The sequence below is a fragment of the Bradyrhizobium japonicum USDA 6 genome, from assembly GCF_000284375.1.
In the GTDB taxonomy this organism is placed as follows: domain Bacteria; phylum Pseudomonadota; class Alphaproteobacteria; order Rhizobiales; family Xanthobacteraceae; genus Bradyrhizobium; species Bradyrhizobium japonicum.
Window position 1 is genome coordinate 7,513,742 of record NC_017249.1, and the last position, 454,520, is coordinate 7,968,261.

The window sequence follows — 454,520 nt, forward strand, 5'->3', positions numbered from 1 at the left end:
CGGCGGCCTCGAGGCGATCTTCACCGTCCTTGCCTTGCGCGACCAGGTCGCGCCGCCGACGCGCAATTTCGAGAACGCAGATCCCGGCGCGGACGGCATCGACATCGTCGCAGGCAGCGCGCGGCCGATGCCGATGCTCAACGCCATCTCCAACGGATTTGGCTTTGGCGGGGTGAATGCCAGCGTGATCTTCCGCCGGATGGGCTGAACGAGAGGCCTTGCAATCGCAGCCCGCTTCGTTACCAAAACGGGATGATCGAAACGAATTTCTGGCTGTTCCTGGCCGCAGCGTGTCTCATTGCCGCCATTCCCGGTCCCGGCATCTTCTACGTCGCGGCACGGACCTTGTCTGAAGGGCGCTACAGCGGCTTTGCGTCAACCGCGGGCACGGCGCTGGGCGGGCTGGTTCATGTCGTCGCGGGCAGCCTCGGCATCTCCGCGATCATCCTTGCCAGTGCGGAGCTGTTTGCCGTCGTAAAATTCATCGGCGCGCTCTATCTGGTCTGGCTCGGCATCAAGACCTTCCGCGGCGCCGGCCGCGCGCGCTCGCTGGAGAGCGAGCCCGTCGGCGACAGGCGCGCGTTCCGCGACGGCGTGCTTGTCGAGGCGCTGAACCCGAAGACCGCCGCATTCTTCCTCGCCTTCATTCCGCAGTTCCTCGATCCCGCGGGATCGAGCCCCACGCTGCAATTCATCGTGCTCGGCGCGATCTCGGTGATCCTGAACACGCTCGCCGATGTCGTCGTGGTGCTGATGGCAACTGCAACGCGCACGCAGCTGATTGGCAGGCCGCATCTGATGCGGCGTCTGACCCAGGGCTCTGGCGTCTTCATCGCAGGCCTTGGCCTCTCGCTCGCGCTGGCGCGGCGGCCGGTGCAGGGCTAGCGAAGGTTGGCGGATGCGCTTGCTCCATCTTCCATTGTACAATTGGAAGACGATCCATGGAGCGAGGTCGACGATGACATCACGGGTAGAAACGTTAACTCCACCGAACACGCCAAAACCGATCGGCCCCTATAATCACATCGCCAAGGTCGGCGAACACATCTGGACCGGCGGGACCGCGGGCTTCGATCCGGAGACGGGACAGCTGGCCGGCGCCGATGTCGCCTCCCAGACGCGGCAAATCTTCAGATCGTTCGAGGCGATGCTGGCTGCGGTGGACTCCGACCTCAACCACGTCACCCACATCAATGTATTTCTCAAGCACATGTCGGACTTCGACGCGATGAACGAAGCCTATGTCGAGATGATGGGGGAGCACTGGCCCGCTCGTACCGTGTTTGCGGTGCAGGAGCTTCCGAAACCCGGCGTCATGCTGACCATGAATCTGACGGCTGTGACGAGACAAGCAACTTCGCCGGTGACGCGATAGCCGAAGAAAGAAAGGGGCCGAAGCCCCTTTCTCAGATTTCACCAGTGGTGCCAATGATGCCAGCGGTGCCAGCGAGCCCAATGATGCCAGCGCCAGCCGTCACCCCAATGATGGTGCCAGCCGTAACCACCCCAATAGTGCGGATGGTAGTAGCCTCCGTGGTCATGGCGTTGCCAGCAATGGCCCCATTCATTGCAGACATAGCCGATCGGCACCTCGATCGGTGCTGCTGACGCAGCCCCGCTCGACAGCGTGACCCCGCCAAGTGCGGCAAGGCCGACAAACGCAGATACAAGTTTCATGATGTTTACCTCCTAACATCCGTTGGAGGCGACGAGTGCGTCCTGCGTTCGGCGTCTTACGCAGGTTTAATACCGATGAACGATTTCGATGAGGCCGATCCGCTCGCGATGACGGCGTGCGCGCAACATTGTCGCCATCGGCCCGAAAGACTTTCCGACCGGTAATGACCAAGATGTAACGCGTGGAATTCGAACGACCCATCGCTCGCGGCTCACCCATGGTTGTTGCGATGGAGAGTTCGATGAGGATGATGTCCTGGTCGCGTTATCGCCTCCTGGCAAGGTCGTTGTCGCGCACCGCACGTCGCTGTCACGACGCGAAGATGCGCGAAACCCGGCGGCGCCGACGCGCCATGCGCCGCCTTGCCGGCACGAGCTCGCCGCCGAAGCGCCCATGACCTGCGGCTTGCTTGTGGAATGGCCGGCAGCAGGCTACTCCAGTCGTGCTGTTATCTCGTCCGGCATTTCGAAGGATCGGCGCCCGATGCTTGCCCCGCAAAGTCGCACTTACGAGTCACACGGCCTGCGGCTGCATTATGCCGATTGGGGCAACGAGGGCGCGCCCGTCGCCATCCTGGTCCATGGCGGCCGCGATCATTGCCGGAGCTGGGACGCCATCGCCCGCTCGCTTCAACCGCATTTTCACGTGCTGGCGCCAGATCTGCGCGGTCATGGCGATTCCGACTGGACCAAGGGCGGCAGCTACGCGCTGACCGAGTATGTCTACGACCTCGCGCAGCTCATTCGCAGCATCGCAGCGCCCCAGGTGACTCTGATCGGCCATTCCATGGGCGGCATGGTGAGCCTGATCTTTTCAGGATCGTTCCCCGAACTGGTCACGAAGCTCGTCGTCCTCGACGGCGTCACCATGTTGCCGGACACCCCCAAAGCGCCGACGCATGAGCGCATCAGCAAATGGGTCAGCCAGCTCGACAGGCTGCACGACCGCACGCCGCGCCGCTATTCGACCCTCGAAGACGCGGCCGCGCAGATGGTGCTCCACAACAAGCGCCTCGCCCGCGACCTCGCGCTGCATCTTGCAACGCACGGCTCGCGGCGGAATGAGGACGGCACCTATAGCTGGAAGTTCGATCCCTACCAGCGCGCCTCTGCGCCGCACCGGCTCTGGCCGGACGATCACTTGGCGCTGTGGTCGCGCATCACCAGTCCGACGCTGCTGCTGAATGCCGGAGAAAGCTTTCTGGCGGGCGCCAGGGCCGCCGGCCTGGAGCGCTATTTCCCGCAGGCGCGTGTCGAGACCATCGCCGGCGCGGGGCACTGGCTGCAGCATGACAAGCCGCAAGAGGTGTTGGGTGAGATCCGGCGGTTTCTCGGGCTTGCCGAGGGCTAATCCAGACCGGCCGCGACATCGCTGTGCGCTTCCGCCAGAAACGGCGCCAGCGCCGGATTGAGATTGCCCGGCCGCCATGCGACGACGTGCTCGATGATCGGCGCATCTTCGAGATCGCGGAAGGCCAGGTTTGCAATTCCGAGCTTCGCCATCGACCGCGGTACCAGCGCAATGCCGAGATTCTCCGCCACGAGGCTGACGATGGTCTGCTGCAGTTCGACTTCGAGCCTGAACGTCGGTTCGAACCCGCCCGAACGACAATAGCCGGCGATCGACTGGCGCAGCCTCGGCGCGACTTCGGCCGGCGCGGCGATGAAGGCTTCACCATTGAGCTGCCCCGCAGACACCGTCTTCTGCGCGGCGAGCGGATGACTGACGTACACCGCAAGGCTGAGCGGCTCACGAAAGATGACTTGCGTCGCAAGACCGCGCACGGGACCGGGATCGAACAGGATCGCGGCATCGAAGCGCCCGGTCAGCACCGCGTCGCCGAGGATTCCCGGGATCACCTCGCGCAGCTCGACGCGCACGCCGGGATGGCTCGCCATGTAGCGCCGCGTCAGACCCGGCAGAACCGTGTAGGCCGCGTGCATCATGAAGCCGACCGAGAGTTCGCCGATTTCGCCCCGCTCGGCCATGCGCGCGTTCTGGCAGGCCTGATCGAAACCGATCAGCACCGCCCGCGCGTCCTCCAGGAAGCGCCGGCCCGCTGGCGTCAGCGTCGCACGCCGCGACTGGCGGTCGAACAGGCGAACCCCGAGTTCCTTCTCCAGGGTCGCGATCTGCCGGCTGAGCGGCGGCTGGCTGATGTGGAGGCGCTCGGCAGCGCGGCCGAAATGCAACGTCTCGGCGACGGCCACGAAATAGCGCATCTGTCTGATGTCGATCATTTTATACCGAAAAGGTATGAAGCAGTGCAGCAATCAGTATTGGATGATATCGATTGGATTGGATAGGGCTAATTCGTCCCTCCAATGCCTGGTTTCCCGATGCTCTCCACCCTCGCGGCCGTCCTCCCCATTTTCGCGCTCATCTTCGCCGGCTGGCTGGCCCGGCGGATCGGCGTCCTCGGCCCGCATGCCACCGGCGAGCTGAACCGCTTCGTCGTCTATCTCGCCCTTCCCGCTCTGCTGTTCGACATCGTCGCTCACGCGCAATGGGCCGAGGTCTGGCAACCGCGCTTCATCGCCGCCTTCGGCATCGGCGCGGCGCTGGTGTTCTGCCTGACCATCGCCGTTCGGCTGCGCCGCCCGCGCCATCTCGCCGACGCTGCCATCGACGCGCTCAATGCCGGCTACGCCAACACCGGTTTCGTCGGTTTCCCGCTTGCGCTCGCGGCGCTCGGCCGCGAGGCGCTGGCGCCGACGCTGATTGCCACGATCATCACGGTCTGCGTGCTCTTTGCGATCGCGATCGTGCTGATCGAAACCGGGCTGCAGACCGAGAAGCGGCGCAGGCACCTCGTCACCAAGGTCGGCGGCTCCCTGCTACGCAATCCGCTGCTCGTCGCTCCCGCCGTGGCTGCGATCGTTCCGGTCACCGGTCTCAGCGTGCCCGATGCCGCCGAAAGCTTCCTGAGACTCCTGGGGGGCGCGGCCTCACCCTGCGCCCTTGTTGCACTCGGGTTGTTCCTTGCGACCAGGCGTGAGAGTTCGGAAACGAACGTCGGATCGGCGGCGCTGCTCGTGAGCTTCAAGCTCGTGCTTCAGCCGGCTATCACCTGGGTGATGGCGACCGCCGTGTTCGGCCTCTCCCCGCTACTCACGCATGCAGCGGTGCTGCTGGCCGCGCTCCCGACCGGTACGGGCCCGTTCATGCTGGCGGAGTTTTACAAGCGCGAGGCGGCGATGACGTCCAATGTCATTCTGGCATCGACGGTCACGTCGATCGTGACCATCAGTGGCTATCTGGCGCTGGCAAGGTAGCGATCGCAGCCCGGATGGAGCGAAGTGCAATCCGGGACGCCGCGGCGGAAGAATCCCGGATTGCGCTTCGCTCCATCCGGGCTACGACAGCCTTGTCCCAGGGGAGACCTAGCTCAACGTCCCCGCATGCACCCACCAGGCGGGGTGGTCGCGCCGGATCTTTTCCGCGGCGGCATGCGCCTCGTTCGCTGCGCCGTAGATCGCAAAGCACGTCGCGCCGGAACCGGACATGCGCGCGAGCTTGACGCCGGCGGAGTCACGCAAGGCTTCGAGCACCGCGCCGATCACCGGCTCGATCCGCAGCGCAGGGGCTTCAAGATCGTTGGCCACGGTTTCGAGAACGTCGACCCAATCGGCAATGGAGGCGCCCTCGTCCGGCCAGGCCGGCGCGTCGAGGACGGAAGTGGCGCCCACCAGCAATTCGCCGTTGCGCAGGCCCAACGCCTGGAACACGTCCTTGGTCGCGACCGGCACGCGCGGATTGACCATCACGCAGGGCATGCTCGGCAGCGCGAGCGGCAGCAGCTGCTCGCCGACGCCGGTCATGTCGCAGGCGCGCGAGACCAGGCACACCGGCACATCGGCTCCGGTCGCGAGTGCGACTTTCTGCAAGCGCGGATCATCGAGCGACAAATTGTTGAGACGCGCGAGCAGCCGCAGCGCCGCCGCTGCATCGGCCGAGCCGCCGCCGATGCCGGCCGCGACGGGAAGCACCTTGTCGAGCGCGAAGGCCCCGAGCTTCAGATTCGGCACGGCCTCGGCCAGAAGCCTGGCCGCCTTGACCACGAGATTGTCCGCGGTGTCGCCGCAGGCCGCGGCCAGCGGCCCGGTGGCGACGAGCGTCAGCTCGCCGCCTGGCTCCAGCGTCAGCTGGTCCGCGCAGTCGGCAAACGCGACCACGCTTTCGAGATCATGATAGCCGTCGGCACGACGGCCCACCACGCGAAGGCTCAGATTGACCTTCGCGCGCCCTTCTTCAATCAACGCCGACATTGGCGATCAGCCCCCCAAACGCACTCTTAGCCGCCCTTGCCGTCGTCCTTCTTCTTGTCCGCCTGCGCGGCCGAAGAGTTCGAATCGTCGGTCATGCCGTTGGCGATCTTGGCCTCGATCTTCGGAAGCTCCTCCGGCTCGGGCTTGAGATCACGGGCGTGGGCCCACTGGAATTTCGCTTCCAGCGTGCGGCCGACGCGCCAATAGGCATCGCCGAGGTGATCGTTGATGGTGGGATCCTCGGGCTTCAGGTCGATGGCGCGCTCGAGGTTCTTCACCGCCTCTTCGTAATTGCCGATGCGGTAATAGGCCCAGCCGAGGGAGTCGACGATGTAGCCGTCGTCGGGACGCTGCTCGACGGCGCGCTTGATCATCTTCATGCCTTCGTCGAGATTCACGCCCTGGTCGATCCAGGAATAGCCGAGATAGTTGAGGACATGCGGCTGGTCGGGCTGGAGCTCGAGCGCCTTCTTCATGTCGGCTTCGGCCTTGCTCCACTCCTTGGAGCGCTCCTCGCAAATGCCGCGATAATAATACCAGACGCTGTTGGCCTTGTCGTTGCCGGCCGGCAGCACGTCGATGCCCCGCGAATAGGTCGCGCCGCAATCGCCGAACTTCTTGCGGCCGCGCTCGATATTGCCGAGCGCCATGATGGCTTCGAGATCCTTGGAATCGTCTGATGTGACGCCCTTGAGGATCTTGATCGCCTCGTCGGTGCGGTCGGCGGAATCCAGATCGATCGCGAGCTGGATCTGCGCGTTGCGCTTCAACGGCGAGGTCGCGGGCACCCGCTCATAAACCTTGATCGCCATCTGCGGCCGCTTCACCGATTCATAGAGATCGGCGAGCGAGAGCAGCGCCAGCGGATGGGTCGGCTGGAGATAGAGCGAGAGCTGGAGATAGACCAGCGCCAGATCCTCGCCGCCGCGGCGGGTCAGCGTGGCGCCGATGCCGTAGAGCGCTTCGGCGGCACCGGCTTGTGCGGAGTCGGCCAGCGGCGGCATCTTCTTGCCGGCCTTGGTGTCGCGCAGGCCTTCCACGATCAGCGGATGGCGGGCGAGCTTCTTGTCGAAAGCCTGGTAGACGGCGGTCGCGGCCGCGGAATCCTTGTTGCGCGACAGCCAGCGGGCATAGGCCTCGGTGACCCGCAGCATGGAATCGTCAAGCTTGTAGGCGCGCTCGAAGCGGATGCCGGCGTCCTTCTCCTTGCCGGAGAGCTCGAGGATCATGCCGGCATGGAAGTCCTTGAACAGCGGATACCATTCCGGACCGGCGAGCTTGTCGATGGTGGCGACGCCGCCCTTGGCATCGCCCGCGCCATAGGCGGCCCAGCCCGACAGCAGCGTGGCGACGAGATCGGTGATCGGACCGCGGATCGACTGGTTGATGTTGGTTTGCGCGGACGCGTATTTCTTCATCTTGAGATCGTGCACCCCGACAACGAGACGCGCGACGCGGTTGGTCTTGTCGATGGTCAGGACGCGCTCGGCGAGCTTGACCGCCTCGTCGATGTCACCGTCGGCGACTGACGAGATGAAGGCGCGATCGAGCAGCTCGTTGTTCTTGGGATCGGTGCGGAGCGCCGAGCGGTAGAAGGCGGCGGCCGAGGCCGCATCGCGCTCGACGCTGGCGTGGCGGGCAGCGAGATAGCTGCCGGAGGTCGTCAGCGACTTCAGATCGTTCCGGGTCGGAAATTGCGCCGCCGTGTCGGACGGATGGTCCGGCGTCTGCGCCAGGACCGCACCGGGGACCGTCGCGATCGCGGTGCCCATGAGGGCGATGGCGGCAACAGTCCAGCGGTTGAAACGATTTGAGAACATCAGGGGCTCGCCTTGAGTTGTAGTGCCTGGGTTTGCAGCAGTAGGCCGTATCGCATGCGAACGCGGCCGGTGGCATGGGGACCCGGAACCGTCGGGCCGACAATGCCGCTTTTGGCGCTTCACCGCAAGGATTCGGGCATGCGATCCCCTCCGCACGCCCCAAATCGGCCGACAACGCCCCAAGACGCTGCCAGTATGGCCTTATCGTGGCCGCGGACCGTTCCCCCGGGCCGGTTCTCACGCGAACGTGCGTCACAATGCCGGGGGCACGTCACATTGGCCCCGGCTTGATCGCTTTGGTCCAGTGATCCCGGCTTACATGGCCTAGCTTACATGGCCTCGTAGTTCGGACCGCCGCCGCCCTCCGGGGGAACCCAGGTGATGTTGCCGTTGGGGTCCTTCACGTCGCAGGTTTTGCAGTGGACGCAGTTCTGGGCGTTGATCTGGTAGCGCGGGCTCGCGCCTTCCTCGACCCACTCATAGACCCCGGCCGGGCAATAGCGATTCGAGGGACCGGCGAAGACGTCGTGCTCCGAGGTCTTCTGCAGGTTCATGTCGGCGACCTTGAGATGGACCGGCTGGTCCTCCTCATGATTGGTGTTGGACAGGAACACTGACGAGAGCTTGTCGAACGAGATCTTGCCGTCCGGCTTCGGATAGTTCTTCGGCGCGTGGCTCTTCGCCGGATCGAGCGTGGCGCGATCGGGCTTCGCATGCGACTGCGTGCCGAACAGCGAGGCGCCGAACAGCGTGTTGCACCACATGTCGAAGCCGCCGAGCGCAACGCCGAGCACGGTGCCGAACTTCGACCATAGCGGCTTGACGTTGCGGACCAGGAACAGATCCTTGCCGACCGACGAGGACCGCCAGGTGTTCTCGTAGTCGACGATCTCGTCATTGGCGCGATCGGCAGCGAGCGCCGCCGCGACATGCTCTGCGGCGAGCATGCCGGTGCCCATCGCATTGTGCACGCCCTTGATGCGGGGCACGTTGACGAAGCCGGCCGCACAGCCGACCAGCGCGCCGCCGGGGAAGCTCAGCTTCGGCACCGACTGATAGCCGCCTTCGGTGATGGCGCGCGCGCCATAGGCGAGCCGCTTGGCGCCCTCGAAGGTACCGCGGATCGAGGGATGGGTCTTGAAGCGCTGGAACTCGTCGAACGGCGACAGATAGGGATCGTCGTAGTTCAGATGCACGACGAAGCCGACGGCGACGAGATTGTCGTCGTAATGATAGAGGAACGAGCCGCCGCCGGTCTTCAGGTCGAGCGGCCAGCCGAACGAATGCTGGATCATACCCTTCTGGTGCTTGGCGGGATCGATCTGCCAGACTTCCTTGAGGCCGATGCCGAACTTCGGCGGCTCGCTCTTCGAATCGAGTGCGAACTTCGCGATCAGCTGCTTGGTCAAGCTGCCGCGCGCGCCTTCAGCGAACAGGGTGTACTTGCCGAGCAATTCCATGCCACGGGTAAAGGAGTCCTTCGGCTTGCCATCGCGGCCGATGCCCATGTCGCCGGTGGCGATGCCCTTCACCGCGCCCTGCTCGTCATAGAGCACCTCGGCTGCGGCAAAGCCCGGATAGATCTCGACGCCGAGCGCTTCGGCCTTGCGCGCCAGCCAGCGGCAGACATTGCCGAGCGAGCCGATATAGCAGTGATGGTTGTCCATCAGCGGCGGCATGATGAAGTTCGGCAGCTTGATCGCGCCGCCTCCCGTCATCCAGTAGAAGCGGTCGTCCTTCACCTGCGTCTTCAGCGGGCAGTCGGAATCCTCGCGCCAGTCCGGGATCAGCTTGTCGAGCCCGGCCGGATCGATCACCGCGCCGGAGAGAATGTGCGCACCGACCTCGGAGCCCTTCTCCACCACGACGACGTTGAGATCGGCGTTGAGCTGCTTCAGCCGGATCGCAGCCGCCAGGCCGGACGGGCCGGCGCCGACGATGACGACGTCGAATTCCATGGATTCGCGCGGGGGAAGTTCTTCGGTGCTCATCTGATCTCAGCCCTTGAGACGGTTCCTCGTCATTTGCGCCCCCTTGTTTCCGATTTTTCCGGGTAGGACAACCACGGAAATGCGTTCCACTGGGATGCAAGGCACCCCAAACTGATATAGTAAAAGTCTGACTTTCCAAATGATCCCCGAACCCGCACCCACCGTCCGAGAGCTTCTCGCCTTCTATCTGGAGGCCGGGGTCGACTGCGCGCTCGCGGAGGAACCTGTCGACCGCCTGGCGGAATTGGATGCTCCGCCGCCGGCCCCGCGCGCCGCACCTCGCGTCGAGGCACCACGGCCCGTTGCCGCGCCCACGGTGATGCGCGGCGAGGCCGCACCTGCGCCGGACATTGCGATCGCCTCCGCGCGCGAGGCGGCGCGTACCGCGCCGACGCTCGAGGCACTGCGCGAGCTGATGCAGAATTTTGAAGGCTGCGCGCTGAAACACACCGCGACGCGGCTGGTGTTCGCCGACGGCAATCCGCAGGCGCGCATCATGTTCGTCGGCGAGGCGCCGGGCCGCGACGAGGACATCGAGGGGCTGCCCTTCGTCGGGCGCAGCGGCAAGCTGCTCGACCTCATGATCGGCGCGATCGGGCTCAACCGCACCACCGCCTACATCGCCAACGTGATTCCGTGGCGGCCACCCGGCAACCGCACGCCGACGCCGCAGGAGACGCAGATCTGCCTGCCGTTCATCCAGCGCCAGATCGAGCTGGTGAATCCCGACGTGCTGGTGACGCTCGGCAATCCCTCGACGCAGACGCTGCTGTCGACGCGCGAGGGCATCATGCGCACCCGCGGCCGCTGGTTCGACTACGAGACGGGCGGGCGCACCATCCGCGCGCTGCCGACGTTCCACCCGGCCTATCTCTTGCGCTCGCCATCGTACAAGCGGCTGGCCTGGCAGGATCTGCGCGCGATCGCGAAGGTGCTGGCGGGCGCGTGAGGGACTGAGCGCTCCCTCCCCGTCATTGCGAGGAACGAAGCGACGAAGCAATCCAGACTATTTCCGCGGAAAGATTCTGGATTGCTTCGCTGCGCTCGCAATGACGAACGGAGAGAGTACGCCCGATCTACGTCCCCTTCGGCCGCACGATGGCCCAGCCGATGCGCAGCAGCTGCTGGCGGCCGGTCACCAGCCATTCGAAGGCGCGCGGTACTTCCGGAACGATGCCGGGAAAACGTGCGAGGATTTCCGGCGGCGGGGTGCCGGCGGTATCGGAGGCGCGCCAGACCACGACGCCGCCGGTCTCGCTGAACTTGGCCTGATTGATCCACGGCGTGCGCGCGGGCTGCGCATCGATGAAGAGATGCGGCCGGCCGGAATGCAGCGTGATCAGGCTCGCGAGCTGGGTCTCGCCGGCGACCGCGCGCAGGCGATGATTGGTGCGGCGGGCAAAGCTCTCATCGAAGAAGTCCGAGATCGCGCGCGCTGGCATCGAGGTTCCAATCTCGTTGGCGCCGGTCCAGGGCAGGAACAGCACGGCGAGCACGACGCCGGCTGCGGGCGCCACGACGGCGGCAGCCCACACCGTCCGCAGTACGCGCGCGCGGCGCATTGCGATGAGGTCGCCGGCTGTCACGACCACGGCAAGTCCCGACATGACCAGCACGACGCCGGCGCCGCCGACGACGGCATCGAGCCCGAGCAGGCCGGAGATCAGGACCGCGCCGAGCGCAGGCGCCAGCGCGAAGAAATAGACGAAGTTGTGCGCGAGCGGCTCGACCGGCGGCCGGTAGATGATCGGCGCTTCCTCGCCCTTGGCGACGAAGAGGCTGCTATTGAGAAAGGTCAGCGCCGGGATCGCCGCCGCGCCGAGCACGAGCCCGCCGAGCAGCCAGGCCGCGTGCAGCGCGCGGGCGTTGAGCTCGGCGACCACAGGCAGGGTCGGCATGACAAGCGTCTCGGCGCGCATCAGCCAGACCGCATAGGGCAGCGCCAGCACGGCGACGACGATCAAGGCGAACAGCGGATCGAGCGCGCGCAGGGTGCGGCGACCGCCGGCGGTCGAGACCGCGAAGACGACGAGCAGGAGAAGAAGGAAGATCGCCGCGGGCGTCGTCAGCAGCAGGAGGCCCGCTTCGATCGACCAGGCAAACCAGGCATTGCCGCGGCGCTGGCCGATGATCTGCCAGGAATGCAAGAGAAGAAGCGCCCAGAGCGGCCGCGCCAGCACCAGCGGGCCAAAGTCGAGCGCCGGCGAGGAGAAGGCCAGCACCGTCATGGTCAGCAGCACGGCGAGCACCGCCTGCTGTGAGCCGACCACGGCGCGGGAGAGATGATAGAGCGCGATGAAGGTCGCGACCTCGCAGAGCTGGGCGAGGACATAGACGCCGAACATGTGGCCGCCGGCGGCGCGATAGGCGATGTCGGCGAGCCAGATCGGTAGCGGCGGGCCCAGATCAGTCCCGATCTGGTACTCGCGCCCGAACGCCAGCAGGGTCGCGAGCGTGCCGGGCGGGCTGCGATAGAACACCAGCGCCACGAACAGCCACATCGCGGCCTGGAGCAGCACGGCGATCCACACGATCAGCCGCGGCCGGGCGCGAATGAGCTCGATGACCAGGGAGGTAAACCGCATGCAACGTCCGAAAGATGCAGCCAACCCGTCCAGCCGGCCCTATTCGCTCACATCTGTTTTGATAAAGGGCGCTGCGCGTTGTGGCAACGACCGTCTGCCCTACAGGCCTGCTGACGCATCAATTTCAACGCTTGCTTCCACCTGCACCTCGACCTCGGTCACCGCAAACAAGTCCCGCACCGGCTCGACGGTCCAGAGCATATGCTTGGCACGCGCCGCGGCAACGGGGGCGAAGAAGCTGCGGTGGTGGACGGTGGGGCCGAGGCGGTCGAGCGCGTCGAGGTGCTCCGGGACGGCGTAGCCCTTGTGCTGCTCGAAACCGTAGCCGGGACAGTCCTGCGCCAGCGCGCACATCAGCCGGTCGCGCGTCACCTTGGCGATGATCGAGGCTGCGGCGATCGACAGGACGATACCGTCGCCGCCGATCACGGCCTCGCAGTCGCAGGCGGTGTCGAGCCGATCGCGGCCGTCGACAAACACATGACGCGGCGCGTCGGGCAGCGCCACCACCGCGCGCTTCAGCGCCCACAGCGAGGCACGCAGGATGTTGTCGCGGTCGATCCGGGAGCGCGAGGCGACGGCGACCGAGACCTGCGCGGTGGCGCAGATCTTGTCGAAAAGCTTCTCGCGTTCCTCGGCCGTCAGGCGCTTGGAATCGTCGATGCCGCGGGGAATGCGGTCGGGATCGAGAATCACGGCGGCCGCGACCACGGGCCCGGCGAGCGGTCCGCGGCCGGCCTCGTCGCAGCCGGCAACCGGCCAGACGCCGCGCTTGATCAGCGCGCGCTCACGGCGGAAGCTCGGCGATGCGACGGCGATGATGGCGCCCTGCCTGCCGGCCGGCGCCTTAACGGCCGCTCTCTTGGCCGCCTTCGCGGGCGTTGCCTTCTTGGCGGCATCCTTTTTCGACGCGCCCTTCTCTGGCCCGTCTTTGGCCGGCTTCCTGGTGGACTTGTCCCGAATCATGGCCGGGATCGTGCGCAAGCGGCCCGGCCGGCGCAACCGGGAACCCCGGACAATTCCCGTTATTCAGACCAGCCGCCTACTCCGCCAGATGCACCCGCCGGTCCTCACCGACCTCGATGCCCGGCGCGACCACGACCTCCCAGGGATGGCTGTCGGGGTCGGCGAAATAGCCGGAATAACCGCCGTAGTCGGTCTCATGCCCCGCTTTCAGCAGCGCCGCGCCCTTGCCGACAGCGAAGGCCAGAACCGCATCGACCTCGTCGCGCGTGGCGCAGTTCCAGGCGAGCGTCATGCCGCGGAAGGTCGCCGGCCTCGGATTGTCCGGCAACTTGGCGTCGGCCGCGAGTTTATCCCAGTGAAACAGGGCCAGCACCGGACCACCGGTATCGTAGAAGGCGACGGCCTCGCCGGTCGCCTTCAGCCGACGCGCGAAGCCGAGCGCGTCATAGAAGGCGATGCTGGCACGAATGTCGCTCACACCCAGTGTGATGACGGTGAGCCGCGGCACCGGCGCGGCAAGTTCCTGGCTCATGCTACGCCTCGTCCGTTTCCCGATCAGAACAGGCTGAGTTGATCGCCGTTCCGCTTCGGCCTCGCAAAGTGATCCGTCGTCAGCTTGGAGCGCCGCTTGTTCAACCCAAGCCTGTCGCAGGCGATCTCGAAGCGGCGACCGATGGTCCAGGCCATCGGTCCGGTGCCCTTCATCCGCTCGCCCCATTTCGCGTCGTAGTCGCGGCCGCCGCGCATGTCGCGGATCAGGGTGAAGACGTGGCGGTAGCGGTCCGGATAATTGGCCATCAGCCATTCGCGGAAGAGATCGCGAACCTCCAGCGGCAGCCGCAACAGCACGTAGGAGGCTTCCTTGACGCCGGCATGGGCGGCGGCATCGAGAATGCGCTCGATCTCGGAATCGTTCAGCGCGGGGATCACCGGCGCGACCATCACGGTGGTCGGAATGCCGGCCTCCGAGAGCTGCTTCAGCGCCTCCAGCCGCTTCGGCGGCGTCGCCGCGCGCGGCTCCATGGTGCGCGCCAGTTTCGGATCGAGCGACGTCACCGAGATCGCGACCTTGGCGAGATTGCGCTTGGCCATCCGCGCGAGAATGTCGATGTCGCGCACCACCAGCGCCGACTTGGTGACGATGCCGACGGGATGGCCGGCGCGCTCCAGCACTTCGAGAATGCCGCGCATGATTTTGCGCTCGCGCTCGATCGGTTGATACGGATCGGTGTTGGTGCCGATCGCGATCATCCGCGGCTCGTAGCCGGTCGCGGCCAGCTCCTTCTCGAGCAGCGCCGGCGCATCGGGCTTGGCAAACAGCTTTGACTCGAAGTCGAGCCCCGGCGACAGGCCGAGATAGGCGTGCGTCGGCCGCGCGAAACAATAGACACAGCCGTGCTCGCAGCCGCGATAGGGATTGATCGAGCGGTCGAAGCCGATATCGGGGGATTCGTTGCGGGTGATCACCTTGCGCGAGGTGTCGACGCCGACGCTGGTCTTGAACGGCGGCAGTTCCTCCAGGCTCTGCCAGCCGTCGTCGAAGGCGACGCGGGCCTCGGCCTCGAAGCGGCCGCTGGCATTGGACTGGGCGCCCCGCCCTCGCCTGCGCTGTTTGTCGATGGCGACCGCCAGTTCCGGAAAATCAGAGTCCGCACCCGCCGGCTCGGAGGGCGCCGTGACCGGCGGGTGCTTGAGAGCATGAGAGGATGCTGGACTCATGAAGCCAAGATAGCACGCCGAAGGAACAAATCAAGAACACAAACAAAAAACTGAAAAACAACCCCATGCACAGTAGCCGCCCAAATTTCGGGCGCAGTCCCTTGACCTCGCGCAACACACAAGTCGCGGCGATCCGGTTCGATGCCGGACAGGGATCAATCGCACCGGAACAAAGTTGGTGACGATCGCTGGGTGAAGGTCAGCAGGAACATGACAAATCAACGACAATCGGCCTCAGGGAGCAGCGATCTCGATCTGCTCGATCGCTATTGGCGCGCCGCGAATTACCTCTCCGTCGGGCAAATCTATCTGCTCGACAACCCGCTGCTGCGCGAGCCGTTGCGGCCGGAGCACATCAAGCCGCGCTTGCTCGGCCATTGGGGCACGACGCCCGGTTTGAACTTCATTTATGCCCATCTCAACCGCGTCATCCGCGCGCTCGATGTCAGCGTGCTCTATGTCTGCGGTCCCGGCCATGGCGGTCCGGGCATGGTGGCCAACACCTATCTCGAAGGCAGCTACAGCGAGATCTATCCTGACGTCGCGCGCGATACGGACGGATTGCGAAAACTTTTCAGGCAGTTCTCCTTCCCCGGCGGCATTCCGAGCCACGCGGCGCCGGAAACGCCGGGCTCGATCCACGAAGGCGGCGAGCTCGGCTACGCGCTGGTGCACGCCTATGGCGCCGCATTCGACAATCCGGATCTGATTGTCGCCTGCGTCGTCGGCGATGGCGAGGCCGAATCCGGCCCGCTCGCGGCGTCCTGGCACTCGAACAAGTTCCTCAGTCCCGCGCATGACGGCGCCGTGCTGCCGATCCTGCACCTCAACGGTTACAAGATCGCGAACCCGACCGTGCTCGGACGGATGCGCGACGCGGAGATCCGCGACCTGTTCCGCGGGTTCGGCCACGAGCCGCTGTTCGTCGAGGGCGACGATCCCAGATTGATGCACCAGGCCATGGCGGATGCGCTCGACGTCGCGCTCGCCAGCATCCGCTCGATCCAGCAGCATGCCCGCGACGGCCGCAAGAGCGTCGAACGGCCACGCTGGCCGATGATCGTGCTGCGCAGCCCGAAGGGCTGGACCGGCCCGAAGGAGGTCGACGGCAAGAAGGTCGAGGGCTTTTGGCGCGCGCATCAGGTTCCCGTTGCGAGCTGTCGCGAGAACCCGGCGCATCTGAAAATCCTCGAAGACTGGATGCGCAGCTACGGGCCCGAAAAGCTGTTCGACGGCGGCGGCGCGCTCATTCCCGAGCTCCAGGCTCTCGCGCCCGAAGGCATCCGCCGCATGGGCGCCAATCCGCACGCCAATGGCGGCCTGCTGAAGAAGGAACTGAAGCTGCCGGACTTCCGCAGTTTTGCGTTGGACGTGCCGCAGCCCGGCGGCGTCACCGGCGAAGCAACGCGCGAGCTCGGCAAATTCCTGCGCGACGTCATCCGCCTCAACACCGAGGCGCGCAACTTCCGCATCATGGGCCCGGACGAGACCGCGTCAAACCGGCTCGATGCCGTGTTCGAGGCGACCGAACGGGTCTGGATGGAGCCGACGGAGCCTTACGACGTGCATCTCGCCCAGGATGGCCGCGTGATGGAGGTTCTGAGCGAGCATCTCTGCCAGGGCTGGCTCGAGGGCTATCTGCTCACCGGACGGCACGGCTTGTTCTCCTGCTACGAGGCCTTCATCCACATCGTCGATTCCATGTTCAACCAGCACGCCAAATGGCTGAAGGTGACGCGACATCTGCCCTGGCGGCGACCGATCGCCTCGCTGAACTATCTCCTGACCTCGCATGTCTGGCGGCAGGACCATAACGGCTTCAGCCATCAGGATCCCGGCTTCGTCGATCTCGTCGCCAACAAGAAGGCCGACATCGTCCGCATCTACTTCCCGCCCGACGCCAACACGCTGTTGTGGGTCGCCGATCACTGCCTGCGCACCTACGACCGCATCAACGTGATCGTCGCCGGCAAGCAGCCGGCGCCGCAATGGCTGTCGATGCAGGACGCTGCCACGCATTGCGATGCCGGCATCGGCATCTGGACCTGGGCCGGCACGGAGGATGCGGATGGCGAGCCCGACGTGGTGATGGCCTGCGCCGGCGACGTGCCGACACTGGAGACGCTCGCCGCCGTCGACCTGCTGCGCAAGGCGCTGCCCAACCTGAAGATCCGCGTCGTCAACGTCGTCGACCTCATGACGCTGCAGCCGAAGGACCAGCACCCGCACGGCCTGCCCGACCGTGACTTCGACAGCCTGTTCACGTCGGACAAGCCCGTGATCTTCGCCTATCACGGCTATCCCTATCTCATCCACCGTCTCACCTATAACCGCACCAACCATGCCGGAATGCATGTGCGCGGCTTCGCCGAGGAAGGCACCACGACGACGCCGTTCGACATGGTCGTGCTCAACGGGCTCGACCGCTATCACCTCGCGATCGAGGCGATCGCGCGTGTGCCGGGTCTGGCGACCAGGGCCGCGCAGGTGCAACAGCAGTTCCGCGACAAGCTGATCGAACATTCGCACTATGTGCGCGAACACGGCGAGGACATGCCTGATATCCGCGACTGGATCTGGCCGGGCAAAGCGGGTTGACGTCATGACGGCGTCGGTCCTCGTCCTCAACTCGGGCTCGTCGAGCATCAAGTTCGGCCTGTTCGACATCGCGGCGGCCGAGCCTGCCCTGGTCTGCAAGGGCCTGCTCGACGAGCACGAGGCGAAGCCGCGGCTCGTGGTGAGAAGCCCTGAGGGCGGAGACCTGTTCGAGACGCGGAGGGAAGCATCCGATGCGGACAGCGGCCATCTGTTCGCGGACGTACTCGACTTCATCGAGGAGCGTTTTGCCGACCACCGCCTGCGCGCCGTCGGTCACCGCATCGTTCATGGCGGGCCGGATTATTCGGGCCCGGTTGAGCTGACTGACGACGTCTACGCAAAGCTGGACGCACTGACGCCACTGGCGCCGCTGCACCAGCCGCGGTGCCTTGAACCAGTCCGCACCATCAGGGCAATAAAGCCCGACCTGGCGCAGATCGCCTGTTTCGACACCGCCTTTCATCACAGCATGGCGGCGCCCGCGAGCCGCTTCGCGCTCCCGCGGCGCTATGAAGAGCGCGGTATCCGGCGCTACGGCTTTCACGGCCTCTCGTTCGAATATGTCGCGGGGCGCCTCGCGAAAATCGCGCCACAGTTAGTTGCCAAGCGCACCGTCATCGCGCATCTCGGCAATGGCGCCAGCCTGTGCGCCCTGCGCGATGGCCGCAGCGTCGACACCACGATGGGACTGACGCCGCTCGATGGCCTCGTGATGGGCACCCGGAGCGGCACGATCGATCCCGGCGTGCTGCTCTATCTGCAGCAGCACGAGAACATGTCGGTCGGGGATGTCCAGCACCTCCTCTATCATGAGTCCGGCCTGCTCGGCGTCTCCGGGATCTCGGCAGACATGCGGGTGCTGCTTGCGAGCCGCGAGGCTGCGGCGCGCGAGGCGGTCGATCTGTTCGTCTTCCGCACAGTGCAGGAGATTGCGGTGATGGCGGCCTCGCTTGGGGGACTGGACTGTCTGGTCTTCACCGGCGGCATCGGCGAGCATGCGAAGGAAATCCGCGCTGCGATTGGTGAGCAGCTTGGGTGGCTCGGCGTGCATATTGACGCGGGTGCGAATGACGCGGCACGCGATCGGATCAGCGGCGGTGGCAGCACCGTCAATGTGTTCGTCATTCCGACGAATGAGGAGCTGACGATCGCTCGGCATTGCGCGGCTGTGCTGCGAGCGAAATGAAAGCCCGGTCGACCGCTGCATCTTTCCCTTCTCCCCCATGGGAGAATTTCAGCGGGCTATGACTTGTCGCGGCGCTGCTGCGCCACTGTCGAAATGACCATGGTGCGCAAAGCCAACGATTTCGCCATCGCTTCGAGCACCATGGGCTAACTACGTTGCTCCGCTCAGTACGGAGAGTACCCGCCCGGGCAAACATAGTTTCCGTAAGCGTCATAGCCGCAGCCGCTGCGGTAGTAGGCCCCCGTCGCAGCTGCGCCGACCGCGGCGGCCCCCACTGCCGCCGCACCGACTCCGTAGCGGTATCCGCGATACCCTGCATACGCGCCCCGATAGCCGTAACGCCCGCCGCGGACGGCGACGGCACCGCCCCGGTACCCACGAGCCGCGACCGCGCCCCCGTGGTAGCCTCCTGCGCGCACGCCGCCGCCGCGACCGCCGCGACCGAATGCGTCATCGGGAGTGAAGGCGACAAGCAGCATAGCTGCGGCTGCCGAAGCGATGAGAGCTTGACGCAACATCAGCGTACTCCTTCTTCGAGGGAGGAAGCCGCGGACTCCTGCACATCGCGTTGACCGCGGGTCCGATCGAAGTCTCGTGCGCTGGAGCTTCGCGCCTTTGATTTGGATCAAACCTGAACGTTCATTTTACATGAACAATGGTTCCTTTTTCGCGCCGTCCGCACAGTGGCGTGCAGGCCGATCTAATGCGTGCCCGACAATATCTGGATGCACCCGATCACGACCTCGATCACGATCAGAACCACCACTGCGATTTCGAGGCGCAGCGAGCGCTGGGTGTCGATGATGTCGGTGAGCGCGTTGGCGGTTTCCGACACCGCGGTGAGCTTGCGCTCGAGCGTGTCGAGGCGCTCCTTCAATTCGTACTCGTCTTCGAGACGGGCATAGAGGCGGTCGAGCTCGGGCTTCTCCCAGAGCACGTCCGGTTTCTCGGCCACCGCGACACGGCCGGCGACGCGCTGCTGGACGAGAAGCGCATTGCCGATCAGTTGCAGGATGCCCTTGCGCCGGGGCGGCGTGCGGCCCTGCTCGGCGAGCTTGCGCGCGAAGGGCTCGATCACGTCGAAGACCGCGGCGACGCGCCGCTCGTCGCGGGCGAGCGAGGTGCTCTTGGCGAGCGCATCCGCAATCAGCAGCAGCCGGTCGTCGGAGAATTTTGCGAGGCAGATCGGCCCGCCCGGCTGGATCGCTTCGGTGCTTTCATCCTTGCAGAGCTGCGCCTGCGCGATCTCTTCCTCGAAGGGGCTGAGCTCGCCGGTCACGCGGGATTTCAGGCTGTCGATCAGCACCTTTTCCTCCGAGGGAAGGAGGCCGATCAGCACCACGACGCCGTAGCGGAAGATCACGACGAGGCCGGCATGGACGCGAAAGGCGGCCGGCGTCGAAGAAACCGCCGCACCAAGCTCAAGCCCGGACGGATTGATGCGTTCACCCAGCATCACGGCGCGAATCCGCAGGATCGGCGCGGCTTCCGGCTTCGGCGATGTTGGCGTTATGCCAACGGCAAGTTGATCTGCGTTCACTGGACTATCTCACTTTGCGCGGCGAGCGTTGCACGTTTTTCCCGTCGTAAGGTTTGTGTCAGACTGCCGGTGCAGCCTTGCGGACGTGCCGTCCTCATCCCGATCATATCGGCAGAGAATGCCCCGTTTGAGGCTCACGAAAACGAGATTCGCCGAAACATTCGGCAACAGCGCCACCCCACGCGCGACATATTCGGGTGCGATGGACTGCCCGTGGCTTACCTTTGCGGACCGAGGCGCCGTCCAAAAGTTGCACTCGGCGATGCCGCGTGTTTATGACAATATCATAACGAGCTACGCTTCTCCCGAAGTGCGGACACCGAAGCCTCAATCATGCTGAGCGTCATCATTCCGACCGACGGCGTCGAGCAGACGGCGGTCGCAACCCTCGCCGCGCTGGTGCCCGGCGCCGCCGCGGGCGTCATCCGCGAAGTGCTGCTGGTCGACGGGACCCGCAACGGCGTCATCGAGCGCGTTGCGGACGTTGCAGGCTGCCGTTTCATCGGCTTCGAGGGATCCTCGCAGGGCGCCGCGCTTGCCGCCGGCGCGCTCCAGGCCCGTTCGCCCTGGCTAATGTTCCTCCCCGCCGGCGCGGTGCTGGAAACCGGCTGGATCGAGGAGACCACCCAGTTCATCCAGGCCGTCGCAACCAGCGGCCGGGATCGTGCGGCGGTGTTCCGCTACGCGCGCTCGCCCTACGTCGATACCGGATTCCGCGACATGCTCCGCGCCGTGGTGCGCAAGCTCGTCGGCCCCCTCGGCGATCAGGGACTTTTGATCGCCCGCGATCATTACGACCGGATCGGCGGCTACCCGCCCCAGGCTCGCCGTTCCGAGGCGCGGCTGCTCCGGCGGCTCGGCCGCTCGTCCCGGACCATGCTGCGCAGCCGGATCGTCATGGTCGGCTGAGGTCGCAGATCTGATACTTGCCAAAGTCAAATAATTGTTTGACAATGGCAAGTATCGAGGTGACCCATGCCATCAGCCCTTTCGTCATCCAGCCCTTCGCCATCCGGCCCCGCTTCGACCGAACAGGTCGCTGACGACCAGGTCCAGGCGGTTCGCGCCTTCAACCGCTTCTACACCCAGAAGCTCGGCGTGCTCGACCAGCAGCTCCTGAAGAGCCCGTTCTCGCTAAGCGAAGCGCGCGTGCTCTACGAGCTGGCCCATTGTGGCGAGCAGTCGGCCAAGGAGATCGGCATCGCGCTCGGGCTCGACGCCGGCTATCTCAGCCGTATCGTGCAGAACTTCGATGAAAGCGGCCTGATCGCGCGCAAGCCGCTTCCGAGCGACCGCCGGCAGGTTCAATTGAGCCTGACCGCGAAGGGCCGCCAGGCCTTCGCCAAGCTCGAACGCTCGTCCCAGGACGACGTCGCCGCGATGCTGCGGCCGCTGCCGGGTGAGGAGCGCAGCAAGCTCACCGGCGCGATGGAGACGATCGAGCGGCTGCTCGCCATGCCGCGCACGCCATCCGCGCGCGCGACCCTGCGCGAGCCCCGCCCGGGCGACATGGGCTGGGTGGTGCAGAGCCATGGCGCGCTTTACGCCAGCGAATACGGTTTCGACTCCGGCTTCGAGGCGCTGGTCGCCGAGATCGTCGCCAAATACATGACCTCCTACGATGCCTCGCGCGAGCGCTGCTGGATCGCCGACATCGAGGGCCGGCCGGTCGGCTCGGTGTTTCTGGTCAAGGCCAGCGACGACGTCGCCAAGCTGCGCCTTTTGCTGCTCGATCCGGCCGCACGAGGCCAGGGGCTGGGCCAACGGCTGGTCGCCGAATGCGTCTCCTTCGCGCGCGCCTGCGGCTATCGGCGGATGACACTGTGGACGCAGAGCAATTTGGTCGCCGCGCGAAAAATCTATCAGGACGCAGGCTTCAAGCTGACCGCCACCGAGCCGCACCGCAGCTTTGGCCAGAACCTCACCGGTGAGACCTGGGAGCGCGATCTCTGATGCGGCGTCACGCGCTCATCACGGGAGAGCTCGTCGATCTCTACAAGCGCCGCGCACGACGGCTGCACGCGGAAGCGTGCCGGACTATGTGGCGCGTGGTGTGGAGCTCGCTCGGACTGAAGAGATAGTCACCGGCGCAGCGGGCGCGATGCGCATTGCTGTGCCCTCGCCCCTTGCGGGAGAGGGCCGCGACGCCGGCAAATGCAAGCTCACTTGCGTGAGGGGTATGTCTCCGCGAGTCTGGAATCGTAGGGTGGGCCAAGGCGCTCTTGCGCCGTGCCCACCTATCCAGCATTGCAAACGAAGTCGTGGGCACGCTACGCTTTGCCCACCCTACGATACCTTGTGCTTGGCTTACGAATGATGCGCGCGCACCAGCAACGCCCTCACACCGTCGCGCCCTGCGCCTTCGCCCTTCGCAGATGCTCGTCCAGGCGCGGCATGATCTCGACGAAATTGCAGGGACGCGTGCGGTAGTCGAGCTGGGCGGCGAGGATGCCGTCCCAGCCGTCGCGACAGGCGCCGGGCGAGCCCGGCAGGCAGAAGATGTAGGTGGCGCCGGCGACGCCGGCGGTGGCGCGGCTCTGGATCGTCGACGTCCCGATCTTGGCGTGGCTCAGCATGTGGAAGGCGATCGAGAAGCCGTCCATGCGCTTCTCGAACAGCGGCTCGATCGCCTCCGGCGTGACGTCGCGTCCGGTGAAACCGGTGCCGCCGGTGGTGATGACGACGTCGATGCCGGTATCCGCAATCCAGCGGCGGATCACAGCGCGGATCGCCTCGACGTCGTCGGTGACGATCTCGCGCGCGGCGAGATGATGGCCCGCCGCAGTGAGGCGGTCGGCCAGCGTCTGGCCGGATTTGTCGTCGGCGAGCGCGCGCGTGTCGGAGACGGTGAGCACCGCGATGTTGAGCGGGATGAATTGTTTTGACTCGTCGATCGAGGCCATTGCGCTGCACCTTCTATCCCGCCCACCGCCGTCATCCTGAGGTGCGCGCCCTTGCGCGCCTCGAAGGATGGGCCGGGGACTCCGCCAATCCTTCGAGGCTCGCCAAAAGGCGAGCACCTCAGGATGACGCCACCAATAGCTTACTACGACCCGCTGCCGAACGTGTTGCAGGCCTGGACGGTGCCTTGCTGGTAGCCGGTCATGAACCACTGCTTGCGTTGCGCCGCCGAGCCGTGGGTGAAGGAATCGGGCACGACGCGTCCCGTGGCCTGCCGTTGCAACGTATCGTCGCCGATCGCACTCGCCGTGGTCAGCGCGGCGTCGATGTCACCGGGCTCGAGGAAATTCGGACGCTTCTTCGACTCGCGATTGACCCAGACGCCGGACAGGCAGTCGGCTTGCAATTCGACCCTCACCTGGAGCGCATTGGCCTCGGCCTTGCTGCCGGCCTGCTGCTGCAGCCGCGTCACGCGCGGAATGATGCCGAGCAGGTTCTGGATGTGATGGCCGGCCTCATGCGCGATGATGTAGGCGGTGGTGAAGTTGCAGGCGGACTTGCCGGAGCAGCCGCGGAAGCGCGTCTCGACCTCGCGGAAGAAACTGGTGTCGAGGAAGATGGTACGATCCGGCGGACAGTAGAACGGCCCCATCGCCGACTCGGCCCGGCCGCAGCGGCCGCCATTGGTGACGTTGCGGAACAGCACCACCTTCGGACCGGTGTAGGACTGGCCGCTGGCCTGGAAGATCTCGCTCCAGCGGTCGTCGATCTCGCCGAGGATGCCGGAGATCATGCTGCCCATCTCGTCGGTCGGCGCGCCGCGCTTGGCCGAGCTCGACTGACGATCGGTCTGGTAGGAAGGCGCCTGGCCGCCGCCGGTGAGGATCTCGGCGCCGCCGATCAGGATGCGCGGATCGATGCCGAAGGCATAGCCGACCAGGCCGAGCACGATGATGGTGCCGATGCCTAGACCGCCGCCGCCCATCGGCAGGCCGAACCCGCCTCCACCGCCGCCCATCCCGCCGCCGTCGCCTCGGCGATCCTCAATGTCGTCGCTGCGGCGGAAGTCATCGTAACGCATGGCGGGCTTCCTTCAGTTGGCGCAAGAACCTGGACGCAAAAGCGCGAGAGCTCAACGTGCCACACACGTAAAATTTCCGTTGCATTAATCAATATCGTGGTCGGCAAAAATTGCCTAGTGCGACAGCATGCCGATGCCAGCAATTTTTCCGGGGTCGTGCAACTTTTTCCGAGAGAAATTTGAGGACCCGACTGCTCCCGCAACGCGAAGAAATACGAAATACACTGGAAAACACGACGAATACGCAGAGCGGAACGCGCACCATGCGCGATGCGAGAGCTGCTCACGAAAGCGGCGGGTTAAGTCGATTTTTACTTTGCCGCTCCATTGTAGCGGTCAGTCGGTTGTTTGGTCCCGCGTCGCCGACAGCGTCGCCTGAGTCAGAGTTCTTGAGTCATGGTAGTGTCGCGTCGCGGGGCGTCTGCAAGGGCGCCCCGCACAAATTTTGAGTCCGCTTCGCACAGCATCATCCTCGGTGATTGCGTCGCCGAGATGTCGAAGCTTCAGGCAGGTTCGGTCGACCTCGTGTTCGCCGATCCGCCCTACAATCTCCAGCTCAAGGGCGATCTGAAGCGCCCCGACGAATCCCATGTCGATGCCGTCAACGACGACTGGGACAAGTTCGATTCGTTCTCCGCCTATGACGATTTCACCCGCGCCTGGCTGCTTGCTGCCCGCCGCGCGATGAAGCCGTCGGCGACGATCTGGGTGATCGGCTCCTATCACAACATCTTCCGCGTCGGCGCGATCATGCAGGATCTCGGCTTCTGGCTCCTGAACGACATCGTCTGGCGCAAGTCGAACCCGATGCCGAATTTCCGCGGCCGCCGCTTCACCAACGCGCACGAGACCATGATCTGGGCCGCGCGCGACGAGAAAGCCAAGGGCTACACGTTCAACTACGAGGCGCTGAAGGCGGCGAACGAGGACGTGCAGGCACGGTCCGACTGGCTGATCCCGCTCTGCACCGGCGAGGAGCGTCTCAAGGGCGCCGACGGCAAGAAAGTGCATCCGACGCAGAAGCCGGAAGGCCTGCTCGCGCGCGTGCTGCTGTCGTCATCGAAACCCGGCGATCTCGTGATCGATCCCTTCAACGGCACCGGCACCACCGGCGCGGTCGCCAAGCGTCTCGGCCGCTCCTATATCGGCTTCGAGCGCGACAAGACCTACGCGAAGGCCGCCGAAGCCCGCATTGCCGCGGTCGAGCCGCTGCCGGAAGAAAGCCTCGCTCCGTTCATGACCGCGCGCGAAGCGCCGCGGGTCGCGTTCTCCGAGCTGATCGAGCGCGGGATGATCATGCCCGGCACAAAGCTGTTCGACGCCAAGAAGAAGCTCGGCGCACTCGTCCGCGCCGACGGCGCCATCATGCTGGGCGACAAGGTCGGCTCGATCCACCGCATCGGCGCGGTGGCGCAGGGGGCGCAAGCCTGCAACGGCTGGACCTTCTGGCATGTCGAGACCAAGAAGGGTCTCAAGCTGATCGACGAGCTCCGCGCCGAGATCCGTGCGGGGATGGGGGCGGAGTAGTTTTCTCCGCGATCCCGTAGGGTGGGCAAAGCGAAGCGTGCCCACCACCTAGAATGCCGCAAGCGACTGCGCTTCGCGCCTTTTCCCACCCTACCGCTCCTTGAATGCCGCCACGGCCAGGACTAGATTCGTGGGATCAGCCCCGTCCTGACCGGTCCGGCTCCGATGCGACGACAGTCCGAGACTTTGCTGCTGGTGCCGCTGCTGCCGATCTTCCTGCTCGGCATGTTTCCGATGTTCCTGATCGCCCTGCTCGGCTTTTTCGGCCTCGCCATCTTCGGCGTGCTGGTGGTCTGCGTCGGGCTCGCCAGCAGCAACGAGGCCCACGACAATTTCAATCACGACGTCATCGTGCACGGCTATGCGCGCGGATCGGAGCGCAAGGCGCGGGCCTCGGACATGCATCTCGCCACGCGGCTCGGGCTGCGCCTGGAGGCCGTGGGTGCGGCCATGGTCATTACGGCGGCGATCGGCCTTTGTTACGCCGGCTGATCTGCGCAGCGCGCAGACACCGCCCGGCAAACTCGCCGGTTGCTCTCCCAGGCCATGTTCAGGCAGAGAAAGCCACGACGCTGCAATCATTCTCTAAAAAGGGAATCCGGGAGACAAACATGCTCAAATTCTATTTCAACGGATCGCCGAACCCGACCAAGGTCGCGCTGTTCCTCGAAGAAGCCGGCCTGGCCTTCGAGCCGGTCAAGATCGACACCCGCACGGGCGATCAGTTCGCGCCGGACTATCTGAAGATCAATCCGAACGGCAAGGTGCCGGCGATCGACGACAACGGCACCATCGTGTTCGACTCGAACGCCATCCTGCTCTACCTCGCCGAGAAGACCGGCAAGTTCCTCCCCGCCGCCAACGTCCGCGGCGAGACGCTGTCATGGCTGATGTTCATTGCCACCGGCGTCGGGCCGTATTCGGGCCAGGCCGTGCACTTCAAGCATTTTGCGCCGAAGGACCAGAACCACGATTACGCGCATAACCGCTACCAGTACGAGACCGATCGCCACTACAAGGTCCTGGACGCTCACCTCAAAGGCCGCAGCTACATGGTCGGCGACAGCTATTCGATCGTCGACATGGCGCTGTGGGGCTGGGCGCGGATGGTGCCGTTCAAGCTCGGCGACGATGCCTTTGCGCGCTACCCGAACGTGAAGCGGCTGGTGGACGAGATCTCGGCGCGGCCGGCGGCGGCGCGCGCGATTGCGCTGAAAGACAAGTTCACCTTCAAGGCCGAGATGGACGACGAGGCGCGCGCCAACATGTTCAAGCACATGACGACCAAGGTCGCCTGATCGCGTCACGCCGCGATTTAAAGGCCACGCGCATGCGCGTGGCCTTTTGCGTTTAGGCGGCGTGGACCGAGTTCAGGAACTTCGCGACTTCCTGCTTCAGCCGGTTGCTGTCTGAAGACAGCGAGCGCGCCGCCGAGAGCACCTGCGAGGAGGCCGAGCCGGTCTCGGACGCGCCGCGCTGGACGTCGCCGATATTGGTCGAGACGCGCTGTGTGCCGTGAGCGGCCTGCTGGACGTTGCGGGAGATGTCCTGCGTCGCCGCGCCCTGCTCCTCCACGGCGGCGGCAACCGCCGACGAGATTTCCGACAGCCGCTCGATCGTGCCGCTGATCTCCCGGATGGAGCCGACCGACTGCTCGGTCGCGGCCTGGATGCTCGAAATCTGCTGGCCGATCTCGCCGGTCGCCTTCGCGGTCTGCTCGGCCAGCGCCTTGACCTCGGAGGCGACCACCGCAAAGCCGCGGCCGGCCTCGCCCGCGCGCGCCGCCTCGATAGTGGCGTTCAGCGCCAGGAGGTTGGTCTGGCCGGCAATCGTGCTGATCAGCTCGACCACGTCGCCGATGCGGGCGGCCGCCTTGGACAGCTCGCCGACGCGCTCATTGGTCCTGCTCGCCTGCCCGACGGCCTCGTTGGCGATCCGGGCGGATTCCTGCACCTGGCGGGCGATCTCGGTCACCGAGGAGGACAGCTGCTCGGTCGCGGACGCCACCGCCTGCACATTGGCCGTGGCCTCCTGTGACGCCGACGCCACCTCCGTCGACAGGTTCTGCGCGCGCGTCGCGGTCGCCGTCAGCGTGCCGGCCGAAGCCTCCAGCTCGTTCGATGCCGACGACACGGTGTCGACGATCTCGCCGACCGCCTGCTCGAACTGGTCGGCGAGCCGGACCATGTCGGCCTTGCGGCTCTCCGCCTGCCGCGCCTCGGTCTCGGTCTGCTCCGTGCGCAAGCGTTCGGTGTCGATCATGTTGGTCTTGAACACCTCGATCGCCTTGGCCATGTCGCCGATCTCGTCGGCCTTGCCGCGCCCGGGAATCTCGACCTCGAGATTGCCGCCGGCCAACAACCCCATCGCGCGCGTCATCGACGTCAGGGGACCGACGATGCTGCGCGCGATCAGGAAAGCGACGATCAATCCGAACAGGGTGGCAAGGCAGCCCGCGATCGCCTGCACGGTGGTCGTGCCGTCAATCACGGCTTCGGCCTGGCTGCGCGACTCCTTGTAGTCCTTCTTCAGAGCGGTTTCCGCGACCTTGAGCTTGGCGATGCTGTCGACGATGAGGGGCGCGAGGCTCTTGTGGTAGATCTCGTCGGCCTGGAGCATCGCGGCCGACGTCGTCTCGAACGCGGATTTGTAGATTCCGAGCGAGGTCTTCACCGGCGCGAGCGTGGTTCGCAATTCGGCCGCCTGCGGACTCTTTTCGAGCGCCGAGAGGCGCTGCGACGCCCTGTCCACATTGGTTCTGAAGTTGGCGGGCCCCTTGCTGTCGCGCAGGGCCAGGAAACGCCAGTTCGCGATCTGGACCAGAAGGAGTCTGGATTCGAGGTCCGCGACGAGGGCCCCGGTGTCTTCGTCGACGGCTGCGCGCGCCACATCGACCAGCTTGCCCATCTTGACAGTCAGCTCGTCACCGCTCGGCAGCAGCGTCGCCTTGCCGGTCCGCGCCTCGTTGACGGCGTCGCCGAGATTGTCACGCAGGCTTCGCATTTTCGCGATGTCGGCGATCAGATCGTTGTAGAGCTTCCGCCGCTCCTCGGAGAGCGTTCCCTGCGCCCCGACCTTCAACAGCTCGGTCGCCGCGGTCTCCCGTTCTGCGGCCTCCTTCATTGCGGGCTCGCTGGCGTCGTAGATGTAGCGCAGATTGGCGCGCTGGATCGCCTGAAGATGGGTCGAGACCTCCAGAACCCGCGCCGTGCTGTCCGAAAACGCCGAGGCCTTTGCGACCTGGTCCTGCACGGACCGCAAATTCCAGATGGCGACCACCGCCATCACGAGACCAACCGCCACCAAGGCCATGAAACCTGCGTACAGGCGCCCCCTGATCCGCAAACGAAAGTTCGGCATTCCCACTGTCCACCCAGGTGCATGTGAATTCGGGCGGACGAACGACCCCGGCAATCGTCACGGCCACCCCCGGCAGCCGCGAGTCGCTTTTCGGCACCCACGCTGCACCGCGGTACAATGAGGGACACTCGTTAATTGAACCTTCCGATTTTTCGCGCATCTGTGCGCCGGCCCGCCCAGGACCTGCTGATTTTATCGGCAGTTGCGCCGATTTCGGTGCGAAGCCCGCAGCCGCTTGCAGAGCGCTGCACGCGTCGCCGGGATGGATGTCTATTGGGCGACCGTCCCCTGCAACTTGCCGAGCGCGTTCTCGACGACTTCCAGCGTGTACGGCTTTTGGACCACCGGCGCGGACGCCAGCTCCTCCGGGATCGGCGCGCGCTCGCCATAGCCGGTCGCGAACATGAAGGGCACGCCGATCTCCTTCAGCTTCTGCGCAACCTTGATGCTGCTCTCGTTGCCGAGGTTGAGATCGAGCAGCGCAAAACCCGGACGCGTGCGCTCGATCGCGCGCAACGCCTGGTCGACGCTCGCCGCAGTATCGACATGGCGGGCCCCGAGATCGAGCAGGATGACTTCCGCCGCCATGGCGATGATCAGATTGTCCTCGACGATCAGTGCCGTCTCGGAAATTCGCGGACGGGCGGGCTGCTGCTCCTCGACGCGCATGGCGGCTCCTGCGATTGATGGTACCAGTTCGACGAAATTGGGCGGGATGACGAATTTGGCCTGGACGCCCAGCAGGTCGAAGCGGATTTCGGCTTCGCCCTTGAGGTCGAACGGCACCGAGCGCTCGATGATGGTGGTGCCGAAGCCGCGGCGCGACGGCGGCTGCACCGGCGGCCCGCCGCTCTCCTTCCACTCGATCTCGAGGCTCGAATTCGGATCGAGCCGCCAGACCACCTCGACCTGGCCGGTGGAATCCGCGAGCGCACCGTATTTGGCGGAATTGGTCATCATCTCGTGCACGACCAGCGCCAGCGTCGCGAACGCCTTGGGATCGAGCGCGACGTCGGGCCCGCCCATCTTCACGCGGCCGGCACGCGCGCCGAGATAGGCGCCGGCCTCGGACTCGACCAGCGAGCGCAGCGCAACCGGCGCCCAGTTCAGATTGGTGATCTGGTCGTGGGCACGGGCCAAGGCCTGGACGCGGCCGCCGAGCACGCCGGCGAACTCCTCGACCGAAGTCGCGGTGTCCTTGCTTTGCGCGACCAGCGCGCGGACGAGGCTCAAAATGTTGCGGACGCGGTGATTGAGCTCGGCGATCATCAGCTCCTGCCGCTCCTGTGCGCCGCGACGCTCGCGGGCGGCAAGGTCGGACAGTTGCAGGATCACTTCGAGCAGCGTGACGCGCAGGCTCTCGGCGATGCGGATGTCGGCCGTGGACCACGGTTTCGACTGGCCCGCCACCGTTTCCTGCCAGAGCTCAAAGCTCTTGCGCGGCGTCAGCCGCGGTCCGTTCGGACCCTCGTCATAGACCTTGTCGGGCGCGCCGGCCCAGTTCACCGAGCGCACGACCTCGCGCCGGAAGAAGATCAGGCAATCGCGCGGAGTCCGCGAGATCGGAATGGCGAGAAATCCCGCCGCGCGGTCGCGAAAGGACTGGCCGGCGGCATAGACCTTGGCAATCTCGGCACTGGCGAAAATCCGTCCCGGCGAGGTCCGGTTGATGAAGGCGACCAGCTCCTTCACCTCGTCCTCGGTCGGCGTCTGGCCCTGAAGCGCGATCTTGTTGTCGGACCACACCGCCACGCCGTCGCAATCGATCATCCCGCGATAGTCGCCGAGGAAGTCGACGATCGCGCGCCGGCTGTGCTCGTGCGAGGCCGCGGTCTCGATCAACCGCTCCTGCACCTGGTGAGCGCGCATCTCATAGGCGACATTGCCCTCGCGTTCGCGCCCCTCCACGATCCAGGAGAACATCTGCCCGAACAGCTCGGACGCGGTGCGCTTCTCGAACGAGATGTAGCGCGGCGAATAATGGTGGCAGGCGAACAGGCCCCACAGCTTGCCGTCGCGCAGGATCGACACCGACATCGAGGCCCCGACGCCCATGTTGCGCAAATATTCGATGTGGATCGGGGAGACCGAGCGCAGCACGCTCATGGAGAGATCGAGCAGCCCCGCATTGTGCGTGGCCGTCGAAAACAACGCGGCCGGTGTCGAATTGATATCGGCGATGATGCGCAGCCAGTTGCGCTGATAAAGGATGCGGGCCTGCTTGGGGATGTCGGAGGCCGGATAGTGCAGGCCGAGGAACCGTTCGAGGCCGGCTTCCGCAGCTTCAGCAATCACTTCCCCCGATCCGTCCGGGTGAAACTGATAGACCATGACGCGGTCGAACCCGGTCAGGACCTTGAGCTGGCGCGCTGCCTCGCGGGCGAGCTCGGTCATGCCGCGGGTCTTGCGGATTCGCTCCAGCATCAGGCGGACGAGCTCGCCGGAATTGACGCCGGGCTCGCTGACGCTGGGCTCCGCCTCGATGACCAGATAGGCGCCGGAGAAGTGGATGGAGAGATCGCAAGGCGGCTTGCCGGGCTGGAGCTCGACACCGAACATGCGCTCGGTCGTATCGGGGCCGCTGAGATGATCGACGCGGCTGCGAATGGTCTGGACGGCGGCTTCCGAGATGACGCGCGACAGCGGCTGCTGCAGCAGGTCGGCGACGTCAGTCCCGAGAAAGCTGCCGACATTGTCGGAGGCCATGCAGATCGTGAAATCCGACAGCACCGTCAGCAGGAAGCCGAACGGCTGGACGCTGCCGGGGATGTGGATCGGCTCGCGATCGCAATTGGTGAGATTGACCGCCTCGTTCATGCGCGGTCCGCCGCCTGCTCGAAGGCCGCGAAAGCGACACGTGCCGACTCGATCGCCTCGTCCTCGTCGCATGCCTCGTCGTTTTGAAGCTTCGCCAGAAAGCTCTGCCAGAGCCGTTTGCCCGCGCCATGGCTGAGATAGGCGGTGGCCTCGCCGATGCGCGGATCGCCCGCATCCGCGACCGCCTTCAGCAGAAACTTTGCGCCGAGACGGGAGCCCTCCAGAACATACAACGTGCCGAGCACGCCACTGCGCGTCAGCGGTGGCACGGACACGGTGGATTGCGCGGCGCTGCCGAGCTGCGCGAGATCGGTCGCGATCGCGGCGCTACGCGCCCGCTCCCGCCAATCCGGAAACATCCTGGCGACGCCAGCCTGCACGAGCGCAGCTTCGAGCGGAAGAAGTGCACCGGCGCTGGCTTGCAGGAAGCGGCGGTAACCGGACAGGACTGTGAGGTCGAACGACGAAAGCTGCGCATCGAGCTCCCGGTGCGCATTCGCAGTCGCATCTCTCAATCGCTCGCGGAGTCCGGAAAAGCTGCGGCCCACCTGTGTTGAAACGTCCGAAACCCCAGCCAGCATGAAATTTCCCAAACGCGTGCGATGCCGGGGGCGCGATTGCCCCGGAAACGGGCAAACGCCCGGCGGAACCCGAAGGTTCCGCCGGCTACGATAAAATGGGGCAGGCAGCGCCTGGATCTCGTCCGTTTGTCTAACTCCGTCGCACCGGTCTCCTCAGTTCGTACGCGATCTCCGCCCGGGTCATGCCGCAGTCCTGAAGCTCCCGGTCGCTCATGGCGGCGAGCTGGTACCGGGCTCGCGACCGTTCGCGCCTGACATGGACAATCGCTGCCAGCCTGCGCCAGATCGACACGACCATCGCCGACCGGGGCCGACGACACCGGTCGGCGGACGAGATGGTCCTCAATCCGGTCAGCTCGCGGCCCTCACGGGCGTCTGCGGAAACGGACCGAGCGCCTTCTCGGTCAGGGTCGAGTCGCAATATTCGCGGATCTCCTTGATCTTCCCGTCCTCGAGGCGAAACACCAGGCAGTAGTCGTTGTCATAGCGAACGCCCTCGGACGTGACGTTGTCGCCCTTGGCTTCCACCACGACGACGTCGCCGTCGGCGATGAAACGGTGAGCTACGGTGCGGGTCCGGTCGCGCAAGCGGGTACGCACATAACCGTGCAGATCGCCAAGGATCGCCTCCTTGCCGGTGAAGGTGCGCGACCAGGAATACTGGCCGGTCACGACCCATCTGGCATCGTCGGCAAGGCTCGCGGTGAACAGGGCCCGGTCGCGCGCGGCCGGATCGGGATTGGCGGCGGCGGCAAAGATATCCTGCATCAGTTTCTTGTTGGCGCTCGCGCTCATGGCGGCATCTCCGTTTGGTGGCAACTCGGAGATCATCCCAGCCGGAGTAGAATTCTTCAAATCGATAGTGGATATGATATCTATTCGCCTCATGAATTTGAATTCGCTTGACCTCAATCTCCTGACCGCGCTCGACGCGCTGCTGCGCGAGGCCAATGTCAGCCGGGCCGCGCTTCGGATCGGGCTGTCGCAGCCGGCCGCGAGCCACGCGTTGCAGCGCCTGCGCGACATCTTCGGCGATCCGCTGCTGGTGCGCACCGGCGCCCGCATGGAGCTGACGCCGCGGGCGCAAGCGCTCCGCGCACCGCTGGCCCAGGCACTCGACCAGGTGCGCGGGCTGTTCATGCCCGACGACTTCGACGCCGCGCGCAGCGAGCGACAATTCCGCCTGATGATGCCGGATCTCGCCGTCGAGCTGCTGATGCCGCCCTTGATGGAGAAGGTGACGCGGGCCGCGCCCAACGTCCGCATCGACGTCGTACCGTGGCGGGGCCCCGCGATCTTTCACGCCGAGTTCGCCCGCACCATCGACCTCGTGATCTCGATAGGCAACGCCTTCAAGGGCTTTCACCGCCAGTTGCTCTACACCGACAGCGACGCGCTGGCGGTGCGGCGCGGCCATCCCATGGCTGCGAAGCTGAAGCGGCGCGAGACGTTCCTGGCGGCACGCCATATCGGCGTGATCATCCGCGGCCAACCGGAGGATCTCATCGACACCTGGCTGCGGACCAAGGGCATCGAGCGGCACATTTCGCTGGTGGTGTCAGGCTATCTCGAAGCGCTGCACGTCGCCGCCCGCACCGACCTCGTCGCCTTCGTGCCGCGCCGGCTGATCGCGGCGCTGTCGAAGCAGCTCGGCCTCGTCGCGCTGACGCCGCCGCTCGATCCCGGGATCGACGAGCAGTTCATGTTCCATCCGACCCGCGCACAGATGGATCCGGGCTCGATCTGGCTGCGGCAGCTGATGCTGGAGACGGGGCGGGAATTGGAGCAAGCCAAGCGCAAGCTATCGTAGGGTGGGCAAAGCAAAGCGTGCCCCCACCTCTTCGCACAACTTGGAAAGATGGTGGGCACGGCGCTTTGCGCCTTTGCCCGCCCTACAAGAGCTACGTTCCTACGCCTTCTGCGCGTCCATCACCTTGCACACGGCGGGGCGGTCTGACATGCGCTTGAAGTGATCGGCGATCTTCGGCGTGGCGTTGATGTCGACGCTGTCACCCTCGAGCCAGAGCGAGAGCGTGTGGAGGTAGGGATCGCAGATCGTGAACTGGTCGCCCATCACCCAGGGACCTTTGAACATCTTCTGCTCGATCAAGGCGAAGCAGGCGCCCATGGTCTTCGGCACCATCGCCTTCATGTCGGCGAACGAGCTCTCCTGCGTCGCCCAGCGCGCGCCGCGCATCTTGTGGGCATGGTTGATGTGCGCGGTCGAGCAGAGATAGGAATTGAACGACTGCACCTGGGCGAAGTCGAAGGGATCGTCGAGCGGGGCGAGTTTCGCCTTGGGGAAGGTCTGCGCGATGTAGGCCAGCATCGCAGGCGTCTCGGTCAGCACGCCGCGATCGGTCACCAGCGCCGGCACGCGGCCCTTCGGATTGATCGCGAGGTATTCCGGGCTGTTCTGCTGGTTATCCTTGAAGCTCAGCCGTTCAGCCGTGTAGTCGGCGCCGGCCTCCTCCAGGGTCATGTAGGTGGCGAGCGCGCAGGTGCCGGTGGCGTAGTAGAGCTTGAGCATGTCGGACCTCATGGGAAAATTGGAAACTAACGGCTGCGGGCCGCCAGGTCCATAGCACGGCGTTCTCCGTGCTTTTACTCTTCGCAGTTGCCCACCGCCGCCCGCCTGTGCCAAGACGCCCGCAATCGGAGGGGTTTGTCATGACCGTACTCATCGCCGGTGGCGGCATCGGCGGGCTGACGCTTGCGCTCAGCCTGCACGGAATCGGCGTTCCCGTAAAAGTGTTCGAGAGCGTCGCGGAACTGAAGCCGCTCGGCGTCGGCATCAACGTGCTGCCGCATGCGGTGCGCGAGCTGATCGAGCTCGGGCTGATGGACCGGCTGGACGAAAGCGGCGTGCGCACCCGCGAGCTCGCCTATTTCTCCAAGCACGGCAAGCCGATCTGGAGCGAGCCGCGCGGGCTGGAAGCCGGCTATAAATGGCCGCAATTCTCGATCCATCGCGGCACCCTCCAGCAGCTCCTGCTCGACACCGCGATCGAGCGGCTCGGCCGCGAGAATATCCTGACCAGCCACCATCTGACCGGCTGGACCGAGACGGACAGCGGCGTGCGCGCCGACTTCATCGACAGGGCGACCGGCAAGGCTGCCGGCAGCTACGACGGCACGATCCTGATCGCCGCCGACGGCATCCATTCCGCCGTGCGAGAGAAGCTCTACCCGCAGGAGGGACCGCCGATCTGGAACGGCCGCATCCTCTGGCGCGGCGTCACGCCGTCAAAGGCCTTCCTCACCGGCCGCACCATGATCATGGCCGGACACGAGATCCTGAAATTCGTCTGCTATCCGATTTCGAAGGCGCCGGATGCAGCGGGCAACCATCTGATCAACTGGGTTGCCGAGCGCCACATGCCGCCGACCTATCAGTGGCGGCGCGAGGATTATAACCGCACCGCGCGGCTGGAGGAGTTCTTGCCCTGGTTCGAGAGCTGGCAGTTCGACTGGCTCGACGTGCCCGGCCTGATCAGGAACTGCCCGCACGCCTACGAATATCCGCTGGTCGACCGCGATCCGGTGTCGCAATGGACCTTCGGCCGCGTCACGCTGATGGGCGACGCCGCGCACCCGATGTACCCGATCGGCTCGAACGGCGCCTCTCAGGCGATCCTCGATGCCCGCACCATCACGCGCGAGATCCTGGCGCATGGCCTAACGACCGCGGCGCTGCTCGCCTACGAGGCCGAGCGCAGGCCCGCGACCACCGACCTCGTCCTGCTCAACCGCAAGAACGGCCCCGAGCAGGTGATGCAGCTGGTCGAGGAGCGCGCGCCCGACGGCTACGACGTCGTCACCGACGTGCTGTCGCAGAAAGAGCTCGAGGACATCGCCGCGAACTACAAGCGCGTCGCCGGCTTCCAGGTCGAGGCGCTGAATGCGAAACCGCCGATCGTGAGTGCTGGTGCGCGCGCGGGTGGTTGAGTTCAGCTCAATATCTCTAATGCTCTCGCACGAAGCGAGATGCACGTTGATGCGCCCTCTCCCCTTGCGGGGCTGTTGCGTAATTCGTCAATTGTGATTCCCTAGGGCAAAGCCTTGGAGGGTAGCGATGGCGGTCAAGCGGACGGGACAGCCGAGCTTTGTGGAAGCGCTGATGCCGAAGGGGGCCGGCGCCAATGCGGCGCTGGATCGGCTGGCTGGCCTGGTCAAGTGGTACCGGTTCGAGAAGCTGATCGGCCATTTGCGGGATGAAGGGAGCCCCGGTCGACCAGGCTATCCGGTGTTGGTGCTGTTTCGTGCTGTGCTGTTGCAGTCGCTGTATGGTCTTTCGGAGCGCGAACTCGAGGAAGCGCTGGGCGACCGGTTGTCGTTCAAGCGCTTCGTCGGTTTGAGCCTTGAGGATGCGACGCCCGACCACACGGTCCTGAACCGCTTCCGGAACCAGCTCGTTGAACAGGGCCTGCTGGAGAAGCTGTTTGGCGAATTGGATCGTCAGCTTGAGAATGCTGGCGTGATCCTCAAGCGCGGCACGATGCTGGATGCGACCTTGATCCAGGCAGTCTCGGCTCCGCCCAAGGAGGATCGCCCCTCAAACGACCCTGATGCCCGGTTTGCCAAACGGCAGGGCAAAAGCGGCTCGACCTTCGGTTACAAGGCCCATGTGGGTGTGGACGAAGGATCCGGCTTGATCCGCGCGGTGCTGACCACACCCGCTAACGTCAACGATACGACACCTGCGGACGCTTTGATCCGGGGCGATGAAGCTGCGGTGTGGGCCGATGCGGCTTACGACACCCATGCCCGACGGGCCCGGCTGAAGGCGGAGGGCAAGAAACCCCGCATCGCTCGTCGGCCCAACAGACATCATCCGGAACTGCCGCCCAGGCTCAAACGCTACAACCTCCTCATCGCGCGCCGCCGAGCCCAGGTCGAGACCACCTTCGCTACTCTCAAACGCCGCATGCGGCTGACCTGCATCCGCTACGTCGGTCTGATCAAGGCGACCGGGCAAGTCGTGCTCGCCGCGATCGCCTTCAACATGAGGCGGTGGGCCACAATCGCCGCGTGAGCCACCCTCCGAGGGCGACAACTACAGATCTTGGCAGGCAATTGCCGGGACCAAGGCCTTCGTTCCTGACGTCTTCAGCCTCAAGAGCTGATAACGCAACAGGCCCCTTGTGGGAGAGGGCAGCGACGCTGCCAGACACAAACTCGCTTGGGTGATGGGTCTGTCTCCGCGATCACATCTCTTGCAATTGAATTCGCGGCTAGAGACCCCTCATCCGGCGCCATAGCCGAAGCTTCGCTTCGGCGTTCTCTTAAGAACGGCGCCCCGAAGGCCGCCTATGCCACCTTCTCCTACAAGGGGAGAAGGGATACCACATACGTGGCTCGACTATTTCCCCACCACCCTCGCCGCCTCCAGCAGCCGCTCGCTGGCGCTCGCCGTCGCCAGCACCGTGCCGTCTTCGGCCATCAGCTTCGCCTCGACGAACGCAATCGTCTTGCCGAGCTGCGTCACCCTGGCCTCACCGATGATCGGGCCGGGCCTTGCGGGGCTGAGGAAATTCACGGTCATGCTGATCGTGGTGGTGTAGAGCCGGCCCTCGCTCATCACCAGCACGGCTGGCCCCATGGTGTCGTCGAGCATGGCAGAGAGCATGCCGCCCTGGATGAAGCCCGCCGGATTGCAGAACTCGGGCTTGCCCTCGAAGGCGAGCCTGATCCAGCCCTCCTCCGGACGGGCATCGAGCAGGCGCCATCCGAGCAGCTCGGCGCAGGGCGGCCTTGGAAAATTGTCGAGTGCGGTCTTGACCATCGGCAGCCTCCGTATCGGGCGCTGATAGCGTAGCGCTGCTGCCAGCGTGCTGTCAGGACGGTGAGGCCGTTGAAGGATCGAGCGCGTGCGCGATCACCTTGCGCATGACGTTGGGCAGCGCCTCACCGGCGAGGGTCGCGATCGGCACCCAGCGCATGCCCTCGGGCGCGCGCGAGCGCGCGTCGGCCTTCGCCGTGTAGACCACCAGCTCCAGCGGAAAATGCGTGAAGACGTGGGTGACGACGCCCACCTTGCGCTGCCAGCGCGACAGCCTCTTCAGCTCGGGCGCCTGCTGCTTCGCCGTTGCGTCTTCCTGGCCGGCCAGCCAGTCCGAGCCCGGCACCTCGGTCATGCCGCCAAGGAGGCCTTTTTCGGGCCTCGAGCGGACCAGCAGCTCGCCGCCGCGCGTCACGACGAAGGCAGCACCGCGCCGCAACGTTCCGCTCTTCTTCGGCGCCTTGCGCGGAAACGATTCCTGCGTCGCCAGCGCACGCGCGGTGCAATCCTCGTTGAGCGGACAGAGCGAGCAGGCCGGTTTCTTCGGCGTGCAGATCGAGGCGCCCAGATCCATCAGCGCCTGCGCGCTGTCGCCGGCGCGAGACTTCTCGTCGCCGGCGCGTGAGTCTGCGAGCAGCGTCGCCGCCAGTTGCTGGATCAGCGGCTTGGCCTGCGGCAGCTCCTCCTCGACCGCGAACAGGCGCGACACCACGCGCTCGATATTGCCGTCGACCGGCATGGTGCGGCGGTCGAACGCGATCGCGGCGATCGCGGCCGCCGTATAGGGTCCGATGCCCGGCAGCGCGCGCAGCCCCTCTTCCGTGTCCGGAAACACACCGCCGTGCTCGCGCGTCACGGCCACGGCGCAGGCGTGGAGATTGCGCGCGCGCGAGTAATAGCCGAGCCCGGCCCACATCCGCAGCACGTCATCCAGCGAGGCTCGCCCGAGCGCCGTGACATCCGGCCAGCGCGCGACGAACTTCTCGAAATAGGGGCCGACGGCTTTCACGGTGGTCTGCTGGAGCATGATCTCCGACAGCCAGACGCGGTAAGGGTCCGAGGTCTGGCCGGGCATCGCGCGCCATGGCAGACGGCGGCGATGGCGGTCGTACCAGGCGAGCAGCAATGTGGGACGAGCCGATGCCTCCGGCTGAATTGGTTCCGACTTGGCCTTCAGGGCAGATCTGGGGCTCATGCTCTCACTGTAGCGGCAACGCGGCGGCCTCTCCACGTCATGCCCGCGCTCGTCGCCGGCATCCACGTCTTTCTTCGCGGACCGCTCCCCCAATGGTGAGGCCTGCCCTCCGAAGTGCTATAAGGGTCCATGTCCAAATTCCCTCCCAAACCCGGCCCCATCAGCGCCAAGCCGCTTTCGCTGCTTCTCAACGACGTCTTTGCCGAGGCCTATGCCAAGCAGGGATTTGCCGCGCGCGAGCTGGTGACGCGGTGGGCGCAGATCGCCGGGCCGGAGATCGCAGCCCATGCCGAACCTCTGAAGATGCAATGGCCGCGGCCGGTCGAGGGCCAGCCGCAGGAGCCGGCGACCCTGGTGCTGCGGGTCGAGGGGCCGATGGCGCTGGAGATCCAGCACTCTGCCGACGTGATCCTGGAGCGGGTCAATCGCTTCTTCGGCTGGAGCGCGGTCGGCAAGCTCGCCTTCCGCCAGGCCCCCCTGTCGCGCGCCCGGCGGCCGGTCCGACCCGGCCCGCCGGATCCCAAATCGGTGGCCAAGGTGGCGGAGAGCCTGGGGGACATCGAAGATGAAGAATTGAAGACAGCGCTGGCGCGGCTCGGGGCGGCCATCAAGCGAAATTGAGCCTCATTCCGCCGGTAATCTGGACCCGTCCCTGTCGCTCGCCATTGCCTCAAACTACGTTTCAAGCTAGCGACAGGCCGCCTGAACGGGAACTTCGGGCGAGACCACGCCAATTCGGGAGCCGACCTTGATCATCACCCGCCGCGCCTTCAACACGATGCTGTCGCTGACCGGTCTTGCCGCGCTCGCCGGGCTGTCGCCGCTGCGGTTCATCAACGAAGCCATGGCGCAGTCGGCCGCCGATGTGGCCAAGCCCGTGTCGCTGCCCGACATGGCACTCGGCCCCAAGGACGCCCCCGTCACCATCACCGAATATGCCTCGATGACCTGCCCGCATTGTGCGGCGTTCAACGAGCAGGTGTTCCCCAAGATCAAGTCGGAATACATCGACACCGGCAAGGTGCGTTACATCTTCCGCGAGTTCCCGCTCGACATCAAAGCCGCCGCCGGCTCGATGCTGTCGCGCTGCATCGCCAAGGACGACGCGCCGAAATATTTCGCGGTCACCGACATGCTGTTCCGCCAGCAGAACGACTGGGTGCTGAAGAACACCACCGAGACGCTGACGCGGATCGGCAAGCAGGCCGGCCTCACCCAGCAGCAGGTCGAAGCCTGCCTGAAGGACCAGGCGCTGCTCGACAAGATCGCCGCCGACCAGAAATACGCCAGCGACGTTCTGAAGGTGGATTCGACGCCGACCTTCTTCATCAACGGCGAGAAGATCAAGGGCGAAGCCTCGTTCGATGAATTCGCCAAGAAGATCAATCCGCTGCTGAAGAGCTGATTTTCCCCGCTCGGCACCTGATTCGCATCTCGAAAGCCGTATCTTTCCCGGCATAAATCCCTTGGGAAAAGCGGCTTTCGCCGGTTGCCCTCGCGGCGCACCGCGGCCATTGTCCGACCGCATGAGGCGCCTCGCGCGACTCACCCAGAGAGTGACATTGCCTTCCATGGTATTGTCCCGGCAGGGGGATTCGCGCCTGCCAACAGAGATGCGTGCTTATGAAAATCACCCGCCTGCGCCTTCACGGCTTCAAGTCCTTCGTTGAGCCCACGGACTTCGTCATCGAGCCCGGCCTGACCGGCGTGGTCGGCCCCAACGGCTGCGGCAAGTCGAATCTGGTCGAGGCGCTGCGCTGGGCGATGGGCGAGACGTCCTACAAGTCGCTGCGCGCCGCTGACATGGACGCGGTGATCTTCGCCGGCTCCGGCAACCGTCCTGCGCGCAACCACGCCGAAGTGACGATGACGATCGACAATGCCGATCGCACCGCGCCGGCGGCGATGAACGACAGCCAGCTTCTGGAAATCTCCCGCCGCATCGAGCGCGAGGCCGGCTCGGTCTATCGCATCAACGGCCGCGACGTTCGCGCGCGCGACGTGCAGATCCTGTTCGCGGACGCGGCCACCGGCGCGCGCTCGCCCGCCCTCGTCCACCAGGGCAAGATCGGCGAGATCATCCAGGCCAAGCCCGAGCAGCGCCGCCGTGTGCTGGAAGATGCTGCCGGCGTCGCCGGCCTGCACGCCCGCCGCCACGAGGCCGAACTGCGGCTGAAGGCCGCCGAAACCAACCTCACCCGCGTCGAGGACGTGATCGGCCAGCTCGGCGGCCAGATGGAAGGCCTGAAGAAGCAGGCCCGCCAGGCCGTGCGCTATCGCGAAGTCGCGGCCAAAGTCCGCAAGGCGGAAGCGACGCTGTTCCACCTGCGCTGGATCGGCGCGCATGCCGACGTCAACGAATCCGGCCAGACCCATGATCTCGCGGTTCGCGAGATGGCCGAACGCACCCAGCACCAGGCCGAAGCCGCCCGCATCCAGGCGATCCGCGCTGCCGAAATGCCGGCGCTGCGCGATGCCGAAGCGCGCGCCGCGGCCGGGCTGCAGCGCCTGACCAATGCGCGCGAACTGCTCGACCGCGAGGAAGAGCGCGCCAAGGAGCGCGTCGCCGAGCTCGAGCGGCGCCTCGCCCAGTTCGAGGGCGACATCTCGCGCGCCCAGCAGCAGACCATGGACGCCGACGTCGCGCTCCAGCGGCTCGACACCGAAGACGCCGAGCTGAAGGAAGAGATCAAGTCGCGGGTCGAGAAGCGCTCCGGCGTCGACGAGCGCGTCGGCGAAGCCGAGGCGGTGCTGACCGAAACCGAGCAGCAGTTCGCCGAGCTCACCACGGCGCTTGCCGACCTCACCGCCAAGCGCAACCAGCTCGAGGCCAATGTCCGCACCCACCGCGACAAGCTCGCCCGGCTCGACCAGGAGATTTCGAACGTCGCGGCCGAAGAGCAGAAGCTTGCCGACGAGACCGGCGGCTTCGGCGATCTCGACGAGCTGACCGCAACGGTCGAGACCGCGGAGCAGACCCTTGCTGCTTCGGAAGCCGCGGCCCAGGCGAGCGAGGCTGCGCATGTTGCCGCGCGCCAGACGCTGGAATCCTCGCGCTCGCCGCTCGTCGAAGCCGACAAGCGCGTGCAGCGCCTCGATACCGAAGCGCGTACGATCTCCAAGATCGTCAACGGCGAGACCAAGAATCTGTGGCCGCCGATCATCGACGGCATCACCGTCGACAAGGGTTTTGAGAAGGCGATCGGCGCAGCCCTCGGCGACGATCTCGATGCGCCGGTCGATCCATCCGCGCCGATGCGCTGGACCAATGCCGGCGTCACCGAGGGCGATCCGGAGCTGCCCGAGGGCGTCGTGCCGCTTGCGAGCCACGTTCAGGCGCCCGCCGAGCTGGCGCGCCGCCTGGCGCAGATCGGCGTGGTGCCGCGCGAGCGCGGCGCCGAGCTGGTCTCGCAGCTCAAGACTGGCCAGCGGCTGGTCTCGCCCGAAGGCGACGTCTGGCGCTGGGACGGCTTTGTCGCCGCGGCCCACGCCCCCACCGGCGCCGCACGGCGCCTCGCCGAGCGCGCCCGCCTCGTCGACATCGAGAACGAGCTGGAGCAGGCCCGCATCGACGCGCAGATCAAGCGTCAGGCGCTGGAGAACGCCGAGTCCGAGCTGCAGATGGCCGCCAGCACCGAAGGTGCGAGCCGCGAGGCCTGGCGCGCCGCCCAGCGCGAGCTGAACGTCGCGCGCGAGCGCCATGCCACCGCCGAGCGCGAGATCAGCCGCCGCGCCGCGCGCAAGGCGACGCTGTCGGAAGCCCATAGCCGTCTCGCCGCCGACCGCGCCGAGGCCGAGGCCGCGTACGAATATGCCGCCGCCGGCATCACCGAACTGCCGTCGAGCGAGGACACCGAAACCCGTCTCGCCGCCGTCCGCAGCGATATCGAAGGCCATCGCCGCATGGCCGCCCAGGTCCGCGCCGAGGCGCAGGCGCTGGCGCGCGAGGCGGAACTCGCCGACCGGCGCGTGCAGGCGATCCTCGCCGAGCGCACCGAGTGGCAGAACCGCAAGGAGAGCGCGGCCTCTCACATCGACACCATCCAGACCCGCATCACCGAGGTCTCGATCGAGCGCAGCGATCTCGAAAACGCGCCCGCCGTGTTCGCCGAGAAGCGCAGCGCGCTGATCACCGAGATCGAATACGCGGAAAACGACCGCCGCATGGCCGCCGACGCGCTCGCCTCGGCCGAGACCGCGATGGCCGAAACCGATCGCGTCGCCAAGCTGACACTCGAAGCGCTGTCGAGCTCCCGCGAGGCCACCGCCCGCGCCGAGGAACGCATGGAAGGCGCACGGCGCCGGCTCGAGGACATCGAGCGCGAGATCCGCGACATGCTGGAGGTCGAGCCGCAGGCCGTTGCCGGCCTCGCCGAGATCGAGCCCGGCGCCGAGCTGCCGCCACTGCACGACATCGAGGAAGACCTCGAAAAGATGCGCCGCGACCGCGAGCGTCTGGGCGCCGTCAACCTGCGCGCCGAGGAAGAGCTGCGCGAGGTCGAGACCCAGCATACGGGCCTGGTCACCGAGCGCGACGACCTCGTCGAAGCCATCAAGCGGCTGCGCCAGGGCATCCAGAGCCTCAACAAGGAAGCGCGCGAGCGCCTCCTGACCTCGTTCGAGGTCGTCAACAACCACTTCAAGCGCCTGTTCGTCGAGCTGTTCGGCGGCGGCGAAGCGGCGCTGCACCTGATCGAGAGCGACGATCCGCTGGAAGCCGGTCTCGAGATCATCGCAAAGCCGCCGGGCAAGAAGCCGCAGACGCTGTCGCTGCTTTCGGGCGGCGAGCAGGCGCTGACCGCGATGGCGCTGATCTTCGCGGTGTTCCTCACCAACCCCTCGCCGATCTGCGTGCTGGACGAAGTCGACGCACCGCTCGACGACCACAACGTCGAGCGCTACTGCAACCTGCTGCACGAGATGACCGGCTCGACCGACACCCGCTTCATCATCATCACGCACAACCCGATCACGATGGCGCGGATGAACCGGCTGTTCGGCGTCACCATGGCCGAACGCGGCGTCTCGCAGCTGGTGTCGGTGAGCCTGGCCGAGGCCGTGGACATTCTCGACCAGAACGTGGCTTGAGCCTCCGGTCGTTCCACACCCATTGACGTCATCATCCGCCTTGTGCGCAAATTGCGCGCCGGGGCGGATGATCCAGTGAGCCGCGGCTTCTCGGTTGACGGCACTATCTCGGAGTACTGGATGCCCCGACTTCGCGGGGCATGGCCGCGGATGATGATCTCACCCACCCTCCCCACCGAACTGAAAGCCGCCCTCGACGGCAAGCTCCAGGGCTTCTCCCGCACCGACGCCGCACAGCGCTCGCAAAAAATCTCGACCGCCTATCGCGCAGGTGGCACCTCCGGCACGATCAAGTCCGACGCCGACGCGCTTGCCTATGCGCTGGCGCGGATGCCGGCGACCTATGCGGCCGTGGCGGCCAGCCTGAATGCGCTGACCGAGATGGCGCCGGACCTCGCCCCGGAAACCCTGCTCGACGTCGGCGCGGGCCCGGGCACCGCGAGCTGGGCCGCTGCCGAGGCCTTTCCGTCGCTGCAGGATTTTACCCTGCTCGACGCCAACGCCACACTCAGCCGTCTCGCGCTCGAACTGGCGCGCGACAGCACGCGGCTCGCCGATTGCCGCTATCTGCCTGGCGACGCCGGCGCCAACCTCGCCGAGGTCTCGCAAGCCGATCTCGTCGTCGCGAGCTACGTGATCGGCGAGCTCAGCGAGACCGATCAGCGCAAGCTGGCGGAAACGATGTGGGCGAAAGCACGCCACGCGCTGGTCGTGATCGAGCCCGGCACACCGGCAGGCTACGCGCGCATCCTCGCGCTGCGCCAGCAGCTGATCGCGCTCGGTGCCTATGTCGCCGCGCCCTGCCCGCACGAAAAGCCGTGCCCGCTCACCGCACCCGACTGGTGCCATTTCAGCCAGCGCCTGCCGCGCTCGCAGGCACATCGGCAGATCAAGGGCGCCGACGTGCCGTTCGAGGACGAGCGCTTCATCTACATCGCCCTGACCCGGACAGCGCCCGCAACACGTGCCGCGCGCGTGCTGGCGCCAGCGGATGTCGGCAAGGCCGAGATCACAGCGAAGCTCTGTACGGAGGGCGGCCTCGCCATCACCAAGGTCCCGCGGCGCGACAAGGCCGCCTATGCAAACGCCCGGCGCTGGCGCTGGGGCGACGCGGTCATTGCCGAAAGTTAACTTCGTCGGACGCTTTTGCCTTGAACTCGGATGGTTCCCCATTCGACCAAGTCTTACCTTCCTCTGCGCCGGGCTCTCGTCCTGCGCCAATTTTGGTCTAGGCTGCGCCCGCCTTCTTCCCCCTTCAGGAGTTCTCCATGTCGACCGGCTGGATCGTTCTCGGCGTCATCGTCGTCCTCGTGTTCCTGGCGTTCAGCGCCTACAACCGGCTGGTGGCGCTGGGCCAGCGCGTCGGCCAGGCCTTTGCCGACATCGACGTGCAGCTCAAGCAGCGCCACGATCTGATCCCGAACCTGGTCGAGACGGTGAAGGGCTATGCCTCGCATGAGCGTGGCACGCTCGACGACGTCATCAAGGCGCGCAACTCGGCGATGTCGGCGCAGGGACCGGCACAGGTATCCGCCGCCGAGAACCAGCTCTCCGGCGCGCTCGGCCGGCTGATCGCGCTGTCCGAGGCCTATCCGGACCTCAAGGCCAACGCCAACTTCCAGCAGCTCGCCAGCGAGCTCTCCGACCTCGAGAACAAGATCGCGGCGAGCCGCCGCTTCTTCAACAACGCGGTCCAGGAATACAACACCGGCATCCAGCAGATGCCCGCCGCCCTGTTCGCCGGCATGTTCGGCTTCACCAAGAAGGACTTCTTCGATCTCGGCGCCAGCCGCACCGAGGTCGAGGCAACGCCGCAGGTGAAGTTCTGAGTTGAGCCGATAGGCCGGCAGGGCATCGCGTCATGGCCGCGTATGGTCTCTACACGCACATCGCCTCGAACAAGTTTCGTTCGATGCTGCTGCTCGCCGGCCTGTTCACGCTGGTCTACGTGCTGGTCTATGCCGGCGCGCTGGTCGCGGAAGTCGTCATCAACAGCAATGGCACTGTCGCCTACTATCTGAGCCGCGCTTTCCACGACCTCATCGTCGCCGCGCCGTTCGCGACGATCGCGGCGGCGGCCTGGATCGTCATCGCCTATTTCTTCCACCAGTCGATGATCGATGCCGTGACCGGCGGCCACGACGTCACCCGGCAGGAAGAGCCGCGACTCTACAATCTGCTCGAAAACCTCTGCATCTCGCGCGGCATCACCATGCCGAAGCTGAAGATCATGGAGAGCCCGGCGCTGAACGCGTTCGCGACCGGCCTCAATCCGCGGCAATATTCGATCACCGTGACCACGGGTCTCCTCGATGCGCTTGATGACAAGGAGATCGAGGCGGTGCTGGGCCACGAGCTGACCCACATCAAGAACGGCGACGTCCAGCTCATGGTGGTCGCCGTCATCATCGCCGGCGTGGTCGGCTTCTTCGGCGAGTTGTTCTTCCGTCTGTTCACGAGCTTCAACTGGAGCTCCGGCTCCGGCGGCTCGTGGTCGTCTGGCTCGTCCTCATCGTCGCGATCATCCTCGTCATCGAGCGACAGCAAGAGCTCCGGCGGCGGCGCGGTGATCGTGATCATCATCGCGGTCGTGTTGATCGTGGTGGCGTGGCTGTTGTCGCAGGTGGTGAAGCTCGCGCTGTCTCGTTCGCGCGAATATCTCGCCGACGCAGGCTCCGTCGAGCTGACGAAAGATCCGGACGCCATGATCTCGGCACTGCGCAAGATCGAGAACCGCGGCGAGCTGCCGGGCGCGACCTCGGCGGTGATGGAGCTCTGCGTCGACAATCCGCGCGAGGGCTTTGCCGATTTGTTCGCGACCCATCCCTCGGTGCAATCCCGGGTCGACGCGCTGGTCAAGTTCGCCGGCGGCCATGACCCCGGCCCGCTGCCACCGCCCGACGAGACGGACGGGCCTGAGGCACAGGTGGAGCGGCAGGACGGCCCGCCGCCGTTGCGCCAGGGGCCTTGGGACGATGCAGGCGGCTCGGCCAGTCCGCCGCCCGTGCCCGCCCCCTCCGGAACTGCAGCCGGCAATCCGATGGGTCCTTGGGGCCGTCGTTAAAGGGCGGGATTTTAAGCGACTTGCGAAGGGTTGCGTTGCGATTGGGAAAAACCTCGGAAATTGCCACAACCAGAGGCCGAGGATTTGAATTCTCCCTTGTTTCTGCCATGTTCGCGCCCAACAGCAGACTTGGGACATCCTTGGGGCATCCTTGGGACATCGATTTGGGGCCCGGCCGATTGCGACCTCGCAATCGGAGGGCGCGTTAGGGGACAGCAATGGCAAAGCCGGCAGTGGTTGTGGTGGGCGCGGACAAGGGCGGGGTGGGCAAGACCACGGTGTCGCGCACCTTGCTCGATTATTTTTCCGCCAACAACGTACCGACGCGCGCCTTCGACACGGAGTCGCCGCGTGGAACCCTGAAGCGCTTCCACCCCGAGATCACCGAGATCGTCGACATGATGACGACCGCGGACCAGATGAAGATCTTCGACACGCTCAACGCGGCGAGCCCGTCGGTGACCGTGATCGACGTCCGCGCCGGCCTGCTCTCGCCCGCGCTGGCCTCGCTGCGCGACATCGGCTTCCTCGACGCCGCCAAGGCCGGCCAGATCACCTTTGCGGTGTTCCACATCCTGGGCCCCTCGATCGCGTCGCTCGACGAAATCGCCGAGACCGCGGGCTTCATGGGCGGCGCAAAATATTTCCTGGTCAAGAACTTCATCAACGACACCCAGTTCTTCCAGTGGGACCAGGCGACCTACAATTCCTACTTCCACCGCATCAAGGACGCGACCGAGCTGACCATCCCCAAGCTCAACGAAATGGCCTATGAGCAGGTCGAGGTGTCCTCCGTCCCGTTCCTGAAATTCGTTGCCAACAAGGGTCTCAACGACGAGGCCGCGAACTATTCCTTCGTGCTGCGCGGCTATGTCCGGCACTGGCTGGCGAATGTCTGGAGCGAGTTCGACCGGATCCGGCTGACCGACATCGTCGGATCGAAACCCGCCACGCGCAGCAGCGAAAAATAGTTGCAGAGCCCGGGCTGATACGGCTGGATTGGGCGCTGAGTTCGCCTGATATAGCTGCCGATGCCCGCGACGCCCCTTTACATCATCTGCTCGCCCCGCCCGCAGGTCGGCAAGACGCTGCTGGCGCGGCTGTTGAGCGAATTTTTGCTGCTCAAGAACGGCGACGTCGCGGCCTTCGACGTCAACCTGAAGGAGCCGTCGCTGCTCGACTATCTGCCGAAGGTCACCGAAACGGCTGATGTGATCGACACCTACGGCAAGATGCAGCTGATGGACCGCGTCATCGTCGATGACGGCCTTGCCAAGGTGATCGACCTCGGCTTCCACGCCTTCGACGAGTTCTTCAAGATGACCGACGAGATCGGCCTGTTGAAGGAGGCCGCGCGCAGCCACGTCGCGCCGATGATCCTGTTCGTCGCCGATACCGATCGCGTCTCGGCCCGCGCCCACGAGATGCTGCGCGCGCAGATCCCCCGGGTGAACCTGATCACCGTGGACAATGAGCACGTCGTGCGCGGCGAGCTGCCGGCCGCGATGGCGACCGGGCGGCTGTTCCGCCTGCCCGCGCTGCCCGGCTTCCTCAAGACCTATATCGACCGGCTGAACTTCTCCTTCACCGGCTACCTGCGCCAGGAGAAGGACGCCTCCACCGAGCTGCATCAGTGGACCCGGCGGAATTACCTCGCCTTCCGCGAGCTCGAGCTCAGCCTGATCCTGCAGCGCTCCTGAGGCGATAATTTTACCCGGATAATATTGACTGTGGGCCCGACCAGGCCTATTGAGAGGCGGACATCGGTATCCCTCTCAGCAAGGTCCCACCCCCGTGAGCATCGACCGGAAGGCAGCCATCGCCGCCTACAAGGAGCGCAAGACCATTGCGGGCATCTACGTCGTCCGCTGTGCGGCATCGGGCGAGGCCTGGGTCGGCCAGGCGCCGAACCTGCAGACCATCCAGAACCGCATCTGGTTCTCGCTCCGCCAGGGCAGCCACACCTGCCCTACCCTCCAGGCTGCCTGGAACGCGCATGGCGAGGCAGGCCTGACGTTCGGCGAATGCGAGCGGCTGGACGATGAGGAGACGGACTACGTCAGGAACGCGCTCCTGAAGGAGCGCATGCTGCACTGGCGGTCGGCATTGAACGCCGAGGCGATCTGACGATCGCCGGGCCCGGCGACGCGGCTCAATGCCCTTCGAACGTCATCAGCGTTCGCACCGGCACGTCCATCGCACGCAGCTTGGCGGCGCCGCCGAGATCGGGCAGATCGACGATGAAGCAGGCGGCGACCACATTGGCGCCGATCTGGCGCAGCAGTTTCACCGCGCCCTCCGCAGTGCCGCCGGTGGCGATGAGATCGTCGACCAGGATCACGCGCTCGCCGGGCCGGATCGCGTCGACATGCATCTCCATCTCGTCGATGCCATATTCGAGAGAGTAAGCGATGCGCACGGTGGTGTGCGGCAGCTTGCCTTTCTTGCGGATCGGCACGAAGCCGGCTGAAAGCTGGTGCGCCACCGCGCCGCCGATGATGAAGCCGCGCGCCTCCATGCCGGCGACCTTGTCGATCTTGTTGCCGGCCCAGGGATTGACCAGCTCGTCGACCGCGCGGCGGAACGCGCGCGCATCCGCGAGCAGGGTCGTGATGTCGCGGAACAGGATTCCCGGCTTGGGATAGTCGGGAATGGTGCGGACGCTCGCCTTCAGATCGTGGTCAAAAGTCATTGGTGCCTCTCAATCAACGCGCGCATCCAGCCGGAACGCATTCTCGACAATCCTCAGGCCCACCTCGCCGCTGAGCGACATCAGCGATTCCGGGTGGAACTGCACGCCGGCAACCGGCAGGGTCTTGTGCTCGAGCGCCATGGCGACACCATCCTCGGTGCTGGCGGTGACATCAAGCACCTCCGGCATGCTGTCGCGCTCGACATAGAGCGAGTGATAGCGGCCGATGACGATCTCGTTCGGCAGATTGCGCATCAGGCGTCCGCCCCGGACCTGCACCCGCGAGGGCCGACCGTGGGCGGGATGGGTGAGCTGGCCGAGCTCGCCGCCGAAATATTCGCCGATCGCCTGCACGCCGAGACAGACGCCGAACACCGGCAGCTTGTTCTCCAGCGCCGCGTCGATGGTCTTCTTGATCCCGAAGTCCTCAGGTCTGCCTGGTCCGGGTGACAGCACCAGCAAATCCCACCTCTTCCGCTTGAGCATGTCGAGCGCATGCACATGGCGGACCACGGTGACGTCGGCGCCGACCTGGCGGAAATAATCGGCCAGCATGTGCACGAAGCTGTCGTCGTGATCGATCAGCAGCACCTGCTTGCCCGAGCCGGTCGCATCGGGCGCGAAGGCCGACAGCGGCTTTGGCGGATCGCCGCGCAGCGCCTGGAACAGGGCTGCAGCCTTGACCTGGCACTCGCGGTCTTCGGCCGCGGGATCGGAATCGAACAGGCAGGTGGCACCGACGCGCACCTCGGCCAGACCATCCTTCATGCGGATGGTGCGGATGGTGAGACCGGTGTTGATGCTGCCGTCGAAATTCACCGCGCCGATCGCACCCGCATACCATCGCCGCGGCGAGCGCTCGTGATCCTCGACGAACTGCATCGCCCAGAGTTTGGGCGCGCCGGTTACCGTCACCGCCCAGGCATGGGTGAGGAAGGCATCGAGCGCGTCGAAGCCGGGACGCAGCATGCCCTCGACGTGATCGACGGTGTGGAACAGTTTTGAGTAGGTCTCGATCTGCCGCCGCGCCAAGACCTTGATCGTGCCGGGCACGCAGACGCGCGCCTTGTCGTTGCGGTCGACGTCGGTGCACATGTTGAGCTCGAACTCGTCCTTCTCCGAGTTCAGCAGCTGGCGGATCTGCTCGGCATCGCCGATCGCATCGGTGCCGCGCGCGATCGTGCCCGAGATCGGGCAGGTCTCGACGCGGCGGCCGTCCGAGCGCACGAACATTTCCGGCGAGGCGGAGACGAGGAACTCGCCCTCGCCGAGATTCATCAGGGCGCCGTACGGCGACGGGTTGATGACGCAGAGGCGCTGGAACACTTCCGCCGGCGAGCGATCGCAGGGCTCGGCGAAGAGTTGTCCGGGCACGGCCTCGAACAGATCTCCGCGCGCGAAAGCCGCGCGCGCGGTCTCGACGGTGGCCTGATATTCGCCGGGCGCGTGATCGGCAAAGCCCTGCCGCGGCGTCTTCAGATACGGGCTCTCGACGGTCTCGCGCGGCAGGCCTTCGGTGGACTTGCCCTTCCACGCAAAATCGTAACTCAGCACCACGCCGCGGCCGGTCGCACGGTCATAGGCGAGCAGGCGATCGGGGACATAGAGCACGATGTCGCGCTGGTCCTGCTCGCGTGCGCGCTTCTGCACGAGGTCCTCGATCTGGAACACGAGGTCGTAGGCGAAGGCGCCGAACAGGCCGAGCAGCCCGTCGTCGTTGGCGGAGAAGGCGGCGACGAGATCGCGCACCAGCGACATCACGCTGGCGCGCCGCGTGCGCTGGTCTTCCTCGACCGGCGCATCGCCGCGGATGATGTGGCCGGCAAGCCACGTGGCGCTCTTCTCGGAGATCACGACGCAGGGCTCGCGCAGCACGTCGGCGAGGAAGGCGATCAGCACCTGCCCGCGTTCATTGAGCGCTTCCAGCTTGAAATTGACGCCAGTGGTCTCGAGCTTGACCGGCGGGTCGGAGAAGCCGAGGTCAAAGCTCTCGTAGCGGCCGGGCACGGTCGTGCCCGAGGACAGCACCACGCCGCGGCGGCGATCGAGCAGGTTGATGAGATCGTCGAGCCTGTTGGCGCCGCCGGTGAACTGCTCCGCCACACGCGTGATCGCGAGACCGCCGCGGGTCAAATAGTCGCTTCGAGCCGGGAGGGCAAAGACTGTCCTGTTCATGTCGTCCTCTTACGAAACTTGCCGAGGAAACGCCACACAGGACAAACGATCAGGCCGCCGCACTGCGTGGCGACCTTCGACGATTTTGAGAAATGAAATCGCACCGGCCACCTCTTTAGGAGGTGCGCCACCAAAGACGGGCTGGGCGGACGGCGGTGCTCATGGGGCGGATACTCACCATGGCGCGGGGACGGCGTCAAGGGTGCCCCCGCGACCCGGGAATAGCGATTAGCCCAGGTGCTTTCTGAAAAACTCCGTCGCCCTGCCCCAGGCGAGCTCGGCGGCTTCGCGGTCATGCACGGCCTGGCGCTGCTCGTTGACGAAGGCGTGTTCGGCATCATAGCGGAACAGCTCGAGCGACTTGCCGGCGGCCTTCATGCCGTTTTCAAAACCATCGACCAGTTGCGGCGTGCACCAGTCGTCCTTGTTGGCGAAATGGGCCTGGAGCGGGATCTTGACGTCGGCGGGCTTGGCGGCCTGCTCCGGCGGGATGCCGTAGAACACGACGCCGGCCGCAAGCTCCGGAATCTTGGTCGCGCCGATGATGGTGACGGCGCCGCCGAGGCAGAAGCCTGTCAGCCCTACCTTGGCGCCGTTGCGCGACAGATATTGCGTGGCGCCGCGCACGGTCTGCGTGGTGGCGTCCATGAAGTCCAGCGAGTTCATCTCTTTGCCGGCGGCGTCCATGTCGTGATACGGCACCACCTTGCCCTTGTAGAGATCGGGCGCCAGCGCATCGAAGCCGGCGAGCGCAAAGCGGTCGCACAGGCCCTTGATCTGATCCGACAGGCCCCACCATTCCTGGATCACGACCACGCCCGGCGCGTTGCCGCGCGCGGCGTTGGCGAGATAGCCCGAGGCGTCCTTGCCGTCAGGGCGCTTGAAGGTGATGGCGGTTCCCATGGTGTCCTCCGATGAGTTTCTGGGGGAGCGGTTGGCGGTATTTTGGCCGCTGGGAGCGCGATAGGCAATCGCGCCAAACAACACACTCTCGTGCCCCGGATGCAATGCAGCGCGCCGCCCTTTGCGGCGTGGTGCGTTGCTGATCCGGGGCCCAGCCACAAGCATGCTGGATCCCGGCTCTGCGCAGCAGCGTTGCAAGCTGCAGCGCGTCCGGGACACGGGCAACAAAAAGCCCCCTCGCGGGGGCTTCTTCATGTCTCGTCTTGCACCGCTCAGTGAGAGTCGGCCCAGACCTTTTTCTTCGTGAAGTACATCAGGCCCGCGAAGATGATCAGGAACACGAACACCTGGAAGCCGAGGCGCTTGCGCGCTTCCATGTGGGGTTCGGCGGTCCACATCAGGAACGTGGTGACGTCCTTGGAATATTGCGCGACCGTGGTCGGCGAGCCGTCGTCATAGGTCACCTGGCCGTCGCTGAGCGGCTTCGGCATCTTGATGGCGTGACCCGGGAAGTACTTGTTGTAGTAGGAGCCTTCCGGGATGGTGACGCCCTCAGGCACCTTGTCCTCAAAACCCTGGAGCACCGCCGCGACATAGTCCGGGCCCTGCTCCTGGTACTGGGTGAAGAAGTCGAAGATGAACCAGGGGAAGCCGCGGCCGTAGGAGCGCGCCTTGGTGATCAGCGACAGATCGGGCGGCGCCGCACCGCCGTTCGCCGCACGGGCCGCCTGCTCGTTCGGGAATGGCGAGGGGAAATAGTCCGCCGGCCGGCCCGGGCGCTCGAACATGTCACCCGCATCGTTCGGGCCGTCCTTGACCTTGTACTCGGAGGCAAACGCCGCTGCCTGCGCCACCGAATAGCCGGGGCCGCCGGCTTCCGCGAGGTTGCGGAAGGCGATGAAGGACAGGCCATGGCAGCTCGAGCAGACCTCCTTGTAGACTTTCAGGCCGCGCTGGAGCGCACCGCGGTCGTACTTACCGAAAGGGCCGGAGAACGACCATTTGTTGCCCGGCGGCCTGTCGCTGCCTTCGGAGGCGCGAGCGTCCTGAAGGCTGCCGAAGAACAGCGCGCCGGCGGCAACGAGCGCGATGGCGACCGAGGCCACCGCCTTGCCGCCCTTGGCCAGGATCGCCTCCGAGATCGAGTTCGGCACCGGCCGCGGCGTCTCGATGCGCGAGAGCAGCGGCAGCACGATCAGGAAGTAGGCGAAGTAGCAGACGGTCAGGACCCGGCCGGCGATCACGTAGATGCCTTCCGGCGGCTGCGCGCCGAGATAGCCGAGCAGGATGCAGACCGCGACGAAGATCCAGAAGAACTGCTTGGCCAGCGGCCGGTACTTCGACGACCTGGTCTTGGCGGCATCGAGCCAGGGCAGGAAGCACAGGATGATGATCGCCGAGAACATCCCGATCACGCCCGCGAGCTTGTTCGGGATCGAGCGCAGGATCGCGTAGAACGGCAGGTAATACCATTCCGGCACGATGTGCGGCGGCGTCACGCCCGGGTTCGCCGGGATGTAGTTGTCGGCGTCGCCGAGATAGTTCGGCATGTAGAAGATGAACCAGGCGTAGAGCAGCAGGAAGCAGGCGACGCCGAACCCGTCCTTGATGGTCGCGTGCGGCGTGAACGGCACCGTGTCCTTTTCCGTCTTCGGCTCGACGCCGTCAGGATTGTTCTGGCCGGCGACATGCAGCGCCCAGACGTGGAGCACGACGACGCCCGCGATCAGGAACGGCAGCAGATAGTGCAGCGAGAAGAAGCGGTTCAGCGTCGGGTTGCCGACCGAATAGCCGCCCCACAACAGCGTCACGATGCTCTCGCCGACATAGGGAATGGCGGAGAACAGATTGGTGATGACGGTGGCGCCCCAGAAGCTCATCTGGCCCCACGGCAGCACGTAGCCCATGAAGCCCGTCGCCATCATCAGGAGGTAGATGATGACGCCGAGGATCCACAGCACCTCGCGCGGCTCCTTGTAGGAGCCGTAATAGAGGCCGCGCAGCATGTGGACGTAGACCGCGAAGAAGAACATCGACGCGCCGCAGGCATGCATGTTGCGCAGCAGCCAGCCGTAGTTCACGTCACGGACGATCAGCTCGACCGACTTGAAGGCGAGATCGGCGTGCGGCGTGTAGTGCATCGCCAGGACCACGCCGGTCAGGATCTGCATCCCCAGCATGAAGGAGAGGATGGCGCCGAAGGTCCACCAGTAGTTCAGGTTGCGCGGGGTGGGATAGACGACGAAGGAGGAATGGACGAGACCGATGATCGGCAGACGTCGCTCGATCCATTGCAGGGCCGGATTGCTCGGCTGGTAGTCGGATGGTCCGCTCATGATGCGATCCTGAGGAAATAGTACGACGAGACGGCGCGAAGCTTCGGGCGAAGGCCCGAAGCTCAGCCGATCTGGATTTTGGTGTCGGAAACGAACTGGTACGGCGGCACCGGCAGGTTCGCGGGCGCGGGCCCCTGGCGGATGCGGCCGGACGAATCGTACTGCGAACCATGGCAGGGGCAGAAGAACCCGTCGTAATTGCCCTCATGAGCGATCGGGATGCAGCCGAGATGGGTGCAGATGCCGATCACGACCAGCCACTGCTCGTGGCCGGGCTTGACGCGGGCCTCGTCGGACTGCGGATCGGGCAGGCTCGCCACGTTGACGGCGCGCGCCTCGTCGATCTGCTTCTTGGTGCGGTGGCTGACGTAGATCGGCTTGCCGCGCCAGAACACCTTGATGTCCTGCCCCTCGGCGATCGGGCTGAGATCGACCTCGATCGGCGCACCGGCGGCGATGGTCGACGCATCAGGATTCATTTGAGAGATGAAGGGCCAGAGCGCAGCTGCGCCCCCTACTGCTGCAGCTGCCCCCGTTGCAACGAATAAGAAATCACGGCGTGTCGGATGGTCCGCCGAAGACGCTGTCGTCACGATTCCAACCCTTTCTTCTTATGCTGCCGACGGAACCGTTCCGGGAGCCCCCAAGGTCCCCAAAACAGTGTGCCGGCGCCCGCGGCCCCCGCGGCGGCAGAACTTCACTTGTCCCCACCGAACAGGGCGAAAACAGCAGTCCAGAATCGTTCTATTGGCACCCTTGCCGGGCGAGCGCAAGCCCGCTAACGGCGTGGGGGCGTGCAATGCACGAATTCCGCAGCCAGCGATGTTTTATTGAGACATTTCCGGCCCGCACCGCCCCCGATACAGCCCTTGCACAATCCCATGCAGATAGCGCTTTTCCAACCCGACATCGCCCAGAACACCGGCACGATTCTCAGGCTCTGTGCCTGCCTCGGCATGGCCGCCCATATCATCGAGCCAGCGGGCTTCCCGTTCTCCGACCGCTTGTTCCGCCGGGCGGGAATGGACTACCTCGATCATGTCAGCGTGACCCGCCACGACTCCTGGTCGAAATTCGAGGACTGGCGTGCGACACAGGGCTACCGCCTGCTGCTATTCACCACCAAGGCCGCCACCGATTACCGCGATTTTCATTACCAGACGTCGGACATCCTGCTATTCGGGCGCGAGAGCGCCGGCGTCACCGACGCGGTGGTCGAGGCTGCGGATGCGCGGCTGGTGATCCCGATCACGGCGGGGCTGCGGTCGCTCAATGTCGCCATGACCGCGGCGATGGCCGCAGGCGAGGCGCTGCGGCAGCTCCGGAACCCGCAAGTTTGATATGTTGAGGAGAGACCATTGAGTTACGCGGTCAAGGAAGTCTTCCTGACCCTGCAAGGCGAAGGCGCACATGCCGGGCGCGCGTCCGTGTTCTGCCGTTTTGCCGGCTGCAACCTCTGGAGCGGCCGCGAGGCTGACCGCGAGGCCGCGACCTGCAAATTCTGCGACACCGATTTCGTCGGCACCGACGGCACGCTCGGCGGCCGCTATGCCTCGGCCGCGGAACTCGCCGACACCATCGCCGCGCAATGGACCGCTACCGCCGACAACCGTTATGTGGTGCTCACTGGCGGCGAGCCGCTGCTCCAGGTCGATGCCGCCCTGATTGACGCCCTCCACGCCCGCGGCTTCGAGATCGGCGTCGAGACCAATGGCACGATTGCAGCACCTGAGGGGCTCGACTGGATCTGCGTCAGCCCCAAAGGCGGCAGCGAGCTCGTCCAGCGCCGCGGCCACGAGCTGAAGCTGGTCTATCCGCAGGCCCTCGCCACGCCGGAGACCTTCGAGGGCCTCGCCTTCGAGCGCTTCTCGCTGCAGCCGATGGACGGACCCGAGGTTGCCCAAAACACCGTGCGTGCGATCGACTATTGCCTGCATCATCCGCAATGGCGGCTGAGCGTGCAGACGCATAAATCGCTCGGCATCAGATAGGATTGGTTTTCGAACAGATGTGGGAATTGACGAAATCGTTCCGCTTCGAGGCGGCGCACTCATTGTCGGGAACGACCTTTGGCGCCGCGAGCGAAGAGATCCACGGCCACTCCTTCCGCGCCGAGGTGACGTTGCGCGGCACGCCCGACCCCAAGACCGGCATGGTGGTCGATCTCGGCCTCGTCCAGCGCGCGATCGAGGACGTGCGGCTCACGCTGGACCACAAATACCTCAACAAGATCGAGGCGCTGGGCACACCGACGCTGGAAAACCTCTCACGCTTCGTCTGGGAGCGGCTCCAGCATATCGGCAAGCTCACCCGCGTCAGCATCCACCGCGACAGTTGCAACGAGAGCTGCTCCTATTACGGTCCGCAGGGGTGAAATTCGTAGGGTGGGCAAAGCGCAGCGTGCCCACCATTCAGGACGACAATGAAGTTGGTGGGCACGGCGCAAGAGCGCCTTTGCCCACCCTACGAGACCGGTTTTGGAATTGGATATGGACATCTCGACAATCGAAGACCGCAAGACGCGCGCTCGCGCCTGGTTCGAGGCTTTGCGTGACCACATCTGCGCGAGCTTCGAGCGGCTGGAGGATGAGGCGCCGGAAAGCCTTTATCCGGGCGAGGCCGGCCGCTTCAAACGTACGCCCTGGCAGCGCACCGATCATACCGGCGCACCCGGCGGCGGCGGCGTGATGTCGATGATGTCCGGCCGTCTGTTCGAGAAGGTCGGCGTGCATTGCTCGACGGTGCACGGCGAATTCGCGCCCGAGTTTCGCGCCCAGATTCCGGGCGCGGCGGACGACCCCAGGTTCTGGGCCTCCGGCATCTCGCTGATCGCGCATCTGCGCAATCCGCACGTGCCCGCCGTGCACATGAACACCCGCTTCGTCGTCACCACAAAAGCCTGGTTCGGCGGCGGCGCCGATCTCACGCCGGTGCTCGACCGCCGGCGCACGCAGGACGATGCCGACACGCTCGCCTTCCACGCCGCGATGAAGGAGGCTTGCACGGGCCCGAACGGCGTTGCCGACTACGACAAGTACAAGAAATGGTGCGACGAGTATTTCTACCTGCCGCACCGCAAAGAGGCGCGCGGCATCGGCGGCATCTTCTACGACTGGCACGACAGCGGCGACTGGGACGCCGACCTCGCCTTCACCCAGGATGTCGGCCGCGCCTTCCTGAAAATCTACCCCGACATCGTCAGGCGCAATTTCGCGAGCGCCTGGACCGCTGAGGACCGCGAGGAGCAATTGATCCGGCGCGGACGCTATGTCGAGTTCAACCTGCTCTACGACCGCGGCACAATCTTCGGGCTCAAGACCGGCGGCAACGTGGACTCGATCCTGTCGTCGCTGCCGCCGGAGGTGAAATGGCCATGAGCACCGCGATGCCTCCGCTGCCGCGCGCCATGCTGATCGACATGGACGACACCATCCTGTCGGCCTACGGCCGGCCCGAGATCGCCTGGAATACGATCGCAGAAGAATTTGCCGACGAGCTCGCACCGCTGCCGCCGCAGCAGGTCGCGACCGCAGTTTTGGCCTTCGCACGAAACTTCTGGGCCAATGCGGAAGCCGCGTGGCGGATGAAGCTTGGCGAGGCACGGCGGCTTACGGTGCGGGGCGGCTTCGCCGCGCTCGCCGCCGACGGCCACCGCGCCCTCTCCGACGATCTCGCCGATCGCCTCGCCAACCGCTTCACGACCTATCGCGAAGAAGCGATCTTCGTGTTCCCCGGCGCGCATGATGCGATCGACGCGTTCAAGGCACGCGGCGTCAAGCTCGCGCTGGTCACCAACGGCGCCGCCGACATGCAGCGCGCCAAGGTCGAACGCTTCGAGCTCACGCATCGCTTCGACCACATCCAGATCGAGGGCGAGCACGGTTTCGGCAAGCCCGAGGAGCGCGCCTATCTGCACGCGATGGAGGCGCTGGGCGTCACCGCGAAAGACACCTGGATGATCGGCGACAATCTGGAATGGGAAGTCGTGACGCCGCAGCGCCTCGGCATCTACTCGATCTGGATCGACGTGCATGGCGACGGCCTGCCCGAAGGCTCGGCCGTCAAGCCCGACCGCATCATCCGCTCGCTGACCGAGCTCGTGCCGGACCCGACCTAGCCAAGGCGCAAAAACAAAACATCGAAAACAACCCCATGCACAGTAGCCGGCCGCTGCAATTTCAACAGCTTGCCGCAAACCCATTGCATTGCTGATTTTACGAAATCATTTGACGCGTCGGGCAAAACAGGCGCATGATGCCATCATCGCCGCGCCCGGGACGGAATAGCCCCTGGTGACCTCGAGCGATCCCCCACGCGAACCTCTGCCATCGACGTTTCGGCAGCCTGCGCAAGCCGCAGCAAATTCACGGGTCCCCGAGCCCGTGATCGGCCTGTCATGACGGCTTGCTAGCCTCCCCTCTCGTCGATCAACCCCGAAAGGACCATCCATGGAACTGAAAACCGGCGACGTCGTGATGCTGAAATCCGGCGGCCAGCCGCTGACCGTCGCAGAGGTGAAAGGCGACGACATCCTCTGCCTCTGGATGGGCCCGGAAGGCGATCTGTTCCGCGAGACGCTGCCGCTGGCCGCGCTCGATCGACTGGAAGTGGAAGACGACGAGGATGAGGACGACGAAGACGAGGATGACGAGTAGGCCCGCGTAAGGTCGCATCCGAATTAGATCGGAGCATTCTCCTCCGGCGCGTCCGATGTCCGCTTCGCCGCCAAGAACGGCGCGATAGCGGACATCGCCAGGTGCTTCGAACGTCAATCCAGCGGAACGTTCAGACTGGTCCCTTTGGTGATAATGCCGCCACGGTTGCCGATCTCGATCGAGCCATAACGCTGTTTGAAGCAATTGGGCAGCGGCCGGTCGCCTTCCATGCTGAGCCAAAGGCGCAACAAGTGACGCTTCTGGCCCGCGTTAGGCCAATCGCGGAATCCGGTCCGATCATGCAGCAAAGCATGATTGTAAACGAACTGCATGTCACCCGGCTGAAGCCGCATGCCAAAATGCAGCGTGGGGTCATTTGCGAGCGCGTCGAAGAGATCGAGCGCTTCGACGTGAGCCGGCGTCAGTCTTGGCGCATCGGGAAAGCGCTGCGCACTATCGATATACTGGCGCTGATAGAACCCGGTCAGGAACCCCGCATGCCAATTCAGCACCGGGATTTCGAGATATGGCTTTTCGTTCTCCGGCACCTCGCCGCGCCGGTCTGTCGCGATTGGATCGAACAGGAGGGCGGCAAGATCGGGACGTCTGTCGAACATCTCGTTGTAGATGGCCGTCGTACTGACGAGGAGAGAATCGCCTCCCTCCATTGCCTCGCGAATGCATAACAGTCCAACCACGTCGGACGAATCCGTGTGGAATGTTTGCCGTTCCGACGTTTGATAAATGCGGGTGTTCGGATCCCTCGCATCGGCGCCTGTGTCCCGGACGTGACCGAGAATATGACCCGCCGCATTTTGGGACCGCGCCGATCCGAGATGCGCGCCCACCCCGCAAAATATCGTAGCGGCAAACTCCTGGCTATAATTTGCCACCGGCAAACCGCGCATGACTTCGAAGCCAAGGCCGGCCAGAAGCTTTGCCTTGAGTTCTTCCAAGTGCGCGCCGAAGCGGGGAAGCGGAAAGCTTTCCTTCGTGATGTCGGCGATTTTCTTGCTTCTGCCGAGATATGATTGAGCCGCGCTCTCAAGCTCCGCGACCTCGCTGGCGGCAAGCGATATCAACCATCGATCAGGATTGACCTTCATCTCGGCGCCCAGCCAGGCCGATGGGATATCGATCTTCCCCGGAGGGCGATCTATCCCGCCGGGCGCCGAGAGCGCGTTCATATTGTCGGTTCCTGAGAAAATTGGTCGTCAGAATGAGCGTCGGATCATCGACGATATTGCGCCGACCGCTTGTTTGCAACTTGGCCAGGCCAATGCCGCCCGATGTCCGCTTCTCTGCCGGCAACGGCGCAACTCGCGGATATCGCCGGATGCCCGGCACTTTCGAATTTCAGGGCAAGAACCGGAGTTTGATGTGGGGGGACAACGCCTAGACATTGCAGCGATCGAAGGTCGATCCACGATTCCTGCAAATGAAAGGTGTTTTTCGATGAGCAAGCAAGATGAGAACAAGGCCGTCGTCGGTCGTTGGTTCACCGAATTCTGGGGCAAATCCGTCAATCTTGGCGTCATCGACGAGATCGCCGCTCCCGACATGCTGCTCAAATATTCGCTGCATGAACCGCGTCGCGGCCGCGCCGATATCAAGGCGTTCATGACCGACTTCCGCGCCGCGTTTCCCGATCTCAACTTCTGGGGCACCGCGGACCTGATCGCCGAGGGCGACTATGTCGTTGGTCAATGGGACGGCGGCGGCACTCACACTGGCCCGGCGTTCAACGACTTCCTGATCGGCGGCCTCCCGGCTGCGACCGGGCGCAAGATGCGCTTCACGGGCACCACGGCGCTCAAGGTCATCGACGGCAAGATTGTCGAGGAGATCGGTCTTGATGACGGCGTCACCGCACTGACCCAGCTCGGCTTACTCAAGGCGGCGGCCTGATCGGAACGCTACCGCACCATCGGCACATCCGATGCCGTTGAACGAGGCTCGCACGTGGTGGGAGCCTCGTCTGCTCTTACGCACCGGACGTATCATCTTTTTCACATCGTCAATCTGGTTCGCGCGGTCCGATCCTTCGCCAGCCTTCGATTCGAACGGAAGGACCAGAGTTGCCGTCGGAAATCGGGTGGCAACGCCTCCGGCATCGTGGAGACTAGGGCGTGGACTCATAACGGGCAGCCAGCCATAGCCGGATAGATGCGAGTTGGACGAAGGCGAGGTAGTTTCCCGCAAGCCTGTCGTAGCGCGTCGCCACTCGACGACATTGTTTGATCCTGTTGAAGAATCGTTCGACCTGGTTACGAGCGCGATAGAAATACGGACTGAAGCAGATCGGATCGCTGCGGTTGCTTTTCGGCGGGATGTTGGCCCATGCGCCCTTTTTCATGGCAAGCGCTCTTATCCAATCGGCAAGCAGCATTGACCCGAACCTCAGGCGCGAAAGCAATTTTCCGGCAAGTCGAATATCGTGCGCCTCGCCGGGGCTCAGCGCAAGCCGTACCGGTAAGCCATTGCTATCGACCACCGCGTGTATTTTGCTGGTCAGGCCACCGCGTGACCTTCCCATCGATTGGCGCTGGTTTCTTGTGATGCAGGCCCCGTGCTGATGCACGCGGACAATCGAGGTGTCGATCATCTGGACCGCGGCATTATGGGCAGCGGCAAGCGCGACTGGACGGAACAAGAGCGCGCAAAATGACCAGATGAAACTCCAGATTTGGTCAGTGTCACTGACCACTGCGTGGCTCAATTTCCACAACAAGCGGGAAATTGCCCCACCGTTTGTTGTCGGCCACACTTATGGCAAATCCGGTGACGAAACATTTACAGCGTGTAGTGTTGGTCCATTTGCAACCAGCGTCAGTACCTGGGTTTGGCGGCGCTCCGCCGTTCGCGTCCGCGGCAGGGGCGGCCGAACCATCTGACGTGTCCCGACCTTTCATTGTTGCCTTTGCCGATGTGACAACTGTTCTCGGGGGCGGGGATGAAGTTTGGGTTGTGTCGCTTTGCGCGATTTCCTGTCGCACCGCTTGCGATCTGCTGGTTTTCGAAGCCGGCTCGCGCAGGCGCTGTTACCCCAGTGCAAGGATTGCACCGCCGCGCCACGGTGTGGACGGCAGTTATGGGCGTGCTGATCGCGTTCTTGTTCGCCAGCCCGGCGTCTGCGCAGCTGCGCGGGCAGAATGATCCGACGCTTGCCAAGTCGTTCGGGGCGGGGACGATCTCGGTCGGCAGCAGCACGACGCTGACATTCGTCGTCACCGCCGCCAACTTGGGAAACAGCGGCGTAAACTTCACAGACACTCTGCCCGACGGACTTGTTGTCGCTACCCCCAGCGGCCTGACCAACACCTGCGGCGGCAACGCAACCGCTGGCGGCAACAGCATCAGCTTGGCGAACGTCTCCCTGACATCGAACCAGACGTGCACAGTCGTGGTCAACGTGACGGCTACGTCCGCTGGCACGAAGCACAACGGTCCGGTCAAGCTCTTCTCCGATCAGGGGCCCGGCAACGCCGCAAATGCAAATCTGAATGTAATCGCCGCGCCCCCTTCACCCCCATAATCGCCAAGAGCTTCGCGCCTTCGTCGATTCCACTCGGCGGCACATCGGTGCTCACTTTCTCGATCAACAATCCCAATGCTTCGGCAGCGCTCACGGGCGTCGCGTTCACCGATACGTTTCCCGCTGGGCTCACGGTCGTGGCCCTTCTGAGTAACACCTGCGGCGGCACCGCGACCGCAGGCGGCGCCAGCGTCAGCCTTTCTGGCGCAACCCTCGCGGGCTCCGCGTCCTGTACGATCTCGGTCAACGTGACCGGCACCACCATCGGCACGAAGGTCAATGCCAGCTCGAACGTCACCTCGACCAATGGAGGGACCGGCAACAACGCCAGCGCGTCGCTCGAGGTGACCGCACCGGCTCCTCCTGCAATTGCCAAGAGCTACACGCCTACATCGATTATCCCGGGCGGCCTCTCGACACTCAGGTTCACGATCACCAACCCAAATGCTTCGACGGCACTCACGGGGGTCGCGTTCACTGACCCGATTAACCCCCTGCTCACAGTCACGAGCGGCCTGACCAACACCTGCGGCGGCAACGCGACTGTAGGCGGCGGCAGCGTCAGCCTCTCGGGCGCGACCATCGCGGCCGCCTCATCCTGCACGATCTCGCTCACCGTGACCGGCGCCACCCCCGGCAACTATACCAACCTGACCTCAAGCGTCACCTCGACCAACGGAGGGACCGGAAACACTGCAGGTGCGACGCTTACTGTGAGCGGCCCAGGCGTAGTGCGCCCTCCAGGAATTGCCAAAAGCTTCACGCCTGCATCGATTGCCGCCGGCGCCACCTCGACGCTCGCCATCACGCTCGTCAATCCAAATGCTTCGACGGCACTCACGGGGGTCGCGTTCACCGACACTTTTCCCGCGGGGCTCCAGGTCGCGACGCCCAACGGCCTGACCAGCAACTGCCCCGGGATTGTCTCCGCGCCTGCTGGCGGCAGCAGCGTCAGCCTCTCGGGCGCGACCCTCCCGGCCGGACCAACGGCCTGCTTGATCTCGGTCACCGTGACCAGCGCTACCCCCGGCAACTATAACAACACCTCGAGCGTCGCCTCGACCAACGCAGGGACCGGCAACACCGCAAGCGCGACGCTCCAGGTGACCACACTGGCTCCCCCTGGACTGTCCAAGAGCTTCGCGCCTTCGTCGATTGCAGTCGGCGGCACGTCGACGCTCACATTCATGATCAACAATCCCAATCCTTCGACGGCGCTCACGGGCGTCGCGTTCACCGATGCGTTTCCCGGCGGGCTCCTAGTTGCGACACCAAACGGCCTCACGAACTCCTGCGGCGGCACCCTCACCGCGCCTGCCGGCGGCGGCAACCTCAACCTCTCGGGCGCGACCCTCGCGGCCGCCTCGTCCTGCACGATCTCGGTCACCGTGACCGGTACCACCATCGGCCCCAAGATCAATGCCAGCTCACCGGTCAGTTCGACCAATGCAGGGACCGGAGACAACGCCAGCGCGACGCTCACGGTCAACCCCAATACAGCGGTCTCTCCGAGTGTCCAAAAAGCCTTCGGCAGCACCTCGATTTCGGCGGGCGGCACAACCTCGCTAACGTTCACCGTCATCAATCCCAACGCGAGTTTGGCGCTCACGGGCGTCGCGTTCACTGACACGTTCCCGGTGGGGCTCCAGGTTGCTAACCCTACCGGCCTGACCGGGACATGCGGTGGAGGCGCCATCACGGCGGCCGCAGGCGGCGGCAGCGTCAGCCTTTCCGGCGCAACCCTCGCGGGCTCCGCGTCCTGCACATTCTCGGTCAACGTCACGGGAACGACCGTCGGGTCGCTGACCAACGTCACCGACCCCGTCACGTCCACCAACGGCGGAACAGGCAACAGCGCAACCGCCGCCATCACGATCAAGGTGCCGGAGGACAGCCAGCGCTTGCGCGACCTGCAACTCATCGTCACCAAGCTTGAAGCCCAGACCTCGGGCGCCGCGGTCTCCGGCGCGGTCGATGAGGCGATCGGGGATGGCTTTACCGAGTGCGCCGGCCCGCCGATGCCAGTCAAGGCGAACGGTGGCGGCCTGCGCTTCAACTTCGGCTGCGAAGAGCAGACCCGGCCACGACCCCCGGGAATGTCAACCAAGGCGCCCCCGGAGGTCGTGTACGTGCCGAGACCATTGCAGTTCTGGGCCGACGTGCGCGGCAGCGACTGGAACACCAGCCAGCAGACCGGCGACATCCGCGGCGGACAGATCAACGCGCTGTTCGGGGTCACACGTCGCCTCGCGCCCGATCTCCTGATCGGCGCATTCGGCGGCTACGAGAACTTCGACTACACCTCGCAACTCCTCGACGGCCGACTCAAGGGGGACGGCTGGACCGCGGGCGGATATTTTGGCTGGCGTTTCCTGCCGGGGCTGCGCTTTGACGCCAGCCTGGCGCGCTCGGTCATCAATTATAACGGCGTCGCCGGCACGGCGGCTGCGACCTTCCCGGGGCAGCGCTGGCTCGCGACCGCGGCGCTGATCGGAACCTATAAGAACTACGGCTTCGAGCTCGAGCCCTCGCTCAAGGTCTATGCCTTGATGGAGCACGAGAACGGCTACACGGACAATCTGGGCACCACGCAGAGCGAACGCAACTTCTCGAACGGCCGCGCGAGCGCTGGCGCAAAGATCGCGTATCCGTGGCAATGGACGACCACGGTTACCCTCAAACCCTATGTCGGCGTGTACGCCGACTATTATTTCGACCGCGACGACGCGGCGCTGCCGACCGCGACGCCGTTGCCGCCGATCCAGACCCTGCAAGGTTGGTCGGCGCGGGTCACGAGCGGCCTCGGCGCGACGCTGGCAGACGGCCAAAGACTGTCGGTCGATGGCGAACTCGGCGGGCTCGGGAGCAATCAGTTCACCGTATGGTCGCTGCGCGGACGCGCGGCGATACCGTTCGATGCGGCCGGTCTTCCAGCAGGCGCTTATCCCAAGGCCGCCGTTGTGACGTCCCCATTCCATGATTGGAGGAGTGGCTTCTACTTCGGCATCAACGGTGGTGGTGGCTTCGCCCGCAAATGCTGGGATCTTGTTGCGGATGTTTTTGCCAACCTGCCTGGGCCGGAAGGTTGCCATAGCCCGTCCGGCGATACCCTCGGTGGTCAGATTGGTTACCGCTGGCAGTCAGCCAATTGGGTATTCGGAGTCGAGGGCCAGGGCAACTGGGCCAATTTCAGCGGCAGCAATGTGAGCATGCTGTTTGCGCCGGATTTCAATCGTACACGCGTGGATGCGTTTGGTTTGATAACTGGTCAGATCGGCTATGCCTGGAACAACGTCTTGCTCTACATGAAGGGCGGGGCTGCGGTGACCAGCGATAGCTATCACGCCTTCAGTGGCACGACTGGCCTTGCGCTGGCCTCTGCGCGCGAAACCCGTTGGGGCGGCACCGTCGGCGCGGGCGTGGAATTCGGGTTCGCGCCGAACTGGTCGCTCGGCGTCGAATACAACCACCTGTTCATGGGCACTCGCAACGTCAATTTCACGGACCCGACCGGCGCCTTCTTCCAGACAGAAAGTATCAGTCAAGGCGTCGATATCGGTCTGGCGCGCCTGAATTATCGTTTCAGCGAATGGGGCGCGCCCGTCGCGGCCCGCTATTGACCAAGTCTCCTCCTCGTCGAAGAGCGAGCGCCCGACGGTTACAAGGTCGTCACCGACGTGCTGTCGCAGAAGGAGTTGGAAGACATCGCCGCCAACTACAAGCGCTGTCGCCGGTTTCCAGGTCGAGGCGTTGAATGCGAAACCGCCTATCGTTGGCGCCGATGTGAAACGCCCGAGCGCTTGAGACACTGGCACATCCCCCTCTCCCCTTGCGGGAGGCTCGAGCGGACTGCCGTGCCATCGCATTCCGGGCTGGTGATGCGGTCCGATGGTATGCTCCAGGCGGGCCCCAAGTCCGGGATCCGGGCAAATACAGACAGTGTCGGCGGTTGTGGTCGAGCTTCAGCAGCTGTTGCCACCTCGGGCGAGGTGAGGAAGACGTCGGAGCACACGTAGGGTCATCCGGCACACTGCGATTGGCTCATCCCCTGCTCTTCGGCCTGATGGCGTCGACGGTTCCCTGTATCGCTACCAAAATCGCAGCCAAACTGACTGAAAACGGATGCTGGTCGATCACGACGTTAGATCGCACGCGACTCTGCGCCCAAAATGCGTTCGATGCCGCGGGCAAGGTTTAGAAGCCCCCGGTCGCTCCCTAACGGGGCATCCAACTCGAGCCCAATCGGCAGCCCCGCGCGAGACAAGCCAACAGGAAGGCTGACACCGGGCAACCCCACGCTGCTTGCCGACAGGGTGTGGTTCGCCAAAGCGAGGTCGCTGACTTCCTGCCCCGCGATATGGACGGTCGCCTGCTCCTCGATCAAAGGCGCCGTGCGGGGCGTGGTCGGTTGCAGAATGACCAGCGCCCCATGAGAGACGAACGCCGTGTTGAGCCGGCGCTGGATTTCCGGCCGGCTCACGTCGAGCGCCGTCTGATAGGCCTCTGCCGAGGTAGCACCTGCACCACCCGGCAGTACGATGTGCCCCCACGCCTGCCGAAGTTGGGGCTTAAGGCCCTCGTAAATGGCCTCGAACGTGGTCGGGATGTCATGGCGGCGAAGAAACTCCGAAATTTCGCCCATCGTCTCATGAGCGAAGATGCCCCATGTTGCGGTTTGGACGAGGGAATTGAAATCGTCGCCAAGGTCTACTTCAACGATCTCGGCGCCGGCGTCCTGCAAGCGCCGAACCACCTCGCGGAAGCGGGTCTCGACTTCTGAATCCACCAGTTCCAGGAACTGTCGCGGCGCGAAGGCCAGCCGGGCTCCCTTCAGGCCGTAGCCGCCGTCGGAGGACTCCGCAGCCTGTTCGCCGGTCACGACCTGATCCACCAGGATGCAGTCCTCAACGCTTCGGGCGAACACACCCGTCGTGTCGAGCGTATGGGAGATCGGCGCAACGCCGCGGCGCGGCCAACGCCCGGTGGTTGGCTTGAATCCCACGACGCCACAGAACGATGCGGGGACCCGGATGGACCCAACGGTGTCACCGCCCAAGGACGCGGGAACGAGGCCAGCGGCCACGGATGCGGCGGAGCCACTCGAGGAGCCGCCCGACACGCGATCTCGTGCGTGCGGATTCTTCACCTGGCCGTAACGCGCGTTGTGACCGGTCAAGCCGTACGACATCTCGACGAGGTTGTTCTTGCCGAAGACCAAAGCGCCCGCCCCCTTAATGGCCCGGACAGCGTCGGCATCTTCGCGCGGCACGAAGTGAGCGAGACCTTCGACGCCCAGGCTGGTAGGTAGCCCTTTCGTCAAATAACTGTCCTTCACCCCGAGCGGCACGCCAAGGAGCGGGGCCGCCGATCCGGCCGCACGCGATTTGTCTGCGGCCCTTGCGGCCGCCAGCACCCCGGCCTCGTCGATGGTGATGAAGGCGTTCAGTTCGGCAAGCGCTCGGGCGCGCTGTAAAAGCGCCGCGGTGTAGGCCTCCGAGGTGATGTCGCCGTTGCGAACCGCCGCTGCAGCGGCTGCCAGCCCAAGCGAGGCGACATCTGTGGTTGCTCGCGATGCGATGTGGCGTGAAGCCGTGCTCGTCTCGTCCATGAAATCCTCGCTATGAGCTGTTTGGCGGCACGCGGCCGCCGCCCAACCGCGGCATCGGCCTGATGCCATTACGATCATAATATTAAATTACGATCGTAATTCAATAGAAGCTGCGGCCTCGCCGGGGACACATGAGCGTGAGCCTGTCGGCGGCTCCGCAGGGCTATCGCATATGACATCGGACGGCTGCCGGAAAGCTCGGCCTGCATGGTTCGAGACGCCCGCTTTGGCGGGCTCCTCACCATGGGGTTTGATATCTCGCCGTAAAACGCGACCGATCTGAGGGCTCGTGAGGGCTCGCCGCAGGCGGGCGCCTCGAAGGATGGCCGCAGGCGCGCTTTCCAGCCGCGTTGTCTTCATTGCGATAGCCCCGTGCTGCCCCGGACCTCGCGTTCCGTCCACCTTCATTTGAAGGATGACGAGACAATTCGCCGCTGAATGATGGCGAGACAATTCGCCGCAACCACTTTCCACCGAAAGACCCGAATGAGGTCGGGAGAGATGAGCACTTGTCCAGCATGCGGCAGTGGATCAACTGCCAAATTGTTTGAAGTGACCGCAGATCAGGCCTCTCGATCCTTCGTCAGTCCGCGCCAATATCCGGATCGCTCTCGAAAGTTAATAAGCCACCTGTCGCTGCTCTGGGGCCGCGACACCTGCGATATCCGCAAATGCGCGGATTGCGGATTCGGATTTGCAGATCCGTTCGTCGCGGGCGGCGCCGAGTTTTATAACCTGGCGGCGCCGCACCCTTCCTATCCAACCATGAAATGGGAGTATGCGAGGACGATCGAGGAGCTGAACGGCCTCGGCACTTCAGGAAAAACGGCAATCGATGTCGGGGCCGGGTTTGGCTATTTTCTCGATCACATCAAGGACAAACTCTTTCGCGCGTCCGATCTTTACGCGGTCGACTACAACGAAGCAGCGCAACAGGCATTGCGATCGAAAGGCTACAAGACCTTTTCGGTCGACCTTCGGGAGGATGGCTTCACCCCGATGAAGGAGGCCTTCGACGTCATCTTCATGTTCCAGGTGTTCGAGCACATGGACCGGGTGGATGACGTCTTCGCGCGGTTGAAATACCTTCTCAAGGCGCACGGCTCCGTCTTCATCGCCGTGCCGAATGATATCCGAACGCACTACATGGAGGGCCACGGATCGCTCATCGACATGCCGCCGAACCACATCGGCCGCTGGACGAAGGAAGCGTTTGATGCGGTCTGTCGACGACACGGCCTGCAATTGAGCATTTGCGAGCGGGAGCCATTCAACCTCCTGAAGTTTCTCAGGGAAGACATCGTGGACAGCTTTTTGCGCAGGGCGGAGAAACCGGGCAGCGTCAGTGAGTTCGTGCGCGGCCTGCCGCGAAGCAAAGCGCAGCGGATCGGGCAAGCCGTGATCGCACTTGCGCTTTCACCGTCACGCTTGCCGGCATGGGCCTACGCGGCCAGGAACTCCTCGACGCTGGGAAATGCGCTCTGGGTGAAGATCGACAAAGGCGCGTGACGGGCAGCCACGGTCGAACGGGGCCGCTCGCTGCCGCAGCGCCTGCCGGCTGATCACCTGCTCTTCGGTCTGATGGCGTCAACAGTTCCCTGTATGAAGGCCTGGAGTTTCACGACGTCTCCTTCCGTCAACTTGCCGCTGAAATCCGGCATGCCCTGATCGCGGAATGGACCGTGGAAGAGGATATGCCTCAGACTGGTGATCTCTTCGGCGCTGACGTAGCCGAGATTGATGATGTTGCCGCCGCGGCCGACGCCAGGCACACCGTGGCAGGCGACGCAGGCTGCTGCGACATAGATCTCGCCGCCTTCCCTGATGTCCTTCGGATCGTACTTCACGCCCTGCAGCAGACCATCGGTTTGATATTTGACGAACGCTGGCAGCTTCGCCGTGCCGCCGAGTGCGTATGTGTAAATCGTTCCCGGGTTCTGGTACTCGGTCGCGCGGTGCGTCAGGCCGTAGGAGCCGCCCCAGCCGACCGCAATCGAGATGTATTGCCTGTCGTCGACCATGTAGGTTGCGGCGGCCGCCACCGCGCCGGTGCCGGTCGGCATTTCCCACAGCTTGGTTCCGTTTGCCGCATCATAAGCGACGAAGCGGCCATCCGCCGTCCCCTGGAAAACCAGATTGCCGGCGGTGGTCAGCGTCCCGCCGTTCCAACGGCGACACGTGCTCGACGCGCCAGACTTCCTTTTGATGCACCGGATCCCAGGCGAGCAGACGTCCGAATGGGGCCGACTTCGGAGGGTTGAAAACGAAGCCGATATTCCCGCCCAGCAAGCCGCCGAGCTTGCCCGGCGCAGCAGCATTCTGCACGAACGACTTTTCCGGCGACAGATTGACCGGGATGTGCTGCGCCGGAAGGTAGACGAGGCCGGTCAGCGGATTGAACGACATCGGCTGCCAATTGTGAGCCCCGTCCGGTCCCGGAATCGACTCGTATTGATCTGCGTCGCGCGCCGCCGGCAGTTCGATCGGCCGTCCGTTGGCATCGTATCCCGTCGCCCAATTCACATCGACGAAGTTCTTCGCCGAGATGAACTTGCCGTTGGTGCGATCGATGACGAAGAAGAAGCCGTTTTTCGGCGCGTGCAGGATCACCTTGCGCGGCGCACCGTCGATCTTGATGTCGGCGAGGATCATCGGCTGGGTCGATGTATAGTCCCAATTGTCGCCGGGCGTCTCCTGATAGTGCCAGATATATCGGCCCGTGTCGGCGTTGAGCGCGACGATCGAGCCCAGATAGAGATTGTCGCCACCCGACGGACTGCGAAGCTTGCGATTCCAGGGACCGCCGTTTCCCGTGCCGACATAGACCATGTTCAGATCGGGATCGAACGTGATCGAGTCCCATGGCGCGCCACCGCCGCCGTTGATCCAATACTTCCCTGAGGGATCCCAGGTCTTCGCCGCGGCTTCCATCGAGGCGTCTTCAAACGGCTTCGATGGATCGCCGGGCACGGTGAACCAGCGCCAGAGCTGATGACCGGTCTCGCTGTCGTAGGCCGTGACGTAGCCGCGCACACCATATTCGGCACCGCTCTGGCCGATCACGACCTTGCCGTTGAAGACACGCGGCGCGCCGGTGATCGTGTAGGAATGCTCATGGTCGATCAGCGTGTCCGTTTCCCAGAGCTTGGCCCCGGTCGTGGCATCGAGCGCGATCAGGCGTCCGTCATAGGCGGCGACGAAGACCTTGCCCTTGTAGAGTGCGAGGCCACGGCTGACAGCGTCACAGCACCCGCGATAGGTCTTTGACCGGTCAACACCCGGATCGAACGACCAGATTTTTGTACCGGTCCGCGCGTCAATGGCATGGACCACATTCCAGGGGGCCGACTGATACATGATGCCGTCGACGACGAGGGGCGTTGCCTCGATGCCGCGCGATGATTCCAGATTGTAACTCCAGACGAGCCCGAGATCCCTGACGTTGTCGGTGTTGATCTGGTTGAGCTTGCTGAACCGCGTTTCGGCGTAGTCGAGGCCGACGGTCGGCCAATTCCTTGATGTCTTCGTATTGGCTTCAATGAAGTCGCTGTCGACTCTCGAGATAGTCGCCTTGATGCGGTCCGGCTTCGCATCGGTCCCGCTCTGCGCCCATGCACTGGACGGGAGGGAAAGGCCCATAAGGGCAAGAGCGACACTGATCTCGCGGAGGGCAATCTGAATCCTGGACCGGTCGCCCGGCTTTTTTTCAAGCGAATGGCATTCTGCGTTGGATCGTCCCATGCCTCACCTTCCTCCATGCACGCCGAGACCACGATGCGTGCGCATGCTTTCGTTGGATATGAAGCGTCAAACCTGCCTCGACGGTGCTACTGAAGCATTTCAGTCCTGACATGCCCGATTGCAGTTGTAAGAAAGCGTCCTGCGCCGGCGCAGCGGCACGCTCAGGATCAGCATGGAGCCGATCACGATCGCATTTGTGCAGATCGCATCGTGTACTGCTGACAGAATGCTGTCAGCAGGAGGGCGATAGTTTTCCCAGCGCTGAATGCATTAAGAAGGGATTGAGTTGTGAAGTTTGCTTCCACACGTCTGGTCGCCCGCGATATCAAAGCCGTCGTAGGTTTCTACGAAAAGGTAACAGGCAAGAGGGCAGATTGGCTCGCGCCGGTCTTTGCCGAGATCGTCACCCCGGCCGCCACGATCGCCGTTGGAAGCACCGAGACGGTCGCTCTCTTCAAGGAAGGAAGCGCCGAGCCGGCCGCCAACCGGACTGCAATCATCGAATTTGAAGTGACGGACGTGGAGGCCGAGTTTGCGCGATTGAAGGACCACGTCGAAGTGGTGCTCGAACCCAAGATGTTGCCATGGGGCCATTGCGCGGCCCAGTTCCGCGACCCTGAAGGCACGCTGGTTAGTCTGTACACCCCAGTTACCGACGCCGCAAAGCAGCGGCTCGGATCTCGCTGATTGGGGAGTTACGGTGACAGTGCTGGACTGCACCCCTGAAGTGAGACACGCTAATTGCGGTGACAGTTGAGTGCACTGTCACCGTAACTCCAGAGAGATGCCGAGCTCGGGCGCGTTCTGCCAGCCAACGTAACGCTGCCGGCGCAACGCCTCGACGGCTGTGCATCTGTCAGGCAGGGTTTGGCTCGGCAATGAATGGGGCCGTGAAGAGCGATCACGCAACCCATCAACACCTTCGTCCCGGAAGCGCTTGACCCACTCGGCCACCGTCTCCGCTGTCACGTTGAATTGGAGCGCGGCTGCGGCCTTCGTCAGCCCGCCCTCGACAACGCTACGCACCCTGGCCTCTCGCCTTTCGGCGTCTGAGGCGCATTCTTATGGGTGCCCATTTGGTCCTCCGGGGTTGGCTAAAGCTTCGACAACTTCAGCTTCCTCGTTCAGGACCGGATGGACAACTTCCTGAAAGCTCGCATCTAGCCAAGCTACTTAGCTGTCCCCGTCGTAACTCCCGGCGCCGTCGTAACTCCGCGCCGCACTTCGCGCGCGTCACGGCGACCCTCGCGGCGCACCTGGCGCGCGTCGCGGCGATCCTCGCGGCGCTCGCGGCGCCCCTCACGTCGGTCTTGACGCCTTTCCATACCAACGGTCTGCGCCTCCGCGTCAGGGACCATCAGCACGGTCGGGAACGCGGCTATTGCAGTCGCCAAGCCCAAAGAAGAAAGAAGCTTCCGTCGAGAGATCATGACTGTCTCCCTAGCTGGACTGCCCCAAGGCTTAATAGTTTACTCGCTCTGCCCGTCCTCGTCTTGATCTATGTCATCGACCGGATGCACTCACATCCGCCATCCACTTCCGGCCTGGACCTGGAAGGCCATGTTTACGAGTACGAGGCTCGATCCGCGGCCCAGGCGCGAAGGCCCAATCGGGTCGGGATCGTCTACGCGATGAGCTGCCTCGCAGCGGCCGAGATCATCACCAGCCCGCCGGTGATCACCGCGACGTCGAGGATCGCCGTGTGGATATGCAGGGGCATCCGCTCGACGAAGGCCTTGGCCAGGAACGCGCCGGGGATCGCAATTGCGCCGATCAGCAGCGCAAAGGCCAGCACCTGCGCGGTGACGGCGCCGGCTAGGCCAAACACCGAGATCTTGATGAGGCCGGTGCCGAGCGAGATCATCGCATCGGTCGCGATCACGGGGGCGCCTTCGAGGCCCGCGGCCATCAAGAGCGACAGCAGGATCACGCCGGAGCCGGAGGTGCCGCCGACCAGCACGCCGTAACCGACGGAGCCGGCGGCAAGGCCGGTGTCGCCGATCCTGACCTGGCGGCGGCGGAGCACGCGGCGCAGCGGCACGCTCAGGATCAGCATGGAGCCGATCACGAGCGCGGCGCCCGCATTGGTCAGCCGCGTGTAGCCGTAGGCGCCGAGCGCGGTCGTCAGCGCCGCACAGGCCAGCACGATCAGCGCGCGCCGGCGGTCGGCATAGCGCAGATAGGCGAGCGCGCGGCTCGAATTGGTGAAGATCGCGGAGATCGCGATGATCGGCACCACGGGCTCGGCGCCGACCAGTGGCACCAGCACCAGCGGCATCAGGGCGCCGGTGCCGTAGCCGGCGAGACCACCGATGATCGAAGCAAACAACGCCATCAACGCGACCAGCAGGAGCTGAAGGATCGAGATGTCGGCGAAGCCTGAGACGATGGTCACGTTCTCTCATCGCGGCTGACGCGTGCCGCTGCTTGATCGGCGATGGAAGCGAGCGCGGCTTCCTCTAGGGGAAAATCCGCCGCAAGCCAAGCGTCCTCGGCAAGCGTCAGCACGTGCCCGAGCGCGGGTCCTTCCGCCATGCCGCGGGCGATGAAGTCGGCGGCGCGAAGCGGAAATTTCGGCGCAGTCCAGCGCTGCGGCAGCTCGGCGAGCGCACGCCAGCGCGACGATCCGACGTCGCCGCCGGCCCGCGCCCAGCCGAGCAACACGCGATCGTGATAGCGCTCCGCGCCCAGCCGGTAGAGCAACCGCCGCGCATGGGCCTCGTCCTTGGTGGCAAAGCGCCACCAGCGATGCCCCATCGAATCCAGCGCCTTGGCCTCCGCGTTGGAGAGCCGCAGGCGCGTGGCGACGCGCTTGGCATCTTCGGTCACGGCGACCGTCAGGGCGGCGAGCCGCCGCGTGCTGCTTGCCGGCAAGCCAAGCTCTGCCTCGATCGCGATCATGGCCGACAGCGGCCCGGTATAGACGACGCCTCCGCTCAACGCTTGCAGCAACCCGCCATCGGCCATCGCGAGCGCGGCGTCGGAGGCACCGTGAGCGACCAGCAGCTTCAGCATCTCCATGCGCACCCGCTCGGCCGACAGGCTCGCAAGACCCGCGCGTCCCCGGATGCAGGCGAGATAGCCGTCGCGGTCGGGCTCGCCGGCCCCGAAGGCGGCGTGGATGCGGAAGAAGCGCAGGATGCGCAAATAGTCCTCGGCGATGCGCTGGTCGGGATCGCCGATGAAGCGCACGCGCCGCGCGGCCGCATCCGCGATCCCGCCGACATAGTCGTAGACGACACCTCGCGCATCGGCCGACAATCCGTTCATGGTGAAGTCGCGGCGCTCGGCGTCCTTCACCCAGTCGCGGCCGAACGCGACCCTGGCCTTGCGGCCGAAGGTCTCGGTGTCCTCACGCAGCGTCGTGACCTCAAAGGGATGGCCGTCGATGACCAGCGTGATGGTGCCGTGGTCGATGCCGGTCGGCACGCTCTTGATGCCGGCTGCCTTGGCGCGGCGGATCACCTCGTCGGGCAACGCGGTGGTCGCGATGTCGATGTCGCCGGGCACGAGACCGAGCAGCGCATTGCGCACGGCGCCGCCGACCACGCGCGCTTCCTCGCCGTTACCGGTGAGCAGCGCCAGGACGCGCGCCGTCCCGCCGGAGGTCAGCCAGGGCACATTGGCGAGTAGCGGCTCTGCGCTCATGGCCCAGCCCCTATTTTTCCACGCCAGGCACGAGCCTGCCGTTCTCGATATGGGCGGGAACGTAGGTCGAATCCGGTGCGGCGCCGGAGAAATGCGCGAAGCCGATCAACCCCGCGATGACAAGCACGAGCGCGGCCAGGACCAGGCGCGCCACGACGGTGACCGGCCAGGACGATCGCGCGAACAGGCCGGAGCGGGTGGCGGCCAGGAACAGCGCATAGACGGCAAAGGGGATGAGGAAGATTCCGATCTCGGTCAGAACCGGCCGGATCATGATGAGTAGATCCGCTCATACAGCACACGCAGCATCCCGGCCGTCGCACCCCAGATGTAGCGTTCCGCGAACGGCATCGCGTAGTAGAACCGCTCCATGCCGCGGAATTCCTTGCTGTGCACCTGGTGGTTCACCGGGTTCATCAGGAAGGATAGCGGCACCTCGAAGGCATCATCAACCTCCGAATGGTTGATGGTGAGCTCGAAGCCGGGCCGCACCTTGGCGACAGTCGGCAGGATGCGGAAGCCGAAAGCGGTGCCGTAGAGATCGAGATAGCCGATCGGCTCGACGAAGTCTCTGGACAGGCCGACCTCCTCCTCGGCCTCGCGCAAAGCGGCATCGAGCGGCGAGGCGTCGGTCGCGTCGATCTTGCCGCCGGGGAAGGCGATCTGGCCGGCATGGTCGTTGAGATGCGCCGAGCGCTGCGTCAGCAGGATCGTCGGCTCGGGACGGTCGACCACGGCAATCAGGACCGCAGCCGGCCGCACCGGCTGCTCGCGCGCGACGATCTCGAGCATCTTGTCGGTGCCGGGATCGCCCGAGGCGGGGATGATGTTCGGATCGTAGAGGCCGGGCGGCACGTCGAAGCCGAGCCTCGCCTGGGATCGGGCGAAGAAATCGGCCGCGCCGATCACGACCGGACCGCTCTTCAGGATAGGCTTGTTCAAAGTGCGGCCCTCACCTGCTCCGCGTCGGCCATGGCGAAGAATTCGCCGGCCGACTCGACGCCGAACATCGGCTGGCCATCGACCATCCGCTCCTCACCCATGTCAACCAGATCGTAGTAGAGCGCCCGGGTGACCTTGGCCCAGAGATCGGCGCGGACATGCAGGTACGGCGTCAGCCCGCCCTCCCTGGCCTGCTCGAAGCGCAGCCCGTGCGCGGCATCGCAGGTGACCCAGTCGTCGACATTGGTGCGGAAGCGGAGCACGCGATGGTTGTCCTCGCCGTCCTTCTGCATCTCGACCGCCATGAACGGCGCGTCGTCGACGCGAATGCCGACCTTCTCCACAGGGGTGACGAGGAAATGCTTGTCGCCTTCGCGCTTCAGGACCGTCGAGAACAGGCGAACCAGCGCAGGGCGGCCGATTGGCGTGCCCATGTAGAACCAAGTACCGTCGGCAGCGATTCGGATGTCGAGATCGCCGCAAAACGGCGGATTCCACAGATGCACCGGCGGCAGGCCCTTCGTGGCACCTTCGGCATTGGCGGCACTTTTGGCGGCGGCAGTCAGCCCCTCAAGACCTCGATCGGCGCTCTGCCCTTGGTTCGCCATGGTTTACCCTGACTTTGTCCGTTGGCACGATTGGTGCACGTTTTACGTTGTACCCGGGTGCGCGGTTCCACTCCGGATTAGCCCGGTGTGGAGGTCGCCACTTCGTGATGCCCTACATATCCCTAAGCCGATAAGGTGGGGATAGGTTAATTCAACGAATACATGGCCTTCCTGCAAGTCTAGCATAGGGCCCATGTGCGACTTTTGATGACTTGACGACGCAAGCGGGCCGCGTGGCGGACTTAAGGAGCTGACGGATGGCGGAAAGTGTCGAGAAACTGGAAGACGGAATCGTCCGTTCGGCCGAGCAGGTGTCGAGCCAGATCCGCGCGGCGAAAGACGCAATCGCGTCCGTCATCTTCGGCCAGGATCGGGTGATCGAGAACACGCTCGTCACCATCCTCTCCGGCGGTCATGCGCTGCTGATCGGCGTGCCCGGCCTCGCCAAGACCAAGCTGGTCGAGACGCTCGGCGTCACGCTGGGTCTCGACGCCAAGCGCATCCAGTTCACGCCGGATTTGATGCCGTCGGACATTCTCGGTGCTGAAGTGCTCGACGAGAGCACCGCCGGCAAGCGCTCCTTCCGCTTCATCTCCGGTCCCGTGTTCGCGCAGCTCCTGATGGCTGACGAGATCAACCGCGCCAGCCCGCGCACGCAGTCGGCGCTGCTCCAGGCGATGCAGGAGCAGCACATCACCGTCGCCGGCGCGCGTCACGACCTGCCGAAGCCGTTCCACGTGCTCGCCACGCAAAACCCGCTGGAGCAGGAAGGCACCTATCCGCTACCGGAAGCCCAGCTCGACCGCTTCCTGATGGAGATCGACGTCGACTATCCCGATCGCGACGCCGAGCGCCGCATCCTGTTCGAGACCACGGGTGCCGAGGAGACGCTGGCGAGAGGATCGATGAACGCAGAAGCGCTGATCACCGCGCAGCGGCTGATCCGCCGTCTGCCGGTCGGCGATTCCGTGGTGGAGGCGATCCTGTCGCTGGTCCGCTCGGCCCGTCCGGGCGAGGAGAGCGGCGAGACCGGCAAGTTCATCGCCTGGGGTCCCGGCCCGCGCGCCAGCCAATCCTTGATGCTCGCCGTGCGCGCACGCGCGCTGATCGACGGACGCCTGGCGCCCTCGATCGACGACGTGCTCGACCTCGCCGAGCCCATATTGAAGCACCGCATGGCGCTGACGTTCCAGGCGCGCGCCGAAGGCCGCACGATTCCGGACGTGATCAAGCAATTGAAGGCTCGGATCGGTTGATGGCCGCAGACAACGGGCACACAGCGAAGGAGATTATCGCGATCCGACGTGCCGATGGCGAAAGCCGTACGCTCGCCGCTTCGCTGCCACGCCTGGTGCTCGAGGCCCGCCGTATCGCTGCCAACGTCATCCACGGCCTTCACGGGAGGCGCCGTGCCGGTTCCGGTGAGAATTTCTGGCAATACCGCCGCTTCGTCTCCGGCGAGCCGGCGCAGAACGTCGACTGGCGCCGCTCGGCGCGCGACGACCATCTCTATGTCCGCGAGCTTGAATGGGAAGCCTCGCACACGGTGTGGATCTGGCCCGACCGCTCGCCCTCGATGGCGTTCGCCTCCAAGACCGCGCGCGAATCCAAGCTCGAGCGGACGCTGATCGTTGCCTTCGCGCTGGCCGAGCTGCTGGTCTCGGGCGGCGAACGCGTCGGCATTCCCGGACTGATGGCGCCGACCGCGAGCCGCAGCGTCATCGACAAGATGGCGCAGGCGATGCTGCATGACGATACCGACCGGCTGAGCCTGCCGCCGTCCTTCGTGCCTTCCGCGCTCTCCGAGATCATCGTGCTGTCGGATTTCTGGTCGCCGGTCGCGGAGATCAAATCCATGCTCGCGGGCCTGTCCGGCTCCGGCGCGCATGGCACGATGGTGCAAGTGGTCGATCCCGCCGAAGAGTCCTTCCCTTATTCCGGCCGCATCGAGTTCGTCGAGCCCGAGGGCTTCGGCGTGATCACGGCGGGCCGCGCCGAGAGCTGGGCGCAGGACTACACCGCGCGGCTCGCGCTGCACCGCGACCAGATCCGCGCCGAGACCAGCAGGCTAGACTGGCTGTTCACGACCCATGCGACCGACCGCTCCGCCGCCGAGCTCTTGCTGTTCCTGCATGCCGGCATGCAGGTGAGCAAGTCGGGCACCCGCACCACGACGATCAAGGTGGGGCCGGCCGCATGATGGGATTGCCGCTCGCCTTCACCGAACCGCTGCTCCTGATCGGCCTCGTCAGCCTGCCCGTGCTGTGGTGGCTGCTGCGCGTGATGCCGCCGCGGCCGCGCCGGATCGAGTTTCCGCCGACACGCCTGCTGTTCGACATCGCACCTCGCGAAGAGACGCCCTCGCGGACGCCGTGGTGGCTGACCGCGCTGCGGCTCCTGGCTGCAGCCCTCGTCATTTTCGCCGCCGCCGGCCCGATCTGGAATCCGCAAACGGGCGCCGCCGGCAGCAAGGCGCCCCTGATGATCATGTTCGACGACGGCTGGAGCGCCGCATCGCACTGGGATGTCAGGGTCAGGGCCGCCGACGAGCTGATCGCCAACGCCGACAACGACCGCCGCGCCATCGCGCTGGTGCCGCTGTCCGAGCCGAACCGCGACATCACCCTGATGCCGGCGGGTGCGGCGCGCGTCGCACTGCGCCAGCTCGCGCCAAAGCCCTACTCGATCGATCGCGTTGAAACCCTGACCGCGATCGACCGTTTCCTGAAGGCCACCGGCGACTGCGAGATCGCCTGGCTGTCGGATGGCGTCGATACCGGCCGCGGCGAGGACTTCGTGCAAGGCCTTGGCAAGACCATCGGAGATCGCAGCCTGACGGTGTTCGAAGGCGGCACGTCCTCCCCGCTGGCGCTCGTCGCCGCCGAGAACGCCGCCGCCAAGATGACGGTGAAGGTGCTGCGCACCGACAGCGGCATCGCCGTCGGCACCGTGCGCGCGCTGGACCAGAAGTCCTCGCCGATCGGCGAAGCGCGTTATTCGTTCGGCCCGCAAGACAAGGAAACCGAAGCCTCGTTCGACCTTCCGGTCGAGCTGCGCAACGACATCACGCGGCTCGACATATCGGGCGAGCGTTCGGCCGGCGCGGTGCAACTGCTCGACAAGCGGTGGCGCCGCCGCGCCATCGGCATCGTCACCGGCACGACCAGCGAGACCGCGCAGCCGCTGCTGGCCCCGACCTTCTACCTGACCCGTGCGCTGGCGCCGTTCGCCGACGTGCGGCTCGCCGACCGAGGCTCGCCGCAGCAGGGCATCACGCAATTCCTCGACCAGAAGCTGCCGATGATCATCCTCGCCGATGTCGGCACCGTCGCTCCTGAAATCCGCGAGCGCCTCAACGCCTGGATCGACCAGGGCGGCGTGCTGGTGCGCTTCGCCGGACCAAGGCTGGCACAGGCCGAGGACGATCTCGTGCCGGTCAAGCTGCGCAAGGGCGGCCGCACGCTCGGCGGCAGCCTGACCTGGGAGAAGCCGCAGCATCTCGCCGCCTTCGCGGCGAACGGCCCGTTTGCCGGCGTCGCAGTCCCCAAGGACGTTACCGTGAACCGCCAGGTGCTGGCCGAGCCCGACGCGGTGCTCGCCACCAAGAGCTGGGCCTCGCTGGAAGACGGCACGCCGCTCGTCACCGGCGAGCATCGCGGCAAGGGCCTGGTCAGCCTGTTCCACGTCAGCGCCGACATGCGCTGGTCTGACTTGCCGATGTCGGGCACCTTCGTCGAAATGCTGCGCCGGGTCGTCGACATGTCCGGCTACACCGCCAAGCCCGGGCCGGGGGTCGCGGCCGAGGCGAGCACCGAGACCGTGGCGCCGCTGCACATCCTCGACGGCTTCGGCGCATTCGGTCCGCCGCCGGCCACCGCAAAGCCGCTGCCCGCGGATTATCGCGACCGCGCTACGCCCGATCATCCGCCCGGCTTCTATGGTCCGGCAGAAGGACCGCTCGCCGTGAACACGCTCGCAGCTTCCGACCGCATCGCAGCGCTAAACACCACAGGCCTGCGCGCCCGGCACGCGACCTACACCAATGCCGAACCGCGCGACCTGCGCGGCTGGCTGCTGTCGACGGCACTCGCGCTGTTCCTGATCGACGCCATCATCGTCGCAGTGCTCGGCGGCGGGATCGCCGCGCTGCTGCGCCGGCGCGCCGCGACAGCCATGATCGTCGTCGGGCTGGCGCTTGCAGGCCTGGTGTCGCTTGCGCCGGCGCCGTCGCGCGCCGATGGCGCCTCCGACGAGTTCGCCATGAAGGCGGTGTCGCAAACCCGCCTCGCCTATGTCGTCACCGGCAATGCCGACGTCGATTCCATCGTCAAGGCCGGCATGTCCGGTCTGACCCAGTTCCTGGCGCAGCGCACCGCGCTGGAGGCCGGCGATCCCGTCGGCATCGATCCCGGCCGCGACGAGCTTGCCTTCTTCCCGCTGATCTACTGGCCGATCGTGCCGGGCGCGCCCAAGCCGCCGCAGGATGCCATCAACAAGATCGACGCCTACATGAAGCAGGGCGGCACCGTGCTGTTCGACACCCGCGACGCGATCGAAGCGCCGCCCGGCGAGAACGGCGCCGCGCAGACCCCGGGCATGCAGACGCTGCGCGAGATCCTGTCGTCGCTCGACGTGCCCGAGCTCGAGCCGGTGCCGCGCGAGCACGTCCTGACCAAGACTTTTTATCTGCTGCGCGACTTCCCGGGCCGTTTCAGCACCGGCCAGACCTGGGTCGAGGCCCTGCCGCGCGATGAAGATGACGACAGCGCGCAGCGGCCGGCCCGCGGCGGCGACGGCGTCTCGCCGATCATTATCACCTCGAATGACCTGGCCGGCGCCTGGGCGCAGCGGCTCGACGGTCAGTTCATGCTGCCGATGTCCGGCGGCGACGCCCGCCAGCGCGAATTCGCCTACCGCGCCGGCGCCAACATCGTGATGTACACCCTGACCGGCAACTACAAGGCCGACCAGGTGCACGCACCGGCCCTGATCGAACGGTTGGGGCAATGAGCATGATCCGGAAAAGTGGGAACCGGTTTTCCGAGGAGATCATGCTCTCACTGAATAGAAGATCGACATGAATTACGGCATTGCGTTCACGCCGCTTGTTCCCGCGATCGTCCTGTGGCTCGCGCTGGCCGCGATCGTCGTCGTTGCGCTCGTGCTGCTGGTGACGCGTGCGCGCGGCGCAGCCGTGCGCGTCGCCGCGCTGGCGCTGTTCCTGCTGGCGCTCGCCAACCCCTCCTTCACCCGCGAGGACCGCGATCCCCTCACCTCGGTCGCCGCCGTCGTGGTCGACAAGAGCCCGAGCCAGAATTTCGGCAACCGGAATCGCGAAGCCGCGCAAGCGCAGGAAGCGCTGGTCGACAGCCTGAAGAAGATCAAGGGCCTCGAGGTCCGCGTTGTCGACGCCGGACAGGCCGATGGCGAGACTGACGGCACAAAACTGTTCGGGGCGCTGGCCACCGCGCTGTCGGACGTGCCGGTCGATCGCGTCGCCGGCGCGTTCCTGATCACCGACGGCCGGGTCCACGACATCCCGGCCAACACCGCCGGGCTCGGCTTCCAGGCGCCGGTGCACGCGCTGATCACCGGGCAGAAGGACGAGCGCGACCGCCGCATCGCGATCACGGCGGCGCCGCGCTTCGGCATCGTCGGACAGACCCAGACCATCACCTACCGCCTCGACGACCAGGGCGTCGCCGGCGAGCGCGCCAAGGTCACGATCCGCAGGGACGGCGAGGTCCTGGGCGAGCGCACGCTATCGAGCGGCCAGAGCGCGAGCGTCGACGTCGACATCAAGCATGCCGGGCCGAACATCGTCGAGATCGAGGCCTCGCCGCTCGAGAAAGAGCTGACGCCGGTGAACAACCGCGCCGTCGTCGCCATCGACGGCGTGCGCGACAAGCTGCGCGTGCTGCTGGTCTCGGGCGAGCCGCATTCCGGCGAGCGCACCTGGCGCAACCTGCTGAAGTCCGACGCCAGCGTCGACCTCGTGCACTTCACCATTCTGCGTCCGCCGGAGAAGCAGGACGGCACGCCAATCAACGAGCTGTCGCTGATCGCGTTTCCGACCCGCGAGCTGTTCCAGCAGAAGATCAACGAATTCCAGCTGATCATCTTCGATCGCTACGCCCGCCAGGGCGTGCTGCCGATCGCCTATTTCGACAACATCGCGCGCTACGTCCGCGCGGGCGGCGCGGTGCTGGTCTCGGCCGGCCCCGACTATGCCTCCAACACCAGCATCTGGCGCACGCCGCTGGATTCGGTGCTGCCGGCAGAACCCGTCGGCGTGACGGAAAAGCCGTTCTATGCGCATCTGTCGGAGATCGGAAAACGCCATCCGGTGACGCGCGGCCTCGAAGGCTCGGCCTCCGAACCGCCGCGCTGGAGCCGCTTCTTCCGCACCGTCGACACCCGCAATGCGGTCAACCCGCCGGTGATGACGGGCGTCGACGGCAAGCCGCTATTGTTCCTGTCGCGCTTCGGCGAGGGCCGCGTCGCGCTCTTGCTTTCCGACCACATCTGGCTGTGGGCGCGCGGCTATGAAGGTGGCGGTCCGCATCTCGATCTCTTGCGGCGGATGTCGCACTGGCTGATGAAGCAGCCTGACCTCGATGAAGAGGCGCTGCGCCTTCAGGTGCAGGGCAAGGACCTCGTCGTGGTGCGCCAGACGATGTCGGACAGCGTCCAGCCGGTCAGCGTGACCTCGCCGTCCGGCGTGTCGCAGGACCTGACGCTCGCGCCTGCCGATCCCGGCGAGTGGCGCGCCAGCCTGCCGGCCAGCGAGCTCGGCCTGTGGCAGGCGACCGACGGCACGCTGAAGGCGCTGATCAATGTCGGCCCGACCAACCCGAAGGAGTTTTCGGAAGTCACCTCGACGACTGAAACCCTGAAGCCGCTGACGCAGGCGACCGGCGGCAACGCCGTACGCGTGGTCGACGGCACCAGCGTCGAGCTGCCGCGCATCGTGCCGGTGCGTTCGGCGAGCGTCTTCGCCGGCGATGGCTGGATGGGCGTGCGGATGCGCGACGCCAGCGTCGTGAAGGGCGTCGGTGTGCTGCCGATCTTCGCCGGCCTGATCGGCCTGCTGCTGCTGCTCGGTGCGTTCGCCGCCACCTGGGTCCGCGAAGGGCGCTAGTTGCCTGAACGACACATCGCGCGGCCACCCGCGTGAGATCGTCTGACTTCCGTTGACATAAGCTGACCGTTCCTGCGATGTTACATTATAACATCGCAGGAAGCCGAGGGGATCGGCGCCTCGCGATGTGGGGTGGCTTTTCCAGATGAAGTGGTTCCGGTCGAATATCAGGCACGGCGCCCGGCTCGCGTTGTTCGCGATGCTGGTGCAGTTCGCGCTGACGTTCGGCCACAGCCATTGGTTCGCCCAGGCCGCTCCCCTCGCCCAGTCCTTGCTCCAGCAGACCGACAGCGGCGAGAGCATCGCTTCGATCGACCGCGCCGCGGTCCAGAAGCAATCGCCCGCCGGCCCCGACCGGGACCAGCCGGGCGAGGACTATTGCGCGATCTGCGCCGTGGTCGCGATGGCGGGTACCGTCGTATCCGCGACGCCGCCTGTGCTCCTGCTGCCGCAGGCGATCGAGCTGCTTCACCTCACCACCGATGCCGAATTCGTCCATCTGAAATCGGCCGGCACAGCGTTCCAGCCCCGCGCCCCTCCCGCGTCCTGACTTCCAACAGCGCTTGATCACACCCGGCTCGCCGCTTTCAGGCGAACGCACGGGAGCAGTTGAAGTCGAATTCCGTCGCGCTGCGACGGCAGGCCGCCTCCGATCAGCACCAAATCTCGCGGACGGCGCCTGACTGGAATCAGGACCATGTCATTTGAATTGCGACGCGTGCAGCGCCTGGGTGGAGCCAGCCTGCTCCTGCTCGGCGCCGCCGCCACATCGGCGCTCGCCCAAGAGCCGGTACAACAGCCGGTACAACAGCCTGCGCAGGATAAATCATCGACCGAGATTCCCTCCGTCACCGTGACGGCGCCGAGCCCGATCGTGCGCAGGGTGGTGCCGACCCGCAGCCCGGTCCATGTCGCGCGCACCGGACGGTCGCGCAGCCAGCAACGCACGGCGGAGGCAACGCCGGCAGCGCCGGCGACGGCCGTCACGCCCCAGCAGGGCGTGCTGCCGATCGTGACCAACCAGTTCGCCACCGTCACCGTGGTGCCGAACGAGGAGATCCGCCGCGAGGGCGGCGGCCAGCTCGGCGATCTGCTGTTCTCCAAGCCGGGCATCACCGGCTCGAGCTTTGCGCCCGGCGCCTCCAGCCGGCCGGTCATCCGGGGTCTCGACGTCAACCGTGTCGGCATCGTCGAGAACGGCACCAATTCGAACGGCGCATCCGATCTCGGCGAGGATCACTTCGTTCCGGTCGATACGCTCGCAACCAACCAGGTCGAAGTGGTGCGCGGGCCGGCTGCCTTGCGCTATGGATCGACCTCGATCGGCGGCGTCGTCAGCGCCACCAACAACCGGATTCCGGATGCGCTGCCGAGCTGCGGCAGTCAGCCGTTCCAGACCTACGGCATGCCGGTCAAGGCACCGCTCGCAAGCGCCGCGACGACGCCTTGCGTTACCGCCGAGACCCGCAGCGCGTTCAGCTCAGTCGATCGCGGTGTCGAGAGCGGCGTGCTGCTCGACACCGGTGCCGGCAACTTCGCGTTCCATGCCGACGTCTATGGCCGCAACACGACGGATTACGGCATCCCGAGCTACCCCTATTTGACCGACCAGACCCGGCCCGTCGTAAACGGGCGCCAGCCCAATTCGGCGACGCGCACGGACGGTGCCTCGATCGGCGGCTCCTACTTCTTCCAGGGCGGCTATATCGGCGCATCGATCACGCAGAACGACTCGCTCTACCACATCCCCGGCATCGACGGTGCCGACCACAACACACGGATTGACGGCCACCAGACCAAGATCAACATCAAGGGCGAGTACCATCCCGACGCCGCCGCGATCGACGCCATCCGCTTCTGGGCTGGCGCCACGGATTATCGACACAACGAGATCGGCCTTGCCGACCCCGCCGATCCCAACACCGACGGTGTGCGGCAGACCTTCACCAACAAGGAGCAGGAGATCCGCACCGAGGTGCAGCTGATGCCGTTCAACGCGCGCTTCGCCGAAGTGACGACGGCGCTGGGCTTCCAGGTCGGGCATCAAGAACTGACCGCGCCGAGCCCCGACAATCCCGGCACACTGTTCAACGGCCTGTGGGACCCCAACAACAACACCCGCGTTGCCGCTTACGCCTTCAACGAATTCAAGTTCACGGATGCGACGCGAGCCCAGATCGCCGGCCGCATCGAGCATGTCGAGCTGCACGGCACGACGCCGAATTTCCCGGCCGACTACCTACCCGACGGCACGCCGCAGGTGGCGATCGCGCGCAATCCCTCCTTCACGCCGAAGAGCGGCAGCATCGGCCTGTTGCAGGACCTGCCGGGCGGCATGGTCGGCAGCATCACCGCGCAATATGTCGAGCGCGCGCCGAAGGCGGCCGAGCTGTTTTCCCGCGGCGCCCATGACGCGACGGCGACGTTCGACATCGGCAATCCGAACCTCACGATCGAGACGGCTGAGTCAGTCGAGGTTGGACTGCGCAAGGCGACGGGGCCGTTCCGATTCGAGGCGACCGTCTACTACACGCATTTCGACAATTTCATCTTTCGCCGCCTCACCGGCGTGATGTGCGACGACAGCTTCGCGTCCTGCGGCACGCCGGGCGCCGAGTTGAACCAGGCTGTCTATTCGCAAGCCAACGCGAATTTCCGCGGCGGCGAATTCCAGTCCCAGCTCGACGTCGGCGCATTCCAGGGCGGCATCTGGGGCATCGAGAACCAGTTCGACGTGGTCCGCGCCACCTTCACCGACGGCACCAACGTGCCGCGCATTCCGCCCTTGCGGTTGGGCGGCGGCGTGTTCTGGCGCGACGACAACTGGCTGATGCGCGTCAACCTGTTGCACGCCTTCGCGCAGAACAACGTCGCCGTCATCGCGGAGACGCCGACGGCGGGCTACAATCTGCTGAAGGCCGAGGTCAGCTACAAGACCAAGCTCGATCCGCGTCTGTTCGGCGCGCGCGAGATGACGGCCGGCATCGTCGGCAACAATCTCCTCAACGAAAACATCCGCAACTCGGTGTCCTACACCAAGGACGAGGTTCTGATGCCCGGCATCGGCGTTCGGGCGTTCGCCAACTTCAAGTTCTAGCCGCGCTTCAGTCGGGGCCCGCGGGCCCCGGCACCCGCGCGTTGAGTGAACCGTAGCCCGGGTGGCGCGGAGCGAAATCCAGGCTACCGGCTGCGCGTCAGCCGCTTCTCGAAGCGCCATTGATCGACGGGGAACGGCCCGTTCGAGGTGTCCGTCATCATCACGAAGGTGCCGGCGTTGCGCCACCCGCTCTTCTCGTAGAACCGCGCAGCGCGCGCGTTGCCGACGGCGCAGGCCAGCCACGCCAGCTCCACGCCGCGCGCGGCTAGGCGGGCCTCTGCGTCGGAGATCAGCGCCGCGGCCACGCCCGCGCCGTGCGCCTTCGGCGATACGAAGAGCTGATACAATTCGTCAGCCCTGACGGCGCAGAAGCCGAGCGGCGCGCCGGCCGGGCCGACGACGCGGATGTCGGGAAGCATGACCGCCAGCCGATCGCGAAAATTCGGGAGCGTGCGGAGGCGGACCAGTTCTGGCGGCGCAAGCGAGGCATGCGACCCATGCCAGGCATCGTGCCACAGCTGAGCGAGATGATCGACTTCACCGGCATCAACGGGCCGCACCTGCATCATGGATACTCCGCAAGAGGTATCGTAGCCAGGATGGAGCGCAGCACAATCCGCGAACGACCCTACCCCGCCCGCGCCTTGCTCCAGTCGGGCGTGACCTGCCCCGACACGTCCTCGAAAGCGCCGTCGACGAGCTCGAACACCAGCACGCGCGCGGCGTCGACCGGGCCCGGCATGGTGACGCGGCCCTTCGGCACCGGCTTGAAGCCGACGCGGCTGTAATAGGGCTCGTCGCCGACCAGCAGCACCAGGCGGTGGCCTTTCTCCTTGGCGTCCTTCAGCGCGCGCTCCATCAGGAGACGGCCGATGCCGCGGTCGCGGAACGGCGGCTCGACGGTGAGCGGCCCGAGCAGCAGGGCCTGCGTCTCGCCGACCAGCACCGGCAATTGCCTGACCGAGCCGACCAGCAGCGTGCCGATGCGGGCCGTGAAGGACACGTCGAGCAGATGGTCGACGTGCTCGCGAATGCGGTAAGCGCTGAGCACGAAACGGCCGGGGCCGAAGGTGCGCTCGTGCAGTCGTTCGATCGCCTGGGCGTCGCCGGCGGCTTCCGGAAGGATGGTGAGCGAGAGATCGGTCATGTCGGCATGCGTCTTCGAGCGAAGTGGTTTCTGGTTCGCGTCAGGAAAACGCGTCAATGCGAGATGCGGGATAACATCTCAGACGGCCGCGGTCCATCGGCCTCGTGGGCGACAAAACCCTGTGCCGGGCCGCGGCTGAGGACGGCCGCGAACAGCAGCGTCCAGAGCGACAGCATCAGGATCGGGATGACGTAATACTGCGTGAAGACCGGATGCGTGGCAAAGAACGCCAGATTCAGCGCGAGATTGCCCGCCACCAGCAACGCGAGTTTCCTGACGCCGCCAAGGCCGGCGAAACGCCACAACAGCGCGGTCCCGACGCAGGCAATCACGATCAACGGGAACTGGGTGTCGCGGAGATAGGCCTGCAGCACGGCCGGGTCGAGGCTCGGCGGGGCCGTATCCTGGCCGCCATAGGCCGAGACCAGCGGATTGCCCGAGTTGACCAGGTTCGCCGCGAACACCGGCAACAGCCCGACGAGGAACGAAAGGCCGAGCACGAGACCCGAGACGAACGTCTCGCGGCTACGCCAGATCAGGAACGACAATCCGAAGAACAGGAAATAGCCGGCCGACAGAACCACGTTCGCGATCCGAAAGCTCGCGGACAGGCCGAGCAGCACGCCGACGGCAGCGACCATCAGCAGGCGGCGCCGGCCTTCATCAACGAACAGTCTTGCGGTCAACAGACCCGCCAGCGCGCAGACGACCATGGTCGGCGCCATCGAATAGCTCGCCTTGGTCGGATTGATCATGAAGTAGATCGAGAGCGCGCCGAGCAATGCGGCTGATGTCAACGACAGCGGCTCCCGCGCACGCCACAGCCCGTACAGTGCAAAGCCGGCGATGATCAGATTCGCGACGACGTAGAGCGGCACGACCTGGAACCCTTCGGGGAACAGCCCGAGCACGAAGCCCGTTCCCGGCGGCGGCGTCATCACCCTTTTGCTGCCGTCCGCGGTCTGCGTGTGACAGGGCGCCAGGGTCGGCTCGTTCCAGTTCGGATAACCGATACTGCGCAGCTTGGCCGCGAGGTAGCCGTCGGTTTCCCGAGCGAGGCTGGTGTCGAGCCCGTGCCAGCCGAAGCGCTGGAACAGATGCGCCTGCCTGAGATAGCAGATGTCGTCATAGACGCCGCGGCTCTCGCTCCAATGCGAGATCAGCCTGATATTGCTGGCCAGAATTGCCAGAAACACAATTGAAAAAAAGACTTTGACAACTCTCATCGACATTCGCCGGGGCGGCCCCGCACAGCTTGAAATGGCTCGCCGCCTGTACAGGAAAAGCATCGGCAAGTATAGCAAGGGTGGGCAGTCAGGAGGTGAGGCGGACGTGGCCGATATGGGCTTGGGTACGGGTATAAATACGGACTTGGCTTCGACCGACACGTGCCGGGATGGTGCCGCCGCACCGCCGGTCGCGGCGTTGCGGATCCTGCTCGTCATTCCCTGCTTCAACGAGGAGGCCTCAATCGGCGCTCTGCTGAGCGAGATCGCGGCAACCGGCCGTGGCTACCACACCCTGGTCGTCGACGACGGCTCGTCGGACGCGACGGCCGCGGTGGCAAGCTGCCGCTCGCCGGTCGCTCGCCTCGCGCAGAATCTCGGCATCGGCGGCGCCGTGCAGACCGGCATCAAATACGCGGCCCGTCAGGATTTCGATTTCTGCATCCAGATCGACGGCGATGGGCAGCATGATCCGCGCGCCATCGAGATGCTTCTGGACGCCCATCGCAAGGACCCGACCAACATCACCATCGGAAGCCGCTTCATCGACCATGCCGGTTTCTGCTCCACGCGCATGCGGCGCGCCGGCATCAGGTTGATCGTGCTTGCGCTCAACAGTCTTTTCAGAGGCGGCGGCCGCATCACCGATCCGACCAGCGGCATGCGCTTGCTCGACCGTTCCGCCATCGCCTTCTTCGCAAAAGCGTATCCGGCGGATTTTCCGGAGCCGATCTCGCTGGCCTGGGCCATGCGCGCAGGCCTCACCGTCAGCGAAGTTCCGGTCGAGATGCGGGCGCGGGAGACCGGCGTCAGCTCGATCGACGGATTGAAGTCGGCGAGCTACATGATCCGCGTCCTCGGTTATATCCTGCTCGCGCGCCTCGTGAGGGCGTCATGACGCCGAGCGTCCCCGTTCCGATTTGTGGTCTCATCATCTCGTCGAACATTCCGAGGAGGCAGCCGTGACAGATGCCCTTCCAAGTCCGGAGACGATCGTCGTCATCTCCGCCTTTGCGCTGATCTACATGCTGGTGCTGCTGCGCAAGACGCTGCAAGGCAAGTTCGATCTCTATGACTTCCTGATGCTGTCCATGGTGGCGATCATCCCCGCGGGCTTCACGCTGTTTCCGACACTGGCCTATCTCGTCAGCCATCTGACCGGCGTCGTGTTTCCGTTCGTCGTGATGTTCGGCGCCCTGTTCCTGGTGGTGTTCGCGTTCATGCACAACATGACGGCGCGCCTGCACAGGCTGGAGCGGCAGAACTGCGCGCTGATCCAGGAGCAGAGCCTGCTGGCGCTGGAGCTGCAGGCGAAGGAGGGCGGGCAGTCGAGCGGTTGAGCGTTCAGCGCCACGTCGCGGTCAGCGGCTGGCCGTCCAGCACTTCCGCGAGCCTTTGCCGCGTGCCTGACGTGGTGCCCTCGGGCAGCGCCGTGATCGCGAAGAATCCGCATTCGACGATCTCGTGGTTGGGCTGAGGGACGCGATCCTGCCTGAACTGCCTGACCACATAGACCGCGACGTGGTCGCGGCGGGAAACGTGGCTGTTGAGGAAGATGCCGTGCAGCACCGCGTCACCGGTGAGATCGATGTCCCCCTCCTCCTTGAGCTCGCGCCGCATCGCCTGCTCCATGGTCTCGCCAAGATCGACGCCGCCGCCGGGCAGATACCAGCCGGTGATGTAGCTGTGCCTGACCAGGAACACACGGTTCTCGGAATCCAGCACCACGGCGCGGACGCCGAGCGTCATGCCGCGGACAAGCAGGAAATAGGCGTGGAAGATTCGCCGCAGCAGCGGTTCGAATGTCCGTCGGACGCTGTTCAGACGATCCCCCATCAGGCTCCCAAAAAAACTCCCGAGAAAACTCCCGAGGAAACTCCCAAGAAAACTGCCATGAAGCCCGGGTCCGGGCCCCGCTTGCACAGTCCTCGCGACCTTGCCATTACAGCGGACGAATAGCGAGGCAATCGCGCGCCATGGCCCCCTTCACGCTCGCCCATCTGTCCGACCCGCATCTGCCGCCGTTGCCGAAGCCACGGCTGATCGAGCTCGCGGGCAAGCGCGCGCTCGGCTACGTCAACTGGACGCGCAACCGCCACAAGTACCAGCGCCGCGAGGTGCTCGACGCGCTCGTCGCCGACGTCCAGGCGCAGACGCCCGACCACATCGCCGTCACAGGCGATCTCGTCAATCTGGCGCTGGAGGCGGAGTTCGCACCGGCGCGTGCCTGGCTCGACGGCGTCGGTCCGCCCGACCGCGTCACCACCATTCCCGGCAATCACGATGCCTATGTCCGCGCCACCTCTCACCGCTTCGGCGAGACCTTTGCACCCTATCTTGCAGGCGACGACGGCAGCATCGGCTTTCCGGGCGTGCGCCGGCGCGGGCCGCTCGCGCTGATCAGCCTGTCCACGGCGGTGCCGACCCTGCCGCTGATGGCGACGGGCACGCTCGGCCGCGATCAGCTCGCATCCCTCGAAGCGGTCCTCGACCGCCTCGCCGCCGAAGACGCCTTCCGCGTGCTGCTGGTGCATCATCCGCTGAAGTCGGGCGCGCGCCAGAAACGGATGACCGATGCGGCTGCGCTGCTGGCACTGATCAAGCGTCACGGCGTCGAGCTGATCCTGCACGGGCACGACCACATTCATTCGACGATGTGGTTCGAGGGCCCCAACGGCAACATCCCCGCGGTCGGCGTGCCGTCGGCCTCCGCGCTCGCCCACGGGCGCTACCCGGCGGCAGCGTATAATTTGTTCACGATCGAGAAAGACAATTCCGGCTGGCGCTGCGAGCAGACCGTGCGGGGCCTCGGATCCGGATTTCAGATCCGGCAGATCAAGCAGGCAAGGTTGATCTAGTTCGCCGTCATTGGTGAATATCGACAGCAATGACGGCGGAGGGCGTCTCACCAGCTCCGCAGGGCCGCCAGCACGGCGAGGCCGAACAAGGCGGCCGCGCCGAAAATGAATCCGAACACGAACGGCCAGACGCGCGAGCGGCGCGGCGGCTCGGCGGCCACGGGCTTCGGCTCGGGCGGGACCACCATGGCGTGCTCGCGTTCGATCATGCGGCGAGCGACGTAGTCGGTCACGGCTTCGACGATCATTGCGGTGTCGTGCGATTCGGCGAGCACGATGCGGCCGAAGCGGGTGTCCTGGACGAAGCGGTACATCCGCTTGTCGCGCCCCATCATGATGTGTGCGACGACATCGATCCAGAGTCTGGGCGTATCGCCCTGGCTGATACCGCGATCGAACAGGTCGATCTGGTCGGGCACCTGCGCGAACAGGGGATCGAGCGCGTCGTTGAGGATCTCCAGCCGCGCCACCTCCGCGTCGCGCAAATCGACGACCACACCGGTCCGGTCGGCGGCCTCGATCCGTGCGCGCAGCAGCGCGTCGCGCAGCCGCACCGGGCGCGGCTGGCTGGGATGGGTCCCGCTGGTCTCAGGCTCTGACATTGTCGGCCTCGTCCTCGACTTTCCCCCATTAACCTATCAGCAACCAAACCCTCCGCAAAGGGTCCACAATTCCAGAGACTTACGGCGCCCACAGCCGATTGACCTGTACCAAAAACAGACGATCCCACCCGGCTTGCGCCGGATGGGACCCTCCGTCCTTGGACGTTTCTTGATCCGATCGTGATGCGATCACGCATCACGGTCTAATTTTGTTTGAGCCTGATCTTCTCGGAAAACCGGTTTCCACTTTTCCGGATCATGCTCTCAGGCAGCCGTCAGGCCGAGACCCGCGACGGCTCTTCCACGATCGAGAAGCGGACACCGGCCTTGTGGCGGTTCTCTTCCGAGACCGAGCGCCAGGCATCCTCGGCTTCCTTGCGGGTCTTGAACGGACCCTGCACCTGGGCCGAGCCTTCCACGAGCTTGTGGAAGTTCATCGAACCGAACTCGCCGCCGATCACCCAGAAATTGCTGCCTTTGGTCATTGTCAGTCTCCTCTTGGATAGCGTGGTGCGTTAGCCGAACTGGTTCATCGTGTTGTGGGCGCCGCCCGCCTTCAGGGCAGCCTCGCCGGCGAAGTATTCCTTGTGGTCGTCGCCGATGTCGGAGCCGGCCATGTTCTGATGCTTGGCGCAGGCGATGCCCTGGCGGATCTCGGCGCGCTGCACGTTCTTCACGTAGCCGAGCATGCCCTGGTCGCCGAAATATTCCTTCGCCAGATTGTCGGTCGAGAGCGCCGCCGTGTGGTAGGTCGGCAACGTGATCAGGTGATGGAAGATGCCGGCGCGCTTGGCTGAATCGGCCTGGAAGGTGCGGATGCGCTCGTCGGCTTCCTTCGCCAGCGGCGTATCGTCGTATTCCGGCTTCATCAGCTCGGCGCGGTTGTACTTGCTGACGTCCTGGCCGGCTTCCTTCATCGCGTCGTAGACCTGCCAACGGAAGTTGATGGTCCAGTTGAACGACGGCGAGTTGTTGTAGGCCAGCTTCGCGTTCGGAACCACCTTGCGGATCCGGTCGACCATCTTGGCGATCTGCTCGATATGCGGCTTCTCGGTCTCGATCCAGAGCAGGTCGGCGCCGTTCTGGAGCGAGGTGATGCTGTCGAGCACGCAGCGGTCTTCGCCGGTGCCCGGGCGGAACTGATAGAGATTGGACGGCAGCCGCTTCGGACGCATCATCTTGCCGTCGCGGTTGATGATGACATCACCGTTGCGGGCGTTCCCGGCCGTGACTTCCTCGCAATCCAGGAAGCTGTTGTAGAGGTCACCGAGGTCGCCGGGCTTGTGGCTGACGGCGATCTGCTGCGTGAGGCCGGCGCCGAGCGAGTCGGTGCGGGTCACGATGACGCCGTCTTCGACGCCGAGCTCGAGGAAGGCGTGGCGGCAGGCGCGGATCTTCGCGATGAACACCTCGTGCGGCACGGTGACCTTGCCGTCCTGGTGACCGCACTGCTTCTCGTCCGAGACCTGGTTCTCGATCTGCAGCGCGCAGGCGCCCGCTTCGATCATCTTCTTGGCGAGCAGATAGGTCGCCTCGGCGTTGCCGAAGCCGGCGTCGATGTCGGCGATAACAGGCACGACATGGGTCTGGAAGTTGTCGATCTTCTCGATCAGCTCCTTCTCCCTGGTCTTGTCGCCTTCCTTGCGCGCCTTGTCGAGGCTGCGGAAGATGTCGTTCAGCTCGCGCGAGTCGGCTTGACGCAGGAAGGTATAGAGCTCCTCGATCAGGGCGGGCACCGAGGTCTTCTCGTGCATCGACTGGTCGGGCAGCGGCCCGAACTCCGAGCGCAGCGCCGCGATCATCCAGCCGGACAGGTACAGATAGGTGCGGTCGGTCTTGCCGCCGAAGTGCTTCTTGACCGAGATCAGCTTCTGCTGGGCGATGAAGCCGTGCCAGCAGCCCAGTGACTGCGTGTACTTGGTCGGATCGTTGTCATAGGCCGCCATGTCGGCCCGCATCAAAGCCGCGGTGTAGCGGGCGATGTCCAGGCCGGTCTTGAAGCGGTTCTGCAGCCGCATGCGCGCGACGGCCTCGGCCGACACCCCGTTCCAGGTCGGCTGGGTCTTGAGGAGCGCCTGCGCCGCCTCAACCTCGCTCTGATACGAGGCCGGGCCCTGAAGGGTGCTGATGCCACGGGGCTGGTAATTCATCTGCTCGATCCTTTCGCTGATGACAACTCAATTTGTCATCGACATTTTTGACAGTGCATTGCGAAATGCGTGTCATGAGCTAAACGCCAGAAAGCGAAGTTCGTACAGAGGCCTTGTATTTGAATGGTGATGTCATGTAACATCAGAACATGTAATAGATGTTATTTTGTAAATCTTGTAAAGAATATAGGTCAATATGACTGTCCTTGATGCGCCTGTAATTCCCTGGGGAGATCTGAAAATGCCCGCCGAGTCCGATTTCTTCTCCCTCTCCCCGTCCTTACAGGGGCGCGACGAGCTTCGTTCGCGCTGGGAGCGTCGGGGTGAGGGGCTCTCTCCGCGCGCGGGGAGAGGCTGATGCCCGCCGCCTCGGGGAAAAAGCTGTTCGTCGGCCCGCGCTTCCGGCGGATCCGGCAGCAATTGGGGCTGTCGCAGACCCAGATCGCCGAGGGGCTCGGGATCTCGCCGAGCTACGTCAACCTGATCGAGCGCAACCAGCGCCCGGTGACGGCACAGATCCTGCTGCGGCTGGCCGAGACCTATGACCTCGACCTGCGCGACCTCGCGACCGCTGACGAGGACCGCTTCTTCGCCGAGCTGAACGAGATCTTCTCCGATCCGCTGTTCCGCCAGATCGACGTTCCCAAGCAGGAACTGCGCGACCTTGCCGAGCTCTGTCCCGGCGTCACCCATGCGCTGCAACGGCTCTATGCCGCCTATGCCGAGGCCCGCCAGGGCGAGACCTTGGCCGCGGCGCAGATGGCCGACCGCGACGTCGGCACGCGCTATGAGGCCAATCCTGTCGAGCGCGTGCGCGAGCTGATCGAGGCCAACCGCAACTATTTTCCGGAGCTGGAGCAGGCCGCGGAGACTCTTCGCGACGAACTGAACGTGCCGGCCGAAGGGCTCTATGCCGCGCTCGCCGCACGCCTTCGCGAAAAGCATTCGATCCAGACCCGCATCATGCCGGTCGACGTGATGCGCGAGACGCTCAGGCGTTTCGACCGCCATCGCCGCCAGCTCTTGATCTCCGAGCTGGTCGATCCGCCCGGCCGCGCGTTCCAGCTCGCCTTCCAGCTGGGCCTCGGTGAATGCGCGCAAGCCCTGGAGACCATCATCGGCCGCGCCGGTCCACTCGACGACGCGCCGCGCCGCCTGTTCCGCATCACGCTCGCCAACTATTTTGCGGCGGCCGTGATGATGCCCTACCCGGCCTTCCTCGCCGCAGCGGAGGCCTTGAACTACGACATCCACGTGCTGGCGCAGCGCTTCAATTCCGGCTTCGAGCAGGTCTGCCATCGCCTCACCACGCTGCAACGGCCGAACGCGCGCGGCATTCCGTTCTTCCTGCTGCGCGTCGACAATGCCGGCAACGTGTCGAAACGCTTTTCCTCCGGCACGTTCCCGTTCTCGAAATTCGGCGGCACCTGTCCGCTATGGAACGTGCACTCGACCTTCGACACGCCGGATCGCCTGTTGAAGCAGGTGATCGAGCTGTCCGACGGCACGCGCTATTTCTCGATCGCGCAGATGGTGCGCCGCCCCGTCGCGCCGCATCCACTGCCGCAGCCGCGCTTCGCGATCGGCCTCGGCTGCGAGATCCGCCACGCCGCCCGCCTCGTCTACGCCTCCGGCCTGGATTTGGAGAAAACGGAAGGCACGCCGATCGGCGTCAACTGCCGCCTCTGCGAACGCGAAAACTGCGCCCAGCGCGCCGAGCCGCCGATCACGCGCACGCTGATTTTGGACGAAACGACAAGGCGGGTGTCGAGTTTCGCGTTCTCGAATGCACGGGAGTTGTGAGGGGGCTCCGCTGTCATGCCCCGCCTAGTGCGCAATTGCGCACGGGGCGGGGCATGACAGTGAAGAATGTGGCCTGACTGACCCGCCTCGCACGTCACGCCAGCGTATGCACGATCACAGGCCCCGCGGCAGCGCTCGCATGCCCTGCAAGCAGCGGCCCCAGATCCTTCTCGATCCAGGCGATCGCACGCCGGTTCGCCTCCTCCGCCTGCTCGAACTTGTCGAAGATGGAGATCGCGGTGACCGTGTCGTCGCCGGCATAGACGACGTAGTAGGCCCTGAAGCCGTCGACGTCGCTGATGATCGGAACGGCGCCGTCCTTGATGCGGCGCGCCAGCTCTTCGGCGCTCCCGCTTTTCGCCTTGGCCTGACGGATGGCGGCATACATGGCATCCTCCTCCGGCTATTGCTGTCGGGCATGTGCCCGGCTTCGATCCTACGCCGAAGCGCGCGACCAATCCACGCTTGGTTAACCCGGCACTAATCCGTCTCCGCGATCTGCAACCAACGGTTAAGCACGCCTCAACATCGGTGCCTTAGTCTCGCCCCACTCACTTTTCGCAAACGGCGACGGCCTATTCTGCCGGGTGAAGTGACATCAGGGGGTTCACCATGCGCGTAGCGCTGCTGCTGACTGCGACCGTTGTGGGCGCGCTCTTCGCCAATCCATCCCATGCCGGATCGCTCGACGCGTCGGCCGGGGCAGCGCAGGCGCTGCCGCCGGGCTTCCAGAGCTACCGCGGCTACATGTTCGACCTGACGGAGAATTCCGAGCGCAAGGACGTCGACAAGCTCACCGACAATCTGAAGCAGCAGATCGACGTCGTCGAAGCTTCCGGCCTGTCGCCGCGCGTGCTGCGCTTCTTCCACACCGTTCCGATCGTCGCGAGCGAGCTCGCCTGCCTCGACGAAGGCGCCGCGACCGCATGCTACGGCCGGGTCACGCCGGACATCCAGCGCACCGCACCCCGGGCGCTGACGGTCTGGGACCCTGACAAGCAGCGCTGGACCAATCCGAACGCCGTCGACCTCGCGGTCGATTCGGGCCTCGGCGTGATCATGCTGCGGCCGGACATGATGCGCTACGAGAAGGAAGCCGTGCTGCTGCACGAACTGCTGCACGCCTATCACGCGCGGCTGCTGCCGGACGGCTACGCCAACAAGGGCGTGATCGGCTATTTCGCCCTTGCCAAGTCCAAGGACCTGTTGCCCAAGGAATCCTATGCGATGAAGAATCCCATGGAATTCTTTGCCGTGACTGCGAGCATCTTCCTGGCTGGCAAGAGCGAATTCCACGACCCGAAGTCGCGCGAGGCGCTCAAGGAGAAGATGCCGGACTATTACAAATATCTGGTCGGCGTGTTCGGCTTCGACCCCGATCCGGCACCGGCGAGCGGTCCGGTTGCCTCGCTGAAATAAGGCGTCTGCGCCAAGCCATCCCAGAAAGCCGCGCAAAAATGCGCGGCTTTTTTGGTTTGGGTACCGGAAGCTGCGGATGACGCACCGCCGGGAATTGCCAAGGCGGGGCCCGATCTGCATAGTCCCGCCCGCATCGATACCGTTTTAAGAGGATAGAACAACATGGCGGACGCCGACCTGGATGTCGTGATCCGGCAACTGGCCAGACAGCTGCATACGGGCCTTTTGACCCGCGCCAAGGAGCGCCGGGATCGCTTCAACGGCCTTGCGGCCAAGGCCAAGGGCAAGGAGACCGGCGACCGCTTCAAGATGATGGCCAAGGCCACCATGGAGCAGGCCACCGCCGCCGCCAAGCGCCTCCAGATGTCCGCCGACAACGTCGCCGACAGCTACGCCCGCTCGATGCGCCTCGCCGCCAGCACGCCGATCCCGACCAAGGTGGAGAAGGCGAAGGAGAAGCTGGTGAAGAAGGCCAAGGCGAAGAAGGCGAAAGCCAAGAAAGCGAAGTAAGCGCGCACTTTCTTCCTTCTCCCCTTGCGGGGCTGTTGCGTAATTCGTCAATTGTGATTCCCTAGGGCAAAGCCTTGGAGGGTAGCGATGGCGGTCAAGCGGACGGGACAGCCGAGCTTTGTGGAAGCGCTGATGCCGAAGGGGGCCGGCGCCAATGCGGCGCTGGATCGGCTGGCTGGCCTGGTCAAGTGGTACCGGTTCGAGAAGCTGATCGGCCATTTGCGGGATGAAGGGAGCCCCGGTCGACCAGGCTATCCGGTGTTGGTGCTGTTTCGTGCTGTGCTGTTGCAGTCGCTGTATGGTCTTTCGGAGCGCGAACTCGAGGAAGCGCTGGGCGACCGGTTGTCGTTCAAGCGCTTCGTCGGTTTGAGCCTTGAGGATGCGACGCCCGACCACACGGTCCTGAACCGCTTCCGGAACCAGCTCGTTGAACAGGGCCTGCTGGAGAAGCTGTTTGGCGAATTGGATCGTCAGCTTGAGAATGCTGGCGTGATCCTCAAGCGCGGCACGATGCTGGATGCGACCTTGATCCAGGCAGTCTCGGCTCCGCCCAAGGAGGATCGCCCCTCAAACGACCCTGATGCCCGGTTTGCCAAACGGCAGGGCAAAAGCGGCTCGACCTTCGGTTACAAGGCCCATGTGGGTGTGGACGAAGGATCCGGCTTGATCCGCGCGGTGCTGACCACACCCGCTAACGTCAACGATACGACACCTGCGGACGCTTTGATCCGGGGCGATGAAGCTGCGGTGTGGGCCGATGCGGCTTACGACACCCATGCCCGACGGGCCCGGCTGAAGGCGGAGGGCAAGAAACCCCGCATCGCTCGTCGGCCCAACAGACATCATCCGGAACTGCCGCCCAGGCTCAAACGCTACAACCTCCTCATCGCGCGCCGCCGAGCCCAGGTCGAGACCACCTTCGCTACTCTCAAACGCCGCATGCGGCTGACCTGCATCCGCTACGTCGGTCTGATCAAGGCGACCGGGCAAGTCGTGCTCGCCGCGATCGCCTTCAACATGAGGCGGTGGGCCACAATCGCCGCGTGAGCCACCCTCCGAGGGCGACAACTACAGATCTTGGCAGGCAATTGCCGGGACCAAGGCCTTCGTTCCTGACGTCTTCAGCCTCAAGAGCTGATAACGCAACAGGCCCCTTGCGGGAGAAGGTGGCATAGGCGGCCTTCGGCCGCCGTTCTTGAGAACGCCGAAGCCAAGCTTCGGCTGTGGCGCCGGATGAGGGGTTGTTTCCGCGCACAACACTGTTCGTGAGGATAGATACCCCTCACCCGTCTCGCCGCTATCGCGGCGAGCCACCCTCTCCCGCAAGAGGAGAGGGTTGCAGCGGCGAATGCGGCTCTAGATATCTCTACCGCCTTGGCGCGGGGGCCTGGTTCGGCTCGGCGCTCGCGAGCTCGGCGAGCTTGGCGCGGGCTGCGTCGCGGGTGCGGCCGTCCTTACCGGCCGGCAGCGCGAGAGCGGCTTCGAAATCGGCGCGTGCGTCGTCGGCCTGGCCGCGGGCGAGGAATGCAAGGCCACGGTCGAGCCGGGCCTGCGCATCCGACGGGTCGAGACGGACCGCTGTGTTGTAGCTCAGGATGGCGCGATCGAGATCGCCGGTAGCGGCGAGCGCAAGACCGCGCTGGTGATAGGGCGCGGCGTGCCTGGGATCATGCGCGATCGCCTCGTCGTAATCCTCGATGGCAAGCTCCAGGTCGCCGTTCTGCCGGCGCGCCTGCGCCCGGTCGCGATACAGCGAGGCGCGGTTGGGATTGAGGTGGATGGCCTCGTCGAAATCCGCGATCGCCCGCTGCCAGTCGCCGTGGCGCAACGCGATCCGCCCGCGCCCTTCATAGGCGAACGCGATCAGCGATCCGCGCAGCGGCGAGAAGCCGATCACCGCCGAGCAGATGTCGGGCTCGTCCTCATCCCCGCAATTGACGACCGTGTGCGTGGACAGGCCAATGAGCACGCCCAGGACGATCAGCAATGGTACCGCAGCTTTGGTCATCTTCGACCGTGGCAGGCAGAGGACCGGCCACGCATCCCCTTTCGAAGGAACAGTCTCGCCATGGTGTTAACACCGGCCGGGACCATTCCTGTGTGCGCCAGGTCACAAAAGCTGGTCACAAAGCCGGGCGCAATTCCGGCCGGTTCCGCGTCAACCCCAAGGTCCACGCGAGGGGCCACGTGAAGGACCGTTCGAGGACGACTGCCCCCATGGGCTCCGCGGCGGATAGTTTTCGTTGGCACCGACCGACGGAGATGCCTGCGCACCGAGCTCGGCCGCGAGCTGCTGGAGCGCCGCGATGCGGTTCTGCGTCGAGGGATGGGTGGCGAACAGATTGTCCACGCCATGGCCCGACAGCGGATTGATGATGAACATGTGCGCGGTCGCGGGATTGCGCTCGGCATCATAGTTCGGGACCTGATGCGCGGCGCCTTCGATCTTCACCAGCGCCGACGCCAGCCACATCGGCTGACCTGCAATGCGCGCGCCGAGATTGTCCGCGGCATATTCGCGGGTGCGACTGATCGCCATCTGCACCAGCATGGCGCCGATCGGGGCGAGGATCATCATCAGGATCGAGCCGACGATGCCGGGGCCGTTGTTGTCGCGATGGCCGCCGAAGAACATGCCGAACTGCGCCAGCATCGAGATCGCGCCGGCGATGGTCGCGGTAATAGTCATCAGCAGCGTGTCGTGATTCTTGATATGGGCGAGCTCGTGCGCGATCACGCCGGCCAGCTCCTCGCGGCTGAGCTGGTTCATCAGGCCGACGGTGACGGCAACAGCGGCATTCTGCGGGTTGCGGCCGGTCGCGAACGCATTGGGCTGCGCCTCGTCCATCACGAACACGCGCGGCATCGGCAAGCCCGCGCGGCCCGCAAGCTCGGCGACGAGCCCGACCAGCTCCGGCGCGCTGGCGCGGTCGACCTCATGGGCCCCGTACATGTTGAGCACCATGCGGTCGGAGTTCCAGTAGGTGAAGAGATTGGTCGCGGCGGCAATGACGAGCGCGATCATGGCGCCGGTGGCGCCGCCGATCAGATAGCCGACGCCCATGAACAGGGCGGTGAGGCCGGCGAGCAGCATTGCGGTACGCAGATAGTTCATGGCCGTCTCCCGGGGCGGCCGCAGGCAAAACCTCTGGCCGGCGCCTTCGAGGTATGAATGCTGCCTGATACTGCAAGGTTCATGCGTCGCGGAGCCGCAGACCCATGGCAGCTACATGGCGGCGCGGCCAGCCTTTCCCGCCTCGCTAAAGCTTGACCGGGATTTGCGCAAAAACACACGCGGACGTTTAGCAACCTGGAAAGCGCAGCTTCGGCTTAATCCGCGTAACCGGGCACACCGCGCGGCCCTCGCGCATTGACCGGTTCCGTTGGCTTCCGTCAGCAAGGTGACCGTCATGGTAGACCGCTCGCGCGCCGCTTCCGTCGACCCGGCATCCGCTCCCTCCCCTCACGACAGCAAGACTGACGCGAAAGGATTGCAGGAGGCGCTGCAGGAACAGCTGTTCGACAATGACGAGTCCGGCCACGCCCCCGAGGCGCCGACGGCATCGGAGTCAGGGCACCGCTGGCCGCATCTGCGGCGCGGCGCCAAGATCGCGATCGGGCTTTCCATCATCGCCGTGTTCGGCTGGCTGCCGCTGCGCGCGATCTGGGAATATTCAAGCGTCGAGGCCGTGCTGAACTCCCGCCTCGTCACCCTGCGCACGCCGATCGGCGGCCGCGTGGCAGCCGCTCAACGTGTCGCCGATCAAGCCAGGCTCGACGCCGGAACCGTGGTCCTGCGCGTCGTGAATTCGCGCGGCGATCGCACCCGGCTCGACGATCTCCGGCGGCAGAAATCGCGGATGGAAAACGAGCGGCCGAGCCTTGCCGCCAAGCTTGCGTCGGCCCAGGCCGCGCAAAAGGACCTGGCGCGGCAGGCCACGCAATTCCGCGAGGGGCGCGTGCTGCAGCTGGAGGCGCGGATCGCCGAGATCCAGACCTCGATCGAGGCGGCAGCCGCGCGGCGGGACGAAGCCAGCGCCGCGGTCGAGCGCGCATCCTCGCTGGCGAAATCCGGCAATGTCTCGACGGTCGAGCTGGCGCGGCTGACGCGGGAGCTGTCCGTGTCGCAGCAAACCGAGCTCGGCGCCCGCAAGCGGCTGGATGCCGCGAAGGTCGAGCTTGCCGCGGCACAGAACGGCTCGTTCCTCGGCGACAGCTATAACGACCGCCCAAGCTCGGTGCAGCGCGAGGAGGAGATGCGCCAGCGCGCCGGCGATCTCGAGGCAGATCTCGCGCGCACCGACACCGAGATCGCCTGGCTCGCCAACGAGATCATCATCGAGGAGGTGCGCTTCGCCGATCTGTCCGAAGCCAACATCACGACACCCGTCGCGGGCCGCGTCTGGGAGATGATGACCTCGCCGGGCGAGGACGTGCAGGCCGGCCAACCCCTGCTCAAGGTGCTCGATTGCAGCGGCGCCGTCATCACGGCCAATGTCACCGAGAGGGTCTACAACCGCCTGCAGCTCGGCGACCGCGCCAGCTTCGAGCCGAACGACGGCGGCGAGCCGATCTCCGGCACCGTGGTCAATCTGACCGGCGCCGCCGGCGCGCCCGCCAATCTCGCCATCAATCCGGATGCGCTCAGCAAGGAGCCCTATCGCGTGACCGTGGCGCCGCGCGATGCCGCCGCCCACGGCTGCACCGTGGGGCGCACCGGCCGCGTCGTGTTTGCCCGGCTCGAGACCGCGCCGTGATGATGGCGTTGACGCCAGGCCTGATTGTGCTCGGCGCCTTCATGGCGGTCGTGCCGCTGCTCAGGCGCGACAGCGCAATGGCGCGCTCGTTCCTGGCCATCGTGTCGCTGGTATTCCTGTTCCGCTATCTCTACTGGCGCGTCACGGCGACGCTCCCGCCGCCGCATCTGACGGCCGATGCCGTGATCGGGTATCCCTTCATGCTGCTGGAGGCGGCCTCGCTCGTCGCGGTCGCGTTGTCCCTGCTGTTTCTGAGCCGGACCATCGACCGCACCGGTGCGGCAAGGATCGACGGCCGCGCCACCGATCCGTACGCGCCGCTGATCGACGTCTTCATCTGCACCTACAACGAGGAACGATCGATCCTCGAGCGCACGATCATCGGCGCGACCGGTATGGAGTATGGCAACTATCGCGTCTGGGTGCTCGACGACGGCCGACGGCCGTGGCTGCGGCGGCTCGCAGGCGAACTCGGCTGCCATTATCTGACGCGGCCCGACAACCACCATGCCAAGGCCGGCAACATCAACCACGCACTCCGGCACGTCGGCAAGCTGCCGGAGTCGCCCGCCTTCGTCGCCATCCTCGACGCGGATTTCGTGCCGCGGCCCGACTTCCTCGCGCGCACCATCTCGCTGATGGACGATGCGTCGGTCGGCGTGGTGCAGACACCGCAGCACTTCATCAATCCCGATCCGATCCAGACCAACCTCGCCGCGACGGACGTGTGGCCCGACGAGCAACGCTTCTTCTTCGACATCCTGATGCCGGCGAAGGACGCCTGGGGCGTCGCCTTCTGCTGCGGCACCTCATCTCTCATCCGCTACCCCGGGCTGATGCGGATCGGCGGCTTTCCGACCGATTCGGTGACGGAAGACTATCTCGTCACGCTGCGCCTGAAGGAGTACGGCCTCACCACGATCTATCTCAACGAGCGGCTGACGATCGGGCTCGCGCCGGAGGGGCTGAAGGAATACATCACCCAGCGCGCCCGCTGGTGCCTCGGCTTCATGCAGATCATCCGCGGCCGCAGCGGACCGTTCTCGCGGGAGTCAAAACTCTCCTTCATCGACCGGCTCTCGCTGGTCGATGCTTTCATGAGCTGGTCGGCGGTCTACACGTCGAAGGTCGCGGGTCTCGTCGTGCCCTGGCTGTTCCTGCTATTCGGCATCAAGGCGGTGCAGGCGGACCTCACTGAGCTCTTACGCTTCTTCCTGCCGTTCTACGTCTGGCACGGGCTCAGCATGGCCTGGCTGTCGCACGGCCGTTCGCTCGCCATGATGACCGACGTCTCGCAACTCATCGCCGCGCCCGCGGTGCTCAGGGCGGTGGTAGCCGGCCTGGCGAAGCCGAAGGGACACAAATTCAAGGTCACGGCAAAGGGCGGCGACCGCGACAGGCGATTCGTCGAATGGCCGCTGCTGCGAATCTATGGCTGCGCGCTTCTCATCACGCTCACGGCCATTGCCTATGCCTTCATCCTGCACCAGCGTGGCGAGAACATCGCCTATGGCGGACTGGCCCTGGCCTGGAGCCTCTACAATGCGCTCATCCTCACCGTGGTCTGCTTCGTCTGCATCGAGCAGCCACGCAAGCGCAAGGCGGAACGCTTCAATCGCAACGAGCCGGTCCTGTTGCGTCAGGACGGCAAGTCACATCTCGCGCGGCTCGCGGACATCTCCATTACCGGCGCCCGGCTGATCGATCCCGATCCGCCGCTCCCCGGCAGCACGATCGAATGCCGGATCTACGGCCGCGCGATCGCGGCCATCGTGGTGCGGCGAACGACGGATGGATTCGCAGTCCGCTTCGAGGAAGGCATGGACACGCGCGTGCATGCGATCCGGGCGTTCTATGCCGGCGAATATGTCCGCGCCTATCGCGGCGTCAGAGCGCTCCCGGTCGGAAAGGCGCTGCTGATGCGCCTGTTCGGCTAGGCCGGCGCGACATCCGCTCGCTCGCAATCCCTCCGCCGGCGTGGCATGGAAAGGATGGCCTGAGGCCGTCACTTCACCTAGACTTCGCGCGAATCCACGCCTGCCCTCCCCGCCGGAACCCCTATGCTCCAGACCCGATTTGCGATCGCAACCGTCGCGCTCCTCGCATGCTCCGCGACCGCCTCCGCCCAGTTCGCGCCACCACCCGCCAAGCCCATCGCGCCCAAAGCCACAGCCCCGTCGTCACGCGCCGCCTCGTGCCACAATGGCGCGAGCTTCGATCGGTTCCTGGCCGACGTGAAGAGCCAGGCGATCGCTGCTGGCGTGTCGCAGCGGACGATATCGGAGGCCTCGCCCTATCTCGTCTATGACCAGGGCATCGTCAATCGCGACCGCGGCCAGCGCGTGTTCGGCCAGCTCTTCACCGAATTTGCCGGCCGCATGGCCGCGCCCTATCGCATGCAGAACGGCCAGCAGCACATCAAGCACCACGCGGCTGCGTTCGCGCGCGCCGAAAAAGAATACGGCGTGCCGCCGGCGGTGATCGCCGCGTTCTGGGGCCTCGAGAGCGATTTCGGCGTCAACATGGGCAACCTGCCGACGCTGAAATCGCTGGTGTCGCTTGCCTATGACTGCCGGCGCTCGGAGATGTTCGTGAACGAGACCATCGCCGCGCTGAAGATCATCGACCGTGGCGATCTCACACCCGACGAGATGGTCGGCTCCTGGGCCGGCGAGCTCGGGCAGACGCAGTTTTTGCCCGTGCATTACGTCAACTACGCCGTCGACTATGACGGCGACGGCCGGCGCGATCTCTTGCGCAGCGAGGACGACGTAATCGGCTCGACCGCGAACTACATCGCCAACGGATTGAAGTGGCGGCGCGGTGAGCCGTGGCTCGAAGAGATCAAGGTGCCGCAGAACCTGCCCTGGGATCAGACCGACCTCACGGTGCAGCAGCCGCGCTCGAAATGGGCGCAGTTGGGAGTCACCTATCCCGACGGCCGTCCGCTGCCGAACGACAATCTCGCGGCGTCCGTGCTGCTGCCGATGGGACGCAACGGACCTGCCTTCATGGCGTATGCGAATTTCGCGGCCTACACCGAGTGGAATAATTCGCTGATCTATTCGACCACGGCGGGTTATCTCGCCACCCGCATCGCCGGCGCGGCTCCGATGCGCAAGCCGGCCCAACCGGTCGCGCAACTGCCGTTCAATGAGCTCAAGCAATTGCAGCAGCTCCTGGTTCAGGCCGGCTTCAATGTCGGCAAGGTCGATGGCGTGCTGGGCCAGCAGAGCCGCGCCGCCGTGAAGGCGATGCAGATCAAATACGGCCTGCCCGCCGATTCCTGGCCGACCGCCGAGCTGCTCGCGCGGATGCGCGGCGGCACGGCCCAGGCGCAGCCGGCGAGCGCAGTCCGCTGAACCCTCCTCCGTCATGCCCCGCCTAGTGCGCAATTGCGCACGGGGGCGGGGCATCCAGTACTCCGCAGCCCCTCGATTGAATCACAGGCGTCTCGGCGTACCGGATCGCCCGGTCAAGCCGGGCGATGATAGCGAGGGTGTGGTTGCGATGACACTGTGGGTGTCGCTCGGTAGAATTTTCGCACCGCACAAGCCGCTCTCGCGATTGTATTTTTCCATGAGGCTCCCATGTCAGTGGCTCAGGTTTCTCCCGAGATTTCCCTCATCGAAGCGAGCATCACATGTCCTTCCACGACGCCGTCGTTCCTGCTTACTTGCAAATGCTGAACAGCCTCACCGGCCTGATCACCAAGGCGGAGGCGCATTGCACGGCCAAAAAGATCGACCCGAGTGTCCTGCTGGGCTCCCGCCTGTTCCCGGACATGCTGCCGCTGTCGAAGCAGATCCAGTTCGTCAGCGAGTTAGCGACCAAGGGCTGCGCGCGGCTGACGCAGAGCGAAGTACCCTCGACGCCCGATACCGAGATCAGTTTCGCCGCATTGAAGCAGCGGCTGGCAAAGACGATCGACTACGTGAATTCGTTCAAGCCCGAGCAGTTCGAAGGCGCCGACGCCAGGGACGTCACCTTCCCGGTCGGCTCTGACAAATCCATCACCATGAAGGGGCAGCAGTTCCTGAGCTCCTTCTCGCTGCCGAACTTGTATTTCCACGCGACGACCGCGTACGACATCCTGCGCCACAACGGCGTCGAGATCGGAAAGCGCGATTTCCTCGGCACGAACTGATTTGCCAAATCGCACGACGCCGTAGCGGAATTCTGCTGCCGCGGCCGGAATTGCACATGAATCATGCTGCGCGGGCCAGGCCGCGTAGCTCGCCTCCACTTTCCGTATGACTCCTCCCTTGCGCCTGATGTCGCGATGCACAAGTGTTCGTGATCTCTCACCGCCTGGAAGCATTCCCATGAGCCGCCCGACCAAATTGCTAGAGACCTACAAGCTCGGTCCGATCACACTGGCCAACCGCCTCGTGATGGCGCCGCTGACGCGCAACCGCGCCGCGCCCGGCACGTTCGTGCCGAGCCCGCTTGCCGCCGATTATTACGGCCAGCGCGCCTCCGCAGGTCTCCTGGTCACCGAAGCGAGCCAGATCTCACAGCAGGGCCAGGGCTACCAGGACACGCCCGGCATCTACAGCAAGGACCAGGTCGCCGGCTGGCGCAAGGTCACCGACCGCGTGCATGAGCGCGGCGGCAAGATCTTCATCCAGCTCTGGCATGTCGGCCGCATTTCGCATGTCGATCTCCAGGCCAATGGCGCAGCCCCGGTGGCGCCGAGCGCGATCCGCGCCAAGGGCAAGACCTTCGTCAACGGCACCTTCGCCGACGTCTCCGAGCCCCGCGCGCTCGAGCTCTCCGAGCTTCCCGGTATCATCGACGACTTCAAGCGCGCCACCAAGAATGCGCTCGAGGCCGGTTTCGACGGCGTCGAGATCCACGGCGCCAACGGCTATCTGCTCGACCAGTTCGCCAGGGACGGCGCCAACAAGCGTACCGATGCTTACGGTGGCTCCATCGAAAACCGCGCGCGGCTGATGCTGGAGGTCTCCAGGGCTGTTGCCGCCGAGGCCGGCGCCGACCGCACCGGCATCCGCATCTCGCCGGTGACGCCGGCCAACGATCTCTCCGATTCCAATCCGCAGGCCTTGTTCGATCACATCGTCGACGGCCTCAGCGCGCTCAAGCTGGTCTATCTGCACGTGGTCGAAGGCGCCACCGGCGGCCCGCGCGACATCGCCCCGTTCGACTATGCGGGCCTGCGCAAGCGCTTCACCGGCGCCTACATCGCCAACAACGGCTACGACTTCGATCTCGCGACCAAGGTGCTGGACGAGAACGCGGCCGATCTCATCGCGTTCGGCAAGCCGTTCATCTCCAACCCCGACCTCGTCGAACGGCTGAAGTCGGGCGCGGCGCTGAACGACTGGGACAAGACCACGTTCTACGGCGGCGGCGCCAAGGGCTACACGGATTATCCGACGCTTGCGGCCGAGCCGGCGGAGTAGGACGACGCCGTCGCTCCATCCTCCGTCATTGCGAGGAGCTCTTGCGACGAAGCAATCCAGACTGCCTCTCTGGAGATATCCTGGATTGCTTCGCTGCGCTCGCAATGACGATGTGGAGGCAGTGCGCTTGACTTACAACAAGAAAAAGGCCGGGATCGCTCCCGGCCTTTCGTGTTTGATGACGCTACGCGCCGCTTACTTCGCTTCCGCGCGCTTGGGCGGGGACGCCGGCCACGACTTGATCAGCGTGTCGTAGTCGACCGTCTCACCCTTCGGCTTCTCGTTGGCGAGCTTGCGCTGCGGCGCGATGGTGCCGTCCTTCTGGGCCTTGGCGTACCAGTATTCAGCGGTCTCCTTCTTGTGCAGCTTCGGACCGCAGGCGCCCTGCACGCCGGACTTCTCGAGGCGCTCCATGACGGAGTCCTGAGCGGCCGCGAGTGCATCCATCGCGGCTTGCGGCGTCTTCGCACCGGACGACGCATCGCCGATGTTCTGCCACCAGAGCTGCGCGAGCTTCGGATAGTCAGGCACGTTGTTGCCGGTCGGGGTCCACTGCACGCGTGCGGGCGAGCGGTAGAACTCGATCAGGCCGCCGAGCTTCGGTGCACGCTCGGTGAACGACTTGTCCCAGATGTCGGATTCACGGATGAAGGTGAGACCGACATGGCTCTTCTTCAGCGACACCGTCTTGGAGACGATGAACTGGAGATAGAGCCAGGCCGCCTTGCGGCGGTCTGCCGGGGTCGACTTCAACAGCGTGAGCGAGCCGGCGTCCTGGTAGCCGAGCTTCATGCCTTCCTTCCAGTACGAACCGTGCGGCGACGGAGCCATACGCCATTTCGGCGTACCGTCCGCGTTCATCACGGCGATGCCGGGCTTCACCATGTCGGCGGTGAAGGCGGTGTACCAGAACATCTGCTGGGCGATGTTGCCCTGCGCCGGCACGGGACCGGACTCGGAGAAGGTCATGCCCTGGGCCTGCGGCGGGGCATACTTCTTCATCCACTCGAGGTACTTGGTGATCGAGTAGACCGCAGCCGGGCCGTTGGTGTCGCCACCGCGCTCGACCGAGGAGCCGACCGGACGGCAGCCTTCCATGCGGATGCCCCATTCGTCGACCGGCAGACCGTTCGGAATGCCCTTGTCGCCATTGCCGGCCATCGACAGCCAGGCGTCGGTGAAACGCCAGCCGAGCGACGGGTCCTTCTTGCCATAGTCCATATGGCCGTAGACCTTGACGCCGTTGATCTCCTTGATGTCGTTGGTGAAGAACTCGGCGATGTCTTCGTAAGCCGACCAGTTCACGGGCACGCCGAGCTCGTAGCCATACTTGGCCTTGAACTTGGCTTTGTAGTCCGGGTTGGTGAACCAGTCATAGCGGAACCAATAGAGGTTCGCGAACTGCTGGTCGGGCAGCTGGTAGAGCTTGCCGTCCGGCGCGGTGCCGAACGACTTGCCGATGAAGTCGTTGACGTCGAGCTGGGGATCGGTGACGTCCTTGCCCTCGCCGGTCATGTAATCGGACAGTGCGATGGTCTGGCCGTAGCGGAAGTGCGTGCCGATCAGATCGGAATCGTTGATCCAGCCGTCATAGACGTTCTTGCCGGACTGCATCTGGGTCTGCAGCTTCTCGACGACGTCACCTTCCTGGATGATGTCGTGCTTGAGCTTGATGCCGGTGAGCTCGGAGAATGCCTTTGCCAGCGTCTGCGACTCGTATTCGTGGGTCGCGATGGTCTCGGAGACGACGTTGATCTCCATGCCCTTGAAGGGCTCGGCGGCCTTGGCGAACCACTCCAGCTCCTTCTTCTGCTCGTCCTTCGACAGCGTCGAGGGCTGGAATTCCGCAATCCACTTCTGGATCGCGGCGTCGTCGGCGGCGCGGACCGGCGCCGAGACGGCGAACGACACCGCAACGATGGCGGCGGCGCTGGACATGGTCAGAAAGCTATTCTTGGTCAAAGGACCTTTCCTTCTCCTAAACTGTCGCATGTTGTTCCTCCGTTGCAGCGACAAAATTTTATACAGGCCCGGGTTTGCCCCCGGATCTGGCCGTCCCTTCGCGAGCTTCAGACCGTGCGAAAAATGAGCACGGCCGTGGCCAGCGAAATCCCACTTGCGAGCCACAGGCTCGAAATCTCAAAACCTTCCTCGCCGACCGGCAGGGTGGCGAGTGTATCGGTGCCGGCGAAGGCGATCCACAGAAGGTGGATGACCGCCGCCGTGATCAGGGAGATGAACAGGCGGTCGCCCCGCGTCGTCGGAATGCTGAGCACGCCGACGCGCTCGGCCTCGGGATAGACCGCGGCGAGGTAAGTCATGACCGCGAGGGTGCAGGCGAGCGCCACGAAGAAGATCGCGGTCGGCAGCGTCCAGGCCATCCATGCAATAGATTCCATCGATGCCTCCCTAGACCCGACCGAGCGCGAAACCGCTCGCGATGTAATTGCGGACGAACCAGATCACGAGGGCGCCCGGGATGATGGTCAGCACGCCGGCTGCGGCCAGCAGGCCCCAGTCCATGCCCGCAGCCGACACCGTACGCGTCATGATCGCCGCGATCGGTTTTGCCTGCACCGAGGTCAGCGTCCGCGCGAGAAGGAGCTCGACCCAGGAGAACATGAAGCAGAAGAAGGCGGCGACGCCGATGCCGCTCGCGATCAGCGGCACCAGGATCCTGATGAAGAAGCGCGGAAAGGAATAGCCGTCGAGGAAGGCGGTCTCGTCGATCTCGCGCGGCACGCCGGAGACGAAGCCTTCGAGGATCCACACCGCCAGCGGAACGTTGAAGATGCAATGCGCGAGCGCGACCGCCCAGGGCGTATCGAACAGGCCGATCGCCGAATAGAGGTTGAAGAACGGCAGCGCATAGACCGCCGCCGGGGCCATGCGGTTCGACAGCAGCCAGAAGAACAGATGCTTGTCGCCGAGGAAGCGGTAGCGCGAGAACGCGTAGGCCGCCGGCAGCGCCACCGAGATCGAGATGATGGTGTTGAGGACGACGTATTCCAGCGAATTGATGTAGCCGGAATACCAGCTCTCGTCGGTGAAGATGCGCTTGTAATGCTGCAGCGTCGGGGAATGCGGCCACAGCGTCATCGTCGAGACGATCTCGGCGTTGGTCTTGAAGCTCATGTTGACGAGCCAGTAGATCGGCAACAGCAGGAAGATCAGGAACAGCGCCATGATGACGCGACGGCCGGGAATCGAATGCATCAGGCCACTCCTTCCTTCGGCTTGAGCGCGGGCGCAGGCTGGAGCGCGCCAGCTAGCTTGGGCTCCGCCGCCGGCTCCTTCTCCGCCTGTGCCTTACGCTCGACGCCGGCATTGGTCATGACGGTGTAAAAGATCCAGCAGACGATCAGGATGATGAGGTTGTAGACCAGCGACAGCGCTGCCGCCTTGCCCAGGTCGAACTGGCCGAGCGCAATCTTGACGAGCTCGATCGACACGAAGGTGGTCGAGTTGCCGGGACCGCCGCCGGTGACGACGAACGGCTCGGTGTAGATCATGAAACTGTCCATGAAGCGCAGCAGCACCGCGATCAGCAGCACGCGGTTCATCTTGGGCAGCTGGATCGCCTTGAACACGGCCCAGCGCGAGGCGCCGTCGATCTGCGCGGCCTGGTAATAGGCCTCAGGAATCGACTTCAGACCGGCATAGCAGAGCAGCGCGACGAGGCTGGTCCAGTGCCAGACGTCCATCACGATGACGGTGACCCAGGCATCGACGTCGTTGGAGACGTAATTGTAGTCGAAGCCGATGTGGTTGAGCACATAGCCCATCAGACCGATGTCGGGCCGGCCAAAAATCTGCCAGATCGTGCCGACCACGTTCCACGGAATCAGCAGCGGCAGCGCGAGGATGACGAGGCAGGCCGCCACCGTCCAGCCCTGGCGCGGCATCGACAGCGCGATGACGATGCCGAGCGGCACCTCGATCGCGAGGATCACCATCGAGAAGAACAGATTGCGGCCGAGCGAGGCCAGGAAGCGGCCGCCGAGGTCGGTCGAGGGATCGAGCAGTTCCTTGAACCAGCCGACGCCGTTCCAGAAGAACTGGTTGTTGCCGAAGGTGTCCTGCATCGAATAGTTCACGACCGTCATCAGCGGCAGCACCGCCGAGAAGGCCACGACCAGGAACACCGGCAGCACCAGGAACCAGGCTTTTTGGTTGACGGTCTTGTCCATCAGGCGGCTCCCTCCACCAGAAGGCTGTTGGCATAGACGTGGACATGCGCCGGATCGAATCTCAGCCCGGCGGTGCCGTCCGCGCTGGTGAAGCCTGCCGGCGCGCGCGCCGCGATCTTGGCCTCGCCGATGCGGACGCGCGCGAAGCGGATGCGGCCGAGGTCGTCGATGCGGTCGATCTTCGCGGTGAGCAATCCGGGTGCGGGCGCGACGGCATCGACGAACTCCGGACGCACGCCGATCTCGATCTTGGCGCCGGCAGGCAGGTTGTCATAGCTGCGGTTGAGCGCGATGACATTCCCGCCGATGCGCGCCTCGCGCCCCCTCACTTCCGCCGGCAGGATGTTCATGCCGGGCGAGCCGATGAAATAGCCCACGAAGGTGTGCGCCGGCTTGTCGAACAGCTCGGCGGGCGTGCCGCTCTGCACCACGCGGCCGTCATGCATGACGACAACGGTGTCGGCGAAGGTCAGCGCCTCGGTCTGGTCGTGGGTGACGTAGATCATCGTCAGGTCGAGCTCGCGATGCAGCGCCTTCAGCTTGGAGCGGAGCTGCCATTTCAGCTCGGGATCGATCACGGTCAGCGGCTCGTCGAACAGCACCGCGGCGACGTCGGAGCGGACCAAGCCGCGGCCGAGCGAGATTTTTTGCTTGGCATCCGCCGTAAGGCGCGTCGCCTTGCGATTGAGATAGGGCTCAAGGTCGAGCAGGCGGCCGATCTCGGCGACGCGCTTGTCGATCTCGGCCTTCGGCACGCCGCGGTTCTTCAGCGGAAACGCCAGGTTCTGCCCCACCGTCATGGTGTCGTAGATCACCGGAAACTGGAACACCTGGGCGATGTTGCGCTTCTGGGTTGACAGCGGTGTGATGTCCTGGCCGTCGAACAGGATTTTCCCCCGCGACGGCGTGATGATGCCGGAGATGACGTTGAGCAGCGTGGTCTTGCCGCAGCCGGACGGGCCGAGCAGCGCGTAAGCACCGCCCTGCCGCCAGGTCATGGTCACCGGCTTCAGCGCAAAGCTTTCCTGCGGCGCATCATTGCCGCCGTAGGAGTGGGCGAGATCGACGAGGTCAATGCGGGCCATATCGCATCTCCCTCAAGAGCTTTTACTTGTTGACGCGTTTTCTTCACGCGAACCGCTACGCACCTCGCTTGAAAACGCTACGGGTGCGGCGACCAGGCGGTCGGCCGCGTCGAACACGAAAACGTCGTTGGGATCAAGCACGGCATCGATGGTCTGGCCGGGCTCGAACTCGTGCACGCCGTGCAGCACCGCTACCCAGTTCGATCCGTCGCGGGTCAGGTGCACGAAACTCTCCGAACCGGTGATCTCGGTCACCGTCACCGTGGCATGGAACGCGTGGCGGTCGGCCTCGCCATTGGCGAGGGCGAGCTGATGGGCGCGGAAGCCGACGCGATAGGCGCCGTCGGCGAGCGATGAATAGAGACCGGAGGCCGGCGCGGCGATGCCGCCCGCATATTGCACAGAGCCGTTCTTCTTCTCGATACCGACGAGGTTGAGCGGCGGATCGGAGAACACCTGGGCGACACGCAGCGTCTGCGGACGGCGGTAGACGTTCGGCGTCTCGCCGATCTGGAGCGCCTGGCCCTCCCACATGCAGACCGTGTTGCCGCCAAGCAGCAGCGCCTCGGTCGGTTCGGTCGTGGCATAGACGAAGATCGCGCCGGACGCCTCGAAGATGCGCGGCAGCTCGGTACGCAGCTCCTCGCGCAGCTTGTAGTCGAGGTTGGCGAGCGGTTCGTCGAGCAGCACGAGGTCGGCGCCCTTCACCAGCGCGCGCGCCATCGCGGTGCGCTGCTGCTGGCCGCCAGAGAGCTGGAGCGGCGTGCGTTTCAGGAACGGCTCGAGGCGGAGCAGCTTTGCTGCTTCCGCCACGCGCTTCTCGATCTCCTCGCGCGGCTTGCCCTGCACGCGCAAGGGCGAGGCGATGTTCTCGTAGACCGAGAGCGAGGGGTAGTTGATGAACTGCTGATAGACCATCGCGACCGAACGCTGGCGCACGTCGACACCGGTGACGTCCTTGCCGTTGACCAGCACCTTGCCCGAGGTCGGCTTGTCGAGGCCGGCGAGCAGCCGCATGATCGAGGTCTTGCCCGACAGCGTCGGCCCGAGCAGCACGTTGAGCGTGCCGCTCTCGAGCGTCAGCGAGACGTCGCGGATGTGCGGTATCCCCTCGACGGTCCGGGTCACATGATCGAGCGTCACGGTCATGGGCGTCCTCCCGCTTCCAGCAGGGGACTTTGCGGCACAGTGTGGGTTGCAATCCAGTCGTTCAATGCAGCGATCTCGTCGGCAGATAGTCGCAGGCCAAGCTTGGAGCGGCGCCAGACGATGTCTTCCGCCGTGACCGCCCATTCATTGGCCATGAGGTAGCGGACCTCGCGCTCGGTCAGCGTCGCGCCGAAGGCCTGGCCGAGATCGGCCGCCGATTTCGCATCGCCGAGCAGCTTGATGGCGCGGGTGCCGTAAGCGCGGGCGAGACGCCGGGCGTGCTCGAGGCTGAGGAAGGGATAGCCGCGCTGGAGCTCGGCGATCAGGCCGTCGACGTCGGAGACGCCCATGTCGCCGCCGGGCAGCGGCCATTTGCCGGTCCAGCCTTCGCGCGCTTTCGCACTGCGAAGATAGGGCGCGAGCCGTTCCAGCGCCTCTTCGGCGAGCCGGCGGTAGGTCGTGATCTTGCCGCCATAGATCGAGAGCAGCGGCACGCCGCCGGGTGTGTCGAGCTCGAACACGTAGTCGCGCGTCGCGGCCTTGGCTTCGCTGGCGCCGTCGTCATAGAGCGGTCGCACGCCGGAATAGGTCCAGACCACGTCCGCTGAAGTCACCGGCTTGGCCAGATACTCGCTCGCGGCGGCGCAGAGGTACTCGATCTCTTCGGGCGTCGCCTTCACCTTGGCTGGATCGCCGTCGTAGTCGCGGTCGGTGGTGCCGATCAGCGTAAAGTCGTCCTGGTACGGGATCACGAAGATGATGCGGCCGTCCGCGTTCTGGAACATGTAGGCGCGGTCGTGGTCATAGAGTTTCTTGACCACGATGTGCGAGCCCTGCACCAGGCGCACCTTGGCTTTCGTGTTGACGCCGGCGCCGCGGCCGAGCACGTCCTCGACCCAGGGGCCGCCGGCATTGACCAGCGCGCGGGCCTGGATCGAAGAGCGCTCGCCGGTCAGCGTGTTGACCATGCCGACGGTCCAGATGCCGCCGGACTGCTTGATATCCGTCGCGCGGGTGCGGGTGCGGATCTCGGCGCCCTTGTCGGCGGCATCGCGTGCGTTGAGCACGACGAGACGGGCGTCGTCGACGAAACAGTCGGAATATTCGAACGCGCGGCTGTAGCGGTTCGGGATCAGCGGACGGCCAACCTCGTCGCGCCTGAGATCGACCGAACGCGTCGCCGGCAACAGGTGCCGGCCGCCGATATGGTCATAGAGGAAGAGGCCGAGGCGCAGCAGCCAGGCCGGACGCAGGCCGGCGTGATGCGGCAAAACGAAACGCAGGGGACGGATGATATGGGGCGCGATGCCCCAGAGGATCTCGCGCTCGATCAGCGCCTCGCGGACCAGGCGAAACTCGTAATATTCGAGATAGCGCAGGCCGCCATGCACCAGCTTGGTCGACCAGGACGAGGTCCCGCTCGCCAAATCGTTCATTTCGCACAGGAAGACCGTGTTGCCACGGCCCACCGCGTCGCGCGCGATGCCGCAGCCGTTAACACCGCCTCCGATAATGGCGAGGTCGAAAATACGCTCCAACAGACGCATCCCCCGGCGACCGCTCATTCCTTCGAGCGACTACTTTCGTTTTTCATTAGATCACACCGAAAAACGAAAGCAAGATGAAAGAGAGGCGAAAGGAAGTGAAAGAGGAACTTTTTGGTGGGCAATCGGCTGTCGAAACGAGCAATCCGGACGGCAATTCGAGAAGCAATATTGCTCTTGAATAGCCATCCGCAATCATAATAGTCATAATAGTCATATTGGTTATATTCGGCATGACAGACCGCAGCTCCGCTCCCGATTCGCCGCCGACTGACACGTGGACGCTCGCCAATGCCAAGGCACGCCTGTCCGAGGTGGTCGATCGCGCCCAAACTGGTCCCCAGATCATCACCCGACACGGCAGGCCCAATGCCGTGGTCGTTTCCGCGGATGAATGGGCGCGAAAGACGGCGCGCAAAGGCACGCTGGCCGAATTCCTGCTGGCTTCGCCGCTGCGCGGTGCCGACCTCGAACTTGAACGGGTGCAGGATGAACCGCGCGACGAGATGCCGTGAACCTGCTCCTCGACACCAACGTGCTGTCGGAGGTTCAGCGGCCGGCGCCTTCCCCGAAAGTCCTGGCATGGCTCGATACGGTCGATGAGGATCGCGCGTTCATCAGCGTTGCCTCGATCGCCGAGCTTCGCCGCGGCATCGCCCTGCTGGATGATGGCCGTCGCCGCGCCGCACTGGCCGCTTGGCTCGCGCATGACCTGCCGGCTCGGTTCGCGCAGCGCACCCTGCCGATCGACCACGCGGTCGCCGAGCGCTGGGGCGACCTGATGGCGCAGAGCCGTCGCACTGGCGTTGCGTTGTCCGTGATGGACGGCTTCCTTGCGGCCACCGCGTTCGCCAACAATCTCACGCTCGTCACACGCAATGTGACGGATTTCGCGGCCTTCGGCGTTCCGCTGCTCAACCCGTGGAGCGGCGCCTAAGCCGCTATCTCAGTCGCACCACCGGCGCGGCTTCCGGTGCCGCATCCTGAGCATCGGCCGTCGCATCATCGATATCCGCCCCCTTCGGCATCGCCGCCATCACCTCGATGCCCTTGCTGTGGCAGATGGTGGCGAGGCGCTCGGGCAGCTCCTGGTCGGTCACGAAGGTCTGGATCTGGGTGATATGGGCGATGCGCACCGGCGCGCTGCGGCGCAGCTTTGTGGAGTCCGCAACCAGCATGACGCTGCGGGCATTGGCGATGATGGCTTGCGCCACCTGCACCTCGCGATAGTCGAAGTCGAGCAGCGCGCCCTCCTCGTCGATCGCGGACGCCCCGATGATGGCATAGTCGACCTTGAACTGGCCGATGAGCTGCGTCGCGGTCGAGCCGACCACGGCGCCGTCGGCCCGCCGCACCGTGCCGCCGGCGACCACCACCTCGATGCGGGGATGGCGGTAGAGCAGCATCGCGACGTTGAGATTGTTGGTGATGACGAGGAGGTCCTCGTGCGAGGTCAGCGCGCTCGCCACCTCCTCGGTCGTGGTGCCGATATTGATGAAGAGCGAGCAGCCGTTCGGGATCAGCGAGGCGGCCGCAGCCCCGATCGCCTTCTTTTCGTCGGCGGCGACGAACCGCCTCGCCTCGTAGGCGAGGTTTTCGACGCCGGAGGCGATGATGGCGCCGCCGTGGATACGGGTCAGCGAGCGGCGCTCGCAAAGATCGTTGAGATCCTTGCGGATCGTCTGCGCCGAGACCTCGAACCGGCGCGCGAGCTCCTCGACCATGACGCGCCCCGAGGCGCGCGCGATGTTGAGGATTTCGGCTTGGCGATGGGTCAATCCGGTCACGGCGATGGCCTCAAATCAGGAAGGCGCATGGTGCGGCGGTTCGCACGTTCGGTCAATGCGCTCGGCGATCACGGTTAACGGACAAAGCCCCTCACCACGCCATCGCGGCGGCGAGACGCGCGAGCAGTTCCGGATCGTCGAACGCGCTGGCGGAGGCGACCGCGCCGGCGCCAACAAGGTCGGCATGGCTGAGGCTCGTCCGGATGCCGATGGTCGGAATGCCGGCGGCCGTCGCCGACTGCACGCCGGAGCGGGAATCCTCGAACGCTATCGAAGCCGTCGCGCTGCCGCCGGCGAAACGCAGCCCCTCCTGATAGGGCAGCGGGTGCGGCTTGCCGTGCGGCAGCTCGTCGCCGATCACAAGTGCCCTGAAGCGGTGCGTGATGCCGAGACCGGAGAGCAGCAGCTCGGCATTCAGACGCGGCGCGTTGGTCACGGCGACCATGGGAATGCCGGCGGCATCCGCGCGGTCGAGCAGCGCCATCAGACCCGGAAGCGGCTCGATCTGTCCGGCGACGAGTGTGCGGAAGACGACCTCCTTCTCTCCGAGGATCACGGCGCGCCGTTCCACGGTTTCGTCGGGCAGAAAGCGCTCGCCGATCGACGCATTGGCGAAGCCTTGCAGCTCCCTGGAGAAGCGCGCGTGATCGAACACATGGCCGCGCGGCCCAAGCACCTGGTTGAACGCCTTGAGGTGCAGCGGGTCGGTGTTGGCCAGCGTGCCGTCGATGTCGAACAGCAGCGCCCTGCCCGTCACTTGCCCCTGCGCCTGCCCATTGGCCTCGATCATTTCCGTACTTTCCCGAATGCACGATGCATCTATGCGAAACACGTATCAATGCAGCCCCGATCGCGCAATGACGCATCGACATGACCACCACGCGACACTCGACAAAGTCGCGCGCGGCTGCAACACTCGGCGCAAGATCAAAAAGGAGGAAACGATGACGATCAACCGACGCGATCTGGCTCTCTCGACTCTTGCTGTCTCAAGCCTTGCGGTCTCTGCGCTCGCTCTCACACCGGCGCTGGCCGCTTCGGCGGACGAGGAAGCCGTGGCGAAGAAGGTCGAGGCATTCCGCCTTGCCCAGATCGCGGCCGATCCCAAGGCGCTCGGCGCGCTCTGCGCCGACGAGGTGAGCTACAGCCATTCCAACGGCAAGGTCGAGGACAAGGCGACCTTCATTACCAACGCCACCGACGGCAAATCAAAATTCCTGTCGATCGAGTACAAGGACCCGACCATCAAGGTCGTCGGTCCCGCCGCGATCGTGCGCTTCCACTGGATGGGCGAACAGGAAATGGCGGCCGATGGGAAAAAAGTGTCGACCAATCTTCACATCCTGATGAACTGGCAGAAGCAGGGCGACGATTGGAAGCTGCTGTCGCGGGCTGCGACGAAGTTGTGATTGGCGCTCTTACCCTCTCCCCCTGCCTGCGGGAGAGGGTGGCTCGCCGCGCAGCGGCGAGACGGGTGAGGGGTTTCCCTCCGCGAGCAGACCTCTCACGATTGAATTCGCAGATTCAGGCTCCCCTCATCCGACGCTATAGCCGAAGCTTTGCTTCGGCGTTCTCTTAGCAACGGCCGCCGAAGGCGGCCTATGCACTTTCTCCCACATCCGCCTTCGCCAAGGCTTCGGCGGACATGAGGGAGAAGAAAGAAGGCCGCAGCATCAGGGGCTGCAAAAATTCCGACCACGCTTTGCGCGTCAGAGATCGCGCCACCTCTCGCAATGCAGCGTATTGCGACCTGACGCTCGACAAAATCAAGTGCGGCTGCAACAGTGGGCGCAAGATCAAGAACGGAGGACACGATGACACTGAATCGCGATCATGCCGCCATAACGGACCACGAGGCGGTGGCAAGAAACGTCGAGGCATTTCGTCTCGCCCAGATCGCGGCCGACCCGAAAGCGCTCAGCGCGCTATGCGCGGATGATCTGAGCTACAGCCACTCCAACGGCTTCCTCGAGGACAGGGCGGCCTTCGTCGCCAACGCCACCGACGGCAAGACGGAGTTCCTGTCGATTACGTACAAGGACCCGACGATCAAGATCGTCGGCCCCGTCGCGATCGTGCGCTTCCATTGGCTGGCCGAGATGATGACCGGCGGACAGAAAGTGGCAAACAGCCTTCATATCCTGATGAACTGGCTGAAGCAGGGCGACGATTGGAAGCTGTTGTCACGCTCCGCGACGAAGTTGTAACCGCGTTTTCACCCTCTCCCCTTGCGGGAGAGGGTGGCTCGCCGCGCAGCGGCGAGACGAGTGAGGGGTATGCTTCCACGAGCAGACCTCTCACGATCGAATTCCCGGATAGAAACCCCTCATCCGGCGCTTCGCGCCACCTTCTCCCACAAGGGAAGAAGGAAGAAAGCCGCATAGGGGGCTGCAAAAAATTCCGACCACGCTTTGCGCGTCAGAAATCACGAGCGGAAGGCGCCTACGCCGCTTCCTTCACATCGCCGTTAACCAGCTTGCGCGCGGCACGCTCAGCTTCACGCGCGTTGCGGAAAAGCTGGCCTTCAAGGCGATTGAAGCGGTCGGACGAGGCGAAGAAACAATAGCCTCCCTGAGAACGAACGACGATACCTGCGGTTTGCGAGTCGACTTCGATAATGTAGCTGTCCGGCATGGTCCGTAGATTCCTCAGTGCGGGCAAATAACGGCAATCCTGCCCAAAGGTTCCTGAGCATTTGAGGCCGTTTCCACCCCGAATCGACACGCAATTGAGTACGCCGGGACCTCATCCGTTTTATGACTTGTTCTTGGCGAAGCCGCGACGCGATGGCTCAGTCGCGCCGCGTTTGGCGCGCCGCAAGTTTTCGTGAGATGGGGCAGAGCGTCGCGCGCGATTACGTCGCGATCGGCGGATCGTTGCGCTGGATCGCTTGCGGACGGCCGTCATCATCGATCGAGACGTAGGTGAAATGACCGTCGGTGACGAGGATCGGCTTGAGCTCCCTGCGCCGCAGCGCCCAGGCTTCGAGATGCACGGTCATCGAGGTGCGGCCCACGCGGACGAGATTGGCATAGACCGAAACGAGATCGCCGACATAGACCGCTTTGCGAACATTCATCGCCTCAATCGCCACGGTGACCGTGCGCGACCTCGCGAGCTTCGATGCGAACACGCCGCCGCCGACATCCATCTGGCTGAGCAGCCAGCCGCCGAAGATGTCGCCGTTGGCGTTGGTGTCGGCGGGCATTGCCAGCGTGCGAATGCAGAGATCACCGCTCGGCTCGGTGTCGGACGTTTCAGTCATGTCGGTCTCACTTGAAATTGTCCCAGCCCGGATCGGGCGCAAAGCGCCCGCCGAATCGGTCAGCCAGCGCGCGCAGGGTGGATACGACATTTTCCACGCCGCGCGTGCGCGCGTAGTTCAGCGGGCCGCCGCGGAACGGCGCATATCCGGTGCCGAAGATCATGGCGCCGTCGACCCCATCGGCATCGTCGACGATACCTTCGCGGAGTGCCGCGACGCAGACATTGGACATCGGCAGCACCAGGCGGTCGATCATCTGGTCGGTGACGCGCGGACCGGTCTCGGGCAACGGCGCCTTCTCGGCCTTGCCATCCTTCCAGGTGTAGAATCCCTTGCCGGTCTTGCGGCCAAGCTCGCCCTTGGCGACCTTCTCGCGCAACCAGGCCGGCGTCGGCGGGAGCAGATCGCCGAACTTGGTACGCAGCATGTCGCCGACGTCGAGGCAGATGTCGAGTCCGACCTGGTCGGCGAGCTCGATCGGCCCCATCGGCATGCCGAACTGCTCGGCCGCCGCGTCGATCAGGCGTTGGTCGATCTTCTCGTCCAACATCACCATCGCCTCCAGCATGTAGGGCGTCAGCGCACGGTTGACGAGGAAGCCGGGCGAGCTCTTCACGGCAAGCGGCAGACGGTCGATCGCGCCGACGAAGGCGAGCGCCTCCTTCAGCACCTGCGCGTCGTTGCCGTCATGGCTGACGACCTCGACCAGTTGTAGCCGCGACACCGGGTTGAAGAAGTGCAGGCCGACGAGGCGCTCGGGCCGCGCCAGCGTGGTGCGCAGATCCTGGAGCGGAATGCTCGACGTGTTGGTCGCGAGGATCGCGCCCGGCTTCATCTTCGGCTCGAGGCCCGCATAGACCTTCTGCTTCAGCTCGAGCTTTTCTGGCACCGCCTCGATGATGAGATCGGCGTTGCGAACGCCCTCGCCGTCCATGTCGGGGATCAGACGATCCAGCGCATCGCGCACCTCGGTCGGCTTGCGGATGATCTTGCCGTAGAGATCGGCGGCGCGCTTCACCGCGCCGGCGACCGGCTCCGCCTTCATGTCCGCGAGCGAGACGCGCAGCCCCTGTCCCGCACACCAGGCCGCGATATCCCCGCCCATGGCGCCGGCGCCGATGACGTGAACATGTTTGACCGCATTGCCACTGCCCGCCGTCCTCTTCATCTGCTCGCGCAGGAAGAACACGCGGATCAAATTCTGCGCGGTCGGCGTCACCATCAGCCTGGCGAACGAGGCCTGCTCGGCCTTCAGCATCGCGGCCTTGTTGCCGCCATGGGTCTCCCAGAGATCGATCAGCGCGTAAGGCGCCGGATAGTGCTCGCGGGACGCGGCCTTCGCCGCCTCCGAGCGCATGCGCCTGGCCAGCAGCCCGCGCACGGGACCGAAATTCGCCGCGTGAGTCAGAAGGCCCGGACGCGCCCGCTTCAAGCGGCCGAACAGTGCATCCTTCACCGCGTTACGGACGTGCCGCTCCTGCGTCACGGTATCGACGAGGCCGAGCGATCTGGCACGGCGCGCATCGATGGTGCGGCCGGTCAGCATCAGCGCCATCGACTGGGTCGGGTTCACCAGCGCGGTGAAGCGCGCGGTGCCGCCGAGGCCGGGATGCAGGCCGAGCATCACCTCCGGGAAGCCGAAGCGCGCGCCGTCGATCGCAATGCGCGACTGGCAGGCCAGCGCGACCTCCAGCCCGCCGCCGAGACAGAAGCCGTGGATGACCGCGACCGTCGGCAGCTTCAGCGCCTCCAGATGATCAACCACCGCATGCGCCGCGCGGATGCGTGTCTCGACCATCTCGGGATCGCTGGCACCGCGGAATTCGTTGACGTCGGCGCCGGCAATGAAGCCGGACGGCTTTGCCGAGCGGATCACGAGGCCTGCGGGACGTTCGGTCTCGATCGCCGCGAGCACGGCATCGAACTCCTCCATAACGTCCGCGGACAGCGTGTTGGCGCTGGCATCTGCGCGGTCGAACAGCAGCCAGGCGACGCCGTCGGCATCGCGCGTCAGCTTGAAGTGCCTGTAGGGGCTGTCGGTCGCGAGCCCGGGCCCAAGCTCCAGCACGCGATCGCCGAGTGCGGTCATGATCCTGGAATCCATGGTCACACCACCTCGATCAGCATGGCGCCGCCGAGCCCGCCGCCGATGCATTCGGTCGCGACGCCGCGGCGCGTGCCGAGCCGCTTCATCGCGTTGACGAGATGCAGCACGATGCGGTTGCCCGAGGTGCCGACGGGATGGCCGAGCGAGATGGCGCCGCCATCGACGTTGAGCTTGTCACGGTCGATCTCTCCGGCCGCGCCGTCGAGGCCGAGGATATCTCGGCAGAACTTGTCGTCGTTCCAGGCGGCGAGGCAGCCGAGCACCTGGGTCGCGAAGGCCTCGTTCAGCTCCCAGGTCTCGACGTCCTTGACGGTGAGGTCGTTGCGCTGGAGCAGCGGCGTCGCCGACATCACGGGACCCAGCCCCATAATGCTGGGATCGAGCGCGGCCCAGTGGCTGTCGACGATGACGGCCTTCGGCGTCAATTTGTGCTTTGCGACCGCCGCGTCGGAGGCGAGGATCACCCAGGACGCGCCGTCGGTGATCTGCGACGAATTGCCGGCGGTGACCTGGCCCCAGGGGCGTTCGAACACCGGCCGGAGCTTTGCCAGCGTCTCCGCCGTCGAGTCCGGCCGCACGCCGTCGTCGTGGTCGAAGAATTTTCCATCGCGGGAAAACGCGGTCTCGACCTCGCCCTTGAGGAAGCCTTCGGCCTGTGCATGCGTGAGGCGGCGATGACTCTCGGCGGCATAGGCGTCGGACTGTGCCCGCGTGATGCCGAAGAGATGGCCGACGACCTCGGCGGTCTGGCCCATGTTCAGGTCGGTGATGGGATCGGTCAGGCCGCGCTCCAGGCCGATGATCGGCTTGAGATAGCGCGGCCGCAGCTTGAAGGCGGCAGCGAGCTTCGCGGCCACGCCCTTGGCGGTGGCAAGGCCGGCGAACCAGCGCACACCGGAATTCGGCCAGACCAGCGGCGCGTGGCTCAGCGCCTCGGTGCCGCCGGCGAGGACCATGTCGGCGTGGCCCTCGCGGATGTAGCGGTAGGCCGTGTCGATCGACTGCATGCCGGAGCCGCAATTGATCTGCACGGTGAAGGCGACCATGTCCTCGCCCATGCCGAGCCGGAGCGCGGCGACGCGAGCCGGGTTCATCTCATCCGCGATCACGTTGACGCAGCCGAGGATGACCTGGTCGAAATCATCGGGTGAAAACGGCTGACGCGCCAGCAGCGGCCGGCCGCATTGCACGGCGAGATCGACCGGCGTGAACGGCCCCGGCCCCGAACGCGCTTTGAGAAACGGCGTCCGGCTGCCGTCGACGATGAAAACCGGTCGTGCCATCAGCTCGCCGCCCTCTGTTCACCGAGTTCCTGGAAGAACTGATGCACATCTCCGGTTTTCTTGTAAATCGGCGACAGCGCTTCCGGCGCAAAATCATCGACCTCGATCACTTTTGTGACGGCTTCGTGAGCGGCGGCAAGCTGCTCACCCTCGGCCTGCGTGATCACGCCCTTGGTGACGGCGTCCTTCCAGTCGCGGATGTGCGCGGCGCGCATGCGCTTGGCGATGGCATCGGTGCCCGCAACGAGCTTGAATGCGCGCTCCAGCCGGGCAAAGCCGCCGTCGTCGTCGACATGGGCAAGATCCGGCGTGAGACGCTCGCGCGCGGCCGACGGCTCCAGCACAAGACTTGCGCATTGGTGCACGACACGGTCGGAGGGGCCGAGCACCCGCGCGCCGAATGGTTGGACGATGAGCTTGAGGATGACAGCGACAAAGCGATTGGGCAGATTGGCGAGGATCTCGGCAAGCCGATTCTCGATGGTCCTGAAGCCGGTCGCCATGCACCATTCCAGCGCAGCGAAGTCTTCCTTCTGCCGGCCTTCGTCCTGCCAGCGCTTCAGCACGGCCGAGAGCAGATAGAGCTCGGAGAGGATGTCGCCGAACCGCGCCGACAGCATCTCCTTGCGCTTGAGCGCGCCGCCGAGCGTGAGCAGCGCCATGTCGGCGCAGAGCGCAAAGGCCGCGGAATAGCGCGCGAGCTGGCGATAGAATGGCGTGGCATCGCCCGCATCCGGCGCAAGCGCGAAGGCGCCGAAGCTCCAGCTCCGGCCGAACGCACGCAACAGCGTCTGAAAGCTGTGGCTGACATGTTTCCAGAACGCCTTGTCGAAGGCGGCGAGCCCGCGTTCGCGATTCGCGTCCGCAAGCGCGTTCATCTCGTCGAGCAGATAGGGATGCGCGCGGATTGCGCCCTGCCCGAACACGATGAGGTTGCGGGTCAGGATGTTGGCGCCCTCGACCGTGATACCGACAGGCACGGCGCGGTGCAGATTGCCGAGATAGTTTTGCGGACCGTCGATCACGGCCTTGCCGCCATGGATGTCCATGGCGTCGTCGACTGCCGTGCGCATCCGCTCGGTCGCGTGCAGCTTCATGATGCCGGAGATGACGGCAGGATGGACGCCGGCATTCAGCGCCGCGCAGGTCAGCCGCCGCGCCGCGTCGAGCTGGTAGGCGGTGGCGACGATGCGCGCGAGCGGCTCCTCGACGCCCTCGAATTTGGAGATGGAGATGCCGAACTGCTCGCGGATGCGGGCATAGGCGCCGGTGGTACGGGCGGCATAGGCAGCGCCGGCCGCCGACAGCGACGGCAGCGAGATGCCGCGGCCGGCGGCAAGCGCCGTCATCAGCATCTTCCAGCCCTGCCCGAGTCTCTCCTTGCCGCCGATGACATAGTCGAGCGGGATGAAGACGTCGCGGCCCCAGTTGGGGCCATTCTGGAACACCTGCATCGACGGCAGATGACGATGGCCGATCTTGACGCCGGGCAGATTGGTCGGGATCAGCGCGACGGTGATGCCAAGCTCGTCCTGGCTGCCCACGAGATGATCGGGATCGTAGGCCTTGAAGGCGAGCCCGAGCAGCGTCGCGACCGGGCCGAGCGTGATGTAGCGCTTGTGCCAGTTGAGCCTGAGGCCAATGACCTCGCGGCCCTCGAAATCGCCCTTGCAGATGATGCCGGTGTCGACCATCGAGGCGGCGTCGGAGCCGGCTTCGGGACTGGTCAGGCCGAAGCAGGGAATGTCGCGGCCGTCGGCGAGGCGCGGCAACCAGCGCTCCTGCTGCTCTTTCGTGCCGAAGCGCATCAACAGCTCGCCCGGCCCGAGCGAGTTCGGCACCATCACGGTGACGGCCGCGGCGATCGAACGGGTCGAGATCTTGCGCACCACTTCCGAATGCGCATACGGCGAAAAGCCGAGGCCGCCAAACTCCTTCGGAATGATCATGCCGAAGAATTTTTCGCGCTTGACGAAATGCCAGACCTCCTGCGGCAGGTCGCGCCATTCCCAGAAGATCTTCCACTCGTCGAGCATGGCGCAGAGCGCGTCGACGGGGCCGTTGAGGAAGGCCTGCTCCTCGGGGGTGAGCGTCGCCGGAGGCACCTTCAGCAATTTCGACCAGTCGGGGTTGCCGGTGAAGAGGTCGGCATCCCACCAGACGTCACCGGCCTCCAGTGCCTCGCGCTCGGTGTCGGACATCGCCGGCAGCACGCCGCGCGCCCAGGAGAAGATCGGCTTTGTGATTTTGTCGCGGCGGAAGCTCATGGCTGACCTCATGCATCGGCGCGGTTATCGTCATTTTAGCGGAAAGTGGCCGGGGTAAGTGAACACTTCGCGAGCAAAAAGAAGCGAATTGACGCGGCCGGGCGGCCGCCCCGGAGGCCATAACGGCCGGGGCGTGGAGGCAGTTCCGAAAGGGAGAATGGGGCCGAATGCCCCGCTGTCATTCCGGGGCACGCGAAGCCTGAGCCCGGAATCCATAACCACGATCGGGAGTATGGATTCCGGGCTCGACGCTTACGCGTCGCCCCGGAATGACGGTGAGGAGAGAGGCTCGGATCAGTCCGGCCGCACCATCTCGAACATGTTTTCCGGCTTGATCTCGAAATAATCGCCGCGACGGCCGGCGCGGACGATGGGGCGGGCGGCGGCGGTCTGGTAGACGCCGTCCTTGATCATGGCCTTGTCGATATGGACGGCGACGACCTCCCCCAGCGTCAGCCAGGCGTCGGCCTCCTTGCCGTCGGCGCCCTTGAGGCGGACGATGTCGGAGACCTTGCACTCGAAGGCGACGGGGCTCTCAGCCACGCGCGGCACGTTGACGAGCTTGCCCGGCGCGGCGGTCAGCCCTGCGAGCTTGAACTCGTCGACCTCGGGGCCAACATGCGCGGCGGTCGCGTTCATGTGCTTGGCGAGATCCATCGTGGTCAGATTCCAGACGAACTCGCCGGTTTGCTCCATGTTCGAGACCGTGTCCTTCCAGTTGGTGGAGGAGAAGCCGATGATCGGCGGCACGTAGCAGAACGCGTTGAAGAAGCTATAGGGCGCGAGGTTGACGTGGCCCTTGGTGTCGCGGGAGGAGATCCAGCCGATCGGCCGCGGCGCGATGATGGCGTTGAAGGGATCGTGCTTGAGGCCGTGGCCCTTGGAGGGCTCGTAGAAATAGAGGTCTTTGTCGGTCACGCGCTGCTTCCTTTTCGTCATTGCGAGCGCAGCGAAGCAATCCAGAATCCCTCCGGGGAGATAGTCTGGATTGCTTCGCTGCGCTCGCAATGACGGAGTTTGTTGGTCCGTCATTGCCCGCCATCCCCCCGTTAAGGGCGGCGCTAAGCAGTTTATAGGGAAAATTCCAGCGCCCGTCAGTGGCGCGGCGACAGACCCGCGATGACGAAATCGATCATCTGGTCGATGGTCGGGCCCGGCTTGGTGGCGCACTGGGCGATCATCTGGGGGTGAAAAAAGCGGATCATCGCGGTGCAGGCGCACAGCGATGCCAGTTGCAGGTCCGGCGCCTCAAACTCGCCGGAAGCGACACCTTGCGCGATCATCTGGCCGATGACGCCGGCGATGCACTCCATATGGGCGACGCAGACGTCCCAGTCCTCCTCCATCGCGATCGCGACCATCTCGTGCAGCTTGTTATCGCCGACATAGCGCTCGGTGTTCATGCGATGGATGGTGGTGAGCAGCTCACGGAAGCGCGGGAGCACCGGACCGGTCCGGGTCACGATCCGCTGCGCCTCCAGCTCGACCTCGCCCATCAGGCCCCGCGCCACCGCCTGGTGGATCGCCTTCTTCGATTCGAAGAAGCGATAGACGTTGGCGGGGCTCATCCTGAGCTCCTTGGCGATGTCCCCGACCGTGGTCTTCTGATACCCGATCTGGCGGAACAGCCGTTCGGCCACCTCGAGGATACGATCCCGGGTGTCGCCTTCGATATGTTCCGCTACCAGTGTCATCTGTCAGGACTCGTCACTCAGCACTCTTCTCATCTATTCAGCCGCTTCGGCAAGCGGAATTGCGTGCTGGTCATCGCTCCCATGCTGCGGCGCGGCAGGCTGCTCGGGGGTGCCCGCCTCGTCCAGGCTCTTCCTGAACCACAGGGCGTAGAGGCCCGGCAGGTACAGCAGCGTCAGGAAGGTCGCGACAAACAAGCCTCCCATGATCGTGATCGCCATCGGGCCCCAGAAGGCCGAGCGCGACAACGGGATCATGGCCAGGATGGCGGCGAGCGCCGTCAGCACCACCGGCCGGGCGCGGCGGACGGTTGCCTCCACGATCGCCTCACGGCGGGTCAGGCCGTGGGAGACGTCGGTCTCGATCTGGTCGACCAGGATGACGGTATTGCGCATGATCATGCCGGCGAGCGCGATCAGGCCGAGCAGCGCCACGAAGCCGAACGGAGCATTGGCGACGTTGAGGCCGAACGAGGCACCGACGATGCCGAGCGGCGCGGTGAGGAACACCAGGATCAGGCGCGAGAAGCTCTGCAGCTGGAACATCAGCAGCGTCAGCATCACCATGACCATCAGCGGGAAGAGGATGAAGATCGAGGCGTTGCCCTTGGCGGATTCCTCGAACGCCCCGCCCGGCTCGATGCGGTAGGCCGGCTCGAGATTGTCCTTGATCGCCTTCAGCTTCGGCGTGATCTGGCTGGTGACGTCGGGCGCCTGCACGCCGTCGACGACGTCGGAGCGCACGGTGATCGCCATGTCGCGGTTACGCCGCCACATGATCGGCTCCTCGTGGGCATACTCGATCTTGGCGATCTGCTGGAGCGGCACGGCGACGCCGTTCTTCGAGGTGATGGTCAGATCGCCGACGCCGCCGAGATCGAGACGCTCGGACGGGATCGCACGAGCGACCACGGCCACCTTCTCGATGCCGTCGCGAATGGTCGTGACCTGTGCGCCCGAGATCAGCATCGACAGCGCCTGCGAGACGTCCTGCGGCGTCAGGCCCATGGCGCGGGCACGATCCTGGTCGACGACGAGCTTGAGGTAGGGCGACTGCTCGTTCCAGTCGAGCTGGACGTCCTTGACGCTCTTGTTCTGCCGCATGACGTCGCGGACCTGATAGGCGATCTCGCGCACCTTGTTGGCGTCGGGGCCGATCACGCGGAACTGGACGGGGAAGCCGACCGGCGGACCGAAGTTGAAGCGGTCGACGCGCACGCGCGCCTCGGTCAGCATGCCCTCCGCAGCCGCGTTCTCGATCTTGGCCTTGATGCGCTCGCGCGCCTCGACGCCCTTGGCGACGATGACGATCTCGGCAAAGGCCTCGTTCGGAAGCTGCGGATTGAGGCCGAGCCAGAAGCGCGGCGAGCCCTGGCCGACATAGGACGTATAGGTCTCGATGTCCTTGTCGTCCTTGAGCAGCGTCTCGGCCTTCTTCACCGCCTTCTCGGTGACGTTGAAGGCGGTGCCCTCGGGCAGGCGGAGCTGGAGGAACAGCTCGGGCCGCTCCGACAGCGGGAAGAACTGCTGCTGGACATGGCCGAAGCCGACGATCGAGGCGATGAAGACGCCGACGGTCGCGGCCACCACGGTGATACGGTGGTTGACGCACCATTGCACGATGGCGCGCAGGCCGCGGTACATGCGGGTCTCGTAGACCGCGTGCGGATCGTGATTGTGGTGCACCTTGATGTTGGGCAGCAACATGACGCCGATATAGGGCGTGAAGATCACCGCCACGAACCAGGAGGCGACCAGCGCGATCGCCACGATCCAGAAGATGCTGCCGGCATATTCGCCGACCGCGGAATTGGCAAAGCCGATGGGGAGGAAGCCAGCGGCCGTGACCAGCGTTCCCGTGAGCATCGGAAACGCAGTGGATTCCCAGGCAAAGGAGGCCGCACGGAAACGGTCCCAGCCCTGCTCCATCTTCACCACCATCATCTCGACCGCGATGATGGCGTCATCCACCAGCAGGCCGAGCGCGATGATCAACGCGCCGAGCGTGATGCGGTGCAGATCGAGCGACATCGTGTTCATGACGACAAAGACGATGCCGAGCACCAGCGGCACCGACAGCGCGACCACGATGCCGGTGCGCCAGCCGAGCGCCAGGAACGACACGAACAGCACGATGACGAGCGCCTCCATGAAGGAGTGCACGAACTCGCCGACGGCGTGCTCGACCACCTTGGGCTGGTCGGCGATGAGCTTGACGTCGATGCCCTGCGGCACCGCCTTCATGAACTCGGCGGTGGCCTTCTCGACCTCCTTGCCGAGATCGAGGATGTTGGCGCCCTTGGCGGTGACGACACCGATGCCGATCGCGGCCTTGCCTTCCTGGCGCACGACGAAGCTCGGCGGGTCGACATAGCCGTGGGTGACGGTGGCGATATCGCCCAAGCGGAACACGCGGCCGTTGCTCTCGACCGGCGTCTCGGCGACGGCCTTGGCGCCATCGAGCGCGCCGGTGACGCGCAGCGGCACGCGCTGCGACGAGGTCTCGACCGTGCCGGCCGGGGTCACGTTGTTCTGCTTGGCGAGCGAATCGAACAGCGCCTGCGGCGTGATGCCGAGAGTGGCGAGCTTGGCGTGCGAGAATTCGACGAAGATGCGCTCGTCCTGGTTGCCGTAGACGTCGACCTTGGTCACGCCCGGCACCTTCAACAGGCGCTGGCGGAAGCCTTCCGAGACCTTCTTGAGCTGGGCATAGTCGGCGCCGTCGCCGGTCATCATGTAGAGGATGGAATCGACGTCGGAGAACTCGTCGTTGACGACGGGTCCCAGAATGCCCGAAGGCAACTGGCCCTGCACGTCGGCGAGCTTCTTGCGCAGCAGATAAAACAGATACGGCACGTCCTTCGGCGGCGTGGAATCGCGGAAGGTCACCTGGAGCGCGGTGAAGGCCGGCTTGGAATAGGTCTGCACCTTCTCGAAATAAGGCAGTTCCTGGATCTTCTTCTCGATGGGATCGGCGACCTGCGTCTGCATCTCCTGCGCCGTCGCGCCCGGCCAGATCACGGAGACGTTGACCACCTTCACCGTAAAGAACGGATCCTCGGCCCGCCCGAGCTTCTGATAGGAGAAGAAGCCGGCGACGCCGAGTATGATCATCAGGAACAGGACCAGCGTCGGATGGCTGACGGCCCAGGCCGAAAGGTTGAAGCGCTTCATCGCACTCTCCAAAGATGATCCAATTGCAAAAAACCACAGCCGCTCTGTTCAAACCGTCGTCGCGAGGCAGCGAAGCAATCCAGGGGGCTGGGCAGGTTCTGGATCGCTTCGCCGCTTCAGCCCCAGCATTTGCGCTTGGGCCGAAAACTCACCTCACACGACGTGACTCTTATTCTTTGCGCATGATCTTCTCGGAAAACCGCTGCTCACTTTTCCGGATCATGCGCTAAACTCTAGAAAGACAGCGACGAGACGATCCGCACCCGCTGGCTCGGATCGAGCTTCTGCACGCCGAGGGCCACGATCTTGGCGCCCTCTTCGACACCACTGGTGATGATGACGTCGTTGCTCTCGTAGGACTTCACCACGACCGGCTTGAGCGTGACGGCGCCATTGTCGTCGACGACGTAGAAGGAGGGCTTGCCGCCTTCGTTGAACAGCGCCGACAGCGGCAGCCGTGCGACGCGCTCGGTCGCGGCATCCGACAGCGTCAGCGTCGCGGTCATGCCGAGCGAAACCTTGTCGTCGGCCTCGGGCAGCGAGAACTTTGCAAGATAGGTGCGTGTGGCCGGATCGGCCGCCGGCGCGATCTCGCGCAGCTTGGCCGCATACTTCTTGTCCGGCTCCGACCAAAGAGTGACGCTGGCGGCGCCCGACTTGGCACGTCCAACCAGCGTCTCAGGGATCGCGACGACCGCTTCCTTCTCGGCAAAGCGGGCGACGCGGATCGAAGCCTGGCCCGCGGCGACCACCTGGCCGGGCTCGATCAGCGTTGCGGTGACGACGCCACGGGCGTCGGCGTTGAGCGTCGCGTAGGAAAGGGAATTCTTGGTCAGCTCGACCGAGCGCTCGGCCCGGTTCAGGCGGGCGCGGGCCTCGTCGGCGGCGGCACGGCTCGAATCCATCTGGGCATCGGTGGTCCAGCCCTTGGCCTTCAGATCCTTGGCGCGCTGCTCGGCGGCGGCGGCCTGGGCCAGCACGCCGGTCGCGGCGGTCTGCTCGGCGACGGACTGCTCGGCCTGGAGCTTCAGATCGACCTCGTCGAGGGTCGCGAGCGGCTGCCCGACTTCGACGGTCTGGCCGACCTCGACAAGGCGCTTGGCAACCTTGCCGGCCACGCGGAAACCGAGATCGCTCTCGATCCGGGGCCTGACGGTGCCGACGAAGCTGCGCTCTGGAGTCTCGGCATCATAATGGGCGGTCGCGACCAGAACCGGCCGCGGCGGCTCGGCCTTTTCAGCGACGGTGTCATTGCACCCGGCCAGCGCCGCGGCCATAAGGGCCAGCGAGACACCCGCCAAGAGCTTGGAATAGCTGGACAAAACTGACCGAACGAACATCGGAGGACACTCCCGCGACTGCAATGAGAGGAATGTCGACTAATCACTGATAAAAGTCAATAATCGTCAGTCATCAGGAAAGCGTGATCGTTAAGGAGTGGTAAGGATTGCTGCCCATGTGCCGCTGGTAACTAGGGACATTTCTTGATAGGGTTACATGTAACCGGAGAGCACATATGAGCCCTTCAAAGCCCAAGCCGTCTCGTCTGAAGGTGCAGGCCCACCGTGATCGATTGCGCGCACAAGGCCTGCGGCCGATTCAGATTTGGGTGCCGGATATTCGCTCTCCGTCCTTTCGATCGGAAGCCCATCGCCAATCGCTTGCGGTCGCGACCAGTGTACATGCATCCGAAGACCAGGGCTTCATCGACGCCGTATCCGATTGGACGGATGAATGAAGCGAGGTGAGATCTGGACGGTGGCAGGCGGCAAGGACTATGCGGGCAAGCCGCGCCCCGTCGTCATCGTGCAGGACGACAGCTTCGACGCCACGAACTCGATCACTGTCTGCGCTTTCACAACCGACGAAACCGAGGCGCCGCTTTTCCGGCTCAAGGTCGAGCCAAACGACAACAACGGCCTTCGAGTGCCGTCCCGGCTGATGGTCGATAAGATTACCACGGTGCCGAAAGCCAAGGTGGGAACGCTAGTCGGTCGCCTAGACGATGACGACCTCTTGCGTCTCAACCGCGCTGTGCTGGTGTTCCTTGGACTGGCTGGTTCGCAGAGAAGCGCCAGCGCAGATTAGCCCCTAGCCCGGATGGAACGCAGCGCTATCCGGGTCTTTGGGCCGCTGCATAGCGTCGGTCCAACCTACCGCCCCTGCCCGGCGAACTCGTGCTTGCTCTCGTGGCCGCCGACAAACACAAGGATGCCGGCGATCAGAGGCAGCACGGCCAGCACCAGCAAACCGGTCGAGGTCTGGCCGGTGGCTTCCTTGACCCAGCCGATCAGGTAGGGACCGCCGAAGCCGGCGAGGTTGCCGATCGAGTTGATCAGCGCGATGGCGCCGGCCGCGGCCGTGCCGGAGAGCCAGGCGGTCGGCAGCGTCCAGAACACGCCGAAGCAGCAGAACACGCCGATCGCCGCGACGGTCAGCACCACCATCGTCATGGTGGGATCGGTGAGATAGGAGGAGACGCCAAGCGCGACGGCGGTGAGCAGCAATGGCGCGCCGACATGCATCACGCGCTCGCGCGTCGCATCGGAATGCCGCGCCCACAGGATCATGGCGACGGTGCCGAACAGATACGGGATCGCGGTGACGAAGCCGGTCTGCGCGTTGGTGAGGCCGAACGCCTTGACGATCTGCGGCAGCCAGAACTGCATGCCGTAGAGCGCACCGACGAAGCCGAAATAGACCAGGCTCAGCGTGATCACCTTCGGCGACGACAGCGCCTCGCCGAGCGACAGATGCTTCACCGCCTGCTTGGCCGCGATTTCCGAATCGAGCCTGGACTTGAGCCAGGCCTTCTGATCGGCCGAGAGCCAGTCCGCCTTCGCCGGCTTGTCGGTGAGATAGAACCAGGTGACGATGCCGAGCAGCACCGAGGGGATGCCCTCGATGATGAACAGCCACTGCCAGCCCTTCAGCCCCATCGCGCCGTCGAGCCCGAGCAGCAGGCCCGTGATCGGCGCGCCGATCACGGTGGAGACCGGGACGGCGATGGCGAAGGCGGCGAGGAAGCGGGCGCGATACTCGGCCGGGTACCAGTAGGTGAGATAGAGGATGATGCCGGGGAAGAAGCCGGCCTCGGCGACGCCGAGCAGGAAGCGCAGCACGTAGAAGCTCGTCACGCCGCTGACCAGCGCCATCAGCGCCGAGATGATGCCCCAGGTCACCATGATGCGGGCGATCCAGCGGCTCGCGCCGAACTTTTCCAGCGCCAGATTGCTCGGCACCTCGAAGATGAAATAGCCGATGAAGAAGATGCCGGCGCCCCAGGAGAAGATCAGCGGCGTGAACTTCAGCTCCGCGTTCATGGTCAGCGCAGCGAAGCCAAGATTGACTCGGTCGAGATAGGAGAAGAAGTAGGCCAGCACCAGGAATGGAATCAGGCGCCAGGAGATGGCGCGGATCGTCGAGGTCTCGATTTCCGACTTGGCTGAGCCGGCGGAACCGGCATAGGTCGTGGTCTGGCTCATGGCTTTCCCCCGGGGTTGTTGCTTTTATGGGCTGATGGCGGTTTTGAGCATCGCGGGCAAAGAGTCAATGGAGCGAGCAATGCACGGGGCGCAACCGGTCAACACCGTTGCGCCGCGACGGCGATCGCTGATCCGCGCCGCCCTCGCGCTGGTCGTGATCGCCTGCGGGCTGTCCTTGCGCTGGTACGGCTTTCCACTCGGGCTTCCCGCCTTCGTCGTGAAGTATGGCGGCTCGCTGCTGTGGGCGACGATGGTGTTTCTGCTGGTCGGGGCTTTGCTGCCGGGGATGTCGCGGAGCCGACTTGCAGCCATCGCCGCGGCGATCGCGATCGCCGTCGAGTTCTCCCGGCTGGTGCATGCGCCCTGGCTCGATGCGTTCCGGCTTACCACCGCGGGCGCGCTGCTGTTAGGACGGATCTTCTCGCTGTGGAATCTGGTGGCGTATGGGGTGGGGATTGCGTTCGGCGTTTGGATTGATGGTCTTATAGGGTGGGCAAAGGCGCGTTAGCGCCGTGGCGAGCAGCCGTCACTCCGCCAGTTGAAACCGTTCGAAGCGGTCAAGCTCATCCTCGATCACGCGCTTCAGCTCCTTGCGCCCCGCCGTCTTCTTCCCCTGCCCGACCCAGGTCCATTTCTGCATCAAGAGTTTCTTGGCCTGCCTATCGGTCTTGAGGTCAAGCGCCGCGACGATCTCGTCGCCCACCAGCACGGGCAACGCGAAATAGCCGAGTTTGCGCTTGGCCTTCGGCACATAGGCTTCGAACAGATGGTTGTAGCCGAAGAACAGATTGGTGCGCTTGCGCTGGATGATCAGGGGATCGAACGGCGAGAGGATGTGAACCAGATCGGGCGAGGCGCCCTCACCCGGCTCCAGTGCCGCGGGCGCGGCCCAATGCTCCTGCTTGCCCGCGCCCTCGATCGCAACGGGCACGAGCTCACCGCGGCGGACGCGTGAGGCGACCAGCCGAGCGATCGCCTTCTTGCTCGGCGCATCGAGGTGGCAGATCGAATCCAGACTGACCACGCCCTGCGACCGCAGCGCGCGCTCGAGCAGATAGGCCGTGATGTCTCTCGGCGACGCCGGCTTCGGCAGCTTGTCCCAGCCGAAGTGCCGCGTCATCAGCTCATAGGTCTTGAGCATGCCCTGGCGCGCGCTGACGGTCGCGACGCCGGTGTAGAAGGCGAGCTGCAAAGCCCGCTTCGAGGGTTTTCGGCTCTGCCAGAGGTGCTCCTTCTCGGTGAGCACGTCGTCCTCGATGTCGCGGATCGTCAGCGGGCCGGCGCGCAGCAGCCGCATCACCTTGCGCGTATCGGCCGGGGTGACCGAGGTGTACCATTTGTGCCCCTCGCGCCGGTGCTCGCGCATCGCCGGCAGGAAGAAGCGAAAATCGTTCGCCGGCACGTAGGACAGCGCATGGGTCCAGTATTCGAACACGCTCCGGTCGACGCTTTGGGCCTGGCGCAGATCGGCACGCCGGTAGGACGGGATGCGGCTGAACAGGATGTGGTGGTGGCTGCGCTCGATGACGTTGATGGTGTCGATCTGCACATAACCGAGATGGGCGATCGCATCCGCCACGGCGGGTGCCCCCTCCCCGAACGGCGCGCGCTCGTCCAGCCGCTGGGCATGCAGCCAGATCCGCCGGGCCTGTATCGTGGGGATCGGAAAGGGTTTGGGCGCGCGTGACATTGCAGGAGGCAATGTAGCCGGATTCGCGCCGGGAAAAAGAGAGACTGAAGAGAAGAAAAAGCCGCGCTGCCATCTGCTGCCAGCGCGGCCCGGTCACGCCAGATCGGCGCGAGGTTACTTCATCGCCATCGCCTTCTCGGCGTTCATGTAGTGCGTGCAGGCACCGTGCATGTTGCCTTTGCTCATGTCGGAATTGGCCGAGGCCATCGACTTGCGCGCCGCGATCTTGCCCGGCGTGTCTTCACCGCCCAACCCGACAACGAGCTTGGCCATGTTCGCGCTGGTGCATGACATCTTGGCGGCCGACGCGGGAGACAGGGCAAGTGCAGCGAACGCCGCCGCGAGCAACAGGGTCTTCATCAAGTTTCCTCCTCCGGAAAACGAAGCCGGCGTGATGCCGGCCTGCGCGGCATCTATTTTTCCGGGAGAGCGCTTCACAGAGAAGGGATTTCATCGTTCTAGCGTGCGGCCTTTGATCGCTCCCCGACGCTGCCTGTGGCGACATCGGGCTCGCAGGACGCTTTGCCACGCCCCTCCGCCTGGCAGCGATAGACGCTGCCGGTGAGGCGGTCGACCAGCCACATGTTCTCGTCGTTCGGACCGTCGAGGCCGACGTAACGGCTGCTCAGCCCGGTGATCAGCGTAGACAGCAGGATCGCCACCGCGATCATCGCCGCACCGACATAGATGGGCATTGAGCTCAGAAAGACTGTCCGATCCGGCGGGCCGCCACGATAGAACTGGTAATCACTCGGCCTGGGCACTGGACTGAACTCGGCTCCCTTCCTCGGCGGTCATTGGACGCGGAGTCCTGCTAGGCGCCCAACTGGCCGAATTCTTGTTCGCACGCGGGCCATCACGCGACGGCTTTGCGACGGTCGGTGAGCAAGGGTTTCCGGAACAAATTGGCGGCCCGAACCGGGCCGCCTGTTGCTTGCCTGCCGGCTCAGCGGCGGCCGAACAACCCGCCCATCATACCGCCAAACAGACCGCCGGGGCCGACTGGCGGACCGGCACTGCCACCGCCGTAATGGCGCCGGCCGCCACCGCCGGAGGACCGGCGACGCGCCGGCTCGTCGTCTGCCTGTTCGGAGGAGGCCGCGCGGGTCGAGACAATCTCCGACAGCAGGGCCTTGTGCTGGAGCTTGTTGAGAAAACCGGTCGCAGGATAGCCACGGGCAGCCTGCCACCGCCTCACCACGGAACGGGTCTCATCGTCGAACTTGCCCGTTGCCTTGACGTCGAAGCCGAGCCCGGTGAGGCGGCGCTGCACGTCGCGGCGCTGGTTCTTGTCCAGACCGATCTGGTCTTCAGACACCTGGTTGGCTTCTTCCGTAAAGGTCGCGGGATCGATCCCGGCGGAGAGGTTGCGGGTCGTGATGGATGGCCCATCCTGCAACGCCGCGATGCGGGCGAGTGCGATCGATTTGAACGTGCCGTTGGGATAGCTGGTGAGATAGGCGTTGAGCTCCTCGACCTTGTTGGAGTCCCTGATCGAGCGCCAGAACTCGAGCTCGACGTCGGAGCCTTGCTTGCTCGCGGCCAACGCCGGCGCGTTCGACGGATCGGTCGTGGCCGCAGCCGGCGCGCCGACCGGATTGAGATAGACGTTGCCCGTGAGGTTGGTGTGCCCCCAGGGCAATTGCCCCTTGCTGGTCTCGTCACTGACCTGGGCGCGGACCTTGGTCATCGCCTGCTGGATCTCGATCCCGGGCTGGGCAATGTTGGCGACGAGGGCGCGGGTGAACGGGCTGTTGGTGCCGGCCTCGCCGTCGAGCGCGGTCTGACCGGGGCCGGTGGCAAAGGCGATCAGCGTGCCCTCACCCGACTTCATCTCGGCAAGACCGGTTTGGACGTTGACGGAGCGGGTGGCCTTGGCCGAGCGGATCTTCGCCGCGAACGGATTGTCGCGGCAGGCGTCCAGGAACACGAGCTTCACCTTCGCGTCCGACATGGTCTGATCGAGCGTGAGGTCGACATTGATCGCCGCGCCCAGCTTGACGTCCATCTCGGATTTCAGGTCGGCGTCGACCGGCAACAGGTAGTTGACGCCGTTCACGGCAATCCCGTGGCCGGCATAGAAGAACACCGCGACGTCGGCGCCTTCGCTCTTCTTGCCAAACTCCAGAAGCTTCGCGGTCATGGCATCGCGGGTGAGGTTGGCGCCCTCGACGACGTCGAAGCCGACATTGCGCAGCACCCTGGCCATCGCCTTGGAATCGATCGCGGGGTTGGGAAGCTGCGGGACGTTCTTGTAGGCGGCGTTGCCGACCACGAAGGCGACGCGCTTGTCCGCGAAGGCCGCGTTGCCGCTGACGAGAAATACTGCGATTGAAATTGCTGCGATCAAGAAGCGCATGATCATTCTCCCCTGATCCAAACTTCCTCGCTGCTCTCGGTTCGGCCTGAGCCGATCCGATGAGAGCAATCTGATCCAGTTCACAACGATGCACTGTGATCTGGATCACTCGGGGATTTCTGCTGCTCGAACCGAGCTGAGAGTCGCTGCGACGGTCGCGTTTCGGGCTGCTGGCGCAGCTGGCAATACGGCTGGTGACGAACAATGACCGAAAGATTGTACCTGCTCGGGCTGCGAGTCCAGCCGGTTCAGCAAATCCGCTGTCAACGCCGAATGAGACAGCGCTTCCTCCCGGTGGCAGGGCACCGCCGCTGGCGCGACATGCCATGGATGCCGATCCGCGCCGGCGCCAGGATGCACGGGTCATTTCGGTCGTCTGGAATGTGACCCGCATCACATCGAGGCTGTTGAACCTTCCCTACGCTCGCAACATCAAATCGCCATCAGGCGTAACAGCGAGGATACGACAATGACCCGTTTTGATAAGTTTTTTGGACTGAAGGCGATTACTCTCACGGCCGCGCTGTCGATGACGGCGGGCCTGGCTTTCGCCGGCGATAACGTCTCCGCCAACCAGATCCTGGATGCGCTGAAGCCGAAGCCGGCGACCCGCGGCCTGTCCGTCGGTCCGCAGGCCGATCCGACCGCGCAGGCCAAGGAAGCGACGTTCCTGAACACGGTTCGCAACCGCTCGACCCGGTCGCTCTCGATGGGCGAGCGCGAGCAGATCGCCGAGCTCGCTGCGACCAAGCCGAAGATCGATCTGGAGATCCAGTTCGACTACAACTCGGCTGACATCGCCAAGACGTCGGTGCCGTCGGTGCAGGCGCTCGGCAAGGCGTTGTCCGATCCGTCACTGAAGGGCTCGACCTTCGTGGTCGCCGGCCACACCGATGCGATCGGCGGCGAAGAGTACAATCAAGGGCTGTCCGAACGCCGCGCCGACACCATCAAGAAGTACCTGATGCAGAATTATGGTCTCAACGGCACCGATCTCGTCACCGTCGGCTATGGCAAGTCCAAGCTGAAGGACACCGCCAACGGCGCCGACCCGATCAACCGCCGCGTCCAGGTCGTCAACATGGAAGCCAAGACGACGGCGTCCAAGTGAACTTCAAGTCATCGCCGCGTGAGACAAGCCGCCTGCCACGATCATGACAGGCGGCGATTTCATATCCAGCTCTGGAACAGCATCAACCGGTTGAACGTCTGCATGGACGTGCCGATGAAGGCCGCCGAGATCGGCAGCATCACCGCAAAGCCGATCGCCGCGACCCCGACATAGGCCCACAGCAGCCAGCGCGGCAGTCCATCTCGCCGCAGCACATAGACCAGCGCAAGCGACGCCACGGTTGCGGCCGGCAGATAATAGTAGAGGAAGCCGAGCGTGCGCGGCAGCAGAGCCCAGGCGAGCCAGGAGCCGAAATAGAACGCCGCGATCAGCAACGCATCCCAGCGGCGCGCGACGATGAAGTCGCGCAGCACGACGGCGAGCGCGAGCAGCGCCGGCCACGCGACCAGCGGATTGCCGAGGCAGACGATCGCGGAGACATTGTTCTCCGAGGTCTTGTCGAACAGGAACCACACCGGGCGCGCGAGCAGCGGCCAGGATGGCCACGCGCTCATATAGGTATGGCCGGCGATCGCGGTCGTGGTGTTGTCGGCGAATATCCGGCGCTGCGCCTCGATCAGATCCGGCAGCGACGCTCCGTAGAGCGGCACGAAAGCGGCAAGATATGTCAGCGCCGGCAGCACGGCGAAGCAGAGCGCGACATGCTGCACGCGAAGATCGGGCCAGAGATCGGGCCGATACCAGTCGCTCGGCTTCGCGTCGGCGAACAGCGTGTGCCAGCCCTGCAGCAGCCGGATCACCGCAATCATGACGATGCAGATGCCGAGCGGAAACAGGCCGCTCCATTTGCAAGCCGCGGCGAGGCCAAACAAGGCGCCCGCGAACGCGAACAGCGCATGCGGGCGCTCTCTTCGGAAGCCGTGCATGAAGGCGGCAATCGCGAGCAGGCCGAACCCGAGCGCGTAAATGTCGAGCATGGCGATGCGCGCCTGCACGTAAACCATCTGGTTGAAGCCGGCGATCGCCGCGGCGGCGATCGCCGGCCCCTGCGCGGAGAACAGCGCGAGCCCGCACAGATAGATCGCGACGATCGCGAGCGCGCCGAACAAGGTCGACGGATAGCGCCAGCCAAGCGCATTGTCGCCGAAGGCTGCGATCGATGCCGCGATCATCTCCTTGGCCAGCGGCGGATGCATCGGGTTGAGCATCGGTTGCGACATCGTGGGTGCCAGCATCTGTCGCGCCGCCGGCACGTAATGCACCTCGTCGAAGACGAACTTCTCCGGCGCCGTCAGGCCTATCAGCAGCGCGAGATGCGCGACCAGGAAAATCGCGACAGCGATCACTGCGCTCTGCGACACCTTCGGAACCGCGGGCAATTCGAACGGCTGCTGTGGGGCTATTTTGCGTGGCAAATCTGCTTCACCGCGGAGAAAAACAAAGACGGCACTTTTCATTGAACGCATTCTGCCGCAACTGTCACTAAGCATAACGCACGTCCAGCGCCGCTTGTGATAATTTCGCCACATCGGAAGCGCGCGCGATCCGGTACGATCAGGGACATATCGATCGGTTGCGAAATGAATTTGCGTTTCTGGCTTTTCCCAACTCTGTTGTCGGCATTTGTCTGCGCGGCGCCTTGCGCGCAGGCGCAGACGCGCGTTGGCGAAGCCGTCGTGATCCAGAACGACGTGGTGCGCGTGGCGACGACCACGACGCCCATCAATGTCGGCGACAGCATGTTGCGCGACGAGACCGTGCGCACCGGTGCCGACAGCGCAGCGCGCTTCGTCATGGCCGACAGCACCAACCTCTCGCTGGGCCCGAGCGCCACGCTGAAGCTCGACCGCACCGTCTTCAACGACGAGCACAGCTATCGCGACGTCGCGATCCGCATGACCACGGGCGCATTCCGGTTCGTCACCGGACATTCGGAAAAGACCGCCTACAAGATCACGACACCGCTCGCGACCATCGGCGTGCGCGGCACCACGCTCGATATCCTCTCCCAGCGCGGCCGCTCCGTCGTCGTGCTCCAGGACGGCGCCGCCAACGTCTGCACGACCAGCTCCCAGTGCGTGCAGCTCACCCAGCCCGGCGACACTGCAATCATCACCTCGGCCGGCGGCAAGGTCAGCATCACCAAGACCAACACGCCGCCCTGGACCTTTGCCGCCAACTGCGCCGCAAGCGCCGGGCTGTGCTCGGTCAACCAGTATGCGGACGCCTCGCCGACCATCACGCCTGCCGTCCACGACGACGGCATGCTGTGCGGGCGGTGATGATGGCGAAACTCGACGTCAGGCGTTTCGTTCTCGCCGCCGCGCTGACCGCAACCGCTGCGTTTGCGTTCTTCGCGCTCAATGCGCGACCGGCGGCAGCGCAGGCGTCTTGCGAGTCCGAATGCGGTGGGCCGACGCCCTCGCCGTCACCGACCTATTCACCGTCGCCGTCGCCGACACCCACACCGACCCCCTCCCCTTCGCCAAGCCCCTATCCGTCGTCCTCGCCGAGCCCGTATCCGCCGCCTCCACCTTCGGGCCCGACCGGCGCGGACTCCAGCGGCAATTCGATCGGCGGCCTCGCCAACCAGCGCTTCAACCAGATGATCACCAACCGGGTGCTCGGCACGGTGCTGCTCGGCGTCAACGAGCAGGTCAATTGCAGCGACTGCATCAGCGCGTTCGGCTCGGCCGGCTCGTTCTCGGCCGGCATCCACGGCCGCAAGGAGCTGACCAACAACCTGTCGCTGCTCGCCGGCATCGCCTACACGCAATACAGCGAGGGCGGCTACAACATCACCAGCGCGCCGATCGGCGCCTTCGCTCTGCGCTATGATTTCACCGATTGGGGCTCGTCGCGCCCGTTCTTCGACGTCGGCACCATCCTGACGCCGTGGGAGAAGGCGCGCTACACCCGCAGCTACAACACCAGCTTCGGGCCGGTGAGCGTCACGGGCTCGACCAACGCGTCGAACTACGCCGTCTATGGCCGGGCCGGCTGGATGAGCCGCGTGTCCCCGCGCGACGAGGTCGCGGCCTCGATCGAAGTCTGGCAGCTCTGGCAGCGGGTCTCCGGCTATTCGGACAGCGCCGTGGCGTTCAATCCGTTCGACGCCACCATCGCGACCGGCACCGACCGCACCAGCCTGGTCAAGATCGGCGGCCAGTGGACGCACCTCTTCGGCAGCAACATCGAGACCAACGTCAATGGCGGCTGGGTGCAGTCCTTCGCCAGTCGCAGCGGCATCGTCGCCACCGTGACCGGCGACGGCGTAGTGGTGCCGACCATGGGCAACCAGGGCTGGTTCGAATATGGCGGCCGCCTCGGCTTCCGTGTGCAGAAGGGCTGGATCGTAGACCTGTTCGCCAACGGCACGCTGGGTCCACAGCCGGTGGGGAACACCATCCATGGCGGCGTGGGGCTGAGGATTAATTACTAGCAGCGAGACCCCGCCTCAAATTCCGCTGTCATGCCCCGCCTAGTGCGCAATTGCGCACGGGGGCAGGGCATCCAGTACGCCGCGGCCTATCGATTGACCACTAGCGTCTCGGAGTACTGGATCGCCCGATCAAGTCGGGCGATGACAGTGAATATGTGGCCAGAGCATGCCACCTCACGCTGCCGACTTGCCCTCGAACGCGCGACGCAAGACATCCACATCAAGCTTCACCATCTTCATCATGGCCTGCATCGCGCGCGCAGCCGCAGCCTTGTCAGGGCTCGACAGGAATTCGAACATCACCTTCGGCACCACCTGCCAGGATACGCCCCAGCGGTCGCTGATCCAGCCGCACTGCTGCTCCTTGCCGCCATGAGCAAGGAACGCGCTCCAGACGCTGTCGACCTGAGCTTGATCGTCGCAATGGATCATCAGCGAGATTGCGTGGGTATATTCCACCTTCATGCCGCCATTGAGCGCGACCAGGGGCTGCCCGGCCACGGTGAACTCGACGACGAGCACGGAGCCTGTCTTGCCGGACGGACCGTCCGAAACGTTGCGCTGGACGTGCGTGATCTCCGAGTTCGGAACGAGCGACACATAGAACTTCGCGGCTTCCTCGGCATCGCCGTTGAACCACATGCAGGGCACGAGCTTGGACATCGTGAATGCTCCTCTTCAGATGGTCGATGTTCGTTGGCTTCGATCAGGCGTTCGCCATGTCGGACTGCGCGGCGAAGGCTGCCATGTCCATCCAGTTCACGCCCCACATATGGCCATCCGGATCCTCGAAGCTGCGGCCGTACATGAAGCTGTACTCGTCCTTCGGGCTGGGATCGGCCACCCCGCCCGCGGCCTCGGCCTTGCCGACGACGTCATCGACCTCGTCGCGGCTGTCGGCCGAGAGGCAGAGCAGGACCTGGTTCGAGGTCTTGGCATCTGCGATCGGCTTCGGCGTGAACTTGCGGAATTTGTCGTGGGTCAGGAGCATGGCGAAGATGGTCTCGGAGAAGACCATGCAGCTCGCCGTCTCGTCGCTGAATTGCGGGTTCCTGACCGCGCCGACCGCCTCGTAAAAGGCCGTCGCGCGCTTGAGGTCGGTCACCGGCAGATTGACGAAGATCATTTTGGGCATCGGAGGCTCCTTGGGCGGGGTTCTGCCCAAGGACGGATGGCCCAGCGGCCATCCGACACGGCTTCCGGATATTTTTTGAAGGCTGTGCCTGCGTGGTTCTGTCGCACAGAACCAGCAGGCTTTCAGGCCCTTACTTCTTCTCGTTGGGATCCCGGTGCACGGGGTCGATCCACAGCACGGTCTCGGGCTTCTCGACCGGCTCGATGTCGAGGTTGATCGCGACCGCCTCGCCGTCGCTGCGCACCAGCACGCATTCCAGCACCTCGTCCGGGCTGGCGTTGATCTCCTGATGCGGCACGTAGGGCGGGACGAAAATGAAATCGCCGGGGCCGGCCTCCGCGGTGAATTGCAGGCTCTCGCCCCAGCGCATCCGCGCCTTGCCCTTCACCACGTAGATGACGCTTTCGAGATGGCCGTGGTGATGCGCACCAGTCTTGGCGTCCGGCTTGATGCTGACCGTGCCCGCCCACAATTTCTGCGCGCCGACGCGCGCGAAATTGATCGCGGCCGCGCGGTCCATGCCGGCCGTCGATGGCACGTTGGTATCGAGCTGATTGCCGGGAATGACGCGCACGCCGTCATGTTTCCAGCGATCGTCATGATCGTGGTCATGGTGGGAATGCGTGTGGTCATGGCCGGTCATGGGACTTGCTTTCTGTTGGTTCCGTGCGCCGCAAGCTAACCAAAGCGGGCCTATCAAGCCATACCCAAAATCGGAACTCTCGTAGTGGGCAGGCGTTGTTTTCGCGAGCCAACTGGAAGGAGAGTTTCATGGGTAGCACGAGCGACAAGATCAAGGGCACCGCCAACGAGGCCATCGGCAAGGCCAAGCAGGGTATCGGTGAAGCCACCGGTTCCGATCGCCTGAAGGGCGAAGGCGTGGTCCAGGAAGTGAAGGGCAAGGGCCAGCAGGCCATGGGCGACGCCAAGGACGCCGCTAAGGAAGCAATCGATCGCGCCGCGGCTGCGGCAAGGCGCGCGGCCGAGTGACGCGCGTCAATCTGAAAGCGAAAAGACCGGCCGCGAGGCCGGTCTTTTGTTTCCGTATGGACGTGCGGTTCACTTCACCGCGAGCAATTCCACGTCGAACATCAATGTCGCGTTCGGCGGGATCACGCCACCGGCGCCGCGGGCGCCGTAGCCGAGCTGCGGCGGGATGATCAGCGTGCGCTTGCCGCCGACCTTCATCGTGGCAACGCCCTCGTCCCAGCCGGCGATGACACGGCCCTTGCCGATCGGAAACTCGAACGGCTCGTTGCGGTCGACCGACGAGTCGAATTTCTTGCCCTTCTGGCCGTTCTCGTAGAGCCAGCCGGTGTAGTGCATCACGCAGATCTGGCCGGGCGTTGGCGAAGCGCCGGTGCCGACGACGCTGTCGATGGTCTGCAAGCCTGAAGCTGTTGTCATGGGTTTTCCTGCAGTCTGGGCCGATGCCGTGGTGGAGACGAATATCGACACGCTGCCGATCACGGTGATCGCGAGTGCCGACATGATGGCGAGGAGTGCGCGCTGGAAACGCTGCATAGGAGACCTTCCGTTTGAGGCGGAAGGTGTCTAGCGCAACGAAGCAATCGTTTCCAGCCCTCGGGCCCCGCTTAATAGCCCAGCGCGCAGCCGTCCTTGCGCGGATCGGAACCGCCAGTGAGCGTGCCCTTGTCCCAGTCGATCCAGATCGCCTGCGCGCCGCCGAGCGGGCCGACCACGCTGGTGGTCTTGTGGCCGAGCTTCTTCAGCCCTTCGACGATATCGGCAGGCACGCTGTCCTCGAGCTGGTACTGGCCCTCGTAGTGCAGACCGCGCGGCATGTCGATCGCTTCCTGCACGTCGCAGCCATAGTCGAGAATGTTGGTCACCACGTGAGTCTGGCCGACCGGCTGGTATTGTCCGCCCATCACCGCGAACGGCATCACGGAGCGGCCGCCCTTGGTGAGCAGGCTCGGCATGATCGTGTGCAGCGGGCGCTTGCCCCCGGCGATGCAGTTGGGATGGCCGGGCTGGATGCGGAAGCCGCCGGCGCGGTTCTGGAACAGCACGCCGGTCTTGTTCGAGACGATCGCCGAGCCGAAGGAATGCGCGATCGAATTGATGAACGAGCAGACGTTGCGATCCTTGTCCACGACCGTGATGTAGATGGTCGAGGGATTCATCGGCGGCGCGACGTTCGGCAGGTCGAGCATACCGTCCATGCGGATCTTGCTGATGTATTCGTCGGCAAAGCCCTTCGCGAGCATTTCGGCGACGTCGATCTTCATATGTTCGGGATCGGCGACATGCATCTCGCGATTCATGTAGGCGATGCGCGCGGCCTCCGCTTCGAGATGGAAGCGCTCGATGCTGAGCGGCGCGTACTTGGTCAGGTCGAACCGCGACAGGATGTTGAGCATCAAGAGCGCGGTCACGCCCGGGCCGTTCGGCGGGCACTGCCAGACGTCGTAACCCTTGTAATTGGTGCCGATCGGCATCGTCGTCTCGGTGGTGTGGGCGGCGAAATCGTCGAGCGTGTGCAGGCCGCCGATCCCCCTGAGGGTCTCGACCATGTCCTCCGCGATCGCGCCCTTGTAGAAGGCGTCGCGGCCGTCCTTGGCGATCGCGCGCAGGGTCTTGCCGAGCTCGGCCTGGCGGATGACGTCGCCGGCGACCGGCGGCTCGCCGCCCGGCAACAGGTAACGCACGGTGTTGGTGCCACCCTTCAGCTTCTCGAACTGGTTCTTCCAGTCGAAGGCGATGCGGGGGGCAACGACATAGCCCTCTTCCGCGGCCTTGATCGCGGGCTGCAGCAGGCGGTCGAAGCCGAACTTGCCGTGATCGCGCAGCACGGTGGCGAAGGCGTCGATCACGCCGGGGATCGAGACCGCATGCGCCGAGGTCAGCGGCACGGAATTGATCTTGCGCTCGAGATACCAGTCGGCGTTCGCCGCCTTCGGCGCCCGGCCGGAGCCGTTATAGGCGATGATCTTGCCCTCGCCGCGCGGCTGGATCAGCGCAAAGCAGTCGCCGCCGATGCCGGTCGATTGCGGCTCGATCACGCCGAGCAGCGCCGAACCCGCCACCGCCGCGTCCACCGCCGTGCCGCCCTCGCGCAGCACCTCGATCGCGGCCAGGGAGGCCTGCGGATGCGAAGTCGCGACCATCGCGTTGGTGGCGTGGACGGTGGACCTGCCGGGGAAATGGAAGTTTCTCATCGAAGTTCTGCTCTCTCAGGGCTCTCTTTGGGGGCTCTCTTGGACCGTCGACGCGGAGGGCGCGCCGTCTCGGAAAAACCGGGCCTACATGACACATTCAGGCCCGCCGGGGCAATGCTGGCATACCAGCGAAATGGCTGCCATCCGCTGGGCGTATAGACCTTTTGCCGTCCGGGGCCATGCGGGTTTTCTGGGCGGCGGCCGCCTGCTAAACGAGCCGCCATGATCCACAAGGTCGCCGCCTTTTACCAATTCGCCGCCCTGCCCGATTACCGCGCGCTGCGCGAGCCGTTGCGCGCGTTCTGCGCAGGCCTCGCGCTCAAGGGCAGCGTGCTGCTCGCCCAGGAAGGTATCAACGGCACGATCGCGGGTGCGCCCGAGGCGATCGACGTCTTCGTCCACGAGCTCGCGCACGGCGCCCTGTTCGGCGGCCGGCTGAACAATCTCGAGCTGAAATTCTCGACCGCCGAGGCGATGCCGTTCGGCCGGCTCAAGGTGCGGCTGAAGAAGGAGATCGTCACGCTCGGCGACGAGGCCGCCGATCCGACGCGTCAGGTCGGCACTTACGTCAAGGCCGCCGAATGGAACGCGCTGATCGCGGCACCGGACACGCTGGTGCTCGACACCCGCAATGCCTTCGAGGTTGCGATGGGCACGTTCGAGGGTGCGGTCGATCCTGGCATCAGGAGCTTCGGGCAGTTCAAGGATTTTGCCGCCGAGCAGCTCGATCCGGCCAAGCATCGCAGGATCGCGATGTTCTGCACCGGCGGCATCCGCTGCGAGAAGGCGAGCGCGCATCTGCTCGCGCGCGGCTTTGCCGAGGTCTATCACCTCAAGGGCGGTATCCTCAAATATCTGGAAGAGGTGCCGGAGGCGCAGAGCCGCTGGCGCGGCGAATGTTTTGTATTCGACGAGCGCGTCGCACTCGGTCATGGCTTGCGCGAACGGGGCCTGCGCGAACAGGAATTGGGGCACGACCGTGACGAGTGACATCAAGACGCTGGGCGAGCGGATCGACACGCTGGAGACACGCATCGCCTATCAGGATGATACGATCGAGACGCTCAACCAGACGATCACCGCGCAGTGGAAGCAGATCGACGCGCTGACGCGGAAGATCGCGGAGCTCGGCGAGCGACTTCAGGAAGCCGAGACGCATGCGCCGGGCCCCGCCAACGAGCCCCCGCCGCATTATTGAGGATGATGAGCTACAGCCCTGACGCCTTCGGCAGCAGGCTCGCCACCTCGACCGACATCATCAGGCGGTCGCGCCCGCCCTGCTTCGCCGCATAGAGCGCCTGATCGGCGGCCTCGACGAGCGAGCCCACGCCGGCGGTGCGTTCCAGCGCGGGCCGGCAGGCCGCGCCGCCGAGCGAAGCGGTGACGCAGCCCGACGCGTGATTGGTGCTGTGGACGAGGCCCGCCTCGCGGATCGCGCGGCGGATCCGCTCGCCGATCCGCGCGCAGCCGGCGGCATCGGTGCTCGGCAGCAGCATGGCGAATTCCTCACCGCCGTAGCGCGCAGCCAGATCTCCGGCGCGCTGCATCTCGGCCGCGATGACCTTCGCCACCACGCGCAGACAGGCATCGCCTGCGGGGTGGCCGTATTCGTCGTTGTAGGCCTTGAAGTGGTCGACGTCGATCATCAGCAAAGCGAGGCTGGAGCGTTCGCGATAGGCGCGCGCCCATTCCTCCTTCAACCGTTCGTCGAAGCGGCGGCGGTTGGCGAGCCCGGTGAGGCTGTCCTCGATCGCGAGCGTCTCGAGCCTGGTCTCCAGCTTCTTCTGCTCGGTGATATCGCGCGAGATCGCGACCACCCCGTCGACGCTGCCGTTTTCCTTGCGCGTCACCCGCATGGTCGATTCGAGCCAGACTTCCGAGTTTTGCCGGTGCGCGTTGCGATAGGTGACGCGCGCCTCGTCCTTTTCGCCGCGCTTCATGGCATCGACGAGCGCCTGGACTTGCGGCCGATCATCCGCATGAATGCCGGCGAGCGCCGGCGTTCCGATCAGTTGATTGGGCCGCCAGCCGACGACGCGGGCCGACGAGGGCGAGACATAGCGCAGCCGCTCGTCGAGCCCGATGCGGGTCACCATGTCGCTGGAGCCTTCCGCGAGCAGGCGGAAATGCGCCTCCTTCTCGACCAGGGCCGCGGCCATGCGCTGGCCCCGCTGCAACTGCCGCACCAGCACCGCGCCGATGACCGCGATCAGCACGACCAGCGCGACCACGTAGAGCATGCGGGAGATCGCCGCGGCGCGCCAGGGTGCCAGCAGCTCGGCCTTGTCGACCGTGGCAAGCAGGACGAGTGGATAACGGCCGGAGCGCTTGAAGAAGCTGACGCGCTCGGCGCCATCCAGCGGTGATTTGAAGTGATAGGCGCCGGCCGATTTTTGCAGGTTGGCGTCGCGGAACATCGGGGTGTCGGCGACGCTGCGGCCGACGAATTTATCGTTGCCGGGGTTGCGCGCGATGATCAGGCCGTCGGCATACATCAGCGCAACGGAGCTGTTACGGCCGATCTCGAATTGCTCGTAGAAGTGTGAAAGATATTTCGAGCTGATGGCCGCGAGCACGACGCCGCCAAAGCTGCCGTCCAGCTTGTTGAAGCGGCGCGACAAAGTGACCACCCATTCGCCGTCGAGCAGGCTCTTAACGGGGTGGCCGACATAGGGCTCGCGCTTCGGTGAAAGCTGGTGATGACGGAAGAAAGCGTCGTCGCTGAGCGTCGAGCCGATCGTGCCGGGCGAGGTCAGCCAATTGCCCTGGTCGTCGATGATGGCAAGGCTGTGCACGCGCTCCATCGCCTTCTTGCGCGCCTCCAGCAGGTTCCTGAGCTTGGCAATCGTGGCGGGCTCGGCGCCGTCCATCTCCAGCCGGCTGACGACGCCGACGACGCCGGAATCCAGCAGGTCGAGGCTGTCCTCCGCATGCTGCGTCAGCGAGCGCGCGACATTCGCCATCTCGGTCTCGGCGCCCTTGAGCACGGCATCGCGCGCGGCCCATTCACGCCAGCCGCTGACGCCGAGGATGGTCGCGCAAGTGAGCACGACGAACGCCGCCGCGCGCAACGGCAGACGGCTCCATCCGGCTCTTTGTGAGGCGACGGTCATGCGGCAGAAAATCTCCGATCGCCGGAACCTCCACCGCTTCTGTTATTGAACCCTGAAACGCCTGCCGACATTCGCAGCGTTATGCGGGTTTTCCCGTACTCCTACGGAATGGAGCGTCGCTGGATCGCTAACAATGCGTTAGCGACGCTATCGGAAACCGGCGACGCTGGGCTCGCCGAACATCGGCCTTAGCTGAAGATCGACTTAACCTTGTCCCACAGCGAGGGACTGTCGGCGTCCGCATCGGCCTTCGACGGTGTCGGCTGCGCAGCGCTGACCGGATCGGACGCAGGGAAACTGTCCTCCAGCCCGGCTTCAAGCTTGGTATGGCGATCAGCGGCAAGCGCCTTGCCAAGATCATCAGCGTGCTTGTCGTGCGGCGCGGGATTGAATGTCTCAGCCATGGAGTCCTCCTCGATTGGGAGGTCAACGCGGCGCATTTGCGCTGGTTCCACTGTTCCGCTCCGGCTTCCGGCGGTGTATCAGGAACCTCAATCTTGATAGGACCGTCCGTGCCCCAATCTGCGACAAAGCCCTTCATCGACGTGCTCTCCGGCCAGCGCCAGGCCACCCCGCCCATGTGGATGATGCGGCAGGCCGGGCGTTATCTGCCGGAATATCGCGAGGTGCGGGCCAAGGCCGGCGGCTTCCTCGATCTCTGCTTCAACCCGGAGCTCGCCGCCGAAGTGACGCTGCAACCGATCCGCAGGTTCGGCTTCGACGCGGCGATCATCTTCTCCGACATTCTGGTGATCCCCTATGCGCTCGGCCGTTCCGTGCGGTTCGAGGTGGGCGAGGGTCCGCGGCTGGAGCCGCTGGACGATCCCGCGAAGGTCGCGACACTCGCCGCGCACGCCGATTTCAGCAAGCTCAAGCCGGTGTTCGAGGCGCTCAGAATCGTGCGCGGTGCGCTCGATCCCAGGACCGCGCTGATCGGCTTCTGCGGGGCGCCGTGGACGGTGGCGACCTACATGGTCGCAGGCCAGGGCACGCCCGACCAGGCGCCGGCGCGGATGATGGCCTACCGGCATCCGGAGGCGTTTGCGAAAATCATCGACGTGCTCGTGGAGAACTCGATCGAATATCTGCTGGCGCAGCTCGCAGCCGGTGCCGATGCGTTGCAGATCTTCGACACCTGGGCCGGCGTGCTGCCGCCGGCCGAGTTCGCGCGCTGGTCGGTCGAGCCGACCCGGCGCATCGTCGAAGGCGTGCGCGCAAAAGTGCCCGACGCGAAGATCATCGGTTTTCCGCGCGGCGCCGGCGCACAACTGCCCGGTTATGTCGAAGCGACCGGCGTGAATGCCGTCAGCATCGACTGGACCGCCGAGCCGGCCTTCATCCGCGAGCGCGTGCAGAGCCGCGTCGCGGTGCAGGGCAATCTCGATCCGCTGGTGCTGATCACGGGCGGCGCTGCGCTCGACCGCGCGGTGGACAACGTGCTGGCGAACTTTGCGCAAGGGCGCTTCATCTTCAATCTCGGTCACGGCATCCAGCCGGAAACGCCGATCGCCCACGTCGAGCAGATGTTGAAGCGCGTGCGGGGGTAGTTTGTCCCACCGCTGGTGGACGAAAACAAAAACGCGAAAACAACCCCATGCACAGTAGGGAAGTCGTTGGATTTCCTTGATATTTCTTGTAATCCGAACTTCTGCTTGACCCGTCGGGCAAAACAGGGGCAAAGTGGCACCATCCCGCCACTGGCTGCTTCGAGCAAAGCCAGACCTCGCTGAGGCGAGTTGGACGGGGGCACTTCACCCCACCCGTCATTGCGAGCGCAGCGAGGCAATCCAGGCTGTCGCCGCGGAGAGACTCTGGATTGCTTCGCTGCGCTCGCAATGACGGCGGAGATGTCAGCGCGGCCGGCTGCGCTCGATGATCTCGGCGGCGCCCTTCCCCAGCAGATCCAGTCCCACCGCACGGCCGAGCTCGCGCGGGCGGTTGGCGGGGCCCGTATGCGAGGCTTCGATGATGGTGTTGCCGGAGAGGTCGAGCACGGACGCCGTCAGCGACATCTGATCGCCTGCGATGGTCGAAAAACCCGCCACCGGCGAATTGCAATGGCCGTTGAGCACCCACAGCACCTCGCGCTCGGCATCGGCAGAAGCGCGCGCAGAGGGATCGTCGATCGATGCCAGGATCTGCCGCGTCTGCCAGTCCTGAGCCGCACATTCCACGGCGACAATACCCTGCCCTGCCGCGGGCAGCATCTCCGCCGCTGAGAATTCATAGGCGATACGGTGAGAGAGGCCGACGCGGTCAAGGCCGGAACGCGCCATGATCAGCGCATCGGCGGGACCAACAGCGCCACCATCCGGCAACTTCTGCTTGTCGCCATTGTCGAGTTTTCGCACGCGGGTGTCGGCGGCGCCGCGGAAGTGGATCACTTCGACATCGGGAAACAGCCGCCGCGCATAGGCGGCGCGACGCACGGCGTTGGTGCCGATCTTGAAACCCTTGCCGCGCGACTGGCGCAGCGCTTCCAGCGTCACGCCATCGCGCAGCACCAGTGCGTCACTCGGGGGATCGCGCGATAGCGTAGCGCCGATGACGAGGCCCGGCGTGTCCTCGTTGCCGGGCATGTCCTTCAGCGAATGCATCGCCGCATGCAATTCGCCGGAGAGCACGGCAGCACGGATCTGCGCCACGAAGGCGCCGCCCTTGCCGCCATGCGGCAGCAGCTTGCTGGTCTGGTCGAGATCGCCCGTGGTGTCGAACTTGACGATCTCGACATCGAGATCGGGCATGGCGGCGGTCAGGCGGCGCGCAATCTCTTCCGTCTGTGCCAGCGCCATCGCGCTCTTGCGTGTGCCGATCTTCAGTCGCGTAGCCAAGTCGAATGTCCTTTCAGCGCAATATTTATCGCGCGTCCTCCAATATCATGTCGGAGGCCTTTTCGGCGATCATGATGATCGGCGCGTTGGTATTCCCCGACACGAGGTCCGGCATGATCGAACCGTCGACGATGCGGAGACCTTCAAGGCCCCTCACCTTCAGCCGCTGGTCCACCACTGCGAGCGCGTCATTGCCCATACGACAGGTCGAGGTCGGATGGTAGATGGTGCTGCCACGCTCGCGGCAATAATCCAGAATCTCGGCATCCGTGGATACCTTCGCCCCGGGATCGTACTCACTGATCACGAACGGCTTCAGCGCCGGCGCATGCAAGATCTTGCGCAGGATCTTGATGCCTTCGACGTTGGTGGTGCGGTCGGTCTCGGTCGACATGTAGTTGATGCGGATTTCCGGCGGCACGGTCGGGTCGGCGCTTTTGATGCGCAGTGACCCGCGGCTCTCGGGCCGGAGCTGGCACACCGAGGCCGTGAAACCGGAAAAATCATGCAGCCTCTCGCCCATCTTGTCGGTCGAGAACGGCAGGAAGTGCACCTGGATATCGGGCGAGGCCAGCCGCGGATTGGTCTTGAAGAAGGCGCCGGCCGTGCCGGCTGCGATCGTCAGCCAACCCTTCCGGAACAGCGCATAGCGCGCACCGGCCAACGTGCGGCGGAACGGATTATTGACGGTGTCGTTGAGCGTGATCTTCTGCGAGCAACGCATCACGATGCGGACCTGCATGTGGTCCTGGAGATCGTGACCGACACCCTGCGCGTCGAGCACGACATCGATGCCGTGCTTGCGCAGGAGATCGGCGGGCCCGACGCCGGAGAGCTGGAGCAATTGCGGCGAGTTGTACGCGCCGCTCGAGAGCACGACCTCTTTTCGCGCCCGCGCGCGACGCACATTTGCGCCCTGCCGGTATTCGACACCGACCGCGCGGCGGCCCTCGAACAGCACGCGCTGGCCGAGCGCCTCGGTCTCGACCTTGAGATTGTCGCGTGCCTTCGCGGGACCGAGATAGGCCACTGCGGTGGAGGCGCGCCGGCCGTTGCGCGTGGTGGTCTGGAACAGGCCGACGCCTTCTTGCGTGGCACCGTTGAAATCCGGATTGTACGGCAGACCGGTCTCGACTGCGGCGTCGATGAAGGCTTTCGACAGCGGATCGGTCACGACCATGTTGGAGACCGGCAGCGGGCCGCCGCTGCCGTGATATTGATCGGCGCCGCGCGTCTGGTTCTCGGCCTTCTTGAAATAGGGCAGCACGTCGTCATAGCCCCAGCCGGCGTTGCCGTGCTGGCGCCAGCGATCGTAATCCTCGTGCTGACCGCGGACATAAAGCAAACCGTTGATCGAGCTCGATCCACCCAGCGTCTTGCCACGCGGCTGGAACACTTGCCGTCCCTTCAGCTCGGGCTCCGGCTCGGTCTGGTACATCCAGTTGACGGACTTTTCCTTGAACAGCTTTCCGTAGCCGAGCGGCACATGGATCCAGATGTTGGAATCCTTTGGGCCGGCCTCGAGCAGCAGCACGCTGTGCTTACCGCTCGCCGACAGGCGGTTGGCGAGCACGCAGCCGGCGGAGCCGGCGCCGACGATGATGTAGTCGAACTCGGGATCGGTCGGCGCGAGAGAGGAAGTTGCGTTCATGCGCTACTGTTCTTCTTGTTGGTGTGGGCGTTTCCAGTTGCGTGATTAGCATAATCATGCCCGCAGACGCAGCGCCTCGACCAGCGACTTGAACGCACGGGCATATTCCGCGCCCGCCCTTGCGATATCCGCGCGTCCGGCGCAGGCGACCGCCGCCTCCGTGACCGCACCGAGCAGCAGCCGCGCCAGCGGCTCGACCGGTTGCCGCGCGATCAGGCCGGCCTCCATCGCCGCCGCGATCGCACGCGGGAGCTTGCCGCCAAAGTGCTTGACGTCGATCTCACGCCAGCGCTCCCAGCCGAGCACGGCCGGGCCGTCGCGCAAAATGATCTGGCCGGTCGGGCCCTTGGCGGTTGCCGCGAAGTAATGCTGCGTGCCGGCAACCATCGCGGCGAGCACGTCCTTCTCGGCGCGCGCGGTGCCGTCGATCTCGGTGACGAGATCGCGCGAGACAGCATCGAACACCGCCTCGAACACCGCCTCCTTGGTCTTGAAGTGATGATAGACCGCGCCCTTGGCGATGCCGGCGCCTTCCGCGATCTCGTCCATGGTGGTGGCGGCAAACCCCTGCGTCCCGAAGAGGCGGCGCGCCGCCGCCAGGATCGCCTCCGTCGTTGCTGCCCGTCGTTCCGCCTGCTTGGCCATGGCTCCCGTCTAGTCCAATTCGTCGCACCCGGCCAGTTGACTTTTCGACTACTGGTCGGTATTTACCGACTATCAGTCGGTTTTAATCGCGAGGTGATCCATGCCGAGCCGTGACGTCGTCGAAGCCTTTGCCAAACGGCTGGAGAACGGGGAGTTTGTCGAAGCGATCGAGCAGTACTACACGCCCGATGCCGCGACCTACGAGAACAACGCCGCCCCGACGGTCGGCCGCGACAAGCTCGTCGCCAAGGAGCGCGGCGTGCTGGCGGCATCCAGGGAGGTCAGGGCCGTCCGCATCGGGCCGAGCCTGATCGAGGGCGATCACGTCGCGACCCGCTGGAACTTCAGCTTCACGAATGCCGATGGCGCGGTCCGAACGTTGGATGAGATCGCGTGGCAGACCTGGCGGGGGGATCAGTTGATCGAGGAGCGGTTCTATTATGATCCGAAGCAACTCGGGCCGTGACCGCGCCGAACACCGGTGTCATAGCCCGGCTTGCGGTCCTCGTTAAAGCTTCGCCGGCCGAGTCCCCTTGCGGGCCCGGCGAAGCCTTGGCGGAGCCGGGTCGCGGGGCATGACAGCGGAGTTAGTGGCGGACGCTCGGCTTCCGTTACAACCGTAACGCGGGGCGCCGCATTTGTATCGATTTGTTATCGATACTGCGTGAGGAACACGCAGAAGTGGTCGCCCCGACCGTGGCAGCCAGGGATAATTCATAGTTCGTCAAAGGTTTGCGGAGAATTCTCCCGATCGAGCCGGACAAACGGCCCATGCTGCTAGGCCCTGGAATGCGGACTCAAACGACCAGCTATTTCGGGCGGCTGTTCGCCGGCGATCTGTCGGCCTTTGGCGGTCCTGCAACCGACGAAGCCGTCGCCGGACATATCCGCGCCGACCAGATGTCACTGGTGCTCGGCTATTCCGTCGGCATCATGCTGGCCAATGCCTGCAACGCGGCCGTACTCGCCATCGCGCTGTGGCATTCGCCGGACTGGAAGCTTGCGCTGGCGTGGGCCGTGATCGTGGCCGGCGCCGCGGTTGCATTCGGCCTGCAATCCCACGCCTCGCGCCGGATCACGAAACCGCAATTCGTTTCGCGCCGGGCCATGCATCGGCTGGTGCGCAACGCCTTCGTGCTCGGCGTTGCCTGGGGCATCGTCCCGGTCGCCTTCTTCGCGAATGCCGCGACCGGCGGCCAGCTCGTCATCACCTGCCTTTGCTCGGGAATGCTGGCCGGCGGCGCACTGGCCTTCGCCACGATCCCGATTGCGGCCATCGCCTTCACGAGCCCCATCTTCGTCGGTATCGCCATCTGCCTCGGCCGCGACGGTGATCCCGCCTATGTGCTGATGGCCATCCTGGTGGTGGTTTACGGCAGCGTGCTGCTGCGCGCGGTGTTCGTCAATTCATTCGCGTTCGCGCGGCGCGTGATCCGGCAGATCGAGGCCGAGCGCACGGTCCGGCAGGATCCCCTCACATTGTTGCCCAACCGCTTCGCCTTCAACGAGACGCTCGAAGCCGCGCTGCGGCGGATGGCCCTGTCCGGCGAGGAATTCGCGGTGCTCCTGCTCGACCTCGACCGCTTCAAGGAGGTCAACGACAAGTTCGGCCACCCCGCCGGCGACGAATTCCTGGTCCAGGTCGCAAGCCGGCTGCAACGCTGCACGCGCGCCGCCGAGCACGCCGCGCGAATTGGCGGCGACGAGTTCGCGCTGGTGATGGCCAATCTGGCGCGGCCGGAGGATGCGCTCGAGATCGCCGAACGCTTCGTCGCGGCCTTCGACGAACCGTTCCAGATCGAGGGCCGCCAGATCGTCGGCGCGACCAGCGTCGGCATCGTGCTGGCGCCGCGCGACGGCACCACGCAGCTCGACATCATGAAGAACGCCGACGCCGCGCTGTATCGCGCCAAGAAGGCAGGTCCCGGCACGGTCTGCTTCTTCGAGGAAGCTGATGACAGGGTGTCACGCGATCGCAAGGCGCTGCAAGCGGACCTCGAAGGCGCCATCGCCAGGGACGAGCTGTTCCTGGTGTTCCAGCCGTTCCTCGATCTCGGCGAGAACCGCATCACCGGCTTCGAGGCGCTGCTGCGCTGGCAGCATCCCCGGCGCGGACTGGTGCCGCCGACCGAATTCATCCCGATCGCCGAGGAGACCGGGCTGATCCACGAGATCGGCGAATGGGTGATCCGGCGTGCCTGCGCGACGCTTTCCGACTGGCCGGAGGACATCAGGGTCGCCGTGAACTTCTCCGCCGCGCAGTTTCACAGCACCGGCATTCTCCAGACCATCGTGCAGGCGCTCGCGGACGCGAAGGTCGCCCCGCACCGGCTCGAGATCGAGATCACGGAATCGATGCTGCTGTCGAAATACGGCTCCGCGGCGTCGATCCTGAACGCGTTGCTCGAGCTCGGCATCACGGTGGCGCTGGACGATTTCGGCACCGGTTTCTCCTCGCTCACCTATCTGCGCAAGCTGCCGTTCAGCCGTATCAAGATCGACCAGTCCTTCATCCGCGACATGCTGGTGCAGCCCGACTGCGCCGCAATCGTGAAGTCGGTGATCTCGCTGGCGCGCGACCTGCGCATCGGCGTGGTTGCCGAAGGCGTCGAAACCGTCGACCAGCTCGAATTTCTGCGCCAGTTCGGTTGCGACGAAGCGCAGGGCTATTTGATCAGCCGGCCGGTGTCGGCCGATGGCGTTCTGGCACTGCTGAACACGAAGAAGCTGCGGGCGACCTACGCGGCGTAGGGCAATACTCGCAAATGTGAGGGGGGCCGCTTCCAGCGGGGACTCGCTGGGCAGAACTTCTTCAAGCCGCCCTTTGCAAATGATCGCCGCACGTTCTGCATCCAGCGCCAGTCTTCGCACTCATAGGGTTGGTCTGCTTCGCTGACCTAAAGCTGCCCGCCGTTCTGAGAGCGTTTTCCGAGTGTTTCGGCGCGCTACCACTCTCAAGACGGCTTGCCGTGTCGGCCCCGTTAAGCAACACTTGCCGCATTTCAGAGTAGATGTTTTTCAAGGGGCATCATCATGCCTGAGATATTGGAAGTCGTATTGTGGTGTGCCGCGCTGGCGACATGGTTGATGCTTCTCTTCGCCCTCGTGAGCAAGACCCTGAAACAGCACTCAAAGAGCATCCGCCGCGCGATAGAGGAAGCTTTCAAGCCCGACTTGAAGTGATGCCGGCTACGATGCTCGATCGAAACTGAACCGGCCCGCCCCGGTGACGAAGATCAACATCGCGCCTCCCATGATCGAGACATTCTTCAAGAAGTGGTTGTATTGACCGATCTGCTGCGCACCCGCGGGATACTCCCAGTAGCGGTGCGCAATAGCCGTTGCCGCCAATACGAACATAAACGTCAGGATTGCGCAGTAGCGCGTACCGACGCCCAATATCAAACCAACGGATATCAATACTTCCAGCACGATGGTCGTCATCGTGAACAGCTCGGGTGCCGGAAGGTTCAGGGACCTGAAATAACCCACAGAGCCGCTGAAGTTGGATATTGCTCCATACGCACTTCCGACGAATACCCACGCGAGGAGAATGCGGCCGATCAAAATCAGCGCGTCAGCTCGCCCTGTGGCGAACGCATCGACTGCCAGCGAGACAGAATTGGATTTCATGGCAGAATCTCCACCCTTGCTGTCAAAGACCGGCTGAACACTTTTACTGCGAGGGCAATCCTATCATGAATGGTGGACCGCACGAAGCGCTCTTGCCGGCCCATTGACGCAGCAACGAGGCCCGCTTCGTCACCGCCCTTAGCTGCCTCGCCAGGACGACTGCACCTATCCGCTCCCGCGAGGAGAGCGGATGCGCATGCGCTCAGGCTGATCGCGTTTTCCGAGTACGTCTTCCAGGCCCGGTCAGACCGCATCCGCCCGCAGCAGCGTGTCCACGGTGATGGTGCCGCGGGCGCGGGAGACGCAGGCGCAGATCTTCTGGTTGCTTTGCTTCTGGTGATCGCTGAAGAAGACGTCGCGATGGTCGATCTCGCCGTCGACCTCGACCACGTCGATGGCGCACAGGCCACATTCGCCGCGCTTGCAATCGTACATCACGTCGTGCCCGCTGGCATTGAGCACATCAAGCATCGAGCGCTCGCGCGGGATTTCAAGCTCGACATCGGTCCCCTTCAGGCGCACGCGAAACGTCTCGGTCGGCAGCGTGCCGCTGGAGCCGAAGGTCTCGTAGCGGAGATCGGGAAGCGGATGGCCGGCGCCGATCCAGGCGTGGCGCGCGGCATCCAGCATCCGCATCGGGCCGCAGAACAGCGCCAGCGCTCCTTGCGGCAATGATCCGAACAGCGCATCGAGGTCGAGCCGCCGGCCCTCCTCGCTCGCGTGAACGACCAGGCGCTCACCGAGCATTTTGGCGAGGTCGTCGAGATAGGCGGCATCGGTTCGCGAGCGCACGGCATAATGCAGCGTGACATCAGCGCCGCGACGCGCCAGCGCCTGTGCGGCGCCAAGGATCGGCGTGATACCGATGCCGCCGGCAATCAGGCAATAGTTTTCGCGGGCCCAGTCGACCGCGAGGAGCGAAGCCGGCCGGGTGATGTCGAGCCGGGCGCCCGGCGCGAGCTGCCACATATAGCGCGAGCCGCCGCGGGAATCCTCGGCGCGGCGCACCGCGATCCTGAAACCGCGCGGGGACGCCTCGCCGACCAGCGAATAGGATCGCGTCTCCGGCAGGCCGTCGATGGTCACGCTGACATTGATGTGGCTGCCGACCGGATAGGCTGTGCCGTCGAACTGATCCGGCAGGATCAGGAATTCGCGGATGCCCGGCGCAAGATCGCGCGTCGCGACGAGCGTTGCCGGAATCCAGGTTTCGATGAAGCGCATGGCAATTGCCCTAGTCGGTTGCGGTCTTGATCAGCGCGAGCGCCGGCAAGAGGTCGAGATGAGTGCGGTTGCGCAGCGCTAGCCGCAAGTTTCGCACCGCGAGGCGCGCGTGCTCGCGCATCACGGCTTCGGCGCGGGCGCCTTCGCGGTTCTCGATGGCGTCGATCACGACGCGATGGTGCTCCTGCCCGATGATCAGAATCTGTTGCGCCTCGGGCAGCGCCGATTGCGCCATCACGAAGCCGCTTGGCGAGGCGAACGGCAGCGCCGAAGCGCGGTCGATCTGCCGGATCAGCGGCGGGCTGCGTGACAATTCGGTGAGCAGTGCGTGGAAGCGCGCGTTCAGCGTGACATAGGAGGAGAAGGCATCGACCGAGATCGGCACCTGGCGCAAGAGCTCGTCGATCGCGGCGAGACATTCCTTGAGCGGCTCGAGCTCGCGCGCGGAAACGCCGCGCTCGGCCGCGAAGCGCGCAGCGAGCCCTTCGAGCGTGCCGCGCAGCTCGATGGAATCGGAGATGTCGCGCTCGGAAAACGCCTTCACCATGAAGCCGCCGGAGGGAATCGCCTCCAGCAGGCCTTCCTCCTCCAGTCGCACCAGCGCCATGCGCACCGGGGTGCGCGAGGCGCCGGTCGTCTCGACCGCCTGGAGCTCGGAGATCCGCTCGCCGGGCCGTAAGCTCCCCGACAGGATCTGGTCGCGCAGCGCGAGCTGCGCCTTCACGGTCTGCGAGACGGAGCGGTCGACCTCTCGCTCGGGCGCTGTTTTCACCTGGCCTACTCCGCGGCCTGGAGCTGCTGCGGCGGGTTTTCCTTCGCCACCATCCTGTCGATCAGCTTGCGCGTCCACATCGCACCGGCATCGATATTGAGGTTGTAGAAGATGCGGTCGGGGTTCTCGTCCATGGCGCGCTGCTGCGCCTCGAGGATCAGCTCGTCCTCGTGGAAGATCCCGGAGACGCCTTCGCGGATCTCGGTGGTGATGCGCTGCTCGCCGATCTGATAGTTGCGGACGAACGCCCAGAAATAGTGGCAGGTCTTCTCGGTCTCCGGCGTGATGGTGTTGAGCACGAAACCGTTGACGCCCTGCGAGCGGTCGCCTTCCGGCGCGCCGGTGCCTGTCGGCGCCACGCCGACATCGATCGCGATCGTGCACGGGGCTTCGAAGCGGATGATCTGCCAGCGGTCGACGAGTCCGGGCTTGCCGAGCTGCTTGGCCCAGAACGGGGGCGCCTCGATGCCGCGCATCCAGCGCGTCACCGTCACCGTCTTCTCGCCATGGGTGACGTCGAACGGCGCCTCGGCGACCGCATCGTTGCCGATCGAGGAGCCGTGCACGAAAGTCTCGTGGGTGAGGTCCATGAGATTGTCGAGCACGAGGCGGTAGTCGCAATTGACGTGGATGGTCTTGCCATCGCCCGCCCAGGCCGGATCGTGATTCCAGTGCATGTCGGGGACGAGCGCGGGATCGGCGAGCGCAGGGTCGCCCATCCATAGCCAGACGTAGCGATGACGTTCGACCACGGGATAGGCGCGGACGCAGGCCGACGGATTGATGGTCTCCTGCGAGGGCATGAAGGTGCAGCGCCCCTGCGCATTGTATTTCAGGCCGTGATAGCCGCAGACGACGGTGTCGCCTTCCAGCCGGCCCTTGGACAGCGGCACCAGCCGGTGCCAGCAGGCATCCTCCAGCGCGGCCACCGAGCCATCGGCCTTACGGTACATCACGACGTGCTTGCCGCAGATCGTCCGCGGCAACAGCGCCGGCTTGACGTCAGCATCCCAGGCCGCGGCGTACCAGGCGTTCATCGGGAAGGGTTTTGTCACGGGTCGCTCTCCCAAGGCTTATGTATGCGTTATGTATACAATAACGAAGGGATGGAATCGTTCAAGGGCAAAATATACCGTAATATATTACCTATATGAGATGTTATGTATACAGAACTAATTCCGCTTTCATTCCCCCGCGAAAGCGGGGAATCCAGTGCGCCGCGGCAGTCATTGGTCCACGCAACTCGCGCCGCGGCGTACTGGATCACCCGCTTTCGCGGGTGATGACACCGGAGAATGCGGAAAACACTTCCTCGAAGCAGCAACCGAAGAGTCGTACTGGGCTCGGTGCCCTACGCCCCGAACACCTTCTTCAACCCCGCCTGGGCCTCTTCCTGAATCCGCCTCAGGTGCTCGGTGCTGCGGAAGCTCTCCGCGTAGATCTTGTAGACGTCCTCGGTCCCTGACGGCCTTGCGGCGAACCAGCCGAAATCGGTTTCGACCTTGATGCCGCCGAACGGCTGGCCGTTGCCCGGCGCCTTGCTCAGGGTGGCGCGGACGGGATCGCCGGCGAGATCCTTCAGGCCGAGCTGCTCGGGCGTGACGGACTTGAGGATGTTCTTCTGGGGCGCGGTGGCGGCGACGTCGATGCGCGCATAGTGCGGCACGCCGAGCTCCGCGGTGAGGTCGTTGAAGAGCTGGCTGGGGTCGCGGCCGGTCTCGGCCATGATCTCGGCTGCGAGCAGGCCGAGGATGATGCCGTCCTTGTCGGTGGTCCACACCCCGCCGTCGCGGCGCAGGAACGAGGCCCCCGCACTCTCCTCGCCGCCGAAGCCGAAGCCGCCCGTGAGGAGGCCGTCGACGAACCATTTGAAGCCGACCGGGGTCTCGACCAGCTTCCGGCCGAGTTTTTTCGCGACGCGGTCGATGATCGAGCTCGACACCACGGTCTTGCCGATCGCGGCATCCTTGCCCCAGTTCGGGCGGTTCGCGAACAGATAGGAGATCGCGGTCGCAAGGTAATGGTTCGGATTCATCAGGCCGCCGGTGCGCGTCACGATGCCGTGGCGGTCTGCGTCGGTGTCGTTGGCAAAGGCGACGTCGAAGCGGTCGCGCATCGCGATCAGGCTCGCCATCGCGTAGGGCGAGGAGCAGTCCATGCGGATCTTGCCGTCCCAGTCGACGGTCATGAAGCGGAAGGTCGGATCGATCGCCTCGTTCACGACGGTGGCCTTCAGGCCGTAGCGCTCGATGATCGGATGCCAGTAATGCACGGCGGCGCCGCCGAGCGGATCGATGCCGATATTGATTCCGGCGGACTTGACGAGATCGAGATCGACGACATTGCCGAGATCGGCGACGTAGGGCGTGATGAAGTCGTAGGCGTGCACGTTCGCGGATTTGCGCGCCTTGTCGTAGTCGATGCGCTTCACCTCCTTCAGGCCGTCGGCGAGATAGGCGTTGGCGCGCTTCTCGACGACGGAGGTCGCGTCGGTGTCGGCCGGGCCGCCATGCGGCGGATTGTATTTGTAGCCGCCGTCCTCGGGGGGATTGTGCGAGGGCGTGACGACGACGCCGTCGGCAAGGCCGCTCGTGCGGCCCTTGTTGTAGGTCAGGATCGCGTGCGAGATGACAGGCGTCGGGCTGTAGCCGCCGTCCTTGTCGATCATGATGTCGACGCCGTTGGCGGCGAACACCTCGACGGCGCTGACCAGCGCCGGCTCGGCCAGCGCATGGGTGTCGATGCCGATGAAGAGCGGGCCGGTCAGGCCCTTTTCTTTCCTGTAGTCACAAATGGCCTGCGTGGTCGCGAGGATATGGCCCTCGTTGAAGCTGTTCTTGAACGACGTGCCGCGATGGCCGGAGGTTCCGAACGCCACCCGCTGCGCGGGATCGCCGACATCGGGCTTGCCGGCGAAATAGGCCGTCACCAGCCGCGGAACGTTGGTGAGCGCGTCCGGCGAGACCAGCTTGCCCGCCGCGGGATGAACATCAGCCACTGAAAGATCCTCGTCCTGTCGTGCAGAGTTTGTGAAATACCATAGCATCGGCCGGGCCCCGCCAAGGGCACAACACGCGCGGCGGGCTGGCCGTTCCTGAGATCATGCTATGGTCCTTGAGATCGGGGCTTTTTCGAGTCGGGGCATGACGCTGTTTCACAGGCTCTTGGTTGTACTGATGGCCTGGCTTGCGACGGCCGGCATCGTGCCCAATGCGATGGCCGCGGAGTTCTACACGGAAGACCTGCGCATCCCGATGACGGAGGCCGGGCCTCAGGGGCTGGAGGCCTTTCTGGTCCGGCCGGCCGGAACGAAGCGCTATCCGCTCGCGCTGCTGAGCCACGGCTCGCCGCGCAGTTTCGACGACCGCGCGACGATGTCGGCGCACAAATATTACGGGATCGCGCTCGAATATGCCCGGCGCGGCTTTGCCGCGCTGATCGTGATGCGGCGCGGCTATGGCACCTCGCCCGGCGGACGCGTCGACAGCGTCCGCGGTTGCGCCAATGCCGCCTATCTGCCGGCGGCGGCGGTTGCGGTCGCGGATTTGCGCGCGGCGATCGATGCGATGGGGCGCAGGGCCGACGTCACGACATCGGGCATGATCGCGGCCGGCCATTCCGCCGGCGGGCTCGCCACCGTCGCGCTGACCGCGCAGGCACCGAGTGGTCTCGTCGCCGCGATCAGCTTTGCCGGCGGCCGCGGCTCGCGCGATGACGACGACGTCTGCAACGAGGATGGGCTGGTGCAAGCCTTCGCCACGTTCGGCAAGACCTCGCGCGTGCCGATGCTGTGGGTCTATGCGGCCAATGATTCGTTCTTCGGTCCCGATCTCGCGCGCCGCCTCTATGACGGGTTTCGCGGCAATGGCGGTCACGCCAAATTCACTGCGGCGCCGCCTTACGGCGACGACGGCCACTATCTCTATTCGGTGGTGGGCCGCCCGCAATGGACGCCCTATCTCGACGCCTTCCTGCGCGAGCGCGGGCTCGGCCATGACATCCTGAGCCTTCCCGATCCGCTGCCGCCGCCGGGCCAGCTCAACGAGGCCGCGCGCGCCGAATTCTCGCGCTATCTCGCCAGCACCATGCCGCACAAGGCTTTTGCGGTGTCGCCGAACGGCGGTTACGGCTGGCGTTCGGGCCGCACGACCGCCGACGACGCCCGGCGCGATTCGCTTAGCGCCTGCATGAAATGGTCGCCGACCTGCACGCTGTATGCGGTCGACGACCAGCTGGCCGGAACGACTAGAGCCGCTCGCTGAGCGCGAGCTTGTAGCCGACGCCGGTGACGGTCGCGATCACGGGCGTGCCGCTGCCGACGAGCTTGCGGCGCAGCCGCGCCACCAGCGCGTCGACCGTGCGGATATCGACCTCGGCCTGGCGGTTGCTGACGACCTCGATCAGATAGTCGCGGCTGAGCGGCCGGCCGTCGGCGCCGACCAGCGCCGCGAGCAGGTCGAACTCGGCGCGCGTCAACGCCACCGGCTTGCCGTCGCTGCCGAGCAGCTCGCGCCGGGTCAGGTCGATGATCCAGTCGCCGAAGGCGATCGAGTTGTGGTTGCGCGCCGCCTTGCGGTCGATCGAGCGCCGCCGCAGCACGCTGCGCGCGCGCGCCAGCAGGTCGCGCAGATTGATCGGCTTGGTGACGTAATGGTCGCCGGCGATCTCGAGGCCGAGAATGCGATCGACGTCGGTGTCGCGGCGCGTCACGAAGATGATGCCGGCATTACTGGTCGCCTGGATCTCCTTGGCGAGCTCGAAGCCGTCGCCGTCAGGCAACTGCACGTCGAGGAAGACGAGATCGGTGCGCGAGCGCAGCGCCTGGCGGCATTCCGCGCAGGAGCCGGCACCGACCACGTCGAAATTGTTCTCGTTGAAATAGCCGACCAGCATCGTCCGCGTCACGGGATCGTCTTCGACGACGATCAGCCGCTCACGGCCGGCAGGCCTCAATTCCTGACGTCCGGAATCAACCACGTTGTTGGATGTCCTGCGTGCTTGTGGCGCGGCTTGAAAGTTCAAGTCGTCGCGCAGCGCACTGTCCTGTGAACGAACATTCACGACTTATTCGAGCCCCCGAAATTGCCTGCTGGAATACTAGGCGTGTTGTGCTGCCCGAACAATATTGGTCATGGTCTTGGCGCATTAAGTATGAATTGCCCCACAATTCTCATCGCGCGCATCATCATGCCGCGTGGCTCGTGCGAGCGCCGACCAGCCTCCTCGACACCGCCGATCCCGTACATTCGGCATCGGACTCAACCGCTGGTTAACGTAAAGAAAGGCTTCGGCTTCGAAACAGCCAGCCGCGCCTCTATGGTCTCCGCTTGCAAATGCGAAACCACGGAGCAGGCGTGATGCAGGGGCAGGCCCGGTTGGCCGCCGAACGAACCGAGCAAGGTGCAACGCCTTTCGGTCGTTCGCACACGCTCGACGTCTTGCGCGGCCTCGCCATCGTCGGCGTGATGGCGATCCACGTCTCACAATCTTTTCCTTCAAGGATCCACGCCGTCGACTTCGCCTTCATGTGCGGCTGGACCGGCGTCAACGTGTTCTACTTCGTCAGCGCCATGACGATGTGCCTGATGTGGACGCAGCGCACCGAAACCGATCCGACGCGCAAATTCTACATCCGGCGCTTCCTGCGCATCGCGCCGCTGTTCTGGCTCGCGATCCCGCTCTACCTGCTCATCAACGGCACGGGTCCCAGCTACAACGCGCCCAACGGCGTCGGGCCGCTCCAGGTGATCCTGACCGCGACCTTCCTGCACGGCTTCTGGCCGGACAGCGTCAACAGCGTCGTGCCGGGCGACTGGTCGATCGCGGCGGAAATGACGTTCTATCTCGTCTTCCCCTTCGTGATCACGGCCTTCGGATCGCGCCGCCATCTCTATCTAGCGCTCGCGATCGTGCTGCATCTCGTCAATGTCTGCCTGTTCAAGCCGTGGGCGTTCGCGCTGTTCTCGGCCTATTACGGGCCCGGCCACGAAGCGTTCGTGTGGAACGCATTGCACATCAGCTTCCTGAACCAGTTGCCGGCCTTCCTCGTGGGCTGCGCGCTGTTCTTCTCGTTGCGCGACGGTTTTGCGAAGTCGGACGCCGCGATCTTCGCCGCCTTCATCGCGCTGTCCTTCATCGCCGACCGCGCGACCGGCTCGCATGAATTCAACTACCTGATGATCAACCTCGTGCTCGGCGCGCTGGTTGCCGGTTGCATCCGCCTCGCGATCCGCTGCCGGCCGATCGAGGCGCTCGGCCGCAACTCCTATTCGATGTACCTGTCGCATTTCGCGGTGATCTACGGCCTGCGCCAGATCTGGCCGCTTGCGGACGGACTGGTGTCGCTGCTGATCGCCTATGCCGTCACCGCCGCGCTCAGCTATCTCGTCGCGCGCGCGACCTGGCATCTGGTCGAGCGGCGCGCGCAGGATTTTGCGCATCGCCTGACCGCTTCGACGGCCAAGACCACGCGCGCGGAGCCCGTCACCGCACCAGGCGTTTTGCTGAACGGCCGCAGCGCCGGCGCGTGAGCCGCCTCAGGACGACCCGACCTCGATCCGGTACGACAGTTCTTCGTTCGCGCCGGGTGCGATGTGCATCAGCCCCGGCTTGTCGCTGAACTCGCCATCGAAACCGACGGGACTGGCATAGCCGCGCCAGGGCTCGATGCACAGGAACGGCGCGCCGGTCGGTTTCGACCAGACGCCGAGCTCGCGAAAACCGCGCCATGACATTTTGAGCCAGGGCCCGGCCCCCTGCCCGGCCGCATAGCGGACCGCATGGCTGTTGACGGGATCGAGGATGACGGCGTCATTGGTGAACAGGGATTCCGACAAAGGAAGCACGGTGCCTCTGACCGGGCTCGGATCCGTTGCCGCAAGCAGGAGTCCGCCCTCGACACGGCGAACCGGAGACGGCTCCTCGTTCGTGAACGTCAGCGCGTAGCTCTCTTTCGACATTCCAGGCTGAAGCGGCCAGTTGAAGGCCGGATGGCCACCGAGCGACACCGGCAATGTCTCCTTGCCGGTATTCGCGACGGTGAGCGAGAGATCGAGACCGGCGGCGTCGATCGCATAGGTGGCCGTCAGGCGAAATGCGAACGGATAGAGTGCGCGCGTTGCCTCGCTGTCTTCGAGCGCTAGCGTGCAACGGTTCTCGCCGCGCTCTACCCACGCGAACCGGCTGTCGCGCGCAAAACCGTGCTGGGTCATCCGGTAGGTCTTGCCCCGGTGCCGCATTTCGTCGTTGGCGAGACGCCCGACGATCGGAAACAGCAGCGGCGCGTGGCGCGGCCAGGCCGGCTCCGCCTGCCAGACAAATTCGACACCGCCGCCGTCCTTCAACGAGCACAGCTCGGCGCCGTGTGCCTTGATGGTCGCGGTGAGCCCGCCACTTCGGATCGTATGCGTGTCGTCGGTCATGACAATCTCCATCGCGGCAACGAGGCCAAACGCGGCGACCTGATCATATCGCATCAGAAACGATTTCGCCCGCCCCAGGATGAGGCGGGCGAAGCCGAACTTCAAACGACTGGCTTAAGCCTGGGACGATCGCCCGATGCTCTCGTAGGTGAAGCCCGCGGCTTGCATCTCTTCGGGCGGGTAGATGTTGCGGAGATCGACCACGATGGGCTGGGTCATGGCCGCCTTCAGCCGGTGGAGATCGAGCGCGCGGAACTGCACCCATTCGGTGACGATGACGAGCGCATCGGCGCCTTGCGCGCAGGAATAGGCGTCCTCGCAATAGGTGATGTGCGGCAGCTCGCCCTTGGCCTGCTCCATGCCGACGGGATCGAAAGCCTTGACCGTCGCGCCCATGTCGATCAGGCCGGTGACGAGCGGGATCGACGGCGCATCACGCATGTCGTCGGTGTCGGGCTTGAAGGTGAGGCCGAGCACGGCGATGGTCTTGCCGCGCAAGCTGCCGCCGAGCGCCTGGCTGACCTTGCGCGCCATCGCGCGCTTACGGTTCTCGTTGACGGCCAGCACGGATTCGACGATGCGCAAGCTCACGTCATAGTCCTGCGCGATCTTGATCAGCGCCTTGGTGTCCTTCGGGAAGCAGGAGCCGCCGAAGCCAGGACCGGCATGCAGGAACTTGGTGCCGATGCGGTTGTCGAGGCCGATGCCGCGCGCGACTTCCTGCACGTTGGCGCCGACCTTTTCCGAGAGATCGGCGATCTCGTTGATGAAGGTGATCTTGGTCGCGAGGAACGCGTTCGCGGCGTATTTGATCATCTCGGCGGTGCGGCGCGCCGTGAACATCAGCGGCGCCTGGTTCAGCGACAGCGGGCGATAGATGTCGCCCATCACCTTGCGGCCGCGCTCGTCGGAGGTGCCGACGACGACGCGATCGGGATACTTGAAGTCGCGGATCGCGGCGCCCTCGCGCAGGAATTCGGGGTTGGAGGCGACGACGACGTCGGCCGCGGGGTTGGTCTCGCGGATGATGCGCTCGACCTCGTCGCCGGTGCCGACCGGGACGGTGGACTTGGTCACGACGACGGTGAAGCCCGACAGCGACTGCGCGATCTCGCGCGCGGCGGCGTAGACATAGGACAGATCAGCGTGACCGTCGCCGCGACGCGAGGGCGTGCCGACCGCGATGAAGACGGCATCGGCGTCCGCGACCGGCTTCGACAAATCGGTGGTGAAGTCGAGCCGCTTGGCCTTCACATTGGTCGCGACCAGTTCGTCGAGGCCGGGCTCGTAGATCGGAATCTCGCCGCGATGAAGCGCCGCGATCTTCTTCTCGTCCTTGTCGACGCAGGTGACGTCGTGACCGAAATCCGCAAAGCAGGCTCCGGACACCAGTCCCACATAGCCCGTTCCGATCATCGCGATTCGCATGAAAAACTCTTTCCGTTGAAGACGGATGTTCCACTGAACACCCTAGACCATTTCTGTATCCGGCCGCACGCCCAACATTAGGGCAGGTTGCTTCGCGAACCGAATAAACCTTAACCGCCGCGCGTGACAGGCGTTGCGGTCATCTCCTGAAATACGCGACATGCATTGGTTGCATTCTACGTATGCGACAGATACGCCTCGTAAGCGCGCCTCACGCCATCCTCGAGCGAGGTTGTGGCGCGCCAGCCGAGCTTGGCGAGCCGGCTGACGTCGAGCAGCTTGCGCGGTGTACCGTCGGGACGCGAGGTGTCGAAACCGATCTCGCCGCCGTAGCCGACGATGGCGGCCACGACGCGCGCGAACTCGGCGATGGTGATGTCCTCGCCGGTGCCGATGTTGACCAGCTCCGCGCTCGAATAGGTCTTCATCAGGTGCACGCAGGCATCCGCCATGTCGTCGACATAGAGGAACTCGCGCCGCGGCGTGCCGGTGCCCCACACGATGACGCTTTTCGCGCCTGCGACTTTTGCCTCGTGGAAGCGCCGGATCAGGGCGGCGACGACGTGGCTCAGCTCGGGGTGATAATTATCGCCGGGGCCGTACAGATTGGTCGGCATCACGCTGATGAAGTCGCTGCCATACTGGCTGCGATAGGCCTCCGCCATCTTGATGCCGGCGATCTTGGCAATCGCATAGGGCTCGTTGGTCGGCTCCAGCGGGCCTGTTAGCACCGAATCCTCGCGCAGCGGCTGCGGCGCCAGCTTCGGATAGATGCAGGACGAGCCCAGAAACATCAGCTTCTCGGCGCCGTTCTGATGCGCGGCCTGGATCACGTTGGCCGCAATCGCGATGTTGTCGTAGATGAACTCGGCGCGCAGCGTGTCGTTGGCGACGATGCCGCCGACCTTGGCCGCGGCGAGGAAGATCACTTGCGGCCGCGTCTTCGCGAACCAGTCGAACACGGCGGCCTGGTTGCAGAGATCGACCTCGCGCCGGTCGACCGTAACGAGATGCACGTCCTCCCGCGCCAGCCGGCGCACCAGCGCGGCGCCGACCATGCCGCGATGGCCGGCGACATAGACGCTCTTGCCCTTCAGCTCAAACGGTGCGTTTGCCACTGCCAGCGTCCCGTTTTGCCTCGGCCAGATCGCTCGCCATCATCTCCTCGACGAGCTGGGCGAAGCTGCGCTTCGGCGTCCAGCCGAGCACCTCGCGCGCCTTGCTGGCGTCGCCGACGAGGAGATCGACCTCGGTCGGACGGAAATAGGTCGGATCGATCTTCACCACAATCTTGCCGCTCGTCTCGTCGACGCCGGTCTCCTCGACGCCCTTGCCGCGCCATACGATGCGGCGGCCGACATGGGCAAAGGACAGCTCGACCATCTCGCGCACCGAGCGCATCTCGCCGGTGGCGAGCACGAAATCGTCGGGCTTGTCGGCCTGCAGGATCCTGTGCATGCCCTCGACATAGTCCCTGGCATGGCCCCAGTCGCGCTTGGCTTCGAGATTGCCGAGATAGAGCGTCTGTTCCAGCCCGACCTCGATACGGGCGACGCCGCGGGTGATCTTGCGGGTCACAAAGGTCTCGCCGCGGATCGGGCTCTCATGGTTGAACAGGATGCCGTTCGACGCGAACATGCCGTAGGCTTCGCGGTAGTTCACCGTGATCCAGTAGCCGTAGAGTTTGGCAACGCCGTAGGGCGAGCGCGGATAGAACGGCGTCGTCTCCTTCTGCGGGATCTCCTGCACCAGGCCGTAGAGCTCGGAGGTCGAGGCCTGGTAGAACCGCGTCTCCTTCTCCATGCCGAGGATGCGGATCGCTTCCAGCAGGCGCAGCACGCCGATGGCGTCGGCGTTGGCGGTGTATTCCGGGCTCTCGAAGCTGACGGCGACGTGGCTCTGGGCGGCGAGATTGTAGATCTCGGTCGGCCGGATCTGCTGCACCAGGCGGATCAGATTGGTCGAATCCGTCATGTCGCCATAGTGCATCAGGAACGGCACGTTGCCGACATGCGGGTCCTGGTAGAGGTGATCGACGCGCGCGGTGTTGAACGAGGACGAGCGCCGCTTGATGCCGTGCACGACATAGCCGAGCGACAGCAAATATTCGGCGAGATAGGCGCCGTCCTGACCGGTCACGCCGGTGATGAGAGCGATCCGCTCAGCCATGATCCGCTCAGCCATGGGCCCGCGCCTGGTTCGGGGTCAAAGAGGTTCAGAGGGACGGGATAACCACCGTTCGCGCCCGCTGACAAGGCCGCCGGCCGTTAAAAGCGCAAGAACCAGCACAAGAAACGGCCCAAGAGCCGGCGTTCCCGGGCGACACGCAGGTGCCGCCGCCCGCGGGATCAGACGCCGTGGTACTTCCGATACCATTCGACGAAGCGGCCGAGGCCATCCGCGATCGACGTCGACGGCGAGAAGCCGACGTCGCGCTGGAGCGCGGAAATGTCGGCGCGCGTCTCCAGGACGTCGCCGGCCTGCATCGGCAACAGCTGGCGGATCGCCGGCTTGCCGATGATCTTCTCGAGCGTCTCGACGAACTCCATCAGGTTGACCGACCTGTTGTTGCCGATGTTGTAGACGCGATACGGCGCATAGCTCGACGAATTTTCCGGCCGCTCGGCATTCCACGCGGGATTCGGCGCCGCAGGCCGATCGAGAGTGCGGATCACCCCTTCGACGATGTCGTCGACATAGGTGAAGTCGCGCCACATGTCGCCTTTATTGAAAATCCTGATCGGCTCATTCGCGAAGATCGCGCGCGTGAACAGATAGGCGGCCATGTCGGGCCGGCCCCACGGGCCGTAGACGGTGAAGAAGCGAAGCCCGGTCACCGGCAGCTTGTGAACATGCGCAAACGTATGCGCCATCAGTTCGTTGGCTTTCTTGCTTGCGGCGTAAAGGCTGACCGGATGGTTCACCGAATGCTCGGTCGAATACGGCAAGGTGCGGTTGGCGCCATACACCGAACTCGACGAGGCGTAGACGAGATGCGCCAGACCATGGCGCCGGCCGGCTTCGAGCACGGTGACAAAGCCGTCACAATTGGCCCGGATACTGGTGATGGGATCGTCGATCGACGCGCGCACGCCGGGCTGCGCCGCCAGATGCACGACGCGATCGGGCGAGACCTCGTCGAAGACACGGGTCACGGCGGCGAAGTCCGCGAGATCGATCTTGTGGAATTTGAACCCTGGATGGTGTTCGAGCGTTGCGAGACGCGCACGCTTCAGCGCGGGATCGTAATACGGAGTGATTGCATCGATGCCGACGACCCGCTCGCCACGTGCCAACAGCCGTTCACAAACATGCATTCCGATAAAGCCGGCAGCGCCGGTAACGATCACTGGCCGCAAGGTTGTCATCTCGTTCATTCCGCGGAGCATTGCCAGACCAGGACATGAGAGGCAAGGTTTGGACAGTCACGACAATCATCAAATCACTCGGCCCATGTAAGCGCATCGAAATGTGTAGGAAACATGATGGCGTCATGCACCATCGCATGCTATCCGCCTGCAAGGATGCTCGGACGATAGCGTCACATGTGCTAGACGTCATAGAACGTATATTCGGCGCCTGATGCTCAGTCTTCGGGCATTGTCCGCGCAAGAACCCGCAAAGAAAAAGATCGACTTTGAAACTCTCCATCAACGGCAGGTTCCTGTCACAATCGCTCACGGGCGTGCAGCGTTACGCCGCCGAGATCGTCAAGGCGATGGACCGCTTGCTCGCGAGCGGAGAGGCTCCGCGGCAACTGCTGGATGCAGAGTGGCAAATCCTTGCGCCGCCGAATGCGCAGACGCTTCCAGGTCTTCGCCGCATCGCCATCAAGCAGATCGGATCATTGCAGGGCCACGCGTGGGACCAGATCGATCTGGCGCGCGCCGCGGCCGGCACCCGTCTCGTCAGCCTCGCCAATTCGGGCCCCGTACTCCACCGCGACCATCTCGTCGTGATTCACGACGCGCAGGTTTTCCGGCGGCCGGACTTCTTCAGCTGGCGCTACCTCGCCCTGCACCGGACGCTCGGCCATCTGCTGGCGCGCACCGCAACGATCGCAACAGTTTCGGCGTTTTCACGCAACGAACTTGCCGAGGTTCTGTCGCTGGATCCGGCTTCGATCCCCGTCATTGCGAACAGCGCGGAACATTTCGCGACCGTCGCGCCCGACTTCTCGATCATCGACAAGCTGCGTCTTGCGCCCCATCAATTCTTCCTCTTCGTCGGCTCGATGACGAAGAACAAGAATGTCGATACGGCCATTCGCGCCGCCGAGCAGCTTGGCCGCGCCGACTTTCCGCTGGTCGTGGTCGGAGGCGATAACAGCAAGGTGTTCGGAGGCGCGGCCACGGAATCGAGGTCCGGCGTCATCATCGCCGGGCGCCTGAAGGACGAGGAGATTGCCGCGCTGTTCTCCCGGGCCGCCGCATTCGTGTTTCCGAGCCTTTATGAGGGATTCGGCGTGCCTCCCCTGGAGGCGATGTTCTTCGCCTGTCCGGTGATCGCGAGTTCCGCCGACGCCGTGCGCGAGACCTGCAACGATGCCGCCGTCTATTTCGAGCCGCTCAACGCGGACCAGCTGTCGGCACGGATGCGCGAAAGAATCGAACTCGGCAGGATCTCGCCGATGGAACAGGAGAAGCAGCGGCAGCGCCTTATGACATATTCCTGGGCCAAGTCTGCCGCAGCGATGCTCGAATTCCTCGCCAAACCGGCATCCCGATCCACATCCGACCGTGCGAAACAATGACGCGGCCCGATTATTGCTGCTTAGCGAGGTTAGACGTGCGTCTGCAAGATCCGGCGTCTCCAGTATCTGGCGCCTTCAAGACAAGGAAGGAATGACCGTTGTCCAGCGGCCTGAAGATTCTGCATGTCGCCGAAACGGTCCGTGGCGGCATCGCGACCTACCTCAACGAGCTGCATCCGCACCAGAGCGCGAGCTTCGGTCCCGGCAACGTCAACTATGTCGTTCCCTCCGACCATCGCAGCGACCTGGTGAACATCGAGGACGACGCGGTCACCACGTTTCCGCGCGACGGACGCAACGCGGTCGGCCTGTTTCGCATGCTGTTTGCGACCATGCGCGCAGTCCGGCAGCTTCGTCCTGACATCATCCACCTGCACTCGTCGTTCGCCGGGCTCGTGGTGCGCCCGGTGCTCTGGCTCACCTATCGGCGCTCGCGCATCGTCTATTGCCCGCACGGCTGGGCCTTCGGCCGCGAGACCGGCCGCCTCAGCCGCGAGGTGACGAAGTTCACCGAGCTGGTGCTGTCGAAATTCACCCATCGCATCGTCTGCATCTCGGAAAGCGAGCAGGCCGACGCCAAGCAGGTCGGAATCGCGGCGAATCGCCTGGTTCTTGTGCACAACGGGATTTCCAAGCAGCGTCCTGCGCTCGACAAGGGCGCAGCGCAATGGCGATCGGAGAAGATCAAGGTCCTCTTCATCGGGCGCCTCGACCGTCAGAAGGGCTACGATCTCCTGATCGAGGCGGCGCGCGCACTCGGAGACAAGCTCGACGTGCGCCTGATCGGCGCCTCGGTCGTCAGCAAATTCCGCAGAAGCGACCTGCCCGCCAACGTCTCGTTTCTGGGCTGGATGAACCGCAACCAGATCGAAGCCGAGCTCGACCAGGCCGACATGGTCGCGATTCCCTCGCGCTGGGAGGCGTTTGGCCTGGTCGCCATCGAGGCGATGCGGGCGGCCAAGCCGATCATTGCCTTCCGCATCGGCGCCCTGCCGGAAATCGTCGAAGACAATGCGACGGGCGTGCTATGCGACGAAGTCTCGGCTGAAAAGCTGGTTGAAGGTTTTCAACGCGCAACCAGGCTCGACCTCGCTGCGGTCGGCCGTGCCGGATATGAGCGTTTCACCCGCCTCTACGACATCGAACAGACCCACCGCACGCTCAGTCAGGTTTATGCCGACGTCGTGCATGTGCGGATGAGCGAATCCGGGCAGCAAGCGAAGTTGCAGTCCGATTTGCCGAACAATCTGCGACCCTAGCAACAGGCCGATCAGGCCAGCCGGCGGACATCGCCCTGCGCGAACTCGCCATCATTCACACGGTTATCGGAGAACGACCACGCAATGGCCGATGCGACGATCATCGCGCAGGTGAGAAAGCCGGCAGCGAACAGCAGTGATCCGGTGTGCAACATCGTCTTCGCCTTCCTTTTGTTTGGCCGACCACTAGCCGGATCAGGATTAGGAAGACCTTACGGGCGCCAGCGTGACGCCAGCTTCCAAATCTAAGCGTTAACGGAGGTGGAATCCCGTTGCAGAAAAATTGGTCCGATGACCCGGCGAGAACGTCCGCTCGGGCGCGATGCCCGCCGCAGGACGACGAAAACACAACGCAGGATCACTCAGGACGGGATCCAATACTTGAAGTTTATGGCGATGTCATCTCGCGACAATGCCGTCGCATCTGCAGTCCGTCGCCGCGCGCTGCTCATTGGTTCGATCGCGATGCCAATCGTGACATCGATCTGACACGTGTATGTCTGGTTTACGAACTGCTTATTTAAGAGGATGTTCCGCACAAATTTTGGACAGAGATTTCGGCGTGTATCCACGTTCACAAGTGGCAATAAGGTCACAGCCACAAGTGCTTTACCATAAAGTCGAAGACGTAGCAGTGACTCCGCAGCACGGGATTTGTACGGTGATTCCGATTTTAGATGAGTGCGAGGGAATAGTGGTGGCTAAGACCGAACGTTTTGATTTTGATTTCGGTATTAGCCGAATCCTGGCCGTTGCTGCGATCAGCCTCTCCTTGTCGGGTTGCGGTAGCTTCATTCCGTTAGACGCTCCTGATGCCGTCGCAACGCAAACAAATGCGGCGCTGATCACCGAACCGAGTGCGCCGCTCGCCTATGCCCTGATGCCGGTCAATCCGGCGATCCTGCAGGCGACCAACGCGTTCACGGACTCCGCCGGAATGGTGTTCTCCCGCCTCCCCGGCGGCAACTACCGCGACGTCACGATCGGCATCGGCGACATCGTCACCGTGACCGTGTACGAAGCGCAGGCAGGCGGCCTGTTCATTCCGCGCGAAGCAGGGGTGCGGCCGGGCAACTTCGTCGACATTCCGCGACAGCAGGTCGACCAGTCCGGCAACATCAACATCCCCTACGCCGGATCGATCAAGGTCGCAGGGCTGACGCCGCGCGCCGTGTCGAACATCATCCGCGAGCGTCTCAAGGACCGCGCCATCGACCCGCAGGCCGTCGTGAGCGTGGCGGAACAGCGCGGCAACCAGATCAGCGTGCTCGGCGAAGTCAACTCGCCGCTCCGCTTCCCGGTCGATCCGGGCGGTATCCGCCTGATGGGCGCGATCGCGCGCGCCGGCGGCCCGAAATATCCGTCCTACGAGAGCACGATCACGATCAAGCGCGAGGGCCGCACCTACAGCGAGACGATGTCCTCGGTCGTGCACAACCCCAACGAGGACGCGCTGCTCGCTCCGGGCGACGTCGTCTTCCTGACCCGCATTCCGCGCGTCTACATGGTGTTCGGTTCGACGCCGTCGCCGGGATCGATCGGCGGCACCAACAACCGTCGTTTCTCGTTCGAGAACGACAACATGTCGCTGGCTGAAGCCATCGCGAAGGCAGGCGGTCTCGACGGCGCCCGTGCGGACTCCAAGTCGATCTACGTCTACCGTTTCGAGCCCAAGCCGCTGCTGGAGAGGATCGGCATCGCCGTATCCCAGTTCCCGACCAAGTCGGTCCCTGCCGTCTACAAGTTCGACATGAGCAAGCCGGACGGCTGGTTCCAGGCGGATACGTTCAGGATGCGCGATCACGACGTGATCTCGGTGGCGGAATCGCCGTCGATCGAATTCATCAAGCTCATGAACCCGCTGAACGCGGCAACCACCAACGCGGACAACATCAGCTCGGTGGTCGTGAACTCCAAATAGCCCAACTCAGCGCGCTCAATGACGAGCGCGCAGACAAGGCGGCCCCACCGCATTGGGGCCACAGAAGAGTATTAGCCTTGTCGGGTTGACGCGAGCAGGAGTGGACACGAGCGTGACCGAGCAAAGCAGGAAACGCGCCCTGCGTCGTTTCCGGATGTTGATGTGCGGGCTCTGCGTCGCGGCCGGCCTCTCATATCCTGCAGACGCGCAGAATGCGCAGCCGCTCGATCAGCGCTTCCTGCTGGGCGTCGGCACGCACCAGGGCCTCGGCGGCGTCACCAGCGCCCGCGGCTATGTGCCCGCGACCGCCATCAAGCAGATGAAGGAGCTGGGGGTCACCTCGTTCCGCGACGACTTCCCCTGGTCGGATTTCGAGCTGCCCGGCAAGCGACTCGGCTTCAATGCCCTGAACGGTCGCCTCGAGACCCAGATCAGATCCGGCGTCGGAATCCCGCTGCTCATTCTCGGGACCGGCCATCATCTCGTCCCGAATTCCGATCCGCCGACGACCGACGAAGCGCGCCAGAGATTCGTCACCTATGCCGCTGCAGCCGCGCAAGCGGTCGCATCACGGCAGCCGATCTTCGAGTTGTGGAACGAGTACAATCTCAGAGCCCGCGCGGAGCCGCTGTTCACCGTCGAAAATTATGTGACGCTCGCCCGATCGGTGCAGCCCGCGGTCAAGCAGGCGGCGCCATCCGCGCCCTTCGTGGTCGGAGCGCTGGGCGACGATCCAGGCTGGAAATGGACCGACGCCCTGCTGAAGACCGACCTGCTTCGTATCGCGGACGGGATGTCCATTCACATCTACAACCATTGCCTGTCACCGGCCGGGCGGACCGCAGCCGAGGCGATCGAACGGCTGCAAAATCTTCATCAACGCGTCGCACAGGCGACCGGCAATCCCGACTATCCGATCTATCTGACCGAAACGGGCTGGCCGACACCAAGCGCGAAATGCGGCGTGACCGAGCAGCTCGCCGCCGACAACATGGCGCAGATCATCCTTTGGGCCTCGACCGCCGGTCCCTGGCTCAAGGGGATATGGCTCTATGAGCTGAAGGACAGTGGGACGAAGCCTGGTGAACTGGAGGACAATTTCGGCATTTATCATTTCGACAATTCGCCGAAGCCTGCCGTGTGTTCCATTCGCGAAAGCTGGGCCTTCATCCGCACCAGCTTGAAGGCAACGCGAACCACGCCGGCGCCCGGCGTCGTGCAGATTCGCAGTGACAGTGGATCGGAAACGAAACTCGCGCTTTGGTCGGAGACTGCGTCGAAGCGCTTCGAAGTTCGATTAAAAAATGCGGAACCTAATGCCGAGATCAGCTATGTATGTCAGCAAGCGCCGGGCCCCGCCGCCGGCGCCTGGACGGCGTTGTCGACAACGCCGTTGCTTGTCAGCGTCAAGGGCACGGCCGTGCCGGATTTCGAGATCCGGCCATCGAACTGACGCTGCGGCGGGCTGCTAATCCGAGGCTATCCTTGAAAATACTGATCGTTAACACGCTCTATCCGCCCGAGATCATCGGGGGCGCCGAAGTGTCTGTGTCGCTGCTCGCGGAGGCGTTCGTCCAGCGCGGCCATCAGGTGTCGGTGGTCTGCCTTCAGAACAAGCAGGAACGTGCGATCGACGAACTCAGGGGCGTGCGCGTATACCGCGTGCCGATGGACAACGATTACTGGCCGTTCGGCAACGACAGGAAGCCCTCCTCGGTCCAGCGCCTGAAGTGGCATCTCAAGGACACATGGAATCGCAAATCCGCGGCGCGGTTCGCCGAAATTCTCGACATCGAGAAGCCCGACGTCGTCCACACCAACAACCTCACGGGCTTCTCGGTTTCGCTGTGGTCGGAAGCCAAACGGCGCAACATCAGGATCGTGCACACCCTGCGCGACTATTCCCTGCTCTGCAAACGCTCGACGCTGTTTCGGGGCGATGCGACATGCGCGCAGCGCTGCACCGTCTGCGCCGCCATGACGTCGCCTTATCTGCTGGCCTCGCGTATGGTCGATGCGGTGGTCTCGAACAGCCAATTTGTGCTCGACCAGCACACCAGGCTGAAATATTTCCCCGGCACCGATGGCCGCGTCATCTTCAATATCGCCGATCCAAGCTCCGTGGTGCCGTCACCGGCTTCGAGCTCGAATGATCTGATATTCGGGTTCATCGGGCGGCTTGAGGCTGAAAAAGGTATCGAGGTAGTCCTCAAGGCGGCCGAGCAGCTTCCGGACGAGGGCTGGCAACTGAAAATTGCCGGAAAGGGGCTTGAGGATTACGTGCGGGGGCTAAAAAGCCGCAGCGGAAAGAAGGTCGAATGGCTTGGCTTTGCCAAGGCAGCTGAATTCTATGCCAGCATCGACGTCTGCCTGGTGAGTTCGGTCTGGCCGGAGCCGCTGCCGCGCACACTGATCGAAAGCATCAACGCCGGCCGGGCGACGATTTGCTCGACGGCCGGCGGGATTCCCGAGATCGCGGGGTTTTCCAATATGGTTGGGTCCTACGAGCCCAGCGATCATAAGCGACTGGGAGAATTGATGCTGAAGGCCGTCAACGAGAGGTCACACTGGAAAGTCTCACGGCCTCCGCAGCCAGGATTTGCCGAGAGGTTTTCGGCCGATTCAGTGACAGGACAATATTTGGACGTCTATTTGAACAACAATCGAACCAACCGGCAATAAGCCGAAACGGAGATTTCAGCAAAGCCATTTGGCAGGATAGCTGGACAGACCTTTTCGATGAAGATCCTTATCACGTCATCCCTCTATCCGACGCCGTTGGCACCGAAAGTGGTCGGGGGCGCGGAAACGTTCGTCCGCCGCCTCGCCGAGACCCTGGTCGGGCAGAACGACGGCGTGGAAGTGATACGAGCCGCGTCCGCATCGAACCAGCAGATGGAGACCTGCAACGGCATCGACGTGTATTCGGCGCCCGTACACAACATCTATTTCCCTTTCGCCAAACAGCATAGCTCACCGGTGCGCGGCATCTGGCACGCGATCGAGGACTGGCAGACAATGTCGGAGCTCGTTGCGGCGCGCATCAAGGCCTTCAAGCCCGACATCCTGCACTCGAACAATCTCTCCGGCCTGACGACCGCGGTGTGGCGGACCGCCGCCGAGCTCGGCATTCCGGTCCTGCACACGCTTCACGACTATTATCTCACCTGCCCGCGCTGCTCGCGCTTCTCGGACGGACATGCCTGCGAGTCGAGCTGCATGAGCTGTCAGATCCTGACCCTTCGCCGTCGCGGGGCGACGCGACATCTGGACGCCGTCGTCGGCGTCAGCCAGCGCATTCTCGACATCCATACCCAGCTCGGCCTGTTCACGCAGACACCGCTGAAGATCGTCATTCGAAACGCCTCGACCGCCGACGTCGGCAACGCAGACGCCGCGATGGTCGACGGCACCGTCACGTTCGGCTTCATCGGACGCCTGACCGAAGAGAAGGGCATCTACAATCTCGTTCGCGCCATCGCGACGATTCCGCCTGACCGGTTTCGGCTCGTCATCGCAGGCCACACAACCGAGAGCCAGCAGAAGCAGCTCAAGGCGCTCGCTCCGAATGCACGGATCGAATTTCTCGGCTTCGTACAGCCGAAGCAGTTTTACGAACAGGTGAACGTCGTGGTCGTACCCTCGGTCTGGGAAGATCCCTGCCCGCTCGTCGTGGCCGACGCGCAGGCCGCCTGCAAACCCCTGCTCGGCACGCCGTTCGGCGGCATTCAGGAAGCGATCAAGCCCGGCGTGACCGGCTGGCTGACGTCGCCCGATCCCGCCTCGATCGCCAAAAGCATTTCGGCGATCATCGAAGCGCCGCAGCAGATCGTGGAGATGAGGGAGCGATTGAAGTCCGGCATCGACAAATGGGTTTTTGACGACGTCGTCGCCGGCTATCGCAACGTCTACGACGAGCTCACGCGCGGCCGCGGCACGCCTCGCACATAGCCGATTCCGACGCAGATGCCGCCAATGGCCCTCAACCATCCCGCCATGTTCTTTCTCACGCATTGCCTGACATGATCAGCCTGCTCGCATTCGGCAGCTATATCTACCAGAGTGCGTCCGCGATCATTCTGATCTTCGCCGTCAGCCATATCCTCTCGCCGGCCCAGTACACCTCGTTCTCGCTGGCGCTGGCGACGAGCCAGTTGTTCTGCGTCTTCGTGTTCGAATGGCTGCAGCTGGCCGGCGTTCGTTTCCTTGCCGCAGCTTCCGGAGAAGAGGCCGCGCGCCTGCGGTTCTCGCTGTTCAGCGCCGGGCTGCTGAGCGCGCTGGTGCTGCTGCTCGTCGGCGGCGTGGCGGGACTACTGGGCACGCTCGAGACGAGCGTCGTCGCCCTCGCGCTGGCGATGGCCGTGCTGCAAGGCGCCACCGACCTCTATTTCATGATCGTCCGCGTGTCCGACCGGCTGGGGACCGCGTCCATGCTCCTGATCCTGCGTGCCAGCGTGCTTCTGGCCGGCGCCGTCGCGGGCGCGCTGCTCCACGGCACGGCTGCAGCGACGCTGTGCGGCATGGCCGCGAGCTACGGCGCGGTGCTTCTCCTGAGCCTGGTCGTGCATCGCACTTCGCTACGGCGCGCGTCGCGACACGCCATGCTGACCGACTGGGGCAATTTCTGCCGCTACGGCATCATGGCTGCCGCCGCCTCCGTCATTCATCTCTCCGTACCCGTCACCTTGCGCCTGATCGTGATCGCCACGCTCGGCCGGGCATCGACCGGAGCGGCCGGCTTCTCGATGGCGATCGACCTCCTGCAACGACCGTTCTCGGTCCTGGTGGCCGCCATTCACACCGTCTGCTATCCCAATGTCGTGGTCCAGTTCGAGCGCGGCGTCGACGGCGAAGCGCGCAGGGCCACCGCCCGCATGCTCGAATTCATCCTCTGCGCGACGATCGTGATGCTGGGCGGGCTGATCGGCCTCCTGCCCGACGCGGCGCATCTGTTCGTGCCCGCCGATCTGCTGGTCGATTTCCTCAACGCGGCGCCGGTCGCGGCGATCTTCTACTTCCTCCACACCCACCTTCAGGCCACGCTCGCGATCGTGCCGCATCTGACCAAATCGGCGATGAGGCTTGTGGTCGTCGCAGCGTGCCAGCTGCTGCTGGTGTCGGCGGCGTCCTCGATCGGCGCGCTGCTTCACATATCGGTGGCGGGACAGATCGCGAGCGCGGCCTTGGCCACCGCGCTCATCATCCTCTTCGCCAGCGGTCCGCTGATCCGGTTCAGGGCGGCGCCAAAGGCGCTGCTGATCCTGGAAGCGACCGTCGCGGCCGCCGCGATCGCGATGCTCGCGGCAGCTCCGTCGGACTCCCTGACCTGGCTCGCGGGAAAGATCGTCTTTGCCGGCCTCGCCGTCGTTCTGGTGACGTGGCGAGGCGATCTGCTGGCCTCCGCACGCAGTTAAGATTTAGGCCTTCACCGCGTGAGCCAGCGCGTTGCCGCTGGTATCGCCGGTCAAACCGTAGATTCTGAGGGTCTCGTCGACCATCGGCCCGACACCGAAATATTGCTGGGCGCGCGCAAGAGCATTGCGCGACAGCGCGGCGCGCATCGCAGGGTCGGCCACCTTCTCGAGCGCACCGACGAGCGCGTCGACGTCCTCGAACGGCACGATGAAGCCGGTCTGGCCCTGGATGATCTGATCAGTCGCGCCGCCCGCCGGGGTCCGGACCGGAACGAGGCCCGTCGCCATGGCCTCGGCAACGCCGAGCGGAAATCCCTCGAACCGGCTCGGCAGCGCGAACACGTCGGCGGCCCAGAGGATTTCGCGGACGTCACCCATGAACCCGAGGAACTTGAAGGTGTCCTTGTCCTTCTCGCCGGCATAGGCGAACGACTTGATTTCCTTCTCGCGCTCGGCTCCGCCGCTGCCGACAAAGTAGCATTTGATGTCGATCGGCGAAGAACTGGCGCTGTCGCGGATCTTGCGCGCCGCCTTGATGAGGAGATCGTGGCCCTTCACCCAGGCGAGACGGGCCGCCAGCAGACACATGAACTCACCGTCGGCGACGCCGAATTTCGCGCGCGCATCGCGGCGCTCGGCATCCGAGGGCGGGCGGAAGTGAACCGTGTCGACGCCACCATAGACCTTGGCGATCCGGCTCTTGCCGAACAGCACGTAGCGGCGCAGATGCCGGAGCGATTCCTCCGACATCAGGATGAGGGTGTGGGGAAAGAAGAGGTTGAAGAACAGGACCTGGACCGGGCTGAAGGTGGATTGCGGCGCATTCTGGACCTTCTCGATGTTCCCGAGCACCGAGGGATGATAGGTCGCAACGCAGCGCGCGCCGGTGAGCAGCGCCAGCAGCCTGCCCCACATCAGCATGCCCAGCCCGTGGACGTTGATCACGGTGATGTTGTTCTTCCGGATTAGCTTCAACAGCCGCATGAAGATCGACAGCGAGGGCAACTTCCGAAGTCCCGGAACGACGTGCCATTCCTTGACGGCCGCCGCCAGCTTCTGACGCTTGTATTCGGACTTCTCGTCCGAGCGCACGGCGCCTGAGACCAGGTGGATCTGCACGCCCCGGCCATGCAATCCCGTGGCCAGGGTCTCGCAATAGGATGCAATCCCGTCATTGCAATTCACGACCTCAACCAGAAACATGACATTCGGGGCGGGATCTTGCATGGGAATGGCCTTACTCCGTTCAATCGACGACAATTCGGTCAGTGCTTAGCGGCAAATTCCATGCCGTGCCAGCGGTTTGCCCGCAACAGCATTGCGCGCCTAACATATTGACGTTGCGGATCTGCGACACTCCGCCCCGGCACTGCAGACGACGTCCGAAGTCCGCTTCTCGGGTTCGCGCCTTCCGCCCGAAGTCGGCGTTCCCTTCAAATTCCGCAAGCAACTCCCGGTTGAAACGTCCCCCGGCCCCTTGCCCGCCGAGTCCGCGACCGATTGTCCCGCCGTCAATGCACCGATCGCCGCACCTCGTGCACAAAGATTGGACCTCTCATCCGGTCGATGACGTTCGTTCGACTGACCCTGCACCTCGACGAGGCGTTTCTTCATCGGTCAAAGACGGACTCGATATCCTTCTGCACGGACGTCGACACGAATGTCGCAGCGAGGAGAGAAAACAAAACTCCAATAGCGAGTTCCGTAGATGTACTTTCTCGTTTCCCGACTGCACGCGGGAAAATTCGGAAGCACGCTGCAAGCCTTCAACGCCCGAACAACTGTCACATTCGAAGATCAATCGATATTTTTTTCGATCGTGACTCTCAGGCAACTCGATCCGCCCACGCCACAGGCTTAACGGCGCTTAACACAATAGATTCGAAGCAAGAGATTCGAAGCAAGGCTGCTCGCGCGACAAGCAAATGCGTTTCGATTAGGCATCGGCACAACATCGATCGAACATCGTCGTTGCATCGCCATTCGAACGTCACGCTGCAAGCACATTGCCGTGGTCTTCATCGATCAATCTCAGTCCACGCAGATTCGTGCGCTGTGGGCGTCGCGCAGGAAGCGTCGGTGAAAAAATCTCCGGGTGCTTCCATTTTTACCGATCTCACCAACTCGAAAAACAGAGATTGGCCGATACGACAGACGCTGGCGGCACCGAACTCTCGCGTTTCAGAAAAGGCTCCGAAATACCGATGACTACCGCATCACCAGATCAGACGATCCTGTCGGCGAGCACCTTTGTCAGTTCCATCGGCGTCAATGTTCACGTTGGATATTCCTGGGGCGCCTACGACAACCTCGCCCTCGTCGAGGACAATCTCAAATATCTCGGGGTGACGAAACTGCGGGGCGGACTCGCCACGAGCCCGGAAGCGCAACCGATCGTCGAGGGACTTGCGAAGGACGGTTACAAATTCGACCTCGTGGTTCCGTCGGGCGTTCCGGCCGGCGGCGCGGCTGCGCTCCAGTCTTATCTGGAATCCGTCAAGGAGTTCGCGGCCAGCCATCCCGGCAGCGTCATCGCGCTGGAAGGCCTCAACGAGGTCAACATCCAGGGCTTCAGCTATAACGGGAGCTCGAGCGTCTCGGCCGCGGCGCAGTTCCAGGCTGTCTATTATAACGCCATCAAGGCGGACGCCGCGCTCAAGGACATCCCCGTCTACAATTTGTCGATCGGCTATAATGACTCGGCCGACTACGCCAATCTCGGAAACATGTCGGGGTCGACCGACTACGCCAACTCTCACGCCTATGTCAGCACCGGCCTGACACCCGAAACCGCCCTCGAGCAATTGCTCGGTAACGCCACGTCGGTCACCGGCGGCAAACCGGTCGTGATCACCGAGACCGGCTATACGACCAAGAGCGATACCCCGTATGTCGGCGCCAGCGAGAACGTACAGGCGAAATCGATCCTGAACACGCTGGTCGATGCCTACAAGGACGGCGTCAGCACCACCTATCTCTATCAATTGCTCGACGCCTCGGCGAGCAACGACCCTACGGATCCCGAATCGCACTGGGGCCTGTTCAACGCCGACGGAACCCCGAAGCTCGCGGCGACAGCAGTCCACAATCTGACGACGATCCTGGCCGACGACGGCAAGGGCGGCCACACGCCGACTGCCTCGCTCAACTATACGCTCGACAACATGCCGGCGAGCGGGAACAGCATGGTTCTCGGCAAGAGCAACGGCGCCTATGAGCTCGTGGTCTGGGCGGAACCCAAGGTCTGGAACGACGCCACCGACACCGAGATCGCGAATCCAACGACGTCGGTTACCGTCAACCTGGGCAGCGTCCACCACCTGATCAACGTCTATGATCCGCTGAAGGGCAGCTCGCCGATCGCGACCTACACCGATGTCAGCCAGATCGTGGTTCCGATCACGGACCATCCGCTCATCATCGAGATCGACGCTCCCACAGGAGGCGGCTCTGCACCGCCCGCCGTGACCGACGTCAGCGGAACCGCCGCCGACATCGTGTCGCAGATGTCCGACCTGAATGCCTCGGATTCGCTCAAGACCATCACGCTCACCGACACCCACGTGCTTCCGGTCGCCTCCGATGCGACCATGGCGTACATGATCTCGCATTACGGGAAGGCGCTCGCGGCCATCCAGGGCGGCTACCAGTTCTCGATCACCAACTCGACCGACACCTGGAGCGTGACCAGGGTCTACGACTCCTCCGCAAAGCTTCTGTCGACCAGCACGTCCAACTTCACCGACGGCGTCATCACCAGCAAAGTGACCCTCAATACCGACGGCTCGTCGGAGAACATCGCCTATACCGGCGGCAAGATGGTGCGTGACGTCACCGTCTCGGCGATCGGCGACAAGGACACCAAGACCTACGATACGAGCGGCAATCTCATCGCGGACCTCGTCCAGAACAAGGACGGCTCGTCCTCGAACACGCTCTATTCGAACGGCGTCAAGACCAAGGTCTACGTCACCAATGCCGACCGCACCCACGACAACTACTATTACAACATCACCGGCCAGTCCTATACCACCGAGCACGACCAGCTCGACGCGGGCGGGAAGCTTCTATCAGTCGTCCGGATGCATGCCGACGGCTCCATGGCCTACAGCCAGGTCTACAACAGCGACGGCAGCAAGGTCACGACCCAGTACGACGCCACGGGCCACAAGACCTCCGTCGTCACCGTGACGTCGACGGCGACCAGCACCGATTTCTACACCACAGCCGGCTTGATCAAGCAGCAGGTCGTGCAGACGACCTCCGGCAACGTGACCACGACCAACTACAACGGCTCGCTGCTGGCGTCGGTCTACGTGGTCAACGCCGACGGGTCGAAGCAGTCGAAATTGTACGACGCCAAGGGCGTCATCGCGAGCGACCTGGTCCAGAATGCCGACGGCTCGTCGTCGAACACGGTCTATTCGGCGGGTGTCAAGACCAAGACCTACGTCACCAACGCCGACGGCAGCAGCGACAATTACTATTTCAACATCACCGGCCAGTCCTATACCGGTGAGCACGACCATCTCGATGCGAGCGGAAAGCTGGTGTCCGTCAGCCGCACGCATGCCGACGGCACCATGGCCTACAGCCAGGTCTTCAACAGCGACGGCAGCAAGGTCACGACCCAGTACGACTCGACCGGCCACAAGACCTCGGCCATCACCATCACGTCGACGGCCACCACGACCAATTTCTATACCGCCGCGGGCACGCTCAAGCAGCAGGTGGTGCAGACGACCTCCGGCAACGTGACCACGACCAACTACAACGGCTCGCTGCTGGCGTCGGTCTACGTGGTCAACGCCGACGGGTCGAAGCAGTCGAAGCTGTACGATTCCAACGGCATCATCGCGAGCGACCTGATCCAGAACAAGGACAGCTCGTCCTCGAACACGCTCTACACGGCCGGCGTCAAGACCAAGGTCTATGGCACCAATGCCGACGGCAGCCGCGACAACTACTATTACAACATCACCGGCCAGTCCTATACCAACGAGCACGACCACATCGATCCGAGCGGAAAGCTGCTTCTGGTCAGCCGTACCCATGCCGACGGCTCGATGGCCTATAGCCAGGTGATCAACAGCGACGGCAGCAAGGTCACGACCCAGTACGACTCCACCGGTCACAAGACCTCGGTCGTCACTGTCACGTCGTCGAGCACGACGACCGACACCTACGACCCGTCATCCGGAGTACTGAAGCAGGAGATCGTCAAGACGAGCTCCGGCACCACCACGACGAACTACAATGGCACGCTGCTAGCGTCGGTCTACGTGGTCAACGCCGACGGGTCGAAGGATACCAAGCTGTACGATTCCAGCGGCAAGCTCGCCAGCGATCTGGTCCAAAACAAGGACGGCTCGTCCTCGAACACGGTCTATTCGGCCGGCGTCAAGACGAAGCTCTACGTCACCAATGCCGACGGCAGCCATGACAACACCTTCTACAACATCACGGGCCAGAGCTATACGACCGAGATCCAGCACCTCACCGCCGCCGGCGCACTTACGGTCCTGACCCGCCTTCATGCCGATGATACGCTTGCCTACAAGCAGGTGATCAACAGCGACGGCAGCAAGGTCACCGACCTCTACGACAGCACCGGCCACAAGACGAGCGAGATCCACAACAACGCCGATGGATCGACCACGACGGACACGTACAACTCGTCGGGAGCTCTGGTCCAGGACGTTCACAAGACCGCGGGCGGCGACGTGACGACGACGAACTACGTGAATGGTTTGAACTCGTCGATCTACATCGTGAACGCCGACGGCACCAAGGAGACCAAGCTGTTCGACAGCAATGGCAGCCTCACCAGCGACTACGTGCTGAACAAGGACGGCTCGAACTCGACGACCGTGTATGCGTCTGGCGTCAAGTCCGCGGTCTACGTCAACAACGCCGACGGCTCGCACGACAATACGAAGTACAACATCACCGGCCAGAGCTACGTCACGGAGCAGCAGCACATCGACGCGGCGGGCAAGATGACGTCGATCACCCGTTCGCACGCAGACGGCACGCTCGACTATACGCAGGTCGTCAAGTCGGACGGCAGCAAGGTCACCGACGTCTACGACAGCACCGGGGTCAAGACGACCGAAATCCTCAACAACGCCGATGGAACGTCTGACGTCTTCAAGTTCAAGGTCTCCGGCCTGCCGGGCGCCGTCGAGCACGACAGCTACAATACCAGCGGCTCGCTGCTCTCGATCGACGTCCTCAACACCGATGGGACCCACGCCGTCACGGCGGTGACTGCGGGACAGACACTGGCCGGCGGCAGCGGCAACGACATCTTCTCCGCGGCGCCGGGCACGACCACGGTCATGTTCGACGGCGGCAACGACCAGATCAAGAGCTTCCACGCCGGAACCGCGGCGAACCACGACACGATCGAAATCCTGAAATCACTGGTGGCCGACTACAGCCACCTGCAGATTTCGCAATCAGGCTCGGACACGCTGATCCAGCTCACTTCGGCCGATTCCATCCTGTTGAAGAATGTGAACTCGGCCAACCTGGACCACGGCAACTTCCTGTTCGTCTGATGCCGAAACCAGCTGGCAGGCCACCCCTGCCAGCTGATCAGGACGACGGGGGAAGCAAGGTCAGTGCGGCCGCGCGGGTGTGGCCGTACCGATGAAGATGATATCCTCGGCGAGCAGCGGAAGCTGCCGCAGCAGCATCGACTTCAGCTTTCCGGCGCGCATGAAGGTCGCCATCTTCACCTCGACCGGCGCATAGCCGGCATCGATTGCGACCTTGGCGATCGTGTAGGGCGTGAAGAAGAACCGGTGATCGCTGTTGATCGTCTCGACGTTCTTCAAGATGCCCTTGATGTTGCCGCCTCTGAAGGCGTTCGGAACGGTGATCACGATCTGATCGACGACGTCGCCGTAATTCTCCCTGAAGCGCGACAGGAACGAGACCGGATTCGGAATGTGCTCGACGACTTCGCCAAACACGGCGATGTCGAACTTCCGGCCGGATATTGCGTCGACCTTCTGGCCGGACGTCACGTCGCCCGCGACCATGTTGTCGAGCCCGGAAATCCGCGACGCCTCCCGCACCGCATCCGCATCGATGTCGACGCCGACGGTGTATTCGGAACACTCGGTGATCAGGCCGTGCAGCCAGTCCCGGTTGTCGATCTTTCGTTTGATCAGCGGCAGATGGTCACAGCATCCGACATGCAGGACGCGCTTGCCCCGACAAATGTCCACGAGGACGTCGCATCTGTATCTGACGTCGCCGTCGCCCCGATATTGTACGACGATGGTGTCTTTGAACTTCGAGCCGTCGAGATAGGGATAGACCTGCGAAAAATCGGTAATGATCGACGACATGGGCTTGCTTCCTGTGTCTGAGACGTTTCCGGACACAACTATACATGGCAAGCAATCAGAATTGTGACCGGACTGCGCAGGCGGACGAAACGCGGACCGCGCATCGCCGGGAACCCGCGCCGTCGGTTCGCGGTCCGTCAGGCGCGCAGGCGACCTGGCGCTTCCGAGCGCACGATCCGCGCAGGTGCTCCCGCGGCAACGGAATGCGGCGGGACGTCACGCGTCACGACCGCGTTGGCGGCAACGTTTGCTCCCGCGCCAATCGAAGTCGGGCCAACGATCACGGCGCCGGTGTAGATGACGGCGCCGTCGCCGATGGTCGGGCAACCCGGTTCATCCCAGGCACGCCGGCCGAGCGTGACGTTGTGATAAAGCATCACGGAACGACCGATCCGCGCCCCCTCGCCGATCACGACGCCGGTCGGATGCGGCAAGATCAGCCCTGGACCGATCTCCGCGAGAACCGAGATGTAGCAGCCGCGCCGCATCAGCGCCCGCACGAGCAGCCAGGTGATCTGATGTCCCCAGCGTGTCTGGAATCGCAGCATCTTGGCGATGCGCCAGGTCGTGATCACGGCAAAGCCCGGGCTCGTCAGCATGGCGACGAAAGCGGCAGCCACACCGGACCTGCCGGTGTTCGCCATCAGGTCCTCGCGCCACGGAATTCCCGCTTGGGACTTGCCGCTCATTTCCTCAACTGATGACATCAAACGATCTCTACTAACCTGCCGAGGAAACATTCGCCTGTATCGACGGAACCGATCCGCCGAGCAGCGACTGCATGCTGTTCCAGATACGACGCCTGAATATCACGTAGCTGCCAAGCACGATCAGCGCATAGACGCCCGTCGCCAGCAGCCAATGTGACAGGCTTGCGACGTCTCCCTTCGTGGCGACGAGCGCACACAATGCACCGAGCGCGGTGGCGACGGTGGCCGGCATCAGGGCGCCCAACAAAGAAGCATAGGGGATCGCGCAGTTGCGGGCGCCAATCATCAGCATCAGGACGCAAACGAGGATCGATACGATCAGGTACACGACCGCCACGGCCGTGAGCCCGAACGGCAACGCCACGACAAAGGCAAGGATCATGCTGGCACTGTTTGCGGTGCTCACCCAGAACTGGAGCCGGGCCTTGTTGTGAGCCAGCAGAATCGGCCCGGCATAGGCCGCAATCGACTGCGCCGCGCCTGCGGGCGCGAGGATAGCAATCAGCGGCAGGACTTCCTGCCAATGCGCCGAGAGGAACGTCGCAACGGGATATTTCAGCCCGAACGTCAGGTAGATCATTGCCGGGAATGTGATCATCGCGGTCATGCCAAGCACCGCGCAGATCGCCGCCCTGCGCCGCTCCTGTTCCCGCTCGCCGTGCATCCGGCTCAGGGTGGCCATCAGAACGCCGCCGCCCGGCCACGACAGGATCATCAGCGGAAGCGTCATGAACTGGAAGGCGAGACCGAACAGGCCGACCGCCGCCGCGCCGAGCTTGGCGCCGATCATGAGATTGCCGACGTTGCGCGCAGTGAAGTTGAGGACGTTCGAGGCCAGCACCCAACCGCCGAACGACAGCATCAGGGCGACGCCGCGCCATTTGAAGCACAGTTGGATGTGGCGCCTGGTGTTCACATAGAAGGCGACGGCGCGCACCGCCTGCATCAGGACATAGTATGCGATCAGCGCCCAGATTCCCCATCCGAGCAGGGCTCCGGCCACGCCCACCGTCGCGGAAGCCAGAGCCGCGCCGGCTTCGATCAAGGCGATGGTCTGATATTGCAGGGAGCGCTCCAGGACCGCGCGCGGCCCCATCGCGGAAATGGACAAGACGACCGAACCGGACAGAGCAGCCAGCACGGACGGCAGCCCCTGCATGTCGACGGCAGCCCCCAGCGGTTTCGAGGCGGCGGCCAGCACCAGGGCACAACCAATCCCGATCGCGACCATCAGAGTCGTCGCCGCGCCGGCTTCCTCCCTGGTGAGCGACGTCCGCTGGATCATCGCGCTCGACAGACCAAGGTCGGTCAGCATGGAGATGAAGGCGATGAACGGCAGCGAAAACGCCACGAGCCCGAATTCCGTGGGCGTCACGAAATAGGTGATCAGCAGCGTGATGAGGAACTGAACGGCCGACTTCACGACGTTCACGCTCGACATCGAGAGCAGATTCTTGATGATCATGACGTCTCTCGTACGTGATCGGGCTGAAACGATTGCGAAGGGACGCGCTCAGGCGACATAGCGAGCTTCACGGCGCACTCCGAACAACAGGCCCCGCAGCGCCGGATCGAGCAAGCGGCGGAGTCTCACTTCGATCAGCTCGTAACTGACCGTTCCCGCTATCAGTGCGGCAATCAGGCCGAGGCCCGCGAACCCGGCCCAGAGGAGCCAGAGATTGACGCCATGCGCGGCCAGCTTCACTCCGATGACCTGCAACGGAAATAACGCAAAAGGATGGACCAAATAGAGGCTGTAGCTGATCTTTCCGAGGAACTGCAGGAATCTGCCGCTCAAAGCGGCGGCAATTCCGGAGTCCGGAGCAAGGACCATTCCAAACAGCAGCGCGCCCGGCAGCAGCCCGACCAGCGGATGCGCATATTCGATCGACACGTACATCGCGATCCCGCAAAGGACGCCCGCCAGCAATCCGGGCCAGCCGACGACGCGGATCCGCAAATCGATCAGGCTGAACAACAGCCCGACCAGAAAGAACGCGGCGATCGGCCGAAAGGCGATGCCCGCGAGACCGAGCAGGATGAACGGCGCCGCCAGCAGCCAGTTCCTTCGCTGCACCAACATCACGAAGATCACCGCGAACAGAATGTAGAACGCCCATTCGTAGCTCAGTGTCCACGCATTCTGCTGGCCGATCGGCAATCCCAGCGCGTCCGGCAGGAACGCCAGATTGACGAAGAACAGCTTGAGATAGGTCGGCAGATCGATCCCCTTGAAGAACTTGTAGCCAACCAGGGGGCCTGCCGTGAACAGGATCAGGTGCAGGATGACGAACACGGGCAGGATTCGCAGGGCGCGATCGAGAAAGAACTTCCCGACGCTGCGGTGACGCATCAGGCTCGCCGGAATCAGGAAGCCGCTGATCATGAAGAACAGCTCGACCCCGTGCCCGCCCATGTTGACCGTCGCTTCCAGCCACGGCCAGATCGGAGGCAGGAAGCCCGCCAGAAGCGGCATGTCCTGAAGATGGACGATCAGCACGGTGAGCGCGGCGACGCCGCGCAGCCCCTGAATCGCCTCCACGAAATTCTTGCTGTCTGCGCTCACCGCCGCGATCCGATATCAAGATGAAGGAAGGTTGCGGACCAGAGCCCGTGCTGCGCATTGCAGCTCATTGCATGCGGCAACATCGCGATCATGCCGGCCGCGAAACCAGATCGTCGACGTCAGGCGCGAGCGGCGCCGCGTCCGCGACGGACTCGTCGCGTCTCTCTCGGGCGAAGACTTCGCTGAAGGCGACGCCGAGCATGATCAGGCCGCTTGCCGGACCATAGGCCAGAACCGTGATGGTGAAGAGATTCATGGCCACCGCGAAAGACAGCTTGTAGATGTCCCTGGTCCTTGCGACCGCGAGGATGACCATGACCATGAACAACACGAAGATCGGCCCGAACATCAGGTAGGTGCCGAGGTAGAAATTATCCACCGGAACGTAATAGCTGAGCTTGTTCGAGAACAGCAGCTGCGGATAGTTGAAGCAACCGAGGCCGCAACCGACGAAGAAGCCGACCGGCATGAGATCGGCCATGTAGACGAACGGCAACTGCCAGCTGTTGTTGACGCGGTCCTGCAGGCTGAACAGACCGCGCGACATGCTGACAAGCCCGTTGCCGGAGAACAGCGCGATCAGCACCGCAGGCACGAGGATCGACAGGAACGACAGCAGCGCCATGCGCCGGAGCATGGGAAACTTCTCACGCTCGGGAACGAGGCGAACGATGATCAGGCAAGCGATGTAGATCACCATCACGCCGAGCGACGTCTTGTTCGTGGTCAATTTGATGGCGTAGAGACCGATCGGGGCCCAGAACAGGCACCACAGCAGGCTCCGGCGCACCGAGCTGATCGTGAACGAAATGAACACGAAGAATGCGGCCATCGTGCTGTCGGCGGCCAGCCCCGCCAGGCGCGTCTCGGACGCCGACCACCACAGCCGCGTCGCCTGCCGCGTCGTGCCGAAAGTCTCGTACGCATATCCCACCCAGGGCAACTGCATGCGGGACGACAATATGATCCCGACGATCGTCAGGTAGAAGATCGGGTGAAGCCACCGCAGCAGTCGATCGTAGTCGCCGAAATTGCGCCCGCAGAAGCAGAAGCCGACGAACACCGGCGCGATCATCTTGAACGACGACATCATGCCGCTGAAATATCCCAGGAACACGTATCCGAGGTAAAGCGCAAAGCAGATGTAGAACAGCGTGAGGATCGCGACGATGTTACGTCCCATCAGGACGTAGCGCTGCACGAAGGCAAAAATGCAGACCAGCGCGAAAATGTCAGGCAGGAACCATAGCGGGCTGATCTTGAGAACGGCCAGATAATAGCGCAGCGCGCCTGCGAGCGCATCGCGGTAGAAATAGAGCAAGAGCGCGATTGCCTCGAGACTGAAGAATGCACTGCCCTCCTGCTGGTGATGCCGGGGCAAGGCCACCGGATCGACCATGCGCCAGTCCGACCTCGGTAGAGCCGAAGAGCTGCTGGACATGCCCGCTACTCCGCCGCGGCCACAGCGGGAACGGCGCGGCGATTGAAAAGCCGAAGCACGAACCGCGACCCCGGCATCTCGACCCAGAGGTAGGTGAGGTTGGAGAGCACGAGCACGGCGGCCACGAAGACGGCGAGCAGCAGCGAGGCTGCCAGTCCGGGAAGAATGTTGTCCACGATTTGCAGGCGCCCGGTGCCCACGCCACGCGCGAAGTACTGGATGAGGACAAGTATCAGCGCATGCGTCATGTAGATCGAATAGGAGCGCTTGCCCAGCCAGACCAGCGGACGGACGGACAGCAGCTTCGGCAGGAGCCGCTCCGGAAACGCCATCAGCGAGCCCAGCAGGGCGCCGAAAACGATCGGCGCCACGAAGCTGAGCCGTTCGTCGAAGCCGACGATCGAAACCAGCACGATGGCGACGACGGCCGCGCCGATCTGGCAGGCCGACTGAACGAAGGGGCTCACTGAACGACCTTTTCCCGAGACGAAACGAAGCGTGAGCACGCCGACGAAGAAGCCCAGGAAGCATCGGGTGAAGGCGTTGGTCTGGAAATCGAGCGTTTCATTCTTGAGCACGAAGATAATGAGAGCCGCGCCCATCACGGCCAGCACCGCGCTGAAAGCGTAGACGAGCTTGATGTAGCCAAGGCGCTGCGACAGGATGACGACGGCGCCAAACACGAGATAGGTGTAGAACTCCGCACTGATACTCCAGCTCGGGCCGTTCCAGCTCAGATAGTCGAGCACGCCCATAGCATGGAGCAAGAACACATTCGCGACAAACGAGTACACATTGTTAACCTGGAGATCCGCCGTCTCATTGGTCGAGAAGTGCAGCAGGTCCAGTTCGGTGAGCGTGAGCCGCATCAGGCGAAACGCCAGAAACGCGAACAGCATGACGATGTGCAGCGGATAGATGCGCGCGATACGGCGCAAGGTGAAGGTTTTGAAGTCGAACTCGCTGAACTCCGACTGCACGTAGCTCATCGAGATCACGATGCCGCTCAACACGAAGAACAAGTCGACGAAGAGCCAGGAATTGTGAAAAAACGCGACGTCGATCCAGGCGCGATGAGGCAGCGCAGCGGCGAGCGGATCCGATCCGACGAAGTGATGGACGACCACGCAGAGGGCGGCGAGGCCACGAACGCTGTCCAGCGGAACGTAGTGCGCCTTTGTTTGATGAGCTAGCACTTGATAGAGGCTCTACGATTCGACCAAAGCGAAATGCTGCGGTGCAATATAATGCCTCCACCGGGTGGTTTATTCAACTGAAAAGAGCCGCGAAGCGCCGATCTCGACCAGAACAGTGCACGACAGATGCGGCAGCAAGACGCCGGCCGGCATCTTTGCTCCGACGACATGCTCATAAACTTCAATTCAGCTTTCGTGAGGCAACGGGCATTGCGTCTGGAACAGATCAGGGCTGCACGCGCGAACCGCTGCGGTCTTGTTTGCGATGTTGCGAATGGCCATCAACGACTCAGCCTCGCATTAACTTGATCTCGCGCGAAGTTCTGGTAGCTCCATCGCGGCTGAGCTGAACGACAGAGGGGCCTTTGGGCGCGATATCGCGATTTTTCGCCACAGCCGTGTTTGTGCTGGCGCCACTTCCGCTCGGATCCCTCGACCTCGCGTGGATTTGCTTCTGGAATTTTCTGCTCGTCTGCAGCCTGCTGACCGCCGATCTTTCGGCCGTGAGCCGTCGCAATGCCATGCTGCTCATTCCATTGGCAGTGGCGATCGCCGCGGTGGGTGTCATCGTGGCGTTGCAAACGTGGAGCGATCCGTCCAGCGAATCGGCCGCGGTCTGGGAACTGCCGCGGCATTTTTTCGGCCTCGTACTGCCTGACCGTCTCTCGGTCACCGCGCGCGGAACGTGGCTGGCGTTCGGATCGGTCTTGCTGCTGTCGCTCGCCTTCACGCGCGCCGTCATTCTCGCAAGCGACGCGGGAGCCGCACGCTCGCTGCTACGCATACTGGCATGGGCGGGTTGCCTGTATGCATTGTACGGAATTCTGGCGGAGCTGATCGCGCCGGACATGGTGCTGTTCAGGCAGAAAGAAGCCTATCTGGGCTTTGCCACGGGGACCTTCGTCAATCGAAACACGGCGGCGACGTTCTGGGGCAGCTGCGCCCTGCTGTTTCTGGTGCCGCTTCTGCGCACCATGCACCGCCAGGAAGGCGGGCCGCCGGAACAACCGGATTGGCGGTCGCAGCTCGAGCAAATCCTCTCCGCGCCGGTGGCGCTCGGCGCGGGATTCGCGATCTGCACGATCGCGCTTGCCATGACCGGATCGCGCGCGGGTCTGCTGCTGTCGGTCGGCACGTTCGTGCTGGCCATCATCCTTTATCTCGTGCCGCTCGAGCTCGGCAGATCGCGGAAGTGGCTGGTCCTCGGCGGCTCAGCGGCAGCAGGGCTCGTGCTCCTGCAGCTCGTAGGCGGCCTCGTGGCGGGGCGAATCGTCGAACACGGGCTGATCGATCCGCAGCGGCTTGCCGCCTACCAGGCGTCATTAGGGATCATCGCCGATCATCGGCTGCTCGGTGTCGGGCTCGGCAATTTCGAAGCTGTTTTTCCCGCCATCAGACCCGCAACGCTCGGCAGTCTCGGCATCTGGGACCGCGCTCACAGCACGCCGCTGGAAATTGCCGTTGAATTAGGCATTCCCGCCTTCGCCGTCATCGCGCTGGCCTGCCTCTGGTATCTTTACCATCTGTTTACCGGAAGCTTGCGCCGAAAGCGCGACCGCTACATACCCGTGATCGGCGCCAGCGTCGCTGTATTGGGAGTTGCACATAGCTGCATCGATTTCTCGTTGCAAATCCCCGGTTACGGCGTGTTTTTCGCAGCCATCGTCGGGTGCGGCCTCGCGCAATCGCTACCATCACAGATGCGAAAAGAACGTGGCAAATCCGTGCAAGTCGAGCTAAAGTCAAATTAATTGAAGTTTAAAGTCAAATTGATTGATGAAATGGGCAGGGGCTATGAGCTGCAATTCTGGTAGGCGCTTCACCGTGATCGTCGGAGCGCTGGCACTTTTCGCCGGAATGCCGGCTGCATTCGGCGCAACGGGCGTCAGCTCGGGCTGCGTTGCCAACACCGGCGTTGTTTCAGCCGAGCGCGCCACCGACTTTCTGGCCAATCCGGGCGGACTGCTGGACCAGTTCAAGGACGGTCAAGGCGGCCTCGCCTCGGCTGTGCGCGACCTGCTGACCGCACGTCCCGAGACGGTCGATGGCATTGCCTCGTTGGCGAAGGCCAGCAGCGCCGATCAAAGCCGCGCCATTGGCGCCGGCCTCGGCACCGCCGCTTCGGTCTGCGTCCTGTCGCAGCCCGGCGTTGCCCAGCTGATCCAGGAGGCGGTTCTCAAGACCGAGAATCCCGACCTGATCCAATCGTTCACCAGCATCACCGGCGATATCCCGACCGAAGCGACTAACGGCGCCGATCCGACGGGCGAGACCACAGCCGGCGGCGGACCTGGTTCGACCGCGGCGGAGGCACGTGGTGGCGCAGCAACCTCGACCCAACCCACGGTCGTGAATCAGAGCGGGCCCGGTCCGGCGTCACAGACGCTGTTTGCGGCGACATCGACCGCCGTTCTGACCTCGGTAAGCCCGTCGCGCTGACGGCTGGAACCGTTAACCACCCCTCCCAGGCCGGTCCCGTGACCGGCCTATTTAGCTACAATTGTAAATTTCCGCGGAACCAAAGCTCAAATCGTTTGTGAGATACCCGTAGCGTCAAAAAAGAAAACGCGAGACGGGGATGTCATGAGCTGGATTATCAAATCGCTGGTCGCGATCGGGATCGCGTCGACCGGCACCGCCGCCAAGGCCGAGATGTTGAACGACGGTTCGCTCAATCAGGCGAAGGGCGCGTTCATCCGCGAGTACGACAATGCGCTCGCGCCGCTGCAATTCGTCAAGTTCTGCATGAACAACGACGCCGAATGCGCGAGCGACGCCGCCGACCGGACGCTGCCTTCGGGCGACCGGGCGATGAGCATGCTGCGCGAGGTGAACAGCTCGGTGAACGCGTCGATCACACCGATGCAGAAATCGACCAATCCGATGGTCGCGCGCTGGAGCCTTTCGCCGTCCGCCGGCGATTGCAACGACTACGCGGTCACCAAGCGTCATCAACTGATCGAGATGGGCTGGCCCAAGTCGGCACTGCGCCTCGCAGTGGTCCTGACCAATGGCGGCCAGGGCCATCTCGTGCTGGTCGCGCGACTGGCCGACGGCGACTTCGTCCTGGACAACCTTTCCGCTTCGGTGCGCCCCTGGAACGCCGCGGATTACGAGTGGATCTCGATGCAGTCCGGCGGCAATCCGCGCTTCTGGGTCGCGATTGGCGAGCATGGCGAGCGCCTGCGGGCCACGCGTCTCGCGATGTTGCGGACCTCCGAATAGACCGCGCGAAGTTTCGCTTAACCGCTCTCAATCGCAGGTTGCGAAAGGCGCGAGGCGATGGTCTGCCAGACCGTCCCTCGCGCCTTTGCCTTGGCATGGTGCTTTGCCTTGCATGGCGCTTGCCTAAAATTCGTGCTTATCGCATACGAGCGCGTGCAATCGTTCGCCGAATCCGCGCCTGATCGCAGCAAGAATTTCGTTCATGTGAAACGGAGATTGCGGAGCGGGCAAGGATGGCAATTTGGTCCGTACTGGTTTATATTTTGCGCCGCACAAGAATTTGACATAGTTTTGGGTCATCAAGGACCTAGGGCCTAAATCCATACGCCATCACTAGTTTGCAACGAGATATGAGCGCGATCCTAATCAAACTCGATAGCTTGTTGCGTGGCTCCCTGCCGGCCTTACGGATCGCGGCAGTGATCGCCGTTGCCGTGTCTGCGACGCTGTCCGCGCCGGCACAGGCTCAATGCGTCGATCGCGCCGAACGAGCGCCGTCGTCCGCGGTCAGCGCATTCGTCTCGGACCCCTCGGTTTTGTTGCGACAGTCGAAGAACGACAGGGACAAGCTTTCGGGCCGGCTCACCGGATTGCTGGTGACCGACATCGCCGCGCTCGATCCGGTTCGGGACATGCTGCGCGAGGCGAGCCAGGCCGACCGTGTCGCGATCGGCGCCGGTCTTCACCGTGCCGAAGAGCGCTGCATCTCGACCAAGCCCGACGTCGCGCGCCGGATCAGCGAATTCGTTGCCAAGCTGCACGACGGGTCCGTCCTCAAAGGATATCTCACGGATCAGGACGCGGCGGCTGCGCCCGTTCCGGGAAGCCCGGCTCCCGCCACGGCCAGCAATGCACCGGCGGGTCCGGGTGCAAGCGCCGGTCTGATGTCGGGTGAGTGGAAGACCGAACTCGCCGACCCGTTCAAACCCGTTCCCCTTCCCGAGTGACAACCTCAAGATTCCCAGAAATGTTTCAGCCACGAGATCAGTTTCCGCAACGCCCGAGATATGCCATCGAGGTCGGTGGCACGACGCTCAGCGCCGAGCGCGCTCTGGACATCGTACGCCGCCAATGGCCGCTGATCGTCGCCATCGTGGCTGGTACGCTCGCGATCGTTCTCGTCTACCTGATCGTGGCAACGCCGATGTACACGGCAAATGCGCGCATCCTGATGGACACGCGCCAAACCCAGGTGCTGGACAAGGATAGCGGAACCGCCAACGCATTGATCGACCCGGGTTTCGTCGACAGCCAGGTCGAGATTCTCCAGTCGGACGACCTGCTCCTGTCGATCGTCCGTCGCCTGAAGCTCACCGAGGATCCGGAGTTCAACGGCTCGGATCCCGGATTGATTCCGCTGGTCATCGGCAAGGTCGTTGCGATGTTCGGGTCGGACGGCCCTCCGAGCAAGGAGCGGGTCGAGCGCGGCGCCGTCGAACTCATGCAGAAGAACCTGAAGGTCGAGCGCGTGCTGACGACCTATGTCCTCTCCATGAACTTCCGTTCGATCGATCCGAACAAGGCTGCGCAGATCGCCAACGCGATTGCGGACGCCTACATCGTCGGCGCGCTGGAGGCGAAGTATCAGTCGACCAAGCGCGCCGGCGAGTGGCTCCAGCAGCGCAGCGCCGAGCTGCGTGAGCAGGCGACGGCGAGCGACCGCGCCGTGCAGACGTTCAAGGCGCAGAACAACATCGTGGGCACCAGCCGGGGTCTGATGAGCGAGCAACAGCTTGCGGACGTCAACTCCCAGCTGATTGCCGCTCATGCCGCGACCGCCGAGGCCAAGGCCCGCCTCGACCGGATCGAGGCGCTGCTCGACAAGGATCTCGTCCAGCCGACCGTGACGGACGCACTCAACAACACGGTGATCACGCGCCTGCGCGCCCAATATCTCGACCTGGCGGCGCAATATGCCGACTGGTCGAGCCGTTACGGCAAGACCCACCAGGCGGCCGTGAACCTCGCCAACCGCATGGAAGAGCTGCGCAAGGCGATCGCGGACGAGGTCCGTCGTATCGCGGACGCATATCGCAGCGAGTACGAGATCGCCAAGAGCCGCGAGACATCGCTCGAGGACAATCTCAAGAATCTCGTATCCCAGGCCGGCAGCACCAGTCAGGCGCAGGTCAAGCTGCGCGACCTCGAGAGCGCGGCGGACACTTATCGCAACCTCTACAACAACTTCCTCGAGAAGCTGCAGAACGCGACGCAGAACCAGAGCTTCCCGATCAGCGAAGCGCGCATCATCGGCACGGCCGTCAAACCCGACAAGAAGAGCTCGCCCAAGACGCTGCTGGCGCTGGCCGGCGGCCTGCTCGGCGGTCTCTGCTTCGGCTTCGGAGCAGCCTTCACGAAAGAACTGATGAGCGACGTGCTGCGCTCTCCGAGCGACGTCGAGGATCAGCTCGGGGTGAAATGCCTCGGCGTCCTTCCCGACATCCGCTCGGCGAGGGCTTCGGCGGATCATCCGGAAGGAAACATATCCAGCTACGTCGTCGAGCATCCGTTCTCGCGGTTCGCGGAGACGTTGCGGAACATCAAGGTGTCGATCGACGTCGCCCGCCTCTCGCGCGAGGTCAAGGTCATTGGAATCCTGTCGTCCTTGCCGAAAGAGGGAAAAACGACGGTCGCCGCCAATTTCGGTCATCTGACCGCGTTGACCGGACATCGCACGCTGCTGATCGACGGCGACCTCCATACCCGCTCGCTGACGAGGGCGCTGGCTCCGCATTCCAAGACCGGCCTGGTCGAAGCCCTCAAGGATCCGCGCTCGTTCGGCTATCACATCCAGCGCAGCAAGGAGAGCGGGCTCGACTTCCTGCCATCCGTCGTCGCATCGCGCATGGTGAACTCGGCAGACGTCATCGCCTCCAAGGCGATGGCTGACCTGCTCGCGGTGGTGCGCGAGGAATACGAATACATCGTCATCGATCTGGCGCCGGTGATGCCGGTCGCCGACGCCAAGGCTGTCAGCCATCTCGTCGATGCGATGGTTTATGTCATCGAGTGGGGCCGTACGACCCGCAACGCGCTCCAGGAGTCGATGGCGAGTTCCGAAGGCATTCAGAAGAAGCTTCTGGGCGCCGTGCTCAATCGCGCCAATCCGAAGATGCTCAAGAGGATCGAGGCGTATAAGGGCTCGCACTACAACAGCTACTATGTCGAAGGAGCCTAGCGCCACCGAGCCGGCGGCGCAGGCAACGGGGATCGCCTATCGCTGGCTTCTGCGCGGCTCGACCATCGCGCTTGCCGCAGCCGCGCTGGCGTGGATCGCGGCTATCGCCCCGGATGTGACCAATCCCGCGGTTCCGCAGATTGCAGGACGTGTCGCGCGCGGCGAGCGATATGAAGTCGATCGCCTGAGACGGATCGTATCGGACAATTTGCCATCCGCCCGTCGCCTCTGCAGCGCCAAGACGCTGCGCGAGCTTCTGCTGCTGCAGCTCGCGATCGCCGACGAATCGACACGCGCAGGCGACCTGAAGCAGGTCGACCTCGATGCAGACGCCGTCGCGTCGACGAGCCGTGCCTTGCTGGCGTGCGCACCGACTGAAGGACTGGGCTGGTTCGGCAGCTACTGGGCCGAAATTCGCCAGGCCGGCTTTGGGCCGCGAACGGCGGAACTGCTTGGTCTTTCCTATCGCTTCGCGCCACACGAGGCCTGGCTCCAGCTCATCCGCGCGCCACTGGCGCTTCGCGCCTTCAATGCGGCCTCGCCCGAGCTCAGGGATTACGCTACCCAGGACTTCGCGGATATCTTCCAGGCCCGCCTGTTCCCAAGCGCAGCCACGTTCTATCAGGCGGCAGGCGCCGAGGCGCGCGTCGCGCTGCTCGAACGTACCTGCACCGCGCCCGAAGCTGATCGGGAACTGTTCTGGCATTTCGTCGCGGAGAAAGGCCTGCGAATTCGCCATCGCTGCTATCCAGCCGATGGCGATGGCTTTCGCATGAGCCGCTAGGCTATTTCAGCTCGGTTCGCGGCACGCCCTGCGAGGGATTTTCGGGCAGGTATTGCAGGAAGAATTTGGTCAGGCCGCGACGGCTGCGCAGGATCGGCGATTCGAAGTACTTCCAGGAAATGTGCGCGACAGCGCAGGAGATCACGAAACCGATGGCTGCGCCCGCGGTGATCTTGACGCTGTCGGGCACCGACATCCCGCCATAGAGCGTCAGCGCCTTGCCGAGCGGGTTCGGGATGAAGTTGTGGACGAGATAGAAGCCGTAGCTGATCTTCCCGAGATGCTTGAGCGGCTTCCATTCCAGCGCCTGGACAAAGACACTGTCCTGGTTGGCGCGTACCCACCAGACCAGCGCGACCAGGCAAAGCCCGATCGCAATGTCGATCGCGGGGGAAAGATACGAAGGGGCCTCGTAGATCACGCCGTTCGAGCACAGCGCGAACGCGACGATAAGGAGACAGGCAAATATGCCGTTGCCGTTCGGGGCCCATCCCTGCCTGCGAAGATGCAGGATCGTGATCGCGCCACCGAAGGCGATCAGGCTGAAATTCCAGGGCGACAAGGTGTGGATGGCGGTGTGATTGAAGCCCGATGAATACATCAGGAAATGGCCGATCAACCCGAGGGCGACGACGCTCATGCAGGTGACGAAATGGCGCTCCAGCGGAAGCAGGATGAACAGGAAGGGCGCGATCACGTAGAACTGCTGCTCGACCGAGAGCGTCCAGAGCACGCCGAACGGACCGGCGGTCCCGCCGATGACGCTGCCGATCCAGTAGTTGGACAGGTACACGACGTGATAGCGGAAGCCGAGATCGGGCCCCGCGTGCTGAAAATAGGACCGGGTCAGGAACAGGATGGCTAGAAGCGCATAATATGCGGGAAAGATGCGCGTCGCCCGCTTGACCCAGAAGGTGACGATTTCCGCCGCGGGCCGGGACGCGGCCGTCTCGGCCTTGCCTCGCTGCCTGTTGAGCTCGCCGATGATCAGGAAGCCGCTCAGGATGAAGAAGATCCAGACGCCGACGCTGCCCGAGTAGAACTGCAGTCCGCACTTGTGATTGAGGTAGACCAGGACCACCGAGAGACCGCGCAGCCCGTTGAAGCCCAAGATGCTGCCCGACTTCTCGGTGTTGACGCGCTCAGATCCAGGTAAAGGCATTGCAGTTTCTTTTCTTCACACGGAGACCGAAAGCTACAGTCCCCTGGTTCTCAACTCAGTCGATTCTTCAGCCGAGAGGCGGCCGCCGGCAAATTCCGAAAGAAGGAAAAGCGCAACCTTGGGCCTGTCGATCTCGTACATCAGCCCGAACCTGTTCTCCGGCGGCTTCTTCTGCGGCTCGTCGAACAGCTCGTAGACCATCACGCTCTCGATCTCGACGTCCTTCTGGTTCTTCAGATATTGGAAGGTGTCCCGCAGCGACCGGAGGCATTGCTCAGTCAGGGGATCGCCGGGCCGATTTCCATAGGCTGGCTTGTAGATCTCGGCGCAATTGACCTCGTTGAACGTCACCGGGCGGTGATAGGACGCCAGCTTCTTGAAGAGGTCGAAGGGCGGATTGCGTCCATTCCAGTGCCGATGCGGGTTCTGCCCCGCCACCTCGTAATAGTGGTAGGAGATCACGTCGTATTTCACGCCGCGGGACTCCATGAAGTCGAGGAAGCCCAGCATCGTCGACGTCGTGTTCAGCACCTTGCGCAGATGACTTCCGGTCTCGCGGTTGATCTGGTCGATGGCATCGGACGCGCCGTGCAACACCTGGGCCCAGTCTTCCATCACCGGCATTTCGAAGTCTGCCGCGGTCATGCCGCGCCCGAACAGCTTCTTCCCGTCGGAATCGACCGCGAACAGGTTGATCTCGTTCTCCAGCTCCCAGTCGGACACATCGTCCTTGAATTGCCGGACGAACGCGTAGGTGCGATCGAAGCCCTGCCGGTAGAGCGCGTCCCGGTCTCCCTTGGGGTACCGGCCCTTGTCGGTGCGGTCACCGTAGCGGAAGGGGAAGTTGATCAGAGGATGAAGCGTGATCGAATATTTTCTGGCGAGCGCAATGGTTTGCCGGAACATCGCAGCTTCGCCCGGCTCGGCATCTTGCGTCAGGTTGAGACCGGTCCTGTATTGCGTGAGCCCGCGCTCCCTCATGAGCTGAAAGATCGGCGCGAGATCCCTGCGCTTTTGCGGCGGTCCGCCGACCCCCCACTCCAACGCGTTCGCATGAGAACAGGCGGCGGCGATCGCCCAGCTGACGAGCAACGGCAAGGCGACGAACTTGGCGAGGCGATGGCTCAATCTGCAAGGCTCGGCGTTTCGGGGGGGCAAATCGTCAAAGGGGCAGCAACGAATCACATGCTACAAAATGCAGGTGCTGCAAAATGCAGGCCGTTTCCCCTCTGCACGGGCGGCGTGCGGGTCGGGCGCGGCAACGCGCGCCCGACGTCGGCCTGGCTCAGTAGGCTTCCTGATGGATCAGCGCCAGTGCGGTCTTCAGGATGATTCTGAAGTCGAGCCAGATGCTCCAATTGCTGACGTACCAGATGTCGTACTCGACCCGCTTTTCCATCAGATCGATGGTCGGCGTCTCGCCGCGGAAGCCGTTGACCTGGGCCCAACCGGTCAGGCCCGGCTTCATGTGATGCCGGTACACGTAGTTGCTGATGATCGGGTCGTAGTAATTGTCGTGCGCGAGCGCATGCGGGCGCGGCCCGACCAGCGACATCTCGCCGCGCAGAACGTTCCAGAGCTGCGGCAGCTCGTCGATGCTGGTCCGCCGCAGCACGCGGCCGACACGGGTCACGCGCGCGTCGCTCTTCGTCGCCTGCGTGACGACATGACCGTTCTCCGCCACCGTCATCGAGCGGAACTTCCAGATATCGAATTGCTTGCCGTTGAAGCCGCGCCGGGCCTGCTTGAAGATCACATTGCCCTTGGAATCGAGCTTGATCATGATCGCAGCCGTGATCAGCAGCGGCGCCAGCAACAGCAGCGCGAACGAGGCAAGGCCGATGTCGAGGCAGCGCTTCTGCGCCTGCTCGAACACGCTGAGCGGCGCGCGCTGGATCTCGATCGCGACCGTGCCGCTGACGGGCTGGAACGGACGCGAGACCAGATCGGCGATCGGGAAATCCGGCAGAAGACGGATCGGCTGGGGAACAACGCGCAGGTGCTGGCTCAGCTTCTGGAGAAGCGGCATCTCGTCCCAGTCGATGACCAGGAGATATTCTTCCACATCCGCCGTGCGCGCCTGACGGGTGATGTCGCGAATCTCACTATCCCAGCCCGCGCCTTCCTCCGACGGATCGAGCACGAAATGCCGCACGACGTTGAAGCCGTGCTTGCGCAGATCCTTGAACCGGGTCGAGGTGAAATCGAGAGGCTTGAGGCTGAGCAGCACGACCTTGCGGTCCACCAGGCGGCCCTTGGCGTAGCTCGAGGTCAGCGCGAGACGCCACAGTACGCGCAGACCGCCCAGGGCGACGCCGCCGGTGGCCGCGAACAGCAGCGTGGTTCCGCGCGACAGGTCCGCGGACGATTTGAGCAGGAACGCCTCGACGGCGAGAATGGTCAGCGAGATCAGCCAGACCACCAGCGCCTTGCGCAGCTGCCAGACCGTGTTCATCAGACGATGGTGATCGTAGACGCCCTGGAAGTAAGCGATCGTCACGAACACCGCGCCGACGACCAGACCTGCTCCGACAGATGAGTCCTGCTCGATCACGAGCACGCGATACAGGCCGCTTGCCGCAAAATAGCTGAGCAGCACGGCGACGAAGTCTCCGGCGATCAAAGCCACTTGCAGGGGTCTTTGGAGGGCACCGCGTCGGTTCGAGATAACCGAATAATAATTTTCCGAACCGTAAGTTGCTACAGCCATCCGAACCTCGCTGCCTCGTCACCTCTCGCAATCAGAATTGCGAGCAAATCGATCTAATTTTTTCGACGTGCGCCGGAGTATATCTTAACTAAACAAAGCGACATTGCGGCACTGCACCGAAAAAATCAAATCGATTTTCATGCAATGCAGCGTCGCACCAAAGCAATGCTCAAACTACTGTCACACACGTGACAATTAAGCGGGCATCACGCCGCGTTTCGCACCAAATCGCGTCATTTTCGCACAGCATTGTCGCGCGCATTTGAACGGCTGTTCAACCATGCCGCTTAAGCCGTTATTAGGCCGCGGCCATTAACACTCGTGACCAATTCGAGGAGTTGCGTCGTGAGTACGGTTGCCATTTTCAGTCTGCTGATCGGATCGTTGCTGGGAGGCCGATTCCGGATCTTCATCCTGCCGCCCGCCATCGTTCTCGGCGCCACGATCCTCGGTGTGGGCTCCGCCTGGCAGGGACATGATTCAGCTCACATCGTTGTGACGATCCTCGTCTTCGCGTCGGTGCTCCAGCTTGGCTATATCTGCGGCGCGGTTCTGGTCCGCGCGCGAGCGGCCTCCTATCGTGGCAAGGCCGCACCATCGTTCGACAGCGGCAACTCGGCCAGCCTCGCGCAAGCTTGGGGACGGGTGATTCGCAGCGCTGGTGAATGATCGGGCGGGCGCAGGCTTGCCGGCGGGGGTGGAAAAAAACCTGTTCGGGCACCCAAATTCGCCGATAGCATATTGACATCTCGGGCGAAGCTCTCTGAAAGAGTTGCACCCCATGTCCATGATTGCGCCCCGAAATTCGCCCCGGCCGAAGCTACCGAACGGCGTGCGCATCTATGCGATCAGCGATATCCACGGCTGCGCGCATCTGCTCGAGCAGATGTTCGCCGTGATCGATGCGGACATGGCCAACAGCCGGCCGTATCGCGCGATCGAGGTCTTCCTCGGTGATTACATCGATCGCGGACCCGACTCGCGCCATACCCTCGATCTCCTGATCAACCGCAGCCGCCGCCGCAACACCGTCTTTCTCAAGGGCAATCACGAGGCCTATTTCACCTCGGTGCTGGAAGATCCCGCCCGCGCCGCAGAATGGTTTCAGTTCGGCGGGCTCCAGACCCTGATGTCGTACGGCGTGTCGGCCGCACCCGGCATTGGCAAGGACGAGTTGCCCGATCTGGTGCGCGAGCTCACATCCGTGATGCCGCCGGAGCACATCGCGTTCCTGCGCCAGTTGCGGCCGACCTTCACATGCGGCGACTTCTTCTTCGTCCATGCAGGGGTGCGTCCGGGAATTCCGCTCTCCGAGCAGCGCGAGCAGGACCTGTTGTGGATCAGGGACGAGTTCCTGCAAAGCAACAGGCGCTTCGGCAAATACGTCGTGCACGGCCACACGCCGGTGAAGCAGGCCGAGCTGCTCGAGAACCGGGCCAACATCGATACCGGGGCCTATGCCACCGGAAACCTGACGCTGCTGTCCATTCAGGGCAACAGCATGCTCGCGATCTAGCGGCCTCGCTCGCGCGCCGTACCAGGCGTCAGTTGGTGGGGCTCGCCGGAGGCCTGTAGTCCGGGAAACGGCTCAGCATCGCCGCCTTCAGGAACTTGAAATGGGCGATCGAGGCGCCGAGCTCCTTGAGCCGGCGCTGGCCGTTCAGGATTTCCTTGTCGAACAGGTCCTGGTGGTGATTGTCGAGCGCCTCGCGCTCGAGATATTCGTCGTCTCCGTTGCCGATCGTCACGGCGGCGCGCGCCAGCACGTCCTCGACCCGGCGGTTGAGACCCGACTGCTCGCGCTCCGCCGCATGCAGGGCGTCATCGATCGCAATCATGATGGCTTCGATGCGGGTGCGATCGGTTGCGGCGTCGCGCTCGGGCGAGCGCGCGCGGAACACCTGCTCACCGCCGAAGCGGTCTTTCAGGAAGTTATGGGTGCGGGCCCGCAGGAAGAGCTGAAACATGCGTGCATTTTCCGGTTCGAGGCGCCAGACCAGAAAATGGGCCTGCGATGGTTAATAAAGGTTGAATCCTTCGCGCCGCTCGGTGCGGCTTTGCGCCATCCAGGCCCTCCAGGCCCCCTCGTGCTTCTCATAGAGCTCGAGCCTGCGCCGCTCGCCGGCATCGGGCGCGACCTGCGCCTGCTCGCTGTCGAGCCGCTCGAACTCGAACGTCTCCTCGGGCGTCAAGCCGATCAGGACGCGGCGACCTCCCCCATCGACGAAATACCGCCGTGGCGCGTTGTACGTCGGGCTCGTCATGGCGTCTCCCCGAAATCCCGTCATGATTCACTCCCTCCGCCACCATGCGAGCCGCAACGCGAGAACCGCACGCCGGTTGTAAATCCTCAGAATGCACGCCGTGCCCTCGCCAATGAACTGTTCTGCCGGAACGCGGTGGGACTGTAGGGACGGTGGAACGGATGACGCTCCGCGCGCTCGCGAGGCCGCAGCGCGCGCGTCGCATAGCCTGCACCAAAGCCAGCGAGGAGCGAGACCAGGATCGCGAGCAGCATCATTCGCAATTCGTTCCAGTGATACTGGCAGTCTCATCCTCGAGTTGTGTCGAGATCATGATCACCGCCGCTGATTTTCTCGTCATGCTAGGGATTTTTGAGCAGCACCCTGCATGCGAAGTGATCGGGCTGGTGCGTCAGCCGAAGAACCAGAGGAACAATCGCACCAGCAGCAGCGTGATGAAATACACCCAGCCCGCCATCGCGATCAGCGCAACGCTGAAAAACGCGCCTTCAAACGCCCGCTCTCTGAGCTTGGTGAGAGGAAGTGCCGCTCGCGCCTTTTGAAGCATCTCGGTCTTCTTGATTTTGTTGATTTTGATTTGTTCGTGCGCGCGCACCATAGCCGAACGAATTCGACGATCTCGTGACGACTCAACCGAGAGAAGCGCAATACTGCTCGTCGGGATTGCTGCCGCATGCATCGCGATTGGATTTTTTCTCGTTCGAAGCCGTTGCGACCAACCGGCGCCGATTCAATTCAAGTTGATCGCTCGAATCTGCGTCGTGATTTCAAAACAAATCATGTCGCGATCCCGAAGCATTTGATTTCCAATCGCGCACAAGTTCTGACGCCGCAGCGCCGTGCCATCCATTATCGAGGGAACGCTGCCGGCCCGAGCTTGGAGGACATTGAGGGCGCAGGGAACGGGTTCCCCTGCTCTCCTCAATCTCCAACGCGGGCGTCTAACTCGCGCCTTTCTTCGGCAAGTCGATGATCCCGTGCCTGCGTCCATCCTGACGCTCGCCGGCATCAGCAACATCTTCATCGCCACCACGTCGAAGGACCGGTCGCTGTTTCGACGGCTGCGCGACGACGGCTCGGGGATCGGCACTTCTTCCATGCTCATCAGAACAGTCCGCGCGGATTGGCGGAGCTTCCGAGTCTTGCCGCAGCGTCGAGACGCGGAGTCGGGTCTCGACTATCGGCTGGCGCCCCCGCGAGGATTTAGAGCGCGGACTTGCGAAGACCGGGCGCCGGTTCTCCGACAACCGGACGTGGTGCCAGTACATCCGCGATCCCACCATCACAGCGTGCAGATCGATCTTGGTTAGCGAAACTCCGTGGTTATACGGAGCACAACGCGCCGATTTCATCGCGGTAAGGTTGAGCAGTTAGCTTAATCCGCGTTGTTTGTTGCGAACCTTAGCGGATCGCATATCCATCTTCGCACCGGGCTCCCCCAGGCCCGGCCCCACCCAAGCAAAGCCGTCGAGCGAACGTGGGTCCGCTTGGCGGCTTTGTCTTTGTGTCGACGAGAGGATGATTTCGGTTATGGCGCGCAGGCCCTGGTCGTTCAAGGAAGACCGCCGGCTGATGGAATTGGCCAAGTCTTCGACTTCGCTGGAAGAGGCAGCAAAACTTCTCGGGCGCTCGCCCGATGCGATCAAGCGTATGGCCTTGCGCCTCGGCCTGTCGCTCAAATCCAAGGGCACCAAGAAGGGCTAGCGTCGGCCGCGCGCGACACGTCATGGACGGGTGCGTCCGCCTCATCAATCGATCAATGGCAGCCGCCAATCGACATGGGCCGATCGCTTTCAGCGCTCTCGATCTCTCCGTGCCCGGATGTTACACTGTCCAACGATGAAGATTGAACATCGTCCCTTTTCGGCGCAGAACGGTCGCCGGGCCGGCTTCGGTCTCAGTTTGATAGATTGTTGGAGGAATGCACCATGTTGTCCCGCGCGCTCGCCGTAGCTCTGCTCCTGGCTCTGCCCTCAGTAGCGTCGGCGCAAGTCCCCGTGGGGTTCGGATTTCCAAACGGCGCGCCGTGGTGCGCCTTCGGTTTCGACTGCCGATTCCTGAATTACCGGGAATGCGCCGACTGGATTTTCGATCCCGCGCGCAACTGCCTCAAGAATCCGTACTTCGCAGCCCACTACCCGACCAATGTCGACAAGGGCTGGTCCTACAATCGGCGTTGAACGTCGGTCCCTGCGAACGGCTTGGCCATGCGGTCAGGCACGTAGCTACAGGTCTGACCGGGGGCTTGGCTTGTCGGTGACGAGAATTTGGGCAGGGACGATCGCCTGCCCGTTCCCTTGAAGACGGAACTCTCAGCCGCGCTCCGCATTGCTTTCGAAAGAAAAGCGGGAGGCCGAGCCGTCATGGCAAGCTCTTTCCTTATCGTGATGTCGATCTGGTTCGGCATCAACATCCTGTTCTTGGCAGTCCGGCTTTGGGTCACCAGGCCGAAGAACTGGCAGATGAATGCCTGCCCTCGCCAACTCAGCGCCGTCCGCGTGACATCGCAACAGCACCGCCGCGGCTGACGTCAACTGAATGCATGCGGAATGGGCCGTAGCCACGGCTCCGCAGTTCGCCCGTGAACCTTGGTTCATGCCCTCGAGGGTTTGTGAACCTTAACGATGTTCTTGGCTTTCGAAAGCGGCCAGCCGGTCGACCGGCTATGTTGGCGCAATGCGCCGCAATCATCTCATCGCAGCCGCGGTTATCTGTCTCGTGCTCATCGTCTATGCGACGCTGGCCAAGCTCGCGGGCCGGCCGGCACTCATGGGCCACGCGGAGGCCTACTGGGTCGTCGTGATTGAGCGCTTCAGCGCCTACGGTCTGTTGGGCTTCCTGCTGTCCTTCCTGCTACCGGGACGCGTCAAGCTGGCTTGCGCGTTCGTGATCGCCGTCGCAGTCGGGCTAGAGGTCTTGCAGGCGGTAACGCCGGATCGTGATCCACGATTCATCGATGTGCTGCAAAAGGCCGCCGGCGGCACCGTCGGCGTCCTTCTGGCCCAGACCATCCTGGCTTTCCTGCCGAGGCCGCCGTCCTGAGGCGGCCGCCGGCGCCGCGAACTTACGCCACTCCGCGCCGCAGGCTCGGCTGATTGGCCGAAAGAACCCCGGACATCTGGCGATGGGCATCGCGCAGCGCAGTGATCGCGTCATCGAGGTCGAATTCGGCTTCGCGAACGGTCTCGAAGAATCGGGCCATCAAGGCGAGGTTCAGCTTGACGCGGGTGTTCCCGTCGCGGCTCTTGCGGCGATCGAGCGACAGATGCATCGCCTGCATCCTGGCCTCGTCAGCGCTGCAGCCGTTGAGGGTCGCGAGTTCGTCATATGTCATCCAGATCTGAGGCATGTCCCTGTCCGCCTTTTGTTATGGGCCTCAACCTAGATTTTGCCTCTAAAACTAGTGTTGCCGCAGTCCGGTCGCGCCGTGTTTTCGCGACAACAGCGTCAATGCAAAGCTAAAACCCCGCGCCCTACGATACAGGCGCCTTGGGCGGCGTGAACGGATGACGCGGCCGGGAACGGTTGTCGAGGCCCTTGGGCAGCTTGTCGGCGTTGAGCTTCACGACCGCGCATTTGGCGTCGGCTGCCGGCGCATCTTCCTGGCTGTAGATCAGCGTCGCCTCGAACTTCACGTCGGGTGCCTCCTTGGCCGTTCCCGAACAGCTCGCCACCAGGCCGTTGCACACACCCGAGAGTTTGACCTCGACCTCGTCAGGCCCAAACACGCTCAGCGGACCGTCAGCATGCCGGTTCACGGTCAGGACGGCCGAGAAGTGCTGCTCATCGACCCGGTACGAGCCACCATAAGTAAAGAAGCTGTCGCGGCCCGAGATCCGGCCCTCGGCCAGATCCACGATGCCGGTGCCCTGACCTCGTGAGGTCCTGAACCAGGCAGCGTATTTACCGTCTCTCAGCATGGCGAATTTTCCGAGGTGAAGATCGCCCTGTATTTGCGACCAACTCTGGGGCGCGACAATGACCTAACGGCCGGCCCTTCGGGCAAGGTTAACGCTCCGAAAACCCAATCCGTCGAATTGCCGCCGACGCGCGACGCCGGCGGCGAACATCAGAACAACTCTATGCCGTCGTCCGCGGTCTCGACCGCTTCGACGCGGCGCGTGGCGGCGATCGACGCAAGGCCAAGCGTTTGCAGGAATTCCCGGTGAACGTCCCGCTCGCACTCCATCGTGTAGCGCGCGAAGAGATCGTCGAGCATCGCCTGATCCTGCGCCTCCGGCCGCGGCCGCTGCGCGCCCGCGCTCGCGGTCTCGAGGCGCGCGGCAACCGCAGGCAAGGCCGCGGAGCTCTCGCCTAGCGAGCTCATCAGACCTTGCGCCGAATTCATCAGGCCCTCGAATTCCGCGCCTTCATCGACGAGCCGGCTCATCAGCTTGCCGAGCCGTTCGTTGCCGACCTCGACCTCGCGCAGCGCCTGGAGGATCTGCGGCTCGAACTTGGCGAGCTGCGCGGGATCGCCCCGCACACGGAGCTCCTTCAGCTCGTTCGCAGAGCGCTCGATACCGTCGAGCACGGGCCGCAAGCGCCCCGCGCCCGCCGAAACCTGGTCGGCGGTCGCCTTGAGCTCGTTGGCGATCACGACGAAAGCGCTGCCGCGGCTGCCCAGATGGCTTGCCTTCAGGCCGGCATTCATTCCGATCAGGGTGATGTCGACGGTCGCCTCGGCGAGCCCGGCGATGGCCTGGCGAAACTTTGCCAGCGTGTCCTCGACGATGGCGAGCGCCTCGTCGACCGAGCGGCCGGCGCTCTCGCAGGTGGCGATCAGGGTCGAGGCATGTGCCAGTGCCTGCTTGATGCGGGCGAGGAACGATGACGGGCCGCCATCCTCGCCGCCGAACAGCGTGCGGCCATGGCCGACGACACTGCCAGCATCGTGCAGGATAGCGCTGAGCGCGCGAACGATCTGGCCGATGTCGCCGCCGAATTCGCGCTGGGCGTCCCTGAGCAAGGCCGCCTGCAACTGGCAGATCGTGCGCGCGCCGTCCTCGCTCGCGCCCCGTTCGGGAACGAGGCCCAGCGCAGCTTCCGACGCCTGGCCGAGGCCATGACAGACATGTTCGAGGCGCTGGCGCGTGCTGTCGCCGGCCTGCAAGGAAATGATCGCGCCGCCGACCGCCTCGGCGATCTTCCCAGTGCTGGTGCTCGCGAGGTCGGCGAGCTGGCTGCTGTCGCGGCGCTGGCCGCGCAATCCGGAATAGGCTGCGCCGAGCTCGGCGCTCTCCGACACCAATTGATTCCGGTAACGGCTCTCGAATTCCCTCTGCCGGCCGGACGCGGTCGCAACGGCTTCCGACAGGCGCTGCTGGTCCCGCGCGCAGCCCTCGATCGAACCTTGTACCGCCTTGCCGAGATCGTAGGCTTCCTGCGTGAAGGCGAGAAAGCCCTCGCGGTCGCCATCGAGCGAAGCCGCCTCGATCCGCGCGCTGCGCGCGATGATGGTGATCATCTGGATGTGCTTGAACAGCGGCTTGAGCAGCGCGGACGCCTCCGCCGTGCTCGTGCCTATGGTTGCAAGCAGCGCGCTCTCGGCCGGCAGCGCCTCTGCCAGCTCGCTGAGCCGCGCGGCGATCTCCTGTAGCGCGGTGGCGGCGCCCTCGATCTCGGCGCCGGAGAGTTCCTCCGAGAGCGTCGCGAGGCCCTGGTTCAGCTCCTTGAAGATGAGGTGACCGCGACCGAGCTCGTGACCGACGCGTGCGAAGACGTCCTCGATCCGCGACGAGACATCCTCGATCGCAGCTTTCGCCTCGGTGAGCGTGTTGGCCGGAATGGCGGACATCGCAATCAACCTGCCACCGCAACGTGTCCGGCCTGATACCAGAGCATGATCTCGCGCGGGATATGATGCAGCGAGACGACCTTCTCGACACCGCCATGCGCGATCGCTTCCTTGGGCATGCCGAACACCACGCAGCTCTCCTCGTTCTGCGCGCGTGTCGAGGCGCCGAGCTTGCGCATCTCCAGCATGCCGCGCGCGCCGTCGTCGCCCATGCCCGTCATGATCACGCCGAGCGCGTTGGCGCCGGCATGCTGGGCCGCGGAGCGAAACAGCACGTCGACCGAGGGGCGATGCCGCGACACCGGCGGGCCGTCCTTGATCGCGATCTGGTAGCGCAGGCCGATGCGCTGGAGCAGCATGTGGCGGGCGCCCGGCGCGATATAGGCGCAGCCCGGCAGCACCGGCTCGCCGTCCTCGGCTTCCTTGACGCGGACCTGGCAGACGCTGTCGAGACGCCTGGCGAAGGCCGCGGTGAACCCTGCCGGCATGTGCTGGACGATGACAATGGGAGGACAGTGCGGCGGCAGCATCTCGAGGACGTCGTTGAGCGCTTCGGTGCCGCCGGTCGATGCGCCGATGCACACGATGCGCTCAGTGGTCGGCCGGACCTTGCCCTGCACCGGCGGCGGGATGATGGCGTCGGCGGTCAGCTTCCTCTCGATCGTACGGCGCTCCGCCCGCGGGCGCACCCGCGCGCGCGCTGCCGATTTCACGGCCTCGCGCAGCCGCGTCGAGCATTCGAGCAGCGCCTGCCGGGTGTCGATCTTCGGCTTCGGCACGATGTCGACCGCGCCCGCCTCGAACGCCTCGAACATCACGTTGGAACCTTCCTCGGTGAGCGAGGAGCAGATGATCACCGGGATCGGGCGCTGCGCCATGATCTTGCGCAGGAAGGTCATGCCGTCCATGCGCGGCATTTCCAGGTCGAGGATCATGACATCGGGGATTTCGTTCTGCAGCCGGCGCGCCGCCGCGAACGGATCGGAGGCAGCCCCCATCACCTCGATGTCAGGATCGTCGTTGAGGATCGTTTGCAGGATTTGGCGCACCGACGCCGAATCGTCCACGATCAGTACGCGAACTTTCTCCCTCGGCATCCTGGTTGCGCTCCGGCTAGACCTTGAAAATGGTTGGCTGAACTTGCTTCAGACCCGGCACTGCACTGTGAATCATCGATTCCGAATGACCGACCAGGAGATAGCCGCCGGGCCGCAAATGACTGCACAATTGCTCGATCACCTTGCGCTGGGTCTCACGCTCGAAATAGATCAGGACGTTGCGGCAGAAGATGATGTCGACGTCCCGGTCGACGGGATAGGACTTATCCATGAGGTTCATCCTCATGAAATGCGTCATGCGCCGCAATTCCGGCACCACCCGCACCTCGCCGCGCGACTTGTCTCGCGACGACAGGAAATAACGCTTCACGAAGGGCTCCGGCACCGGGGCGAGCACGTCGCGGGTGTAGATCGCAGCCTTCGCAAGGCGCAGCACCGCGGTCGAGATGTCGGTCCCGAGGATGCGGTACTGAAACCGCGATCCGTTCCGCGTCATGTCGTCCAGCACCATGGCGGTGGTGTAGGCTTCCATGCCGGTAGAGCTCGCCGAGCTCCAGATCTTCAGGTTCGCGTTTTTCCGACCGTGCGACTTAAGCAGGGCCGGGATCGCGACGTCCCTCATGAAGGTGAAGTGCTGGGGCTCCCGAAAGAAGTCGGTCTTGTTGGTCGTCACCACATCGATGAGATGGGTCAGCTCGGTGTCGAAATGATCCGCCTCGAACAGGTTGTCGACATACTCGTTGAGGTCTGAGAAGTTCAGCGCGCGCACACGCTTGTGCAGCCGTCCCTCAAGCATCAGCCGCTTGCCCTGCGGCAGCTTGATGCCGACCTGGCCCTCGATCAGTTCGGCGATGGTCCGGAAGTGGCGGTCGGACAGATGGACGACCGTATCCTGCACGGCAGGCATCATGGCTGAATGCCCCGATCCGCGATGGCCGCCTGCATTGAATGTCGGGCCGAACGGGCCATCTTGAATCCCACGCCTTTACACGATCACTGACGGCGGATCGGCCCACCGGCGAAGGATGGGCCGACCTCTTGACGGCTCTCAGCGCTGGAAATCGGCGTCCCGATCGTCCTCGCCGTCGTTCATGTCGAAGGCGAAGCCGCCGCCACCGGCCGCCTTCACCGCGCGCGCCGGCCTCGCCTGCGGCTTCTTGGCCGGACGCTCGACGGCCGCCATTGTCGCCGCCTTGGCGCGGAGCTGGGTAACCGCGCGGTCGATCGGCGCGGCGGCCTGGCTGCGTCCCTGCTCGATGCGGAAATAGGCGATCGTCGACTGAAGCTGCTCGGCCTGCGAGGCGAGCTCCTCCGAGGTCGAGGAGACCTGTTCGGAAGCGCTGGCGTTCTGCTGACCGACCTTGTCGAGCTGCTGGATCGCCTGGTTGATCTGGGCCGAGCCGACGTCCTGCTCGCGGCAGGCGGCGGTGATTTCCTCGACGAGCTCCGCCGTCCTCTTGATGTCGGGGACGAGCTTCGAAAGCATATTGCCGGCCTCCTGTGCAACCTTGACGGTTTCAGTCGACAGCGTGCCGATCTCGGCCGCGGCCGCCTGGCTGCGTTCAGCAAGCTTGCGTACTTCGGAGGCGACCACCGCAAAGCCCTTGCCGTGCTCGCCGGCGCGCGCGGCCTCGACCGCGGCGTTGAGCGCGAGCAGGTCGGTCTGGCGCGCGATCTCCTGCACGATCGTGATCTTCTCGGCGATGGTCTGCATCGCGTTGACGGCGCGGCCGACCGCGGCACCGCTGGCCTCGGCGTCCTTGGCCGACTGCGCCGCGATCTTCTCGGTCTGGTTGGCGTTGTCGGCGTTCTGCTTCACATTCGAGGCCATCTCCTCCATCGAGGACGAGGCTTCCTCGGCCGACGAGGCCTGCTCGGTCGCGCCCTGCGAGAGCTGCTCGGCGCTGGCGGACAGTTCCTGGCTGCCGGCGGAGACGTTCTGCGCCGCGGTCAGGGCTTCCGACACGATCTGGCGGAGTTTCTCCACCATGCGCTCGAGCGCGAGGCCGAGCGTATCCTTGTCCGACAGCGGCTTGGCCTCGACCATGAGATCGCCCTGCGCGATCTGGTTGGCGAGCGCCGCCGTCGCGTTGAGGTTGACCGTCATCGCGTTCAGCGACTTGATGAGATCTCCGATCTCGTCATCGCTGGAGGACTCGATCTTGTGGCTGAGATCGCCGATGGCCACCGCATCCGCGAGGCCCACCGCCTGCGCCAGCGCACGGCTGATGTTCAGCGCAATCCAGGTCGCCGCGACCGCGGCGATCAGCAGCGAGGCAATGACCAGGCTCATCAGCAGCATCTCGGCGCGCGCACCGTCCTGCTTGGACTGCTCGGCCTGCTCAGCCATGTTCTTCTTGACGTTCTTGATGTAACCGTCGGCCGCTTCGATCGCGTCCGCGACGACCTTGCGGCCGTCATGCATGGAGCGGTCCAGCGCCTTCGGCTTGTCGGTCTTCGCAAGCCGGACCGTCTCGTCCTGATAGGCGTTGAGCCTGGCGAAGGCGACGTTGAAATTCTCCATCAGCTTCTTGCCGCTTTCGCTGGCGGCCGCGTAGATCTCGTCCTTCGACTTGGTGATCGCATCGCGGTTCTTGATGAGGTCGGCCTGGAACTGCTCGTGCTCCGCATCGGACGCTGCGAGAATCGAGTTCTTCTCCGCGCGCACGAGGAACAGGACGCCTTCCTTCAGCTCCGCGGCCTTTTCCATCCGGCCCGCACGGCTGACGAGAAGCTCGGTGGTGCCGACCATGTCCGCCAGCTTCATGTAGCCGACCGCGCCGGCGATCATGGACAGCAGGATGACGATGCCGAAGGCGCTGGCAAGCTTGGCTTTGACGGTGAATCTCATGTCAGTCTCGTTGGTTCGAATTGGGGTGCTTACGCTTGACCACGCTTCACGCTTGCAAATTCAGGCGGCGCGAGAGGTATCGCGCCCTTCCGGGATCTCGTCGTTCGCCATCAGCTTGGCGAGATCGAAGATGACGACGAATTTCTCGCCCTTGCGGCCGATGCCGGCGGCATAGTCGGACTGCCATTTGCCGCCGACCTCGGGGATCGGCTCGATCGCCTCCTCGTCGATATCGGTGACCTCGAACACGCAATCGGCAACGAAGCCGACGCCGACCAGGCGATCCTTCATCGGCACGTCGAGGATGATGATGCGGGTCGCTTCAGTCGCTTCCACGGCCGGCAGGCCGAGCTTGGTGCGGAGATCGACGATGGGATAGCCGCTGCCGCGCACGTCGATCATGCCGAGCAGGAAATTCGGCGCATGCGGCAGCCGTGAGATCGGCCGCATGTCGAGAATTTCCCGCACATTGCGGATCGAGATGCCGAACGTCTCGCCGGCGAGCCCGAGCGTCAGATATTGCGAGGTTGCGGCCATGGTGCGGTCCAGAGTCAGATTGTTTTCAAGTTGCGGTCAGCGCTGAAACTCGGCGTCGCGGTCGTCTTCGCCGTCATGCATGTCGAAGGCGAAGCCGCCGCCGTTGGCGACCTTCAGCGCGCGCGCCGGCTTGCGGGCGGGCGCGGGCTTCTTGACGCCGCGGTCGGCTGCCGCCATGTGCGCGGCCTTGGCGCGGAGCTGGGTGACCGCACGGTCGATCGGCGCCGGCGCGGCAGCCTCGCCGCGGCCGGCATGCTCGATGCGGAAGAACGAGATCGTCGACTGAAGCTGCTCGGCCTGCGAGGCGAGCTCCTCGGAGGTCGAGGACACCTGTTCGGAGGCGCTGGCGTTCTGCTGGCCGACCTTGTCGAGCTGCTGGATCGCCTGGTTGATCTGGGCCGAGCCGACGTCCTGCTCGCGGCAGGCCGCCGTGATCTCCTGGACCAGCTCGGCGGTCTTCTTGATGTCGGGCACGAGCTTGGACAGCATGTCGCCGGCTTCCCGCGCGACCTTCACGGTTTCCGTCGACAGCGTGCCGATGTCGGCCGCCGCCGCCTGGCTGCGTTCGGCGAGCTTGCGGACTTCGGATGCGACCACCGCAAAGCCCTTGCCGTGCTCACCGGCGCGAGCGGCCTCGACCGCCGCGTTGAGGGCAAGCAGGTCCGTCTGGCGCGCGATCTCCTGAACGATCGTGATCTTCTCGGCGATGGTCTGCATCGCGTTGACGGCGCGTCCCACGGCAACGCCGCTGGCTTCCGCGTCCTTGGCCGACTGCGCGGCGATCTTCTCGGTCTGGTTGGCGTTGTCGGCATTCTGCTTCACGTTCGAGGCCATCTCTTCCATCGAGGACGAGGCTTCCTCGGCCGACGAGGCCTGCTCGGTCGCGCCCTGCGAGAGCTGCTCGGCGCTGGCGGAGAGCTCCTGGCTGCCGGCGGAGACGTTGTTTGCAGCGGTGAGAGCCTCCTCGACGACCTGCCGAAGCTTCTCGACCATCATGTTGAGCGATTTGACGAGATCGCCGATCTCGTCGTTGCTGGAGACGTTGATCGTCTGGCTGAGGTCGCCGCTCGCCACCGCGCCGGCAAGGCCGACGGCGCGGCTGAGGCCACGCGCAATGCTGAGGGAAATCCAGATCGCGGCGGTCAGGCCGATCGCGAGCGAAGCCAACACGGCCGAGATCAGCAGGAACTGAGCGCGGTTGCCGTCCTCGTGAGCCTGAGCCGCCTGAGCGGCCATGTTCTTCTTGACGTTGGTTACGTAGACGCTGGCGGCTTCCATCGCCTCGCCGACCGCCTTGCGAGCCTCAATCGACGAGAGCTCGACGGCCTTCGTCCTGTCGGTCCTGGCGGTCTTGAGAACGTCGTCCTGAATGGCATTCATCCGGACGTAGGCGGCGCCGAAATTCTCGATCAGCTTCTTGCCCTCGACAGAAGCCTGCCCATGGATCTCTTCTTTCAGCTTCAGCAGCGTCTCACGTTGCTTGGCGATCTCGGCGATGAAGCGGTCGGCCTCGCTATCCGGCGCGAGAAGCACGTTCTTTTCGGCCCGAACCTGGGACAGAATTCCCTTTTCGATTTCCGCGGCACGGTCCATGCGGCCGGCGCGCGATACCAGGCTGTCGGCGGTGTCGATCATCTCGGTCAGCTTCACATAAGCGAGGCCGCCCGCAGCCACCGACAGCAACAGGACCACACCGAATGCAATGGCAAGCTTTGCCTTGACGGTAAATCTCATTTCCAGCCCCTACCCCAGTCTCGCCCGAGACCCATTTCAATTCAGGATGCGTTCCATGTTGGGAACGATGACAAACTCTTCTCGCCACTTGGCGATGAAACGGATGAATTCCGGCTTCCAATGCATGCCGACGCGCGGCGTCTGCTGCACGTCGGTCTGCGATATCTCGGTGACCTCATAGACCTTGTCGGCGGTGACGCCGACCAGAACCGGCTCGCCGTCCAGCTCGATCTCGATGACGACGATGCGGGTGTCAGCGGAGTCGTCGAGCTGCGGCATGCCGAAGCGGATGCGCAGGTCGGCGAGCGGAATGACGTTGCCGCGCACGTTGATGACGCTCGGAACGAAGGCCCGCGCGCCTGCCACCTTTGTCACCGGAACGGGATCGATGATCTCGCGCACGAGGCCGGCATCGAGCGCGAACTTCTCCTCGCCGAGGCCGATCATCACGACCTGCATCGCGTCGACCTGATGTTCGCCCGCCTCGTTCATCACGCCGCCTCGCCGATGTGCTGCTTCTCGACCTTCGACTGCGCCATCGCGACGAGCTGTGCGACATCGAGGATCAGCGCCGCCGTACCGTCGCCCAGAATGGTCGCGCCGGAGAAGATCGTGACGTCGGAGTGCAGTTTGGACAGCGACTTGATCACGGTCTGGTGGTTGCCGATAATCTGGTCGGCGACGAGGCCGACGCGGGTCTCGCCGGTCGAGATGATGATCGTCTTCTGGTGCCGGTCAGGCGCGCCCGACGCGGTCATGATCTCGCGCAAGCGCAGGAACGGCACGAGGTTGCCGCGCACGTTGAGGAAATTGCGGCCGCGGGAACGTTCGTCCTCGGCCGTCAGCTCGACGCACTCCTCCACCGCCGACAACGGAATGATGTAGCGGCCTTCGCCGACGCGGATCAAGAGACCCTCGATGATCGCAAGCGTCAGCGGCAGGCGCAGCGTCACCGTGGTGCCCTGGCCCGGCTTGGTCGACAAGTCGATCGTGCCGCGCATGTTCTCGATGGTGCGCTTGACCACGTCCATGCCGACGCCGCGGCCCGACAGCGCCGAGATGGTCTGCGCGGTCGAGAAGCCCGGGTGGAACAGGAACTGGTGGATCTCGTGATCGGTCAGCACGGTGCCGGAGGCGATCAGCCCCTGCTCTTCCGCTTTCGCGCGGATGCGCGCGGTGTTGAGGCCGCCGCCATTGTCCTTCACGGTGACGAGCACCTGCGCACCGGAATGAACGGCCGCGAGCTCGATCCGGCCCTGCTCCGTCTTGCCGTTGGCGGAGCGGGTCGCGGTGTCTTCGATGCCATGGTCGATGGCGTTGCGGATCAGGTGAACCAGCGGATCGGCAAGGCACTCGATCATGGTCTTGTCGAGCTCGGTATCCTCGCCCGTGGTGACGAATTCGACCGGCTTCGACAGGTCGCGCGACAAATCGTGCACCAGGCGGCGGAAGCGGCCGAACAGCGAGCCGATCGGTACCATGCGCGCGCCCATCGTGGTGTCGCGCAAGGAGGAGGCGAGGCGCTCGATTTCCTCGGCGATCATCTTGATCGAGAGATCCGAACCGGACGAGGCGAGCTGCGTCAGCCGCGCCTGGGCGATGACGAGCTCGCCGACCCGGTCCATCAGCTCGTCGAGACGCTCGGCCTGGACGCGGACGGTAGCGATGCCGCGATCGTCGCGCTTGGCCTCGGATTTCGGTTCAGACTTCGATTCAGGCTTGGCTTCCGGCTTCGGCTCTGCCTTGGCGGTGACCTGAGCGGCGACGGGCGCGGCAGCGACCTCGACCGCCGGCGCGGCCATCTCGGCCACGGGAGCCGGCTCCTCGTCGAGCAGCTGGAACAGCGGCAGCGGCGCGGGCGCTTCGACCTGCTCAAGCGGCGAGAGCGTCAGCTTCATCTCGTCCTGGACGAACATGAAGACGTCGTCGATCGCGTCCTTGTCGCAGGCGGCGTGCAGCTTGACGTCCCACTTCAGATAGCAGTCTTCCGGCTCCATCTCGTCGAGGAACGGGATGCCGTCGGTCACGGGCACGACGAAGCAGGGGCCGAGCTTGCAAAGATCTTCCAGCAGATCGAGCGGGTTCGAGCCGTTGCGCAGGATGTGGGATTCAAATTCCAGATACAGATGCCAGCCGCACTGCTTGCTCTCGCCGGGGGCGAGCGGCGGCGCTTCGGCGATTTCGGCGACGGAAGCGGCTGGCTGGTCGGAAAACACGAAGCGCTTGAGGTCGTCGAGGATGGCCTCGCCGATGATGTCGTCGGTCGACTGCGGATCCTCGATCAGCACGCGGATATAGTCCTTGGCTGCAAGCGCGACCGAGATCAGCTCCTGCGTCGGCTTGATCTCGCCCTTGCGGACGCGGTCGAACGCGGTCTCGAATTCGTGGGTGAAGGAGGCGACCTTGTCGAAGCCGAACATGGCACCCGAGCCCTTGATCGTATGCAGGGCGCGGAAGGCGGAATCGACCAGCTCGCGGTCGTCGGGACGCTGGCCGAGATCGAGCAGGGCCCCTTCCAGGACCTCGAACAGCTCGCTGGCTTCCTGGCGAAAGACCTCGGTCGGGTCCATCGCACTCATGCACGCACCAGCTTGCCGACGACGGCGAGCAATTGCTCGGGCTTGAACGGCTTGGTGATCCAGCCGGTGGCGCCGGCGCTCTTGGCTTCCTGCTTCACCGTGTCGTTGGATTCGGTGGTCAGGAACACGATGGGCATGCCGACCGCGCTCGGCAGCTTGCGCAGCGCCCGGATCAGCTCCAGCCCGTTCATGACGGGCATGTTGAGGTCGGTGATGACGAGGTCGAGCTTGCCGGCCTGCGCCTTGGCGAGCCCTTGCGCGCCGTCGCCGGCCTCGATCACGTTGTGACCGGCCGGCTCAAGCACGACCTTGATCATCTGACGGATGCTGGGGGAATCGTCGACCGTGAGAATCGTGGCCATCAGGTGCCATCTTTCTTTTGCGGGAAGTGCTGATCGATCATCGCATCGCTGGCGAAGCCGGCGCGGCGAAGGGTGTTGCGCAGAGACTGGGAGAATGATGTGAGCACCACCGGGCGGCCCTGGGCCTCGCCCGTCCTGGCGGTCGACAGCAGAAGCTGGATCGAGGTTACGTCGGCCTTGTCGACGCTCGAACAATCGATCTCGAGCCGGTCCTGCCGGCCGAAAGCTTCGCGGATCAGGTCATAGACACTGCGGATCGCAGCGATGCTGCAATCTGCAGGCAGCCGTAGGGACCACTTCGGCTCAGTGACATCAGACGGCATTCGTCCCCCAGATTTCCTCGGGATTCGCTGCACGCATGACGCGAATCCCGCGCGACGACTATTCGCTTCGGAGAGTGTGCAAACCCCTAATGGGCATCACCGTACAACTACGGGTCACAAACCGAAGAACTTCGCGCATGCATGCAGACGTGCATGGTTCGCTCAATTCTCATGCGTTGTGCGCAGTCTTGAGTCAGTTCGCCACGGCCCGGGCGTTTGCTCCGCGTTAAATCGCAAAGGCTATTCGTGGAGGTCACGCCTCGCATCCGAACGAGACCGGCCGCCGATGCTGACCCAAGCGCTTCTCGTTGATGACAGCCGCTCTGTCCTCAATTTCCTGAAACGTCATATCGAAGCCGAAGGCCTGGTCGAGGCCACGACGTTCCTCGATCCCGTCGAGGCGCTGGCTTGCGCACGCGAGCGCGTCTTCGACCTCGTGCTGGTCGACTACGAGATGCCGCATATGGACGGCATCAGCTTCATCCGCGCCTTCCGCGCCCTGCCCGGCTGCGCCGACATCCCGATTGCGATGATCACGTCGCGACAGACCGATGACGTCAAGATGGAAGCGCTGCAGGTTGGTGCAACCGATTTCTTACCGAAACAGCCACAGAGCGTCGAGATGACGGTGCGGCTGCGCAATTTGGTGCGCCTTGGTGCAGCCGTGCGCAAGCAAAACGACCGTGCCGCCGATCTGGCGAGCGCGGTCGCGGCCGCGACCCAGAAACTCGGCGAGCGCGAGGAGGAGATCATCCTGCGGCTCGCGCTCGCGGTCGAATACCGCGACAACGACACCGGCGAGCACACGTTGCGGGTCGCCCGCTACAGCCGCATCATCGCCGAGCAGCTCGGCCTGCCGCCCCGGCTCTGCCGCGACATCTATCTGGCCGCGCCCCTGCACGACGTCGGCAAGGTCGCCATCCCCGACCATATCCTCCTCAAGCCCGGTAGGCTCACCGACGATGAGATGGCGTTGATCCGCACCCATGCCACGATCGGCGAAAAGATCCTGGCGGACTCCAGCTGCGAGCTGATCCAGCTCGGTGCGCAAATTGCCGCAGGCCATCACGAACGCTGGGACGGCGCGGGCTATCCGAACGGCCTTCAGGCAGACGAGATCCCGGTCGCCGCGCGCGTCGTCGCGGTCGCCGACGTCTTCGATGCCCTGACGACGCGTCGGCCATATAAAGAGCCGATGCCGCTCGACGTGGCGCGCAACTATCTGGTCGAGAACCAGGGCCGGCAGTTCGACCCGGCCTGCGTCGAGGCCTTCCTGTCGCGCTGGGACGAGGTCGTGGAGATCGCAGCCGGACAACGGGCGACGCCATATCAGAAGACCGAAGCTACGCTCGTTCCCAATATAGAGGCTGCCGTGGAGAACCGCCCGGCCGGGGACCGTTTGCCCGAGGCCGTTCCGGCCGGCTGACATTAGCTATCCGGCCAACAGCCTGCCGCGGCTCCGTTTTCTCCGGTCGCCGGGTTGAACCTGATCCTGCTAGAGTGTCACCAATAATAAAGAGTGATTCTGATCACACTTACCTGGGCGCTCCGCTGCTAAGCATCGAACACCAGGACGGGGCAATATATCGGTCGAACTGGATGAGAACTCCCATGAAAAGCCTGATCGGCGCCGCTGTCGGCGCGTTCTGCGTTGCGGCCCCCGCTTTGGCGGAGACCCCGGCCGCGATCGTCGAGGATGTGCAGGGCAAGGTCGACGGCATCGCGTTCATGGACTATGTGGCGCCCGGCAAGATCATCAAGCTCGGGCCCAAGGCCAGCGTCACGCTCAGCTACCTCAAATCCTGCCAGCGCGAGACCATCAGCGAAGGCGTCGTCCTGGTCGGCGCCGAGCAGAGCACCGTGCAGCTCGGCGAGGTCAAGCGCGAGAAGGTGCCCTGCGACACCAATGCGGCAAAACTGTCCGAGCGCGAGGCGAACCAGAGCGCCGCGACGACCTTCCGCACCATGCGATCGGACGCGAAGGGAGCGCCGCCGGCCAAGCTGCCGACGCTCTATGGCGTCGCTCCGCTGGTACAGGCCAAGAGCGGCAGCACGCTGGTGATCGAACGCACCGACGGCAAGGAGCCCACGATCACGGTGCCGCTGAAGAACGAGGTCATGATTAGCGGCAAGTTCTATGATTTCGCCAAGGCCGGGAAGTCGCTGACCCCAGGCGGCAGCTATCTCGCCATCCTCGGCGCCAAGCGCTACGCCTTCCAGGTCGATGCCACCGCCACGTCATCGCCGACGCCGATCGTCGGCCGCCTGCTGCGGCTCGAATAGGCAGCTAGCGACGGGGCGATGCGGCGGATCGGTGGGCGGGACATCGTTGCGGCGATCCTGATTGCGCTCCTTGTGGGCGCAATCTTCACGTCGCCCCCGCTCCAGACTCTGCAAGGCCTGTCGCTCGACATCCTCACGGCACTGCGCGGCAGGATCGCGCCCGACCGCCGCGATCCCGCGACATCGCCGGTCGTCGTCGTCGCGATCGACGGGGAGACGTACGAGACCCCGCCCTTTAGGGGATCGCCGACGCAGACATGGACACGCGAGCTCGGCCGGGTGCTCGGCAGCATCACCGAGGGCGGCGCCAAGGTGATCGGCTATGACGTCATCTTCAAGAACTCGATCGAACAGTCGGAAATCCCGTTCGGCGATGCACCGATCGGCGCACGCATGAGAGGATTCGACCGGGACTATCTGATCGCCTTGCGACAGATCTCCGACAACGACAAGCTGGTGCTCGGCGAGATTCTGAGCAACGACCATCCAGAACCGCCCTACCGCGCGCAGCAACTGGCCGTGCGGAACAACGTCCGCGCGCTCAACGTCCACACCGATGCGGACGATGTCATCCGGCGAATGCCGCTCACCTTCTCCATCGACGGCAAGCCGGTGCCCGCCATGGCCGTCGAACTCGCCGCGCGTGCGCTCGGCGCGAAGCTCGAGATTGCGCCGTCAGGTGCGGCCGAACTGTCCGGCTATGCCATCCCGAGCGCGGTGCCGAATACATTGACGCTGAACTTTCGCGGGATGGGTCGCGACGTTCCGACCTATTCGTTCGCCGATCTGCGCGCCTGCGTCGAAAAAGGCGACCGTGATTTCTTCCGCCGCGCCTTCGACGGCAAGGTCGTCTTGCTCGGTACCATCCTCAATTTCGAGGACCGCAAGCTCACCTCGATGCGGCTTGCGGGCGGATATGACGGAGCGCAGGCCGCGCGGTGCGCCCTGCCCGCGCCCGCAAGCGCTGCAGCGACGGCCCGCAGCGACGTCGCGGGTGTCTTCGTGCACGCCGCCGTGGTCCGTAACCTGATCGAGCGCGACGCCGTCACCGAGCTCGGCTTTCCCTTGCGGACCATTCTCACCATCCTGTTCGCGGCGATCATCGCCTGCGCGGCCTGCATGCTCGCCCCCGGTCGCGCGCTGATCGCCTGGCTCGGCCTCACCGCTGTTTACACCGTCGTGGCCGTAGGCGCGTTTGGCCATGCCGTGGCGCTGCCGCTGACCGAGCCTGCGCTCGCGAGCCTTGCCGCTCTGGCGATGATGATCGGCTATCGCTTCGTGCTCGCCGATCGCGATGAGCGTTTCCTGCGCAAGAGCTTTGCCTTCTATCTCGCACCCGAAGTGATCAACAGCATGGTCGCCTCGGGCAAGATGCCCGCGCTCGGCGGCGAGATGCGCAACGTCACCATGTTCTTCTCCGACCTCAGCGGCTTCTCCTCGATCGCGGAGACGATGACGCCGGGCGAGCTGGTGACGCTGATGAACGAATATCTCTCGGCCATGACCGACATCATCGAAGGCCATGGCGGCTATGTCGACAAATATATCGGCGATTCCATCGTCGCGATGTTCGGCGCGCCGGCCGACGATCCCGCCCACGCGCGCAACGCGGTTCACGCCGCGCTGAAGTGCCACGAGAAGCTCGCGGAATTGAACGCCAGCAATCCCGCCTTCGCAGGCCACGGCCTGTCGCACCGCATCGGGCTCAACAGCGGCGAAGCCGTGGTCGGCAATATCGGCTCGCGCCGCCGCTTCAACTACACCGTGATGAGCGACACCGTGAACGTCGCCTCGCGCCTCGAGGGCGCCAACAAATATTACGGCACCGCCATCATGGCCTCGGAAACGACGATGGCGCAGACCGGCGACACTTTCACCTGGCGTGAGCTCGATGCGATCAGGGTGCTCGGCCGCGGCGAGGCAATCAAGGTGTTCGAGCCGCTGGCGGACAAGGGCGCGGAGAGCGCCGAGCAAACGAAGGTGGCCACAGCGTATGCAGAGGGGCTCGCGTGCTGGCGGGCAAGCGAGTTTGCCAAGGCGGCCGAGGCGTTCGACGGCGTCGCGAACATCGACCCGGCGTCGGCGCTGTTCGCCAAGCGCGCGAAAGCCCTCGCCGCAAATCCACCATCGTCAGAGTGGACGCCGGTCAATACGCTGGAAGGAAAGTAGCGGTTGTTTACTCCTCGTCAGAAGGCTCAAGGAATGACGTTCGCGGCACGCAACCTGCTGAAGAGATCGAAAAAGCTGTCGTCCGTCGCCTGATATTCAAGGAAACCGAGCTTACGACTCTTGCTCATATCGGTGACGACTTCGATAGGTCGGCCCAAGTCGGCATCGGTGTGCCATGCCGACGAAAGGACGGAGAGGTCTCTTTCGGCGAGATCATACTTGAGCGCGATATCAGCCCATATACGACCTGAATCGGCAAGCTGACGCTCAAGCGGCGAAATTTCCTCTGGAAAAGGAGCAGGCTGCAACCCGAACCAGCCGGCCAGTCGCGCCCACATCCAGCTCCATCGGAAGACATCGCCATTTACGACGTTGAATGCCTGGTTTCGCGCGGCCGTCGTCGTCGCGGCCCATTCCAGGTGCCGCGCCAGCAATCTGGCGTCCGTCATATCCGTCAAGCCGGTCCATTGCGTCGCCGAGCCCGGAAAGAGAAATGGCCGCCCCGTTTCTCGACAGATCGTCGCGTAGACGGCAAGCGTCGTTCCCATGTTCATGGCGTTGCCTATTGCGTAACCGATGATCGTGTGCGGGCGGTGAATGCTCCAGCTGAAACCACCGCGCCTGGCCGCATCGAATAGTTCGTCCTCCTGAGCGTAGTAGAAGTTCTCGACATCGAGCCGCGGTTGCTCCTCGCGGAATGGCGTCGCGGGCAGCCTGCCTTTACCGTAGGACTCGAACGGTCCCAGGTAATGCTTTAGCCCGGTGACCAGCGCGACATGAGAAAGCGTATCTGCGCCGGAAAGTGCCCCCAAAACGTTGCGCACCATCGCAGCGTTAACGCGGATATTTTCCGCCTCGGTCGGCTGACGCAGCCATGTGGCGAGAAACACGTGAGTGGGGCGAAGGCCCGCCAGGATGTCGCGAAGCGAGGCCGGATCCTGCAGATCGGCCGCGATGGGACGAACTCCATCGAGGCCGCTTGGTGGGCGCCTTGCAAGCCCAAGCACCTGCCAGCCGCGATCGCTGAGATGGCGGGCGAGATTGCTGCCGACAATTCCGCTAGCGCCGACCACAAGCGCTGTGTTCGTCATCGTCGCGCCCTCCTGTTGAGTTGAGGAGGTAGGAACTATCGCACAAGGCAACAGAGCATTTCGGCGTCAGTCACCACTTATTGAAAGGGAACCGGCCTGAAAACTCGCCTCGTGCCGCGAGGAGAGCTCCCCTTTGGAGCGCCAACGTCAGTTGAGCGGCCACAAACCGTCGCTAAAACGGCAGTCCCACGTAATTCTCGGCGAGCAGCCGCTGCGCCGTCTCGGACGAGAGCAGGTACTCGAGCTCGGTCTGCTGAAGCCGCTCCTCGTATTCGGAACGGTCGGGAAAACGATGCAGCAGCATCGTCATCCACCACGAAAAACGCTGCGCTTTCCATATCCGCGCAAGCGCCTTGGCGGAATAGCCCGCAAGGCCGGAATCGTCGCCGTGCTGATAATGCGCAAGCATGGCATGGTAGAGATAATAGATGTCGGACGCCGCGCTGTTGAGCCCGCGCGCGCCGGTCGGCGGCACGATATGGGCGGCATCGCCGGCGAGAAACAGGCGGCCGTAGCTCATCGGCTCGGCGACGAAGCTGCGCAAGGGCGCGATGCTCTTCTCGATCGAGGGCCCGGTGATCAGGCGGCCGGCGACCTCGTCCGGTAGGCGACGCTTCAGCTCCGTCCAGAACGCATCGTCGCTCCAGTCCTCCACCTTGTCGGTCAACGGCACCTGGACGTAGTAGCGGCTCAGCACCTGTGAGCGTAGCGAGCAGAGCGCAAAGCCGCGTTCATGCTTCACATAAATCAGCTCGGGCGACACCGGTTTCGTGCGCGACAACACGCCGAGCCAGCCGAACGGATAGACCTTCTCGTATTCGCGCAGCACATCCTTCGGGATGGACCTGCGGCTGACGCCGTGAAAGCCGTCGGCGCCAACGACGTAATCGCAATCGATGCGGACGATCTCGTCGTTCGATCGATAGGTCACGTAGGGCCGGTCCGACGTCAGATCGTGCGGCGTCACGTCCTCGGCGTTGTGCACGACCTTGCCGCCGAGGCGATCGCGCGCCTCGTAGAGGTCGCGCGTCAGTTCGGTCTGGCCATAGACCAGTACCGAATTGCCGCCGGAATGCTTGTGCAGGTCGATATGGGAGAGCACGCCGTCATGCGCGATCTCGAAACCGTTGTGGATCTCGCCCTCGCGGTCCATCCGCTCGCCGCACTGCGCCTCGCGCATCAATCTGGCGAAGCCGTGCTCGAGCACGCCGGCACGGATGCGGGCGAGCACGTGATCGCGGCTGTATTTCTCCAGCACGACCGTATCGATGCCCTTCAGGTGCAGAAGCTGGGACAACAGCAGCCCGGACGGCCCACCGCCGATGATGCAAACCTGAACTTTCATTTTTACGTCCTCCCGTCGCTGCGTTTTTTGCAGATGCGGTGCCGCAAACCGATGGAGGGTTTCGTCTTTGTCTTGTACTATTCGAACATGAGAACCGCAGCCTCAGCCCCGGCAATCCGGGTCTACAACCTCTTCGGCGAGTCCGGCGATCTGCCCGACGTCGTGCATTGCGAGACGATCGCGTCGCGCTCGGTGCTGCACGACTGGACGCTGGCCGTGCACCGCCATGCCCGGCTGCACCAGGTCCTGCTGATCGAGCGCGGCGGCGGCGAGGCGACGCTCGACGGACGCGTGGTGCCGCTCCGGCCGATGCAGGTCGTCAATGTGCCGGTCGGCCATGTCCACGGCTTCCGCTTCGAGCCCGATACCCAGGGCTGGGTGCTGACCATCGCTGCGGAAATTCTGGACGAGGCACTGCTTGCCTCGGAAGGACTGCGCGGCGCCCTGTCGCGATCGGCCGTGGTGCGCGGCACGCCGCAGATCCGCACCACCATGAAGCAGATCTTCGCCGAGCACGCCGCGCGCGATTTCGGCCGCGCGCACGTGCTGCGTGCACTGTCGGCGGCCATGATCGGGCTGGTGGCCCGCGCGCTCACCAGCGAGAGCGGCGGCAACGGTACGGCGGAAAGCGGGCTGTTCCGCCGCTTCGAGGCGCTGCTGGAACAGCATCATCTGGAACGCTGGAGCGTTGCGGACTATGCTGGCGCGCTGTCGATCACGCCGACCCATCTCAACCGGCTGACGCGGGCGGCGACCGGCGACACCGCCTCGCACCTGATCCTCAACCGGCTGATCCGCGAGGCGCGTCGCAACCTCGTCTACACCAATTTGCCGGTCTCGACGATCGCCTATGCGCTCGGCTTCGAGGATCCCGCCTATTTCAGCCGCGTCTATGCCGCAGCCACGGGCCTGTCGCCGCGCGCCTTTCGCGCCCGGCTCCATGGCGGCGAGGCTTGAGGCCATCCCACGTCGAAGAACCGGTCCCCGGGCGCGCACAACAATCGAGACATCGACGTGCTGCGCGCATTTGCGGCCGGCCGTATCCGTGATCGCGCCGGGCTGTCGAGATCCGAACCGGCGCGCCACTTACCTTCGTATAGAGTATCCAACCCTTTGGATACGCGCCGTTTACCTCCGTACAATTGAGCGTGGCCTGCGCACGCCTTAACGTGAGTGCATTCGGGATCCTGGCGCTGATAGCAGCAACCTCCCTTAACTGGCGCGGGACGGCCCCCCCTCCGGCCGTCTGCGCCGCCTTTTTCCGCGGGCCATCGGCGACTTCGACGTTTTCCGGCCGGCATACAGCTCTGCCGGCTGTCATGCGGAACTGGGGATTAGTGCAGAATGTCTTCGCTTGAGAAGATTGCGGTCTTCATCGATGGCCCCAATCTCTATGCCAGCACCAAGGCGCTCGGTTTCGATATCGACTACAGGCGCCTGCTCGGCGAATTTCACGGCCGAGGTACGCTGCTGCGAGCCTTCTACTACACGACCGTGAGCGAGGATCAGGAATACTCGTCAATCCGCCCATTGATCGATTGGCTCGACTATAACGGGTACACCGTCGTCACCAAGCTCGCCAAGGAGTTCGTTGACGCCACGACCGGCCGCCGCAAGATGAGGGGCAGCATGGATGTGGAACTCGCCGTGAATGCCATGGAACTCGCCGATCACGTCAATCAGATCGTGCTGTTCTCGGGCGATGGGGATTTTCGTTCACTGGTGGAGGCCCTGCAACGCCGCGGCGTCCGCGTCACGGTCGTCTCCACGCTTGCGAGCCAGCCTCCCATGGTGGCCGACGAACTGCGCCGGCAGGCCGACGTCTTCATCGATTTGACGGAGCTGAAGACAAGAGTGGGGCGCGCCCCGGCCGAGCGGCCGGGATCGCGCGAGATGCGCCAGCAGCCACCGCAAGCCACCACGCGCGGATCGATCAATCGAGGCGACCAGGTGGAATGATCCTGCGGGACGACCGCCGGATCGTCAGACGTCGAAGAACACCGTCTCCTCCGCCCCCTGCAGATTGATCGTGAAGGAGTACACGACCTTGCCGGTACGCTCACCGCGCGTGGCGATCAGCGTCGCGCGCCGCACCGGCGGCTCGACCAGGTTAAGCACGGGGTCGGCGGCATTCGCGGCTTCTTCGTCGGAGAAATAGAGTCGCGTATTGAGGCCGATGTTGATGCCGCGCGCGACGATCCAGATATTGACGTGCGGCGCGCATTTGCGGCCTGCCTTGTCCGTGATCGCGCCCGGCTTGATGGTCTCGAAAGTGACGAGGCCGCTGTCGAAATCCGAGCCGGCGCGGCCCCAGCCGCGAAACTCATCGTCCGGCCGGCCGGCGGAACGATCGGCCGGATGGTTGTAGCGGCCGGACGCATTGGCCTGCCAGATCTCCAGGAGCACATCGCGCAGCGGCGTGCCGCTGCCGTCGAGCACCTTGCCCTCCAGCGTGATGCGCTCGCCTGGCGTGTTCGGCGTCACCAGCACGTTGGAAAAGTTCTTCTCAAAAATGTCGAAGCCGGCCATGGCCGGGATCAGGCCGATATGGACGTAGGGCCCGGCGGTCTGAGAGGCGGTTTCCTTGAGATAGTCGAGCGGCTGCGGCATTGGCTCAGTTCCCCGCGGTGCGATTTTCGAAATAGGTGGAACGCTGGCCGCGCAGCACGATGTCGAAGCGGTAGGCCAGCGAGTCGAACGGCGTCGAGGCGTTGAGGTCGAGCGGCGCAACGAGGCGGTCGAGCGCGTCCTTGTCCGGGATCGTCGTCAGGATCGGGCAGACCGGGATCAGGGGATCGCCCTCGAAATACATCTGGGTGATCAGCCGCTGCGCAAAGCCCGAGCCGAACACCGAGAAGTGGATGTGGGCGGGACGCCAGCTGTTGACGAAGTTGCGCCAGGGATAGGGGCCCGGCTTCACGGTGCGGAAATAGTAGTAGCCGGTGTCGTCGCTCAGCGCGCGGCCGCAGCCGCCGAAATTCGGATCGATCGGGGCGAGATAGGTGTCCTTCTTGTGCCGGTAGCGGCCGCCGGCATTGGCCTGCCAGAACTCGACCAGCGTGTTCGGCACGCCGCGGCCGGTCTCGTCCAGCACGCGGCCATGGACGATGATGCGCTCGCCGACGGGATCGCCATCCTTGGCGTAGTTGCGGATCAAATCATTGTCGAGCGGGCCGAGATCGTTGTGGCCGAACACCGGACCCGTGATCTCCGAGACCGAGTTCTCGATCGACAGCAGCGGCTGGCGCGGCGAGCGCAGCACCGAGGATTTGTAGCCGGGCGCATGCGCCGGCGGATGGATCGAGCGGTCGCGCTGGAAGAAGCCGCCGTCGCGCGGCGTGAACGGCTCGGGTCGGTTGAGGCGGGGATCCTGCAAGGCTGGCGCCTGGACGTTCATCGGCGTTGTCTCTCCGTGTGGCGCCCGGGTCCGGGGGCGCGGCTTATCGGGAGATCATGGGACGATCTATTCTCAAGATAAATAGATCGATTATAATGAATTACATGAAGGAAATCGATCATTTGGCGCTCGACGGCCACGCCCTCGAACTGTTCCTTGCCGTGCTGGAGGAAGGCTCGGTCACGGCAGCAGCGACCCGGCTTGGTCTGACGCAATCGGCGGTCAGTCACGGGCTGAACAAGCTGCGGCGGATCTCGGGCGATCCGCTGTTTGCCAAATCCGGCCGCGGCATCGTCGCCACCGCCCATGCCCAGGCCTTGGCTGCGAAAGCGCGGGCGTTGATCGACGAGATGCGCAGCTTTGCCGGCGGCGTCACCTTCGAGCCGGCGCGCGCGCAGCTTTCGCTGACGATCGCCGCCAACGACTTCCAGCGAGATCTGCTGTTGCCGCGGTTTTTCGATCATGTCGCGGGACAGGTCAGGAGCCTGAACCTGCGCGTGATCCCCTCGCAGTCACCGTCGCCCGCGATGCTGCGCGAAAACCGCTGCGATCTCATGGTCACGCCGTTGCCGCCATCCGGCGTCGACATCGTGCAGAAGCGGCTGCTCAGCGACCATTACATCTGCTACTTCGATCCCAAGGCGCGCACCGCGCCGGCCGGCCGCAGCGCCTATCTCGCGGCACGCCACATCACGGTGGTCTATACCGACAACGAGCGGCTCGACTTCGACCGCCGGCTGGCAGCGAACGGCTTTCTTCGTGACATCGCCATCTCCGTGCCGAGCTTTTCCGGCGTGCCGCCCTTCCTGCACGGCTCGCAGATGCTCGCGAGCATGCCGAGCCTGCTCGCCTCCGGTGTGATGCGCGGTTTCGCGCAAGCGCGGATTCCATTGGCGTCGCGCACGCGCACGCTGGCTGAGCTGCCGATGTTCATGGTCTGGCATCAGCGCTATCAGAAAGACCCGGCTCATCGCTGGATCCGCGGCCAGCTCGAAACCGTGGCGGCAACGGCGGCCGGAGACTGAGCCTCGGTCACGGCTTCAGGGAAGTCTGCCCTTCGCCAAACCCACTGGTTGCGCGAGGGCCGCCACGCTAGAATTCGGCCATGACAGTGACCGATATTGCGAGCCGGACCTACAATCATAGCTGGCGGCTGGACCCCATCATCCGCAGCCTGCTGGATACCGACTTCTACAAGTTATTGATGTTACAGATGATTCGGGAAGACTATCCGGATCAGCAGGTGACCTTCTCGGTCATCAATCGCTCGCGCCATGTGCGGCTGGCCGAGATCATCGACGAGGGCGAGCTGCGCGCCCAGCTCGACCACGCCCGCACCATCCGCTTCGCCAAGAAAGAGCTGATCTGGCTTGCCGGTAACACCTTCTACGGCAAGACCCACATGTTCTCGGCAGACTTCATCCGCTGGCTGGCCGAATTCCGACTGCCTGAATACGAGCTGCGCAAGGTCGAGGGCCAGTACGAGCTGCATTTCCACGGGCCCTGGACCCACACCACGATGTGGGAAATTCCGGCGCTCGCCATCCTCAACGAGTTGCGGTCGCGCGCCGCAATGAAGGGCCGCGGCCGCTTCGAGCTCGACGTGCTCTATGCCCGCGCCAAGGCCAAGCTGTGGACCAAGGTCGAGCGGCTGCGCCAGCTCGAGAATTTGCGACTCTCCGACTTCGGCACCCGCCGTCGCCACGGCTTCCTCTGGCAGCGCTGGTGCGTCGAGGCGGTGAAGGAAGGCCTGGGCCCCTCCTTCATCGGCACCTCCAACGTGCTGCTGGCGATGGACAATGATCTCGAAGCCATCGGCACCAATGCGCATGAGCTGCCGATGGTCGCGGCTGCGCTTGCCAAGGACGACGAGGAGTTGCGCTGGGCGCCCTATCGCATTCTCGACCAATGGCGCCAGACCTATGGCGGCAATCTCCTGATCGCGCTGCCCGACGCCTTCGGCACCAAATCCTTCCTGCGCGATGCGCCGGAATGGGTCGCCGACTGGACCGGCTTCCGCCCCGACAGCGCGCCACCGATCCAGGCCGGCGAGGAGATCATCGCCTGGTGGGAAAAGAAGGGCCGCAACCCCAAGGACAAGCTGCTCGTCTTCTCCGATGCAATGGATGTCGGTTCGATCGAGGAGACCTATCACCACTTCTCCGGTCGCTCGCGGCTCTCTTTCGGCTGGGGCACCAACCTCACCAATGATTTCGTCGGCTGCCCGCCGGACGGCTCGTTCAATCTCGATCCCATCTCGCTGGTCTGCAAGGTGTCGTCGGTTGACGGCCGCCCGGCCGTCAAGCTCTCGGACAATCCGGAGAAGGCGACCGGCATGCCCTCCGAGATCGAACGCTATTTGCGCGTGTTCGGCGACGCCGGCCGGGTGCGCAAGCCGGTGCTGGTCTAACGCCGGGCCAAACTCTCTCGATCAGGTAAACCGCGCAGGACGAATGCGAGGCATTGGTTCGCCACGACCGCATCGGTTCCGGTTCGTCGGCATTTACAACGATCTGCGGGCATCCGCTTCACGACGCTTTCACCCTGCAGTGCAGTCGCCGGCGTCTTTGGGGTCGAGTTAAGCAACTTTCCCCTCTACTTGGCGTTGCAGGCGCGACGCTCCGGTGGGGTCGTTGATCGATTTGGGGAATGCAGGGTGTTTCGCAGAACAGCGACGTCGGCGAAGGAACGCAGTTTCCTTCACGTCATCAAACTTGTCTCGCCATTCGTGATGGTCGTCGTGCTCCAGGCAACGATCGCGGGATTCAGCCTCGAGGTGATATCATCGGTACGCGCCTATGTCGCGGGCGAAGCGATGTGGTCGCGGTCACAGAAGAACGCCGTCTATTTCCTCAATCTCTATCTGCATTCAGGCGAACCGAGCCAGTTCGCCCACTACCAGGCGTCCCTTGCCGTTCCCATCGGCGATGAGTTCGCGCGGTGGGCACTCGAGCGCGATCCGGTCGACGTCGAGGCCGCCCGCGTCGGATTTCTGCAAGGCGGCAACCATCCCGATGACGTTCCGGGATTGATCTGGCTGTTCCGCTATTTCAGCCGCGTCAGCTTCCTCCAGGAAGCGATCCACGAGTGGGCGGCCACCGATCCCATGCTGCTGGAGCTCAGCGTGTTCGGCGAGGTCATCCGGTCCGAGCTGGCGCACGGACCCATTGAGGACCGCGACCGCCTGCGGCTGCTGTCGTCGCGGCTCTCGGAGCTCAACACGCAGTTCACGGCGCATGCAAAGCGGTTCTCGACCGTCCTCGGCGAAGGCTCCCGCGCCATCAAGGTAACGCTGACATGCATCAACATCGCGGTGGCCGCGACGCTGATCCTGCTCCTGATCTGGCACACGCGGCGCTTGATGCTGCAACGACAGGCGTTCGAGGATGCGTTGCATGCCGAGAAGGAGCGCTTGGCATGGCAGGCATCGCACGACTGGTTGACCGGCCTGTCCAACCGCCGCGCCTTCGAGGCGCGCCTGCAAAGCGTGCTGGACACCACCGCGGCGGGTTCGCTGGGCCTGATCCTGCTCGACCTCGACCAGTTCAAAAGTGTCAACGACACCTGCGGCCACCTCGCCGGCGACCGCCTGCTCTGCCAGGTCTCGCGCCTGCTGCAACAGGACCGTGGGCCGCATGATCTGGTGGCCCGGCTCGGCGGCGACGAATTCGGCCTGATCCTGCCGCAATGCTCGCTCTCGACCACGGTCGATATCGCCGAACGCCTGCGCAGATCGCTCGAGCTGTTCAGCTTCGCCTGGGACGATCGTTGCTTTGCAGTGACCGCCAGCATCGGCGTCGCCTGTTTCGCGGACGGCAACACCACGATCGAGGACGCCATGCGGCGCGCGGATGCCGCCTGCTACCGCGCCAAGGAAAAGGGGCGCAACCGGGTACAGGTCGACAACGGCAGACCGGACGTCGTCGTCGTCGCAGCCCGTCCGCGTGAGGCCGTCGCAGCGCGAGGCTGATAGGCGCCGGCGCTCTTTCAACCCGGCATCCGATTGCGGACATCGTCCAACGGCGTCGCGGCGGCGAAGCTGTGTGACGCCGCGGCCACATTGCCCCAAAAAACTGCGCCTTTCGCTTTCCGCCACATCGCCTTGCGCGCTGATCCACGATGGCCGGAACCTCCCCCGCTAAGCATGGCACCAGCCAACGTTGCGGCCCGAATCTCGCCCGGACCGTGCCGAAAGAGGAGTTTGCAGGTGCCTTGGAATGGTTTGTTGCCCCCGCCCCAGATCCGTCGCGCGAAGACGTGTCGGCGGCATGCGTTTCTCTTGAGCACCGCGATCGGCGCCGTTGCCGCAGGTAGCGCGCTGCCTTGGCTCATGACACCGGCAGAAGCGGCATGTGTGATCAGCGGAGCCGGCTCGCAGATAGCACTCCAGTCCGGCGATTCAATTACCTGCACCGGGTTGAGCAATACGCTGGTCAGAACGGCGTCGGGGGTCAGCGGGGTCACCGTCAACGTCGGCGACGGCAGCCCGACATCCCTGAACGACCCCGTCTTTGCCGGCATTGTCTTTGACGCGGCTTCGAACAGCGCGATCAAGATTTTCGGCAATGCGTCGGTCGCGCCAGCCAACAGCGACGGCATCGACGTGTTAGGCGGCAGCAACAATACAATCACGGTGGATGCTGGTGCTGCAGTCGGATCGCCGACCGTCGGGACGACGGCGCTTGGCCTCATCGGTTCGAACAACAACATCGTCGTGATCGGGGGTACGGTTGGAAGCGGCGCTGCCGGAACCGCCGGCATCGGCATCTTCGGCGGTTCGGCAGGCAATCAGCTGAACATCCTGTCGAGCGGCCTTGTCCAAGGCAACGGCCCCGCAGCCATCGATTTCAACGGCGCGGCGGACGGCAACACCATCAACAATGCCGGCACCATATCGAACGCTTCGGGCACTGCAATCCTCGGCTCGAACAGTCAGGACATCATCATCAATTCGGGCACGATCACCAGCAGTGGCGTCAGCATCGCAGTCGATCTCAAGAATGGGAACGACGTCTTCGAGCTGCGCGCGGGATCGAACATCACAGGCTGGGTCATGGGCGCCAACGGACTGGACACGTTGCGCCTGGGCGGGACCGCCAACGCGGCGTTCGACCTCAGCACATTCGGCGCGGCCGGCCAGTTCAAGGACTTCGAAGTGCTGGAAAAGACCGGTAGTTCGACCTGGACGCTGACGGGCATCACGATGGACGCGGCCACCATGGCCATCCAGGCCGGCACCCTCATCGTCAACGGCACGATGGCCAACATCGCGACGGTCGTGACCGGCGGCACGCTCAGTGGCAGCGGCATGATCGGATCGCTCACAGTGGTGTCGGGCGGCACGGTCGCGCCCGGCAATCTCGGTCAACTCGTCGTCAACACCAATGCGGCCTTCCAGTCAGGGTCGACATACGCGATCTCGGTCAACGCGGCCGGACAATCAGACAAGATTGCCGCCATGAGCGCGACGCTGACCGGCGGCACCGTCGCCATCACCACGCTTGCGGGCGCCTACAATCCCTCGACGCAATATACCATCCTGAGCACGACGACTGGCGTCACCGGCAACTTCTCGGGCGTGACTGTCAGCGGATACAATCCGCAGCTCTTCGCTTCCTCCCTCAGCTATGACGGGTTCAGCGTCTTCCTGACGCTCAACTACAACAACGCCGCATTCCTCTCCCTCGCCCAAACGCAGAACCAGAAGGCCGTGGCCGGCGCCTTGAGCGCGTTCGGCCCCAACCTGCCTTTCCTCTCCTCCTTCGCAGGCCAGAGCGACGCACAGCTCCGTTACAATCTGGACCAGCTTTCGGGTGAAGCCGCGACCGGCGCCCAGCACGGCGCCTTCCAGTTCACAAGCCAGTTCCTCGGCTTGATGCTCGATCCGTTCGTGGGTGGACGCGGCGGTGGCATCGTCGACGCGGGTCGCACGGCATTCGGCTTCAGCCCCGAACGCGCCGCGCTCCCGGACGATATCGCCCTCGCCTACAACAAGATGCTGGGGACGCCGGCCACGAAAGCGCCGGCCTTTGCGGAGCGCTGGACGGCCTGGGGCACCGCGTTCGGCGGTACCAACCGCACCAGCGGCGACCCCGTCGTGATCGGCAGTCACGACCTCGGCGCGCGCACCGGCGGCGTCGCGGCCGGCGCCGATTATCATTTCAGCCGCGATGCGCTGGTCGGCTTCGCGCTGTCGGGCGGCGGCACCAAATGGGACCTCGCGCAGGCGATCGGCGGCGGCAAGAGCGATGCAATCCAGGCCGGCGTCTACACCGCCGTGCGTGCGGGGCCGGCCTATTTAGCCGCCTCTCTCGCCGTGGCCAATCATTGGATGTCGACAGACCGGCTCGCACCGTTCGGCAACCAGCTCACCGCCAAATTCGACGCGCAAACCGTCGGAGGCCGCATCGAGGGCGGCTATCGCTTCGCCACGCCGATTGGCGGCTTCACGCCATACGTGGCGGCGCAGGCGCAGGCTTTTCGCACACCGACCTATACCGAGGCCGATCTGGCCGGCAGCGGCTTTGGCCTGACCTATCGGGGACGCACGGCCTCCGACACACGGAGCGAGCTCGGCGCGCGCTTCGATCGCGCGACGCTGGTCACGCCGAATTCGGTCCTCACGTTGCGTGGCCGCGCGGCCTGGGCCCATGATTGGGTGAGCGATCCGACGCTCGTCGCCGCATTCCAGGTGCTGCCCGGCGCGAGCTTCATCGTCAATGGCGCGACGCCGGCCAAGAACACCGCGCTCGCATCTGCCGGTGCCGAGCTGAAGTTCTCGAACGGCGTTGCCCTGTCGGCGAAGTTCGACGGCGAGTTCGCGGCGCGCAGCACCACTTATTCCGGCACCGCGAGCCTGCGATACGCGTGGTAGCCGCTTGATCTCCTCAAGGCGACCGCGCGCCGACCGGCACGATCCCGAGGCCGGCGAGATGCGTATCGACGAATTGCTCGACCTGCTGGCGCAGCATCTGCGGCGGCACCGCCACCATGCGCTCCTCGAGGCCGAGCGAGATGATTCCGTGCACCGCGGAAAACAGCGTGCGCGACAGCAGCGCGATCCTCACGTCGTCCGCATCCGGTAGCAGCCGCACCAGGGGTGGATGCATCAGCGCGAAAGCGTCCATCACCATCTGAAGGATGTCGTCGGGATAAGGACGGTCGTCCTCCATCCGATGCTCGAACAGCGAGCGCAACAGGTTTGCGTGCTCGGCGAAGAATTCGAGATAAGTCGCGGCCAGCCCGTAGAGCTGGCGAACGGGATCGTCCGCTGGGACCTCGCCGAGCCGCACCGTGAGCGCCTGAACCGTCTCCCGATTGACCGTCAGGATCACCCCGTCGAAGTCGCCGAACTCGTTATAGACGCTGCCCACCGAGCAATTGGCGGCCTCCGCAACGTCACGAACCTTCAATGATCTCAGCCCCTTAGCTGCAATAATGCCGCGGGCGATCTCCAGGATCAGGAGCCTCCGCCGATTTTTTTTCTGGTCGCGTGGCGATTCTTCTTGAACATTGTTCATTTTCAGGCTACTCATGTGAACATTGTTCAAATTAACCCGGAGATCTGCAAAATGCAAACCCTCGCTGTTGATATCGCCTCCACCTTCGTCGACGACGCTGCGGCTCTCGTGGCCGGCCTTGGCCGGGCCGTCCTCAAGTTTGCGATGCGACCGATCGATCGCATCGCAAATGCCTGCGACATTGCCGGCGTGCTCACCGAGCGCCGCGCGACCTTTCGGATGTGGCGGGCGAGCCGCGCCCGTAGCCGTCACGCGGGCCGCCGGTTCAGCCTGCTCGGCCGCCTCTCGCCCTTTCGCCACCTCGCTCATCTCACCTGAGGCGAGCGCACCCGGAACGTTCCGGTCGGCTCGAATGCAAGACCCGGTTGCAAGGAAGGACTTACCATGTCCCGACATTCGCAGCCGATGTCGCGGCCTTTGGCGATGCGGTTCAACATTTCCTCATCGCTCCGCGCGCTATCCGGAAAAGCGCGGCCGATCCGTCCGAACCACGGCTGCGACCAGATATTTGCGAACCTAACGAGACCATTTGGAGACCAACAGGATCGGAAGGGTCGAGGGGACAGAGCAGGCCGGCGACCGTCGTCATCCAGCCATCGTTCGTTCCGTAAGCTTCCGGTCGTGACGCCTCACCGACAACGCAACAATCTCGGGCTGCCTTCCCAAAACAGGACTTGTCATGATCAGGGAATTGATGTCGTCACGCCGCTTCGCGCCGCTGTTCTGGGCGCAATTTTTCTCGGCGCTCAATGACAACGTGCTCAAGAACGCACTCGTCATCATCCTGCTCTACAGTGCCGCGACCGGTCACGGCGACGCGCTGGTGACGGTCGCAGGCGCCGTCTTCATCTTCCCCTATTTCATCCTGTCGGGGCTCGGCGGCCAGCTCGCCGACAAGTACGTCAAATCCGTCGTCGCGCGGCGGCTCAAATTCGTCGAGATCTTCGCCGCAGGCTTTGCCGCCGCCGGCTTCTTCCTGCACTCGGTGCCGCTGCTGTTCACGGCGCTCGCGCTGTTCGGCACCATCGCCGCCCTGTTCGGCCCGGTGAAATACGCCATGCTGCCGGACCAGCTCGAACTCGGTGAGCTCGCAACCGGCAACGCGCTGGTCGAAGGCGCGACGTTCATGGCCATCCTGCTCGGCACCGTCGCCGGCGGCCAGTTCGTGGCCGGCTCCGCACATATGGGCTGGGTTGCATCGGCCGTGGTCGTGCTGGCCTTGCTGTCCTGGGCCTTCGCCTCCCGCATTCCGCAGACCACGCCGTCGGCCCCCGACTTGCCCGTCAACGCCAATCCCTGGACCTCGACGCTCGGCCTGTTGAAGACACTCTACGCGGACAAGCGGCTGTGGGACGGCACCGTGATCGTCTCGTGGTTCTGGCTGGTCGGCGCCATCGTGCTGTCGCTGCTGCCGGCGCTGGTCAAGGAGGTCGTCGGTGGCACCGAAGGCGTGGTGACGCTGTGTCTTGCGACCTTCGCGATCGGCATCGCCATCGGCTCGCTGTTCGCGGCCAGCCTGAGCCACGTCCGCCCGAACCTCGCGCTGGTGCCGATCGGCGCCATCATCATGGGGTTTGCCGGCCTCGATCTCGCCTGGGCGATCGGAGTGACCGCCAAGGGGCAGGACATCGCCGCGGTCGACTTCGCAACCTCGTTCGCCGGCCTGCGCATGCTGATCGACTTCGTCGCCTTCGCATTCGGCGGTGGCCTGTTCGTCGTTCCGTCCTTTGCTGCCGTGCAGGCCTGGTCGGCACCGTCCGAGCGCGCCCGCATCATCGCCGCCGGCAACGTGCTGCAGGCGGCCTTCATGGTGGTCGGCTCGCTGTTTGTCGCGCTGTTGCAGGCGGGCGGATTGCACGTCGGCTGGATCTTCTTCGGCCTTGGCGTCGCCAGCTTCGGCGCGGTGTGGTTCGTGCTCACCAAGTGGGGCAAGGAAGGCGTGCGCGACTTCGGCGGGCTGCTGTTCCGCGCGCTGTTCCGCACCGAGATTCGTGGGCTCGAAAACCTGCCGCCTCCGGGCACGCGCATGCTGATCGCGCCCAACCATGTCAGCCTGATCGATGGCCCGCTGCTGCACGCCGTGCTGCCGATCGATGCGAGCTTCGCGGTCGATACCGGCATCTCCAAGGCCTGGTGGGCCAAGCCGTTCCTGCGCGTCGTCAAGCACTACACCATGGACCCGACCAAGCCGTTGGCTGCGCGCGACCTGATCAAGCTCGTCGCCGCCGGCGAACCGGTCGTGATCTTCCCGGAAGGACGCATCACCGTCTCCGGCTCGCTGATGAAGGTCTATGACGGCACCGCGATGATCGCGGACAAGGCCGATGCGGTGGTCGTGCCTGTCCGTATCGAGGGCGCGCAGCGCTCGCATCTCAGCTATCTCAACTCGAGCCAGATCAAGCGCTCTTGGTTTCCGCGGGTGACGGTCACGATCCTGCCGCCGGTCAAGCTTCCGGTCGATCCGGCGCTGAAGGGCAAGGCACGCCGCAATGCCGCCGGCGCCGCGCTCCAGGACGTGATGATCGACGCCATGGTGAAGAACGCCATGCTTGACCACACGCTGTTCGAAGCGCTCGGACATGCCTATCGTGACCGCGACACCGGCAAGGTCATCATCGAGGACGCGCTCGGCACCAAGCTGACCTATCGCAAGCTGATCCTCGGCGCGCAGGTCTTGAGCCGCAAGCTCGAGACCGGTACGGTGGCCGGCGAAAACGTCGGCGTGCTGTTGCCGAATTCCGCGGGCGTCGCCGTCGTCTTCATGGCGCTGCAAAGCATCGGCCGGGTGCCGGCCATGCTCAATTTCTCGGCCGGCCCGGTCAACGTCCTCGCCGCCATGAAGGCCGCGCAGGTCAAGACCGTGCTGACGTCGAAGGCCTTTATCGAGAAGGGCAAGCTCGACAAGCTGATGGCAGCGATCTCCGCGGAAGCCCGCGTCGTCTATCTCGAGGATGTCCGCGCCACGATCGGTACGGCCGACAAGATCAAGGGGCTGCTCGCGGGCACTGCGCCGCGCGTCGCCCGCGAGGCCAACGATCCGGCTGTCGTGCTGTTCACCTCGGGCTCGGAAGGCACGCCCAAGGGCGTCGTGCTGTCCCATCGCAATATCCTTGCGAATGCGGCGCAGGCGCTGGCCCGGGTCGATGCCAACGCCAACGACAAGGTGTTCAACGTGCTGCCGGTGTTCCACTCCTTCGGGCTGACCGGCGGAATGATGATGCCGCTGCTCGCGGGCATTCCGATCTACATGTATCCCTCGCCGCTGCACTACCGCATCGTGCCGGAGCTGATCTACCAGACCGGAGCCACCATCCTGTTCGGCACCGACACGTTCCTCACCGGCTATGCCCGCTCAGCGCATGCCTACGATTTCCGTACGCTGCGCCTGGTGATCGCCGGCGCGGAGGCGGTCAAGGACCGCACGCGGCAGGTGTTCATGGAGCGCTACGGCATCCGCATCCTGGAAGGCTACGGCGTCACCGAGACCGCGCCGGTGCTGGCGATGAACACGCCGATGGCCAACCGTCCCGGCACCGTCGGCCGCCTCTCACCGCTGATGGAAAGCCGCCTCGATCCGGTCCCCGGCATCGAGGAAGGCGGACGCCTGTCGGTACGCGGGCCGAACGTGATGCTCGGATACTTGCGGGCCGAAAATCCCGGCGTGCTCGAACCGCTCGCCGAGGGCTGGCACGACACCGGCGACATCGTGGCGATCGACCCGGCCGGCTTCATCACCATCAAGGGCCGCGCCAAGCGCTTCGCCAAGATCGCGGGCGAAATGGTCTCGCTGTCTGCGGTCGAGAGCATCGCGACGGCGCTGTGGCCGCAGGCGGCCTCGGTTGCCGTGTCGATCCCCGACCAGCGCAAGGGCGAGCGCATCGTGCTGCTGACGACGGAGAAGACCGCCGAGCGCAGCGCGATGCAGGGCCAGGCCAAGGCAATCGGCGCGTCCGAGCTCACCGTGCCCGCGGCGATCATGGTGGTCGACAAGGTGCCGCTGCTCGGCACCGGCAAGACCGACTATGTCACGGCAACGACGATGGCCCGCGAACAGGCCTCCTCGCCGGAGCGAGAGGTTGCGTGAGATCCAGCCCACGTGCGTCGCACCGCCTGATGCGCGGTGCGACGGCGTGGTTCTGCTTCACGGCATCGGCGTCGGTGCCTGGACGCTGAAGAAGCTGGATCGAGCGTTGCAGCGTCACGGCTTCGCCACGCTCAATCTCGACTACCCCAGCCGCAAGAAGCCGCTCGAGGCGCTTGCGGAAGACATCCACGCGCCGGTCGCCGCGTTTGCAGAGCAATGCGACGGCGCAATCCACTTCGTCGCCCATTCCATGGGCGGGTTGCTCGCCCGGATCTACATCGCGAGATATCGTCCGGTGCGGCTGGGCCGTGTCGTGATGCTGGGCACACCCAACGCCGGCAGCGAAGTCGCCGATCTCCTGAAGGACCTCTCGCTCTATCGCGCTGTGTTCGGTCCGGCCGGCTCGCAGCTTTCGACAGCCCAGCCCCCTGTGCTCGCCGCCCTGCCGCCGCCCGATTATGCGATCGGCGTCATCGCGGGATGCCGCACCATCGCGCCAATCGCCTCGGCCTTTGTCCTGCCGCGGCCCAATGACGGACGGGTTTCAGTCGAAAGCGCGAAATTGGCCGACATGACCGACCACATCGTCGTCAAGGCATCGCACACCGGACTTCCACGAAATGCCGTCGCGATCGAGCAGACGATCGCGTTCCTGCACGACGGCCGCTTCAATCCAATCACTTGAGCAGGAGATAGCGAACCGGGTTATCGTCGCACTGACCCGCGCCGCACTCGAGCACGGTGGACAGCAGATTTGCGGCGACCAGCAACGCGAAGATCGCGAAGACTGTATTCGATGTCGCACCGTTCAAAGGCGCGTCCCCTTCTCGCTTTCCGCTCAGATCCGTCAGGACGAAGACAAGTGCGACATAGCACACGATCCCGATCGCCGCGATCAGCGCCCAGGTGTAGAAATGCAGCCCAAACAGCGCCGAGCCGTATCCGGGATCGCCGGGCGCAAGATGCAGAGATACCTGCCGCATCGAGACGAAGCCGGTGACGAGGCTGGAAACGAGAATCATCGCATAGTGCGATGGACGCTCACCGAGGCGCAGGTTGAACAAAAACCCCATGCCGATCGCGATGAACCCGGCCCTTTGCAACAGGCAAAGCGGACAGGGCAGCTCGCCGAGCGCAAGCTGATAGGTGAACGCGACCGTCAGGATCAACGAGATCCCGAGCAGCCCAAGCATGTTCAGGATCGCACCGACCGGCCGTTGCTCGCTCATCTCTGCAGTGCTCATCTCGACACCGTCAGAACGAGAATTTCAGCGGATCGGTCGCATGGTGGAAGAACCATGCGACGGTGACGACGATTGTTGCGCTCCAGAGCGCATAGCTCAGTCCCGCGCGCGAACGCCAGACACTCGCGCAGCCCGCGAGCGCCAGCAAGAATGGCAGAAACATATACATGAGCGCGGGCTCCCCAAGCGATTCGCGTTGTGCGCGAGCCAGGAAGACATACGTCAGCCCCGCACGCCCCTCAAGAGCCGGCCTCGCTGCGCCGCTCCTGCGCATAACGCACCAGCGCCACGAAGCGATAGATGCCGTGCACGAACTTGCCATAGGGCATGGTGATGAACAGCGCGAACACTGCGCCAAGATGCAGGGCCAGCAGCGGCCCCATGGCGGCGGTCTCGCGCAGGACCAGCAGCGCCATGCCGGTGAAGCCGGTCAGGAACAGCATGGCGATGAAGCCGACGTCCATGCCGTAGCGCTGCTCGTCGAGCAGTTCCGGTGCACGCCGCGTTTTCGCAACGAGCAGGCCGATCGGACCGACGATGAGACCGATGCCGCCGAGTGTCCCCAGCACCACGGGCAGATCCCACCATGGATACGGCGCCTCGCGGCCCCAGAGGTAGTGATAGAGCGTCGCCACCGACGTTGCGGCGAAGCACAGCAGAAAACCGTAGAACGTCAGGTGATGGAAAAGCTTGCGCCGGTCGGTCGGCTTGTCGTCCTCGTTGTAGCAGCCGACGCCGCCGCCGTGGAGATAGCGCAGCTCGCCGGCATCGCGGATCGCCTGGAAGATCGAGCCGCCGTCGGCGCGGCCGCCGATCGGCGTACCGATATCGCGCCAGAAGGCACGCACGCTCATGACCAGCGCGAGGATCGCGTAGAGGAATGCGGCACTGAACAATGCGGCCATCGCATTGTGCGGCATCAGCTTGTAGAACGCGCCTGGGCCGGTGTGCACGCCGAACAGCACGCTGTGGTCGTTGAGGGCGGCAAAGCCGAGGATAAAGGCAGCCATGCTGAGCGCGGCGATGACGCTGATGACGAGCCCGTTGCGGGCGAAGGCGCCGGACAGCGCCCCTGGCCAGGCATAGGCCGCATAGGACTCGGCGCGCGCAACCGCAAGCGTCTTCGGAACGTTGACGTTGAACTCGTGCGGCGGCGAGAACTGGCAGTCGACGTAGCAGGCGCCGCAGGAATGGCAGAGGTTTGCGAGATAGTTGAGATCTCCATCGGAGAAGGCGCGCCGCATCTCCATGGCGGGGAATACCGCGCAAAGACCCTCGCAGTAGCGGCAGGAATTGCAGACCGTCATCAGACGGTCGGCTTCGTCCAGAATTCTAGTTCCGTGCATGTTTCGCCGCTTCCCGTCCTGCGATCCGCCCGAATACGCTGCCGATGGTCATGCCCATACCGGCCGCGTAGCCCTTGCCGAGCACGTTGCCGGCCATGATCTCGCCGGCCGCGAACATGTTGGCGGACGGCTTGCCATCGGCCATCAGCATCCGCGCCTCCTTGTTCACGCGCGTGCCGAGATAGGTGAAGGTGATGCCGGGCCGCACCGGATAGGCGAGATAAGGCGGCGTCTCGATTTTGCGCGCCCAATGCGTCTTCGGCGGCGTGATGCCTTCAGTCACGCAGTCGTCCAGGATGGTGTGGTCGAACGTGCCGGGCCGCACGGCCGCGTTGAACTCGGTGATGGTCTTCTCCAGCGCAGCCGGATCTAGCTCGAGCTTGCCGGCCAGCTCGGCGACCGTCTGCCCGGCGATCGGTGGGAACAGCGTCGGCATGAAGCTGGTGACGACGGTCGAATCGAAGATGATGTAGGCGATCTGGTCGGGTTGCGCCGCGACCAGCCGCCCCCAGATCGCGTAGCGCTTCGGCCAGATGTCCTCGCCCTCGTCGTAGAATCGCTGGGCGTGCTTGTTGACGACGATGCCGAACACGACGGAGTCGTGGCGTGTGATGATGCCGCCGTCGAACTTCGGCGCGCGGGCGTCGATCGCGACCGCATGGCACTGGGTGGGATCGCCGACCTCCTGCACGCCCTTGTCGAGCAGCATCTTCAGGATCGAGCCGCGGTTATAGGGCGTGCCGCGGATCAGGAAATTGTCGGCGGCCTCGCCCCAATATTGCTTCAGCCATTCGATGTTGGCCTCGAACCCGCCGGCAGCGGCGACCAGCGACGTCGCGCGGATCTCGCTCTCGCCCTTGATCGGCCGCTTGAGGCGCGCGGCGAGGAACATGCCGTCCTCGATCACGAGATCGGTGACCTCGGCGTCGTACTCGACATCGACGCCGAGCCGCTCGGCGGTCAGGTAGAGCGCGTTCAACATCGCGCGGCCGCCGCCGAGAAAGAACGAGTTGGTGCGGCCAAGGCTCAGCGTGCCGCCGAGCGAGGGCTGCCAGCGCACGCCCTGCTCCACGATCCAGTTCAGGATGTCCTTGGACTCCCGGATCATGTGCCGCGCGAGCACCTCGTCGGTCTGCCCGCCGGTGACGCGCAGCAGATCCTCCCAGAACTCCTCCTCGGTGTAGGGGCCGGTGAGGATTTCGGTGGCGGCGTCATGGGCGCAGCGCATGTTGCGGGTGTGGCGGGTGTTGCCGCCGCGATAGAATTTTGGCGCGCCCTCCAGCACGAGCACCGAAGCACCGCCGCGGCGCGCCGAGATCGCTGCGCACAGTGCGGCATTGCCGCCGCCGATCACCAGCACGTCGTATTTTCTGCTCATCCCGTCTGCCCGATGCGACGAAGTTAGAGACATTCTGCCGCCGAGGACCCCGATCGACCCAGGCAACCATTGCGTACCTTTGTATACAAAGATATACATCGGCGCTGCAAGTGGCATCTCTGCATGGGCAGGATGCGCCGTGAGGAAACATGGCCAAGCGCGCGGCAAAGACAGGCGGATCGATCGCACGCGGCGGCGGCGTGGCACTGGGCGAAGCCGTGTTCCGCTCGCTGTGCGAGGCGCTTCAGGCCGGCAGTTACCGCGCCGGCGACCGGCTGCGCGAGGAAGAGGTCGCGCAGCGGCTCAAGGTCAGCCGCACGCCGGTCCGTGAGGCGCTTGGCCGTCTCGCGGCCCGCGGTTTCGTCGAACCCGCCGGCGGGCGCGGGCTGATCGTGCGCGATCTCGACATTTCCGAGGTGCTCGAGCTCTACGCCATGCGCGAGATCATGGAAGGTGCTGCAGCGCGCCTGGCCGCCGAGCACGCCTCCACTCCCGAGGTCGACGCACTCCGAGACATCGAGCAGGCCTTTGTCGAGGCATCCGCGTCAGACGCTGCCGAGATGGCGCGGCTCAACCGCGCCTTCCACGAAGCCATCTGCCGCGCCGCGCGCAACCGCTATCTCGACAACGCCTCGCGCGAATTGCAGGACTGGATCGCGCTGCTGGGCCCGACCACATTCACGGTGACGGGCCGTCCCTCGACCAGCCACGGCGAGCACCAGGCCATCATCGAGGCCATCGCCGCGCGCGATGGCGACAAGGCCGAGCAGCTTGCGCGGGCGCATATCCGCGAGGCACTGCGCTGCCGGCTCAAGCTGCTGCAGAAGCAGTAGGGCGCGGCGCTCACGCGACCACATCCGCGACGACCGCCTTCAGGACATCGCGCACGTCGCCCGGCTTCAGCCGAACCTGCAAGCCGCGCTGGCCGCCATTGAGATAGACCTGATCATGCGCGAGCGCGCTCTGCTCGATCACGGTGCGCACCGGTTTGCGCTGGCCGAACGGGCTGATGCCACCGACCTTGTAGCCGGTGACGCGTTCGGCCTCGGGCGGCTTCATCATCTGCGCCGACTTGCCGCTCGCGGCAGCGGCGAGCTTCTTCATGGAGACTTCCTGGTCGGACGGGACGACGACGCAGATCGGCTTGCCGTCCACCAGCGCCATCAGCGTCTTCAGCACGCGCGCCGGATCTTCACCGAGAGCCGACGCCGCCTGGAGCCCGATGCTCTCGGCGTCAGGATCGTAGTCGTAGGTGTGCACGGTGAAGGCAACACCGGCGGCCGTGAGCGCGCGCGTGGTGGGAGTGACTTTGGACATGCACGATGTCTACCACCGTCATTGCGAGGCGCGAAGCGGTGTGGGGCAAGCCGGCACCACACAATCACTGTCACCGCCCGGCTTGACCGGGCGATCCAGTACTCCGAGACAGTTGTGATTGAACCGATAGGCCGCGGCATACTGGATGCCCCGCCCCCGTGCGCAATTGCGCACCAGGCGGGGCATAACGGCGCGTTGTGTGGCAAAGCCCTGTGGCAGCAACCACGAGGCCTTCCTACTCCGCCGCGTCCCGCATCTCCGCGCGCTCGGCCCTGGCCGCGCAGAACTTGAATTCCGGGATCTTGCCGAAGGGATCAAGCGCCGGGTTTGTCAACAGGTTGGCCGCCGCCTCCGCGTAGCAGAACGGCATGAACACCATGTTCTCGGGCACGTCGCGATCTGAGCGGACCTTGACCTCGACCGCACCGCGGCGGGTCTCCAGCCGGATGAAATCGCCGGGCGCGAGCTTCTTCCGGTGCATGTCCTTCGGCGACATGAACGCGACCGCCTCCGGCTCGATCTGGTCGAGCACCTGCGCGCGTCGGGTCATCGAGCCGGTGTGCCAATGCTCGAGCACGCGGCCGGTTGAGAGCACCATCGGATATTCGGCGTCGGGCAGCTCATCCGGCGGGATGATATGGGCCGGCACGATCTTGCCGCGGCCGCTCGCGGTCGGGAAGCCCGTGGTGAAGATGATCTCGTTGCCGGGCTTGTTCGGATCGTCGGCCGGATAGGTCACGGCACCTTCCCGCACCAGCCGCTCCCAGCTGATGTTCTTGAGCGACGGCATCAACTCCGCCATCTCGGTGTAGACGTCGCCGGGGCCGGAATAATTCCAGGGCAGGCCCATCCGCTTGCCGATCTCCTGGATGATCCAGAGATCCTGCCGCGCATCGCCCGGCGGCTTGATCACCTGGCGCGCGAGCTGCACGCGGCGATCGGTGTTGGTGAAGGAACCTTCCTTCTCCGCAAAGGCCGAAGCCGGCAGGATGACGTCGGCGTGGAACGCGGTTTCGGTGACGAAGAGATCCTGCACGACGAGATGATCGAGCATGGCCAACGCCTGGCGCGCATGCTGGAGATCGGGATCGGACATCGCGGGATTCTCGCCCTCGATATACATGCCCGTGATCTCGCCGGCATGGATCGCGTTCATGATCTCGACCACGGTCAGACCGCGGACCGGATCGAGATCCTGGTGCCACAGTTTTTCGAAATTGCCGCGCAGATCGTCGCGGCTGACCGGCTGATAGTCCGGCAGGAACATCGGGATCAGGCCGGCGTCGGAGGCGCCCTGCACGTTGTTCTGGCCGCGCAGCGGATGCAGACCGGTGCCGGGACGGCCGACCTGGCCGGTGATCAGCGCCAGCGCGATCAGGCAGCGCGCATTGTCGGTACCGTGGACGTGCTGGCTGATGCCCATGCCCCAGAAGATGATCGACGACTTTGCCCGCGCATAGGTGCGCGCAACCTCGCGCAGCGTTTGCGCCGGGATGCCGCAGATCGCCTCCATCTTCTCCGGCGTGAATTCCTTGATCTTCTCCTTGAGGTCCTCAAATCCCTCGGTGTAGCCGGCGATATACTGGTCGTCGGTCAGGCCTTCGGTGATGATCGTGTTGATCATCGCGTTCAGCATGGCGACGTCGGAGCCCGGCTTGAATTGCAGATGCTTGGTCGCGTGGCGCGACAGCGACTGCCGGCGCGGATCCATCACGAACAGCTTGGCGCCATTCTGCTTGACCGCGTTCTTGATGAAGGTCGCGGCGACCGGATGGTTTACGGTTGGATTGGCGCCGATCACGATGATGACTTCGGCATCCATCGCAGCCGAGAACGGCGCCGACACCGCGCCCGAGCTCAGGCCTTCGAACAGCGCCGCCACCGACGAGGCGTGGCAGAGCCGCGTGCAGTGGTCGACATTGTTGGAGCCGAAACCGGTGCGCACCAGTTTCTGGAACAGATAGGCCTCTTCATTCGAGCCCTTGGCCGAGCCGAAGCCGGCCAGCGCCTTCACGCCCTTCTCATCGCGGATCTTGACGAGGCCCTTGGCTGCGATGTCGAGCGCTTCTTCCCAGCTCGCTTCACGGAAATGCGTGAAGGGATTGGCCGGGTCGACCTGGTCGTTGGAATCCTTCTTCGCATTCGGCAGCCGCACCAGCGGCTTGGTCAGACGATGCGGATGGTGGATGTAGTCGAAGCCGAAGCGACCCTTGACGCAGAGACGATTGTGATTGGCCGGGCCGTCGCGCCCCTCGGCGTAGATCACCTTCTCGTCCTTGACCTCGTAGGTCACCTGGCAGCCGACGCCGCAGAACGGGCAGAGCGAATCCACCTTCTTGTCGGCATAGACGACACGGGTCTGCTTCTCGTCGAGCATGACGGCCGGCATCAGCGCGCCGGTCGGGCAGGCCTGCACGCACTCGCCGCAGGCGACGCAGGTGGACTCGCCCATGGGATCGTCGAAGTCGAACACGATCTTCGAACCATGGCTGCGATACGCCATGCCGATGACGTCGTTGACCTGGACCTCGCGGCAGGCGCGCACGCAGAGGCCGCACTGGATGCAGGCGTCGAGATTGACGCGCATCGCCGGATGGCTGGCGTCGGTCGCCCAGCGCTCGGCGGCGGGGAAGCGGCTTTCGGTGACGCCTGTGGTCTCGGCCCAATGCCAGAACTTCGAATCCGGATCGTGCGAGGTCTCGCGCGCCGGCTGGTCGGCGACGAGCAGCTCCATCACCATCTTCTGCGCGGACACCGCACGCGCGGATTCGGTCTTCACCTTCATGCCGACCGACGGGGTGCGCTTGCAGGACGCGGCGAGCACGCGCTCGCCCTCGATCTCGACCATGCAGGCGCGGCAATTGCCGTCGGGGCGGTAGTCCGGCGCCGGCGAATAGCACAGATGCGGAATCTCGCGGCCCTGGCGTTTTGCAACTTGCCAGATCGTCTCGCCGGGTTTGGCTTCGACCTGCTTGCCGTCGAGCTCGAACGTAATCTTGGTCATTCGGCCGCTTCCTTGAACTCGTCAGGGAAATATTTGATCACGGTGGACAACGGATTCGATGCCGCCTGTCCGAGCCCGCAGATCGATGCATCGCGCATCGCCTTGCTCAATTCTTCCAGAAGTGCGCGGTTCCAGACCGGCTTCTGCATCAGCTGCGCCGCCTTCTGGGTTCCGACACGGCACGGCGTGCACTGGCCGCAGCTCTCGTCCTCGAAGAACTTCATGAGGTTCAGCGCGGCCGCGCGCACGCTGTCCTTTTGCGACAGGATCACGATCGCGGCTGAGCCGATGAAGCAGCCGTATTTCTCCAGCGTGCCGAAATCGAGCGGGATGTCGTCCATGGACGCCGGCAGGATGCCGCCCGACGCGCCGCCCGGCAGGTACGCGTAGAACTGGTGCCCGTCGGCCATGCCGCCGCAATATTCGTCGATCAATTCGCGCACGGTGATGCCGGCGGGTGCCAGCTTCATGCCGGGGTTCTTGACGCGGCCCGAGACCGAGAAGCTGCGCAGGCCGTGACGCTCATGGCGGCCGTTGCCCTTCCACCAGTCCGCGCCCTTCTCGACGATGTCGCGCACCCACCACAGCGTCTCGATGTTGTTGATCAGGGTCGGCAGGCCGAACAGGCCGACCTGGAACGGATAAGGCGGCTTGTGCCGGGGCAGACCGCGCTTGCCCTCGATGCTTTCGAGCAGCGAGGATTCCTCGCCGCAGATATAGGCGCCGGCGCCGCGGCGCATGTGCAGCGTCGGACCGCCCGGCGGAAGCTTTGCGATCTCGCGCTCGAGGATCTCGCGCGAAGCCGGATATTCGTCGCGCAGATAGATGTAGACGTCGGAGGCCTGCACGACATGCGCGCCGAGCAGCATGCCTTCGATGAAGCGATGCGGATCGCTTTCGAGATAGACGCGGTCCTTGAACGTGCCGGGCTCGCCCTCGTCGCCATTGATCGCCATCAGCCGCGGGCCGGGTTCGCCCAGCACTGCGCGCCATTTCCGTCCTGTGGGGAAGCCGGCGCCGCCGAGACCGCGCAGCGAGGCGTCATCGAGCGCTTTCAGCAGATCGTCCTTCGGCAATTCGCCCGAGCGCACGCGATTGAGCAGCTTGTAGCCGCCGCCGGCGATGTAGGCGTCGTAGTCAACGTACTTCGGCAGATGCGCGTGGGTATCGCCGGCCTTCGCGGCCGCCATCACATTGGCGACGGTCGCGTGATCGACGAAGTTGTGACCGACCTCAGCCGCCGGCGCGGTATCGCAGCGGCCGACGCAGGGCGCGCGGACGACGCGGATGCCGGGACCCGATGTGCTCTGTAGATCCGCGAGCAGCTTCTCGCCGCCGAGCATCGCGCAGGTCAGTGAATCGCAGACGCGAATCGTCAGCGGCGCGACATCAGGCTCGCCTTCCTTCACCACGTCGAAATGCGCGTAGAAGGTCGCGGTCTCGAACACCTCGGCGAAGGCGAGCTTCATCTCGTCGGCAAGCGCGGCGAGATGCGCGGCCGATATCTGGTGATATTTGTCCTGGATCAGGTGCAGATATTCGATCAGCAGATCGCGCCGCCGCGGCTTGTCGCCGAGCAGTTGCTCGATCTCGTGCGCGGCGGTGGGATTGACCTGCCGCCCCTTGGGCGTGGCCTTGGCGCGTCGGCGCCCCTCGCCCGGATGCTCGAATTCCCTGACCTTGTGAACGTCGTCGTTGCTGCTCATGGAAACGTCGCGTTCTCCTCAAAAGCGCGATGAACTCAGGTGGAACCGCCATCGCGATCCGCCCTTATTTCCAGGCCTGACGATTGGGAACCGCGTCGCCGCGTCCCGCGGATCAAGCCTCATTCGAGGCAACTCTAGCCTCTGGTATACCAGACGCCAAGCAAATTTAGAACGTCTCTATAATCATTTAGGAGGCGGGCAGCTGCCCCGCCACGCCTCCTTACGCAAACTCAGCCGGACCCCCGACCTCACGTCTTGTTCATGCACTCTTCGATGTAGAACCAGCGATCGTCGCCGGCGAGGCCCTTGGACTTCACGTCGGCGCGGCAGGCCTTGAGCTTCGGCTTGTTGGCCGCCCACTTGGCCTTCATGTCCTTCAGCTTCTGCATGGTGAGCTTGATCTTGCCCGGCTTGGCTTCGGTCGTTGCGGCAGAGGCCGCCGGCGGCGTCGTCTGCGCGGATGCGGCATGAAGGCCGGCGACAAGCAACACAGCCACAAGGCAAATTCGGGTGCGAACCATTTCAATCCCCCTAAGTCCCACTCTTGATGATGTCTAAAAGGCGAACGCCGCGGGACGCCGATGATCAGCATCCCGCGGCAGTCTCGACGGCGATCAGAAGATCTTGACCGCGCTCTCCAGCGTCTTCCAGACACCCCAAAGCAGGGGAACGCCGACGAAGGCCCAGAACAGCGCCGCCTTGACGTCAAGCCCGCCAAACCCGATGCCGTAGGAGCCATGCGGCCCCGCGGCAGCGGCGCTGGCGCTCGCCGCCTGCAGCTTGGCGACGTCGGCGTCCTTCATGTGCCACTTCGAATCGACCGGCTTGATCAGGTAGTTGCAGATCAGGCCCGCGATCAGCATCGCGCACAGGATGTACATGGTCGTGTTGTAGAGCTGATCGCGCGGCACGCCCGCCGCGAGCTGGAACTCGCGGATGTAGTTCACCACGACGGGACCGATGATGCCCGCGGTGGACCACGCCGTCAGCAGCCGGCCGTGGATGGCGCCGACGAACTGGGTCCCGAACATGTCGGCAAGGTAGGCCGGCACGGTGGCGAACCCGCCGCCATACATCGACAGGATGATGCCGAAGCCGAGTACGAACAGGAGCTTCGAGCCCATCGCCGCAAACGTCGGCGCCAGCGCGTAGAGCACGATGCCGAGGATGAAGAACGTGTAATAGGTGTTCTTGCGTCCGATCTTGTCCGACAGCGATGCCCAGAAGAAGCGGCCGCCGATGTTGAACAGCGACAGCAATCCGGCGAAGCCCGCGGCGATCGCGGCGATCTGCGCCTTCTGCCCGGCATCGAGCGCGTTGAAGCCCACGTCCGGCAGACCGATCAGCTTGCCGGCGAAGATCTCCTGGAGCATCGGCGAGGCCATGCCGATCACGCCGATGCCGGCCGACACGTTCAAGCACAGCACCCACCAGATCAGCCAGAACTGCGGCGTCTTGTGCGCGTCGTTGAGGTGCACGTTGTTCTTCGAGATCATCGCGTTGGCCTTGACCGGCGGAGTCCAGCCCTCGGGCTGCCAGCCGGGCGGCGGCAGGCGATAGCGGAACGCGCCGATCATCATGAACACGAAGTAGATGACGCCCATCGCGACGAAGGTCTCCCAGACGCCGACCGAGGTCGGGGTCTTGAAGTAGTTCATCAACAGGTTTGCCAGCGGCGCGCCGATCATGGCGCCGCCGCCGAAGCCCATGATGGCCATGCCGGTCGCCATGCCGCGGCGGTCCGGGAACCACTTCACCAGCGTCGACACCGGCGAGATATAGCCAAGGCCGAGACCGACGCCGCCGATCACGCCCGAGCCCAGCCACAACAGCCAGAGCTGATGGGTGTAGACTCCGATCGCACCGAGGAAGAGACCGCCGCACCAGCATAGGGCCGAGACGAACCCGGCCTTGCGCGGACCGACGCGCTCCAGCCAGCCGCCCCAAACCGCGGCCGCGATACCGAGCAGCACAAAAAAGAGCGTGTACATCCACCCCATGCTGGCGACCTTCCAGTCGCAGCTGGTCGTGAACAGCTCCTGAAACAGCGACATGTCTGCGCACGCCTTCGGCGCGGTCACCCCGATCGCGCGCGACAGCGGCAGCCAGAACACCGAGAAGCCGTAGGCCATGCCGATGCAGAGATGGATGCACAGCGCAGCCGGCGGCACCAGCCAGCGATTGAAGCCGGCGGTCGCGATGGTTCGCTCGCGATCCAGAAAACCTGCGCCGGCACCCGAAAGTGTTCCAGCGCTCTCGATTGTTGCCATGTACTCCTCCCCTGCAGTTGCCCTTCTGAGCAAGCCTGCCGCTGCAATCCTGGTCCTCAGCCCGTTGCGGCGCAGCCAACGGTCCCTGCTGCTCCGCAACAATCATTTGACGCGCGCCAGGATCGTCACGCGCATCCGAGTCGTTAACCCCTTGAGCGGGGCTCTATGCCGATACACCGCGCAGGCTTCGTGAGTTTGCCCCGTTCATCCGCGCATCGCAGACAAGACTCAACCTCCGCGCCTGCACAGAGGTTGTCAATTGGGGCAGAAGCAACGATTGATGTCGATAGACAAAAGGTAGGTATCAGCAGAGTGACCGCGCACTACGAACGCAGCGCACCATTGGTTTTCTCTATCGAACCATTGATCTTTTCTATCAAGAACACGATGCGCGCCTCGTTGCGCTCGGTGATCTCCACCGTGTCGCCCGTCTCGCGGATCAGGTTCGGAATGTCAATCACCGACAAGGGATCGGTGCAGTGCACTTCGAGCTGATCGCCCGGCTGTAACGGCTTGAGCGCCTTGCGCGTCTTCAGGGCAGGCAGCGGGCATTTCAGCCCGGTGAGATCGAGCGTGGTTCTGGTCATGGGCGCAACATGGCGGGGTGAGGCGATGGCGTCAACGCGAGGCCTCAGAGCAAATCCGCATAGGACAAGAAACCTACGCTCTGTCCCGGCTCGACACGCGTGATGTCGTCGCCGAGTTCGATGAGGCCGTCGGTCTCGACCAGCGACGACAACAGGCCTGCGCCTTCGCGCGGAAACTTGACCGCTTCCAACGCGCCGTCCTCTCCGCGCCGCAACGAGCTGCGAACATATTCGCGGCGGCCGATCTTCTTCTTGTAGGTGAACGCAGCGCGCACCGGGATCGGCAACAACGGCTCCGGCAGACTGCCCGCAAGCGCCAGCACCGTCGGCCGCACCACGTGGACGAAGGTGACGAAACTGGCGACGGGATTGCCGGGCAAGCCGATCAGCGGCGTGCCGCCGATGATGCCCATCGCCACGGGACGGCCGGGCTTGATCGCCATCCGCCACAGCACCAGCGAGCCGATGCTCTCGACTGCAGCCTTGACGTGGTCCTCCTCGCCGGTCGAGACGCCGCCGGTGGTGAGGATCAGATCGTGGCTGCCTGCAACCTGCTTCAATCCATCCGCGAGCGCATTGCGCTCGTCGCGCAAGATGCCGAGGTCGGAGACCTCGCAGCCGAGCCGGCGCAACATCGCCATCAGCATGAAGCGGTTGGAATCGAACAGCTGTGACGCCGCGCGCGGCTCGCCGGGCGAAGCCAGCTCGTCACCGGTCGAGAACACGGCGACGCGGATGCGCCTGACGACGTCGAGCCTGACAAGGCCGAATGCTGCAGCAAGCGCGACATGCTGCGGCAGCAAGCGCTGGCCGGCCCGCAGCGCGACGTGCCCTTGCGGAATGTCCTCGCCCGCCGGGCGGACATTCGCGCCGGGCTTCAGCCCCGGCGGCAGCACGATTCTGCCGGCCTCATCGAGGCGGACGTCTTCCTGCATGAAGACCGTCTCGGCGTCAGGCGGCATCGGCGCGCCCGTGAAGATGCGCGCAGTGTGGCCGGCCTTGATCGGCGCCTGTGCAAGGCCGCCTGCCTGGATGCGGCCGTCGAGCGGGAATGCCCGTTCCGCGCTTTCCGGAAGGTCGGCATTGCGCACGGCGTAGCCGTCGACGGCGGAGTTCGTGAAGGGCGGCAGCGGCAGGGGCGCCGCGATATCGCGCGCGAGCACGCGCCCGTCGGCGTCAATGACTGCCACGGTCTCGATATCGGCGATCGCATTGACGCGCGTGGTGATCAGACCAACGGCCTCGTCGACCGACATCATCGGTCCGCCGAAGGCAAAGCAATCGTCCGACAGTTGCGCCATGGTGCCTCGTCAGCGTATCGCGGCGCTTTTTGCCACCGCTTCCTCGACCGGCATCGCCGCACGCAGCAGCAATGCCGCGGCAGCCTCGATATCATCGAGATGGACGGTCGGCAGGCGGGTTTCAATGGCGATGTCGGTCGCAATCCCGACAATCCCGGGATCATCGGGAAACAGCAACGGCTTGTCGTTGGCGGCGCGATGCACCTCGATCTTGCGGTGCGGCTCGCGCTTGAAGCCCTCGACCACGACGAGATCGACGGCTGACAGCTTGCTCAGAAGCTCCGGCAGCCGTGGTTCCTCGGCGCCTCGCAACTCATGCATCAGGGCCCAGCGGTTCGACGACGCAACCAGCACCTCGGCCGCGCCGGCCTCGCGGTGGCGCCAGGAATCCTTGCCGGGCACGTCGACGTCGAACTGGTGATGGGCATGCTTGATGACGGAGACGCGCAGGCCTTGCGCGTTGAAATGCGGGATCAGCCGCGTCAACAGCGTGGTCTTGCCCGCACCACTCCAGCCCGCAAGGCCGATGACTTTCATAACCGTTCGATCTCCGCCAACGGCTCGTCAGCCGATGGAACCCCTGGCCTCCCCCATCATTGCGAGCGCAGCGAAGCAATCCAGACTGCCACCGTGGATATAGTTCTGGATTGCTTCGCTTCGCTCGCAATGACGAACGGAGGCATTTCGTTGTCTCCACGGCATGCTTATATCGGCTTGAGCCGAATGTCATGCTAACGTCGCGGCCATGATGAAGATCGACAAAGCCCCGGTGCCCCTGATCGTTCCGAACCCCGACGACCCGCGCCTGACGGAGCGCGTGACCGGCACCGACCAGACCGGCGCCAAGGTCGAGATCAAGGTGCCGATGGAACGGCCGCTGACGCTCTACCTGAATTCGCAGGAGATCGTCACCATGATGACGATCGGCGACTACCCGGAATATCTGGCGCTGGGCTATCTGCTCAACCAGAACATGCTGAAATATAATGACGAGGTCACCGAGGTCGAATACGACGACGACCTCCAGGTGGTGGTGGTGCGCACCACACATCACACCAATTTCGAAGCCAAGCTGAAGAAGCGCACCCAGACCTCGGGCTGCGCGCAGGGCACCGCGTTCGGCGACCTGTTAGAGGCGGTCGAGAGCGTCGCGCTGCCGAAGGCGGAGCTGCGCACCTCCTGGCTCTACCAGATGACCCAGACCATCAACACCATGCCCTCTCTCTATCTGGAGGCCGGCGCGATCCATGGCTGCGTGCTGTGCCAGGAGGGCGAGCCGCTCTGCTACACCGAGGACGTCGGCCGTCACAACGCCGTCGACAAGATCGCGGGCTGGATGTACCGCCACGGCGTCGATGCCTCCGACAAGATCCTCTACACCACCGGACGGCTGACCTCGGAAATGGTGATCAAGACCGTGCGCATGGGCATTCCGATCCTGGTGTCGCGCTCCGGCTTCACCGCCTGGGGCGTCGATCTCGCCCGCCAGGTCGGACTGACGCTGGTCGGCCGCACGCGCGGAAAGCGCTTCATCGCGCTCGCGGGTGAAGAGCGGATCGTCTACGACCAGAACCTTGCTTACGTCGAGGAGGAATCGGCGAAGCACAAACGCAAGGGTGAAGGTGGTGACGACTGACTTTCCGGCAACGCAGGGCGTGCTGCTCGCAGGCGGCCTCGCGCGGCGCATGGGCGGCGGCGACAAGCCGATGCGGACCATCGGCGGCCGCACCATCCTTGAGCGCGTGATCGCGCGATTGACGCCGCAATGCAGCGGACTGATCCTCAATGCGAACGGCGACCCCGCACGTTTCGCGGCGTTCGGCCTGCCCGTTGTCGCCGATGACGTACCCGGCTTCCCCGGCCCCCTCGCCGGCATTCTCGCCGCGCTCGACTGGACGGCGACGAACCGGCCTGACATCGCATGGGTGCTGAGCGCCGCAGGCGACTGCCCGTTCTTGCCGCGCGATCTCGTCGCGCGCCTGCACGAGGCGCGGGAACGCGAGAACGCACAGCTCGCGGTCGCCGCATCAGGCGATCAGTCGCATCCGGTGATCGGTTTGTGGCGCGTCGCCTTGCGCGACGAGCTGCGTCATGCGCTGGTCGTCGAAGACCTCCGCAAGATCGACCGCTGGACCGCGCGCTATCCGCTCGCAACGGTGACATGGCCGGCCGAGCCGCTCGATCCGTTCTTCAACGCCAACACGGTCGAGGACATCGCCGAAGCCGAACGGCTGGCCGCGCTGGATGCGGCCTCCTGACAAGAAGCGTCGGCGCAAGCGCGAGCCTGCCGCTCAAGCCGCCAGCGGCACCGACCAGGCGTCGTAACCGTAGACCCAGCTCGTATCGGCGCGCTCCTTCAGCCAGATGTTGGCGCGCGAGGTCTCCTGCACCCGCGTCGTGCGCACCTTGCGGGTCGCCTCGAAGCGGCGAAACGCATTCGCGACGCCGTCGCTGCCGACACCGTCGAGGCAGCGCGACAGCACGGCGGCGTCCTCGATTGCCATGGCCGCGCCCTGCGCCATGTAGGGCGTCATCGGATGGCAGGCATCGCCGAGCAGCGTCACTTTGCCGTCGGCCCAGCGTTCCAGCGCGTCGCGGTCCATGATCGCCCATCTGTGCACGTCGGGACAGGCGGCGAGCACCCGAGTGACTTGCGGATGAAAGCCTTCGAATGATGCGCGCAGATCGCGCACGTCGCCCTTCGCCGACCAGGACTCGATGCGAAAGCCCGGCTCGGGCTGGCTGGTGACGAGATAGACCTCGCTGCGATCAGGCTTGACGTAATAGATCACGATGTGGCGGTCCTCGCCCCACCATTTGGTGCAGTCGTCGATGCCTGCGCCGCCGAGCAGCGCGGCGGGATAGGTGGTGCGATAGGCGATCCGGCCGGTGAATTTGGCCGGCGCGGCGTCGAACAGGAGATCGCGGACCGTCGAATGGACGCCGTCCGCGCCGACCACGGCATCGGCGATGGCACGCGTGCCATCGGCAAAGCTTAGCCGGACACCATCGCCGGTCTCGTCGAGGCCGACGAGCTTGTGATTGAGCCGCACAAATTCGTTCGGCACCACGCTCGCCAGCGCCGCATGGAGATCGCCGCGATGGGCGAGCAGATAGGGCGCGCCGAACTTCTCTTCCGCGCTCTCGCCAAAAATCATGTCGAACTTGATGTCGCCGCTCTCCCAGTCGCGGTTGTTCCAGGAGCGTGGATAGAACGAGTGCTCGCGCATCCGCGCCTCCAGCCCCAGCGCACGCAACACCTTCATTGCGTTGCAGCCGATCTGGATGCCGGCGCCGATGCGGGCGAATCGGGAGGCCTGCTCGTAGACCATCACATCGATACCGACGCGCCGAAGCGCCGCGGCGGTCGCAAGCCCGCCCATGCCGGCGCCGACGATCGCAACCGAAAGCGGCCTCGCCATCGCGTCCCCCCTGCGGCGCGGCTTGAACGCCGCGTCGTTGATCTAAGCGGGCCGGAATCCCGCTCGCTCCAGCGCGGTGCGCGCCTCGTCCGAGCCGAGTGCGTCGAGAAAGGCCTGCATGGCCGGCCGCTGCTTGCGCGCCGTCACCAGCGCGAAATCATAATGCTCTTCCGCGAGCGGAATGAAACCGAGGCCGACAGCATGGGCGACCGGCGCAATGGTCATGCCCCAGTCGGCGCGGTGCTGTGCGACAGCCGCAGCCACGGCATTGTGCGAGCGCGGCTGGTTCCAGTAGCCTTCCGGGCGCGCGCCGCCGAGCAGCCGGTCGATCAGGATGCGCGTGCCGGCGCCCTGGTTGCGGTTGGCCATGATGCAGGCGGGGTCCGCGAGCGCGGCGGCGACGGCTTCCTTCGCACCGAGCCCCTCAAAACGCTTGTCGCCGTTCCGGAACACGATGCCCTGCATCCGCCGCCAGCCCGGCACGAGCTCGAGCCCCTCAACGAGGTAAGGCCTGTTGTAGGTCTCGCTCTTGTCGTCGAACAGATGGATCGGCGCGAGATCGCATTCGCCGCGCTTCGCCGCCGCAAGTCCGCCGAGGCTGCCGACCGCGATCGAACGCACGGTCAGCCCCGCATGCGCGAGCTGTGCGGTGACGAGATCGAGGCCGGTGCAATGGCTTCCGACGATGACGAGATCGGGCACCCGCACATGCGGCGTGAACAGCGTCACCTCGGCGTCGGTCCCTGCCGGCATCTGGTCGGCAAGCGCGTCGATGCGCAGAAAACCGTCGGCCTGCGCGAACGACGTGATCGCACCAGACCCCTTGCCGGAGGGATAGGCGATCAGGCCGTCCTTGCCGCCGACCAGCGAGACCATGACGAACTCGGTGCGGCCGAGCTCGGAGGCGATGCGCACCGGCACGGTTGCATTCACCTTGGCGTCGGAGCGCGCCGGCAGCCCGGCCATTTTGCGCAGCACCGGCACGATCATGTCGTGGAAGGTGAACATCGCCGAGGTCGGAAAGCCCGGCAGGATCACCACCGGCTTGCCGTCGCACACCGCAAGGCACAGCGGCTTGCCGGGTTTGAGTGCAACGCCATGCGCGATGATGCCGGGCTGGCCGAGCCGGCCGATGATGCGATGGGACACGTCGCCTGCGCCCTTCGAGGTGCCGCCCGACAGCACCAGCATGTCGGCGTCCGCCAGCGCGCGGCGCATGGCGGCTTCGAGTTTTGCCTCATCGTCGGGAATGGCGCCGAGGAACACCGCCTCGCCGCCATTCTCGTCGATCGCGGCGGCGACGATGGCGCCGTTGGTGTCGTAGATCGCGGCCGGCGCGAGCGCCTCGCCGGGCTGAACCAATTCGTCGCCGGTGGAGATCACGGCAACACGCGGCTTGCGCGCGACGGTCACCTCGGCGATGCCGCAGGCCGCCAGCATGCCGATCTCGCGCGAGCCGATGATCGTGCCGGCGCGCAGGAGCGCCTCGCCGCGCGCGATGTCGGAGCCTGCGTAGGACACGAACTGTCCCGGCGAAACGGCTCGCCGGACGTCGATCGCATCGGACCCGGCGGGCTGGGTATGCTCGACCATGACGACGGCGTCGGCGCCGCGTGGTAACGGCCCGCCGGTTGCGATCGGCGTTGCGGTTGCTGTCGCCACCTGCAGCTTCGGCGCGGTGCCGCAGTGAATGGTCTCGCCGTTCAGCGCAAGGCGAACGGGCGCGCCTTCGCCGGCCGCGGCGAGATCGGCCGAGCGCACGGCAAAGCCGTCAACATTGGAACGGTCGAACGGCGGAACATCGATCGGCGCCGTGATGTCTTCGGCGAGCGCCGCGCCGAGCGCATCGGCAAGCTTGCGCGCCTCGCTCGGGACCGCGCGCGGAAACAACGCAACGTCAAAGCGCGCCAGCGCGTCCTCACGAGAGAGGATCTTGAGGAACTGCTCCTGTTCGAGCGCGCTGCGGTCTTGCGATTGCGGGATCATCGTCATGCCAAACCCATATCATTCCCGTATCAGATAGGCATCGACCGGCGTTCCTGCCGCAAATCCCTCGTGGTTGGCGGGAACGAGCAGCCATGCATCGGCCCGGCCAATGGCTTGGAGCGGCCAATCCCCCACCGCAAGCGGGAGCCACGCATGATGTTCCTCGGCCAGCAGGGCAATTTCGGCGATGCCGACACTGGATGCGATTTTTCGCGCAAGCGGCAAGGTGATGCGTCGGCGTAACCGCCGCGCCGACAGCCGATCGACGAGCGGCAGCACGAGCGCGAGCCAGGCGGCAAGCGCATGATCGGGCGAGCCGGGCAAGGCGACGATTGGAACCGGTCCGAGCCGCCCGACCGCTGCGGTGCGTCCGGGCTGGAGCGCGAGGCCATGGGCGAGCACGTCGCCATGCCGGGCCAGCGCGCTGACCGCGGCATCTCGGCGGCCGGCGCCGCTGCCGCCGATCGTCACGACGAGATCGCAGGTGAGATCGCCGAGCGCTTCCGCGATCGATGCAGCATCTCGCGCGGCAGCTTCGCGCGTTTGCACCTGCAGCCCTGCTGCGCGCGCGATCTCGGCAATCATGTGTGCCGTCACGGCTGCACCCGGCACGTTGACGATGCACAGCCGCGGCCGCCGTACGCTCAGCTTTTCAACACCGGCGGCGCGCGCGAGCAGCAAGGCGGCAGGATGGATCAAATGCCCTTCCGCCACGGCAGGCGCCCGCCCGGCGATGTCGCTTCCGGCGCGCCTGACGCCCTGTCCGGGCGCGCCCTCCGCCAGCACCTGGGCGAGTGGACCCGACACCTCGACTGCGTCGGCATCGAGCACACAATCACATCCCGGCGGCATCGCGTCGCCGGCATCGACCCAAACGGGCGCCGTCGTCAGAGGCAGCGGCGAATAGGCGGACGCGCCGACAATATCGTTGGCGCAGAGCGCCCAGCCGTCCGCAGCGGCGATGTCGCGCGGCGGAGACGCCGCAAGCAGCGGCGTCCCTGCCGCGATGCAGCCGGCGGCCTCCGCCAGGGGCAACTCGATCGTCGCGATCGGATCAACGCCTCGCAGCAACGCGGCGAGCGCAGTGTCGAGCGGCGTCAGCGATGGCGGCAGGCGCTGGGTCATGCGCCATGATGGACCATGCATCGCCCGGTTTGGCAACCGCTGGCGATGCGAAGGTCAGCCGCCGGACTTGGCCGCATTGGGGAAGAACAGCTGCTGTCCGTCGACCTTGTAGCCGGCGATCGCCGCCTGCCCCTCCGGCGAGATCAGCCAGTCGATGAAGGTCTGCCCCAGCTCCTTCTTCACGTTCGGAAACTTTTCCGGGTTCACCAGCATCGCGCCGTACTGATTGAGCAGCCGCTTGTCGCCTTCGACGACGATGTCGAGATCGCCGCGATCCTTGAAGGCGATCCAGCTGCCGCGGTCGGACAGCACATAGGCGTTCGCCGTGCGCGCCGCGTCGAGGGCCGCGTCCATCCCTTGCCTGACTTCGCGATACCATGCGCCCTTGGCAGCGGCGATATCGATGCCGGCGACGATCCAGAGCGCGAGCTCCGCGGCATGGGTGCCCGACCGGTCGCCGCGCGTCACGAACGGCGCGCCCTTGGCCTCGATCGCCTTCAGCGCGGTGGCGATGTCCTTGCCCTTCACGGCGGCAGGATCGCTCTTCGGTCCGATCAGCACATAGTCGTTGTACATCACGTCAAAACGCTTCACGCCAAAACCGTCGGCGACGAACTTCTCCTCCTGCGGCCGTGCGTGCATCAGCACGACGTCGACTTCGCCCCTGCGCGCGCCGTCGAGCACTTCATCGGCGCGCCGCGCGATCACCGTCACCTCGATGCCGGTCTTCTCGCGGAAGATCGGCAGCAGATGATCGAGCAGGCCGGACTCCTGTGTCGCCGTGGTCGAGGCCAGCACGATCGCCCGGTCCTCCGCAAATGACGCCGCCACGCCCGCGGCGAGGCCGCAGAGAAGCGCGAGTGCAACGGACAGGCGGCGGACGACCATGATCGGGTTCCCATTGGCTATGACGCGATCATGATGATGATCGATTGCGCCACACTCGTGACGCGTTTGCTCGTTGCGCCCCCAACTCGGGACATTTCGGCAATGCGGTCCGCGCGGTGCGTCGATTGCAATTGCGAGCGCGACGGCCGCAAGGCCCGCGCCACGCGGGCGCTTCAGGATCGTTCACCAAAGCAGAAATCGCGCGTGAGGATGTGTTGCAAAGCAGCGAGATGATCGGGCATGGTCCTGCCGGACGTAAATTGAAATGCAGAATTCCACCTGCGTCGAACGCCAAAAAGAAGCAAGAATTTGCATAGGAATGCAGGATGGAATTCCTGACGACCAGCGAAGCCGCCGACTACCTTCGGCTCGGCGAACGCAAGCTCTACGAACTCGTCACCACCGGCGCGATTCCCTGCACCAAGGTGACCGGGAAGTGGCTCTTCCCGCGGCACGAGCTCGACCTCTGGGTCCTGTCGGGACTGGCGCGTCCGGCCGGCATGCTGACTGCGGAGCCGCCGCCGGTCGTGGGCGGCAGCCAGGACGAGCTGTTGGACTGGAGCCTGCGTGAATCCGGCTCGGGCCTGGGATCGATGAGCGAGGGCAGCGCGCGCGGGCTCGAGCGCTTGCAGCGCGACGAGGTGATGGCGGCGGCGGTGCACTTCCACAGCGTGGAAGCCGACGGCAATCTTGCCTCCGACGCCAGTGCGACGACGCTGCGTGACGCGCCTGACCTGCATGATGCGGTGCTGGTCGCATTCGTGCGCCGCGAGCAGGGTCTCGTGCTGCCGCCGGGCAATCCGAAGCGGCTGCGCGGCCTCTCCGACGTGCTTGCGCTCGGTGTCAGGATGGCGATGCGACAACAGGGCACAGGCGCGCAGATGCTGCTCGATGTGCTGTTGAGGCGCGCCGACGCCTCGACGCGCGATCTGCGCCGGGTCGAGACGCCGGCCCTCACCGGGCCGGATCTCGCCGAGATCGTCCGCGCGGGACAGGCCGATTGCGGAATCGCGACGCGTGCGGCGGCGCGCTCGGCCGGGCTCGATTTCGTGCCGCTGGTCTGGGAGAATTTTGATCTCGCAATGCGGCAACGCAGCTATTTCCGCCCGCCGATGCAGGCCCTGATCCGGTTCCTCAGTGAAAGACGGCTGCGACAGCGCGCCGAGGAGCTGACCGGCTACGATCCCTCGCCGGCGGGGCAGATCCGCTTCGCGGCCTGACGTTGACGCCCGCCCCCAAATAGTTGCAAAAGAAACCAATTCAGCCGGGCCATACCCGGGCAACACCGGCCAACGAGCCGGATCAGGGGAGGACAAGCGTGAATCCAACGAGATTTGGACTGCCGGTCGCGGCCGGCTTTGCAGCGACGTTCTTGGCGGCTGCGCTGCCGCCGGGTGCGGCGTCGGCGCAGGTTTCCGACAACATCGTCAAGATCGGCGTGCTCACCGACATGAACGGCCCCGCCTCCGCGCCGACCGGCCAGGGTTCGGTGACGGCGGCGCAGATGGCGATCGACGATTTCGGCGGCACCGTACTCGGCAAGCCGATCAGCATCGTGATCGGCGACCACCAGCTTAAGGCCGATATCGGCGGCGCGATCGCGCGGCGCTGGTTCGATGTCGACCAGGTCGACCTGATCGTCGACGTGCCGGTCTCCGCGGTCGGGCTCGCGGTGCAGAACATCGCCAACGAGAAGAAGCGGCTGTTCATCACCCACTCGACCGGCACGGCGGACTTCCACGGCAAGTTCTGCTCGCCCTACGCGATCCAGTGGGTGTTCGACACCCGCGCGCTCGCGGTCGGCACCGCGGATGCGGTGGTCAAGCGCGGCGGCGACAGCTGGTTCTTCATCACCGACGACTACGCCTTCGGCCATTCGCTGGAGCGCGACGCCTCCAGCGTCGTCACCGCCAATGGCGGCAAGGTGCTGGGCTCGGTGCGGCCACCCTTGGCAACGCCCGACCTCTCCTCCTTCGTGCTGCAGGCGCAGGCCTCCAAGGCCAAGATCATCGGCATTGCCGCAGGTCCCCCCAACAACATGAACGAGATCAAGACCGGCTCGGAGTTCGGCGTGTTCAAGGGCGGCCAGCAGATGGCGGCGCTGCTGGCGCTGATCACCGACATCCACGGACTCGGCCTGCAGGCCGCCCAAGGGCTGTTGCTGACGACGTCGTTCTACTGGGACATGGACGACAAGACCCGCGAATGGTCGAAGCGCTATTTCGCCAAGATGAACAAGATGCCGTCGATGTGGCAGGCCGGCGTCTATTCGAGCGTGATGCACTATCTCAACGCCATCAAGGAGACCGGCACCGACGATCCGCTCAAGGTCGCGGCCAAGATGCGGGAAAAGCCGATCGAGGATTTCTTCGCCCGCAACGGCAAACTGCGTGAGGACAATCTGATGGTGCACGACCTCTGGCTGGTGCAGGTGAAGACGCCGGAGGAGAGCAAATATCCGTGGGACTATTACAAGATCCTCGCGACCATCTCGGGCGAGAAGGCGTTCGGGCCGCCGGACCCGGCGTGTCCACTGGTGAAGAAGTGAGATTGGCGAATGGCGAATAGGGAGTGGCGAATGGGGACGCTTCCATTCGCTATTCACCACTCGCCATTCGCTATTTGACGACCCCGATCTCGCGAAAATACTTCATCACGCCCGGATGGATCAGCTCCGGCTTCGGCGCTGCCGCGACCGTGTTCGACGCCGTGGTCTCGCAGGCCTGCGCGAGCTGCTTGCAGAACGTCGCCTCGACGCCGTGCAGCGTCTTCGCGAGGCGATAGGCGACGTCATCGGGCAGGTCCTCGCGCGTGAGGACAAAGCTCCACGAGCCGAGCGAGGCGATCGGCTCGGCCTGCTTCGGATAGGAGCCGGCCGGCACGGTGAGCGGCTTCAGGAACGCATGCTTGGCGCGAATGCGCGTGATCTCTTCAGTGCTGGGCGCAATGAAGCGCGCGCCTGACGCACCCGATGCCACCGCGGCAAAACCGGGCCAGCCGATGCCGGCGCCCCAAAGTGCTGCAACACGTCCGTCCTCGACCATCGCCGGGCCATCGCCGGCGCGGTCGAGATAGATCGCCTTGAAATCCTCGTCCTGCTTGAGGCCGAGGCCATCCAGCACGTAGCGCGCCAGGATCGGCAGGCCCGAGCCCTTGGCACCGAACGCAACGGGCTGGCCAACCAGATCGCGAATGGTCTTGTACGGACTGTCCGCCCGCACCACGAACATGCCGGGGTTGGAATAGATCGCGGTGAGTATCTTCAACCGCACAGGCGCGCGGCCGATGCCGGCAAAGGCCTCGTAGGCCGGCTCGCCCGCGACCAGCGCAAGATCGAGCTCGCCCTTTTCCAGCAGCGGAATGTTCTCGTTGCTGCCCTTGGTGTTGCGGGGCGCGATGGTGATTTGCGGATCGGCCGCGTTCATCACTTCCGCAAAGGCGTTGCCATAGAGCGGAAAGCCGCCGCCGGGCGTCGCGGTGCCCAGGCTGAGTGTCGTGGTCGGAATGGCCTTGCCTCCGGTTTGAGCAGCGGCGGGTCCGGCGAGTGGATTTGCGAGCAGCGCCGCGCCGAGAAGGATTGTGATTACGAATCTCATGATGAGTCCCGGCCGCCCCGCGTCAACATCGACTTGCGGCGATGTAGGCAGCGGGCGGATTTTGTGAAAGCATGCCGCCCAACGACAATAGAACAATGGGAGACGTCATGTTGCGAATTTTGCGTAACACTGTTTTTGGGCTGCTTTTTCTTTCAACTCTCCTCAACGCCTCCCCTCCCGCCTCCGCCGCCGGCTACCCCGACCGCCCCGTGCACTGGATGATCGGCTTCGCCGCCGGCGGCCCGGTCGACATCGTGGCGCGGATCATGGCGCAGGCGCTGTCGGATCGCCTCGGCCAGCAATTCATCGTCGAGAACCGTGCCGGCTCCGGCGGCAACATCGCCGCTGCCGCCGCGATCAATTCGCCGGCCGACGGCTACACGCTGCTGTTCGTCGCCCCCAACAACGCGATCTCGACCTCGCTCTACAAGAAGCTGCCTTACGATTTTCTGCGCGACACCGTGCCGGTGGCCAGCATCATGCAGCTCACCAACATGCTGGTCGTCTCCAACGCGTTCCCGGCGAAGACGGTTCAGGAGTTCATCGACTATTGCAAGGCCAATCCCGGCAAGATCTCCTTTGCCTCGTCCGGCAACGGCACCTCGGTGCACATGTCGGCGGAGCTGTTCAAGGCGATGACCAAGTGCGACATGATCCACGTGCCCTATCGCGGCTCGGCGATCGCCTTCCCCGACATCATCTCGAACAAGGTGCAGCTGATCTTCGACAACCTCCCCTCCGCGCTCGAGCAGTCGCGCGGCGGCAATGTCCGCGCGCTCGGCGTCACCTCGCCGCAGCGCTGGCCGAGCGTGCCTGACGTGCCCGCAATCGCCGAGACGATCCCCGGCTTCGAATCGGTCGGCTTCTACGGCATCTCCGCGCCGAAGGGCACGCCACCCGAAATCGTCGAGACCCTCAACAAGGCCGTCGGCGAGGCGTTGAAGGACCCGAAGGTCATCGCGCGGCTGACCGAGAATGGCGGCATCCCGCGGCCGATGACGCCCGCCGAGTTTGGCAAGCTGGTCACTGATGAGACCGAGAAGTGGAAGAAGGTCGTGGAGTTCGCCGGGGTTTCGGTGGACTAGGGGCGGCCCTTCGCGGCGTGCAGTAGCGCGCCGGTAAGGCATTCGGAGGGACCTGCAGGCCCCTCCGGAATCAAAATGTGGGAAAACAACCCCATGCACAGTAGAAAAGCCGTTTGATCACAGTGGGTTACCGAAACGGAAAAACGGGCCCCTCGCGAGCCGATTTGACTCGTCGGGCAAAACAGGAGCATAAGGGCATCATCGCCATTTTCGGTTATTCGAAAATCATCGGCCATGCTGCGCCAGGGGTTTCCATCCACTGGTGCCAGCATTGCACCCCCGCCTCCATCCCTGTAAACGAACCGCGCACCGTTGCCGGCCGCACATCCGCGGCCGTCTCGCGGCGGGGCCTGTAGCTCAATGGTTAGAGCCGGCCGCTCATAACGGTCTGGTTGCAGGTTCGAGTCCTGCCGGGCCCACCAGCCTTCGCTCGCTTCGCGAGCTTCGGCTAGGCAAGCCGGTGCCACAAATGGCAAGCGAAGCGGGCGAAGGCTGCCGCGCCGAAGCCCAACGGGCGAAGGCGGGCTGCGAAATCAATGATTTGGGCCTTGACCGAATTTTCCGGTGGACCGGTTGATTTTGTTGGAGCCAGACATGATCAAGATCGCGACACTCCCCGTTGCGACACGCGACGCCCGCGAGCGCATCCAGCGGCGGATGTGTGGCGCCGTTCCTGCCTCTCTCATTCCGGGACTGAACATGCGCAAGCTTCTGGCGATTTTGGTGATCTCGTGCTGGGCCACTTCGGCTTACGCACAAAAGGCCGACCTCATTGTCACGAACGCTAAGATCGTGACGCTGGATCCCGCATCGACGATCGCGCAGGCTCTCGCAGTCCGCGACGGCAAGATCGTTGCAGTTGGCGGCAACGATGCCATGGAAGGCCTGATCGGGCCCGCGACACGCCGCGTCGACGCAGGCGGACGCACCATCATTCCGGGATTGATCGATTCCCATATTCACGCCGTGCGCGCCGGCCTCACCTACGCAACCGAGGTCAACTGGATCGGCGCCAAGACCATCGGCGAGGCCATGGAACGCTTGCGCCAGGCGGCCAAAGCGCGTCCGGCGTCCTGGATCATCGTGGCCGGTGGCTGGAGCGAATTGCAATTCGCGGAGAGGCGGCGGCCGACCCTGGCCGAGGTGATGTCGGCTGTTCCCGACAATCCCGCTTACATCCAGCTGTTCTATTCGGCGGTGCTGATGACGCCGAAAGCGCAGCAAGCCCTCGGGATGTCCGCGGATCAGTTGCCGGCCGGCATCACGGCCGAACGCGCCGCGTCGGGCGAAACCACGGGCTGGTTCAACGGCTCCATTGTCAGCATCTCCGCGCTGTTCGATCGCCTGCCGAGACCGAATTTCGAAGAGAATGTCGCCGGAACCCGGCAGTTCTTCACGGAGCTCAATCGTCTCGGAATTACCGGGATCGTGGATCCCGGCGGCTTCAGCATTTATCCCAGCCACTACGCCGCCCTGCAAAAGCTCTGGCGTGAAAAATCACAGTCGGTGCGAGTCGCCTACAGCCTGTTCGCCCAAAATGTCGGCGCGGAATTCGAGGAGTACAAAACTCTCACGCCGTTCCTGCCGATGGGATTCGGCGACGACATGCTGCGATTCAACGGAATCGGCGAGCGGATCACCGGCGCCATGTACAACAACAACGCGCCCGACGCGGCCACCAAGGAAAAGTTCCTCGAGATCATTCGTTGGGCGGCCAAACAAGGGCTGACGGTCACCATCCACTGGCAGGAAGACAAATCCGTCCATCACCTCCTCGACCTGTATGAAGAGGTCAACAAGGAGACGCCGATCGCGCCGCTGCGCTGGTCCATCGCCCATCTCGATAACACCTCATCCGAAACGCTGGCGCGGATGAAGGCTCTCGGCGTCGGCTGGACCATGCAGGACGCCATGTATCTCGGAGGCGACCGTATCGTGGCGCAGGCCGGCGAAGCCGCGCGCAGCATGCCGCCCATCGTTATGGCGTTGCGTACAGGCGTCCATGTCGGGGCCGGCACGGATGCGCATCGGGTCGCATCCTACAATCCGTTCGTGGCACTGCAATGGATGCTCGACGGCAAGACCGTCGGCGGACTATCGACGCGCGGCCCGGACGAAACACCCAGCCGCGAAGATGCCTTGCGGCTCTACACCGTGGGAAGCGCCTGGTTCTGCTTCGACGATACGCGGCGCGGTACGCTCGAAAACGGCAAGCTCGCCGACTTCGCGATTCTCGATCGGGATTTCATGTCCGTCCCCGTCGAGCAAATTGGTGCCACGGCGTCTCTGCTGACGGTGGTGGGCGGCAAGGTCGTCTACGCAGCGGATGTTTTCTCGAACGCGAAATAAGAGCTGGAGCGTTCCAATACCAGGGGATTGCGGTGACAGTGCGCCCAATGACCCCGGCCGTTTTCTCGCGGCCTGTAGCTCAGTTAGAGCCGGCCGCTCATAACGGTCTGGTTGCAGGTTCGAGTCCTGCCGGGCCCACCAGTCGCCGGGCAAGCCGCCAGACGGCTTGAGCGTCGCGTCCGCTGCGACCACGTTGTGACGAGATAGTGCAGGCTTTATCGGCCTAAAATCGCTCAGGTCGCAGCAGGGCGTAGATCAAGTAGAACAGCAGGCCGACAGCGACGAGAGCTGCGAGTGAATAATCGAAGGGCATTATCGTTCTCCTCAGCCGTTTGCGGGTGCGCAACCCTCCGCAAGAGGAAACCCAGTCCTAGCGATTGCATGGCAACGTCGAGGTGTCCTTGTCGCGCTTGCCCCCAGGGCGACCTTGGCGGTCCGGGAAAGAAGCTTGCGATGGATCAATAACAATAGCGCTTGGCTGCATGTCGCAAATATGTTTTTCAGATGAGAGTTACGCTAACATTATAGGAAAGCAAGCGTCGGGCACTTCGGCGCTACGCAGGCGAACCCAAAGCGAGGCGCTTGACGCCAGTTCAGACAACTCGCACATCTAGGCGAACCGTCCAACGAACGCCATCAATGCGCGATTTTGCATCGCAACTCGATCAGACACCCATGGCCTCACGCCCAAGCGTCCGCATCGCCCGAACAGCCCGCTCCAAAGCAGAGTCGGATTTTGCCACATGGCTTATGATGGCCAAGCTCGGTAGCTTCGATGACTTGCCTCCAAATGCGCAGGGGTTCTTGCTCAGCTATAGGGCCAGGCTCGAGCGGATGAGCGAAGCCGAGTCGACAGCGGTGGCAGTGCGCGAGGTCTACGCCAGCTATTATAGCGAGATGGGAGGTATCGGCGCGCCGCCAGAACTAGAAACCGTCGCTACATCCGTGGATAACACCGTCGCGCGTTCTGAGCGACCGCGCAGGCCTCCGCCGGCTCGGTTGGCCGCGCGCCCTCCCGACAGGCCAGCCGCCCGAAGATCCGTGCCGGCCCTGCTGATTTTCGCAGCCATGGTGGCTCTGATCGCCGCCTACAGGTTTCTGACGAATTGAGGTCGGCCCATCAGCTTCGCCAGGTTAGCGTCGGCTGGCGCCAGCTTCCTTCGCGACCTTGCTGATGCAGACCGCAAATATGGCAGCCTTACATTCCTCGCGACTCTCGGCGCGCTTTCCGGAAACGCCGCCATGAAGGGCACAAAGCTGTCGGGGACGACGGCGCGCATTGTCGCCTGTGACGCTCACCCTCGCTGGAGTTCATTCACGCGGTCATTATATCGGAGCCTTTTTGGCCGCCTCGCTTCTTTACGTCGCTTCACCTATGTTCCGGAATGGTCGTCTGGGTTGATCCCCAAAAGCCCAGCGGCAACCAAGGCCTTCGACAATCGCTGGAAAGGCGCGGCCTTGTGATCGAGGCAGGGACCAATCATGAATGTGGCTGCGCCGTTTCGGCGCGTCGACGCGAATGTATCCGGTCCGCAAAGCCGCGTACCGCAACATGATCTGCGACACCGGCGGCGGCGGCCCGGCCGTCCGTGTCGTCCCGCGGACACCTGACACACAGTTCAAGCGCACCGTGGGATCACTGCGCCGCATCACCACGCACCTCGGAAGGCAATGTAATTCCAGCCGCGGAGCACCTCACGCACAGGATAAGGCCAATGGCAAAGACCGGAGACAGCCTCAGTGCTGAGGAGCGCCGCATCACAAGAACCGTGTCGCATGTTGCGGGTGCGATCCTCGTCGGCGTCCAGACCCCAGGCGTCGATGACGACGCACATGCCGCGAGCCTTGCGGAGTTGGGCCGATTGGTGAATACGCTCGGTTACGAGGTTGTCGGCACGATATCGCAGAAGCGCGACGAACTCGACGGCGCAACGGTGCTGGGCAAGGGACGAATTGAGGAACTCGCGGCGATCACCGGCGGGAGCGGCGTTGTCGGTCCGGCGGCACATGTCCGCCAGTCAAAGGCCCGCGAGCGATTTGAAGACGCCGACAGGAGGAAGCCGAATGCCGGGCAAATCGAGCCTGATCCGGAGTCTCCGCCGAAGCCGGCGTTCGTGATCGTCGATCACGACATCTCACCGAACCAGGCACGCAACATCGAGCGTGCCACTGGTGCACAGGTCCTGGACAGGACCGGCGTGATCGTGGAGATTTTCCATCGCCATGCGCATAGCCGGGAGGCGAAGTTGCAGGTCGAGATGGCGCGGCTGAAGTATATCGCGCCGCGCTTGAGGGAATCGTGGTCGGCTGGCGAGCGGCGGCAAGGCTACGGTGCGGGCGAATCCGATCTCGAACTCGAGCGACGCAAGATCCGCGACCGCATTGCCGAGTTGAAGGAGCAACTGGAGGCGATCCGGCGGGATAGCGACCATCGTCGCGACGCACGCCGCGATCAACCTCGGGTCGCGCTGGTCGGGTACACAAACGCCGGCAAGTCGTCGCTTATGCAAGCCCTCACGGATGGCGAGGTCCTGGTCGCCGACAAGCTCTTCGCGACGCTCGATACGACGGTGCGCGCTCTGCAGCCGGAGACCAAACCGCGCATACTCGTCTCTGATACAGTGGGATTTATCAAGAAACTGCCGCACGACCTCGTGGTGTCGTTTCGATCCACGCTTGCAGAGGCGCTGGAAGCATCCCTTCTGCTATTCGTGGTCGACGCATCCGATCCGACGTACGAATCCCAGCTTGAGGTGACCCACAACGTACTGCGCGAGATCGGCGCGGAGATCGTTCCTTTCGCGCCTCCTCCTCAACAAGATCGATCGCGTTAGCGAGGCGGACCGCACCCCGCTCCGCGCAAAGCACCCGGACGCGATCCTGCTCTCCGCAAGGTCACCGGCGGACCTGGCGGCGCTGCGTGAGACGATCACCACATTCTTCGAAGTTGCGATGGTGGAGGAGGAGTTCGTGGTGCCCTATGCGAAACAGGGGGATGCTCAGCGACGTGTATCAGCATGCGCACGTGCTGTCCGAAACCTACGACGCCACGGGCCGGATCATAAAGGTGCGCGGCTTCCCCGGTGTAATCGCGCGCCTACGAAGAACCCTTTCCTTGTCCTGAGCCCAACCTGAAACAGATGAATTCGATCGACGCCGAATGCCTGCAGCGCGAGGCGGGTATCTAAGCCCTGCCCGACGATTCACGTGTCAAGCCTCGCCGGCCGCGCGCCACAAGCAGGAGATGGGTGGCCCGATCCATGAACTCCAGGATCGCGTCATACGTCCTCTCAAGCCGATCGAGTTCATCGGCGACATGACTATCATGCGCCGACGACACTGGATTCCACCGAGCGTCCGGCATGAATCGATTGTGGAACAGGTCGAGGCCCCGCAGATCTTCGACGTCGAAATGCCGAGCGAAGTGGCTTCGCAATTCGACTGCAGTAAACAGGTGAAAGCCGAATGCCATATGTCGACCGTCGCCAAGGTCGATTTCACACCGGTCCTTGACGTGATCATGTTTCAAGCGGCGGACGTTCTCTACAGATTCGACGAAGGCCGTTGGAGTGCTGCCAACCGGCCGCACAGTGGTTACGAAATGCCCCGACGTAACGCGTGCGATCTCCGCCGAGACATCCGTGAGCCTTTCAACAGGCAGATGGCTGAGAGCACTGTACAGGCAGAGCGTGATATCGACCGAGGAATCGGGGCTCCGGGCAACCGGTCCGTAAGGTCTGCGACGTCAAATGTGAGATTCACGCCAGGAAGGCTGGAAAGATTTCCAGCCGCCAGGCAGGCCCGCTGGATCTGTGCCTGCGCAATGTCAAATCCGCGCGCGGTGATGCTGCTGAACCCGAGCGCGTGCGCGCGTACAACCAGTCGCCGTAGCCACGTACCGGGCCCGCAGCCCGCATCGAGCAACCTGACGGATTTTGCCCCGGAGGCCCGCAGGTCAACCAGTTTTGCCTCGAGCACGGCCCAGACCCGCCGATCCGCATATGCATGCGCGCCGTCAAAGGAAAATGGCTGCGAAGGATCACCATCGGCATAAGAGGCGTAATCGTCACCAGCCTGGTTGTAGATGTCGGCGATGTCATCTGACGCGTCGTCTGCTGAGACAGAATACCCGTTTCCGTGCGAACCGGTCAGGCCTGACGCCCATTTGCGTGAAGGAATTGAATCCTGATCAACCATAATTAAGTGCTTTCGATCGCATACGTCCCGCATGCTGGCAACGCGCTAGTCACTCGGACTTCCTCTGATGGACAGAGTACGGCGATAGCCTTCATCGCAAATCGGGCTCGCGTCATTCCGATCGGCAGATATTCTGGGCTCGTTCGCCACGGCTGCCTGGGCATAGTGACGGCAGTTGCCTGGATCATGCGTCCGGGTTGATAGGAAATCGAGAGCAATGGCCGCTGCGATTCATAAGCGCGACATATCGAACCGCACCAGTTTCGCACCAGAAACGACATGACCAAATCGCAACGAACGCGATCGGACGCAGACGAAAGCACAATAAGGCCAACGAACCTGATCGATGTTCGCCCGCTCATAACGGTCTGGTTGCAGGTTCGAGTCCTGCCGGGCCCACCAGTAAGTCAATCGCTTAGCAGGCTTTCATTTCTCCCCTGGTTGAGTACCACAGCAGCAGCGCCGCGTATTGCTGCTCATGGATCGCATTCAACAGGCCCAAACCAGACTTTTGCATTGATTTGGCCATCGCCAATTCCTCTTGCTGGCGCTCGCGGCGCCACGCCGGTCTCGGGATGCTGATCAACCAGTGAAGAATGATCGCGGCGGCCTCGAACATCGCGATATCGCGATCGACGGATCGGAATCCGGCCATTCGGGTTTATCTTCAGATCCTCACCGCGACCGGTGCTGAAGGCTGTGGTGTTGAGCAATGCCAGGCATTGCCCCATAGGCCCTGTTGGGCCCGAACCAGGGAGCCGCGCCGCCGGGGAGCTCGAGGCCCATTCTGCCTGCCGGCGTCAACTCGCAGTCGTTCAATATATCCCTGTTGGGATATTGCGCCTGAAACGAAGCCGGATTTTGAGTCGCCCACGTCGGGCACTGGGCACTTGCAGAGCTTATCGCGCCAATCGATATCATCGCTGCAATAACGGAAGTCTTGAATCCAATCATAATCGTACTCCGAACGGTTGTCGTTTTCGTGCGGAGCGTTCGCGCTGGCTGGAATCGGCTGCTCTGTTGAAAGCGTTTCCTGAGAATTTTTTGAACAATGAATACGTAGGTATGCGCTTGGGAAAAGACACGCCGTGGAAAATCACAGCTGCGCGAACGGGACATCGGCACGCTCACCGTTGCGTGAGCCGCACCCAAATCCACGCATGTCCGAAGTCGGGATTACGGTGACGGTGCACTCAATGAATCAAGCTGTTTCCCGGGGTCGAAGGCTCATGAATCAAGTGCACTGTCATTGCGATCCTAGATCATGCGCCGAGGCGGTTGAGACGAGCCGCCGAAAACCTCTTCCTTTCGCGTCCGGTAGATGGTGACGACCTCCCGGCACGCTTTGACATTCAACCGGTGGAAATCGATCTTCAATTGATCCAGCTCGCCAACGGTTATCCGGTAGTTGGCCGCGCCCAGGAACAGCAGCGCCATCGTGGTGGGCCATGAGAAATCGAGAGACTTGGCCAGGATCAACGCCGGCTCGCGATCCTTCTCGATCAATGCCCGTTCCGCGACGTCGATCGGAAGCCCACAGAGCAACGACAGCGCAACGGTGGTCTCGTTGAACTTGAGAGAGTGAGCAAGCTCGAAGACCTTGTCTTCGGTCAATTCGCCTCTCTCGTGCAGTTTTGCCACCGTGCGTTTCGCCGTGAAGTAATCCTTCGACGCCGGGCCAAACCTGGCGTGAATGGCCCCGGTGACATCGACGACGACGCGATGGACCTGATGTTCGATATCCGGACGCTCCCTCTTCAGCTTTTGCCGCACCTCTTCGGAGGCCTTGGCGATCAACTGGTGGAAGAGATGTCGGGGAATATCCTTTCGAAGGCCCACCGATTCGGCGAGGATCGAATCCCCTTCCGACCGCCGCACCAGGTGCAGGAATCCGGATTTGGAGAGACTAGCCCCGGCATTTGACGCGACCGAGGTTACGACCTCGGAAGATCCCCGCACCACCAGGACATCGGTGACCGCTTCCGGGACCGTTTGCCGCTTGGAGATTGCAAGCAAATGCTGCTGGCTCTTGTTCTTGGCGCACGCAATCAATGTCTCGGTGTCAAGTCGCTCCGACTGACTGAGAACCGGCCATGCGACATCGATGCAGTCGTCGCTTGCCATCTGGCGGGTCAACGCATAGGGCGCGTTCCGGCTGCATGCGAGCTTTCCCGCGAGCTTCGCCCGCGCGCTCGCTTCAATCTCCTGCGCGAGACGACCGATGACCTCACCGAACGTCCAGATCTGCTCCTCGGAATAAGTGCCGGCGATCAGGATGTCCGCCGCATGCCAGAGGGCCCGCAGACAACTCTCGGGATTTCCTCTCGCAACTGCTTCGTCCAACTCGGCCAAGAATGACGTGATAGCAGCCATTGATGCGCTCGCAGTTTGAAAATAATCGAACGACAAAAGTGGATTTCAAAGGAATGGGCGATGACACCACCTCAGACCTGAACACGTGGTAAAATCATTCCGGCCGCCTCGGATCGGGCATAAGATCCGCCTAATCAGATCGATCGAATTTTAGGTATTGCCTGACTTGGAGGAAGCGACGCCGTCGACAACCCGCCGAACGCAGCTGCACCCGCGAGGTCGCGCGTTTTGACCGGCAGCAGTCTCCGGCAAGCGAAAGATGACTTCGGCTGGGGCCCACCGTCTTGGCCTGTAGCTCAATGTTTAGAGCCGGCAGCGCCGCGTTGAAGTTCCCGATTTTCGATCTGCTTCGCCGTCGCTGGGCGCGCAGGGGACGACGGTGACAGCGCACTCAATGCCCCTGGCCGCTTTCGCAGATTCGAAGGGCTCATGAATGAGGCGCACTGTCACCGCAACATCGGCGAGGTCGGATGCTCAGCATACCATCGGGTTATCGCCGCGGTCGCAAACTCCACCCGGTTGATCCGAGGGCACCGGCGCAAATGCGTGGTAGGCCGGCGTAGCGATCGATCGCTCGCCCTCGAAGCGAGAGCTCGCCCCCACGCCCTGTTCGGTGTGCCGATCGCCGGTGCGGTGCTCACGCGCCTGGAGCGGCGTGCTGAAGATTGCGGTGACGACCAGTCCGGTCAACAAGGCCTTGGACAGGACTGACGCGATGGGATTCTTGAATGGTGTCATGGTGGTGGTTCCTTTCGTTTGGGGGATCCCCCGCAAGGCAAGAGATCCGATCCACCACCCTTAGACGTGCGTTGCCGCGCGCTTATTCCCAAGTCACAAAGTAGTTTCCGAGGCGCGTACAATTTTCTCGGACACGAGACAGAGCTCCACGCCAGATACGGTCGCCTGCATCGAACTTGAATAAAAGTTTAGTTGGCCGAGAACCGAACGCGTCCACGCGCTGCGAGGCGAGCCTTGTCGAGGCTGCGACGGGAAACCATAACCGCAAAAGCGCATAGACCCGCAGCGCGTATCGGACCATCTTGGTCAGGCATCACTTTGTTCGAAGAGCAAAGGATTGATCGAATGTACGCCAACATTCTCTTGAGCACGGACGGATCGGACGTCGCGCGAAAAGGCGTCGAGCATGGCATTGCCCTGGCGAAGGCGTTGAACGCCAGGCTGACGATCATCACGGTGACGGAATCGCTGCCGGTCGACTATGGGAGCGGACACGCCTCGGGATGGATACCGACGCAGGAGGAGGTTGACGGCTATAACGCGGCCTGCAAAGCCCGTGCAGGCAAAGTGCTCGATGAAGCGCGCGCCATGTCGAAGCAGATCGGCACGCCTGCGGAACTCCTGCACGTTCCGAATGCGCATCCGGCGACTGCGATCATTGAAACAGCGGAGTCGAGAGGCTGCGACTTGATCGTCATGGCCTCTCATGGGCGTCGCGGCCTCAGGAAGCTGTTTTTGGGCAGCCAGACATCCGAGGTCCTGATGTACGGAAGCATTCCGGTGTTGGTCGTGCCGAAGCCGGCATAGGGACTTACCCGGCGCCGCCTGGCTGTTTCGCTGAGCCACCGTGCAAGAAACGTTGGCCGCTCTGCGGGGGATCCATCACAGAAAGGTCGTGAGCTCATAAGCCAGCACGGCTCCGCCAAGACAGCGCCGCCAAGGGTTCATCCCGCGGAAAATCTCGTCGAGGGCCCAAACGATGAGGCCGCCTTTGAACACGATGTCGAGGGCAATAGCGGCAATGCCCGGCGGCTGCCAGACCCAGCGCAGGACACCGGCCACGATGACGACCCAGAGAACGAGGTTGGGGGCCTGGGCGATAGTGATGTCACCGGTTTCGCGATTCCGAAAGAACCATTGCAGGAACCTGGACATGATCGCGCCTGCCTCTCCGATCGCGAAGATACCCGAATACTCCGGTCGCCGCGATTGCGGCCGTCCCGATGTCTGCGATCGAGGGCCGCACCAGGTCTTTCGCGATTTCGGGAGATGACGACGGCAGAGCCGGATGTCTTGCCATCGACGGGCCGCCTATGCGTCCCGACGCATTGCGGCTGCTTCGGTGGAGCAGCCACATCGAAAAAGGGCGCCGTCGCCGGTGCCCTTCATCGCTTGCCACTCAATCCCGGCTGTGATGCAGCACGTGCCGTTGCTGCTGCGGCGCGTAGGCCCGCATCGGGTTGATACCGCAGCTCTCGTTGGTGCCGCTCGCGGTGGCGAGGCACTGCTCATAGGTGGAAAACTCGCAATTGCCGGGGTAGCCCGATTGGCGGCCCTGCAGGCAATAGGTGTCCTGCACCTCGGTAGCGGACGCCGCGGTAGAGGATGCCGCGACGGTCAGGGTGGAAACGGCCGCAAGGACGGCGATGGCGAGATGACGATGCATGAGGGAACTCCTGTGTAGCGCTCGCCGGATGCGCGAACTCTCGCAAGCTAACGTTTCAGATCTCGAATACTTCGCAGGCGGAGAGATTAAATCGCTGTTATGTGCCACAGGGGCGGCACGCCCGTGCTCTGCTCCACCACGCACTCCGCACCATCGATAACGTAGGGTGCGTAACGAAAATCCCTGATGGTGGCGGGCTTTGCGCCGACCCGGCACGTACCGAATTTTGTCCGGCCGGCGACGCGCGACCTTACAGCTCAGCTGGCCAGCCCGATCGCTCGGCTCGACGCAAAGACGACTTCACGATCAGGCGATGGAAGGGCGCAATTCCCGCGATATAGGCCCGCCCTCCCAAATGATTGAAGGTCACGACCGTTGTGGCGACCAGTCGGCGGCACAAGGCGGACTCTTCAACCAAAACGGACAAACGGAAGTCGAGATGGCGATCGTCCTCGCCAAGAATAATCTCATGACGACGCCGATCGTAGACCCGAAAGAAATCGATCCTGTCGGTCGCAACGTCGCCGCGCAATTCAGTCGATGTCTTGAGACCAAACCCCGCAACCAAAGTGTCCCTCAGAGCCACCAGCCAGCCAACCCATGGCGCCTGACCCATAAGCATATGGGTGGCGAGGCGCTCGGCGTCGCCCGTCGCATTGCTCGGCAGATCGATCGCGAATGCGTCAGCGAAGCCCGCCTTGGCGTAGAGCGGCTTGAGCACCGAACGTTGCGGCAAATCCACTCGAGCAACGCGCGCCATAGATGTTTCGCCCGGACTGAATGGAAGCGAAGAGGTGGAGACCAATAGCACCGGCAGAGCTCTCCAACAAGCGGCGAGGCCACCGGGCCTCGATGCCCCTTCCCGCTCAGCGCCAATTGAAACTGAAGCGCAGACTACGCTGCCGGCCACGCAGGTGCGGCGGATGGGTCGCCACGTACATTCACCCTCCATCCACCACGCACTCCGCACCATCGATAACGTAGGCTGCGTGACGAAAATCCCTGATGGTGGCGAGCTTGTCGGCGGACCAGTTCAACAGCATGAAATATTTCGGCCGCCCGCTCGGCTCGTTCGGATCGAACACCAGGATCGCGGGACGTCCGTCGACCTGCCCCGTCACCAGGTGCCAGTCGCTGATCTTCGAATAATTGCCGAAATAGCGCGACACCTCGGCCTTGCCGTTCAGCCTGGTGCGGTTGACGAGCTCGAGCCTGACGTCATCGGCGATCATGGCGCGGATCGCGTCGAAGTCGCGGGCATTGAAATGGCCGACATAGGCGTTGAGCCGCGTGCGGTCGGCTTCCGACAGGCCCGGCTGAGGCGCGTCGTCCGGCTCCCCGGCGAACTCACGCAGCTGCGTGCGTCCACGATGCAGCGCGGCCTTCACTGCCGGCAGGCTGAAATCCATGATGTCGCAGACCTCGGCAAGCGAGCAGCCGAGCACGTCCATCAGGATCACGCTTGACCGCTGCGCCACCGGCAGCCGCATGAAGGTGCGCAGGCTGGTCGCAGCGATCTGGCGGCTTTCCACATCATCGAGCCGGTCGGCAATCATCTCCGCCTCCTCAGCCGAATGAAGCGCCTCGTGCCGGTTGCGGCGGCGCAGGAAATCCAGCGCGGTGTTATGCGCGATGCGAAACAGCCAGCCCTCCGTATTGACGACGGGCGTGACCGATTGCAGCGCTCCCATCGCCTTGACCAGCGCATCCTGCAGCACGTCCTCACCGTCGATGACCGAGCCGACCATGCGCGCGCAGTAGCGATGCAGCTTCGGCCGCAACCGCGTCAGCAGCGCCTCGATATCGATGGTGGCCAGAGGCTCTGGCGCCATTGCTCCTCCGCCTCGCCTGGTCAGGACTCGTCCAGCATACGGTAGTTGCCGACGATCCTCACATCACGAACCAGCGGCGGCTCGGCGCAGCGGTCGCGGATGCCGTCCTGGAACGCCTGAAACGCCCTCAGTTTCGGGATCGGGCTCGAGCCGTCCTCGGCCGTGGCCTCGACCAGATGGATGAAGGTGTCGTCCTCCAGCCGCAGCGTCAGATAGCGCACGCCGTCCGGCGCGGCCGCCTTCAATTCCGCAAATACGGCCGAAACCAGCTCGGCGTTCCTGTCGGCCAGCTCGGGCTTGGCCTTGTACCTGATCAACGTCCTTTTCATCGCGCGCTCCTTGCTCATGTCGCGACCTCCAGCGGCTTTCCCAGACAACCGGTGCCCCGCTCTTCCGGATCAAGCTCGCCTCAATGGCCGCGTCATCCCCAAGGACGTTTGGCGGCCGGCGAAGGATGCGGCCCGCGAAAAATTATTTCCGGCCGCATCCTTTGCCCCTCCGGCCTCGTCTAGCCCGCAGAACGCGCCGCGACAGGGTGGCTCGACACACGGAGAGAGGGCGATGCAGACCCCGACCAATCGCGCCGAGAAGAACTGGGTGCTTGGCGTCACCGCGCTGGCATCCTTCATGATGGCGCTGGACGCCATGATCATCACGACGGCATTCGCGACCATCCGCGCCGAATTCGGCAGCCCGGTCGAGACGCTGCAATGGACCGTCAACGCTTTCAACCTGACCTTTGCCGTGCTGCTGCTGACCGGCGCCGCGCTCGGCGACCGCTTCGGTCGCCGCCGCATGTTCGCGGCCGGGATCGCCCTGTTCGTCGTTGCGTCGGCGGCCTGTGCGCTCGCCGGCAATGCCACCGCGCTGATCGCCGCCCGCGTGCTGCAGGGCGCCGGCGCCGCGCTGGTGATGCCGCTGGCGATGGCGATCCTGAGCGCCACGTTCGGCCGCGAGGAGCGCGCCCGCGCGCTTGGCATTTTCAGCAGCATCACCGGCTGTGCGCTGATCATAGGCCCCGCCATCGGCGGCTTCATCACCGAACATTTCGGCTGGCGCTGGGTGTTCTGGATCAACCTGCCGATCGGCCTGATCGTGATCACCCTGGTGCTGGCACGCTTGCGCGAAAGCTTCGGACCGGCTGCCGCATTGGACATCCCGGGACTGGCGCTCGTTGCGCTGGCGGCGCTCGCACTGGTCTGGAGCCTGTTGCGCGGCAACGCCGTGGGGTGGGCGAGCGCCGAGGTCATGGGCACGCTGATGTCAGGCCTGGTGTTCACCGCCGGCTTCGTGCTCTGGGAATTGCGCGCGGCCGCGCCGATGGTGCCGATGCGACTGTTTGCATCGCGCGCGCTGGCCTCCGGCATGTCCGCAAGCGTCCTGTTCTACGCCGCGATGTATGGCGTAGTGTTCCTGCTGCCGCAGTTCCTGCAGATCACGCTGGGATTCGACGCCTTCGGCGCCGGACTTCGCCTGCTGCCCTGGACCGCGACGCTCTTCGTCACCGCCCCGATCGCCGGCGCCGTCGTCAACAGGTTCGGCGAGCGGCCGCTGGTGGTGACGGGATTGCTGATGCAGGCGATCGGCCTTGGCTGGATCGCGGAGATCGTGAGCCCCGCGATTGCCTACTCCGCTCTGGTCGCACCATTGGTGCTGGCCGGCGTCGGCGTCTCGATGGCGATGCCGGCGGCGCAGAACGCGATCCTGAGCTCGGTCGCGGTGGCCGAAATGGGCAAGGCGTCCGGCGTCTTCAACATGGGCCGCTTCCTCGGCGGCATGTTCGGCATCGCTGCGCTGGTGGCGAGCTTCTCGACCAACGGCGGGGCCTACTCGGCCGCGCATTTCGAGAGCGGATTTGCGGCGGCGATGCGCCTGGCCGCAATGCTGTCGTTGGGCGGCGCGATTGCGGGGCTTTTCCTGCCGACACGGCGACGGACCGCCGGCGCAGCCGCGCCGCAAGATGCGCGACGCTGACACCGGCACGGGGCTGCGGTGATGGTGAGGCGATGACCTCCCTCATGCCAAGGTAAGGGCCGCCAAGCCGCCACTGGTGGATTACCGCACCATTCACTGTTCGTTCCATCCGAACAGTGAAGCCAATTCTAGCGAGATTATCCGACCAAACTGCCCGCCTATTATCTCCCTCATCAAACAGGGAGACCCCGCCATGACCACCCAGCACCCACGCACAGCCATCGTCACCGGCAGCTCGAAGGGCATCGGCGCGGCGGTCGCCGAGCGGCTGGCGCGGGACGGCCTCGCCGTCGTCGTCAACTATGCGAGCGGCGTTGCGCCGGCCGAGGCGCTGGTGGCGAAGATCAAGGCGGCGGGCGGGGCGGCAATTGCCGTCAAGGCCGACATCAGCAAGCTGGCTGACGTGCGCGCGCTGTTCGACGCAGCCGAGACGGCGTTCGGCGGCGTCGACGTGCTCGTCAACAATGCCGGGATCATGAAGGTCGCCCCATTGGCCCAGACCACCGACGAGGTGTGGGACCAGACCATCGCGGTCAACCTCACCGGCACCTTCTTTGCGCTGCGTGAAGCGGCGAAGCGGCTGCGCGAGGACGGCCGGATCGTCAATTTCTCGACCAGCGTGGTCGGGCTCTATCAGCCGACCTATGCGGCTTACGCCGCGACCAAGGCCGGCATCGAGGCCATCACCCACATCCTCTCGAAGGAGCTGGGCGTGAGGCGGATCACGGTCAACGCGATCGCGCCGGGCCCCGTCAACACCGAGCTGTTCCACAACGCCAACCAGCACGACATCTCGCCGATCATCGACCGCACGCCTCTCCATCGTCTCGGCGAACCCGACGACATCGCGCGCGCGATCTCGTTCCTGGTCGGGCCCGATGGTGGCTGGATCAACGGCCAGATCCTTCGCGCCAATGGCGGCATCATCTGAAGCCGCATCGTCTGGAGATCATAACCATGAGCGATGCGATCACGGGCGGGGCCCACGGCGCAGCCCCGCGTCCCTGCTGTTGCCTGGCTTGCGAAATTTCTACGAGATCGCCAATCCCATTTCCTATGCGTTTCTGCGCGTTGCCTTCGGATTGATCCTGTTCACGCACGGCTTGCCGAAACTGCTCGGCGAGTCCCACGGCGCCATGGCCAATCCGTTCGCGAGCTCCATCAATTTCATTACCAATTCATTGCATTTTCCGGCCCCGGTGGCGTTCGGCTATTTCGTGATGCTGCTGGAAACCATCGGGGCCATCATGCTCGCCGCGGGGCTGTTCACCCGCCTCGTCGCGCCGATGGTCGCCGTGCAGATGGCGATGATCTGCCTGATCCATTACCCCAAATGGGCCTGGATCGATCGCGGCATGGAGTATCCGTTCCTGATGGGCCTCGTTGCCCTGCACATGTCGTTTCGGGGCGGCGGGCGATTTTCGGCGGACCGCTTAGTTGGAAGGGAGCTTTGAAGGCGCTGGGCGACCCTGCCCGCTCCGGCCGCGCGAGGTCTTCACGCCGCCGCCGTTCAATCCCGCCGCACACAACGCCATAGCAGATCTGCGATCTCGGCGCGGCGCTGCGCCTTCGCCTTGGGCGAGGACATGTCGAAGGCGAATTGCGCCTCGAAGGTGTGACGGTTGGCGACCGCGAAGAAGCTCAGCGCATTCAGCGTCATGTGCAGCTCGACCGGATCGATGCCGGGCCGGATCGCGCCGCAGGCCGCGCCGCGCTCCAGCACCTTGGCAATCTGGCTGATGCTCGGCTGCGTCATCTCCTTGAGCCTGCGGCTGATGGCCATGTGCCGTCCGCGATGGATGTTCTCGATGCTGACGAGGCGGACGAATTGCGGATGGGCCTGGTGGAAGTCGAAGGTGAATTCGGCAAGCCGGCGGATCGCGGCCTCCGGCTCCAGCGCCTCGAGATGCAGATCCTCCTCGGCGGCGCGCATCTCCGCATAGGCCATCTCCAGCACCGCGGTGAAGAGCTCTTCCTTCGAGTTGAAGTAGTAGAAGATCAGCCGCTTGGTGATGTTGGCGCGGGCGGCGATGGCGTCGGTGTTGCCGCCGGACAAGCCGTTCTCGGCGAACTCCTCGAAGGCGATGTCGAGGATCTCCTGCCGCGTCCGCTCGCGGTCGCGCCGCTTGATCGGCACCGGCTTCGCCGCCCGGACGGGCTGCTTCTTCACACCTGGCATCTGGCCCTTCGGTCGTTCGCGGCCGGTCGCGGCCTCGCGCTCCCTCCATAGCGCAATCGCGGGCGCTTGACATCAATTATCCTATTGGGTAATTATGAATTAACCTATGGATTAATTAATAGGGAGGAGACACATGCGCCTGATCGGCGACCGCCGCGCCAGCTCCCGACTGCCGCGATTGCCTGTGCAGGGGAGCAGGCCGTGATCGCGCTCGGCCTCGCCCATCTCACCGCGTTGGAGCTTGCGCCCACGGCGCTGGTTGCCGAGGCGGCGCGGGCCGGGTTTGCCGCCGTCGCGCTTCGCTTCATCCCGGCAACCAGCGACGGGCCGGCCTATCCGACGCAGGTCGGCACCGAAGCCCATCGTGCGCTGAAGCGCGTGCTTGACGGCGAAGGCGTGCGGGTCAGCGACATCGAGCTGGTCCAGCTCAAGCCCACCATCGACATTTCCTCGCTCGCAGCCTGTCTCGAAGCCGGCGCCGATCTCGGCGCCACAGCGATCATCGCTTCGGGCGACGATCCGGATCGGTCCCGGCTCACCGCGCGTTTCGCCGAACTCTGCCGGCTCGCCGCGTCGTTCGGCCTGCGCGTCGACCTCGAATTCATGCGCTGGCGCGCGATCGGCACCCTCGCGCAGGCCGCGGCGGTCGTGCGCGACGCAGGGCAGACCAACGGCTCCATCCTGGTCGACGCGTTGCACCTGACGCGCTCCGGCGGCCGGGCCGCCGACCTGGTCCCGCTTCCCGACCATTGGCTTCGCGCCGCGCAACTCTGCGACGCCGCCGCCGAAGCGCCGGCAACGGACACGGCCATCATTGCCGAGGCGCGCGCGGGTCGGCTACCGCCCGGCGACGGCGCTCTGCCGCTCGGCGCATTGCTGGAGGCGCTGCCCGCCGACACCGCCCTCAGCGTCGAGATGCCGTTGCCGGCACTCGACGCGAGAGAGCGGATCGCCACGGCGTTCAACGCGACCAGGAACTTGCTCGAAGGCCACGCCCGCGGCGCCAGACGCCGCGACTGTCACGGCTGGGCTTAAACCAACGGAATGCACGAGATGACAAAAATCAGGATTGGCGTGATCGGCGCGGGATTGATCGGGCGCAAGCATCTGCGCAAACTGGCCGAGCATGGCGACTACGAGCTCGCCGGCATCGCCGACGTCAACGCCGAGCAGGTCGCGGCCGAGCAGCCCGGCGCACGCGTCTTCGCGGATTACCGGAAGCTGCTCGACGAGGCGCGGCCCGAGGCCGTGATCATCGCGTCGCCCAATCAGCTCCATGCCGAGAACGGCATCGCGTGCGCGCGGGCCGGCATCCATATCCTGATCGAAAAGCCGGTCACCGATACGCTCGAGACCGCCGCCGGCCTGATCGCGGAGGTCCGCAAGGCCGGCATCCGTTCGCTGGTCGGGCATCACCGCCGCCATCATACGCAGGCGAAGGCGCTCAAGGCGCTGCTTGGCGAGGGCCGGATCGGCGATGTGGTCGGCGTCTCGGCGATCTGGGCCACGCACAAGCCGGCCGACTATTTCAAGGCGGCGCCCTGGCGGTCGCAGGCCGGTGGCGGGCCGATCCTGATCAATCTGATCCACGAGATCGACTTCCTGCGCTTTGCGGTCGGCGAGATCGTCGCCGTGGAGGCCATCGCCGCGAACCGGCAGCGCGGCTTCGCGGTCGAGGATACCGCCGCCGCGCTGCTCGAGTTCGAAAACGGTGCGCTCGGCACGTTTTTCCTCAGCGACTGCGCGGTGACGCCCTGGACGATGGAGCAGGGACTCGGCGAAGCGCCGGAGTTTCCGTTCAGCGGCCAGAGCAGCTACCGCCTGATGGGCCGCCGCGGCGCGATCGAATTCCCAAGTCTCGATCAATGGACGCAGGAAGGCGGCGCGCAGGACTGGAACAAGCCGATCCAGGCGCAGGCCAATCATGCGGCGTCGATCGATCCTTATGTCGCGCAGCTCGATCATTTCCGCAACGTGGTCCGGGGCGTGACGCCGTCGCTGCAACCGGTCGAGGACGGCGCGCGAAGCCTGCTGGTGACGTTCGCGATCGCAGAGGCCGCGACGGCGCGACGGCGCGTCGACCTGCGCGAGCGCTACGCGGCGCTCGGGCAAGGTGAGTAGGGAACGTCGACGCCGCGCCAGCTTCGCACCAGCTTCGCACCAGAAACTGCCGCTACGGGACGCTAGGGTCGCGCTCGGTGGATCCCGCAGGCACGGCTGAAGCGAACTGACGGAACGAGAAGGCAAGTGCGATGGACGTCTCCTTCGCGTGACTGAGCATCAGTCAGCAATTTTGCGCTGTCTCCTTTTCCCCTTCTGGTCAGCTTATGAATCGTCAAGAGCGTCGGGCTGCGGCCAAGCAACAATCCAAGACGGTCGCACCTCGACTTTTGCCGCGGCATCTGGAGGCCGCGAAACAGGGCAAATCGCTGTTCGATCTCGGCCGGTACGCCGAAGCCCTGGAATGCTTCGACCTGTTCGCGAAGTTCAATCCTGACGTCGCAGCTCTGCATCAAACGCGCGGCCTTTGCCTGCAACGCCTGGGCCGGCTCGAGGAAGCGCAGGCCGCCTTCGAGAGGTCCATTGCGCTCAACCCCTCCGAGCCGGAGACGCACAAGAACCTCGGGACGCTTCATGCGAAATTTGGCCGGATGGAGCGAGCCTTGGCGAGCATCAATCGCGCGCTCGAGCTTCGTCCGAATTTTTCCGCGGCGCTCAACGAGAAGGCGCGGATGCTGTGGGGCCTGCAATCGCGGGAAGAAGCGCTCGCGGCCTTTCACAAATCGCGGACGATCGAACCCGGCAATGCGGACACGATCTGGAACCTGGCGCTGCTGCTGCTCGATCTCGGCCGCCATGCCGAAGCTCTCGAAGCCTTCAACGCCGCCGAGCCGCTGAAGCCGAATTCCGCAGCTCTGTATCAGAAGCGCGGCGGCTGCCTCCGGGAGCTGAAGCGGTTCGAGGAAGCGGAGGCCGACTACGCGAAGTCGATCGAGCTGGACTCCAGCCAGGAGGAAACGCACAACAACCTCGGCTCGCTTCACTGGAAGCATGGCCGCATCCCGCAGGCATTGGCGAGCTTCGATCGGGCGCTCGAACTTCGACCGGATTTTGCCGCGGCGCTTTCCAACAAGGCGCTGGTGCTGCTGAATCTGCTGTCGCTGGATGAAGCCTTCGCGGCCTTTCACAGGTCCCTGGCGATCGATCCGAACCATGCGCCGGCGACCTTCAATCTGGCGACGCTTCAGCTTCTGACCGGAGACTTCGAGCGTGGCTGGCTCGGGCGCGAGGCGCGCTGGCGAATTCCCTCTTTCGGCTTGCTCGATCGCGGTCTTCCCCAATCCCTTTGGCTCGGGGACCGGCCAATCGCGGGCAAGACCATCCTGCTGTATTGCGACGAGGGACTGGGCGACTCGATTCAGTTCGCGCGCTATGTGCCCATGGTGGCCGCGCTCGGGGCTCGGGTCATCCTGGGGGTCCAGCCTCCGATCCAGCGGCTCCTGGCTGACGTGCCCGGCGTCGCGACGTGTATCGGCCAATCGTCTGCGACGTCGCTGTCGTTCGACCTGCACTGTCCGCTTGGAAGCCTGCCGCTGGCGTTCGGGACGCGGGTCGATACGATCCCGTACGCGCAAGCCTACCTTCCTGCGCCTCCGGCGGCGTGCGTGAAAGCGTGGGAAGACCGGCTTGAAGACCGGCTTGGCCCCCACAAGCGCTTCCGCGTCGGTCTCGTCTGGTCGGGAAATCCGGATCACAACAACGATCGCAATCGATCGATGGCGCTGCGCACGCTTGCGCCTCTCCTGGATTGCGACGTCCAGTTCGTCAGCCTGCAAAAGGGCGCCCGCGACCAGGACCGGGCCTTCCTCGGAGAACATCCCGACATCGTCGACCTGACGGATCAGATCACCGATTTCACCGACACGGCGGCATTGATTGGCTGCCTCGATCTGGTGATCTCGGTCGACACCAGCGTCGTTCACCTCGCCGGCGCGATGGGCGCGCCGGTCTGGACGTTGTTGCCCTTCAACCCGGATTGGCGCTGGCTGCTCAACCGCGACGACAGCCCGTGGTATCAATCCATGAGGCTGTTCCGGCAACCGGAGATAGGCGACTGGGCCAGCGTCGTGGACTGCGTTCGCGTCGAGCTCGAGCGCCTGGTTTCCGCATGGCGGCCGGAAGCACGGTCACACCAGAGCAAAGCGTCATCCCCCAGGACACAGGATGCGCTGCTCTCGAACCAGCTCGGCAATCAGCTCTGGCAACTCGGGCGCACGGACGAGGCTGTGCTGCATTTCCAGCGGGCGCGGGAGCTGAACCCGCAATATCTGGAGGCGGCGAACAACTGCGGCATGCTGCTGTTTGATCTCGGCCGGTACGCGGAAGCCCTGGAATCCTTCAACGTAGTCGAGCAACTGAATCCGAATTCCGCAGCTCTCTATCAAATGCGCGGCGTTTGCCTGCTGGAGGTGAAGCGGTTCGAGGAAGCAGAGGCCGACCTCGAGAGGTCCATTGCGCTGGACTCCAGCCTGGCGGAGACGCACAGCAACCTCGGCTTGCTTCATTCGAGATTGGGTCGAATGGAGCAGGCCTTCGCGAGCATCGATCGCGCGCTCGAACTTCGTCCGGATTTTGCCGCAGCACTGGCCAATAAGGCAGTGGTGTTGTTGAATCTGCAATCGCCGGATGAAGCTTTCGCGACCTTTCATAGATCCTTGGCGGTCGACCCGCACGATGCGCGGACGATCTGGAATCTTGCGCAGCTTCAAATGCTGACCGGAGACTTCGAGCGAGGCTGGCTCGGGCGCGAAGCCCGCTGGAAACTCTTTCCGGTCGATCGCGGTTTTTCCCAATCCCTCTGGCTTGGCGACCAACCGATCGAAGGCAAGACCATCTTGCTTTATTCCGACGAGGGATTGGGCGATACAATCCAGTTCGCGCGCTATGTGCCCATGGTGGCCGCGCTCGGGGCTCAAGTGATCCTGGAGGTCCAGCCTCCGGTCCAGCGGCTCCTGGCCGACGTGCCCGGCGTCGCAAAATGTATCGGCCGCCCGTCTGCGACGTCGCTGTCGTTCGACCTGCACTGTCCGCTTGGAAGCCTGCCGCTGGCGTTCGGGACGCGGCTGGATACGATCCCGTTCGCGCAAGCCTACCTTCCCGCGCCTCCAGCCGCGTGCGTGAAGGCGTGGGAAGACCGGCTTGAAGACCAACTTGGCCCCTGCAATCGCCTCCGCGTCGGTCTTGCCTGGTCGGGGAACCCGGATCACACCAACGATCACAATCGATCGATGGCACTGCGCACGCTTGCTCCCCTCCTGGATTGCGACGTCCAGTTCGTCAGCCTGCAAAAAGGCGTTCGGGATCAGGACCGGGCCTTCCTCGGCGAACGTCCTGACATCGTCGACCTGACGGAACAGCTCACGGATTTCGGCGACACGGCGGCGCTGGTTTGCTGCCTCGATCTGGTGATCTCGGTCGACACCAGCGTCGTTCACCTCGCCGGCGCGATGGGCGCGCCGGTCTGGACGATGTTGCCTTTCAACCCGGATTGGCGCTGGTTGCTCAACCGCGACGACAGCCCGTGGTATCGCTCCATGAGGCTGTTCCGGCAACCGAAGAGAGGCGACTGGGCCGGCGTCGTCGACCACGTTCGTGTCGAGCTCGAGGGCCTGGTTTCCGCGCGGCGCAGCCGCGACGGTGCGAGCGACGAGCTTGCAACCGCACTTGCGGGCCCCCTCAGGCCTCCACCCGATACAGCCTCCACCGCTCCGGCACGCCCTTGAGCTGGTGCATGCCGTGATCCCTGAAGCTGATCGTCGATTGTGCCTTCAGCAAATCCTTGACCGCGCTCGAGACCAAGACTTCGCCGGCCCGCGCTTTCGCGGCGACGCGGGTGCCGATGTGGAAGGCGAGACCGACCATTTCGCCACCGCTGATCGTGTACTCGCCCGCATGCAGGCCGACCCTGATCTCTAACCCCAGCGTGCGCACCGCCTTCTGGATCGCGGTCGCGCAATTGATGCCGGCCGCCGGCGCCTTGAACGTCGCCAGCACGCCGTCGCCCGTCGTCACGACTTCCTTTCCGCGCGAGCTCTTCAGCTCCTTGCGGACGGCTGCGTAATAATGACCCATCACCTTGGTCCAGCGCGCATCGCCGAGCTTCGCGGCCTTGGCGGTCGAGCCGACGATATCGACGATCAGGATGGTGGCGAGCGCCCGCTTGAGATCGGTGCCGCGCTCGGCGGGGCGGCGCCGGAGCGCGATAGCTCCGGCCAGCGGCTCATAGCGATGGCTGCGGCGCCGCGCGATCGCGGCCTTTGCGTAATCCTGCGCACGCTGCGCCGTGCCGCACCGAACTGTCTTCTCCTGCGGCGAGCGCGTCCAGTAGACCTTGCGCCCGGCACCGGTGCCTTGAACCTCCACGCCGCCCCACTTCAGGAAAACCGCCGAGCCGACGCGCCTGACACACCACGCCTTCGACGTGTATCCCGATACGTTCGACTGATGGACTCCGATGCGAAGGAATTTTGGCATGAACGCGCGGCCAGTCGACGGAACGTTTGGGCAGACCTGCGACCAACGTATTCGCACATTCCTGCATTGGCAACAGGGCTCCTCGCACCCTACGCTCCCCTGCGAGCCTCCTGCTTGCCGATCGAGCAGCGCCACGCCGCGAGACGTTCGGCTGGATGCTGCGCCATCCATTCGGCAAGCTGCGGCGCCCCCATCAGACAGGACTGCATCGTCACGTCAGCGAAATCCGAGGTCGTGACGATCTGCTCGTGGCAATCCGTCGGCGACGAGAGGCTGCAGAGCACGGCAATGATCTTGATCATGTCACGAGAGCTCCTTCGACGTGCTCGGGCTCTGCGTCGCCGCCCGAGTGGTCGAACGCGGCTCGACGGGCCGCTCGCCGTCGGGATCGGCCGGCGGAAACACGGCGTCATAGATGGCGCGTGCTTCCCGGATCAGCCGCTCGCGCTCGCGATCGGCCCTTGTGACCAGTCGAACAACTTCGCCCATATCGGCTCCACGGAGTGGCAAGAGAGGGAAACTGACCAGACGCCCCTGGTTGGGCGACCGGCTCGCCGCGCAACCCGCAATCACAGGTACGATTCGTATCGCGTGCCGGCCGAACGCGCCGATGACCTCGCCGCATCGACGCTTGATGCCTTTTCGGCGCGCCGCTGATAGTCATTGGCCAGCATCTCGAGACGGGCCGCGACCGCGATGTCCGTCATGGTCCGGGCCGCGCGCAGCAGGCTCTGCGCCGTCTCGAGATATTCCTTTCCTCGTCGTGACATCTGCATGGTCATAGGCGCCTCGCGCGGTTTTCTGAAAACATGTCGACAACTGACGGAAATCGACCGAACCAGTCGCGCTCACCCTGTCGGCGCGCCGCCAAACGTTCGACGCACTTTTTCGAACAAAGGGGCTTTCGCCAAGAGTAGTAGCGGACCAGGCCAAACTTGCCGTCGCACGCGGCACAGCGAGCGGTTCGACTTCCAGAAACTTCGGAACAGTTTGGCATTGGCGTCTCCTCTTGTGGTCGCGTCCGATGTGTCCATCACCTTTTCTGTTGCATCGAGGCAGCCGCATCGACTGTCCTCGACCAAATCTTGCGGCACCAATCACGACGCCGCCAGTAAAGCCAACCTAGGCGTCCTGCGCGAACATATCTTTCAACAACGCGTCCGATATTGCCCATAAGCACGACTTCCGCCGCGCGCAGGGGACGCGCCCCGACAATTGCGCGTTTGCGCGATCGCCCGATTCCGGAACTGATCGATGTCACGGCGACGGGACGCATGCACCGTCAGTCACGGCACATCGAGGCCATGACGGGCGGCGATGGCGACCGTCGTTCGGAGATGCCGGGGTGTGCGGGACGACGGCAAGCTGGCCGTGGCCGATGAGGATCAGGATTTTTCCGCCATGCCGCGCAATCGGCGGCGCGCGGGTCATCGGCAATCTTGCGTCAGCGAGATTTCAACCCGACGGCTGCGGCGAGCATCCCGCCTCAGCCGTGAAACGCAAACAGCTCGATCGGATCGCTGAAGCCGCGCACCTCGTATTTACCGACGTGCTCGAGCTCGAACTCCCGCTCGACCAGCTCGGCGAAGGCGCGCGAGAGCAGCACCGGTCGTCCCAGCTGCTTGGTCAGGGCTTCGAGACGGGAGGCCATGTTGACGGCGGGACCGATGACGGTGAAGTCGAGCCGGCTGGACGATCCGATATTGCCGTACATGACGTCGCCGACATGGACGCCGATGCCGTAATTCAGCGGCGCGCGGCCGGTCCCGTTGTTCCGTTCGTTCAGCGCGGCCATGGCCTGCCGGGCTTCAGTCACGGCGCGAAGCAGATTTGCGCAGGCGCCGGGCTCGCTGAGCGGGAAAATGGCGAGCAGGCCGTCGCCGATGAATTTCAGGATTTCGCCGCCGTGCCGCGCGATCGGCTCCGACATCGCGTCGAAATAGTCGTTGAGGAGATCGATGACGTCGTCGCGCGGCCAGTTGTCGGAGATCTTCGTGAAATCGCGGAGGTCGCAGATCATGATCGCAGCACGCACCGTCGTGCCGGTGCCGCGCCGGGTCGCGCCGGCCAGGATGAGCTCGCCGGCATGGGAGCCGACATAGGTCTCCAGCAGCGTGCGCGCCAGACGGTTCTTGATGCGGATCTCGCTGACCAGCGCCAGCACCGGCAGCAGGTTCTTGAGCGCAACGAGATGCGCGTCGTCGAAGCCGCCGGGGCGATCGGTCGCGAAGGTGACGAGATGGCGCTTGCCGAGTGTGTGATGGAGCGGCCAGGCGACGTAGTCGGTCAGACCTTTCGCGCGCATCTCGTCATAAACCGCGTGCCTGCGGCCGAGCGACGGATCGCCTTCGAGGTTCTCGCGGAGTTCGCTCGCACCGTCCAGCATTTCGCTGACGGGGCTGCCGATGAACTCGGATCGCTCGAGCACGTCGAAGTCGACCCGCGAGATCTTCGCCTCGCGCATGCCATCCAACCACATGAAGGCGGCGCCGAGCCATTGTGGATGCTGGATCCGGACGTGCATCGTCGACCGCTTGAGCGGAATGCCCGCCTGCTGGAGGCGGATGCACATCTCGGCAAAGATGTTGTCGATGAAGCGCTCGTCGCGCGTGCCGTTGGTCAGCCAGTCGACGACGCCGTCGGACAGCGTGGTGGGGCGATTTTGGTCTGGCGCGGTCATATCCTGCCCTCGGCGGCGGTCTGCATCTGCGAAGATATAGTGCGCCGGCCGGGCCGCGCCAACCTAGCCTGTTGCACGGATTGTGCGCATCGCCCGACCGGGGACGTCGCCGCCGGGTGGCATCCCGGCGCAGCCCGCGTCGCGATTGCTGAATGCGGTTCAGCATCGCATGCGCGGCCGAACGTCTTATCCGATCGCACGATGACGTTCAGATAGATCGCATCCCGCGCTCTGGCGCCCCACCGGAACGCACCAACTTGCAGATCGCAGCACCTTCATCTCACGGCTGAAGCCATCTCACTTCACCGGCGCGGGCCAGCCGTGCGTTTGACGAAACCGGGGCGGGGCCATGACGAAGAAGGACACGAACCAATGCGCCTGCCAATCATTTCGCCCAAAGAGCTGACCCCGGAGCAGAAGGCTCTGGCGGCCGACATGAAAGAAGAGATCGCCCAGAAGTACCAGGGCTTCGTCAACATCCGTGAGGACGGCGCCCTGATGGGCCCCTGGAATCCGTGGCTGCACGAGCCGAAATTCGGCAAGCCGATCTGGGATCTTGCCAAGGCGATGGCCGTCAATCCGTCCGTGCCGGCCGCGATCCGCGAGATCGCGATCCTGGTGACCGGCACGCATTTCAAGGCGCCCTACGAACTCTATGCGCACGTGCGCATGGCGGAGCGGCGGGGGTTGTCCGACGAGAAGCTCGCGACCATCGTGTCGGGCCAGCGTCCCGTCGACCTGACGCGGCAGGAGGCGGTCGCCTACGACTTCGCATCCGCGCTGATCTCCGGCGGCATCCTGCCGGAGCTGACCTACAAGGCGGCCGTCGAGCAGTTCGGTAAGCAAGGCGCCGCCGAGCTGTCCTACTTCATCGGCTTCTACTGCATGGTGTCGGTAACGCTGAATACGTTCGACGTGCCGGTTCCGGAGCGTTGAGCACGCGCACGCGTTCTATTAGAGAGACAAAGATCCGGTCGGCATTCGCCGGCCGGATCGTCGCCAGTTCAATCGGCAATCACGGCCGCGATCTCGAGCTCGACTAGGAAGGCCGGATTCGCAAGTGCGGTGACGCCGATCAGCGTGCTCGGCGAAGGCCGCTCGCGGCTCCAGGGAAACGGAAACAGCTCGTCCCGGATGCAGCGCTGCACGAACGCCGGCACGTCCACTGTATAGGTACGCCGGAACACGACGTCATCCCATGTCGCACCGGCGGCGCTCAACTGGACGGTCAGCGCATCGAGGATCGCAATGAACTGGGACCTGATGTCTCCGACATGGAGCGGCCTCGCTTCCTTGTCGGTCGGCACCTGGCCCGCGATGTAGATCAGCTTTGATGGCGCGGTGACGGTGAGGACACGGGTGAAGGCCGGGCTTATGGAAAGACCCGGAGGGTTGATGTATTGCTTCGGCATTTCGAATCTCGCTCCGCGCCTACAGCTCGGCCGCGACGTCGATGACGATCTTGACGTTGGCGCCGCCCCTAACGGCGTCGTGCGCGGCTATCGCCGTGTCGAGCGTGAACCGGCGGGGATCGACGATCGGGCGTATCTTGCCGGCATCGGCGAGCTTGGCGATCTCGCGCAGGATCGCGCCGTGATGGGCACGGCGTTCGCCGCTGAGCATCGGATAGAGCACGTAGACCGCGCTGATGACCGCGCAACGCAACGACGAGTTCAGGAGATTATGCGATTCAAATGCCGCACAACTCGTGATGTGACCGTAGTGGCGTACGGCGCCGAGCGAGGCTTCGAGCGTGCTGCCGCCGACGGTGTCGTAGATGACATCAAAGCCCTTCCCGCCGGTGTATTTCTCAACATATTGCACGGCGCTCATGCGCGTGTAGTCGATCGGCGTTGCGCCGAGCCCGCGGACGAGATCCTGCTTATGGGCCTGGGTCGTTGCGTAGACGTCGGCGCCGAACGCCTTGGCCAGCTGGACGACGACATGACCCACACCTCCGGAACCGCCCTGAACCAGCACCTTGTGCCCCGGCTGCACGTGGGCCCGGTCGACCAGCCCTTCCCATGCGGTGAGCGCGACCAGCGGCAGCGCCGCGGCCTCGCGCATGGTGAGATTGACGGGCTTCTTCGCCATCAGCGCGGCATCGACCGTCATGAATTCCGCGAGCGAGCCCGGCAATCCGCGCACGCCGCCGGCAAGACCATAGACCTCGTCGCCGACCGCAAATCCCTCTACCCCGGGCCCCACGTCGGTGACGATTCCGGCAGCATCGGTGCCGAGTACGGCCGGCAACTTCGGCATCGCGTACGGCGCCTGGCCTGTACGGATCAGGCCATCGACCGGATTGACCCCGCTGGCGTGGACGCGGATCCGCAGTTCGCCTCTTCCAGGAGATCGCGATTCGATATCGGCCTCGCGAAAGCGGCCGTTCTGATAGGTGTCGAGAATGAGTGCACGCATGTTGGCGTCTCCCGCATGAGATCGTCGGCAAGTGACCGCCTATCTGGACGCAGTCGCTCCGTCCGATAAGATCATCCAACCCGCACTCGATGCTGAAGAAGATTCACCAATGATCGAGAACAGCGAGCTATCGGAACTGGCCGCCTTCGCCGCGGTCGCCACCCATCGCAGCTTCCGCAAGGCCGCGGTCGAGCGGGGCACGTCTGCCTCCGCGATGAGCCATGCCGTGCGCAGCCTGGAGGATCGCGTCGGCGTACGCTTGATTCATCGCACCACGCGCAACGTCTCCCTGACCGATGCGGGCCAGACGCTGTTCGCGCGCCTCGGCCCGGCGCTGACGGACATCGGCGTCGCCGTCGACGAATTGAATTCGTGGCGCAATACGCCGTTCGGCACGGTCCGCCTCAACGTGCCCAATACAATTGCGCCGTTCGTGCTCGGGGATGCGATCGAGACGCTGCTGAAGGCCAATCCTGGCCTCCGGCTGGAGATCGCAGCAACCGATCGGCGCGTCGACATCGTCGAAGAGGGCTTTGACGCCGGCATCCGCCTCGGAGAGCGGCTCGCGCAGGACATGATCGCGGTGCGCATCCGCTCCAACTTGCGTTTCACCGTGGTCGGCGCGCCCGCCTATTTCGAAGAGCGGGCGGCGCCGACGACGCCTCAGGAACTGCAGGATCACGTCTGCATCCGCTACGCATTTCCGAGCGGAACGGTGCTGCACTGGGTGTTCGAGCAGAACGGCGAGACGATCGAGATGTCGGTGGACGGCCCGCTCACGGTCGATAGCCAGGAGCTGATGGTCGATGCCGCAGCACGCGGCCTCGGCCTTGCCTATGTCTGGGAGCACCGCGCCGCACCCGCTCTTCGCGAGGGAAAGCTGGTGAAGTGCCTGCAGGACTGGTGCCCGGTCGACGAGGATCTGTTCCTGTACTTCCCTAGCCGGGCGCATCAGACCGCGGGCCTGCGCGCCGTGATCGACGCGCTGAAGGCATGAGGCTGACAGGCAGGATGCTCGCCGAACGCGGGAGATGCGCCTAGCCGACGAGCTGAATCGAAGCCAGCACAGCCAGCCCCGAGACAAGCGCCAGCGTGGACGCCACGGACAGCTCGACCTTCAGCGTGCTGCCGGCGGGGATGACAATATCCTCGCTATTGAGACGAATGCTGCAATCGCCGGAAACCGCGTAAACGAGGTGGGTGCCGGCGGACAAAGGCCGCTCGCCGGGTTCCCTGAGTGCCAGCAGCTCGATCTCCGCCGCGCCGCGGCGGGCCATCAGGTTGACGACCTCGACGGGACCCGCCTCGAGCTCGGTCACGATCTCCATCTCGCCAGTGAAGCGCACCGTCGTAAAAGGTTCACGCTCGTCGAAGTCCTGGCTGGGCGACTTCAGCACCAGCCCGCGCCCACCGACGACCATTTGCAGGCGGTCGATGCCGGGCATGTAGGAGAAGGGACCGGGCGCCACGATCGGTGTGGAAGCAAAGCGCCAGAGCAGGCTGTCCCAATCCTTCGCCTGCGCGTCGGCGCGATGGGCATCCGCGATGTCGGTGAAGATGCCGCCGCCGTTCTTCCAGGGCGAGCGGGTGTAGTCTTCGGACTTCAGCAGCGTGGTTTTCATGTCTTGAATTTATCCGGGAAAGCATGTGGCCGAGATCGCCCACGCATCATGCGCGGGTTGGGCCGGCTTTGCCAACCGGTTTCACCAGCGATGAATTGCCGTCACGCCTTGGCGTCGAGGTTCAGCCTCGTGCTCAGCTCGTTGACGAGCGAATCCACGAACTGGTTCTGATAGGCCGAGATGCCGCTGAAATAGACCGGGCCACCCGCCTGCACCAGCAGGCCGCCGCCGGACACTTCGGCATCCTTGGCGCCGCTCTCGGATTGGGTGTCGAGCTTGCCCATGGCGCCGTCGAGCTGCGCGGCGGTCTTGTCGTCCATCTCGCCATTGGCCTGAAGCGTGGCGAGCAGCGCCTGGTAGGCACTGCCGAGATCGGCTCCCGTCCCCGTCTCGGCCGTCGCCGAGAACGTGCCGTTGGTCTTGCCGCTGTAGCTCTTGTAGGTCAGCGTCTCCGTGGTGGTGCCGTCGCGGTTGGTTCGATTGTCGAGCAACAGCTCGAACGCGCTGCCATAGGCGCCCGTCGTCAGCATGTTCGGATCGTTCGGATTCTTGTTTTTGCTCGCGCCCGTCTTGTCGGAGCCTGCGGTCCAGTTCGGCGGGACGGTATAGCTGACGTTGGTCACGGCTCGAATTCCTGTGTGCGGTCGAGATTGCGTGGAACGATGAGCAATTTATGTGCCATCGATTCTGGATTGATTTGCATCGGCTTTCTCTCCCGGACCCTCTCGCGGCTGGTACCCCCTGGCAAAATTTGCCCGGCAGATTGATCCGCTATTTCGTCCTCAGCGCCACAACCGGCTGCCATGCTGCATCGGGCATCGTCGCCGCAAATTGCCGGCAACGCTCGCGCATGAGTTCGGACGGGCGATCATGACCGCGCTCGGCGAGCACCGCTTCGAAATCGGCGAGCGCCACCGCAAAGCGTCGCGCGCGATAATTGGCCAATCCCTGTTCGTAGCGCGCGATCCAGCCTGCCATGCCGGCATCTTCGTCGACAATCCCGATCAGCTCGTGGACGGCGAGCCCCTCCTCCCGTCCGTAGACCGCGATGCTGTCGACCTCGCGCGTCACGACGGCGCCGCGCGCCAGACGTTCGGTACTCTCGCCGATCAGGATTTGCGTTCCATAGGATTTGTTCGCGCCTTCGAGACGGCTTGCGACGTTCACGGCATCGCCGATCACGGTGTAGTTCAGCCGCAGTTCCGAACCGATATTGCCAACCAGCATGCGGCCGGAATTGATTCCGATCCTGATCTGGAGCGGCTGGCCGAGGTCGTCGGCGAGGCCGGAGGCCTCGATCGCCCTGCAGCACGCGAGCGCGGCACGGCAGCACCGCGCGGCGTGATCCTCCTGCGGCTGCGGCGCACCCCAGAACGCCATCACGGCGTCGCCGATGAACTTGTCGATGGTGCCGCCATTGGCGACGATTATTTCCGAGGTAACGTCGAGATAGCGCGACAGCAGCGGCACGACGCGATCGCCGAGCCGCTCGGACAGCCCGGTGAATCCGGCGATGTCGATGAACATCACGCTCAGTTCCTGGATGCTGCCGCCAGGCCTTGCCTCGACGCCCTGGCGCAGCAGCGCACGGACCAGATCGGCTGGAATGAACTTGCGGAACGCGGAGAGGCCGGAGGCCATCTCGGCGATGGCGCCAGACAGGCTCGCGATCTCCTTGAGGCGCGACGGATGCCGGCGAACCTGCTCCAGCGCAAACGCCTCGACATGACGAAGCTCGCCGACGACGCGCGACAGCGGCGCGGCGATGACGGAGCGCGCCAGCATCGCCGAAGCCAGCGCAGCGAGCACGGCGCCGACGGCCAATCCGAGGATCAGGCGTCGCAGCGTCGTCTCGACCGGGCCGAGAAACTCGGCCTCGGGGATCACGGTCGCAAGCGACCAGCCGGGAAACGGCAACGGCGTCAGTGCGACCTCGTAGGCCCCGCCGTCCGAATTGAGCCGGCTGCGCCAGGCCTCCTTGCGGCCGGCTTCGCCGGCTTTTTCGAGCGCCACGCGCGCGAGCGGCAGCAGCGTGGTGTCGCCGCGCGCCGGATGCAGCTCGTCGGCCTCCTTGTCCGGCGCTGCGATGAGCTCGCCGCCGTCATCGACGATGAACGCCGTTCCTGTACGCCCGACTTCAAGCTGCGACAGGAAGCGCGCAAGCCGCGTGTATTCGATGACGACGGCCAGAACGCCCTGCCTCTCCTGGTAGACGTCGATCGGGCCCACGAAGGCAATCGAGGGTCGCGCGCCGGTCGGATGGTCCATGACCCTGAACCATTGCGGATCGTCCGCGCTGAGCCCGGCCTTGAACCAGGCCTGATCGGCCACGCGGAAATCGGTCGGCTCGAAGCGCCGATTGGCGAATTCGATATCGCCGGGCACCACGTCATACTCGTCGACGCGGCGGTGGCCGGGATGATCGGCCAACGAGATCTCCATCATCTCCAGCCGGCGGTCGCCGAGCTTGTGCGCGGCGAAGAACGAGCCGTCAGGCCAGCCGAAGGCGACCCAGGAGATCGTCGCCTGCGACTGCAGTTGCGACAGGAAAACGAACTCGCGCTTGTCGGCCTCGCGGGTATCGAGCACGTTTTGCAGGAACAATGTGCGGATCGCGGTATGCGCGGCGCGCGCCTCGTCGACGATGGCCGCGACCTCCTTGCGCACCGCCGCCACGATCTGCTCGTTGATGGTGGAGGCGAGCTGCCAGCTGGTCGCCTCCGCCGTGCGCCACCACAACAGGCTGGAGAGGGCCGCCGTCAGCAGGATTGCAGCCAGGACCAGCGCGGACACGGCGAGGCGAATGCTGACGGTCAGCCTTGCGATCGCGTGAAGGTGCCGTCCGGGATCAACATTCATCGCCGTTTTCGCCTTCGCGGACCTGCGCATCCTCTAACATCGCTCTACGCCGCCGGCCGTCATTCGTTACGTCTGGCAAATGCGGGCAATCCTCGCCAATGCCGTGGAGCTAACGTCTCGATAGCGCCAAGGCATTGGATTTGAGCCGGCGCTTGCCCGCTAATCCCGGCCCAGGCGCACCACCCGTGCGCCCGACCCAATCGGTCTCACGGATTCGTGAGCAACCCGGCGGTAACGCCGCCTGCGCGCCGAACGAACGAATCCATGCGCCCTTCGCCTGCCAGGCGATGCATCTGAAAAAGGAGAACTCTGATGTCTGCCAAACACGCCATCACCACGCTCGCCCTCGCCGGCGCCATGTCGACCGCGCTCGCGACGCTGGCTTCTGCGGCCCCGCTGACCAAGGCCGAAGCTGATGCCGCCGTTGCCGCCAAGAAGGAAAAGTGCTTCGGCGTCGCGCTGAAGGGCCAGAACGATTGCGCCGCCGGCCCGGGTACGACCTGCCAGGGCACCTCGACCACCGACTTCCAGGGCAACGCCTGGAAATTCGTTCAGGGCGGTACCTGCACCAGCATCGATCTGCCGGGCGGCAAGAAGGGCTCGCTGAAGCCGGTGTAACACCGGGAACGTTGTCACCGAAATGAGCGGAGAAACGCGATGAGTACGGCGATCAACCAAGACAGACCTGCGACGGTGCCGATTCGCTTTCCCGCTCCCATTGGCGGCGTTGCCGGGACGAGTTTCAAGCCAGAACATCTCCCGGCAATCCTTGCGGCGGAACCGCGCCGAGGGTTCTTCGAAGTCCACGCCGAGAACTACATGGGCGCGGGCGGCCCGCCGCATCGCGCGCTGGAAGCGATCCGCCGTGACCATCCGCTGTCGCTGCACGGCGTCTGCATGTCCATCGGCGGGCCGCAACCGCTCGACAAGGCGCATCTGGCGCGCTTCCGCAACCTTGTCGCCCGCTATCAGCCGGCGCTGGTCTCCGAACATCTGGCATGGTCGTCGCACGAGACCAGCTTCTTCAACGACCTGCTGCCACTACCCTATACCGAAGCGACGCTGGCCTGCGTCTGCGATCACATCGACGAGGTGCAGGAAGCGATCCGCCGTCCGCTGCTGCTGGAAAATCCATCGACCTACGTCGCCTTCCGCGAGTCCTCGATGAGCGAGACCGACTTCATTCGCGCCATCGTGGCGCGCACCGGCTGCGGCCTGCTGCTCGACATCAATAATGTCCTTGTGTCCGCCACAAATCACGGTTTCTCCGCGCTCGACTATCTCACCGATTTTCCCCTTGCCGACGTCGCGGAGATTCATCTCGCCGGTCATGCCGAGCAGACCGATGATGACGGCCATCTGCTGCTCATCGACAGCCACGACGGTCCGGTTGCAGACGCCGTGTGGAGGCTGTTCGAGATCATCGTCGCGCAGCGCGGCCCCATGCCAACACTGATCGAATGGGACAGCAAGATCCCGCAATGGCCGATCCTGCAAGCCGAGGCGGCCGCCGCGCAAGCGATCCTCGATCGCCGCCAGCCCATTGCGAAGGCGGAGAATCGTCGTGCGGCCTGAACCAGACCTTCGCTTTGCCGCAGCCTTCGCTCCGGCGCTGCTCGATCCCTCGCGCGAGGTGCCCTCGACCGTGGCAGGGCGGGACGGCAAGCCGGCAGGACGGCGCTATGACGTCTACCGCAACAACGTCACGGTCAGCCTGATCGACGCACTGGCCGCGATCTATCCGGCGGTGCAGCGCATCACCGGCACCGACTTTTTCCGCGCGATCGCACGCTTCTATATTCGCAGCGGGCCGCCGACCTCGCCGCTACTGTTCGACTACGGGCGCGGTTTCCCGGATTTCATCGCAGCCTACGAGCATGCGCGGGACATGCCGTGGCTCGCCGACGTCGCGCGCATCGAGCGCGCCTGGCTCGATGCCTATCACGCCATGGATGCATCACCGCTGTCGCCGTCACGCTTGTCCGCGATCGCGCCAGACCAGCTCGGCGATCTCGTTTTCACGCCGCACCCGGCGGCGCAGATCGCACAATCGCAATATTCGGCCGTGACGATCTTCGCCGCCAACCGCGACGGCGCTCCGGCTTCACGCATCGACGCCTCCGCGCCGGAGGACGCACTGATCACGAGGCCCGCATACGACGTCGTGGTGCGCCACCTTCCACCCGGCGGCGCCGTCTTTGCCAATTGCCTCTTGTGCGGCCAGCCACTCGGCGCAGCCGCGGCGATGGCGTTCGACGCGTCAGCTGAATTCGACATTGCCGCGAACATCGCCGGCCTCATCGAAGCCGGCGCATTCACCTCGTTCGCTTCCGGAGACGCATCATGATCACGGACCAACGCATGCCCGCAAGCACCAACCTTCCACCCCTCGGGCTGCTCGTCGACAAGGCCAATCACCTGGTGCAGACCATTGCAGCCCCGTCGATTGTTCAACTCGTGCTGCGCGTGGCACTTGCAGTTCCGTTCTGGCGCTCGGGTATCCTCAAATGGGGCGGCTTCCTCAGGCTGAACGACACAGCCGTGACGCTGTTCAGCGACGAGTTCATGCTGCATTTGCCGGGTGGGCCGTATCACTTCCCGGCACCGACGGTGATGGCCTTCCTGTCCGGGTGCGGCGAGATCACCTTTCCGATCCTGCTGATCCTGGGACTCGGCACGCGGTTCGCCGGGCTTGGGCTCCTGTTCATGACCCTGATCGTCGAGCTCACGGTGCCCGATGGCTGGCCGATTCACCTCACCTGGGCTGCGATGGCGCTCGCCATCATGGCTTACGGACCCGGGCGCGTGTCACTCGATCATCTCCTCGGCCGCGCGCTATCGCCCGAGCGATAGATGCACGTCCCTGAAGCGGGAGCCGCTCTCCGCGGTGGTCAGCACACCGAGTTCCAGCCCGCTTTGTGCAACCGGGAGCACGCCATGCTGGCCTGCCTCACGCGCACCGAGCGCAACAAATTCGAACCCCTGCTCGCCGGCGGCAATCCAGGTCAGAAATCTACCCCTTTTGGGTACCTTGCACGAAGCTTGGAGCGTCGCATAATCCAGACACTTAGCTAAAGGTAATCGGTTCGCGCTTCGGCCATGCAATTGCGTAACGTGCTCCTCTCAGTGGGAGAATTGCAATGCCCGTGTTGGACTTGCCGTATTGGTTGATCATTGCAGGCTCCGCGTTGGTATTGGGCGGACTCATTGGCTTAGGGGTCAGCCGCAACAAGCGGGTTGAGAGCGATCCCATTATGCTCCCGGGCGATTTGACGACATGGAAAGCCGAGGGATCAGAGACCTCGGACCTTGCGGCTGCCCGGGATTCGCACAGGTAGGAGCTGACGGCTTGCGCCCGTGGTCGATTCTGCGGAGCAAACTCTGGAGAGAGACATGGCCCTGCACTTTATGCGCGTCGAGACCCCGGTGCATGAACTTGAAATCTGGATGGCGTGCAGCGGCGGATTTTCGTTTGTCATCAGCAGCGAAAGCCGCACCGGTCCTGGCCTTCACGGAAAGCCGGGCCTGGTTGCCTCATGGCGACCCGTCGAAGAAAACAAGTCCGCAATCAAGCTTGGCGGCTCCCCCTTCAGTACCTTTGCCGAAGCCGAGAAGGCCTGCGAAGCGCTCCTGGAAGCGCTCGAACAGATGAGCGCGTCGCAAACGCCAACGGTTGCGGCCCCGCCGCAATGAAATGAAGAGGGACCTCGGCTTCGTCGGGGCATCGAATTCCGCGACGCCGGATTGCGCTGGCGTCTCACATCCCGCTCAAGCCGCTATCGACCGCGAGCGTCTGTGCGGTGACGTAGACGCTTTCATCCGACAGGAAGAACAGCACGGCATAGGCGATCTCCCAGGCCGTGGCCTGGCGGCCGAAGGGGACGTGGCCCTTGCCGCGCGAGGGGCGGCCGGCGCCGGCTTCGCGGCCGTTGGGGGTGTCGACGAGGCCGGGATAGACGAGATTGGCGCGGATGCCGCGGCGCGATCCGAGATGGGCGATGTTGCGCATCAGGCCGCCGAGCGCGGCTTTTGAAGAGTCATACACCGCCATCTGCGAGCCGGCTTTCAGCGCGGCGATCGAGGAAATGAAGACGATGGCGCCGCCATTGTCGAATTTCGGCATCGCCGCGCGGCAACAGAGCATGGGACCGCGAACGTTGACGTCGTAGATCTTGTTCCACTCCTCGGGGCTGACCGCATCGAGCCCAGTCTTGCCGAAGGTGCCGATGTTCAGCACCATGCCGTCGAGGCCGCCCATCGCGCGATGCGCCTCCTCGATCATGCGCTGAACGTCAGCCTCCGACGCCACGTCGGCAGTGATGGCAAAGCCCTCACCGCCCTCGTCGGTGATGTGCTTGACGGTCTGCCGTGCAGAGGTGTGGTTGAGGTCGGCCACCGCGACCTTCGCACCCTCGCGTGCGCACAAGATGCTCATCGCGCGGCCGTTGCCGATCGGGTCGGTGGCGGCGTCGAACACGCGCTGGCCGCCGCCGACGATCAGGATGCGGCGCCCTTTCAGGCGTCCCCTGCCCGGCGCCTCGCCCAGCGATTCCGGACTGGGGGGACGAACGTAGCGGTCCGGCTTGGTCTCGGAATTCTCAGACATGCCACCCGCCTACTTCTTGCCGCCGTCATAGACCTTCATGCCGGCCGCGGGATCGAGATCGGTTTCAGTCGCCTCGGTGAGGCGCGCCATCATCATGTAGAAACCGAGTGCGACGATGGATTCGACGATCTCCTGGTCGCTGAAATGCTTTCGCGCGGCAGCGAAGGTCGCCTCGGGAACGCGGACGTTCTCGACGATTTCGCGGCCGAATTTGAGAAGCACGCGCTCGGCCTCACTCAGCGCAGCAGAGTCGTATTCGGTGCGCTCCACCGCATCGACCTGGCCTTGCGTGCAGCCGACCCCGAGCGCGATCGGCACGTGCTGACGCCATTCATAGGCGCCGCCTTCGAGCTGGGCCGCCTGCAGGATCAAAAGCTCGCGGTTGACGGCGCTGAGCTTCTGCTTGTGCAGGATCGAATTGCCGAGCCGCATCGCCGGGATCATGTTGGCCTCGGCATGGGCCATCATGCGAAAGATGTTGAGCTTGACCGGCATGCGGTCGAACGAGGCGCGGATGTCGCCGCTCGTCGTCTCCGGATCAATCAGGGGCAGCCTTGCCACGCGTCTCTCCCTTGGGTTTTCGTTTCTTGTTGTCGCTTGTCCCGCCGTCCGCCGCGATCAGCGACAGGAAGAAGGCGAGATAGCGGTTGATCGCCTCGATCACCTTCGGCCGCGGCGAGGGTGCGGCGCCCATCACGTAATGTTCGAGGCGGATGTAGATGAGGCCGGCAGCGAACAGGCGCGCGGTCTCGCGCGGATCGGGCGTCGAGACCAGGCCGGCGAGTGCAAAGCCACGGAAGTAATCCGTCATCATGCTCTGCTCGCGCGCGTAAAAATGGTCGGCGAATTTGGCGCGGATGCCGGGCACGCGGTTACGCTCGGCGGTGATGACTTTCTGGAACTGGTGCTCGCGCGGGTCGGACCATTGCTCGACGAGATCGAGCGCGAACTGGCGGCAAAACGCTGCGGGCTGGCGCGCGAGTTGCTTGTAGCGCGGCTCTTCCAACCGGCTCGCCGAACTGGCCGGGCCGTGCTCGGCGACGATCGCTTCGAGGATCGCGGCCTTCCCGGAGAAGTGATTGTAAAGGCTGCTCTCGCGGATGCCGACGCGCCGTGCGAGTTCGCGCATCGAGGCGCCGCCATAGCCGCTATGAGCGAACAGATTGAGCGCTTCGGAGAGGATGCGCTCGCGGGTCGTGGGCGCAGCCGCTTCCGCCGCGCTGGAGGTGTGGACAGCCATACGGGTTGACTAACGAACGATCGTTCGCTAGTCAACCGTACGAACGATCGTTCGTTTCGCCAGTCTGGCGGCAACGGTCGCGGCCCGCAAGCTTACGGCGGGCGCTGTTCTCGCGTTTCAACTCCGCTCCAATGAGAGGCGGAGAGCAATTTGGGGAGACGACCTCATGGCGCGCTTTGCCCGCCTTCGCCTTCGTGCGGCCTGCATCCTGTTGCCGCTGCTCGCAGCCAGCGCCGTTCACGCCCAGAATGCAAAGTACGATCCCGGCGCCGACGACAAGACCATCAAGATCGGCACCACCGCGCCGCTGAGCGGCCCGGTCTCGGCCTTCGCGCAGATCGCGAAATCGGCGGAGGCCTATTTCCGCAAGGTGAACGACGAGGGCGGCGTCAACGGCCGACGCATCCAGATGATCATCGCGGACGACGCCTACAGCCCGCCGAAGACGGTGGAGCAGACCCGGCGACTGGTCGAAAGCGAGGAGGTGCTGCTGATCTTCGGCGGCGTCGGCACGCCGACCAACAGCGCCGTGCACAAATATCTCAACGACCGCAAGGTGCCGCAACTCTTCCTGGGCTCGGGCGCCGCGAAGTGGGACGATTCCAAGAACTTTCCGTGGACCGTCGGCTGGCAGCCGACCTATCGCGACGAGGCGATCGCCTACGCCAAATACATCAAGGCGAACCACGCCAATGCGAAGATCGGCGTGCTCTACCAGAACGACGATCTCGGCAAGGATTATCTGAAGGCGCTGGAGGAAGGGCTCGGCAGCGGCGAAGCGATTGTCGCGCGCGCGGCCTATGAAACCTCGGCACCGACCGTCGACACGCAAATCCTGCAACTGAAGACTACCGGCGCGGACGTCGTGCTGGTGGCGGCGACGCCGAAATTTGCAGCCCAGGCGATCCGCAAGATTGGCGAGATCGGCTGGAAGCCCGTCACCATCATCTCCAACGTCTCGGCCTCGATCAGCGGCGTGCTGGAGCCGGCCGGCAAGGACAATTCCACCGGCGTGATCTCAAGCCAGTATCTGAAGGACGCGACCGATCCGGCGTCGAAGGACGATGCCGGCTACAAGGAATGGCTGGCGTTCATGGACAAGTATCTGCCGGACGCCAACAAGAGCGATTGGCTCAACGTCTACGGCTACACCATCGCGCAGACGCTGGTGACGGTGCTGAAGGCCTCCGGCAACGACCTCACCCGCGCCAATGTGATGAAGCAGGCAACGACGCTCAGGGACGTCAAGCTGCCGATGCTGATCAACGGCACCGCGGTGAACAACTCGCCCGAACATTACACGCCGATGACGAGCCTTCAGCTCATCCGCTTCGACGGCACGCGCTGGGTGCCGTTCGGCGACCTTCTGAAGAACTAGAGCATGCGGCAGGTCAAAATCGGCAGCATGCGGGTCGATCTCGTCAGCGAGATCCCTTCGCTCGCGTTCGACAAGACCTGGCTGTTCGCCAACGTCACCGACAAGGTGATCGCGGAGAATCGGAGCTGGCTCGATCATCGCTATATCGAGCCGGAGACCGGCCGCTTCATTCTCAGCCATCACTCGTATCTCGTACGCACGGCGCGATGGACCGCCATCGTCGATACCTGCTGCGGCAACCACAAGAAGCGGCCGCGCGTGCCGGTGTGGGACAACCTCAACCGGCCTTATCTCGAGAACATGCAGGCGCTGGGCGTCAGGCCCGAAGAGGTCGACTTCGTGATGTGCACGCATCTGCATGTCGACCACGTCGGCTGGAATACGCGCCTCGTGGACGGCCGCTGGGTGCCGACCTTCCCCAATGCACGCTATCTGATGGGCCGCGAGGAGTACCGCCATTTCGAGGCCGCGCACAACGCTGCGCCGCGGAGCCCGGTGAACCATGGCTCGTTCGAGGACTCCGTGCTGCCGGTGGTCGCGGCCGGCCTTGCCGAGTTCGTCGAGACCGATCATCGGCTGTTTGACGATCGTGATGCCGCCCTGCGCTTCGCGCCGGCACCGGGCCATACCGCCGGCAACATGCAGATCCACCTCAATGGCGGCCAGGATCACGCGGTGATGTCGGGCGATGTCATCCATCATCCGATCCAGTGCGCGGCGCCGTGGCTGTCGAATGCCGCCGATGTCGATCCGGCCGCGGCAGTCGCGACACGGATGGCGTTGCTCGAAGAGCTCGCGGACACGCCGAGCTATCTGCTCACCGGCCATTTTCCGGCGCCGACCGCCGGGCGCGTGATCCGGCATGGCGAGGCCTACAGATTTCGTTTCGAGGATTAGGGGGAAACCATCATGAAGCTGCGCATCATCACCCTGCCATTGCTCGCATTGCTGTCGGCGGCGCTGCCGGTACGCGCCGAGGATCCTGCCGCCTACCCCACCCACAAGATCAAAATGCTTCTGCCCTATGCGGCCGGCGGCGGCGGCGATGTGATCGGCCGGCTGCTCGCCGACAAGATGGGCAAGACGCTGGGGCAGAGCGTCTATATCGAGAACCACACGGGTGCTGCCGGCACACTCGGCACGCAGATGGTCGCAACGTCTCCGAACGACGGCTACACCATCACCGTCGGCGGCATGACCACGCATGTGCTGGCGCCGGCGATCTATCCAAAGCTCCCCTACGATTCGATCAAGGATTTTACGACGATCGGACGCATCGGGACGTCCTCGATCATGCTGGTGGCGACCAGGGACTTTGCCGCCAATGATATCAAGGGCCTGATTGCGCTGGCCAAGAAGGGCGAGCCGATCCAGTACGGCAGCTGGGGCATCGGCTCGACCGGGCAATTCTGCGCGGAAATCCTGATGCAGCAGACCGGCATCAAGATGGAGCACGTGCCGTTCAACGGCATCGCAAAGCTCGCCGGCGACCTGCTCGGCGGCCACATCTCGCTGGCGACACTCGACATGGCGACCGCGACGCCGCTGGTGAAGGACGGCTCGATCAAGGCGCTGGCCGCCTGCGGCGAGCGCTCGCCGAGCCTGCCTGACGTCGCGACCTACAAGGAGCAGGGCGTGCCGTTCGACCGCAGCCTGTCCTGGGCGATGTATGCGCCGGCGGGTCTCGCGCCGCCGATCGCACAGAAATTGTCGGTGGCGTTGAAGGACGCGCTCGGCGACGCCGAGGTGAAGGAGAAGCTCTTGGGGCTCGGCATCACGCCGCAATTCGTGCCGGGCGACGAGCAGCGCGACATCAACGCGCGCGACATCGCGGCCTGGAAGCAGGTTGCCAAGGATGCGGGGATCGAAGTCAAGTGAACAGGGCAAGAAGAGGAGCGCGGGCATGAGCCGCATCTTCGGCGCGGTGCGCCAGAACGGATATGTGGTGCGGGACATCCAGGCCGCGATGAAGCACTGGATCGAGGTGATGGGCGTCGGCCCCTGGTACTACATGGACCGCGTCAAGACCGACTGGTTCCGCCATCGCGGCCAAAACTCCGCGGTCGAGATGAGCATTGCGCTGGCCAATTCCGGCGATCTCCAGATCGAGCTGATCCAGCAGCGCAACGACGCGCCCTCGCTGTACAAGGAGTTTTTGGACGCCGGCCATGAGGGCCTGCAGCACATGTCCTACTGGAGCCACGACTACCAGGCGCTCTACGACAAGGCGATCGGGCTCGGTTACAAGATCGGCCATGAGGGCCAGATCGGCGGCGACAAGGGACGCTTCGCCTATTTCGACACGCAGGCCCACCCGGGCACGATTATCGAGATCTCCGACATCAGCGGCACCAAGGGGCCGTTCTTCGAGAAGGTCCGGCAGGCAGCCATGACCTGGGACGGGACGCGGGCGATCCGCGAGGTCGGCGGAGCGAAATCTTAGCATCCGATCGCCGGATTGCGCCCGGAAGAGGCTGCTGGTGTAGTGAGACCACATCCATGGTAGCATGAAGCCCGTGTCCGAACCTTCAGCGAGGCAAGCATGTCCGATACTGATAAGGTTTTTGCCGGCTCGATTCCGAAAATCTACGACGAGTATCTCGTCCCGCTGATCTTTGCCCACTACGCCGCCGACATCGCGAAGCGTATCGCGGCTATTTCCCCGTCGACGATACTGGAAACCGCGGCAGGTACCGGCGCCGTTACGCGGGCCGTGACCGCGGCGCTGCCTCCCGGCATCCGTTACGTCGCGACCGATCTCAACGAGCCGATGCTCGCGATCGCGGCGCAGCGCCAGGGTGAGGACCCGCGCATGACATGGCGTCAGGCGGATGCCACCGCCCTGCCCTTTGACGAAGCCGCGTTCGACGCGGTCTGCTGCCAGTTCGGCGTCATGTTCTTTCCCGACCGCATCAAAGGCTTTGCCGAAGCAAAGCGGGTGTTGCGACCGGAAGGCACGTTCGTATTCAACGTCTGGGACCGCATCGAGGAGAACGTGTTCGCTGATGACGCCACCGCCGCGCTCGGAAAAATGTTTCCCGATGATCCGCCCCGTTTCATGGTGCGGACGCCGCATGGCTATCACGACAAGGCTATTATCAGAGCCGACCTGGAACAAGCGGGCTTCCGTCACATCTCGATCGAAACGCTTGCTGCGGTGAGCCGCGCGCCCACGCCCGAATATGTGGCGTTCGCATACTGCCAGGGAACACCGCTTCGAAACGAGATCGAGGCCAGGGATGCGAGCAAGCTTCAGGCTGCGACCGACCTCGTCGCCGAGGCGCTCCGATCGCGCCATGGGTCCGGAGCGGTCGAAGGCAAGATCCAGGCGATCGTGATCGAGGCTCGGTAGTAGGTGCCGCCCCTTACCGCAGGTTTGCGCGAAGCTCGCGCACGCCGCGTCCGAGCCGTTCCCGCAAGAGCGTCCGGAGCGTCGCGCCGTCCTCATACCCGACCTCAGCGGCGATCGCATCGACGTCGAGACCGCTGCCATGCAACAGCGACTGCGCGCGCTCGACTCGCAGATCCTGAAAGTAGGAGAGCGGAGACTTACCGAGCACCGACTCGCACCGGCGCTGCAAGGTGCGTGCGCTCGTCGCGAGCGCACTGGCGGCCTCCTGCAGCGAAAACCCTTGCTTGAGATGTTCGCGCGCCCAGCGCTCGAAACGCTGGATGAGTGGATCGGCCTGCGCGAGGTGATTGGGAATGATGAAGGGCGCCTGCAGGCTGCGCAGGTCGGCGAGAAGATAGCGCGACACGACGGCCGCGAGCTCGGGGCTCGCCTGGCGTATGAACCACAGCGCGAGATCGAGATGCCCCATCGCAGCGCCCGCCGTGACGACGCGGTCCGATGTCACCAGCATGCGTGTCTCATCGAGACGAACATTGGGGTAGCGTTGGCGAAACAAGGGTGACAGCCACCACGTGGTGGTCGCGTCCCGTCCATCGAGCAGCCCCGCCTCCGCCAGCACGAAGGTACCGATGCAGGACGCGGCGATGCGCGCGCCCTCGGCGTACCAGGACTGGAGCTGTTTCACCGCCTCTCTGACATCGCGCCGGTCGAGCGCCGGAATCAGCTGTTCCGGCCGGCTCGTATTCAACGCCGGCACGATGACCCAGTCCGGCTTCGGATCGGACGTTACCGATTTGACGGGGATCGCGAAGCCCTGCCCGGATCGGACCTTCTTCCGCATGCCGACAATTGAGACATCGAAATGGGGCGCTCCGCCCGTTTGAGCGGCTGCGAAATTGTTGGCGATCGTGAACGCGTCGAGCGTCACGGTCAGCCCGGTGTCCCAAAATCCCTCCAGGGCGAGCAATTGAATGCGCATGGCAGAAACGCCCTCAAAGTTGTCGTTTACGACAATACCGTTCGAACGGAAGCAAGCCTAGCTTGCGAGGCAACGGTAACCGGAACGAAGGCCTTCATCGCGATCGATAGATAAGGGCAATCATCTGAACCAACAACGCTATTCCAGATGCTCGCTCAAGAAATAGATGGCGTAAACGCCTCTAAAAATGGCGTTTCTGCCAACGTTGCTTGAGGTCCCTGATCCGATGCCGTCCACTGACAAGCAGCAATCCAAAGGAGCCCACATGAAAGTCATCGCCATCGGTAACATCGGCAAGGCACCGACACCCGAGCAGCGGCAGCAGATCATGCCGAGGGAAGTGCCGGCCACGCTCAAGCTGTATCTCGACGGGAAGATCGAACAGTTCTGGTTTCGCCAGGACAAGCCCGGCGTGGTCTTCCTGATGAACGTCGAGTCCCTCGAACAGGCCAAGGCGACCGTCGAGGCATTGCCGCTCGTCACCGACGGCTTCGCCACCTACGAGTTGATGCAAGTCGGTCCGCTCGCGCCGCTGGGCATGCTCATGCAGGGCAAGTGACCGCGCGTCGGACCGACCCGCTTCCATCAACCTTCCGAACCGGTCCGCATCGCCGCCGCTCCACGGCGGCGATGCAACGTGCGGCAATCGCTGCCGGCGAAGCATAACCAAATGAAGAGCGTAAACCTCGTAACATGGAGGATTTCAAATGAAGCTTACACGCGCTGCCGGTCTCCTGGCATTCGCCCTGTGCCTGACCTCCGCCGTCCCCGGACGCGCGCAGTCACCCACGCCACCGACACCGACCACCCGAATTCTCGCGATCGGCACGGTAAACCCCGGCGCCGATGTCGCCGCTGCGCGCGCCGTCCTGCCGATGGAAGTGCGCGAGACGGTGAAGCTCTATCTCGATGGCAAAATCGACCAGTGGTACTCGCTGCAAAATCGTGCCGGCGTCGCGTTCATCCTGAACGTCACGGATATCGCGGCCGCTCATGACATGCTCGAAAAGCTGCCCCTGGGGCAAGCTCATCTCATGAGCTTCGAGCTGATCCCGCTTGGCCCGCTCAATCCGCTTCGGCAGTTGCAGGGCATGTCGACGGGTCCACAGTAGACAGCCGGGATGTCCGTCGTCGGCGCCGCTGCGGTCGCCGACGACAGATATCTTCAGCTCAGGCGATGACGCGGCCCAGCGCGCCGCGTCCTACCAGAAGCCCCGCTGCATCGGCTGCGCCGGCTGATAATACTGATACTGGCCCTGGCCGCGGCGGCGCGGATTGACGGGCTGCGGGTTCGGCTGCTGCTGGAAGAAGAAGCCGAAGCCGTTGCCGCCATTGCCCCAGCTGTCATCGCTTGCCATTTCCATCGGCGGCGGCGCGGTCGGCTTGCGGGTGATGAAGCCGCCCTGCGGGTGATTGCTCAGCACCGCGACGAACTCGGTGCGGTAGTTGGTCTCGGCGCTCAGCGGCTCGTCGGAGATGATGATCGACGATCGCGGCAATGCCGTCGGCCCGATGCGATCCCAGACGTCCTGCGGGATGGTGATGCGGTCGAGCGCGTCCTTGGCGTCGTCGCCGTTCTCGATCGTGACCACGCTCCAGCGCAGGCCGGTATCGGTCTTCGCCATCGCGGTGAAGATGTGGGTGCCGAGCGGCTGGTCGGGATTGCGGATCGTGACGGGTACCTCGATGCTGGTGTCGAACACTTCGCCGCCGCCATCCGGCGCCGGCTTGTGCGTGTTCCGCCGCACGTAGAGCTTCTGCGTCGCGCGGCTGATGTAAACGGACACCGGCTCGAGGGCGAGCTTGGCGTCGGTCGCGGCCGTCACGGCATCGGCCTTCCTGGTTGCCGCGACCTTTGCGGCCTCCTTGGTGGCGGCAACGGCGTCGCGCTTCGGCTGTGCGGCGGCCTTGGCGGCATCGAGCGCCGACGCAGCGTCGGCGGCCTTGGTCGCAACCTTCGGCTTCAGCTCCTCGGCCTGGGCCCGCGCCTGATCGGTCTTGGCAGTCGCGATCTTCTTGTCGGCGAAAGCGAGCTCGGCGTCGGCCTTGGCCTTCTGCTGTTCCAGCTTGCGCAGCGACGCGGGAAGCGACGCGGCCTCCTTGGCGGCCGCAGCCGCAGCCTTCTTGGCCTCGGCGGCAGCCTGGATCGCCTCCTCGGCTTCAGCGGAGAGCTTGTCGGCCCGGTTCGGCACCGCCGCGATGGCCTCGCGCTTCGGTACGAACAGCGAGGGATGAGTGAAATCGATTGGGGCCGCGTCGTTCGGCGAGATGATCACGCGCATGCCGATGTTGGTCTTGTCGAACAGGCCCTCGGCAAAGCCAAAGGGCATCCGCACGCAGCCGTGCGAAGCGGCATAGCCCGGCAGCGGCCCGCCATGCAGCGCGATGCCGTTCCAGGTGATGCGCTGCATGTTGGGCATCCAGGCATCGTCATACATGGTCGAGCGGTGGTCCTTGTCCTTCTCGACGATGGCGAAGACGCCGGCCGGCGTCTCGCGCCCGGTGGTGCCGGTCGACACCGGCGCGCGCAGGATCCAGCCGTCGGAATCGTAGAAAGTGACCTGCTGGCTCTTGATCGACACGATCGCCATGATCGGCTCGCCGGCCTCGCGCGGCGCCACCGCCTCGGCCGGCTGGCGGGCCTGCTTGGCCGCCTCGGCGCTTCCGCTCAGCGCCGTCAGGGCAACGGCCGTTGCGAGCGCAACAAGTCCGGGGGGCCGCCAACGCCGCATCGCCGTGGTGGATTGCGCCGTCGTCATCAGGTCTTTCATGCCATTCCCCGGTCCAGTACCAGTCCGCGCTTTACGTCGATCACGTCAGATTGCGATCTTTGGATTAAGAATTCGCAGCCACCTTGCGTTCCGTATCCGGCAATATTCGGACAGGTTCGGCGGCAAATCTCTCATATACGAGGGCTCGCGCAGGCGGAAGGTGGCCTGGGGCCGGGGCTGGCCCGGGGCTGGTCACGAATCGCTGCGGCACAATGTCCGGCTAGTGGGTTCGGCGCCCGATCAGCCGTGTCATTGCAGCGCCGAACAGGCCGAACAGCGCATACACCATGAGCGGCAGAGCGTGCGCGGCAGCCTGCCCGACCGGTTCGTGCTCCACGATTAGCAGGACCGCGAACACGGTCAGGCTCAGGAGGACGCAGATGAGGGCGGCGGCAAGACCCAGCTTGCGCAGAACGAAAGCAAAGTCGGTGGCGGTCATGACCCTATCCGGGCAAAGATGAACAGACCTACGCTAGACCCGCCCGAGACCGCAGGATGTGACCGTCATCACAGAGATGAGGTTCCCGAACGCCGGCCGGCTCAGGACGCGACCCCGACCGCCTTGCTGTTGACCGCGGCCTGGATTTCCGCATCGCTCAGGCCCGCCTCGCGCAACACCTCGCGTGAGTGCTCGCCGAGGCGCGGCGCCATGCGATGGATGCCGGCCGGGCTTTCCGAGAATTTCGTCGCGGGCCGCGCCTGCCGGATCCGGCCTTCGGTCGGATGATCGATATCCGCAAACAGTGCGACGGCGGCGAGATGCGGCTGCTCGCCGATCTCGGTGAGCCTGGCGAAGGCGGTGTGCGGCACGTCCAGCCGCAGCAGCAATTCCTCCCACTCCGCAGTGGTGCGGGTCGTCCCGATCTCGCTCATGCGGTCATAGACCTTGTCGATGTTCTGGGAACGAAGCACGGGATCGCGCACTCCGAGCTCCTCGATCAGCTCGGGGCGGCCGACAGCCTCGAAGAAGGCGCACCAATTGTCTCCCGAGTAAGGCAGCATCGTCAGCCAGCCGTCCTTGGTCTGCACCGGGCGCCGGTTCTTCATCCGCTTGTAGCCGGTCGGGCCGATCGGCGGGTTGAACGCGTGCCCGCCCAGCATCTCGATACTGTTGAAGCCGGCGATGGTTTCCAGCATGGGGACTTCGACCATCTGGCCCTGCCCGCTGCGCTCGCGCCGGAACAAGGCCGCGGACACCGCGCCGACCATCGCCATCGCGCAGATCTTGTCGCCGATCAGGCTCGGGACGAATTCCGGCTCCTCGTCCGATCCGATCGATGACGCAAGGCCTGAAGCCGCCTGGATGATCTCATCGAAGGCGGGGCGCGCTGCCCACGGCCCGTCCTGGCCGAAGCCGGTCGCCGCGGCATAGATCAGCCGCGGATTGAGCTTTGCGCAGGCCTCGTAGCCGAAGCCGAGCCGCGCCATCGCGGCGGGGCGCACATTGGTGACGAGCGCATCGACCGTCGGGATCAGTCGCGCCAGCGCCGCCTTGCCGTCCGGATGCTTCAGGTCGAGCGCGAGGCTGCGCTTGTTGCGGTTGACGGCCATGAACTGGCCGCTCATGCCGCGGTTCCGGAACACGCCGGTGTAGCGCCAGGTATCGCCCGCGGGCGGCTCGACCTTGATGACATCGGCGCCCCAGTCGCCGAGCATCTGCGCGGCGTAGGGGCCGAACAGCACGCTCGTCAGATCGAGAACGCGGATACCGCTGAGGGGGCCGGTCGGTGTCATCGTCGTTTCACTGTCGTTGGAGGATGCAACTATGGGACAGGACAGGCGGGCCTGGCTGGTGCCAGCCCGCCCGTCACACTGCGTCGATCCTATTCGCCGATCACGTCGCCGAACAGCTCCCAGGACTTGCCGTTGAAGCGCGCCATCTGCAACTGTCGGATCGGCGTCACCTGCTCGGCCGAGGTGTTGAGCTTGATGCCCGGCAGCAGCATCGGCAGCTCGACGTCCTTGAAGGATTGCGTCTGCTTCATCAAATTGGCGCGCGTGAGATCGTTGCCGGCGCGCTGCAGCACCAGCTCCATGATCTGCGCCATGGTGTAGCCGGTGACGTTGAAGACGTCGGCCGGATCGGCGCCCGAATTGTACGTCTTCATCCACTCGCGCCAGGCTTTCATGCCGGAATCATTCTCCCAGCGCGGATCACCGGGATCCTTCTGGAAAGCACCGGTGACGATGCCGACGGAATTGTCGAGCCCGGCCGGCACCAGCACGGAGCCGACCGAGTTGGAAACGGCGGGAAGGATGATTTGCGGCTTCCAGCCGAGCTCGGCGATTTTCTTGATGGCCTGCGCCGCGAATTTCGGCGTGCACTCGTTGAAAACAACGTCGGCGCCGGCCGCCTTGAACTTGACGATCTGGGAGTCGACGGTCGGATCCGATGTCTCGTAGGTGGCCTCGGACACGATCTGGTTGACGTGCTCCCCTAACCCTTCCTTGAAGCCGGCGAGATAGTCGCGCCCGGGATCTTCGTTCGGCGTGATGACGGCGATTTTGGCATTCGGCTTGTTCGCAAGAATCCACTTCGCATAGATGCGGCCTTCGGTCCGGTAGGTCGGCTGCGAACCGGTGGTCCAGGGAAAATGCTGCGGATCATTCCAGCGGCTGGCGCCGCTCGACGGGAACAGCTGCGGGATCTTCTTGGCATTGAGGTATTTCTGCGCGGCGATGTTGGGACCGGTGCCGAGCATCGAGAACATCGCCAGCACCTCGTCGCTCTCGGCGAGGCGGCGAACCTGCTCGACCGTCTTCGACGGCGAATAACCGTCGTCCATGCTGAGCAGCTCGACCTTGCGGCCGTTGATGCCGCCCTTGGCGTTGAGCATCTTGAAATAGGCGATCTCGGCGCGGCCAATCGCGGAATAGGCGGAGGCCGGTCCCGAATAGGGCATGGTCTGCCCGAGCTTGATCGACGTGTCGGTCGCGCCGGTGTCGTAATTTCCGGCCGTCGCCGCCGAAGCGGCGCCAAGCGCCGCAAGCAGAGCAACGACTCCACGGACCAGTTGTCTTCCCGGCATGCTCGGCATCTCCTTCCCAGGCAGGACGCATCGACGCGCGAGCTCACAGGCCGCCGCCGGCGCCCTCCACTTTCTTCTTGGTTATCATCGGCCGCATCGTTTGCGATGCCGGCGAGTGCGACGATACAAGGATTATGAAGCGGGAGATGTAGCGAAGAATTCAGATGCGTATGCGCAGCTTGCAGCCGTTCTATTTTACGCGCACGTCACACGACAATGTGAGCGTCAGACTTCGAGCCACGCGTCAGACTTCGAGCCATTCCTGGCGCACGGCGGCATTGGCCTTGAGCTCGTCCGGCGTCCCCTCGAACACGACGCGGCCGTGGCCCATGATGTAGACGCGCTTGGAGATGCGCATCGCGATGGAGAGCTTCTGCTCGACGAGCAGGATTGCGACCCCGGCCTGCGCGATGCGCGCGATGAGATCTCCGACCTGCTGCACGATCAGCGGAGCCAGACCTTCGGTCGGCTCGTCGATCATGATCAGGTCCGGATCGCCCATCAGCGTCCGGCAGGTGGTGAGCATCTGCTTCTCGCCGCCGGACAGCACGCCCGCGGCGGTATCGGCGCGCGCGGCGAGATTGGGGAACATGTCGAGCATGTCCTGGAGCCGCCATTTGCCGGGGCGGCGCGTGTCCTTGACGCCAAGCAGGAGATTTTGGCGAACCGTCAGGCTCGGGAAGATATCGCGATGCTCAGGGACATAGCCGAGGCCGAGGCGCGCGATCTTGTAGCTGGGAAGGCCGGCAATGTCCTTGCCCTTGAAGCGGATCGTGCCCTGCGGCGCGACCTCGCCCATGATCGCCTTGACCGTGGTGGAGCGGCCGACACCGTTGCGGCCGAGCAGGCTCACGACCTCGCCCGCGGCGACATCGAGGTCGACGCCCTGGAGGATGTGGCTCTTGCCGTAATAGGCGTGGAGATCCCTGACCTCGAGCATCAGTGCGCTTCCTCGCCGAGATAGGCTTCCTTGACCTTCGGATCGCGCCGGATCTCTTCCGGCGTGCCCGATGCGATGATGTGGCCGTAGACCAGCACGGAGATGCGGTCGGCAAGGCCGAACACGACGCTCATGTCGTGCTCGACGATGACCAGGGTCTTGCCCTCGGTCAGCCGCCGGATCAGCGACACCGCGCGGTCGGTTTCGGCGTGGCTCATGCCGGCGGTCGGCTCGTCGAGCATGACGACCGTGGCCCCGCTCGCGATGGTGATGCCGATCTCGAGCTCGCGCTGCTCGGCGTAGGTCAGAAGCCCCGCCGGAACATCGCGCCGATGCGTGAGATGGATGTCGTCCAGGATCTGGGCCGTGCGCTCGCGCACTTCCGGCAGGCTGTCGACGTTCTTCCAGAAGGCGTAGCGATGCCCCGTCGCCCACAGCACGGCACAGCGGACGTTCTCCCAGACCGACATGCGCGCGAACACGTTGGTGACCTGGAACGAGCGCGACAGGCCGCGCCGGTTGATCTCGAACGGCTGCAGGCCGGAGATCACATCGCCGTTCAGCTTCACCTCGCCCGAGGTCGGCTTGATGTGGCCGCTGATCAGATTGAACGTCGTGGATTTTCCGGCGCCGTTCGGACCGATGACGGCATGACGCTCGCCTTTCGCGACGCTGAGGTTGAGGTCGCGGATGATGCCGACATTGCCGAAGCGCTTTTCGACGGCGCGGACTTCGATGGCTGCTGCGCTCATGCCAGATACCCCCGGTCACGGGCGACCGTCGCAGCCCTGTCCCACGCGTCCGCGATCCTCCGCCAGGTCAGTCGCGCGACGAACGCACCGCCGACCACGAGAACTGCCGCGACAATCCACGTCACCGGGGATTTCGCGTTGAACGGAATGCCGAACAGGTTGATCGGGTCGCCGCCGGAATAGCGCGCGACCGTCTCGATGGTGAGGATGACGCCGCAGGCGAGCGCAAGGGTCGGCACAACAGCGACGAGGTAGGACGGGATCACCGTCCACAGCGTTCCGGCGCGAACCAGCGGCCGGTGCATCATCAACAGGCCGGCGATGCCGCCCGGCGCGAACATCACGATGCCGATGAAGATGATGCCGAAATAGAGCTGCCACACGCTTGTGACGCTGGTCAGACCGAGTTGCAGATAGGTCACCAGGATCGCGCCGAGGATCGGCCCGAAGAAATAGGCCGTGCCGCCGATGAAGGTGGAGAACAGCACGAGGCCGGACTGGATCGCGCCGAGATAGGCGGAGTTCGCGATCTCGAAATTGATCGCGGCGAGCCCGCCGGCGACGCCGGCGAAGAACCCCGCGAAGCAGAAGGCGAGATAGCGGACGACGTGAGGATCGTAGCCGATGAACTGGACGCGCTCGGGATTGTCGCGGACCGCGTTGCTGATCCGCCCGAGCGGCGTCCGCGTCAGCGCGTACATCGCAATCGCCGACAGCACCAGCCAGAACGCGATGAGGTAATAGACCTGAAGCTGCGGCCCGAACGACCAGCCGAACATCTTGGGCAGCGCCGTGCGATCCGTGGTGATGCCGGCTTCGCCGCCGAACACCGAGCGCAGGATCAGCGAGGACGACGCCACCAATTCGCCGATGCCGAGCGAGATCATCGCGAACACGGTGCCGGCGCGCTTGGTCATGACCCAGCCGATGATGATCGCGAAGACGAGACCGCCGATCCCGCCGAACAGCGGAATGAACGGCAGCGGGATTGGCCAGCCGTGCGACACCACCGCATTCATCATGTGGCAGGCCGCGAAGCCGCCGAGGCCGTAGTGCACGGCGTGACCGAATGACAGCAGGCCGGTCTGGCCGAGCAGGATGTTGTAGGAGAGCGCGAAGACGATCGCGATGCCGATCAGGCTGAAGGACGTCAGCGAGCCGCCGGAGGAGAAGATCACCGGCAGGACGATCAGCGCGGCGATGCCGATCAGCCAGACGCCGTAGAAGCGCAGGGCGTCGCCGGCGGGCTTCGATGTCGAAATCGGTTTGGCGGTCATGACTCGCGCGTCCCCATCAGGCCCATGGGGCGAACGATCAGAATGAGCACCAGCAGCATATAGGGTACGATCGGCGCGACCTGCGCGATCGTGACGTTCCAGATGTCGGTGAGGACCGATGGTCCCGTCGACGGATCGAGCGGTCCGAACGCACTCGCCAGCGAGCCGTTCAGCGCCACCGCAAAGGTCTGCACCAGTCCGATGACGAGCGAGGCGATGAAAGCGCCGGGCAAGGACCCGAGGCCACCGAACACGATGACGACGAACAGGATGGGCCCGAGTGCTGCGGCCATGTCCGACTGCGTCACCAGGGCCGGACCGGCAATGACGCCGGCAATGCCGGCGAGCGCGCTGCCGACGCCGAACACCACCATGAACACGCGCCCGACATTGTGGCCGAGATGCCCGACCATATGCGGATGCGTCAGCGCCGCCTGCACGATCAGGCCGACGCGGGTGCGCTTGAGAACGATCAGGAGCGCCACGAAGATCACGACCGACACGGCCAGCATGAAGATCTTGTAGGCGGGATAGTTGGTCGAGAAGATCGTGAAGGCCGGGAAGTCGAGCAGCGCCGGCACGCGATAGTCGACCGGGCTCTTGCCCCAGATCATCGACACGATTTCTTCGATCGCAAAAGCGAGACCGAACGTCAGCAGCAATTCCGCGACATGGCCGTGCTTGTGGGTGTTGCGCAGGCCGTAGCGCTCCACCGCCATGCCGATGGCGCCGACCAGCAGCGGCGCCAGCACCAGCGCCGGCCAGAAGCCGATCCACTTGGTGAGCTGGAAGCCGAAGAAGGCGCCGAGCATGTAGAAGCTGGCATGCGCGAAATTGAGCACGCCCATCATGCTGAAGATGACGGTCAGCCCGCTCGACAGCAGGAAGAGCAGCATGCCGAACAGCACGCCGTTCAAGGTCGAAATGACAATGAGTTCAAGCACAGCGCACTCGTCTCTGTCCGGGGCCTGATGGCCCCGGTGAACATCGCCCAATCAAGAATAGTCCGGCCACCGCTTCCCGCGACCGATGTCGGCCGCGGGAAAACGACGGATGTCGTGATTACGGCCGCGCCATCTTGCAGGTCGTGGGGACCATGGCCTTCTCCGTGTCGACCTTGGAGACGAGGTGCCAGCCCCAGCCGGTGTTTTCCTCGTCGAACGGCTCATTCTCGGTCAGCTTGCCGAAGGAGGAAATGTAGATCGGCTGAAGGAACTGGTGGTCGTCCTTGCGCATGATGCCGGTGCCGCCGTCCAGAACCTCGAACTTCAGGTCCTCGAGCGCCGCCGCCACCTTCACGGGATCGATCGAGTTGGCCTTCTCGGCAGCCGCCTTGAACATGCGCATCTCGTTGACCGCACGCGGGTACCAGAGCGACAGATTGACCTTGGCGCGGAACGCCTTCTCGTAATCCATCGCGGCCTTGTTGCCGGAATTGGCAAAGCCTTCGGTGATCTGGAAGACCTGATGATCGAGACCGGTCTGCTTGACGGCAGTCGGGCCGCCGGCGCCGCCGGCATAATAGGTGTACCAGTTGACCTTCAGGCCGGCGTCGGCGGCAGCCTTGAGCAGCAGCGCGAAGTCCTGGCCCCAGTTGCCGGTGACGACGCTGTCGGCGCCGGACGCCTTGATCTTGGCGATATAGGGCGAGAAATCGGTGACCTTCAGCAGCGGATGCAGCTCGTCGCCGACGATCTGGATGTCGGGCCGCTTGGCGCCGAGCATCTTGCGCGCGTCGGAGCGGACCGACTGACCGAACGAATAGTCCTGGTTGATCAGGTACACCTTTTTGATCGAGGCGGTGTCCTTCATGTAGTTGGTGAGCGCCTCCATCTTGATGTCGGAGCTCGCATCCCAGCGGAAATGCCAGTAGCTGCACTTCTCGTTGGTCAGGCTGGGATCGACGGCGGCGTAGTTGAAGTACAGCACTTCCTTGCCGGGATTTCGCGAGTTGTTCTTGGTGACGAAATCCGACAGCGCCGCGCCGACGGACGAGCCGTTGCCTTGCGTGATGTAGTGGACCCCGGCGTCGATCGCCTTCTGGGCCTGCACCAGGCTTTCCTGCGGATTGGTCTTGTTGTCGAGCGGCACGATCTCGATCTTGTGGCCGAGAATGCCGCCCTTGGCGTTGAGCTCGTCGGCCAGATACTGGAATGTCTTCAGACCACCCTCGCCGACGCTGGCGCCACCGCCGGAGAGCGGATCGATGTAGCCGATCTTGAGGGTGTCCTCAGCCGACGCGGCATGACCGAGCATCGGGGCGATCACGGCAATGGCCAAAGTGAGCTTGCGCATTTTTTCGTTTCCTCGCTGGCTATCGACTTTAGTCGATGGGCTTTTTGCGCATGTTGCAGCGCAATTGCAGATCCCTAATGAGCAGAACGAACTTTGATTTTCAAGCTCGGCGAGACATGGCTCCGGCCATCGCTATGAAATGTGAAGGCGGCTACCCGTCTCGCCGGCAGCTTTCCGCGACGAGGAATAGAACGCAAGGGGGAAACTGGCCTCTGCGCGGCGCCCGACGACGCAGGTGTCGCAGCCGTCTACAGGCTGCGATAGTTCGCGATTCCCGACAGGTCGGGCGTGAATCCGAGCCCCGGTTCCTCGCCGAGGACGATCGTACCATCAGTGACATCGGCAACGGCACCGCAGAACCGGTCGCGCAGCGGATTGTCGTTGGCATCGACCTCGAGCCAGCCGTCGCCGCCGATGCCCGCCAGCAGATGCGCCGAGGCGAGCAGTCCGATGCCGCCGCCGAGATAATGCGGGCAGAACGTCTTGCCCGCCTTCAGAATGTCGCGCGCGACGCCAGCGCATGCGCTCAGCCCGCCCCATTTTGCGATGTCAGGCTGAACAACGCCGAGCACGTCTTCGGCCAGCACGTCCTTGAATCCCTCGACGCTCGAAATGTTCTCGCCCGCGGCAATCGGCATTCTCGCGGCCGCCTGCAGCCTGCGCCATTCCTCGCGCGGCCGGTCGGCGCGGATCGGCTCCTCCAGCCAGCGCAGATCGAACGCGGCCAACCGCGGCAGCATCTCCAGCGCCTGATCGACCGACCAGCCCTGATTGGCATCGGCGGCGAGCATGCCCGCACCGACGATCGCGCGCAACGCAGCCAGATTGGCGAGATCGGTCTCGGCACCGAAGCCGACCTTCAGCTTCAACGCGCGATGGCCATGCGCGAGCGCGGCTTCGGCCGTCTGCGCGGCGCCGCCCGGATTGATGCCGCTGGCATAGACCTTGATCCTGCGCGACTGCCCGCCGAGAAGCCGCCACAGTGGCAGGCGCTGCCGACGCGCGGAGAGGTCCCACAGCGCGAGATCGATGCCCGAAATCGCCTGCGCGAACGGACCGGGCTCGCCGCATTGAAGCGTCAGCACTTCGGTCCCTTTCGACAGGACCTCGAAAGCCTGAGCGGGACCGTCGAACCTGCGCCCAACAAGGCCCGGAGCGAGCACTTCGTTGACAAGCCGGGCACGGTGCTCGGCGCCCGGTGCAGGAAAGTTGGACCAGGCTTCGCCCCATCCCTCGACACCGTCCTCGTCGACTGCGCGAACGAAGACGGCCGGACGGTTGAGCATCTTGCCGAACGACGTCACCACCGGCGTCGCCAGGGGATAGCGATAGCAGAACGCCTCGATCGAGCGGATGGTGAAGCTGTCAGTCGTCATATTGCAGGCCCTGCGACCGAGGTGAGACCACGCGGGACCGTTACCATCTCAGTAGGCGCGCGCGAAGTCACCTTCCTGCGTGATATCAGCGAACACCGGGAAGCGCGCCTTCCACGCGCGGGTTCTATACGCCCAGCGCCTTGCGGTTGAACGTCCGCAGGAAGCGCAGCGACAACGTCCGCACGTTCGCGACGTTGAGCAGCCAGGCCGCAGCGGCGTAGGCAACGCCGCCCGCGGAGCTGACGACCATCAACGCCACGATACCGGTACCGCCGGCTTGCGTCCGCGCAACGAGGATGGCGCCCGCCATCGCCGCCGCCGAAGCCGCAACGCCGGCGAGGCGATTGACGTCGAACGGCACGGGATGGGCGCGGTGCATCAGGGCGACGGCGACGACGAAGCCGAGCGCTTCGGTGGCGAGCGTGGCCAGCGCCGCACCATAAAGGCCGTAGCCGGCGACCAGTGCGAACATCAGTGCCACGCTGAGCACGAGCGTGAGGAACGACTGTGCCGCCAGCATGAAAGGCCGTTCGGCGAGTTGGAAGCTGATCTGCACATAGAATTGATTGGCGATGCCGAAGAAGCGCGCGAGTACCAGGGTCGGCAGCAGCGCCGATACGCCGGCGCGGAAATCGACGCCGACGAGCGTGCCCGCGACCTGGTCGGCCGCGAGTGCGAGCCAGACGGCGACAGGTGCGACGACGACGAGCAGCAACTCGAGGCTCTCGCTCAGCCGCTCCCGCGTCGTCTCGCTGTTTTTCTCGGACAGCGACCGGAACACCAGCGGCACGGTTGCCGCAGCGACGCTGGAGGCGATCATGACCATGAACTGGCGCGGCAGATCGGCGGCGACGCCGAAAATGCCGGCGGCGTCCTTGCCGAGCAGATAAGCGACGATGAGCCGGTCGCAGGCCGAATAGACCGCAACGGACAATCCGGCCAGCGTCAGCGGCAGGCCGTAGCGCGCCAGCTGCATGAACTGGCTGCGCTGGAAGTGCGCGATCTTCGTGCGGTCGCCGACGAGATTGAGAATGATGCCGGTGAGCGAGCCCAGGCCGAACGCGGCGAGCAGTCCCAAGCCACCCCAGCCGAGCCAGATGCCGAGCAGGCCAAAGCCGACGCTCGACACGCTGCGGACGATCGAGATCGCCGCGAACCTGTAGGGGCGCAATTTGGCGCGTTCGAATTCCTGGCCGACATCGACGGCATTGGCCATGATCGCGACGAACATGCTGGCGAGCAGCAGCTCGACACTGATATCGCTGCGGAACAGAAAGACCAGCGGTGTGGTGGCGCAGAGCACCGCGGCCGTCAGCGCGAAGGCGACCATCGCCGTGCCGCGAAAATCCACCTCCGCCGACATCGCCTGATAGCGGGACACCGAAAGCTTGATCCAGGCGAAGAAGATCGCGCCCAATATGCCGGCAAGGCTGATGCCGACGACATAGACGCCGTACTCGGCCGGCGTCAGCAGCCGCGTGTAGGCAGTGACCGCGAAGAAGCCCACCGCTGCGGGCAGGATATAGGCGACGAGATAAATCGAGAAATGGCGGTTCAGCATGCGAGCACAGGACCGGCAACGGTGTTGCGATGGTGACGGCCGTTAATCAATGACCTTGGCGGGGCGAACGAACTGCGCCGCAGCATCTCTCAAGAGTGTCACATAAGTCTGCAGATCGGGCGGCGAATGAGGCTGACAGGCCGCTTTCGCCCATTAGCGTTAAATTTGCCCTTCCCTGGGGCGGTTCGAGCGATCACGACACGAACCCCTGATCCAGACTGGAACAGCGATGCAGCGCCACGCGCGTTGCGCACCGGACATCCGCAAAGGTTAACCCAACGACAGGAAACCCCGGCGTCGCAAGGCGCCGCTTGGTACGATGGCGCGTTGGTTCCAAAAGGAACGTCCCCGTGACCAGGCTCGACAGACGCGAATTTCTCCTCGGCAGCGCCGTAGCACTCGCGGCGGGGGCATCGGCGTCCGCCGCGCCGGCATCAAAACTCGCGCAGCGCCGTCCGGGCTTTGGCGCTGCGGCGACGCTCTGGGACCTGCAAGCCGATCCGAGGCTCGGCGAAGCCATCAGCACCTATTGCACCCAGGTGGTGCCGGTGCTTGAGCTGAAATGGCCGATGCTGCGGCCGAACGCGCACACGTTCAACTTCGAGCGCGCCGACGCGATCCTGGATTTCGCGCGGGAGAACGATCTGACGATGCGCGGCCACGCGCTCGCCTGGTATCACGACATTCCGGACTGGACCAAGCAGATCAAGGACACCAAGGGCGTCGAGCGCGCCTATGTCGACCACATCGGCACCGTCGTGTCCTATTACAAGGACAAGCTGACGTCATGGGACGTCGTCAACGAGCCGATCCCGGACAATCCGAAGAAGATCACCGACCGGCGCGATACGTTCTGGACGCAGCATCTGGGCAATCGCTGGATCCCGCTGGCCTTCCGCACGGCGGCTGCAGCCGATCCCTTCGTCAAGCTCGCGATCAACGAATATGACATCGAGTCGGCGAAGGACTCGTTCATTGCCAAGCGCGCGGCGTACCGCAACCTCATCATGGACCTGCTCGACCAGGGCGTGCCGCTGCACGCCGTGGGCCTGCAATCGCATCTGCACGCCGAGCTCGATATCGACACGCATGGGCTCGCCGAATTCGTCACCGAGCTGCGCTCCTGGGGCCTCGATGTGCTCGTCACCGAGCTCGATGTCGACGACCAGAAACTGACGGGCAACCCGGCAGAGCGCGACGCCATCGTCGCCAAGCGCGTCGACGACCTCCTGACCGCGATCTCGACCAGCGGGCCGGTGCGCTCGATCCTGACCTGGGGCCTCTCGGATCGCTATAGCTGGATCAACGGCACCTTCGCCCGCGCGGACAAGCAGCCGAACCGCCCGTTGCCGCTCGACGGCGAGTTCAAGCCGAAGCCGTTCATGGACGTCATCAGCAAGTTCACGAGGGACGCCTGAGACGCGGCCTTAGCGCGTCTTCGCCGGCACTTCGAACTCGACCGCATCACCCATATCTTCAGGAGACAGGCTCGGGCTGCGTCGGTCACGCGAGCTGAGGCGGAACACGTCGCGGATGTCGTCGACCGAGGTCGACGAATAGGACTGGATGCAGAGCGCGACCTGTTCGGGCGAGGCCGCGCGCATCATCGCTTCGATGGCCGGGCGGTCGAGGGGCGTGTCGTCCCAATGCGAGACCGCGATGCTGTCTTCGGTGACCCGATGGGCGGCCAGATGCGCGGGCGAGTTCGCAACGAAGTGCCCGTACATCAGATACTCCGAGAACTTCTTCTTCCGGCACAACGCCAGAACCCAGTTCAACCCCGTCGCCGCCTTGATGGCAGCGGTCATCGCGCGCGCGGTGTCCCTATCCCAGACAAGTGCGTTGCCGACATAGTCGTCCGCCGGGAACGAGCGCTCCTCGATACCGAGAAGCTGATCGACAGTGCGCAGCCACAACCCGTGCAACGGGTGGTCAGCGCCGATGTCCTTCGGGGTGACGAACAGCGGCGTCTTCTCAGCGCCGGCATATTGGCCGACGTCGAATTCACGGAAGAACAGATTGTCCGAGTCCAGAATGCAGACGCGCTGCTCCGGCGCGTTGAGGACACCGGCGATCTTGAGGATCTGCTGGATGTGCCAACCATGCACGGGCGACGACAGCAGCGACAGCCAGACCCGGCGCTTGCTGAGGAACCGAAGCGCCGGCGGCAGCGCCCAGAGCCATTTCGGCAGATAATTCGAGGCCGGAACGATGACGCGCTTTTCGGATGCGAACCGCGCGAACAGCGGGACGTCCTCATCGTTAACGAGAACATAATGCCGCGTGTATCCCGACAGCCAGGTGTCGATGCTCTCGCTGAGCAACGAAAAGCGTTCGATATCCTTGGCGTAGCTGGCGGTCAGCAGGGCAACGGAATGCATGGAGCGCGCTCGAATGGCCATCAAGCCGCACTCATAGCCGCACCGCGAGATGCTGGAAACTCACAAACGGAATCAAGGTAAAACGAAACGAAGCATTAGCCATCCGACGGCAGCCCCTGCTCGATACCGCGAAAACGCAGTGGCGCCAGCGCGGCGGCGCGCTGCCACCAGTCGGCGACGCGATCGTCGAGTGCGGTCACGCCGCGACCCTGGCCCGGGAAGATCCGGATCTGCTGCACCGCCTCGGCCTCGAACCCCCTGCCCTTGCGCGTGATCTTGAGGGCGGCGCCCTCGCGATCGCGCTGCGTCAGCGGCGCCAGGAGGCGGCCGCGCGGACGGAGCGACTGAAGCCAGAGCGGATGCGGGTGCGGGAAGCCGGCATGCACGATGATCACGTCGGCCGGCTCGCCGATCTCCTCACATCCGTCGCCGTGCACGACCTCGACATTGCGATAGGGGCGAAGGTAGTTCGCGGCACGCGCCGCAAGCCGCCCGTCGCATTCGATTGCATGCACCCCGCCCCTGGGCCCCACGATCCTCGACAACACCGCCGAAAAATAGCCGAGACCGCAGCCGATCTGGACCACGCGGTCCTTCTCCCCGACGTCGAGCAGATCGATGAAGTGCGCCCACAGGCTCGGCAGCCCGGTGTCGAGCTTGCGGCGCGCATCGATCGCGACCAGCACATTGTCGTAGAGATGAACGGGATCGGCATTCGGCGTCAGCCGATAGCTGCGCGCCGCCTCGCTCTTGATGCGCCAGGGTCCCTTGGCCAGAAAATCCTCGCGCGGGACGCCGGCGAGCGCTTCGAGCAGGCGTGGCGAGGAGATCCGCTCTCGCTTGGCAATCAACTCGACGTAACGCGCGCGCGCGGCGGCAAGATCGCTCATCTCACCGCATCGGCCTGTTCACGGACGGGCACGTCTCCGCCGAGCTCGTTGAGGAGCTGCATCGCCTGCTTCAGGTCCGGGGTGTAAAAGCCCTCGCTGAACTTGCCGAGGATCGGCAAAAGCAGGAGGCTCGCGTGCTCGCGCTTGCCGGCTTCGAGCGACAGCCGCGCAAGGCTGACGGCGGTCCGAAGCTCCCATGACAGCGCGCCCTGCTTGCGCGCGGTCTCCAGCGACAGGGTGAACAGGTCCTCGGCCTCCTGCACCGATGCCGGATCACCGTCCGACATCGTGATCTCGCCCTGCAGGCGATAGACCTCGGCGAGATAGGAGTGATCGCCGGTCCGTCTGGCGGTCGCGAGCGCGCCGTCCAGCGCGCGCAAGGCGGCATCGCGCATCCCGACCTTGGCATAGGCTTCCGCAAGCAGGCAGCGGAACCAGCAGCCTGCGAGCCAGGAATCCATCGCCTCGTATTCGTCGAGGCCGAAGCGCATCTGGCTGAGACCTTCGTCGGCCTCGCCGAGCTGGGCCAGCGCCCAGCCGCGCAGGATCGCCGCCTGCTGCTTCCAGTGCAGGAAATTGTGCTCGGTGGCGATGATCATGGCGCGGTTGGCGTGGTCGCGCGTGCCCTCGACGTCGCGCAAATGCTGGCACAGATAGGCGCCGAACACGAGCGCGAAGGCGAGCGTGAAGGGATGGCGGATCTTCTCGGCATTCGCGATCGCCTGCTCGCTGTGCTGGCGCGCCGCGTCGGGCCGGCCGAGGAACCAGAGGAGATAGCCGAGATAGGACAGCGAAACGACGCCGGGATCGGTACCGTGCCGCTCCATCAGATCGGAGTGCAGATCGGGACTGTAGAGGTTGATGCAGCGGTGCAGATGGTGCTGGGAGGCGGCAAAACGGCCGCGATAGAGCATCGTCATCGCGATCGAGCGGTGCGCCTCGATCAGATATCCGGTCTGCTGCGCCGGCTGCGTGCGCTCGTTCAGCCGCTCGCGCTTGGCGAATTTCAGCAGCTCGACGCTGAGATCGTGCGCGCGGCTGAGATCGGCACGGATGAAATGGCAGACCCAGAGCCCGCGCGTGGCGGCGAAGGCCTTCTCGTCGTCGTCGAGCTGCTGACCGAGCTCGAGCGCGCGGATGTAGTTCTCCTCGACCTCCTGCACGGCGTAGCCCTTGGCGGCAATCAATGCGTTGCCGAGCGCGATGCGCAGCTCCAGCTCCATCTCGTCGGCGCCCTGCATGCGTGCATTGGCCTGCACGACGCTCAAGCCCCGGCGCAAATGCCCGATCGCCTCCAGATTGGCGCCGCTCTTGGCCGCCTGCTTGCCGGCCTTGAGCCAGAAGCTGGCGGCGCCCTCGCTCTGGCCGGATTCGGTGAGGTGATGGGCGAGCAGCTCCGGTTCGCGCTCGGTCTTCTCCGGATACATCTCGGCGAGCACCTGCGCGATCCGTGAATGCAGCTTGCGCCGCTCGCTGTGCAGCAGGCTGTCGTGCGCGGCGTTCTGGATCATCACGTGCTTGAAGGAATAGAGCGCGCCGGGCGGATGGCCGCGGCGCACGATCAACCCGGCCTCCTCCAGATGATTGAGCGCGGCCTCGATCTGCTCCGCCGGCGTGTTGGCGACCGCGTGCAGCGTCTCGTAGGAGAACTCGCGGCCGATGGTGGCGCCGATCTGCGCGATGCGCTTGAACGGCCCCATCCGGTCCAGCCGCGCCATCAGCGAGTCGGTGAGGGTCGCCGGGATCGCGAGCTGCCGCCATGGGCCCGACAGCACGTAGCGCCCGTGCCGCTCGGTCAGGAGGTTGGATTCGAGAACGGTCTTGGTCAGCTCTTCCAGGAACAGCGGCACGCCGTCGGTCTTGACGATGATCTCCTCGACCACCTCCTTGGGAAGCTCGCGGCCCGCGACGCGCTCGACCAGCGTCGTGCGCAGCTGCCGGCTCAGGCGGTTCAGCACCAGCGTGGTGATGTGCGAATGCGCGTTCCAGCTCGGCTGGAATTCGGAGCGCGCGGTGATGATGACAAGGACCGGCTGGTTTTGCACGCGGTCAACGAGGAGGTCGATCACCTCGCGGGAGGTCGGGTCGATCCAGTGCAGATCCTCAAGCGCGATCACCAGCGGCATGTCGCGCGCAAGGCCGAGGAAATGATTGACCAGCGCCGCGACGGTCGCATCCTTCTGCTGCTGCGGCGACAGGTCGAGCGGCGGATAGCGGTCTCCGGTCGGGATCGACAGCAGCGCGGCAAACAGCGGCGTGACCTGCTCGATGTCACCATGGGCGGCGGCGATCGCGGTCTCCAGACCCGCCAGCGATGTCGCGGACGGATCCTCGCGGTCGAGGCCGAGCGAGAATTTGAGCTGCTCGGAGAACGGATAGAACGCCGTGGAAGTGTAATAGGGCGAGCACTGGAACGAGACGTGTCCATGGCGGTCGCCCGCGATCCGGTCGAATATCTCCTGGATGATGCGCGACTTGCCGATGCCGGGCTCGCCGAACTTGACCACGACCTGGCCGTCGCCGTCCTTGACCTGCTGCCAGCGCCCCATCAGCAGCGCGATCTCCTCCTCGCGGTTGACGAGCGGCGTCAACCGCCCGCCCATGGCTGCGGCGAAGCGCGTCTCCGCCCGTGAGGCGCGCACCACGTGCCAGGCCTGCGTCTTCTCCGAGATGCCTTTCAGCGCATGGACACCGAGATTGCGGTAGTCGAACTTGCCCTTCAGCAGCGACTGTGTCGAGGACGAGATCACGACGCCGTTGGGCGGCGCCAGACCTTGCAGGCGCGCGGCTAGATTGACGGTTTCTCCGACCGCGGAGTCGCGCTCCTCGGTGCCTTGGCCAACGAGGTCGCCGACCACGACGAGGCCGGTCGCGATTCCGATGCGGACCGCGGGGGCGTGGCTCAGCGCACCGCGCGGCTCGATCGCGCGGGCAGTCGACAGCACCCGCACGATCTCGAGCCCGGCGCGCACCGATCGCTCGGCATCGTCCTCATGCGCGGTCGGATAGCCGAAATAGACAAGGATACCGTCGCCGACGAAGCGCGCGGCAAACCCTTCGTAATGCTTCACCACGCGGACACAGGTCTCGCGAAAGCTCGCGATCATGTCGCGCACGTCTTCCGGATCGAACTGTACCGACAGCGAAGTGGAATCCACCATGTCGCAGAACATGGTGGTGAGCTGACGCCGTTCGGCACCGACTTCCGTCCGGACCTGCGGGCGCGCCGCCGCATCGGGCTTCTCTGTGGTCTCAGCCTCGAATAGCGCCGACATCGCGCGCTGAAGCCGCTTGCGATCGCCGAGCGGCAATCCGAGCTCGACCAGGTCGGATTCCGTCAGGTCCCCCATCACATCGAGATCGAGGCGGTGCTGCGCGAAGAGATCGGTGTAATGTCCAAGACCGACGCCTTCGAGCCAGCGCTTCAACCCGCCTTCCGTCCCCGTAACAGGCTCATTCTCCAGCATGGTGATTCTGCCCGACCTTCACTCCGTCGAAGGGCTTTAGGCCCCTCAACCACAGATTTTGGGGCCCGAACTTCACCTCAGACTGGACGCGTTCCTTAAGTCTTGGGAAGAATAGCTCAATCAGATCAAAAGGGAATGGCATTGTCCCACATTGCATCCGCTGCGGGAGAGGATTCGGACAGCGCAGGCGCCGAAACCAGGACCTTTGCCGATATCGGCGGCCTTCTCGACTTTTATGCGCGCAAGACGCCGGCGGCACCGGCTCTCCTCGCGCCGGGCCGGCCGGCCCTCACCTACGGCAAGCTGGGTGAGTTGATCCAGCAACTGGTCCGCACCCTGCGGGGGCTCGGCATTGCCCCTGCCGACCGGATCGCCGTTGCGCTGCCGCGCGGCGCCGACAGCGCGCTGGCGCTGATCGCGGTCGCCTCGGCCGGCGCCTGCGTCCCCGTCAATCCCGATCTGACGGCCGACGAGCTGCAACGCTATTTCAGCGAATTGAAGCTGACTGCGCTCGTCACCCGGGCCGACATGAACTCACCAAGTCGTGACGTTGCCAAGGCGCTCGATATCGCGGTGATCGATTTCGTGCCGGGGCCGAACGACAATCTCGGCGGCTGCGCATTCATCGGCCCGGCAGTCGGGCCGGCCAGCACGAGCGGCGCCTCGCGCGGCGACGATGACGCCTTCATCCTGTTGACGTCAGGCACGGCGGCGCGGCCGAAAATGGTGCCGCTGACGCAGCGCAATGTGTGCCTGTCCGCATACAATGCCGGCCGCGTGCTGTCGCTCGCGGCCCACGACCGCCTGCTCAACGCTCTGCCGCTGTTTCACGCCCATGGCCTGATCTCCGGCCTGCTGACGGCGCTGGCCGCGGGCTCCAGCGTGATCTGTACCAATGGTTTCGATGCATCGTCCTTCTTCAGCTGGATGCGGGAGCTGCGCCCGACCTGGTACACGGCGGTGCCGACCATCCATCGCGCGCTGCTGACGGCGGCCGAGGCCGACCCGGACCGCGCCCGCTCGTCGTCGCTGCGCGTGATCCGCTCGGCCTCATCCTCGCTCGCGCCCGCGATCCTGAACGGGCTGGAGGCGATGTTCGGCGTTCCCGTGCTCGAAACGTACGGCATGACGGAAGCGGCTTCGCAGATCTCCGCCAATCCGTTCGAGCTGCGCAAGGTCGGTTCGGTCGGCCGCGCTGCGGGCCCCGAGATCGCGATCATGGACGGGGCGGGCCGCACGCTTGCGAGCGGCGAGCATGGCGAGATCATGCTGCGCGGGCCGAACATGAGCCGCGGCTATTATAATGACGAGGCGGCGACACGAGCCGCCTTCCGCAACGGCTGGTTCCGCACCGGCGACCTCGGCTATCTCGACGCCGACGGCTATCTCTTCATCGTCGGCCGCATCAAGGACGTCATCAACCGCGGCGGGCAGAAGATCTCGCCCCTGGAGGTCGAAGAGGTCCTGCTGAGCCATCCGGCGGTGCTGGAGGCCGGCGTGTTCGCCGTCCCGCACCAGAAGCTCGGCGAAAACGTCGCCGCCGTCGTGGTGCTGCGCCCGAATTCCGAAGCAACTCCGGACCAGCTTCGGCAGTTCGCGCGCAAACGTCTTGCGGCCTACAAGGTGCCGAGCCTGATCCGCGGCGTGGCCGCACTGCCGAAAGGCGCGAGCGGCAAGGTCAAGCGCAACGCGCTGGCTGATCTGATCGCAACTGCGGAGCATGGCGACGAAGCGCAATTGCCGCGCAACGCGCTGGAGACCCAGCTCGCGGGGATCTGGGCCGATCTGTTGGAGCTGCGGCAGGTCGGCATCGACCAGGATGTCTTTGCGCTCGGCGCGGACTCGCTCGCGGCGACGCAGATGCGCTCGCGCTTGCGCGAACGCTTCAATGTCGACTTCTCCTTCGAGGACATCTTCGATTGCGCCACGATCTCGGCGCTTGCGGCCCGGATCGAGACAGCCACAACCCATCGCGGGACGACGGCGCCCGCATGGCGCCAGGCGGCGGCAGCCGACGCGCCGCTGTCGTTCCAGCAGCAGCGGATGTATGTGCTCTCGCGGCTCGATCCGACCCGCTACAATTACAACGTCGTCGAAGTCGCCGTTCTCAAGGGCCTGGTCGACGTCCCCGCGCTTGCTGCGAGCCTCGCCTCGATCTGCGCGCGCCACGAGGCGCTGCGCTCGGTCTTCATCGAACGCGGGGGCGAGCCGGCGCAGCGGGTGCTGCAATCAGCTCCGCGGTTCGAGCAGATCAAGCTCAAGCCCTGCGCCGCGGACAAGCGGGCCGCAATCATCCGGCGCGAGGCACTCGAGCTCGCGCAATATCCGTTCGACCTGGCGCGCGAGCCGCCGCTGAAGGTTACCCTGCTGTCGTTCGACAAATCCAGCCACGCTCTGGTGGTCAACGTCCATCACCTCGTCACCGACGGCTGGTCGCAACGGCTGTTCTGGGACGAGCTTGCCGCCCATTATTCCGCTGCACGCAAGGCAAGCGCGGTGACGTTGCCCTCGCCCGCCTTCCAGTATCGCGACTTTGCGCTGTGGCAGCAGAGCTGGGCTCAGACACCGGCGGCGAAGCAGCAGCTCGATTACTGGCGGACCCAGCTCGACGGTGTCACCACGCTGCCGCTGCGGACCGACCGGCCACGGCCGGAGGTCTGGAGCGGTCACGGCGCCCGTCACTATCTCGAATTCTCCAAGGCACTGTCGGCGGATTTGAGAGCCCTGAGCCAGGACCAGGGCGTCACGCCTTTCATGACGCTGCTCGCGGCTTTCCAGTGCCTGTTGTTCCGCCACACCGGACACGAGGATGTCGCGACGGGATCGCTGATCGCCAACCGCAACCAGATCGAGAGCGAGCGACTGATCGGGCTGTTCGCCAACACCCTGATCCTGCGCAACGATTTCGGCGGCGATCCAGGTTTTGGCGAACTGTTGCGGCGGGTGCGGCAGGTCACGCTGGATGCCTACCGCAACCAGGACCTCCCGATCGAGGAAGTGCTGCGCGCGCTGCAGATCGCGCGCCGGAGCGACGGCAATCCGCTGTTCCGGATCATGTTCATCCTCCAGAACGCGTCGATCGAGGCGGCACGTTTCCCCGGCCTGTCGGCGCGGCGGCTTGAGGTCGACCCGAAAGTCGCACGTTTCGACATCACGCTCGAACTGGTCGAGGCCGACGGCCGCTTCACGGGCTTCTTCGAATACGCCACGGATCTGTTCGACGCGGCGACCATCGAAGCCATGGCCGCTCAGTTCAAGACGCTGCTCAAGGCCGTGATCACCAATCCGGAGCAGCGCATCTCGCGCCTGCCGCTCCTGACGGAGGCCGAACGCCGGCAGTTGCTGGCGAAAGGCCAGGGCGTCGTGGCCAATTTCACCACGCGCGGCAATCTCTGCGAACGCCTCGAGCGCCAGGCGAAGAAGACACCAAATGCGATCGCCGTCTCCGACGGCCGCACCTCCCTGACCTATCAGGAGCTCGCCCGCTGCAGCCAGGCGGCGGCGCGCTGGCTCGCGCGCGAAGGCGTCGGAGCCGAGAGCGTTGTCGCCTTGCTTGCGGATCGCGGGCCCGACCTGCTCGCCGCGATGATCGCCGCGCAGCGCGTGGGCGCAGCCTTCCTCAATCTCGATCCCGACCAGCCGCCGGCGCGGCTTGCGACCATCCTCGGATCGAGCTGCGCCCGCATGCTGCTGACCGGGCGCGCCCAGTCGGCCATGGTCGAGGCGCTGCTCGAACCGCTGGTCGAGCGCATCCATGTCGCCGAGCTCGAGGACGCGATCGCACCCGGATCGACCAGGCCGGCCCGCGCCGCGCGGCGCGCGGCCGCGAGCCTCGCCTATCTCATCTACACATCCGGCTCCTCCGGCGCGCCGAAGGGCGTCATGATCGAGCAGCGCGGGCTGTCGAACCATCTGGCGTCGCTCATTTCCGAGCTCGGCCTTACGGCCAGGGACGTGATCGCCCAGACCGCGCCGCAGAGCTTTGTCATCTCGGTCTGGCAGTTCCTTGCCGGTCCCATGGTCGGCGCGCGCGTCCATGTCTGTGCCCACGCAATCGTGCAGGACCCGATCCTGCTCGCGCGGGAGATCGAGCGTGAAGCGATCAGCGTGCTCGAGATCGTCCCGTCGCTGCTGCGGGTGATCCTCGACCGCATGGACGACGCGCAGGTCCAGCGCGCGTTTGCGGGATTGCGGCTCCTGATCTCGACCGGCGAGCCGCTGCCGGTCGATCTCTGCCGCGCCTGGTTCGCCCGCTGCCCGAAGGTGCCGCTGATCAACGCCTATGGCGCGTCGGAATGTTCCGACGACGTCTCGCTGCATCGCCTGACCAAAGCGCCGGCGGCGGCGACGAGCAACGTCCCGGTCGGCGCGCCGCTGTCCAACACCCAGCTCCATGTGCTCGATCTAAACCTCCAGCCGCTGCCGGTCGGCGTGACCGGCGAGCTTTGCATCGGCGGCGCCGGCGTCGGCCGCGGCTACATCAACGATCCCGCGCAGAGCCGTCAGCGTTTCCTGCCCGATCCGTTCTCGCGCCAGGAGGGCGCGCGGCTGTACCGGACCGGCGACCTCGCACGCCGCCGCGCTGACGGCACCATCGAATGCCTCGGCCGCGCCGATCATCAGGTCAAGGTCCGGGGCTACCGTATCGAGCTCAAGGAGATCGAGAACGCGCTTGCCAATCATCCTGCGGTGCGCGCCGGCATCGTCGAGCCGCGCCGCGAGGCGAGCGGCGATGTCAGGCTGATCGCCCATATCGTCGCAAGGGCCGGCAGCAAGAGCAGCGGCAGCGAGCTGCGCGACTTCCTGAAGAGCCGGCTGCCGGGCCATGCCATCCCGTCCGCATTCCTGTTCCTGGACCAGATGCCGCTCAATGCCCATGGCAAGATCGACCGGTCGGCGCTGCGGGCGCCCGCACAGCAGGACGTCTCCGCACCGGACGCCGCCGTGCCGGCGCGCCACTTCACCGAAAAAGTGCTCTCGGACATCTGGGTCGACCTGCTGAAGGTCGAGAGCCTCGGCGTGACCGATAATTTCTTCGATCTCGGCGGTCATTCGCTGCTGGCGGGCCAGTCGATGGCGCGCGTCGCCCGTGCGCTCGGCGTGTCGCTGCCGATCAAGACCATCTTCGAGGCTCCGACGATCGAAGAACTCGCCCGGCGGGTTGACGAGGCCGTGGCAGCAAAGCCGCGCAAGCCGGCAACAGGCATGCTGCGGCCTGCTGAAAGCGGGCTCCCAACGCTCTCGATCGCACAGGACCAGATGATGCGGATCGAGCAGAACCTGCCGGGCCTGCCGCTGTTCAACCTGCCCTTTGCCTTCCGCCTCCAGGGCCCGCTCGATCCGACCACCCTCGCGCAGGCGTTCGGCGACATCGTGCGCCGCCACGAATCGCTGCGGACCGGATTTGGCCGGAGCGGCGAAGAGCCCGTCAGCCGCATCGCGACACCCGGCGAGCTCGGACCGGCCCTCACCATCGAGGTCATCGGCGACGGACGTCCCCACGACAACAAGCGGCGCAAAGCCCTCGAACTCAGGAAGATCGATCTCCTGATCGAGCAGGAGACCTACGCCCCGTTCGACACCGCGCGGCCACCGTTGTTGCGGGCGCGGCTGTTGCGGCTCCATGCCGACGATCATGTGCTGCTGCTGACGCTGCATCATGCCATTGCCGACGGCTGGTCGATCGGCGTGCTGTTCGAGGAGCTGTCCAACCGCTATGCGGCCCTGGCCGGACGTCCGTCCGTGCCGCTGCCGAAATTGCCGCTCGCGTTTTCGGACGTCGCCCGCTGGCAGCGCTGGTGGTGCGGCACCGACGCCGCCCGCCGCCAGGCCGCCGACTGGACGGAGAATCTGCGCGGCGCGGCCCCCGCCTTCGACGGTGAAGCAAGCCCCGGCGCGTCCACCGGGCATCACCCCGTCAGCCTCGAGCGCGAGCTGATCGGCCGGCTCACGGCGTTCGCCGGCCGGCATAACAGCACGCTGTTCATGTGCCTTCTCACCGGCCTGAAAGCCCTGCTGCTGGCGCAGAGCGGCCGCAACGACATTTCAGTCGCCACCGCCATGGCCAATCGCGCCCAGCCGGATACCGACCGGGTCGTCGGTCCGTTCGAGAACACGGTGATCGTCCGTACCCGAATCACGCCGGAGCTGTCGTTCGCGCAAGCCCTGGCCCGGGTGCGCCAGAGCGTGCTCGACGCGCACGCGCGCCAGGAGCTGCCGTTCAACATCCTGGCCGACCATCTGGAGCAGGAGGGGATCAATCCGGCCTCGCTGCTCCAGGTCTATTTCACCCTGCAAAATCCGCTGCGCCAGCCGCTCGATCTGGCCGACGTCACGATCGAATCGATCGGCAACGTCGCGCGCGAAGGCCAGCCGGTGCTGCCGATCGACCAGACCTGGCTGTCGCTGATGCTCAAGGAGCGCCCCACCGGAATCACCGGCTCATGCAATTACAAGGGCGAGCTGCTCGATGGCCGCAGGGTCGGTGAGTGGATGGCGAATCTCGTCGCGCTGCTGGATGCGGCCGTCGCCCACCCCAACACGCCGCTCGGCCGATTACTCGCTCGCAGGGCGGCATGACCGGCTGTACGGGACGGGAGAACACAGGTTCACTCGCCAAAGCTGTGAATGACCAAGTTGCAGCTTGATTATTTGGTGCCAGCGCGCAAGATTATTCTCTCGATTTGATTTGGACGATTATTTTCAACCGGGGGAGTTTGTTATGGGTTTCATCAAATTTACCAAGGGTACCTCGTTGAGCGACAAGGACCGCAAGGCCCTGCAAAAGCTGCTGGGCGCGGAGAAGAAGAAGCTCCAGTCCGCGCTCAAGGATGTCGACGCCAGCCTTTCGATGCTGGGCGGAGCGAAGAAAGCCAAGAAGAAGAAGAAGTAAGGACCGTCGGCCGGGACGCCGCACGAATCCTCAGGCTTCACTTTCCGGATATTGGGCCGCTCGCTCGTCGAGTTGGGGTCTCGCACAAGCTTGCGCCTGTAAACCGGCCTGCAAATCGACAAGAAATTGCCCGGGTGGACCGTTAGAAGCGGTCCGCTCAGTTGATTCTTGCTCAGTTGATTCTTCCGTCAGGGCCGGAGACTTGGCCTCCACCTGACGCCATGGGCCCTATTGATGGCAGACGACAGAATTGAACTGTTTGTCGGACTGATCGAGACCATTGACGCTCCGGGCGCAGTCGATGCGTGCCGACGCCTGCTCTCGGTCGACGAACGGATCCGCGCCGATCGCTTCATGTTCGAGCGGCATCGGCGGCAATATATCTTCGCGCACGCGATGCTGCGCCTGGCGCTGTCGCAGGCCGCACCGAACGTCGCACCCACCGATTGGTCGTTCGGGGCCGGTCGCTATGGGCGGCCGTTTGTCGCGGCGCCCGCGACCTCGACCGCGTTGCATTTCAGCCTGTCCCATGCCGATGGCTGCGTTGCCTGCGTCGTGTCCGGGCATGAGACCGTCGGCGTCGACGTCGAAACCGTGTCACGGCGGGTCGCGCCCCTGTCCACCGCGCTTCGCTTCTTTGCGCCGGAGGAGGTCGAAACGTTGCGCGGACTGCCGGAGCCCGCCGCGATCGAGCGCTTTTTCGACTATTGGACGCTCAAGGAGGCTTATCTGAAGGCAAGGGGGTTTGGGCTCAATCTGCCGCTCGACGCTTTCGCGATGCAGGTGTCCCGCGAGGCCATCGAGATCAGCTTCAAGCCCGATATCGCCGACGATCCGCATGCATGGCGCTTCTCGCTGTGCTCGCCGTCGCCCTCGCATCGCCTCGCGATCGCCGACGGCTCCCGTGCGCACGGCGGCCTTCCCATCACCCGCAATTCCTGGCCGTTCCAGGAAGCGGCTGAATGACGCCCCCGCGGCTGCGCGTCTTTCCCGCGATCTCGCGCAACCGCGATCCCAAGAAATATGTCGGCGAGCTGATGCGGGTGGCACAGTTCGCCGACCGCAACGGCTTCGAAGGCATCCTGCTGTTCGAAGGCAACGACGTGTTCGTCGAGCCCTGGGCGATGGCCCAGCACATCATGGGTGAGACCACGCGAAGCTCGCCGCTCATCGCGGTCAATCCGGTCTACATGCACCCGTTCACCGCGGCAAAATTCGTCTCGTCCTTTGCGCAGCTCCACGGCCGCAAGGTCTATCTCAACATGATCACGGGGACCGCGGTCAGCGACCTGCAGGGGCTGGGCGACGAGCAGTCGCATGCCGACCGCTATGTCCGGCTCGGCGAATTCGTGGCGCTGATGCGCCAATTGCTGGAAAGCCCCCGCCCGGTGAATGTCGAGGGCCGGTTCTATCGCGCAGGCAATCTGCAACTTCGCCCGCGCCTGCCGGCGGAGCTGATGCCGGAATTCCTGGTCGCGGGCCAGTCGGAGGCGGCTCAGCGCGTGGCGAAGGAGACCGGCTGCATCAAGATGCAGATGCTGCCGCCCGATCTCGATCGCGGTCTCGATGCGCCCGGAATGAACTTTGGCATCTTCGCCCGCGAGGGCCGTGAGGAAGCACGACAGGCCGCGAAGGCGCGCTTTCGCGACAATCCCGATGATCGCGAACTGCTCGCGCTCACCGTGGAGAACAGCGATTCCGTGTGGAAGCGGCGGCTCTATGACGGCCAGAACGGAGAGCTCGCGGACAACGGCTACTGGCTGCTGCCGTTTTTGACCTTCCAGGCCGACTGCCCCTATCTGGTCGGCAGTTACACCGAGATCGGCGCAAAGCTTAAGGATTTTGCGGCGAAGGGCCTGACCACGATCATGCTCGACATGGTCGCCGACGAGGCCGAGATGCAGCACGTCCGCAAGGCGCTCGCGGCGAGCGGGATGTTTTAGGACGTCAGGCCGAGCGGACTGAGCCGTGTCAGCGGCTCGCTGCCTTCCGGCCGTCGCAGAAGCTGCATGACATGCCGCTTCAGGCGCACGAACTCGGGTTCGGTCACGAGATCGTGGCTGCGTGGCCGCGCGAAAGGCAGCACGACATCCTCGATCACCCGGCCGGGTCTTGCGCTCATTACGACGATGCGATCGGCGAGGAACAATGCCTCGTCGATGTCGTGGGTGACGAAGACCGTCGTGGTTGGGATCTTGCTCCAGATGTCGAGCAGGACCTCCTGCATCATGCCGCGCGTCTGCGCGTCGAGCGCGCTGAAGGGCTCGTCCATCAGCAGCACCCGCGGCTGGTTGATCAGGACCCTCGCAATTTCCACGCGCTGCTGCATACCGCCCGACAATTGCGCCGGATAAAACGCCTCGAAGCCGGAAAGGCCGACCAGCTTCAGGATCGCGTCGGCGGCGCGGTCGCGCTCCCTCCTCGCGAGTCCCCGCATCTTCGGGCCGAAGGCAACATTGTCACGCACCCGCTTCCAGGGAAACAGCGTGTGCTGCTGAAACACCATGCCCCGGTCCGGGCTCGGACTCTGGACCTCCTGGCCGTCGACCGTGAGACGGCCGGCCGTGATCGGCAAATGCCCGGCCAGCGCGCCGAGCAGCGTAGATTTGCCGCAGCCGGAGGGACCGAGGATGCAGACGAGCTCGCCCGGCGCAATCGCGACATCGAGACCGCTGACCGCTTCGAATGCGCCACCGCCCGATCCGAGCGAGATCGAGACATCGGCGAAGTCGATCCGACCGACGCTCTTCGTGCCGATATCCGCGACCCGGATGTTCATCGCGCCACCTTCGGGTTACGCCAGGGCATCAGAAGCCGCCCTGCCGCTGTCAGCAGCCAGCTCGAACCCATGCCGAGCAGGCCGATGATCAGCATGCCGACGATGATGTCGGCGTAGTTCTGGAGCGTGTAGGCTTCCCAGGTGTAATAGCCGATGCCGAACTGGCCCGAGATCATCTCCGCGGTGACGAGGCAGAACCACGAGGTGCCCATGCCGATCGCAAGCCCGGTGACGATGCTGGGCGCGGCGTCCGGCAGCACGACTTCCCTCAGAATCGCCAACTCCCTCGCGCCGAGGCTGCGGGCGGAGGCAACCAGCCGGCGGTCGACATTCGCGACACCGTGGACGGTGTTCAGCACGATCGGAAACAAGGCACCTATGAAAGTGATGTAGATCATCGAGAGTTCGGACGACGGAAAGATCAGGATCGACAGCGGTATCCACGCCACCGCCGGAATCGGGCGCAGCAATTCCAGCGGCGGCAGCAGAAGGTCGCTCGCGGCGCGTGACCGGCCGATGGCAAAAACCAAGGATCACGCCGATCACCACCGCCGCCCCATAGCCGGCGAACACGCGCCAGAGGCTGCTGGTGACGTGTGCCGTCAGTTTCGGCGAACGAAACAGGGCGAACGCCGATTGAACGACCTCGACCGGCGGCGGCACGTTGCGGAAGGTCACGATCCCCAGATTGAGATGCGTTGTCGAAGCGACCTGCCACAGGGCGATGCAGGCCAGGATCGAAAGGGCGCGGACCATCCAACGGATGCCCGCAGGCCGCGCCTTGATAGCGGTGGCCATCGCCTCACCGGCTCGCGACGAGGGACTCGCGCGCGGCCGCGAAGTCGAGCACCGCGCCACCGTTCTTCTTCGACCAGCCCTCGGCCGCCTGCTTGAGCAGGAACGCGCTCAGCTCGCCGTTGGACGACCGCACGAACCAGGCCTGGCTTGCGAACAGCTTGATGCCGCTTTCACGATCCTGCGCATATACGACGCGGATGGTCTTGCCGTCTTTCTCGAGGCCGGCGAGCGCCTTCAGCGCGTTCTCGGGTGAGGCATAGTGGCGTACATGAGCCTCGTCCTTGACCCAGATCTGCGCGACGCGGCTGAAGTCGCTGATCTCGGCGCCCGTTGCGGCGTCCTTGGCGCGAAGCGGAAGCTGCGCATAGTTCTTCAGTTCGGAGTCGTAATCGCGCCCCGCCTGCGCTGCCGCGATACGGATGAACCTGTCGGTGACGAACTGGTTGATATCGAGATCGCTGTCCGCGCGCTTGAGCAGCTTCAGCGTCTTGATCGAGGTTGCGACCGCCTGGCGGTACTCCGGCTTCCAGGTCACATCGCGGGTCTGGAGACCGAGCGGCCCGTGAAAGAGGTAGTCGACCTCCGCCTCGATGCCGGTCACCTTCGCGATCAGCTCGCTGTACTTCTCCGGCTCTTCGGCGACCAGGCGATCCGCCTCCAGCGCCGCGCGCAGATAGGCGACGACGATCTCGGGATATTTCTCGGCATAATCGGCATCGACCAGCCCGCCGTGGAACGTCGGGGCATTGGCCTGCGCGCCGTCAAACATCTTGCGCGCGAAGCCGCGCCACGGGAACAGTTCGGCGAACGGAACGAAGTCGGCATGCGCCTCGATCTTGCCGGCCTGCAAGGCCGGCCCCGCAACCTCCGGCGCCTGCGTGATGATGTTGACGTCGGTCTCGGGATTCCAGCCCTTGGCCTCGATCGCGCGGAGCAGCATGCCGTGCGAGGTCGAGGCGAAGGGAACCGAGATGGTCTTGCCTTTGAGCTCATCGAGCGACTGCACCGGCGAGCTCGACGGCACCACGATGCCGTTGCCACTGCCTTTCGTGCTGCCGGACAGCACGCTGATGAAGAGGCTGCGGCGGCCAGCCTTCTGGAACGCCACGCCGTTCAGCGAGCCCGGAAAGTCAGCCATCGCGCCGAAATCGAGCTTGCCCGCGACCATCTCGTTGGTGAGCGGCGCCCCGCTCGTAAAATTCTTCCACTGGATGTCGTAGGTGACATCCTTGTACTTGCCGTCATGGGGCAAAAATTTCTCGAGCAGCTTGAGCTCGCGAATGAGCAGTCCGCCGGTCGCGCAATTGATCGTCGTGTCCTGCGTCCCGACTGCCACACGGATCGTCTCCGCCTGGGCCGGCGCGAACATCGCAACGGTGATGGCCACGGCCACACTGAGTCTCAAAGAGCTGAATTCGATCATCGAACTGTCCTCGGGAGGCCGGGCGCGCGCCGGCAACAACGCTGGCCGGCACTATCGAAGGCGCGGCGCAACGCTTGAAGCAATTACTTGCATCGCTGTCGCGGGACGTTCGCGTCATGATTCCGTCGCGCGACGACGCAAAGGATTTTCTCAAGCCGAAGCCATGGAGAGAGGAATCGTTTCGCAGCCGGTCGCCGCACACATCAAGCTTTGCTAAGTGATTTGGAACGATCGCAAAGAGATGGACATCGCACCACCGCCGCACTTACCTATTCGCAAGCCCCTGGAGAGCTGACGGATTGCGATGACCATACTCAAGGAAGCTGCCGCGACCGAGCCTGCCGCTTTCGCCGACCGGCCTCATGCAGGCGTTCCGTTCGACTGGACCGACCACAAGAAGACGCGGCGGATCCGCAGCACACGTGCAAGGCCCGCAAGCTCGGCGCTGTTCATGAGCGAGACGATCGACGGGCTGAATGCCGGCGCGCATTTCCTCGACCGCTTGTCCGCGTCGGAGCAGGCGCGCGTGCACGCGGCCGGCCGCATCATCACGGTGCCGCAGGGCGAAATGGTGTTCAGCCAGGGCGATGGCCACGACGGCATCTTCATCATCCGCCGCGGGCAGGTGCGGGTCTATTACACGGCGCCGTCCGGGCGCGAAATCACGCTCGCCTATTGGACACCCGGACATTTCATCGGTGGTCCGGAGATTTCCGGCGGCGGCATTCACATGTGGTCGGGCATCGCCATCGAGGCCTGCGAGATCGCGGCGCTGTCCGGGCCGGCGCTCGAGAAGCTCTTGACTGGCATGCCGAGCTTCGCGCTTGCGCTGATCGACGGCCTCATCGCCAAGGGCAAATGCTACTCCTCGATGGCGCAGATCCTCGGCACGCGCTCGGTGATCGAGCGGCTGGCGCAGTTCCTGCTCACGCTGTCGGAGTTGCACGGCACGGCCGACGGCGACACCATCGTCATCAACCGCAAGATCACCCATGACCAGATCGCCGCCATGGTCGGCTCGACCCGGCAATGGGTGACGATGATGCTGAAGCGTTTCCAGAACCGCCGCATCATCGCCATCGACGGCAGCAGCATCCGGATCAGGCGGATCGATCTGCTGGAGCAGATTTTGTTCAGGGATTGAGGTTCGCCTCTGTCCGCAGGGAGGCGTTGTCGCTCATGGCTTTAGCACTATGGGCGTTGAAGCTTCCACGGCGTCATGGCCGGGCTTGTCCCGGCCATCCACGCCTTACCCCGCGCGCAAAGCTCGTGGATGCCCGGGCCCTCGCCTCGCCGAAGCGGCTTCGGCCGCGCAGGCGGGACAAGCCCGGGCATGACGGCCTACGCGGGGAGAGGTGAAGATCACCGCGCCTCTTCAAACCCGGCCAGCACCGAGGTCAGGTTGGCGCCCAGAATATCCGAGAGATAGCCGCCCTCCTGCACGAACACGGTCGGCAGGCCCAGCTTCGCGATCGCCTGGCCGATGCGGCGGAAGCCCGGCGTGGTGACGGCGAGACCCTTCAGTGGATCGTGCTCGGAGGCGTCGAGGCCGAGTGCGATGACGAGGGCGCCGGGGGCAAAGGATTCGATCGCCCTGCGCGCGACATCCATCGCCTGGATATAGCCGTCGTCGCCGGTGCCGATGGCCAGGGGGATGTTGAGATTGGCGCCGAGGCCGGGTCCTTCGCCGCGCTCATGCGCGTAGCCCCACACATAAGGATAGTACGCGATGGGGTCGGCGTGGATCGACACCGTGTAGACGTCAGGGCGCGCGTAGAAGATTCCTTGCGTGCCGTTGCCGTGATGGACGTCGACGTCCAGGATCACGACGCGCTCATGCTTCAATCGCAGATGCGCGGCTGCGATCGCGCTGTTGTTGAGGAAGCAGAAGCCACCGGCCATGTCGCGGTAGGCGTGATGACCGGGCGGACGGCAGAGCGCATAGGTCGCATCCTCGCCGTCCATCACCATCTGCGCGGCCGTGACCGCAACGTCGGTGGCGGCGCAGGCCGCAGCCCAGGTGCCGGGACCAATCGGCGCCGCGGTATCGGCGGTGTGCCAGCCGAGGCGGCCTACGATGTGAGTGGGATAGGTCCCGGCATGACGCACGGGATGGATGTTGCCGATCATTTCCGGGCCGGAATCGCCGAGCGCGGTCCAGGCGTCCCAGGCTTCGCTGAGGAACGACAGATATTCCGGGCTGTGAATCCGCGCACGCGGCCCCTGCCCGAAGGTCGTCGGTTCGACCAGCTGATGCTTGCCGTCCTTCAACCCCTTGAGCAGGCGATCGGCGCGCTCGGGCTGCTCCGTGGTGCGCTTGACGACACCGCGAACCAGGAAGAATTGCGGATCGTGGCTGCGATGCAGCTCGGTATGGACGGCTTTCACTCAAACACTCCGTGGTCGCGTTGACGGTGCCCACAGATGTCTAAATGCCTGCGGCGGCCAGATGCAAGCAAGAAGAATGCCGCCGTTTCGGTGCTGCTCTGCGCCGGAGACAGACCGCCCGTGACGCTCAGCAGCGCCCGCGCTGGACGCAGTGCTCGCGGCCCTGCTGGTCGGTGCGGAAGGACTCGACGAAGCCGCCCTGACGCTGGGTGACGAACACGGTCTTGCCGTCGCTGCCGCCGAAGGCGAGATTGGTCGGCTCCTTGCCTTTCAGCGCGATCTCCCGTTCGACCGCGCCATTGGGCTTCATCAGCGCGATGGTGCCCTTGAGGATGCGCGCGACATACAGACGGCCGGCGACGTCGGTGCGCAGGCCGTCGACGGTGTCGGGCTGAAAGGCTTTGACGAGTTTTGCACCGGTGAGTTCGTTGCCGCGGACGGTGTAGGACCAGATTTCGCCGCTGCTGGATTCCCCGACATAGAGCGTCTTGCCGTCAGGGCTGAGGTCGATGCCGTTGGTGGTGCCCATCGCGCGCGGCGCCGACATCACCTGCCCCTGCACCGTGCCGTCCGCAGATTTGGCGATGCGCCAGATGTGGCCTTCCCTGCCTTTCCAGTTCGGATCGCTCGCATAGATCGTGCCGTCGCGCGCGACCGTGATGTCGTTGGGCTGGTTCATCTCGTCGGAATGAAACCAGACGACGGGCTCGCTCGCGCCCTTCCGGATCGCGAAGATGTTGTGCTTCTTGTAGTCGGCGATGAACATCGTGCCGTCACGCGCGAAGCGGATGGCATTGCCGACGCTGCCCTGGGGCAGTGCCGTGAACTGCTCCGAAGCGGCGCCGCCCACCGGCAGCTTGCCGATGGTGCCGGGCTTGCCAAAGTTGACCACGAAGAGATTGCCGTCGAGATCGGCAGCGGGTCCTTCGATGCCGAAGGTGTATTCGCCTGGCGGCGTCACCTGCACGCTTTCGAACAGCTTTGTTTCCGCATGGGCCGGCGATGCCGCGATGACGAGAAGAACGCTACTGCACAGGCACCAGAAATTCCTGCCGGATGTAATAGCCATCGCCGTCGCTGCACTCGCCATTCAGATAGGGGTCGGCAGGCCGGAAGAATCGGCTGAAGCCGGGTTTGTCTACAGCGCTCCTTTGTGTCACGACAACGACCTTGGCGGCCGGTATTTCGCCGCATTCCTTGTTGGTCTTGCCAAAGAACTTGCGCTGCGGCGGGCCGGACTTGATCTGCATCCGCGTGCCCGGAACCATTTTCGCAACCAGCAGGTCCGCGGTATCGAGCAGGCGCGTGTAGCCAGGTTCGGTCCTGGGCAGGCTTTCACCGCCCGGCGGCATCAGCTTCTCGGCGCCGATGCCGCGCAGCCGCGTGCGCAGCTTGCCGGAGCCTGGATCGCCCGGATAGATCCAGCCGTCCTGCGACAGCATGAAGCGTAGCACCGTCGCGTCCTTTTCCGCTTCCGATTGTCCTGCCTTCAGGCCGAAATCCGAATGGCAGCCGACGCAATGCTTCTCGACGAGGCCCTTGCGCAGCGTGGTGAGCCGGACACCGTTCTGCGCGTCCCTGGCGACGAAGGCCGCGAGCTGGTCGATCATCGCCTGGCTGCGCGCGTCGCAAGGCAGTGGCACCGGCGCGTCACCCCCGGCGCGATCGATGCGGATCACGGTCTTGTTCTTGTCCTCGACCAGCCAGATTGCGCCGTCCTCCGCGACCGTCAGGCCGACAGGCGCTCCTTGCGGCCGCGCGCCGTTGACGCGGTGCCAGCCTGCGATCAGCTCGTCGAATGGCGCGGCGGCGACGTTGCCGGCGTCGGTCTGAAAGCTGTGGGTCGGGTCGGCCGCGCAACTGACGTGGTAGCGCACCGGCGCCGGGGCAGGCTTCGGGAAGCCATGGTCGTCGACGTCATAGACGAGGACGCGGCTGCCGGTCGGACGATAGCCGTGCAGGCCGACCAGCAGCTTGCCTTCCAGCTCCGGGAATTTCGCGCCGTGATAATACAGCATCGCGAGCGGCGCACCGTGCGGCGGCATCAGCGAGAACGGTGCCTTGTAGAGCGCATTGGCCGTGCAGAGCGACTTGTAGACCCCGGATTGCAGCACGAGCTTGAATTCGGGGCTCGGCGTCGACAGGTCGTAGCAATAGGGCCAGCCATAATGCCTGCCCTGCTCGATCGCGTTGATCTCCTCGTTCGGCTCGAAGATGTCGAGCAGGTCGCGGCCGTTCTCGCCTTGCAGGAAGGCGTAGCCGGCATCGGGAAAATTCGGATGCAGCGCCAGCGCCATCGAATTGCGCAGGCCGCGCGCATAGACGATATGCGGCGGGTCGGGATCGCCCGGCCTCAGCGCCGGGAAGACGCCGCCCGCGGGCGGTGTGAACAGCCAGATCGAGGCCATCGCGGACGCGCCCTCGGCCGCCGCGCATGGTTTTGCGATCGGCGCCGACGTGATGCAGTCGTCGCTGTGCGAGCCGACATTGACGAACAGCCGCCCGGTCCTGTCAAAGACGAATTGCTTGAGCGGATGCGCACTCTCGTCAAGCCTGGTGCCGTCAGGCAATGTGATCCGGCGGCCGGGCATGTGCCGGATGATGGTCTCGACCGTGCTACGGGGATTGTCGGCGAGCGGGTCGAACCGGAAGATCGTCTCCGCGGTCGAGGCGTACAACTTCTTGTCCGGGCCAATCACGAGGCCGAACGGATATTCGACGGCGGTCAGCAGCTCCTTGAACCGCTGCCCCTGCGGCGCATGCGGATCGAGCAGCAGCAGCCGTCCATCGGTGTGGCCCCAGCCCCCCATGTCGGCGATCACGAACAGGTCACGGCCCGGCACCTGGATGATCGCGCGCGGAAATTTCAGGCGATCCTCTTCGGAGGCGACGAGACCGGCGCAGAATCCCGCCTTCATGTCGATCTGGATTCTGGGAAAGGCGAGATCGCCGCTGCCGCAGGTTTCCGCGCCGATCGCGTAGCCGCTCTTCCTCACCGGCTCGGAGGAGGCTCCCGGGGCAAGACCGAACAGCACTCCGGCGACGATCGCCGCAAACAGGCTTCGGCGTTCATGCCAGAATGTGAGCTGGTTCACGGCGGTCCCCCGGACTTTCGGTCCAAAGTTGTTCCATGCCATGGGAACGCCGTCCAGTTGATCATCACCCCCCTGTGATCAAACCCGCTCGGGCCTTCGGAGCGACCAATCTCCGTAAATTCCCTTACCGGGCTCGCCCCGAATGTTTCGCGAAGGCCTCGGGTGGTATCGGTTTGCCATCCCAATCGCTCCCGACAGGAGATGCATATGGTCCAGGTCTATTTTCACTGCTCCAACACCGAAGGCACGCTGATCGATCGCAGCGGCACCGCGGTGGCCAGCCTGACCGAGGCGCGTGACCGTGCGGCCCAGATCATGCACTCGATGATCTACACCCCGGGTGCCGAAGACTGGCGCGACTGGGTGATTCATGTCAGCGGCTCCGACGGCGAGGAGATCTTCGACCTTCCCTTCACTGCCATGCTCGGCAAGCCGCATTGAGGTGATGCCGTGCTGTTCGCTTCATTAACCCTGCTCTGCCAGCCCCTCAACTTCGTCGCCACCAAGTGGCAGAAGCTGGTGCGGATCGCAGGCAACCCCTACCGCCCCGAGCTTCACTACATGCGCGGGCCTGGCCCGAAATGGCACGCCAAATATCAGGCCAGCCGACTGGATCGCAGGCTCTGAGCGCAGTCCGCGGCTGCTCCCCTACTTCCCCGTAAACTTCGCCTTGCGCTTCTCGACGAAAGCGGCGCGGCCCTCGATGGCGTCGGCGCTCTTGCGGATCGTGGCCTGAACCTCGATCTCGCGGCGGAACTGTGCCTCGTAATCCGCATGCTCGCTCTCCTCGACAAGCGCGCGCGTTGCGACCAAAGCCCGCGTCGGTCCGTCCGCCAGACGGCGCGCCAGGGCCAGCGCCTCGTCCATCAGCTTCGCATCGTCGACGACCTGACGCACCAGGCCGATCTCCTGGGCGCGTTCGGCCGTCAGGGGCTCGTTCAGCAACATCAGCTCGAGCGCGCGCTGCCGGCCGACCAGCCGCGGCAGCAGCCAAGTCGAACCGAGATCGGGCACCAGGGCGATGCGGCTGAACACCTGGATGAAGCTCGCCGACCGCGCCGCAACAATCATGTCGCCGGCCATCGCAAGGCTGAAGCCGCCGCCGGCCGCGACGCCGTTGACGGCGACCACGACAGGCACGCGGCATTCGCGCAACGCCTTGAACGCCGGCCAGTAGAAGCGCATCACGCCGGCGGCGATGTCCTCGCCCAGCGCTTCGGACGCCTTCAAATTCTGTCCTGAGCAAAATCCGCGCCCCGCGCCGGTGAGGACCAGCGCGCGGACGTCCGCATCCCCGGTCATCTCGGCGACGGCGGCGGCGAGCGCGCCAAGCAGGTCCGGCGTCATCGCGTTCAGGCTTGCCGGCTCGTCGAGCGTCAAGATCCCAACCGCGCCATCCCGCGCCTGTTTCACACCTGCCATGTCGCGTCTCCCTTTGGATTTTCTCGTTGGCGGCAATGTGCCATCCTTCGCGCTCCCCGCCGATGCTGCTGCTTCCGCGTCAGCGCAACGAAGCCAGAACAACCGAATCCAGAGATCAAGACGACATCATGCCTCATCAGTTCAGCCTCGCCCAAGCCGTCCGCAAACCCGCCGTCACATCCAAGGGCGGCATCGTTGCCTCGCAATCGCGGCGCGCGGCCGAAGTGGGCGCGCAAGTGCTGGCTGCAGGGGGCGACTGCGTGGATGCGATCGTCGCGACCACCTTCGCGCTGAACGTGCTGGAGCCCTGGAACAGCGGCATCGGCGGCGGCGGCGCCATGGTGCTCTACCGCGCCAAGGAAAATCGCACCGAGGTGATCGACTACGGCATGTGCGCGCCACAGAGCCTGCGCACCACCGACTATCCGCTCAGCGGCGAAGGGGCAGCCTCCGATCTGTTTCCGTGGCCGCGGGTAAAGGATGATCGCAACATCCACGGCCCCGGCTCGGTCGCCGTGCCCGGCGTCGTCGCCGGCATGGAGGAGGCACATCGCCGCTACGCCAAGATGCCGTGGAAGGATCTGGTCGCGCCGGCCGCCGCGCTCGCCGGAGAAGGCCTGCTGGTCGATTGGTGGACGACGCTGACGATCGCGGCGTCGGCAGCCGATCTCAGGCGCTATCCCGCGAGCGCGGCCACCTTCCTGAAGGATGGCCTGCCGCCGAGCGCGCCATGGGGCATCAAGTCCGAGACGCGGCTGCCGCTGGCCACGTTGAAGGCAACGTTGTCGCACCTCGCCGCCGCCGGTCCGCGCGATTTCTACCAGGGCGACCTCGCCAAAAGCATCGCATCCGATATCAAGGCCGACGGCGGCTCGCTGTCGGTGGAGGATCTCGCCGCGTTTCGCGCCCATCTGCGCGAGCCGCTGGCGATCCCCTATCGCGACGGCAAGGTGTATGCGACGCCGGAGCTCACGGCCGGACCGACAATGGCGCATGCGCTGCGCCTGTTGCAGCAGAGTCTGAAGCCGGGAAGCGCACCCGACGCGACCACCTACAGCGAATATGCGCTCGCCTTGCAAGCGGCCTTCCGCGAGCGGCTCAAGGACATGGGCGATGCCGACGGCAAGCGCTCGCTCGGCGCCGAATATCTGGCGCCCGCCTGCACCACGCATTTCTCCGTGGTCGACCGCCACGGCAATATCGCGGCGGTTACGCAGACGCTGCTCTCGTCCTTCGGCTCGAAATACGTGACGCCGCACACCGGCATCGCCATGAACAACGGCATCATGTGGTTCGACCCAACGCCGGGCACCACCAACTCGCTCGCTCCCGGGAAGCGCTGCCTCTGCAACTACACACCCGTCATCGCTGAAACGAAGGACGGCAAGCGTCTCGCGGTCGGCGCCTCCGGCGGCCGCCGCATCCTGCCGTCGGTGATGCAGCTCGTGTCCTTCGCGATGGATTTCGGCATGGACCTCGATGCCGCCATCCACCAGCCGCGCATCGACGCCAGCGAAGGCGCGGTCGTGATCGGCGATATCAGATTGCCGGCGGACGCGCGCAAGACACTTGCCGCACGCTTCGATTATGAAGAGACGCAGGTGCAGGCCGTGCCGCAGAAGTTCGCCTGCCCGAGCGTTGTGATGCGCGAGGGCGATACGAATTCCGGCGCGGTCGAGATCTTCCAGCCCTGGGCCGACGCTGTCGCCGAATCCTGAGCGTCACGACTCCTCCGCATTTGCGCGCGACACCGCGATCGATGTTCGTTCGTCGAACGGACAGATGCGTGCCTAACAGGAGAGATTTCGGATGAAGAAACTTGCGCTCGCCGCAACACTGATCATCGCGGCCGGCTTCACCATGCCAAACGCCGCATTCGCCAAGGGCGGCCACGGACATGGTCATGGCCATGGTCACGGGCATCATGGCGGATACCATGGACATCGCCATGCCACTCCTCCCGGATGGCACCACGGGCGCAAGGTCGGCTGGGGCTGCCCGCCCGGCCTGTGGAAACAGGGCCGCTGCTGACGCCCTATCCGCAAGTCATGCAAGGCGCCGCTCCTGACGGGGCGGCGCCTTCTTCTTCAAACGCCCAGCCGGTCCCGCACCCGGCCCGCGATCACAGCAGTCGTAACCCCCAAGGGCCAGAACGCGTGCATCGGGATCGGCTTGATGCCCGTGACGGGCATGTCGATCTCGGCCCTGGCACCGCCGATCAGCCGGCGCGCGAGCTGCGCGCCCATCGCGGTCGAGAGCGCGACGCCGCGGCCGTTGCAGCCGAGCGAGATCAGGATGTTTTCCGCCGGCTCGTGCACATGCGGATAATGATCCTTGGTGATGGCGAGCCGGCTGTTCCAGCCATGCGTCCAGGCGGCACCTTTGAGCTGCGGCCATAGCCGCTCGGCATAACGCATGAGATAGGCGACGTCGTTGGGCGACTTGATCCAGCGCATCGGGCCGCGGCCGCCCATCAGCAGGCGATTGTGCTGATCGATGCGATAATAGACCGTGATGTGGCCGCTCTCGTAGAGCACCGGCCGAGTCGGCATGATCGAGCGGGCGACCGCGTCGGAGAGCGGCGCCGTGGCGGCAATCGAGGAGAATACCGGCACGATGGTGCGGCGGAGCGCCGGCCAGAGATCGTCGGTGAAGCCGTTGGTCGCGAGCAGGACCTTGTCGGCATGCACCACCGCGCGCGGCGTTTCGATGCGCCAGCGCGCGCCGTCGCGACGGAGCGACAGTGCCGGCGTTTCGCCATGGACCTTCGCGCCCGCGGAGATCGCGGCGCGCGCGAGGCCGCGGGCGTAGCTGAGCGGGTGCAGATCGCCGCCGCGCGTGTCCAGCATCGCGCCGATGTAGCGCTCCGTGCCGGTCATCTCGCGCAACTGCTCGCGATTTAGATATTGCACCGGCATGCCGCGGCGGATGCATTGCTGCGCCGTCTTCTCGATCGCGGCGGCGCTGGCCTCGTTGTAGGCCGCGCGCAGCGTGCCATTCTGCCGCGCTTCGCAGGGGATCTGGTAGCGGCGGATCAGGTCGTGCGTGAAATTGGTCGTGCCGTAGGAGAAGTCGATCATGCGGCGGCCGAGCTCTGCGCCGAAATCGGCCTCGATCTGATCGGGGTCATGCTTCAGGCCGGGATTGGTGTGGCCGCCATTGTTACCGGAGGCGCCCCAGCCGGGTTCCTGCGCCTCGAGCACCAGCGCCTCGACACCTTGCTCGGCCAGATGCAAAGCCGTGGACAGGCCGGTGTAGCCGCCACCGACGATCGCAACGGAGACGGTCTTGTCGACATCGAGCGGCGGCGTGGCAACCGGCGCGACGGCGGTGTCGGCATAGAGCGAGGGCGGCAGAGGCAGGCGCGTAGTCATGACGAGGACCGATCAGAGCGGATGCAGCACGCGGCGCAAAAAAGTCCTGCGTGCGCGGGTGCTGAGGTTGATTGAGGACGGCCTTCGCCGCCCCTGCTCGACGATGACGCCGCCGTCGATGAACAGCACGCGGTCGGCGACGTCGCGGGCAAAGCCCATCTCGTGGGTGACGACGACCATGGTCATGCCGTCATCGGCGAGCTTGCGCATCACGCCGAGCACGTCACCGACCAGCTCGGGATCGAGCGCCGAGGTCGGCTCGTCGAACAGGATCGCCTTTGGCTGCATCGCGAGTGCGCGCGCGATGGCGACGCGCTGCTGCTGGCCGCCGGAGAGCTGCGGCGGATGCGCATCGGCCTTTTCGGCGAGGCCCACCTGACCGAGCAGCGCACGGCCGCGCTCCAGCACTTGCGCACGCGGCTCCTTCTTTACGAACAGCGGGCCTTCGACGACGTTTTCCAGCACGGTGCGATGCGGGAACAGGTTGAAGCGCTGGAACACCATCGAGACCTGGGTACGGACCTTCACGATGGAGGGCGCATCGCGGTCGACCTTCAGTCCCTCGACGTTGATCTCGCCGCGGTCGTAGCTTTCCAGCCCGTTGATGCAGCGTAGGATCGTCGACTTGCCAGAGCCCGAGGGGCCAATGATGCAGACCACCTCGCCCTTCTGGACGGAGGCGGTGATGCCCTTGAGCACCTCGTTCTGGCCAAAGCTCTTGTGGACGTCGGTGAGCTCGATCATTTCTTGCCCGCCCGCTTCTCGAAGTGACGGACCAGCAGGATCAGCGGGATGCTCATGGTGAGGTACATCAGCGCAACAAGCGTGAACACGTTGGTGTTCTTGAAGGTCGAGGACGCGATCAGCTTGCCCTGAAGGGCAAGCTCGGCGACCGTGATGGTGGAGGCTTGCGACGAATCCTTCAGCATCATGATCATGACGTTGCCGTAGGGCGGCAGCACGATGCGCACCGCCTGCGGCAACACCACGCGGCGCATGGTGAGCCACCAGCCCATGCCGATCGACTGCGCCGCCTCGATCTGGCCCTTGTCGATCGCCTCGATGCCCGCGCGGAAATTCTCGGCCTGGTAGGCCGAATAGGCGATGCCAAGCCCGAGGATCGCGGCCTGCAAGGCCGACAGCGTGACGCCGAGATCGGGCATCACGAAATAGAGATAGAACAACAGCACGATGATCGGGATGCCGCGGATCACGTTGATCAGGCTGGCGCTGAGCATCGAAAGCACCTTGATGCCGGAGACCCGCATCATCGCCCAGATCAGACCCAGCACCGTCGAGAGCAGCAGCGAGCCGATGGTGACGACGATCGTCAGCGCGACGCCGCTCATCAGGATCGGGAAGAATTCGACGGCGTCGTGCCAGAAGCCTTTCATCGGTCAGCCTTACCAGCCCCTGTCGATCAACCCTGCGCCTTCTGACCCCACTTCTCGAGGATCTTGTCGATGGTGCCGTTGGCTTTCAGCTTCGCCAGCGAAGCGTTGATCTTGCCGAGCAGCGCGGCCTCGCCCTTGCGGACGCCGATGCCGACCGAGCCGACGGTAACGGGCTTGTAGCCGTCGACCAGACGCACCTCGGGAAAACCGCCCTGCTTCAGATTGTAGGCGAGGATCGGATAGTCGGCGTAGCCGGCCTTGAGGCGACCGGTGTTCACGTCGCGCAGGATGTCCGGGATGGTGTCGTAGGCCTTGACGTCGGCGAACAGGCCGGACTTCTTCAGCGCATCGACGAAGGCGGTGCCGACCTGGGCGCCGACCGTCTCGCCCTTCAGATCATCCTGCGTTGTATAGGCCTTGGTGTCGCTCTTCGGGACCACCAGGCCTTCGCCGTAGGTGTAGATCGGATCGGAGAAGTCGACGACCTCCTTGCGCGGCGCCGTGATGAACATCGCAGCCGCAATGATGTCGATCTTGCCCGATGTCAGCGACGGGATCAGCGCGGAGAATGACATCGGCTCGATCTGCACGCTGAGGCCGGCGTCCTTGCCGACTTCGGTGACGATGTCGACCATGATGCCCTGGATGGTGTTGGTCTTGGTGTCGAGGAAGGTGAAGGGAATGCCTGTCGGCGTCGAGCCGACCTTCAGCACCTGTTGCGCCGAAGCCGGCATCACCGCTGCAATCGCGAGCGCCGCGACCGCGGCCAGACCAAAACGCTTCATCGCATCCCCCTTTGGGCTTGGCCGATGTCGGCGCTCGCGCATGTCGTGATCAGACGTTGCGGGCCAAGCCGTTTCGGCCTATTTTCACCAATATGAAAATTTGGTCACACTTTCGCGGGCGATGCAAGCGGTTTTCATGCACATGAAGGAAGCGGTTTGACGTGAGCGGTGGCAAAAGAATGCGCAAACCGGCCGCCGCAAAGCCGGCAAGGACGGTGAAGGCCAGGAAGGTGCCGGTCAAGGCCAAGCCGGCCGAGCCGGCGATGGATGTCGCGGTCGGCCGCCGCATCCGCGATCTCCGGCGCGTCAGGCAATTCTCGCTGGAGACGGTGGCTGCGCGCACAGACCTGTCGATCGGCTTTCTGAGCCAGATCGAGCGCGGCCTGTCGTCGCCGTCGCTGCGCGTGCTGGCTACACTCGCAGACGTGCTCGGTGTCGGCATCGCCGCGCTGTTCGGCGCAAGCCCAAGCGCCGACGGCGCCTCCGATCAGGTGGTGACGCGCGGGCTCCAGCGGCCCGAACTGAAACTCTGGCGCTCCGGGGTGTCGAAGCAGTTGCTGAGTCCGGCGAGCAGCGACAACCGGCTCAATCTGTTCCTGGTGCATCTTGAGCCCGGCGGCTCCACCGGCGACGAGCTTTACACCCACGACGGCGAAGAGGCTGGTCTGGTGCTCGAAGGCGAGATGATGCTGACGGTGGACAGCGAGACGTGGTCGCTGAAGACCGGCGACAGCTTTCGGTTCGCGAGCCGAAGGCCGCACCGGTTTTCCAATCCGGCCAATGATGCGAAGGCCGTCGTGCTGTGGGTGAATTGCGTGACGGGGCGGGGTAGCTTCTTTTCGCGCGGCGAGCGCAATTCCAGTCCCGTCATCCTTGCAGTGAGCCTCGAAGGATGCACCGCCCCGATAGAGCCGGGCCGTCGCCCTTCGAGGGCCGCTGAAGAAGCGGCCACCTCAGGGTGACGGAGATGGAGTGAGTGCGCGATGCCTCTCCACCGTCATTGCGAGCGCAGCGAAGCAATCCAGACTGCCACCGCGGAAAGATTCTGGATTGCTTCGCTGCGCTCGCAAGGACGAGCAGATAGAGCCTTAGCCGAACCGATACTTGTACCGGTCCACCGTCAACGCGCTCACATCGACCTCCGGCTTCTTGCCCGACAGCATGTCCGCGAGCACGCGGCCGGAGCCGCAGGACATGGTCCAGCCGAGCGTGCCATGGCCGGTGTTGAGGTGGAGGTTGCCGTACTGCGTCGGGCCGATCACCGGCGGGCCGTCCGGCGTCATCGGACGCAGGCCGCTCCAGAACGTCGCCTTGGAGAGATCGCCGCCGCGCGGGAACAGATCGGTCAGCGAATGATCGAGCGTGGCACGGCGGGCGTCGTAGAGCTGGCTCGAATAGCCGGAGATCTCGGCGGTGCCGCCGACGCGGATGCGATTGCCGAGGCGGGTGATCGCGACCTTGTAGCTCTCGTCCATCACGGTCGATTCCGGCGCGCCGGAGGCGTCCTTGATCGGCACCGTGATCGAATAGCCCTTCACCGGATAGACCGGCAATGAGATGCCGAGCGGTGCAACGAGCCGCGACGACCAGCTTCCGAGGGCGAGAACGTAGGCGTCGGCCTGCAACGTGCCCGCACTGGTCACGACACCACTGACGCGCGCGCCGTCCGCGACGATGCGAGCGATGTCGGTGTTGAACATGAAGCGTACACCGAGCGCTTCGGCATGCTTGGCCAGCGCCTGCGTGAACATGTGGCAGTCGCCGGTCTCGTCCTGCGGCAAGCGAAGCCCGCCGGCGAACTTCTCCTTCACGGCGGCAAGCGCCGGCTCGACCCCGATGCAGCCCTCCCGGCTCAACACCTCGAAAGGAACGCCATACTGCTTGAGCACGGCGATGTCCTCACCGGTGCCATCGAGCTGCGCCTGGTGGCGGAACAGCTGCAAAGTGCCCTGCGAACGCTCGTCATATTGAATGCCGATGTCGCGGCGCAGGTCGCGCAGGCAATCGCGGCTGTATTCCGCGATCGGGATCATCCGGCTCTTGTTGACCGCGTAACGCGCGCTGGTGCAGTTGCGCAGCATCTTGGAGAGCCAGACCCACATGACAGGATCGAGCTTCGGCCGGATCACCAGCGGGCCGTGCTTCATCAGCAGCCATTTGATCGCCTTCACCGGCACACCGGGGCCGGCCCAGGGCGAGGAATAGCCGGGCGACACCTCGCCCGCGTTGGCGAAAGAGGTCTCCAGCGCCGGTTCGGGCTGACGGTCGACGACCGTCACCTCATGACCGGCACGCGCAAGGTAGTAGGCAGAGGTGACACCGATGACACCGCTGCCGAGGATCAGAACTTTCACGCTTCGTCAAACTCCCGCGGCATCACGCTCGCCGCTGCAAGAACAAACTCCGCAACGGCGAGAGCAATTATCAGGCCACCCGCTTGATGGCGTCGCCCAGGATCGAGACCATATCGTCGATATGGCTCTTCTCGACGATGAGCGGGGGCGACAGCGCAAAGGAGTCGCCGCTCATGCGGAAGTACAGACCGCGATTGAAGCAATCGACCATGACGTCGTAACCACGCGCGCCGACCGCACCGTCACGCGGCGACAGCTCGACAGCGCCCATCAGGCCGCAATTGCGGATGTCGACGACGTTCGGCAGGCCCTTCAGCGAATGCAGCGCATCGCGCCAGTATTCGGCGATCGACGCACCGCGCGTCAGCAGGCCCTCGTCCTTGTAGATGTCGAGCGTCGCGATGCCGGCGGCACAGGCCGTCGGATGCGCCGAATAGGTGTAGCCGTGGAACAGCTCCATCTGGTTCTCCGGGCCGACCATCAGGCCGTCGTGAACCTTGCGGCTCGCGAACACCGCGCCGCAGGGAATGGTACCGTTGGTGATGCCCTTGGCCGTCGTCATCAGGTCCGGCGTGACGCCGAAGAAGTCGGCGGCGAACGGCGTGCCGAGGCGGCCGAAGCCGGTGATGACCTCGTCGAAGATCAGGAGAATGCCGTGCTTGTCGCAGATCTCGCGCAGGCGCTTCAGATAGCCCTTCGGCGGCGGCAGCACGGCGGTCGAGCCCGGCACCGGCTCGACGATGACGGCGGCGATCGTCTCGGCGCCATGGAGGCCGACCAGACGCTCGAGATCGTCGGCGAGTTCGGCGCCATGCTCAGGCTGATCCTTGGCGAAGGCGTTGCGGGTGAGATCGTGGGTGTGGCGGATGTGGTCGACACCCGGCAGGTGGGTGGCGAAGGCGCGGCGATTGGCGACCATGCCGCCAACCGACATGCCGCCGAAGCCGACGCCGTGATAGCCGCGCTCGCGGCCGATCAGGCGGGTGCGGCTCGCCTGGCCGTTGGCGCGGTGATAGGCGAGCGCGATCTTCAGCGCGGTGTCGACCGACTCGGAGCCGGAGTTGGTGAAGAAGACGCGGTCGAGGCCCTTCGGCGCGATCTCGGCGAGACGCTCGGCGAAGTCGAATGCCAGCGGATGGCCCATCTGGAACGACGGCGCGAAGTCCAGCGTCATCAGCTGGCGCTCGACCGCGGCGGCGATCTGCTTGCGGCCGTGGCCGGCATTGACGCACCAGAGGCCGGCGGAGCCGTCGATCACCTTGCGACCGTCGACGGTGGTGTAGTGCATGCCCTCGGCCGAGGAGAACAGGCGCGGCGCCTTCTTGAACTGACGATTGGCCGTGAACGGCATCCAGAACGAGTCGGTCTTGATAGTGTTCGGAATCTGATGAAGGGTCACGGGCCACGCTCCTCTGCTGACCGGGTAGCAGAGGCACGGCTTCGGAAGCGCAACAAGTCCTTTTCTGGTCACCTGCAAGCCATTGATTTCACTGGGGCTGCCGGTCCATATTTGCGCGATCCGCAACACCTGCAACAGGGACCAGGGGCATGAGCGTCGACATCGGTGGACGGCTGCGATTCATCCGGGCGCACCACAAGCTGTCGCAGCGCGAGCTCGCCAAGCGCGCCGGGGTCACCAATTCGACGATCTCGCTGATCGAATCCAACCAGATGAACCCGTCGGTCGGCGCGCTCAAGCGCATCCTCGACGGCATCCCGATGGGGCTCGCCGAGTTCTTCGCGCTGGAGCCGGAGTCACGGCGCAAGATCTTCTATCGCGCCGAGGAGCTGACCGAGGTCGGCAAGAAGCCGATCTCGTATCGCCAGATCGGCGACAATCTGTTCGGCCGCAGCCTGCAGATTCTGAAGGAACGCTACGAGCCCGGCAGTGACACCGGACGCGTTCACCTCGTCCATGACGGCGAGGAAGGCGGCATCGTGATCTCGGGCAAGCTCGAAGTCACCGTCGAGGACGAGCGTCGCATCCTCAATCCCGGCGATGCCTACTATTTCGAGAGCCGCAGACCGCATCGCTTCCGCTGTGTCGGCGGCAAGCCGTGCGAAGTGATCTCGGCCTGCACGCCGCCGACGTTTTGAAGCGCATCGGCCTTATCCGGGATCCTACGGAGTGCCCCGGTGTCTTACGGAGCTTGAGCCATCTCAATTTCTGCGCGCCAAACCTCTATATGTTGCGAAACGTAGCCGAGAGACATTCCGGCACCGCTCCACAACCGGGCTCGCAGATGAAGATCACGCTCGCCAATGCAGAGGCTGCGCTCGATGAAGTGCAGCGCGACACCGACAAGCTCCATTCGCAGGAGCTGCGCAAGGCTATTGCAGACTACATCGAGACACAGCGAGAAGCGCTGAAGGCGCTCCGGAAGAAACTGCACTAGCAGGAGGCGGCGGAACGAGAAGATCTCGTCCCGCCTTTTTGCCTCAACGCTGCGTCAACAACTCCTCGATCCTGATCGGAAAGCGGCGGACGCGCACGCCGGTCGCATGCCACACCGCGTTGGCGACCGCGCCGGCGCTGCCGGTGATGCCGATCTCTCCGACGCCCTTGATGCCGAGCGCATTCACATGCGGATCGTGCTCCTCGACCGTGATCACGTCGAGCGGCGGCACGTCGGCATTCACGGGGATGTGGTACTCGCCGAGATTGGCATTCATGATCCTGCCGCTGCGGCGATCGATGATGGCCTCCTCGTGCAGCGCAAACGACATGCCCCAGATCATGCCGCCGAACAGCTGGCTCTTCACCAGATGCGGATTGACGATGCGTCCCGCGGCGAAGGCGCCGACCATGCGGGTGACGCGGACCTGGCCGAGTTCGGGATCGACCTTCACCTCCGCGAACACCGCGCCATGCGCATGCATCGCATATTCCTCCATCGCCGCAGGGTTCGGCGCGCCGATTCCGCGCGCCTCGATCTCGACGATGCGTGCGCGCGCGAGGATCTCGACGTAGCTCTCGCCGCGGCTCTCGTCATCACGCCGAATCAGTCGGCCGTTGCGCGCAATCACGCCGGCATTGCCGGCGCCGAACAGCGGCGAGCGCTCGTCGTTGGTGGCGAGATCTGCAAGCTTGGCTATCACGGCCGCGCCCGCGCTGTGGATCGCAGCACCCGCGGTTGCCGTATGCGCGGAGCCGCCGGCAATGCCCGCGTCGGGCAAGTCGGAGGAACCGGCCTTGAACTCGACGCGATCGATATCGAGCCCGAGCTCGTCGGCCGCGATCTGGGCCAACGCCGTCCAGGCGCCCTGCCCCATGTCGTGCGCGCCGATCTCCATCGCGCCGGAGCCGTCGAGGCGGATAACGGCGCGCGCCTCAGCCTGAAACATCAGCGCGGGGAACGTCGCGGTGCCCATCCCCCAGCCGACCAGAAGTCCGGCGTCATCGCGCATCTGCCTAGGCGGGAGCGAGCGCTTCGCCCAGCCAAAACGCGCTGCGCCCTGATCGTAGCAGGCACGCAGCGCTTTCGAGGAAAACGGCTTTCCCGTGATCGGCTCGACCTCGGCGTAGTTCTTCAGGCGGAAAGCCAGCGGATCGATGCCGCAGGCCCAGGCCATCTCGTCGATCGCGCTTTCGAGTGCGATCGATCCCGTCGCCTCGCCGGGCGCGCGCATGAACAGCGGCGTGCCGGTGTTGACGCGCACGGCGTCATGCGAGGTGCGGATCGCCGGGCTGGCATAGAGTGTATGCGAGGCATCCGCGGCGGGCTCGTAAAAATCGTCAAACGTGCTCGACACGGTTCTCGCGTGATGATCGAGCGCAGTCAGGCGCCCCTCACCATCGGTGCCAATGCGCAGCCGCTGGCGCGTCGGCGCGCGATGGCCGACCGGGCCATACATCTGCTCACGGCGCAGTACCAGCTTGACCGGCTTGCCGACCAGCTTTGCGGCCATGATGCCGAGGACCGGCGGACCAGCCATCAGCCCTTTCGAGCCAAAGCCGCCGCCGAGGAACGGGCTGCGGATGTGGATCTTGTCATGCGCGATGCCGAACAATTCGGCAACGCGCGCAAGCGACAGCATGAGCCCCTGGGTCGGCATGTCGATCTGCAGACTGTCGCCATTCCATGCGGCCACGATCGCATGCGGCTCCATCGCGTTGTGATATTGCGGCGGCGTTTCGTAAATCGCGTCGATCTGCTTCTCGGCCGCGGCAAGACCCGCCTCGATATCGCCGAGGTGATTTTCGGTGGGATTGCCGACGCCGACCACCGGCGGCACGTAACTCTCTCCGGCATCGAGACCGACCAGCGCAGGTAGCGTCTCGTAGCGCGGCGCCAGTAGCACCGCACCTTCGGTCGCGGCCTCCAGCGTCTCGGCGATCACGACGGCGATGGGCTGGTTGGCGTAGCGGACCTCGTCGCTTTGCAGGACTTCCATCCGGAACACGAACGGATTGGTCTTGATCTCCGGATCGATTGCGAGCTGCGGCCTGTGCTCAGATGTCATGACGTCGACGACGCCGGGATGACGCTTTGCGGCAGCGACATCGAGCGAGGTGACGCGGCCACGCGCGATGCTGGCGACGGCCATCACGGCAAACAGCATGCCGGGCGGATGATTATCGGCGGCGTAGGTCGCCTGCCCCTTGACCTTGAGGACGCCGTCGCGGCGGGTCAGCGGCTGACCGATGTTCGAGCCGTGGCGCAGATGGGCGGGCGCGCTGGATAGATTGAGCTCAGGCATGGATGGCTCCGGACGTCGAGGCAAAGGGAGAGGCCGGCAGCGCGGGAATGCGCGCAGGCGTACCGGCGGCGGCAAGGGTCAGAGCGCGCACGACGATGCGGCGTGCGAGCTCGATCTTGAAGGCGTTGTCGCCGGACGGTTTTGCGTCGGTGAGCGCGCGCCAGGCCGCTTCCTGGAAGGCATCTGCCGTGGGCGTAACGTCCTTGAGCACGTCTTCCGCGGCACGAGCGCGCCAGGGCTTTGCGGCGACGCCGCCGAGCGCCAGCCGCGCCTCCGCGACCTTGCCGTTCTCGATCCGCAACGCAGCCGCGGCCGAGACCACGGCGAACGCGTAAGACGTTCGCTCACGAACCTTGAGGTAGCGCGCATGCGTGGCAAAGCCGCGCGCCGCGGGCGGCAGCCGCACCGCGACGATGAGGTCGCCGGGTTCGAGCGCCGATTCACGCTCGGGCGTATGGCCCGGCAGGCGATGCAGCGCGTCGAGCGCGATCTCGCGGCGGCCGTTCCTGCCCTCGATCTCGACGACGGCGTCAAGCGCAACCAGAGGCACGCAGAAGTCCGACGGATGCGTGGCGATGCAGCCCTCGCTCCAGCCGAGCACGGCATGGGTGCGGTTCTCGCCCTCACGGGCGTCGCAGCCAGAGCCGGCCTCGCGCTTGTTGCAGCGGCTGGCGGTGTCGTAGAAATACGCGCAGCGCGTCCGTTGCAGCAAATTGCCGCCGACGGTCGCGGCATTGCGCAGTTGCGCGGACGCACCGGACAGCAGCGCCTCGGCGACGGCCGGATAGGATCTTGCGAAGTCTGCATCATGCGCGAGATCGGCGTTGCTCACCAGCGCGCCGATGCGCAACGATCCGTCAGCGAGAGTCTCGATCTGATCGAGTCCGTCGAGATGCGTGACATCGACCAGACGGTCCGGCCGGCTGATGCCGCCCTTCATCAGATCGAGCAGATTGGTGCCGGCGGCGAGATAAACAGCGCCCGGCTGAGCCGCCGCCGCAACGGCCTCGGCCACTGTGGCCGGCCTGATATAATCGAACGGTTTCATGCGGAGCGCCTCTGATTGGATTCGTCCATGCCGGCCTGGGCTTCCAGCACGGCATCGACGATGCCGGCATAGGCGCCGCAGCGGCAGAGATTGCCGCTCATGCATTCGCGGATGCGCTCCGGATCCTTGCCGGCCTGCGCCTCTTGCATCATGCCGATCGCGCTCATGATCTGGCCGGGCGTGCAGAAGCCGCACTGGAATCCGTCATGGGCGATGAAGGCCGCCTGCACGGGATGAAGCTGGTCGCCGCGCGCCACGCCTTCGATGGTGAGGATGTCGGCGCCGTCATGGCTGATGGCGAGAGCAAGGCAGGAGTTGATGCGTTTGCCGTCGACGAGAATGGTGCAGGCGCCGCACTGGCCGCGATCGCATCCCTTCTTGGTTCCGGTCAGATGGAGGCGCTCACGCAGGAGATCGAGCAGCGTGACGCGCGGGTCGTCGAGGACGAAGTCGCGCCGCGCACCGTTCACGGTGAGGCTGATGGAGTGGTTCATACAAGGCTCCGATCAGATATGGACATGAGTCATCGGCCAGCGCGCCACCTCCGTGGCCGCCGTCGATATACGTTGGCCGGGCGGAACCCCGCCAACATGTCAAGGAAGATACGGAGGCACCCTCCGCTTAACAAGGGCCGCCGAAAAATATTTGGAATTCGTCAAAAGCCCATGCGCAGACAACGCGATGCAGGCCTGGGAGGGTTCAATCTAACCAATTCGTGATCTACATTACCGCCATGGACGACCAGACCGACCAGATTCGGAAGCCCCGCGCCGACGCCGTGCGCAATCGCGAGCGCGTGCTCGAGGCGGCGAAGGTCGTCTTCAATGCAGGCGGTCCTGAGGCAAGCCTGGACGCCGTCGCCAAACGCGCCGGCGTCGGCATCGGCACGCTTTATCGGCATTTTCCGACTCGCGAGGATTTGTTCGAGGCGGTGTACCGGCGCGAGGTCGAGCAGCTCAGCGAGCTTGCCGAGCAATTGAAGAATGCCAAGGATCCGGTCGATGCGCTGCGCCGCTGGCTGCGCTCCAACGTCGAATTCGTTGCCACAAAAAAGGGCATGTCGGCCGCGCTGGCGCTGACGTTCCAGAGCTCATCGGAACTCGCGGCGTTCTCGATGGACCGGCTCACCAGGGCGATCGGCTCGCTGCTCGACCGCGCCGTCGCGGCCGGCCAGATGCGCGGCGATGTCAGCCCGGAGGATCTGCTCAGGGCACTCGTCGGCATGTGCTACATGCACGACCAGCCCGGCTGGCAATCCTCGGTGCTTCGGATGCTCGACGTGTTTGTCGACGGGCTGCGGGTGCAGCCGGCCGGCAAGGCCAAGGCGCGTGCCGCCAAGCCTACGAAGCCGGCGGTGAAACGGAAGCGATAGCACGCCGTATTTCCCATGGGGCGTGCTAGGGTTGGCATCGCCGGGATTTCAACGCGGAGCCTGTCATGCGCATCGCCGCCTTGCTCGTCGCTATCTGCGTTATCTTCAGCTCCGTCTCAGCACGTGCCGACGACGTCGCGGCGGCGCAAGGCGTCATCCGCGCCCAGGAACAGGCTTTCGCGCGCGACGATGCGGCGGCGGCCTATTCCTACGCCGCGCCGGCGATCAGGGAGATTTTCCCCGCGCCTGACATCTTCATGTCCATGGTGCAAAACGGCTACGCGCCGGTCTACCGGCACAGGAGCTTTGAGTTTGGCGAGAGCAGGAGCGACGGCAACTGGATCTCCCAACACGTCCACATCATCGATGCCAATGGCGAAGCCTGGGAGGCACTGTACACGCTCGAGCAGCAGAGCGACGGCAGCTACAAGATCACCGGTTGCTCGCTGCTCAAGCCGGGACGAGAAGTCTAGGTCGCAAAACCCGGTCCCGTCTTGACCGCATTCATTCGCGACCGGATCAGCAGCGTCAACACGATGCCGACATTGAGGGCATTCCACGCCACCCCGTTCGCGAACGCCGCGGCGTAGGAGCCCGTCGCGTCGAAGATGACGCCCGACACCCAGCCGCCGAAGGACATGCCGAACACCGAGGCAAAGATCACGATGCCGACCCGGGTTGCGGCCTCGCTCGCCGGCATCGCCTCGCGCACGATGATGGCGTAGCTCGGCACGATGCCGCCCTGGAACAGGCCGAACATCGCGGAGATGAGGTAGAGCGAAGTCAGGCTGTCGAAGAACAGATAGAACACCAGCGCAAAGCCCTGCGCCAGCGATCCGACCAGCAGGGTACGGATGCCGCCGATCTTGTCGGCTAGGTAGCCCGAGCCGATCCGGCTGACGATGCCGCAGGCCATCATCAACGACAGCATCTCGGCGCCGCGCGCGACGCCGTAACCGAGATCGCCGCAATAGGCGACGATGTGCACCTGCGGCATCGCCATGGCGACGCAGCAGGAGATGCTGGCGATCGAGAGCAGCACGGTCAGCGTATTGGTCGAAAGCTTGAGATCGACCCGCGGCGGCCGCGCATTGGCGTGATTGCGGACCTTGTCGTCACCCATCTGCGCGCGCAGGATCAGCACCAGGATCGTCATAAAGACCACGCAAACGAGGGCGATGCCGATATGCGTATGGCGCCAGCCGATCGTCTGCATGCCCGAGCTGATGAGCGGCGGCCACATCGTGCCCGCGACGTAATTGCCGCTCGCGACGATGGTCACGGCAAGTCCGCGATAGCGTTCGAACCAGTGCGAGGCCTCCGCCATCAGCGGCGCGAAGGTCGCCGAGGTGCCTAGCCCCACTAGGAAATAGGCCGCGACGAACTGCCAGAGCTGGGTCGAGAGCCCCGCCAGCACATTGGCAACGCCGATGAAAGCGATGCTGATCGCCATCGCCGGCACGATGCCGAACTTGTCGGTGATCTTGCCGGCGATCACGCCGCCGAGGCCGAAGCCGAACATCATCAGTGTGAAGGCCAGCGAGACCGCTGCGCGCGTGGCGGCGAACTCGGTCTGCACGACGGGAATCACCACCACGACGGCCCACATGCCGACGCCACCGATCGAGCCGATCAGCAGCGCAAGCAACAGCCGCACCCAAGCCTGACGCGAATCAGGGGTGAATGAGGCCGGTTTCTGTCCTGGAAGATTCGGCGCGTGCACAGGCCGGACCATGTTCGCTGACCGCCTTGCGGTCAAGCATCGTGCCGCGATATTGGGCATGCGCGGTGCACTGCGGTAAGAAGATGCTTGGCGAAGCCGCGCTTTGCCATTAGTTTGCAATCTGCGTGTGCAACATTGCCGCGCGAGGAGCCTGTCGGCGGAATGCTGTTGCGATTGACGCGATCGATGCGGATCAGGGTGGGGCGGATCATCGCCCTCGCCTATCTGTTCTGCGTGCTCGCGCCGGCGGCGGCGCTTGCCTGGGGTAGCGGTCCAGCACCGTGCCTCGACGACGCGCTGCTCGCCGATCTCGCGCCGGCGCATCACCAGATGCAGGCCAGCCACATGCATGGCGACGTGCCGCATGACCACGCCGGCACGCACGCGCATCACCAGGCCGCCGCACAGGACGCGCCCGCTCAACAACATCACCATGACGGCAAGGCTGGCCCGTGCTGCGCGATGATGTGCGTGAGCGCCCTGCCGGCCGACTTGCCCAGCGTCGCCAAGCCGCTTCAGCCGATCTCCGCCTGCGCGCCCGAGATCGTGGCCAGCCTGCACAGCGCGGCGCCGCCTCGGCACTACCGTCCTCCCATCGCCTGATCTGACGCGACGACGTCAGGGCCGCACGCGCATCCGCGTGCGCGAACCTGTGGTCTCTACGACAGATCAGGGATGACTCATGCTTACCCTTTCCGGGGCGAAGTTCGCCGCCGCATCCGCGGCGCGTGGACGACACTTTCGATTCAATTGGCCGCTGCTGGCCGGAACCGCATTGATATTGTCCGGCTGCATGCCGGCAACTGTGCCCGTGGCCGGCGCCGATCCTGCCGATCCGGCGGCGAAGGTCGCGCGCGTCGGCTATCGCTCGACGATTGCGCCCTACACCAGCCTGCGGCCTGCAGCGCCGGCACCGTGGCGAGAGCGCAACGACAGCGTCGCGCCGCAGCCGAAGCAAGACCGGTAGGAGCGCGGGATGGCACATCATTTCGCGCGGGGCCTGCTCGTGCTCACTGCGCTGGGACTATCCGGCTGCATGGCATTCTCGCCGGACGGAGGCATGGCGACGGTCTCGGACCTCACCAGCCAGACCATCAACAAGGACGTCGCCTTCGTGCGAACGGCCGAAGGTGCGGAGGCCGTCAACGCGACTGTCCGCCGCTTGCTGGCACGCACGCTGACCACCGAGACAGCCGTGCAGATCGCGCTGCTCAACAACAAGGGACTGCAAGCGACCTATAACGAGCTGGCGCTGGCCGAGACCGAGCTCGTCGAGCAGAGCCTGCCGCCCAATCCCGTGTTCTCGATCTCGCGCATCGCAGGGAATGGCGCGAGCGAGATAGAGCGTCAGGTGGTCGGCGACATCCTCGCGCTGGCCACGCTGCCGTTCCGCTCCGAGATCGCCCGCGACCGTTTCCGTCAGGCGCAATTGCGCGCGGCGTTGGCGACGCTGCGGCTGGCCGCCGATGTCCGGCGCGTCTATGTCCGTGCGGTCGCCGGAAACGACATGGTGGCGCTGCTCACCGATGCGAAGGCGACGGCGGAATCGACGGCGCAGCTTGCGGTCAAACTCGGCGAGACCGGCTCGATCAACAAGCTCGATCAGGCCCGCGAGCAGGTGTTTTACGCCGAGACCACCGCCGACCTCGCCACCGCGCGGCAGGCCGCAACGAGCGCCCGCGAAAGGCTCGCGCGCCTGATGGGGCTGTGGGACGGCGGCCTCGACTTCCGTCTGCCCGATCAACTGCCGCCGCTGCCACGCCGGCCGCAGGCACTGCCCTCGATCGAAGCCGATGCGGTGGCCCATCGCATCGATCTTCGGATCGCGCGGCTGGAGCTGACGGCGCTGGCAAAGTCGCTCAATCTCACCGAGGCGACGCGCTTCGTCACGCTGCTCGACCTCGCCGGCATCTCCCGCCGCACCCAGGATCCCGAGGGCCCACCGTTCCGCGAACGCGGCTTTGACGTGCAGTTCCAGATCCCGATCTTCGACGGCGGCGAGGTGCGGGTGCGGCAGGCGGCGGAGACCTACAATCTCGCCTTCAACCGCCTGACCGAGCGCGCCGTCAACGTCCGCTCCGAGGCGCGCGATGCTTATCGCGTCTATCGCTCCAGCTACGACATCGCCAGCCACTATCAGCGCGAAATCCTCCCCTTGCGAAAAATCATCACGGAGGAGATGCAGCTGCGCTTCTCCAGCATGCAGGTCGATATCTTCGCGCTGCTCACCGAAGCGCGGCAGCGCCTCGCATCGCTGCGCGGCGCAATCGATGCCAAGCAAAAATTCTTCCTCGCCCAGTCCGACCTCCAGACCGCCGTCAACGGCGGCGGCACACCTGGGTCGGGCGGCGACACTTCAAGCACCGTCGCTGCGGCAGCGCCTGCCGATGGCGGTCACTGACATGGAGGCCAACATGTTTTCCCGTCGAGGATTTTTAGGCACCGCCGCGCTCGCCAGCGCGTCGGCCATCAGCGGCCGTGTGCAGGCTGCGTCCATTCCGGAAGCGCCTCACATGGACAAGGTGGTGATGCAGCCGCCGCTGCATCCGATCAGCGGCCCCGACTATCGCCCCGTGGTCACGCTGAACGGCTGGTCGCTGCCGTTCCGCATGAACGGCGACTGGAAGGAATTCCACCTCGTCGCCGAACCCGTGGTGCGGGAATTCGCCGAGGGCATGAAAGTGAATCTATGGGGCTATAACGGCCAGTCGCCGGGTCCGACCATCGAGGCGGTCGAGGGCGACAAGGTCCGCATCTTCGTCACCAACAGACTGCCCGAATACACCACCGTGCACTGGCACGGCATGATCATTCCCAGCGGCATGGACGGTGTCGGCGGACTGACGCAGCCGCACATCCAGCCGGGAAAAACCTTCGTCTACGAATTCGAGATGAAGAAGAGCGGGACCTTCATGTACCACCCGCATTCCGACGAGATGGTGCAGATGGCGATGGGCATGATGGGCATGGTCGTCGTGCATCCGCGCGATCAAAGTTTCCGGCCCGTCGACCGCGACTTCGTCTTCGTGATGAGCACCTATCGCGTCGATCCCGGCACCTACCTGCCGCAGGTCAACGAGATGACCGACTTCAACATGTGGACCTGGAATTCGCGGGTGTTTCCCGGCATCGATCCCTTGCCGGTGCGACTCGGCGACAAGGTGCGCGTGCGCATCGGCAATCTCAGCATGACAAACCATCCGATTCATCTGCACGGCCACAGCTTTGCGGTGACCTGCACCGATGGCGGCTGGATTCCGGAGAGCGCGCAATATCCGGAGACGACCACCGACGTGCCGGTCGGCGCGGTGCGCGTGTTCGACGTTCTCGCCGACAATCCCGGTGACTGGGCGTTCCACTGCCACAAGTCGCACCACACCATGAACGCGATGGGGCACGAGGTGCGCAATCTGATCGGCGTGTCGCGCAAGGACCTCGCCAGGGCCGTCGGCAAGCTCGCACCTGACAGCATGGCGATGGGCTCGACCGGCATGGCCATGGGTAACATGGAGATGCCCGCGCCCGACAACACGCTGCCGATGATGACCGGCACCGGTCAGTTCGGGCCGATCGAGATGGGCGGCATGTTCACGGTGATGAAGATCCGCGAGGACCTCGCGCGCGACGATTATCGCGATCCCGGCCCCTACCAATTCCCGCAAGGCACCGTCGCCTACGAGGTCACGCCGCCGTCCGCAGAGCCGGCGCGGCAGCAAGGCGCGCCGATGAAGAACATGAAGATGTGAGCGTTTCGATGAACCACCACCAACTGGAGAACAAGATGAAGAAGACGATCAAACTCGGACTTGCGCTGGCTGCACTTTCGATCGCACCGGCGTTTGCCCACGACCAGCACGGGCACGGGACCTTTTCGGCCGGCGAGCCCGGCGATCCCAGGAAGCCCGCGCGCACGATCGAGGTCCTGCTGAACGAGATGGACTACGCGCCGGCCAGGATCGAGGTCAAACGCGGCGAGCAGATTCGTTTCGTGCTGCGCAATATCGGCAAGGAGGACCATGAATTCCTGCTCGCCACGACGAAGGAGAATCTCGCGCATGCCGTGGAGATGAAGAAGCATCCGCATATGGAGCACGACGATCCCAACGGCGTCAGGCTCGCGCCGAACAAGACGGCCGAGATCCTCTGGAAGTTCAGCAAGGCTGGCACGTTCGAATTCTCCTGCCTGATTCCCGACCACCGCGACTACGGCATGGTCGGCCACGTCACCGTGAAGTAACAAGGGAGACTCCCATGAAGCGCACCATCCGTATCGCCGCAGCGCTGGCGCTGACCGTCAGTTTTGTTGCCGAAGCCTTCGCGGCCCAGGGCGCCGCGATCAGCGGCGAGGTCAAGAAGATCGACGAAGGCGCCGGCAAGATCACGCTCAAGCACGGACCGGCGAAAAGCCTCGGCATGGATGAGCCCATGACCATGGTCTATCGGGTCAAGGACCCCGCTTTGCTCAAGCAGGTGAAGGTCGGCGACAAGGTGACCTTCGAGGCCGAGGAGGCGGCTTCGGGGTATACGGTGACGACGATGCAGAAGGCGAAGTAGGGCTACGTCGTCCGCAGCTGATTTCGGCGCCAAACGCTTCCACAACGTCATGGCCGGGCTCGTCCCGGCCCTCCACGCCTTCGGCGCGGCATGACGACTTCGTCCCCGCCAGAAGCCTGAAACACCCCGGTCTGACCTCCCGCCGCACCCTCCGTTAACCCTTTGCTAACCATACACCCGGCAAGAATTGCCGAGTGAAGTCGAGTGTCGTCAGCCGCGTAGAACGGGAGGTCCCCCGTGGACGCCAGTGCGGTGCCTCACTTTCGAAACGGCGGCCCTTCGGCCGCCGCGCAGACGTTTGGGGCGCGCGGGCGGCAGTCGCGCGGGGGAGCAGCTACCATGGTCGACGTCACCGCGGGACAGGGCGTAGGCGCCACGAACGCCGGCTTCCCCACCCTCACTGAGATCGGCAACATCCTCAAGCGCGGCGATATCGCGCTGGCGCTCGGCGTCCTCACCATCCTGGTGGTGCTGATCCTGCCGCTGCCCGCGATCGTGCTGGACCTGTTCCTGGCGATCTCGATCACGCTCTCGATCCTGATCCTGATGACGTCGCTGTTCATCCAGGCGCCGCTGGAATTCTCCGCCTTCCCGACCGTCCTCCTGATCTCGACCATGCTGCGGCTGTCGCTGAACATGGCCTCGACCCGCCTGATCCTGTCGCACGGGCACGAGGGCACGGATGCCGCCGGTCACGTCATCGAAGCCTTCGGCAGCTTCGTGATGGGCGGCAATTTCGTCATCGGCATCATCGTCTTCGCCATCCTGATCATCGTCAACTTCGTCGTCATCACCAAGGGTTCGGGCCGTATCGCCGAAGTCGCCGCACGCTTCCACCTCGACGCCATGCCCGGCAAGCAGATGGCGATCGACGCCGATCTCTCCGCCGGCCTGATCGACGAGAAGGTCGCCAAGCAGCGGCGCAAGGATCTCGAGGATGAGAGCGGCTTCTTCGGCGCCATGGACGGTGCCTCCAAATTCGTTCGCGGCGACGCCATCGCGGGCCTTTTGATCGTCTTCATCAATATCGTCGGCGGCATGATCATCGGCGTCGCGCAGCAGGGGCTCTCCTTCGCCGACGCCGGGCGCAGCTACACGCTGCTGACCGTCGGCGACGGTCTCGTCACCCAGGTGCCGGCGCTGATCGTCTCGACCGCGGCCGGCCTGCTCGTCTCCAAGGCCGGCGTGTCCGGCGCCGCCGACAAGGCGCTGATGAAGCAGTTCTCCGGCTATCCGCAGGCGCTCGCGATGTCCGCGGCGGTCATGCTGGTGCTGGCGGCCCTGCCGGGCATTCCGACCATTCCCTTCCTGGCGCTCGGCGCCGGCGCCGGCGCGCTCGCCTGGCACGCCCGCAACCGCAACCGGGTGACGGCCAGGGCCGAGGAAGCCGCCAGGACCGCACCTGCTCCGGGAACGCCAGGTGCGCCGGGCGCCGCTGCGGCCGAAGAGCCGATCTCGGCCGCGCTCAAGATCGACGACCTCAAGATCGAGCTCGGTTACGCGCTGCTGCCGCTCGTCAACGGCCCTGATGGCACCGACCGCCTCACCGAGCAGATCAAGGCGCTGCGTCGTTCGCTCGCCATCGAGATGGGCTTCGTGATGCCCGCCGTGCGTATCCTCGACAACGTCCAGCTCGAAGCCAACACCTACATCATCAAGATCAAGGAGGTCGACGCCGGCACCGGCAAGATCTGGCCGAACCAGTTCATGGTCATGGACCCCGGCGGCAGCCAGGTGCAGGTGCCCGGCATCCACACCACCGAGCCGACCTTCGGCCTGCCCGCAACCTGGGTCGATGCCAGCCTCAAGGAAGAAGCCTCGCTCAAGGGCTACACCGTCGTCGACGCCGCGACCGTGCTCTCGACCCACCTCACCGAGCTGCTCAAGGCCAACATGTCGGACTTGCTCTCCTATGGCGAGGTGCAGAAGCTGCTGAAGGAGCTGCCGAAGGAGCAGAGCGAGCTGGTCAAGGACATCGTGCCGGGCCAGGTCACGGTCTCCGGCATCCAGCGCGTGCTGCAGCTGCTGCTCGCCGAGCGCATCTCGATCCGCGATCTCTCGACCATCCTGGAAGGCATCGCCGACTCGCTCGCCTTCTCGCGCAATCCCGCGACCATGGTCGAGCATGTCCGCGCCCGCCTCGCGCGGCAGATCTGCGCGCAAAACACCTCCTACAGCGGTTATCTGCCGCTGATCGCGCTGTCGGCGCGGTGGGAACAGGCCTTCGCCGAATCCATCATCGGGCAAGGCGAGGAACGCAGCCTCGCGATGCAGCCCTCGAAGCTGTCGGAATTCATGACCGGCGTGCGCGAGGCCTTCGAGCGCGCCGCGCGCGAAGGCGAGGCGCCGGTGCTGGTCACGTCTGCGGCAATTCGTCCCTTCGTACGCTCTCTCGTCGAGCGGTTCCGGGCCCAGACGACGGTGCTGTCGCAGGCTGAAATCCACCCCAGGGCGAGGTTGAAAACGGTCGGAAGCATCTGATTTGCCTTAAGAAGCCGTATGTTTTTCGGCCACAGGCAAATGGTTTTTGAGTTCCTGGCGCCTTGTCGACCAAATGCAAACAAGGCGCCTCGCAAGCACATTACACCTTTGAAATAATTATATAATCGCACGATTGAGAGGTCGCTTTTGATCGCGACCTTTCACGTCCTGTCACGCTCTTGTGATGGCCCCTTGGGAACGAATCCCCCCAATACTAGGTTGTTGGGGACCGGAAGCATGAACCTCCCCCAACAGGGTAGCGACTACTTCGGGTAGATGGCGGCAGGAGCCTTCCATGAACCACTCGATTTACAGCGCTGATCGCTCGACCCACTTGAAAATCGTGGTCGTAGCCCTCGTCGCCGGGATCGCGGTGGCAGGCTTCGGCATCACGGCGGCACGCACGGGTTCGGACGAAGGCCTGACCCAGACCGCCCGCGTCATCAAGGCCGGCAAGCCGGTTGTTATCACCAGCTCGAACGCATCCCTCGTTCGATAAGGAGATTTGACGAGTTTTATGAATTCACGCGGCTCTTTACCAGCCCCCCAAAGTCGCCACGTGGATATGTAGACGACCCCAACCCCAAGTCGACTACGGAAAGCGCCCGCCCCCACGGGCGCTTTCTCATTTCTGGGGTATGATTTCGCTATGGACGCAGTGTAGGGAGCCCCCAAACACCGCTGTCATTCCCCGCGAAGGCGGGGAATCCAGTACGCCGCGCCCCCTCCGTATCCCACTGCCGTCTCTGGAATACTGGATCGCCCGCCCCAGGGCGCAATTGCGCACAAGGCGGACGATGATACCGAGTGTTTGGCGCTACCGCGCCCCATAAGTCGGCGGCGGCGCCTGCACCGTCGGCGCTGCGGCAGCGAAGAGCTCGTCCTTGCGGCCGGTGAGCGGCGGGTAGATGCGCTTGCAGTTGATGGTCTGCTTGGTCGCTTTTGCGGCCGCGCCAGTGGTGCGAACCTCGCGATCCCACCCTTCCGTATAGAGCGCGCCCCAGCCGCCGAGGTCGAGCACGGTCACGTACCAGTCGATGCGCAGCGGCAGCATCGGCAGGCCGGCGAGATCGGCCACGACGTTGTGACCGGCGAAGCGGCCCATGGGACGGGCGAACTGGCAGGACATCACGGTCGGGTGCAGTCCATCGACCACGCTCGAGGCGACATCGCCGGCGGCGAACACGCCCGGCACATCGGCAACCCGCATGAAAGGATCGACCAGCAGGCGGCCGAGGCGATCGCGTGCGCCCGCGAAGCTCTCGGCCAGCCGGCTCGCGCGCATCCCGGCGCACCAGATCACCGTCTGCGCCGGGATGAACTCGCCCGAGCTCAGGTGTATCCCGGCGGCCTCGACGGAAACGACGCGCACGCCAAGCCGCGTCTCGACGTCGAGCGAGGCCAAAGCCGTTTCGATGACGGGACGCGCATGCGCGCCGATGGTAGCGCCGACCGCAGGATTGGGATCGACCAGGACGATGCGGCGGCTGCCGGTGATGCCGGCGCGCGCCAGCCTGTCGGGCATCTCGGCCGCGACCTCGATACCGGTGAATCCGGCGCCGACCACCACGACCGTCGAGCGCCCCGGCGATGCCGCGCTGTGTCCGAGCGAGACGAGATGATTTTCGAGGATGAGCGCGGCGGCATAGGTATCGACGTCGAAAGCATGCTCGGCAAGGCCGGGGATGGCGGGACGCATCACTTCGCTGCCGAGCGCCAGCACCAGGCGGTCGTAGCTCAGCGTCTCCTCGCCGCCGCTCGTGACGAGAGAAATCTCGCGCCGTGCCGGGTCGATGGCTTCGACCTCGCCAATGCCATGGGTGACGCCGATCGGATCGAGCAGTTGCGGCAACGGCAGCGCGACCTCGCTGAGGTCGGCCTCGTAATTGCGCACCCGGATGTTGTGATAGGGATTGCGATCGACGACACGGATCTCGACGTCACGGCCGGCCGCGCCGATCTCGTCGCGCTTGCGCGCGGCGCCGATGGCCGCCCACAGACCCGCAAACCCGGCGCCGAGCACGACGATACGCGCCATGTCCGTTTACTGCCTTGTCCAAGAATTCCGGCGGCCTGCCCGCGCAGGCAGATATAGCTCATTCGACCGGATCGACCAACTGCGGCGGCGCCGCTCCGCTGCATAAAACCGCGGCTCAGGCCTCGCGCAATTCCGATGGCGTCGCGCCAAAACGCTTGCGGAAGGCGCGGTTGAAATAGGACAGGTCGGAGAAGCCCGAGGAATGCGCGATGTCGCTGATCTTGCGCGCCCTCGCGCGGGGATCGCCGAGCAGCTTGCGCGCCAGCACCAGGCGCTGCTCCAGCACGAATTCGGTGAAGGTCGTGCCGGCCTGCTCGAACAAGCGTTGCGCCTGGCGCGGACTGAGCCCTGAGCGCGTCGCGATCTCGGACAGACAGAGATCGTTGCGGCCGAGCGCGGCCATCACGTCGGCGCGCATGAGATCGAGACGGGCCGCCGCATGCCCGCGACCGCGCGCAAGGCTTGCGTGCTCCGCATCGGCGCCGAGCAGCAGGCCGACGAGATCGATCACGTGCTGCGCGGTCAGGCGTTGGCCGACGGCGTCGAGATGCGGCGCGTGATTGGCGGCGAGTGCGTGGTAGCGGAAGATCGTCTCGGCCACCGCGCCATCGGAGAGCACTTGCGACAGCTTGTCCTCGGCACGCGGATTGATGTCGAGCAGCGCGCGGCGCGGCATGCGGATGCTGGTGAAGCGATCTTCCTGGGTGTGGCCGACGCTGCCGGTGACGCCCATGTCGACCAGCACCATCTGCGCCGGCGCAAGCTCGACGGTGTGGCCGTTCTGCCCGACGCGGACGAGACCCGCATGCGCAGCGATCAGGACGAGATCGTCGCTGCCGTCGGCAAGATGGCTTTGCGTGCGCGAATATTGCGCGGAGGCACCTTCGGGAATGGCCAACGCGATATTGTCGACCACGCTGACCTGGAGCCGGCAATCGATGCTGTCGCCGTGGCTCGGCCCGACATCGAGGCCGCAGGGACCGAAGGCCCGCTCGCGCCAATGTTCGAAGGCCGGACCATGCGGAAGACCCGCATATTGGTGGACGAAGATGCCCGGCGTCTTAGCTGCATCCATCTGACTTCTAGCCCCTTCTCCGGCGCCATGATGTGCGGCGCCGACTGCAAATTCCGGGCATTTGACGCCGCGGATTGCGGGGAGGTTCAACGCGGGGGTGGATTCGGCGGGACTTGTCGGGTTGCGACGGCTGGACGGACCTTGGCGACGGTCGAGCGCCGTGTAGCCCGGATTGCGCTGCGCTCCATCCGGGCTACGGCGCCACGACAGCTACTTCTTCGCGGGCGCCTGCGGTTGAGACGGCGGCACGGTCTCGATCAGCTTGCCGGAAAACACCGGGGCCGAGGTCGGCTGGCCGTTGGGCGAGCCGCCGGCCTGCTCGACGGTAACGGCGAAGGTCGCACCGTTGACGACCTCGGGATCGAAGGAGCCGAGCACCGGGCGCGCGGTGAAATCGCCCGCGCCGATCACGCCGAGCGAGCGCGGACGCGGCAGCTTGTCGGAGATCAGCCAGAGCTCGAAGCTCTTGCCGGCCTCCGGCGTCGCGCCGACCTTGCGCACGGTGAAATTCCGCGTCGCGCCGTCGACCGTGAGGATGAAGGCGGGACCGCCGCCCTGGCCCTGCAACAGCGCGACATATTGCGCAGCAGCCGCGAGCGGCGCCGGCGTCTTCACTTCCACAATCTGGATGCGCGGCGCGGGACGCAAGCCGCCCGGCAGCGCATCGGGCCGGAAGATCTGAAGCGACAGCGTCACCAGCAGCGTGGCCGCAATCGCTCCCACGGCGGAGGCGATCGTGCGCCAACGCTTCACGCGGCTCTCGAGCCGGATGACGTTGCTGTTGTCGGCGACCGGCGCCGGCGGCGCGCGCACGACGTCAGGATCGGGCGCATGCACCTGCGGCATGAATATCGGCGCGATGTCGGGAAGCGCATCGGGTGCCGGCCGCGCCGTCCCGGGCTGCTCTGTTTCGGAAGGCTGCGGCTCCGATTGCGGCGCGACGTCCGGTGCCAGCTCGGGCGGTGCCGCTTCGATCGAGGAGGACTCCGGCACAGGTGGCGGCGGCGACGAAGCTTCCGGTGCAGGCGTCTCCTGCGCAAAGTCCGTCCGCGCAAGCTCGGACCGGATGTTCTCCCACACGATCGGACGCGGCTCGACCGAACCGACCATCTGGTTGAGGACGCCGAGCCGGTAAGCCCAGGCCTGCACGACATCGGCGAACGCCTTGTCCACGGCCATCATGGTCTCGACCTGCGCGCGCTCGTCGGCGTCGAGCGTGCCGAGCGCATATTCCGCGGCGAGCGCGATATGGTCCTCCGTGTAGGCCATCACTTGCAGTCCAGAACCACCCTCACAATGCAAGCCCTCACAATCCGAGGCACTCGCGGATATCCAACATGCTGCGCCGGAGCCACGTCTTCACCGTGTTGACGGGCGCGGCGAATTTTTCGGCCAATTGCTCGCGGCTCCAGCCGTTGTAATAGGCGAGAAGCACGAGCCTCTGACGATCCGGCTCGAGCCGGCCGATGCATTCCAGGAGCCGCTTCAACTCCTCGGTCATTTCCCTCCGCGCCAGCGGATCGGGGCTCTCGGCAGCGACTTCCATCGCCTGCGGCTCTTCCTCGATGGAGACTTCCGTCTTCTTGCGCACGATGTCGATGGCGCGGTTGCGCGCGATCGATGCCATCCATGTGATCGGCGACGACAAGGCCGGATTGAACTGGCCCGCGCCGTTCCAGATCTTGACGTAGGTCTCCTGAATGACCTCCTCTGCGAGATCCTGTCGACGCAAGATACGGAACACGACGCCATAGAGTTTCGCGCGCGTGGCGACGTAGAGGCGCTCGAACGCGGCCTGATCGCCCCTTGCGACCTCCCCAATCAGCCCGACCAGCTCTGCTGGCGTCAGCATTCAGCCCCCCACACACGGCCCGTCGCGTTCCGCGCGGGCCCTGGCACTCCGCTACCATAGCGCGCGGCAAAGCCCATCACCAAGGGGCGGCGCGCCACACTGTGGATAGCAAACGCAAAACCCGGACCTTGCGGGCCCGGGTTCGACGAATTCTCGGCTGTTGGACCCCTGGCTGCGCCGTCAGGCGACGGCGCCGATGCGGGCGCGCATCAGGCCGATGCTGTCGAGGTCGGCCTGCTCGCGGGCGTTTTCTTCGGCGCGCTCGCGGGCCTGGTCACGCTCGTCGAGGAGCTCGACCTTCTTCAGTTCCTCGAAGGCTTCGGCCAGCGCGGCCTTGGCTTCGTCGAGCTGGCCCTTCAATTCGTCGGCCGAGCGGGTCAGGTTCTCGCGGCGCTGAATCGCGGCCTTGGCATAGGTCGGATAAGCGAAGTGCGAGGGATCGTTGATCCCGGCACGCTCCTGCTCGGTCGTGATCTCGCGTTCAAGATCGGTCGACATCCGCTGGAAGTCGGCGATCATGGTCTCGATCTGGGTGACCCGGCGGCGCTTCTCGTCGACCTGAAATTTCTTCAGGCGGATGAGGGTATCACGTGACTTCATCGACTCATACTCCCCAGAAGTCCCCTGGCTGCACGTGGGACGTCACCGGTCTCCCCACAGGCCCGATTGGGGCCAAGACCGGCTCTGCTACTCTGTGAGAGCGGATGATGACCTGACAAAGTTAGCGTTCCGTTTCCAAATCACCGAGGATTTGCGCCAACTGGCGGTAGCCGTCCGCCAGTGATGCATTTTCGTCCTTGCGCTGGCGCAGGAACGCCTCCAGCGGCTCGTGCAGCCGGATCGCCTCGTCGACCTCGGGGCTGGAGCCGGCCCGGTAGGCCCCGAGCCGGATCAATTCCTCCATGTCGGCATAGGTCGCCATCACCTGGCGGGCCCGCTGGATGGTCGGCCAGAACTGCGGGTCGGCCGATTTCGGCATGGTGCGGGAGACGGATTTGAGGATGTTGATGGCGGGGTAACGGCCGCGCTCGGCGATCGAGCGCTGCATCACGATATGGCCGTCGAGGATGCCGCGGACGGCATCCGCGATCGGCTCGTTATGGTCGTCGCCGTCGACCAGCACCGTGAAGATCGCGGTGATCGCGCCCTCGCCCAGGCCCGGCCCCGCGCGCTCCAGAAGCTTCGGCAGCTCGGTGAACACGGTCGGCGTATAGCCCTTGGCGGTCGGCGGCTCGCCGGCGGACAGGCCGATCTCGCGCTGGGCCATGGCAAAGCGCGTCACCGAGTCCATCAGGCAGAGCACGTCCTTGTCCTCGTCGCGGAAATATTCGGCCACCGCGAGCGTCAGATAGGCGGCCTGGCGCCGCATCAGCGCCGGCTCGTCCGAGGTTGCGACCACCACGACCGAGCGCGCCAGGCCCTCCTCGCCGAGGTCGTCCTGCAAGAATTCCTGGACCTCGCGGCCGCGTTCGCCGATCAGCCCGATGACGCTGACCGCGGCATCGACGTTGCGCGCGAGCATCGACAGCAGCACCGATTTGCCGACGCCGGATCCTGCGAAAATGCCCATGCGCTGGCCGCGGCAGCAGGTGAGGAACGTGTTCATCGCGCGCACGCCGAGATCGAGCGGGGCGCCGACGCGCTTGCGCGAATGCGCCGGCGGCGGCGAATTGCGGTATGGCATCGGCGCAGGGCCCTGCGGCAACGGCCCCTTGCCGTCGATCGGTTCGCCCAGCGCGTTGACGACGCGGCCGAGCCAGGCCGATGACGGACGCACTTGATTGGCGGCATTGGCGATGACGGCCTTGCAGCCGCGGCGCACCCCGTCCAGGCCGGCGAACGGCATCACGACAGCGTTGTTGTCGGAAAAGCCGATCACCTCGCAGGGAATGGAACGGTTCGCGCCGGTCTCGATCACGAGCCGCGCACCGACCGACATCGCGTGAATGGGTCCGGCCACCTCGACCATCAGGCCGCGAACGCCGACCACGCGGCCATAGATGTTGACGCCGTCGATGTCGCCGATCTGTTCGGCAAGGGCCTTCATCAGCGGCGCGCCTTCAACAAGAGGACCTTCATGAGGTGATCGCCTTCGATCCCGGGCATCATGGCGAAAGACTTAAGTTTCGCCATATTTCTGAACGGCGCTTAACTTCGTGTTTACCCGCATCGTTAATCATTGCGTCACTGTCTTTGTGACTGAGCGTGGCTCCCCTTCAGAAGAAGGCTGAGTCGCGGGAGTCGGTTAGGCCCGTCTCTTAAAGTGGAACTTGAACGGTACGGGGTGACGAAAGCTGCTTCGCGCGCAAGACCTTAGGGCGATTCGACAAAAATTGCACCGGGGGGACTTGCGCTCCAGAATCAGAGTTTGTTAACCATCTGTTGTCAGGATCCGAATCAGTTGTTCAAAGGCGTTTTGTTGAGTGCCGCGAATGCGGCCGACCTGACGCCCGGGAGCGGCGACTATGGGGAACTGGCATGCGCGTTTTGCTGATTGAAGATGACAGCGCCGTCGCGCAGTCGATCGAGCTGATGTTGAAGTCTGAGAGCTTCAACGTCTACACGACCGATTTGGGGGAAGAAGGCGTCGATCTCGGTAAGTTATACGATTACGACATTATTCTTCTCGACCTCAACCTGCCCGACATGTCCGGTTACGACGTGCTCAAGCAGCTTCGGGTCTCCAAGATCAAGACACCGATTCTGATCCTCTCCGGCCTCGCCGGCATCGAGGACAAGGTCAAGGGTCTCGGCGTCGGCGCCGACGACTACATGACCAAGCCCTTCCACAAGGACGAGCTGGTGGCCCGCATCCACGCGATCGTGCGCCGCTCCAAGGGCCATGCCCAGTCGGTCATCCAGACCGGCGACCTCGTCGTCAACCTCGACACCAAGACGGTGGAAGTCGGCGGCCAGCGCGTGCATCTGACCGGCAAGGAATACCAGATGCTGGAGCTCCTCTCGCTCCGAAAGGGCACGACCCTCACCAAGGAAATGTTCCTCAACCACCTCTATGGCGGCATGGACGAGCCGGAGCTGAAGATCATCGACGTCTTCATCTGCAAGCTCCGCAAGAAGCTCGCCAACGCTTCCGAGGGCCGCAACTTCATCGAGACCGTGTGGGGCCGCGGCTACGTGCTGCGCGAGCCGCACGAGCACGAAGAGCGCATTCCCGCCTGATCCTGGGCTTTACGTCGCGAGCCCCCGGGGCTCGCTCCTCCCAGCCTGGACCCCGCCGCAAATGGCGGGGTTTTGTTTTTGGGGACGCCAACGCGGCCTCATCGTCCTTGCGCCATTGAACCGCTATCCTCCCCCGCCGACGAATGGTCGCTGCACGATGGGGGAACGATGATCCTGCAATCACTCGCCGGCCTGCCCGCCTTCCTGGTTTATTTCTGCACCGGCCTGATCGCGATCGTGGCGTATCTGTTCGTCTACACCCGCATCACCCCGCACAATGAATTCCAGCTCATCCGCGACAACGAGCCGGCCGCCGCGATCGCGCTCGGTCTCAGCCTGCTCGGCTTCGTGGCACCTCTGGTCAGCGCGATCGCGCATTCGGCAAATGTGCTGGACTGCCTGATCTGGGCGGTCATCGCGCTGATCGTGCAGATCATCGTGCTCTTCCTGGTGAAGGTCCCGGTGCCGAACCTGTCGGCGCGGATTGCCGCGGGCGAGCTTGCGCCGGCGATCTGGCTCGGGCTGTCCTCGCTCGCGGCGGGCCTGTTGAACGCCGCCTGCATGATCTACTGACATGGCCGACAAACCCTCCAAAAAGGAGTTCGGCAAGCGCCGGCCGGCGCCCGTGGCGCCGCCATCGGGGCCGCCGGTGAAGCGCTCCGGCCATGTCGCGCTGCTGGTGATGGGCACGATTGCGGTCGGCACCACCGCCTACACGCTGATGCCGCGGCAGCACTGCGAGCCCACGCCCGGAGCCGTGCCGGGCCAGACGACCACGACCTGCAGCAGTAGCAGCAGTTCATCGGGCGGCAGCGGCGGCAGCAGCTCGCGCTGGTCGTCGCGATCGAGTTTCTTCAGCAGCGATTCCTCGAGCCATTCCTCATCGGGAACCTCTTCGGACTCAGGCTCCAGCAGCGTGAGCCGTGGCGGTTTCGGCTCGTTCGGCCATGGCTTCTCGGGGGGTGGTTGATCCATGCGACGCATCGTCTGCCCCGAGCGCGACGACTGGCGGCAGACCGCCGAACAATGCGGCTTCGCCTTCCACACCATCGATGGCGAACGCTATTGGGACGAGAGCGCCTATTACGCCTTCACGCTCGACGAGATCGAGCGCGGCATCGAAACGCCGACAGCCGAGATCGACGCGATGTGCCTGGAGCTTGCCGGCCGCGTGATCGGTGACGAGCGCCATCTGCGACGCCTGAAGATTCCGGAGGCATTCTGGGGCTTGATCGCCGAGAGCTGGGAGCGCGATGACCGCAGCCTCTACGGCCGGCTCGACCTGAAATTCGACGGACAGTCGCCTGCAAAGCTGCTCGAATACAACGCGGACACGCCGACCTCGATCTTCGAGGCCGCGGTGTTTCAATGGACCTGGCTCGAACAGGCGATCGAACGCCGCATCATTCCGGCGCGCGCCGACCAGTTCAACTCCATCCACGAGCGGCTGATCGCGGCGTGGAAGGGGATCGCCGCAGGCCGCCATGTCCATCTCACCGGCACCACCGGCAACGAGGAAGACGCCGGCACGCTCGCTTATCTCGAGGACACCGCGCGCCAGGCGGGGCTCTCGACCAGGCTGCTCGACATCGAGCAGATCGGCTGGCGCGACGCGCCTGGCGGCTTCGTCGATCTCGACGACGGCGACATCGCGCTCGCCTTCAAGCTCTATCCCTGGGAATGGATGTTCCACGACGCCTTCGGCGCCAAGCTGACGAGCGCGCCGACACGCTGGATCGAGCCGCCGTGGAAGGCGGTGCTCTCCAACAAGGGCATTCTGCCGCTGCTCTGGGAGATGTTTCCGAACCATCCCAATCTGCTGCCGGCCTTCTTCGAGGACGACGCGCGGGCAGCCGAGCTCGGCAGCTCCTACGTCCGCAAGCCGCTGCTGTCGCGCGAAGGCGCCAATGTCACGCTGGTGTCCGGAGGCACGCCGCTCGACGAGCAGGCAGGCCCCTACGGCGCAGAAGGTTTCGTGCGGCAGGCGCTGTCGCCGCTGCCGAATTTCTCGGGCTTCTATGTGGTGGTCGGAAGCTGGCTGGTGAACCACGAGCCGTGCGGCCTGTCGATCCGCGAGGACGAGAGCCCGATCACCGGCAACCGCTCGCGGTTTCTGCCGCATGCGATTTTGTGAGGGGCTTCTTTTCCCTCTCCCCTTGCGGGAGAGGGTGGCTCGCCGCGCAGCGGCGAGACGGGTGAGGGGTATCTATCCCCGAGGGACGCTCGCAGGATTTGAATTCGCGGAAACAACCCCTCATCCGGCGCTTCGCGCCACCTTCTCCCACAACAAGGGGAGAAGGAAGAAAGATCACCTCGCCGCAGCGACCTTCAGCGGCTGCGGCATCAATCCGCCCAGCGGACGGCCGGAGCGCGCGGGATTGAGCTGATAGAGACCGCGGCGCTCGGTGATCGGGCGGAACGCGTCGGTGATGCCGACGACGGATTCGGCCGCGCCAAGCAGCAGCGTGCCGTCGGCTTCCAGTCCCTTCGCCATGCGCTCGAAAATCACGGCCTTGGTGTCCTGGTCAAAATAGATCAGGACGTTGCGGCAGAAGATCACGTCGAACGTGCCGAGATGGGAGAAGTCCTGCAACAGATTGAGCTGACGGAACTGCACCATCGCGCGAATGTCGGCATTGAGCTGCCAGAGCTCGCCGGCCTGCGTGAAGTACTTCATCAGGTGCTGGATCGGCAGGCCGCGCTGCACCTCGAACTGGCTGTAGATGCCGGCCCTGGATTTCTCCAGCACCTCCTGCGACAGATCGGTGGCGACGATCTCGATGCGCCAGCCGGCGAGGGCCGCGCCCATCTCCTTCACGCACATCGCGATCGAATAGGGCTCCTGCCCGGTCGACGAGGCCGCCGACCAGATGCGGAGCGACCTGCGCGCCGCGCGTGCCTGGAGCAGGCCCGGCAGGATGGTTTCGCGCAGATGATCGAACGGGATCTTGTCGCGGTAGAAGAAGGTCTCGTTGGTGGTCATCGCCTCGACCACGTCGGTCGCAAGCCGGCCGTCGCCGTTCCTGATCTTCAGCACGAGATCGGGAATGCCGGGCAAGCTCGCCTTGCGGGCAAGCGGCAGCAGCCGGCTCTCGACGAGATACTGCTTGTCGGCGGAGAGATCGAGGCCGGAACGCTCTTTCAGGAACTTGCGCAGATACTCGTAGTCGACCGGCGTCACGAGCGGTCTCCCGCGAACAGGCGGTTGACCTTGGCGCCGATCTGATTGAGCGGCAGGATCGCCGCGCAGATGCCGGCATTGGCCGCCGCGCCCGGCATGCCCCAGACCACGCTGGAGGCTTCGTCCTGCGCGATCACGTTGCCGCCGGCGGCGACGATGTCCTTGCCGCCGCGCATGCCATCCGAGCCCATGCCCGTCAGGATCACAGAGAGGATGTTCCCATGCCAGATGTCGATGGCGGAGGTGAACAGCGGATCGACCGCGGGCTTGCAGAAATTGACGGCGGGACCGTCGTCGAGCGCGATCGCCGCGTCAGCGCCGCTGCGCACGACACGCATGTGCTTGCCGCCGGGCGCGAGGTAAATCCGCCCCGGCTTCACCGGCTCGCCGTCGACCGCCTCGGCCGCCGGCTTGCGGCTCGCGCGCGCCAGGTGCTCGGCGAGAATGGTGGTGAAGGTCGGCGGCATGTGCTGGGTGATCAGCACCGGGAAGCGGTCGATCACCGGGCCGAGCTCGGTGACGAGCGCCATCAGTGCCTGCGGACCGCCGGTCGAGGAGCCGATCAGCAGCACCTTCGGTGCGTGGGCCGAGAACGGGCGCGTGGACAGCGCACCCGACGACGGCGCATGCAGGGCCGGTGCGGGCGCGGCGGGCCGCACGACGGCCGGTGCGCGTGCAACCGGCGCCGGGGTCGCGGGCGCCAGCGGCGGGCTCGCGACTGCGGGCCTGCGGCGCAGCCGCGCGCCGAGGTGACGGATCTTCTGGATCAGGTCGTGATGAAAGATGTCCGCGGCCGACGCTTCGCGCGTCGACTCCGGCTTCGGAATGTAGTCGGCCGCGCCGAGCGACAGCGCCTTGAAGCTGATCTCCGCGTTACGGCGGGTCAGCGTCGAGGCCATGATGATGACGAGATCGCGCTTCTTCGCCAGCAGTTGCGGCAGCGCCGAGATGCCGTCGAGCTCGGGCATCTCGATGTCGAGCACGGCAACGTCGGGGTTGATACGTTCGAGCTGGTTGACCGCCTCGAGCCCGGTGCGCAGCGAGGCCGCGACCTCCATATCATGCTCGGCACCGATCCAGCGCGAGATCAGACCGCGTATGACGACGGAGTCGTCGACGACCATCACCCGCAGCGGCCCGGCGTCGCGCGACGGACCCGTGGTCGAATTACCTGCGAACGCAACACTCATTACTCACCAACTCAGACTGAAACGGTTCAGTTAAAACAATCGCCGAAGGATCCGTTCAGCCTCCGGATGTTCGCTCAGATAAGCCCGACTTCCTGGAATTTCGCCGTCACGATGTCCTTGTCGAAGGGCTTCATGATGTATTCGTTGGCGCCAGCGTGCAGCGCACGGGCGATGTGCGCGACGTCGTTCTCGGTGGTGCAGAACACCACCTTGGGCTGGTCGCCGCCGGGCATCCGCCGGAGATGGCCAAGGAATTCGTAGCCGTCCATGACCGGCATATTCCAGTCGAGCAGCACGGCATCGGGCAAGCCGCGCTTGCAGGCCTCCAGTGCCTTCTCACCGTCCTCGGCTTCGAGAATCTGGAAGTCGAGGCCCTCCAGGATCCGGCGCGCAACCTTGCGGATGACGCTGGAATCATCAACGACGAGACAAGTGCGCATGTGAACCTCTGCTTCCTACCCCCTTGTGGGGGTACTTCCAATTGCGAGTCCGGCAGCGGCGATGCCGCCGTATCAGGCCGCCATCATCTCGGGCGCGAGTTCGAGGACGCGATCGACGTCGAGGACGACCATGAGCTGGCCGTCGAGGCGGTGGACGCCGCCGGCGAGCTTGGCCATGCGGGGATCGAGGTTGACGGGGTTCTCTTCCTTGCCGTCCTCGGCAAGCCGCAGCACCTCGCCGATCTGGTCGATCAGGAGGCCATAGGATTCACCGCGCAGGTCGACACCGACCGCCATCGCCGTCTTGCCGTCCTCGGGCTTGGGCAGGCCGAGCCGGGCGCGCATGTCGACCACGGTGACGATGCGGCCGCGCAGGTTCAGCACGCCCGCGATCTCGCGCGAGGACAAGGGAACGCGGGTGACGCGCTCGGGCATGAACACGTCCTGGACCCGGGAGATCGGCAGCCCGAACAGCTGGCCGCCGATCATCGCGGTGACGTATTCGACCATGGCGCCTTCGCTGGTCTGCATCTTGTTGCTCATCTGCGTATCTCCTGATCCCGAAGGCTCTTTTGATTGAGCATGATCTCGTCGGAAAACCGCTTCACACTTTTCCGGATCATGCTCTTAGGCCGCTGCCCGGCTCAGCTCGGAGGCGCCGGCGGCACCCGCAGTCTGTTCCTTCAGCGCCGCGATCAGACCGGGACGGTCGAACTTGGCGACATAGTCGTGGAAGCCGGCCTGCCGGCCGCGCTCGATCGCCGCCGGCGACACCAGCGCGGACAGGCCGATGATCGGCATCGCGCCCAGATTGGTGTCGGAGCGGATCACTTCGGCGAACTCGAACCCGTTCATGTCGGGCATCTCGATGTCGGTCAGGACCACGTCGAAGCTCTGCGCACGCAGCGCAGCCAGGCCCTCCTGCGCGGTCGGCGCGGTGCGGACGCGGTAGCCGGCCGCCTTCAGCACCGGGGCCAGCATGTTGCGGAAGAACGCCGAGTCGTCGACCAGGAGCACCGACTGCGAATGCATCGACGGCTTCATCTCCTTGCGGGTGAACCAGTCGGCGAACGCCATCGGCAGGAAGTGGCCGACGTCGATCACTTCGGTGGCCTGGCCCTTGATCACGGCCGAGCCGAGGATGCCGGAGGCGGAGCCGCCGACCTCGATGTTGAGCCGTTCCTCGACGATGTCGATGATCTCGTCGACGACGAGGCCCATGGAGCGGCCGTCATCGGCGAACACCAGGATCGGCTGGGCGCCCTGGCTCGCGATGGTGACGCTCTCCATGGCGACCAGCGGCATCAGCTGCTCGCGGTACTGCACCATGTAGCGGCCGTTGGAGAACTCGATCTTGTCGGCCGGAAGCTCTTCCAGGCGGGTGACGAGCCCGAGCGGGACCGCCTTGGGCTGGCTGGAGCCGGCGCGGAACACGAGCAGCGAGGTGGTCTGCTCGCCACTTCCGATGTGATGCGCGCCGTTCTCGTCGCCCATGTCATGGGCCGAGGAGCCGGCGGCGCCGAGCGCTTTCGCAATGCCGTTGGGATCGATGATCATGATGACCGCGCCATCGCCCAGAATGGTGTTGCCGGAGAACATGTCGATGTGACGCAGCTTCGTCGACATCGGCTTGACCACGATCTCTTCGGTGTGGAACACGCCGTCGACCACGATGCCGAAGGTCTGGCTGCCGACTTGCGTGACCACGATAAAGCCGTTCTCGGGATCGCTGGCGGCGCCGTCGTCGATCTTCAAGAGCTTCTTGAGGTGGATCAGCGGCAAGAGCTTGTTGCGCAGCCTGAGCACCGCGGTGTCCTTGATACGCTCGATGCGGTGCTCGCTGTTGGCGCGGGCACGGACGAGCTCGACCACCGAGAGCTGCGGGATCGCGAAGCGGTCGCCGGCGGCCTCGACGATCAGCGCCGAGACGATCGCCAAGGTCAGCGGGATCTTGATGGTGACGGAGGAGCCCTCGCCGGCCACCGACTTGATGTCGATGGTGCCGCCGATCTGGTCGATATTGGTGCGCACCACGTCCATGCCGACGCCGCGGCCGGAGACCGAGGTGATGGCGGCCGCGGTCGAGAAGCCGGGCGCGAAGATGAACTTGTGGATCTGGGCTTCGCTCATCTTCTCGAGCTCGGCCTCGGTGACGAGACCTGAGGAGATCGCCTTGGCCTTGATCCTCTCGGTGTTGAGGCCTCTTCCGTTGTCGGCGATGCAGATGATGATATGGCCGCCCTCGTGATAGGCGGACAGGCGGATGGTGCCCTGCTCGCCCTTGCCGGACGCGAGACGCTCCGCGGGGGTCTCCAGGCCGTGGTCGGCGGAGTTGCGCACCATATGGGTGAGCGGGTCCTTGATCAGGTCGAGCACCTGGCGGTCGAGCTCGGTGTCGGCGCCGTGCATCTCCAGCTCGATCTGCTTGCCGAGTTCGCTCGACAGGTCGCGGACGATGCGGGGCAGCTTCTGCCAGGCATTGCCGATCGGCTGCATGCGCGTCTTCATGACGCCTTCCTGCAGCTCGGCGGTGACGTTGGACAGGCGCTGCAACGGCACCTTGAACTCGGTGTCCTCGTTGCGGCGGGAGATCTCCAGCAGCTGGTTGCGGGTCAGGACCAGCTCGGAGACCATGGTCATCAGATGCTCCAGCGTATCCACGTTGACGCGGATCGACTGGTTAGCGATGCGGTCGCCCTCGGCGGCGCCCTCGTCGGCCATCGACTTCTTCGGCGCGGCCTTCTCCTTGGCGGGCTTCGCAGCTTCCTTCGCAGCTTCCTTGGCGGCGGGCGCCGGAGCTTCAGCGGCCGGCGCGGGCTCGGCCTTGACGACGGGGGCCGGCGCTTCGATCGCGGTCTCGCGGAAGGCGCGCTCGAGCTCGTCGAGCGAGACTTCGCCCGGACGTAAGGGCCGCTCCAGGGTCTGGTCGATCAGCGAGCCTGTGGTCATCTCCTTTGCGGGTGCAGGTGCAGCAGCAACAGGGGCTTCCGGCACCAGCGGCGGCGCTTCAGCCACGGGAGCGGCGCTGCCAGCGGCCATCGCCGCCATGCCCTGCTCGACCATCGCTTCCAGCTTGTCGATGAGATCGCGGTCGGTGCCCTCGGGCTCGGCTTCGGTCGCCTCGAGGCCTGCGAGGATCTCCTTGATGCGGTCGATCGAGGACAGGATCACCGTCACGGCCTGCCCCGTCACCGGCATGCCGTCGCGGAATTTGCCCATCAGCGTCTCGCCGGCATGCGCCAGCGCTTCAAGCCGCGGCAGGCCGAGGAAGCCGCACGTGCCCTTGATGGTGTGGACCAGGCGGAAGATGTTATCCAGGATCTTGGCGTTGTTCGGCTCCTGCTCGAACTTCACCAACTGATTGTCGACGGTGTCCAGGCTCTCGCTGGTCTCCGTCAAAAACTCCCGCAACAGATCATCCATGAAAACAGGCCTTCATACAGGGAGGGCGCGCACGACTTGTGATGCGCCATTTCGGAATGGGGCCAGCTTCACCGCAAAGCGTTTAATAATGGTTGAGTATGTGCAAAAGAACGGAACCAACAAAGAGATAAGGCGCTCCGGACAAGCCGAAGCGCCTCGTAAAGGATAGATTAACGTTTGAGGGCGGGGACGCGCCTACGACGCGGTAACGGTGATGGCTTCGCCCTCGTGCGCGAGCCTCACGGTGAGCCCGCAAGCCTCTGCCAACAGCCGCGTATAATAAGGCTGGATCGCGTGCGCATCCGCGGCCGGCCCGCGCTCCCCGCTCAGGAGCTCGGAGATGTTCTGCGGCAGGCGCGCATTATGACCGGTTGCAGTGACGCGAAAGCTCATGCTCTCGCCCTCGCCGATCGGGTCGATCGTCAGCATGCCGCCGCGCGGGATCGTGTGCTGGGAAACAACCAGCATATTGAGCAGCAGCTTGACGCGATTCTTAGGCAGCAGGAGCCGCGGCAGATTCCACGTGATCGAGCACTTGCCGTCCTCGATATGGCCGCGCGCCATGGTCTGGGCGTCGCCGAGGTCGATCTGCGCGCCGGACGAGCCGGCCGCGCCGAAGGCCAGGCGACAGAACTGGAGGCGGGCGGAGGCGGTTTTCGCGCTCTTGCGGATCAAATCAAGCGCGAACTCGCGATCCTCCGGCTTGGGATCGTCGTCGAGCACTTCGAGCCCATTGACGATGGCGCCGACAGGGCTGATGAGATCGTGGCAGACCCGCGAGCACAGCAGCGCGGCGAGTTCGAGCGCATCTGGAGCAGTAGCGGTACCGGGTGACGAAGCGTCAGACATATAGGGTTCCTGGAATTGCACGGCGCGGACGCGGCGAATCACGCATGCTTGACGAATGCCGCAGGTTCTAACATTCGCAAGCCCGTGGCAGCTAGCTTGCGATCGGTTCGAAGCGGCCATAAAGCCACGGCGAATCAGTCGAGTAGGGATGGAATTGCCGATGAATGAGGCATGCAGGTGAAGCGAATCATCGACGGCCCGGCCGCCTCCCACTTGATGGAGCCGCTCACCGCGCTGGTGGTGAGGGCGGGCGAAGCGATCCTCGCGGTCAACCGGGCAGCGATGCGGGTCGACGGCAAGCAGGACGGCTCGCCGGTCACCGAGGCCGATCTCGCCGCCGACCGCGTCATCGCTGACGGCCTGGCGCGGCTTGCGGCCGACGTGCCGACGCTGTCGGAAGAGCGGACCCAGCTCGCCTCGCCGCCATTCCGCGACAGCTTCTTCCTGATCGACCCGCTCGACGGCACCAAGGAGTTCGTCGCCGGCCGCGACGAGTTCACCGTCAACCTCGCCCTCGTGACCAAAGGCGTGCCGTTGCTGGGCATCGTAGCCGCGCCCGCGCTCGGCCTGCTCTGGCGCGGCATCGTCGGCCGCGGCGCCGAGCGCGTCAGGTTCGACGGCACGAGCATCGGTGCTGCCGAACCGGTCCGCACCCGCACGCTGCCGACGCAGGGCGAGCCCTGGATCGCGGCGGTGAGCCGATCCCATGGCGACCTCAGGAGCGAAGCGTTCATCGACGGCCGGCCCAATGCGGTCAGGAAGACGGTCGGCTCGGCGGTGAAATTCGGCCGGATCGCGGAGGGCAGCGCCGACATCTATCCCCGCTTCGGACCCACTTGCGAATGGGATGTCGGGGCGGGCTGCGCGGTCGTGACGGCGGCCGGCGGCAAGGTCACCGACGGCAAGGGTGGCGAGCTCCGATTCGGCCAGCGCGGCGACACCGGCTTCATCATCCCGGAGTTCATCGCCTGGGGCGATCCGCGGGCGGCAGGCTGCTACTGACTGAGCTGTTATTGACTAAGCTGATCCTGGAGCGTCGGCCATCGCTTGCGCACCTCATAGAGGAAGCGCTCCGGGTCGGCGGCGAAGGCATCGCGGTTGGCCTCCCGGCTGAACAGATAGAGCCGCTGCGCCGAAATCACGTAGAAGCGGGGATTGGCGGCGACGGCCACGCCGCGGGCGATGTCGGCCGGATCGTAGCCGCCGAACTGCGGTCCATAGATATCGGGATGGGCCAGGAACGACGCCCGGTTGCCCTCGTTGCGGAAACGCCAGACCGCGCCCCAGAGGTTCGCCTCGAACTCGGCCGTCCCCTGCACGGCCGCGCCATCGACGAAATAGGCGACGGGGTCGAAACCCTCGATCGCGACGCCGCTGAAGCGGTTGACGACGATCCGCTCGGTGGTGGCAGCCTCGGCCGGCAAACCTGCGCCGGCGATCCAAATGCCCGCCAGCAGGCAGGCCAGAAAGCGGATCAAGGCGATTCCGGGGCGCAAAGGGCTATCTTCCTGCCGTTGTGCCGTCATAGTTGCTGCGGATAACATCCGAGTCGAGGGGACATCCGGCGCAACCTAGAGCCGTGCCTGTTGGCGTCAGGTTAAGGAAGCGGCGGGATTCGATACCAGGGGTTCTTTTATGACTTTCGCATCACGCCTTGCTGCGGTCGCGCTTGCCGCGCTGGTCGGCTGGATCGTCCCGGCCTCCGCCCAGCAGGCGCCGCCGCCCAATTTGCCGCCGCCGCAGCGGACCCCGTCGCCCTCCACCTATGGGCCGGACGAACTCGTGACCGCCGGCCACCGCTTCTTCGGTAACGTCTCGCGCGGGCTCGCCTCGATCATCGAGAAGGCCGTCAGCCAGTGGGGCCTGCCCAACGGCTATATCCTGGGTGAGGAAGGGTCCGGCGCCTTCGTTGCCGGCCTGCGCTACGGCGAGGGCACGCTCTACACCAAGAACGCCGGCGACCTGCGCGTCTATTGGCAGGGCCCCTCGCTCGGCTTCGACTGGGGCGGCGACGGCGCGCGCACCATGACGCTGGTCTATAACCTGCCCGCCACCAACGCGATCTACCAGCGCTTCGCCGGCATCGACGGCTCGGCCTACATCATCGGTGGCTTCGGCATGACGGCGCTCACCGCCAACAACATCGTGCTGGTGCCGATCCGCTCGGGCCTCGGCCTGCGGCTGGGAGCCAATATCGGCTACCTCAAGTTCACGCCGCGCGCGACCTGGAACCCATTCTAGGGCTCCCTCCTCCGGTCCAGTTCCGGATTCACGTTAACAACAGGGCGGGGCTGGCTTTTTGCCGGCCCGCCATGCATTGTCTTTGGTAAATTTTTCCTTGCTTTCGGAGTTCTGGCCCCATGGTCGAACCGATCATGTACCTGGCGATCGGCTTCCTGCTCTCGATGCTGTGCGGGCTTGCCATCGTGCCGCTGGTGCATAACCGCGCGGTCCGCCTGACCACGCGCCGGCTCGAGGCCGCCACGCCCCTCTCGATGGCCGAGATCCAGGCCGACAAGGACCAGCTCCGCGCCGAATTCGCCATGTCGGCGCGGCGGCTCGAGATGAGCGTCGACCAGCTCAAGAACAAGACCACGAGCCAGCTCGCCGAGCTCGGCAAGAAGAGCGACGCCATCAACCGCATGAAGATCGAGCTCGGCGAGAAGAACGCCACGATCTTCGCGCTGGAGGCGCGCGAGAAGGCGGTGAAGGAGCAGCTCCGCGCCACCGAAGAGGAATTCAACGCCAAGACCGAGGCCCTGCGCACCGCCGAGCATGCGCTGACCGACAAGCAGGGCGAGCTCGCAAAAATCAATTCCGAGCTCTCCGACCGCTCGATGATGGCGGAGAGCCGTCAGGTCGAACTGGTCGTGGTGCGCGCGCAGATCGAGGAACTGAAGAATCGCGTCGGCGACGCCGAGAAGGAATTTGCCGCCACGCAGGCGCGGCTGACGCAGGAACGGACCGAATCCGAGACCGCCTCCCGCGAGCTCGGCGATGCGCGCGGCCGTGTCGAGAATCTGAGCCAGCGCGTCACCGAGCTCGATCGCCAGCTGATCGTGCAGGTCAAGGAGGCCGAGATGCTGTCGGGCCGTGTCGCCGATCTCGAAGGCCGCCTCGCCACGCAGGGCAAGCTGCTCGCCGAGCGCGACTACGAGAACAACCAGCTCCGCCAGGCCAATGACGGCAATGATCGCATCATCAAGGAGCTGCGCGTCGAGATCGCGGGCTTAAGCGGCGGCAAGTCGTCGGCGGCGTTCGAATCGCTCCGCGCTGAAAAGACCGCGCTGGAGGAGCAGCTGCGCACCGCGCGCGACGAGCGCGCCAAGCTCCAGCGCGACATCAACGCGATCCAGCAGCAGGCGGAGAGTTCCTGGGCGACCGAGCGCATGGAGAATGCGCTGCTGCGCGAACGCATCAACGACATCGCCGCCGAGGTCGCGAAGCTCGCGATGCAGCTCGAAGGCCCGAACTCGCCGATCGAGGCGCTGCTGGCGGCCGAGGCCGGCCAGCCGCCGAAACCGGCGCCGCGCCCGGCCAATGACGCCGCCGGCAATGGCGCGGCCGCAATCACCCTGCCCGAGGGCGGCGGAACGCTCGCCGAGCGCATCCGCGCGCTCCAGGCCCACGCCTCCCGCGCCCGCCAGCAGGGCGCATAAGCGGCCCAAACCACGGTTTCGCCTGCGATTGCGTGATTGACGGAAGGTTTTCCGGCCTCGAGGCGCCTGGAAACTTGACACCTTTGGCCCGCACTTCTAAATCGCGGGCTCCGATGTGCCGGCCGGCCGAAAGTCCGGCCGTCGGCATGATGGTCCCGGGCGCATAGCTCAGCGGGAGAGCGTTCCCTTCACACGGGAGAGGTCCAAGGTTCGATCCCTTGTGCGCCCACCATTTCAAACCTGAATTCAATGATTTAGTCGCTGGCTTCCCCTGTAATGTGCCCCAAAAAAGCGGGGGCACAATAGGGGCACATCGGCTCCTACCTTGGTCAGTCGTTTCCGAGAAGCCAACCATCCAAGAGCAGACGGCAGGCGCGTTATTGCCGAGCATGTTTTCGTAAAGAGCATGCGATGCTGCTCTAGACTTGCGAGCAACAGCGACGACGCGCGTGAAGGCTTTGGTCTAGTCCGCAGCGCATGAAAGCGCCGCTCGCGATCATCGCGGATTCGATGGCAATTCCCGCCGAACATGGACTGCGGAGGTCTAGGTGGTTACAATTATGGGTTGACTCGTCTGGGGGCAGACGGGCGTACGAACAAGGGGGTAGGCCGTCTGTCGACCATCACCGCGACTGATCTCACGTCCGCGCTGACAGGGAATCCGGAAGCACTCGACGTTCACCTCATGTTGGTGGAGCGCGACGTCCTCATCGAGGGTCATTCGGTCAAGATCCACTGTCATTGCCTCACAGTGGATGGAAACGGCCGCGTCCAGCCGCACCGGCTGGCGGAGTTCATGCGGAACGCCGTAGTCGACTATGCGATACCGCGCTCGAAGCTCGCTGCAGCGAAAGCGCGCGACGCCAAGTACAATAGCACCGAGGCGGTCGCCGAACTCGTCGAGCGCGCCAAGCGGTCGTTCACCGATTTGGCGAAGACCGGAGAGGGCGGCGAGATGCTGCTGTTCTTATTGGCCGAGCGCTTCCTCAAGCTGCCTCAGATTCTGTGCAAGATGGATCTCAAGACAGACACGCGCCTACACTACCATGGAGCCGATGGGGTGTACGCTGGCGTGATGCCGGAAGGCATCCCGAAGCTCTACTGGGGTGAATCCAAAATCTACAAGGACGCGGGAGCCGCGATCCGCGACTGCCTCGCCTCACTCGCTCCCTTCCTCATTGAACCAGAACACGAGGAAACCGACAGGGAACGCGATCTGGTGCTCCTGAGCGACAAGGCCGACCTCAGTGATGCGACGCTCACCGACGCGCTGAAGAAGTATTTTGACAAGTCGTCGGTGATGTCCAAGCGGGTCCAATACTGCGGCGTGGCCCTGGTGGGCTTCGACGCGCCGTTCTATCCGAAAGATGACGTAAAGGCGATCGCGGAGGAGATCGTTGAGGCCTCACGCGCGGAACTGGCCGTTTGGAGCAAAAGGATCGGCGAGCGGCTCAAGTCGGAGAAGCTCGACCAGATGGAAATCGAGCTGTTTTGCATCCCGCTGCCGTCGGCCGACGGCTTCCGCGCCGCATTTCTCAGAGCGATGGGGATTAAGACGGAATGAGCCTAGTCGGTCTCCAGTCGTGGCTTCTTCAGGAAGGAATTCGCGACGATCTCGATGCGATCATTCGACTCACCGTGCGCACCGAACTTGACAACCTAGTGCCCGAACCCGCCGCCCCCTCTGCCGTGGCGATCGATTGGCCAAGGCTGCTGCTCGCCGGCAGCATATTGGCGCGGTCCGATCAACGGATCGACCAGGAGGCCGCGCTCCGGATCGCAACTGCGGCGATCTCTCTGACGGACGATCAAGCACTCAAGGACGCGGGCGCTGTCCTGTTGGGCAAGCTCTCCAATTACCGGGCCATCACGCTAGCCAACGATCGCCACCTACTGACGGCCGGTCTCGACCGGACGGCTAGGTGTGGCGCTGCGCCTTGAATCCCAGCGGCGCGAGATGGACCGTTCCATCCTGGTGGAATCGAGCGGCGCTTGGCTGCAGGTGAACGATTTTCAGCAACGCTTCTGGCCAATGCGGGCGGAGGAAGTTGGCTCTCGGCGTCCGCCCCCACTGCCTCCGGGAAGACGTTTCTCGTCCTTCAGTGGTTGATCGACCAACTAAGCGCGGGTGACACCCGGGTCGCAGTCTACCTCGCCCCTACCCGCGTGTTAGTTTCGGAGATCGAGACCACTCTCCAAGGTCTTCTCGGCAAGACCAAGCGCATCGAGGTGTCGTCCCTTCCCCTCCGTGACAAGTACGAAGCGGCGCGCGCTGGAGGCGCGCAAGTAATTCTAGTCTCCACGCAGGAGCGGCTGCACCTTCTCGCCAACGTGCTCGGCGACGCGTTCTCAATTGACCTGCTTATCGTGGACGAGGCGCACAAAATCGAGGACAGCCAACGCGGCGTGATCTTGCAGGACGCCGTAGAGCGGGCTAGCCGTGCGAACTCGAAGCTGAAGGTCGTATTCATCAGCCCCGCGACACAGAACCCGGAGGCATTGCTAACGGACGCGCCCGACGGTGTGCAGACTGTCGCCGTCGACAGCGACGCTCCCACCGTTCTCCAGAACCTGATCGTCGCGAACCAAACCCCACGCAAGCCGAAGCTCTGGAACCTGACCGTCCGACAGCAGGGTTCGACACTTCCAGTCGGAACGCTCCAGCTCGCAAGCACGCCAGCGGGACTTAGGAAGCGCCTCGCCTTCATCGCCGCAGCGGCGGGCCAGAGAGGCGGAACGCTCGTCTACACGAACGGCGCCGGAGAGTCGGAGGATGTCGCCGATCTGGTTAGCCAGCTCCTGCCTCAGCCTGGCTCAATCGATCCGGAGCTTGCACAGCTCGCCGACCTCGCCCGGAAGGGCGTACGCCCCAACTTCCGCCTTGCACCGCTCGTTGAACGCGGGGTCGCGTTCCACTTCGGCAATATGCCATCGACGCGGCATCGTGGCGCTTCGAGAGACTGGCCGCCGAAATGGACCCGAGCCGCGTGAATGTGGTGAGCAGATAGGCGCCCGAGTCCTTGAGGTTGGCCGAGATGATCCGCGGGAACATCGAGTGGCACCGTACCACCGGTAGGACCTACAGCCTTCCGGTGCAGATCCGCAACACGATGGAGCTGGTCGAGCAAGTCGCGCGATTCAAGGCGCCGAAGTATCTGTCCGCCTACATGGATGTCCTGCACATGCATCTCCGCCAGATCAACCGTGAGGACCTGATTGATCACGGCTTGGACATCGGCACACAACTTGAGTTTGGTACTTCGTCGAGGACCCTCCTCTCACTCATGGAACTCGGTCTCTCCCGCATGAGCGCGGTTGCCTTGTACGAGAAGACCGATCTCAGTAAGGAGGAATGCGTGGCGTGGGTCACCGAACGCGAAGGTCAGCTCGAAGCCATGGATTTCCCGGTCATCATCGTCCGCGAGCTACGCGAGCGGCTTCTGCCGCTCGACGACGTGGACAGCAATTCTACCGCTTGATTGGAATGGAGGTTTCACATGCCCGCGAAGCCGATCGACCTCGGCCCACTGCACTTCGCCAAAAGAGGTGACGCCGTTGCTTATTTGAATGACATGCTTCACCGGTACGACGTGGGCGATCGGGTTGGCGCCAATGACACAGTGATTCTACGAGCGGCACTGGAGCACCATCCCGATGCCGAGGCCAAGAAGGGATGCGGAATTACCCACTTTAACGTCCGAACTGCTGACTTCGGTACGAAATGCTTCTGGTTGAACCGTACTGACGGAACGACCGAAAAGTTTTCTCATAGGGCCTGTATCTACGGTACCTAGCTAAGCAATTCGCCGAGCTCGGTTGCATAGCGGTGCGCAGTTCTCGGCCTGGTCGGGCAAGATTTTCGCAGGTTCAAATTGCGGAGGCGCAACCACCGATACCGACATTCGGTTCAAGTTGCGATCTGATGGCTTAAGACCACGGCGTCCCGAACGCAGTGAGCATCTTCTAAGTTATTGATCTTTCTTGGTGTGGTGATCGTCCTCGTCCCGTTTTGTTCACGGTCGTTTCACCCAATTCGTTGCGATTTCATTGCTGCCTTTCGCAACGAGAACGGCGCTCGCTGAAACATCGAGCGTGCGTGTGGCAACGCAACGAGTAGGTTGCCGGCCGCTATTTCGCAGAGGGTCGACTTCCCGCGAGATCTCCAGGAGCGCCAGCAAGTACACTGATAGGGCGTTGCCGCTGCTCGACGGCATGAAGGCGCCCGAGAAAATTGTCGAAACGCGCCGCGGGAGATACTCAAGCCAATTTCGCCTAAACCGGAGACACCGGCGCCAGATCCAGACGAAGACGATATTGAGGATGATCTCGACGAAATCGATGAGGCGTCGCGGCAGGATCCGAAGTTGCCGCACTTTATTCACAATTCACACGGGGATGCAGATCCGCGGCCGCTCAAGGCATGGCTAATCAAACGGCTGATGCCAGCGGTGGGGCATGGCTTGCTGTCGGGTCAGTGGGGCGCCGGCAAAACATGGTGCACCATCTTGGTGCACGGTGAGCGAAGCAGATCGGGTTGGCGGGACGTTGGCCCATGCGCCGTTCTTCGTGGCGAGCTCCTTAATCCAGTCGGCGTCGTAGCCACGTCAGAAAGCTGCATCGATCCGCGCTTCAGACAAGATAGTCGCTTTCTGGCAAGCCGATTCTCGTGAGCCTCGTCGGGCGTCAGCGCCAGCCGGACCGGCAGGCCGTTGGCATCCACGAGTGCATGAATCTCACTGCGAGGAGGTGGAGGCGGCCGGCTTCGTACTGGACGCGGAAAGCACAATGCTCGCGAACAAGGACGATCCGCACTCGATGAAGGTGTTCGATCCCTCGATCAAGGGCGAGACCGATCGCTTCGCCTATCAGTTCGTGAAGCCATGACAGGTCCGGGATGTAGGATGGACGGAACTTCCTCTAATCGAGCGGCACATCAAGTTGGATTGTTGTGCCCTTTGGCTCGTTTGATGAGACCGCGATGCGTCCATTGAGTTGGGCAAGCAGGCTCTTGATCACCTTGAAGCCCAGGCTCGCTCGCGGCTGGTCCATATCGAAATCCGCCGGCAGTCCCACGCCCTGATCCGCTACCACGACATGCAAATCGGCTCCGCGCCCCGCGCCCGCCACCTGGATTTCGCCGGACTTGTCGGAGTAGGCGTGCTTCGCCGCGTTCGTGACAAGCTCATTGATCAGGAGGCCAAGCGGAATTGCCTTGTCCGCCGGAATCATCAGGTGGTCGAACTTACAGTCAATCTTGTAGGCGAGCGTTTCTTGCAGCTTCCTGCAAAGCTCGCCCGCGAAGTCCGCAATATCGACAAACCCGATCCTGGTGCTGCGCCACAGGTGGTCGTGAACCTGGGCGATCGTCGTGATGCGGGAAGCGGCGTCCTTGAGCGCGTTTTGAACTTCCTCGGACTGTGCGCTGCGGGACTGGACGCGGAGCAGGCCTACCACCGACGCCAGGCTGTTCTTGACACGGTGGCTCATCTCTCGAGTCAACATGGCTTGGTGCTCGAGGGCTTTTTGGAGCTCGGCGTCGGCATGCTGCCGCTCAATGGCGATGCCGAGCAGGCCCGCAAAGCCGGCAAGGAAATCAGCATCCGCGAGATCGAACTGACCCGAGTCAGCGCTGTCGACTTCCAGAACACCAAACGGTAGATGACCTTCGCCGCCCCGCGCGATGAGAACGTTGATGGCGCGCTTGATGCCGTGCTCCGACAGTAGTTTCGGCGTTCGAAAGCGGGTTTCTTCCTGCAGGTGGTTGGAAATGACGATTTGGCCGGTATGGAACGCGTAGCCGGCGGGAGACTCCAGATCGACGCCCAGGGATATCTGGCCGATCGTCTCCGGCGCCCATCCGACGCCTGCGCTCACCAGCAACCGTTTTTCCTCCGGCATGTACTCCAGGACCTTGGCAAAAGGTGTTTCGAGACCCTGGGCACAGAGCTGCGTCGCTCGTTGGAGTATCTGGCCGATGTCGCGGGTCTGCAGCGCGGTTCGGCCGAACTCGCCCAGCAAGGACTGTTGCCTCAACCGGTACGGAAGTTCCTGTCTGGTTGCCCCGGTCGATGCGACGGGAGACGTCACGGATTCTGTCCCCGTGAGGGTTGGCATGAACTCGTCCCTTCGAACCCTGGCTGGCCCGCCTTCGGCTTGTAGCATGATAAGTTACGCGCCTAACCTCTTTCCTAGCGTCTAGTGCTTGGCGCGGCCTTGCTGGAAAATACCCTAGTAGGATCTCAATTATGGAACTTACTGTTCCACCACGTCTTACCGTGCCGCGCGACTGCGACGAGGCAGCCAGGGGGAGATTGGCTTTGACCGATGCGGTTAAGATTCTGGTCGTCGAGGACGACCAGCTTATTCGGGCTATGGTCGAAGAAGCTCTTTCAGACGGCGGCTTTGCGTCCACCCTGACGGCGTCTGGCGAGGAAGCCATTACTCTTTTGCAGGCAGGACGACGAATCCAAATTCCGGGCGGTCGTGACCGACATCAACCTGCTGGGAAAGCTCGATGGATGGAAGGTCGGTCGCTCTGCCCGGGAGATCGATCCGACGATGCCCATCATCTACATGACCGGCACTCACGGGGAGGAATGGGCGTCCGAGGGCGTCCCAAACAGCCTACTGCTTGCAAAGCCCTTTGCCCCTGCTCAGATCGTAACCGCGATATCGCAGCTTCTTAACGCGGCCCCGCCGATCCCACCCGCAGACTAGCGAGCCGGTCTCATGGGCGAGAAAGCTGAAGAACCAATCAAGCCTCGCTGGGCTAGTTCGACTAGGCTATCGAGGCCGAGCGGGCCGCATTGGAGGGCGCTCGTAAGCAACGCCCGTTGGGAGAAGCAGAAGCACAAGCTGAACTTCGCCGCGCGCCGGGCCCCAAAAAACATAGTTCACGCCGCCGCCGTTGCGCATCGCCATCAATGGCGCGGCGCAGGCCAACGTGCACCAGATCGAGTCCAAGGCGGCCTGAGCGAACGCGTATAACGGCCCGGCGTTTCAGGCACTACCCCCACTCGTCATCGAATGGGGGAAACGATGAACCCGCCCGGCGGAAGGCCGCAGCGCCGCTTTTCTACGGCGCGCGCACAAACCACCTGAAGGGACGGCTCGAAATCCGTCTACCCGGCAGGTGCACGCTGCCGCTGAGCGGCATTAGAAGCCATCCCTTCCATTCGGCAGGAGGTGCGCGATCTCCGTCGCAAGTTGAGCTTGCGTGTAAGGTTTCGCGAGACGTGCGACGTCTACCACTTCGCTTCCTTCCAGTTCAGCGAACCCCGTCGCAAGCAAGATCGGAAGTCGAGGATATTGGCGGCGCACTTCTCGGGCCAATTCGATTCCTGTCATTCCTGGCATCGCGTGGTCGGTTATTAAAAGATCAGCAGCTAAGCCACTTTCAAGAAGCCGCAACGCCTCAATGGCGGAATGCGCTTCAATCACCTGATGTCCCAGGTCTTCCAGCAGATCGACAGTACTGCCGGCGATCAGAAGATCGTCGTCTACAAAAAGAATCTTCGCTGGCGCCGAGGCTTGGGTAACGATGTTCGGCGCGCGTCCGGAAGGCGGCGACGTTTCACTGGCAACGGGAAGCCAAAGTCTGGCGGTTGTCCCGCTTGAGGGGGTGCTTTCGAGCCGCAGGGCACCTCCGGATTGTTGCGCCAGGCCGAACACCATGGACAAACCCAAACCCGTGCCCTTGCCGACTCCCTTCGTTGAGAAGAAAGGTTCTACGGCCCGGGCCAGCGTTTGTGCGTCCATTCCTTCTCCAGTATCTCGCACCGAGAGCACCACGTATCGGCCTGGTTGGACACCAAGCTGATCGTCGATGTCGACAATTTGCTCGGACAGCCCGATCGTGAGGACGCCGCCAGTAATCATAGCGTCCCGGGCATTCACGGCGAGATTGAGCAGAGCCATTTCGAGCTGGTTCGGGTCGACGTCGACGACCGGCATATTGTCTTCGGCGTGAAGCTCGATCCGAACCATCGGACCCACCGAACGATCTATGAGGCCTATCATGTCTTCCACAAGACTTCGGACGTCTGTAGCTTGCGCCTTCAGTTCCTGCTTGCGCGCAAAAGCGAGTAGCCTTTGTGTTAGAGTGGCGCCACGGCGGGCGCCCTCCATGGCGCCATCCAGGAGCCTGTGAAGTCGAGCATCTTCACCTAGTTTTTTCGAAAGCAGGTCGAGGTTGCCGATGACAGCCATAAGCAGGTTATTGAAATCGTGCGCGACCCCGCCGACAAGTTGGCCCAACGCCTCGATTTTCTGTGCCTGCAGCAACGCTGCCTGGGCCCGCTCGCGACCCGCAATTTCTTCCCGGAGTTGACTGTTCGCCCGCTCAAGGTCAGCCGTTCTCTCCGCAACCAAACGCTCCAGTTCGGCAGAGGCGCCGCGCTGCGCCTCAAGGTACGCACGAGTTTGATACTGTCGTCTTCGAGCGCGCTCTGCGGAAAGTACCGTGGCCTGAAGCGTGATGGCCTGCAAGGGGCGCTCGAGAAAGCCCACGTTACGCAGGCGAATGACCAACTCCCGCCTGAACGCGGCAAACTTGCCACCTTCATTGCGGTTGGTCAGTACGACAAAGGGTTGATCGGACCACGGTGGCTGACGGCCCACCCAGTCCTCCAGAACGCGGGCATTATTGCCGTAGAGCGCCTCCTCCGCCACAACCACGACTTCGATGACCCACTCGAGATTCTCTATCACTTCCTGAAGCGTGTTGCAGACCACGGGACGTAAGCCTGCCCTTTCGATCAACTTGGCAACAGTTGCCGCGTCCCGTCCAATGGGCATCAGGACCAAAACCACGCCTTTTGGCGTTTCAGGCCGGACCATCGGTGTCCCGAGGCATCAAAGGTGCCTCCTCCCCCTTGTACACCGGCGTACCGCCGAAAATGCCACTGAAACCCTTTAGCGGGGGTCCGACGGTGATGCCTTGGTGGCTCAGTTTGAATTCTCGGATCGTATGTTCGTGATTGCCGCTTCGCTTTTTCACGACGGACAGTGCGCGCCGCACGCTGCCATCAAACTCGAAATAACGCAGCATCAGCACGCCATCGGCGAGATAACTAATGTCCAGCGGCGTATCCATCGGTCCGACGAGGCCATGCTGAGCCAGCACGAGGATGGTCAGGGCGCCGCGATGACTGAGATAGCTCAGCAGCTCGTGCATCTGAAGAATCAAAAAGCGCTCATCCGGCATCGCATTGAGATAGCCATTGAGGCTGTCGATTATCACTACCCGCGCGTCAGCACGTTCTACGCTGCTCCGCACCGCGTCGGCAAACTCGCCTGGCGCCATTTCAGCAGGGTCGATTTGCTGAAAATCGATCAAGCCTTTATCGAGCCCGTCTTGAAGTGGAAGTCCCAACGTCTTCGCTCGCGCACTCACAGTGCCGCGTCCTTCGTCGAAGGCAAAAATCACGGAGCGTTCGTTTCGGGCTGCGGCTGCGATCGCATAGGTAAGCGCCAGCGATGATTTTCCAACGCCCGCTGCACCGATGAGGAGCACATTCGTTCCGCGCTCAAGGCCACCGCCCAGAAGAGTGTCCAGTTCCGGATTGCCGCTCAAGACGACGTCGCTGTCGAATTCCTTATGATGTTCTGCTGCGACAAGTCGGGGGGTAAACCATGAGACCACCATGCCGGATGGTGAAGTCGTGAAATCCCCCTTGAATTCGATACCACGCATCTTCACGACACGAAGGCGTCGCCGCTGCGCGCCGTAATCGATTGCCAACTGTTCAAGAAGCACAACGCCATGGGCGATCGAATGCAATTGCAGATCGTTCTGCTGTGATGAAAGGTCATCAAGCAAAACCACAGTGGACTTGCGACCTGAAAAGAAGTGTTTCAACGCGAGGATCTGACGGCGGTATCTAAGGGGGCTTTGTGCCAGCAGGCGAAGCTCCGACAGGCTATCGAGTACAATTCGCGCCGGCGCCAGTGCCTCGACCCGGTCAAAGATCATCTGCGTGGTTTCGCTAAGCTCCATCTCGGCCGGATGCAGCACCGTGAGTTCCTGGCTCGGATCCAGCGTGGTCTCAGGCGGGATCAATTCAAAGATTGTAATGCCGTTGAGCGACCACCCATGACGCTTTGCGACCAGACGCAATTCTTGCTCAGTCTCCGATAGCGTGATGTAGAGGGTCGGTTCGCCGACGCGAACTCCTTCCAGCAAAAATTCCAGAGCGAGGGTTGTCTTGCCTGAACCGGGTTGGCCTTCAAACAGATACATTCTCTCGGGATCAAAGCCGCCTCCGAGAATGTCATCTAGACCAAAATTTCCGGTGGAAATCCTCGGGAGCTCACAGCCGTCGAGCAACCGCTTTTCCTCATCCATATCAACCCCCGTTTCGCCGCAGGCGGAGCCGCCTTTGATTTATGGAAACTTCTGCTCCCGGGCAGGGTTCCCCGGCCAAGCCGGAGCCTCGACGGCGATACTCACCACTTGCGATCCTGTGGTCTTAAGCATTGCTCGGCCGGCCACGGCGACAGGGGCACAATGCCACGGTGTACGGAACAATCCCGCATCCAAATACGTTGAACCTGTTTGGGAGCGCTCCACCCGTTGAAAACACTGCAAACAAAGCTCGACGGGGTCGCCGACGCGCGGCCGCTTCAACTGCTCATCGACTCCATCGTGGACTACGCCATCTACATGATCGATGTAGATGGCACCGTGCGCAGTTGGAACTCCGGTGCCGAGCGATTGAAGGGCTACTCAGCGGACGAGATCATCGGCAAGTCCTTCTCATTGTTTTATCCGCCCGAGGATCGCGCGAAAGAGCTTCCCCAAACAGCGTTGAAAATTGCGGCAGAGACCGGCCGGTTCAGTTCCGAAGGGTGGCGCGTCCGCAAAGACGGGACCCGCTTTTGGGCGTTAGTCGTCGTGGATGCGATCCGCGACGAGCAAGGTCAGGTGATCGGCTTTGCAAAGGTCACGCGCGACATCACAGAACGTCAGCAGGCCCACAACGATCTGCTGGAGAGCGAGCGACGATACCGTCGATTGATCGAGGCTGTTGTCGATTATGCGATTTTTCAGCTGGATCCTGCCGGCAATATAACCACCTGGAATCCGGGTGCACAGCGCATCAAAGGCTACGATCCGGATGAAATTATCGGTCAGCACTTCAGTCGCTTCTACACGCCTGAAGATATTCAAACTGGCGTACCGAAACGGGCGCTCGCCGAAGCGGCCAAATTGGGACGCTTCGAGGCTGAAGGTTGGCGAGTGCGAAAGGACAGCAGTCGCTTTTGGGCGTCAGTTGTCATCGATCGCATCACCGACGAGGCCGGCGAATTGGTTGGGTTTGCAAAAGTAACGCGTGACGTAACCGAGCGAAAGCAGGCCCAGGACGAACTCCAGCGCACTCAGCAGCAGTTAGCCGCCTCTCAGAAGCTCGAAGCGGTAGGCCAGCTCAGCGGCGGGATCGCGCACGACTTCAATAATCTCCTGATGATCGTGCTTGGCAACCTTGAGACCGCGGAGCGGAACAGCCGCGGCCTGACTAACAGCACGAATCTTCAGCGGGCACTCGCCAATGCCAAGCGGGGCGCGCAGCGTGCCGCAGCACTGACTAGCCGCCTGCTCGCATTCTCCCGTCGGCAAGCGCTGGATCCGCAGCCTATCAATCTGAATATTTTTCTGAATGGATTGCAGGAGTTTCTGCAACGTACCCTCGGTGAACGCATCGAAGTTCAAACCGTCGGAAGTGCGGGTCTCTGGTCGATCGAGGCTGATACCAACCACCTCGAGTCTGCCATTATCAATCTCGGTATCAACGCACGCGACGCGATGCCGGATGGCGGCAAACTCACGGTCGAGGCTATGAACGTATTAGCTGACGAGGACTATTGCCGAGTGAATCCTGAGCTCTCCCCGGGCCATTATGTCATCGTTTGCGTAACAGACACTGGGACCGGGATGACCGCGGACGTCCTCAATCATGCTTTCGAGCCTTTTTTTACCACGAAAGAGCTCGGGCAAGGGACAGGCCTCGGACTTAGCCAAGTCTATGGTTTCGTAAAGCAGTCGGGTGGGCACGTGAAGATCTACAGCGAAGTCGGCCAAGGTACCAGCATCAGAATGTATTTCCCCCGCTACCATGGAGATGCTCGACCCGCCGAGGGTAATGCAGACGAGTTTCGCCCGGAAGGTGAGAAACTGGAGACGATACTCGTCGTCGAAGATGATACGGACCTGCGTGCATATGTTTCTGAGCTTCTGCGAGATTTAAATTATCGCGTGGTTGTGGCATCCAGCGCCCAGGCTGCCTTGACCATCCTTCTGCAGGAAGAGCCGAAGGTTGATCTTGTGCTGACGGATGTCGTCATGCCGGGAATCAATGGACGGGAGATGGGCCGGCGCGCACAGCAGATCCGCCCAGGCATCAAGATCCTGTACATGACAGGTTACTCGCGAAATGCCGTGGTCCACCAAGGGCGCCTTGATGAGGGCGTCGAGCTATTAGAGAAGCCGATCTCTCAGGCAAAACTCGCTTTTCGTGTGCGCGAAATGTTAGACCGGCTTGACCAATACTGAATTGAATTCGCGCCAGCGCAGGCCGTGATCCGGTACACAGGTCAATTCTATTCGCTCTTCTTGTTGGCCAAAGTGCTCCGCGTCGAGAATCTGACGGCGAACTACATGCTTATCGGCGCCACTATCATCACCGTGCCTCTGTATGTCGTGTTCGTCAGTCTTTCGGACAAGATCGGCCGCCGCAAGGCGTATGTCGCTGTGGCCCGAGTATGCGTGGCCGCACCCCAACTTTTTCGGCGCCCGCGGTCGACCTCAGTCGAAATGCGGAGGCGTACAAAATCGCGCCAATGACGGAGAGAGTGTCAGTCAATCCCAAATGAAAGATAAAGCATTTTTAAGTTTCTTGGGCGCCAAAACCCGCCATTCGAGCTACGGCCGAACACAACTGTCTGCGGCATGCTCGAGCATTTCTCTAAGACAGAGGCCGTTAGAATGACCTATGAAAAGAACGAGGGCCGATGGCCCTCGCAGTCTGGGAGAACAGACAAAAGCAGTATCCGGCAGCCGTCATGACATGGTCGGCATGACGAATTCGGCACCGGCCCGTATTCCGGTTGGCCAGCGGCTTGTCACTGTCTTCATTCGCGTGTTGAAGCGGACGCCTTCCGGTCCATGCATGTGATGATCGCCGAAGATCGACGCTTTCCATCCACCGAAGGAGTGGAAGGCCATCGGCACCGGAATCGGAACGTTGATGCCGACCATGCCGACCTTGATCTGGTGAGCAAATTCACGAGCAGCATCGCCGTCACGTGTGAAGATCGATGTCCCGTTGCCGAACTCGTGCTCATTGATCAGCCGCGCGGCCGTCGCATAATCCGGTGCTCGCACGACCGAGAGCACTGGCCCGAAGATCTCCTCCTTGTAGATCTTCATGCTCGGCTTGACGTGATCGAACAAAGTCCCGCCCAGGAAGAAGCCGTCTTCGTAGCCCTGCATTTTGAATTTGCGTCCGTCGACGAGCAACTTCGCGCCGTCCGCAACGCCCGCATCGATGTAGCTTCGGACCTTGTCCAGATGCTGCTTCGTGACGATAGGACCCATCTCGGCCTCGGGATCGGTACCCGGCCCGACCTTCAGGCCTCGAACCTTCGGCTCCAAGGCTGAGATCAGCTTGTCTGCGGTCCCCTCGCCGACCGGTACGGCAACAGAAATCGCCATGCAGCGTTCGCCGGCGGAGCCGTAAGCGGCACCCATCAGTGCATCAACCGCCTGATCCATGTCGGCATCGGGCATCACGATCATGTGGTTCTTGGCGCCGCCGAGAGCCTGACAGCGTTTTCCGGTATTCGCGGCGGTCGAATAGATGTACTGCGCAATGGGCGTGGACCCTACGAAGCTGACCGCCGAGACGTTCGGATGATGCAGTAGCGCGTCGACGGCTTCCTTATCACCCTGCACCACGTTGAAGACGCCATCCGGCAGGCCGGCTTCCTTCAGCCATTCCGCCATGATTAGCGAAGCGGATGGATCACGTTCCGACGGCTTCAGGATGAAGGTGTTTCCGCAGGGGGCTCCGCTTGAACTGTTCGAGCAGCCTCGTACGGGCTTTGTGGCCGGCTTCCTCGGGTCTCCGTCGATCAACCTCGTCCCGGCGACCCTCAAGACAAGCGGCGGCTGCGCCGCAGTTGTGTTTCAGTCCGGCGGTGCGCTGACGCTTCCGAATGCAAGAGCCAAATTGCGGACAGGTGCGGATGGCCAAGAAGTTCTGGTGGGCATTCGACCCCAGCACTTCAGCCGGGCTGGCGGCGGACCTCCGCGCGACGGGGTGGTCTCCTATTCGGCCGTCGTCGACCTCATTCAGCCGACGGGGACCCGTACATTCACCACCATCAAGATCGGCGGCGTCGATGCGGTCGCGGAGTTGCAGGCTCATGACGTCAGCAGCCATGGCGAGCGGATCAACCTCGCCATCGACCTCAATCGCGTGGTGCTGATCGATCCGGCCAGCGGCCTGGTCATCTCGTAACGAGCGCCGGCAATCTGGAGAACGGGAGGAAAAAATGGCGTCGAGACTGTTTGCCACCGGAATTGGAGCTCCGGAGGGGCCGGTGTGCCTGCCCGATGGATCGATGTATGTGACCGAAATGTCCGCGTCGACCCTTTGCATCACACGGCTTGACTCTCGCGGCAATCGCAGGGTGATCCGGACGACTGGCGGGCGTCCGAACGGGTTGACGACTGATGGCCACGGCCGGATCTGGATCGCGGAAGCAGGCCTCCGGGCGCTGATCTGCATCGACGACGGCGGAAACGAGATCCGGCGCATGCAGGGCGAAGGTACGGACCGCTTTCTATTTCCGAACGATCTTTGCTTCGGCCCGAACGGACTGCTCTACCTGACCGACTCCGGCATGGCGGCCGAAGATTTCATCAACGGCCAGGCCTTCGTCGACGGCTATATGGACCTTGATTGGGACGGCCGTGTGTATGAGATCGATCCGGCGGCCATGAAGGTGCTACGCGTGCTCGATCGGAAGATCCGCTTCACCAACGGCATTGCTTTCGGCTCCGACAATCACCTCTATGCCAACGCGTCCTTCACCGGCGAGATCTACCGATATGACGTGCTCGGCGAAGCCTCGCCTAGACGCGAGGTCTTCGGCAACGTCCTGCAACCGAATGCCAATCCCGATTTCAAAGGTCCGGACGGGATGGCCTTCGGCACGGATGGCCGCCTCTATTGCACGGTCTACAACCAGAAGAACGTCAGGGTGCTGGACCGACGGGGTGAAGTCGTCGACCGGCTGATCCTGGATGGGCCGCAGCCGACGAATTGTGCCTTCACGCTCGAGGGCAAGAAGCTACGCGTGACTGAAGTCGGCAAGGGGCAAGTCGAAGAGATCGATATGCCCTGCGAGGGCCTGCCGCTGCATCTGCCGAAGTTCGCCTGACGAGGTGCCTCGCGGTTTTGTCCCGCAAGGCGTCCCGCAGATGCGTCAAAGGAAGCCGATCGATAGCCAGGGCACGGCCGCGACGATCAGCGTGCCGATCAAAAGCGCGATCATGTAGCCCACGATCGGCTTCATGCCCTCGTCCGGGTTGATGCGGCTGATGGCGCAAGCCGCGTAGTAGCCGACGCCGAACGGTGGCGCGAACAGGCCGATGCCCATCGCGAGAACGACCACCATCGCGTAGTGGACATCGTGCACCCCGACCTGCCGCGCGATCGGGAACAGGAGCGGGCCGAACAAGACGATGGCCGGGATCCCTTCCAGAACGCTGCCCAGGATCACGAAGGTCACGATCGTCACGGCAAGGAAGACAGGTACTCCGCCGGGAAGGCTGGTCATGAACTTTGCAAGAGAGGCAGAAAATCCCGACTGGGTCAGCGCCCAGGCCATGCCCGTCGCCGCGCCGATGATGAGCAGGATCGCCCCCGACAGCGAAGCCGTCTCGACCAGCATCGGATAGATGCGGCGCCAGTCGAACTGCCGATAGATGAAGAGTCCCGCACAGGCCGAGTACAGGATCCCGATGGTCGAGACCTCCGTTGCCGTCGCAACGCCTTCGACGACGGCGGTCCGGATCACGAATGGCAGCGCGATGGCCGGTATCGCGATCACAAAGGCGCGGCCAATCTGCCGCCCCGTCGCCCGTTTGACGTGAGACAGGTCCTCGCGGCGGTATCGCCACCACACCACGGCCGCGAGCATGATCGCGAGCACCACGCCCGGAAGCAACCCGCCGGTGAACAGCGCCGAGATCGACACACCGGTCACCGAGCCGATCGTGATCAGAACGAGTGACGGGGGAATCGTCTCGGTCTGCGCCCCCGTCGCGGCCAGGAGCGCAACGAGATCGCCGGGCTTGGCCCCACGCTGCCGCATCTCGGGAAACAGCACTGGAGCCACCGCAGCCATGTCCGCCGCCTTGGAGCCGGAGATGCCTGAGACCAGATACATCGCCCCGACCAGCACGTAGTGCAGTCCGCCACGCACGTGGCCCAAAAGGCTTGCCAGGAAGCTGACCATGGCGCGCGCCATGCCCGTCATCTCGATCAGAAGGCCGAGAAAGACGAAGAGAGGCACGGCAAGCAGGATCAAGTGGCTCATGCCCTCGTCCATTCGTCCGATCATCACGACGTCGGGCGTGCTGGTTGTCAGGGCGAGATAGCCGACCGTGGCGAGGCCAAATGCAAACGCGATCGGCACGGCCGCAAAGACCATCGCGCCGACCACGAAAACGAAGAAGATCAGAAGATTCAGATTGCCAAGTGCCTTCAAGACCGGCGCCAGCAGAATGAACGTTCCGATGATGCCTGCGACGATCGCCAGGGAGGCCAGCAAGCTGCGCAGGCTCGCGATGCGGATGAGCCGGAGGACGGCTGCGATCAGCATCAGCCCGATGCCGATCGGCAGCGCTGCCGCACGCCAGGTGTTGACGATCTCGAGCGCCGGAGTGGTGACGAAGGCCTCGTCGGCGGCGAATTCATAGGCCGGCCAAACGACGAGCACGAGAAATGCCAGCGACGCCGCGGCCGCTATGACATCCAGGAACGCGCGGAGCTCCGCACTGAGCACGCCGACGATGGCGGTCATCCGCATGTGCTCGCCGCGCTGGAACGCAATCACAGACCCGAGCATGGCGAGCCAGAGGAAGAGAATGCCGGCAAGCTCGTCGGACCAGACGATCGGCGAGCGGAATACGTATCTGCCCACGATGCCCGCGGACAGCACCACGATCTCCGCCAGCACGAGCAAGGCCGCCGGGACTGCGACAGCGTGGCCAAGCACCATGTTCGCTGTCACCACCCATCGGCGCGAATTCGCTTGAGATCTGCCGGCCGCGAGCCCGGTATCCACATGCGGCGTATGGCTCACGCTGGTCATGATAGCTGGCCCGCGGCTTTTTCAAGGTGAGACCATGCCTCCTCGCCAAACTTGCCCTTCCAGTCGGCGTAAAAGCTGGTCTTAGACAGCGCCTGGCGGAAAGCGGCACGATCGACGTCGATGAACTTGAGACCTTTGGTCGACAGATCGGCGCGCAGGGACTGGCTGAGCTTTGCGATGTCTGCCCGCTGATCGACCGCGGAGCGATCGAGCTCGCGCGTCACGATCTCCTGCACATCCTTGGGCAGGCGCTCGAAGGCGCGCTTGTTGCCCAGAATCCAGTAGCCATCCCAGACGTGCCCGGTGAGGCTACACGTGCTCTGCACTTCGTAAAGACGCGCGGTCGCGATGATCGGCAACGGATTCTCCTGGCCGTCGACGACCTTGGTCTGCAACGCGGAATAGACCTCGTTGAAGTTGATCGGCGTCGGCCCGGCGCCGAGCGCCTTGAAGAGCGAGGTGAGCAGCGGCGCGGGCGGAACGCGGATCTGGAAATTCTTCAGATCATCCGGCGTCCGGACCTCGCGGCCCGACGAGGTCACCTGACGAAAGCCGTTGTCCCAGGCCTTCGAAACCGCCATGATTGGCGTCTTGGCGATTTGCGCCCGGATGTAAGTGCCGAGGTCGCCGTCCATCGCCTTCCATACGCTGTCGTAGTCGGCGAATGCGAAGCCGGTGTTCACAATGCCTGCGCTAGGTACGAGGGTGGCAAGAATCGAGGACGATTGGTTGAAGAACTCGACGCCGCCGCTGCGAACTTGGGTCAAAAGCTCGGTGTCGGAGCCGAGCTGGTTGGCCGGAAATAGCCTGATCTCCAGCCGACCGCTCGTCGCTTCGCGGATACGGTCGATCGCCTCTTGCGCCCGGATATTCACCGGATGCGTTGGGTCCTGTCCGGTCGCGAACTTGTAGACGAACTCGGCGGCAGACGCCGGGCGGGTGAGAATCCCGCAGAGAGGAACGGTGGTGGCGGCCATCAACAGCGAACGGCGACTGATGCTTCCGGGCTTCGATGCAGTCATGTTTTCCTCCTGGTCCTTCATTGACGTTGCTGCCCGTTGCATCAGCGCAGGCTGACGTGCAGCTTTCCGGGTTCTTCGCTTGCCGGCTCTCGACCACCGGCATTTGGGCAGGAGCAATCACTCGCCGCCGCAACATGCGACGGGCGTAGCTCCTCACCTGGGCTTGGCTAAGTTGGCGCTTAGCGCCGGTACACTAAAGCCACCGCTTGATCTGCCGTGCGACCTCTGCGGTGGAAATCCCGTAGCGGTCGTGCAGGGTCGGAAGTGCGCCGGCGTCAAGAAACTCGTCCGGCAATGCGATCTGGCGGAAGGGCGGATGGACGCCGGAACGCATCAGAAGCGCGGCAGCCGCCTCGCCGAGACCGCCAATCGTTGTGTGGTTTTCGGCAACGACGACCAGGCGGCCCGACTTGCCGGCTTCACGCAAGATCGTCTCGGTATCGAGCGGCTTGATGGTTGGAACATGCAGCACCGCAATATCGATGCTGTCGTCTTTCAAGGTCTGTACGGCTTCGAGCGCGCGCATGGTCATGATGCCGGATGAGATGACCAGGGCGTCCTTCCCGTCGCGGATCAGCTTGGCCTTGCCGAGCTCGAATTTGTAGTCGTACTCGTCCAGAACGACCGGCACCTGGCCGCGCAGCAGGCGGGTGTAGACTGGCCCCTGATGCGCCGCGATGGCAGGCACCAACTGCTCGATCTCGTGGGCATCGCAGGGATCGATGACCGTCATATTTGGCATGGCACGAAATAGCGCGAGATCCTCTGCGGCCTGGTGACTCGGGCCGTAGCCCGAGGTCAGGCCGGGCAAAGCACAAACGATCTTCACGTTGCGGTCTTCCTCCGCAATCGTCTGGTGAATGAAATCGTAAGCCCGCCGAGACGCGAACACCGCGTAAGTGGTCGCGAAAGGCATGAAGCCTTCGGCAGCGAGGCCGGAGGCGGCGCCGAACAGAAGCTGCTCGGCCATGCCCATCTGGTAATAGCGGTCCGGGAACTCCTTTGCGAAGATGTACATGTCGGTGTATTTGCCGAGATCGGCCGTCATGCCGACCACCTCAGGGCGGTGGCGCGCGAGTTCGACGAGCGCGTGTCCGAACGGCCCCGGTCTGGTCTTCTGCCCCTCGGCTGCGATCGATGCGATCATCGCTGAGGTGGTCAGGCGCGGCTTGCCCGGCTGCGGTGCTGATCTGACGGTCTTCATGCCTGCCTCCCGGCTTCCAGCGCGGCAAGCGCGAGCTGCCATTCGTGCGGCTCGACGCGGATGAAATGGCTCTTCTCGCGCTGCTCGAGGAAGGGAACACCCTTCCCCATCAGCGTGTCGGCGACGATGATCCGCGGCTTGAGTTCGGGATGGGACTTGGCCGCGTCGAAGGCGGCGACCACGGCATTGAGATCGTTGCCGTTGACGCGCTGCACGAACCAGCCGAAGGCCTGAAGCTTCTCGACCAGCGGCTCGAACGCCATGACCTGCGTGGAAGGACCGTCCGCCTGCTGATTGTTGACGTCGACGATGCCGATCAGATTGTCGAGCTTGTAGTGGCCTGCCGACTGGATCGCCTCCCAGACCGAGCCTTCGTCAAGCTCGCCATCGGAAAATAAGGTGTATACCCGCGCTCCGGATTTCTTGCGTTTGAGTCCCAGGCCCATGCCGACGGCGATGCTGAGTCCGAGCCCGAGCGAGCCGCCCGACATTTCCATTCCCGGTGTGTAGGAGGCCATGCCCGACATCGGCAGGCGGCTCTCGTCGCTGCCATAGGTTTCGAGTTCTTCCTCGGGGACGATCCCCGCCTCGATCAAGGCCGCGTAGAGCGCGATGGCATAATGCCCGTTGGAGAGCAGAAAGCGGTCTCGCTCCTCCCAGGACGGATCTTCGGGTCTGTAGCGCATCGCATGGAAATAGGCGACGGCGAGAACGTCAGAGATGTCGAGCGCCTGTGCGATATAGCCTTGGCCCTGAACTTCGCCCATGCGCAGGGCATTGCGGCGAATATTGTGGGCGCGGTCCGTCAGCTTGGGCGTGTTCGTAAGCGCGTTGGTCGAGGTTTCCATCGATCTGACCCTTGTCTCGCTGGCTCAGTGGATGAGCATGCCGCCGTTCACGTCGATCACGGCGCCGGTTACGTAGGCGGAGAGATCCGAGGCCAGGAAGGTGTAGATACCGGCGACGTCTTCGGCCGTACCGAGACGATTGAGCGGAATGCCTTCCAGGATCTTCGCCCTCATCTCGTCGGTCAGCTTGCCCGCGGTGATATCGGTGCCGATCAGGCCGGGCGTGACGCAATTGACGCGAATGCCGTCCGGGCCGAACTCTCGGGCCATCGCCTTGGCGAGACCAAGTACGCCGGCCTTCGCGGCCGAATAGTGCGGGCCGCCAAAAATTCCACCACCGCGCTGGGCCGAGACCGACGACATGCATGCAATCGATCCGGCTTTCCGTCCGCGCATATGCGGGATCACCGCCTGGGAGAGAAACAGGATGCCCTTGAGATTGACGTCCTGAATGCGATCCCAATCGGCTGCCGAGATCTCCAGGAACTTCACCGGCTGGGTGATGCCGGCATTGTTGATCAAAACATCGGTGCCGCCAAAGGATTCGATCACGCGGGCGACCGCCTGTTCGCAGGACGATTTGTCGGCGACGTCGCACCCTAGTCCGATATGGGAATTTCCGAGCGATGCCGCAGCATCCGTCGCAGCGCCGGCGTCAATATCCAGAATGGCGACCCGAGCGCCCTCGGCGGCGAACCGCCGGGCGGTGGCAAGCCCGATCCCGCGCGGCGAGGCCGCGCCCGAAATGATGGCCGTCTTACCGCTGAGCAGCATCAGTTCCTCCCGCAAATTGTTCTTCCTTGGCGCTTAGGAATGACCCGCCGACCGCCAACGGACAAACGCGCAGTTGTCACGGATCGATGAATCTGGTTCACTTATGGGATGCTGTCGAATATCCCCATATCGGCAATTCGTGCCTTTGAAGCGGCTGCCCGCACCGGATCGTTTCGCGATGCGGCGAATGAGCTTCACCTGACACCGAGTGCCGTTAGTCATGCCATCCGCAAGCTGGAGGGCACCCTTCGGACCGCTTTGTTCGAGCGCAGCGCACGATCCGTGCGACTTACGCCGGCCGGCGAGAACCTGATGCGTCACACGGGAGCGGCATTCGATCAGCTCCGCCGTGGCCTAGAGGAAGTTGCCGCGCGCGGACCACAATTGGTGCGCGTCCATTCCGCGCCCAGCTTTGCTGCGCAATGGCTGGCACCACGGCTTGCACAGTTTCTCGCTGCTTACCCGAAGCTCGAGGTTCGGCTGGCTGCAAGCACGGACTATGCGCGCTTCAGCAACGATGATTTCGATATCGACATCGTCTACGGTCCGCCACGCGCGGAGGGCGTCGAAATTGTCCCTCTGCCGGAGGAGACGGTCACGCCGCTCTGCTCGCCCTCGCTCGCAAAATCGATCAGGAAGCCTGCCGATCTCCTCGATCAGACGCTCATCCGCTCCGACGTGAAGCGGGTGCAGTGGCATCAATGGTTCACCGCGAATGGGTTAGAAGCACCTGCGCTTCACGGCATGAGATTCGACCGAAGCTTTCTTGCGATCGCGACGGCTGCAGAGGGATTGGGCGTGGCCTTGGAATCAACGCTTCTGGCCGAACGCGAACTGGCGTGCGGGCGCTTGGTCGCTCCATTGGCCGGACGCGCCAACGATATCCGCTACGTCGGTCACCGCTTGATCTACCCGCGCGCAAGCCGACAAAGATCGTCGGTACGAGCTTTTGCGGATTGGGTGGTGGCCCAACTCGGCGGCGGAGATGTTCGCTCCTCGCAGTGAGACCTCATCGAGATATTCCTGAAGCTGATGCGGAAATCCACCGCGTTTTGAGGATCTGCCCTTCATAGGAACCCCTCCGACCGCGTGCACGTTGCCGTATCGCTTCAGGACCCCCTGCCTTGGAGCGCCCCAACAGCGGCCTCCGCGTTGCCCCCGCGGGGGTCGTTTTATCGCGAGGCACAATGGACGAGGGTTGGAGAGTAGTGTTCGCGATTAGCGCCACTGCCGTGGTCGCCGGGGGCACCTTCTTTGCCATCCGGTTTATCATCGGTCTGCACCTTTAAGGTCGCCCCTTACCCGTATTTTTCCCTAGGTCCAAAGTCTCACATCCACACACCAGTGGAGAAAGTGTCATCGGTGCACTACGGCTTGCGCTCCCGCATCGGTTGCAGTTGGATAGAGGAGCGAATTTACAAGAGACGTTTTTGAGGGGGAACAATATGAGGGCAGCAACGCTCGTTGCCGGGCTTTTTTGGCAATCGGAATAATTGGACCGGCCGATGCTCGCGGAGGAGGTCACGGGGGCCGTGTCAGCTATGGCGGCGGACACCACACCTCAAGCCACGGCGGCAGCTTTTCAGGCGGCTCGGGATCGTTGCACCGCGGCGGGACCTATGTGAATTCAAACACCGGGAACCGTTACGGCACCCACCAATAAGAGGAAGCGCGCAATGGCGAAGTCGACCCGGAATAGCGGCAAGCAGTCGACGTCAGGCGAAGTGAGCCAACTCAAACAACTTGTGAAGGGCAACACACCGACGCGAGTGATCGGCCTGAAGTTGGGCCGAACCGAAAACGCGATCTACAACAAAGCATCTGAGGAAGGAATCTCACTGGCTCCGACGAACCAAAGCCCCTACGGCACGAAGAAGTAGGTACGGAGATCATGCTGAGACATTGGCCTGCGGCGCTTTGCATGGCCCTCGTGGGTTCGGCTTATGGTCAGGCGCCTGCTCCGGCCGCGCCCAAAGCCGCTCCTGAGCCGTCGGCCTATTGTCGATCTTCTGCGCAAATACTCTTTCAGGGTGGAGCTTCGGACGGCGACATCGCCGCCGTCGCGAAGATCTGCCGCCGTGGCGATGTCATCGCCATCAGCACCAGCGCACAAGGTTCAGTATTCTAGGTCGGTCGCCTATGTGACTTTACGAAGTCAGTAGTCGTGATGGGTCCACAGACGCTTTGCGTCCTAGGAGCCGAACGAAGCGTGAGGTGACCAATCCGTGATCGTGATCATGCCCTGCGCGGCGAAATCCAGCTACTGGTTGCTCGCTCGACTGTCACGTCACCGCGACATGTGACATCTACCGCAAAAGCTTCTTTAGCGCAGCGTCGCTCGCTAATCTTGAACTTAAGCGTCGAGCCGCTCCCTGTTGGTTCTCGCCAAGCGTATCTTTGATGATTTCCGTCGCTCGGGTCATCACCTCTTTTCGGACGGATGGGACGGCGCGGATCATCGCCGCAATTTCAGCCTCTGACATACTCTTATTGGGATCCAACTGACGGAGTTCGGCGAACCTTGATTCAACCGCTTTGATTTTTGAGTCATCGAACCACAGAGCAACGCTCTTCTGAGAGTCCGCAATTTTTTGTCGCTTTGTCAGCATCCATATCCTGCGTTCCGACGGGCGAATACATTTGGCCAACTAGCCAACCAAGTTTTGCCTGAAACGTGTCTGTCAATTGCAAGATCTTCGCCGCAACGCAGGTTGCTAGGTGGAGATCGGCCTTCACAGCGATGGAAAGTTTGAGAAACGCTATGCAGTCTACCTGAGATCTGTGCCCTCGGAATCCAGAAAGAAATAGCCAGGCTCGTTGTAATTCAAAAGCCGGCCCATAAACTCCGAGATCTTATTTCTCGCCCGAAGTCCAACGATAGGGAGATCGGATTTCACAGCAGGAGCCTGGAATTGACCGACCTGTCGTTCTACGACCAATTCGAGACTGCGCACCGGTGCAATGGCAATGTACGGTGCCTTGCATCCGCCCGCTGGCCCGCGAGGTACTAGGTCGCAACTTTGCGTTAGCACGATGAAGAATAAGTTCTTCGGATGGTGGAAAAAATGAGGATGAACTGCCTCCAGTAGAGCATCCAGCTCTAGCGTCCTTCGCAGAACGTCCCCTTGCATCAACTCCGTGCTCGAGAACGCCGTTGTCTCATATGCAAAGTGCATGGGCCAAGCATGAGCGCGGATCAGGATGCAGTTTTGGATGCGAACGTATCCGAAGGTGAGACTCGCCCCTCCAGTTCATCATTCAGCCGGCGGATCGCTTGTCGCGTCGACACATTGGCCGGCTCGATTGAGACGGTAATTTTTGTGAAGGCCCCAGACTTGCTAATCTGCGTTCGGTAACTACTGCGGCACTCGGTTCGGCATGAAAGGATGTTGCATCTCTGCCCTTGGTGTTAACGACTGCGTCGACAGCACGCCATTCCTGTCTGGTCACCGATGTCGATGAAATTCTGATGTTTTTCGAACTCATTGCATTGCCCCGTAAATGTTTGTCAAAAGATTGCACGCCATCTCAAAACTGCTTTGCATTCGGTAACGTACAGAGTCTTTCGCACTTTCAGGATTGACGGCTTCCTCTAGAATGAAGGAGCTTTGAATGAACGATGGGAATGCCATGGGTCAGGTGATCCAAATTGATGAGGCCCGGATTCGAGATCACCTGGGCGAGATGGTCCGCGGGACGGTGGAAGAGACACTGAACGCCATGCTGGAGGCCGAAGCGGACCAGCTGTGCGGTGCTGGGCGTTATGAGCGCAGCCCGGCCCGGCAGGACACGCGGGCGGGCAGCTACGAGCGAACGCTGCAGACCAAGGCGGGCGACGTCAATCTGAAGGTTCCGAAGCTACGGCGGCAAACCTTCGAGACGGCGATTATCGAGCGCTACCGGAGGCGGGAGAGCTCGGTCGAGGAGGCGCTGATCGAGATGTATCTGGCCGGGATTTCGGTTCGGCGGGTCGAAGACATTACGGAGGCGCTGTGGGGCCCCCGGGTCAGCCCGAGCACAGTGTCGAACCTGAACAAGAAGATCTATACCAAGATCGAGGCGTGGCGGAATCGCAGGATCGAAGGCGAGCATCCGTATCTCTACCTCGACGGCATCGTGATGAAGCGCAGCTGGGCTGGTGAGGTTCGCAACGTCTCGCTGCTGGTGGCCTCGGCGGTCAATGCCGAGGGGTTCCGGGAGATCCTCGGCATCTGTGAGGGCGCCAAGGAGGACAAATCCGGCTGGTCCTCGTTTCTGCGGCATCTCGTCGATCGCGGTCTCAGGGGCGTGCAGTTGGTGGTTTCCGATGCGTGCCGAGGTCTTGTCGAAAGCGTTGCGGATTATCTGCCGGAGGCCCGCTATCAACGCTGCATGGTGCATTTTTATCGCAATGTCTTCAGCCACGTGCCGTCGACCCGGGTCCACGAGGTGAGCCACATGCTCAAGGCCATTCATGCCCAGGAGAGCCGCGCCGCGGCCGACGAGAAAGCCAGGACCGTCATCGCGGATCTGCGGGCAAGCCGTATGGCCAAAGCTGCTGATCTCGTCGAGCAGGCGGTTCACGAGACGCTCGCCTACTATGCCTTTCCTGACATCCATTGGCGGAAGATTCGAACGAACAATCCGCTCGAGCGCATCATGAAGGAGATCCGGCGACGAACCCGTGTCGTCGGCGCCTTCCCCGACGGTCAATCCTGTCTCAATTTGGCGGCGGCCCGGCTGCGGCACATTGCCGGAACGGCGTGGTCGACCAAATGCTACATGAACATGCGACCGCTCTATCAGCCACAACTCTCTGAAACCGGAGCCGTCGCCTGATCAAAAGTGCGAAAGATTCTGGACAGTACCGCCAAATCCCGAGACGAAGAAGAAAGATGTGGTTTGGTTCGCGCTCGAGGAGAGCCGGCCGCTGTTCTGCTTCGGCGGCATCTGGACCGAGTTCAGAGGCGACCGCGGCACCAAGTCGAAGCCGATCCCCGGCCCCACCTTGTCTACGGCTTCCTGACGACGTCACCCAATGCGGTCGTCGAGCCGATCCATCCGAAAGCAATGCCCGTGATCCTGACCACCGAGGAGGAGCGCGACATCTGGATGCACACTCCCTGGGATGAGGCAAAGGCGCTGCAGCGCCCGCTGCCCAACGACGCCCTGAGGATCGTCATGCGCGGCGCAGACAAGGAAGACAAGATCGCTGCGTAGGCTGCATTTGCACGGGCACCAGTTGAATGTACTTTTTGCCGGAGCGCTCGCGGGAATGCGACTGAGACGCTGACGTCCCGTCTAGGTCGCATGTGTGTCTGCTCGGGTACGCGGCCCAGAGCGTCCGCGATCTGAATGCGGCTCTTCTCTCCCCGAATCCTGAAACGCCTTCAAGATGGAGTTCATGTCGTATTGGCGGACGACCTGGATGCAATTCATCAGGTCGAGTTCAAGCTCGCCGTAATTCAGCAGGGTGCGGCCGATTATCGCCATCTCTTTCGGGAAGATATTGTGAATGGGAAACATGTGGTCTGCCTGAGTTAGCTCTTTCAATTACCCACATCTCATACCTAGCTAATTACCCTGAAGCTGGAAGGCCAGAGGGGGCGAAAGCGCTTCTGAGAGCAGAACAGGATAAGCACATCCGTGCATACCTGCGGCAGTGCCTGCATTAGCCTTTGAGGTGCTCAAATGATCTGTGACGCAAAGTGGCACGGATCGGTTCGTCGATATATCGCTTAACAAGAAAGCTAAAAGCGATTGCAACTAGAGTCATGCTTGGTACCGCTAGCGCTGCATGGATCTGCGCAACCCAACCTGCCGAAGTTCCGCCGAACAATAGCATGAGTGGAACGTAGTGGGTCATATAAAGCGGATATGAAAGATCTCCGATAAACTCGCTAAAACGGTTGATCGACGGACTCCCGATTGCATTAGCGCCCAGCCAAACAAGGAGCGGATATACGATTGTGACGATCAGGAAATCGTAGGGCTTCCAAAGGAAGGGCCAAAAAAAGGTCGCAAGCATGATAAGCGGAAGGTAATATGCTGCCCCTGGCAACAGCGGTTGCCTGCCAATACGGCAAGCAACAACGCCCGCGATAAATGAAAAACCTACCCGTACAAAGCCAATCCAGAAGGTTCTGCGGTCGAAACCGCCGTTTAGGCTTCCGAAATCGTAGCACGTGTATGCCGTTGCAACCGCGGCGAAGGCGAGCATCGCTAGCAACCATCGAAGCGATAGTTGGCGCAGACAAAGAGCAAACGTTAGGCTCGCCACATACTCGCAAAGCAATGACCAGGCGGGAGCGACAAAAGGAAAAATAGGAAAGCTGGGATCGTGGACAAATAAGTGCGGCAACAGAAGTACGCTGCAGGTGAGGAGAATAAAAAACTCCGTGACACTAAAATTGAATAACGCAGCAGCCATAGGCGCATAGAATCGTCCGATTACAACCACAACGAAGCCCAACAAGGAGCCAATTACGACGAGCGGATGCAGTCGTATCAGACGCCTTTTAATAAGTTCTGTGGGTGACAATTCTACGCGAGAAGGGTCGTAGGCAAATGCCATTACATACCCTGACAAGCAAAAGAAAAAATCTACAGCGAGATAACCGTGAGGAATCCGGTTCTGAGGACCGAACTGAAAGGGTTCATAAAAATGTAAAACGGCGACACAGATGGCAGCAATTCCCCGCATGCCGTCAAGAATGCTCAGTCGCGCGACCTCTTTGGCAGCCAGCGACCCGGGGTCTTCGGGAAAGGCGTTGGGGGGCGGTAAATTCGGGGTGGCGCAGCTGGATTTGAGCATCGCGTTCGACATGTAGGATTCTGCAATTCTATTAACGCATCTGTCGCATTTCTTTACATATACATGCATATACATGCATATACATGCATATACCGTGTGCCGCTACACGGTCTGAGCACCGTCAACTGCTAGCCCGGCCTATTCGTCAGAGGGCGGCTTTTGGGCCCGATTGATGCGGCCGCACATCTTGTCTGGCGAGGCGCACAGGATTGCCTTCGGCTTTTCACCGCCTGACGACCCGTACTTTGCAACGCGCTTGAGGGATGGGGTGGGTGAACGGGGGGCGGACGCCCCGCCGGTCAAGGACCGAGCGGCAGCAGCGCGCCTGGCAAACGGCGGATCAGGTCGGCTCGGGACATGCCGCGGCAAACGCAAGGCGAATGCGGCTCGTGGTCTCGACCACACGGGCAGCGATTTTCAAGAGACGAAGACGCAGCGTCGCGAACTCGGCAGCGGCCAATTCCCGGACTTTGGGAATCGCCTCGCGCACGGTCAGCATCAGCCAATAAGCGGCCGTATGGAGCGCGAGACGGACCTGGTTGGCGAGCGCCGAACGGCAGCTGGTGCGGTCGGAGGCGAGCTGCGTCATATGCAGCTTGATCAGATTCTCGGCTTGGCCGCGCGCGCATTGTAAGCGGCAAAGAGATCTTTCAATTACCCACATTTGACGTCGGATTTGAGCGGGGGGCCGCGGCCGAAATCTTGAATCAGTAGAATCTGTTGTGATTCGTTGTTGAGCACCTGATTCGGAAGTGCGGGGTGCTCGATGGGCTTGGTGAAGGAACGCGCGGTGGCGCGTGCTCAGCGATTGACGACCGGTATCGAGACGTGGGTTGATCGGGAAGTTGCGGGATGCGAGTTTAAGGATGAGCGGCTTGGTCGCCGGTTCTGCAAATTGCTCGCACAAATCGGGAGCGACATGGGTCAAAGCATCCCGTTGGTTTGTCAGGATTGGGCCAACACGAAGGCCGCCTATCGATTCTTCTCCAACGAGCGGGTCGACGAGGCGGATACCATCTCGATAGGCACCGCTTTCTGCAATACGGTCAGGACGTCATTGTATTTCCTTGGTCAGGTGCACGCCTCGCTCAGACAATGGTGCTGGCTTTACGTCGAGAGGGCGCAAAGGCTTCGATCGAAAACTTTGCCGTCTTTGTCGAAAAAACATCTGCGGCCGACCTTAAGGACCTCCTGGTCGCAATCAAGGAACAAGGCCTACCTGAAACGGACGAGCTGGCGCGCGAGGCACGCCAACTTCAATCTGACCGCTTCGATCGATATCTAATTCCCTACCATCAGCGCCTGGCATTTAGCCGGCGCTTTCTTGTACGAGAGGGCTTTGCCGAGCTGATCGATGACCTGCTTGCTGCGGATGCCGTAACGGTGGGCTAGCCTCAGAGTTTGTGAACGAGTGCTGCACCGGAGCTTGACCCAACTATCCGATCCACCCCCGCGAAAACTGAGGCGCACGTCTGCTGGGCGGATGATCTTCGCCCGAGTCGGGGCGACGCAACGGCGATCAGTTGTTAATCCACGGCATCACGAGGCAGATTTGATTAGAATCATATTGGTAGCGGCTCCGCTTGTGATCACCGCGCCTGCGAATGCCGTTTACTTCACTTACTTCCGATGGGAGTCGTTACCTGCGCAGATCCGCGCTGCCTACATGGCCGGTTTCTACGACGCGCTGATTAGCGTTGCCTCTGACGAGCAAGATGCCAAGGCAGGCACGCATTATCAATTGCATTTCGAAGAGCAAAATGACAAACGTCCAGCTCGCAGACAATGTTCGCGCATTTGCTTCGACCCGTCCTAACCTTCAGACCGCAGGAGTTGGGGGAGCTCTAATCAATTATCTGATTGAGTTCTGTGGAAAGCCCCAATAGATATGAAGGTGGACCGATTGATCGCGGCGTCGATTAGAAAGATTGACCTGGATCGCCTTATCGAGGGCTATCTTGAGCACGACGATGAAGCATAAAGGCGTCTCTGAAGTCGCGCTCGGGGCACTAGTGGCTACTGCCTTCTGGTTGATAGTAGGCCTACTGGTGGGCGAGCTTCGTTCGATCCGGCACTACTCCCGCCAGCAGGCAGAGCATCTGAAGGCGATGCGGGCGTACTACGAGCCGCATGGGGGTTAGTTAGTGCAATGCATCGCCCCCGCCGCATAGAATTCGTAGTCATTGCGCGCGGCTGCAGCTACTTCAGGGACAGATAAGGGATCATGTACGAATGACGGTTCGCCTTTTTCGTCACGCTCGTTCGCCTTTTTGGGGACTGCACCGGCAGAAAGCGCACCGACGTTCGCCTTCTGGTCATCCAAAGGCTCACCATTGTTCGCCTTCTGGTCAGAAGAAGGCGAACCCACATTCGCCTCTTCGAGAAGAAGGCGATAGGCATTGACGTAGGTCCCGCCTTCCTTGACCTCGAACTTGAGGTAGCCGAACTCGGCTAACCGTCCGAGGCTCAACTGCACGCCGCGGACGCCCTTCTTCCCAAGATCTTTAGCGATGGTGGCCTGCTTGCGGCGGGCTAGATCGGTCTCGTGATCGATCGCATCGGCGATATACCAAAGCACCCGGAAGTCTTGATCGGTAAGGCGTAGATCGCCATTTGCGCGCGTTAACAGATGGAGCTTTCGCCGGGTCCGGTCCTTGTCGAGAATTGCACTCACGGCCGCACCATCTTCCGCGCCAGGGCAGCGGCGAAGGCAGCTTGCATGGCGGTTCCGGATTGCGGCTCGGGAGACTGGGTGCTAAATTCCAGGCTACTGGACTTTTGATTGCGATCTGGGGCTGCCTTAGCCGAGGCGGCCCTTCGCATTTTTGGCCCACCATCCGGCGGCTTTTGATTGCCAGTGCGCGAAAAAGCGCTTGCGGATCAATCTTGCCCGAACGGGCGGTTTGCCAATCTAAGCCATTGATACCGGCTGATGTGCTTGTTCTGCTGGGATCACCAATTATTTCAATAACTTAGTCCGCATTTGTTCGTCGACATCGTGTTGCGCCTGTTGCGCAAAATTACCCGATAATTCCAGCGATTGCCAACAACTCCCGGCTGCTCGGCGCGACATGGCCCGCGACAGAAAGGGCTGTGAACAGGTCGTAGCACGCTCCCCCATTTCTCGCCGATTGTGTGCACAATTGGCGCGCGCCGAATCGGGCCGACGGGGAGGTCGAGCGCTACCGTCTTGCCGAATGGCTTCAAAAAAAGAGAGTTGACAATAATCCGCAATTAAAGGGCCGATTGACAGAAGAGTTTTAAGCGCAACAAGCGCGACCCGTTGATGAGGCCTCGATCCGCGATCTCCATCAGGGCGAGCGGCCATGCTATCGGTCGCAATGATAGGCCGTATACATGAACGCACCCGACCGATATCCAAATTGCTGCTGAAATCCCTTGCATCCGCGCGGCCGTCTATACATGAATCTCTCGATGAAGCCGTTCTGCATCGGCTTTCCCGGCGCGATGAAGTGCCAGTCGATGACCGTGTCCTTGCTCCAGGCCAGCATGGCGTTGCAGGTGAACTCGGTGCCATGGTCGGACGCGATCATTCCTGGCTTGCCGCGTCGCTCAACGATTTCCTTCAGTTCGCGGGCCACCCGCCGCCCCGGATTGACGTCTCCGGAATGGCGCCCAGGTATTCCTTAGTGACGTCGTCGACGATGTTGAGAATGCGGAAGCGCCGGCCGTTGGCGAACTGGTCGTGGACGTGCAGTCTCAGGGCGGTGTCGCTCATGCTCGCTCCATCGGGCGGCGGCGTTGCGTCGGATCGGGCCGACGGCAGCGCGCGCACGCCGCCGCCTCCTGCGCGTTCAGGCCGGCGCGCGCTGGCCTCCCCTCACAGCGTCGCTGCGGTAGCGGCTGGTCGAGGTCCGGTAGTACTGCACGCGGATGGCCGCCATGGCCTCGATCAATGGTCCCCACGGCGCGGGAAAGCGTTCTTCCGCCATCACCCGGTGCAGCATGCGCGTATGGCCGGCCAGCTCGTCGTTGAGGAACTCCACCACAGGCATAGCTGGATAGCGCTGCAGCAGCAAGATCACCGCGTTGTCGGCCTCGCCGGCCGACCTGTCCTTGTCGCATCCATGCAGATCGTTCTGCAGACGCCCTATCGCGGAGATGAGCCGCAGGACCTGGCGAAACGCCGGACGCGCGCGCAAGGTCGCCATATCCAGCCCCCACAGCAAGGACAGGCAACAGAACACGTTCGCGTAGGCGATCGAATCGATGCCGTTGTGCAGGTACTCAGCGTAGGACCAGCGTTCCGCCGCTACCGCCTGCGCGTGTCCGGCGCGCAGCGCCGCGGAGTAGCACCGGGTATCGTCGAGAAGCTGAGCATAATCGCGACGATCGTAGGCGAGCGTGGCCAGCGAAGCGCGCAGCACAGCGCAACCCTCGAATCCGGGGAGCGCGCACGGCACGCCCTGCCCCAGCGCTTGCTCCACCGCGGCGAGCTGTTCCGGCGAGATCAGGCCAAGGTCGTTGCAATCGTCGAGCCAGAACAGCAGCGCCAGTTCGCGATAGAACGTCACTATCAGCGTTTCGTCCTGCGGATCGCGACCGGTGCGGGCGCTGGTGCCGCGCAGGCTCGGGTGGATGCGCTGCAGGATGTACTGGCCGCCCCTGACCGCTTCCACGGCATGCTCGTCGGCGAATCCGGTCAGGGAACGTCCCCACTCCAGCACCTGCTGCACCGCGCGTTCAGTCTGGATCATGGCGCCGCTCCTGCCCCCTCGGCCAGGACGCGCCGCCCCAACGAAGCGCCAGCCACAACCCGGCGAGTTCGGCCACGCGCACGACCCGAGTGGGGCAATACAGTTCCTTGCCGATCCACAGCGGCGTCTGCGGCAATCCATGCGCCGCATGGCGGGCGAGCATCCACTCCAGCGCACGCGCCACCACCTGCGCGATGCGCCGGCGCCCTGTCGCCTCTTCGCTCCCATCCATCACGTGCAACGCAAACAGCGCATAGGCGGTTTCCTCGAACGTGGACCCGCGACCCGCGCCCCAGCCACCGTCGTCGCGCTGCGCCTGCAGCAGCGCCGCCAGCGCGCGCTCATCTCGCCACTGGGGCTTGCCTTGCGCCAGCGCAGCGACCGCATGCGCGGTGGGATACAGCCACGAAACGTGCCATTTTTCGTTGTCCCATAGACCGTGCGGGTTGCGATTGGCCTCGACGTACGCGCTGGCGCCCGCGGCGGGCTTTCCCAACAGTCGCAACGCATGCAGGGCATGAATGTTGGTCGACACCGAGGCATTGCGTTCGCCGGGGAAGGTGACGAACAGCTCGCCGATTTCGAAATGGCGCAACGCATCGACCGCCGGGTCACGGCCTGCAAGGTGCAGGACGCACAACGCAACGGCGGTGTCGTCCGCATCAGCCGCGAAGTGCAAGGCCGGGCCCAGACCGTGCACGCCCAGACGGGCGTCGAGCTGCGCGACGATCACGCGAACCGCCTCCGCGAGCGCGGGATGCGCGAAAAGCCCGGCCAGATGCAGGGTGTACAGCGACCAGCATGGCTCGAACACATTGATCGGCCAGACGTTGGGAAAGACACCTTCGATGCCGCTGCGCGTCGCCCGCGATGCCATCTGCAGATACGCATCGGCGCGCCCGACCTGCGGCGTGCTCCCCCGTGTCACGGCCTGGGCACGCCACGCGGCGGTGGCCGCCGGACTGATGCCGATGCTGCCGTCGTCATCCGGGCATGCGGTGGTCGGCGACGTCCCCCAGGCTTCCCAGGAGTGTAGCAACGGATGGCCGCTCGGCAACATCGCCACCGCCCCCAGCTTGACCAGGCACGCTTGCCGCAATGGCAACAGCGCAGGATGGCGCGGAAACGCTACGCCACCCAGCAAGGATGCGGCCTCACCGCAAAACTGCGGCAGGATCAGCTCCGCGCCGATCGGCGCGTCTTCTGGCACCGCATGTGCGTAGGGATCGGGCTGGCGCTGGAGGAACCTCGTTGCAGTCTGGACTGCGTCCGCAGCTCCGGGAAGAGGATCGGCACGCTGCAATGCCAGTAACGCCGCCCACGTGGGCGCATGGCGGAACAGCGGGAAGTCCGCGCTTCCCCATCCGCCGTCGGCCTGTTGCTGCGCGATGAGCCACGCGTATGCGTCCTGCCGACCGGTGACGTTGCCGTGGAAGCGCAGCGCCTGCGCCGTGTCGTAGACGGACGGACCGACGCTGCCGCCATCGCTCATTTCGCTCAGCAGGCGGCGCAATTCGGAAAGGATATGTTCGGACAGCGCGTTCACGCGGGATGTTCCGTTTGCAGAAACGTGCGCCGCGGCGGGCAACCGCTGCGATCGGCGCCGCGGACTCGGACACAGTGCAGGATGCACTCTGCCGCCGGCCGATCGCAGCGGCACAGGGGCGACTCGATGCGGACGGGCGCGCTCATGCGCGTGGCGCGTGTTTGAACAGATACGCGTTGGCCCACTGTATGAGTTGCGCCAACCGTTCCGCACGCGGCCCCAGCGGCGCGATGGCCTCGCCGGCATCGCGCAACAGATCCAGCGCGAACTGGCGTGCTTCCTGCAGTCCCATGATCGACGCGCAGGTCGGCTTCTGCGCCGCCGCGTCCTTGCCGGGGGTCTTGCCCAGCGCCGCGGTATCCGCTGTCACGTCGAGAATGTCGTCGATCACCTGTAACGCCAGGCCGAAACAGGCGCTGTAGTGATCCAGCGCACAGTAAAGTGCAGCGTGCGCGGCATTCACGCCGACAGCGCATAGCGCGCCCATGCGAACGGACGCGCGCACTAGCGCTCCGCTCTTCATCCGGTGCATCGCCACGATCCTGTCCAGCTCGACGTGCTTTCCAACCAGCGACAGATCTATGGCCTGCCCGCCTGCGGCCCCCTCGGCGGACACCGCCTGCGCCAGTTCGCGCACGAGCGCGATAGGGCTGTCGCCCGGCGCATTCAGGCTCGCCAGGGTCAGGAAGGCGTGCGCCTGCAGCGCATCGCCGACCAGGATCGCGGTGGCTTCGCCGAACTTGACGTGCACGGTCGGAAGGCCGCGGCGAAGCACGTCGTCGTCCATCGCGGGCAGATCGTCGTGGACCAACGTACAGGCGTGCATCATCTCGATGGCGGCACCGACGTCATCGAGCATGTGCGCCGGCGTGTCGGCCAGTGCGCCGGCAGCCAAACAGAGCAAGGCGCGGGTGCGCTTGCCGCCATGCAAGGTGGCGTAGCGCATCGCCGCCATCAGCTCGGTCTCACCGTCGTCTTCGGCGCAGAGAAGACGCGCCAGCGCCTCTTCGACCCGCTTTGCGCCGTCCTGCATCCAGATCTCGGGCAGCAGCCTGCCGGATGCGCCGCGCGCCTGCGCGCCCAATATGCCGTTCGCGGAAACGCCAGCTCGGTCGTCGTGTGGCGTGGAACCAGTCTGCATGTTGTTCATGTCCTTGTACCTGCCAGGAGACGGCCACGGCGAGCGGCGAGCCGCCGCGGTGTTGCCGGCCTCGCACCGAGCGCGCGCGCCGAGTGCAGCAATGCCGCGCGTCGCCGGCGCCGCTGCCTCACCACACGGGGCATGCGATGCCAGCTCATGAGAATCCGATGCGGATAGTCATGGACGGATGTGCGGTCGGGTAATAGCGCCGGCCTTTTTCGACGCCGCTCAGCAACCGCGGCCGCACCCCGGCCTCGTGCATGGTCAGCGCCAAGGCGATACAGAACTGCACCAGTTCCAGCCATACCAGGTGGTAGCCCATGCAGAAGTGTGGGCCGGTACCGAACTGCAGCATGTCCACCGGCCGGATCGGCTCGGTGCGTTGAAGCCACCGCGCCAGCCGAAACTGATCAGGCGCCTCGTGCAGCAGCGCCGAGGTCGAGAAATGCAGCAGCGGGATGCACAGATCGGTGCCCGTAGGAATGCGCTGTTGGCCGATTCGCAATTCACGCAGTGCGCGACGCACTAGGAGCGGCGTCGCCGGATGCACGCGCAGCGTCTCGCGGAACAGCGCCTCAGCGACCGGACACTGCGCCAGGTCCGCGTGCCGAGTCGGCACCGCGCCTACGCGTTGCGCCTCCTCGACCAGGGCGTCCCACAGCCCAGGCTGCCGCGCTAGCTCGATCACCATCCAGGCCATCGTCGAGGCGGTGGTGTCGTGACCACCAAGCAGCAGCAAGCGAATATTGGCGACCAGGACGTCATCGGAAAGCGCATCGTCGCTGCGATCGAAGGCGCTCACCATGTCGTTGATCAACCCGGTGCGCGAGGCATGTTCGCGCGCGGCGCGGACGAACTCGCGCAACCGCGCATCGATCCAGTCGCGGGCCGCGCGGCCCCGCCGCAAGGGCAGTCCAGGCAGGTCGACCGGGGGCGCGACGATCAACTGCAGCAGTTGCCGGTACTTGCGATGCCATCCCGGCAGGTCCTGCGCGGGGATTCCCATGAGACTGAAGATGAGCTTGAGCATTAGATCGCCGGTTTCGCGCAGGATGGTGACGTCGCCCCGTTCCCGCCACCTCTGCACGCGCGCCCGGATGACGGGCGCGAACAGCTCGCCGATGCCGGCCAGGGTCAGCCCCTTGGGCAGAAGCGCCGCCTGGATCGCATCGCGCGCCTGCCGGTGCGCGATGCCGTCCTGGGCGACCAACGTTCCGCCAAACAATTCGGGCGCGATGTCTTCGATCAGCCCCGAGGACACGTCCTTGTGCCGGAGCAGTGCGAGAGCATCCGGATCCAGACTGGTCATCAGGTGTCCGGCAGGGCCGAAATCTAGCCAGAAGTGGCTGCCCAGCGTCCGTTCCGCACGCCGCAGCAGGCGCGGCAGGTCGCAGACGACGGCGGGAAGATGCCCGACCAAGGGAAAAGCGCCGGGCACGACCGGGATGTCGTGCCGCAGCCGATGCCGACGGTTCAGCGGGTTGAGCAGCATGTCCATCAGCAGCGCGGCGCCGCGTCCGCTTCTGCGGTCTCGCCGGCAGGCCGCGCGGCGCGGCTGTTGCCACCGTCGGCGTATGTCGGCACATGCGCCAGCATGCCGCCGTCGATGCACACGACCTGGCCAGTGATGAACGCAGCATCGTCGGAGAGCAGGAACGCCACCAGCGCGGCCACGTCCTCGGGGCGGCCGACGCGCGGCAGGAGCTGGTGACGGCGCAGATGGGTTTGCATGCACGCGTCCAGCTTGGCGAGGAGTCGCTCGGTCATGATGAGACCCGGCGCAACCGCATTGCAGCGGATCTGCGCATGACCGTACTGGGTGGCAAGTGAGGACGACAGCATGTTCATCGCCGCCTTCGACGCGGCGTAGGATGTCAGTGCGGTGTCACCACTGAGCCCCTGGCACGACGACATGTTGACGATCGCGCCACCGCCGCGGGCGATCATCCGGGGGATGGCCTGCCGGCAGCAGAGCAGCGTGCCACGCAGATTGGTCGCCATGGTCTGATCCCAGACCGCTAGCTCCAGCTCGAGGATCGCGCGGTCGCGCGGGGTCAGATGCATCGCGCTCGCGTTGTTCACCAGCAGGTCGACCCCGCCGAAGTGCCGCTCCGCCGTCTCGAACAGCGCTGCCACCGCCTGCGCATCGGCGATGTCGATCGCCAGGGCGAGCGCGTGGCCCGCTTCGGCCGCGATCTGCGCGGTGCAGGCGATAGCCGCCGAGCCATCAATGTCGGCCACCACCACTCTGCCGCCCTCGCGCGCGATGGCGAGGGCGCATGCCTTGCCGATGCCGGCGCCGGCGCCGGTCACCACGGCCACTTTGCCTTCAAACCGTCCCATCGTGTCATCCTAGATTGTGCTGGTCTTTCGCGGCATGCCGCTCGGCCTCCGCTGGAGAAGGCGCAGGGTCGGCGCTGGCGCGCTCGCCATCGCCAGCGTCGCTTTCGATGACCCGAATGGCGGCGACCGGGCACTGGCTGGCCGCGAGCCGCACGGCGGCGTGCAGCGCATGCGGGACCGTCGCCACGCACACTTCGGCCACGCCGTCCGGTTCGCGCTGGCGAAAGGTGCCCGGCAGCGTCAGCACGCACTGCCCGCTGGTTCCGCACAGATCCTGGTCGACCATGACGCGCATCTCAGCTCCCCTGCGCATGCAGCCGCACCGGCAGCGTGCGGAACGTCCGAAGGAATGCCGAGGGCTCCCGGGTCGGCTGCCCGGCAAATGCCAGCGTGGGGAAGCGGGCCTGGATCCGCGGCAGGCTCTCGGCCAACTGCACCCGGGCCAGTTGCGCACCGAGGCAGAAGTGAATGCCGTGGCCGAAGCTCAGCATGATCTTCCCGTCGGTCGACATGCCTGGACTGGTGCCGTAGAACCGCGCGGGATCGAAGCGATCGGGATCGGCGAAGGCGTCCGGGTCGCGATTGCCGGACGCGATCAGCACGCGCACGTCCGCGTTCTTCGGAATCACCACGCCGCCCAGTTCGATGTCGCGCTGGGCGATACGCGGGATGGAGCTGAACATGGCGGGCGCGTCGCAGCGCAGGACTTCTTCGACGAATGCCCTCACCCGCGCGGCGTCTGCCTGCAGCCAGTGCCGCTGTTCGGGATACGCCAGCATCGCCAGGACGGCATGGTCGATGCTCGCAGCAGTGGTGACGAAGCCGCCCAGCAGCATGCCCCACAGCATGCTGATCAACTCCGCATCCGACAGTGTGTCGGCATCGTCGTCATGTGCGCCGACCAGCATCGACACGATGTCGCGGCGGGGATCGGTGCGCTTGCGCTGTATGAGGTCGCCGAAGTAGGCCTGCACCCTGGCGCTGGCCGCGTCCGCCGCGGCGAGCTGGGGATCGCTGGCGTGCGGGCCCAGGCCTTCCAGAATGGTGCCGATGCCGGCAGCGAGCTCGAACATGTCGTCTTGGGGCATGCCGAACAGTTCGGCGAAAACCAGCATGGGCAAGGCCAGCGCGAATTCCCGATGCAGGTCCACCGCCTCCCCGCGCTCCAGCGCGGGCGTTATGCCGTCCAGGCGCGCTGCGACGATGCGCGCGATGCTCGGCCGCAGGTTGTCGATCTGGCCCATGGTGAAATCGCGCGAGATCAGCCGGCGCAGACGCGTATGCGTCGGTGGGTCCTTCATCGCTAGCGTGGACGCCAACAGATTGAGCGACGGGCTGGTCGCCGCACGCGAGAAATAGCGCGCCAGTTCGCCGGGCGCCGGACCCCGAAACGCATCGCCCGTGGCCTTGAACGCCCAGTAGATGTCGGCGTGGCGGCTCAACAAAAAGAGGCCCGACGCCGCGCGATGCACCGGATCGTGCTCGCGCAACCATCGCATGAACGGATACGGGTCGTGGATGCACGCTGGCGACGCCAGTTCGGCGAAGGCGTCCCGGCATGCTGCCGTGGTTTCTTGCACGTCCATCCTGGTTACCTGTTGGCGGGCTGATCTGACCGGCGCGCGACAGGCGCGCGGCAGATTCCGGAGAAGATCGAGATCGCCCGTGGCGTCCGCGACATCACCAGAGCACCGGGAACTGCTCGAACCCGCCCGTGATGATCTCCTTGCGCAACTTCAGTTGTTCCGGCGCCACGGCCAGGCGCAGCGCGGGAAGGCGCTGGAAGATCGAACCGAACACCACCTTGAGCTCCAGCCTGGCCAGCGCCACGCCGATGCACGCGTGCGGCCCGTAGGAAAAAGCCAGGTGCGGCTTTTCCTGGCGTTCGATATCGAAGATTTCCGGGTCGTCGAAATGGTGCGGATCGAACGACGTTGCCGGGAGGCCGACCAGCACCTTGCTCTCCGCGGGAATATGCTCGCCCGCGATGGTCACGTCGGTCCTCGGATAGCGCATGATGCCATCCCAGCCCGCGCCCGGCGGGTACATGCGCAGGATTTCCTCTACCGCCTTGTCGACCAGGGACGGATCGCCGACCAGGCGTTCGCGCTGTTGCGGATGGCGGAACATGGCTAGCAGGCCGAATTCGATCTGCGCGACGGTGCTCTCGTGCCCCGCCACCAGCATGCCCGCCGCCAGGCCAACCGCCTCTTCCTCGCTCGCCTTGCCCTGGTCGACCGCAGCGAGCAGATCCGTCAGCAGGTTGTCGTCCGGATCCTGGCGCTTGTCGCGCATCTTGCCGCGAATGTAGGCGCGCAGTTCTTCCCAGGCCAGGCGGGACGCGCTGCGCGGGCCGCTTTCATGCTGGTGCGTCATCACCTCATCGGACAGCCCGGCGAAAAAGGCGTGATCCTCGTAGAGCACGCCCATCAGCGCGCTGATGACCATGGCCGGAAGCGGAAAGGAGAGGTGGCGCCGCAGGTCGGCGGGCTGGGGCTGGGCCGCCAGCGTCTCGAACAAGTGCGCGGCGATCGCTTCGACCTGCTGCACGAGCAGCTTCACCCTGCGGTCACTGAAGGCCGGCGCCACGATCGCGCGTAGCCGGGCATGCTCGCGCCCCTCGTGCGAGACCAGCCACCCCGGCGAACCGAGAATCACCGAATCCGGGGTGAATGCCGCCGGCGGCATTCCCGCGGGCCGGAACGCCGCGTCGGACAGCACCGCCTTGGCCTCGTCATAGCCTGTCACCCACCAGCCTTCGTGCCCGGAGGGGAAGCGCACGCGGTGGATCGGACCGTTGGCGCGTAGCGCCAACATCTCGGGCGAGGGCTCGATGTGATCGACGCGCCACATCGGCAGCGTCGGCAAGGGTTGTTGTTCGGACATGGTGGCACTTCACTCTCTAAGCGATGGAAGGGCGGAAGGTGACCGGCAGGCGCTGCGGGCAGCGAATGACGTAAGACGGCATGTAGACGACGTCCTCCGCGGCGATGGTCAGCGCCAGATGCTCCAGCCGCACGAACAGCGCGGGGAAGGCGCAGCCCAATTCCAGACGCGCCAGCGCTGCGCCCAGGCAGAAATGCGGCCCCTGGCCGAACGACAGGTGCGGGTTGTGCCGCCGGGTGACATCGAACCTGTCGGCATCGCCATAGATCGACCGTACGGATTGGTGAAGGAGGTTCGACCGTGCCCCCGATGTGTCCGCCATTATAGCCTCCGGACCGGTCCCACACCGTGAACAGAGCAAATCGCGTGCCGAAGTGAATTCGCAGGCTCAGCAGGCACTACATAGCTGCGCGTAGTGTCAGGTTTCTGGCATTCAGTCTCAATGCCGACAACGGGCGCAGTAAGTGCCCGACAAAGGCCTGCTCTCGCGCTGAATGTGCGGGGCAGCCCTTGCGCGAAATTTCAAGCGGATTGGCTGCAGCAGGTGTGGTTCGCCGGAAACCACTCCGATGACGCCGGCGTCATCGAACGCGATCGCGTCAGCCTGTCCGGAGGGCAAGACCTCGCCGCCTTCGTGGCTCTGGCTACCGAAGATGCGGAAGCTCGGGGACGGGGCGCGGTCGCAGCGTCACGATGCCGGGAGTGGACTGAGCGCGAGCTAGATAAGGCGATTCAAGCTATGCTTGAGGGGGTGCCGGCAGCGAAGTTGAAGGACAAGATAGGCACTCTGGAAGCACGCAAGCATGAGCATCTGCTCGAGGCCGTGCAGCAGCGCCTTGATGCAAACCCAGAGGCGATGCGCCAGCTCGCGAGACAGTCGAGCATCCGTTCGGCACGTGAAGGCTCGCATGGGAGCGACGCACTTCCTGAACAAACGCTTCCAAAAGTAGCTACGGAGATGCCTCTCGGTTCTGGCCTTTAGCGTAGGGCGCATTAGATTAGCGACCAGCGCCGGGGTGCATTCTGTGGCGCCGCCCGCAGCGGCGCAATCGCTGGAGTCGCGCCCCTCAGGTCCTGCAGGGGCACCCTGGCAATGTGGAAAACTCCGACGCTTTCACCGTTCGAAGATAAGGTGCCTTGTCAATCAAGACTTTGGCTTTTCAGGATGAAGCTGCTTGTAAGAGTCACAGCTGGACCAATATCAATGCGTCGGCTTAGCGTGCTTCAAACGAAAGCTGATGTCGTGGAAATTCATATTCTGCGCACAGTCGGTCTGGATCAAGCGCGTGATTCGATAGCGGACGGCATGGATTGTCGCCGCAGCAATTGTTTCTTGGCGACGTCAGTTGAGCAAACCGCAGGCGGCCATTGTGAAACAGAATTGCAATTTGTGCCGGCCGTCATGGATAGCGGGGTGCCGACACCCCCGCTTTCGATGTCGGCACACTCGCAAGCCGGCACGCAGCCGGCTATCCGCTGCAGATTTGCCCCCGCCGCGACCGAACGCAAGCGCCGGCCGACGCATCCGCGCCTTCACAGAAGGCGTCAATCACCGCGGCCTGAAGGCCCAACTCACTGCATCCTTTGCGTCGTGATTGTCGACAAATGCTGCCCGTTGGGATTCCTGTAACGATTGGCGAGGCTTTGTAACAATGAAGCCATCTGGTCAGGATCTGATCGAACAGTAAATTCTCCATAGTTAGGGTCGAAAAGCGTGGTCGTTCCATTCGAGGCCGACGTCGCCACTGTGTGGGCGCCGCCTTCAGCGAAATACAAGCTGAGTAAATGGTTCGATCCGTCTTCGTTGATTTCGTTCACCATGGACTTGACGTTCGAAGACTTGCCGAATGCGAATCTCTTCTCTTCTCCAGCCGGTTCCAAGCCTGCTTCCTCCAAAATGGTATTTTGTGCCTGAAGGTCGGCCTGAGAAGATCCTGCTCCCCTGCTTCGCAACTGATCCTTAAGACGTTGATATTGCTGCTGCCGTTCAGCCGCTGAGGCGTGCGTTTGCGATCCGGGTGTGAGCGCACTCATTCGGGTTGATGGGCTGTTGCTAAGATTGCGGAACCACTCCGCAGTCAGCCCGACGCAGATGCCGTCCACATTCGCATCACGCAGGTCGGCCGTTCTGTATTCGAACAAGGAGGTGGCCGGACTCTCTGGAGAGGATGTACTGGGTTCGGAGGCGCTAGAGGTTTGAACGTTTGCATCCAAGGTATCTGGCTTGCTGCAGCAGGCCCCCATCTTGTCAGGCAACTCCCCCGATCGTGAGCTCCACTGGGGCGCGAGATCTGCAAGTGTTTCTGTAAAGCTGCCGCTATCCACCGACTGGCTCGGTTCGTCAGTTTGGCTAGTGCGTGTAGATGAGCCACCGATTCGATCATACATGACGATTCACCTCTCTGTGCTACGCTAGTCTCTTCGCATCAATTCGGGCTGCTCAGGCCCTGCGGCGAGGATACCCGGACAAGCTGATGGCGAGCTGACGGACAGCAGTTGTACAGCTAAGAAAGCGTTCCTTTGTCGGACTTCTGACAACGTCGGATACGCCTCGGCGTAGTGCTGTGTCAGATCCTCAGATTCCGGAACGCCACCGACAGGCTATCGCTGCGATGCTCGCGCGGCATCGAGCGCCCACGAACCCGAAATCGAGAGCAATGACAGGATGCTCGCGGATTGTCTCGAGCGGTTCGGTGTTGCTGCGTAAGCGGTGTGTCTCCCACACCTTGTTTGGCGTGAGCTGATCGGCAACATGCGAGCCGTCATATACAGTAAGGTTCGCATATATGGTTGACCATATAGTTGACGCTGCAGAGCCACGGGGCCGGGTGGATATCCAGGTCGGAGCGGGGCGTCGGCGGCGGTGGAGCGCCGTGGTCAAGGGGCGGATCGTGGCGGAGTCATATGCGCCGGGCACAGTTGTGTCCGAGGTGGCGCGCCGGCACGACCTCTCACCGCAACACCTGTTTGCTTGGCGCAAGGCCGCGCGTGCCGGTCTGCTGAGCTTGCCGGCGGAGGATGCACCGCTCTTCGTTCCGGTGGTGTCGGAGCTTCGCCCCGCTGGGATGTGCGTGGAAGCGGCAACGCGGAACGGGATAACGATCAGCATCGAGATTGGCGATGCGGTAGTTCGCGCAGCGGCGGGGGTCGATCCGGCCTGGCTGCGCGATGTGCTGCGGGCCGTGAGGGCGACGACATGATCGCGGCTTCGGCGGGCGTGAAGATCATTGTCGCGACGCGGCCGGTCGACTTTCGTAATTATGCGGAGCCCACGATTATGCGGAGTGTGCGGCCGTTCAATCCGAGACCCGCTTCGTTATCAACAGTTTAGTTCCTGCTGCCCTCTTTCTCACTCAGCATAATCTGAGGCCTTTCTTCCTGCCTTGATGGCAACGAAAGGGAGACAAGGAATGGCCAAGTCGAGTGAGGATCACTGCCACGGGCTGCGCTGCATGGACGCAGGCGATCTCGACCCGCTGGTGACGGAGTTCACACGACACCTGACGGTGTTGGGGCATAAGAGCTTGACGGTGAGCGGCTATGACGCTGCAGCCCGTCACCTCGCGCAATGGCTGACGCTGGCCAAGATCGCAGTCGCTGATATCGATGATGGCGTCGCCGATCGGTTCGCTCGGCATCGCTGTCGATGCCCCGGCATCCGTCGCGAGAGGAGCGTGTCCGCGAAGTACGTGAGGCGGGTACGCCGGTTCATCGAGTTTCTCGGCGAGCGCGGAATCGTCCAGCGCAAGCCGAAGCCCGCATTACCGACGCCCCACCGCCGGGTGGTCGAGTTCCAGGACTGCGTCACAGAGCTGACAATAGATCGGCACGGTCGCATGGTCATGCGGCTGCTCCCGGCGCTTGGCATCAGGCCGCGAAGTTGGAATGCTCAGCTCATTCGCGACGTGATCATTGCAGAGACGAAGCGGGTCTCGCTGGCCTATGTGAAGACGATGACGATGGCGCTGAGAGGATATTTGCGGTTCCTCAGCGCACGGGGGTTGTGCCGAGCTGGACTCGATCAGGCTGTGCCAATCATTCCGCAGTGGCGACTGTCGTCGCTGCCGCGATACATCCGCTCGTCGGATGTCGAGACGTTGATTGCAACGTGCGATCAGACCACGGCGACTGGCGTGCGTGATCGGGCGATCCTGCTGCTGTTGGCACGACTGGGCTTGCGGGCCGGCGACATTCTCTCTCTTCGTCTCACCGATGTTGATTGGCAACAGGCGACACTGTCGGTTCGTGGCAAGGGGCGGCGGGAGACGAGATTACCATTGCCGCAAGACGCCGGGGATGCCTTGCTCGCTTATCTGGATCAGGCCCGGCCGCACGTCGCCGATGTTCGAATCTTCTTCATGTCGAATGCACCAATCCGGCCGCTGACAGGTTCGAGCGCAGTCTCTGATGTTGTGCGTAGTGCAATACGAAAGGCCGGTATCCCCGTTCCGTCGAATGGGGCCAACCTGCTTCGGCATTCGGCCGCGACGGCCATGCTCCGGGGCGGCGCGACGCTCGACACGGTTGGCGCCGTACTGCGCCACCGCTCACCGGACATGACCGCACACTACGCCAAAGTCGACGTGACGATGCTGCTGCAGATCGCGCAGCCCTGGCCGGGAGATGCGTGATGCTGAGTCGATATCTTGCCAAATATGTGGACCAGCAGCAGTCGCTGGGGTTCAAGTTCCGTGTCCAGCAAATCCTGCTGAGGGGCTACGTCAGCTTCGCCGAGGAGTGCGGCGACCGGCACATCAGAAGTGCCCGGGTCCTGGCATGGGCCGCACGTGCGCCGTCACCGGAGCAGCGCCGCAACCGGTTGCTTACCGTGCGGCGGTTCGCGCTGGCGATGCACGCCGAGAATCCGCGCCATCAGGTTCCGGCGGCGGATGCACTCGGCCACGCTGTCGTCAAGAGGCGACCGCCGTATATCTATAGTGCGGACGAGATCGCACGATTGCTTCGTGCTGCGGCGGCACTCCGGCCAGCGGGCTCGATCAGACCGACCATGTATGCAACGCTCTTCGGCCTGCTCACCGCTACTGGCATGCGGATCGCAGAAGCATTGGCGCTGCAGATCGACGATGTAACTGCCGATGGGCTCGTCGTCCGACAGACCAAGTTCCAGAAGAGCCGGCTGTTGCCACTTCACGCAACAGCTCGGCTGGCGCTCGACAGATATCTGGTCACCCGGCGGTCGCTAGACTACTTCTTCCTGCCCCCCGCTTTGGTCCCAGCGATTTCTCGATAGAGCCAAAGCAAGCCATGGGGCACGACACGGCGGCAATAGGCTTCCGCCGGCTTCCCTCCGCTTCGACGCCTATCAAGGCGGAGAGGGCGTCGCGCATCTTGACGATTGAGATGTCGGGCCGGCCTTGCGCAATAGGCGGCATGCGCGGTATCGGCGAGCAACCCGATCGGCATGGCTCGCGGCGATGGTAACTTGTCAAGCTTTGCCGCCTCGACCTGAGCACGTTCGAACCACTGCTTCGCCGACGCCCAGTCGCCGAGCGTCGCAGCGTTTATGCCTGCCTCGCGGGCGATATGGCTTCGGTTGCGTCTTGTCCGCCGGCTTCCGCAGCGGCAGTCAGCAGCGGGAGCGCCGCTACATGATCGCGTCTGCGCCAGTGGATCTTGGCACGCGCGCGCGAAAGCGAATGTCGAAGCCGAATTTGTCTTCAGCTTGCATCAGACAGGCAAGTGCTTGCTCGGCGTCGTCGCCATTCTCGTTGATGCAAATCGCCTGCGCAATTGCACAGCGTGTCGCGAGCATAGGCGGCGCTGGATCGGTATATAGATACGTTCGTCTGGGGCGGGCTGAAACGTACCACATAGGAGGCTACGCCTATGGCCTCTACGGCACACCCGATTGGAAGCAGAACAGGGAAAGCAGCGATCCCAGCCCAAAGGGCCGCCTGCATATCTGGCGGGCTTATGACTATCCGCACATCTTCGCGATGTATTTGGCCATGCCCGCATACATTTCTTCGCAGCTTCGGGCGAGTGACGGGCAGGTCGGTTAGGGGCGCACCAAGGCGACCTTGCCGGCCGGCAACAAAGCAGGACAGCGACTTGTTGTGTCCTCGCGAGCTCGCCCCCTTCAGAAGTGTCGTCGCTAGGAGCTGGACGTGCGACGCCGTCCCAGATCGGAAAACTCTGCTGAAACACACCACGCGCGTCTAGAGGTTAGCATGCAAGTGACTTAAGCGCTCCAGCCCCTGCTCAATGAGAGATATTGGAAGATAGCTGAAACACAGGCGCATGTGACGGCCACTTCCTGGGCCATAGTTGCGACCATTTACAAGGTGCACGCCGTGCAAGCGGCTTGCAGCTTCAATAAACCTCTCCGGATCCGTACCCGGGGTAAGCCGCACCCAGAACGAGAAGCCCCCGCTTGGCACGCTATATCCCAGGTCGCAAATCCGGCTACGCTGCAATAAGCTATGTACGCTGTCTCGCTTCGCTCGGTAGTGCTCGCGCAAGCGTGTTATGTGCGAGTCAAGAGCGCTCGATTGCAACAACCCCAAAACGATGTTACTTAGGACCGGACTTACGCCGCCGTCGCGTTTGAGGTGCGCAAGCCTGTTGATGATGTCCGACTCCGCAAGCACCCAACCTAACCGTAGCCCCGGTCCGGCAACTTTTGAGATGCTATGGACATTGATCACGTTATTGCCTGGCGCCACCCAATGCGCTGGACCGTTGTAGGGTAACTCAGCATAGACAAGGTCCTGCACCAAGAGAGCGCCACTGCGGGCTAGCAGTGCCGCCAATTTGGCCACATAGTCGCGCGACATCTGGCGACCGGTTGGATTATGAAATGCTGGCATCGTGTAGAAAAGCTTCACCCGGGCATTGGTCTGCAGTATTGCCTCGACTTCGTTTAGATCGACTCCCTCTGCGGCTAGACCTAGCTGGACCACGGTTGCACCCGCGATCGAAAACGTACGCAGTGCACCCAAGTAGGAGGGGTCCTCCATCAGGACCACGTCACCGGGGTCAATCCAGCCATCGGCAAGCAGTTGTAAGGCCTGTGAAGCTCCACCCGTAAGCATAACTTGGTCATGCCGCACACCGTACCTCAGTGCGAGCTTTGTACGGAGTTCGGGCAAACCCGCCGCATCCGTATACTGCGGCAGATCGGCGAGAGCCACACCTGTACCTCCGTCAAACGCGACTGGCCACGGCAGTTCTGCAAACATGACCGGGTCAGCCAGGGCGTAGCCGAAATTGATACCATGCTTCGCACTTGAGGAGTTGAACGGCGCGAAACCTTGAGCGATAGCGCTGCGTTTTGAGATGCGGGAATTCATGGCTTCGTCATTCGGATCGTCATGATTGCGAAATCTGTTCTTTGCCAAAGCGCTTATTGTACTCCGCGGCAAAGTTCGCAGGTATCGGCGTGCTGAAACAGGGAAAGTCGACCGACGTCTTTGGCTGGGCTGCTACGGCCGAAGTCTCGAGGGACGGCCGCCACGCACCGCCAAAGTAATGCTGGCCGTAGCCCATCGCTAGCTCAGGTACTACGGGATAGAGGAGGCTCAGGAACAGCGAGATCTGCGCAGCATTCCATGTCCAATCGTCTGCATGTGCAAAGCCAGCTAGCTCGAAGCACCTGTCGATGATATCAAGCGCATCCCAGAAACGCAGTGCGGTGACCGCATCGGCGTAATCTTCAGCGAAGCGGCGGAAATTCGGGGAGAGTTCGGTGCTCTCTACTGTACGTGCGCTTTCTGCACACCGCCGTAACGCATCTTCCCAGACCCGAATGCGTGACGCTGCCGAGACGAGTCCGTCGAGACTAAAATCGTTTGCGTCGGTTCCAAAGGGCTTGGCCACTCGCGCCAGCGCATAACGGAGTACGTTTGGTCCCACGTCACCCGCCACTTCATCGCCCCAAAGAGCATGATCACGACTGGTGGAAAACTTTTCGCCTTTCAGCTTGTAGAAATCCTGGACTGAGTGATTTTTGGGAATTGGGTAGCCGCGCGCGAG

The 454,520-nt window shown here is 64.2% G+C and carries 411 protein-coding genes, 3 tRNA genes and 13 pseudogenes (2 of these 427 running past the window's edge); 190 read left to right on the plus strand and 237 right to left on the minus strand.

The genetic code is table 11. From position 1 onward, the window contains the following. The 3 genes from fabF to BJ6T_RS35130 form a co-directional block, all read left to right on the plus strand. Window positions 1-208, plus strand: partial view of a beta-ketoacyl-ACP synthase II gene (gene fabF, locus BJ6T_RS35120; RefSeq protein WP_014497339.1) — the 3' end only. Its footprint begins 1,055 nt before the window's first position; the window shows 208 of its 1,263 coding nt (coding positions 1,056-1,263); its start codon lies beyond the left edge, outside the window; its stop codon occupies window positions 206-208. Window positions 209-252: 44 nt separating this feature from the next. Next, the gene (locus BJ6T_RS35125; protein WP_014497340.1) at window positions 253-885 is read left to right on the plus strand and encodes a LysE family translocator; all 633 of its coding nucleotides are present in this window, start codon (window positions 253-255) and stop codon (window positions 883-885) included. 73 nt (window positions 886-958) lie between these two features. Next, window positions 959-1,375, plus strand: a complete 417-nt coding sequence (locus tag BJ6T_RS35130) for a RidA family protein (RefSeq protein ID WP_014497341.1) — start codon at window positions 959-961, stop codon at window positions 1,373-1,375. Window positions 1,376-1,413: 38 nt separating this feature from the next. On the opposite strand, the gene BJ6T_RS46250 is transcribed toward BJ6T_RS35130, so the two are convergent. Continuing rightward, window positions 1,414-1,677, minus strand: a complete 264-nt coding sequence (locus BJ6T_RS46250) for a hypothetical protein (protein WP_141379261.1) — start codon at window positions 1,675-1,677, stop codon at window positions 1,414-1,416. 484 nt (window positions 1,678-2,161) lie between these two features. Here BJ6T_RS46250 and BJ6T_RS35135 point away from each other — a divergent pair, with 484 nt between their 5' ends. Further along, window positions 2,162-3,028: an alpha/beta fold hydrolase gene (locus BJ6T_RS35135; RefSeq protein WP_014497343.1), complete on the plus strand. Its 867-nt coding sequence runs from the start codon at window positions 2,162-2,164 to the stop codon at window positions 3,026-3,028. Here the strand turns inward: BJ6T_RS35135 and BJ6T_RS35140 are convergent. Then, window positions 3,025-3,918, minus strand: a complete 894-nt coding sequence (locus BJ6T_RS35140) for a LysR family transcriptional regulator (protein WP_014497344.1) — start codon at window positions 3,916-3,918, stop codon at window positions 3,025-3,027. The genes BJ6T_RS35135 and BJ6T_RS35140 overlap by 4 nt on opposite strands. A gap of 99 nt (window positions 3,919-4,017) precedes the next feature. Between BJ6T_RS35140 and BJ6T_RS35145 the strand changes: the two genes are divergently transcribed. After that, entirely contained in the window at window positions 4,018-4,953 is a 936-nt protein-coding gene (locus tag BJ6T_RS35145; RefSeq protein WP_014497345.1) for an AEC family transporter, read from the plus strand. Window positions 4,954-5,061: 108 nt separating this feature from the next. Here BJ6T_RS35145 and BJ6T_RS35150 read toward each other — a convergent pair whose 3' ends face one another. The 3 genes from BJ6T_RS35150 to BJ6T_RS35160 all read right to left on the minus strand — a co-directional run bounded on the left by BJ6T_RS35150 (window position 5,062) and on the right by BJ6T_RS35160 (window position 9,757). Next, a complete protein-coding gene (locus BJ6T_RS35150; protein ID WP_014497346.1) occupies window positions 5,062-5,946 on the minus strand; it encodes a 4-(cytidine 5'-diphospho)-2-C-methyl-D-erythritol kinase in 885 nt (294 codons plus the stop codon). 26 nt (window positions 5,947-5,972) lie between these two features. After that, window positions 5,973-7,766: a tetratricopeptide repeat protein gene (locus tag BJ6T_RS35155; protein WP_014497347.1), complete on the minus strand. Its 1,794-nt coding sequence runs from the start codon at window positions 7,764-7,766 to the stop codon at window positions 5,973-5,975. Between the two features lie 329 nt (window positions 7,767-8,095). Further along, window positions 8,096-9,757, minus strand: coding sequence for an electron transfer flavoprotein-ubiquinone oxidoreductase (locus BJ6T_RS35160; RefSeq protein WP_014497348.1), 1,662 nt, complete (start codon window positions 9,755-9,757; stop codon window positions 8,096-8,098). A 139-nt stretch (window positions 9,758-9,896) separates the two neighbouring features. Between BJ6T_RS35160 and BJ6T_RS35165 the strand changes: the two genes are divergently transcribed. Then, the gene (locus tag BJ6T_RS35165; protein WP_014497349.1) at window positions 9,897-10,706 is read left to right on the plus strand and encodes a uracil-DNA glycosylase; all 810 of its coding nucleotides are present in this window, start codon (window positions 9,897-9,899) and stop codon (window positions 10,704-10,706) included. Between the two features lie 127 nt (window positions 10,707-10,833). Here the strand turns inward: BJ6T_RS35165 and BJ6T_RS35170 are convergent, their stop codons facing one another. From BJ6T_RS35170 to BJ6T_RS35185, 4 genes are all read right to left on the minus strand, one after another. Next, window positions 10,834-12,342: a glycosyltransferase family 39 protein gene (locus tag BJ6T_RS35170; RefSeq protein WP_014497350.1), complete on the minus strand. Its 1,509-nt coding sequence runs from the start codon at window positions 12,340-12,342 to the stop codon at window positions 10,834-10,836. A gap of 99 nt (window positions 12,343-12,441) precedes the next feature. Further along, on the minus strand, window positions 12,442-13,308 hold the full coding sequence (rnhB, locus tag BJ6T_RS35175; protein WP_028170140.1) for a ribonuclease HII: 867 nt from the start codon (window positions 13,306-13,308) through the stop codon (window positions 12,442-12,444). Between the two features lie 76 nt (window positions 13,309-13,384). Continuing rightward, complete coding sequence (locus tag BJ6T_RS35180; RefSeq protein ID WP_014497352.1) at window positions 13,385-13,840, minus strand: VOC family protein; 456 nt, start codon at window positions 13,838-13,840, stop codon at window positions 13,385-13,387. Window positions 13,841-13,863: 23 nt separating this feature from the next. Beyond that, the gene (locus tag BJ6T_RS35185) at window positions 13,864-15,027 is read right to left on the minus strand and encodes a PA0069 family radical SAM protein (RefSeq protein ID WP_014497353.1); all 1,164 of its coding nucleotides are present in this window, start codon (window positions 15,025-15,027) and stop codon (window positions 13,864-13,866) included. Between the two features lie 210 nt (window positions 15,028-15,237). Between BJ6T_RS35185 and BJ6T_RS35190 the strand changes: the two genes are divergently transcribed. Further along, window positions 15,238-17,625, plus strand: a complete 2,388-nt coding sequence (locus tag BJ6T_RS35190) for a phosphoketolase family protein (protein WP_014497354.1) — start codon at window positions 15,238-15,240, stop codon at window positions 17,623-17,625. Window positions 17,626-17,629: 4 nt separating this feature from the next. After that, window positions 17,630-18,811, plus strand: coding sequence for an acetate/propionate family kinase (locus BJ6T_RS35195; RefSeq protein ID WP_014497355.1), 1,182 nt, complete (start codon window positions 17,630-17,632; stop codon window positions 18,809-18,811). 700 nt (window positions 18,812-19,511) lie between these two features. Here BJ6T_RS35195 and BJ6T_RS35200 read toward each other — a convergent pair. Further along, window positions 19,512-20,351: an RMD1 family protein gene (locus BJ6T_RS35200; RefSeq protein WP_028170139.1), complete on the minus strand. Its 840-nt coding sequence runs from the start codon at window positions 20,349-20,351 to the stop codon at window positions 19,512-19,514. A 333-nt stretch (window positions 20,352-20,684) separates the two neighbouring features. On the opposite strand from BJ6T_RS35200, the gene BJ6T_RS35205 reads away from it, so the two are divergent. Both BJ6T_RS35205 and BJ6T_RS35210 read left to right on the plus strand, forming a co-directional pair. Then, the gene (locus BJ6T_RS35205) at window positions 20,685-21,260 is read left to right on the plus strand and encodes a glycosyltransferase family protein (RefSeq protein ID WP_014497358.1); all 576 of its coding nucleotides are present in this window, start codon (window positions 20,685-20,687) and stop codon (window positions 21,258-21,260) included. 66 nt (window positions 21,261-21,326) lie between these two features. Next, window positions 21,327-22,304 carry a bifunctional helix-turn-helix transcriptional regulator/GNAT family N-acetyltransferase gene (locus tag BJ6T_RS35210; RefSeq protein ID WP_014497359.1) on the plus strand — a complete coding sequence of 326 codons (978 nt, stop codon included), beginning with the start codon at window positions 21,327-21,329 and terminating at the stop codon, window positions 22,302-22,304. 386 nt (window positions 22,305-22,690) lie between these two features. Here BJ6T_RS35210 and moaB read toward each other — a convergent pair whose 3' ends face one another. Both moaB and ypfJ read right to left on the minus strand, forming a co-directional pair. Further along, a complete protein-coding gene (gene moaB, locus BJ6T_RS35215; protein WP_014497360.1) occupies window positions 22,691-23,254 on the minus strand; it encodes a molybdenum cofactor biosynthesis protein B in 564 nt (187 codons plus the stop codon). A gap of 143 nt (window positions 23,255-23,397) precedes the next feature. Then, window positions 23,398-24,333, minus strand: coding sequence for a KPN_02809 family neutral zinc metallopeptidase (ypfJ, locus tag BJ6T_RS35220; protein ID WP_014497361.1), 936 nt, complete (start codon window positions 24,331-24,333; stop codon window positions 23,398-23,400). Window positions 24,334-24,729: 396 nt separating this feature from the next. Here ypfJ and BJ6T_RS35225 point away from each other — a divergent pair, with 396 nt between their 5' ends. From BJ6T_RS35225 to BJ6T_RS35235, 3 genes are all read left to right on the plus strand, one after another. Continuing rightward, the gene (locus BJ6T_RS35225) at window positions 24,730-25,860 is read left to right on the plus strand and encodes a site-specific DNA-methyltransferase (protein WP_028150731.1); all 1,131 of its coding nucleotides are present in this window, start codon (window positions 24,730-24,732) and stop codon (window positions 25,858-25,860) included. Between the two features lie 165 nt (window positions 25,861-26,025). Continuing rightward, window positions 26,026-26,352, plus strand: coding sequence for a hypothetical protein (locus tag BJ6T_RS35230; RefSeq protein WP_014497363.1), 327 nt, complete (start codon window positions 26,026-26,028; stop codon window positions 26,350-26,352). Between the two features lie 119 nt (window positions 26,353-26,471). Next, entirely contained in the window at window positions 26,472-27,158 is a 687-nt protein-coding gene (locus BJ6T_RS35235) for a glutathione S-transferase family protein (RefSeq protein ID WP_014497364.1), read from the plus strand. A gap of 52 nt (window positions 27,159-27,210) precedes the next feature. Here BJ6T_RS35235 and BJ6T_RS35240 read toward each other — a convergent pair whose 3' ends face one another. The 5 genes from BJ6T_RS35240 to BJ6T_RS35255 all read right to left on the minus strand — a co-directional run bounded on the left by BJ6T_RS35240 (window position 27,211) and on the right by BJ6T_RS35255 (window position 33,413). Then, window positions 27,211-29,220, minus strand: coding sequence for a HAMP domain-containing methyl-accepting chemotaxis protein (locus BJ6T_RS35240; protein ID WP_028170138.1), 2,010 nt, complete (start codon window positions 29,218-29,220; stop codon window positions 27,211-27,213). A gap of 270 nt (window positions 29,221-29,490) precedes the next feature. Continuing rightward, a complete protein-coding gene (locus BJ6T_RS35245) occupies window positions 29,491-32,037 on the minus strand; it encodes an HWE histidine kinase domain-containing protein (protein WP_014497366.1) in 2,547 nt (848 codons plus the stop codon). Next, window positions 32,034-32,618: a biliverdin-producing heme oxygenase gene (locus tag BJ6T_RS35250; RefSeq protein WP_014497367.1), complete on the minus strand. Its 585-nt coding sequence runs from the start codon at window positions 32,616-32,618 to the stop codon at window positions 32,034-32,036. The genes BJ6T_RS35245 and BJ6T_RS35250 overlap by 4 nt, the downstream gene beginning before the upstream one ends. A 130-nt stretch (window positions 32,619-32,748) precedes the next feature. Beyond that, a complete protein-coding gene (locus tag BJ6T_RS44140) occupies window positions 32,749-32,916 on the minus strand; it encodes a DUF1127 domain-containing protein (protein ID WP_080588657.1) in 168 nt (55 codons plus the stop codon). A gap of 53 nt (window positions 32,917-32,969) precedes the next feature. Beyond that, complete coding sequence (locus BJ6T_RS35255; protein ID WP_014497369.1) at window positions 32,970-33,413, minus strand: nuclear transport factor 2 family protein; 444 nt, start codon at window positions 33,411-33,413, stop codon at window positions 32,970-32,972. A gap of 91 nt (window positions 33,414-33,504) precedes the next feature. On the opposite strand from BJ6T_RS35255, the gene BJ6T_RS35260 reads away from it, so the two are divergent. Beyond that, window positions 33,505-34,428, plus strand: coding sequence for a LysR family transcriptional regulator (locus tag BJ6T_RS35260; RefSeq protein WP_014497370.1), 924 nt, complete (start codon window positions 33,505-33,507; stop codon window positions 34,426-34,428). Between the two features lie 99 nt (window positions 34,429-34,527). Here BJ6T_RS35260 and BJ6T_RS35265 read toward each other — a convergent pair whose 3' ends face one another. Then, on the minus strand, window positions 34,528-35,148 hold the full coding sequence (locus BJ6T_RS35265; protein ID WP_014497371.1) for a glutathione S-transferase family protein: 621 nt from the start codon (window positions 35,146-35,148) through the stop codon (window positions 34,528-34,530). A 140-nt stretch (window positions 35,149-35,288) separates the two neighbouring features. Between BJ6T_RS35265 and BJ6T_RS35270 the strand changes: the two genes are divergently transcribed. Then, window positions 35,289-36,566, plus strand: coding sequence for a flavin-dependent oxidoreductase (locus BJ6T_RS35270; RefSeq protein ID WP_014497372.1), 1,278 nt, complete (start codon window positions 35,289-35,291; stop codon window positions 36,564-36,566). Window positions 36,567-36,693: 127 nt separating this feature from the next. Further along, window positions 36,694-37,653 (plus strand): IS5 family transposase, encoded by a 960-nt coding sequence (locus tag BJ6T_RS35275; RefSeq protein ID WP_014491453.1) that lies wholly within the window; start codon window positions 36,694-36,696, stop codon window positions 37,651-37,653. Between the two features lie 327 nt (window positions 37,654-37,980). Here the strand turns inward: BJ6T_RS35275 and BJ6T_RS35280 are convergent, their stop codons facing one another. Both BJ6T_RS35280 and mutY read right to left on the minus strand, forming a co-directional pair. Beyond that, window positions 37,981-38,403, minus strand: coding sequence for a PaaI family thioesterase (locus BJ6T_RS35280; RefSeq protein WP_014497373.1), 423 nt, complete (start codon window positions 38,401-38,403; stop codon window positions 37,981-37,983). A 52-nt stretch (window positions 38,404-38,455) separates the two neighbouring features. Further along, on the minus strand, window positions 38,456-39,595 hold the full coding sequence (gene mutY, locus BJ6T_RS35285; protein WP_039229615.1) for an A/G-specific adenine glycosylase: 1,140 nt from the start codon (window positions 39,593-39,595) through the stop codon (window positions 38,456-38,458). 129 nt (window positions 39,596-39,724) lie between these two features. Between mutY and BJ6T_RS35290 the strand changes: the two genes are divergently transcribed. The 9 genes from BJ6T_RS35290 (at window position 39,725) to BJ6T_RS35330 (ending at window position 49,874) form a co-directional block, all read left to right on the plus strand. Then, on the plus strand, window positions 39,725-40,216 hold the full coding sequence (locus BJ6T_RS35290; protein ID WP_014497375.1) for a DUF721 domain-containing protein: 492 nt from the start codon (window positions 39,725-39,727) through the stop codon (window positions 40,214-40,216). A gap of 127 nt (window positions 40,217-40,343) precedes the next feature. Continuing rightward, entirely contained in the window at window positions 40,344-41,000 is a 657-nt protein-coding gene (locus BJ6T_RS35295; RefSeq protein ID WP_014497376.1) for a DsbA family protein, read from the plus strand. A gap of 218 nt (window positions 41,001-41,218) precedes the next feature. Then, complete coding sequence (smc, locus tag BJ6T_RS35300) at window positions 41,219-44,683, plus strand: chromosome segregation protein SMC (RefSeq protein WP_014497377.1); 3,465 nt, start codon at window positions 41,219-41,221, stop codon at window positions 44,681-44,683. A 150-nt stretch (window positions 44,684-44,833) separates the two neighbouring features. After that, complete coding sequence (locus BJ6T_RS35305; RefSeq protein WP_014497378.1) at window positions 44,834-45,814, plus strand: small ribosomal subunit Rsm22 family protein; 981 nt, start codon at window positions 44,834-44,836, stop codon at window positions 45,812-45,814. A 137-nt stretch (window positions 45,815-45,951) separates the two neighbouring features. Continuing rightward, window positions 45,952-46,512 (plus strand): LemA family protein, encoded by a 561-nt coding sequence (locus BJ6T_RS35310; RefSeq protein ID WP_014497379.1) that lies wholly within the window; start codon window positions 45,952-45,954, stop codon window positions 46,510-46,512. A 32-nt stretch (window positions 46,513-46,544) separates the two neighbouring features. After that, entirely contained in the window at window positions 46,545-47,747 is a 1,203-nt protein-coding gene (locus BJ6T_RS35315; RefSeq protein ID WP_014497380.1) for a M48 family metallopeptidase, read from the plus strand. 218 nt (window positions 47,748-47,965) lie between these two features. Next, complete coding sequence (locus tag BJ6T_RS35320) at window positions 47,966-48,718, plus strand: P-loop NTPase family protein (protein WP_014497381.1); 753 nt, start codon at window positions 47,966-47,968, stop codon at window positions 48,716-48,718. Window positions 48,719-48,778: 60 nt separating this feature from the next. Then, window positions 48,779-49,447 (plus strand): hypothetical protein, encoded by a 669-nt coding sequence (locus tag BJ6T_RS35325; protein ID WP_014497382.1) that lies wholly within the window; start codon window positions 48,779-48,781, stop codon window positions 49,445-49,447. A 94-nt stretch (window positions 49,448-49,541) separates the two neighbouring features. Further along, a complete protein-coding gene (locus BJ6T_RS35330; RefSeq protein WP_014497383.1) occupies window positions 49,542-49,874 on the plus strand; it encodes a GIY-YIG nuclease family protein in 333 nt (110 codons plus the stop codon). Window positions 49,875-49,899: 25 nt separating this feature from the next. Here BJ6T_RS35330 and BJ6T_RS35335 read toward each other — a convergent pair whose 3' ends face one another. The 5 genes from BJ6T_RS35335 to petA all read right to left on the minus strand — a co-directional run bounded on the left by BJ6T_RS35335 (window position 49,900) and on the right by petA (window position 56,446). Beyond that, window positions 49,900-50,439, minus strand: a complete 540-nt coding sequence (locus tag BJ6T_RS35335; protein ID WP_014497384.1) for an adenine phosphoribosyltransferase — start codon at window positions 50,437-50,439, stop codon at window positions 49,900-49,902. Between the two features lie 9 nt (window positions 50,440-50,448). Further along, window positions 50,449-52,614: an anthranilate synthase component I gene (locus tag BJ6T_RS35340; RefSeq protein WP_014497385.1), complete on the minus strand. Its 2,166-nt coding sequence runs from the start codon at window positions 52,612-52,614 to the stop codon at window positions 50,449-50,451. Between the two features lie 228 nt (window positions 52,615-52,842). Further along, entirely contained in the window at window positions 52,843-53,517 is a 675-nt protein-coding gene (locus tag BJ6T_RS35345) for a dienelactone hydrolase family protein (RefSeq protein WP_014497386.1), read from the minus strand. 272 nt (window positions 53,518-53,789) lie between these two features. Next, the gene (gene fbcH / locus BJ6T_RS35350) at window positions 53,790-55,853 is read right to left on the minus strand and encodes a cytochrome b/c1 (RefSeq protein WP_014497387.1); all 2,064 of its coding nucleotides are present in this window, start codon (window positions 55,851-55,853) and stop codon (window positions 53,790-53,792) included. A gap of 62 nt (window positions 55,854-55,915) precedes the next feature. Continuing rightward, window positions 55,916-56,446, minus strand: coding sequence for a ubiquinol-cytochrome c reductase iron-sulfur subunit (gene petA / locus BJ6T_RS35355; RefSeq protein ID WP_028153668.1), 531 nt, complete (start codon window positions 56,444-56,446; stop codon window positions 55,916-55,918). Window positions 56,447-56,734: 288 nt separating this feature from the next. Between petA and BJ6T_RS35360 the strand changes: the two genes are divergently transcribed. The 6 genes from BJ6T_RS35360 to BJ6T_RS35385 all read left to right on the plus strand — a co-directional run bounded on the left by BJ6T_RS35360 (window position 56,735) and on the right by BJ6T_RS35385 (window position 60,508). Then, window positions 56,735-57,193, plus strand: a complete 459-nt coding sequence (locus BJ6T_RS35360) for a tRNA (cytidine(34)-2'-O)-methyltransferase (RefSeq protein WP_014497389.1) — start codon at window positions 56,735-56,737, stop codon at window positions 57,191-57,193. A gap of 18 nt (window positions 57,194-57,211) precedes the next feature. Continuing rightward, window positions 57,212-57,844, plus strand: a complete 633-nt coding sequence (gene queE, locus BJ6T_RS35365; RefSeq protein ID WP_014497390.1) for a 7-carboxy-7-deazaguanine synthase — start codon at window positions 57,212-57,214, stop codon at window positions 57,842-57,844. Window positions 57,845-57,861: 17 nt separating this feature from the next. Then, window positions 57,862-58,227 (plus strand): 6-pyruvoyl trahydropterin synthase family protein, encoded by a 366-nt coding sequence (locus BJ6T_RS35370; protein ID WP_014497391.1) that lies wholly within the window; start codon window positions 57,862-57,864, stop codon window positions 58,225-58,227. A gap of 115 nt (window positions 58,228-58,342) precedes the next feature. Continuing rightward, window positions 58,343-59,230, plus strand: coding sequence for an oxygen-dependent coproporphyrinogen oxidase (gene hemF, locus BJ6T_RS35375; RefSeq protein WP_028170425.1), 888 nt, complete (start codon window positions 58,343-58,345; stop codon window positions 59,228-59,230). Further along, a complete protein-coding gene (locus BJ6T_RS35380; RefSeq protein WP_014497393.1) occupies window positions 59,221-59,970 on the plus strand; it encodes an HAD family hydrolase in 750 nt (249 codons plus the stop codon). Before hemF ends, BJ6T_RS35380 begins: the two co-directional genes overlap by 10 nt. A gap of 331 nt (window positions 59,971-60,301) precedes the next feature. Then, window positions 60,302-60,508: a YodC family protein gene (locus BJ6T_RS35385; protein WP_014497394.1), complete on the plus strand. Its 207-nt coding sequence runs from the start codon at window positions 60,302-60,304 to the stop codon at window positions 60,506-60,508. A 113-nt stretch (window positions 60,509-60,621) separates the two neighbouring features. On the opposite strand, the gene BJ6T_RS35390 is transcribed toward BJ6T_RS35385, so the two are convergent. Further along, complete coding sequence (locus BJ6T_RS35390) at window positions 60,622-61,695, minus strand: TauD/TfdA family dioxygenase (protein ID WP_014497395.1); 1,074 nt, start codon at window positions 61,693-61,695, stop codon at window positions 60,622-60,624. Window positions 61,696-61,963: 268 nt separating this feature from the next. Here BJ6T_RS35390 and BJ6T_RS35395 point away from each other — a divergent pair, with 268 nt between their 5' ends. Then, window positions 61,964-62,416, plus strand: a complete 453-nt coding sequence (locus tag BJ6T_RS35395; RefSeq protein WP_014497396.1) for an ester cyclase — start codon at window positions 61,964-61,966, stop codon at window positions 62,414-62,416. 214 nt (window positions 62,417-62,630) lie between these two features. Here BJ6T_RS35395 and BJ6T_RS35400 read toward each other — a convergent pair. Further along, window positions 62,631-63,146: pseudogene (locus BJ6T_RS35400) on the minus strand (IS5 family transposase); the annotation flags it as partial. 453 nt (window positions 63,147-63,599) lie between these two features. Between BJ6T_RS35400 and BJ6T_RS35405 the strand changes: the two are divergent. From BJ6T_RS35405 to BJ6T_RS48700, 3 genes and pseudogenes are all read left to right on the plus strand, one after another. Further along, window positions 63,600-64,043: a DUF7933 domain-containing protein gene (locus BJ6T_RS35405; RefSeq protein WP_014497398.1), complete on the plus strand. Its 444-nt coding sequence runs from the start codon at window positions 63,600-63,602 to the stop codon at window positions 64,041-64,043. Window positions 64,044-64,090: 47 nt separating this feature from the next. Further along, entirely contained in the window at window positions 64,091-67,663 is a 3,573-nt protein-coding gene (locus BJ6T_RS49460; protein WP_014497399.1) for a DUF7933 domain-containing protein, read from the plus strand. Between the two features lie 12 nt (window positions 67,664-67,675). Then, window positions 67,676-67,847: pseudogene (locus BJ6T_RS48700) on the plus strand (flavin-dependent oxidoreductase); the annotation flags it as partial. Window positions 67,848-68,184: 337 nt separating this feature from the next. Here BJ6T_RS48700 and BJ6T_RS35415 read toward each other — a convergent pair. Continuing rightward, complete coding sequence (locus tag BJ6T_RS35415) at window positions 68,185-69,651, minus strand: amidase family protein (RefSeq protein WP_014497400.1); 1,467 nt, start codon at window positions 69,649-69,651, stop codon at window positions 68,185-68,187. A gap of 552 nt (window positions 69,652-70,203) precedes the next feature. Here BJ6T_RS35415 and BJ6T_RS35420 point away from each other — a divergent pair. Then, the gene (locus BJ6T_RS35420) at window positions 70,204-71,160 is read left to right on the plus strand and encodes a class I SAM-dependent methyltransferase (protein WP_039228493.1); all 957 of its coding nucleotides are present in this window, start codon (window positions 70,204-70,206) and stop codon (window positions 71,158-71,160) included. Window positions 71,161-71,213: 53 nt separating this feature from the next. Here BJ6T_RS35420 and BJ6T_RS35425 read toward each other — a convergent pair. Beyond that, window positions 71,214-73,290, minus strand: a pseudogene (locus BJ6T_RS35425) (PQQ-dependent dehydrogenase, methanol/ethanol family). Between the two features lie 390 nt (window positions 73,291-73,680). Between BJ6T_RS35425 and BJ6T_RS35430 the strand changes: the two are divergent. After that, on the plus strand, window positions 73,681-74,079 hold the full coding sequence (locus BJ6T_RS35430; RefSeq protein ID WP_014497404.1) for a VOC family protein: 399 nt from the start codon (window positions 73,681-73,683) through the stop codon (window positions 74,077-74,079). Window positions 74,080-74,157: 78 nt separating this feature from the next. Here the strand turns inward: BJ6T_RS35430 and BJ6T_RS49745 are convergent, their stop codons facing one another. From BJ6T_RS49745 to BJ6T_RS35460, 6 genes are all read right to left on the minus strand, one after another. Then, a complete protein-coding gene (locus tag BJ6T_RS49745) occupies window positions 74,158-74,418 on the minus strand; it encodes a leucine zipper domain-containing protein (RefSeq protein WP_014497405.1) in 261 nt (86 codons plus the stop codon). A 598-nt stretch (window positions 74,419-75,016) separates the two neighbouring features. Further along, window positions 75,017-75,787, minus strand: coding sequence for a sulfite exporter TauE/SafE family protein (locus tag BJ6T_RS35440; protein WP_014497407.1), 771 nt, complete (start codon window positions 75,785-75,787; stop codon window positions 75,017-75,019). Continuing rightward, entirely contained in the window at window positions 75,784-77,040 is a 1,257-nt protein-coding gene (locus BJ6T_RS35445) for a CCA tRNA nucleotidyltransferase (protein ID WP_014497408.1), read from the minus strand. The genes BJ6T_RS35440 and BJ6T_RS35445 overlap by 4 nt, the downstream gene beginning before the upstream one ends. Before the next feature lie 10 nt (window positions 77,041-77,050). Beyond that, window positions 77,051-77,314, minus strand: coding sequence for a DUF6111 family protein (locus BJ6T_RS35450; protein WP_014497409.1), 264 nt, complete (start codon window positions 77,312-77,314; stop codon window positions 77,051-77,053). Further along, window positions 77,311-77,982 (minus strand): CoA pyrophosphatase, encoded by a 672-nt coding sequence (locus BJ6T_RS35455; protein WP_014497410.1) that lies wholly within the window; start codon window positions 77,980-77,982, stop codon window positions 77,311-77,313. Before BJ6T_RS35455 ends, BJ6T_RS35450 begins: the two co-directional genes overlap by 4 nt. Further along, window positions 77,979-78,590, minus strand: coding sequence for a DUF1285 domain-containing protein (locus tag BJ6T_RS35460; RefSeq protein ID WP_014497411.1), 612 nt, complete (start codon window positions 78,588-78,590; stop codon window positions 77,979-77,981). Before BJ6T_RS35460 ends, BJ6T_RS35455 begins: the two co-directional genes overlap by 4 nt. 257 nt (window positions 78,591-78,847) lie before the next feature. Here BJ6T_RS35460 and BJ6T_RS35465 point away from each other — a divergent pair, with 257 nt between their 5' ends. The 6 genes from BJ6T_RS35465 to BJ6T_RS35490 all read left to right on the plus strand — a co-directional run bounded on the left by BJ6T_RS35465 (window position 78,848) and on the right by BJ6T_RS35490 (window position 88,828). After that, window positions 78,848-79,846: an AAA family ATPase gene (locus tag BJ6T_RS35465; RefSeq protein ID WP_014497412.1), complete on the plus strand. Its 999-nt coding sequence runs from the start codon at window positions 78,848-78,850 to the stop codon at window positions 79,844-79,846. Next, window positions 79,846-80,790, plus strand: a complete 945-nt coding sequence (locus BJ6T_RS35470) for a DUF58 domain-containing protein (protein WP_014497413.1) — start codon at window positions 79,846-79,848, stop codon at window positions 80,788-80,790. The genes BJ6T_RS35465 and BJ6T_RS35470 overlap by 1 nt, the downstream gene beginning before the upstream one ends. Further along, window positions 80,787-83,600, plus strand: a complete 2,814-nt coding sequence (locus BJ6T_RS35475) for a DUF4159 domain-containing protein (protein ID WP_014497414.1) — start codon at window positions 80,787-80,789, stop codon at window positions 83,598-83,600. The genes BJ6T_RS35470 and BJ6T_RS35475 overlap by 4 nt, the downstream gene beginning before the upstream one ends. Before the next feature lie 67 nt (window positions 83,601-83,667). Further along, complete coding sequence (locus BJ6T_RS35480; RefSeq protein WP_014497415.1) at window positions 83,668-85,731, plus strand: membrane protein; 2,064 nt, start codon at window positions 83,668-83,670, stop codon at window positions 85,729-85,731. A gap of 145 nt (window positions 85,732-85,876) precedes the next feature. Next, window positions 85,877-86,281 carry a DUF2946 family protein gene (locus BJ6T_RS35485; RefSeq protein WP_014497416.1) on the plus strand — a complete coding sequence of 135 codons (405 nt, stop codon included), beginning with the start codon at window positions 85,877-85,879 and terminating at the stop codon, window positions 86,279-86,281. A 147-nt stretch (window positions 86,282-86,428) separates the two neighbouring features. Further along, window positions 86,429-88,828, plus strand: coding sequence for a TonB-dependent receptor (locus BJ6T_RS35490; RefSeq protein ID WP_014497417.1), 2,400 nt, complete (start codon window positions 86,429-86,431; stop codon window positions 88,826-88,828). Between the two features lie 83 nt (window positions 88,829-88,911). On the opposite strand, the gene BJ6T_RS35495 is transcribed toward BJ6T_RS35490, so the two are convergent. The 3 genes from BJ6T_RS35495 to BJ6T_RS35505 all read right to left on the minus strand — a co-directional run bounded on the left by BJ6T_RS35495 (window position 88,912) and on the right by BJ6T_RS35505 (window position 91,201). Further along, a complete protein-coding gene (locus BJ6T_RS35495; RefSeq protein ID WP_028170422.1) occupies window positions 88,912-89,394 on the minus strand; it encodes a GNAT family N-acetyltransferase in 483 nt (160 codons plus the stop codon). Window positions 89,395-89,456: 62 nt separating this feature from the next. Next, on the minus strand, window positions 89,457-89,975 hold the full coding sequence (locus tag BJ6T_RS35500; protein ID WP_014497419.1) for a GNAT family N-acetyltransferase: 519 nt from the start codon (window positions 89,973-89,975) through the stop codon (window positions 89,457-89,459). Window positions 89,976-90,028: 53 nt separating this feature from the next. Then, window positions 90,029-91,201, minus strand: coding sequence for a hypothetical protein (locus tag BJ6T_RS35505; protein ID WP_225895104.1), 1,173 nt, complete (start codon window positions 91,199-91,201; stop codon window positions 90,029-90,031). A 145-nt stretch (window positions 91,202-91,346) separates the two neighbouring features. On the opposite strand from BJ6T_RS35505, the gene BJ6T_RS35510 reads away from it, so the two are divergent. Together BJ6T_RS35510 and BJ6T_RS35515 are read left to right on the plus strand one after the other, a co-directional pair. Continuing rightward, window positions 91,347-92,099: a glycosyltransferase family 2 protein gene (locus BJ6T_RS35510; protein WP_225895105.1), complete on the plus strand. Its 753-nt coding sequence runs from the start codon at window positions 91,347-91,349 to the stop codon at window positions 92,097-92,099. Between the two features lie 64 nt (window positions 92,100-92,163). After that, window positions 92,164-92,541 (plus strand): DUF2304 domain-containing protein, encoded by a 378-nt coding sequence (locus tag BJ6T_RS35515; RefSeq protein WP_014497422.1) that lies wholly within the window; start codon window positions 92,164-92,166, stop codon window positions 92,539-92,541. A 4-nt stretch (window positions 92,542-92,545) separates the two neighbouring features. Here BJ6T_RS35515 and BJ6T_RS35520 read toward each other — a convergent pair whose 3' ends face one another. Beyond that, window positions 92,546-93,037 carry an NUDIX domain-containing protein gene (locus tag BJ6T_RS35520; protein WP_014497423.1) on the minus strand — a complete coding sequence of 164 codons (492 nt, stop codon included), beginning with the start codon at window positions 93,035-93,037 and terminating at the stop codon, window positions 92,546-92,548. Between the two features lie 140 nt (window positions 93,038-93,177). Between BJ6T_RS35520 and BJ6T_RS35525 the strand changes: the two genes are divergently transcribed. Beyond that, window positions 93,178-94,059: a metallophosphoesterase family protein gene (locus tag BJ6T_RS35525; protein ID WP_014497424.1), complete on the plus strand. Its 882-nt coding sequence runs from the start codon at window positions 93,178-93,180 to the stop codon at window positions 94,057-94,059. 47 nt (window positions 94,060-94,106) lie between these two features. On the opposite strand, the gene BJ6T_RS35530 is transcribed toward BJ6T_RS35525, so the two are convergent. The 3 genes from BJ6T_RS35530 to BJ6T_RS35540 all read right to left on the minus strand — a co-directional run bounded on the left by BJ6T_RS35530 (window position 94,107) and on the right by BJ6T_RS35540 (window position 96,811). Then, complete coding sequence (locus BJ6T_RS35530) at window positions 94,107-94,661, minus strand: hypothetical protein (RefSeq protein WP_014497425.1); 555 nt, start codon at window positions 94,659-94,661, stop codon at window positions 94,107-94,109. A 275-nt stretch (window positions 94,662-94,936) separates the two neighbouring features. Then, window positions 94,937-95,146 carry a DUF4170 domain-containing protein gene (locus BJ6T_RS35535; RefSeq protein ID WP_008137787.1) on the minus strand — a complete coding sequence of 70 codons (210 nt, stop codon included), beginning with the start codon at window positions 95,144-95,146 and terminating at the stop codon, window positions 94,937-94,939. 30 nt (window positions 95,147-95,176) lie between these two features. Further along, complete coding sequence (locus tag BJ6T_RS35540) at window positions 95,177-96,811, minus strand: isocitrate lyase (RefSeq protein ID WP_014497426.1); 1,635 nt, start codon at window positions 96,809-96,811, stop codon at window positions 95,177-95,179. Between the two features lie 357 nt (window positions 96,812-97,168). Between BJ6T_RS35540 and BJ6T_RS35545 the strand changes: the two genes are divergently transcribed. Then, the gene (locus tag BJ6T_RS35545) at window positions 97,169-98,614 is read left to right on the plus strand and encodes a helix-turn-helix domain-containing protein (RefSeq protein WP_014497427.1); all 1,446 of its coding nucleotides are present in this window, start codon (window positions 97,169-97,171) and stop codon (window positions 98,612-98,614) included. 94 nt (window positions 98,615-98,708) lie between these two features. Here the strand turns inward: BJ6T_RS35545 and BJ6T_RS47640 are convergent, their stop codons facing one another. Continuing rightward, window positions 98,709-99,002 carry an antibiotic biosynthesis monooxygenase gene (locus BJ6T_RS47640; protein WP_014497428.1) on the minus strand — a complete coding sequence of 98 codons (294 nt, stop codon included), beginning with the start codon at window positions 99,000-99,002 and terminating at the stop codon, window positions 98,709-98,711. 224 nt (window positions 99,003-99,226) lie between these two features. Here BJ6T_RS47640 and BJ6T_RS35555 point away from each other — a divergent pair, with 224 nt between their 5' ends. From BJ6T_RS35555 to BJ6T_RS35565, 3 genes are all read left to right on the plus strand, one after another. Further along, complete coding sequence (locus tag BJ6T_RS35555) at window positions 99,227-100,033, plus strand: hypothetical protein (protein WP_014497429.1); 807 nt, start codon at window positions 99,227-99,229, stop codon at window positions 100,031-100,033. A gap of 162 nt (window positions 100,034-100,195) precedes the next feature. Then, the gene (locus tag BJ6T_RS35560; protein WP_014497430.1) at window positions 100,196-100,543 is read left to right on the plus strand and encodes a hypothetical protein; all 348 of its coding nucleotides are present in this window, start codon (window positions 100,196-100,198) and stop codon (window positions 100,541-100,543) included. 87 nt (window positions 100,544-100,630) lie between these two features. Next, window positions 100,631-101,590 (plus strand): IS5 family transposase, encoded by a 960-nt coding sequence (locus BJ6T_RS35565; protein ID WP_014491453.1) that lies wholly within the window; start codon window positions 100,631-100,633, stop codon window positions 101,588-101,590. A gap of 319 nt (window positions 101,591-101,909) precedes the next feature. On the opposite strand, the gene BJ6T_RS35570 is transcribed toward BJ6T_RS35565, so the two are convergent. Next, window positions 101,910-102,551 carry a tetratricopeptide repeat protein gene (locus BJ6T_RS35570; RefSeq protein ID WP_014497431.1) on the minus strand — a complete coding sequence of 214 codons (642 nt, stop codon included), beginning with the start codon at window positions 102,549-102,551 and terminating at the stop codon, window positions 101,910-101,912. A 150-nt stretch (window positions 102,552-102,701) separates the two neighbouring features. After that, window positions 102,702-103,658 (minus strand): zinc metalloprotease HtpX, encoded by a 957-nt coding sequence (gene htpX / locus BJ6T_RS35575; RefSeq protein ID WP_014497432.1) that lies wholly within the window; start codon window positions 103,656-103,658, stop codon window positions 102,702-102,704. Window positions 103,659-103,953: 295 nt separating this feature from the next. Between htpX and BJ6T_RS35580 the strand changes: the two genes are divergently transcribed. The 5 genes from BJ6T_RS35580 to BJ6T_RS35600 all read left to right on the plus strand — a co-directional run bounded on the left by BJ6T_RS35580 (window position 103,954) and on the right by BJ6T_RS35600 (window position 110,726). Then, the gene (locus BJ6T_RS35580) at window positions 103,954-105,300 is read left to right on the plus strand and encodes an HlyD family secretion protein (protein WP_039229623.1); all 1,347 of its coding nucleotides are present in this window, start codon (window positions 103,954-103,956) and stop codon (window positions 105,298-105,300) included. Continuing rightward, entirely contained in the window at window positions 105,300-107,237 is a 1,938-nt protein-coding gene (locus tag BJ6T_RS35585; RefSeq protein WP_014497434.1) for a glycosyltransferase, read from the plus strand. Before BJ6T_RS35580 ends, BJ6T_RS35585 begins: the two co-directional genes overlap by 1 nt. Before the next feature lie 123 nt (window positions 107,238-107,360). Further along, window positions 107,361-108,662, plus strand: a complete 1,302-nt coding sequence (locus tag BJ6T_RS35590) for a lytic murein transglycosylase (protein WP_028170412.1) — start codon at window positions 107,361-107,363, stop codon at window positions 108,660-108,662. A 281-nt stretch (window positions 108,663-108,943) separates the two neighbouring features. Next, on the plus strand, window positions 108,944-109,447 hold the full coding sequence (locus BJ6T_RS35595) for a DUF1993 domain-containing protein (protein ID WP_014497436.1): 504 nt from the start codon (window positions 108,944-108,946) through the stop codon (window positions 109,445-109,447). A gap of 178 nt (window positions 109,448-109,625) precedes the next feature. Next, the gene (locus BJ6T_RS35600; RefSeq protein ID WP_014497437.1) at window positions 109,626-110,726 is read left to right on the plus strand and encodes an alkene reductase; all 1,101 of its coding nucleotides are present in this window, start codon (window positions 109,626-109,628) and stop codon (window positions 110,724-110,726) included. 195 nt (window positions 110,727-110,921) lie between these two features. Here the strand turns inward: BJ6T_RS35600 and BJ6T_RS35605 are convergent, their stop codons facing one another. The 7 genes from BJ6T_RS35605 to glpD form a co-directional block, all read right to left on the minus strand. Then, on the minus strand, window positions 110,922-112,664 hold the full coding sequence (locus BJ6T_RS35605) for an ABC transporter substrate-binding protein (RefSeq protein ID WP_038937251.1): 1,743 nt from the start codon (window positions 112,662-112,664) through the stop codon (window positions 110,922-110,924). 131 nt (window positions 112,665-112,795) lie between these two features. Continuing rightward, entirely contained in the window at window positions 112,796-113,125 is a 330-nt protein-coding gene (locus BJ6T_RS35610; protein ID WP_014497439.1) for a DUF2160 domain-containing protein, read from the minus strand. A 10-nt stretch (window positions 113,126-113,135) separates the two neighbouring features. Further along, window positions 113,136-113,942, minus strand: a complete 807-nt coding sequence (locus BJ6T_RS35615) for a carbohydrate ABC transporter permease (RefSeq protein ID WP_014497440.1) — start codon at window positions 113,940-113,942, stop codon at window positions 113,136-113,138. Further along, window positions 113,942-114,916, minus strand: coding sequence for a carbohydrate ABC transporter permease (locus BJ6T_RS35620; protein WP_014497441.1), 975 nt, complete (start codon window positions 114,914-114,916; stop codon window positions 113,942-113,944). The genes BJ6T_RS35615 and BJ6T_RS35620 overlap by 1 nt, the downstream gene beginning before the upstream one ends. Beyond that, on the minus strand, window positions 114,916-116,001 hold the full coding sequence (locus BJ6T_RS35625; RefSeq protein ID WP_014497442.1) for an ABC transporter ATP-binding protein: 1,086 nt from the start codon (window positions 115,999-116,001) through the stop codon (window positions 114,916-114,918). The genes BJ6T_RS35620 and BJ6T_RS35625 overlap by 1 nt, the downstream gene beginning before the upstream one ends. A gap of 12 nt (window positions 116,002-116,013) precedes the next feature. Next, complete coding sequence (locus BJ6T_RS35630; RefSeq protein WP_014497443.1) at window positions 116,014-117,150, minus strand: ABC transporter ATP-binding protein; 1,137 nt, start codon at window positions 117,148-117,150, stop codon at window positions 116,014-116,016. After that, window positions 117,147-118,697, minus strand: coding sequence for a glycerol-3-phosphate dehydrogenase (gene glpD, locus BJ6T_RS35635; RefSeq protein WP_014497444.1), 1,551 nt, complete (start codon window positions 118,695-118,697; stop codon window positions 117,147-117,149). The genes BJ6T_RS35630 and glpD overlap by 4 nt, the downstream gene beginning before the upstream one ends. A gap of 230 nt (window positions 118,698-118,927) precedes the next feature. Here glpD and BJ6T_RS35640 point away from each other — a divergent pair, with 230 nt between their 5' ends. Both BJ6T_RS35640 and BJ6T_RS35645 read left to right on the plus strand, forming a co-directional pair. Beyond that, window positions 118,928-119,209, plus strand: a complete 282-nt coding sequence (locus BJ6T_RS35640) for a type II toxin-antitoxin system Phd/YefM family antitoxin (RefSeq protein ID WP_014497445.1) — start codon at window positions 118,928-118,930, stop codon at window positions 119,207-119,209. After that, on the plus strand, window positions 119,206-119,631 hold the full coding sequence (locus BJ6T_RS35645; protein ID WP_014497446.1) for a type II toxin-antitoxin system VapC family toxin: 426 nt from the start codon (window positions 119,206-119,208) through the stop codon (window positions 119,629-119,631). The genes BJ6T_RS35640 and BJ6T_RS35645 overlap by 4 nt, the downstream gene beginning before the upstream one ends. Before the next feature lie 4 nt (window positions 119,632-119,635). On the opposite strand, the gene BJ6T_RS35650 is transcribed toward BJ6T_RS35645, so the two are convergent. Both BJ6T_RS35650 and BJ6T_RS35655 read right to left on the minus strand, forming a co-directional pair. Then, on the minus strand, window positions 119,636-120,481 hold the full coding sequence (locus tag BJ6T_RS35650) for a DeoR/GlpR family DNA-binding transcription regulator (protein ID WP_014497447.1): 846 nt from the start codon (window positions 120,479-120,481) through the stop codon (window positions 119,636-119,638). A gap of 91 nt (window positions 120,482-120,572) precedes the next feature. After that, a complete protein-coding gene (locus BJ6T_RS35655) occupies window positions 120,573-121,271 on the minus strand; it encodes an HAD family hydrolase (protein WP_014497448.1) in 699 nt (232 codons plus the stop codon). Between the two features lie 154 nt (window positions 121,272-121,425). On the opposite strand from BJ6T_RS35655, the gene BJ6T_RS35660 reads away from it, so the two are divergent. Together BJ6T_RS35660 and BJ6T_RS35670 are read left to right on the plus strand one after the other, a co-directional pair. Continuing rightward, window positions 121,426-121,890 carry a nuclear transport factor 2 family protein gene (locus BJ6T_RS35660; protein WP_014497449.1) on the plus strand — a complete coding sequence of 155 codons (465 nt, stop codon included), beginning with the start codon at window positions 121,426-121,428 and terminating at the stop codon, window positions 121,888-121,890. A 405-nt stretch (window positions 121,891-122,295) separates the two neighbouring features. Continuing rightward, window positions 122,296-122,688 (plus strand): nuclear transport factor 2 family protein, encoded by a 393-nt coding sequence (locus tag BJ6T_RS35670; RefSeq protein WP_014497450.1) that lies wholly within the window; start codon window positions 122,296-122,298, stop codon window positions 122,686-122,688. 235 nt (window positions 122,689-122,923) lie between these two features. On the opposite strand, the gene BJ6T_RS35675 is transcribed toward BJ6T_RS35670, so the two are convergent. The 9 genes from BJ6T_RS35675 to BJ6T_RS35715 all read right to left on the minus strand — a co-directional run bounded on the left by BJ6T_RS35675 (window position 122,924) and on the right by BJ6T_RS35715 (window position 135,608). Beyond that, window positions 122,924-123,115 (minus strand): hypothetical protein, encoded by a 192-nt coding sequence (locus tag BJ6T_RS35675; RefSeq protein ID WP_014497451.1) that lies wholly within the window; start codon window positions 123,113-123,115, stop codon window positions 122,924-122,926. A gap of 220 nt (window positions 123,116-123,335) precedes the next feature. After that, window positions 123,336-123,746 carry an acyl-CoA thioesterase gene (locus BJ6T_RS35680; RefSeq protein ID WP_014497452.1) on the minus strand — a complete coding sequence of 137 codons (411 nt, stop codon included), beginning with the start codon at window positions 123,744-123,746 and terminating at the stop codon, window positions 123,336-123,338. Window positions 123,747-123,753: 7 nt separating this feature from the next. Beyond that, window positions 123,754-125,850: a 3-hydroxyacyl-CoA dehydrogenase NAD-binding domain-containing protein gene (locus tag BJ6T_RS35685; RefSeq protein WP_014497453.1), complete on the minus strand. Its 2,097-nt coding sequence runs from the start codon at window positions 125,848-125,850 to the stop codon at window positions 123,754-123,756. 2 nt (window positions 125,851-125,852) lie between these two features. Beyond that, the gene (locus BJ6T_RS35690) at window positions 125,853-127,136 is read right to left on the minus strand and encodes an acetyl-CoA C-acetyltransferase (RefSeq protein ID WP_014497454.1); all 1,284 of its coding nucleotides are present in this window, start codon (window positions 127,134-127,136) and stop codon (window positions 125,853-125,855) included. After that, the gene (locus BJ6T_RS35695; RefSeq protein WP_014497455.1) at window positions 127,136-129,403 is read right to left on the minus strand and encodes an acyl-CoA dehydrogenase; all 2,268 of its coding nucleotides are present in this window, start codon (window positions 129,401-129,403) and stop codon (window positions 127,136-127,138) included. The genes BJ6T_RS35690 and BJ6T_RS35695 overlap by 1 nt, the downstream gene beginning before the upstream one ends. Window positions 129,404-129,697: 294 nt before the next feature. After that, window positions 129,698-130,321, minus strand: a complete 624-nt coding sequence (locus BJ6T_RS35700; protein WP_014497456.1) for a flavin reductase family protein — start codon at window positions 130,319-130,321, stop codon at window positions 129,698-129,700. 176 nt (window positions 130,322-130,497) lie between these two features. After that, on the minus strand, window positions 130,498-131,097 hold the full coding sequence (locus BJ6T_RS35705) for a TetR/AcrR family transcriptional regulator (RefSeq protein WP_014497457.1): 600 nt from the start codon (window positions 131,095-131,097) through the stop codon (window positions 130,498-130,500). Between the two features lie 33 nt (window positions 131,098-131,130). Next, a complete protein-coding gene (locus BJ6T_RS35710) occupies window positions 131,131-134,268 on the minus strand; it encodes an efflux RND transporter permease subunit (RefSeq protein WP_014497458.1) in 3,138 nt (1,045 codons plus the stop codon). Window positions 134,269-134,501: 233 nt separating this feature from the next. Further along, the gene (locus tag BJ6T_RS35715) at window positions 134,502-135,608 is read right to left on the minus strand and encodes an efflux RND transporter periplasmic adaptor subunit (protein WP_028170414.1); all 1,107 of its coding nucleotides are present in this window, start codon (window positions 135,606-135,608) and stop codon (window positions 134,502-134,504) included. Between the two features lie 176 nt (window positions 135,609-135,784). Between BJ6T_RS35715 and BJ6T_RS44145 the strand changes: the two genes are divergently transcribed. After that, window positions 135,785-136,006: an antitoxin MazE family protein gene (locus BJ6T_RS44145; protein WP_080583987.1), complete on the plus strand. Its 222-nt coding sequence runs from the start codon at window positions 135,785-135,787 to the stop codon at window positions 136,004-136,006. After that, on the plus strand, window positions 136,003-136,356 hold the full coding sequence (locus BJ6T_RS35720) for a type II toxin-antitoxin system PemK/MazF family toxin (protein ID WP_014497460.1): 354 nt from the start codon (window positions 136,003-136,005) through the stop codon (window positions 136,354-136,356). Before BJ6T_RS44145 ends, BJ6T_RS35720 begins: the two co-directional genes overlap by 4 nt. 65 nt (window positions 136,357-136,421) lie before the next feature. On the opposite strand, the gene BJ6T_RS35725 is transcribed toward BJ6T_RS35720, so the two are convergent. Next, a complete protein-coding gene (locus tag BJ6T_RS35725) occupies window positions 136,422-137,753 on the minus strand; it encodes an MFS transporter (protein WP_014497461.1) in 1,332 nt (443 codons plus the stop codon). Window positions 137,754-137,832: 79 nt separating this feature from the next. Between BJ6T_RS35725 and BJ6T_RS35730 the strand changes: the two genes are divergently transcribed. Beyond that, window positions 137,833-138,261, plus strand: coding sequence for a ribosomal maturation YjgA family protein (locus BJ6T_RS35730; protein WP_014497462.1), 429 nt, complete (start codon window positions 137,833-137,835; stop codon window positions 138,259-138,261). Window positions 138,262-138,279: 18 nt separating this feature from the next. Here the strand turns inward: BJ6T_RS35730 and BJ6T_RS35735 are convergent, their stop codons facing one another. From BJ6T_RS35735 to BJ6T_RS35750, 4 genes are all read right to left on the minus strand, one after another. After that, the gene (locus BJ6T_RS35735) at window positions 138,280-139,443 is read right to left on the minus strand and encodes a winged helix-turn-helix domain-containing protein (protein ID WP_014497463.1); all 1,164 of its coding nucleotides are present in this window, start codon (window positions 139,441-139,443) and stop codon (window positions 138,280-138,282) included. A gap of 114 nt (window positions 139,444-139,557) precedes the next feature. Further along, window positions 139,558-139,803, minus strand: coding sequence for a hypothetical protein (locus BJ6T_RS35740; protein WP_014497464.1), 246 nt, complete (start codon window positions 139,801-139,803; stop codon window positions 139,558-139,560). A 98-nt stretch (window positions 139,804-139,901) separates the two neighbouring features. Then, window positions 139,902-140,138: a hypothetical protein gene (locus tag BJ6T_RS35745; RefSeq protein ID WP_014497465.1), complete on the minus strand. Its 237-nt coding sequence runs from the start codon at window positions 140,136-140,138 to the stop codon at window positions 139,902-139,904. A 251-nt stretch (window positions 140,139-140,389) separates the two neighbouring features. Next, a complete protein-coding gene (locus tag BJ6T_RS35750; RefSeq protein ID WP_014497466.1) occupies window positions 140,390-141,802 on the minus strand; it encodes a caspase family protein in 1,413 nt (470 codons plus the stop codon). Window positions 141,803-142,271: 469 nt separating this feature from the next. Here BJ6T_RS35750 and BJ6T_RS35755 point away from each other — a divergent pair, with 469 nt between their 5' ends. After that, a complete protein-coding gene (locus BJ6T_RS35755; RefSeq protein WP_014497467.1) occupies window positions 142,272-142,913 on the plus strand; it encodes an OmpA family protein in 642 nt (213 codons plus the stop codon). A gap of 59 nt (window positions 142,914-142,972) precedes the next feature. Here the strand turns inward: BJ6T_RS35755 and BJ6T_RS35760 are convergent, their stop codons facing one another. Further along, entirely contained in the window at window positions 142,973-144,403 is a 1,431-nt protein-coding gene (locus tag BJ6T_RS35760; RefSeq protein ID WP_141379416.1) for a phospholipid carrier-dependent glycosyltransferase, read from the minus strand. A gap of 51 nt (window positions 144,404-144,454) precedes the next feature. Here BJ6T_RS35760 and BJ6T_RS35765 point away from each other — a divergent pair, with 51 nt between their 5' ends. Both BJ6T_RS35765 and BJ6T_RS35770 read left to right on the plus strand, forming a co-directional pair. Further along, window positions 144,455-145,156, plus strand: coding sequence for a FecR family protein (locus tag BJ6T_RS35765; protein ID WP_028170416.1), 702 nt, complete (start codon window positions 144,455-144,457; stop codon window positions 145,154-145,156). A gap of 2 nt (window positions 145,157-145,158) precedes the next feature. Continuing rightward, window positions 145,159-146,316, plus strand: coding sequence for a hypothetical protein (locus BJ6T_RS35770; RefSeq protein ID WP_014497470.1), 1,158 nt, complete (start codon window positions 145,159-145,161; stop codon window positions 146,314-146,316). A 174-nt stretch (window positions 146,317-146,490) separates the two neighbouring features. Here the strand turns inward: BJ6T_RS35770 and BJ6T_RS35775 are convergent, their stop codons facing one another. The 3 genes from BJ6T_RS35775 to BJ6T_RS35785 form a co-directional block, all read right to left on the minus strand. After that, on the minus strand, window positions 146,491-146,979 hold the full coding sequence (locus tag BJ6T_RS35775; RefSeq protein WP_014497471.1) for a VOC family protein: 489 nt from the start codon (window positions 146,977-146,979) through the stop codon (window positions 146,491-146,493). A gap of 43 nt (window positions 146,980-147,022) precedes the next feature. Then, the gene (locus tag BJ6T_RS35780; RefSeq protein WP_014497472.1) at window positions 147,023-147,451 is read right to left on the minus strand and encodes a VOC family protein; all 429 of its coding nucleotides are present in this window, start codon (window positions 147,449-147,451) and stop codon (window positions 147,023-147,025) included. Between the two features lie 130 nt (window positions 147,452-147,581). Next, window positions 147,582-148,094 carry a cupin domain-containing protein gene (locus BJ6T_RS35785; protein ID WP_014497473.1) on the minus strand — a complete coding sequence of 171 codons (513 nt, stop codon included), beginning with the start codon at window positions 148,092-148,094 and terminating at the stop codon, window positions 147,582-147,584. Between the two features lie 128 nt (window positions 148,095-148,222). On the opposite strand from BJ6T_RS35785, the gene BJ6T_RS35790 reads away from it, so the two are divergent. Then, the gene (locus BJ6T_RS35790; protein WP_014497474.1) at window positions 148,223-148,441 is read left to right on the plus strand and encodes a CsbD family protein; all 219 of its coding nucleotides are present in this window, start codon (window positions 148,223-148,225) and stop codon (window positions 148,439-148,441) included. Window positions 148,442-148,510: 69 nt separating this feature from the next. On the opposite strand, the gene BJ6T_RS35795 is transcribed toward BJ6T_RS35790, so the two are convergent. After that, entirely contained in the window at window positions 148,511-148,921 is a 411-nt protein-coding gene (locus BJ6T_RS35795) for an FKBP-type peptidyl-prolyl cis-trans isomerase (protein WP_240538003.1), read from the minus strand. On the opposite strand from BJ6T_RS35795, the gene BJ6T_RS48710 reads away from it, so the two are divergent. After that, complete coding sequence (locus BJ6T_RS48710; protein WP_232208452.1) at window positions 148,857-149,009, plus strand: hypothetical protein; 153 nt, start codon at window positions 148,857-148,859, stop codon at window positions 149,007-149,009. The genes BJ6T_RS35795 and BJ6T_RS48710 overlap by 65 nt on opposite strands. A 37-nt stretch (window positions 149,010-149,046) precedes the next feature. Here the strand turns inward: BJ6T_RS48710 and ggt are convergent, their stop codons facing one another. Next, on the minus strand, window positions 149,047-150,633 hold the full coding sequence (ggt, locus tag BJ6T_RS35800; RefSeq protein ID WP_014497476.1) for a gamma-glutamyltransferase: 1,587 nt from the start codon (window positions 150,631-150,633) through the stop codon (window positions 149,047-149,049). 222 nt (window positions 150,634-150,855) lie between these two features. On the opposite strand from ggt, the gene trhO reads away from it, so the two are divergent. Further along, a complete protein-coding gene (trhO, locus tag BJ6T_RS35805; protein WP_014497477.1) occupies window positions 150,856-151,623 on the plus strand; it encodes an oxygen-dependent tRNA uridine(34) hydroxylase TrhO in 768 nt (255 codons plus the stop codon). Next, window positions 151,613-151,831, plus strand: coding sequence for a SlyX family protein (locus BJ6T_RS35810; protein WP_014497478.1), 219 nt, complete (start codon window positions 151,613-151,615; stop codon window positions 151,829-151,831). The genes trhO and BJ6T_RS35810 overlap by 11 nt, the downstream gene beginning before the upstream one ends. 10 nt (window positions 151,832-151,841) lie before the next feature. Here BJ6T_RS35810 and BJ6T_RS35815 read toward each other — a convergent pair whose 3' ends face one another. Together BJ6T_RS35815 and BJ6T_RS35820 are read right to left on the minus strand one after the other, a co-directional pair. After that, window positions 151,842-153,746 (minus strand): sensor domain-containing diguanylate cyclase, encoded by a 1,905-nt coding sequence (locus tag BJ6T_RS35815; protein WP_014497479.1) that lies wholly within the window; start codon window positions 153,744-153,746, stop codon window positions 151,842-151,844. 188 nt (window positions 153,747-153,934) lie between these two features. After that, window positions 153,935-154,150 (minus strand): hypothetical protein, encoded by a 216-nt coding sequence (locus BJ6T_RS35820; RefSeq protein WP_014497480.1) that lies wholly within the window; start codon window positions 154,148-154,150, stop codon window positions 153,935-153,937. Between the two features lie 108 nt (window positions 154,151-154,258). On the opposite strand from BJ6T_RS35820, the gene hemE reads away from it, so the two are divergent. Beyond that, entirely contained in the window at window positions 154,259-155,293 is a 1,035-nt protein-coding gene (gene hemE / locus BJ6T_RS35825) for a uroporphyrinogen decarboxylase (RefSeq protein WP_014497481.1), read from the plus strand. Window positions 155,294-155,596: 303 nt separating this feature from the next. On the opposite strand, the gene hemC is transcribed toward hemE, so the two are convergent. Genes hemC through BJ6T_RS35840 form a run of 3 tightly spaced genes read right to left on the minus strand, consistent with a single transcriptional unit; the run spans window position 155,597 to window position 158,873 of the window. Then, window positions 155,597-156,577 carry a hydroxymethylbilane synthase gene (gene hemC, locus BJ6T_RS35830; protein WP_014497482.1) on the minus strand — a complete coding sequence of 327 codons (981 nt, stop codon included), beginning with the start codon at window positions 156,575-156,577 and terminating at the stop codon, window positions 155,597-155,599. 25 nt (window positions 156,578-156,602) lie between these two features. Next, on the minus strand, window positions 156,603-158,228 hold the full coding sequence (locus BJ6T_RS35835) for a GMC family oxidoreductase (RefSeq protein WP_014497483.1): 1,626 nt from the start codon (window positions 158,226-158,228) through the stop codon (window positions 156,603-156,605). Window positions 158,229-158,282: 54 nt separating this feature from the next. Beyond that, complete coding sequence (locus tag BJ6T_RS35840; protein WP_014497484.1) at window positions 158,283-158,873, minus strand: TetR/AcrR family transcriptional regulator; 591 nt, start codon at window positions 158,871-158,873, stop codon at window positions 158,283-158,285. A 100-nt stretch (window positions 158,874-158,973) separates the two neighbouring features. On the opposite strand from BJ6T_RS35840, the gene BJ6T_RS35845 reads away from it, so the two are divergent. The 3 genes from BJ6T_RS35845 (at window position 158,974) to BJ6T_RS47645 (ending at window position 162,056) form a co-directional block, all read left to right on the plus strand. Continuing rightward, entirely contained in the window at window positions 158,974-159,339 is a 366-nt protein-coding gene (locus BJ6T_RS35845; protein ID WP_014497485.1) for a nuclear transport factor 2 family protein, read from the plus strand. Between the two features lie 323 nt (window positions 159,340-159,662). Next, window positions 159,663-161,624 carry a putative bifunctional diguanylate cyclase/phosphodiesterase gene (locus BJ6T_RS35850; RefSeq protein ID WP_014497486.1) on the plus strand — a complete coding sequence of 654 codons (1,962 nt, stop codon included), beginning with the start codon at window positions 159,663-159,665 and terminating at the stop codon, window positions 161,622-161,624. 282 nt (window positions 161,625-161,906) lie between these two features. Further along, on the plus strand, window positions 161,907-162,056 hold the full coding sequence (locus BJ6T_RS47645; protein WP_167541712.1) for a hypothetical protein: 150 nt from the start codon (window positions 161,907-161,909) through the stop codon (window positions 162,054-162,056). 6 nt (window positions 162,057-162,062) lie between these two features. Here the strand turns inward: BJ6T_RS47645 and BJ6T_RS35855 are convergent, their stop codons facing one another. The 5 genes from BJ6T_RS35855 to pgm all read right to left on the minus strand — a co-directional run bounded on the left by BJ6T_RS35855 (window position 162,063) and on the right by pgm (window position 167,500). After that, entirely contained in the window at window positions 162,063-162,506 is a 444-nt protein-coding gene (locus BJ6T_RS35855) for a DoxX family protein (RefSeq protein ID WP_014497487.1), read from the minus strand. A gap of 243 nt (window positions 162,507-162,749) precedes the next feature. Beyond that, entirely contained in the window at window positions 162,750-163,730 is a 981-nt protein-coding gene (locus BJ6T_RS35860; RefSeq protein WP_014497488.1) for a PDR/VanB family oxidoreductase, read from the minus strand. 10 nt (window positions 163,731-163,740) lie between these two features. Next, window positions 163,741-164,502, minus strand: coding sequence for a GntR family transcriptional regulator (locus tag BJ6T_RS35865; RefSeq protein ID WP_014497489.1), 762 nt, complete (start codon window positions 164,500-164,502; stop codon window positions 163,741-163,743). Window positions 164,503-164,507: 5 nt separating this feature from the next. Continuing rightward, window positions 164,508-165,557, minus strand: a complete 1,050-nt coding sequence (locus BJ6T_RS35870; protein WP_014497490.1) for an aromatic ring-hydroxylating dioxygenase subunit alpha — start codon at window positions 165,555-165,557, stop codon at window positions 164,508-164,510. Between the two features lie 296 nt (window positions 165,558-165,853). After that, window positions 165,854-167,500 (minus strand): phosphoglucomutase (alpha-D-glucose-1,6-bisphosphate-dependent), encoded by a 1,647-nt coding sequence (gene pgm, locus BJ6T_RS35875; protein WP_014497491.1) that lies wholly within the window; start codon window positions 167,498-167,500, stop codon window positions 165,854-165,856. A 145-nt stretch (window positions 167,501-167,645) separates the two neighbouring features. Here pgm and BJ6T_RS35880 point away from each other — a divergent pair, with 145 nt between their 5' ends. After that, window positions 167,646-168,764 (plus strand): alpha/beta hydrolase family protein, encoded by a 1,119-nt coding sequence (locus BJ6T_RS35880; protein ID WP_014497492.1) that lies wholly within the window; start codon window positions 167,646-167,648, stop codon window positions 168,762-168,764. Here BJ6T_RS35880 and BJ6T_RS35885 read toward each other — a convergent pair. Next, window positions 168,748-169,563 (minus strand): response regulator transcription factor, encoded by an 816-nt coding sequence (locus tag BJ6T_RS35885; RefSeq protein ID WP_028170418.1) that lies wholly within the window; start codon window positions 169,561-169,563, stop codon window positions 168,748-168,750. The genes BJ6T_RS35880 and BJ6T_RS35885 overlap by 17 nt on opposite strands. Before the next feature lie 296 nt (window positions 169,564-169,859). Between BJ6T_RS35885 and BJ6T_RS35890 the strand changes: the two genes are divergently transcribed. Beyond that, window positions 169,860-171,032 (plus strand): acyltransferase family protein, encoded by a 1,173-nt coding sequence (locus BJ6T_RS35890; RefSeq protein ID WP_014497494.1) that lies wholly within the window; start codon window positions 169,860-169,862, stop codon window positions 171,030-171,032. A gap of 6 nt (window positions 171,033-171,038) precedes the next feature. Here BJ6T_RS35890 and BJ6T_RS35895 read toward each other — a convergent pair whose 3' ends face one another. The 5 genes from BJ6T_RS35895 to BJ6T_RS35915 all read right to left on the minus strand — a co-directional run bounded on the left by BJ6T_RS35895 (window position 171,039) and on the right by BJ6T_RS35915 (window position 176,719). Continuing rightward, the gene (locus BJ6T_RS35895) at window positions 171,039-171,923 is read right to left on the minus strand and encodes an aldose 1-epimerase family protein (RefSeq protein ID WP_028170419.1); all 885 of its coding nucleotides are present in this window, start codon (window positions 171,921-171,923) and stop codon (window positions 171,039-171,041) included. A 114-nt stretch (window positions 171,924-172,037) separates the two neighbouring features. Then, the gene (locus BJ6T_RS35900; RefSeq protein ID WP_014497496.1) at window positions 172,038-173,351 is read right to left on the minus strand and encodes a UDP-glucose dehydrogenase family protein; all 1,314 of its coding nucleotides are present in this window, start codon (window positions 173,349-173,351) and stop codon (window positions 172,038-172,040) included. A 176-nt stretch (window positions 173,352-173,527) separates the two neighbouring features. Further along, window positions 173,528-174,469 (minus strand): GDP-L-fucose synthase, encoded by a 942-nt coding sequence (gene fcl, locus BJ6T_RS35905; RefSeq protein WP_014497497.1) that lies wholly within the window; start codon window positions 174,467-174,469, stop codon window positions 173,528-173,530. Continuing rightward, entirely contained in the window at window positions 174,450-175,520 is a 1,071-nt protein-coding gene (gmd, locus tag BJ6T_RS35910) for a GDP-mannose 4,6-dehydratase (RefSeq protein ID WP_043900451.1), read from the minus strand. The genes fcl and gmd overlap by 20 nt, the downstream gene beginning before the upstream one ends. Window positions 175,521-175,699: 179 nt before the next feature. Beyond that, a complete protein-coding gene (locus BJ6T_RS35915) occupies window positions 175,700-176,719 on the minus strand; it encodes an NAD-dependent epimerase (RefSeq protein ID WP_038937298.1) in 1,020 nt (339 codons plus the stop codon). Window positions 176,720-176,988: 269 nt separating this feature from the next. Here BJ6T_RS35915 and BJ6T_RS35920 point away from each other — a divergent pair, with 269 nt between their 5' ends. After that, window positions 176,989-178,104: a glycosyltransferase family 4 protein gene (locus BJ6T_RS35920; RefSeq protein WP_014497500.1), complete on the plus strand. Its 1,116-nt coding sequence runs from the start codon at window positions 176,989-176,991 to the stop codon at window positions 178,102-178,104. A gap of 98 nt (window positions 178,105-178,202) precedes the next feature. Beyond that, entirely contained in the window at window positions 178,203-179,363 is a 1,161-nt protein-coding gene (locus tag BJ6T_RS35925) for a glycosyltransferase (protein WP_014497501.1), read from the plus strand. 11 nt (window positions 179,364-179,374) lie between these two features. Here the strand turns inward: BJ6T_RS35925 and BJ6T_RS47650 are convergent, their stop codons facing one another. Then, window positions 179,375-179,518, minus strand: a complete 144-nt coding sequence (locus BJ6T_RS47650; protein WP_014497502.1) for a hypothetical protein — start codon at window positions 179,516-179,518, stop codon at window positions 179,375-179,377. Between the two features lie 542 nt (window positions 179,519-180,060). Between BJ6T_RS47650 and BJ6T_RS35930 the strand changes: the two genes are divergently transcribed. The 5 genes from BJ6T_RS35930 (at window position 180,061) to BJ6T_RS35950 (ending at window position 186,698) form a co-directional block, all read left to right on the plus strand. After that, on the plus strand, window positions 180,061-181,284 hold the full coding sequence (locus BJ6T_RS35930) for a polysaccharide biosynthesis/export family protein (RefSeq protein ID WP_232208449.1): 1,224 nt from the start codon (window positions 180,061-180,063) through the stop codon (window positions 181,282-181,284). 160 nt (window positions 181,285-181,444) lie between these two features. Continuing rightward, window positions 181,445-182,737 carry a glycoside hydrolase 5 family protein gene (locus BJ6T_RS35935; protein ID WP_014497504.1) on the plus strand — a complete coding sequence of 431 codons (1,293 nt, stop codon included), beginning with the start codon at window positions 181,445-181,447 and terminating at the stop codon, window positions 182,735-182,737. Continuing rightward, entirely contained in the window at window positions 182,620-183,966 is a 1,347-nt protein-coding gene (locus BJ6T_RS35940) for a glycosyltransferase family 4 protein (protein WP_225895013.1), read from the plus strand. The genes BJ6T_RS35935 and BJ6T_RS35940 overlap by 118 nt, the downstream gene beginning before the upstream one ends. Window positions 183,967-184,023: 57 nt before the next feature. Next, window positions 184,024-185,235, plus strand: coding sequence for a glycosyltransferase family 4 protein (locus tag BJ6T_RS35945; RefSeq protein WP_014497506.1), 1,212 nt, complete (start codon window positions 184,024-184,026; stop codon window positions 185,233-185,235). Between the two features lie 71 nt (window positions 185,236-185,306). Next, window positions 185,307-186,698 (plus strand): hypothetical protein, encoded by a 1,392-nt coding sequence (locus BJ6T_RS35950; protein WP_014497507.1) that lies wholly within the window; start codon window positions 185,307-185,309, stop codon window positions 186,696-186,698. Between the two features lie 3 nt (window positions 186,699-186,701). Here BJ6T_RS35950 and BJ6T_RS35955 read toward each other — a convergent pair whose 3' ends face one another. Next, window positions 186,702-187,925 carry a glycosyltransferase family 4 protein gene (locus BJ6T_RS35955; protein WP_014497508.1) on the minus strand — a complete coding sequence of 408 codons (1,224 nt, stop codon included), beginning with the start codon at window positions 187,923-187,925 and terminating at the stop codon, window positions 186,702-186,704. Window positions 187,926-188,902: 977 nt separating this feature from the next. Between BJ6T_RS35955 and BJ6T_RS35960 the strand changes: the two genes are divergently transcribed. Continuing rightward, window positions 188,903-193,261 carry a hypothetical protein gene (locus BJ6T_RS35960; RefSeq protein ID WP_014497509.1) on the plus strand — a complete coding sequence of 1,453 codons (4,359 nt, stop codon included), beginning with the start codon at window positions 188,903-188,905 and terminating at the stop codon, window positions 193,259-193,261. A 60-nt stretch (window positions 193,262-193,321) separates the two neighbouring features. On the opposite strand, the gene BJ6T_RS35965 is transcribed toward BJ6T_RS35960, so the two are convergent. From BJ6T_RS35965 to BJ6T_RS35990, 6 genes are all read right to left on the minus strand, one after another. Further along, the gene (locus BJ6T_RS35965) at window positions 193,322-194,059 is read right to left on the minus strand and encodes a class I SAM-dependent methyltransferase (RefSeq protein ID WP_014497510.1); all 738 of its coding nucleotides are present in this window, start codon (window positions 194,057-194,059) and stop codon (window positions 193,322-193,324) included. Window positions 194,060-194,196: 137 nt separating this feature from the next. Further along, the gene (locus BJ6T_RS35970) at window positions 194,197-194,766 is read right to left on the minus strand and encodes a serine O-acetyltransferase (protein WP_225895012.1); all 570 of its coding nucleotides are present in this window, start codon (window positions 194,764-194,766) and stop codon (window positions 194,197-194,199) included. Between the two features lie 13 nt (window positions 194,767-194,779). Further along, window positions 194,780-196,234, minus strand: coding sequence for a lipopolysaccharide biosynthesis protein (locus tag BJ6T_RS35975; RefSeq protein ID WP_014497512.1), 1,455 nt, complete (start codon window positions 196,232-196,234; stop codon window positions 194,780-194,782). 48 nt (window positions 196,235-196,282) lie between these two features. After that, window positions 196,283-197,335 carry an acyltransferase family protein gene (locus BJ6T_RS35980; RefSeq protein ID WP_014497513.1) on the minus strand — a complete coding sequence of 351 codons (1,053 nt, stop codon included), beginning with the start codon at window positions 197,333-197,335 and terminating at the stop codon, window positions 196,283-196,285. Window positions 197,336-197,423: 88 nt separating this feature from the next. Next, entirely contained in the window at window positions 197,424-198,776 is a 1,353-nt protein-coding gene (locus BJ6T_RS35985) for a hypothetical protein (RefSeq protein ID WP_028170070.1), read from the minus strand. Window positions 198,777-198,781: 5 nt separating this feature from the next. Then, window positions 198,782-199,972 carry an acyltransferase family protein gene (locus BJ6T_RS35990; RefSeq protein WP_014497515.1) on the minus strand — a complete coding sequence of 397 codons (1,191 nt, stop codon included), beginning with the start codon at window positions 199,970-199,972 and terminating at the stop codon, window positions 198,782-198,784. 365 nt (window positions 199,973-200,337) lie between these two features. Between BJ6T_RS35990 and BJ6T_RS35995 the strand changes: the two genes are divergently transcribed. The 6 genes from BJ6T_RS35995 to BJ6T_RS36020 all read left to right on the plus strand — a co-directional run bounded on the left by BJ6T_RS35995 (window position 200,338) and on the right by BJ6T_RS36020 (window position 207,159). Then, window positions 200,338-201,723, plus strand: a complete 1,386-nt coding sequence (locus tag BJ6T_RS35995) for an O-antigen ligase family protein (RefSeq protein WP_014497516.1) — start codon at window positions 200,338-200,340, stop codon at window positions 201,721-201,723. A gap of 43 nt (window positions 201,724-201,766) precedes the next feature. Beyond that, window positions 201,767-202,411 (plus strand): hypothetical protein, encoded by a 645-nt coding sequence (locus BJ6T_RS36000; protein WP_028170069.1) that lies wholly within the window; start codon window positions 201,767-201,769, stop codon window positions 202,409-202,411. A gap of 144 nt (window positions 202,412-202,555) precedes the next feature. Further along, entirely contained in the window at window positions 202,556-203,197 is a 642-nt protein-coding gene (locus BJ6T_RS36005) for a transglutaminase-like cysteine peptidase (protein WP_014497518.1), read from the plus strand. A gap of 419 nt (window positions 203,198-203,616) precedes the next feature. Beyond that, window positions 203,617-204,144, plus strand: a complete 528-nt coding sequence (locus BJ6T_RS36010) for a hypothetical protein (protein WP_240537927.1) — start codon at window positions 203,617-203,619, stop codon at window positions 204,142-204,144. Window positions 204,145-204,164: 20 nt separating this feature from the next. Next, a complete protein-coding gene (locus BJ6T_RS36015; protein WP_014497520.1) occupies window positions 204,165-206,375 on the plus strand; it encodes a GNVR domain-containing protein in 2,211 nt (736 codons plus the stop codon). After that, entirely contained in the window at window positions 206,359-207,159 is an 801-nt protein-coding gene (locus BJ6T_RS36020; protein ID WP_014497521.1) for a hypothetical protein, read from the plus strand. The genes BJ6T_RS36015 and BJ6T_RS36020 overlap by 17 nt, the downstream gene beginning before the upstream one ends. Before the next feature lies 1 nt (window position 207,160). Here the strand turns inward: BJ6T_RS36020 and BJ6T_RS36025 are convergent, their stop codons facing one another. The 3 genes from BJ6T_RS36025 to BJ6T_RS36035 all read right to left on the minus strand — a co-directional run bounded on the left by BJ6T_RS36025 (window position 207,161) and on the right by BJ6T_RS36035 (window position 211,031). Further along, window positions 207,161-208,321, minus strand: a complete 1,161-nt coding sequence (locus BJ6T_RS36025; RefSeq protein WP_014497522.1) for an acyltransferase family protein — start codon at window positions 208,319-208,321, stop codon at window positions 207,161-207,163. Between the two features lie 33 nt (window positions 208,322-208,354). Further along, complete coding sequence (locus BJ6T_RS36030) at window positions 208,355-209,449, minus strand: glycoside hydrolase family protein (protein ID WP_014497523.1); 1,095 nt, start codon at window positions 209,447-209,449, stop codon at window positions 208,355-208,357. A gap of 157 nt (window positions 209,450-209,606) precedes the next feature. Next, complete coding sequence (locus tag BJ6T_RS36035) at window positions 209,607-211,031, minus strand: undecaprenyl-phosphate glucose phosphotransferase (RefSeq protein WP_014497524.1); 1,425 nt, start codon at window positions 211,029-211,031, stop codon at window positions 209,607-209,609. 345 nt (window positions 211,032-211,376) lie between these two features. On the opposite strand from BJ6T_RS36035, the gene BJ6T_RS36040 reads away from it, so the two are divergent. Together BJ6T_RS36040 and BJ6T_RS36045 are read left to right on the plus strand one after the other, a co-directional pair. Continuing rightward, window positions 211,377-211,700, plus strand: coding sequence for a hypothetical protein (locus tag BJ6T_RS36040; protein ID WP_014497525.1), 324 nt, complete (start codon window positions 211,377-211,379; stop codon window positions 211,698-211,700). Between the two features lie 112 nt (window positions 211,701-211,812). Beyond that, entirely contained in the window at window positions 211,813-212,547 is a 735-nt protein-coding gene (locus BJ6T_RS36045; RefSeq protein ID WP_014497526.1) for a metallophosphoesterase family protein, read from the plus strand. Window positions 212,548-212,575: 28 nt separating this feature from the next. Here the strand turns inward: BJ6T_RS36045 and BJ6T_RS36050 are convergent, their stop codons facing one another. From BJ6T_RS36050 to BJ6T_RS46270, 4 genes are all read right to left on the minus strand, one after another. Further along, entirely contained in the window at window positions 212,576-212,998 is a 423-nt protein-coding gene (locus BJ6T_RS36050; RefSeq protein ID WP_028170068.1) for a hypothetical protein, read from the minus strand. A 51-nt stretch (window positions 212,999-213,049) separates the two neighbouring features. Next, complete coding sequence (locus BJ6T_RS47655; protein ID WP_039146277.1) at window positions 213,050-213,295, minus strand: hypothetical protein; 246 nt, start codon at window positions 213,293-213,295, stop codon at window positions 213,050-213,052. A gap of 391 nt (window positions 213,296-213,686) precedes the next feature. Beyond that, on the minus strand, window positions 213,687-213,974 hold the full coding sequence (locus BJ6T_RS36060; RefSeq protein ID WP_144038021.1) for a hypothetical protein: 288 nt from the start codon (window positions 213,972-213,974) through the stop codon (window positions 213,687-213,689). Between the two features lie 51 nt (window positions 213,975-214,025). Next, the gene (locus BJ6T_RS46270; RefSeq protein ID WP_038937177.1) at window positions 214,026-214,400 is read right to left on the minus strand and encodes a hypothetical protein; all 375 of its coding nucleotides are present in this window, start codon (window positions 214,398-214,400) and stop codon (window positions 214,026-214,028) included. Between the two features lie 425 nt (window positions 214,401-214,825). Between BJ6T_RS46270 and BJ6T_RS47660 the strand changes: the two genes are divergently transcribed. The 4 genes from BJ6T_RS47660 (at window position 214,826) to BJ6T_RS36070 (ending at window position 216,337) form a co-directional block, all read left to right on the plus strand. Beyond that, on the plus strand, window positions 214,826-214,999 hold the full coding sequence (locus tag BJ6T_RS47660; protein ID WP_014497529.1) for a hypothetical protein: 174 nt from the start codon (window positions 214,826-214,828) through the stop codon (window positions 214,997-214,999). A 224-nt stretch (window positions 215,000-215,223) separates the two neighbouring features. Continuing rightward, window positions 215,224-215,475, plus strand: a complete 252-nt coding sequence (locus BJ6T_RS36065; RefSeq protein ID WP_014497530.1) for a hypothetical protein — start codon at window positions 215,224-215,226, stop codon at window positions 215,473-215,475. A gap of 183 nt (window positions 215,476-215,658) precedes the next feature. Then, window positions 215,659-215,823 carry a hypothetical protein gene (locus BJ6T_RS47665; RefSeq protein WP_155256732.1) on the plus strand — a complete coding sequence of 55 codons (165 nt, stop codon included), beginning with the start codon at window positions 215,659-215,661 and terminating at the stop codon, window positions 215,821-215,823. Between the two features lie 148 nt (window positions 215,824-215,971). Next, window positions 215,972-216,337 carry a VanZ family protein gene (locus BJ6T_RS36070; RefSeq protein ID WP_014497531.1) on the plus strand — a complete coding sequence of 122 codons (366 nt, stop codon included), beginning with the start codon at window positions 215,972-215,974 and terminating at the stop codon, window positions 216,335-216,337. Window positions 216,338-216,359: 22 nt separating this feature from the next. Here the strand turns inward: BJ6T_RS36070 and BJ6T_RS47670 are convergent, their stop codons facing one another. The 12 genes from BJ6T_RS47670 to BJ6T_RS36130 form a co-directional block, all read right to left on the minus strand. Beyond that, window positions 216,360-216,644: a hypothetical protein gene (locus tag BJ6T_RS47670; RefSeq protein ID WP_014497532.1), complete on the minus strand. Its 285-nt coding sequence runs from the start codon at window positions 216,642-216,644 to the stop codon at window positions 216,360-216,362. Window positions 216,645-216,768: 124 nt separating this feature from the next. Further along, the gene (locus tag BJ6T_RS36080; RefSeq protein WP_014497533.1) at window positions 216,769-217,215 is read right to left on the minus strand and encodes a hypothetical protein; all 447 of its coding nucleotides are present in this window, start codon (window positions 217,213-217,215) and stop codon (window positions 216,769-216,771) included. Window positions 217,216-217,364: 149 nt separating this feature from the next. Further along, window positions 217,365-219,092, minus strand: coding sequence for a hypothetical protein (locus BJ6T_RS36085; protein WP_014497534.1), 1,728 nt, complete (start codon window positions 219,090-219,092; stop codon window positions 217,365-217,367). Between the two features lie 5 nt (window positions 219,093-219,097). After that, window positions 219,098-220,189: a protein-glutamate methylesterase/protein-glutamine glutaminase gene (locus BJ6T_RS36090; protein WP_014497535.1), complete on the minus strand. Its 1,092-nt coding sequence runs from the start codon at window positions 220,187-220,189 to the stop codon at window positions 219,098-219,100. Window positions 220,190-220,205: 16 nt separating this feature from the next. Then, window positions 220,206-221,060, minus strand: coding sequence for a CheR family methyltransferase (locus BJ6T_RS36095; protein WP_014497536.1), 855 nt, complete (start codon window positions 221,058-221,060; stop codon window positions 220,206-220,208). 138 nt (window positions 221,061-221,198) lie between these two features. Then, window positions 221,199-223,001, minus strand: coding sequence for a methyl-accepting chemotaxis protein (locus tag BJ6T_RS36100; protein WP_014497537.1), 1,803 nt, complete (start codon window positions 222,999-223,001; stop codon window positions 221,199-221,201). Window positions 223,002-223,061: 60 nt separating this feature from the next. Next, entirely contained in the window at window positions 223,062-223,538 is a 477-nt protein-coding gene (locus tag BJ6T_RS36105) for a chemotaxis protein CheW (RefSeq protein ID WP_014497538.1), read from the minus strand. A 36-nt stretch (window positions 223,539-223,574) separates the two neighbouring features. Beyond that, window positions 223,575-225,272 carry a methyl-accepting chemotaxis protein gene (locus tag BJ6T_RS36110; protein ID WP_014497539.1) on the minus strand — a complete coding sequence of 566 codons (1,698 nt, stop codon included), beginning with the start codon at window positions 225,270-225,272 and terminating at the stop codon, window positions 223,575-223,577. A 36-nt stretch (window positions 225,273-225,308) separates the two neighbouring features. Beyond that, window positions 225,309-225,764 carry a chemotaxis protein CheW gene (locus tag BJ6T_RS36115; RefSeq protein WP_014497540.1) on the minus strand — a complete coding sequence of 152 codons (456 nt, stop codon included), beginning with the start codon at window positions 225,762-225,764 and terminating at the stop codon, window positions 225,309-225,311. Beyond that, on the minus strand, window positions 225,764-227,851 hold the full coding sequence (locus BJ6T_RS36120; protein WP_014497541.1) for a chemotaxis protein CheA: 2,088 nt from the start codon (window positions 227,849-227,851) through the stop codon (window positions 225,764-225,766). Before BJ6T_RS36120 ends, BJ6T_RS36115 begins: the two co-directional genes overlap by 1 nt. Continuing rightward, window positions 227,848-228,213: a response regulator gene (locus BJ6T_RS36125; protein ID WP_008142319.1), complete on the minus strand. Its 366-nt coding sequence runs from the start codon at window positions 228,211-228,213 to the stop codon at window positions 227,848-227,850. The genes BJ6T_RS36120 and BJ6T_RS36125 overlap by 4 nt, the downstream gene beginning before the upstream one ends. After that, window positions 228,213-228,536, minus strand: a complete 324-nt coding sequence (locus BJ6T_RS36130) for an STAS domain-containing protein (protein ID WP_014497542.1) — start codon at window positions 228,534-228,536, stop codon at window positions 228,213-228,215. The genes BJ6T_RS36125 and BJ6T_RS36130 overlap by 1 nt, the downstream gene beginning before the upstream one ends. Window positions 228,537-228,822: 286 nt before the next feature. Between BJ6T_RS36130 and BJ6T_RS36135 the strand changes: the two genes are divergently transcribed. From BJ6T_RS36135 to BJ6T_RS36145, 3 genes are all read left to right on the plus strand, one after another. Continuing rightward, window positions 228,823-229,962: a response regulator gene (locus BJ6T_RS36135; RefSeq protein ID WP_014497543.1), complete on the plus strand. Its 1,140-nt coding sequence runs from the start codon at window positions 228,823-228,825 to the stop codon at window positions 229,960-229,962. A gap of 185 nt (window positions 229,963-230,147) precedes the next feature. Continuing rightward, window positions 230,148-230,819: a hypothetical protein gene (locus BJ6T_RS36140; RefSeq protein WP_014497544.1), complete on the plus strand. Its 672-nt coding sequence runs from the start codon at window positions 230,148-230,150 to the stop codon at window positions 230,817-230,819. Between the two features lie 18 nt (window positions 230,820-230,837). Continuing rightward, window positions 230,838-232,988 carry an adenylate/guanylate cyclase domain-containing protein gene (locus tag BJ6T_RS36145; RefSeq protein WP_014497545.1) on the plus strand — a complete coding sequence of 717 codons (2,151 nt, stop codon included), beginning with the start codon at window positions 230,838-230,840 and terminating at the stop codon, window positions 232,986-232,988. A gap of 26 nt (window positions 232,989-233,014) precedes the next feature. On the opposite strand, the gene BJ6T_RS36150 is transcribed toward BJ6T_RS36145, so the two are convergent. Then, on the minus strand, window positions 233,015-234,079 hold the full coding sequence (locus tag BJ6T_RS36150; protein WP_014497546.1) for an SDR family oxidoreductase: 1,065 nt from the start codon (window positions 234,077-234,079) through the stop codon (window positions 233,015-233,017). 172 nt (window positions 234,080-234,251) lie between these two features. Continuing rightward, window positions 234,252-235,424, minus strand: a complete 1,173-nt coding sequence (pobA, locus tag BJ6T_RS36155) for a 4-hydroxybenzoate 3-monooxygenase (RefSeq protein WP_014497547.1) — start codon at window positions 235,422-235,424, stop codon at window positions 234,252-234,254. Between the two features lie 51 nt (window positions 235,425-235,475). Here pobA and BJ6T_RS36160 point away from each other — a divergent pair, with 51 nt between their 5' ends. Together BJ6T_RS36160 and BJ6T_RS36165 are read left to right on the plus strand one after the other, a co-directional pair. After that, the gene (locus BJ6T_RS36160; protein ID WP_014497548.1) at window positions 235,476-236,381 is read left to right on the plus strand and encodes a helix-turn-helix domain-containing protein; all 906 of its coding nucleotides are present in this window, start codon (window positions 235,476-235,478) and stop codon (window positions 236,379-236,381) included. A 387-nt stretch (window positions 236,382-236,768) separates the two neighbouring features. Further along, the gene (locus BJ6T_RS36165) at window positions 236,769-237,383 is read left to right on the plus strand and encodes a LabA-like NYN domain-containing protein (protein WP_014497549.1); all 615 of its coding nucleotides are present in this window, start codon (window positions 236,769-236,771) and stop codon (window positions 237,381-237,383) included. A gap of 24 nt (window positions 237,384-237,407) precedes the next feature. Here BJ6T_RS36165 and pcaG read toward each other — a convergent pair whose 3' ends face one another. Beyond that, a complete protein-coding gene (pcaG, locus tag BJ6T_RS36170) occupies window positions 237,408-238,034 on the minus strand; it encodes a protocatechuate 3,4-dioxygenase subunit alpha (RefSeq protein WP_014497550.1) in 627 nt (208 codons plus the stop codon). A 4-nt stretch (window positions 238,035-238,038) separates the two neighbouring features. Continuing rightward, complete coding sequence (gene pcaH, locus BJ6T_RS36175; protein WP_014497551.1) at window positions 238,039-238,821, minus strand: protocatechuate 3,4-dioxygenase subunit beta; 783 nt, start codon at window positions 238,819-238,821, stop codon at window positions 238,039-238,041. Between the two features lie 95 nt (window positions 238,822-238,916). Between pcaH and BJ6T_RS36180 the strand changes: the two genes are divergently transcribed. The 3 genes from BJ6T_RS36180 to BJ6T_RS36190 all read left to right on the plus strand — a co-directional run bounded on the left by BJ6T_RS36180 (window position 238,917) and on the right by BJ6T_RS36190 (window position 242,791). Further along, window positions 238,917-239,846 (plus strand): LysR family transcriptional regulator, encoded by a 930-nt coding sequence (locus BJ6T_RS36180; protein ID WP_014497552.1) that lies wholly within the window; start codon window positions 238,917-238,919, stop codon window positions 239,844-239,846. Between the two features lie 80 nt (window positions 239,847-239,926). Next, window positions 239,927-241,231: a nicotinate phosphoribosyltransferase gene (pncB, locus tag BJ6T_RS36185; RefSeq protein ID WP_014497553.1), complete on the plus strand. Its 1,305-nt coding sequence runs from the start codon at window positions 239,927-239,929 to the stop codon at window positions 241,229-241,231. A gap of 246 nt (window positions 241,232-241,477) precedes the next feature. Next, window positions 241,478-242,791, plus strand: a complete 1,314-nt coding sequence (locus BJ6T_RS36190; protein ID WP_028170065.1) for a GGDEF domain-containing protein — start codon at window positions 241,478-241,480, stop codon at window positions 242,789-242,791. 17 nt (window positions 242,792-242,808) lie between these two features. Here the strand turns inward: BJ6T_RS36190 and BJ6T_RS48715 are convergent, their stop codons facing one another. Next, window positions 242,809-243,420, minus strand: coding sequence for a hypothetical protein (locus BJ6T_RS48715; RefSeq protein ID WP_225895024.1), 612 nt, complete (start codon window positions 243,418-243,420; stop codon window positions 242,809-242,811). 34 nt (window positions 243,421-243,454) lie between these two features. Between BJ6T_RS48715 and BJ6T_RS36195 the strand changes: the two genes are divergently transcribed. Next, window positions 243,455-245,695: an autotransporter outer membrane beta-barrel domain-containing protein gene (locus tag BJ6T_RS36195; protein ID WP_240537928.1), complete on the plus strand. Its 2,241-nt coding sequence runs from the start codon at window positions 243,455-243,457 to the stop codon at window positions 245,693-245,695. 13 nt (window positions 245,696-245,708) lie between these two features. On the opposite strand, the gene BJ6T_RS47675 is transcribed toward BJ6T_RS36195, so the two are convergent. Beyond that, window positions 245,709-246,341 (minus strand): TetR/AcrR family transcriptional regulator, encoded by a 633-nt coding sequence (locus BJ6T_RS47675; protein ID WP_028170064.1) that lies wholly within the window; start codon window positions 246,339-246,341, stop codon window positions 245,709-245,711. 51 nt (window positions 246,342-246,392) lie between these two features. Between BJ6T_RS47675 and BJ6T_RS49465 the strand changes: the two genes are divergently transcribed. The 3 genes from BJ6T_RS49465 to BJ6T_RS36215 all read left to right on the plus strand — a co-directional run bounded on the left by BJ6T_RS49465 (window position 246,393) and on the right by BJ6T_RS36215 (window position 251,110). Next, a complete protein-coding gene (locus tag BJ6T_RS49465) occupies window positions 246,393-246,659 on the plus strand; it encodes a hypothetical protein (RefSeq protein WP_028170063.1) in 267 nt (88 codons plus the stop codon). A gap of 361 nt (window positions 246,660-247,020) precedes the next feature. Beyond that, window positions 247,021-250,425 carry an acyl-[ACP]--phospholipid O-acyltransferase gene (locus BJ6T_RS36210; RefSeq protein ID WP_014497557.1) on the plus strand — a complete coding sequence of 1,135 codons (3,405 nt, stop codon included), beginning with the start codon at window positions 247,021-247,023 and terminating at the stop codon, window positions 250,423-250,425. Further along, window positions 250,418-251,110, plus strand: a complete 693-nt coding sequence (locus BJ6T_RS36215) for an esterase/lipase family protein (RefSeq protein WP_014497558.1) — start codon at window positions 250,418-250,420, stop codon at window positions 251,108-251,110. The genes BJ6T_RS36210 and BJ6T_RS36215 overlap by 8 nt, the downstream gene beginning before the upstream one ends. Here the strand turns inward: BJ6T_RS36215 and BJ6T_RS36220 are convergent. The 4 genes from BJ6T_RS36220 to tcuA all read right to left on the minus strand — a co-directional run bounded on the left by BJ6T_RS36220 (window position 251,103) and on the right by tcuA (window position 254,393). After that, window positions 251,103-251,669: a disulfide bond formation protein B gene (locus BJ6T_RS36220; RefSeq protein ID WP_014497559.1), complete on the minus strand. Its 567-nt coding sequence runs from the start codon at window positions 251,667-251,669 to the stop codon at window positions 251,103-251,105. The two genes, BJ6T_RS36215 and BJ6T_RS36220, sit on opposite strands and share 8 nt — an antisense overlap. Before the next feature lie 10 nt (window positions 251,670-251,679). Next, a complete protein-coding gene (locus tag BJ6T_RS47685; RefSeq protein ID WP_014497560.1) occupies window positions 251,680-251,838 on the minus strand; it encodes a DUF5993 family protein in 159 nt (52 codons plus the stop codon). Window positions 251,839-251,908: 70 nt separating this feature from the next. Continuing rightward, complete coding sequence (tcuB, locus tag BJ6T_RS36230) at window positions 251,909-253,015, minus strand: tricarballylate utilization 4Fe-4S protein TcuB (RefSeq protein WP_014497561.1); 1,107 nt, start codon at window positions 253,013-253,015, stop codon at window positions 251,909-251,911. After that, the gene (tcuA, locus tag BJ6T_RS36235; RefSeq protein ID WP_014497562.1) at window positions 253,002-254,393 is read right to left on the minus strand and encodes an FAD-dependent tricarballylate dehydrogenase TcuA; all 1,392 of its coding nucleotides are present in this window, start codon (window positions 254,391-254,393) and stop codon (window positions 253,002-253,004) included. Before tcuA ends, tcuB begins: the two co-directional genes overlap by 14 nt. A 149-nt stretch (window positions 254,394-254,542) precedes the next feature. Here tcuA and BJ6T_RS36240 point away from each other — a divergent pair, with 149 nt between their 5' ends. Continuing rightward, window positions 254,543-255,226, plus strand: coding sequence for a GntR family transcriptional regulator (locus BJ6T_RS36240; RefSeq protein WP_014497563.1), 684 nt, complete (start codon window positions 254,543-254,545; stop codon window positions 255,224-255,226). 10 nt (window positions 255,227-255,236) lie between these two features. Here the strand turns inward: BJ6T_RS36240 and ybaK are convergent, their stop codons facing one another. The 8 genes from ybaK to mobB form a co-directional block, all read right to left on the minus strand. Continuing rightward, window positions 255,237-255,710, minus strand: a complete 474-nt coding sequence (ybaK, locus tag BJ6T_RS36245; protein WP_014497564.1) for a Cys-tRNA(Pro) deacylase — start codon at window positions 255,708-255,710, stop codon at window positions 255,237-255,239. Between the two features lie 235 nt (window positions 255,711-255,945). Beyond that, on the minus strand, window positions 255,946-258,714 hold the full coding sequence (gene fdhF, locus BJ6T_RS36250) for a formate dehydrogenase subunit alpha (RefSeq protein ID WP_014497565.1): 2,769 nt from the start codon (window positions 258,712-258,714) through the stop codon (window positions 255,946-255,948). Continuing rightward, window positions 258,711-260,420, minus strand: a complete 1,710-nt coding sequence (locus BJ6T_RS36255; RefSeq protein WP_014497566.1) for an NADH-ubiquinone oxidoreductase-F iron-sulfur binding region domain-containing protein — start codon at window positions 260,418-260,420, stop codon at window positions 258,711-258,713. Before BJ6T_RS36255 ends, fdhF begins: the two co-directional genes overlap by 4 nt. Window positions 260,421-260,668: 248 nt before the next feature. Then, complete coding sequence (locus tag BJ6T_RS36260; RefSeq protein ID WP_014497567.1) at window positions 260,669-260,941, minus strand: hypothetical protein; 273 nt, start codon at window positions 260,939-260,941, stop codon at window positions 260,669-260,671. A gap of 93 nt (window positions 260,942-261,034) precedes the next feature. After that, window positions 261,035-262,690 carry an OFA family MFS transporter gene (locus BJ6T_RS36265; RefSeq protein WP_014497568.1) on the minus strand — a complete coding sequence of 552 codons (1,656 nt, stop codon included), beginning with the start codon at window positions 262,688-262,690 and terminating at the stop codon, window positions 261,035-261,037. A 323-nt stretch (window positions 262,691-263,013) separates the two neighbouring features. Beyond that, complete coding sequence (locus BJ6T_RS36270; RefSeq protein ID WP_014497569.1) at window positions 263,014-263,277, minus strand: sulfurtransferase TusA family protein; 264 nt, start codon at window positions 263,275-263,277, stop codon at window positions 263,014-263,016. Window positions 263,278-263,321: 44 nt separating this feature from the next. Continuing rightward, window positions 263,322-264,578, minus strand: coding sequence for a molybdopterin molybdotransferase MoeA (locus BJ6T_RS36275; RefSeq protein ID WP_014497570.1), 1,257 nt, complete (start codon window positions 264,576-264,578; stop codon window positions 263,322-263,324). Between the two features lie 9 nt (window positions 264,579-264,587). Next, window positions 264,588-265,115, minus strand: coding sequence for a molybdopterin-guanine dinucleotide biosynthesis protein B (gene mobB / locus BJ6T_RS36280; protein WP_014497571.1), 528 nt, complete (start codon window positions 265,113-265,115; stop codon window positions 264,588-264,590). 208 nt (window positions 265,116-265,323) lie between these two features. On the opposite strand from mobB, the gene fdhD reads away from it, so the two are divergent. Then, window positions 265,324-266,214, plus strand: coding sequence for a formate dehydrogenase accessory sulfurtransferase FdhD (gene fdhD / locus BJ6T_RS36285; protein WP_014497572.1), 891 nt, complete (start codon window positions 265,324-265,326; stop codon window positions 266,212-266,214). Next, window positions 266,195-266,836 (plus strand): molybdenum cofactor guanylyltransferase MobA, encoded by a 642-nt coding sequence (mobA, locus tag BJ6T_RS36290; RefSeq protein ID WP_028170062.1) that lies wholly within the window; start codon window positions 266,195-266,197, stop codon window positions 266,834-266,836. Before fdhD ends, mobA begins: the two co-directional genes overlap by 20 nt. 33 nt (window positions 266,837-266,869) lie before the next feature. Here the strand turns inward: mobA and BJ6T_RS36295 are convergent, their stop codons facing one another. Genes BJ6T_RS36295 through BJ6T_RS36310 form a run of 4 tightly spaced genes read right to left on the minus strand, consistent with a single transcriptional unit; the run spans window position 266,870 to window position 271,999 of the window. Further along, window positions 266,870-268,000 carry an FAD-dependent monooxygenase gene (locus tag BJ6T_RS36295; protein WP_014497574.1) on the minus strand — a complete coding sequence of 377 codons (1,131 nt, stop codon included), beginning with the start codon at window positions 267,998-268,000 and terminating at the stop codon, window positions 266,870-266,872. A gap of 42 nt (window positions 268,001-268,042) precedes the next feature. Further along, window positions 268,043-269,992, minus strand: a complete 1,950-nt coding sequence (locus BJ6T_RS36300) for a molybdopterin biosynthesis protein (protein WP_014497575.1) — start codon at window positions 269,990-269,992, stop codon at window positions 268,043-268,045. A gap of 12 nt (window positions 269,993-270,004) precedes the next feature. Continuing rightward, the gene (locus BJ6T_RS36305) at window positions 270,005-271,111 is read right to left on the minus strand and encodes a molybdopterin-binding protein (protein ID WP_014497576.1); all 1,107 of its coding nucleotides are present in this window, start codon (window positions 271,109-271,111) and stop codon (window positions 270,005-270,007) included. Between the two features lie 54 nt (window positions 271,112-271,165). Next, window positions 271,166-271,999 (minus strand): ABC transporter substrate-binding protein, encoded by an 834-nt coding sequence (locus tag BJ6T_RS36310; RefSeq protein ID WP_014497577.1) that lies wholly within the window; start codon window positions 271,997-271,999, stop codon window positions 271,166-271,168. A gap of 326 nt (window positions 272,000-272,325) precedes the next feature. On the opposite strand from BJ6T_RS36310, the gene BJ6T_RS36315 reads away from it, so the two are divergent. Both BJ6T_RS36315 and BJ6T_RS36320 read left to right on the plus strand, forming a co-directional pair. Further along, window positions 272,326-273,219 (plus strand): substrate-binding domain-containing protein, encoded by an 894-nt coding sequence (locus tag BJ6T_RS36315; protein ID WP_014497578.1) that lies wholly within the window; start codon window positions 272,326-272,328, stop codon window positions 273,217-273,219. Between the two features lie 98 nt (window positions 273,220-273,317). Next, entirely contained in the window at window positions 273,318-274,547 is a 1,230-nt protein-coding gene (locus BJ6T_RS36320) for an ABC transporter substrate-binding protein (protein WP_014497579.1), read from the plus strand. A 70-nt stretch (window positions 274,548-274,617) separates the two neighbouring features. On the opposite strand, the gene BJ6T_RS36325 is transcribed toward BJ6T_RS36320, so the two are convergent. Next, window positions 274,618-275,595, minus strand: coding sequence for a TAXI family TRAP transporter solute-binding subunit (locus tag BJ6T_RS36325; RefSeq protein WP_014497580.1), 978 nt, complete (start codon window positions 275,593-275,595; stop codon window positions 274,618-274,620). Window positions 275,596-275,702: 107 nt separating this feature from the next. On the opposite strand from BJ6T_RS36325, the gene BJ6T_RS36330 reads away from it, so the two are divergent. From BJ6T_RS36330 to BJ6T_RS36345, 4 genes are all read left to right on the plus strand, one after another. After that, entirely contained in the window at window positions 275,703-276,680 is a 978-nt protein-coding gene (locus tag BJ6T_RS36330; RefSeq protein ID WP_014497581.1) for a Bug family tripartite tricarboxylate transporter substrate binding protein, read from the plus strand. A gap of 346 nt (window positions 276,681-277,026) precedes the next feature. Next, window positions 277,027-277,102, plus strand: a tRNA-Ile gene (locus BJ6T_RS36335). A gap of 172 nt (window positions 277,103-277,274) precedes the next feature. Then, window positions 277,275-279,029 carry an amidohydrolase gene (locus tag BJ6T_RS36340; protein WP_014497582.1) on the plus strand — a complete coding sequence of 585 codons (1,755 nt, stop codon included), beginning with the start codon at window positions 277,275-277,277 and terminating at the stop codon, window positions 279,027-279,029. Window positions 279,030-279,097: 68 nt separating this feature from the next. Beyond that, window positions 279,098-279,170 (plus strand) — tRNA-Ile (locus BJ6T_RS36345). A gap of 82 nt (window positions 279,171-279,252) precedes the next feature. Here BJ6T_RS36345 and BJ6T_RS44150 read toward each other — a convergent pair. After that, entirely contained in the window at window positions 279,253-279,342 is a 90-nt protein-coding gene (locus BJ6T_RS44150) for a K(+)-transporting ATPase subunit F (protein WP_039228550.1), read from the minus strand. 362 nt (window positions 279,343-279,704) lie between these two features. On the opposite strand from BJ6T_RS44150, the gene BJ6T_RS49750 reads away from it, so the two are divergent. The 3 genes from BJ6T_RS49750 (at window position 279,705) to BJ6T_RS46290 (ending at window position 283,083) form a co-directional block, all read left to right on the plus strand. Continuing rightward, the gene (locus BJ6T_RS49750) at window positions 279,705-280,139 is read left to right on the plus strand and encodes a hypothetical protein (protein ID WP_028170060.1); all 435 of its coding nucleotides are present in this window, start codon (window positions 279,705-279,707) and stop codon (window positions 280,137-280,139) included. A 605-nt stretch (window positions 280,140-280,744) separates the two neighbouring features. After that, window positions 280,745-281,863 (plus strand): GTPase HflX, encoded by a 1,119-nt coding sequence (gene hflX, locus BJ6T_RS36355; RefSeq protein ID WP_014497585.1) that lies wholly within the window; start codon window positions 280,745-280,747, stop codon window positions 281,861-281,863. 410 nt (window positions 281,864-282,273) lie between these two features. Next, window positions 282,274-283,083: a hypothetical protein gene (locus tag BJ6T_RS46290; protein WP_144038022.1), complete on the plus strand. Its 810-nt coding sequence runs from the start codon at window positions 282,274-282,276 to the stop codon at window positions 283,081-283,083. 558 nt (window positions 283,084-283,641) lie between these two features. Here the strand turns inward: BJ6T_RS46290 and BJ6T_RS36365 are convergent. From BJ6T_RS36365 to BJ6T_RS36375, 3 genes are all read right to left on the minus strand, one after another. After that, window positions 283,642-283,881: a hypothetical protein gene (locus tag BJ6T_RS36365; RefSeq protein WP_014497586.1), complete on the minus strand. Its 240-nt coding sequence runs from the start codon at window positions 283,879-283,881 to the stop codon at window positions 283,642-283,644. A 602-nt stretch (window positions 283,882-284,483) separates the two neighbouring features. Continuing rightward, a complete protein-coding gene (locus BJ6T_RS36370) occupies window positions 284,484-285,599 on the minus strand; it encodes a DUF2336 domain-containing protein (protein ID WP_028170058.1) in 1,116 nt (371 codons plus the stop codon). A gap of 474 nt (window positions 285,600-286,073) precedes the next feature. Continuing rightward, the gene (locus BJ6T_RS36375) at window positions 286,074-286,337 is read right to left on the minus strand and encodes a hypothetical protein (RefSeq protein ID WP_014497588.1); all 264 of its coding nucleotides are present in this window, start codon (window positions 286,335-286,337) and stop codon (window positions 286,074-286,076) included. 345 nt (window positions 286,338-286,682) lie between these two features. Here BJ6T_RS36375 and BJ6T_RS36380 point away from each other — a divergent pair, with 345 nt between their 5' ends. Next, a complete protein-coding gene (locus BJ6T_RS36380) occupies window positions 286,683-287,144 on the plus strand; it encodes a universal stress protein (protein ID WP_014497589.1) in 462 nt (153 codons plus the stop codon). 75 nt (window positions 287,145-287,219) lie between these two features. Here the strand turns inward: BJ6T_RS36380 and BJ6T_RS36385 are convergent, their stop codons facing one another. The 5 genes from BJ6T_RS36385 to BJ6T_RS36405 all read right to left on the minus strand — a co-directional run bounded on the left by BJ6T_RS36385 (window position 287,220) and on the right by BJ6T_RS36405 (window position 290,164). Further along, window positions 287,220-287,492 carry a hypothetical protein gene (locus BJ6T_RS36385; protein ID WP_014497590.1) on the minus strand — a complete coding sequence of 91 codons (273 nt, stop codon included), beginning with the start codon at window positions 287,490-287,492 and terminating at the stop codon, window positions 287,220-287,222. Window positions 287,493-287,736: 244 nt separating this feature from the next. Beyond that, complete coding sequence (locus BJ6T_RS36390; RefSeq protein ID WP_014497591.1) at window positions 287,737-288,003, minus strand: DUF3551 domain-containing protein; 267 nt, start codon at window positions 288,001-288,003, stop codon at window positions 287,737-287,739. A gap of 250 nt (window positions 288,004-288,253) precedes the next feature. Next, on the minus strand, window positions 288,254-288,763 hold the full coding sequence (locus BJ6T_RS36395) for a DUF2867 domain-containing protein (RefSeq protein ID WP_014497592.1): 510 nt from the start codon (window positions 288,761-288,763) through the stop codon (window positions 288,254-288,256). Between the two features lie 181 nt (window positions 288,764-288,944). Then, complete coding sequence (locus BJ6T_RS36400; RefSeq protein WP_014497593.1) at window positions 288,945-289,835, minus strand: sigma-70 family RNA polymerase sigma factor; 891 nt, start codon at window positions 289,833-289,835, stop codon at window positions 288,945-288,947. Window positions 289,836-289,855: 20 nt separating this feature from the next. Further along, entirely contained in the window at window positions 289,856-290,164 is a 309-nt protein-coding gene (locus tag BJ6T_RS36405; RefSeq protein WP_028170057.1) for a hypothetical protein, read from the minus strand. A gap of 232 nt (window positions 290,165-290,396) precedes the next feature. On the opposite strand from BJ6T_RS36405, the gene BJ6T_RS36410 reads away from it, so the two are divergent. The 3 genes from BJ6T_RS36410 to BJ6T_RS36420 all read left to right on the plus strand — a co-directional run bounded on the left by BJ6T_RS36410 (window position 290,397) and on the right by BJ6T_RS36420 (window position 293,263). Beyond that, window positions 290,397-291,809: a DHA2 family efflux MFS transporter permease subunit gene (locus BJ6T_RS36410; protein ID WP_014497595.1), complete on the plus strand. Its 1,413-nt coding sequence runs from the start codon at window positions 290,397-290,399 to the stop codon at window positions 291,807-291,809. Between the two features lie 193 nt (window positions 291,810-292,002). Further along, complete coding sequence (locus tag BJ6T_RS36415; protein ID WP_014497596.1) at window positions 292,003-292,740, plus strand: SDR family oxidoreductase; 738 nt, start codon at window positions 292,003-292,005, stop codon at window positions 292,738-292,740. 88 nt (window positions 292,741-292,828) lie between these two features. Next, the gene (locus BJ6T_RS36420; protein ID WP_014497597.1) at window positions 292,829-293,263 is read left to right on the plus strand and encodes a DoxX family protein; all 435 of its coding nucleotides are present in this window, start codon (window positions 292,829-292,831) and stop codon (window positions 293,261-293,263) included. 56 nt (window positions 293,264-293,319) lie between these two features. On the opposite strand, the gene BJ6T_RS36425 is transcribed toward BJ6T_RS36420, so the two are convergent. Continuing rightward, window positions 293,320-293,988: a TetR/AcrR family transcriptional regulator gene (locus tag BJ6T_RS36425; RefSeq protein WP_014497598.1), complete on the minus strand. Its 669-nt coding sequence runs from the start codon at window positions 293,986-293,988 to the stop codon at window positions 293,320-293,322. A 201-nt stretch (window positions 293,989-294,189) separates the two neighbouring features. On the opposite strand from BJ6T_RS36425, the gene BJ6T_RS36430 reads away from it, so the two are divergent. The 3 genes from BJ6T_RS36430 (at window position 294,190) to BJ6T_RS42740 (ending at window position 299,771) form a co-directional block, all read left to right on the plus strand. Further along, a complete protein-coding gene (locus BJ6T_RS36430) occupies window positions 294,190-295,023 on the plus strand; it encodes a sugar phosphate isomerase/epimerase family protein (RefSeq protein ID WP_014497599.1) in 834 nt (277 codons plus the stop codon). Window positions 295,024-295,041: 18 nt separating this feature from the next. After that, window positions 295,042-296,109 carry a Gfo/Idh/MocA family protein gene (locus BJ6T_RS36435; protein WP_039229650.1) on the plus strand — a complete coding sequence of 356 codons (1,068 nt, stop codon included), beginning with the start codon at window positions 295,042-295,044 and terminating at the stop codon, window positions 296,107-296,109. Window positions 296,110-296,378: 269 nt separating this feature from the next. Next, window positions 296,379-299,771, plus strand: a complete 3,393-nt coding sequence (locus BJ6T_RS42740) for a tetratricopeptide repeat protein (RefSeq protein WP_049824953.1) — start codon at window positions 296,379-296,381, stop codon at window positions 299,769-299,771. On the opposite strand, the gene BJ6T_RS36445 is transcribed toward BJ6T_RS42740, so the two are convergent. The 5 genes from BJ6T_RS36445 to BJ6T_RS36465 form a co-directional block, all read right to left on the minus strand. Beyond that, window positions 299,725-300,522, minus strand: coding sequence for an adenylate/guanylate cyclase domain-containing protein (locus BJ6T_RS36445; RefSeq protein ID WP_014497602.1), 798 nt, complete (start codon window positions 300,520-300,522; stop codon window positions 299,725-299,727). The two genes, BJ6T_RS42740 and BJ6T_RS36445, sit on opposite strands and share 47 nt — an antisense overlap. An 89-nt stretch (window positions 300,523-300,611) precedes the next feature. After that, the gene (locus BJ6T_RS36450; protein ID WP_014497603.1) at window positions 300,612-300,824 is read right to left on the minus strand and encodes a hypothetical protein; all 213 of its coding nucleotides are present in this window, start codon (window positions 300,822-300,824) and stop codon (window positions 300,612-300,614) included. A gap of 1 nt (window position 300,825) precedes the next feature. After that, the gene (locus tag BJ6T_RS36455; protein ID WP_039146167.1) at window positions 300,826-301,011 is read right to left on the minus strand and encodes a hypothetical protein; all 186 of its coding nucleotides are present in this window, start codon (window positions 301,009-301,011) and stop codon (window positions 300,826-300,828) included. Between the two features lie 80 nt (window positions 301,012-301,091). Then, window positions 301,092-301,304, minus strand: a complete 213-nt coding sequence (locus BJ6T_RS36460) for a hypothetical protein (protein ID WP_014497605.1) — start codon at window positions 301,302-301,304, stop codon at window positions 301,092-301,094. Window positions 301,305-302,008: 704 nt separating this feature from the next. Then, the gene (locus tag BJ6T_RS36465) at window positions 302,009-303,202 is read right to left on the minus strand and encodes an adenylate/guanylate cyclase domain-containing protein (protein ID WP_014497607.1); all 1,194 of its coding nucleotides are present in this window, start codon (window positions 303,200-303,202) and stop codon (window positions 302,009-302,011) included. Window positions 303,203-303,574: 372 nt separating this feature from the next. Between BJ6T_RS36465 and BJ6T_RS36470 the strand changes: the two genes are divergently transcribed. After that, complete coding sequence (locus BJ6T_RS36470) at window positions 303,575-304,138, plus strand: carboxymuconolactone decarboxylase family protein (RefSeq protein ID WP_014497608.1); 564 nt, start codon at window positions 303,575-303,577, stop codon at window positions 304,136-304,138. A 68-nt stretch (window positions 304,139-304,206) separates the two neighbouring features. Here BJ6T_RS36470 and BJ6T_RS36475 read toward each other — a convergent pair whose 3' ends face one another. Further along, entirely contained in the window at window positions 304,207-304,614 is a 408-nt protein-coding gene (locus tag BJ6T_RS36475; protein WP_014497609.1) for a RidA family protein, read from the minus strand. Between the two features lie 19 nt (window positions 304,615-304,633). Then, window positions 304,634-305,623 carry a zinc-dependent alcohol dehydrogenase family protein gene (locus BJ6T_RS36480; RefSeq protein WP_014497610.1) on the minus strand — a complete coding sequence of 330 codons (990 nt, stop codon included), beginning with the start codon at window positions 305,621-305,623 and terminating at the stop codon, window positions 304,634-304,636. Between the two features lie 112 nt (window positions 305,624-305,735). Here BJ6T_RS36480 and BJ6T_RS36485 point away from each other — a divergent pair, with 112 nt between their 5' ends. Then, entirely contained in the window at window positions 305,736-306,620 is an 885-nt protein-coding gene (locus tag BJ6T_RS36485; protein ID WP_100213761.1) for a LysR family transcriptional regulator, read from the plus strand. 40 nt (window positions 306,621-306,660) lie between these two features. Here the strand turns inward: BJ6T_RS36485 and BJ6T_RS36490 are convergent, their stop codons facing one another. From BJ6T_RS36490 to BJ6T_RS36500, 3 genes are all read right to left on the minus strand, one after another. Continuing rightward, on the minus strand, window positions 306,661-307,245 hold the full coding sequence (locus BJ6T_RS36490) for a HutD/Ves family protein (RefSeq protein WP_014497612.1): 585 nt from the start codon (window positions 307,243-307,245) through the stop codon (window positions 306,661-306,663). Between the two features lie 101 nt (window positions 307,246-307,346). Continuing rightward, window positions 307,347-307,868 (minus strand): hypothetical protein, encoded by a 522-nt coding sequence (locus tag BJ6T_RS36495; protein WP_014497613.1) that lies wholly within the window; start codon window positions 307,866-307,868, stop codon window positions 307,347-307,349. Between the two features lie 148 nt (window positions 307,869-308,016). After that, window positions 308,017-310,104 carry an adenylate/guanylate cyclase domain-containing protein gene (locus tag BJ6T_RS36500; protein ID WP_014497614.1) on the minus strand — a complete coding sequence of 696 codons (2,088 nt, stop codon included), beginning with the start codon at window positions 310,102-310,104 and terminating at the stop codon, window positions 308,017-308,019. Between the two features lie 312 nt (window positions 310,105-310,416). Between BJ6T_RS36500 and BJ6T_RS36505 the strand changes: the two genes are divergently transcribed. The 5 genes from BJ6T_RS36505 (at window position 310,417) to BJ6T_RS36535 (ending at window position 313,797) form a co-directional block, all read left to right on the plus strand. After that, complete coding sequence (locus BJ6T_RS36505; protein ID WP_014497615.1) at window positions 310,417-310,722, plus strand: BufA1 family periplasmic bufferin-type metallophore; 306 nt, start codon at window positions 310,417-310,419, stop codon at window positions 310,720-310,722. A 39-nt stretch (window positions 310,723-310,761) separates the two neighbouring features. After that, the gene (gene bufB / locus BJ6T_RS36510) at window positions 310,762-311,679 is read left to right on the plus strand and encodes an MNIO family bufferin maturase (RefSeq protein WP_014497616.1); all 918 of its coding nucleotides are present in this window, start codon (window positions 310,762-310,764) and stop codon (window positions 311,677-311,679) included. Continuing rightward, a complete protein-coding gene (locus tag BJ6T_RS36515; protein WP_014497617.1) occupies window positions 311,669-312,451 on the plus strand; it encodes an HvfC/BufC N-terminal domain-containing protein in 783 nt (260 codons plus the stop codon). The genes bufB and BJ6T_RS36515 overlap by 11 nt, the downstream gene beginning before the upstream one ends. Then, on the plus strand, window positions 312,448-312,957 hold the full coding sequence (locus tag BJ6T_RS36520; RefSeq protein ID WP_014497618.1) for a DoxX family protein: 510 nt from the start codon (window positions 312,448-312,450) through the stop codon (window positions 312,955-312,957). Before BJ6T_RS36515 ends, BJ6T_RS36520 begins: the two co-directional genes overlap by 4 nt. A 540-nt stretch (window positions 312,958-313,497) precedes the next feature. Next, entirely contained in the window at window positions 313,498-313,797 is a 300-nt protein-coding gene (locus tag BJ6T_RS36535) for a hypothetical protein (protein WP_014497620.1), read from the plus strand. A 64-nt stretch (window positions 313,798-313,861) separates the two neighbouring features. Here the strand turns inward: BJ6T_RS36535 and BJ6T_RS36540 are convergent, their stop codons facing one another. The 3 genes from BJ6T_RS36540 to BJ6T_RS36550 are packed head-to-tail and all read right to left on the minus strand — an operon-like array spanning window position 313,862 to window position 315,950. Further along, window positions 313,862-314,710, minus strand: coding sequence for an SDR family NAD(P)-dependent oxidoreductase (locus tag BJ6T_RS36540; RefSeq protein ID WP_014497621.1), 849 nt, complete (start codon window positions 314,708-314,710; stop codon window positions 313,862-313,864). A gap of 9 nt (window positions 314,711-314,719) precedes the next feature. Further along, on the minus strand, window positions 314,720-315,271 hold the full coding sequence (locus tag BJ6T_RS36545) for a carboxymuconolactone decarboxylase family protein (RefSeq protein ID WP_014497622.1): 552 nt from the start codon (window positions 315,269-315,271) through the stop codon (window positions 314,720-314,722). Continuing rightward, window positions 315,249-315,950 (minus strand): TetR/AcrR family transcriptional regulator, encoded by a 702-nt coding sequence (locus BJ6T_RS36550; RefSeq protein WP_014497623.1) that lies wholly within the window; start codon window positions 315,948-315,950, stop codon window positions 315,249-315,251. Before BJ6T_RS36550 ends, BJ6T_RS36545 begins: the two co-directional genes overlap by 23 nt. A gap of 166 nt (window positions 315,951-316,116) precedes the next feature. Between BJ6T_RS36550 and BJ6T_RS36555 the strand changes: the two genes are divergently transcribed. The 5 genes from BJ6T_RS36555 (at window position 316,117) to BJ6T_RS36575 (ending at window position 320,680) form a co-directional block, all read left to right on the plus strand. After that, window positions 316,117-317,328, plus strand: a complete 1,212-nt coding sequence (locus BJ6T_RS36555; protein WP_014497624.1) for an ABC transporter substrate-binding protein — start codon at window positions 316,117-316,119, stop codon at window positions 317,326-317,328. 3 nt (window positions 317,329-317,331) lie between these two features. Continuing rightward, complete coding sequence (locus tag BJ6T_RS36560) at window positions 317,332-318,225, plus strand: MBL fold metallo-hydrolase (protein ID WP_014497625.1); 894 nt, start codon at window positions 317,332-317,334, stop codon at window positions 318,223-318,225. 12 nt (window positions 318,226-318,237) lie between these two features. Beyond that, window positions 318,238-319,206, plus strand: coding sequence for a Bug family tripartite tricarboxylate transporter substrate binding protein (locus BJ6T_RS36565; protein ID WP_014497626.1), 969 nt, complete (start codon window positions 318,238-318,240; stop codon window positions 319,204-319,206). Window positions 319,207-319,231: 25 nt separating this feature from the next. Beyond that, on the plus strand, window positions 319,232-319,771 hold the full coding sequence (locus BJ6T_RS36570) for a VOC family protein (protein WP_014497627.1): 540 nt from the start codon (window positions 319,232-319,234) through the stop codon (window positions 319,769-319,771). 99 nt (window positions 319,772-319,870) lie between these two features. Beyond that, window positions 319,871-320,680, plus strand: coding sequence for a class I SAM-dependent methyltransferase (locus tag BJ6T_RS36575; RefSeq protein WP_014497628.1), 810 nt, complete (start codon window positions 319,871-319,873; stop codon window positions 320,678-320,680). 13 nt (window positions 320,681-320,693) lie between these two features. Here BJ6T_RS36575 and BJ6T_RS36580 read toward each other — a convergent pair whose 3' ends face one another. After that, the gene (locus BJ6T_RS36580; RefSeq protein ID WP_014497629.1) at window positions 320,694-321,659 is read right to left on the minus strand and encodes a GlxA family transcriptional regulator; all 966 of its coding nucleotides are present in this window, start codon (window positions 321,657-321,659) and stop codon (window positions 320,694-320,696) included. Window positions 321,660-321,924: 265 nt separating this feature from the next. On the opposite strand from BJ6T_RS36580, the gene BJ6T_RS36585 reads away from it, so the two are divergent. Together BJ6T_RS36585 and BJ6T_RS36590 are read left to right on the plus strand one after the other, a co-directional pair. Continuing rightward, on the plus strand, window positions 321,925-322,218 hold the full coding sequence (locus BJ6T_RS36585) for a hypothetical protein (RefSeq protein WP_014497630.1): 294 nt from the start codon (window positions 321,925-321,927) through the stop codon (window positions 322,216-322,218). Between the two features lie 148 nt (window positions 322,219-322,366). Continuing rightward, the gene (locus BJ6T_RS36590; protein WP_014497631.1) at window positions 322,367-322,771 is read left to right on the plus strand and encodes a hypothetical protein; all 405 of its coding nucleotides are present in this window, start codon (window positions 322,367-322,369) and stop codon (window positions 322,769-322,771) included. 90 nt (window positions 322,772-322,861) lie between these two features. On the opposite strand, the gene BJ6T_RS36595 is transcribed toward BJ6T_RS36590, so the two are convergent. The 11 genes from BJ6T_RS36595 to BJ6T_RS36645 form a co-directional block, all read right to left on the minus strand. Then, window positions 322,862-324,430 carry a L,D-transpeptidase gene (locus BJ6T_RS36595; protein ID WP_014497632.1) on the minus strand — a complete coding sequence of 523 codons (1,569 nt, stop codon included), beginning with the start codon at window positions 324,428-324,430 and terminating at the stop codon, window positions 322,862-322,864. Between the two features lie 220 nt (window positions 324,431-324,650). Beyond that, entirely contained in the window at window positions 324,651-324,869 is a 219-nt protein-coding gene (locus tag BJ6T_RS36600) for a hypothetical protein (RefSeq protein ID WP_014497633.1), read from the minus strand. A gap of 101 nt (window positions 324,870-324,970) precedes the next feature. Next, window positions 324,971-326,164 carry a CaiB/BaiF CoA transferase family protein gene (locus BJ6T_RS36605; RefSeq protein ID WP_014497634.1) on the minus strand — a complete coding sequence of 398 codons (1,194 nt, stop codon included), beginning with the start codon at window positions 326,162-326,164 and terminating at the stop codon, window positions 324,971-324,973. A gap of 89 nt (window positions 326,165-326,253) precedes the next feature. After that, window positions 326,254-327,468 carry an ABC transporter substrate-binding protein gene (locus tag BJ6T_RS36610; protein ID WP_043900301.1) on the minus strand — a complete coding sequence of 405 codons (1,215 nt, stop codon included), beginning with the start codon at window positions 327,466-327,468 and terminating at the stop codon, window positions 326,254-326,256. Window positions 327,469-327,703: 235 nt separating this feature from the next. After that, window positions 327,704-328,399 carry an ABC transporter ATP-binding protein gene (locus BJ6T_RS36615; RefSeq protein WP_014497636.1) on the minus strand — a complete coding sequence of 232 codons (696 nt, stop codon included), beginning with the start codon at window positions 328,397-328,399 and terminating at the stop codon, window positions 327,704-327,706. Beyond that, window positions 328,399-329,151: an ABC transporter ATP-binding protein gene (locus BJ6T_RS36620; protein ID WP_014497637.1), complete on the minus strand. Its 753-nt coding sequence runs from the start codon at window positions 329,149-329,151 to the stop codon at window positions 328,399-328,401. The genes BJ6T_RS36615 and BJ6T_RS36620 overlap by 1 nt, the downstream gene beginning before the upstream one ends. Further along, window positions 329,148-330,428, minus strand: coding sequence for a branched-chain amino acid ABC transporter permease (locus BJ6T_RS36625; protein ID WP_014497638.1), 1,281 nt, complete (start codon window positions 330,426-330,428; stop codon window positions 329,148-329,150). Before BJ6T_RS36625 ends, BJ6T_RS36620 begins: the two co-directional genes overlap by 4 nt. Further along, entirely contained in the window at window positions 330,425-331,372 is a 948-nt protein-coding gene (locus BJ6T_RS36630) for a branched-chain amino acid ABC transporter permease (protein ID WP_014497639.1), read from the minus strand. Before BJ6T_RS36630 ends, BJ6T_RS36625 begins: the two co-directional genes overlap by 4 nt. A 118-nt stretch (window positions 331,373-331,490) precedes the next feature. Next, the gene (locus BJ6T_RS36635; protein WP_014497640.1) at window positions 331,491-332,723 is read right to left on the minus strand and encodes a branched-chain amino acid ABC transporter substrate-binding protein; all 1,233 of its coding nucleotides are present in this window, start codon (window positions 332,721-332,723) and stop codon (window positions 331,491-331,493) included. Between the two features lie 248 nt (window positions 332,724-332,971). After that, a complete protein-coding gene (locus tag BJ6T_RS36640; RefSeq protein WP_014497641.1) occupies window positions 332,972-334,099 on the minus strand; it encodes a mandelate racemase/muconate lactonizing enzyme family protein in 1,128 nt (375 codons plus the stop codon). 124 nt (window positions 334,100-334,223) lie between these two features. Continuing rightward, a complete protein-coding gene (locus tag BJ6T_RS36645; RefSeq protein ID WP_014497642.1) occupies window positions 334,224-335,660 on the minus strand; it encodes a lipopolysaccharide biosynthesis protein in 1,437 nt (478 codons plus the stop codon). Between the two features lie 350 nt (window positions 335,661-336,010). On the opposite strand from BJ6T_RS36645, the gene BJ6T_RS36650 reads away from it, so the two are divergent. Further along, on the plus strand, window positions 336,011-337,078 hold the full coding sequence (locus BJ6T_RS36650; RefSeq protein WP_014497643.1) for an endo-1,4-beta-xylanase: 1,068 nt from the start codon (window positions 336,011-336,013) through the stop codon (window positions 337,076-337,078). Window positions 337,079-337,087: 9 nt separating this feature from the next. On the opposite strand, the gene BJ6T_RS36655 is transcribed toward BJ6T_RS36650, so the two are convergent. The 3 genes from BJ6T_RS36655 to BJ6T_RS36665 form a co-directional block, all read right to left on the minus strand. Beyond that, complete coding sequence (locus BJ6T_RS36655; RefSeq protein ID WP_014497644.1) at window positions 337,088-338,041, minus strand: DUF6492 family protein; 954 nt, start codon at window positions 338,039-338,041, stop codon at window positions 337,088-337,090. A 95-nt stretch (window positions 338,042-338,136) separates the two neighbouring features. Beyond that, complete coding sequence (locus tag BJ6T_RS36660) at window positions 338,137-338,931, minus strand: protein-L-isoaspartate O-methyltransferase family protein (protein ID WP_014497645.1); 795 nt, start codon at window positions 338,929-338,931, stop codon at window positions 338,137-338,139. Then, entirely contained in the window at window positions 338,928-342,398 is a 3,471-nt protein-coding gene (locus BJ6T_RS36665; protein WP_014497646.1) for an ATP-binding protein, read from the minus strand. Before BJ6T_RS36665 ends, BJ6T_RS36660 begins: the two co-directional genes overlap by 4 nt. A gap of 135 nt (window positions 342,399-342,533) precedes the next feature. Between BJ6T_RS36665 and BJ6T_RS36670 the strand changes: the two genes are divergently transcribed. The 4 genes from BJ6T_RS36670 (at window position 342,534) to BJ6T_RS36680 (ending at window position 351,233) form a co-directional block, all read left to right on the plus strand. After that, window positions 342,534-348,977, plus strand: coding sequence for a non-ribosomal peptide synthetase (locus BJ6T_RS36670; protein ID WP_014497647.1), 6,444 nt, complete (start codon window positions 342,534-342,536; stop codon window positions 348,975-348,977). Window positions 348,978-349,119: 142 nt separating this feature from the next. Further along, the gene (locus BJ6T_RS47690) at window positions 349,120-349,290 is read left to right on the plus strand and encodes a hypothetical protein (protein WP_014497648.1); all 171 of its coding nucleotides are present in this window, start codon (window positions 349,120-349,122) and stop codon (window positions 349,288-349,290) included. A 234-nt stretch (window positions 349,291-349,524) separates the two neighbouring features. Then, the gene (locus tag BJ6T_RS36675) at window positions 349,525-350,256 is read left to right on the plus strand and encodes a 4'-phosphopantetheinyl transferase family protein (protein WP_014497649.1); all 732 of its coding nucleotides are present in this window, start codon (window positions 349,525-349,527) and stop codon (window positions 350,254-350,256) included. Further along, a complete protein-coding gene (locus tag BJ6T_RS36680) occupies window positions 350,253-351,233 on the plus strand; it encodes an LLM class flavin-dependent oxidoreductase (RefSeq protein WP_014497650.1) in 981 nt (326 codons plus the stop codon). The genes BJ6T_RS36675 and BJ6T_RS36680 overlap by 4 nt, the downstream gene beginning before the upstream one ends. Here the strand turns inward: BJ6T_RS36680 and BJ6T_RS36685 are convergent. The 3 genes from BJ6T_RS36685 to BJ6T_RS36695 all read right to left on the minus strand — a co-directional run bounded on the left by BJ6T_RS36685 (window position 351,230) and on the right by BJ6T_RS36695 (window position 354,236). After that, a complete protein-coding gene (locus BJ6T_RS36685; RefSeq protein ID WP_014497651.1) occupies window positions 351,230-352,069 on the minus strand; it encodes an ABC transporter ATP-binding protein in 840 nt (279 codons plus the stop codon). The two genes, BJ6T_RS36680 and BJ6T_RS36685, sit on opposite strands and share 4 nt — an antisense overlap. Beyond that, entirely contained in the window at window positions 352,066-352,599 is a 534-nt protein-coding gene (locus BJ6T_RS36690; protein WP_014497652.1) for an ABC transporter permease, read from the minus strand. The genes BJ6T_RS36685 and BJ6T_RS36690 overlap by 4 nt, the downstream gene beginning before the upstream one ends. A 272-nt stretch (window positions 352,600-352,871) precedes the next feature. Beyond that, complete coding sequence (locus tag BJ6T_RS36695; RefSeq protein ID WP_225895018.1) at window positions 352,872-354,236, minus strand: ABC transporter substrate-binding protein; 1,365 nt, start codon at window positions 354,234-354,236, stop codon at window positions 352,872-352,874. Between the two features lie 358 nt (window positions 354,237-354,594). Between BJ6T_RS36695 and BJ6T_RS36700 the strand changes: the two genes are divergently transcribed. Further along, complete coding sequence (locus BJ6T_RS36700; protein WP_014497654.1) at window positions 354,595-355,434, plus strand: Crp/Fnr family transcriptional regulator; 840 nt, start codon at window positions 354,595-354,597, stop codon at window positions 355,432-355,434. Between the two features lie 218 nt (window positions 355,435-355,652). Here the strand turns inward: BJ6T_RS36700 and BJ6T_RS36705 are convergent, their stop codons facing one another. The 3 genes from BJ6T_RS36705 to BJ6T_RS36715 form a co-directional block, all read right to left on the minus strand. Then, window positions 355,653-356,678: a histone deacetylase family protein gene (locus tag BJ6T_RS36705; protein WP_014497655.1), complete on the minus strand. Its 1,026-nt coding sequence runs from the start codon at window positions 356,676-356,678 to the stop codon at window positions 355,653-355,655. A 127-nt stretch (window positions 356,679-356,805) separates the two neighbouring features. Beyond that, a complete protein-coding gene (locus tag BJ6T_RS36710; protein WP_028170050.1) occupies window positions 356,806-357,747 on the minus strand; it encodes an SMP-30/gluconolactonase/LRE family protein in 942 nt (313 codons plus the stop codon). Continuing rightward, the gene (locus BJ6T_RS36715) at window positions 357,704-359,773 is read right to left on the minus strand and encodes a PQQ-dependent sugar dehydrogenase (protein ID WP_028170049.1); all 2,070 of its coding nucleotides are present in this window, start codon (window positions 359,771-359,773) and stop codon (window positions 357,704-357,706) included. The genes BJ6T_RS36710 and BJ6T_RS36715 overlap by 44 nt, the downstream gene beginning before the upstream one ends. A gap of 207 nt (window positions 359,774-359,980) precedes the next feature. Between BJ6T_RS36715 and BJ6T_RS36720 the strand changes: the two genes are divergently transcribed. Continuing rightward, window positions 359,981-360,214, plus strand: coding sequence for a DUF6894 family protein (locus tag BJ6T_RS36720; RefSeq protein ID WP_014497658.1), 234 nt, complete (start codon window positions 359,981-359,983; stop codon window positions 360,212-360,214). A 9-nt stretch (window positions 360,215-360,223) separates the two neighbouring features. Then, the gene (locus BJ6T_RS47695; protein ID WP_014497659.1) at window positions 360,224-360,400 is read left to right on the plus strand and encodes a hypothetical protein; all 177 of its coding nucleotides are present in this window, start codon (window positions 360,224-360,226) and stop codon (window positions 360,398-360,400) included. 21 nt (window positions 360,401-360,421) lie between these two features. Here BJ6T_RS47695 and BJ6T_RS36725 read toward each other — a convergent pair whose 3' ends face one another. Then, the gene (locus tag BJ6T_RS36725) at window positions 360,422-361,195 is read right to left on the minus strand and encodes an enoyl-CoA hydratase-related protein (protein ID WP_014497660.1); all 774 of its coding nucleotides are present in this window, start codon (window positions 361,193-361,195) and stop codon (window positions 360,422-360,424) included. Between the two features lie 128 nt (window positions 361,196-361,323). Between BJ6T_RS36725 and BJ6T_RS36730 the strand changes: the two genes are divergently transcribed. Both BJ6T_RS36730 and BJ6T_RS36735 read left to right on the plus strand, forming a co-directional pair. After that, complete coding sequence (locus BJ6T_RS36730; RefSeq protein WP_014497661.1) at window positions 361,324-362,913, plus strand: gamma-glutamyltransferase family protein; 1,590 nt, start codon at window positions 361,324-361,326, stop codon at window positions 362,911-362,913. Window positions 362,914-363,004: 91 nt separating this feature from the next. Beyond that, a complete protein-coding gene (locus BJ6T_RS36735) occupies window positions 363,005-363,226 on the plus strand; it encodes a hypothetical protein (RefSeq protein WP_014497662.1) in 222 nt (73 codons plus the stop codon). Between the two features lie 56 nt (window positions 363,227-363,282). On the opposite strand, the gene BJ6T_RS36740 is transcribed toward BJ6T_RS36735, so the two are convergent. The 4 genes and pseudogenes from BJ6T_RS36740 to BJ6T_RS36755 form a co-directional block, all read right to left on the minus strand. Then, entirely contained in the window at window positions 363,283-364,569 is a 1,287-nt protein-coding gene (locus tag BJ6T_RS36740) for an NAD(P)/FAD-dependent oxidoreductase (RefSeq protein ID WP_014497663.1), read from the minus strand. Window positions 364,570-364,581: 12 nt separating this feature from the next. After that, window positions 364,582-365,313 (minus strand): annotated as a pseudogene (locus BJ6T_RS36745) (amino acid ABC transporter ATP-binding protein). After that, window positions 365,310-365,963, minus strand: a complete 654-nt coding sequence (locus BJ6T_RS36750) for an amino acid ABC transporter permease (RefSeq protein ID WP_014497665.1) — start codon at window positions 365,961-365,963, stop codon at window positions 365,310-365,312. Before BJ6T_RS36750 ends, BJ6T_RS36745 begins: the two are co-directional and overlap by 4 nt. Window positions 365,964-365,989: 26 nt before the next feature. Continuing rightward, window positions 365,990-366,748: an ABC transporter substrate-binding protein gene (locus BJ6T_RS36755; protein WP_014497666.1), complete on the minus strand. Its 759-nt coding sequence runs from the start codon at window positions 366,746-366,748 to the stop codon at window positions 365,990-365,992. Window positions 366,749-366,927: 179 nt separating this feature from the next. Here BJ6T_RS36755 and BJ6T_RS36760 point away from each other — a divergent pair. Beyond that, window positions 366,928-367,578, plus strand: a pseudogene (locus BJ6T_RS36760) (helix-turn-helix domain-containing protein); the annotation flags it as partial. Between the two features lie 258 nt (window positions 367,579-367,836). On the opposite strand, the gene BJ6T_RS36765 reads toward BJ6T_RS36760, so the two are convergent. Continuing rightward, complete coding sequence (locus BJ6T_RS36765) at window positions 367,837-369,102, minus strand: D-amino acid dehydrogenase (RefSeq protein WP_014497668.1); 1,266 nt, start codon at window positions 369,100-369,102, stop codon at window positions 367,837-367,839. Window positions 369,103-369,172: 70 nt separating this feature from the next. Further along, window positions 369,173-370,501, minus strand: coding sequence for an omega-aminotransferase AptA (aptA, locus tag BJ6T_RS36770; RefSeq protein ID WP_014497669.1), 1,329 nt, complete (start codon window positions 370,499-370,501; stop codon window positions 369,173-369,175). Window positions 370,502-370,650: 149 nt separating this feature from the next. Between aptA and BJ6T_RS36775 the strand changes: the two genes are divergently transcribed. Continuing rightward, complete coding sequence (locus BJ6T_RS36775) at window positions 370,651-371,199, plus strand: cupin domain-containing protein (RefSeq protein WP_014497670.1); 549 nt, start codon at window positions 370,651-370,653, stop codon at window positions 371,197-371,199. Between the two features lie 146 nt (window positions 371,200-371,345). Further along, on the plus strand, window positions 371,346-371,498 hold the full coding sequence (locus tag BJ6T_RS47700) for a hypothetical protein (protein ID WP_166082130.1): 153 nt from the start codon (window positions 371,346-371,348) through the stop codon (window positions 371,496-371,498). A gap of 43 nt (window positions 371,499-371,541) precedes the next feature. On the opposite strand, the gene BJ6T_RS36780 is transcribed toward BJ6T_RS47700, so the two are convergent. The 3 genes from BJ6T_RS36780 to BJ6T_RS36790 are packed head-to-tail and all read right to left on the minus strand — an operon-like array spanning window position 371,542 to window position 375,345. Beyond that, window positions 371,542-373,803 carry a xanthine dehydrogenase family protein molybdopterin-binding subunit gene (locus BJ6T_RS36780; protein WP_014497672.1) on the minus strand — a complete coding sequence of 754 codons (2,262 nt, stop codon included), beginning with the start codon at window positions 373,801-373,803 and terminating at the stop codon, window positions 371,542-371,544. Beyond that, window positions 373,796-374,851, minus strand: coding sequence for an FAD binding domain-containing protein (locus tag BJ6T_RS36785; protein ID WP_014497673.1), 1,056 nt, complete (start codon window positions 374,849-374,851; stop codon window positions 373,796-373,798). Before BJ6T_RS36785 ends, BJ6T_RS36780 begins: the two co-directional genes overlap by 8 nt. After that, window positions 374,848-375,345, minus strand: a complete 498-nt coding sequence (locus tag BJ6T_RS36790; RefSeq protein WP_014497674.1) for a (2Fe-2S)-binding protein — start codon at window positions 375,343-375,345, stop codon at window positions 374,848-374,850. The genes BJ6T_RS36785 and BJ6T_RS36790 overlap by 4 nt, the downstream gene beginning before the upstream one ends. Before the next feature lie 239 nt (window positions 375,346-375,584). Between BJ6T_RS36790 and BJ6T_RS36795 the strand changes: the two genes are divergently transcribed. Both BJ6T_RS36795 and BJ6T_RS36800 read left to right on the plus strand, forming a co-directional pair. Then, window positions 375,585-376,223 (plus strand): TetR/AcrR family transcriptional regulator, encoded by a 639-nt coding sequence (locus BJ6T_RS36795; protein WP_028170046.1) that lies wholly within the window; start codon window positions 375,585-375,587, stop codon window positions 376,221-376,223. A 65-nt stretch (window positions 376,224-376,288) separates the two neighbouring features. Then, window positions 376,289-376,696, plus strand: a complete 408-nt coding sequence (locus tag BJ6T_RS36800; protein WP_014497676.1) for a DUF4864 domain-containing protein — start codon at window positions 376,289-376,291, stop codon at window positions 376,694-376,696. Here BJ6T_RS36800 and BJ6T_RS36805 read toward each other — a convergent pair. Beyond that, window positions 376,693-377,958 carry an MFS transporter gene (locus BJ6T_RS36805; protein ID WP_028170045.1) on the minus strand — a complete coding sequence of 422 codons (1,266 nt, stop codon included), beginning with the start codon at window positions 377,956-377,958 and terminating at the stop codon, window positions 376,693-376,695. The two genes, BJ6T_RS36800 and BJ6T_RS36805, sit on opposite strands and share 4 nt — an antisense overlap. Window positions 377,959-378,108: 150 nt before the next feature. On the opposite strand from BJ6T_RS36805, the gene BJ6T_RS36810 reads away from it, so the two are divergent. The 8 genes from BJ6T_RS36810 (at window position 378,109) to BJ6T_RS36845 (ending at window position 385,480) form a co-directional block, all read left to right on the plus strand. Further along, on the plus strand, window positions 378,109-378,549 hold the full coding sequence (locus BJ6T_RS36810; protein ID WP_014497678.1) for a hypothetical protein: 441 nt from the start codon (window positions 378,109-378,111) through the stop codon (window positions 378,547-378,549). Window positions 378,550-378,628: 79 nt separating this feature from the next. After that, window positions 378,629-378,913, plus strand: coding sequence for a hypothetical protein (locus BJ6T_RS36815; protein WP_014497679.1), 285 nt, complete (start codon window positions 378,629-378,631; stop codon window positions 378,911-378,913). 9 nt (window positions 378,914-378,922) lie between these two features. Further along, window positions 378,923-380,347: a TolC family protein gene (locus tag BJ6T_RS36820; protein ID WP_014497680.1), complete on the plus strand. Its 1,425-nt coding sequence runs from the start codon at window positions 378,923-378,925 to the stop codon at window positions 380,345-380,347. A 13-nt stretch (window positions 380,348-380,360) separates the two neighbouring features. Further along, window positions 380,361-381,692 carry a copper oxidase gene (locus BJ6T_RS36825; protein ID WP_028170044.1) on the plus strand — a complete coding sequence of 444 codons (1,332 nt, stop codon included), beginning with the start codon at window positions 380,361-380,363 and terminating at the stop codon, window positions 381,690-381,692. Window positions 381,693-381,727: 35 nt separating this feature from the next. Continuing rightward, window positions 381,728-382,183: a cupredoxin domain-containing protein gene (locus tag BJ6T_RS36830; RefSeq protein ID WP_028170043.1), complete on the plus strand. Its 456-nt coding sequence runs from the start codon at window positions 381,728-381,730 to the stop codon at window positions 382,181-382,183. A gap of 14 nt (window positions 382,184-382,197) precedes the next feature. Further along, the gene (locus BJ6T_RS36835) at window positions 382,198-382,500 is read left to right on the plus strand and encodes a copper-binding protein (protein ID WP_014497683.1); all 303 of its coding nucleotides are present in this window, start codon (window positions 382,198-382,200) and stop codon (window positions 382,498-382,500) included. Window positions 382,501-382,839: 339 nt separating this feature from the next. Continuing rightward, on the plus strand, window positions 382,840-384,981 hold the full coding sequence (gene flhA, locus BJ6T_RS36840) for a flagellar biosynthesis protein FlhA (protein WP_014497684.1): 2,142 nt from the start codon (window positions 382,840-382,842) through the stop codon (window positions 384,979-384,981). A gap of 295 nt (window positions 384,982-385,276) precedes the next feature. After that, window positions 385,277-385,480: a hypothetical protein gene (locus tag BJ6T_RS36845; protein WP_014497685.1), complete on the plus strand. Its 204-nt coding sequence runs from the start codon at window positions 385,277-385,279 to the stop codon at window positions 385,478-385,480. A 318-nt stretch (window positions 385,481-385,798) separates the two neighbouring features. Here BJ6T_RS36845 and BJ6T_RS36850 read toward each other — a convergent pair whose 3' ends face one another. The 6 genes from BJ6T_RS36850 to fliI all read right to left on the minus strand — a co-directional run bounded on the left by BJ6T_RS36850 (window position 385,799) and on the right by fliI (window position 391,993). Continuing rightward, complete coding sequence (locus BJ6T_RS36850; RefSeq protein ID WP_014497686.1) at window positions 385,799-387,019, minus strand: NAD(P)/FAD-dependent oxidoreductase; 1,221 nt, start codon at window positions 387,017-387,019, stop codon at window positions 385,799-385,801. 115 nt (window positions 387,020-387,134) lie between these two features. Then, window positions 387,135-388,094: a helix-turn-helix transcriptional regulator gene (locus BJ6T_RS36855; protein ID WP_014497687.1), complete on the minus strand. Its 960-nt coding sequence runs from the start codon at window positions 388,092-388,094 to the stop codon at window positions 387,135-387,137. Window positions 388,095-388,304: 210 nt separating this feature from the next. Continuing rightward, entirely contained in the window at window positions 388,305-389,363 is a 1,059-nt protein-coding gene (locus BJ6T_RS36860; RefSeq protein WP_014497688.1) for an anti-sigma factor, read from the minus strand. A gap of 37 nt (window positions 389,364-389,400) precedes the next feature. Then, a complete protein-coding gene (locus BJ6T_RS36865; RefSeq protein ID WP_014497689.1) occupies window positions 389,401-389,946 on the minus strand; it encodes a sigma-70 family RNA polymerase sigma factor in 546 nt (181 codons plus the stop codon). A 180-nt stretch (window positions 389,947-390,126) separates the two neighbouring features. Further along, the gene (fliJ, locus tag BJ6T_RS36870; protein ID WP_008138882.1) at window positions 390,127-390,546 is read right to left on the minus strand and encodes a flagellar export protein FliJ; all 420 of its coding nucleotides are present in this window, start codon (window positions 390,544-390,546) and stop codon (window positions 390,127-390,129) included. A gap of 121 nt (window positions 390,547-390,667) precedes the next feature. Continuing rightward, window positions 390,668-391,993 (minus strand): flagellar protein export ATPase FliI, encoded by a 1,326-nt coding sequence (gene fliI, locus BJ6T_RS36875; RefSeq protein ID WP_014497690.1) that lies wholly within the window; start codon window positions 391,991-391,993, stop codon window positions 390,668-390,670. Window positions 391,994-392,424: 431 nt separating this feature from the next. On the opposite strand from fliI, the gene ctrA reads away from it, so the two are divergent. The 4 genes from ctrA (at window position 392,425) to BJ6T_RS36895 (ending at window position 395,260) form a co-directional block, all read left to right on the plus strand. Next, on the plus strand, window positions 392,425-393,126 hold the full coding sequence (gene ctrA / locus BJ6T_RS36880; protein ID WP_008138878.1) for a response regulator transcription factor CtrA: 702 nt from the start codon (window positions 392,425-392,427) through the stop codon (window positions 393,124-393,126). 168 nt (window positions 393,127-393,294) lie between these two features. Next, the gene (locus tag BJ6T_RS36885; protein WP_014497691.1) at window positions 393,295-393,699 is read left to right on the plus strand and encodes a DUF350 domain-containing protein; all 405 of its coding nucleotides are present in this window, start codon (window positions 393,295-393,297) and stop codon (window positions 393,697-393,699) included. A gap of 1 nt (window position 393,700) precedes the next feature. Further along, a complete protein-coding gene (locus BJ6T_RS48725; RefSeq protein WP_080588711.1) occupies window positions 393,701-394,096 on the plus strand; it encodes a hypothetical protein in 396 nt (131 codons plus the stop codon). 3 nt (window positions 394,097-394,099) lie between these two features. Further along, a complete protein-coding gene (locus BJ6T_RS36895; RefSeq protein WP_014497693.1) occupies window positions 394,100-395,260 on the plus strand; it encodes a glutathionylspermidine synthase family protein in 1,161 nt (386 codons plus the stop codon). A 174-nt stretch (window positions 395,261-395,434) separates the two neighbouring features. Here the strand turns inward: BJ6T_RS36895 and BJ6T_RS36900 are convergent, their stop codons facing one another. The 6 genes from BJ6T_RS36900 to chpT all read right to left on the minus strand — a co-directional run bounded on the left by BJ6T_RS36900 (window position 395,435) and on the right by chpT (window position 402,209). Beyond that, on the minus strand, window positions 395,435-396,307 hold the full coding sequence (locus BJ6T_RS36900; protein ID WP_014497694.1) for a CheR family methyltransferase: 873 nt from the start codon (window positions 396,305-396,307) through the stop codon (window positions 395,435-395,437). Continuing rightward, window positions 396,304-397,497, minus strand: a complete 1,194-nt coding sequence (locus tag BJ6T_RS36905) for a protein-glutamate methylesterase/protein-glutamine glutaminase (RefSeq protein ID WP_014497695.1) — start codon at window positions 397,495-397,497, stop codon at window positions 396,304-396,306. The genes BJ6T_RS36900 and BJ6T_RS36905 overlap by 4 nt, the downstream gene beginning before the upstream one ends. 74 nt (window positions 397,498-397,571) lie before the next feature. After that, a complete protein-coding gene (locus BJ6T_RS36910) occupies window positions 397,572-397,937 on the minus strand; it encodes a response regulator (protein ID WP_007600538.1) in 366 nt (121 codons plus the stop codon). A 72-nt stretch (window positions 397,938-398,009) separates the two neighbouring features. Then, window positions 398,010-398,480, minus strand: a complete 471-nt coding sequence (locus tag BJ6T_RS36915; RefSeq protein WP_014497696.1) for a chemotaxis protein CheW — start codon at window positions 398,478-398,480, stop codon at window positions 398,010-398,012. Window positions 398,481-398,564: 84 nt separating this feature from the next. Continuing rightward, window positions 398,565-401,360 carry a hybrid sensor histidine kinase/response regulator gene (locus BJ6T_RS36920; RefSeq protein WP_014497697.1) on the minus strand — a complete coding sequence of 932 codons (2,796 nt, stop codon included), beginning with the start codon at window positions 401,358-401,360 and terminating at the stop codon, window positions 398,565-398,567. Window positions 401,361-401,555: 195 nt separating this feature from the next. Then, window positions 401,556-402,209, minus strand: coding sequence for a histidine phosphotransferase ChpT (chpT, locus tag BJ6T_RS36925; protein WP_028160240.1), 654 nt, complete (start codon window positions 402,207-402,209; stop codon window positions 401,556-401,558). A gap of 171 nt (window positions 402,210-402,380) precedes the next feature. Here chpT and BJ6T_RS36930 point away from each other — a divergent pair, with 171 nt between their 5' ends. Next, window positions 402,381-403,211 (plus strand): 3'(2'),5'-bisphosphate nucleotidase CysQ family protein, encoded by an 831-nt coding sequence (locus BJ6T_RS36930; protein WP_014497699.1) that lies wholly within the window; start codon window positions 402,381-402,383, stop codon window positions 403,209-403,211. Between the two features lie 8 nt (window positions 403,212-403,219). On the opposite strand, the gene BJ6T_RS36935 is transcribed toward BJ6T_RS36930, so the two are convergent. Further along, window positions 403,220-403,705, minus strand: coding sequence for a YHS domain-containing (seleno)protein (locus tag BJ6T_RS36935; protein ID WP_014497700.1), 486 nt, complete (start codon window positions 403,703-403,705; stop codon window positions 403,220-403,222). Window positions 403,706-403,844: 139 nt separating this feature from the next. Between BJ6T_RS36935 and BJ6T_RS36940 the strand changes: the two genes are divergently transcribed. The 8 genes from BJ6T_RS36940 to BJ6T_RS36975 all read left to right on the plus strand — a co-directional run bounded on the left by BJ6T_RS36940 (window position 403,845) and on the right by BJ6T_RS36975 (window position 409,662). Beyond that, window positions 403,845-404,450 carry a DUF1134 domain-containing protein gene (locus BJ6T_RS36940; RefSeq protein ID WP_014497701.1) on the plus strand — a complete coding sequence of 202 codons (606 nt, stop codon included), beginning with the start codon at window positions 403,845-403,847 and terminating at the stop codon, window positions 404,448-404,450. A 119-nt stretch (window positions 404,451-404,569) separates the two neighbouring features. Next, complete coding sequence (locus BJ6T_RS36945) at window positions 404,570-405,868, plus strand: coiled-coil domain-containing protein (protein ID WP_014497702.1); 1,299 nt, start codon at window positions 404,570-404,572, stop codon at window positions 405,866-405,868. A gap of 157 nt (window positions 405,869-406,025) precedes the next feature. Continuing rightward, window positions 406,026-406,100, plus strand: a tRNA-Val gene (locus tag BJ6T_RS36950). Between the two features lie 453 nt (window positions 406,101-406,553). Continuing rightward, window positions 406,554-407,432, plus strand: coding sequence for a HamA C-terminal domain-containing protein (locus BJ6T_RS36955; protein ID WP_225895011.1), 879 nt, complete (start codon window positions 406,554-406,556; stop codon window positions 407,430-407,432). Further along, window positions 407,429-407,809: a hypothetical protein gene (locus BJ6T_RS48730; protein WP_011084976.1), complete on the plus strand. Its 381-nt coding sequence runs from the start codon at window positions 407,429-407,431 to the stop codon at window positions 407,807-407,809. Before BJ6T_RS36955 ends, BJ6T_RS48730 begins: the two co-directional genes overlap by 4 nt. 51 nt (window positions 407,810-407,860) lie before the next feature. Continuing rightward, a complete protein-coding gene (locus BJ6T_RS48735; protein ID WP_014497703.1) occupies window positions 407,861-408,859 on the plus strand; it encodes a DEAD/DEAH box helicase in 999 nt (332 codons plus the stop codon). A 44-nt stretch (window positions 408,860-408,903) separates the two neighbouring features. Continuing rightward, window positions 408,904-409,347 carry a hypothetical protein gene (locus tag BJ6T_RS48740; RefSeq protein ID WP_014497704.1) on the plus strand — a complete coding sequence of 148 codons (444 nt, stop codon included), beginning with the start codon at window positions 408,904-408,906 and terminating at the stop codon, window positions 409,345-409,347. Window positions 409,348-409,365: 18 nt separating this feature from the next. Next, a complete protein-coding gene (locus BJ6T_RS36975; protein ID WP_011084973.1) occupies window positions 409,366-409,662 on the plus strand; it encodes a DCL family protein in 297 nt (98 codons plus the stop codon). A gap of 741 nt (window positions 409,663-410,403) precedes the next feature. On the opposite strand, the pseudogene BJ6T_RS48745 reads toward BJ6T_RS36975, so the two are convergent. Together BJ6T_RS48745 and BJ6T_RS36980 are read right to left on the minus strand one after the other, a co-directional pair. Then, window positions 410,404-410,606 (minus strand): annotated as a pseudogene (locus BJ6T_RS48745) (transposase); the annotation flags it as partial. A gap of 179 nt (window positions 410,607-410,785) precedes the next feature. Further along, a complete protein-coding gene (locus BJ6T_RS36980) occupies window positions 410,786-411,982 on the minus strand; it encodes a sensor histidine kinase (protein ID WP_014497705.1) in 1,197 nt (398 codons plus the stop codon). Between the two features lie 369 nt (window positions 411,983-412,351). On the opposite strand from BJ6T_RS36980, the gene BJ6T_RS36985 reads away from it, so the two are divergent. Next, window positions 412,352-412,585, plus strand: coding sequence for a response regulator (locus tag BJ6T_RS36985; RefSeq protein ID WP_014497706.1), 234 nt, complete (start codon window positions 412,352-412,354; stop codon window positions 412,583-412,585). Between the two features lie 438 nt (window positions 412,586-413,023). Here BJ6T_RS36985 and BJ6T_RS36990 read toward each other — a convergent pair whose 3' ends face one another. After that, a complete protein-coding gene (locus BJ6T_RS36990) occupies window positions 413,024-414,706 on the minus strand; it encodes an ATP-binding protein (RefSeq protein WP_014497707.1) in 1,683 nt (560 codons plus the stop codon). After that, window positions 414,693-416,213, minus strand: a pseudogene (locus BJ6T_RS36995) (ATPase domain-containing protein). The gene BJ6T_RS36990 and the pseudogene BJ6T_RS36995 overlap by 14 nt, the downstream one beginning before the upstream one ends. Before the next feature lie 210 nt (window positions 416,214-416,423). On the opposite strand from BJ6T_RS36995, the gene BJ6T_RS37000 reads away from it, so the two are divergent. After that, complete coding sequence (locus tag BJ6T_RS37000; protein WP_014497709.1) at window positions 416,424-418,418, plus strand: hybrid sensor histidine kinase/response regulator; 1,995 nt, start codon at window positions 416,424-416,426, stop codon at window positions 418,416-418,418. Between the two features lie 507 nt (window positions 418,419-418,925). Here the strand turns inward: BJ6T_RS37000 and mmsA are convergent. Further along, window positions 418,926-419,927, minus strand: a pseudogene (gene mmsA, locus BJ6T_RS37010) (CoA-acylating methylmalonate-semialdehyde dehydrogenase); the annotation flags it as partial. On the opposite strand from mmsA, the gene BJ6T_RS49290 reads away from it, so the two are divergent. Both BJ6T_RS49290 and BJ6T_RS37020 read left to right on the plus strand, forming a co-directional pair. Then, window positions 419,911-420,387: an ATP-binding cassette domain-containing protein gene (locus BJ6T_RS49290; RefSeq protein WP_202557216.1), complete on the plus strand. Its 477-nt coding sequence runs from the start codon at window positions 419,911-419,913 to the stop codon at window positions 420,385-420,387. The pseudogene mmsA and the gene BJ6T_RS49290 sit on opposite strands and share 17 nt — an antisense overlap. Window positions 420,388-420,421: 34 nt before the next feature. Further along, window positions 420,422-421,312 (plus strand): SMP-30/gluconolactonase/LRE family protein, encoded by an 891-nt coding sequence (locus BJ6T_RS37020; RefSeq protein ID WP_011084962.1) that lies wholly within the window; start codon window positions 420,422-420,424, stop codon window positions 421,310-421,312. A gap of 45 nt (window positions 421,313-421,357) precedes the next feature. On the opposite strand, the gene BJ6T_RS37025 is transcribed toward BJ6T_RS37020, so the two are convergent. The 5 genes from BJ6T_RS37025 to BJ6T_RS37045 all read right to left on the minus strand — a co-directional run bounded on the left by BJ6T_RS37025 (window position 421,358) and on the right by BJ6T_RS37045 (window position 427,098). Continuing rightward, the gene (locus BJ6T_RS37025; protein WP_011084961.1) at window positions 421,358-423,250 is read right to left on the minus strand and encodes a TRAP transporter large permease; all 1,893 of its coding nucleotides are present in this window, start codon (window positions 423,248-423,250) and stop codon (window positions 421,358-421,360) included. Then, window positions 423,247-424,272: a TRAP transporter substrate-binding protein gene (locus BJ6T_RS37030; protein WP_014497714.1), complete on the minus strand. Its 1,026-nt coding sequence runs from the start codon at window positions 424,270-424,272 to the stop codon at window positions 423,247-423,249. Before BJ6T_RS37030 ends, BJ6T_RS37025 begins: the two co-directional genes overlap by 4 nt. Window positions 424,273-424,465: 193 nt before the next feature. After that, complete coding sequence (locus tag BJ6T_RS37035; RefSeq protein ID WP_014497715.1) at window positions 424,466-425,476, minus strand: transketolase family protein; 1,011 nt, start codon at window positions 425,474-425,476, stop codon at window positions 424,466-424,468. Beyond that, window positions 425,473-426,324, minus strand: a complete 852-nt coding sequence (locus tag BJ6T_RS37040) for a transketolase (RefSeq protein WP_011084958.1) — start codon at window positions 426,322-426,324, stop codon at window positions 425,473-425,475. Before BJ6T_RS37040 ends, BJ6T_RS37035 begins: the two co-directional genes overlap by 4 nt. A gap of 24 nt (window positions 426,325-426,348) precedes the next feature. After that, window positions 426,349-427,098, minus strand: coding sequence for an SDR family NAD(P)-dependent oxidoreductase (locus BJ6T_RS37045; protein WP_011084957.1), 750 nt, complete (start codon window positions 427,096-427,098; stop codon window positions 426,349-426,351). Between the two features lie 108 nt (window positions 427,099-427,206). Here BJ6T_RS37045 and BJ6T_RS37050 point away from each other — a divergent pair, with 108 nt between their 5' ends. Together BJ6T_RS37050 and BJ6T_RS37055 are read left to right on the plus strand one after the other, a co-directional pair. After that, window positions 427,207-428,103 (plus strand): LysR substrate-binding domain-containing protein, encoded by an 897-nt coding sequence (locus BJ6T_RS37050; RefSeq protein ID WP_011084956.1) that lies wholly within the window; start codon window positions 427,207-427,209, stop codon window positions 428,101-428,103. 671 nt (window positions 428,104-428,774) lie between these two features. Further along, a complete protein-coding gene (locus BJ6T_RS37055; RefSeq protein ID WP_014497717.1) occupies window positions 428,775-428,978 on the plus strand; it encodes a hypothetical protein in 204 nt (67 codons plus the stop codon). 426 nt (window positions 428,979-429,404) lie between these two features. On the opposite strand, the gene BJ6T_RS37060 is transcribed toward BJ6T_RS37055, so the two are convergent. Then, window positions 429,405-429,707 carry a hypothetical protein gene (locus BJ6T_RS37060; protein ID WP_014497718.1) on the minus strand — a complete coding sequence of 101 codons (303 nt, stop codon included), beginning with the start codon at window positions 429,705-429,707 and terminating at the stop codon, window positions 429,405-429,407. Between the two features lie 1,021 nt (window positions 429,708-430,728). On the opposite strand from BJ6T_RS37060, the gene BJ6T_RS37070 reads away from it, so the two are divergent. Together BJ6T_RS37070 and BJ6T_RS37075 are read left to right on the plus strand one after the other, a co-directional pair. Then, a complete protein-coding gene (locus BJ6T_RS37070; RefSeq protein ID WP_171463837.1) occupies window positions 430,729-431,916 on the plus strand; it encodes an IS256 family transposase in 1,188 nt (395 codons plus the stop codon). 31 nt (window positions 431,917-431,947) lie between these two features. After that, a pseudogene (locus BJ6T_RS37075) lies at window positions 431,948-432,297 on the plus strand (SOS response-associated peptidase family protein); the annotation flags it as partial. A gap of 81 nt (window positions 432,298-432,378) precedes the next feature. Here BJ6T_RS37075 and BJ6T_RS37080 read toward each other — a convergent pair. The 3 genes and pseudogenes from BJ6T_RS37080 to BJ6T_RS37090 form a co-directional block, all read right to left on the minus strand. Further along, window positions 432,379-432,603: a hypothetical protein gene (locus BJ6T_RS37080; RefSeq protein ID WP_018647460.1), complete on the minus strand. Its 225-nt coding sequence runs from the start codon at window positions 432,601-432,603 to the stop codon at window positions 432,379-432,381. Window positions 432,604-432,748: 145 nt separating this feature from the next. Continuing rightward, a complete protein-coding gene (locus BJ6T_RS37085) occupies window positions 432,749-433,903 on the minus strand; it encodes an acyltransferase family protein (protein WP_223153693.1) in 1,155 nt (384 codons plus the stop codon). Window positions 433,904-434,190: 287 nt separating this feature from the next. Continuing rightward, window positions 434,191-434,525 (minus strand): annotated as a pseudogene (locus BJ6T_RS37090) (transposase); the annotation flags it as partial. A 132-nt stretch (window positions 434,526-434,657) separates the two neighbouring features. Between BJ6T_RS37090 and BJ6T_RS48760 the strand changes: the two are divergent. Continuing rightward, a pseudogene (locus tag BJ6T_RS48760) lies at window positions 434,658-434,879 on the plus strand (IS4/Tn5 family transposase DNA-binding protein); the annotation flags it as partial. A 107-nt stretch (window positions 434,880-434,986) separates the two neighbouring features. Next, on the plus strand, window positions 434,987-435,283 hold the full coding sequence (locus BJ6T_RS44180; protein WP_014497723.1) for a hypothetical protein: 297 nt from the start codon (window positions 434,987-434,989) through the stop codon (window positions 435,281-435,283). A gap of 745 nt (window positions 435,284-436,028) precedes the next feature. On the opposite strand, the gene BJ6T_RS37105 is transcribed toward BJ6T_RS44180, so the two are convergent. The 11 genes and pseudogenes from BJ6T_RS37105 to BJ6T_RS37160 form a co-directional block, all read right to left on the minus strand. Then, a complete protein-coding gene (locus BJ6T_RS37105) occupies window positions 436,029-436,565 on the minus strand; it encodes a helix-turn-helix domain-containing protein (protein ID WP_014497725.1) in 537 nt (178 codons plus the stop codon). A gap of 751 nt (window positions 436,566-437,316) precedes the next feature. Continuing rightward, window positions 437,317-437,603 (minus strand): annotated as a pseudogene (locus BJ6T_RS37110) (DDE-type integrase/transposase/recombinase); the annotation flags it as partial. A gap of 103 nt (window positions 437,604-437,706) precedes the next feature. Beyond that, window positions 437,707-438,609 carry a terpene synthase family protein gene (locus tag BJ6T_RS37120; RefSeq protein WP_011084944.1) on the minus strand — a complete coding sequence of 301 codons (903 nt, stop codon included), beginning with the start codon at window positions 438,607-438,609 and terminating at the stop codon, window positions 437,707-437,709. Next, a pseudogene (locus BJ6T_RS37125) lies at window positions 438,606-440,155 on the minus strand (hypothetical protein). The gene BJ6T_RS37120 and the pseudogene BJ6T_RS37125 overlap by 4 nt, the downstream one beginning before the upstream one ends. A 142-nt stretch (window positions 440,156-440,297) precedes the next feature. After that, window positions 440,298-441,296: a polyprenyl synthetase family protein gene (locus tag BJ6T_RS37130; RefSeq protein ID WP_028170303.1), complete on the minus strand. Its 999-nt coding sequence runs from the start codon at window positions 441,294-441,296 to the stop codon at window positions 440,298-440,300. Between the two features lie 154 nt (window positions 441,297-441,450). After that, on the minus strand, window positions 441,451-442,794 hold the full coding sequence (locus BJ6T_RS37135) for a cytochrome P450 (protein WP_011084941.1): 1,344 nt from the start codon (window positions 442,792-442,794) through the stop codon (window positions 441,451-441,453). Beyond that, on the minus strand, window positions 442,794-443,639 hold the full coding sequence (locus tag BJ6T_RS37140; protein ID WP_011084940.1) for an SDR family oxidoreductase: 846 nt from the start codon (window positions 443,637-443,639) through the stop codon (window positions 442,794-442,796). The genes BJ6T_RS37135 and BJ6T_RS37140 overlap by 1 nt, the downstream gene beginning before the upstream one ends. 4 nt (window positions 443,640-443,643) lie before the next feature. Continuing rightward, window positions 443,644-443,934 (minus strand): ferredoxin, encoded by a 291-nt coding sequence (locus tag BJ6T_RS37145; RefSeq protein WP_014497729.1) that lies wholly within the window; start codon window positions 443,932-443,934, stop codon window positions 443,644-443,646. A 1-nt stretch (window position 443,935) separates the two neighbouring features. Further along, a complete protein-coding gene (locus BJ6T_RS37150; RefSeq protein ID WP_014497730.1) occupies window positions 443,936-445,225 on the minus strand; it encodes a cytochrome P450 in 1,290 nt (429 codons plus the stop codon). Between the two features lie 94 nt (window positions 445,226-445,319). Further along, window positions 445,320-446,525, minus strand: coding sequence for a cytochrome P450 (locus BJ6T_RS37155; RefSeq protein WP_011084938.1), 1,206 nt, complete (start codon window positions 446,523-446,525; stop codon window positions 445,320-445,322). A 16-nt stretch (window positions 446,526-446,541) separates the two neighbouring features. Beyond that, window positions 446,542-446,847, minus strand: a complete 306-nt coding sequence (locus BJ6T_RS37160; protein WP_011084937.1) for a cytochrome P450 — start codon at window positions 446,845-446,847, stop codon at window positions 446,542-446,544. Window positions 446,848-446,967: 120 nt separating this feature from the next. On the opposite strand from BJ6T_RS37160, the gene BJ6T_RS37165 reads away from it, so the two are divergent. Continuing rightward, window positions 446,968-447,507 (plus strand): DUF2235 domain-containing protein, encoded by a 540-nt coding sequence (locus BJ6T_RS37165; protein ID WP_162177120.1) that lies wholly within the window; start codon window positions 446,968-446,970, stop codon window positions 447,505-447,507. 590 nt (window positions 447,508-448,097) lie between these two features. Here BJ6T_RS37165 and BJ6T_RS44190 read toward each other — a convergent pair. Continuing rightward, window positions 448,098-448,913, minus strand: coding sequence for a YopT-type cysteine protease domain-containing protein (locus BJ6T_RS44190; protein WP_011084934.1), 816 nt, complete (start codon window positions 448,911-448,913; stop codon window positions 448,098-448,100). Between the two features lie 440 nt (window positions 448,914-449,353). Between BJ6T_RS44190 and tnpA the strand changes: the two genes are divergently transcribed. From tnpA to BJ6T_RS37180, 3 genes are all read left to right on the plus strand, one after another. Continuing rightward, a complete protein-coding gene (gene tnpA, locus BJ6T_RS37170) occupies window positions 449,354-449,725 on the plus strand; it encodes an IS66-like element accessory protein TnpA (protein WP_157158178.1) in 372 nt (123 codons plus the stop codon). A gap of 210 nt (window positions 449,726-449,935) precedes the next feature. Then, window positions 449,936-451,156, plus strand: a complete 1,221-nt coding sequence (locus BJ6T_RS37175) for a tyrosine-type recombinase/integrase (protein ID WP_014497734.1) — start codon at window positions 449,936-449,938, stop codon at window positions 451,154-451,156. Further along, a complete protein-coding gene (locus BJ6T_RS37180) occupies window positions 451,156-451,776 on the plus strand; it encodes a tyrosine-type recombinase/integrase (RefSeq protein ID WP_014497735.1) in 621 nt (206 codons plus the stop codon). Before BJ6T_RS37175 ends, BJ6T_RS37180 begins: the two co-directional genes overlap by 1 nt. Before the next feature lie 354 nt (window positions 451,777-452,130). Here the strand turns inward: BJ6T_RS37180 and BJ6T_RS47710 are convergent, their stop codons facing one another. From BJ6T_RS47710 to BJ6T_RS37190, 3 genes are all read right to left on the minus strand, one after another. Continuing rightward, window positions 452,131-452,298 carry a hypothetical protein gene (locus BJ6T_RS47710; RefSeq protein WP_155256178.1) on the minus strand — a complete coding sequence of 56 codons (168 nt, stop codon included), beginning with the start codon at window positions 452,296-452,298 and terminating at the stop codon, window positions 452,131-452,133. 406 nt (window positions 452,299-452,704) lie between these two features. Continuing rightward, window positions 452,705-453,838, minus strand: coding sequence for an aminotransferase-like domain-containing protein (locus BJ6T_RS37185; protein WP_011084930.1), 1,134 nt, complete (start codon window positions 453,836-453,838; stop codon window positions 452,705-452,707). Between the two features lie 19 nt (window positions 453,839-453,857). Then, a protein-coding gene (locus BJ6T_RS37190) for a class I tRNA ligase family protein (protein ID WP_014497736.1) crosses the window boundary here: on the minus strand, window positions 453,858-454,520 show its 3' portion. The gene runs 915 nt beyond the window's last position; 663 of the gene's 1,578 nt are visible here — the last part of the coding sequence; its start codon lies beyond the right edge, outside the window; the stop codon is at window positions 453,858-453,860.

Excerpts from the sequence above, each read along its gene's own strand:
- BJ6T_RS35125 (WP_014497340.1), top strand. The coding sequence starts at position 253 with ATGATCGAAACGAATTTCTGGCTGTTCCTGGCCGCAGCGTGTCTCATT.
- BJ6T_RS35130 (WP_014497341.1), top strand. The coding sequence starts at position 959 with ATGACATCACGGGTAGAAACGTTAACTCCACCGAACACGCCAAAACCG.
- BJ6T_RS46250 (WP_141379261.1), bottom strand. The coding sequence starts at position 1,677 with ATGAAACTTGTATCTGCGTTTGTCGGCCTTGCCGCACTTGGCGGGGTC.
- BJ6T_RS35135 (WP_014497343.1), top strand. The coding sequence starts at position 2,162 with ATGCTTGCCCCGCAAAGTCGCACTTACGAGTCACACGGCCTGCGGCTG.
- BJ6T_RS35140 (WP_014497344.1), bottom strand. The coding sequence starts at position 3,918 with ATGATCGACATCAGACAGATGCGCTATTTCGTGGCCGTCGCCGAGACG.
- BJ6T_RS35145 (WP_014497345.1), top strand. The coding sequence starts at position 4,018 with ATGCTCTCCACCCTCGCGGCCGTCCTCCCCATTTTCGCGCTCATCTTC.
- BJ6T_RS35150 (WP_014497346.1), bottom strand. The coding sequence starts at position 5,946 with ATGTCGGCGTTGATTGAAGAAGGGCGCGCGAAGGTCAATCTGAGCCTT.
- BJ6T_RS35155 (WP_014497347.1), bottom strand. The coding sequence starts at position 7,766 with ATGTTCTCAAATCGTTTCAACCGCTGGACTGTTGCCGCCATCGCCCTC.
- BJ6T_RS35160 (WP_014497348.1), bottom strand. The coding sequence starts at position 9,757 with ATGAGCACCGAAGAACTTCCCCCGCGCGAATCCATGGAATTCGACGTC.
- BJ6T_RS35165 (WP_014497349.1), top strand. The coding sequence starts at position 9,897 with ATGATCCCCGAACCCGCACCCACCGTCCGAGAGCTTCTCGCCTTCTAT.
- BJ6T_RS35170 (WP_014497350.1), bottom strand. The coding sequence starts at position 12,342 with ATGCGGTTTACCTCCCTGGTCATCGAGCTCATTCGCGCCCGGCCGCGG.
- rnhB (WP_028170140.1), bottom strand. The coding sequence starts at position 13,308 with ATGATTCGGGACAAGTCCACCAGGAAGCCGGCCAAAGACGGGCCAGAG.
- BJ6T_RS35180 (WP_014497352.1), bottom strand. The coding sequence starts at position 13,840 with ATGAGCCAGGAACTTGCCGCGCCGGTGCCGCGGCTCACCGTCATCACA.
- BJ6T_RS35185 (WP_014497353.1), bottom strand. The coding sequence starts at position 15,027 with ATGAGTCCAGCATCCTCTCATGCTCTCAAGCACCCGCCGGTCACGGCG.
- BJ6T_RS35190 (WP_014497354.1), top strand. The coding sequence starts at position 15,238 with ATGACAAATCAACGACAATCGGCCTCAGGGAGCAGCGATCTCGATCTG.
- BJ6T_RS35195 (WP_014497355.1), top strand. The coding sequence starts at position 17,630 with ATGACGGCGTCGGTCCTCGTCCTCAACTCGGGCTCGTCGAGCATCAAG.
- BJ6T_RS35205 (WP_014497358.1), top strand. The coding sequence starts at position 20,685 with ATGCTGAGCGTCATCATTCCGACCGACGGCGTCGAGCAGACGGCGGTC.
- BJ6T_RS35210 (WP_014497359.1), top strand. The coding sequence starts at position 21,327 with ATGCCATCAGCCCTTTCGTCATCCAGCCCTTCGCCATCCGGCCCCGCT.
- moaB (WP_014497360.1), bottom strand. The coding sequence starts at position 23,254 with ATGGCCTCGATCGACGAGTCAAAACAATTCATCCCGCTCAACATCGCG.
- ypfJ (WP_014497361.1), bottom strand. The coding sequence starts at position 24,333 with ATGCGTTACGATGACTTCCGCCGCAGCGACGACATTGAGGATCGCCGA.
- BJ6T_RS35225 (WP_028150731.1), top strand. The coding sequence starts at position 24,730 with ATGGTAGTGTCGCGTCGCGGGGCGTCTGCAAGGGCGCCCCGCACAAAT.
- BJ6T_RS35230 (WP_014497363.1), top strand. The coding sequence starts at position 26,026 with ATGCGACGACAGTCCGAGACTTTGCTGCTGGTGCCGCTGCTGCCGATC.
- BJ6T_RS35235 (WP_014497364.1), top strand. The coding sequence starts at position 26,472 with ATGCTCAAATTCTATTTCAACGGATCGCCGAACCCGACCAAGGTCGCG.
- BJ6T_RS35240 (WP_028170138.1), bottom strand. The coding sequence starts at position 29,220 with ATGCCGAACTTTCGTTTGCGGATCAGGGGGCGCCTGTACGCAGGTTTC.
- BJ6T_RS35245 (WP_014497366.1), bottom strand. The coding sequence starts at position 32,037 with ATGAACGAGGCGGTCAATCTCACCAATTGCGATCGCGAGCCGATCCAC.
- BJ6T_RS35250 (WP_014497367.1), bottom strand. The coding sequence starts at position 32,618 with ATGCTGGCTGGGGTTTCGGACGTTTCAACACAGGTGGGCCGCAGCTTT.
- BJ6T_RS44140 (WP_080588657.1), bottom strand. The coding sequence starts at position 32,916 with ATGGTCGTGTCGATCTGGCGCAGGCTGGCAGCGATTGTCCATGTCAGG.
- BJ6T_RS35255 (WP_014497369.1), bottom strand. The coding sequence starts at position 33,413 with ATGAGCGCGAGCGCCAACAAGAAACTGATGCAGGATATCTTTGCCGCC.
- BJ6T_RS35260 (WP_014497370.1), top strand. The coding sequence starts at position 33,505 with ATGAATTTGAATTCGCTTGACCTCAATCTCCTGACCGCGCTCGACGCG.
- BJ6T_RS35265 (WP_014497371.1), bottom strand. The coding sequence starts at position 35,148 with ATGCTCAAGCTCTACTACGCCACCGGCACCTGCGCGCTCGCCACCTAC.
- BJ6T_RS35270 (WP_014497372.1), top strand. The coding sequence starts at position 35,289 with ATGACCGTACTCATCGCCGGTGGCGGCATCGGCGGGCTGACGCTTGCG.
- BJ6T_RS35275 (WP_014491453.1), top strand. The coding sequence starts at position 36,694 with ATGGCGGTCAAGCGGACGGGACAGCCGAGCTTTGTGGAAGCGCTGATG.
- BJ6T_RS35280 (WP_014497373.1), bottom strand. The coding sequence starts at position 38,403 with ATGGTCAAGACCGCACTCGACAATTTTCCAAGGCCGCCCTGCGCCGAG.
- mutY (WP_039229615.1), bottom strand. The coding sequence starts at position 39,595 with ATGAGCCCCAGATCTGCCCTGAAGGCCAAGTCGGAACCAATTCAGCCG.
- BJ6T_RS35290 (WP_014497375.1), top strand. The coding sequence starts at position 39,725 with ATGTCCAAATTCCCTCCCAAACCCGGCCCCATCAGCGCCAAGCCGCTT.
- smc (WP_014497377.1), top strand. The coding sequence starts at position 41,219 with ATGAAAATCACCCGCCTGCGCCTTCACGGCTTCAAGTCCTTCGTTGAG.
- BJ6T_RS35305 (WP_014497378.1), top strand. The coding sequence starts at position 44,834 with ATGATGATCTCACCCACCCTCCCCACCGAACTGAAAGCCGCCCTCGAC.
- BJ6T_RS35310 (WP_014497379.1), top strand. The coding sequence starts at position 45,952 with ATGTCGACCGGCTGGATCGTTCTCGGCGTCATCGTCGTCCTCGTGTTC.
- BJ6T_RS35315 (WP_014497380.1), top strand. The coding sequence starts at position 46,545 with ATGGCCGCGTATGGTCTCTACACGCACATCGCCTCGAACAAGTTTCGT.
- BJ6T_RS35320 (WP_014497381.1), top strand. The coding sequence starts at position 47,966 with ATGGCAAAGCCGGCAGTGGTTGTGGTGGGCGCGGACAAGGGCGGGGTG.
- BJ6T_RS35325 (WP_014497382.1), top strand. The coding sequence starts at position 48,779 with ATGCCCGCGACGCCCCTTTACATCATCTGCTCGCCCCGCCCGCAGGTC.
- BJ6T_RS35335 (WP_014497384.1), bottom strand. The coding sequence starts at position 50,439 with ATGACTTTTGACCACGATCTGAAGGCGAGCGTCCGCACCATTCCCGAC.
- BJ6T_RS35340 (WP_014497385.1), bottom strand. The coding sequence starts at position 52,614 with ATGAACAGGACAGTCTTTGCCCTCCCGGCTCGAAGCGACTATTTGACC.
- BJ6T_RS35345 (WP_014497386.1), bottom strand. The coding sequence starts at position 53,517 with ATGGGAACCGCCATCACCTTCAAGCGCCCTGACGGCAAGGACGCCTCG.
- fbcH (WP_014497387.1), bottom strand. The coding sequence starts at position 55,853 with ATGAGCGGACCATCCGACTACCAGCCGAGCAATCCGGCCCTGCAATGG.
- BJ6T_RS35360 (WP_014497389.1), top strand. The coding sequence starts at position 56,735 with ATGCAGATAGCGCTTTTCCAACCCGACATCGCCCAGAACACCGGCACG.
- BJ6T_RS35370 (WP_014497391.1), top strand. The coding sequence starts at position 57,862 with ATGTGGGAATTGACGAAATCGTTCCGCTTCGAGGCGGCGCACTCATTG.
- hemF (WP_028170425.1), top strand. The coding sequence starts at position 58,343 with ATGGACATCTCGACAATCGAAGACCGCAAGACGCGCGCTCGCGCCTGG.
- BJ6T_RS35380 (WP_014497393.1), top strand. The coding sequence starts at position 59,221 with ATGGCCATGAGCACCGCGATGCCTCCGCTGCCGCGCGCCATGCTGATC.
- BJ6T_RS35385 (WP_014497394.1), top strand. The coding sequence starts at position 60,302 with ATGGAACTGAAAACCGGCGACGTCGTGATGCTGAAATCCGGCGGCCAG.
- BJ6T_RS35390 (WP_014497395.1), bottom strand. The coding sequence starts at position 61,695 with ATGAACGCGCTCTCGGCGCCCGGCGGGATAGATCGCCCTCCGGGGAAG.
- BJ6T_RS35395 (WP_014497396.1), top strand. The coding sequence starts at position 61,964 with ATGAGCAAGCAAGATGAGAACAAGGCCGTCGTCGGTCGTTGGTTCACC.
- BJ6T_RS35405 (WP_014497398.1), top strand. The coding sequence starts at position 63,600 with ATGGGCGTGCTGATCGCGTTCTTGTTCGCCAGCCCGGCGTCTGCGCAG.
- BJ6T_RS35415 (WP_014497400.1), bottom strand. The coding sequence starts at position 69,651 with ATGGACGAGACGAGCACGGCTTCACGCCACATCGCATCGCGAGCAACC.
- BJ6T_RS35445 (WP_014497408.1), bottom strand. The coding sequence starts at position 77,040 with ATGAGCGCAGAGCCGCTACTCGCCAATGTGCCCTGGCTGACCTCCGGC.
- BJ6T_RS35450 (WP_014497409.1), bottom strand. The coding sequence starts at position 77,314 with ATGATCCGGCCGGTTCTGACCGAGATCGGAATCTTCCTCATCCCCTTT.
- BJ6T_RS35460 (WP_014497411.1), bottom strand. The coding sequence starts at position 78,590 with ATGGCGAACCAAGGGCAGAGCGCCGATCGAGGTCTTGAGGGGCTGACT.
- BJ6T_RS35465 (WP_014497412.1), top strand. The coding sequence starts at position 78,848 with ATGGCGGAAAGTGTCGAGAAACTGGAAGACGGAATCGTCCGTTCGGCC.
- BJ6T_RS35470 (WP_014497413.1), top strand. The coding sequence starts at position 79,846 with ATGGCCGCAGACAACGGGCACACAGCGAAGGAGATTATCGCGATCCGA.
- BJ6T_RS35475 (WP_014497414.1), top strand. The coding sequence starts at position 80,787 with ATGATGGGATTGCCGCTCGCCTTCACCGAACCGCTGCTCCTGATCGGC.
- BJ6T_RS35480 (WP_014497415.1), top strand. The coding sequence starts at position 83,668 with ATGAATTACGGCATTGCGTTCACGCCGCTTGTTCCCGCGATCGTCCTG.
- BJ6T_RS35485 (WP_014497416.1), top strand. The coding sequence starts at position 85,877 with ATGAAGTGGTTCCGGTCGAATATCAGGCACGGCGCCCGGCTCGCGTTG.
- BJ6T_RS35490 (WP_014497417.1), top strand. The coding sequence starts at position 86,429 with ATGTCATTTGAATTGCGACGCGTGCAGCGCCTGGGTGGAGCCAGCCTG.
- BJ6T_RS35495 (WP_028170422.1), bottom strand. The coding sequence starts at position 89,394 with ATGCAGGTGCGGCCCGTTGATGCCGGTGAAGTCGATCATCTCGCTCAG.
- BJ6T_RS35500 (WP_014497419.1), bottom strand. The coding sequence starts at position 89,975 with ATGACCGATCTCTCGCTCACCATCCTTCCGGAAGCCGCCGGCGACGCC.
- BJ6T_RS35505 (WP_225895104.1), bottom strand. The coding sequence starts at position 91,201 with ATGAGAGTTGTCAAAGTCTTTTTTTCAATTGTGTTTCTGGCAATTCTG.
- BJ6T_RS35520 (WP_014497423.1), bottom strand. The coding sequence starts at position 93,037 with ATGGGGGATCGTCTGAACAGCGTCCGACGGACATTCGAACCGCTGCTG.
- BJ6T_RS35525 (WP_014497424.1), top strand. The coding sequence starts at position 93,178 with ATGGCCCCCTTCACGCTCGCCCATCTGTCCGACCCGCATCTGCCGCCG.
- BJ6T_RS35530 (WP_014497425.1), bottom strand. The coding sequence starts at position 94,661 with ATGTCAGAGCCTGAGACCAGCGGGACCCATCCCAGCCAGCCGCGCCCG.
- BJ6T_RS35535 (WP_008137787.1), bottom strand. The coding sequence starts at position 95,146 with ATGACCAAAGGCAGCAATTTCTGGGTGATCGGCGGCGAGTTCGGTTCG.
- BJ6T_RS35540 (WP_014497426.1), bottom strand. The coding sequence starts at position 96,811 with ATGAATTACCAGCCCCGTGGCATCAGCACCCTTCAGGGCCCGGCCTCG.
- BJ6T_RS35545 (WP_014497427.1), top strand. The coding sequence starts at position 97,169 with ATGCCCGCCGCCTCGGGGAAAAAGCTGTTCGTCGGCCCGCGCTTCCGG.
- BJ6T_RS47640 (WP_014497428.1), bottom strand. The coding sequence starts at position 99,002 with ATGTATGCCGCCATCCGTCAGGCCAAGGCGAAAAGCGGGAGCGCCGAA.
- BJ6T_RS35555 (WP_014497429.1), top strand. The coding sequence starts at position 99,227 with ATGCGCGTAGCGCTGCTGCTGACTGCGACCGTTGTGGGCGCGCTCTTC.
- BJ6T_RS35560 (WP_014497430.1), top strand. The coding sequence starts at position 100,196 with ATGGCGGACGCCGACCTGGATGTCGTGATCCGGCAACTGGCCAGACAG.
- BJ6T_RS35565 (WP_014491453.1), top strand. The coding sequence starts at position 100,631 with ATGGCGGTCAAGCGGACGGGACAGCCGAGCTTTGTGGAAGCGCTGATG.
- BJ6T_RS35570 (WP_014497431.1), bottom strand. The coding sequence starts at position 102,551 with ATGACCAAAGCTGCGGTACCATTGCTGATCGTCCTGGGCGTGCTCATT.
- htpX (WP_014497432.1), bottom strand. The coding sequence starts at position 103,658 with ATGAACTATCTGCGTACCGCAATGCTGCTCGCCGGCCTCACCGCCCTG.
- BJ6T_RS35580 (WP_039229623.1), top strand. The coding sequence starts at position 103,954 with ATGGTAGACCGCTCGCGCGCCGCTTCCGTCGACCCGGCATCCGCTCCC.
- BJ6T_RS35585 (WP_014497434.1), top strand. The coding sequence starts at position 105,300 with ATGATGGCGTTGACGCCAGGCCTGATTGTGCTCGGCGCCTTCATGGCG.
- BJ6T_RS35590 (WP_028170412.1), top strand. The coding sequence starts at position 107,361 with ATGCTCCAGACCCGATTTGCGATCGCAACCGTCGCGCTCCTCGCATGC.
- BJ6T_RS35595 (WP_014497436.1), top strand. The coding sequence starts at position 108,944 with ATGTCCTTCCACGACGCCGTCGTTCCTGCTTACTTGCAAATGCTGAAC.
- BJ6T_RS35600 (WP_014497437.1), top strand. The coding sequence starts at position 109,626 with ATGAGCCGCCCGACCAAATTGCTAGAGACCTACAAGCTCGGTCCGATC.
- BJ6T_RS35605 (WP_038937251.1), bottom strand. The coding sequence starts at position 112,664 with ATGTCCAGCGCCGCCGCCATCGTTGCGGTGTCGTTCGCCGTCTCGGCG.
- BJ6T_RS35610 (WP_014497439.1), bottom strand. The coding sequence starts at position 113,125 with ATGGAATCTATTGCATGGATGGCCTGGACGCTGCCGACCGCGATCTTC.
- BJ6T_RS35615 (WP_014497440.1), bottom strand. The coding sequence starts at position 113,942 with ATGCATTCGATTCCCGGCCGTCGCGTCATCATGGCGCTGTTCCTGATC.
- BJ6T_RS35620 (WP_014497441.1), bottom strand. The coding sequence starts at position 114,916 with ATGGACAAGACCGTCAACCAAAAAGCCTGGTTCCTGGTGCTGCCGGTG.
- BJ6T_RS35625 (WP_014497442.1), bottom strand. The coding sequence starts at position 116,001 with ATGGCCCGCATTGACCTCGTCGATCTCGCCCACTCCTACGGCGGCAAT.
- BJ6T_RS35630 (WP_014497443.1), bottom strand. The coding sequence starts at position 117,150 with ATGACCGTGACGCTCGATCATGTGACCCGGACCGTCGAGGGGATACCG.
- glpD (WP_014497444.1), bottom strand. The coding sequence starts at position 118,697 with ATGCGTCTGTTGGAGCGTATTTTCGACCTCGCCATTATCGGAGGCGGT.
- BJ6T_RS35640 (WP_014497445.1), top strand. The coding sequence starts at position 118,928 with ATGACAGACCGCAGCTCCGCTCCCGATTCGCCGCCGACTGACACGTGG.
- BJ6T_RS35655 (WP_014497448.1), bottom strand. The coding sequence starts at position 121,271 with ATGATCGAGGCCAATGGGCAGGCGCAGGGGCAAGTGACGGGCAGGGCG.
- BJ6T_RS35660 (WP_014497449.1), top strand. The coding sequence starts at position 121,426 with ATGACGATCAACCGACGCGATCTGGCTCTCTCGACTCTTGCTGTCTCA.
- BJ6T_RS35670 (WP_014497450.1), top strand. The coding sequence starts at position 122,296 with ATGACACTGAATCGCGATCATGCCGCCATAACGGACCACGAGGCGGTG.
- BJ6T_RS35675 (WP_014497451.1), bottom strand. The coding sequence starts at position 123,115 with ATGCCGGACAGCTACATTATCGAAGTCGACTCGCAAACCGCAGGTATC.
- BJ6T_RS35680 (WP_014497452.1), bottom strand. The coding sequence starts at position 123,746 with ATGACTGAAACGTCCGACACCGAGCCGAGCGGTGATCTCTGCATTCGC.
- BJ6T_RS35685 (WP_014497453.1), bottom strand. The coding sequence starts at position 125,850 with ATGGATTCCAGGATCATGACCGCACTCGGCGATCGCGTGCTGGAGCTT.
- BJ6T_RS35690 (WP_014497454.1), bottom strand. The coding sequence starts at position 127,136 with ATGGCACGACCGGTTTTCATCGTCGACGGCAGCCGGACGCCGTTTCTC.
- BJ6T_RS35695 (WP_014497455.1), bottom strand. The coding sequence starts at position 129,403 with ATGAGCTTCCGCCGCGACAAAATCACAAAGCCGATCTTCTCCTGGGCG.
- BJ6T_RS35705 (WP_014497457.1), bottom strand. The coding sequence starts at position 131,097 with ATGACACTGGTAGCGGAACATATCGAAGGCGACACCCGGGATCGTATC.
- BJ6T_RS35710 (WP_014497458.1), bottom strand. The coding sequence starts at position 134,268 with ATGAAGCGCTTCAACCTTTCGGCCTGGGCCGTCAGCCATCCGACGCTG.
- BJ6T_RS35715 (WP_028170414.1), bottom strand. The coding sequence starts at position 135,608 with ATGTTCGTTCGGTCAGTTTTGTCCAGCTATTCCAAGCTCTTGGCGGGT.
- BJ6T_RS44145 (WP_080583987.1), top strand. The coding sequence starts at position 135,785 with ATGAGCCCTTCAAAGCCCAAGCCGTCTCGTCTGAAGGTGCAGGCCCAC.
- BJ6T_RS35720 (WP_014497460.1), top strand. The coding sequence starts at position 136,003 with ATGAAGCGAGGTGAGATCTGGACGGTGGCAGGCGGCAAGGACTATGCG.
- BJ6T_RS35725 (WP_014497461.1), bottom strand. The coding sequence starts at position 137,753 with ATGAGCCAGACCACGACCTATGCCGGTTCCGCCGGCTCAGCCAAGTCG.
- BJ6T_RS35730 (WP_014497462.1), top strand. The coding sequence starts at position 137,833 with ATGCACGGGGCGCAACCGGTCAACACCGTTGCGCCGCGACGGCGATCG.
- BJ6T_RS35735 (WP_014497463.1), bottom strand. The coding sequence starts at position 139,443 with ATGTCACGCGCGCCCAAACCCTTTCCGATCCCCACGATACAGGCCCGG.
- BJ6T_RS35740 (WP_014497464.1), bottom strand. The coding sequence starts at position 139,803 with ATGAAGACCCTGTTGCTCGCGGCGGCGTTCGCTGCACTTGCCCTGTCT.
- BJ6T_RS35745 (WP_014497465.1), bottom strand. The coding sequence starts at position 140,138 with ATGCCCATCTATGTCGGTGCGGCGATGATCGCGGTGGCGATCCTGCTG.
- BJ6T_RS35750 (WP_014497466.1), bottom strand. The coding sequence starts at position 141,802 with ATGCGCTTCTTGATCGCAGCAATTTCAATCGCAGTATTTCTCGTCAGC.
- BJ6T_RS35755 (WP_014497467.1), top strand. The coding sequence starts at position 142,272 with ATGACCCGTTTTGATAAGTTTTTTGGACTGAAGGCGATTACTCTCACG.
- BJ6T_RS35760 (WP_141379416.1), bottom strand. The coding sequence starts at position 144,403 with ATGTGGCGAAATTATCACAAGCGGCGCTGGACGTGCGTTATGCTTAGT.
- BJ6T_RS35765 (WP_028170416.1), top strand. The coding sequence starts at position 144,455 with ATGAATTTGCGTTTCTGGCTTTTCCCAACTCTGTTGTCGGCATTTGTC.
- BJ6T_RS35770 (WP_014497470.1), top strand. The coding sequence starts at position 145,159 with ATGGCGAAACTCGACGTCAGGCGTTTCGTTCTCGCCGCCGCGCTGACC.
- BJ6T_RS35775 (WP_014497471.1), bottom strand. The coding sequence starts at position 146,979 with ATGTCCAAGCTCGTGCCCTGCATGTGGTTCAACGGCGATGCCGAGGAA.
- BJ6T_RS35780 (WP_014497472.1), bottom strand. The coding sequence starts at position 147,451 with ATGCCCAAAATGATCTTCGTCAATCTGCCGGTGACCGACCTCAAGCGC.
- BJ6T_RS35785 (WP_014497473.1), bottom strand. The coding sequence starts at position 148,094 with ATGACCGGCCATGACCACACGCATTCCCACCATGACCACGATCATGAC.
- BJ6T_RS35790 (WP_014497474.1), top strand. The coding sequence starts at position 148,223 with ATGGGTAGCACGAGCGACAAGATCAAGGGCACCGCCAACGAGGCCATC.
- BJ6T_RS48710 (WP_232208452.1), top strand. The coding sequence starts at position 148,857 with ATGGGTTTTCCTGCAGTCTGGGCCGATGCCGTGGTGGAGACGAATATC.
- ggt (WP_014497476.1), bottom strand. The coding sequence starts at position 150,633 with ATGAGAAACTTCCATTTCCCCGGCAGGTCCACCGTCCACGCCACCAAC.
- trhO (WP_014497477.1), top strand. The coding sequence starts at position 150,856 with ATGATCCACAAGGTCGCCGCCTTTTACCAATTCGCCGCCCTGCCCGAT.
- BJ6T_RS35815 (WP_014497479.1), bottom strand. The coding sequence starts at position 153,746 with ATGACCGTCGCCTCACAAAGAGCCGGATGGAGCCGTCTGCCGTTGCGC.
- BJ6T_RS35820 (WP_014497480.1), bottom strand. The coding sequence starts at position 154,150 with ATGGCTGAGACATTCAATCCCGCGCCGCACGACAAGCACGCTGATGAT.
- BJ6T_RS35835 (WP_014497483.1), bottom strand. The coding sequence starts at position 158,228 with ATGAACGCAACTTCCTCTCTCGCGCCGACCGATCCCGAGTTCGACTAC.
- BJ6T_RS35840 (WP_014497484.1), bottom strand. The coding sequence starts at position 158,873 with ATGGCCAAGCAGGCGGAACGACGGGCAGCAACGACGGAGGCGATCCTG.
- BJ6T_RS35845 (WP_014497485.1), top strand. The coding sequence starts at position 158,974 with ATGCCGAGCCGTGACGTCGTCGAAGCCTTTGCCAAACGGCTGGAGAAC.
- BJ6T_RS35850 (WP_014497486.1), top strand. The coding sequence starts at position 159,663 with ATGCGGACTCAAACGACCAGCTATTTCGGGCGGCTGTTCGCCGGCGAT.
- BJ6T_RS47645 (WP_167541712.1), top strand. The coding sequence starts at position 161,907 with ATGCCTGAGATATTGGAAGTCGTATTGTGGTGTGCCGCGCTGGCGACA.
- BJ6T_RS35855 (WP_014497487.1), bottom strand. The coding sequence starts at position 162,506 with ATGAAATCCAATTCTGTCTCGCTGGCAGTCGATGCGTTCGCCACAGGG.
- BJ6T_RS35860 (WP_014497488.1), bottom strand. The coding sequence starts at position 163,730 with ATGCGCTTCATCGAAACCTGGATTCCGGCAACGCTCGTCGCGACGCGC.
- BJ6T_RS35880 (WP_014497492.1), top strand. The coding sequence starts at position 167,646 with ATGACGCTGTTTCACAGGCTCTTGGTTGTACTGATGGCCTGGCTTGCG.
- BJ6T_RS35890 (WP_014497494.1), top strand. The coding sequence starts at position 169,860 with ATGCAGGGGCAGGCCCGGTTGGCCGCCGAACGAACCGAGCAAGGTGCA.
- BJ6T_RS35895 (WP_028170419.1), bottom strand. The coding sequence starts at position 171,923 with ATGACCGACGACACGCATACGATCCGAAGTGGCGGGCTCACCGCGACC.
- BJ6T_RS35900 (WP_014497496.1), bottom strand. The coding sequence starts at position 173,351 with ATGCGAATCGCGATGATCGGAACGGGCTATGTGGGACTGGTGTCCGGA.
- gmd (WP_043900451.1), bottom strand. The coding sequence starts at position 175,520 with ATGGCTGAGCGGATCGCTCTCATCACCGGCGTGACCGGTCAGGACGGC.
- BJ6T_RS35915 (WP_038937298.1), bottom strand. The coding sequence starts at position 176,719 with ATGACAACCTTGCGGCCAGTGATCGTTACCGGCGCTGCCGGCTTTATC.
- BJ6T_RS47650 (WP_014497502.1), bottom strand. The coding sequence starts at position 179,518 with ATGTTGCACACCGGATCACTGCTGTTCGCTGCCGGCTTTCTCACCTGC.
- BJ6T_RS35935 (WP_014497504.1), top strand. The coding sequence starts at position 181,445 with ATGTGCGGGCTCTGCGTCGCGGCCGGCCTCTCATATCCTGCAGACGCG.
- BJ6T_RS35940 (WP_225895013.1), top strand. The coding sequence starts at position 182,620 with ATGTCAGCAAGCGCCGGGCCCCGCCGCCGGCGCCTGGACGGCGTTGTC.
- BJ6T_RS35945 (WP_014497506.1), top strand. The coding sequence starts at position 184,024 with ATGAAGATCCTTATCACGTCATCCCTCTATCCGACGCCGTTGGCACCG.
- BJ6T_RS35950 (WP_014497507.1), top strand. The coding sequence starts at position 185,307 with ATGATCAGCCTGCTCGCATTCGGCAGCTATATCTACCAGAGTGCGTCC.
- BJ6T_RS35955 (WP_014497508.1), bottom strand. The coding sequence starts at position 187,925 with ATGCAAGATCCCGCCCCGAATGTCATGTTTCTGGTTGAGGTCGTGAAT.
- BJ6T_RS35960 (WP_014497509.1), top strand. The coding sequence starts at position 188,903 with ATGACTACCGCATCACCAGATCAGACGATCCTGTCGGCGAGCACCTTT.
- BJ6T_RS35965 (WP_014497510.1), bottom strand. The coding sequence starts at position 194,059 with ATGTCGTCGATCATTACCGATTTTTCGCAGGTCTATCCCTATCTCGAC.
- BJ6T_RS35970 (WP_225895012.1), bottom strand. The coding sequence starts at position 194,766 with ATGTCATCAGTTGAGGAAATGAGCGGCAAGTCCCAAGCGGGAATTCCG.
- BJ6T_RS35975 (WP_014497512.1), bottom strand. The coding sequence starts at position 196,234 with ATGATCATCAAGAATCTGCTCTCGATGTCGAGCGTGAACGTCGTGAAG.
- BJ6T_RS35985 (WP_028170070.1), bottom strand. The coding sequence starts at position 198,776 with ATGTCCAGCAGCTCTTCGGCTCTACCGAGGTCGGACTGGCGCATGGTC.
- BJ6T_RS36000 (WP_028170069.1), top strand. The coding sequence starts at position 201,767 with ATGAGCTGCAATTCTGGTAGGCGCTTCACCGTGATCGTCGGAGCGCTG.
- BJ6T_RS36005 (WP_014497518.1), top strand. The coding sequence starts at position 202,556 with ATGAGCTGGATTATCAAATCGCTGGTCGCGATCGGGATCGCGTCGACC.
- BJ6T_RS36015 (WP_014497520.1), top strand. The coding sequence starts at position 204,165 with ATGTTTCAGCCACGAGATCAGTTTCCGCAACGCCCGAGATATGCCATC.
- BJ6T_RS36020 (WP_014497521.1), top strand. The coding sequence starts at position 206,359 with ATGTCGAAGGAGCCTAGCGCCACCGAGCCGGCGGCGCAGGCAACGGGG.
- BJ6T_RS36025 (WP_014497522.1), bottom strand. The coding sequence starts at position 208,321 with ATGCCTTTACCTGGATCTGAGCGCGTCAACACCGAGAAGTCGGGCAGC.
- BJ6T_RS36035 (WP_014497524.1), bottom strand. The coding sequence starts at position 211,031 with ATGGCTGTAGCAACTTACGGTTCGGAAAATTATTATTCGGTTATCTCG.
- BJ6T_RS36045 (WP_014497526.1), top strand. The coding sequence starts at position 211,813 with ATGTCCATGATTGCGCCCCGAAATTCGCCCCGGCCGAAGCTACCGAAC.
- BJ6T_RS36050 (WP_028170068.1), bottom strand. The coding sequence starts at position 212,998 with ATGTTTCAGCTCTTCCTGCGGGCCCGCACCCATAACTTCCTGAAAGAC.
- BJ6T_RS47655 (WP_039146277.1), bottom strand. The coding sequence starts at position 213,295 with ATGACGAGCCCGACGTACAACGCGCCACGGCGGTATTTCGTCGATGGG.
- BJ6T_RS36060 (WP_144038021.1), bottom strand. The coding sequence starts at position 213,974 with ATGCATGCGGCAGCAATCCCGACGAGCAGTATTGCGCTTCTCTCGGTT.
- BJ6T_RS46270 (WP_038937177.1), bottom strand. The coding sequence starts at position 214,400 with ATGAGCATGGAAGAAGTGCCGATCCCCGAGCCGTCGTCGCGCAGCCGT.
- BJ6T_RS47660 (WP_014497529.1), top strand. The coding sequence starts at position 214,826 with ATGGCGCGCAGGCCCTGGTCGTTCAAGGAAGACCGCCGGCTGATGGAA.
- BJ6T_RS36065 (WP_014497530.1), top strand. The coding sequence starts at position 215,224 with ATGTTGTCCCGCGCGCTCGCCGTAGCTCTGCTCCTGGCTCTGCCCTCA.
- BJ6T_RS47665 (WP_155256732.1), top strand. The coding sequence starts at position 215,659 with ATGGCAAGCTCTTTCCTTATCGTGATGTCGATCTGGTTCGGCATCAAC.
- BJ6T_RS36070 (WP_014497531.1), top strand. The coding sequence starts at position 215,972 with ATGCGCCGCAATCATCTCATCGCAGCCGCGGTTATCTGTCTCGTGCTC.
- BJ6T_RS47670 (WP_014497532.1), bottom strand. The coding sequence starts at position 216,644 with ATGCCTCAGATCTGGATGACATATGACGAACTCGCGACCCTCAACGGC.
- BJ6T_RS36080 (WP_014497533.1), bottom strand. The coding sequence starts at position 217,215 with ATGCTGAGAGACGGTAAATACGCTGCCTGGTTCAGGACCTCACGAGGT.
- BJ6T_RS36085 (WP_014497534.1), bottom strand. The coding sequence starts at position 219,092 with ATGTCCGCCATTCCGGCCAACACGCTCACCGAGGCGAAAGCTGCGATC.
- BJ6T_RS36090 (WP_014497535.1), bottom strand. The coding sequence starts at position 220,189 with ATGCCGAGGGAGAAAGTTCGCGTACTGATCGTGGACGATTCGGCGTCG.
- BJ6T_RS36095 (WP_014497536.1), bottom strand. The coding sequence starts at position 221,060 with ATGATGCCTGCCGTGCAGGATACGGTCGTCCATCTGTCCGACCGCCAC.
- BJ6T_RS36100 (WP_014497537.1), bottom strand. The coding sequence starts at position 223,001 with ATGAGATTCACCGTCAAAGCCAAGCTTGCCAGCGCCTTCGGCATCGTC.
- BJ6T_RS36105 (WP_014497538.1), bottom strand. The coding sequence starts at position 223,538 with ATGGCCGCAACCTCGCAATATCTGACGCTCGGGCTCGCCGGCGAGACG.
- BJ6T_RS36110 (WP_014497539.1), bottom strand. The coding sequence starts at position 225,272 with ATGAGATTTACCGTCAAGGCAAAGCTTGCCATTGCATTCGGTGTGGTC.
- BJ6T_RS36115 (WP_014497540.1), bottom strand. The coding sequence starts at position 225,764 with ATGAACGAGGCGGGCGAACATCAGGTCGACGCGATGCAGGTCGTGATG.
- BJ6T_RS36120 (WP_014497541.1), bottom strand. The coding sequence starts at position 227,851 with ATGAGTGCGATGGACCCGACCGAGGTCTTTCGCCAGGAAGCCAGCGAG.
- BJ6T_RS36125 (WP_008142319.1), bottom strand. The coding sequence starts at position 228,213 with ATGGCCACGATTCTCACGGTCGACGATTCCCCCAGCATCCGTCAGATG.
- BJ6T_RS36130 (WP_014497542.1), bottom strand. The coding sequence starts at position 228,536 with ATGCCGTCTGATGTCACTGAGCCGAAGTGGTCCCTACGGCTGCCTGCA.
- BJ6T_RS36135 (WP_014497543.1), top strand. The coding sequence starts at position 228,823 with ATGCTGACCCAAGCGCTTCTCGTTGATGACAGCCGCTCTGTCCTCAAT.
- BJ6T_RS36140 (WP_014497544.1), top strand. The coding sequence starts at position 230,148 with ATGAAAAGCCTGATCGGCGCCGCTGTCGGCGCGTTCTGCGTTGCGGCC.
- BJ6T_RS36145 (WP_014497545.1), top strand. The coding sequence starts at position 230,838 with ATGCGGCGGATCGGTGGGCGGGACATCGTTGCGGCGATCCTGATTGCG.
- BJ6T_RS36150 (WP_014497546.1), bottom strand. The coding sequence starts at position 234,079 with ATGACGAACACAGCGCTTGTGGTCGGCGCTAGCGGAATTGTCGGCAGC.
- pobA (WP_014497547.1), bottom strand. The coding sequence starts at position 235,424 with ATGAAAGTTCAGGTTTGCATCATCGGCGGTGGGCCGTCCGGGCTGCTG.
- BJ6T_RS36160 (WP_014497548.1), top strand. The coding sequence starts at position 235,476 with ATGGAGGGTTTCGTCTTTGTCTTGTACTATTCGAACATGAGAACCGCA.
- BJ6T_RS36165 (WP_014497549.1), top strand. The coding sequence starts at position 236,769 with ATGTCTTCGCTTGAGAAGATTGCGGTCTTCATCGATGGCCCCAATCTC.
- pcaG (WP_014497550.1), bottom strand. The coding sequence starts at position 238,034 with ATGCCGCAGCCGCTCGACTATCTCAAGGAAACCGCCTCTCAGACCGCC.
- pcaH (WP_014497551.1), bottom strand. The coding sequence starts at position 238,821 with ATGAACGTCCAGGCGCCAGCCTTGCAGGATCCCCGCCTCAACCGACCC.
- BJ6T_RS36180 (WP_014497552.1), top strand. The coding sequence starts at position 238,917 with ATGAATTACATGAAGGAAATCGATCATTTGGCGCTCGACGGCCACGCC.
- pncB (WP_014497553.1), top strand. The coding sequence starts at position 239,927 with ATGACAGTGACCGATATTGCGAGCCGGACCTACAATCATAGCTGGCGG.
- BJ6T_RS48715 (WP_225895024.1), bottom strand. The coding sequence starts at position 243,420 with ATGCCGTCGCTGTTGGCTGGCGCGACCGACGCATTGCCGAAAATCTTG.
- BJ6T_RS47675 (WP_028170064.1), bottom strand. The coding sequence starts at position 246,341 with ATGAACAATGTTCAAGAAGAATCGCCACGCGACCAGAAAAAAAATCGG.
- BJ6T_RS49465 (WP_028170063.1), top strand. The coding sequence starts at position 246,393 with ATGCAAACCCTCGCTGTTGATATCGCCTCCACCTTCGTCGACGACGCT.
- BJ6T_RS36210 (WP_014497557.1), top strand. The coding sequence starts at position 247,021 with ATGATCAGGGAATTGATGTCGTCACGCCGCTTCGCGCCGCTGTTCTGG.
- BJ6T_RS36220 (WP_014497559.1), bottom strand. The coding sequence starts at position 251,669 with ATGAGCACTGCAGAGATGAGCGAGCAACGGCCGGTCGGTGCGATCCTG.
- BJ6T_RS47685 (WP_014497560.1), bottom strand. The coding sequence starts at position 251,838 with ATGTATATGTTTCTGCCATTCTTGCTGGCGCTCGCGGGCTGCGCGAGT.
- tcuB (WP_014497561.1), bottom strand. The coding sequence starts at position 253,015 with ATGCACGGAACTAGAATTCTGGACGAAGCCGACCGTCTGATGACGGTC.
- tcuA (WP_014497562.1), bottom strand. The coding sequence starts at position 254,393 with ATGAGCAGAAAATACGACGTGCTGGTGATCGGCGGCGGCAATGCCGCA.
- BJ6T_RS36240 (WP_014497563.1), top strand. The coding sequence starts at position 254,543 with ATGGCCAAGCGCGCGGCAAAGACAGGCGGATCGATCGCACGCGGCGGC.
- ybaK (WP_014497564.1), bottom strand. The coding sequence starts at position 255,710 with ATGTCCAAAGTCACTCCCACCACGCGCGCGCTCACGGCCGCCGGTGTT.
- fdhF (WP_014497565.1), bottom strand. The coding sequence starts at position 258,714 with ATGACCAAGATTACGTTCGAGCTCGACGGCAAGCAGGTCGAAGCCAAA.
- BJ6T_RS36255 (WP_014497566.1), bottom strand. The coding sequence starts at position 260,420 with ATGAGCAGCAACGACGACGTTCACAAGGTCAGGGAATTCGAGCATCCG.
- BJ6T_RS36260 (WP_014497567.1), bottom strand. The coding sequence starts at position 260,941 with ATGGTTCGCACCCGAATTTGCCTTGTGGCTGTGTTGCTTGTCGCCGGC.
- BJ6T_RS36265 (WP_014497568.1), bottom strand. The coding sequence starts at position 262,690 with ATGGCAACAATCGAGAGCGCTGGAACACTTTCGGGTGCCGGCGCAGGT.
- BJ6T_RS36270 (WP_014497569.1), bottom strand. The coding sequence starts at position 263,277 with ATGACCAGAACCACGCTCGATCTCACCGGGCTGAAATGCCCGCTGCCT.
- BJ6T_RS36275 (WP_014497570.1), bottom strand. The coding sequence starts at position 264,578 with ATGGCGCAACTGTCGGACGATTGCTTTGCCTTCGGCGGACCGATGATG.
- mobB (WP_014497571.1), bottom strand. The coding sequence starts at position 265,115 with ATGAAAGTCATCGGCCTTGCGGGCTGGAGTGGTGCGGGCAAGACCACG.
- fdhD (WP_014497572.1), top strand. The coding sequence starts at position 265,324 with ATGATGAAGATCGACAAAGCCCCGGTGCCCCTGATCGTTCCGAACCCC.
- BJ6T_RS36295 (WP_014497574.1), bottom strand. The coding sequence starts at position 268,000 with ATGGCGAGGCCGCTTTCGGTTGCGATCGTCGGCGCCGGCATGGGCGGG.
- BJ6T_RS36300 (WP_014497575.1), bottom strand. The coding sequence starts at position 269,992 with ATGACGATGATCCCGCAATCGCAAGACCGCAGCGCGCTCGAACAGGAG.
- BJ6T_RS36305 (WP_014497576.1), bottom strand. The coding sequence starts at position 271,111 with ATGACCCAGCGCCTGCCGCCATCGCTGACGCCGCTCGACACTGCGCTC.
- BJ6T_RS36310 (WP_014497577.1), bottom strand. The coding sequence starts at position 271,999 with ATGGTCGTCCGCCGCCTGTCCGTTGCACTCGCGCTTCTCTGCGGCCTC.
- BJ6T_RS36315 (WP_014497578.1), top strand. The coding sequence starts at position 272,326 with ATGGAATTCCTGACGACCAGCGAAGCCGCCGACTACCTTCGGCTCGGC.
- BJ6T_RS36325 (WP_014497580.1), bottom strand. The coding sequence starts at position 275,595 with ATGAGATTCGTAATCACAATCCTTCTCGGCGCGGCGCTGCTCGCAAAT.
- BJ6T_RS36330 (WP_014497581.1), top strand. The coding sequence starts at position 275,703 with ATGTTGCGAATTTTGCGTAACACTGTTTTTGGGCTGCTTTTTCTTTCA.
- BJ6T_RS36340 (WP_014497582.1), top strand. The coding sequence starts at position 277,275 with ATGATCAAGATCGCGACACTCCCCGTTGCGACACGCGACGCCCGCGAG.
- BJ6T_RS44150 (WP_039228550.1), bottom strand. The coding sequence starts at position 279,342 with ATGCCCTTCGATTATTCACTCGCAGCTCTCGTCGCTGTCGGCCTGCTG.
- BJ6T_RS49750 (WP_028170060.1), top strand. The coding sequence starts at position 279,705 with ATGGCCTCACGCCCAAGCGTCCGCATCGCCCGAACAGCCCGCTCCAAA.
- hflX (WP_014497585.1), top strand. The coding sequence starts at position 280,745 with ATGGCAAAGACCGGAGACAGCCTCAGTGCTGAGGAGCGCCGCATCACA.
- BJ6T_RS46290 (WP_144038022.1), top strand. The coding sequence starts at position 282,274 with ATGGGTGGCCCGATCCATGAACTCCAGGATCGCGTCATACGTCCTCTC.
- BJ6T_RS36365 (WP_014497586.1), bottom strand. The coding sequence starts at position 283,881 with ATGGCCGGATTCCGATCCGTCGATCGCGATATCGCGATGTTCGAGGCC.
- BJ6T_RS36370 (WP_028170058.1), bottom strand. The coding sequence starts at position 285,599 with ATGGCTGCTATCACGTCATTCTTGGCCGAGTTGGACGAAGCAGTTGCG.
- BJ6T_RS36375 (WP_014497588.1), bottom strand. The coding sequence starts at position 286,337 with ATGACACCATTCAAGAATCCCATCGCGTCAGTCCTGTCCAAGGCCTTG.
- BJ6T_RS36380 (WP_014497589.1), top strand. The coding sequence starts at position 286,683 with ATGTACGCCAACATTCTCTTGAGCACGGACGGATCGGACGTCGCGCGA.
- BJ6T_RS36385 (WP_014497590.1), bottom strand. The coding sequence starts at position 287,492 with ATGTCCAGGTTCCTGCAATGGTTCTTTCGGAATCGCGAAACCGGTGAC.
- BJ6T_RS36390 (WP_014497591.1), bottom strand. The coding sequence starts at position 288,003 with ATGCATCGTCATCTCGCCATCGCCGTCCTTGCGGCCGTTTCCACCCTG.
- BJ6T_RS36395 (WP_014497592.1), bottom strand. The coding sequence starts at position 288,763 with ATGGCGCGCGTTGCTCGAGTGGATTTGCCGCAACGTTCGGTGCTCAAG.
- BJ6T_RS36400 (WP_014497593.1), bottom strand. The coding sequence starts at position 289,835 with ATGGCGCCAGAGCCTCTGGCCACCATCGATATCGAGGCGCTGCTGACG.
- BJ6T_RS36405 (WP_028170057.1), bottom strand. The coding sequence starts at position 290,164 with ATGAAAAGGACGTTGATCAGGTACAAGGCCAAGCCCGAGCTGGCCGAC.
- BJ6T_RS36410 (WP_014497595.1), top strand. The coding sequence starts at position 290,397 with ATGCAGACCCCGACCAATCGCGCCGAGAAGAACTGGGTGCTTGGCGTC.
- BJ6T_RS36415 (WP_014497596.1), top strand. The coding sequence starts at position 292,003 with ATGACCACCCAGCACCCACGCACAGCCATCGTCACCGGCAGCTCGAAG.
- BJ6T_RS36425 (WP_014497598.1), bottom strand. The coding sequence starts at position 293,988 with ATGCCAGGTGTGAAGAAGCAGCCCGTCCGGGCGGCGAAGCCGGTGCCG.
- BJ6T_RS36435 (WP_039229650.1), top strand. The coding sequence starts at position 295,042 with ATGACAAAAATCAGGATTGGCGTGATCGGCGCGGGATTGATCGGGCGC.
- BJ6T_RS36445 (WP_014497602.1), bottom strand. The coding sequence starts at position 300,522 with ATGCCAAAATTCCTTCGCATCGGAGTCCATCAGTCGAACGTATCGGGA.
- BJ6T_RS36450 (WP_014497603.1), bottom strand. The coding sequence starts at position 300,824 with ATGATCAAGATCATTGCCGTGCTCTGCAGCCTCTCGTCGCCGACGGAT.
- BJ6T_RS36455 (WP_039146167.1), bottom strand. The coding sequence starts at position 301,011 with ATGGGCGAAGTTGTTCGACTGGTCACAAGGGCCGATCGCGAGCGCGAG.
- BJ6T_RS36460 (WP_014497605.1), bottom strand. The coding sequence starts at position 301,304 with ATGACCATGCAGATGTCACGACGAGGAAAGGAATATCTCGAGACGGCG.
- BJ6T_RS36465 (WP_014497607.1), bottom strand. The coding sequence starts at position 303,202 with ATGACCGCGCCAGACCAAAATCGCCCCACCACGCTGTCCGACGGCGTC.
- BJ6T_RS36470 (WP_014497608.1), top strand. The coding sequence starts at position 303,575 with ATGCGCCTGCCAATCATTTCGCCCAAAGAGCTGACCCCGGAGCAGAAG.
- BJ6T_RS36475 (WP_014497609.1), bottom strand. The coding sequence starts at position 304,614 with ATGCCGAAGCAATACATCAACCCTCCGGGTCTTTCCATAAGCCCGGCC.
- BJ6T_RS36480 (WP_014497610.1), bottom strand. The coding sequence starts at position 305,623 with ATGCGTGCACTCATTCTCGACACCTATCAGAACGGCCGCTTTCGCGAG.
- BJ6T_RS36490 (WP_014497612.1), bottom strand. The coding sequence starts at position 307,245 with ATGAAAACCACGCTGCTGAAGTCCGAAGACTACACCCGCTCGCCCTGG.
- BJ6T_RS36500 (WP_014497614.1), bottom strand. The coding sequence starts at position 310,104 with ATGAATGTTGATCCCGGACGGCACCTTCACGCGATCGCAAGGCTGACC.
- BJ6T_RS36505 (WP_014497615.1), top strand. The coding sequence starts at position 310,417 with ATGTCTGCCAAACACGCCATCACCACGCTCGCCCTCGCCGGCGCCATG.
- bufB (WP_014497616.1), top strand. The coding sequence starts at position 310,762 with ATGAGTACGGCGATCAACCAAGACAGACCTGCGACGGTGCCGATTCGC.
- BJ6T_RS36520 (WP_014497618.1), top strand. The coding sequence starts at position 312,448 with ATGATCACGGACCAACGCATGCCCGCAAGCACCAACCTTCCACCCCTC.
- BJ6T_RS36535 (WP_014497620.1), top strand. The coding sequence starts at position 313,498 with ATGGCCCTGCACTTTATGCGCGTCGAGACCCCGGTGCATGAACTTGAA.
- BJ6T_RS36540 (WP_014497621.1), bottom strand. The coding sequence starts at position 314,710 with ATGTCTGAGAATTCCGAGACCAAGCCGGACCGCTACGTTCGTCCCCCC.
- BJ6T_RS36550 (WP_014497623.1), bottom strand. The coding sequence starts at position 315,950 with ATGGCTGTCCACACCTCCAGCGCGGCGGAAGCGGCTGCGCCCACGACC.
- BJ6T_RS36555 (WP_014497624.1), top strand. The coding sequence starts at position 316,117 with ATGGCGCGCTTTGCCCGCCTTCGCCTTCGTGCGGCCTGCATCCTGTTG.
- BJ6T_RS36560 (WP_014497625.1), top strand. The coding sequence starts at position 317,332 with ATGCGGCAGGTCAAAATCGGCAGCATGCGGGTCGATCTCGTCAGCGAG.
- BJ6T_RS36565 (WP_014497626.1), top strand. The coding sequence starts at position 318,238 with ATGAAGCTGCGCATCATCACCCTGCCATTGCTCGCATTGCTGTCGGCG.
- BJ6T_RS36570 (WP_014497627.1), top strand. The coding sequence starts at position 319,232 with ATGAGCCGCATCTTCGGCGCGGTGCGCCAGAACGGATATGTGGTGCGG.
- BJ6T_RS36575 (WP_014497628.1), top strand. The coding sequence starts at position 319,871 with ATGTCCGATACTGATAAGGTTTTTGCCGGCTCGATTCCGAAAATCTAC.
- BJ6T_RS36580 (WP_014497629.1), bottom strand. The coding sequence starts at position 321,659 with ATGCGCATTCAATTGCTCGCCCTGGAGGGATTTTGGGACACCGGGCTG.
- BJ6T_RS36585 (WP_014497630.1), top strand. The coding sequence starts at position 321,925 with ATGAAAGTCATCGCCATCGGTAACATCGGCAAGGCACCGACACCCGAG.
- BJ6T_RS36590 (WP_014497631.1), top strand. The coding sequence starts at position 322,367 with ATGAAGCTTACACGCGCTGCCGGTCTCCTGGCATTCGCCCTGTGCCTG.
- BJ6T_RS36595 (WP_014497632.1), bottom strand. The coding sequence starts at position 324,430 with ATGAAAGACCTGATGACGACGGCGCAATCCACCACGGCGATGCGGCGT.
- BJ6T_RS36600 (WP_014497633.1), bottom strand. The coding sequence starts at position 324,869 with ATGACCGCCACCGACTTTGCTTTCGTTCTGCGCAAGCTGGGTCTTGCC.
- BJ6T_RS36605 (WP_014497634.1), bottom strand. The coding sequence starts at position 326,164 with ATGACACCGACCGGCCCCCTCAGCGGTATCCGCGTTCTCGATCTGACG.
- BJ6T_RS36610 (WP_043900301.1), bottom strand. The coding sequence starts at position 327,468 with ATGCCGAGCATGCCGGGAAGACAACTGGTCCGTGGAGTCGTTGCTCTG.
- BJ6T_RS36615 (WP_014497636.1), bottom strand. The coding sequence starts at position 328,399 with ATGCTCGAGGTCAGGGATCTCCACGCCTATTACGGCAAGAGCCACATC.
- BJ6T_RS36620 (WP_014497637.1), bottom strand. The coding sequence starts at position 329,151 with ATGAGCGCAGCAGCCATCGAAGTCCGCGCCGTCGAAAAGCGCTTCGGC.
- BJ6T_RS36625 (WP_014497638.1), bottom strand. The coding sequence starts at position 330,428 with ATGACCGCCAAACCGATTTCGACATCGAAGCCCGCCGGCGACGCCCTG.
- BJ6T_RS36635 (WP_014497640.1), bottom strand. The coding sequence starts at position 332,723 with ATGCGCAAGCTCACTTTGGCCATTGCCGTGATCGCCCCGATGCTCGGT.
- BJ6T_RS36640 (WP_014497641.1), bottom strand. The coding sequence starts at position 334,099 with ATGACGACTGACAGCTTCACCATCCGCTCGATCGAGGCGTTCTGCTAT.
- BJ6T_RS36645 (WP_014497642.1), bottom strand. The coding sequence starts at position 335,660 with ATGCTGAACCGCCATTTCTCGATTTATCTCGTCGCCTATATCCTGCCC.
- BJ6T_RS36655 (WP_014497644.1), bottom strand. The coding sequence starts at position 338,041 with ATGCATTCCGTTGCCCTGCTGACCGCCAGCTACGCCAAGGATATCGAA.
- BJ6T_RS36660 (WP_014497645.1), bottom strand. The coding sequence starts at position 338,931 with ATGAGCGATCTTGCCGCCGCGCGCGCGCGTTACGTCGAGTTGATTGCC.
- BJ6T_RS36665 (WP_014497646.1), bottom strand. The coding sequence starts at position 342,398 with ATGCTGGAGAATGAGCCTGTTACGGGGACGGAAGGCGGGTTGAAGCGC.
- BJ6T_RS36670 (WP_014497647.1), top strand. The coding sequence starts at position 342,534 with ATGGCATTGTCCCACATTGCATCCGCTGCGGGAGAGGATTCGGACAGC.
- BJ6T_RS47690 (WP_014497648.1), top strand. The coding sequence starts at position 349,120 with ATGGGTTTCATCAAATTTACCAAGGGTACCTCGTTGAGCGACAAGGAC.
- BJ6T_RS36675 (WP_014497649.1), top strand. The coding sequence starts at position 349,525 with ATGGCAGACGACAGAATTGAACTGTTTGTCGGACTGATCGAGACCATT.
- BJ6T_RS36680 (WP_014497650.1), top strand. The coding sequence starts at position 350,253 with ATGACGCCCCCGCGGCTGCGCGTCTTTCCCGCGATCTCGCGCAACCGC.
- BJ6T_RS36685 (WP_014497651.1), bottom strand. The coding sequence starts at position 352,069 with ATGAACATCCGGGTCGCGGATATCGGCACGAAGAGCGTCGGTCGGATC.
- BJ6T_RS36695 (WP_225895018.1), bottom strand. The coding sequence starts at position 354,236 with ATGTTCGCGCCGGCCCAGGCGGAGACGATCCGTGTGGCAGTCGGGACG.
- BJ6T_RS36700 (WP_014497654.1), top strand. The coding sequence starts at position 354,595 with ATGACCATACTCAAGGAAGCTGCCGCGACCGAGCCTGCCGCTTTCGCC.
- BJ6T_RS36710 (WP_028170050.1), bottom strand. The coding sequence starts at position 357,747 with ATGGCTATTACATCCGGCAGGAATTTCTGGTGCCTGTGCAGTAGCGTT.
- BJ6T_RS36720 (WP_014497658.1), top strand. The coding sequence starts at position 359,981 with ATGGTCCAGGTCTATTTTCACTGCTCCAACACCGAAGGCACGCTGATC.
- BJ6T_RS36725 (WP_014497660.1), bottom strand. The coding sequence starts at position 361,195 with ATGGCAGGTGTGAAACAGGCGCGGGATGGCGCGGTTGGGATCTTGACG.
- BJ6T_RS36730 (WP_014497661.1), top strand. The coding sequence starts at position 361,324 with ATGCCTCATCAGTTCAGCCTCGCCCAAGCCGTCCGCAAACCCGCCGTC.
- BJ6T_RS36735 (WP_014497662.1), top strand. The coding sequence starts at position 363,005 with ATGAAGAAACTTGCGCTCGCCGCAACACTGATCATCGCGGCCGGCTTC.
- BJ6T_RS36740 (WP_014497663.1), bottom strand. The coding sequence starts at position 364,569 with ATGACTACGCGCCTGCCTCTGCCGCCCTCGCTCTATGCCGACACCGCC.
- BJ6T_RS36750 (WP_014497665.1), bottom strand. The coding sequence starts at position 365,963 with ATGAAAGGCTTCTGGCACGACGCCGTCGAATTCTTCCCGATCCTGATG.
- BJ6T_RS36755 (WP_014497666.1), bottom strand. The coding sequence starts at position 366,748 with ATGAAGCGTTTTGGTCTGGCCGCGGTCGCGGCGCTCGCGATTGCAGCG.
- BJ6T_RS36775 (WP_014497670.1), top strand. The coding sequence starts at position 370,651 with ATGAGCGTCGACATCGGTGGACGGCTGCGATTCATCCGGGCGCACCAC.
- BJ6T_RS47700 (WP_166082130.1), top strand. The coding sequence starts at position 371,346 with ATGAAGATCACGCTCGCCAATGCAGAGGCTGCGCTCGATGAAGTGCAG.
- BJ6T_RS36780 (WP_014497672.1), bottom strand. The coding sequence starts at position 373,803 with ATGCCTGAGCTCAATCTATCCAGCGCGCCCGCCCATCTGCGCCACGGC.
- BJ6T_RS36785 (WP_014497673.1), bottom strand. The coding sequence starts at position 374,851 with ATGAAACCGTTCGATTATATCAGGCCGGCCACAGTGGCCGAGGCCGTT.
- BJ6T_RS36790 (WP_014497674.1), bottom strand. The coding sequence starts at position 375,345 with ATGAACCACTCCATCAGCCTCACCGTGAACGGTGCGCGGCGCGACTTC.
- BJ6T_RS36795 (WP_028170046.1), top strand. The coding sequence starts at position 375,585 with ATGGACGACCAGACCGACCAGATTCGGAAGCCCCGCGCCGACGCCGTG.
- BJ6T_RS36800 (WP_014497676.1), top strand. The coding sequence starts at position 376,289 with ATGCGCATCGCCGCCTTGCTCGTCGCTATCTGCGTTATCTTCAGCTCC.
- BJ6T_RS36805 (WP_028170045.1), bottom strand. The coding sequence starts at position 377,958 with ATGGTCCGGCCTGTGCACGCGCCGAATCTTCCAGGACAGAAACCGGCC.
- BJ6T_RS36810 (WP_014497678.1), top strand. The coding sequence starts at position 378,109 with ATGCTGTTGCGATTGACGCGATCGATGCGGATCAGGGTGGGGCGGATC.
- BJ6T_RS36815 (WP_014497679.1), top strand. The coding sequence starts at position 378,629 with ATGCTTACCCTTTCCGGGGCGAAGTTCGCCGCCGCATCCGCGGCGCGT.
- BJ6T_RS36820 (WP_014497680.1), top strand. The coding sequence starts at position 378,923 with ATGGCACATCATTTCGCGCGGGGCCTGCTCGTGCTCACTGCGCTGGGA.
- BJ6T_RS36825 (WP_028170044.1), top strand. The coding sequence starts at position 380,361 with ATGTTTTCCCGTCGAGGATTTTTAGGCACCGCCGCGCTCGCCAGCGCG.
- BJ6T_RS36830 (WP_028170043.1), top strand. The coding sequence starts at position 381,728 with ATGAAGAAGACGATCAAACTCGGACTTGCGCTGGCTGCACTTTCGATC.
- BJ6T_RS36835 (WP_014497683.1), top strand. The coding sequence starts at position 382,198 with ATGAAGCGCACCATCCGTATCGCCGCAGCGCTGGCGCTGACCGTCAGT.
- flhA (WP_014497684.1), top strand. The coding sequence starts at position 382,840 with ATGGTCGACGTCACCGCGGGACAGGGCGTAGGCGCCACGAACGCCGGC.
- BJ6T_RS36845 (WP_014497685.1), top strand. The coding sequence starts at position 385,277 with ATGAACCACTCGATTTACAGCGCTGATCGCTCGACCCACTTGAAAATC.
- BJ6T_RS36850 (WP_014497686.1), bottom strand. The coding sequence starts at position 387,019 with ATGGCGCGTATCGTCGTGCTCGGCGCCGGGTTTGCGGGTCTGTGGGCG.
- BJ6T_RS36855 (WP_014497687.1), bottom strand. The coding sequence starts at position 388,094 with ATGGATGCAGCTAAGACGCCGGGCATCTTCGTCCACCAATATGCGGGT.
- BJ6T_RS36860 (WP_014497688.1), bottom strand. The coding sequence starts at position 389,363 with ATGGCCTACACGGAGGACCATATCGCGCTCGCCGCGGAATATGCGCTC.
- BJ6T_RS36865 (WP_014497689.1), bottom strand. The coding sequence starts at position 389,946 with ATGCTGACGCCAGCAGAGCTGGTCGGGCTGATTGGGGAGGTCGCAAGG.
- fliJ (WP_008138882.1), bottom strand. The coding sequence starts at position 390,546 with ATGAAGTCACGTGATACCCTCATCCGCCTGAAGAAATTTCAGGTCGAC.
- fliI (WP_014497690.1), bottom strand. The coding sequence starts at position 391,993 with ATGAAGGCCCTTGCCGAACAGATCGGCGACATCGACGGCGTCAACATC.
- ctrA (WP_008138878.1), top strand. The coding sequence starts at position 392,425 with ATGCGCGTTTTGCTGATTGAAGATGACAGCGCCGTCGCGCAGTCGATC.
- BJ6T_RS36885 (WP_014497691.1), top strand. The coding sequence starts at position 393,295 with ATGATCCTGCAATCACTCGCCGGCCTGCCCGCCTTCCTGGTTTATTTC.
- BJ6T_RS48725 (WP_080588711.1), top strand. The coding sequence starts at position 393,701 with ATGGCCGACAAACCCTCCAAAAAGGAGTTCGGCAAGCGCCGGCCGGCG.
- BJ6T_RS36895 (WP_014497693.1), top strand. The coding sequence starts at position 394,100 with ATGCGACGCATCGTCTGCCCCGAGCGCGACGACTGGCGGCAGACCGCC.
- BJ6T_RS36905 (WP_014497695.1), bottom strand. The coding sequence starts at position 397,497 with ATGAGTGTTGCGTTCGCAGGTAATTCGACCACGGGTCCGTCGCGCGAC.
- BJ6T_RS36910 (WP_007600538.1), bottom strand. The coding sequence starts at position 397,937 with ATGCGCACTTGTCTCGTCGTTGATGATTCCAGCGTCATCCGCAAGGTT.
- BJ6T_RS36915 (WP_014497696.1), bottom strand. The coding sequence starts at position 398,480 with ATGAGCAACAAGATGCAGACCAGCGAAGGCGCCATGGTCGAATACGTC.
- BJ6T_RS36920 (WP_014497697.1), bottom strand. The coding sequence starts at position 401,360 with ATGGATGATCTGTTGCGGGAGTTTTTGACGGAGACCAGCGAGAGCCTG.
- chpT (WP_028160240.1), bottom strand. The coding sequence starts at position 402,209 with ATGTCTGACGCTTCGTCACCCGGTACCGCTACTGCTCCAGATGCGCTC.
- BJ6T_RS36930 (WP_014497699.1), top strand. The coding sequence starts at position 402,381 with ATGCAGGTGAAGCGAATCATCGACGGCCCGGCCGCCTCCCACTTGATG.
- BJ6T_RS36940 (WP_014497701.1), top strand. The coding sequence starts at position 403,845 with ATGACTTTCGCATCACGCCTTGCTGCGGTCGCGCTTGCCGCGCTGGTC.
- BJ6T_RS36945 (WP_014497702.1), top strand. The coding sequence starts at position 404,570 with ATGGTCGAACCGATCATGTACCTGGCGATCGGCTTCCTGCTCTCGATG.
- BJ6T_RS36955 (WP_225895011.1), top strand. The coding sequence starts at position 406,554 with ATGTTGGTGGAGCGCGACGTCCTCATCGAGGGTCATTCGGTCAAGATC.
- BJ6T_RS48730 (WP_011084976.1), top strand. The coding sequence starts at position 407,429 with ATGAGCCTAGTCGGTCTCCAGTCGTGGCTTCTTCAGGAAGGAATTCGC.
- BJ6T_RS48740 (WP_014497704.1), top strand. The coding sequence starts at position 408,904 with ATGATCCGCGGGAACATCGAGTGGCACCGTACCACCGGTAGGACCTAC.
- BJ6T_RS36975 (WP_011084973.1), top strand. The coding sequence starts at position 409,366 with ATGCCCGCGAAGCCGATCGACCTCGGCCCACTGCACTTCGCCAAAAGA.
- BJ6T_RS36980 (WP_014497705.1), bottom strand. The coding sequence starts at position 411,982 with ATGCCAACCCTCACGGGGACAGAATCCGTGACGTCTCCCGTCGCATCG.
- BJ6T_RS36990 (WP_014497707.1), bottom strand. The coding sequence starts at position 414,706 with ATGGTCCGGCCTGAAACGCCAAAAGGCGTGGTTTTGGTCCTGATGCCC.
- BJ6T_RS49290 (WP_202557216.1), top strand. The coding sequence starts at position 419,911 with ATGAAGGTGTTTCCGCAGGGGGCTCCGCTTGAACTGTTCGAGCAGCCT.
- BJ6T_RS37020 (WP_011084962.1), top strand. The coding sequence starts at position 420,422 with ATGGCGTCGAGACTGTTTGCCACCGGAATTGGAGCTCCGGAGGGGCCG.
- BJ6T_RS37025 (WP_011084961.1), bottom strand. The coding sequence starts at position 423,250 with ATGACCAGCGTGAGCCATACGCCGCATGTGGATACCGGGCTCGCGGCC.
- BJ6T_RS37030 (WP_014497714.1), bottom strand. The coding sequence starts at position 424,272 with ATGACTGCATCGAAGCCCGGAAGCATCAGTCGCCGTTCGCTGTTGATG.
- BJ6T_RS37035 (WP_014497715.1), bottom strand. The coding sequence starts at position 425,476 with ATGAAGACCGTCAGATCAGCACCGCAGCCGGGCAAGCCGCGCCTGACC.
- BJ6T_RS37040 (WP_011084958.1), bottom strand. The coding sequence starts at position 426,324 with ATGGAAACCTCGACCAACGCGCTTACGAACACGCCCAAGCTGACGGAC.
- BJ6T_RS37045 (WP_011084957.1), bottom strand. The coding sequence starts at position 427,098 with ATGCTGCTCAGCGGTAAGACGGCCATCATTTCGGGCGCGGCCTCGCCG.
- BJ6T_RS37050 (WP_011084956.1), top strand. The coding sequence starts at position 427,207 with ATGCTGTCGAATATCCCCATATCGGCAATTCGTGCCTTTGAAGCGGCT.
- BJ6T_RS37055 (WP_014497717.1), top strand. The coding sequence starts at position 428,775 with ATGGCGAAGTCGACCCGGAATAGCGGCAAGCAGTCGACGTCAGGCGAA.
- BJ6T_RS37060 (WP_014497718.1), bottom strand. The coding sequence starts at position 429,707 with ATGCTGACAAAGCGACAAAAAATTGCGGACTCTCAGAAGAGCGTTGCT.
- BJ6T_RS37070 (WP_171463837.1), top strand. The coding sequence starts at position 430,729 with ATGGGTCAGGTGATCCAAATTGATGAGGCCCGGATTCGAGATCACCTG.
- BJ6T_RS37080 (WP_018647460.1), bottom strand. The coding sequence starts at position 432,603 with ATGTTTCCCATTCACAATATCTTCCCGAAAGAGATGGCGATAATCGGC.
- BJ6T_RS37085 (WP_223153693.1), bottom strand. The coding sequence starts at position 433,903 with ATGTCGAACGCGATGCTCAAATCCAGCTGCGCCACCCCGAATTTACCG.
- BJ6T_RS44180 (WP_014497723.1), top strand. The coding sequence starts at position 434,987 with ATGGTGCTGGCTTTACGTCGAGAGGGCGCAAAGGCTTCGATCGAAAAC.
- BJ6T_RS37120 (WP_011084944.1), bottom strand. The coding sequence starts at position 438,609 with ATGATCCAGACTGAACGCGCGGTGCAGCAGGTGCTGGAGTGGGGACGT.
- BJ6T_RS37130 (WP_028170303.1), bottom strand. The coding sequence starts at position 441,296 with ATGCAGACTGGTTCCACGCCACACGACGACCGAGCTGGCGTTTCCGCG.
- BJ6T_RS37135 (WP_011084941.1), bottom strand. The coding sequence starts at position 442,794 with ATGGACATGCTGCTCAACCCGCTGAACCGTCGGCATCGGCTGCGGCAC.
- BJ6T_RS37140 (WP_011084940.1), bottom strand. The coding sequence starts at position 443,639 with ATGGGACGGTTTGAAGGCAAAGTGGCCGTGGTGACCGGCGCCGGCGCC.
- BJ6T_RS37145 (WP_014497729.1), bottom strand. The coding sequence starts at position 443,934 with ATGCGCGTCATGGTCGACCAGGATCTGTGCGGAACCAGCGGGCAGTGC.
- BJ6T_RS37150 (WP_014497730.1), bottom strand. The coding sequence starts at position 445,225 with ATGGACGTGCAAGAAACCACGGCAGCATGCCGGGACGCCTTCGCCGAA.
- BJ6T_RS37155 (WP_011084938.1), bottom strand. The coding sequence starts at position 446,525 with ATGTCCGAACAACAACCCTTGCCGACGCTGCCGATGTGGCGCGTCGAT.
- BJ6T_RS37160 (WP_011084937.1), bottom strand. The coding sequence starts at position 446,847 with ATGGCGGACACATCGGGGGCACGGTCGAACCTCCTTCACCAATCCGTA.
- BJ6T_RS37165 (WP_162177120.1), top strand. The coding sequence starts at position 446,968 with ATGCCGACAACGGGCGCAGTAAGTGCCCGACAAAGGCCTGCTCTCGCG.
- BJ6T_RS44190 (WP_011084934.1), bottom strand. The coding sequence starts at position 448,913 with ATGTATGATCGAATCGGTGGCTCATCTACACGCACTAGCCAAACTGAC.
- BJ6T_RS37175 (WP_014497734.1), top strand. The coding sequence starts at position 449,936 with ATGGCCAAGTCGAGTGAGGATCACTGCCACGGGCTGCGCTGCATGGAC.
- BJ6T_RS37180 (WP_014497735.1), top strand. The coding sequence starts at position 451,156 with ATGCTGAGTCGATATCTTGCCAAATATGTGGACCAGCAGCAGTCGCTG.
- BJ6T_RS47710 (WP_155256178.1), bottom strand. The coding sequence starts at position 452,298 with ATGCTCGCGACACGCTGTGCAATTGCGCAGGCGATTTGCATCAACGAG.
- BJ6T_RS37185 (WP_011084930.1), bottom strand. The coding sequence starts at position 453,838 with ATGAATTCCCGCATCTCAAAACGCAGCGCTATCGCTCAAGGTTTCGCG.